The following is a 453,635-nucleotide window of genomic DNA, read 5'->3' as shown; positions in this document are numbered from 1 at the left end:
GGATCGGTTCTTATTGGCTGGAAGTTCGGCACGGTTGCGCAATTTTTCCAGCGATACAGAGCGTTTGCGCCCTTTGGACCTTCAAAATGCACAGCTTATGCTACTGGATGATGGGCACTGCCTGACGGATCAGGCCCTGGAGGTTTGTGGTCAGGACCGCAGCAGCGGTCTGATTAACATGGGTGCCTCGTCTTTGGCGACATTATCCCGTTTGGTTGCCGAAGGGTTTGGATTGACGCTCATGCCAGAGCTTGCCGCCCGTTCCGAATCCGACGCGGTACCGGGTCTTAAGCTGATGCGATTTGCCTCGCCGCAGCCGGCAAGGACAGTGGGGCTAGTTCGTCGATCTTCTACCTCGCAGGAAGATTGGTTCGAAAGCCTGGCGGATACCATTCGCACCGTCGGCGAGAGCATTGTCACGCAAACGCGCTAGTCACAAAAAAGCCCGCCTGAAGCGGGCTTTTCTGTTGAGGACGAACTCAGGCCAGTTCCGGCTCTTTGACTTCGTTTAGATGTTTCATCAGGTTTTCCGGTGACGAAACGCCATAGGGGTCCTCGGGGCAGTTATCCATCAGTCCGGGCTCTTCAAACCAGGCTTCTACGATGCCGTCATTGATGATGGCCGCATAGCGCCAGGACCGCATGCCAAAGCCTAGATTATCTTTGTCGACCAACATGCCCATTTTACGTGTGAATTCGCCTGAGCCATCAGGGATGACTTTGACGTTTTTCAGGCCTTGATCCTGTGCCCATTTGTTCATGACAAAGCTGTCATTCACGGACATGCAATAGATCTCGTCCACACCTGCGGCTTTGAAATCTGCGTGGCCGTTTTCAAAACCGGGCAACTGATAGGTCGAACATGTCGGGGTGAATGCGCCAGGCAGTGAGAACAGAATCACGCGCTTTCCTGCGAAATAGTCCGCCGTGGTCTTGTCTTCCCAGCGGAAGGGGTTTGGTCCTTCGACAGAGGCGTCTCGGACGCGGGTGTGAAAGGTCACTTCGGGCAGTTTGGTGCCAGACTTCATGATCGAACTCCTGTGAATCACGTACGGTTTTCGTGGAATTAAAAGGATTCCAAATCCGCTTCAATGGCGGATGTTCCAGGTGCGTCAGAATTTACCTGACAACGCGTAAGTTGCAGTTAATAATAGGAAATTATTTAGAATTTTGGCCCTGAGACGTCAAAGTCTTTCACCCTGATGCATAGCGGCTATGCATGGGTGGTGTAATAGCAGAGGTCAGTTTATGTTATGGGTAAACCGAATTGACCCAAAGTCAGAAAGACAGGCCGTGCGCGATCTGAACATTCCCGAACAAAGACACCCAGAAAAGGCTCATCGGCCCGACAATTCGCAGCCGAAAAAGCCCAGTTGGATTCGCGTCAAAGCACCCGGTGGTCAGGGTTATGCCGACACGCGCAAGATCATGCGTGACAACAATCTGGTTACGGTCTGCGAAGAAGCCGGATGCCCCAATGTCGGTGAATGTTGGAGCCAGGGCCACGCGACCATGATGATCATGGGCGAGATTTGTACCCGCGGCTGTACCTTTTGCAACATCGCCACCGGTCGCCCGGATTCGCTGGATGCGTTTGAACCTGGTCGCGTTGCTCATGCGGTTGAAAAGCTGGGGTTGAACCATGTGGTCATCACCTCTGTCGACCGCGATGACCTTGCAGATGGCGGGGCAGAGCACTTTGCGCAGACCATTCGCGCCGTGCGTCACCGGTCTCCGGGTACGACGATCGAAATTCTGACGCCCGACTTTCTGAAATGCGATCCGTCCGTTCTAGAAGTTGTCGTTGAGGCAAAGCCAGACGTCTTTAACCATAATCTTGAAACGGTGCCTGGCCTCTATCCCGAAGTGCGACCGGGCGCGCGGTATTTCCACTCTTTGCGTCTATTGCAGCGCGTGAAAGAGCTGGACCCGTCGGTCTTTACCAAATCCGGGATCATGGTCGGTTTGGGTGAGGATGGTCAGCAGGTCCGGCAGGTCATGGATGATATGCGCGCCGCTGAAATTGATTTCCTGACCATCGGTCAGTATCTGCAGCCCACGCCCAAACACCACGGAGTCGATCGGTTCGTAACGCCGGAAGAATTCGCATCCTATGAAAAGGCAGCTTATGGCAAAGGGTTCCTGATGGTATCGGCCACACCTTTGACCCGGTCGTCTTATCACGCCGGAGACGATTTTGCCCGGCTGCGTGAGGCACGCCGGAAAAAGCTGGAACAGGGGTGACACCCGAAGCGCATGCGCGGCTGACACGCCTGCGCCACGACCTGCATCAATATCCCGAACTATCCGGGCACGAGCGTGAGACCGCTGCCCGCATAACAGATCTTTTGCGGGGGTTCGGTGCGGACCATGTGCTTACCGGACTGGGAGGGCATGGCGTTGCCGCGGTTTTTGACAGTGGGCAGGCTGGGCCAACCGTTGGTATCCGGTGCGAATTGGATGGGCTGCCGATTCAAGAACTTGGTACGCACCTATATGTGTCGAAGGTTCCGGGCAAAGGGCATCTGTGTGGCCATGATGGGCACATGGCGATGGTGCTTGGCGTTGCGGAAGACCTGGCGCGTCACCGACCCCAAAAGGGTCGGGTGGTTTTGATCTTTCAACCGGCTGAAGAAACCGGGCAGGGCGCCATCGCCTTTCGCGCGGACCCTCAATTCGCGAAGATCGCGCCGGACTACGTATTCTCTCTGCACAACCTGCCGGGGTTGGAACTTGGCGCTGTCGAGTTGTGTCAGAGTTCGGCTAACTGCGCCTCGCGCGGGATGAAAATCATCCTGACCGGCAAGACGTCCCATGCGGCCGCGCCTCAGGATGGGATTTCCCCGGCTGAGGCGATGTCCGAACTGGTTTCGAAGCTGGCGAGTTTAGGCGTAGGCGGCGCGTTGGATGCCGATTTTGCGCTGACAACTGTGACGCATGCCCGTTTGGGAGAGCCGACTTTCGGCGTCGCTCCGGGACAGGCCGAGATCTGGGTAACCTTGCGCACCGTTTCAGATGCCCGGATGCAGACGCTGATGACCGAGGCCGAGGCACTGGCGCGCCGCGCCGCATCCGCCGACAGTCTGGAGGTAGAGATCACCGATGACGATGTCTTCGAGGCCTGCGTCAATCACAGCGACGCGGTGAGCATCATCGCAACGGCCTGCGCCGAACGTGGAGTACCGTGCCATTCAACAAAGACGCCGCAAAAGTTCTCAGAAGATTTCGGGCAATTTGGGAAAGGCGCGAAAACGGCCATGTTCTGGCTGGGGTCGGGGCAGGATCATCCGCAATTGCATAACCCTGACTATGATTTCCCAGACGCACTTATCCCGGTAGGAGTAGACGTATTTGTTGCCGCAATTCGATCACTTAATGGCTGAAACTTCAGTTTACGAGATCGCTCACTATTCCAACGGCATCAATGACTGTCTTAGTGTCATCAGATATCGACAGGATTTCGTCATCCACGCGGATATATCGCTGACCGGCGGGTAGGGGCTTCAACTTCCAGCCGTCCAGGTCATCAAGATAGTCAAAATTCAGATCGTTAGGGAGTTTCTGACCTCGCGTATAACGCTTGATCTGTCCGGGCGGTACACCAACGCCATTATTGGTCTTTATCGACTTTTCGATTTTCGACTTGTCTGAACTTTTCCCTTTGCCCTTGTTGTCTTTTGCGTCCGCAAGACCAACCGTTGCGGCGACTGCGCAAGTCGCCAGAAGCCCAATAGACATTACTTTCATAAGCAGAATCCTCCCAAGATGATCGGAGGGTAATCTGTTGTTGAGGGCGTTGTCCAATGGTATTCAATTAAGTGAATGCAAAGGTGCGCAGCAACTTTGACTATTGGAATCTGGGTCTATTTTTACCCTTCTCAGTCTTCGATAAAACGAACCTTACCAATAAATGGCAAGTTGCGATTGCGCTGTGCGTAGTCGATCCCGTAACCCACAACAAACTCATCAGGAATTTCAAACCCGATCCAGTCCGAACGGAAATCGACTTCGCGCCGGCTGGGCTTGTCCAGTAGTGCGATCGAGCGAAGTTTTCCAGGATCGCGGCTTTGCAGCAGATGAGTAACGTGGTTCAGCGTGTGCCCGGTGTCGACGATATCCTCGACCACAAGAACGTCGCGACCCTCAATAGCGCCGCGCAGGTCTTTTAGAATGCGGACTTCCCGGCTGCTTTCCATCGCATCCCCGTAGGATGACGCCTCAAGGAAATCCACTTCGATGGGCAAGTCCAATTCGCGCACCAGATCGGCGATAAAGACAAAGCTGCCACGCAGCAGGCCGACAACGACCAGCTTGTCGGTCCCGTCGAATTCGGCAGTGATTTCGCGGCAAAGTTCTTCGATCCTGGCGGCAATGGCCTTTGCCGAGATCATCTCATCAATCACATATCCGCGCTGGCTCATCGCTGCCCCCTTGATCTTTGGCGCGCAACATACGACATGACGCGCCATTGTCACCTGCAAAAACCGGACGCCATGCCTATACATTCGGAAACGCGACACCTGCCTTACACTGCGCAACAGATGTACGATCTGGTTGCCGATGTAGCAAAATATCCCGAGTTTTTGCCCTGGTGTGCGGCTGCACGTATCCGACGCTCATATGCAGCAGGAGAGGCACAGGTGATGGAAGCGGACCTGATCATTTCGTTCAAAGTGTTCCGCGAACGCTTTGGCAGCCGGGTTACCCTGTTTGCCGAACAACGCCGGATCGACACGGAATATCTGGATGGGCCCTTCAAATACATGAAGTCGGACTGGCATTTCGAGGACGCAGCAGAAGGCGGGTGCAACGTTTCGTTCCATGTTGATTTCGAATTCAAGAATGCCATTCTTCAGGGTATCATCGGAGTGGTCTTCAATGAGGCGATGCACAGGATCGTGAGGGCGTTCGAGGGCCGGGCAGAGGAATTGTACAGCTAAGTCTTTACCCGAAAGCGGCGCTTGCTAGACTGCGCCACATGACTGATTTTACCACAGCATTGGCCGATTTTGCCTCGGGGCCTGTTGCGACCTCGTCAGAGGCCCGTCTCGTAACCTCTCTGTCTGCGCTGGATTGGGTGGTTGTTGGCCGCGTCGGTGTTAGCGAACCCGTATCTCAGACCGTGCGCGCACTGGTTCTGGATGAAGGAGGCAACCCGCAGGCCCATCTGTTTGGCGGGGGGCTGGCTCCCGTCAGGGCAGCAGGTTTGGTTAACGGAACCATTTCCCACGCTTTGGATTATGATGACACGCATTTTGCGCATATCGGGCACCCTTCGGTCGCGGTTATGCCTGCGGCCTTTGCTCTTTGTGATTGGGACGACCGGATTCTTGTCGATGTCCTTGAGGCCGCTCTTGTCGGGATGGAGGTCTCGATCCGCGTAGGGCTTTGGCTGGGGCGCGCGCATTACCAGGGCGGGTTCCATCAGACCGCGACATCAGGTGCCTTTGGTGCGGCGGTCGCCGCTGGCCGGGTGCTGCGGTTCGATACGGAAAAGATGCGCCGGGTTCTTGGTCTGGCTGCCACCCGCGCCGCAGGGCTGAAAGCTCATTTCGGCACGATGGGAAAGCCCTATAATGCCGGGCTAGCTGCCGCTGCAGGGGTTGAGGCTGCGCTGTTGGTGTCCAAGGGGTTTGATCCCAACTCGGATGCGCTTGAGGGGCCCTATGGTTTTGGTGCAACCCATATGGGTCAGTCCGAAAAGGCCGCTGCTCTGGATGGAATAGGAGAAACGTGGCTGTTCAAAGATGTAAGCCATAAGTTTCATGCCTGCTGTCATGGGTTGCACGCCGCATTAGAGGCCGCACGTGACCTGGATATTGCAGAGCCCGAAGTAGCCGAGATCAGGATCAAGACACACCCACGTTGGATGACAGTGTGTAATCAAACCTCTCCGACCACCGGGTTGGGGGCCAAGTTTTCCTACCGGACGGTTATTGCTATGCAAGCGCTGGGATATGACACAGCCTTGCCAGACAGTTTTTCGGATAAGGTATGTGCGGATAGGCGCCTGCAATCGCTGCGGGACCGGATTTCAGTCGAAGCCGATGAGACGCTGTCTGAAACTCAAGCGGATCTGTCTTTGCTGCGCCGCGATGGGGCACGAAAACAGGCCAGCCACGATTTGCTTGGCCCTATGACATTGGCCGACCGGGAAGACCGGGTCAGAAGCAAGGCGGCCAAGCTGATCGGTGCCGAGGACGCAGACGCGATCTGGTCGATGCTGCGTACCGGTGGCCGGACTCGCGATCTGGCGAAAATGCTGGCGCGTTAGACAACGCGCCAGTGCAATGGGAACCCGGGTTCGAATACTGTTACCGGGCCGTCGTCAGTTTCGATCTTGTCGGGATATTCAACGGGATCGCCCTTGGTAAGGGTGATGGTTTCTTTATTAACTGGCAGGCCATAAAACGCAGGTCCGTTCAATGATGTGAACCCTTCCAGCTTGTCCAGCGCACTGGCTTTGTCAAACATCTCGGCCACAAGGGACATTGTGTTTGTAGCGGTGAAGCATCCCGCACAGCCACAGGCCATTTCCTTGTTTGCATCTGTGTGTGGCGCGCTGTCGGTGCCAAGGAAGTAGCAAGACATCCCAGAAGTTGCGGCGCTCATCAAAGCCTGGCGATGGGTCTCGCGCTTGGCCACGGGCAAGCAGTAGTAATGCGGTTTGATCCCGCCCACCAGGATGTGATTGCGGTTGATGATCAGGTGATGGGCCGTGATTGTTGCGGCCAGATCATCTCCACCGGATTGCGCATAATTTGCACCCTGAGCCGTCGTGATGTGTTCCATCACGACTCGCAAACCAGGAGTCGCCTGGCGCAGTGGATCAAGTATCGTATCGATGAAAACCTCTTCGCGGTCGAAAATGTCGACCTCGGCATCGGTGACTTCACCATGGACACACATCGGCAGACCGATCTCAGCCATTCTCTCAAGCACCGGGCGGACCTTGTCGAAATCACGCACGCCCGAGGCGGAATTGGTGGTTGCGCCTGCGGGATACAGCTTTACGGCCTTGATCAGCCCACTTGCATGGGCTGCGGCGACATCCTCGGCGTCGGTGTCTTCGGTCAGGTACAAGGTCATCAGCGGCTCGAACGGCATGCCTTCTGGTAGGGCGGCCAGAATGCGGTCGCGATATGCGGCGGCCTGATCGCCGCGCACAACTGGCGGAACGAGGTTCGGCATTATTATCGCACGGGCAAAATGGCGTGCGGTTTCGGGCAGAACGGCCTGCAACATGGCGCCATCGCGCAAATGCAGATGCCAGTCATCGGGGCGGCGAATGGTGAGGGTATCAGTCATGCGCATCCGCTAGCACAGCCTCGGCCAAAGACCAACCAAACCGTGAGGATCTGGTGCAAAAACTTCACCTCTCTGCCGCGATGGCGTCTGGGTGGCGGGGCCGGGGCCTTGACGCCCCCGCGCTTGCATGACCTGTTAAGCAACGAAAGAAAGAGGGTTCCATGACGCAGCAAGATTCCATTGATACCGTGCAGCAAATGCTGGGCTCGCAAGGTTACGTTTGCGGTCGGGCCTTGGCGACAGTGGTGTTTTTGTCGCTTAAACTGGGCCGCCCGCTATTTCTTGAGGGTGAGGCAGGTGTCGGGAAAACCGAGATTGCCAAAGCGCTGGCCGCTGGTCTGAACCGTCGCCTGATCCGCCTGCAGTGTTATGAAGGGTTGGACGCATCCTCGGCGGTTTACGAATGGAATTTCCCGGCGCAAATGGTGGCGATCCGAACTGCCGAAGCCTCGGGCGGCGCTGACCGGGGTTCGTTGCAGACCGAATTGTTTTCTGACGACTACCTGATCGAGCGTCCGTTGCTGCAGGCCATGCGCCCGGATGAAAACGGGGCTCCCGTCCTGTTGATTGACGAACTTGACCGCACGGATGAACCGTTCGAGGCCTTCCTGCTGGAAGCGCTCAGCGATTTTCAGGTCACCATTCCCGAATTGGGCACTGTCAAAGCGCCGGAGCCACCGATTGTTATCGTTACATCGAACCGAACGCGAGAAGTGCATGACGCCCTGAAACGCCGTTGCCTGTACCATTGGGTCGATTACCCGGATTTTGACCGTGAAATTGAAATTCTGAACGCCCGCGCACCCGAGGTCGCAGAGGCGCTTAGCCGAGAGGTCGTCGCCTTTGTCCAACACCTGCGCACAGAGGATCTGTTCAAGAAACCAGGCGTGGCCGAGACCATCGACTGGGCCAAATGCCTGCTGGCGCTGGACGTCATCAACCTTAGCCCCGAAGTGATCGGCGACACGCTGGGGGCGATCCTGAAATATCAGGACGATATCCAGCAACTGCAAGGGTCCGAGGCGAAACGTATTCTGGATGAAGCCAAGGCGTCGCTGGAACCTGCCTGATGGTTGAACAGCTCCCTCTCGACATCCCCGACAACCCAAAACTGGCGCAGAATATCACTCATTTCGCGCGGGCTTTGCGCAAGGCAGGGCTGCCGATTGGCACCGGGCGGGTCGTGGATGCGATCCGGGCGGTTCATGCTGCGGGTTTCTCGGAGAAGCGGGATTTTTACTGGACGTTGCACGCTTGTTTCGTGACCCGACCCGAGCATCGGGCAGTATTTGCGCAGATTTTCCGCATGTATTGGCGCGACCCACGTTACATGGAACACATGATGTCCATGATGCTGCCCGCGATCCGCGGCGTTCAGGAAGAGCGCAAGGCCGAAGCTGCAGAGAAACGCGCGGCCGAGGCTCTGCTGGACGGCGTCGAACGGGACTTGCCTGAAAGCTCTGACATCGAGGAAGAAACTGAGCTGGAGATAGATGCGTCGCGGACCGCGTCCTCGGAAGAACGGTTGCGCAATCTAGACTTTGAGCAAATGAGCACCGAAGAAATTGCCTTGGCCAAGCGCATTCTGGCACAGCTCAAATTGCCGGTAAAACCAATCGAGTCGCGCCGAGGCCAAGCCAGCCACTTTGGGCATCGGATCGACCGCGCCCGCACGCTGCGCGCATCCATGCGGCAGGGTGGTGAACTGCGGGACATCGCGTATTTGAAGCCGAAACAACGGTGGCCGAACCTTGTCGTTCTCTGCGATATTTCAGGATCTATGAGCCAGTACTCTCGTATCATCCTGCATTTCCTGCATGCGGTTTCAAACGTCAAAGGCGCGGGATGGGCCAAGGTTCATGCGTTTACATTCGGTACGAGGTTGACGAATATCACCCGGCACCTGCGCCAACGCGATGTGGATGCTGCCCTGTCGGCGGCAGGGGCCGAGGCGCAAGATTGGGAGGGTGGCACGCGGATCGGGGAATGCCTGCACGCTTTTAACCGTGACTGGTCGCGTCGGGTTCTGGGGCAGGGTGCGGTGGTGTTGTTGATTACGGATGGTCTGGATCGGGGCGAACCCGAGGTGCTTGGAAAAGAAATCCAGCGCCTGCATCTGTCAGCCCGCCGTTTGATCTGGCTAAACCCTTTGTTGCGCTGGGATGGCTTTGCGCCAAAAGCGCAGGGGGTGGCGGCGATGCTTCCCCATGTTGACAGCTTTCGGGCCGGCCATTCCATTGCGTCGCTGGAAGATCTGGCCAAAGTCATCTCAAAACCGGATGACATGGGTGAGAAAGCGCGGTTGATGGCCGCGCTTTCGAAGTAGGTCTCAACCAAGCTGTTCTTCGTTGCACTTACGCGCCATTTCCATCGCTTTGTACGTACCGGTCAGATCAACGGTGAAGGCGAATTCCTTTTCGGGGAACACAACCATAACTTTCTGTTTGGCAAGGTCTTCGGCAAACTTGGGGTCATCCGACAGCACATAGCCACCCGAATAGCCTTTGGTGATGTTGCCCTTCATGCCGGTGGCTTCTCCAAGATACAGGTTTTCGCCCAGCAGGATCGCCACAGCCTCGGTTTCGCCACGCTTGATGTTGGTTTCAGCTTTGGTGAATACGCCAACATATCCCACGCCGCGGTCTTCGGTCAGGCCCATTTGAACCACGTTTTCCGCGTTATCAACAGCTTCGATCAGGCAGGATTTCTTGTCTTCGTCGATGAAGATTTTCCATCCGTCCACTTCGCCATAGCGCAGGAAGGTATCTGCGCTGGCCACTGTCGCCGCTAGCATTCCCAATACCGATCCGAGTGTAATAATGTGTTTCAAGTCTCTGTCTCCTTTTGAAAATTATCTGCGTCACAGCTGCGCATGATCCGCGTTTAGGTCAGAATCGGGAGGGCTGGCAATCAATGCATTGGATGTTCGGCTGAAACCCGCGGGGCTTTGCATAGCATTTGGAATTTCTTTCAAGGCCCATGAGTTAGCCTGATGGCTTACTTTTCATCCTGCCAAACCTGCCTATGTTGGTGCGGGAAACGCCAGGAGGGCGATATGGACAGATTCGACAACAGCCCCGAGACTGCTCTGGATTTGTATGAAACGGGAAAGCCAGTTGCGCTGGCTACGGTTGTTCAGACCTGGGGCAGTGCCCCCAGACGTGTTGGCGCTCAGCTTGTGATAGCAGGTGATGGCCGCTTTGAGGGGTCGGTATCGGGTGGTTGTGTCGAAGGTGCGGTTGTCGTCGAGGCGTTGGAAGCGATCGAAGAGGGTGAAGCGCGCCTACTTGAATTCGGGGTCAGTGACGAAGATGCTTTTGCGGTCGGGCTGGCCTGTGGCGGAACAATTCGGGTACTGGTCGAGCCTATTGGATCGGTCCTTCCTGAAAGCATATTGCGCGATCTGGTCGCTGCACGCGCGCAGCGCGAGCCTGTGGCTTATGAAGTGAATATCGAATCCGGCCATCGTGCGTTGCAGCGCGATCGTTATCCCGAACGCATGCGCATGGACCGGTCCGGTTTCGAAGAGGATGCGAAGACATTTGTTTCGGTCCACAATCCGCCCTTGCGGTTGATAGTGGTCGGGGCCGTTCATATTGCTCAGGCCCTGGTCCCGATGGCGCGAATTGCGGGGTACGACCCTGCGATTGTGGATCCACGAGATGCGTTTGCAACCGCCGCAAGATTCCCTGAGGAAACCGTGCTGACGGATTGGCCGGATGAGGCCGTTGCAAAGCTTGGAATGGATGCGCGAACGGCTGTTGTCTTGCTGACCCATGATCCAAAACTGGATGATCCCGCGTTAGAGGCCGCCCTGAGAACCGGGGTGTTCTATATTGGGGCGCTGGGGTCTAATCGAACGCATGCGAAACGCGTCACCCGGATGAAAGAAGCCGGATTTACTGAAGGGCAGATTTCACAGATTCACGGTCCCGTAGGCTTGGATATCGGTGCCGCCGATCCTGCGGAAATTGCGGTTTCCATATTGGCCGAAATGACTGCGGTGTTGCGGGGCAAAGCATGAAGTTTGGCTCGGTTCCTTTGCGCGAGGCCGCTGGTGCAATTCTGGCGCATTCAGTGAAAGCCCAAGACACAAAGCTGCGTAAGGGCCTTTTGCTCACGCAAACTCATCTGGATGAAATGGCCGCCGCCGGGTTGACCTCGGTCACTGTTGCGCAGCTGGAACCCGGTGATTGTCACGAAAACGACGCTGCCCGGAGTTTGGCAGAGGCTTTGGCCCCGGACCCGGCAACCGTGGGATTGCGCGTCACCGAGCCGTTCACAGGGCGCGTTAACCTCTTGGCGAGAGGCCCCGGAGTCGCTGTTCTGAACGTACAGGCGCTGGAAGCGTTCAACTTGGTTAACCCGATGATTACCGTGGCCACAGTACCCCAATATCAACAGATGGGATCAGGCGGGATGGTGGCGACGATCAAAGTCATTTCTTATGCCGTCCCCGGCGAAGATGTGGCGCGTGCCTCGGCGCTGGCACAAGGGGCGGTGCGCCTGTCTGGCCCGGTGTTTCGCAGTGCCGGCCTGATCGTCACAGACATCCCCGGAGGTGTTTCGAACGACAAGGGAATAGCTGCAATCCGAGGGCGTGTCGAAGCCCTGGGTATGGGTTTGGATGACATTCGGGTGGTGCCACATGAGATTCAGGCGCTGTCTGCTGCATTGACGGGTGTTAAAGGGGATATTGTCCTGATCTTGACGGGCTCAGCAACTTCGGATGCGCATGATGTTGCGCCGCAGGCTGTTCGTGTTGCAGGCGGTCAGGTGGATCGGTTTGGAATGCCAGTAGATCCGGGCAACCTGTTGTTCACCGGTCTGCTGGACGCCAGACCCGTAATCGGTTTGCCGGGGTGTGCGCGCTCTCCTGCACTGAACGGTGCGGATTGGGTTTTGTCGCGCGTGGCTTGCGGGATTGAAACGACAGCGGCGCATATTGCAGGCATGGGGGTCGGTGGATTGCTCAAGGAAATCCCGACCCGGCCACAGCCACGCGCATCTATCAAGCGGTAAGGCGTTTGACATCAATTTAAGGCCCAGATCAGACCGCTTTGTTCGGCATTGTGATCTGTCATAAACGGCGCCCTGCGAAATTTTTGTTCTCAAACAATAAGTCCCGTGTTTAACTCGACAGAGAAAAATATGACATGGGAGGAACTTATGACACAGGTCACCATGACCGTGAACGGGAGGTCTGTTAGCGGTGAGGTTGAGGGTCGGACGTTGTTGTCTGGATTTTTACGTGATCATCTGTCGCTGACCGGAACGCATGTTGGATGTGACACTGCGCAATGTGGGGCGTGTGTTGTTCATGTGAATGGCGCGGCGGTGAAGTCGTGCAACATGCTTGCGCTGGAAGCAGACGGGTCTGAGGTCGCCACGATTGAGGGCCAGGCCGCTGAGGATGGGTCTTTGAACGTGATTCAGCAGGCGTTTCAGGATCATCACGGGTTGCAATGCGGGTTTTGTACGCCGGGCATGGTGATGAGCGCCGCCGCCTTGCTGAAAGAGAACCCGCGCCCGAGCGAAGCCGAGATTCGAAAGTATCTGGAAGGCAACCTGTGCCGCTGCACAGGCTATCACAACATTGTCAAAGCGATCATGGCCGCATCGGGCCAGGACGTAAGCGGCATCGCTGCCGAGTAATACCGACGTAAAGAATTTTCGACGAAAATTCTTTTTCAGGGAGGAGAACAAGCAATGCCCAAAGACAGTGGCATCGGAGCCAGTTCCAAACGGCGCGAGGACGTGCGCTTTTTAACCGGAGCAGGCAATTACACCGACGATATCAACGTGCATGGCCAGGCCTATGTGCATTTTCTGCGGTCCGACATCGCGCATGGCCGGATCAACAGTATCGACACCTCGTCTGCCGAGGCCATGCCGGGCGTGGTCAAAGTGTTTACCGGCAAGGATTTCGAAGGCGTGGGCGGCATGCCCTGTGGCTGGGAAGTGACCGACAAGCACGGCGCACCGATGCAGGAACCTCCGCATCCCATTTTGGCACAGGGTAAAGTGCGCCATGTGGGCGATCCGATTGCTGCTGTGGTCGCCGATAGCCTGGAACAGGCCCGCGACGCGGCTGAGGCGATCGAGCTTGATATCGAGGAGCTGCCCGCCGTGATCGACATGAAGGCCGCCGCGCAAGAGGGCGCGACGCTGGTCCATGACGATCTGAAGAACAACATCTGCTATGATTGGCAGTTGGGCGAAACCGATGATGCCAAGGTCAATGAGGTCTTTGCCAATGCGGCCCATGTCACCACGCTGGATCTGGTGAACAACCGTCTGGTTGCCAATCCGATGGAGCCGCGTGTGGCGGTGGGCGAGTACAGCCGCGGCACCGAAGAATACACGCTTTATACCACGTCGCAGAACCCGCATGTGATCCGCCTGTTGATGTGTGCCTTTGTTCTGGGTCTGCCCGAACACAAGGTGCGCGTGGTCGCGCCGGATGTGGGTGGCGGCTTTGGCACCAAGATCTTCCACTATGCCGAAGAGGCATTCTGCACCTTCGCCGCCAAGGCTTGTAACCGTCCGGTCAAATGGACCTCGAGCCGGTCCGAGGCGTTCATGTCTGACGCGCATGGGCGCGACCATGTCGGACAGATCGAACTGGCGCTGGATGCGGACAATAACTTTATCGGTCTGCGCACCAACACCTATGCAAATATGGGTGCGTATCTGTCGACCTTCTCCAGCTCGGTACCGACATGGCTGCACGGGACGCTGATGGCGGGCAACTACAAGACGCCGGTCATTCAGGTCAACGTCAAGGCGATGTTCACCAATACGGTCCCGGTGGATGCCTATCGCGGCGCGGGCCGTCCGGAGGCGACGTTCCAGTTGGAGCGGGTCGTGGATATGGCAGCGCGTGAACTGGGTGTCGATCCGATCGCCCTGCGCCGGCAGAACTTCATCACCCAGTTCCCCTATGACACACCGGTGGCGCTGACCTATGACACAGGCGATTATAATGGGACGATGGACAAGCTTGAGTCCGCTGCTGATCTGGCAGGCTTTGCCGCGCGTCGCGCTGAAAGCGAGGCCAAGGGCAAGCTGCGGGGTCTGGGCGTCAACTGTTATATCGAGGCTTGCGGTATCGCGCCGTCGAACATCGTTGGCATGCTGGGGGCCCGTGCGGGTCTGTATGATGCGGCGACTGTGCGGGTGAATGCCACCGGCTCGATCAGCGTCATGGTAGGTGCCCATAGCCACGGGCAGGGGCATGAAACGGCTTTCCCGCAGGTTGTGGCGGACATGATCGGTATCGACGAGTCGATGATCGAGATCGTGCATGGCGACACTTCGAAGATTCCGTTTGGCATGGGCACCTATGGCTCGCGGTCTTTGGCGGTCTGTGGATCGGCGATGGTCAAGGCAACCGAGAAAGTGATCGACAAGGCCAAGAAGATCGCGGCGCATCTGTTGGAGGCGTCTGAGGCTGATATCGAGCTGAAGGACGGTCAGTTCAGTGTGGCAGGGACCGACAAGTCGGTGGCCTGGGGTGATGTCACCCTGACGGCCTATGTGCCGCATAACTTTCCGCTGGAGGTCGAGCCCGGGCTGGAGGAGACCGCCTTTTATGACCCGGCCAACTTTACCTTCCCGGCTGGCGCCTATGCCTGTGAGGTCGAGGTTGACCCCGAAACCGGTCGGGTCACCATCGAAGCCTTCACTGCCGCTGATGACTTTGGCAATATCGTCAACCCGATGATTGTGGATGGTCAGGTGCATGGCGGCATCGGTCAGGGCATCGGTCAGGCATTGCTTGAAAACTGTGCCTATGACGAAAACGGTCAGCTGCTGAGCGCATCCTTCATGGACTATGCCATGCCGCGTGCCGATGATGTGCCGTTCTATGCGGTGGATCATTCCAGCCAGACGCCCTGTACGCATAACCCGTTGGGTGTGAAGGGCTGTGGTGAGGCCGGGGCAATCGGTTCACCACCTGCGGTGGTCAACGCGGTGCTGGATGCGTTGAATTCAGGCGGCAAAGCCATCGATCATATCGATATGCCGGTGAGTCCATCGCGTGTCTGGACTGCGATGCACGGGTGAGAGGTTGGGGTGCGAGGGGTCAACCCCTCGCGCTCCCCGAGATATTTATAGCCAGATGAAGGGCGGATCAGCGCCTTTCGGAAAGGAAGACGAAATGTACAATTTCGAATTTGAAAAACCCTCGACCATAGCCGACGCGGTTGCCGCTTTAGGGGCTGAGGATGCGCAGGCGTTGGGTGGTGGGCAAACCCTGATCCCGACGCTGAAACAACGATTGGCTGCGCCATCGGCACTCGTCTCGCTCAGCGGAATTCCCGAAATGCAGGGCGTCTGTGTTGGGGATGACGGGTCGGTTTCTATCGGTGGCGCAACGCCGCATGCAGTTGTTGCGCAAGAGGCGGCGGGATCATACCCGGCGCTGGCCGCATTGGCCGGTCAGATCGGTGATCCGGCGGTGCGCAACCGAGGCACGATTGGCGGCTCGGTTGCGAATAACGATCCGGCGGCCTGTTACCCGGCGGGTGTGCTCGGATCCGGGGCCACGATCGTGACCAACGCCCGTCAGATTGCGGCAGATGCGTTTTTTGATGGCATGTTCTCGACCGCACTGGATGAGGGTGAGATCATCACATCCATCCGCTTTCCGGTGCCACAGGCCGCGAGCTATCAGAAGTTCTTGCAGCCAGCCTCGCGCTTTGCGTTGGTGGGCGTCTATCTGGCCCGGTTCGCCGATGGTGTGCGTGTGGCGGTCACAGGCGCCAGCGAGGATGGGGTGTTCCGCTGGTCCGAAGCAGAACAGGCGCTGAATACTGAATTCCGACCGGACGCGTTGATGGGGCTGAACATCAACCCGGCCAACATGATCGGCGATCTTCATGGCAGCAAAGCGTATCGCGCGCATCTGGTCAGTGTGATGACCAAGCGGGCTGTGCTGGCCTGCATGTAATTAAATCGGCTTTTAGTCGCAAAGCCCCGGGGTGTGTCCCTCGGGGCTTTTTCTATTTTCGGCGTATTTTCGGAAGTTTGTTTGGTTGCCAATAAGCTCCGGTATCTTCGCGCGCTTTTTGATAGGCCTCGACGCGGTGGGCTGCGGTTTCGCCGCCTGCCTCAAATAGATGGCCGATGAGGCATTCGAGCACGGCCATGACCCCGGTAAAACTTGAGGTGTGATGTTGTGACCTTGTGCTGACGGTAAAGACGACATCCGGCTCGACACCCGGCGCAATGACTTCGCTATCCGAGATCAGGATGACCCGAAGCCCCTTTTCCCGGGCGAACCTTATGGATTTAATCGTCTCCGCAGAATAGGGGCTGACCGTGATTGCCAGCAGACAGTCCTTGTCATCGGCATCCAGCAGGTCATCCGTGGCCGAGCCGATGTGGCGCGGTATTAGTTGAATACCGGGGTGCGCCATGCGCCCGGTATAGGAAAAGTAATAGGCCAGCGCGTAACTGGCGCGGGTGGCGGTCACGAAGCAACGGCGGGACCTGAAGATATGGTCAACGGCTAGATGCGCTGTCTCGGGCCTCATCAATCGCAGGGACCTGACGACGACATTCTGTTCGTTGCGGGCAAGTCTGGCTTGAAGCTGACCATGGGCGCCGTCCGCTTGCATGTGGGTTTGCCAGGACGCGCCAAGGAATTCTTCGGTATCCGTCGCCAGGTTTTGCCGGAACGGTGCGCGAAAGGCTTGAAACCCGCCAAAACCCATATGCTGGGCCAGTCGGACAAGGACATTTGCACTGACACCGATCTTCTCGGCAGTTACCCGTATCGGGTCGAGGCCGAAATCCGCGGGGTGATCTACGATGTATTTGGCTGCCGCCTGAAGTCTGGGCGGCATCTGGTCGATGTTTTTCCTCAAGTTATCTGTCAGCTGGCGTTGGGTCTCTGTCATGAAAAAACATATGTTATGAAAGAAGAAGGTGTAAAACATAGGCCGCTTGCATAGATGCGGCAACAGGTAATCGGGGGCAGGGAATGTCACAGCATCGGTCGAAATCTGAACCCTACATTCTGGCGGCGCCCAATGGTGCGCGCCGAGGTGCGGCAGATCACCCAGCCCTGCCTGTCACAACCTCGCAAATTCTTGAAGCGGCCAGAGCATGCCATGAGGCCGGTGCGGCCGGTCTTCATCTGCACATTCGGGACACAGAAGGCCGTCACTCTTTGGACGCGGGACAGTATCTGGAAACACTTGCCGAACTTCGGCGGCGGGTTCCGGCTCTGGACATCCAGATCACAACCGAGGCGGCAGGGATTTTTGATGTAAGCAGCCAGTTCGAATGTCTGAAGAAGGTTAGACCGGCTTGGGCGTCGATCTCGGTTCGCGAAATCGCGCGCGATAACGATCTGGCTGACCGGATCTATGGTCTTTGCGCGGATCAGGGGACGCGGGTTCAGCATATTCTTTACGACGCTGAAGATGCGGCCCTATTAACACGGTGGCAATATCGTGGGGTTGTCCGCAAACAACAATCCGACCGTTTGCTTGTTCTGGGGCGCTATCGGACTGATCAGGAATCAAAGCCCTCGGATCTGGATGCGTTTCCGGACGGGGATTCGCCTTGGATGATCTGTGCCTTTGGAAAACGAGAGCATGACTGTTTAATACATGCGGCGTCCTTGGGCGGTGATGTCCGGGTCGGATTTGAAAACAGCATCGCAGACCGGAACGGAGACACATGGGACAATAACGCCGCCTCAGTCGCGGCCCTTGTCGCCAGATTGAAAGAGGATAGATCATGAGCCACGTTTTCCCACGCCATACGAAATCTCAGCTGCCGGTCGCGGTTGGCGGCGAAGGCTGCTATCTGATCGATGCTGACGGTAAGCGGTATCTGGATTGCGGTGATGCTGCTGTGTCCTGTCTTGGCCACTCAAACCGGGCGGTGATCGAGGCGGTTCAAAGCCAGGTTGAAAAGATCGCCTTTGCGCATACCGGGTTTATGACGTCCGAACCTGCCGAAGCCCTTGCGGACCTTCTGATTGATCATGCGCCCGGGGATTTGGATCGCGTTTATTTCGTATCCGGAGGGTCCGAAGCAACAGAGGCCGCCATCAAACTGGCACGGCAGTATTTTCTTGAGATCGGTCAGCCCGAGCGCCGCCATGTCATCGCGCGCCGCCAAAGCTATCATGGAAATACTCTGGGGGCCTTGTCAGCGGGGGGAAATGCCTGGCGCCGTGCGCAATTCGCACCGATGCTGATCGAAATGACCCATATCGCGCCCTGCTACGAATATGCCGAAAAGAAAGATGGTGAGAGCAGCCACGCCTATGGTCAACGGGTGGCCGATGAGTTGGAGGCCGAAATTTTGCGTCTTGGCCCTGAAACCGTCATGGCGTTTATGGCCGAGCCAGTCGTGGGGGCAACGCTGGGGGCGGTCCCGGCGGTCGAAGGGTATTTTAGGCGCATACGTGAAATCTGTGATCAATATGGCGTTTTGCTGATCCTCGATGAGGTCATGTGCGGAATGGGGCGAACCGGGCATTTGTTTGCCTGCGATCACGATGGAATTGCCCCGGATATTCTGTGCATCGCCAAGGGTTTGGGGGCGGGTTATCAACCCATCGGCGCAATGTTGTGTACGAGCCGGATATATAAGGCGATCCAAAATGGGTCAGGGTTTTTCCAGCACGGGCATACCTATGTCGGCCATCCGGTGGCAACTGCAGCGGCATTGGCGGTGCTGAAGGAATTGACGAGCCAACAACTGCCCCAGCGCGCCGAGTTTATGGGACAGAGACTGCAATCTGCGCTGGAAACTGCGTTCAGCGAGCACCCATATGTCGGCGATATTCGGGGCCGCGGGCTGTTCCGCGGTATCGAGCTGGTCTCGGACCAGGCCGGAAAAACACCGTTTGATCCCGCACTTGGTCTCGCGGGCAAGATCAAGAAGGCGGCATTGAACGCTGGTCTGATCTGTTACCCCATGTCTGGCACACGCGATGGTCGAAGTGGCGACCATATTCTGTTGGCGCCGCCTTTCATTATCGAAGACGCACAGATTGAGGAATTGGTTGAAAAGCTGGAGGCCGCACTCAAAGCCGCGATCTGACGCTCTTTTGATCTGACTTTCTCTTTTTACTCAATAGGGTATCGACAAAAGGTCAATTCCTGAAGGAGCGATGATGATTGTCGACATCTGGAAGAGTTTTCGGGACTTGCCCGCCTGGGTACAGATCTGGTTGGTGGTGCTGCTCATCCCGACCAATCTGGCACCTCTGGCGTATCTGGATCAGCCAAATGGTATTCTAATCGCAGCACTCGCAATCGGTGGGATGGCATTGAATCTTCCGATCATGCTGGCTACCCGAGGGATGAGCAAAGCGATGGCATTTCCGCATCTAATATGTTGGGTGCCAATAGTTTTCGTCGTGATTGCAGTATTTGCAAGCGAAGCCGAACTGGCGATTGGATATGCGAAATTTCTGGTGTTTCTACTGGTTATTGACCTGATTTCGTTGGCATTTGATGTGAATGACGCAAGGGTCTGGCTCAAAAGCCGAAGCGCAAAATAAAACCCCCTCAATCCGAGGGGGTTTCGTATAACGCAGTTGTCGCAGGGCTTACTTCTGCGGCAGCGGGCCGATCATCATGATCATCTGACGGCCTTCCATCTTGGGCATGTTCTCGACCTTGCCGATTTCCTTGGTGTCCACGGCGACACGTTCCAGCAGCTCACGGCCCAGATTCTGGTGTGCCATCTCACGACCACGGAAGCGCAGAGTCACTTTTACCTTGTCGCCGTTTTCAAGGAATTTGAACACGTTACGCATTTTGACTTCATAGTCATGAGTATCGGTGTTGGGCCGGAACTTGACCTCTTTCACCTCAATGACTTTTTGCTTTTTGCGCGCTTCGGCCTCGCGTTTCTGCGTTTCGTATTTGAATTTACCAAAGTCCATGATTTTGCAAACCGGAGGGTTTGCATTCGGCGAAATCTCGACCAGATCCAGGCCGGCTTCGTCCGCGAGTTGCATGGCTTTGGCGGGATGAACCACCCCGACATTTTCACCTTCGGCGCCGATAAGGCGAATTTCGGGGGCACGGATCTTATCATTGACGCGCGGGCCGGTGTCTCTCTGAGGCGGCGCGTTGTGAGGTCTGCGAGCTATGGGTTCATTCCTTTGATGATTGCAGAATTTCAAGCCCGGAATTTAGACTGGGCTGCGGGACGTTTCAAGCGGCATAAGTGACCACCAGCGTGAATTTCCCATGATATTCCCGCGTTTTTGCCGATCTGATGTCGCATATCAGACCGGCAAACCGGATTAGCCAACAAAGGCCTTTTCAATGACGAATTCCTTGGGGTCGGAATTTGCGCCTTCGCGCAGTCCGAAATCCTCGAGGATTTTTTTGATATCCAGATTGAAAGCCAATGATCCGCAAACCATCGCGCGGTCCGTATCCGGCTGGATGCCGCCCTCAATCCCCAGATCGGCAAATACTGTGCCGTCTTTCAACAGCTCGGTAATGCGGCCCATTTTGGGGCTCTGATCGCGTGTGGTGGTCGGGTAGTAACGAATCTTGTCCGCAAAACCTTCGCCCATCAGTTCGGCCAGCAATTCGTCCTGACGGATGTCTTCAATCAGTTGACGACCATATTCCAGCTCGGCCACTTCGCGGCAGGTATGGGTGATTATGACCTCATCATAATCCTCATAGGTCTGTGGTTCGCGCAGCAGAGAGGCGAAGGGTGCAAAGCCGGTGCCGGTGGCAAAGAACCACAGGCGCTTACCAGGCAGCAGGGCGTCATGGACCAGCGTGCCAACCGGCTTGGGCCGCAGGATGATCTGATCGCCTGGTTTGATGTGCTGAAGTTTCGAAGTCAGCGGGCCGTCCTGTACCTTGATCGAATAGAACTCAAGCTCTTCATCCCAGGACGGCGAGGCGATGGAATAGGCGCGCAGCAGGGGTTTGCCGTTGTCGCCCAGCAGGCCGATCATCACAAACTCGCCCGAGCGGAACCGCAAGGACGCGGGGCGCGACACTTTGAATGAGAACAGGCTGTCAGTCCAATGCTTGACGTCTGTCACAGTCTGGGCGTCCGGCAGAACGGGGGCCTTCACGGCGGTTGCTTCGGTCACGGGTTTCATCTCTGTCATCGTTTCACTGCCGGTGGAGTAAACCGACATCTCCGTTTAATCTTTGATCCAAGTCAGGAAAAGGGGGCTCTTGCCCCTACGTTCCTATTTGAGGCTGCGAAAGGCGGTTTTAGCCGCGCAGGCGGGCCTGATAGTTGTTGTCCTGCCAGTTGGCGCGAGCCACCCACTGATCTTCGGGCTGGCGATCGGCCAGAGTGTCTTCAATCTCGACCTCATCAAAGCCGCTGCGCCGCGCCATGGCATACTGGTCGGCCAAGACATGGCCTTTGGCGCGCAAGCGACCGGTATAGCCTTTCAGGCGCAGGGTCCGCGCGATGGTAAAGCCGCGCCCATCCGCAAAGGACGGGAAATCGATGCGCACCATCTTGGCACAGCCCAGCCGTTCGGCAAGCTCATCGGGATCCGTGTCCGAGCTGACATCCAGCGCGACCACATCATTGGCCGCGTCTTCCAGCGTGACATAGCCATCAGTCCAATCATCGGGGGCGAACCCCTCATCGGTTACGATAACGTTCATGTGTTCTCTCCGGCGCGCATCATCTTGCCATCTACAAAATGAATGCCGCATTCTTCCTTGTTCTGATCGCGCCAGCGTCCGGCGCGGGGGTCTTCGCCCTGTTTGACCGGCGAAGTACAGGGCGCACAGCCGATCGAAGGGTATCCTTTGGCCACCAGCGGGTGCCTGGGCAAGTTGTTCTCTTCCATATAGGCGCGCACATCTTCGGGCGCCCAATGGGCCAGCGGGTTGACCTTGATCCGGCCTGTGCCGTCCTCGACCTCAAAGAAATCAAGCGTGGCGCGGGACCCTGCCTGAAACCGTTTGCGCCCGGTGATCCAGCCATCATATCCCAACAATGCCTGTTGCAGCGGGAAGGTCTTGCGCAGGTTACAGCACGCATCCATGTCCCGCAGACGCAGCGCGCCATAGGGGTCGTCGCGTTGAACATCCTCGTCATCCGCGCGGATGATCTTGACGTTTCGCAACCCCAACCGCTCGCTCACCTCCTGCTGATACTCCAGCGTTTCGGTGAACAGCATCTGCGTGTCGATGAACAGCACCGGGGTCATCTTGTCGACCACGGCCGCCATATGCAGCAACACCACCGATTCCGCACCGAAACTTGAGACCAGAGCGAGATCATCGATCTCTTCCATTGCTCCGTGCATCACGTCATGCGCACTGTGGTGGCGGAACCGGGCGTTCAACTCACTGACCCGTTCGGTCAGTTCACGTCTATCCCGGCCCAGTTCAGTCTGGATCAGATCAAGCGGCATTCGCTCGCGCCTCGGGGTAGAGGGCCGCCTTGAACGGAGTCATTCCGACACGGCGATAGGTCTCGAGGAAGGTTTCTTCGGCACCCTCACGCTGCTCCAGATAGGTTTCGACGATGCGCTCAACGGCCGGAACGATCTCATCATAGGCAAAGCCCGGACCCGTACGATCACCGATTGCGGCGTTTTCCGTGCCGTCACCACCCAGAGTGATCTGGTAGTTTTCGACGCCTGCACGATCCAGACCAAGAATGCCGATATGGCCGACATGGTGGTGACCACAGGCGTTGATGCAGCCCGAGATCTTGATCTTCAGGTGGCCGATATCATGCTCCAGTTTGAGGTCTTCGAACCGGGTGGCGATTTCCTGTGCAACCGGGATCGAACGCGCCGTTGCCAGCGCGCAATAGTCCATGCCGGGGCAGGCGATGATGTCGCTGATCAGGCCGATATTGGCGGTCGCCAGCTCGGATTCTTTCAGTTTGGCATGGATCGCGGGCAGGTCCGATTTATGGACATGCGGCAGGATCACGTTCTGCTCATGACTGATGCGCAGCTCGTCATAGGCGAATTCTTCGGCCAGATCGGCCATCACGCGCATCTGCTCGGCAGTTGCATCACCCGGCGTCGCGCCGTGCTTCTTGATTGAGATGGTGACAATCGCGTGGTCCGCATTCTTGTGCGGCGCGATGTTAGTATCGACCCACGAGCGGAAGACCGGGTCGTTGGTGTATGCACCTTCAAACGACGCAACCGACGCTTCGCGGAAGGTGGGTGCAGCGAAGTGGCTCTTGATCTGTTCCAGCAGGTTCATATCCGCGCCTTTGAACTGCGGGCGGACCTGCAGGAAACGCTCGTTCACCTTGGCGCGGATGGCGTCGATGCCGTGTTCATGCACGGTGATCTTGATGCGCGCCTTGTACTTGTTGTCGCGGCGGCCGATTTGATTCCAGACCGAAACAGTGGCTTCTAGGTAAGCCAGCAGGTCGTCAAACGCGACGAAGTCAGACAGTTCTTTGCCGATCATGGGCGTACGGCCCAGACCGCCGCCTACGATAACACGGGCACCCAGAACGCCGTTACGTTCGACCAGTTGCAGGCCGATATCATGCGCCTTGATAACGGCGCGGTCATTTTCGGACCCGGTGATGGCGATCTTGAACTTACGCGGCATGAACTGAAATTCCGGGTGGTCGGTCGACCACTGGCGCAGGAGTTCCGCATAGGGGCGCGGATCGGCGACCTCATCCGCGGCGGCACCGGCGAAATGGTCGGCGGTCACATTACGAATGGTGTTGCCGCTGGTCTGGATGGCGTGCATGCCAACCTCGGCCAACGCGTCCAGCATATCCGGCACGTCATTCAGCTTGGGCCAGTTGTACTGGATGTTCTGACGGGTAGTAAAATGGCCGTAGCCCTTGTCCCACTTTTCTGCCAGCAGGGCCAGTTGGCGCATCTGCGCACTGTTCAGCGTGCCGTAAGGAATGGCGACCCGCAGCATATATGCGTGCAGCTGCAAATACAGGCCGTTCATCAGGCGGAGTGGCTTGAACTCATCCTCGGTCAGCGATCCGTCAATGCGGCGCTCGACCTGGGTGCGAAACTGTCTGTTGCGTTCTGCCAAAAATGCTGTGTCGAACTCGGAGTAGCGATACATGATTAGCTGTCCTTAAGTGCAGCCCCGATCCTGGGGCCAATGTAGGGGAGAGAGAGGGCCAGGGATCAGGCCCGGGGCTGCTGGGAAGTTTCCTGTTTGCCGTGGGCATAGTTGGACGGACCAGTCCGGCGGAAGTCTTCCCGAAAATGAGTTGGTTCTGGGCCTTCGTCGCCAGCTATGGCATCCGCCAGATAGGCACCGACAATCTTGCCTGCCTGACGTTCGGCATCCAGAAGGCGGATCTGTGCGTGGGCTTCGTCTGTGATCAGCTCTGCCTCGGATAATTCACGCGACCAGCGGTCGTCCTCGGTCAGATAGATGACGTCACCTTCCAACAGATCGTTGGCGGTTACCACTTTGGGGGTAAAAGCGCGGGCCATCAGGCGTGCTCCTTTTTGAATTCAGTCAGGGCCTTGGCTGCCTGGCGGGGGGCAAGGCCGTAAAAAGTAAGGGTGGGGCCGTCCATGTCCGAGGCGCTCAGATCGGCGGACATGTGATCCAGCGTCGTGGTCAAAATGCGCTGATCGGGACGCGACGCGTTTTCGATCAGCGTCACAGGTGTGGCCCGGTCGGCGCCGTGCATGATCAGGCGGCCCTGAATAAACCGGGCAGACTTTTTGCCCATATAGATCGCCGCCACCGAACCGGGCTGCGCCAGGGCGCTCCAATCGTGATCGGCGAACCCCTTCATGTCGTGCCCGGTCAGGAAACGGATCGAAGAATTGCGCCCGCGGCGGGTCTGGCTTTGCCCGATGCCCGCAACTGCGGCCGAGGCTGCGGTGATGCCGGGGATAATCTGCCACGAGATGCCCGCTGCTTCAACGGCGTCGATTTCTTCGTCCAAACGACCAAATACGGTGGGGTCACCGGATTTCAGGCGTACAACGCGTAGACCCTTCAGAGCGTACTCTACCAGCAGCGCGTCGATGTCTTCCTGTTTCCACGAGGGGCCGAACCCGGCTTTGCCAACATCGACCAGGTCGGCCGTTTGCCCGGCAAGGGCCAGCACCTCGGCGCTGATCAGCCGGTCATGCAGGACAACATCCGCGCGCTCGAATGCGCGCAGGGCCTTGAGCGTCAGCAATTCGGGATCACCGGGGCCCGCGCCGACAAAGTCGACATGGCCTGCGTCCTGATATGTTTGCGTCACTTGCATGTTTCGGTCCGGGTTGGTTTGACTTGACCCTCAATATAGGAAATATTCCCGGTATTACGCCATATGTGCGCATAAATAAGAACAAGCGTTTCGCTGTGTTGGTAAAGCGATACGAAAGTTTCGAAACGAGGAAGAAATTGGAATGTCAGTGCGGATTGATGACACGGATCGGAAAATTCTGGTTGAGCTGCAGCGCGACGCCAGCCAATCGCTGGACGAAATAGCAGCCCGCGTCGGCAGTTCCAAGACGCCTGTCTGGAATCGCATCCGCAAGCTGAAAGGGGCCGGGGTGATCGGTCAGCAGACGGTATTATTGGATGCCGAGGCGCTTGGTTTTGAGGCGACGTTCTTCGTGCTGATCCGCACCTCTGAACACGAGGCGGATTGGCAGCGAAAGTTCCTCAAAGCCCTGCGGGACCGCCCCGAAGTGCAAGAGGCGCACCGGCTGGCGGGGGATATCGACTATATCCTCAAGGTGCGGGTTAAGAACGCGCGCGCCTATGACGTGTTCTATCAGACTCTGATTTCCGAGGTGCGCGTCCACAATGTGACGGCACTGCTGTCGATGGAAGAGATCAAGTCGACGACCATGCTGCCGCTGAATGCCCTGATCGAGAACTAGCGGTCAGACCTGAACCATCAACCGCTTTAGCCCGTGAAAATGGTAGCTGTTGGAATATTCCGGTTCCTCGCTGAGCGCTAGGTTGGGACAGCGTTCGAACAGTGCCGCCAGCGCTATTCGCATTTCGAGTCGGGCCAACGGTGCTCCGACGCAGAAATGCAGACCCGCGCCAAAGCTGCTGTTGGTCAGGATGGGGCGGGTTGGATCGAACTTATGAGGTTCGGCCCAGACTTGGGGATCACGGTTCGCGGCTCCAAGCAACAAAGCGACTTCGTCACCGCGTTTAAAACTGTGCCCGAACAGTTCGATCTCTTCATAGGCATAGCGCGTGAACATATGCAGCGGGGGATCAAAGCGCAGGATTTCTTCGACGGAGGCGTCAATCGTTTCAGGCTGAAAGGCATCGGCTTTTACACCTTTTCGCAATACGGTCCTAAGCCCATTTCCCAGAGAATGAACCGTGGCCTCATGACCGGCATTCAACAGCAGAATGCAAGTTGCAACCAACTCGTCACGCGACAGTTTTTCACCATCTTCTTCAGCGGCGATCAACCGGGTAATCAGGTCATCCTGAGGGTCAGACCGGCGCTTTTCGACGTAAGACGAGAGAAAGTCGGTGAACTCTTTTGCCGAGGCCGCCGCCGCATCCTCGGTCTGGCGTGTGCGGCTGGCCTGATACATCGCCACCATGTCATGGGACCAGCGCAAAAGCTCGGGCGACATCTCTTCGGGAACGCCTAGAAGGCGGCAGATCGTAACGACCGGAACTTGCGTGCAATAGGTGTCCAGCAGATCGAACGGCGCATCCGTAAAGGCGTCGATCAGCTTGTGGCTGAGGTCATGGATCGTTGGTTCCAGTGCCGCAATGGCACGTGACGTAAAGGCGCGCATGACCAGGCGTCGAAGCCGGGTGTGGCGCGGCGGCTCTGCTTCTAACAACGAATGAGATTCGACCATCAGCCAGGGGGCTAGATGCGCAGGACCTGGACGCTGCATTTCCGACGGCACTTCGCGACCGAAACGACGGTCCTTCAGCAAGGCCTGAACCGCCCGGTGCGATACCGCAGCGTGCATCCGGTAGTCGGCCCAATACACAAGGTCGCCATGCGCGCGGGCCGCATCATAAAACGGATAAGGGTTCTGGACAAAATTCGGGTCAACAGGGGATCGATGCAAAGTCTTCATGGCGGGCACACTTGCCATGAGGCGCGTTGAATGCAAGACCCAATGTCATGCAAAGGGTATGGTTAATTTCGACATTTCTGATTGCTGTTGGGCTGCTCTCTGTTGGGGTGTGGTCATACGGCTTTCGTCAGGCTTTGTCGCCGCTGAGCGATAAGGCTGAGGCCGATCTGGAATTGGCCGCCGACCGCCTTAGCACACAAATGCAGGTCTATCAGGAGCTGGCTGTCTTGATGGCCAGCCACCCGGCTGTTCGAACGCTTGTCACGCCGAGCGATCGCGCCATCGCGCAGGCTGTGTTGCTGGACGTGGCAGACAAAACTGCCGCCGTTAACATTGTCTATCTGGACCGTCTGGGCAGTGTACTTGCAGCCGCCCACCCGGTGCCTGAATTGACGATGGCAGACCATCCCGCATTCAGGCGCGCCATGCAGGGTGCTATGGGCAGTGCCCACGGGGTCGAGTCTACAAGCGGCGATCGAACCTATTCCTATGCAGCTCCTGCCTTTGGTCCCACCGGTATAGTCGAAGGCGCATTGATGGTTATAGCCGATGTGCAGGATGTCGAACAGACTTGGCGGGGCAGTACCGAGGCCATCTTCTTTATTGATGGGGAAGGTGTGGTGTTCATCTCGAACCGTTCCGACCTGTTGTTCTGGCGTCGGGCCGAAGGTCAACCGGGGCTGGTGCCGCCCGAGGGGCAGACGGTCGATTTCTCGTCGAATCTGATCGGACGACACGAGCTTTGGACCTTGAATTGGGGCCGGTATCTGCCACAGCGTGCGTTACACCTTACACTTGATCTACCGGTGATAGACATGACAGCCGAGGTGCTGGTGGATGTGGCCCCGGCGCGCCGTCTGGCGAATTTGCAAGCAGCGGCGGTCGCTGCGATCTGTCTGGCTTTCGGGGCGCTTTTGTTCATGGCAACCGAACGCCGGCGCGCGCTTGCTGAGGCCAATGCGGTGCTGGAAAGCCGCGTGACGCGCAGAACCCATGCACTTACCGCCGCGAACACCGCCCTGCGGCGCGAGGTTCATGAGCGGGAAGAGGCCGAGGTCGCTCTGAAGCATGCGCAGGAAGAGCTTATACAGGCCGGGAAGTTGAGTGCGCTCGGGCAGATGTCGGCGGGCATCAGCCATGAGTTGAACCAGCCGCTGATGGCCATTCGCCAATTCGCCGAGAATGGAACGGCTTTTCTGACCAGAGGTGACGAGTCAAAAGCCGCCGAGAACCTCACCAGAATTTCCGATTTGGCCGCGCGAATGGCGCGAATTATCAAGAACCTCAGGGCTTTTGCCCGCAATGAAAACGAGCCCATGGGCAGAGTTGATCTGGTTCAGGTAATAGAAACGGCGTTGGAATTGACCGAGGCCCGGCTGAATTCGGAAAACGTTCGTATGGAATGGCAGGCTCCAGATGTCCCTATCTATGCTTGGGGTGGCGAAGTGAGATTGGTGCAGGTGTTCGTAAATCTGATTAACAACGCCGCCGATGCCATGAGTGAGCAACAACAACGCATGATCAAGATCGCGATAAACAGTGACAAGACCCTGGCGGTCACGGTCAGCGACACAGGTCCGGGGATCGAGAACTCGGAGAAGCTGTTCGAGCCGTTCTATACTACCAAAGCTGTCGGTTCGTCTGAGGGCATGGGGCTGGGGCTGTCGATCTCTTATGGTCTGGTTCAAAGCTTTGGTGGTAATATTCGGGGCACCAACGCTCCGACAGGTGCGGTATTCACTGTGGAACTGGAACATTTCAGGGAAGTAGGGGCAGCATGACCCGCAAAGTGCTTTTAGTCGATGACGACTCGGCAGTGCGCGAAGCGCTGGCCCAAACGCTGGAGCTTGCCGATTATGAACCCGTTACAGCCGGGTCCTTTGTGGCGGCGAAGGATCATATCCGGGCGGATTTCGCAGGAGTGATCGTGTCGGATATCCGGATGCCTGGTCGGGACGGGTTTCACCTGTTGACCTACACCCGCGATATGGATGCTGATCTGCCTGTCATCCTGTTGACTGGAGAAGGCGACATACCAATGGCAGTGCAGGCCATGGGGCAGGGTGCATTCGACTTTTTGGAAAAGCCCTGCGCCGCGGCAGATCTGCTAAAGGTGTTGGGCAAGGCCTCTGAGGCGCGAGAGCATGTCCTGCAACAACGGGCGATGAAAAGCGAGCTTGAGCGCGGCGATCCAGCGGCACGCCTACTGTTCGGTCTCTCATCAAAGGCCGAAGAACTGAGGGAAAGGGTTCGTACGGTAGCCCAGACAGGGGCCGAAGTTTTGGTCACCGGACCGGCTGGCAGCGGGGTGTCCAAAGTTGCCGAGGTCGTTCACCTAATGTCGCCGCAAAGTCAGGGCCCATTTGTCAAACGTCCATCCGCCGGTTTGTCGACCAGCGATCTGGTTCATGTCTGCGAAGATGCAGCCGGTGGTTCCCTTTTTCTGGACGAAATCTCGGCCATGCCCGAGGCCACGCAATATGCAGCACTGGAGATGGTTGAACAGGGTGTAGGCGCCCGAATTCTGGCGGGCACGACCACTGACCTGGCCGAATTGTCTTCGGATGGACGGTTCCTTGCGGATTTGTTCTATCGTTTGGATGTGATGCGCGTTCGCATACCGTCGCTTGCCGAGCGCCCCGAGGATATACCTGTAATCTTCCGCCACTATGTAGCACAGGCAGCCGAACAGGCCGGGATAAAGGAACCGGAAATCACGTCGGACCATCTGGCATCGCTGATGACCAGAGACTGGCCGGGCAACGCACGGTCGCTGATGTCAGCCGCAATGAGGTTTGTGCTGGGAATGCCCGAAGATGTCTCGCAGGCCGCAGAACTGGGGTTGAGCGAGCAGATGGCACGGGTCGAAAGATCTCTGCTGATTGCTGCCCTTGGCCGGCATAACGGCAAGGCATCAGAAGCCGCAAAGGCGCTAAAGCTGCCTCGCAAAACCTTCTACGACAAGCTGGCGCGATACCACATTCGTCCTGAAGACTACCGGAGGTAAAGGCTCCCGCCAGCTTTTCCCGCATTGTCATGCGGTTAAGCTGTTGGGCGTGGCAGTCCGCTGACGCGGACTGCGGGGCGAACCAAATGCCCGGCAATCGATTCGGATTCGGCGAATCGTTATTTGTGCGGAAATCCACACAATGGCGCAGATATATGTGCGGATTCTCGCACGGCTTTCTTGCAGGCTCAAACAGAGACTTGGTTGAATGCGTGTAACATCAAGTAAATAAATGACAAAATGTCAACCGGCGGCGATTCCCACAAAAAGTTGAGAGCGTGAGCCCGATTCGGTTCACTCGCCGCCATGGGACGACTTCGGCACGTCCGGAGACGTAGTGAAGTATCTGGGAGAACTCGACTGATGAAATTTCTGACAACGGCAGCGACCGCCGTCGCTCTAACCGTAACAGCAACCGCAGGCATGGCCGCTTGTGAAGACGGCGAAATCGTCGTGAAATTCGCGCATGTGACCAATACCGATAAACATCCCAAGGGTATTGCAGCCTCGTTGCTGGAACAGCGCGTTAATGATGAGATGAACGGCGTGATGTGCATGGAGGTCTACCCGAACTCCACGCTCTATAACGACGATAAAGTCCTTGAGGCGATGTTGCAGGGCGATGTGCAACTGGCGGCCCCGTCATTGTCCAAGTTCGAGAAGTTCACCAAGCAATTCCGCCTGTTCGACCTGCCGTTCATGTTCAAGAACATTGACGCGGTAGACGCATTTCAGGCTTCGGCTGATGGTCAGGCGATGAAAGACAGCATGCAGCGCCGTGGCCTGCAGGGGCTGGCATTCTGGCACAATGGCATGAAACAGATGTCGGCCAACAAACCGCTGGTCGATCCGTCGGATGCCAATGGCCTGAAATTCCGCGTCCAATCTTCTGACGTGCTGGTCGCGCAGATGGAGGCGATTGGCGGAAGCCCGCAGAAAATGGCTTTCTCAGAGGTTTATGGTGCGTTGCAGCAAGGTGTCGTCGACGGACAGGAAAACACTTGGTCCAACATCTACGGCAAGAAGTTCTTTGAGGTTCAGGACGGTATCACTGAAACCAACCACGGTGTCATCGACTATTTGGTCGTAACATCTGTTGACTGGCTGGACAGCCTGGATCCTGCGGTGCGGGAACAGTTCCTGACCATTCTGGGCGAAGTGACAGAACAGCGGAACAAAGAATCCTTCTCGGTGAACGAGGAAGCCAAGGTCTCGATCACAAATGCGGGCGGTATCATCCGTGAACTTAACCCTGAACAGCGTCAGGCCTGGATCGACGCCATGAAACCTGTCTGGGAACAGTTCGCCGGTGACGTGGGTCAAGAAAAGATCGACGCCGCACAGGCTATCAACGCCGGGTTCTGATCCTGGTATACGCCGCGCGTCCGGGGACTGGGGAGTATTCGACGCGCAGGCAGGGTGGGCCGATTTGGCCCGCCCAAACAGCACTTATCTCAAAAAAATGTGGGGACAGATAGATGTCTGGTGCGCAATCCGGCCAAGGCGGGCTGATCGACCATATCGAAGAAACCTTGATCGCATCGTTGCTGGGCCTGATGACGGCTGTGACATTTGCCAATGTGATCGCAAGGTATTTCTTTAATTCCAATATCCTATGGGCACTGGAGCTGACGGTATTCGCCTTCGGCTGGTTGGTGCTGCTTGGGGCGTCTTATGCCGTCAAGAAACACGCCCATCTGGGAGTGGACGCCATCCTGAACATGCTCAGCCCGGCGCCTCGACGGATTTTGGCTCTGATCGCAGTAGCCTGCTGTCTGGTGTTTTCTCTGCTGATGCTAAAAGGCGCATATGACTATTGGGCCGTGTTCGCGGATCTGCCGCCCACATCGGGGCGATGGTTCCCTACCGGGTTCAACTTCGATGCGCGCAGTCAGAGCTTTTATGAGGTCGACGACATTCCGATGGTCGCCCCGCTGCGGTTTCTTGAGGATCTGATCAACTATGGCGAGGGCTATGAAAAACTGCCCAAGGTGGTGCCGTATCTGGTTCTGCCCGTGTCGATGCTGCTTTTGGTGATCCGCTTTGCGCAGGTTGCGGTACAGATTTGGCGCGGCGAAGCCGACCGGATGGTCGCTAGCCACGAAGTCGAGGACGAGATTGAAGAAGTCCGCGCTCAGCAAGGAGAGCACAACTGATGGATGTCATTCTTCTGTTCTCGATGGTGATCGGCCTGCTGCTGATCGGTGTACCGATTGCGGTTGCGTTGGGGCTCAGTTCGACCCTGTTTCTGCTGATTTATTCCGACAGTTCGCTCGCCTCGGTCGCAGGTACCTTATTTGAGGCTTTCGAAGGGCATTTTACCCTGCTGGCGATCCCTTTCTTCATTCTGGCCTCGTCCTTCATGACCACGGGCGGCGTGGCCCGGCGCATCATCCGTTTCTCGATTGCCTGCGTGGGGCACTTGCCCGGAGGTCTGGCGATTGCGGGCGTGTTCGCCTGTATGCTGTTTGCGGCCCTGTCGGGGTCGTCTCCGGCTACGGTGGTGGCCATTGGTTCGATTGTGATCGCTGGCATGCGGCAGGTTGGCTATTCCAAGGAATTCGCCGCCGGCGTTATCTGTAACGCAGGGACGCTGGGTATTCTGATTCCGCCGTCGATCGTGATGGTGGTCTATGCCGCCGCTGTCGAAGTTTCTGTCGGGCGCATGTTCCTCGCCGGTGTGATCCCCGGCCTGTTGGCTGGGCTGATGTTGATGATCACCATTTATGTGATGGCCAAAGTCAAGAACCTACCCAAAGGTGAATGGAAAGGCTGGGGCGAAATCCTTGTCTCGGCACGCGAGGCCGGGTGGGGTCTGTTCCTGATCGTGATCATTCTGGGCGGCATCTACGGCGGTATCTTTACCCCGACCGAGGCCGCTGCGGTGGCCGCAGTCTATGCCTTTTTGATTGCCAGCTTCGTCTACAAGGACATGGGCCCCCTCAGCACCGAGGGTGAGGAAAAGAATATCTCTTTGCTCAGAAAGCCTTATGCGCTGATCACGGCAATTTTTCACCCCGACACCAAGCAGACGTTGTTCGAAGCTGGGAAACTGACCGTTACCCTGCTGTTCGTTATCGCCAACGCCTTGATCCTGAAACATGTTCTAACCGATGAACAGGTACCGCAGCACATAGCAACTGCCATGCTGTCGGCAGGTCTGGGGCCGGTGGCTTTCCTGATCGTGGTTAATGTGATCTTGCTGATCGGCGGCCAGTTCATGGAGCCTTCGGGCCTGCTGGTTATCGTAGCACCACTGGTGTTCCCGATTGCAATCGAGCTAGGCATCGACCCGATTCACCTGGGCATCATCATGGTTGTGAACATGGAGATCGGGATGATTACCCCGCCGGTCGGCTTGAACCTGTTCGTGACCTCGGGCGTGGCGGGCATGCCGATGATGGGCGTTGTCCGGGCGGCCCTGCCATTCCTGGCGGTCCTGTTCGTCTTCCTGATCATGGTGACCTATATCCCGTGGATATCCACCTTTCTGCCCAACACTTTCATGGGGCCGGAGATCATAACAAACTAGCGGGTCCAGCCGCTGAGAATAAGACCGGGCAGGGGATCTCTGCCCGGTTTTTGCGTCTTGAACGGGGCGCCAAGGGGATTATCTAAAGGGCAGAGGACGACCTCTCCATCACGAGACAGTATCCGGGACGACCCGGACTGATCAGAGGTCTCTTCTATGCCCTGGATTATCCTGTTGTTTGCCGGCCTGCTTGAAATTGTCTGGGCCGTGGCGATGAAACAATCTGCCGGGTTCACCCGGTTCTGGCCGACCGCCCTGATGGCGGTTTCGATGCTTGGTTCGTTCACATTGCTGGCACTGGCCATGCGGACGCTGCCTTTGGGAACAGCCTATGTCATCTGGACGGGAATAGGAGCGGTTGGCGCGTTTACCTTTGGTATTCTTTTTCTGGGCGAAGCCCTGACCGCCACGCGCATCTGCGCGGCAGTCTTGATCATAGCCGGGATGGTGACGATGAAAATGGCCTGATCAAGCTTGTTCCAGAGCCTGAATGATGCCCGAGAAATCGTCAGCCTTCAGGCTCGCCCCGCCGACCAGAGCGCCATCCACGTTCGATACGGCGAAAATCTCGGCGGCGTTTGATGGCTTTACCGAGCCGCCATAAAGCAGCCGGACCGAACGCCCAACGCCTTCGCCAAAGCGCCGTTCCAGCCGCGCGCGGATAAAGTCATGAACCTGTCCGATCTCATCCAGGGTGGGCACTTTGCCCGTGCCAATGGCCCAAATCGGTTCGTAGGCGACTATTAGGTTTTCGCCCGTTGCCTGATCCGGGATCGAGCCGGACATCTGACCGCCGATTATATCCAGGGTATTGGCGGCCTCGCGCTGTTCCAGGCTTTCACCGACGCAGATGATTGCCTTTAGCCCACCATTCATAGCGGCAATAGACTTAGCACGAACATCTTCATTCTGTTCACCATGATCTTCGCGGCGTTCAGAATGGCCAAGAATGACGGCTGACGCTCCGGCGTCGACCAGCATCTGGGCGCTAATGTCACCTGTATGCGCGCCCGAGTTTGCCGCGTGGCAATCCTGACCGCCTATCTGGATGTTTCCGCCCGGGACCTTCTCTTTGGCCCGATGAATCAAGGTGGCAGGTGGGCAGATCAGAATATCAACTGCCGGGGCAGCATGCATGTGAGAAAGGGCCTGAAGCTCTCTCAAGTCGGCAGCATTACCATTCATCTTCCAGTTTCCAGCCGCCAGTTTGCGCCGCATATCGCGTCCCCTTGAAATAATTCGGTTTTCTGGTGACCGGATATCATTGCCAGTCAGGTCTGACAATTCCGGTTGCAGAGCCCGTTGCAAAACGGCAGTTTCCGCCGCGATGAGGAATGAGCAATATGATCGAACATCTTGATCTTGAAAAACTGGATCGGTGCGACACGGCGGAATTGGCCAAATTGACCCGCGCCGTCGGTGAAGTTGGGTTTCTGACCGTGTCCAATACTGGTATCTCCGCCTGTCGGGTGGAACGGGTCATCTCTGCATATCACGCATTCTTCCGGCTGCCAGAGGCCGAGAAACGGCGTGTTGATATGGCTGTGACCGGGTCCAACCGTGGGTGGGGCGCCTCGCGCTCGGAACAGGTAGATCCAGCTGCAAATCCTGACTTCAAAGAGGTGTTCGATTGCGGATACGAGCTAGCTGAGACCAATAGGTACTTTGGCAAGAACCTCTCGGTTTATGCCCCGAACCAATGGCCGGAGACTGTGCCCGAGTTTCGATCAATCATCGAGGCCTATTATGGTGACGCCTGTTCGGTTGCCATGCGGGTGTTGCGCGCCATTTCGGTGGCATTGGGCAAGGATGCCAACAGCTTTGACACTGCCTTCGACACGCCCATGGCCCTGTTGCGCGGCAATTATTACCCGCAAAGGCCAGTCTGGGCAGGCGAAAAGGATTTCGGTATCGGAGCGCACGCTGATTATGGCTGTCTGACCCTGCTGGCCACCGATGGTCGAGCCGGGTTAGAGGTACAGATGCCGGACCAGAGTTGGGCTCAGGTCCAAGCGCAGCCCGGAACATTCATTATCAATTTTGGGGAGATGCTGGAGTTCTGGACGGCAGGGGCGGTCAAGGCAACTCTGCACCGTGTGATCGGTGGATCTGCTGAAAGGCTGTCGGTTCCTTTGTTCTTCAACCCGTCTTATGACACCAATGTTGCCCCGCCACATTCAGAGAATGTCATCCAGGCAGGAGAGCACTTGACGCGTCGTTTCAACGAGACCTATGTGCACTTGCAGGCAGCGTCTTAAGGCTGAGTTGCAATGCTTTCGTCGAACTTGATGGATTCTCCGCAACCGCAGGCATCTACAACATTCGGGTTGCGGAACTTGAAACCGGATTCAAGCAGCGAGACCTCATAGTCGATCTCTGTTCCAAACAGGAACATCTGTGCCATCGGGGCGATCATGATCCGCGCGCCGTCCTGCTCGACCACTTCATCATTGGTGTCAGGCTGGTCGACATAGTCCATGGTGTATTCCATCCCGGCACATCCGCCTTTCTTGACGCCAATACGCAAACCAGCATGACCGCCCGAAGTCATCAGGCGGGCAATCTGCTCTGCAGCCTTTGGTGTCATTGTTACGGCCTGTTTGCCGGGGATGCCGAACATCATGATCTCCGTCGTTGTTCGTTGTTGCTAATGTAGTGCCGCGAGGCATCAGGCTCAAGACATAGCAGGATTTCTTACCTAACTTTTACTGTCGGATTAGATTTCCCGCCCCAGTCGGTAAGCAAGGCTTGCTTTGCAAATTACACTCGTCATAGCCTGACCCATGATCCACTTTTGGAAAATATTTGAGGCTGAATAGCATGAAAAGACTTTGGTTTAGAAAAAAAGATATTCTAACAATTCCTTCTCTGATGCTGTCTGTGTTTTTGGCTCAGACGGCGATCGCAGAAGAAAAGCAACATCCGGTAAACTGTGCAACGGCAGAAGGTGATTTGCGCGCGATTGCAACCGAACGAAAACATGCAGAGGAGGAGCAGGCCAAAAGTGTAATTGCCATTACACCTGCTGGGGCGCTTCTAGGCCTTGTGACTGGAACCGAAAAGAAAAGACTAACTATGTTATCAGGAGATTACATAGAGAAGCTTAACCAGAGGTCGGACGAAATCAAATCGACCTGCGGAATTCAATAACAGAAGGCTTTCGCACTTGACCTTACATAAATCCAAGTTCCAGGCGCGCTTCGTCTGACATCATTTCCATGCCCCAGGGGGGCTCCCAGGTCAGTTCCACGTCAACTTCTTTTACGCCGGCCACGGGTTCGATTGCCTCGACGATCCACCCAGGCATTTCGCCGGCAACCGGGCAGCCGGGCGCGGTCAGTGTCATGATGACCTTGACCGCGTTTTCCTGGGTGATGTCGATCGTATAGATCAGACCTAGATCATAGATGTTTACAGGGATTTCGGGGTCATAAACCGTTCGGCAGGCGTCGACCACCGGCTCATAAAGAGGGTGTTCAATCGTTGAAGGGGCAATAAGAGGTGTGCCTTCAAACTGTTCGCTCGGGTGAGTCATTCGTGCCTCGGGTTTGTTACCTGACGAATTATATAGGGAAAGCCTCGGGCAGCGTCCAGAGGCACAATGACACCCCCTTAAGGGGTGCCATAAGAGTTTAGTCGTTTATGTCATGCCTGAACTTCTTCACCTGGCCATGGGGCAGAGCAAAGACGCGGCGCAGGATCAGCCAGGCAATCAGCGACAAAGTCGCAAAGATCATAAGCAGGATCGGCAGTGACGGTACTATGCCAGGGATTGCCAGCAGAATACCCGTCAGCCCGGCCCCGATGGCGAAACCCAGAAAGATGAACCCAGGTAGGACTATTTCGAGGATGCCCAAAGCCAACGCGCCAGCCAGCCATAGCCACCATGTTAACCAAAAGGGATCAGCCATTATGTACGTCCTTTCAACATGTTGAAGGCGTTTCCGAAAGCTTCAAGCGCATTGGCAGGTACAACGATAGTCTGCGAGCCATTGCCGGTGCCCAGCGTGTTCAATGCCTCAACCTGTTTCAATGCAACCTGGTACTGAGCCGCCTCGATACCGTTTTCCTTAATCGCCTGGGCAACAACACTGGTTGCATAGGCTTCGGCTTCGGCTTGAATGCGGCGCGCTTTGGCCGTTTGTTCTGCCGCATAGAGTTCGGCGTCGGCCTGAAGCTCAACAGAGCGTTTCTTGCCCTCGGCCTCGGTAACCTGCGCGCGGCGTGCGCGTTCGGCATTCAACTGTTGCAGCATCGCGTCACGGGTCGCCTGATCGAGGTTAACGTCCAAAATCTCGGCGCGCGTCACTTCGATCCCCCAGTCATCCACTGCGGTTTCGACGCTTCCTTGAATCTGAGTGATCAGTTGAGCACGGTTCGACTGAACTTCGTCCAGGTCCATCTTGCCGATTTCCGCCCGGACGATACCGGCAACGGTCGTCGCGATAGCACCATCTACATCGCGGATGCGGTAGACTGTCTTTTCCGGCTCTAGGATGCGGTAAAAGACCGAAGTGTCGATTTGGACCAGAACGTTATCTTTGGTGATTGCGTCCTGCGTTGCATTGGGAAGCTGGCGTTCCAGAATGGATATCTTGTGCCGCGCAACATCCAGTAAAGGAACGATAAAGTTGATCCCAGGGCCGAGCACAGAATGCAAACGCCCGAACCGTTCGACCACATACTTTTCCGATTGCGGCACGATTTTAATGCCTTTTAGCGTGATGATGACGATCAATGCCGCCGCGAGCAGGTAAATTAGGTTCGAAGAAAGCAATCCAATGATTTGGTCTTCGGTCATATCCGTCCTCTTTTATTGTGTACGATAGTATACATTTGGGGGTTGAATCGCCCTTTTTCAACTCTGGTATGGAGGGATTGTGCTTGGATTCAAAACGCTGATCCATGGATTTTGGTTAGTTTTTGCTATTGTGACCGCTTTGCATCCCCTCGCGTTTGCGCTATCGGGCTGGGATGAAACTGATTATTGATACAGACCCCGGCATCGACGATGCGATGGCCATTGCATATGCCGCTGCAGCCCCCGAGATTGACTTGATCGGCCTGACGACCGTTTTTGGCAACACCCACGTTCATCAATCCAGCCGCAATGCACGGTTTTTGGTGGATAAACTTGGGTTGGACATTCCCGTGGCCCAAGGCGCGGCCTACCCACAGGGAACAGGGCACCACGCACCGTCCGAACATGTTCACGGTCCCGAAGGTTTTGGGGATATTACCGATATCCCGGAAATCGGGGCGAACCATGATTTGAATGCCACGGAATTCCTGGTGGAAATGGCGCGCCGCCACAAGGGAGAGCTGACGGTTTGTGCAATCGGCCCCTTGACTAATATTGCTGCGGCGATGCGTTTGGACCCTGAGTTTTCGCAGAACATCAAACAGTTGGTGATCATGGGTGGGGCGGTTTTCTGCCCAGGAAACATCACGGAACATGCCGAAGCAAACATCTATCACGATGCCCTTGCCGCAAATGAAGTGTTTGCAGCACCCCCGGCGACCGTTGTGGTTGGTTTGGATGTCACCTTGAAAACGCTGTACAAAAGTGCGGATTTTGACGGTCTGGCCCAACGCTCGCCCGATATGGGGGCTTTCCTGCGTGACATCTCGGTATTTTACCTGAAATTCTACAAGGATATCGGCGGGTTGGAGGGCTGCGGCCTGCATGACTCGACTGCTGTGATCGCCTGCACCCATGGCACGATGTTCGAGATGGTCGAAACCGGGGTTGAGGTAATTGTGGGTGGTACGGAATCCGGCGCTACGCGTCCGGTCTCAACGCGACCGGCTGTGCTGGTATGTCGGGATGTTGACGGGGCAGGGGTTGTTGATCTGTTTACCCGGCAGGTTGCCTCTTTACCCTGACAACTTGCAATGGCTGAACAGATCGGGCAAATCCTGCCCGGTTCAGCGACCCGAGGATGCCCAATGACAGACCGTTTCTCATTTGACCTGAAGGCCACGGACGGCAAGGCCCGCGCCGGAGTGATCCACACACCGCGCGGTGAAGTGCGTACTCCGGCGTTCATGCCCGTAGGCACTGCTGCGACGGTCAAAGCGATGATGCCGGAAAGTGTTCGTGCAACCGGTGCCGATATCTTGTTGGGGAACACCTATCACCTGATGCTGCGCCCTACGGCCGAGCGCATTGACCGTTTGGGTGGGTTGCATAAATTTATGAACTGGGATCGCCCGATCCTGACGGATTCCGGTGGATTTCAGGTCATGTCCCTGGCTGGTCTGCGCAAGCTGACCGAAAAGGGCGTGACCTTCAAATCTCATGTCGATGGGTCCAAGCACGAGCTGACCCCGGAACGCTCGATGGAGATACAGCGCTTGCTGGGTTCAGACATCGTGATGTGTTTTGACGAATGTCCGGCCCTACCCGCAGATCGAGATCGAATTGCTGAATCAATGCGCCTGTCGATGCGATGGGCCGATCGATCGCGACAGGCTTTCGGCGACCGTCCTGGACATGCGTTGTTTGGGATCATGCAAGGCGGGCTGGAACAGGATTTACGCGAAGAAAGCGCCGAGGCGCTGAAAGCGATCGGATTCGAAGGCTACGCGGTTGGCGGTCTGGCCGTGGGCGAAGGTCAGGAGGCTATGTTTGGTTGCCTCGACTACGCTCCTGACTTTCTGCCAGCCGACAGACCGCGCTATTTGATGGGCGTTGGAAAGCCTGACGACATTGTCGGAGCTGTCGCCCGCGGGATCGACATGATGGATTGTGTCTTACCCTCACGGTCCGGTCGCACAGGACAGGTGTTCACTCGTTACGGCGTGGTCAACATAAAGAATGCCCGCCACGCCGATGACCCGCGCCCGCTGGATGAGGCCTGCTCATGCCCGGCTTGTTCGAACTATTCTCGCGCCTATCTACACCATGTGTTCCGCTCGAACGAGATGATCTCGGGCATGCTGCTGACCTGGCATAATCTGCACTATTTTCAGGAAATAATGCAGGGTATGCGCGATGCCATTGCTGCTGGTACATTCGATGCCTGGCAGGCGACCTTCCATGCGCAGCGCGCGCAAGGGGATATTGAACAGATTTAGGTTCAGCGCCTTTTCAGTCAACCTAACAAGACTCTAGATTGAGGGCGCTTTATCTGCGTTTACCGAACAGCCAGCGCTTCTTTTGTGGTTTTGCATCAAGGTCGTAGCCAAACCCTTCGAAAAAGCTACGAACTTCTGGGGTCAACATCCCACGGCCACTTGCATATTGAGGCAGATCGAAGCCACCGCCATAGTTCAGCTCGACAACGACCGGACCAGACTCGGTTATAGCGATGTCGGTCGACTGATATCGAATTGGCTGAAACGTTCTTGCAGCACGGTCATTTATTTCGATCAATTCGTCCCAAAAAGGCAGTTTCAAGCCCATTAAACCGGGGTTGTCAGGATGGTCATCCAGGAATTCTGTTTCCATCTTGGCGCGGCGCGCGACGGTTTCGATAACGCCGGTTTTGATATTGATCGAACAAGCAAGGTTCCCCGGTCTCCAGAAGGCGTCCGCAATATTGGGGCCCTGCGGAAGTTTAATAACGGCAACTGGGCAAAAGACGTCGTTTTCTCTTACCAGCGTAACCATTCGCACCGTTGCAAGGGCTGAAGCGTAGTCTTGGATTGCAGAGTGATTTTTGAGCAAAGGTTGCACGACATATGAATTCTGCCCAACGAACTCGTCTAGGAATGCCTCATAGGTGATCGGCGGTTGGCCTGCACAAGTGATAGTGGATTGATCCGCGTCCTCGATCAAAAAGGCCCCAAAGCTTACCATCCCCTCGACGATCTTTCCAAAAAGCCCACCTTCCAGATGGTTGCAAACGAGATCGCGCAACGCCTCAGGAGTGTTGATTTTCGTAACCCCGGGGTAGTGTCGGTTCGAACGGTCGATGACGCCAACGGTTTCCGGGACAGGTACACCCGCTGTTTCAAGCAAAGTAGAAGCCAGTATCTTGTCTTCTGCGGCACTGTTCCAACCATGATGGTTACACTTGTGGGCGATGGGCCAATGGAGATCATTGGAGATGTATGCCGCGCGTTCGGCGTCGGTAAAGCGGTCTTCGTGATGAAGGCCATTGCGCACATACTCGACCATATTCAAACGGCTGGGAGGCTTTGCCATTTGATTGAAGCTCCGTTGGACTTGTAAAACAGAGCGCCCAGAGCTTTTGGCGGCATGCGCTAAAAGAGTCGCATGATCGGAGTCGCGGGCAGATAAGTACCGTTGATGGTCGGATTCCGCAGCATTGGTATTTTTTGGATTTGTCATCTCTACGACTCACAGTAATCGATCAGAAGTTGGGGTATGCAATCATATTGTTTGCAATGATGGCAGGCTTTGGGCAGTTGCCTGTTAGATAGTGTTGTACTTTTGCTGTTGGTTTCTGAATTTCCAGGCAGGCAATCGCCGAAGAAACCAAGCGGGGTCAAATTGAGAATTTGACAAGACCGATCATGTTATCGTCTTGCGGAGGCGCAACCTTCCGGTCATTGTTAGGTCCACTACAGGTAAGGTTGAAATAGGACGCTTGGCGCACCACCTTTACCTTCCAGACAGGAGACGGCCGGGGGTTGCCTAGATGAGGGACCAGTGCCGTCTTGCCAAAGATAAGGATTGAGCATGCAAGAGCCCCTGAATTCCTCATACCCAGTACTTCCGCTGCGCGACATTGTGGTTTTTCCTCATATGATCGTGCCTTTGTTCGTGGGTCGGGAAAGGTCTGTCCGCGCACTTGAGGAAGTGATGCAAGACGATAAGCAAATTCTGCTGTCTAGCCAGATTGATCCAGGTGATGACGATCCGGAAATCGACGGAATCTATCGCTCGGGCGTGCTGGCAAATGTGCTGCAGCTGCTGAAGCTTCCAGATGGAACCGTGAAAGTTCTGGTCGAGGGGCAAGCGCGCGTACAGATTACAGAATACCTTGATAACGAAGAGTTTTTTGAGGCTCGTGCAGAATATCTGACCGAGATTCCGGGTGATGTGACCACTACACAAGCGTTGCTTCGCACCGTTGCCGACGAGTTCGAGCGCTATGCCAAAGTCCGCAAGAACATTCCCGAAGAAGCACTGACCGCTGTTGGCGAAACCGCCGAACCCGCCAAGTTGGCCGACCTTGTGTCGGGGCATCTTGGTATCGAGGTCGAGCAAAAGCAGGAACTGCTGGAAACACTGTCGGTCAGCGAACGGCTTGAAAAGGTCTACGGCCTGATGCAGGGCGAGATGTCGGTTCTGCAGGTCGAGAAAAAGATCAAGACCCGCGTCAAAACCCAGATGGAGAAGACACAGCGTGAATATTATCTGAATGAGCAGATGAAGGCCATTCAGAAGGAACTTGGCGATGGCGATGACGGCTCGAATGAAGTGGCTGAGCTGGAAGAGAAAATCGCCGAAACCAAACTGTCGAAAGAGGCGCGCGAAAAAGCAGAGGGCGAGCTGAAGAAGCTGCGCAACATGAGCCCGATGTCGGCTGAAGCTACTGTCGTGCGCAATTACCTCGACTGGATTTTGGCTCTGCCTTGGGGCACCAAGTCCCGCGTTAAAAAAGATCTGGGCCGCGCGCAGGAAATTCTGGACGACGATCACTATGGGCTTGAGAAGGTCAAGGAACGGATCGTCGAATATCTGGCTGTTCAGCAGCGGTCGAAGAAGCTGAAGGGCCCGATTATGTGCCTTGTTGGCCCTCCGGGTGTGGGTAAAACCTCGCTTGGTAAGTCGGTTGCACGTGCGACGGGGCGCGAATTCATTCGCATCTCGCTGGGCGGTGTGCGTGACGAGTCCGAGATCCGTGGCCACCGTCGGACCTATATCGGTTCGATGCCTGGTAAGATCATCCAGGCGCTGAAAAAGGCGAAGACCACAAACCCGCTCATCCTGCTCGACGAGATCGACAAGATGGGTCAGGATTTCCGTGGCGATCCGGCCTCGGCCATGCTGGAAGTGTTGGACCCGGAACAGAACAGCACGTTCATGGATCACTACCTTGAGGTTGAATATGACCTATCCAACGTGATGTTCCTGACCACCTCCAACAGCTATAACATGCCCGGGCCTTTGCTCGACCGGATGGAGATCATACCTCTGGCGGGCTATACCGAAGATGAAAAGAGCGAGATCGCCAAGCAGCACCTGATCGGTAAGCAGATCAAGAACCACGGTCTGAAAGCCAAAGAGTTCGAACTATCCGATGAGGCGCTGCAATCGATTATCCGCACCTACACCCGAGAAGCTGGCGTGCGGAACCTTGAACGCGAAATCGCCAAGGTGGCGCGGAAGTCGCTGACCAAGATCATCAAGAAAGAGGCGGAGTCGGTCACGGTGACGCCGGACAATCTGGATGAATTCTTGGGCGTGCCCAAGTTCCGCTATGGTTTGGCTGAACAGCACGATCAGGTTGGGGTTGTAACCGGTCTGGCCTGGACCTCCGTTGGCGGCGATCTGCTGCATATCGAGGCGCTGAAACTGCCCGGTAAGGGGCGGATGAAGACCACGGGTAAGCTGGGCGATGTGATGAAGGAATCCATCGATGCAGCCTCATCTTATGTGCGGTCAATCTCACCTAAGATCGGGGTGAAGCCGCCCAAATTCGACAACCTGGACATCCACGTCCACGTACCGGACGGGGCAACGCCCAAGGATGGTCCTTCGGCCGGTTTGGCAATGGTGACCTCAATCGTATCGGTTCTGACGGGTATCCCGGTGCACAAGGATATTGCCATGACAGGAGAGGTTTCCCTGCGCGGCAATGCGATGCCCATCGGTGGTTTGAAGGAAAAGCTGCTGGCGGCTCTGCGCGGCGGGATCAAGACTGTTCTGATTCCGGAAGAGAATGAGAAAGACCTGGCCGAAATTCCTGACAACGTGAAGGAAGGGCTGAAAATCATCCCGGTCACGCATGTTTCGGAAGTTCTGAAACACGCTCTGGTTCGGGATCCTGAACCTGTCGAATGGGACGAAGCCGCAGAAGAGGCCGCCGCGGCTGCAGCCAAAACGGCTGAGAACACGTCCCCGTCCGCCAGGGCGCACTAAAGGTCAGAATATGGCAATTAGGGGCGGGGTTAGCACCTCGCCCTTTTTCTTTGGTCAGACCAAATAGTCAACCAATTACTGGCTTTGCATATCGGATCGCAGAGTAGAGAAATGGTGGGTGATAAGAGATTTGAACTCCTGACATCTTCGATGTGAACGAAGCGCTCTACCACTGAGCTAATCACCCGTGAGCAGGGGTCTTATAAGGAGTTCAGCAAAGCCGCAAGAGGTCTTTGCGCCTTTTGGGCCCCGGGGATTACCCCGCAAATGCCCAGTCGAGGTGCCCATAAACGGGCGGCCTTGTGGGGCCGCCCTTTCACTTTTTGATGTCAAAGAATGAAATCGTCCTGGGTCAGATCGTGCAAGCCAGAGATCTTGATAACCATCTCAGGATTTTTGTCGCCGTCAGTATCCACAAGAACAAGTGTGAAGTCGTTCTTGGTGCCTGCGTTGTTTTTCTTGACGTAATAGATTTCGCCTTCGTCCGACGTCTGGGCCGGTGTTGTACCGTTGAAGACAAATGAATCATCGCCGTCAATTACGGTGCTTGCGTCGATCGCACTTAGGTCGATCTTGTCTTCACCCTGAGTGAAATCGGTAATCCGGTCGGCATATTTTGCTTTGCGCGAACTTTCGGTTGTTGACGTGAACACAAACTCATCGGCCCCTTCGCCGCCGGTCATGGTGTCCCTTCCGGCACCACCGATCAAAGTATCGCTGCCTGCGCCACCATTCAGGGTATCTTTGCCAAGGCCCCCGTCCAGGCGGTCAGACCCTCCATTACCCTGCAGGATGTTTCGACCGTCCGTACCTGTAATGTCGTCATTTTGCTCGGACCCATCGACGTTTTCGACACCCGTAATGGTATCGGTTCCGTATCCGGTTGCCTGTGAATTGGTGTCAGACAAATCAACGGTTACGGCGCTTGTGCCGATATAACGCAACCAATCCAGGCCCTCTCCGCCGTCAATAATATCGTCGCCGTCGCTGTCCTCGGCCACAAAGTTGTCCGTGCCCTTGTGGCCGTACAGTTCGTCGTTTCCAAGACCTCCGGTCAGGGTGTCATTGCCGCCACCCCCAAGAACAATGTCATTACCCTCGCCAGCAGAAATAACATCGCTACCGCCAAATCCTTCCAACCGGTTATCAACTTCATTCCCGACGATGATGTCGCCCTTGTTGCCGCCCTGCGCATTCTCAATGACGACCCCATTTGCGATCGTAAATCCACCGGTTACGCCTTTGGCATGGGAAGGAGTGCCACCTGCATCGCTGCCATCAAGATCCGCGTCATTGAGGTTGATCGTGACGCTACGATCAACACCCTTTGCCGAAATTGTATCGATCCCATCTGTATCCCAGATGGATGTCCAGAATGTTCCGGCGCCATTCTTGCCTTTGATTTTATAGACGCTGTCGTCGGTGTTGTGGTCCGTCGTTCCGTAGATCGCCTGCAGCGCAGCTATATCAAGGGCCATGGGCGAGGCCGTGCCGCCAGCCTTATATGTCTTCAGAGGAACAACTTCGGGATAGCCCGAGTTGTAGGACATGATGGTATAAACACCCTGGTTCTGCCCATCTGTCCCGTAGTCGTCGAAGGGCTGCGTAACCCCCGGAAAAATTGTCGAGCTGCCGCCTTCATCATGTGGGTGGGCTAGACCAAGGCCGTGAAGAATCTCGTGAATGATTGTCGCGAAGCCTTCACCGCCTTTGCGTAGCGCCTCTTTGCTAAACAGAGGCGTATCATAGGCAAAGATGCCGAACAGGGCGTCGATGCCAGAATCCTGCAGCAGGGGGTCGTCACCCGGAACTTGATGGACACCAAGAGATCCGGGTCCGCCAAGATCGTTTTGGGTCAGCAAAGCGTAGGTGATGTTAACGTCATTAATCTCGCCTGCTGGTGTCAGAAAGCCGACTTCGTTGAACTCGATCGGAATGATCGTTTCGATAATTGCAAATGCTTTGCGGATTGCTTCCTTCATGTAGGAGGCAAAGCCACGGCGACCTAACGATCCATCATCGAAGGAGTATGTGATTGTGCCCGGAGCACTGACGCCTCCGGCGCTGGTGTCCCAAGACGTGCCCCAAATCAGGCTGTCTACATAAACATGACCGGTAACATTTGCACCCGGAGAAGTTGTGCTGGCAACTGACATCTTAAATTTCTTCCTTGTCTAACACGCCGTTTGTTCCCGGTTTTTCCGGAATACAAAATTAGCGCCGTATATTTTGACCGGTTCTAGAATCGGTAATTCTTCCTTTGGCATCAGAAATTTCCAACGTTTTGGCCCGAGGATCAACCGAGCGTATGAAGTCTCTTTTGGCAGAGGTGTTTGTAATCGTCTTGCAGACCATTTGTGGTTGAAATGAGGCAGAACGCGGCAAGCTTTGAGTAACTCTCTGCCAGCAATTTGATATGACTGTTCGCTTTGGGTTTATGCCAGAATAAGCTTGGGGATGAGCTTGGGGATGAGCTTGGGGGCTGTCCTAAGATCTGGATCTAGCGGACCCATGCCAGGTGATGTGCTGCTCAAGGTTTCAGAATATTTTTGTCTGGCCAAAGGCAGTGGGTCGTGAATTATCGGCTGGTTTCTGTTTGGCCATTCGTCGTGTGACGAGAAAACATCTCTAACAAAAATTACGTTCTGAGAAAAAACTTCAATTCGCCGCTTGACGATGTCCGGGCGTGGCCATAATACACCCCAACGTTCAGCAACGAACGGGCAGCGGGCGGTTGTAGCTCAGTTGGTTAGAGTACCGGCCTGTCACGCCGGGGGTCGCGGGTTCGAGCCCCGTCAACCGCGCCATCGCTGCCATCCTTGGTCCAGGGTAAAGGCCACGAAATAGATGCGCGGTTGTAGCTCAGCTGGTTAGAGTACCGGCCTGTCACGCCGGGGGTCGCGGGTTCGAGCCCCGTCAACCGCGCCATTTTCCACTAGTTTTCAGAAATCATACCGTTTACCGGGTGACTCTATTGGTTTTGTTGTCAGTAGGTGGCGGCAACATCTCTCTCGTTCACATTTTGTTCTAACTTTTCTGTTGGAGACTCAGTGTGGCTCGCTTATCTCTAGGACACTTATGTGTTGGGGGCCAAACATGGCTGAGCTGAAGAATATCGAGGTGCGCGGCGCGCGCGAACATAACCTCAAAGGCATTGACGTGGATATTCCGCGTGACCAGCTTGTGGTCATCACTGGTCTGTCAGGCTCGGGCAAGTCGTCGCTTGCCTTTGACACGATCTATGCGGAAGGGCAGCGCCGGTATGTCGAAAGCCTGTCGGCCTATGCCCGGCAATTTCTGGATATGATGGAAAAGCCAGATGTGGACCATATCAGTGGTCTATCTCCGGCTATTTCCATCGAACAGAAGACGACCTCAAAGAACCCACGGTCTACCGTGGGAACCGTGACCGAGATTTACGACTATCTGCGTCTGCTGTTTGCCCGCGCTGGTACACCGTTCAGCCCTGCCACGGGCAAGCCGATCGAAGCCCAGCAGGTGCAGGATATGGTCGACCGGATCATGACGATGGAGGAGGGCACGCGCGGGTATCTGCTTGCCCCGATCGTGCGAGACCGGAAGGGCGAGTACAAAAAAGAGTTCCTGGAACTGCGCAAACAGGGCTTTCAGCGCGTCAAGGTTGATGGCGCGTTTCACGAGCTGGACGAGCCGCCGACACTGGACAAGAAATTCCGCCATGACATCGACGTTGTGGTCGACCGGTTGGTCGTGCGCGAGGGTATGGAAACGCGGCTGGCGGACAGCCTGCGCACAGCGCTTGATTTGGCCGATGGCATTGCGATTTTGGAAACCGCACCGCCTGAAGGCGACCCGGAGCGGATCACCTTCAGTGAAAATTTCGCCTGTCCTGTCAGTGGCTTCACCATCCCCGAGATCGAACCGCGCCTATTTTCCTTTAATGCGCCCTTCGGGGCCTGTCAGGCCTGTGACGGGCTGGGGGTCGAGCTGTTCTTTGACGAACGCCTCGTAGTGCCGGATCAGACGCTGAAACTGTATGACGGCGCCTTGGCGCCCTGGCGCAAGGGCAAGTCGCCCTATTTCCTGCAGACTATCGAAGCCATCGCGCGACATTATGAGTTCGACAAGAATACGCCGTGGAAAGATCTGCCCGCCAAGGTGCAGCAGGTGTTTCTGCGCGGATCGGGCGAGGAAGAAATCCAGTTCCGCTATGACGAGGGTGGCCGGGTATATCAGGTAACCCGCAGTTTCGAAGGCGTTATCCCGAATATGGAGCGCCGCTATCGCGAGACTGACAGCGCCTGGATACGCGAAGAATTCGAACGCTACCAAAACAACCGGTCCTGCGGCAGTTGCGAAGGCTATCGACTGCGGGCCGAGGCGCTGGCCGTCAAGATCGCCGGATTGCATGTCGGGCAGGTTGTGCAGATGTCGATCCGCGAGGCGCTGGCGTGGGTTGAGGATGCACCAAACCATCTGAGTGCTCAGAAAAATGAAATCGCGCGGGTGATACTCAAGGAGATTCGTGAGCGGCTTGGGTTCCTAAATAACGTTGGTTTGGAATACCTTACGTTGTCACGTTCAAGTGGAACGCTTTCGGGCGGGGAAAGTCAGCGTATCCGTCTGGCCAGCCAGATCGGTTCGGGTCTGACCGGGGTTTTGTATGTACTGGACGAACCTTCGATCGGGTTGCATCAGCGCGACAATGACCGCTTGCTGGGTACTCTCAAAAACCTGAGGGATCAGGGGAACACGGTCATCGTCGTAGAACATGACGAGGAAGCCATCCGCGAAGCCGACTATGTCTTTGACATCGGACCGGGCGCAGGCGTGCATGGCGGACAGGTCGTCAGCCAGGGTACCCCGTCCGAGATCGCGACCGATGCAGCCTCGATCACCGGCCAATACCTGTCAGGCACACGCGAAATTCCGGTGCCGTCCGAGCGGCGGAAGGGGAACAAAAAGAAAGTGACTGTGGTTAAGGCCACCGGGAACAATCTGAAGAAAGTGACCGCTGATTTTCCTCTGGGCAAGTTCGTCTGTGTGACCGGCGTATCCGGCGGTGGCAAATCGACCCTGACGATTGAAACCCTATTCAAGACAGCCTCCATGCGGCTGAACGGCGCGCGGCAGACACCCGCGCCGTGCGAGACGATCAAGGGGCTCGAGCATCTGGATAAGGTGATCGACATCGACCAGCGGCCCATCGGGCGTACACCACGCTCGAACCCGGCCACGTATACGGGGGCGTTCACGCCGATCCGTGACTGGTTCGCCGGTCTGCCCGAGTCCAAGGCGCGCGGGTACAAGCCTGGCCGGTTCAGCTTTAACGTCAAAGGCGGTCGGTGCGAGGCTTGTCAGGGCGACGGCGTCATCAAGATCGAAATGCACTTTCTGCCCGATGTCTATGTAACCTGCGAAACCTGCAAAGGCGCGCGGTACAATCGGGAAACCCTTGAGATCAAATTCAAAGGCAAGTCCATCGCGGATGTCCTTGATATGACAGTGGAAGATGCACAAGAGTTCTTCAAAGCCGTGCCGTCGATCCGCGATAAGATGGACGCGCTGGCGCGGGTCGGTCTGGGGTATATCAAGGTCGGGCAACAGGCGACGACCCTGTCGGGCGGTGAAGCGCAGCGGGTGAAGCTGTCAAAAGAACTCTCCAAACGCTCAACTGGTCGGACGCTTTACATTCTGGATGAGCCGACGACCGGTCTTCATTTCGAAGACGTCCGCAAGCTGTTGGAAGTGCTGCATGAATTGGTTGATCAGGGTAACACGGTTGTTGTGATCGAACACAATCTGGATGTTGTCAAAACGGCCGACCACATCATTGATATCGGACCCGAAGGCGGTGATGGTGGTGGTGAAATTGTCGCCACGGGAACGCCCGAAGATGTTGTTGTTGTGGAACGCAGCCATACGGGCAGGTATTTGAAACAGTTGCTGAACCCCGAGCGGGTCGCGGCGGAATAACCTCCGTCGCGGCAACTTCAATATCTGGCGTATCGCAGCGTCTGCCAGTGGCGCAGTATTGGCGGAAAGAACAGGAACACGAAGCCGAAGCTGACATAGGCAAAAATCATCATCGGGATCCATAGCAGAACGCCAACCAGCCCAGTAAACCCGGAAACACGCGCGGCTGAGTTCGCCGACATAATGCGCGTGAGCAAAGCAAAGAGCAGACGCCCCCCATCCAGCGGTATCAGGGGCAGCATGTTAAACAGCGCCAGCCACAGGTTTAGCTCTGCCGTCACCACCAGAACCCAGCCAATTTCGGGCGAGTTGGAAACGGTTCCAGCAATGAACACACGGTCCACAGGGTCAGGTTCACAATCGGCCCCATGGCCACAATCAATTCGTCTTCATATGCCGAGGTTGACCGGCGATGTTCGCAGAATCCGCCGCCCCCATAAAGGACGACTCGATTGACTGGCACACCTTGCGCAAGACAGCCCCATGCGTGGCCCAACTCGTGCAGGAGAATCGAAATCAACTAAATCGCCACGAAGGCGAGCGCATAGGGCAGGTTGACCGGATCGGCGTTAAATCCGACAACGATCAAAACCAGAAAAATAAGGCTTAGGATGAAATGTATCGGTACGTTCCATCGGCCGCGGGACTCAAATAGCACGTTTTCAGTATTCATAATAAAACCTCGAAATAGTGAGGTTTATGATGATGTTAGATCGCGTCAAAATTTTAAAACAGGCCGGAAAATGCCCGAGCCTGCTTACTTTCTCAAATCGACTGAGGTTGGTTTTCGCCCGCTTGAATTCAGGCCGCGCTTGTCAGTTCAGGATGTCTGCAACCGCGCCGATCAGGTTCAGAACTTTGCGTGTATCCGGGTCGACACGATACACGTAGTCGCCTGCGCGGACATAGCTTCCCCTATTCAGGCCATACCGAAACGGATCATCAATCCAGCGATAGTCGCCATTGATAAACTCGCCATTTCTGTACAGCTTTTTGGCCTGTCCCGGAGGGACACACGGTACGTTTTTCTTGGCCAGACCCGGCGGGCAGTGGCCAGCGTTTCCAGTTGCAACAATACCGCCCTGAGGCGCAATGCGGATGACCTTATTGCTATTCTTGTTCTTGCCGTTTCCCTTCCCGTTACCGGCCATGGCCGCCAACGGGGTCACGACCAGAGCAAGAACAGTAAGCGCTTTGACCAAATTATGCGTCATCGTAGCCCCAAGAATCGATGCTGAACCTCTCCATTAGATGGACATCGGCAGGAAAGGGGTCAACCCTATGGGCAGGAAGCCGCCCAAGGGCATCCTAGTTCCGACCGCGCTTTTCAAATCGCGGAAGCATGGCCGAGAAGTCCAGCCCCAGCCCATCTTCGCTTTCGACGAATTGCTGATACAGCTCGGTCGCCATCATCCCCATTGGGGTGTCGGCATCCGAGCTTTCCGCCGCCTGCTGACTGAGACGCAAGTCCTTCAACATCAGTTCGGCGGCAAAGCCGGGTTGATAACCATTGTCGGCCGGGCTTTGCGGGCCGATGCCTGGGGCAGGGCAGTATGCGTTCATCGTCCAGCTATAGCCCGAGGAGGTGCTGACAACGTCGAACATTTTCTGCCGGTCTAGCCCCAACTTGTCGGCCAGCGCGAAGGCCTCGCAGGTTGCAATCATGGTGACGCCCAAAATCATGTTGTTGCAGATCTTGGCCGCCTGACCCGCGCCCGCGTCTCCGCAATGCACTGCCTTTTGCCCCATGATGTCGAACAAGGGCCGGGCTTTTTCGAATGCCTCGGCGCTTCCACCTGCCATGAATGTCAGCGTCCCAGCCGAGGCACCTCCGATACCGCCCGAGACGGGTGCGTCGACGGCCAAAACTCCCGCAGCCAATGCCATATCGGCAACAGCTCGGGCGCTGTCGACATCCACTGTCGAACAATCGACCCAGACGGCCCCTTCATTCATCGCTGGAATGATCTCATTTGCGACGGATCGAAGTATCTGGCCATTCGGAAGCATGGTGATGACGATGTCTGCGTCTTTTGCAGCGTCGGCCCCTGACCCAGTCAAAGTAACACCGGAAACCGACACCTCGGCCATATCAAACCCAGCGACTTCATGCCCGGCATTGGCAAGATTGACTGCCATTGGATTGCCCATGTTTCCAAGGCCGATAAACCCGATTTTCATTCTTTAATCCTCCTCGAATGTCAGGGCGACGCTGCCCAGGGGCCGCAGCATTGCGGAAATATCCACGGCGGGAACAGGTTTGCCATGGTGACGCCAATTTGGAGAGCGATCCTTGTCTATGATCTGCGCGCGGATACCTTCTAGAAAGTCTCCGTGTTCCATGGCGCGCGCCGTAAAGCGGTATTCCATCTCCAGGGCTTTTCGGATCGACAGATCCAGCGCCTTAAGCCGATGAATCATTTCAATGGTACAAGCCACCGATAGTGGAGAGTTGCGGCCCATCAACTTTTGCGCCGCGTCAGAGAACGGGGTTTCGGAGAAGCGCAACGCGTTGAGGATGTCGTTCAACCCCTCGCCATTGAAAAGCACGTCGATTTCCGCCTGGACCTTTTCAAGGTTACCTGTGGGTGGTGTCTGGGAATGCTCCACCAACAGGTCTGTGCTCCCGGAAGCTTCGAGCAGCTCGATCAGGCCGGGCCATTCTTCAATGGGGATAAAATGGTCGGCAAAGCCCGCATAAATGGCGTCCGCAGGGCCCATTCGGTGACCTGTTGTGCCCAAGTATTCTCCTAGCCGACCCGGAGCCAGCGCGAGCATCAGAGAGCCACCAACATCCGGCACCAAACCGATAGAGCACTCGGGCAGGGCAATCTGAGATGTTTCACCGACTATGCGGTGGCTTCCATGGCACCCAATTCCGACGCCGCCACCCATAGTAAACCCTTGTAGGAAACTGACCACGGGCTTGGGGTATTCGAAAATCAGTGCATTCAGCCTGTATTCATCGCGCCAGAAAGTCTGCCCATAGGCAAAGTCGCCTTTGCACCCGGTATCATAAAGCTCTGCGATATCTCCCCCGGCGCAAAATGCTTTATCGCCAACGGCGTCCAGTATGATCAGGTCAACTGACTCGTCCTCGCGCCAGTTGCGCATGGCCGTATCTATCGCCATACACATGTCATAACTCAGCGCGTTCAAAGCTTTGGGGCGTGTCAGAGTGATGCGTCCAGCGCGGCCTGTAGTGTGAATTTCAATTTCTGACATCGGGGTCTCAGCGTTGGGCAAGCATCTGACGAGAAACAATGACGCGCATGATCTCGTTTGTGCCTTCCAGAATTTGATGAACGCGCAAGTCGCGGACAAGCTTTTCGATACCGTAATCGGCGAGATACCCATAACCGCCGTGCAGTTGCAGGCATTGGTCGACCACTTTTGATCCGGTTTCAGTCACGAATTTCTTGGCCATTGCACAGAACTTGGTGGCGTCCGGTGCGCCCGTGTCAAGTTTCCAGGCTGCCTGACGCAAGAACGTCCGGGCCGCCTGCAATTCTATTTCCATATCCGCAAGCCTGAACTGCAGCGCTTGAAACTGATCAATCGACTTCCCGAATGCCTGACGCTCGGACATATACTGAAGCGTCATGTTCAGACCGGCTTGTGCCGCCCCCAAGGAACATGAGGCAATATTCAAGCGACCGCCATCCAAGCCCATCATCGCATATTTGAATCCGTCACCTTCTGTACCCACCAGATTGCCCGCCGGAACTTTGCAGTCGTCAAACTGAACCTGCGCCGTTGGTTGGCTTTTCCAGCCCATCTTTTGTTCAAGTGCGCCAAAGCTAAGACCTGGAGTGCCATCTTCGACATACAGGGTTGAAATCCCTTTAGGACCATCCTGTCCGGTGCGCACCATACAGACATAAGCATCTGAGTATCCGCCGCCCGAGATGAAGGCTTTTGTTCCGTTCAGCGTATAACCTTCGTTCGTGCGTTCGGCGCGAGTTTTCAGCGCGGCTGCGTCCGAGCCTGATCCGGGTTCGGTCAGGCAGTAGCTGAGGACTGTGTTCAGGTTAAGAATATCCGGCATGATCCGCGATTTCAGCTCATCCGCGGCAAATGTGTCCAACATCTTGGCGCACATATTGTGGATCGTCAGGAAGGCCGCGACTGAAGGGCAAGCCATCGAAAGGGCCTCGAACACCATCGTCGCATCCAGCCTACTAAGACCGGAACCGCCACTATCTTCGGACACATAGAGACCGCCAAAGCCAAGCTCCCCTACACGGGGCCAAAGGTCTTTGGGAATAGTGCCATCTGCCTCCCATTGCCGGGCGAAGGGTGCAATATGCTCCTGCCCGAACTCATAGGCCATATCGAAGATAGAAGTTTGCTCTTCGGTTGGTGCAAAATCCATTGGTTTCCTCCCACGTCGCCGGATGAATTGAACGAGTGTTTATTTCCTGATTCTTACAGAAATTTTGCACGCCCAGCAATTCCTGACAGGGATATTGCGAAAACGATTAGATCATACTTTGAGGCAGGTCATAAATCCTGATGGAATTCTTCGATCAGATGCTGAACCACAGCCTTGCCTGCATCCGCACCTTTGGCCGTCGCTTCGGCGTGAACACGTCGTTGCCGCGTGGCAGATGTGCCATTTTGTGCGATTTGCTGTAGCCGGGCAAGTTCAGTCATGGTGCCCAGTGCTTCGGCATCTTCGGCCAGCATCCCCATCAGTTCACCCATAAGTTCCGGCATGGGTTTGATGGATCGATCCCCGAAATCAATCATGCCTTCGCCGACACCGTAACGCTGCGCCCGCCACCGGTTTTCACCAATCAGGAACCTGTCATATTGCCGCCAACGCAAGTTGCGGTCTTTCAGACGGCACAACATTCGGACCAGCGCCTGTACCATTGCAGCCAGTGACAACGTGTGCTCCAACCTAGGCTGCACGTCCATTATGCGGGTTTCGAGCGTTGGAAAGCGATGAGAAGGTCGTAAATCCCACCAGATTTTCGAGGTATCCTCGATCACGCCAAGTTCGACCAGAATGCCTGTCGTACGTTCATATTCCGACCAACTTGCCAGGACCGGTGGTAATCCGGTGCGGGGCAGGTTGTCGAACACGGTCAGACGATAGGAAGACAGGCCGGTATCCTCTCCGTTCCAATAGGGCGAGGATGTGGAGAGCGCCAACAGATGCGGCAGGAAATAGGAAAGCTGCGGCATCAGGTCGGCCCGCAAGGATGGTTCTTCAACACCGACATGCACATGCATCCCGCAGATCAGCATCCGTCGCGCGACACCGCCCAGGGCATGCTGCAAGGCGTCATAGCGCTCTCGGCGCGTGTGGTGCTGTTTCTTCCAGTCCGCAAAGGGGTGGCAGGACACAGCAATCGGGGCCAGATTGTATTCGGCGGACCGATCCGCCACACCCGCCCTCAGGCGTTTCAAATCTTCTCGGGCCGTGCGGATCGTCGCATGGGGGCGGGTGCCAACCTCGATCTGGCACTGCAGAAACTCAGGGCTGACCTGGCCCTGAAAATCGGCCTGGCAGGCTTCCATCAGGGCAGCGGGTGCTTGGGCAAGTTCAAGGCTGTCGCGGTCGACCAGAAGATACTCTTCCTCAATGCCCAGCGTGTATTCCTGCTGCATGGCGGCCCTCTTTCTAGCTTTATGCGAAACAGTGAATACGGAAATACGCTTTTTGCCAAGTGTTTACCGGCAGAGTCCTTGCGGTCATCGGGCTAGCAACGGTAAGGAACGGGTCAAAGTTCAGAAGAACCCCGGAGCCTTTGTGTGAAACCCAGGAAATTCCCCCGGCTGAATGCCGTTCTCGACCGATTTGGTGTCAGGCTGATTGACAAAGTCACGGAACGGGACGAGCGCGCCCGGCTGGAGGCGTTCGAAAGGGCAGGCGGGCTGACCCGTCCGGCTTATTCGTTGTCACCGGGAATGGCCGATTTCGACATCTCGCAGCTGGTAGCCGAATATGGTGAACATGCCGCCGCTTTGGCTGCATTGAAAGATCCGTCCCGCAATCAAACCGGGTATAGGATCGGCAACGGGTATTATGACAGCCCAGATGCGGATGCGTTGTATCTTATGGTCCGACGTTTCAAACCCAAGCGGGTGATTGAGGTTGGCTGCGGTAATTCAACGCGCGTGACACGGCAGGCTGTATTGGATGGCGGGCTGCAGACGCAAATCACCGCGATTGATCCTTATCCGCGCGCGGACATCGCGCATGTTGTTGATCAATTCGAACAGAAACGGTTGGAAGAGGTCGATCCAGCCCTCTTCGAACAGCTTGAAGCGGGTGACATCCTGTTCATCGATTCCAGCCATGTTGTCCGGATGAGCAATGATGTCGCGCATCTGTTCTGTCGCATCATACCGGCCTTAAAACCAGGCGTTGTGATCCATGTGCACGATGTTTTTCTACCCTACGAATACCCCAAGCGGTTCTTCTATGACTGCCCGGGATGGGGCGAGCAATATATGTTGCATGCATTGTTGCAATCTAGTGCATATTCAATGCTTTGGCCTGGATACTTCTTGCAACAGGATCGCCAGGATGCGGTCGAGGCGCTGCCGTTTTTGAAAGATGGGCGCGCGCAAAGTATTTGGGTTCAGGTCAAATAAATCTGACACCAAATTGATCCGGTGCAGCGAAACGCCCGTACCCCTTTCCATAACAACCTGGATAGGAGATCTCAAATATGTTTCGCCGTACTTTCCTGAGCGCCGCCGCCGCAATCGCACTTACATTGCCGGTACAAGCGAAGGCCGCCGATATCGTGGATACCGCCGTATCTGCTGGATCATTCACCACACTGGTTGCAGCGGTTCAAGCGGCGGGTCTGGTCGATACGCTGAAAGGGGACGGTCCGTTCACCGTTTTTGCCCCCACGGATGAGGCCTTTGCCGCACTGCCCGAAGGGACGGTGGAAACGCTGCTACTGCCCGAGAACAAAGACCAACTGGTCGCAATCCTGACTTACCATGTGGTTCCGGCCAAAGTCATGTCTGGGGACATCGCTGGCAAGCGCACCAAAGTTCTGACCGTGCAGGGTGATCGCCTGAGTGTGAATGGTAAAAACGGCGTCAAAGTGAATGGCGCCAAGGTTGTGCAGGCCGATATCGAGGCCAGCAATGGCGTGATCCACGTCGTCGATGCGGTGATCCTGCCGGAATAATTGGCAACCACCGTGATCAAGCAAAAACCCCGGCCGTTATGGCCGGGGCATTCTGTCAGACCAATCTGACCTTGGTGCCAACCTGAACCAGCGGATATAACTCTTCAACATGCTGATTATAAAGGCCAATACATCCAGAAGAACTTTGGCGTCCAATCTTGCGTGTATCGTGCGTGCCGTGCACCAGATATGCTGGCCAGCCCAGATACATCGCCCGCGTACCCAGCGGATTTCCGGACTCGCCACCTTCAATTCGGATGGGCAGGTTCGGGTCGCGCTCGCGCATTGAGGCGGTCGGGGTCCAGCTTGGGTTTTCGCGCTTGCGTACTACTTCGGTATAACCACGCCTTGTGAGTTCTTCGCTCATAGGGACTGAGCTGGGGTACAGTTTGTACGTCCCGTCAGCCCCCCAATAGTGTACAGCGCGGCTTGTGATATCTGCCAGCAGGCAGCCGACACCTAACTGATCGAAGTGATCCTGCCAATTTTGGTGCGAGAATGAGGAGACATTCCGCCGCACAGCTAGCTGTGTGCTGATCGCTTCTTCGTCGAGTGGGAAAGCATCGGCGCTGCTTTGTGCGCGCACCAGTGCAGGTGTCATCAACAGAGACGCTGCACCTAACAATGCAGAGCGACGGGTCATGCGGGGATCTGACAAATTGGCCTCCGGTTCAGGAACTGCTCGCGCGGAACTGCGTGTAACTTATGTTTTTCTGATCAGATTTCCTAGGGAGTGTTGAGTGAATTTATTGTGAAGCGAACATCACAAGCGAAACTTGGCCGTGTATTGAAAAAGCCCGGCCAGTGGTGGCCGGGCTCTGTGGATCCACAGCTTTCGTTTGGATCAGTCCATGGCTTTGAAGTTGAACTCGCCGCCTTCTTTGATGCCTGAAGGCCAACGCGCGGTGACCGTTTTTGTGCGTGTATAGAATTTGAAGCTATCCGCACCATGCTGGTTCAGGTCACCGAACATGGATTTCTTCCAACCGCCAAAGGTGTGATAGGCCAACGGAACCGGGATCGGAACGTTGATACCGACCATGCCGATATTGATCCGGCTGGCAAAGTCACGCGCGGTATCTCCATCGCGGGTGAAGATCGCCGTGCCATTGCCGTATTCGTGGTCCATAGCCAAGCCAATCGCTTCTTCGTACGATCCTGCGCGGACGGTCGACAAAACCGGACCAAAGATCTCTTGCTTATAGATGTCCATGTCGGGCGTCACGTGGTCAAACAGGTGAGGGCCGACGAAGAAGCCGTCTTCATAGCCCTGCAGGCTAAAGTCGCGATTATCAACAACCAGTTTGGCACCCTGTTCAACGCCCGAGCTGATCAGTCCCAAAATGCGCTCTTTGGCAGCACCGGTCACGACCGGTCCCATGTCAACATCATCGCCGGCAGTGTAGGGGCCGACCTTCAGTTTCTCGATACGAGGAATAAGCTTTTCGATCAGCGCGTCGGCGGTATCCTCTCCGACCGGGACGGCAACCGATACGGCCATGCAGCGTTCGCCAGCCGCGCCGAAACCGGCGCCAACCAGGGCATCTGCTGCCTGGTCAAGATCGGCGTCGGGCATGACGATCATGTGGTTCTTGGCGCCGCCGAAACACTGCGCGCGTTTGCCGTTGGCCGTGGCGCGCGAATAGATGTACTGCGCGATAGGGGTCGAGCCCACAAAGGAAACGCCCTGAATGATCTCGCTGTCCAACAGGGTGTCCACGGCCTCTTTGTCGCCATTGACCACTTGGAACACACCTTTGGGCAAACCTGCCTCAACGAAAAGTTCCGCCAGCATCAAAGGTACTGAAGGATCGCGCTCGGACGGTTTCAGAACAACAGCGTTGCCACAGGCCAGGGCAGGGCCCACATGCCACAGAGGCATCATGGCCGGGAAGTTGAACGGCATGATCGAGGCCACGACCCCTAAAGGCTGGCGCATAGAATACATGTCGATGCCTGGGCCCGCACTGTCGGTGAATTCGCCTTTCAACATCTGCGGAGCACCGATGCAGTATTCGATCACTTCTAGACCGCGCTGCAGATCGCCTTTCGCGTCAGGGATCGTCTTGCCGTGCTCGCGGCTCAGCGCTTCGGCCAGCTTGTCCATGTCGCGGTTCATCAGGTGAACCATCGCCATCATCACGCGCCCGCGTTTTTGCGGGTTCGTTGCACCCCAGGCCGGTTGTGCGGCTGCAGCGCTAGCAATGGCTGCTGTGGTCTCGGCAGCACTTGCCATCGGGCATTTGTACTGTACCTCGCCGGTAGCGGGGTTGAACACGTCATCATATCGGCCGGACGTGCCGGCGACATTCTCACCGTTGATGAAATGGGACAGTTCGTTCATTGCGAATTCCTCCGAAGGTCTGCGCGCAGAATAGGCTTGCATAAATGGCTTGAACAGAGGCAATGTCCCAAAGGTGTTTTGCAAAATTGCAAAGGTGAAGCGTGACACCTAATTGGGATGATATGAGGGTCTTTCTGGCCGTAGCCCGCGAAGAAAGCCTTTCGGCGGCGGGACGATTACTTCGGATTGACCCGGCTACGGTCGGACGCCGTGTTGCGCGGTTGGAAGCGTCTCTGGATGCGCCGCTGTTCACCAAATCGCAGCAGGGATATGTGCTGACCTCAGCTGGTGAGCGTTTGATGGACCACGGTCTAAAAGCCGAAGAGGCGATGCGCGCTGCAGCAGGCGCCATGGCAGAACCATCTGAGAGGTTGAGCGGGCAAATCCGGATCGGCGCACCGGACGGGTGTGCGAACTACTTGTTGCCGCAGGTGTGTGGCAAGATTTGTGACGCCAATCCCAATCTGGACATACAAATTCTGGCCTTGCCGCGCGTCATCAACCTTTCCCGCCGTGAAGCCGATATGGCCGTGACCGTTAGTGCACCGACCGCTGGAAAACTGCTTGTACAGAAAATTACCGATTACAAACTTCATCTTGTCGCAACGCAGGAATACCTTGCCGATCACCCTGCAGTTCATTCCATCAGCACGTTAGGGGGGCATCGTATGATCGGATACATACCTGATATGATATTCGACCGCGAACTGGACTATCTGGTCGATCTGGGTGTTGACCGAGTCGCGCTGGCTTCGAATTCGGTCTCTGTCCAACTGCGGCAGGTTTCGCAGGGATCAGGGATCTGCATTGCGCATGATTTCACACTGCCATTTCACCCGAAGTTGAAGAAAATACTGGTTGATCAAGTGAGTTTGACACGCAGTTTTCATCTGGTTCGACATCAAGGTGACCAACGAAACGAGCGGCTGAATCGGTTCGCGCAGGCCCTGTCCCAAGGGATTCGCGATGAAGTTGAGCGGCTTGAGGCTGAAGCTTCACCTTGACAGGCTATTTCATTCCGGCAACGCTTTGGAAAACACGAAGTTATTTCGGAGGTTACGTCAATGCTTGTTCAGGCCATTCTGAAATCCAAAGCCACCGGAGGCGTGGTGACAGTTGCTCCTTCGCGCACAGTTTCAGAGGTTGCAGGAATCCTTGCAGAAAAGCGCATCGGAACGGTGGTTGTATCAGAAGATGGCGGTAAGACCGCATCAGGCATCTTATCAGAACGTGACATTGTGCGCGAACTGGCCGCAAGCGGCAGCGGATGCCTATCAAAACCCGTAAGCGCTTATATGACCCGCGAGCTGGTGACAGCGACGCAACAGGATACTGTCCAGGATATAATGTCGCGGATGACCGAAGGGCGCTTTCGCCATATGCCGGTTGTTGAGGACGGTAACCTCGTTGGCATTGTTACCCTAGGCGACGTTGTCAAAGCACAGCTTTCCGAACTGGCAATGGAAAAAGACGCATTGGAAGGCATGATCATGGGCCATTAAGCCCTTAGAAACGCGACGCAACTACTTGCACCCATAGCCAAGTTATGTTTGCTTGCGCAGAAATTTCGTTGCGCAGGAGGCGGCAATGAGGGTTGGATTGTATCCCGGAACATTTGATCCGATCACCCTGGGTCATATTGATATCATCCGTCGCGCGGCCGCTCTGGTTGACAAGCTCGTGATTGGGGTGGCGATCAATCGGGAAAAGGGGCCGTTATTTTCGTTGGAAGAACGGGTCGAGATGATAGAAGCCGAATGTTCCTTTCTTTCCGAACAGACCGGAACTGAAATTGTCGCCCATCCTTTTGAAAACCTGCTTATCAACTGTGCCCGCGACGTAGGTGCTCAGGTCATTGTCAGAGGCCTGCGTGCTGTTGCGGATTTCGAGTATGAGTTCCAGATGGTCGGTATGAACCGCGCATTGGACGACTCGATCGAGACGGTGTTCCTTATGGCTGAGGCCCGCCATCAGGCGATTGCCTCGAAACTGGTGAAAGAGATCGCGCGATTGAACGGGGACGTGTCGAATTTCGTCACGCCCCGCGTAAATGACGCGCTGCGTGCGCGCTTAGGATAGCGCGCCCATCGCGGCCGCCGTGTCCAGCATCCGGTTCGAAAAGCCCCATTCATTGTCGTACCAGGCCAGCACCCGGACCAACGTGCCGTCTGTCACCTTGGTTTCAGCCAAAGATACGGTCGAACTGTGTGCGTCGTGATTGAAGTCGATCGACACTAGTGGGCGGTTTTCCGCAGCCAGGACACCGGGAATATTGGCCGCGGCATCAATGAACAACTGGTTGACCTCTTCTTCGGTTGTTGGGCGCGACACCTCGGCCACCAGATCCACAACCGAGACGTTCGGAGTGGGAACACGGATTGCCTGTCCAGTCAATTTGCCTGCCAACTGGGGCAATACGAGACCTACGGCTGAGGCTGCCCCCGTAGTGGTGGGAATCATCGACAATGCAGCCGCGCGTGACAGATACGGGTCTTTTCCGGCGGTATCGTGAACTGGTTGGCTGGCTGTATAGGCATGAACGGTTGTCATGTTTCCGTGGACAATGCCCAAACCCTCGTCCAGCGCCGCAGCAACGGGCGACAAACAGTTGGTCGTGCAGGATGCGTTCGAAACGATCGTATCCTCGACGGTCAGCTCATGGTTATTTACCCCGAAGACGATAGTTTTGACCGCACCATCCCCGCGGGCAGGAGCAGAAATCAAAACTTTTTTGGCGCCGTTGTCAAAATGGCGCGCCGCGGCTTCGCGCGTGCGAAACACGCCTGTGCATTCGAGAACAACGTCAATATCGGACCAATCGAGTTTCTCAGGCTCGCGTTCGCTGGTTAGGCGGATCGGGCCTGCACCGACATCCAAACCGGCGTCGGTCAGGGAAACGGGCTTTGTATAACGTCCATGCACACTGTCGAATTCAAAGAGATGCGCGTTAATTTCGGGCTTGGCCAAATCGTTTATGGCCACGATCTGAACGTCGGTCCGCCCAGATTCCATCAAGGCCCGCAAAACACCGCGCCCGATCCGTCCAAATCCATTGATTGCCAACTTGAGTGTCATGGTCTGCTCCGTCTGGGTGTCTGTTATTGCAAAGTTAGCGCTAACAAAGCTAGATCAAGGAAAAAGTCAAGAAAAACCTCTGTCAGCGCCAGAAGGCGAGCCAGTCCAGGAAGGTGTAAAGTTTCTTTCCCAGGAAGATCAGGTTCTCAGAACCGAACATTGCGTAATCGACTAGCAGACAGCCAAGTATTAGAAGGCCAAGCCAGATAGCAATTTGATTGGTCATGTTGGCCCCGAATGAAAACACCCGCCCAGATAAACTGAGCGGGTGTAAAGGTACAACATTTCTACGGCGTTTTAGTTAAGCCGTCCCATGGCCACGGCGACGTCTGCCATACGGACCGAGAAGGCCCATTCGTTGTCATACCAAGCCAGAACACGAACCATGCGGTTGTTAACAACCCGTGTCTGGTCTGGTGCGAAAATCGAGCTTTCTTCGGTATGATTGAAATCGGTCGAGACCAGCGGCGCAGGCTCATAGCCCACGACGCGCTGCATTGATCCCCGTGATGCTTCACGAACGATGGCATTAACATCTTCGACAGTCACGTCACGCGCCGCATGGAAAGTCAGGTCGACAGCAGAAACGTTTGGTGTTGGTACACGGATAGCCGAGCCGTCCAAACGACCCTTCAGGTTCGGCAGAACTTCGCCCAGAGCTTTGGCTGCACCTGTTGAAGTTGGGATCATGGACATTGCCGCAGCGCGCGCGCGATACAGGTCACTATGACGGCGATCCAGTGTCGGCTGGTCGCCGGTATAGGCATGGATCGTAGTCATGATACCGTGTTCGATCCCGATACCTTCGTCCAGCACCTTGGCAAGCGGAGCAAGGCAGTTCGTAGTGCAAGAGCCATTCGAAACCATTCTATCTTCAGTAACCAGGCTGTTGTGGTTCACGCCATAGACAATGGTTTTATCAACATTCTTGCCTGGCGCAGACAAAAGAACCTTCTGAGCACCGCGTTCCAGATGCGTTTTGGCTTTCAGGCCATCGTTGAATTTTCCGGTGCATTCCAAAACGACGTCACAACCTTCCCAATCAAGCTCGTTCATATCGTAAGTCGAGAACACCTCCATTGGGCCGCGGCCCAAATCCATGGTGTTGCCTTCGATCGAAACATCGCGGGGAAAGCGGCCGTGGATGCTGTCGTATTTCAGCAGGTGGGCGGTAGTTTCCAATGGGCCGGTCGCGTTGACCTTGATCACTTCGATGTCGTTGCGGGCCGATGCCGCAATATGCGACAGGGTGCAGCGGCCGATACGGCCAAATCCATTGATGCCGACCTTGATGGTCATCTGACGTCTCCAAAAATGCGCTTGCTCTGCGGGGCATATAGCGGCACAGACGCTTTCTCAAAAGGGCAAAAGTGACATATTCTTAACGTGTTAGCGCAAACCTTCGCCGGTTGCGCTAACGCTTGCGCTAGCCGTCGGATCGGGTAGGGTCCCCTGGCGACAGGTGAGATGAGAGGAAACACGCATGAGTGGTTTGTTGGCACTGTTGGATGATGTTGCTGGCATAGCAAAGGTTGCTGCAGCGTCAGTGGACGATGTGGTCGCTGCCGCCGGCAAGGCCGGGGCCAAGACTGCGGGCGTGATCATCGATGATGCAGCAGTTACTCCGAAATATGTGCAGGGCTTTGCCCCGGCGCGGGAATTGCCGATCATCTGGCGCATTGCGCGCGGCTCGATTTTCAACAAGATTATCCTGCTGTTGCCAGTCGCCTTGTTGCTGGCCAATTTTGCACCCTGGTTGATAACGCCCTTGTTGATGCTTGGCGGGTCCTATTTGTGCTTCGAAGGGGCAGAAAAGATATTTCACCTGCTTTTCCCTCATGGCAGCCACGTTATAGACGAAGATATGAAGGTCAAAGACCCGGGCCATCTGGAAGAGCAGAAGGTCAAGGGGGCGATCAAAACCGATTTCATCTTGTCCGCCGAGATCATGACAATCGCCCTTGCCGCCATCGAAGCACCGAATATCTGGATGCAGGCGGCAACGCTGGCCGTTGTTGGACTAGGTGTGACCCTGGCCGTTTATGGCTCGGTCGCCTTGATCGTGAAGATGGACGATGTGGGCCTTTTCCTGGCGCGGAACGCACCAACGCCGATCGGGCGCGGATTGGGGCGTGGATTGGTTAAGGCGATGCCGGTTGTCATGAAAGTGCTGTCGATTGTCGGCACAGCTGCGATGCTGTGGGTTGGCGGCTCGATCATCATTCACGGGCTTGAGGTTCTGGGTTTTGGCTGGTTGGGACATCAGATCCATGACATGGCCTATGCAGCCGGGCATGCGGTTTCGGCGCAATGGGAAGGTGCCGTGGAGTGGATTTCCAAAGCCACGATGGATGGCATTTTCGGACTGGCCTGGGGGTTCGTGCTGATCCCGATTGCAACCAAAGTGGTCGCGCCGATTTTGTCTCGGAAATCTGAAACGCATTAATCAGAAAACGAAAAGGGCGGCGCATGGCCGCCCTTCGCTTGATGTTTGAAATTGGGAATTACAGCTCCAGTAATTCCTTGACCTTTGCAACTGTGGCCTCGGCAGTGATGCCGAAATGTTTGTACAGTTCATCAGCGGGGGCAGACGCGCCAAAGCCCGACATGCCGATGAAGCCTGCCTTGGCGTCACGGCCGCGTTCACCCAGCAGCCAGCGGTCCCAGCCTCCGGCGCGGACGGCGGCCTCGATGCCGACACGGACGGCTCCACCGGGCAGAACCCGCTTGCGATACGCTTCATCCTGCTCGGCGAACAGTTCCATGCATGGCATCGACACGACGCGCGTGCCAATGCCCTCGGCCTCGAGCATCGCCTTGGCTTCCATCGCCAGCGACACTTCCGAACCGGTTGCGATCAGGATTGCCTGACGCTTGCCTTCGGCTTCGGCTAGAACATAGCCGCCTTGTGCAGTCAGGTTTTTGGTTTTGTGATCCTTGCGTACGGTCGGCACGCCCTGGCGGGTCAGAGACAAGACCGAAGGGCTGTCCTTGAAGGTCAGCGCCAGTTCCCAGGATTCCGCTGTTTCAACGGCATCCGCCGGGCGGAACACATAGGTATTCGGTGTCGCGCGTGAGATTGCCAGATGCTCGACCGGCTGGTGGGTCGGGCCGTCTTCGCCCAGACCGATCGAGTCATGGGTCATCACAAAGACCGTGGGTATCTTCATCAGCGCTGCAAGCCGCATCGAGGGCCGCGCATAGTCGGTGAACGCCATGAAGGTACCGCCATAGGGACGGATGCCGCCATGCAGCGCCATACCGTTCATCGCGGCGGCCATGCCGTGTTCGCGGATACCGTAATGGATGTACCGACCCTTGCGGTTTTCCGGCAGGAACACGCCCATATCGGCCGATTTCGTGTTGTTCGAACCGGTCAGGTCAGCAGAGCCGCCAATAGTTTCCGGCATGATCGGGTTGACCGCGTTCAGAACTTTCTCGGACGAGGCGCGGGTGGCCAGTTTGGGCTGATCTTCCGACATCTGCTTTTTGAACGAGCGGATGGCACCGGCCAGCTTTTTGGGTGCCTCGAACGCATAAGAGCGGTTGAACTCGGCCTGTTTGCGTTCAGAGATCTGCGCGAAACGCTCCTCCCACGCAGACCGCTCGGCCGCGCCGCGGGAACCGATTGCTTCCCAGGCAGTTTTGACATTTGCCGGAATTTCGAACGCGCCATGCGGGGCGGCATAGGCCTCTTTGGCCGCTTTCAGCTGTTCCTGATCGGTCAGGGCGCCGTGGCCTTTCGAGGTATCCTGCGCGGCGTGACCCAAAGCAATATGGCTTTCACAGGCGATCATGGTCGGCTTGTTTGACGATTTCGCCTTGGTGATGGCCTCGTCGATGGCCTGCGGATCATGACCATCAATCTCGATGACTTGCCAGCCCGAGGCGGCAAAACGTTTCACCTGATCGGTCCGGTCAGCGATGTCGACCGTGCCGTCGATGGTGATGTTGTTGTTGTCCCAGAACACGATCAGCTTACCCAGCTCGTGACGGCCGGCCAGCGTGATGGCCTCTTGGCTAACGCCTTCCATAAGGCAGCCGTCGCCCGCGATGACATAGGTATAGTGATCTACGATCTTCTTGCCGTAATGAGCGCGCTGAATTTCCTCGGCCATGGCAAAACCAACGGCGTTCGAGATCCCCTGACCCAGCGGGCCGGTTGTTGTTTCGATCCCGTTGACAAGGAAGTTCTCGGGGTGACCTGCAGTTTTTGCGCCCAGCTGACGGAAATTCTTGATCTGTTCCAGCGTAACGTCAGCGTTCCCAGTGAGATACAACAGCGAATAGATCAGCATCGAGCCGTGACCGGCGGACAGGATGAACCGGTCGCGGTCGGGCCAGTTTGGGGCCGAGGCATCGAATTTCAGGTGCTTTTCGAACAGTACAGTCGCGACATCGGCCATGCCCATTGGCATACCGGAATGGCCGGAATTGGCGGCGGCGACGGCGTCGAGGGTCAATGTGCGGATGGCCGCAGCTTTGTCCCAGTGTTCGGGGTTGGCATTGCGCAGCGCAGTCAGGTCCACGGGTGTTGTTCCTTTGGATTACAGGCAGATGGCCGCTCAATACCATTCAGCCCTCAAAGTGCAAGTAGAACTGGGTGCTGCAGGGTTTTGCTGGATCAAGAATGTGACCCAAGTCGTTGAAAGCAAACAGTGGGTATTTTCGATGCCATTGGGTTAGACTAGGCCAAGACGCGTACAAGGTTGATTCGGATAACCTCGCGAAACAAAGGAACCTTGATAAAAAAGGTGGCAGGGGCATGAGCCAGATCGAAGAACTACAACGCCGTATTGTGGCCGCGATGGATCGGATTGGATCCGGCATTGCGACAATGGCGGAAGTTGGCGCAGGCAACAGTGGAGAAGATGACACTCTGCGTGTAGCTCTGGATGATGAGAGGGTTGCGAATGCTCAACTTGAAGAGCGTCTCAGATCATTAAAAGAAAGGCACGATTCCGAAGTCGATGCCATGCGCCTAGAAATCGAAGGCTTGCGTAATACCCCGTCCGATAATCAGGAAAGTGCAGCGCTGCGCGAGCAACTCGACGATGCCAGGGCACAGCTTGCCTCGGTCGAAGCCGCACGGGCCGAGTTGGCAAGCGCAAAGGCTGCATTGGAAGATCAGGATGTTGTCGAAGAACTGAAAGCCGAAAATGCCCGTCTTCGTTCGGAATTGGCGGATAGTGAACGCGTGGCGGAACTCAGCGCCGAGTTAGAAATGCTGCGCGCCGAACGCAGTAGCCATGGCGCGGCGATGTCGCGTCTGGATGATGATCTCCAGCGCATGCGCAAAGCCAACGAACAACTACGAATGTCGATCGAAGAGCTGCGCGCAGCTGCAGAAGACGGAATGACCGATGCGGATCTATTGAACCGTGCCACAGCTGCCGAGCTTGAGGCAACGCGCGCAGCGCAGGCCACCGATGCGGCCGAAGCACATGCCGTGCTGGCCCGGTTGGAACCGTTGCTGTCTCAGGCGAAACTGGCCGAAGGAGAGGTGGAATAATGCCTGAATTGACCATTCAAATCGGGGGGCGCGGCTTTGAGGTTTCATGCCAGGAAGGCGAAGAGGTTTTCCTGCAAGCTGCTGCTAAATTGCTGGATGATGAAGCGCAGGTATTGTCGGATCAGATCGGTCGGATGCCTGAATCCCGGATGCTTTTGATGGCTGGATTGATGTTGGCAGACAAAGCCGCCGCCACGGGTGACAAGATCAACTCGCTGGAAAATAAGCTAGCGGAGGCCGAAGCCGAGCTTCGGAACCTGCGCAGCATGCCACAGCCCGAGCCGGAAAGAATTGAAGTTGCCGTGGTTCCACCTTCGGTCACCGACACCTTGGCAGAATTGGCTGCTCGGGCCGAGGCAATGGCGGCATTCATAGAAGAAAAGTCAACGAAATGATAAATATGCGTACTATTGCTATTGCAACTTTCATGTCTGTGTCAGCGCAGGTTTCCTGGGCTGGGATCGATATTCTGCCCGTCACATTTACTTGTGATAACGGCGTGCCTCTTGAGGTTGCCTATTTCAATGCCGAGGATGGATCCAGCGCGGCAGCCATGATGGTCGACAATAAGCTGGTGACTTTGCGCCAAGCTCAGAGCGGCTCTGGTATTCGCTATGAATCCGACGGAACAACTGGCACTTACATCCTGCGCTCCAAAGGCTGGGACGCCACAGTGAGCTTTCTGGCGACAGGTGCAGATGCCGCCAGCGAGCAGGTCTTATTGGGAAATTGCGTCAGCCGCTGATCAGGCGTTTGCTTCCCTGATTTTATCAGCGGCTTCCTTGTTGTAGCCGACACCGTTGTCATCAAACAAGGTGTCCAGCTCACCTGACAGGGTCATCTCGGTGATGATGTCGCATCCACCTACGAACTCGCCTTTGACATAGAGTTGCGGAACAGTCGGCCAGTCAGAATAGTCCTTGATCCCCTGACGCAAGCCTTCGTCGGCTAGTACATTCACGTCAGCAAATTCTACGCCCATGTAGTTCAGCACGCCTGCCACGCGCGAGGAGAATCCGCATTGCGGCATTTCCTTGGTGCCTTTCATATATAGCACCACATCATTGGCTTTGACGGTCTCGTCGATCTGGGTTTTCACGTCGGTCATCTTGGTCATCCTTTTCGCCCGCATCTTCGGCGGTCGTTTCGTTCTCTGCTTGGCCAGGAGCCCAGCCTTCTTTTTCCAATCGTTGGTGCTCGGCCTGTGCCAGCGTCACCGGATCAAGCCCGTACCGTTCAATGCCGCCAACCTTGCTGATTTTGTCGGGGTCCGGGCGCATGTCAGCAAATTTACGCTTTCTGTTGCGTTTTACATAGGCCTCGATCAGCGCGGCGACAACTATCAATGCTGCGATTGCGCAAATGCTGACGAGCCAAAGGTTCATTTCTTGGGGGCCATGGTTTTTGCGTATGCCTGTGGGTCCCGAGGAATAACGATTGCACTAACACCACCGCCTCTGCCTCCGTCTGTCGTTGACGCGACTAGAGTCGCATTCTGGCTGGAGGTTGCCCCCTTGGGATCGCGCGTAACTGGTTTTCGGTCAGAGCGGCTACGTCTGACAATAACCACTACATAAATACCAAGGATGGCAATCAGCACGACGCCCCAAATAGCATATGCCCCAAAAGTCGTGCTCACTCAGGCACTTTCGTCGTCAGCGCCAGCGCGTGCAAGTCGCCATCCGGGCCGTCCATCTTGCCTTTGAGGGCTGCATAGACTGCTCGCTGTTGTTGCACCCGGTTTTTGCCACGAAAGCTCTCATCCACGACCATGGCCGACATATGTACGCCGTCGCTGCCGCCGACCTGAATGTCCGCATCGGGAAACGCGTCGCGCAGCAGGTTCTCAATCTCGTGGGCGCTCATCGGCATGTAGGTTTCTCCTGAAAGTCTTTCCCAAGATGTAGTGCGCCGGGGCGGGGCGCGCAAGGGTCAGATAGACGCCCCGAAATGACAAAAACCTGCACTTGTCAAAGTGCAGGTTTTCAGAAGCGCAGGTGCCAAAATCAGGCGACGGCTTCGGCGAAGCTGTTGCGGAAAGTGGCAGTCAGTTCATCAAGCAAGGCCTCAGAAGAGCCGATGCGGACGCTGTCGCCCGTGAACCGCCCGACCGATACCAGTGGAACGCCAGCCTGACCTGCAGCAATCATCAGGGCTTCGGCCTGGTCAAAGTTGCAGGCGACCAGATAACGGGCCTGATCCTCGCCAAACAGGAATTCGGTCGAGGCGTCGTCAAGCGTTATGCCGACGCCGGTTGCTTCGGCCAGTTCGAAGGCTGCCAATGCCAGACCACCATCGCCAAGATCGGTGCAGGCCTTGATCATCTCTCGGTTTGCGCGGATGAACTCTCCGTTGCGCTTTTCGGCGTCCAGATCGACATGCGGCGCGTCGCCATCTTCGCGGTTGAACACTTCGGCCAGAAGCGCGGATTGGCCCAGATGCCCCTGCGTTTCGCCGATGACCAGAGCCACGTGGCCGTCGCGGACCTCATTACCTATGATCTCGTCCGTGTGCGCCAGAAGGCCGACCGCTCCAATTGTCGGGGTCGGCAGGATCGCCTGACCGTCGGTTTCGTTGTAAAGCGACACGTTGCCGGACACGATGGGCATATCCAACGCTGCGACGGCCTTACCAATGCCTTGGATCGCGCCGACGAACTGGCCCATGATCTCGGGCTTTTCTGGGTTGCCAAAATTCAGGTTGTCAGTGGTCGCCAGCGGCAATGCCCCGACGGCGGTCAGGTTGCGGTAGGCTTCGGCAACAGCTTGCTTGCCGCCTTCAACAGGGTTGGCTCGCACATAGCGCGGGGTCACGTCACTGGTGAAAGCAAGAACCTTGTCGGTGCCGTGTACACGAACCATGCCGGCGCCCAGACCAGGTGTACGCACGGAATCGGCCATAACCATGGTGTCATACTGCTCGTAAACCCATTGCTTGCCCGCATAGTTTGGCGAAGCGAGCAGGGCGCGCAGACCGTCGATTGGGTCGATCTGAGGCACGTCGGCCAGATCTTCTGCTTGCGGTGTAGGCTCCCACGGGCGATCATATTCGGGCGCGGTTGAGGAGAGTTTGGACAGAACCAGATCGGCTTTGACCTCACCATTATGCATGATTAGAAAGCGATCTTCGGCGACGGTTTCACCCACGATGGCGAAATCTAGGTCCCATTTATCGAAAACGGCGCGAGCCTCGGCCTCAAGCTCGGGTTTGAGAACCATCAACATGCGTTCTTGGGATTCCGACAGCATCATCTCATAGGCTGTCATGTTCTCTTCGCGCTGGGGGACGTTTTCCAGATCAAGCCGAACGCCCAGACCGCCTTTGTCACCCATCTCAACTGCGGAACAGGTCAGGCCCGCCGCACCCATGTCTTGGATCGAGATCACCGCGCCGGTCTGCATCAGCTCCAGCGTCGCTTCCATCAGGCGTTTTTCGGTGAAGGGGTCGCCGACCTGAACGGTGGGGCGCTTTTCTTCGATGGTGTCGTCAAACTCGGCGCTGGCCATGGTGGCACCGCCGACGCCGTCGCGCCCGGTTTTCGCACCGAGATAGACAACGGGCATGCCGACGCCCGACGCGGCTGAGTAGAAAATCTTGTCACTGTCTGCCAGCCCGGCTGCGAAGGCATTCACAAGGCAGTTGCCATTATAGGCCGGGTGAAAGCGCACTTCGCCGCCAACGCAAGGGACGCCGAAACAGTTGCCATAGCCGCCGATACCTTCGACCACGCCATTGACCAGCTGACGGGTCTTGTGGTGGCCGGGTTCACCAAAAGACAGCGCGTTCATCGAGGCAATTGGGCGCGCACCCATGGTGAAAACGTCGCGCAGGATACCTCCAACACCTGTGGCTGCACCTTGATAGGGTTCGATGTAAGACGGATGGTTGTGGCTTTCCATCTTGAAGACCACGGCCTGACCATCGCCGATATCGACCACACCTGCATTTTCACCCGGTCCGCAGATCACCTGGGGTCCAGAGGTGGGCAGGGTGCGCAGCCATTTCTTAGAAGATTTGTAGGAACAATGCTCGTTCCACATGGCCGAGAAAATGCCCAACTCGGTAAAGGTTGGCTCGCGCCCGATAATCTCCAGGATCATCTCGTATTCTTCGGGTTTCAACCCGTGCGCGGCAATCAGATCCGGTGTGATGGCGGGCTCTTGCATCGTTTGTCCTGTATCCATGGTGGCCGAGATTGCGGGCCTTGTAGGGCAAGGGCGCGTCTGTGGGAAGGGCCAAGTCAGCGCAGGGTCGAATAACGTAACCGGCATATGCCAATTTCGAGCTTTTCTGCGCTTTGTGTACCCAGAAAAAAAAACGGAACCGCGCTAGTGGCCGGTTCCGTCTATAGTATTTCCTGCCAGACGGCCCAAAAGCCGCGTGGCGTCTGTATCTGGTCTTTAAGCTGGGGTTTCTCCCTTGTTGATCGAGTCCGCCGCAGCGGCCCCAACAGCAGCTTTTTGTTGTTCGGTAAGGTTCTCGGCCTCTTCCAGACCAGGAATTGCTACGCGAACTTCGCGGCGGGCAAAGTCGATGCCATTGGCATTGAACTCGGCCTTCACCCGGTTGAAGATTTCCTTGCGAAGCGTGAACTGCTTGCCCGGCTTGGCCATGAACTTGCCGCGGATGATCATGCCAACATCGTCAAAGTCGAAAACACCTTGCGATTTGAAGGGCTGCAAGAAGCCTTCTTTGTGGGTTTCGTCCGCCATCATCTCGGCGCCGATCTTCTTGAAGATCTTCTTGACCTTGTTGGGATCAGTGTCAAACGGCACGGTGAACTTTAGCTTCATGATCACCCAGTCACGGCTGAAATTGGTCAGCTTTTGAATCTCGCCATAGGGGATCGTGTGAACGGGCCCACGGTGATGGCGGAGCTGCATCGAACGGATCGAGATTTTCTCGACGGTGCCCATGGTGCCGCCGACATCGACATATTCACCCACGCGAAACGCATCGTCGATAAGGAAGAAGACACCGCCGACGATATCTGCCACCAGCTTCTGAGCGCCGAAACCGATCGCAAGACCAAGGACACCAGCACCTGCCAGAAGTGGGGTGATGTTGATGCCCAGCGCGCCCAATGCGAGCAGGCCGAAGATGACCGCAATCGTGACTTGCGCCGTGATCCGCAGCAAGGGAAGAACCGTCGCCAGACGTGAACCGCCTGCGCCGCCACCCTCGCCACCGGCCTCTTCATCCAGCTCTTCTGCCGTTGTCTGTTCCTTGGCAAGACGACGGTTGATCCATAGTGAGACGACCTCGTTCAAGATGTATCCGACAGCGATGATCATCAGGAATTCGATTACCGTACCGCCAACGTCGGTTCCGATCCCGGCAGAGGCGACATGTCGAAGATCAAGCTGCCAGACCCGCGCGATCATAAAGACCACAAACAGGCCGGCCAGCACGCGACCAATCCGGATATAGCTGCGCTTGGCTGATTTATAGGCGCGTTCGGCCAATGGTCCGTCGCCCAACATTGGGGGTTGAAGATGGCGCACTAGGCCACGGATCAGCGTATCAAGCGCTGGTGCGATCAGCAGCCAGAACATCGTCGTGAAATGTGGCCCTTTGCCAAGCAGGGCAAGTGTTCTGGGATCACGCTGTGCGATCAGGAATTCGACCAGGAACCATATCACCACCGAAACGCCGATAGCGAAGTAGGGATAGTAATGAGCGACCTTTTCATCGAATTTGGTGTGGTCCGGATCCGTGCCCAACATCATCTGAGACAACCCTTCGCGCGCGGTCCAAGCGATGATCCCAATGTATATATGGATGCCAGCGTTCAGCCAGAAACCGATACGCGTATCGGCCGGGGTGATACCGTTAAGCAAGTTGAACCGTACGATAAAGAGCGTGAGGCCGATCAATAGAAGAAGGCCAATCAGGTTGCGATGCAGATATTTGGCCCAATGATCGTCTATGTTGACCAACCGGTAATGTGGCTTTTTGGGCGCCAGCACAAAGCGTGAGGCGGCTGCGCCCAGACGCGGAATCCAAATCAGGTAGAAAACGAATGGGGCGGCATAGGTAAGCTGTTCTGTCGTCAGCAAGCCCCGTCCAATCGCCCGGATAACAACATAGAACACAACAAGTCCTGCGATTTCCCGGCAGAATCGGCGGAACAAGTAACGTACCGCGCTCCAAAGATCGGCATCAGAATTCCCATCGGGCTCTTCGTGCCATTTGCGGGTGAGAAACCCAAACAATTTCTCAGCAGCGTATCCGGCCACCAGAACTGCTAGGATCAACCCAAACAGGCCAAACACCCCGGTAGATCCGAATTTCGCTGAGAAATTGCTGAACGCCACAACCTGGGCGCCGACGATATTTGGCAATGTGGTCAAAACCTGCGTCCAAGAGGTAACCATCTCGGCCCAGATTTCACTGATTTCGGTAAGCGGATCTTCATGGTTTTCGTTTGCTGCCGCCTGCTTTTCTGCAACCGCATCGAGCCGTTCCAGCAAAATGGCGCGAACCTGATCGTCGGACATACGTGCCACCAAGCCATCAACCTGATCGGGCGTCAGGTCCTCTGGAATTGTTACCGTAGACGACACGGCCCCACTGTCTTGTGCGTGTACTGGTACCGCAAGAAGAATGGCGGAAATCAACGCCAGTAATAGGCGGAGTGGATGGTGCATGAATTTTCCCTCGAACACGAATTTTTGATCTTTTACGGGATTATAGGCGCGGAGGTGGAAATTTCCCAGCAATTTTCGGCTGTTCGGTGTCACCGATTAAGTCAGGGCCAAAAAAAAGGCCGAGCACTAAGCTCGGCCGTAGTCCAACAGGGAGGTATGAAGATGATGAGCGTTACAGCATCACCGCCTTCGAGTGCTCATTTAGGCATCAGTTTGATAACGATCAAGGCGTTTCAGTGTGATAGTCCGTCATGTCCGCTATGACGTTGACGCATAGCTATAGTTTCCCCATTTTCTTCAGGTGTTTACGCTGCGCGATGATCTCGTCCTGCACAAAATCGCGGAAGGCTGCCACGCGTTTGGAGTGGCGTAACTCTTCGGGGTAGGCGAGATAAACAGGAACGTCTGCCGTTTCGATGTCTGAAAGTACCGGCAGCAGATGCGGGAAATCATGCGTGACATAATCGGGCAGCAAGCCAATTCCCAGATTGTGCAGTACGCCCTGCAAGACACCGAAATAGTTGTTCACTGTCAGCAACGACGCCGGGTTATAGGTCATCAGATGCCGTACCATTGCCGCACTGGCCCCTACTTGGGGGGCTGAGGGGGTCTGACAGATAAGTCGATGGCTCGAGATTTCTTCGAGGGAGGCAGGTTGACCGCTTTCCTTTAGATATTCCGGGGTAGCATAAAGCAGCATCTGTACTGTCATCAGGCGCTTGCGCACCAGATCAGCCTGGCTAGGCTCTTTCATACGAATGGCGACATCGGCCTCGCGCATTGGCAGGTCAAGAACGCGTTCCTCAAGCATGAGGTCGATATTTAGGTCCGGGTATTGTTCATACAGCTTTGGCAACCTCGGAGCGAGCCATAGGGTCCCAAAGCCAAATGTGGTTGTGACCCGCAGCACACCAAAGACTTCTTCTTCGCTGTCTCGTATGCGCGCCGCTGCCGCGTCCAGTCGCTTGGACATTGCCGAGGTGGCGTCGAACAGCAGCTCACCCTGTTCGGTCAGAATCAGACCGCGGGCGTGACGATGGAACAACGTCGAATCAAGTGACTCTTCCAATGCCCGAATTTGTCTGCTGACTGCCGATTGAGATAGGTTCAGCTTATCGCCTGCATGTGTCAGGCTGCCCGCATCTGCAACCGCGTGAAATATCCTAAGCTTGTCCCAATCCATCGCCGCAACTTTCGTTATCCTGCCGAACGCCTATATGAAATAGGTGACAACTTCCACATTCAAACGGCGAAATCCTTGCGTTTCAGAGGATAAGCTCTAGGCAGGTCAGTTATTATGACCTAATATGGAAGCAGATGAAGCACACTGATCTGACGAGGGGAGGCGTTTGATGAGTAAGCCACAAATTTCTTTGAACGACCGTTTCGACTTAAGTAAAAACACGGTTCTATTGAACGGCACTCAGGCGCTTGTGCGCCTTATGCTGATGCAAAAGGCGCGCGACACGAAATCGGGTCTGAACACTGCGGGATTGGTGACGGGATACCGCGGATCGCCCCTTGGAGCGGTCGACCAGCAGATGATGCGCGCGCAGAAACAGCTGACAGAAAGCGATGTCACTTTTCAATACGGTCTGAACGAGGATCTTGCGGCAACCGCGCTTTGGGGCAGTCAGCAGGCCGGGTTAAGGGGTGACGGCAAGTTCGATGGCGTCTTTGGTCTGTGGTACGGAAAAGGACCTGGTGTAGATCGGTCAGGCGACGTGATGCGCCATGCCAATATGGCAGGGACGGCGGCACATGGTGGCGTTCTGATGGCCATGGGGGATGATCACACGGGCGAAAGCTCGACCGTTCTGCATCAGTCCGAGTGGTCGCTGGTTGATATGTACATGCCAGTGGTCAGCCCGGCCGGAGTACAAGAGATACTCGACTACGGCGTTTACGGATTCGCGCTCAGTCGGTTCGCCGGTGTCTGGGTCGGCCTCAAGACCATGAAGGACACGATCGAGGTGACCTCGGTCGTTGATGGCAACCCTGATCGCATGAAAGTCTTGGTGCCCGAGTTTGATATGCCCGAAGGAGGGCTGAACATCCGGCTTGGCGATACGCCTCATCTGCAGGAAGAGCGCATTATTGATTACAAGCGTTTTGCGGCTGAAACGTTTTCACGGGCCAACCGGATGGACAAACGTGTCTGGGGCAAACCCGGCGCAAAGATAGGTCTGGTGGCCGCTGGCAAGAACTGGCTGGACCTTACCCACGCGCTTTCCTTGTTGAATATTGATGAGGCCGAGGCCGAGCGCCTTGGCATCACGACCTATAAGGTCGGACAGACGTTCCCTCTGGATATGTCCGGATTTCATGACTGGGCAGAAGGTTTGGACCTGATCGTAATCGTTGAGGAAAAACGCAAACTGATCGAGGTTCAGGTTAAGGAAGCGATCTTTGACGACCGCCGTGGTCGACGAGTCTATGGCTGGTACAAGGGCGGTGCTGGGACGCTGCATCGGGAAGAGCTGTTTCCCACCCGCGGTGCCCTTGATCCGAACATGATCGCTGAAAAACTGGGCGGTATTCTGATTGAAGAAGGCCGTGATACCGACGGGGTCCGCGCAGGTTTGACCAAGCTGACCGAAGCGCGCCGGGCGGACAATGCCGAGGAAATAGCCTCGCGCCTTCCGTATTTCTGTTCTGGATGCCCGCATAACAGTTCGACCAAGGTACCAGACGGAAGCCGGGCCTATGCAGGCATCGGATGCCATTACATGGTTCAGTGGATGGATCGAAGCACATTTGGCTTTACTCAGATGGGTGGCGAAGGGGCAAACTGGATCGGGGAAGAGCCGTTCTCGACCACCAATCATGTGTTCCAGAACCTCGGAGACGGCACCTATAACCATTCCGGTGTTCAGGCGATCCGGGCAGCTTTGTCGGCGGGTACGAACATCACCTTCAAGATTCTGTTCAACGATGCAGTCGCAATGACGGGCGGGCAGGGCAATGAGGGTGATCTGACCGCCGAAAGGATCGCGGCCGAGGTCAAGGCTATGGGCGTCACACATGTCGCGTTGGTCTATGACGAAAAAGAAGATGTAAACTTCAAAGCCCTACCCGCAGGGGTAGAGAGCTTTGAGCGCGCCGAACTGATGAATGTGCAAGAGAAATTCCGCACCTATGAGGGCGTCTCGATCATCGTCTATGTCCAGACCTGCGCCGCTGAGAAACGCCGTCGTCGTAAACGCGGAACCTTTCCCGACCCGGACAAAAGGGTCTTTATCAATACGGATGTCTGTGAGGGCTGCGGTGACTGCGGCATCCAATCGAACTGTGTTTCGATTGTTCCCAAGGAAACCGAACTTGGCCGGAAACGCGCGATTGACCAATCAAGCTGTAACAAGGATTTTTCGTGTCTGAGAGGGTTCTGCCCCTCCTTTGTTACGCTGGAAGGCGCGAAGATTCGCAAAGAAGCGACGACCGAACTTGATCTGCCCGATCTTCCGATGCCCGAGCTGCCTGAAATAGTGGGCACACATAATGTTGTCATCACCGGCATCGGTGGGACCGGAGTTGTCACGCTGGGGGCGATTCTGGCACAGGCGGCCCAGATTGACGGCAAAGGCGCCGGAATGATGGAGATGGCAGGCTTGGCCCAGAAAGGCGGTGCGGTTCATATTCATTGCCGTATTGCCAACCGGCCAGAAGATATCAGTGCAATACGTGTGGCAACGGGTGAAGCCGACACATTGATCGGTGGTGATTTGGTTGTGTCCGCCGGGGCCAAAACACTTGGCCTGACACGCTTGGGTCAGACCGGAGCGGTGGTCAACAGCCACGAAACCGTTACCGGTGACTTCACGCGCGACACTAAGTTTAGGATTCCTGGTGAGAGGCTGGAATTGGCGCTGCAAGCACGATTGAAAGAAGACGTTTCCCTGTTTGATGCCACTGAGCTTGCGCGCGCAGTGATGGGAGACTCAATCTATTCGAACATGATGGTTTTGGGGGCCGCATGGCAGCGCGGGCTGATACCCGTCAACCTCGATGCGGTGATTGCAGCCATTGATCTGAACGGAACGGCGGTAGAACGCAACAAAAGAGCCTTTGAGATCGGTCGTTGGGCGGTTTTACACCCGGAAAAAGTTGATGAGATTCTACGGCCAAGTGTTTCCGACCTCCCGAAATCACCAGAGCAGGTCATCGCGTTCCGCGCCGATCATCTAACCCAGTATCAAAGCGCTCGTCTGGCGAAACGCTACCGCAAAATCGTTGACTCGTTTGAGGATGCAGGAATTCGTGATGCTGTCGCAAAAGGGTATCATAAGCTGTTGTCTTACAAGGACGAATACGAAGTGGCCCGGTTGTTACTGTCCAGTCGGGAGAAAGCCGCCGCCGAATTTGATGGCGAATTCAAAATGACTTTCCACCTTGCCCCACCGCTGCTTGGTGGCAAAGGACCAGATGGCCGACCCCGCAAACGGAGTTTCGGCGAATGGATGTTGAAGCCGCTGAAATTCATGTCTCGGCTAAAAGTTCTTCGAGGTACTCCGCTGGATATCTTTGGCTATAGTGTCGAACGTCGAATGGAGCGCGCGCTGATCAAGCAGTATGAGCGTGATCTCAAAGAGATCACTCCGCTGATTTCCATCCAAACAAAGGATGCCGTAATTTCGCTCGCTAAGTTGCCCTTGGATATCAAAGGTTTTGGACCCGTCCTTAAGGCGAATGAGGCGAGCGCCGCCAAACGCAGAGAGGAATTGTTGACCACGATACGGAACGGAGGACCTGAATTACAGGCCGCCGCCGAGTAATTCGTCACAACCGTGTCACGACAGCTAGGCAAAATTGTTACTTGCATTTAAAATGCAAGTACAAAACCGGAGATTTCCATGCCCTCGCGACGCCATGTTGCACGTGACATTTCTTATGCCTATTCCGCCGAAACCAAAAGCGGACGGATGGTCATCAAGCTTATGGAGAACACCACAGGCCGCCTGCGCCTTATCAGGCGTGCTGATGGGTACGAAAAAGACGTGGCCAACGGGCGAGATTTCTGGTCGGTCATGGTTGAGAGATACGGTTTGTCTCTGGATGTGGTTGGCGGGTCATTGTCTAATATTCCCCGTAATGGCCCTCTGATTTTGATTGCCAATCACCCATATGGAATTCTGGATGGGTTGATGATGGGGCACATGTTGTCCAGTACGCGTGGGGATTTTCGCATTCTGGCCAACCATGTGTTTCGTAAGGCAGAGGATCTGAATCGGGTCGTTCTGCCGATTTCATTCGACGATACAAAAGCTGCGATGAAGCAGAACCTGGAGACCCGCAAGAAAGCTTTGAACTATCTGGGCGAGGGCGGCGCGATTGGCATATTTCCCGGCGGTACCGTCAGCACAGGGGCAAAGCCTTTCTCGTACCCGATGGACCCGGGCTGGCGTGGCTTCACGGCGCGGATGGTTGCCAAATCAGACGCGACAGTTGTGCCGGTCTTTTTTGACGGTCATACCTCACGCCTGTTTCAGATCGCCAGCCATCTGCACAATACATTGCGCATGGGATTGCTAATCAAGGAATTCAAAAAACGCGTTGATACCCCGGTCCAGGTGGTGATCGGAGAGCCCATCGGCCGCGACGTTCTGGACCCGTTGGCCAAGGATACGCGCAAGATGATGGATTTCTTGCGCAAAGCAACGTATGAGCTGTCTCCAAAGCCACTAAAGTCTTATGACTATGGCTATGAATTTGAGGAACGGCATCGCGCCTAAAGGGGCAAATGGCAGTAGGCATTTTTGATTCTGGTTTGGGCGGTCTGACCGTTCTGAACGCCGCGCAGAAACGTCTTCCCGACGTTGATTTCCTGTATTACGCGGACAGCGCACATGCGCCTTACGGGGTGCGTGATGTAGAGAATATTTATGAGCTGACCCGGGGTGCGGTGAACGACCTCTGGAACCGGGGATGTGATCTGGTGATTCTGGCCTGCAATACGGCCAGCGCTGCTGCTTTGCGGCGGATGCAGGAAGAGGGCGTGCCTCAAGGCAAGCGCGTCTTGGGCGTTTTTGTTCCATTGATCGAAGCGCTGACTGAGCGGCAATGGGGTGACAACAGCCCGCCGCGTGAAGTCGCGGTCAAACACGTCGCTTTGTTTGCGACCCCGGCCACCGTATCGAGTCGCGCGTTTCAACGCGAGTTGGCCTTTCGTGCGATTGGCGTAGATGTTGAGGCGCAGGCCTGCGGTGGGGTCGTTGATGCCATCGAGGAAGGCGACATGATCCTGGCCGAAGCGCTGGTGCGAAGCCATGTGGACGCCCTGAAACGCAAGATGCCAGATCCTCAGGCCGCAATTCTGGGCTGTACGCACTATCCCTTGATGGCAGAGGCGTTTCAGAAGGCCTTAGGACCCGACGTTGAGGTGTTCAGCCAGGGTGATCTGGTTGCCGAAAGTCTGGCAGACTATTTGCAGCGGCACCCGAACATGCAGGGTGCGGCAAAGGGCGGTTATCTGACCACTGGTAAGCCAGGCGTTGTCAGTGATCGCGCCACCCAATTCCTCCGACGACAAATTACTTTCGAGGCTGTCTGACTTTGGTCAAAGACGCGGCCTGAAAGAACCCGTAATCCCATGACCGTCACAGTGGCGGGCATGAACAGTGGCATACAGTTTCAAGAGGTCCAAGATGACCCACAAAATCGCAATTCTGGGCGCTTCGGGTTATACCGGCGCTGAACTGGTTCGGTTGATCGCCGAGCATCCGAATATGGAAATCGCTGCACTTTCTGCCGAGCGGAAAGCCGGACAGTCGATGGCGCAGGTGTTCCCTCATTTGCGGCACCTGCAGCTTCCGGTTCTTGGCAAGATTTCGGAAATCGACTTTTCAGGGATCGACCTGTGCTTTTGCGCGCTGCCACATAAAACCAGCCAGGAAGTTATCCGCGATCTGCCGAAGGACCTTAAAATCATCGACCTGTCCGCCGATTTCAGGCTACGCGACCCTGAGGAATATGAAAAATGGTATGGCAACCCTCATGCGGCTTTGGAGCAGCAGGAGGAGGCCGTTTACGGCCTGACCGAGTTTTATCGCGATCAAATTCGCACGGCCCGCTTGGTTGCCGGAACAGGCTGCAACGCCGCCACCGGACAATATGTTTTGCGCCCTTTGATTTCGGCCGGCGTCATTGATCTGGATGACATCATTCTGGACCTCAAATGCGCGGTGTCTGGTGCCGGGCGGTCGCTGAAAGAAAACCTGCTGCATGCCGAACTTAGCGAAGGGTATAACGCATATGCTGTTGGCGGTACGCATCGGCATTTGGGGGAATTCGATCAAGAATTTTCTGCCCTTGCAGGGCGCCCGGTCCATGTTCAGTTCACTCCGCATCTGGTTCCGGCAAACCGGGGTATCCTAGCGACTACATATGTCAAAGGTGACCCCACGAGCGTTTATGAAGCGCTTGTGAAAACCTATGAAAGCGAACCATTTATCCAGATGCTGCCATTTGGCGAAACACCCTCGACCCACCATGTGCGCGGCTCAAATTTCTGCCATATCGGCGTGGCCAGCGACCGGATCGAGAGGCGCGCCATTGTGATCGGAGCACTGGATAACCTGACAAAAGGTAGCAGTGGCCAAGCCTTGCAGAACGCTAACCTGATGTTAGGTGAAGCTGAAACTGCGGGTCTGATGATGGCCCCACTTTTCCCATGAGGAACAAATGAAAACGCTCAAGAAACGTCGTCGCGTTCAGATCATCCTTCTGTCAATCGTTGCTTTGGCAGTGTCTACGGCGTTGATCGGATACGCTATGCAGGACGGCATCAATTTCTTCCGCTCACCCAGTGAAGTAATGGCAGAGCCACCAAAACCGACTGAAATATTCCGGATCGGTGGTCTTGTCGAAGAGGGTTCGATCGTGCGGGGGCAAGGGGAAACCGTGCGTTTCGTGGTGACGGACGGTGGCGAAAGTGTGCCGGTCACGTTTACTGGGGTTTTGCCTGATTTGTTCTCGGAAAACCAGGGTATGATTGGTACCGGAAGCTACGTAAACGGAGTCTTTGAAGCCTCAGAAATTCTTGCGAAACACGATGAGACCTATATGCCAAAAGAGGTTGTGGACGCGTTGAAAGAACAAGGTATTTACAAGGAGGCCGGCGAGAGCTGAGCCATAGGCTTTGAGATCGGAATTCGGGCGTTGCGTGGATCGACATGCAGCGCCCTTTCTATTTTAGCTGTATTAACAGAATTGTCCGAGCGTCTGTCTGTCCCAAGTTGGAGAACAGTACATGCAGACGGTTCGGCAGATCGCGGAACAGATAGTTACGCGTGAAGGTGGTTTTGTCGATGACCCCGACGATCCGGGTGGAGCGACAAAATTCGGCGTAACAGTCCATACCATGCGCAGATTGCAACTGGACCTGACGCAGGACGGGATGGTTGATGTATCCGATGTAAAGCGGCTGAGCCGGTCGCAGGCCGTTGAAATCTTTATCCGCCACTATTTCTCAAAACCGCGATTACACCTACTGCCTAACATTCTGCAGCCATCTGTTTTCGACATGTACGTGAATTCAGGCGTTCAAGCTGTTAAAATTATGCAATATTTGCTGCGTGAAATGGGGTATCATGTCGTCGTAGATGGCGTTGTGGGCCCGCAGACGGCGCAGGCTTGCAGTGCTGCGTCTGAACCGGACCCTGTCGCGCTGCGGGATGCTTATGGCGTTGCCAGGAGAAACTATTATTTCCGGATAGCGGAACGGCGTCCAACCTCTCGCAAATATGCTCGGTCCCGGTCTGGGGCAAAAGGTGGCTGGATACGACGCGCCGAGGAATTCCTGTCACCGACCTATCATCTTAGCGACGCAGAGTTTCAAAGGAGGGTTTCTGAATGGGGCTGATCTCGGGAATATTTGCGTTCTTGTTTGGCGAGGGTCGGAATGTCGTGCGTGAAACAACCGAAGTCTTTCGTGAAAATGCTGAGCAGGGCGCTAAACGCGACCTGACGCGACAACAGGGAGTACTGGAACAGTATAGGGCTGAGTTCGAGCGGGTTCAAAAAAGTGCATTTGACCGTTTTATGGATGGGCTCAACCGGCTGCCGCGCCCCGCCATGGCCTTGGGAACATTGGGGCTGTTTATCGCCGCTATGGTCGATCCGCTTTGGTTTGCCGCTCGGATGCAGGGGATTGCGTTGGTACCTGAGCCCTTGTGGTGGTTGTTGGGCGTGGTCGTCTCGTTCTATTTCGGCGCAAGACACCAGACCAAAGTGCAGGATCTGCAGCGTGAAATTTCGGCAACGATGACACGTACTCCGAAAGTTATGGAAAACATCGAAACACTGGCAGAGATGCGGGAACGTTTGATTGGGGTCGCTGATACTGGGACAGATGCAGGCTTGGCCGATGAGGTCCTAAAACCCGATTTCAACCCTGCGCTCGAGGATTGGCGGCGGGGTCGGTCCGCCTGACCCGCGACACTATGTGCGTCCGGCAGAGGCGAAAGTGATTGGTGATTGTCCCTCAACAGGAATATATGCGGGACCATGATTACAGAACTTGGTCACTTCGCGCTGATACTCGCCTTTCTCGTCGCCATCGTTCAGACGGTCATTCCGCTGATAGGGGCGGCGAAACGGTGGACTGGCTGGATGTCCTTTGCAGAAACCGCCGCTATTGCACAGTTTCTGTTAGTCGCCTTCTCTTTCGCGGCGTTGGTCTGGGCCTTTACCACCTCTGATTTCTCATTGCGGATAGTGGTTGAAAACAGCCATTCCGCCAAACCGATGCTGTATAAAATCAGCGGCACGTGGGGCAACCACGAAGGGTCAATGTTACTGTGGGTCCTGATCGTCGCAGTTTTCGGGGCCATGGCCGCTTTTTTTGGCGCAGGGTTACCTCCGACTCTCAAAGCGCGCGTGCTGGCGGTTCAGGCGGCCGTAGGGGTGGCGTTTTACGCTTTTATCCTGCTCACCTCGAACCCATTTGACCGTCTGATTATCGCCCCGTTCGATGGGCGGGATCTCAACCCATTATTGCAAGATCCAGGTTTGGCATTCCACCCGCCGTTTCTGTATCTGGGCTATGTCGGCCTGAGCATGGCATTCAGCTTTGCAGTGGCCGCGCTGATCGAAGGGCGCGTGGATGCCTCTTGGGGGAGGTGGGTGCGTCCCTGGACGCTGGCCGCATGGATTTTTCTGACTATTGGGATCGCGCTTGGATCCTGGTGGGCCTATTACGAGCTGGGCTGGGGCGGGTTCTGGTTCTGGGATCCGGTCGAAAACGCTTCTTTCATGCCGTGGCTATTGGCGGCAGCCCTGTTACATTCTGCTATCGTGGTCGAAAAGCGTGAAGCGCTGAAGAGCTGGACCATCCTTCTGGCGATTATCGCCTTTGGCTTTTCGCTGATCGGGACGTTCATTGTGCGATCGGGGCTTTTGACTTCGGTACATGCCTTTGCCAATGATCCTGAACGCGGCGTGTTTATCCTGATCATTCTTGTGGTCTTCATTGGCGGTGCGTTGACACTCTATGCGGCACGCGCGCAAGCGATGGAGGCCAAGGGCGTGTTTGGTATGGTCAGCCGCGAAAGCGCCCTGGTGCTGAACAACATTCTATTGGCGGTCAGCTGTTTCGTTGTGTTCTTCGGAACCTTGTGGCCGATGGTGGCCGAGATGGCATTTGATCGCAAACTCTCGGTCGGCGCGCCGTTCTTTAATGCGGCGTTCACACCGTTCATGGTTGCGCTGGGGATTGTATTACCGCTTGGTGCAATGCTTCCGTGGAAACGTGGAAAGCTTGGCAAGGCGGCGCATTCGTTGCGGTTCGCATTCCTTCTGGCGGTTGCGCTTGGCTTGCTCGTTTGGGTCATGCAGACCGGTCGCAGCGCATTGGGACCCGTGGGGCTGTTTCTGGGGGCCTGGATCACATTTGGCGCTATTGTGGACCTTTGGAGCCGTACTGGAAGAAAAAACAACCTGCAGCGTCTGTTCAGACTGCCCGGTGCCGATTGGGGCAAGGCTGCAGCCCATACCGGACTGGGGGTTACGATCTTTGCCATCGCCGGGCTGACCGCATGGGAGGTCGAGGATATCCGCGTTGCGCAGACGGGGCAGCCTTTCGAGGTTGGCCAGTTCACCCTGACACTTGAACAGGTTCGGAATGTCGAGGGGCCCAACTATTTCTCAACCACAGCCGATGTTAAGGTCGAACAGGCCGGTCGAACAATCGCAACACTGCATCCGGAAAAACGCGACTACCCAGTTTCAAGGATGCCAACGACTGAAGCTGCGATTGACTATCGGTTTCTCAGGGATCTTTACGTCGTCATTGGAGATCAGCAGACAAATGGTGGCTGGGTCGTGCGGACTTATATCAAGCCTTTAGCGAATTGGATTTGGGGCGGGTGCCTACTGATGGCGCTCGGTGGCGTTCTTAGCCTGTGCGACAGGCGTTTTCGCGTTGCGGCAGGCGCGCGCAAGACGCCGACGCAGGGGGTTCCGGCGGAATGAAACGGTTTCTACTGATACTGCTTTTATTGGCAACGCCAAGCATGGCTGTCCAACCTGACGAGGTGCTTGATGATCCGATCCTGGAACAGAGGGCGCGGGATCTGAGTTCCGGCTTGCGCTGTCTGGTTTGCCGCAACGAAAGCATAGACGAAAGCAATGCAGGATTGGCCCGTGACTTGCGCCTGTTATTGCGCGAACGCCTGGTGGCCGGCGATACAGATGGACAGGCGATTGACTTTATCGTTGATCGCTACGGCGAATATGTTTTGCTAAGGCCAACAACGTCAGGATCGAACATCCTTTTGTGGCTGGCCGGTCCGATCATGCTTTTGATCGCTGTGGCGACTGGTTTCAGCTTTTTACGCAAAAGATCGGCGGAACAGGACCGAAGGGAAGGTGACGGCCTCCTTAGCGACGCCGAGAAAGAACGATTACGCGAAATCCTCAAAGATTGACCTTCGGTTCACCTTTTCCTTCATTGGAAATTGAGGCAGGGTCGCAGGCGCAGCGAACCTTGGAGGGGTGGATGGAATACGAAGCGATCCTGTTGGACATTGCGGATGATCTGGCAGTGGTAACTCTGAACCGCCCAGAGAAGTTGAACGCAATGACCGCTCAGTTGCGGGCCGAAGTCACGCACGCGATGAAACACGCTGCCACCCATGCCCGCGCGATTGTTTTGACCGGTAAGGGAAACGCTTTTTGCTCGGGTCAGGATTTAGGTGATGCCTCAAGCACCGGGAAGATTGATCTTGAGCGCACGCTGCGCGACGAATACGAGCCCATGCTTGAAGCAATCTATAATTGCCCGGTTCCAACAATCGCCGCAGTAAATGGCGCTGCTGCGGGGGCAGGGGCCAATCTGGCGCTATGCGCGGATATCGTGATCGCGACGGAGAGTGCTTATTTCCTGCAGGCTTTTGCCCGTATCGGCCTGTTGCCCGACGCTGGAGGCACCTGGTTTATGCCGCGCCAGATGGGGTTCGCCAAAGCCATGGGCGCTGCTCTTTTTGCCGATAAGATCAGTGCTCGACAGGCCGACGACTGGGGCCTGATCTGGGAAGCCGTTCCCGACGCGGAGTTCGAAGCGCATTGGCGCAAGCGGGCCATGTATCTGGCCAAAGGTCCAACCTCAGGGTTTGGCGCCATCAAAAAGGCTATTCGCGGCACCTATGAAAACACTCTGCCGCAACAGCTCGAGGCAGAGGCGCATCTGCAAGGTGAATGTGGCCGCAGCCGAGACTTTTCCGAAGGCGTCGTTGCCTTCATGCAAAAACGCCCCCCGAAATTCGAAGGGCGTTGAGGTTGTCAGGCGCGGCGGCGTTTACGCACGCGCCGTTCCGGAAGGGCGGACTCGCCAGTCCCGTCAGTTGCGGATGAGAACGGGCCCAGCGCGTCTGTGATCTGATCAAGGGTTGGGCGTATACCGGACGGGGCACCGTCAAGCGCAGCTCTCATGTGCCGCAGATGCTCGGGCATTGTGCCGCAACATCCGCCGATAATGCTTGCGCCAGCCTCTCGCGCCATGGTCGCATAATGGCCCATCAGTTCCGGCGTGCCGTCATAATGAATATGTCCATCCACATATTTCGGAATACCGGCATTGCCTTTTGATATCAGCGGCCGTTCCGTACCTTGTGCGACAAATCCAAGGACAGTGCGCAGAATATCAGACGCGCCAGTCCCGCAATTTGCGCCAAAGGCAACCGGCGGGTTAGGGAGCGTTTCAACCAACTGAGCAAAGTCGGCGGATGTGACACCCATCATTGTGCGGCCAGCCGTGTCAAAGCTCATCGTGCCACACCAAGGCATATCGACCAGCGCAAAGGCTTCTGCCGCGGCCCTGAACTCTTCTGGGGCGCTGATGGTTTCGACCCAAAGAACATCGACACCGCCGTCCTTCAATGCCTGCGCCTGTTCGTGGAACATTTCCACGGCATCGGCATGGGACAGGGCGCCAACAGGCTGCATGATCTCGCCGGTTGGTCCGACCGATCCCGCGACGATAACCGGACGGTTGGCTTTGTCAGCAACCTCACGGCCAAGTTCTGCGCCTGCGCGGTTCAGTTCAGCGACCCGGTTCTGAGCCTCGTGCAGTTTGAGACGCGCAGATGTCCCGCCGAATGTGTTGGTCAGGAAAAGGTCGCTGCCTGCGTCCACCGAACCCTGATACAGCGCGCGGATTTTATCCGGTGCATCGACGTTCCAAAGCTCGGGCGCGTCGCCCGACTGCAGGCCCATGTTGAATAGGTTTGTACCTGTTGCTCCATCCGCCAAAAGAGTCGTGTTGGAGTCCAGAAGTTTGCTGAGCGCATTTGTCATAAGAATATTCCGAAACTGGCGAGCCGCGCTAAAAATGCGAGACGCCCCGTGTCTCATGACCGGGGCGTCAAATCAAATTCATAAATCTCATGAAGATCATGAATATTGCGGGGAGACCTTAGTTGGTTTCGTTGAGAACCTGTGCTTTGGCCTCGACCAGAAACTCGGCCATTTTTGCACGGATATCGTCATCCGAAGACAGATCCCCGAGATCGCCGGAAACTTTGCGCACGACATCCTCGTGCCCGGTTTCTTCCAGGTCTGAAATCACAACGGATTTTGCGTATTCATCGGCTTCATTACCGGTTTTGCCCAGTTTTTCGGCCGCCCAAAGGCCAAGCAGTTTGTTGCAACGCGCCTGTGCTTTGAACTGCATTTCTTCATCATGGGCGAATTTAGCTTCGAATGCGTTTTCGCGCTCGTCAAACGTAGTCATCAGTTGGACCCCTTGGGTTGGTAGTTCTTTCCTTAATGATATGACGATACGACGATCCGGGTGCAAGGTATTTGCGCTGCGTCAAAGCCTCTCGGTCCTCGGAACTTGCGGGAAGGTGGGGGTTGGACTAAGAGAGCGCCAAGGCGAAGGAACTTTTTCCCTCGCGACAGTCTGGAAAGGTCGCTTATGGCGCGTCGCAAGAAAATTTACGAAGGTAAGGCCAAGATTTTGTATGAAGGCCCTGAACCGGGTACAATCGTGCAGTATTTCAAGGATGACGCCACTGCCTTCAACGCTGAAAAGAAGGACGTGATCGACGGGAAAGGTGTGCTGAACAACCGCCTGAGCGAATACTTTATGAACGGGTTGAATCAAATCGGTGTGCCGACCCATTTCATCCGTCGCCTGAACATGCGCGAACAGTTGGTCCGCAACTGCGAAATCGTACCGCTTGAAGTTATTGTTCGCAATTTCGCGGCTGGCACGATGTCCAAACGCCTTGGCATTGCCGAGGGGACACAGCTGCCGCGCCCGATAGTGGAATACTGCTACAAGGACGACGCGTTGGGTGATCCCCTTGTCACCGAAGAACATATCGCCGCCTTTGGCTGGGCCAGCCAGCAGGACATGGAAGACATTCTTAGCCTCGCATTGCGGGTGAATGATTTCATGAGCGGTGTGATGCTGGCGGTTGGCATTCGTCTGGTCGATTTCAAAATTGAAATCGGTCGCGTCTATGAAGGTGACTTCCAGCGCCTGATCATAGCGGATGAAATCAGCCCAGACAGCTGCCGTCTTTGGGATATCGAAACCGGCCAGAAGCTAGACAAGGACGTATTCCGCCGCGACCTGGGCAGCCTGACCGACGCCTACTCGGAAGTTGCGCGTCGCCTAGGCGTTCTGCCGAAAAGCAATGTGTCCAAACCGACCCTGATCAACTGATCGAAAGCCGAAGAACAACGCAAAAACGCCGCCGATATTGGGCGGCGTTTTTATTTGAGATCGGGTATTTGACAGGGCCGCAGCTTGTCCGGCATTGTTTGTTGAACAAGCGTAATCGGGTGAATAAAAATGGCCGAGCTATTTGATCAGGCAGTATTTTTAAAGTTCCTCGCTGCGCTGCTGGCGATTTTCAACCCGCTATACGGCATCCCGATTTTCCTCAGCATGACCGAGGGGTATAGCCCGCCAGAACGTAAACGCGTTGCAATGGTTGTGACAGCCACGGTTGTGATTGTATCACTGATTTCGGTACTGATCGGCGAAGAAATTCTGGCGCTTTTCGGTATCGACATTCCGTCTTTTCGCATCGCTGGTGGGTTGATCATTCTTGGGGTTGGTATGTCGATGCTGAACGCGTCTGACCGGTCAGAAAGCGATCAGAAAGCCGTTAAAGATGGCGCGCAGAAGAAGAACATTGCGGTTGTTCCCCTGGCTATCCCGTTAACGATTGGGCCCGGCACTATCGCGACAACCATTGTGTTCGCGCATAGTTTGCCCGACGGCGCCGAGGTAGTAACTTTGGGGGCGGCCGTTTTGATTGCCTGCGCTATTGTCGGGCTGGGATTGTTATTCGCTGACCCTATTTCCAGGTTCTTTGGGCCGACAATGATCAATGTGATCACCCGTGTTATGGCCATCATTTTGGTTGCCGTAGCGGTTGAAATGGTTCTGACAGGGACCTTCAACGCAATAGATACGCATTATCCCGCGCTAAAGGGTTCCGAGTAGGTGCTGACAAGGGTTGTCGAACGCCGACAGTCGCGCTATCCCCGCGCACAACGGAACGGGCCTCAAATACCGGCCCTCAGCTGGAGTTGCAGTAAATGAAAGCACGTGTGCATGTGATGCTGAAAACCGGGGTACTTGACCCTCAGGGTGAAGCGGTGCGCCACGCATTGGGTGCCATGGGTTTTGATCAGGTCGAAGGCGTCCGTCAGGGCAAGGTGATTGATCTTGAACTCGCCGAGGGTGCGACGGAATCGGACGTCACCGAGATGTGCGAAAAACTGCTGGCTAACACGGTCATCGAACGCTACGAGATCGAACTGGTCTGAACCGCTTGCAGGAGGGCTAGCCATGCGCGCAGCTGTCATCGTTTTCCCCGGTTCCAACTGTGATCGGGATCTTGCCGTTGCCTTTGAACAGGCCGGATTTCAGGTAGACATGGTCTGGCATAAAGATGCTGCTCTGCCCAAGGGCGTGGACATTGTTGGTGTCCCCGGCGGGTTTTCTTATGGAGACTACCTGCGTTGCGGAGCGATTGCCGCACAATCCCCGATCTGCAAGGCCGTGGTCGACCACACCGAGCGTGGCGGATACGCCGTTGGTATCTGTAACGGGTTTCAGATCCTGACCGAGACCGGAATTCTGCCCGGAGCTCTGCTGCGCAATGCGAACCTGAAATATATCTGTCGTACCGTAGGCCTGAAGGTCGCAACCAGCGACAGTGCCTTTACCCAAGGCTATAGCGCTGGCGAAGTGATCGGCATTCCGATTGCGCATCATGATGGAAACTATTTCGCGGATGAGGCTACATTGTCCACGCTCAGGGATCACGACCGGATCGCATTCACCTATACCGAGAATCCGAACGGCTCGGTTGGCGACATTGCGGGCATTCTGTCTGAAAACCGCCGTGTTCTTGGTATGATGCCGCATCCCGAACGAGCGGCAGACGAAGGGCATGGTGGCACCGATGGAACGGCATTGTTTCGCGCATTGTCGGGCATCGTCGCACCTGCGTGACTTGAGCTTGCATCTTAGCCCGCGTAACTTTCGGGGATGAGTTCCGACACACGCTCTACCTGGTCTGCACTGTTCAAACCGCTCCGCGCTGCGCCTCTTGGCTGGCCTTTGCGCGCGGCTGTTCTGGTGCTTTTGTTGGTAACGGTTGCGACGATATGGATAACCAACAGTCTGCTGACGGATCGGTTTACTGAATCCACGCGAAACCGGGCCGAGCTGCGCCTTGCTCTGTATTCCGGGAACCTGCTGAGCGAGCTGCGCAGAAATGCGATTGTGCCGCAGCTGCTGGCACGGGATCCGACGCTGATCTCGGCGTTGCAATCCAGCGATTTTACACTGTCCACGCAGCGACTTATTTCTTTTGTCGAAGAGATAGGCGCCGCGTCATTGATGCTGTTGGATCGGGATGGCCGGTCTGTGGCCGCAACCGATCGCAATCGTTTGGGCGAGACGCACCGGAACGCGCCGTATTTTGTAGATTCCATTCGGTCAAACTCGACCATCTTCACCGTGATTGAAAAGGAATCCGGTGGTTACAGCTTTATCTATTCGCGCCGGATGGAGGCCTCGTCGGACATCCTTGGGGTCATAGTCGTCGAGGTTGATCTGCAAAAATTTGAGCGCGCCTGGGCAGGTATCTCCGATGCTGTTCTGGTCGCTGACAGTACGGGCACCATTATTCTGTCAACCGAACCGCAATGGCGCGGAGTAGAGGAGGGGGCTGCCATGCTGCGGCAGCCGCCGCAAAGTGCCATCCAGCGCGCTATCAGGGCCACGACCGATTGGACGGCTCTGCCCCCCGACGCCTATTTGCAGGGCGAGGCGGTGATCCGCATGGAGACACGCATTCCATTCCGCGGCTGGACGATGACCTCGTTCACGACCTACGCCTCGATCCGTGAGAAGGTAAACAGCGTTCTTGCATTGGAAATCATGGGTTTTGCGATTCTGTTGGCGCTTGCCTTCTATGCGCTCAGCCGTAGGGCCACGTTCAGAATGGCCTTGTTCCAGCGCGAGTCGGCAGAGCTTCGCGCATTGAACGCAAGGTTACAGCGGGAAATCGCTGAGAGGGAACGGGTTGAAAAGACGCTGGAAGTAGCCGAGCAGACGCTGGCCCAAAGCTCGAAACTCGCAGCCCTGGGCGAGATGTCTGCGGCCGTCAGCCACGAGCTGAATCAACCTTTGGCTGCAATGAAGACCTATCTTGCCGGCGCGCGTTTGCTGCTGCGACGGAACCGCCCCGAAGAGGCGCTGGCCAGCTTTGGCCGCATCGACGGTCTGATTGAACGAATGGGCGCAATAACACGCCAGCTCAAGTCCTATGCCCGCAAGGGTGCGGATGCGTTTTCACCAGTTAACCTTGGCGAAGCGCTCGCTTCGTCCCTCTCCATGATGGAGCCGCAACTGCGACAGAGGCACGTCAAGATTACGCAGATACTGCCGGAAGAAAGCGTACTAGTCATGGGCGACCGCATGCGGATCGAACAGGTGATGGTGAACCTCTTGCGTAATGCCTTGGACGCCACCAAGTCTGTATCGGAACCGGATGTTGAAATCATACTGGCCGCGGGTGACCAGGCGGTGCTGACTGTACGCGATAATGGCTATGGGATTGAAGACATCGAAAACCTGTTTGAGCCGTTCTATACGACCAAACAACCCGGCGATGGAGTCGGTCTGGGGCTTGCCATCTCATCCGGTATCGTGAACGACCATGGGGGACGGCTGACCGCGCGCAACAGCCAGCACGGTGGCGCGGTGTTTGAGATGCAACTGCCGATACTTGGAAGCGATGGCCTTGAGGCCGCTGAATAACGAGGAATGAATATGGCACAGGCCATGAAAATCGCCATTGTTGATGACGAACAGGACATGCGCCAGTCGATCAGCCAATGGCTGGCACTGTCGGGATATGACACTGAAACCTTTTCCAGCGCCGAGGATGCACTGAAAGTTCTGGGTCCGGATTATCCGGGTATCGTCATATCGGACATCAAGATGCCTGGTATGGACGGGATCCAGCTGTTGAAAAAGCTGATGGGCGCGGACAGCACCTTGCCGGTGATCATGATCACAGGCCACGGTGACGTGCCAATGGCGGTCGAGGCCATGCGCGTGGGTGCGTTTGATTTCCTCGAAAAGCCGTTTAACCCGGATCGGATGTCCGAACTGGCCAAACGTGCCAGCAATGCCCGCCGGTTGACGCTGGACAATCGGGCCCTGCGCCGCGAGCTGTCCGGTGGCACTCAGATCATGAACAAGCTCATCGGTGCCAGCCCCGTGATGGAGCGCTTGCGCGAGGATATTCTGGACCTGGGGCAGGCTGACGGTCATGTTCTGATCGACGGAGAAACCGGCACCGGGAAAACCCTGGTTGCACATGCGTTGCACGCTGTTGGCAGTCGCGCAGGCAAAAAATTTGTTCTAGTTTCCTGTGCTGCCCTCGAAGAAGAGGCCTTGGGAAAGCGTCTGTTCGGCCCGATGATGCCAGAAGACAGCCAGTTGCCCGCGATTGAGGAAGCCCGGGGTGGAACCCTGGTTCTGGAGGATGTCGAGGCGCTCAGCGATACGCTTCAGGCGAAACTGCTGAGTGTCATGAACGATCAGGGCACACCTGCCGAAACCCGCATCGTGGCAATTTCCAACCTTCAGGAAGCCGGAAAGACCAGCGAGGACGTTCTGCGCCCTGATCTGTTCTACCGGCTTGCAGCGTTGCGGATCACAATGCCGCCGCTGCGTCAGCGCGGCGAAGACATTCTGACCCTGTTCACACGGCTGAGCGAGCAATTCGCCGAAGAATACGGCTGCGATGCACCTCAGGTCAGTGCGCAAGAGGCGGCTCAGCTTTTGCAAGCGCCGTGGCCCGGAAACGTACGGCAGCTGATAAACATCGCGGAACGTGCCGTGCTGCAATCCCGTCGCGGATCGGGGACGATCGCGTCTCTGTTGATGTCTGATCACGAAGAAATGCAGCCCGTGATGACGACCGAAGGCAAGCCGCTCAAGGAATATGTCGAGGCATTCGAGCGGATGCTGATCGACAATACCATGCGGCGACATAAGGGGTCGATTGCCTCGGTTATGGATGAACTATGCCTGCCGCGTCGGACATTGAATGAGAAGATGGCCAAATATGGCCTGCAACGTTCCGATTACCTGTGACGGGCTTGAGGCGATGCCTTTGTGGCCCTTTGGGTGATACCAAGTAATGTTTTTAGCTGGATAACGAGATCCCGACCGGTGGTCGGGGTCTTCAATGCAGTTTGCCCATTGTCTTTTCCACAGGACTGCTTTTATTGTAACCAGACGGGCTGGGCGGATTTGACGCCGAAAAGTCCCGATCTTTGAGATTCGCTGCTACGCCACTGGTGGAGACCAGGTCCCACACTGGCCAAGCAGACCGATTGTGCCCCTTAACGGGGTGATTGAACGCCTGAGCCCGCAGAAAAGCGGGCGAAAGGAATAAATGGGCAGGCAGCGGTTGTTCGCGCCTGTCGGAGAAGAACCGCGATGACGCGCGCGCAACGACTGAGTGTACGGGCAGGGGGCCATAGTGCCAGACCCTGCAGCGCGCCGTCTGAAATCGCCCTGACAAGACACCACCCCAAAAGCACCCATCCTCCTGGACGGGTTAGGACAACGCGTTTGGCGCGGTGCACTAAGGAAACATGGCTAAGAAAATGCTTATCGATGCCACCCACGCGGAAGAAACCCGCGTCGTGGTGGTTGACGGAAACAAGGTCGAGGAATTCGATTTTGAATCCGAAAACAAACGTCAGCTTGCTGGCAACATATATCTAGCAAAAGTTACACGGGTCGAACCCTCGCTGCAGGCAGCTTTTGTTGACTATGGCGGAAATCGCCACGGATTCCTGGCGTTCTCGGAAATTCATCCCGACTATTATCAGATTCCCGTCGCTGATCGCGAAGCTCTGATGGAAGAAGAGCGCGCCTATGCCGAGGCAATGCGTGCGCGTGATGAGGCTGAGGAAACCAAGCCCAAAAGACGCCGTTCGCGCTCGCGCGCCAAGGCTGCCGATATCAAATCGGATGATGCAGTGGAATCGGTCGAAGTCTCGTCCGAACCCACAGGCATGGAAACGATTGACCTGGATGAGAGCGATGAGGCCAATGATCCTTCTGTAGAAGAAGGAACATCTCCGGCCGATCATGTGGCAGAAACTCCTGTAGAAGAGCCGACGGACGAACCGGAGGCGGAAGAAGCAACCGCAGAAACTGAAGACGCGCCTGCGGAAGAAGTCGACCAATCAGATGCTAGCGCTGATCAGGACGGCACGGACAAAGAAGCCGAGGCGCAGGAAAGCACCGCGACTGAGACGGACGCGGATGACGCGACAAGCGCTGAAGCCAACGCCGAGGACGCCCCTGACGAGGCTGGCGACGACGAAGAAGAAAACACCCGTACGGACGCCACTGCAAAAGACGAGACCATTGAGTCGGTTGCCGACGAAGATGACAGCGAAGACATCCGTCCACCGCGCAAACCGCGCGCGCGCCGGTACAAGATTCAAGAAGTCGTCAAAGTACGCCAGGTTCTGCTTGTGCAGGTCGTCAAGGAAGAGCGTGGCAACAAAGGTGCAGCTCTGACCACTTATTTGTCACTTGCTGGCCGATATTGTGTTTTGATGCCGAACACCGCGCGGGGCGGCGGCATCAGCCGTAAGATTACCAACGCGCCTGATCGCAAAAAGCTTAAGGAAATTGCGGCTGAGATTGACGTCCCGACAGGGGCGGGTCTTATCATTCGGACCGCCGGGGCGAAACGCACCAAATCCGAAATAAAGCGCGATTACGAATATCTGCAACGTATGTGGGAACAGATCCGCGAGCTGACGTTGAAATCCATCGCGCCTGCGAAGATCTATGAAGAAGGCGACCTGATCAAACGGTCGATCCGCGATCTCTATAATCGCGACATCGACGAGGTTCTGGTCGAAGGCGAAGGCGGATATCGCATCGCCAAGGACTTCATGAAAATGATCATGCCGTCGCACGCCAAGAATGTGCAGCGGTACGAAGACGCGCTGCCATTGTTCGCGCGCTATCAGGTGGAAAGCTATCTGGCGGGGATGTTCAACCCGACGGTACAGCTGAGATCGGGTGGCTATATCGTGATCGGTGTGACCGAAGCGCTTGTGGCGGTCGACGTGAACTCGGGTCGGGCAACCAAAGAAGGCTCGATCGAGGAAACGGCCCTGAAGACCAACCTTGAGGCCGCCGAAGAGGTAGCCCGCCAGTTGCGTCTGCGTGATTTGGCCGGCCTGATCGTCATCGATTTTATCGATATGGACGAGCGGAAGAACAACGCCGCTGTCGAAAAACGCCTGAAAGAAAAACTGAAAACAGACCGTGCGCGCATCCAGGTTGGTCGCATATCTGGTTTTGGTCTGATGGAAATGAGCCGACAGCGCCTGCGTCCCGGTATGTTGGAGGCAACGACACAGCCTTGTCCGGCCTGCCATGGCACCGGCCTGATCCGTTCGGATGACAACATGGCGCTGAGCATTCTGCGCCAGATCGAGGAAGAAGGCACGCGCCGTCGCTCACGCGAGGTGCTGGTGCGCTGCCCGGTCAGCATCGCCAACTTCCTGATGAACCAAAAGCGCGAGCATATCGCACAGATTGAAGCGCGCTATGGTCTGTCGGTTCGCATCGAAGGGGATGTGCATCTGGTAAGCCCTGATTTCTCGATGGAGAAGTTCAAGACCGCCAGCCGGATTGTTCCCGAAGCCAGTGCGCCGGTTGTATCGGTTGATGCCACGCTGATGGAAATGGTCGACGCCTCTGAAGAAGAGACCGTCGAAGAAGAAACGCCGCAGGCTGAAGATGAAACCAAACCCAAGCGCAAGCGCCGTCGGCGTCGTCGCAAGAAGGGCAATGGTGGTGCCGAGGGGCAGGATTCTAACGGGCAAGAGGCTGATGAAGATACAGCTGAAGCGTCCGAGGAAGCTGTGGAAGAACCTGCAACAGATGCCGTAGTAGCGGTGGAAGAGACGCAGGAAGAAGCGCCTGCCAAGCCTAAACGCCGCCGGGCTCCGCGTCGCAAGAAGAAGGACGCCGAAGATGCCGAGACGATAACCGAACAGGTCGTCGAAGCTGAACCAGAGGCCAAGGTCGAAGCTGAAACGGAAGCTCCGGCAGAAATCGAAACTGTCGAAGCCGAAGCAGCACCGAAACAGGAAACGGTTTCGGAAACTGCCGTGCCGACAGAAGAAACGCCGGAAGCGGCAGAGCCTGTTCAAGAGGTTGTTGCGGTTGAAGCCACTGAGGAACCAACAGTAGAAGTCACAGAGCCTGTGCTGGAAGTGGTTGCGGATGAACCGGAAACGCCATCGGAGCCTGCCAAGCCAAAACGGCGCGGTTGGTGGTCGTTGGGCCAGTAACTTGAAAAGGCGGGCCTCAGAGCCCGCCTTTTTATTTGACGGGTCTCAAACGGACTTCTGGATGGTGTAGACCTGATGCCCGTCAGATTCTTCCTGTGACAGCAAGCGATGTCCACTTTCCATGCAGAAATGTGGAACATCAATGACTGCAGCGGGATCATCCGCCAGCACTTTCAAGACCGCTCCCGCGGGCATTGACTTGAGCCGTTTACGGGCCTTCAGGACGGGCAGAGGGCACAGCAGCCCCAACGCGTCCAGTGTCTCGGTTTGGTTTGACATGTACCTGAGATATTTCCACTTTCAGACGGTGTCCAGCGTGCAACCACGAGGATGTGACCGAATGGCCCCGTGACGCGGGCGACTTCATGACATATGTGCTGAAACATGTTCGGAATTGATATCATTGACGCAGGGCTGTTGCCCGCCATGTTCATCGCATTGCTCGGTGGGTTGATCAGCTTTTTATCGCCCTGCGTGCTACCGATTGTGCCGCCCTATCTCGCCTATATGAGTGGCGTCACGATCAACGAGATGCAGGATGAGGCCCGCGCACGCAGAAAAGCGACACTTTCGGCGCTGTTCTTTGTCATGGGGCTGTCCACGGTGTTTCTGTTGCTTGGCTTCACGGCTTCGGCGTTTGGGGCGTTCGTGCTGCAGAACCAAGTGCTGTTCGCCAAGATTTCAGGCGCGGTGGTCATCGTTTTTGGCCTGCATTTTCTGAACGTCTTCCGCATCCCATTCCTTGACCGCGAGGCCCGGATCGAAGCCGGAGACAGCGGCGGGTCTGTCTTTGGGGCCTATATTCTGGGTCTGGCCTTCGCCTTTGGCTGGACGCCCTGTATCGGCCCGCAACTGGGTGCGATCCTGTCGCTGGCTGCCTCCGAGGCATCCGTCGCACGTGGGACATTGTTGCTGGGCGTCTATGCAGCGGGTCTTGGCATACCTTTCCTGCTCGCCGCGATGTTCCTGAACCGATCCATGTCGGTGATGAACCGAATAAAGCCCCATATGGCACTGATCGAGAGGATCATGGGTGGCCTGTTGCTGTTTGTTGGTATCATGCTGATCACCGGCCTGTTCACTGAGTTCAGCTGGTGGCTGTTGGAAGCCTTCCCGGCGCTGGCAAACTTTGGGTAACCCTCTTATCTGACTTACTTTGGCTGTAATGCTGCGCTAACCTGCGTCGCAGAAGGTAAGACCATGAGCAGTCAGACAAATCAGCCTCGAGTGAAACGGCGTAGGGTATTCTATATTCCCGGATATGACCCGATCCCCCCACGGCGCTATCGCGAGCTTTACCGCAGTGAAAGCGCAAGACAGGCGGCTATTTCAGGGTATGAAATCTCGGTCTCGCCCAAAACCGGAGAGGGCTTGTATGGATGGCACGTCCATTCGGTTCAGGACGGGGCTGAAGTTCACACAGATGTCGAGGTGCTGGTCTGGTCCGACATCGTACGCTCCAGCATGTCGAACTCGATTGCGGCCACCTATCTGCAGATGCTGCGTACGGCATGGATCTATATCTCGACCGGCGTGTTATGGCGCCTGATGCGATTGCGCAAAGGTCCGGTGATTGCCGCGATTTATCCGATCGTGATGCTGATCGCACAGCTTTTGGTCGCAATGGCTGTGGTCATCGGGCTGACAGTTCTGATTGCGCCGGTCCTGTCTTTGGTGGCGTTGGTTCTGTCTATTGGTGTTGCCTATGTGCTGATGCTGTGGTTCCGGAAAATCGACAACAAGCTGTTCGTCTATTATCTGATGCACGATTACGCCTATTCAGCGGCTTCAGGCGGTAAAACACCTCCTGAATTGGCCGGACGCCTATCGGAGTTCACAAATGCGATTGCCGCAGCTCTTACCGATGAGACGGATGAGGTTCTGATCGTCGGCCACAGTTCCGGCGCTCATCTGGGTGTCACGGTTCTGGCCAATCTGATCCGATCCGGACGGGTGGGCACAGACGGGCCTGAGCTGTCCTTTCTGACATTGGGGCAGGTGGTTCCCATGGTCTCGTTCCTGCCCAACGCATATGATCTGCGCGCGGACCTGGGGTTTCTTTCGAAACGCGAAGACTTGGCTTGGGTCGACATTTCTGCACCTGGGGACGGCTGCGCATTCGCTCTGTGTGATCCTGTCGCTGTAAGCGGGGTAGCCGATGCCGATCAGCGCTGGCCTTTGGTGTTATCTGCCGCGTTTACGCAAACGCTGTCAGCAGAACGGTGGCGCGCCCTGAGGTGGCGGTTTTTCAGACTGCACTTCCAATATCTCTGCGCCTTTGATCACCCGGACAGGTACGATTATTTCCGCGTGACTGCCGGGCCTCTGTCGCTTGGGCATCGGTTCGCAGGGCGTAAACCCTCGGGATCACGGATTGCGCAATCCGTTTCCAAATATGTATCGGTGCAGCCATGACCCCGCCAAAGCCCACATCGCGGCCAGACAGGGTTTCGCTGTGGCGCTATTTCAGGTTGTTTCGCAAGGACATCCTCTCGGCACAGCCGCAGCGATTGTACCGCGCATGGATGGCCGAGTTTAAGACGCCGTTCTTTCGATCATATCTGACGAACCAACCAGAACTTGTTGAAACCGTTCTGAAAAAACGCCCCGATGATTTTCCGAAATCAGATCGTATTGGCGAGGGTCTGCGGCCGTTGCTGGGGAATTCGGTCTTTCTGACCAATGGTGAAAACTGGAAACGCCAGCGCCGGGTTATCGACCCGGCGTTTGAGGGCGGGCGCCTGAAAGATACCTATCCGGCCATGGTCCAGGCGGCAGAGGCCTGCGTCGCGCGTCTGCGCGGGCAGGCCGGTTCTGTCATCGAGTGCGAAGAGGTCACCAGTCACCTCGCCGCGGATGTGATCTTTCGAACGCTTTTTTCTGTACCGATTGAAGACCGCGTTGCGTCTCAGGTTTTTGAGAAATTCCGAACCTATCAAAGAGAGCAACCGCTGTTGAACTTGGCGGCGTTTCTGCCTCTGCCCAAATGGATGCCGCGGCTACATTCCAGAAAAACTCGCAAGACCGCGCGTGAAATCAGGATGCTGATCACCGAAATGACCGCTCAACGCGCGAGGATGATTGAGGCCGGGCAGGCGCCGCATGATCTGGCGACAAAGATCATGACAACGGCTGATCCCAAGACCGGCAAGTGTTTTGACACGCAGGAGATGGCTGATCAGGTGGCGATCTTCTTTCTGGCAGGCCACGAGACCAGCGCTTCTGCGTTGGCTTGGGCATTGTACCTTTTGGCGACCCACCCGGATTGGCAGGACAAGCTGGCGGCCGAGGCGCAAGGGCTGGACCTATCCGATTTTACCTCCGTATCGCTGCTGAAGCTCAGCCGCGATGTGTTTCGGGAAACGCTGCGCCTGTACCCTCCGGTCCCGATGATGGTGCGAGAGGCCACATGCCGCGAAAACTTCAGGGGCCGGGCTATTAAACCGGGCTCGCAGATAGTCATCAGCCCATGGCACCTGCATCGGCACGAACGTCTGTGGGCAGACCCCGACGGGTTCGACCCGTCCCGCTGGGCCAAGGGCAATGAGGAAAGTTGTCCCAGAGAGGCATTCATCCCATTCTCGGCCGGGTCGCGCATTTGCATCGGTGCCGGTTTTGCAATGGTCGAAGGTCCCTTATTGCTGTCGTCACTACTGCGGAAGTTCAGGTTCGAAATCTCGGACACGCCAGAGCCGGTTCCGGTGGCTCATCTGACCGTCAGATCCAAAGATGGAATTTGGTTGCGCCTGGTTGAGCGCTAACAAACTACCATCGGCATGCTCCATGCTGTATGCGGTTGAAAAACGCGGAATCATTTCGAACGGGAAAGTCATATGTCCAAAACACAACAGCGCGAGCAGATGTCCAACGGTGCCGGTTTTATTGCTGCTCTGGACCAAAGTGGCGGCTCGACCCCAAAGGCGCTGGCGCTTTATGGGGTAGACGCGTCAGAATACGGCTCGGACGCAGAGATGTTCGGCGAAATCCAGAAGATGCGCGCGCGTATCATTCTGGCGGATGGCTTCACAAACGACAAAGTCATCGGCGCGATCCTGTTCGAACGCACGCTCGGCGAAGAGATAGATGGCCGTAAAGTCGCAGATTTTCTTTGGAACGTAAAAGGCATTGTTCCGTTTCTGAAGATCGACAAGGGCCTCGAGGATGAGGCCAATGGCGTTCAGGTCATGAAACCGATCCCCGGTCTGGCCGACACTTTGGCTAAAGCCGAAGGCGTTTTCGGCACTAAGGAACGTTCCGTGATTCATGAGGCCAACGCCAAAGGCATCGCAAACGTTGTCGCGCAGCAGTTCGATGTGGCGCGTGAAGTCGTTGCCGCCGGTTTGGTTCCGATTGTCGAGCCCGAGGTGAACATCAACTCGACCACCAAAGCCGAAGCCGAAGCAATTCTAAAATCGGAAATCTTGCAGAACCTAGATCAGTTGGATGATGGTCAGGATGTCATGCTTAAGCTTACCATCCCCAGCCAGGCTAATCTGTATGACGATCTGGCTGACCACCCCAGAGTTTTGCGGGTCGTAGCCCTGTCCGGCGGATATTCGACCGAACAAGCCTGTGATCTGCTGGCGCAGAATAGCAAGATGATTGCGTCTTTCTCTCGTGCGCTGACCGAAGGACTGTCGAAAAAGCAGTCAGATGCCGAATTCAATACGGCCCTCGGCAGCAATATCGATAAGATTTCTCGCGCCTCTGCCTAAGCTGCGCTATTCCGGTTTAGTGAAATCGCGGCGCATCTGTGCCGCTTTTTCCCGCATAGAGCACTCGGTCGCATGATCGTTTACAAGACCCATGGCCTGCATGAATGCAAAAACCGTGGTCGGGCCCACAAACTTCCATCCCCGCTTTTTAAGGTCTTTGGACATGGCAATAGATTCAGCCGAAGTTGAGGCTGTTTGTGGCGCTGGCGGTGAACTGGCCTCATAGCGCCAGACATAAGCTGCAATCGACCCCTCAGCTGCCACCAGCTCCTGGGCACGCCGGGCGTTGTTGATGACTGCTTCGATCTTTCCGCGGTGCCTGACAATGCCTGCATCCAGCAAAAGACGGGTGACATCTGCCTCATCAAACTTCGCTATTGCGTTGTAATCAAAATGTTTAAATGCTTTTCGAAAGTTCTCGCGTTTGGAAAGAATGGTGCGCCAGCTGAGGCCGGACTGAAAGCTTTCAAGGCAGAGCTTCTCAAACAAACGCTGATCGTCGCTGACCGGATAGCCCCATTCATTGTCGTGATAGTCGAAAAACTCTGGCGCAGACTGACACCATGCACAACGCGGTTGACCGTCTGGGCCGGTAACTGTCTTGCTCATCGCGATGTACCCCTTTTGTTCTGGTATGAGCATAGGCGTTTTTCAGAGGTCAAATCAAGAACGGAAAGTCAGCCGCGATACCAGTTCAGAATATAAACGCGTATTGCCGAAGCCAATCCGACCTCAGGGTCGCGGTTAAAATCAATTTCCGCAGCTAAGGCGTTGATTGCCATATCTTTATCAGCTGCAATGGCACGAAAGGCTTTCCAAAACTCGTCCTCAAGAGATACCGAGGTTCGATGACCTTTAAGCGTCAATGAGCGTTTGATGGGACGTCCACTCATTTGTCGATCTCGTGCCCATCCAAGTCGCGCCGCGACTTTTCCAGATGTTTTTTACTTGCGTCTTTCTCGGCTTTGTTGCGCCCAAATGACACAGCGTTCTGGTCGGCGCGGGCCTTTTTCTCGGCCCGCGCCTTGTCTTTTCTGTACCGGTTCAGATTGACCGGCTTTGCCATCAGTCCTTGGGCCCAATCATTTGTTCGGGACGCACAACCGCGTCAAAGGTCTCGGCGTCGACAAAGCCAAGCGCGATGGCCTCTTCCTTGAGGGTGGTGCCATTCTTATGCGCGGTCTTGGCGACGGTCGTGGCGTTGTCATACCCGATGGTTGGGGCAAGGGCGGTGACCAGCATGAGCGATTCCTTCATCAGCTTTTCGATGCGTGGTTCGTTGGCCTGAATGCCCAGCAACATCCGCTCGGTAAAGCTGTCTGTGGCATCACCAAGCAGTTGGATCGACTGCAAAAGATTGTAGGACATCATGGGGTTATAGACATTCAATTCGAAATGTCCCTGGCTGCCGGCGAATTTGATGGCGGCATCATTGCCCATGACATGGGCTGCGACCTGAGTCAGCGCTTCGGCTTGGGTCGGGTTGACCTTGCCCGGCATGATCGACGATCCGGGCTCATTCTCGGGCAGGATCAATTCGCCCAAACCGGATCGCGGACCCGAGCCCAACAGCCTGATATCATTCGCTATTTTATAGCAGCTACCAGCGATGGTCGCCAGTGCGCCTGACAGGAAAACCATCGCATCATGGGCGGCCAGCGCCTCGAACTTGTTCGGAGCGGTCACAAAGGGCAGGCCGGTGATATCAGCCATATTCACAGCGACTGCCTCGCTCCACCCGGTTTGGGTGTTCAGGCCGGTACCAACAGCGGTGCCGCCCTGGGCAAGCTCGTAAATGCCAGGCATCGCGGCGTTGACCCGTGCGATACCTTGACGAATTTGATGGGCGTAGCCGCCAAATTCCTGACCCAGTGTCAGCGGCGTGGCATCCTGCGTATGGGTCCGGCCGATCTTGATGATGTCTTTGAATTCTTCGGCCTTCTGCTCCAGCCCCGAGGCCAGCTTTTCCAGACCCGGCAGCAGAACGTCCCGAACGCTCATACCCGTGGCGATATGCATGGCCGTCGGGAACGTGTCGTTCGAGGACTGGCCCATGTTGCAATGATCGTTTGGATGAACCGGGTCTTTTGTGCCGATTGTACCACCCAGGATTTCGATAGCCCGGTTCGCAATAACCTCGTTCGAGTTCATGTTCGACTGGGTGCCGGATCCTGTTTGCCAGACGACCAGCGGAAAGTTGTCATCGAACTTACCTTCAAAAACCTCACCCGCGGCCTGAATCACCGCATCCGCAATTCGCGCGTCCAGTTTCCCGGTCGACTTGTTCTGCATGGCGCAGGCTTTTTTGATCACACCTAAGGCCCGCACGATGGCAACAGGCTGTTTTTCCCATCCAATGGGGAAGTTCATAATCGAACGCTGGGTCTGCGCACCCCAGTATTTGTCTGCGGGAACCTCCAGCGGGCCAAAGCTGTCGGATTCGGTGCGGGTTTGAGACATCGGTCACTCCGTCATGTATACCATTGCATGCCAATTACAGTCAGCAGCGTCGCGGTGCAATCGGCCAGTTGCGCGCATCATAAACTTATGCCTGACAAAGGTATAGGCGCAGAGCTGCGTCATTTTTCTCGTCGCAATCGCCATCACCGCCATTGTACGCGCCGGTGGGTGAGCTACTATAGAGTCAGAGCACGCCGGAGGCCGCAATGCGTCTGAATCACCCGACCACTTGCCTGAAATTCATTATCTATTCCTTTGCCACCGTTCTGTGGGCCTCCTTGGTGGTAAATCCGCTTCATGCGGCAGATATTGAGCCCTTTGTTGGCAGCTACGTTGGGTCTGCCAATGTTGTCGATGCAAACGGGACCGAAACACCTCGTGATATGAGTGTGTCAATCCAGGAATTGAAGAACGGGTTCAATGTTAGTTGGAAGACGACAACTTACAAACTGAATGGCCGCGTCAAGGAACAGGCATTCTCGATTGATTTTCAGACCTCGGACAGATCGGACATCTTTTCCGCGGCCATGAAGCGCAATGTATTCGGCCATGAAGTTCCGCTTGACCCGATGCAGGGGGAACCGTTCGTCTGGGGCCGGATTGAGGGTCAAACTCTGACCGTGTTTTCGTTGTTCATTGCAGAAAATGGCGGCTATGAGCTGCAGCAATATGACAGAACGCTGGCAGAAGGCGGTCTGAACCTGTCATTTTCCCGTTTCCGCAACGGTACCAAATCACGTTCCGTAGAGACGTTCCTGACGAAAGAGTAAGCCCCGCAAACCGCGAGGCTTTCCAGCGCATATACTATTTTCTGAAGCTGTCCAGCGACACGACATCAGCGTCATGCTGTTGCGGTTCTTCTTCGACCTCGATTATCTCATCGTCCATCGGATCAAAGTCATCCTCTTCATCCGGGCTTTCAAAACGCAGGCCAAATTCCACAGAGGGGTCGACGAATGTTTTGATCGAGGCATAGGGGATGTACAAAGGTTCCGGCGCGTCGCCAAAGTTGAGCGTGATGGCAAATCCGCTTTCGCCGACCTCAAGATTTTCGAACCAATGCTGCATCACAACAGTCATCTCTTCCGGATAACGATCATGCAGCCAGTCGGCAATTTCCACGCCGTCACACCTGGTGTCAAACGTAATGAAAAAGTGGTGCGCACCCGGCAGGCCAGTTTCTGAAACGCTGGTCAGAACCGTCTTGATCAGCCCGCGCATGGCGGTGTGCATCAGGTTCCCATAGTCGATGTCTTGCGACATGTGTCATCCTCAAAAGTGGCTTCCCTAAGCATAAGGGATTCCTTTGGAAACGAAAGGCCGGTTACACGCTGACTGTTCAGAGAAAAAACAGGCCGGTGCCAGCAGCTAGCATAACCATTAGCGTAAGCGCCATGCCGAATTTAAGTTTAAAAATCAACGCTCCGGCGAAGACAGTCAGCACAGCGGCTTTCACATCCAATGAGGTCAATTCAGGCCAGGGCAGGCTGATTGGTCCAAAGGTTTTGTTTGGCAGTTCTGAAAACAGCACATTCAGGGCAAACCACACGGATAGGTTGAGAATCACCCCAACCACAGCAGAGGTAATACCTTGCAGGGCCGCCGATAACCGGGGCCGCGCAGCGATGTGGTCAAGATAGGGGGCTGTGAGGAATATCCACAGAAAGCAGGGAACGAATGTTGCCCAAAGTGCAACGATACCTGCGGCGATGGCCAGCATCGATCCGCCCGAGATCTGACCGGTCAGCATAGCGACAAATTGTGTTACCAAAATCAAAGGCCCCGGTGTCGTTTCCGCCAGACCAAGCGCGTCGATCATCTGATCTGTGGATATCCAGTTATACTGATCCACAACGGTCTGCGTCATGTAAGCTAGAACAGCGTAGGCCCCGCCAAATGTCACAACTGCGAGGCGGGCAAAGAACCAGCCAAGATCGCTGAGAAGTTTCTGACCAGAAAGACTTAACAGCCACAACGGGCCAAGCCACAGAACCAACCAGATTGACGCGTTCCGCAGCACATCGCTTAGGCGCGGGGTGGGGGTGTCGACCGGTCGGGCGGCGACGCCGTTGAAGCTCAGATACCCCCAAAGGGCTGCCGCCGCGATGATCGCGGGGAAGGGGAGGTCGAACAGAAAGATTGCCAGAAACGCGAGGCCCGAGATCGCACGATGTGAGACGTCCGACAGCGCTTTGCGGGACAGGTTTCGCAGGGCCTGTAGCACGATGATGATCACCGTAGCTTTGACGCCGAGAAACGCGGCCTGCACCAGAGGAAGCGCGCCATAGGCCGCGTATAGTGCCACCAATGCTGAGATAATGATCGCACCGGGCAGAACAAACAGGCTGCCTGCGATCATACCGCCCGAGACGCCGCGCAGACGCCAGCCGGAATAAGTTGCAAGCTGCATCGCCTCGGGGCCGGGCAGCAACATGCACAGCGACAGAGCCCGTAGATAGGTTTCTTCGTCCAGCCAGGGACGCCTTTCGACGAGTTCCTGATGCATCAATGATATCTGGGCTGCCGGGCCGCCGAAGGACAGCAATCCAATGCGGCCGAACACGCGGATGAGTTCAGGATATGTTGGTGTGCTCATTTCTCGACTGCCGGCCAATCATGTTTCTCATCAAACCCGTCGCGGGCCCAGAGATACAAGGCATCGTACAGATGCATCCCGGCCTCGATGGCCTGATGGTCGTCTTTATATAGGCGCGATAGCCCCACCGAGACCGCAAGAAGCCCGGCTGCTTCGGGCGCCAGATCATGCCTGTTCGTATCCGCGGCCCGGACAACTGTCGCAAGCCTGTTCATTGCGGGCGTAGCAAGCTGGAAATCTTTTACCAAAGCATCAAATGTGCAGTTATCCCCACGATGGCTCCAGCGGACGCCCTCAACATCGAACGGGGTGGCGTTAAAGACTTCGGATACCTTTGCCACTTCGGATGGGGCAACAAACAGAAAACGTGCGTTGGGGTCGATGAAACGCCGGATCAACCAGGGGCAAGCAATGCGATCAATCTTAGGCCGATGGCGCGTTACCCAGAGTGAAGGAGACGCTGGTATATCTGCAAATGGGATGCGCGGTGCATCGGGCGTCTCGCGCCAAGCATACATGCCGCCTTCCAGATACTCAGCGGCCACGCCTTCACTCCTCAGCCAGGAAACAACGGCCTGACTCAGCTTTTTGCCCTTTTGGCAAATGATGATGCAGGGGCGGTTAGCGATGAGCCCCTTCAGCCCATCCAGATCCTTCGCCGGATGACGAACCGAGCCCGGTATCAGATAAGGGTCCTGTTCAAAATCGGTGTCAGTGCAGATGTCCACCAAAACAGGCGCCCGGGACGTTCCGATCAGACGTAACAGTTGTTTCGGTGTGATAGCATTAGGCGCAGGCATGGCATGTCTCCTGTGATCGACGGATACATGCGAAACTTGGGCTGTCGCCTCACGGGGCGTTCGCAATCTTACCCCATAGGCTTTGCTACCGCGACAGGCCGGTCGGGGTCAAGATTGCGAGCTCATTTCCTAGGCCCAGTCCAGCCGTTGACCAGTCATGCATACGGGCAGGGTGTCCTTGGGAAACTGACCAAGCTGTTCAAATAAGGAAATGAAGTCAAACTGGTTATACGCCTCGACAATACGACCTTCTTTAATGCGGCCAATCATACTGCCAGAGGCCTGCAGTGGTGCGCCGTTATCGGCGCGTGTTGTGCTGACCTGCAATATCGCCGATACCCAATCGCCATTTTCGATGATTTTGGGCAGCTCAACATGGATATCGCCCAGAATGTGGCGAAACGCCATGACCAGATCCCGAAAATCATCGGCCCCCACCTGCATTTCCGGAATCAGTCCTTCGGCTGTCGTTTCCGGCGCGAAATACCGATCAATCGCATCGGTATTTCCGTTTTCCCAAACCTCTGAATACCATTCTCTGAGTATATCTGCGTGTGACATCCCAGCTCTCCTTTTCCTCACGGGCCGAGCATGACGCGAATGAGTGAACAAACTCTGAACGTGAACACAGACAGGGTTAAACAGCAGACATTTAAGGGAAAATGCAGGTTTCTGTTGCCAGGTACCTGCGAACCCCGCCTTACGCTGCTAGGCGCAAGGGCTTAAGTTTCGGTCTTGCTACTGCTTACGCAGCAACTGCAACCGGAGCACGATTGTCATTTGCAATTGTACTGTTTGGGCCGGTACGGTGGCACCCCGCCGAGACAAAGCTAACCCCTTTAGACGTTCGTCGATCCTATTTCGGCCCCGCGATCCTCAAATGAAGGATATTGGTGGAGCCGCCGGGTACCGCCCCCGGGTCCGATCCGCTTATTACGAGCGCGTTTATGTCCATAGTCCCGAAGGACATCCCTTATATAGGTGAGCCACAAGGGGAAAGCAAACCCCATACTTCAACTAAAAGACGGATTATATAATAACGCCTTAGCTTGGTCGGTTAATGTTTGCCAGGATCAGCCACAGCGCCAATATCAGCTCGATTCCCCCAAATGTCATCGCTTTGATCAAAGGGGGGTGATCCAGAATGACGGAAACAAACCGGCCCAAGGCTGCGCCGGCATAAACAACGCCCAACATCGCATAGGCCATGGGAGTGTTCAGCCAAATGACCGCAATTCCGGTGACAACAAAAAGTCCACCGACCGAAGCTCGCATTTCGCTTAGACCCATCGTGCTGTTCGTGGGTGCCAGATCCAGCGAGGCCGCGGTCCAGGCGGGCGCGAGAAACCCAAAGAGGCCGAAACCGATTGTCAGAACCGCCGCTGCAACATTCAAAATCGACGTCATTGTACCCTCATTCGGTTGGTTTGCGCCGCTGTTTGGCAACGTCCAGGGCAAGCTTACGGGTATAAGCTTCGAGATCCACCAGTGCTGAATCTACCGCAGCAGCGTCCCGCCGATCCAAAGCATCGGCAATCTGGTTGTGCAACACGATGATCTCTTCTCGGGACCGCGCCGTAAACGTGATCATGTTCATCAAAGGCTGCATCGCCTCGACGGCGCCGGCCAGTTGATAGGACAACACCGGATTGCCGGCCCCATCGACCAATGCCCGGTGAAAGGTCACATCCGAGGCGCAAAAGGCTTCGTCTGTCAGCCCGGGTTGAGCCTGCCGAAATATCTCGGCACGCATCGTCGCCAGATGATCCGCCGTCCTGCGTTCGGCTGACAAAGTTGCGCAGGCGCGTTCCAGCGAATACCGAGCCTCGCAAGCCGTTTCAAAACTGACCGCATTCATGGACAGCAGCAACGTAGATGTTGTGATCTGTTGGGAATACGCATCCTGATAGCTCAGCCGGTTGACAAATGCGCCGCCGGTCGCGCCACGTTGGGTGCGGATCAGGGATTGTGCCGCAAGGCGTTTAAGGGCCTCGCGCACGGTTGGTCGGGACACCTGAAACTGGTCGGACAGTTCCGCCTCAGAAGGCAGGCGTTCATCTACAATCAACCGACCCGATATGATCGCATCTCGGATTGATTGGGCGATCTGAACCGAAAGATCAGCAGGTTTCTTGGGGTCGATTTTCATTTTGAGCAGGGCCGCAGGCAAAATTTCATTTGTCTGACATTTAAAAGTCTGACATTTGAATTGCAAGGACTGAGTCGGGAGGGACAAGTGAGTCGCGCAGTTCTACGTAATGGGTTTTGGCTGGGATTCTACGCTCTGATCCTGTGGGCGTGGTGGATGATGTTTGTGATGAACCGCGCCATGGATCTGGACTGGATCGGTCGTCCCGGAGCGATGGGGCAGGCTATGCGTGCCATGGACCCCAGGATGGACATGTACATGCCCATGGCAGAGTTCGGCCCGCTGTTTTGGATGTGGGCCATCATGATGGCCGCAATGATGTTGCCGACCATTGTCCCAACTTTGCGCAGCTATGACGATCTGATCCGCAGCGCAAATGGGACGCGGTCCGGCTGGATTGGCGTCTTGGTGGGTTATTTCGTCGTCTGGGTCGGGTTTGCCGCGCTCATTACCGGGGTGCAACTGGTTCTGCTGTTTGGCGGCGTTGTCGACATGCTGGGCATTGCTAAATCCGGGCTTGTTGCGGGTGGGTTGATGATCGCCGTCGGCGCCTTTCAGTTCACCCGCGCCAAAGAGCTGTGCCATGGGGTCTGCCATGCGCCAATGACCTATTTTTTCGGCCATTGGAAAACCGGTTTTTCAGGCGGTTTTCGCATGGGGCTTGGCCTTGGTGCGTTCTGCGTTGGATGCTGCTGGGGCTTTATGGCGCTCGGCTTTGTGGGCGGCGTCATGAGTCTGCTGTGGATGGGTCTGGCGACATTTTTCATGGTTCTCGAAAAACTACCCCAGATCGGTCACGTGATTACACGACCGCTGGGATTTGCTCTTATCGCGGGCGGCTGTGCCTTGCTCGTGTACCCCTTTATCTATGGAGGATAAGCTATTGGCTAAGAACAAAAAACCAGAGGCGGATCGCCTGCCGATCAGCCAGCGTATCGACAGCCGCATGCCCAACCCCAAGCGGCGTGAGATGAGCCCGACGAATTGGGCGATCAAGGGAGAGCTGATCCTTAACTGCTCGTGCGATCTGTTCTGCCCCTGTGTCGTATCGCTGGGCGCGCATCCTCCGACCGAGGGTCATTGTCATGCCTGGATGGGGATTGTCATCGATGAGGGCCATTACGAGGGCGAAGATCTGTCGGGCCTCAATGTTGGCCTTCTGGTCGATATTCCGGGTCGCATGGGTGAGGGGCAGTGGAAAGTTGCCGCCTATGTCGACGAACGGGCCAGCGGTAAGGCCTATAACGGGTTGCTCCAGATATTCAGCGGTCAGGCCGGGGGCACGACCGGCTTGTTTACCATGCTGGTCAGCGAAATTATCGGGGCCGAACGTGCTCCGGTTCAAATCGAACGCGACGGGACCAAGCGCCGCATCATGATTGGTCGGAAAATCCAGGGCGAAATCGAGATGTTGGCGGGCAAGGACCCTGAGCATCCGGTGATGGTCTCAAACTCGAAATACTGGATGGGACCGGACATTATCGTGGCGCGCGGCACCAAATCCAAGGTCCGCGATTACGGTCGGGTCTGGGATTTCGGTGGAAAATCCGCCGAAATCTGCCCAATCGATTGGCAAGGGCCGAAATAACACGAAATCACAAAGGATTACGTGCAATACGTGATCCAAATTTTCAATCGCCAGACACGCCATCGCGGCCTGTTGCACCAGATTCTGACGGGACCGCAGGCTTCGAACTGTGATCTGGCATTATGCCCGAGGAGGCTTGAGTGGCCAATATTTCCTTCTCTCGCCGGTTGCGGCGCACACCTTTTTCTGAAGGGGTCGAAGCCGCAGGCGTAAAGGCATTCACGGTTTATAACCGGATGCTATTGCCAACTGTATTCGACAGCGTCGAGGCTGATTACCGGCACTTGAAAAAGCATGTGCAGGTCTGGGATGTCTCGTGTGAGCGACAGGTCGAACTCAGAGGTCCCGACGCGGCACGCCTTATGCAAATGCTGACGCCACGTGATTTGCGGGGCATGTTGCCCGGTCAATGCTATTACGTCCCTATCGTTGATGAGACCGGTGGCATGTTGAATGATCCGGTTGCGGTGAAACTGTCCGAGGACCGCTGGTGGATTTCCATCGCCGACAGCGATTTGTTGTTGTGGGTCAAGGGGATAGCGAACGGCTATCGATTGGATGTTCTGGTGGATGAGCCGGACGTCTCACCCCTGGCCATACAAGGTCCGATGGCGGATGAGCTGATGTCCCGCGTATTCGGCGAGCGCGTCAAAGATATCCGGTTCTTCAAATTCGACATGTTCGAATTTGCGGGCCGTGATCTGGCCATCGCAAGGTCAGGCTATTCCAAACAGGGCGGGTTCGAGATCTATGTCGAAGGCAGCGATATCGGAATGCCGCTGTGGAATGCGCTGTTTTCGGCAGGCGAGGATTTGAACGTACGCGCAGGTTGTCCCAACCTGATCGAACGCATTGAGGCTGGGTTGCTGTCCTACGGAAACGATATGACCGACGACAACACCCCGCATGAATGTGGTTTGGGCAAATTCTGTAACACGCATACCGCGATTGGGTGCATTGGCCGGGACGCGTTGTTGCGGGTCGCAAAAGAAGGGCCGATCCAGCAAATCCGTCCGATTGAAATCGCTGGGCCGGCGGTGGGGGCCTGCGTTGCTCCTTGGTCGGTTTACGCGCAGGGGAAACGGGTCGGTCAAATCACTTCTGCCGCTTGGTCTCCGGATTTCAACACCAATGTTTCCATTGGGATGCTCAAGCTCAGCCATTGGGACGAAGGCACGAAGATAGAGGTCGAAACGCCCGACGGTATGCGTGAGGCGACTGTAAGGGAAAAATTCTGGATATGATCGCAAGCGGCGTATCGGGTTCAGAAACAGGTTATTACACGGGGTCGGGGCTGTACTCTGACGTCCAAAACAGGAGGACATTTTGATGTTCAACGCACTGGTGATGGAAAAAGACGAGGAAAGCGGGCTGGCCAGCCCCTCGGTTCAGCAGCTTTCGGAAGGGGATCTGCCGCAGGGTGAGGTTACCGTGGCGGTTCAGTATTCAACGGTAAATTATAAGGATGGTCTTTGCCTGTCGCCCAAAGGCGGGGGGCTGGTACGCAGCTATCCGCATGTTCCTGGCATCGACTATGCGGGGACGGTCGAGTCGTCTTCGGATGAGCGATATAAACCGGGTGACAAAGTGGTCCTGACCGGTTGGCGTGTCGGTGAGGCGCATTGGGGTGGGTACTCACAAAAAGCCAATGCCCGTGCCGATTGGTTGGTTCCGCTGCCCGATGGGTTGGAGCCCCGCCAGGCGATGGCCGTCGGAACCGCTGGGTTCACCGCGATGCTGGCGGTTATGGCGCTTGAGGATCATGGGCTGAAACCGGGGCACGGTCCGGTCTTGGTCACGGGCGCGGCAGGTGGTGTCGGCTCGGTCGCGACGGCGATTCTTGCCAATTTGGGATACGAAGTGGCAGCCGTCACCGGACGGCCGGAAACCACCGATTACCTGAAGTCTTTGGGCGCCACGACCATTGTGCCACGCGAAGAGTTGAACGAGACAACTAAGCGCCCCCTGGAAAGCGAGGCATGGTCTGGCTGTGTGGACGCAGTTGGCGGCGCAATGCTGGCACGCGTTCTGGGGCAGATGAAATACGGTGCCTCGGTCTCGGCCGTGGGGTTGGCTGGCGGCGCGGGCCTTCCGGCAACTGTTATCCCGTTCCTTTTACGCGGTGTGAACCTCTTGGGGATCGACAGCGTGATGCAGCCTTATGAAAATCGGCTGCGGGCCTGGCAGCGGATAGCAACCGACCTTCCGATGGACAAGCTTGAGGCGATGATCCATCCCGCAAAGCTGAGCGATCTGCCCCAATTAGGGGCGGATATCCTGCAAGGTCAGGTAAAAGGTCGTGTTGTCGTAGACGTAAACGCCTGATCCGGAATGAATATGTCTGACCGACCGCATTGATTTGCGGTCGGTTAATTTTGTGGCTGCAGGTTCGCGGAATTCCGGCAAACACCTCTGGTCAATGGCGTAAATACGGACCATCATTGCTATACATCCCAAATTGAATGGCTTATGAGCCATGCAAACAGTACCTGAAGACGGGGAGTGAGCAGAATGTCTGACGATTTCGAACTGGACACAGACGACCTGAAACGCCGCATGGACGGCGCAATGTCAAACCTCAGAACCGAATTTGCATCGCTGCGCACCGGGCGCGCCTCGGCCTCGATGCTCGAGCCGGTGATGGTCGATGCCTATGGTTCGATGACGCCGATCAACCAGGTGGGAACGGTCAATGTGCCCGAGCCGCGTATGGTAACGGTCAATGTCTGGGATAAAGGGCTGGTCGGCAAAGTGGAAAAAGCGATCCGCGAAAGTGGGCTGGGCATCAACCCTCAGCTTAACGGAACGATCATCATGCTACCGATCCCGGAACTGAACGAAGAACGCCGTCGCGAGTTGGGCAAAGTCGCCGGACAATATGCCGAACACGCGCGCGTTTCGATCCGCAATGTGCGCCGCGACGGGATGGATCAGATCAAGAAGGCCAAGGCTGACGGTATGTCCGAAGATGACCAGAAGTTCTGGGAAAGCGAAGTGCAGGATCTAACCGACCAGATGATCAAGGTAGTAGATGCCGCGCTTGAGACCAAGCAGGCAGAAATCATGCAGGTCTGAGACCGGGTGATGCCCTCTTCCTCGCATACCATGCCCGAAAGAGGGCCCCAGCATGTCGCGATCATCATGGATGGCAATGGTCGCTGGGCGCAGGCCCGCGGGCGACCTCGCCTGTTTGGCCACCACGCCGGGGCAAGACGTGTGCGCGATGTGGTCGAGGCCTGCCCGAGGCTTGGTATCAAATATCTGACTGTTTTTGCGTTTTCGACCGAGAACTGGAAACGCACTCAGGTCGAAGTTGCCGGTCTGATGAGCTTGTTTCGGCGCTATATTATCAAGGAAACCCGGACGCTCCGAGACTCGGGTGTTCGGGTGCGTTTCATCGGTGACAGGGTCAGGTTGGATGCCAAACTGATCGAATTGATGGATACGCTTGAGGCCGAGACCGAGGGAAATGATCTGGTTCACCTGACCATTGCGTTGAACTATGGCGGTCGGGATGAAGTCGCGCGGGCTACCAAACGTCTGGCACAGGATGTCGCTGACGGGCGCTTGCATCCTGATGATGTAGACGAAGAAACGCTGCCGAAATATCTGGACACACATGTTCTTCCCGATCCTGATCTGGTGATCCGAACCAGCGGCGAGGCGCGAATTTCCAATTTTCTGTTATGGCAATCCGCCTATTCGGAATACGAATTCATCGACACGCTCTGGCCAGATTTCACTGCGGCAGAGCTTGAGCGCCTGTGCCTGAGCTATGGCAGCCGCGACCGACGGTTCGGAGCTGTACCGGCATGAGTGACGGGCGCTGGTCCGACCTGACTGCCCGCGTATTATCGGCGGGTGTCCTTGTTGCCGTTGGCGCTGTCGAGGTCTGGCTGGGCGGTCTGTGGTTCGAAGCCTTCATTTCCATTGCTTGCGGGCTGATGACCTGGGAACTGGTCCGTATGATCGACCCGGGCAGGAAAGCTGTTGCGATCCAGCTTGCCATATTGACCGGTTTTGCGGTGGTGCTGAGTTACCATCTTCCGGCACTCTATAAACTTCCCTTCTTGCTTGCTCCGGCACTGGTCGGGGCAGGGCAGGTCAGCCGGTACCGGGGTATCTATACCCTATTTGCGCTGTGGATCGCGGCCGCGGGGCTGGGCTTTATCTCAATCCGGACGAATATGGGGTTTGTCTGGATGGTCTGGCTGATATCGGTCGTCGTTGCTACGGATGTCGCCGGATATTTTGTCGGAAAGGCATTGGGTGGGCCAAAATTCTGGCCACGAGTCAGCCCGAAAAAGACGTGGTCGGGAACAGCAGGAGGCTGGGTAGCGGCTGCCATTGTTGGCTTAGCCTTTGCGGCTTACGGCGGCTTCGGAACTTGGTTCATCGTGATCTCGGTTCTGGCGTCAATGGCCAGCCAGGCCGGCGATATTGTCGAAAGCGCGGCCAAACGAAAATTCGGCGTCAAGGACAGTTCGAACCTGATTCCCGGCCATGGCGGCTTCCTTGATCGATTCGATGGGATGATGGGGGCCGCTCTGTTCGTTCTGCTTGTGGGGTTGATTTTTTCCCCCGGAGCCATGTGATGCGCAAAATCTCTGTTTTTGGCGCGACGGGTTCTATCGGGCAAAACACGATAGATCTGATTGACCGAAATCCATCAGCGTATGATGTTGTCGCCCTGACTGGTGGAGCCAATATCGAACAACTTGCACGTGACGCCAAACGTTTGAAGGCGGATATCGCGATTACAGCCCACCCAGACCGGCTTGAGGACCTGCGAGCGGCCTTGGCCGGTTCTGATGTCGAGGTCGCCGCCGGCGCGAATGCTCTGGCCGAAGCTGCGGCGCGACCGGCTGACTGGGTCATGTCTGCCATCGTTGGGGCTGCGGGGTTGCAACCAGGGCTGACGGCGCTTGAACAGGGCGCGACGCTGGCTTTGGCGAATAAAGAAACGCTTGTCTGCGCGGGTTCTTTGGTTCTGGATACTGCCCGAAAGCACAATGCCCGATTGCTGCCGGTGGACAGCGAACATTCTGCCGTTTTTCAAGCTCTGGTCGGTGAAGATATGGCATCGGTCGAGCGTATCATCATCACTGCCAGCGGCGGCGCTTTCCGTGATTGGCCAATAAGCAAATTGGCCTCAGCCACGGTTGAGCAGGCCTCGAGCCACCCGAACTGGAATATGGGGCAGCGGATCACGATTGATAGCGCTTCGATGTTCAACAAGGCGCTCGAGGTGATCGAAACACGCGAATTCTTCGGCATTTCCCCGGATATGATCGAAGTGATCGTGCATCCTGAATCCATCGTTCATGCGATGGTCGGGTTTAACGATGGCGCGGTTATGGCCCATATGGGCGCGCCAGATATGCGCCACGCGATCGGATATGCCCTGAATTGGCCAATACGTCAGACCCTTCCGGTCGAAAGGCTGAACCTTGCAAAGCTGGGACAGTTGCGATTTCACGAACCAGACGAAAACCGATATCCGGCTTTGCGGTTAGCACGCGAAGTCATGGAGCGGGGCGGGCTGTCCGGAGCGGTTTTCAACGGAGCCAAAGAATGTGCACTCGACCATTTCATTGCAGGTCGCATTGGTTTCCTTGATATGGCAGACATCGTGGCCGCCGTCTTGGATCGTTTCGATGCACAGGACAACCATATTGACGCCCCAATGACCCTTGATAACGTGCTGCAAACCGACCATCTGGCACGTATATGGGTCGATAACGCCGTTGCGCAACGAGCAGGAAAATAAATTGGACGTACTCTCACTGATCCCACAGTTCGGCAATTTGATTTACACCATATTCGCCTTTGTGATCGCGTTATCCGCCATCGTAGCCGTACATGAATACGGGCATTACATTGTTGGCCGTTGGTCCGGCATCTACGCCGAAGTGTTCTCAATCGGTTTCGGTCCCGTACTCTGGAGCCGTATCGACAAAAGAGGAACGCGCTGGCAGATCGCAGCGCTTCCATTCGGCGGGTATGTCAAGTTTCTGGGTGATGCCAATGCAGCATCCGGCAAAGACGAAGCCGCAATGTCTGAAATTTCCGAGCAAAGCCCGGAGGAGCTGCGCCGCACGATGCATGGCGCGCCACTTTGGGCCAGGACGGCAACTGTTGCGGCAGGGCCAATCTTTAATTTCGCAATGTCGATACTGGTCTTTGCCCTAATTTTCTTTACTCAAGGCGCAACCAGAGACCCTCTGACCGTTGGGTCTCTGCATCCTCTGCCCGGGACAGTGCAAGAGCTGCGTGAAGGTGATGAAATCCACGCGATTGCAGGTATTGACCTGCCAGATTTCGAGCAAGAAGGATCGTGGAGCGAGTTCGTAGACTCTTTGCCCGTTGACCCCGTTCTTGATTACACAGTTCTTCGTGACGGTGACACATTGGACGTTTCCGCACCTTGGCTGTTCCCCCCTCTGATACAACAGGTTGTTCCGCGCAGCGCAGCAATGGATATCAGCCTGGCACAAGGGGATGTCATAACAGCGGTTAATGGCGACCCGGTTTATGCCTTTGAACAGCTCAAGGACCATGTGGAAAGCTCTGATGGGCGGCCACTGCTGTTGAATGTCTGGCGTGACGGAGCGGAACTGGAGTTTGCCCTGGCTCCACGCCGCACGGATGAGCCGCAGTCTGATGGTGGTTTTGTAACGCATTGGAGGATCGGGATCGTCGGCGGCATGATGCTAGAACCTGCAACCGAAAGGGCGGGCATCCTGACATCTCTCGGCGGCGGTGTACGACAAACATTGCGTATCATTGACGGGTCTCTTTCAGGTATCTGGCACATGGTGACCGGAGCGATCAGCACTTGCAACATGTCCGGCCCAATCGGAATCGCCGAAACCTCGGGTGCGATGGCCAGCCAGGGTGCGCAGAACTTCATCTTCTTTATCGCTGTTCTGTCAACTGCTGTCGGTTTGCTAAACCTGTTTCCGATTCCGGCTTTGGATGGGGGACACTTGGTATTTTACGCATATGAGGCCATCTCTGGGAAACCACCCAGCGACAAAGCGCTGCGGATTCTGATGGGCATCGGAGTGTCAATCATTCTGGCTCTGATGCTGTTTTCCGTCTCAAATGACCTGTTCTGTTGATTTGGGCGGAGCTTGCACAATCTAGTCGCAATTCCGCCCCAATTCCCTCATAGGATGTGTTCGTTTCATAATTTTGTCTGTCAGAGGCGATCATGGCGAATGCTATCAAAAAATCATATCGCAGCTTTAGCTTCCTGCTTGCGCTGAACTGGGACTCGATCTTGTTTTTCGGCGCGACTGCGTTGGCTATGGGTGGATGCGCTTATCTGATCACCATGTGATTCTGTTCCTTTCTTTTTATTTGCTGAACAGCGGCCCAATGGGCCGCTTTCTGTTTTTCGGCTTTTGACAAGGCCAGACAATCCCGTTACTCAGCTTTAAAGTCTTAAAATTCTGGGTAGAGAAAAATATGACCGACAGGCGAGGCGCAGGCACATCCTGCGGGGGGCAAAAGCCGGTAAACAAGATTTTGTGGCAGGCCCTAACATTCTTTTTCTTATTTGCCACAGTTAGTTTGCTGTCACTGCCGCAGGCTGCTCAGGCGCAAAGCTACACCATCAACTCGTTCGAAGTTGAGGGGAACAGGCGCATCGAGACATCGACAATCATTGCACGTTCGGGAATCGAACCTGGGCAGACGGTGACAGCTGGACAACTCAACGATGCCTTCCAACGGCTGCTTGACAGTGGTGTTTTTGAAACAGTCGATTTGACCCCTCGTGGCAGCACTTTGGTCATCAAAGTTCAGGAATATCCGACGATCAACCAGATCAGCATCGAGGGTAACAAGAGGCTCAAGGATGAGCTGTTGCTCAATGCCGTTTCGTCTCAACCCCGCCGGGTCTTTACGCCTCAGGTCGCTGAAGCTGACGCAGACATGATTGCCGAAATCTATTTGGCTCAAGGACGTGTTGCAGCAACCGTCATCCCCAGAATCATCCGCCGCAGCGACAATCGGGTAGACCTCGTTTTTGAAATCTCCGAAGGTACGACGATCGAGGTTGAGCGCGTAAGCTTTGTTGGCAACCGGGCTTATTCCGACCGGCGTCTGCGCCGTGTGCTTGAAACCAAGCAAGCCAATTTCCTGCGCACGTTCCTGCGGGGCGATACTTTTATCGCTGACCGGATCGAGTTCGACAAACAAGTCATCCGTGATTTCTACTTGTCGCGTGGCTATGTCGATTTCCGCGTCAACAGCGCCAATGTTGAATTCACACGTGAGCGCGACGCGTTTTTCCTGGTGATGAATGTAACTGAAGGTCAGAAATTCTCATTCGGCAAGATCACCACCGTAAGCGAAATACCCGGTGTTGATGCGGCAGAGTATCAGGCCGCACTCAAGATCAAGCCGGGTGTCACCTATTCTCCTTCACTGGTCGAAAACTCTATCGCCAGGCAAGAGCGTCTGGGCATTCGGCAAGGGGTGGACTTTCTGCGGGTTGAGCCGCGCGTCACGCGCAATGCACGTGATTTGACGCTGGATGTTGAATTCGTTCTGACCAAAGGACCGCGTATCTTTGTCGAGCGTATCGACATCGAGGGCAACACCACAACGCTTGACCGCGTGATCCGTCGTCAATTCGACACCGTCGAGGGTGACCCGTTCAACCCGCGAGAAATTCGGCAGGCGGCTGAACGTATCCGGGCATTGGGCTATTTCGCCGTCGCTGATGTTGAACCGCGCGAGGGTTCGACGCCCAGCCAAGTGATCGTGGATGTCGACGTCGAAGAACAGCCAACAGGCTCGCTCAGCCTCGGTGGTAGCTACTCGATCTCTGACGGTTTCGGCATTGCAATCGGCCTAAGTGAGTCAAACTTCCTAGGCCGTGGACAGACCGTCGGGGTTACGATTTCGACCGCACAGGATTCAGAAGAGTACTCCCTGAATTTCACCGAACCCTATCTTTTGGGCCGCAAGCTTCGCTTTGATCTTGGTCTGGGTTTGGCGTCGACCGACTCCAGTTTTGCCAGCTATAACACCGAGCGTGTGTTCTTTAACCCTCAGTTGAGCTATGCGATCGGAGAGCTTTCTTCGTTGCGCGTTCGCTATGCCTGGGAAAACAGCGAGATGAAGCAGCAGGACAACGAGGCAAACGGCGCGGTCATCGCCTCTGAGATTGATCAGGGTGAACGCACGACAAGTTCTCTGGGTGTGTCCTATGTATATGACAGCCGCCTTGGTGGGCTTAACCCCAATGCCGGTGTTCTGTTTGAGGTTGGCCTGGATGCCGCTGGGCTGGGTGGGGACAACAAGTTCTACAAAACCAGCGCACGCGGGATTGCCCAAACACGCGTTCTGAGTGAAGAAGTCGTTCTTCGTGCATCGCTTGAAATGGGTGCAATGCACTGGACTGGCAACGATTTCAGCCGGACGTTGGATCGCTTTGTGTTGGGCCCCAATAAATTCCGCGGGTTCGAGCCAGCCGGTTTGGGGCCACGGGATCTGTCAAATGGTCAGGATGACGCTATCGGCGGGAATTACTATTGGGTCGCGCGTCTGGAATCGGACTTTCCTCTGGGCTTGCCCGAAGAATTGGGCCTGCGTGGAGGCGTGTTCTATGATTTCGGTAACCTGTACAATATCGACGATGTAAACACTTCGGGTGCCAACATTGTCGGTGCGGATGGGTCTATCCGTCATGTTCTGGGTGTTGCAGTCCTATGGGAAACACCGTTTGGCCCACTGCGCTTTAACTTTTCGCAAGCGCTCAAGAAAGAGGACTTTGACAAGGAACAGAATTTCGACCTGACCATTCAGGCGAGGTTCTGATCTCGGATGCGAGGTAGTCTTCGAACCTATATGCAGGGCCCCATTCGGGCCCTGTGTCTTTTTCTGACCTTAACCCTGGCAGGACCGGTTACCGGACAGCAGCTTGGCGTGACACAAGCCAGCGTCCTGACAATCTCCAGCGAACGGTTGTTTTCTGACTCGGCGTTTGGACGTCGCATTCTCAGTGAGATCGAAGCAGAGGGGACTCTGCTTGCTGCCGAGAACGAGCGGATCGTTGCAGAGCTCAGCGCGGAGGAGAAGGACCTCACCGAAAAGCGCGCCTCTCTGTCTGCTGAAGAATTTCGTCCCCTCGCAGAGGCGTTCGACAGAAAGGTTCAGAACCACCGAGAAGGGCAGCGCGCCAAGCTTGATGCCCTTGCGCGTCGCAGTGAAGATGCACGACAGATGTTTTTTGAACTCGCCCGCCCAGTATTGATCGATCTTTTGCGCGAATCTGGCGCCTCTGTCATTATTCAACGCTCCAGCGTGTTTCTCAGTTCGGATCTGTCCGATGTGACAGATGCCGCCATCACCCGAATTGATACAGCCATTGGTGATGGAACAACACTTGACGAAGGTACAGGCGAATAGGTTTGCTTGCCCTCGGGTCGCGGTGTTGCTAACCACATTGAAAAGAGAAATCCAGAACAGGATATCAGAACTATGAGCACGGACACCAAAAGCGCCGACATTCAGCTGATTCAACGGATATTGCCGCACCGCTATCCGTTTCTGCTGGTCGACAAGGTGGTCGAGATTTCAGGCTTTCAGTCAGCGGTCGGCATCAAGAACGTCACTATGAACGAGCCGCATTTCCAGGGCCATTTTCCTGGTACACCGATTATGCCTGGTGTGACCATTGTTGAAGCAATGGCGCAGACCGCAGGTGTTATGCTTGGCGTTGGGATGGATGTCATCGACAGCGACTTGTTGATCTATTTCATGAATATCGACAAGTGCAAGTTCCGCCGCAAAGTCGTGCCCGGTGACGTGCTCGAGATGCATGTTGAAACTGTGCGCGGCAAGAAGGGTGGCAAGATTTTCAAGTTCTCTGGCAGGGCCACGGTTGATGGAGAGGTCGCAGCCGAAGCTGAGTTCTCAGCCTATGTTGATTGGGACATGGAAAAGACAACATGAGTGGCATTCACCCTAGCGCAATCATCGAAGACGGTGCTCAGATCGGAGAGGGCTGTGTCATCGGCCCTTTTTGTTTTGTTGGTTCAAGGGTGCGGTTGAAAGACCGGGTAGAACTGAAGTCGCATGTTGTTGTTACTGGTGACACCGAGGTGGATGAAGACACCATAATCTTCAATTTTTCGGTCATCGGTGAAATCCCGCAAGACCTTAAGTTCGGCGGTGAAGATACGCGGCTGGAAATTGGCAAACGAAACCGTATCCGTGAACATGTAACAGTGAATTCTGGAACAGACGGCGGTGGCGGTGTAACCCGGATTGGCGATGACTGTTTGCTGATGGCTGGTGTTCACGTGGCTCACGACGTTCAGATTGGCAATCGCGTGATCATGGTGAACCATTCTGGTGCCGCGGGACATTGCATTATCGAAGACGATGTTATCGTCGGCGGGATTTCGGGTTTGCATCAATGGGTTCGTGTGGGCCGCGGGGCGATTATCGGCGCGCTGACGATGGTGCCCAACGACGTGATTCCCTATGGGCTTGTTCAAGCGCCTCGCGGCGAGCTGGACGGCCTGAATCTTGTTGGCCTCAAACGGCGCGGTGTCGCACGAGCTGATATTTCAGCTTTACGCGCAGCGTTTCGCGAATTGTCCGATGGTGACGGAACTTTTATGGACCGCGCCAAGCGCTTGGGTGAAGATGCCGAAAGCGAATATGTCCGCGAAATCGTCAATTTCGTAACCGGCGATTCGGATCGGTCCTTTCTGACACCGAGGAAGTAATATCATGTTGGCACTGATCGCGGGAACAGGTGTGTTGCCGGACGAAGTGGTTTCCTGTCTGGCTGAACGGCCCTTGATCTGTGCGATGGAAGGCTTTGCCCCGGATACTCTGTCTGCCGACATCGTTTTCCCGCTGGAACAGCTTGGATCATTCATCGCGGATCTCAAAACCTGTGGCGTAACTGAAATCTGTATGGCCGGAGCGGTTCAACGTCCCGCCGTTGACCCGTCGCGCATTGATGCCGCGACGATGCCGTTGGTGCCTATTCTGGTGCAGGCGATTCAATCCGGCGATGACGGCGCATTACGGGCTGTCATTGGGATATTCGAAAACTCGGGCCTGAATGTCCGTGCCGCGCATGAGATTGCGCCTGAACTGCTGCCTCCGCTTGGTTGTTTGACAGAGGCACAGCCCTCAGACGCGGATCGCGCAGATGCGGATCGGGCATCCAGTATCCTGCGTGCCATGGGGGCAGCTGATATCGGCCAGGCCTGTGCAGTTTCCAAAGGGCAGGCTTTGGCGATCGAAGGAATTTTTGGCACCGCATGGATGCTCGAGTCTCTGACTCAACGGCCCGATGCGGGGGGTGGGGTGCTTTTCAAGGGTCCAAAGCCCGATCAGGACTTTCGCGCGGATCTGCCAGCTATTGGACCCGAAACCATTTCCAGCGCCGTCGCAGCTGGTTTGTCCGGGATCGTGATCGAAAAAGGCGGGGTGCTTGTATTGCAGCGACAACGTGTAATTGCTGAGTGCGATCGCCTGGGTTTGTTCCTTTATGTGCGTGAGCGAACCAACTGATGCGGGTGTTTCTGGTCGCCGGCGAACCTTCGGGCGATCGATTGGGCGGCGCGTTGATGGAAGGGCTACGTGCCCTTGTCCCAGATGTTACATTCGACGGGGTCGGCGGACCATTGATGCAGGCCCAGGGTCTGAACAGCCGCTTTCCGATGTCCGAATTGTCAGTGATGGGCCTGATTGAGGTATTGCCAAAATTCTTTCACCTCAAGCGCCGGATATCTGAGACAGCGCAGGCCGTGCTGGACACCAAACCTGACGTATTGATCACCATCGACAGTCCGGACTTCTCGTTGCGCGTTGCCAAGCTGGTCAAAGCGGCAAGCGATACTCGAACCGTCCACTATGTGGCCCCCAGCGTTTGGGCATGGCGACCGGGGCGTGCGGATAAGATGGCCAAGGTCATCGACCATGTGCTGGCGTTGCTTCCGTTTGAGCCGCCCTATATGGAACGCGCCGGGATGGAATGCGATTTTGTTGGCCATCCGGTTGCAAGCGAACCCATCGCCTCAGATCGCGATATCCAGGAGTTTCGCGCCGCCTATGATCTTGGGGATGCTCCGCTGGTTCTTGCCTTGCCGGGGTCGCGCAAGGGTGAGGTTGACCGTCTGGCCCCTGTATTTGGTCAGGCCCTGGGGCAATTCCTAGTCGACCGGCCGGGTACGCGGGTTATTGTTCCGGCGGTTGCACATATGGTCGAGGCCGTAACCGAACATCTGCAGACATGGCCAGGCAATCCCGTCGTGATCGACCCGCGCAATGTTCCGACCGAAGAGGCGGTTCAGCAGAAACGCGCAGCTTTTGCCGCAGCGGACCTTGCTCTGGCGGCATCGGGTACCGTGTCGCTTGAACTTGCAGCCCAAGCAACACCCATGGTGATTGCCTACCGCCTCAGCTGGCTGACCCAGAAACTGGCAGTACGTATGGTCAATCTGGACACGGTTACATTGGTCAATCTTGTCTCGGAAACGCGTTCCATCCCGGAATGCCTGCTGGATGACTGCCTGCCGGACAAGATTGCCGTAGCGCTACGAGAGGTCGCCCTGAAACCTGACGCGCAGCGCAGCGCGATGGATCTGACAATGGAACGCCTGGGCCGTGGCGGCGACGCCCCTGGTTTCAGAGCTGCAAAGGCCGTGTTGGCCAGAATGCCGTCCTGATGGCCGAGTTCATCCTCTTTGGTTTTTCGGCCTTTCTGGCATTGATACTGACCAATCTGGATAATCTTGCCGCCTTGGTGGCGCTGATCTTGGTGTCAGGGGACAAGCGGGCCGTCTTTGGCTTTCTGTTCGCACAGGGCTTGGTGATTTCGGCGTCCTTGCTGTTCGCCATGGGGATCGAGGGCGTGATACCGGGCTGGGCCGGGTATCTGGGGATGATCCCGCTGACACTGGGCTGTCTGGCCGCCATCCGCCAATGGCGCGGGCAGGGCGCCGATACACCGGCGCATCTCGAAGCCGGAGCGTCAATTTTGGTGACAACCTTACTGTTTACCAGCCTGTCGATGGACACTTTGGCCGTTCTGGCGCCGTTATTGGCGGATTCAACGCTAGGCTTTCGGATCGCCGGAGCCTTCGGCGCAGGGCTTGCCGTGGTAGGATTGGCCACGCTGGCGCTGCTGGGCGCCAAATCTCCGCTCATCAGTGGTCGCATCGCGCGCAAGCTTGAGATGCTTGTTCCTTACGTGATGATCTGCGCTGGTCTTTATATTCTCAGCAACTCGTGGACCGACGCAGTTTAGTATCCGCGCCAAATCCAACCGCCGCCGAAGATGCGGCTGCCTTCGGATGCATAGAAGACACAGGCCTGACCGGGCGACACACCTTCTTCCGGGGTCAGCAACTCGACCTCGGCCGTGGTTTCCGAAAGTGGGCGGATGATGGCCTCACGCGGGGGTCGGGTCGAGCGAACCTTGACCAGGACGTGCCATTCATCGCGTGACGTAAACGGCTCATCGCCCAGCCAGTTGATTTCACGCACCGGAATGGTGCGGGTGGCCAACATCTCTTTGGGGCCAACCACAACCTGTTTTTTGTCGACATCCAGCTTCACCACGTAAAGCGGATCGCTGAGGCCTCCGATACCAAGCCCGCGGCGCTGACCAATGGTATAGTGGATTACCCCGTTATGCTGGGCCAGCACACGACCATCCGCATGAACGATCTCACCCGGTTCCGCCGCGCCGGGGCGCAGCTTTTCGATTACGCTGGCATAGTTGCCGTTGGGCACGAAACAGATGTCCTGACTGTCGGGCTTGTCGGCAACAGCCAACCCATATTGCGCAGCCATTTCGCGCGTTGCGTCCTTGGAGGGCAGGTGGCCCAGTGGAAAGCGCAGGAAATCCAGCTGTTCCGGGGTCGTCGAGAACAGGAAATAGGATTGATCGCGGTTGGCATCCTCGGCGCTGTGCAATTCCGGCCCGTTGGGGCCTGTCTTGCGCTGAATATAGTGGCCGGTGGCCATGCAATCAGCCTCAAGATCCTTGGCGGTTTCCAGCAGGTCCTTGAATTTCACCCGTTCGTTACAGCGAATGCAGGGAACCGGCGTCGCACCGGCCAGATAGCTGTCGGCGAATTCGTCGATCACGGCGTCCTTGAAGATGTTCTCATAATCCAGAACGTAATGCGGAAACCCGCGTTCCTCGGCCACGCGGCGCGCATCGTGAATGTCGATACCGGCACAGCAGGCCCCCTTTTTGGCCAGCGCAGCACCGTGGTCATACAGCTGCAGGGTGACGCCGATGACGTCATACCCCTGATCCGCCAAATGCGCGGCCACGACCGAGCTGTCCACGCCTCCGGACATGGCAACAACCACCCGCGTTTCAGACGGGGGCTTGGCAAAGCCAAGAGAGTTCAGCGGTGTCTCGGTGTCGAGGGCCATGACGGTTCCAGTACGGGTTAAGAAAGACCGGCAGAATATAGGAAAATTCTAGATACTCTCAAGGGGCGGTTTCACAACACATTAAGTAGCATGGTGTCAGCTTTGTCGCAGCACGAAGAGGACCGAAAGATGTATTTGCACAAAGTAGAGGGGCCCAGGTCGGTAACCCTGCCGGATGGAACGGTTTTATCCCGGGCTGATCTGCCGCCAAAAGAGACAACCCGCTGGGTGGCATCCCGTAAAGCGATTGTAGTCCGTGGCGTTCTATACGGATTGATTACGCTTTCGGAAGCCAAAAACCAATATGGCCTCAGCGATGAAGAATTTAATTCCTGGGTTTCTGCGGTCGCAGAACACGGAACGGACGCATTAAAGGTCACTACGATAAAAAAATATCGACAACCTAAAGGAGAGCGTGAATAAATGATTCAACGGTAACGTCAGATTAACCATTTTTGAGCAGGCTCGATTTTAATTGGTAAATTGAGCTGAATTGGAGCAGTAAATGCGTATACTTCTTGTCGAGGATGATCCAACCACGTCCAAAAGCATCGAACTGATGCTGACACATGCCAATCTGAACGTATATGCGACAGATTTAGGCGAAGAAGGGATCGACCTCGCAAAACTTTACGATTACGACCTGATCCTCCTTGATCTCAACCTTCCGGATATGAACGGGCATGAAGTGCTGCGCCAGTTGCGGGTTGCGCGGGTGGAAACGCCGATCCTGATCCTGTCGGGGGCCGACGATACACAAAGTAAAATTAAAGGCTTCGGATTTGGTGCTGACGATTATCTGACCAAACCATTCCATAGAGAAGAATTGGTTGCACGTATTCACGCCATTATTCGCCGCTCAAAAGGGCATTCTCAATCCATAATCCACACCGGGCGCGTTGCAGTGAATCTGGATGCGAAAACCGTCGAAGTGGAAGGCAAGGCTGTTCACCTGACCGGCAAAGAATATCAAATGCTCGAACTTCTGAGCCTTCGAAAGGGAACAACCCTGACTAAAGAGATGTTCCTTAACCATCTCTATGGGGGAATGGATGAGCCCGAATTGAAAATCATTGACGTCTTTATCTGCAAATTGCGCAAAAAACTTAGCAATGCCACCGAGGGCGAAAATTATATCGAGACCGTCTGGGGCAGGGGGTATGTGTTGCGCGATCCTCAGAAAAACAGCGTCGATGAACCTCGCATTGCGGTTGGCGCCTAGGCGCGCAAGTTTTTCGTCGCCAAGGGTCCGGGGCGACACCCTCGCTCACTGAACAGCACGTCTAGACCTAGCCATGCCCTCGCCCTATCACTGAACTCCAAGAACATTTGACGGGGCGAGGGCATGAGCAATTCCATTTCAGTATCAGACCTGACGGAAGATCAGGCACGCAATGAATTGGCGCGGCTGGCTGGGCTTTTACATCATGCGAACGCATTGTATCACCAGAAAGACGCCCCCGAGATTTCTGATGCCGACTATGATGCGCTGAAACTCAGAAACTCAGAAATCGAGTCGCGATTTCCGCAACTCAAGCGATCTGACAGCCCATCGGATATCGTTGGTGCCCGCCCCGCCGATGGGTTCTCCAAGATTTCACATGCCGTGCGCATGCTGTCTTTGGGCAACGCTTTTCATGACGAGGACGTCTCTGATTTCGATCGGTCTGTCCGAAAATATCTAGGGTTGGATGACGAGACGGGATTGAGCTATACGGCTGAGCCCAAGATCGACGGTCTCTCCCTTTCGCTTCGGTATGAGAGGGGTAGGCTTGTCCATGCGGCCACACGGGGAGACGGAGAAGTCGGGGAAAATGTTACCGCAAATGCGCTAACCATATCGGATATTCCACAGGCAATCACCGGCGCACCAGACATCCTTGAGGTTCGCGGCGAGGTCTATATGTCTCACGACGACTTTGATCGTCTAAATGAGAGCCAGTCCAAGAAAGGCGAAAAAACCTTCGCCAACCCGCGAAATGCCGCCGCAGGATCCCTTCGTCAGTTGGATTCCGCAATTACCCGTTCTCGTCCCCTCAAGTTTTTTGCTTATGCCTGGGGGGAGCTGTCTGAGCCTCTGGCAAGCACCCAATACGAAGCCATACAGCGCCTGAAGGAATTCGGATTTTCAACCAACCCGCTAACCCGTTTATGCACGGATACAAAGCAGATTCTGGATCACTATCGCAGCATCGAGCTGCAGCGTGCGACGCTTGGATATGACATTGATGGTGTGGTCTACAAGGTAAACGATCTTGCGCTGCAATCACGGCTTGGGTTCCGGTCCAGCACACCCCGCTGGGCAATTGCGCATAAATTTCCGGCCGAGCTTGCCTGGACCCGTCTTGAAGCGATCGACATTCAGGTTGGCCGCACCGGCGCGCTGAGCCCGGTGGCCAGGCTGCACCCGGTTACTGTCGGCGGTGTGGTCGTGTCGAACGCAACGTTGCACAACGAAGATTACATTTCTGGTAAAGACGCAAAAGGCGGCGAGATACGCGAAGGCAAAGACATTCGGATCGGCGACTGGGTTCAGGTTTATCGCGCCGGCGATGTGATCCCGAAGGTTGCCGATGTCGACATTTCGAAACGCCCGGATGATGCCGAAAAGTTCATCTTCCCGGAAAAATGCCCTGAATGTCACAGCGATGCGATCCGCGAGGAAGGTGACGCGGTCCGTCGCTGTACCGGTGGCGTTATCTGCCCTGCGCAAGCCGTTGAGAAATTGAAGCATTTCGTCTCACGCAAGGCCTTTGATATCGAAGGGTTTGGAGCAAAGCAGATTGAAATGTTCTATGACGATCCCGATCTGCCAGTTCGGACCCCGGCTGATATTTTTACTCTGAAACAACGAGATAGTGCGAACCTGAACAGGCTGGCTAATCGCAAGGGATGGGGGGCGCAGAGCGCCACCAATCTGTGGCAAGCGATTGATGAAAAACGAGTTATTCCACTGGGTCGGTTGCTGTTTGCACTGGGCATTCGACATGTCGGCGAGGCAGCGTCGAACCTAATCGCAACGCATTACGGATCATGGGATGAGCTGGAAAAAGCGGTTACCATAGCGCATAGTCAGACCGGGTCAGAATGGGATGAGCTGCTGAACGTTGACGGTGTTGGTGAGGTTATGGCCCGCGCATTGGTTTCAGCCTTCGCCCAGCCTGCCGAACGGCAGAGCATCGACGATCTTGTGGCTCAGCTTGATGTCCAAGACGCGAAACGGCCCGATACCTCGGGTAGCCCCGTTGCGGGAAAGACCGTGGTTTTTACGGGATCGCTTGAAAAGATGACCCGCGCCGAGGCCAAGGCTCGTGCCGAGGCATTGGGCGCCAAAGTGTCGGGATCGGTCAGCAATAAAACCGATCTTTTGGTTGCAGGACCGGGTGCTGGATCAAAGGCGAAAAAGGCGGCTGAACTTGGTATTGAGACGCTCGACGAAGATGGCTGGTTGCAGCTGATCGACGGCAAATGAGTGGTCGGCCCGAATCTCTGTTCCCGCTGTTTTCGCGGCTGGAAACGCTTGACGGCGTGGGGCCGAAAACGGCTCAGGTCTTGGCGCAGTCAGGTGTCGAGACCCCGCGCGACGTCTTGTTCGGGCTGCCTTATGCGGTGATTGATCGGCGCAGGCGCGATACCATTCAAGGCGTCGATTTGCCCTCGACGCTGACCGTAGAAGTCACCGTTGGCATCCATCGTCCCCCTAGAAACAAGGGCGGTGCGTATCGTGTCCATGTTGAAGACAGCCAGACTGAATTTCAGTTGGTGTTCTTTCATGCCCGCGGCGATTACTTGCAAAAAGTGCTCCCTCAGGGCGCGCGCAGGGTGATTTCTGGCAAGTTAGAGCTGTTCGACGGGATCGCTCAGATGGTCCACCCGGATCACATGCTGCCGCCAGCGGATGCGAAGGATATCCCTGAGTTTGAACCTGTCTATCATTTGACCCAGGGGCTGACCCAGAAAACTGCCTTCAAGGCCGCGCGTAGCGCGGTTGCACTCTCGCCGGAATTGACGGAATGGATTGATCCCGCGCAGGTCGCAAAAGAGAACTGGCCAGACTGGCTGAGCGCTGTACATGCAGCGCATAATCCGCAGGGTGCGGATGATGTAGCGTCTTTTTCTCCAGCGCATGAGCGTTTGGCCTATGATGAGCTGTTCGCGCATCAACTGACCTTGGCATTGGCCCGCCAACGAGAGCGCAGGGTCAAGGGGATCGCCAGCGCTGGTACGGGCAAGCTGCAATCCCGTGTGTTGTCGAACCTGCCATACAAGCCCACCAACGCCCAACAGCGCGCTATTCAAGAGATCGCCGGGGATATGGCCTCGGATACGCGCATGAACAGATTGCTTCAGGGGGATGTTGGGTCCGGCAAGACTCTGGTTGCGTTCATGGCACTGCTGGTCGCGGTCGAGGCGGGCGGGCAGGGCGTCATGATGGCCCCTACCGAGATACTCGCTCAGCAGCATCTGGAAGGGTTGCGCCCCCTCGCCGAAGAGGCGGGCGTGGTTCTGGAAATCCTGACCGGTCGCGACAAGGGGGCGGATCGGCGTGCCAAGCTGTTGGCGCTTCAACGGGGGGATATTCACATTCTGGTGGGCACTCACGCCGTATTTCAAAGCGATGTCGCGTTTCAGGAATTACGGCTGGCAATCGTCGACGAACAGCACCGATTTGGGGTCCGTCAACGCATGGAGCTGTCGGAAAAAGGCAGGGGGGCGGACGTTTTGGTCATGACAGCAACGCCTATTCCACGCAGTCTTGCCCTGACTCAATACGGTGACATGGACGTGTCCGTGCTTGATGAAAAGCCGCCGGGGCGAAAACGTGTCAAAACAGCGGTTGTGAGCACTGAACGGATTCAAGAAGTTGTCTCGCATCTGCAAAAAGCTATTGCTGAGGGCCGCCAATGCTATTGGGTCTGCCCGCTTGTCGATGAATCCGAAGTATCGGATCTGACCGCTGCCGAGGAACGGTTCAAAAGGCTGCGTGCCATTTTGGGGGACGGGATAGTGGGGCTGGTTCACGGCCAAATGCCGCCCGCCGACAAAGACGCAGCGATGAAGGCATTTCAGCAGGGGCAAACCAAAGTTCTGGTGGCGACCACGGTAATCGAGGTTGGCGTGAATGTTCCAAATGCCTCGATCATGGTCATCGAAAGGGCCGAGATTTTTGGCCTGGCGCAGCTGCATCAGCTTCGCGGTCGTGTTGGGCGAGGCGAGGCAGATTCGACATGTCTGCTGATGTATCAGCCACCCCTCGGCGAAGGGGGGCGCAAAAGGCTGGAAGTTCTGCGCGAAACCGAAGACGGGTTCAAAATCTCTGAGACAGACCTGCAAATGCGCGGAGCGGGCGATCTGATCGGTACTGCGCAGTCAGGTCTGCCGAAGTTCCGTATCGCCGATTTGGAAAGGCAGGCCGGTTTGATGGCAGTTGCGCAGTCTGACGCAAGGGCTCTGCTGGGCGTGGACGCCAAACTTGAAACGAAAAGGGGCAAGGCGGCTCGTGTTCTTTTGTGGCTGATGAAACAGGATCAGGCAATCCGTTTGATATCAGTTGGTTAGACGAAAACAGGAACATTAGTTCACAAATGTTCTCAAAAAGTTCTTTACCAAGACAGCAAAATATGAGAACAAAAGGTCAACAAAGGATTAAAACCCTGACCGGAGGAACCCATATGCTGACCCAGATCAAGACCACCCTAAATCGTTCCCAGTCGACGCTGCTGCAGGACGCAGCAGGTGCGGTTGCACTGGTGGTCATACTTATGGTCGCACTTCATCTTCCCGGAACGTATTAAGTCTTTCTGCCTGCGATCTCATGCCGATCACGCCGCGCTTGTCATCCCCATTTCAATCAAGGGTGACCTGCCTGTCCCAATACCCTTGAAGGGCCATGCCTCGGCCCCGCGCGGATATCCGGACCCCACATGAGAAACGCATTACCTGCCGCCGCCCTTTCCGCCCGAAAGGTGCGGCGGTTTTTTTTAGAGCTGACCGGTTTTCATAATTTCCAACAACGCCGACAGAACCGAGTTCACTGCGACCGATGCCAGGATCATCCCCATGACACGGCTGATGATGGCGGCGCCTGAATGGCCGATCAGCCGAATGATCGGCTCGGCCAGCAACATCAGGACAAAGGCAATCGCAACAACCGACAGCATGACCAAAGCCGTGATCCCCTGATCAGCAACACTGTACCTGTTGTTATCGGTCAAGATGACGATGGCCAGCATCGCACCTGGTGAGGCAAGCGAGGGGACGGCAAGAGGAAAGATCGCTGGGTTGTGTTTGTGGAGTTCGTCTTTGATGTCGTCCTCGGCAGCGCGCTGCTCGACTTCCTGTTTGGGCTCGCCAAAAATCATGGTCAGCGCGAACAGGAAAAGGATAATGCCGCCAGCGACTTGAAAAGAGTTCAGGCCGATATCCAGCGCCTCGATCAGCAGTTGCCCGAAGACCAGGAAAAACAATAGAATCCCGGCGCTTATAAGCGAGGCCACAAGCGCCATCTTACGGCGTGCGGCGGCCCCAAGCCCTGCGGTAACAGCGATGAAGACCGGGATTGTTCCAATCGGATCAATAACAACCCAAAGCGTGACAAAATGCTCAAGTAAACCGTTCAAAACTGGAATTCCCTTCGTTTATTCCGAAAGGCTATAACGTTTCGCCCGTCAAAACCATGTTTAGGCGCAATTTGCACGTTCCGCCTGTTCAAATGCCTCTGCGGTTGCATCAAGAACCAGCAGGATCGAGGCATGACGGTTCTTATATTCCCGTGCGGGCATCAAAACCTCAAGCCCATCAAATGGGGCCTCGGGTGCCGATCCATCCTTTTTCAGCATCGAGGACAGTTGCTCGCGCGCCTTTTCGACCTGAGCACGCGTTGTGCCGACGATTGCTCCGCCAACGACCGAAGCAGAGGCCTGTCCCAGGGCGCAGGCTTTCACGTCCTGACCGAACTCTGAAATTCTGCCATCCTGAACTTTTACATCAACAGTGATGGTCGACCCGCATAGGGGCGAGCGTTTTTTCACCGTAGCGTCAGCGTCATCAAGCCGGCATAGGTGTGGGATGTCAGCAGCAAGGGCCAGAATTCGGCCAGAGTATAGCTTTATCAGGTCATTCTCGCCGGACATGGCTTTCCCTCGTTGAATGTTCCCAATACATAGTGGCCATCCACCGGGATGCAAAAGGTTTTTGTCATGTCTTCCTCAGTCGCGTTCGATGCATCGAGTTTGAAATTCAACGAGGCCGGGCTGATTCCAGCCATCGCTCAGGACGAAAATACGGGCGAGGTATTGATGATGGCCTGGATGAACCAGAGCGCCATTGAAAAGACGCTTGAAACCAGACGCGTTACCTATTGGTCCCGCTCGCGCCAGTCATTCTGGATCAAGGGCGAAAGCTCGGGCCATGTGCAGGAATTGGTTGATCTCCGCGTGGATTGCGACCGGGATTGCCTGCTTGTCCTTGTGCGCCAGACCGGTCCGGCCTGCCACACCAACCGTCGATCTTGTTTCTACACAGCGGTCAGAGACGGGGATGAGGTCGAAATCATGCACCCCATGACCTAATTGGTCAAAGCCCCACCATCGCCCGAATATCTTCGGGCGTCGCACCTTCATCGCGGAACTTGGCAATGGCGCGCGCATCGTCGCGTTTGGCCAGCCGTTTGCCGGCCTGATCGCGGATCAGGCGGTGATGCAGGTAGATCGGTGTCGGCAAACTCAACAGCGTCTGCAGCAGAACGTGGATACGTGTGGCTTCGAACAGATCCTGACCACGAACCACATGCGTAACTTTTTGTGCAGCGTCATCCAGAACGACCGACAAGTGATACGACGTGCCCATATCCCGGCGCGACAGAACGACATCACCAACCGTTTCCAGCATCTCTGCCTGTGTGAACCAGACACAGCCGGACTCAGCGCCTGGACCTTTTCCAATCTCTTGAAACGATGCGGTGTTACTATCGCTCTGAAACAGGCTGGATGTTTGTTTCAAAGCTTCGGCCATATCCAATCGCAACGGAATACTAAACGGGCGTGGTTTACCCGATGGACCCTGTTGTTTCCAGCGTGTGCGACACGTCCCCGGATAGATAATCCCGTCCGGACCAAGAAGTGGGGCTCCTTCCTGGGGAGCGCTGGCCGCGTTGGCGATGTCTTTTCGGTTGCAGCGGCACGGGTACAGCAGCCCCCGCGACCACAGATCGTCTAGCGCGGCATCATAGGCGGCAGCTCGTGTGGATTGGTACAGCACCGGTTCAGGCCAAGACAGGCCAAGCCAATGCAAATCATCGTAAATCTGGGTTTCCCATGCCGGGCGCGAGCGAGATCGGTCGATGTCCTCGATCCTCAGCAAAAACTGGCCATTCTTCGACTTTGCAAAATCATGTGCCAAAATCGCCGAATAAGCGTGGCCAAGATGCAGCGGTCCTGTAGGTGATGGTGCAAATCTGGTTACTAAAGTCACACTTTTTCAACAATATAAACGTCAGACTTCATGTCCATTCCCGGAAGGTGCGGGCCATATTCCCGGAACAGCAATCGTGCTGCGCCCATATCCAGCCACTCACTTAGGCGAACGGTATAGCTGTGATCTTCAAGCGTATGATCATTATAAGAAAAAGCTAAAAGACCGTGTGATGGCAATGCGTTTAGGAGCATATCCAGTGTCTCTGGCGGTGCGGCGCCGACGCCGATGACTCCGATCGCTGTGATTACTTTATATGCGCCAGCTTGCAGAGGGTTGGGATCTGTGATGTCGAAACTGGTTAGGTTGCGATAAACCCCCTTTGTAAGAGCGCCCTCTAACATCTGCGGGGTGGGGTCTATTCCATCGACGACCTCAAATCCTACCGCGTTCAGTGCGACACCCGACAGACCGGTACCGCAGCCATAGTCCAGAATTGGGGTTTTGGGCTCGGGCAGTTGCGACCAGAGAGCCCGGGCGATACGTCCCGGGGTCGCATAACCGTTTGACCCAACCTCATCATCATAAGACGAGGCCCATTTTTGATAATGTGCTTTGGTCGCCTGAGGCGAATCCAGCCCATAGACATCCTTTAGGAATTTATCGCTCATACCGATATGTTAGGACGTCGGGGCCGGACCCGTCCAGTCACCAATGCGCCAACCACTTGGTCCATTCTTCCTTGGCCCGGTCAGTATAGGCCTTGTAGCGGTCTTTTCGGCCACGCCGACCGCCTTTTAACCCATCGACAGGACGGAACAGACCGAAATTCACGTTCATGGGCTGGAATGTTTTTGCCTCGGCACCGCCAGTGATGTGGTGGATCAAAGCGCCCATGGCACTGTCCTGCGGAACTTCGGGAACGGTACGGCCCAACATCTCGGCAGCAGCCAGACGTCCGGCCAAAAGACCCATCGCGGCGCTTTCCACATAGCCTTCGACACCGGTAATCTGACCAGCGAACCTGATATTGGGCTTTGATTTCAGCCGCATCTGGGAATCCAGCAATGTCGGAGAGTTGATGAACGTATTGCGATGAATACCGCCCAGCCGCGCAAAACTGGCATTCTCCAACCCCGGAATCATGCGAAACACATCGGTTTGGGCTCCGTATTTCATCTTGGTCTGAAAGCCGACAATGTTGAACAATGTTCCCAGGGCGTTATCTCGGCGCAGTTGAACCACCGCGTGAGGCTTTACCTCGGGCTGATGCGGGTTCGTCAGGCCGACCGGCTTCATCGGTCCGTGGCGCAACGTTTCACGACCGCGCTCGGACATAACCTCTATCGGAAGACAACCGTCGAAATAGCCTGCGGTCTCTCCTTCATGGAACTCGGTCTTGTCCGCGGCCAGCAGGGCGTCGATGAAGGCGTCGTACTGTTCTCGGTCCATCGGACAATTCAGGTAAGCGGTGCGTTCTTCTTCGGTCTCACCCTTGTCATACCGAGATTGCATCCAAGCTTTGCTCATGTCGATGCTGTCTGCATAGACGATTGGTGCAATGGCATCAAAGAACGCCAACGACTCGGCGCCGGTTTCCGCGCGGATTGCTTCTCCCAATCCAGCAGACGTCAGAGGGCCGGTGGCAAATATCCATTGGCCGTCAGAGGGCAGGGCGGTCACTTCTTCGCCAGTGATTTCGACAAGGGGGTGAGCCTTTAACTTGGCCGTCACAGATTCCGCAAACGGATCGCGATCCACAGCCAATGCGCCCCCGGCCGGCAGTCGGTGCGCATCTGCCGTTTTCAAGATCAACCCTTCGGCCTCGCGCATTTCCCAATGCAGCAGTCCAACGGCGTTCTGTTCGTCATCATCCGACCGGAATGAGTTCGAGCAGACCATCTCGGCCAAGTTGCCGGTCTGATGCGCAAAAGTTCCGACTTTTGGGCGCATTTCGTGAATCACGACCTCGACGCCCATTTCCGCCGCCTGCCAGGCAGCCTCGGACCCGGCCATGCCGCCGCCCACGATATGCAATTTCTGTGTCATAAGCTGCCACATAGGGCACAGAAGATCGCAACGCAACACAGCAGCGATGGCGCACGGGAAATCATGTTTTCAAGGGATTTTTGGGGTCGCCGATGCGGGAATGTCTGCGCCAGTGAGAGAAACCAGCTCGGAGGGACCTTCCGCCCACGGCGACCCAAAAAGTGTTCAAGGCCTTAGCCTCGTCTCAGCTTTGCCACAGTAACGCCCATTTGAAAAGTCCAAAAATGGCGACATTGCGGAAAAATATGCATGACAAATTCCTTATTGGCTCCAATTTGGATCTCTTTTTCCGATAAATGCAGATATTCCTTCTTCGGTATCCCGATGCATCATATTCTGAGCCATTACCTCGCCGGTATAGGAATAGGCCTGATCCAATGGCATATCCAACTGGCGGTAGAAGGCCTGTTTTCCGACTTTCACGGCAGATCCCAGTTTTGAGGCAAGCTGCTCGGCCAGTGAAACAGCCTCATGCTCCAACAGCATTTCTGGCACCACGCGATTGACAAGACCCAGCTCAGCAGCTCGTGACGCCGGAATGAAATCTCCGGTCGTCAACATCTCGAAGGCGTGTTTGCGTGGAATGTTTCGGCTAAGAGCAACCATTGGAGTCGAACAGAACAGCCCGATATTCACACCGTTTACGCCAAACCGCGTCCCTTCGGCAGCTACAGCAAGATCGCAGGTTGCAACCAACTGGCATCCGGCCGCCGTAGCAATGCCGTGCACCTGGGCAATAACCGGCTGCGGAAGCGACTGAATTGAAAGCATCATTTTCGCACAGCGATTGAATAGGTCCTGGAAATAGGCTTTGCCGCCGTCTTCAGATTGGCGCCCTGCTGTCATCTGTTTCAGATCATGACCCGCACAAAAAGCTTTGCCTTTACCAGAAAGGATCACCGCCCGGATGGAACTGTCTTCGCGCAGGGCATCAAGTTCAGTCTGTAGCGCAGCCAGCATTTCGTCACTTAGGGCATTGAGTCGGTCTGGCGCATTCATTGTAAGCCTAGCCACGGCGTCTGCGTCATTTCGTTCCAGAATTCCCATCTTGCCCTCCGATCTGATGTGAGGCCAACTCTAGGTCGGCAAATCCAGGAGGGGAAGTATGTCATTGGCAATGAATCGGGAGGAACTGGAGGATTATATGAGCCAAATCTTCCCCCAGGTCAGTCAGGATTATTCGGTCCAGGATCTGACCGAAGAGTCCATCGTCATGAGACTTTCCGTTGGCGACCGTCATTTGCGCCCCGGTAGGACTGTCTCGGGGCCGTCTATGTTTGGATTAGCTGATGTAAGCGTTTACGCACTGATCCTGGCGCGCAGGGGCCAGCAATCTCTGGCCGTGACAACCGGTTGTTCAATGGACTTCATGCGTAAACCGGATGGAAATGCAGATTTGATTGCGCGCTGCACCTTGCTGAAGCTAGGAAAAACCCTTGCCGTAGGTGACGTTCTAATATTTTCGGAAGGGTCAGACAAACCCGTCGCTCGCGCAACGATGACCTATTCTTTACCACCAGAGGGGTCAGCTGCGGCAGCTTTTGGGTGAAAAAATGGCCGGGATAAACCCGGCCAAGGAAGAGGTCCCATATAGGGACTGGGGATTACCTAGCCCTGCCAAAAAGGGCGTTCGATCTCTCGTCTGGCCTGATAATTAGTCAGGCCCACATCCTTCAGCAGCCTGTCATCGAGATTGGACAAGTTAATTCGGCTGCGGCGTTGCCGCTCCCATTTTGTGACCGTCGCCGCAAACCGCACGGCCAGTGCGGCAATCAGCGGCAGCCGGGGGCTGTCGTTAAGCGCTATCAGGGCGGGGTTGTGCATTGCGCGTGTCATCTTGGGGTTCCTTTCAAATTGTATTGACACAAACGTTATATGTTCGGTATGAACACTTGATACATTCATAATTGTGCTGCAATCAAAGGAAGAATTGTAATGGATACAATTTGGCCAGAGTCACTGCCTAAATCCAAAGGGCCAAAATATACACTGGTCGCCGATACAATTCGAAAAGCTATAGATAACAATATTTTGGAAGTCGGTACAAAGCTGCCGCCGGTGCGGGAACTTGCCTATAGGTTACAAATCACACCCGGCACCGTTGCGCGCGCCTATACGATACTCACAGACGAAGGTCTGCTCAGCGCCGAAGTAGGACGTGGTACATTTGTGGCCCCGCCCAAGGCGCCTCTGCTCGATGATGTCTGGGCTCGGCAACTTCATCTCAGAGATGACAAATATGAAGCCAATGTCAGCCTGTTCAGCCCAAGGCTCGCCGATATGGGGCAGGTGGCCCTGATCCGCGAATGTATGCAGAAAGTGGCACAATCCGATCCACGCCTGTTTATGAACTATCCAACCCGCGATGCGTATAAACCTATGCGACAGGCTGTTGTAGATTGGCTTTCCGATTTGCCATTGGGACCAATTTCGCAGGACGATATCGTTCTGACCCACGGCGGACAAAACGGCCTTTGCCTTGTATTTCAGACAATATTACGCGGACCAAAGCCGATCGTTCTGGTTGAGGATCTGTCATACGCGGGGTTCCGACGCGCCGGTGAGTTGATGCGTGCAGAGGTCGTTGGCGTAAAGATGGACAAATGGGGCGTGGATCCCAACGCTATGGAGCATGTCCTTCGCCAGTCGGCGGCGCAGGCCATATGTGTCTCACCCGAGGTTCAAAATCCGACCGGCTCACATACGCCACTGGAACGCCGCAAAGAAGTTGTGGAAATCGCGCGGCGGTTTGGCGTCCAGATAATCGAAGACGACTGCTACCGCATGGGTGATGCAAGAGCGCCCAGCTATCGCGCCCTGGCGCCGGAAAGGGGATGGCATGTGTCGTCGATCTCGAAGATCTTGACGCCCGCACTGCGTGTCGGGTTTGCCATAGCGCCGCGCGAGCGCAGCGTTGATCTGCGCCGTTCAGCGGAATATGGCTATTTTGGCCTTGCTCAGCCGCTTGCCGAACTGGCGCGGCTGATGTTGTCTGATCCGCGGACGCGCCAAATCGCAAAAGATGTCCGGACCCGGATGGGGGAATATGTGCGCGTGGCCGTAAACGCCCTGGGTGGGTTCGACCTGAACTGGGCCTCAGATGTACCTTTTGTCTGGCTGAACTTGCCTTCTGGTTGGCGAGCGGCTGCGTTCAGCCGCGCAGCCGAGCGAGAGGGAATTCAACTGCGGTCTGCCGATGAGTTTGCTTTGCGTGACGGGCGCGCGCCCAATGCGGTGCGCATTGCCATGAACGGGCATGTATCGTTGGATCAATTCGAGGACGCAATGCAGCGTCTCAGGCGTTTGCTGGATAATCCACCCGAACAGATTTCGGTGTAAGGGGACGCTTAATGGATATTCGGGAAATGCGGGACAGGGGATTTGTCGTCACACCGATGCTCAAAAGTGACTTCGAAGACCTGCACCTTGCAGCCAGCGATCCGTTGATTTGGGCCGGGCATCCCGCCAAATCCCGCCATCAGAAAGAAGTTTTCGCCCCTTATTTCGATTTTCTGTTGAGCGCAGGTGGGTCAGTGACAGTACGCGAAGAGGCGACAGGCCGGGTCATAGGGTGCTCTCGCTATTATGAGCCTCCCGAAGTTCCCGGGGGCATCGGCATCGGATACAGCTTTATCACCCGTGATCACTGGGGCGGAGCCAGCAATCGGGCGATCAAATCGCTGATGGTAAATCGGGTGTTCGGCGAACTGGATGAGGTCTGGTTTCATATCGACCCAACCAACTTGCGATCACAAAAAGGGACCGCGAAACTTGGGGCGCGGTACGTTGATACCCAGCAACTTGTTCTTGGTACCGGGGCTGGGCAGTGGATGCGTTGGGTATTGACAGAAAAAGACTGGCAAGAATATGGGGTAAAATAATACCTATTTTCTAATGCATTGTTTTTGCATAATTAAATCTGATTTGTGCGTATTGACCCGCCTATCACCTGGGTTTAAACCCCATCCATCGAATTCGGACCGCTCCGTATGGGGGCGGTCTTTCACATCAAACAGGACTATCCTGCCATGAAAACCTTTTCTGCAACACCTGCAGACATCGACAAGAAATGGATCCTGATCGACGCCGAGGGCGTTGTTCTGGGCCGTCTTGCTTCGATCGTCGCCATGCGTCTGCGTGGCAAGCACAAAGCGTCGTTCACCCCGAACATGGACATGGGCGACAATGTCATCGTGATCAACGCTGACAAAATCCAGATGACCGGCAAGAAGCGCGAAGAGAACTTCTACTGGCACACTGGCCACCCGGGCGGCATCAAGTCGCGCACCAAGCAGCAGATCCTCGAGGGCAAATACCCCGAGCGCGTCGTGACCCAGGCGGTCAAGCGCATGCTGCCGGGCAACCGCCTATCGCGTCAGGTTATGACCAACCTGCGTGTTTATGCCGGTGCCGAGCATCCCCATGAGGCGCAAGCGCCCGAAGTTCTGGATGTTGCATCCATGAACAAGAAAAACACCCGGAGCTAATGACCATGGCTGATCAGATCAATACTCTCGAAGAGCTGAGCGCCGTTGCAGGCGTTGAAGCCGTGGCCGAAGAAGTCATCGTGCGTGAACCCGTACGTGACGAACTGGGTCGTGCCTATGCCACCGGCAAGCGTAAAGACGCTGTTGCCCGCGTTTGGATCAAGCCGGGTTCCGGTAAGGTCACCGTGAACGGCAAAGACCAGGACGTGTACTTTGCACGCCCCGTTCTGCAGCTGATCCTGCGCCAGCCGTTTCAGGTTGCCGGCGTAGAAGGTGAGTTCGACGTTGTTGCAACCGTCAAAGGCGGTGGCCTGACCGGTCAGGCCGGTGCGGTCAAGCACGGCGTCTCGAAAGCGCTGCAACTGTACGATCCGTCGCTGCGTGGCGCACTGAAAGCCGCTGGTTTCCTGACCCGCGACAGCCGCGTTGTGGAACGTAAGAAATACGGTAAGCGCAAAGCGCGTCGTTCGTTCCAGTTCTCCAAGCGTTAATCGCTGGCACGAACCTTCAAGACTGTTTCAAACGGCCGCACAATGTTGCGGCCGTTTTTCTTTTGTTGATTGGGATTTGGTTTGCCGAATCTGTTTTCGAACTCAGCCAGCTGCTTTGGTTTCGATCAGCGGGGCCAGAATCTGGAACATGAAATCAGACAGAACCCTGTTGCCGTCGGCATTCAGATGACCATCGTATCTGAAATACAGATCTTTACCTGTGGAGCTGTATTCTTCGGTGAGGTAGGGCAACGCTTCGTGCCACTGAAATCCTTGCTCGGCCACCACACCCTCCATCAGGCGGTCGGGTAGGCCGGGATCAACCTCGGGATCAGAAGATGTTTTTGCGGCCTGGAGAACCTGAAACAACTGTGGGACAGACACGACCACAAGCTCGGATCCCTGCGACTGCGTGAAGGTGGCCATGCGGGTAAACACCTGCTTTGTCGTCTCGACTTTGGCCTGAAACAGCTCGCTCATCGGGGTGGTGAAAAACGCCTTTCGCGGCGTCATCAGGTACAGTTGGGTATAGCTCTGATCGTTGGCCATCAGCATTCGCTTTAACATCGTGACCGAGTGCAGCGAGGATTTCTTGATATTCCCGGACCCCACAACCGAGCTGACATCGCTGTAAGCGACATCAACGCCATCAACGGTCCGAATAGGCTCATTTGCAAACATATCGTTGGGAAGAAAGGTCACCAGCACAATATCGGGGTTATATTTTTCGCTTAACCGCTCAAGATACAGCGCCTGTTGAGATGTGTTATATCCCGGAACACCTGCGTTGATCAGCTGAACAGGCATGCCTTGATCCAGGAACTTCTGGGCCAAGAGTTCTGGCCAGATATCGCCCAGCTCATTTGAGGCGCCGAAGGTAAAGGAATCTCCCAGCAACAGGATCTTGATGGTTTTTCCATCGTCTGATGCACTGGCTGGAAAGCGGGTTTCACGAAACCCGTTTTCGTCGACTTTATACTCAACCGTGAACTCTGGTGCATTGATGGCGACGACGGTGTTTGGCCTGTTCGTATGCCCGACGACCGGGTCCTTCAATCCAAGTGGACCACCCTCTGGATATGTTGTCAGAACGCCTTGTGGTGACAGCCAACGGATGCCCAGCTCCACACCAGCAAGAAGCGTTGCAGAGATCATCACGATGATCAGAAAGTTCAGAATTTTTGACCGCATTTTTTATCTAACTACCTAGAATACCATTTACCGAATTGGTCCCGTTATCGTTGTAATGACGAGGACGCACAAAAAACATTTCTGAATGTTGAGATTAACAGCCCGCACACGTCAAGCGTGAGACGAAAAGAAAGTCACTCCAACACGGATTTGTCAGTCCGCTTCACGTCCTAAAGCCTGTTGAGCCAAAGCAAGGAATTTCTGCCGAGTCTGCTCGATCTTTCGTTTGTTCAGGCTTGGGAACCACCTGCGAACTGGGATCGCCTGCTTATTTCCGAAACTGTCTATCCAGACCCATCGTCCTGAGCCGTCGGCCAACGTCTGATAGACGATGTTGCCGGGGTTCTGGTTACTGACCAAAACGTTCTCTTTGACCAAAATGTCAAAATGCGCGTTCAAAGAATCCAAGTGATGCGGCTTAAGGCGACGGCTTTGGACCATACCAATAAGGCTGGGCGATAGCTGCCCGTCAGGCTCGGAAATCCGCTCGTACATAAGTGCCAGACCCAGGTCCGTCTGAACCACACCTCGCACCTCACATACGGGGATAGGGGCAGCGGATTTCTGGTGACGCACCATAAGATCAAACGACTCGTGAAACTCGCGCAGAAATCCTTTGAACGCCGTCGAGCGTCGAAACATCCGATCAAACCAGGTATCCGTCACAAGATGAGCTTCGTCATCTATCGTCTGAGGTTGCGGGATCTTCAGCAGAGTGTCCGGCAGATCAGGGTGTTGATAGACAAATTGCCGATTACCCTGCGCGATGATCTTACGATCTTTCAACGATAACAGATTTTCGATTCGAGTTTTTTCCATTTCGCCTAACTATAGCGGTTTTGCATTGGAACCAATTATCCGCAGGTGGATAGCCCAAAACAAAATGAAAAAGCCGTCCGTATTGGAACGGACGGCTCATGGTTTCTAACGCCTGAATGCTGATTAAACTCTGTTTTTCAGTCGTTACTCTTCGTGGACCAGCTTCCAAGCACCGTTTTCAACAACGCTCACAAACACCGTGTCGGCACCCTGGTGGTCGTCCGGCGAAAACGAGATGTGATTTCCAACCAGTTCGTCGTTGTAGTCGAGTGTCTCCATCGCAGCGATAAAACTGTCATGAGTCAGATCGGGGCCGGCGGCGTCCAGCGCCTTAACCATCATTTCAGCCGCAGAATAGCCCAACATCGCAAATCCAACGGGGTCTTCGCCTGTTGCAGCCTTATACTCTTCGATGAAGGCTGCAGGGGCCGGTTGATCCGCGCGGGCCCACAAGTCCAGCCATGAGGCGGCGGCATAAAAACCATCCGTCACGCCACCCGGCACCTGGGCAACGACGGTCAGGAAGCTGGCTGATGTTCCCAAGAATTTCATATCCGTTAGACCCATCTTTTTGGCGGTGCCAACCACAGTGATCGCCTGCCGAACCCCAAGGGCCATGGTGACGATGTCGCAGCCTTCATCTCTGAGCTTGCTCAGAGAGCCCACGAAATCGGTCTCATCGGGCTTGTGCGTGGTTTCTGTGCCAAAACCGATCCCAGCCTCTTCGGCACCCGCCTTGCTGCCTTCCAGAATCTCCTCGCCGAAATCGGTGGGCAGATACATGGTGCAGACCGTTTGCGATCCGAATTCGCTGGCCAGATAGTTCACGCCGACACGCGCCTGATCGAAATAGGTGGAAAAGGACGTGAATTTGTTGCGCACTGGTTCTTGCAGCATTTTCTGTGACGACGTCAAAGGCGCGACATTCGGAATGCCCTTGGGATCCAGCAGTTTGAATCCGGCCAGGTTCATCGGCGTACCCAGAGATTGCAACATCGCAAACACCTTGTCGCGGTTCAGCAACTTGTTGTAGCCCTGCATCGCGCGCGGCATCTGATAACCATTATCCTCAACCACAAAACGGATGGTCCGACCGTGAACACCACCTGCAGCGTTCACGCGGTCGAACACCACATTGGCGCCTTTGGTGGCTGGGACACCAACAGCGGCGAAGATACCGCTCAGATCATTGACCGAGCCGATTACGATCTCATCATCCGTAACACCCTGTGTCTGAGCGCTGGAGAGTGTAGCGACAGCCGTCAAAACTGTGGCAGCGGACAGCCGTTTAATCAGATTCCTCATTATAATCCTCCCTTTGGATAACGTTTTGTCTAATTGTACATGTCTTCAATAAGATGTTCGTGTTTCTTTTCCACAAAGCTGCGCTTGAGCTTCATTGTGGCCGTCAGTTCGTCATCATCTGCCGTCAGCAGAACATCTATCAGGCGGAAATCCTTGATCTGCTCAACCCGTGCGAAATCCTTGTTTGCGGCACCAACTTCGTCTTTGATCTGGTCCCGAACCTCGGCGGAGGCACAAAGAGAGGCGAAATTCGAGAAGGGAACCTTTCGATCCTGCGCAAATTTCTCCACGTTTTCCTGATCAATCATGATTAGTGCAGTCAGGAACTTGCGCTTATCGCCAATTACAACTGCGTCCGAGATAAAGGGGCTGAACTTGAGACGGCTTTCAATCTCGGCCGGGGCTATATTTTTGCCGCCCGCCGTGATGATAAGATCTTTGAGGCGACCCGTAATGGTCACGAAACCGTCTTGGTCGATCTCGCCCATATCACCAGTACGCAACCAACCATCGGCAGTGAAAGTCTCGGCTGTTTTGGCGTTGTTTCGCCAGTAACCCTGAAAGATGTTCAACCCTTTAAGCTGAATCTCTCCGCCTTCGGAAATACGGACGTCATTGACCGGCACAGCCTTTCCAATGGTTCCGATCCTGTTGTTTCCAAGTGTATTCAATGTCGCCAGGCCCGATGTTTCGGTCATACCAAAACCTTCGACCAGAGGTACACCAATGGCCCAGTACCATTTCAGCAAGTCCGCCGAAATCGGAGCGGCGCCGCTTCCACCGCGCCGCATATTGTCCAACCCCAGCATCCGGCGCAGGTTACGCAGAACCAAACGGTCCCAAAGCCAGTACTGCGCGGCAACACTGGCCGGGACCGGCTTGCCCGCCAGGATATATTCGGCACGTGCCAGACCCGCCTTTACCGCCATTCCAAAGGCCGCGCGCCCGGTCGAGGTTGCATCCTGGGCCATGATCTGAACCTGAGAATAGATCTTTTCCCATACACGCGGGACCGCCGTAAACGTCGAAGGAGAAACCTCTTGCAGATTTGCGAAAACAGTCTCGGGGCTTTCGGCAAAGTTGACGACAGATTTCGTTGCCAGCGGGAAATATATGGAAACATCACGCTCGAGGATGTGGCAGAGCGGCAAAAAGCACAGCTGTTCATCTGTTTCCAATGCGGGCAAGGAATGGGCGCCGGCTTCGATTGCGGCCAGGATGTTCTCGTGGCTCAGCATTGCGCCTTTTGGCATGCCGGTCGTGCCGGACGTATAGACAAGAAGGGCGGTATCCTGCGGGGATGCAAGCGCGATTTCGGCGTCAAAGCGGTTCGGCTCTTCACGCTCGGTTTGCTGACCTAGCTCATAAAGATCGCCGATCAACATGCAGCGGTCATGGTCCAGGTCATGCAGACCTTCATCCTCAAGGATGATAACCTTCAAAAGATTGGAAAGATCACCTTCGACCTCAAGGAACTTGTCCAACTGCTCTTCATTTTCGACCACCAGAAAACGGCTGTCACTGTCATTGATCAGATATTTCAGTTGCGCGGCCGAATCCGTCGTATAGATGCCCGAGGCGATCCCCCCGACGCCCTGAATGCCCATATCGAACCAAGCCCATTCTTTTCGGTCCTCGGACAGGATCGATACGACCTCACCGCGTTTCAAACCGAGCTTTTGCAGGGCGAGGCCTATCCATTTCGCGTGCTGCCAGTAATCCGCCCAGGAATAGGATTTCCAGATACCGAAATCCTTTTCACGATGCGCCGTACGCGCGCTCAAATCGGCACAACGCTTTTGAAATAGTTGCCCGATGGTTGTGCATTCATCTACATAGACCGGTCGCTGACCGGGATTTGCGTTGTACTGAACACCGTTGATCATAATCTGAGAGGGCAGGGTGCTTATATTCATGCTGCTCACCTCCACGTCTTCTTGCGTTTCCAGCGACGGTTTTCACGCGAACCTTCTTCCTGCACGCCCAGATAGAAATTCTGGATGTCTTCTGACTGCATCAGCTCATCCGCGGGGCCATCCATGACGATGCGCCCGACCTCCATGACATAGCCGTGATGCGCCAGTTCCAGCGCAGCATTGGCGTTCTGTTCAACCAGCATCATCGTCATGTTCTGTTCATCATTCAGGCGCTTCAGGATTCCGAAAATCTCTTGCACAAGCAAAGGAGACAGGCCCAGCGAGGGCTCGTCCAGTAACATGATCCTTGGATTTGCCATCAACCCCCTCCCGATTGCCAACATCTGTTGTTGGCCTCCGGATAAGGTCCCCGCCTCTTGATTGCGGCGTTCTTTCAGGATCGGGAAGTATGAAAAAACCAGATCGCGATCATGATCAATTTGCCCCCGGTCCGACGAGGTATAGGCCCCGAGACTCAGGTTCTCCTCCACGGTCAAAAGGGGGAATACTTCGCGCCCTTCGGGTACGTGGACGACGCCTTTCTGCACGACTTTATGCGGCTCGGCCCCTTGAATTTCGACCCCGTCAAAGCTGATCTTGCCCTTTTCCGGGTCCATTACGCCGGACACGGTTTTCATCAATGTAGTCTTGCCGGCCCCATTGGCCCCAAGGATCGACACGATTTTACCCGGATGAACATCCAGCGACACGCCCCGGATTGCCATGATTGGCCCGTAAAAACTTTCGACATTGCGAATGGTCAGGATCGGATCGCTCATGAAACTTTCCCCAGATAGGCCTCAACCACTGCCGGGTGTGACTGTACCTGCGCAGGGGTTCCCAGTGCGAGCATTGCCCCATCCGCCATTGCAAGGACCCGATCCGAGACGCCCGAAACCAAAGCCATGTCATGTTCGACCATCAGCACCGTAATCCCCATCTGCCGCCGGATATCGTCTATCCACCAGCGCATATCGGTCGTTTCCTCGACCGACAGCCCCGAGGCCGGTTCATCCAGCAGTAACAACTTGGGATCGGTGGCCAGGGCGCGGGCAACTTCAACCACTTTGCGCACACCGTAAGGTAGGCCTGATATCATCTTGTCGCGATAGGCCTGCAGATCAAGAAAATCGATGATTTCTTCAACCTTTTCACGGTTTTCGATCTCTTGCCGCCGGGCCGACGGCAGGAACAGCACCTCGGATAAAAGTTTTGTCTTGCGGTGCCGATGTCGCCCGACCAGCAGGTTCTGCAGAACAGTGGCGTGTTCGAACAGTTCGATATTCTGAAACGTCCGCGCAACACCAAAAGCTGCAACGCCGGACGGTTTCACCTGCAGCAAGTTATGCCCGTCATACCGGATTGAACCCTCTTTTGGTTCATAAAAGCGCGAGATCAGATTGAAAACGGTCGATTTACCCGCGCCGTTGGGGCCGACTATGGCAAAAACCTCGCCGTCTTCGACCGAAAAGGACAGGTCGTTCACAGCCGTCACGCCACCAAATTTCAAGGTGACATTCTTAAATTCAAGCAGGCTCATCTCAGACGCTCCGTCTTGAGATAGGATTTCTGACGTTTGAACATGTCCTTGCGATAGAAGGGAAACAGTTCGAACCATGTCCGGATCTTCAGCCAACGTCCATACATCCCCATGGGTTCAAACAGGATAAAGGCGATCAGGATCATGCCGAAGATACCAAATTCCAATCCCGGAATTGCGACGGTGCTGCCCCCGAAAACTGCGCCGACATACTCTTTTGCGATCGACAAAAATTGCGGCAGAAACCCAATGACGACAGCACCCAGGAATGCCCCGTGGATTGAGCCCAGACCACCGATCACGATCATCATCAGCAACTGAATTGAGATTAGGACGCTGAATGTCTCGTTATTGAACGCGCCCGAGAACATCCCCATCAGAGCACCCGCCCAGCCGGTCACAGCGCAGGACAGGGCAAATGAGATCATCTTGGTCTGCGCAATATCAACACCCATCGCCTGGGCCGAGACCTCAGAATCTCGCACGGCGATGAAACTGCGCCCAAGCGGTGCGCGCAGCAGGTTGATATAGCCCAGAGTGACCAGAACCGCGACTGCAAGCACCAGCCAGAAGAATTGGACCGGCGTAGCCCAGCGATCGACCATGAATCCAAATATCTCGACCCCGCCGATATATTTACCGGCGACCCCGCCGGTGATCGGCTCGGCCAGGACAATCACGTCATCCATCAGGATCGACAGGGCCATGGTAAAGATTGCCAAGTAGATACCGTGAAGGCGCAGGGCCGGGATAGCAACGGTCACCCCTGCTATCCCGGTCAGGATACCGGCGATCGGGAAGGCCAGCAGGAATGGCAAGCCTGCCTCAATCAAGATGATATTCGCATAGCACCCAAAAGCCAGAAAAGCCGCATGCCCAAGGCTGACCTGTCCGGTATGGCCGGTCAGTATCATCAACCCAAGACCTGCAATCGCCCAGATCAGAACATTTGTCAGCTCACCCAGATAGAATGCGTCCAACCACAACGGAGCAGCGATCACGACGCCTAGAAGGATCAGGTATAGGCTCAGTTGATACCGGTCTTTCCAAGGCCGGATATCTTGCATGTAACTGGTCTTGAAAATGATCCGCATCGCTTAAACCTTTTTGACCCTAACTTGGCTGAACAGCCCATTGGGGCGAAAGATAAGGACAGCCAACAACAGCGCATAAGGTGCAATCTGACTGTACCCAGCAGCGATATAGCGACTGGCAAACGGTTCGATTACGCCAACGATCAAACCTCCGGCCAATGCTCCAGGTAAACTTCCGAATCCGCCAATGACCGCAGCGGCGAAGGCCTTAATGCCCAGAAGTCCGGTTGCCGGGTCCACGGATCCTTTGGCGGCAAACAAAATGCCTGCGATACCCGCAACCACGCCGGCCAACGCCCAGATGAAACCCTGCACACGTTTTACCGGGATACCCATATAATAGGCCGCCAGCTGATTTTGTGAGGCACCCTGCATTGCAAGCCCAAGCTTGGTACGACTGAAGAACTGGTACAGCCCCCAGGTCAGCAGAACGGTAACGACAATAACCGCCACGTCCTCCATCCCCAGTACAAGGCCACCAAAACGCACTTCTTTTCCGGCCAGTGGATTCTGCAGCGTCTGCGGTTCGTGCCCCCAAATCAGACCAGCGACAAATCGGATTACAAAGCCCAGGGCGATGGTCAGAATGACCACAGCCGTCTGGCTTTCCCCGAAAAGTCGCCGAATGATCAACCGGTCCAGCAAGTACCCCAGCGCGCCCATGATCCCCAACGAGATCGGCAAGGCCAGCCAAAAAGGCAGCCCCATATATTCGGCATTTGTAAGCCCGATGGTAACAAAGGCGCCCAGCATCATGAGGTCACCCTGTGCGAAATTCACTGCCTCGGTCGCCTTGTAAATCAGAACAAATCCGAGCGCGATCAGCCCATAGACACAGCCATTCGCCAGCCCGCTAATCAGCAGCTGCGCATTATCCAAACTCACCTCCCTATACCGGTTGCTCCGGGTTCATTTAGATCCCGGGCCTCCTCCTTAGCCCGGGGTTTGTACTACTATGGCGTGATAATTACCTTTCCGTCACTCTTTTGCAGCGCATCAACCAGCCCGGACATAACATTTTTTAATGTAAGCTTTTCAGAAACATCTGTTTTCCAACGCCCGTCCGCAAAGCGTGCCTGAACCTCGGCAACGACACGTACCACATCTTCGCGAGGCGTCGCTGTCATCCATTGTGTCAGCCAAAACCCTTCGATTTTCTTACCCATAAAGATGAGCTGTCCCGTCTGCGTTAGTTTGGGCAGTTCAGGGCTGAGCTTGCCATAACACACCCAGCGCGCACCTTTCGGCATCGCACAGAAAATCTGTTCGGAAATCTGGTCGGCGACGGCATCCAAAAAGACCCGAGGTTTAAGCTCTTTGCTAAGCGCTGCGAATTTCTGCAGCATGTCGGGGTCTGATGTTACCAGCACGTCATGCGCGCCCAGCTCTTTCAATGCAGCAACGGTCTCAGCGCGTCTCACGATTGCAATCGGCTTGAGCCCAAGATCGCGACCGAGGCTGCACATAAGCTTGCCCAACTGACTGGTTGCGGCAGATACGATAAAAGCATCTCCGGCCTGACGCGCCAGATCGACCATCGCCATGGCCGTCATCGGGTTCACAATCTGTGCTGACCCATCGTCATCCGAGATATCCGGGCGCAGTGGAATACACATTTGTGCATCGGTCAGAGCGTACTCGGCCCAGGCACCGGAATGAGTGGCCATGAATGCCACGCGCTGTCCCTGCAAACCCTCGGCTCCGGCCCCGGTGGCGATGACGTCTCCACATCCCTCAAACCCGGCCGGAGACCCCTTTACCCTAGGCTGCCCGTATTCACCCTTGATAAAATGCAGATCGGACGGATTAACCGATGACGCCCTCAGGCGGATCAGAACCTGTCCTGCGCCCGGCTCGGGCACAGGCATTTCCGTTTCGGCCAGCCAATCAGACGCATTTTGGATGCTGGGACCAGTGGCTTTGCCCGAATACCCATGATGAGTTTGAACGATCGCAAACATGGAAGTGGGAAGGGGGGTCATGAGCGTACCTTTTCTGAACGATAGGAAACTGTCGGGTCCTGCTTGACTGCATCAAACCAACAATTTCGAAAATGATGGCCATGATCGACATCAACCGTGGCATATGTGTTCAGATCAGCCAAGCAAATGGCCAAAGGCGCGTCAATCGAACTATTCTTTGACGTAGGGAAAGACCGCCTGTTTCGGCGGTCTTTCTAATTCTTACTGACCAGTCAACAAGGCCTGAAGTTCCTGAATTTTCAGCGCGATTGTTGCAGGTGAGGCTTTGATATCATCGAGAATACCAACCGCTTTTACCTTCAGTTCTTCTGCCAGTGTGCTTTCCTGAACTGAGGCCACCATGGCGTCATAGTCAAAGTTATCAACACTCATAGCGCCGCTCTCAACCCAGGAATTCAGCAGCTCTTGCCCTTGGTTGGTGAGGGCAGCGACCTCTTCTCCAGCTTGATCGGCCAGCTCAGTCGCTGTTTCACCGGCTTGAGTGGCTAGGTCAGACGCGGCTTCGCTGGACTGTTCGACGATTTCAGCCGCCTGTTCCGTAACGGAAGACGCAGCTTCGCCAGCCTGTTCGGTAACCGATTCTACGGCTTCAGACACGGCGTTTCCGGTTTCTTCAGCAGCGGCTTGCGGCTGTTCGACCGGAGCGGCAGGTTGATTCAGATAGTAATAGATTGCGGCGCCAACGCCGGCGACGACGACCCCTAGCAAGATTATACGCGACATGGGATTCTCCTTTGAAATATGTGTCGCCGAGATGGGGGGAAACTAGCGGACTGGAAAGGGGAATTCGTGGAACATCCTCTCAGAACAAGGGATTGAGCCAGTGTACGCCGATCTGGGCCGATCCCATGGCAATAACACGCCAACGTTGAACAACCAGTGGCCGAGATGTCATTCTTGTCAACCAACCCACAGGGTCGCACAAATGCCTGTTCGACAGGAAAGCACAGAGGCTAAGAATTCTCGTAGGAAGGCGCGCAAAGCGAATAAGGCGACAAAGGCCTGCATTTCAGGTGCTTGAGCTAAATTCCGGAAAGCTGGTTGCCAATCATGCGCTGAATGGCTGATGGCGGAGAGACAGGGATTCGAACCCTGGGTGGGCTTGCACCCACAACGGTTTTCGAGACCGCCCCGTTCGACCACTCCGGCACCTCTCCGCGGGGGTCTGTGAGGGGGGGATTTAGTGATGAACACCCGGGGGTGCAAGCAGAAAGTTTCATAATTTATCAATCCCAGGATTTTCCGTTGCCAGATGCCGCAAAACCCCTAGGCTTCTGTACATGAGACATTTTACGCACCACATCACCACCGCCCTTTCGCTGTTTCTTTTCACAGTATTCATGTTGCCAATCCCGGCATCCGCTACCGGGCGCGATAGGATCGAGGCATTCTTGACCACGACCGGTTTCGACGTTGCTCTTGAAAGTATTGCTCTGGCTTCGGCCTCGGCACCTCAGATGCTGGGTTTTGACCCCGATGGATTCGGGTCGGACTGGGCGCGGCTGACCGAAGAAGTTTTCGATACCAAAGACATGCATGAAACTGCAGTTTCGATTTTAGAGCAGACGCTCAGCGATCAGGCGCTGAATCACGCGGTAGAATTCTATGCATCAGATCTGGGTCAACGACTGGTCTCTGCTGAAAACGCTTCCCATCTGATCGAAGATGACGAAGCGAAACAACAGCAGGGGCAAGAGATAGTCGCTCAACTTGTCCGCGAAGGCTCTCAACGTGTTGAGAGTCTAAAAAGGATGAACACTGCCATCGACTCAAGCGGTACTTCTTTGCGCGCCCTTCAGGAAATACAAATCCGGTTCCTCCTCGCCGCCAGCGCTTCAGGTGTGATCGAACTACAGTTGGATGCAGATGAATTGCGCGCAATGATGAAACAGAACGAAACCGGGATGCGACAGGCCTTACAGCTCTCCGCACTTGCCGGTGCTGCTTATACCTATCAGGATTTCTCGGATGCGGATGTCATCACCTATGTCGAAGCGTTGGAACAGCCTCTAATGCAGGAAGTCTACGAACTTTTGAACGCCATTCAGTATGAGATAATGGCTATGAAATTCGAAGTCTTGGCAACCAAAATGGCCGAGCTTCACCCCGCACAGGACATCTGATGCGCATTCTGATCGTTTTTGCCCTGATCTTCTGGGCCACATCATCCGGCGCCGTGGAAAAAGCGGATCGGCTGGCGCAGGCAATGCGTCTGGAGAACCTGATCGAAATCCTCCTGTCCGAAGGCGGAAAGATGAGCCAAGAGATGGACGCCACTTTGTTGGATGGCAACGGTGGCGCTCTGTTCGAAACTCGGGTCGAGGCGATTTATGATCCCGATTGGATGTATGATCAGTTGGTCCAGGGATTCCGGCAAAGCCTGGATGAAGTGCATTTGGAACGCGCCATCGCCTTTTTTGAAAGCGATCTTGGCCAGACCATCGTTTCCCTTGAGAATTCCGCACGGCTTGCATTTGTTGATCCGGCAATCGAAGACTTGGCAAAACAGGCCTATTTCGAAAACACCAAAGACAGCATGCAGTTCAAACTGGTCGAAGAGTACATACTGGCCAACGACCTGATCAAACAGAACGTGCGGAGCGCTTTGAGCGCGGATTACAACTTTTTCAGGGGGATAAATGACGGCCAGGTTCTCGATGACAGCGACCTTCTGGACAACCTTCTGCTGCAAAAGGACGGGATCGAGCAAGAGACAGAAACCTGGCTGTATTCCTTTCTGTTGATGGCCTATAACCCTCTGAGCAACGCCCAGATGCGCAAGAACATCGCGTTTTCTCGAACGGATACAGGGCAAGCGCTGAACAGCTCACTGTTCGAAAGCTTCGACAGTATGTATGATCAGATCTATTACGATCTGGGAAAGGCGGTTGCGGCTGTCTTACAGGGCTCTGATCTTTAGTCGCCATTTCATGTTGACTTTCCTCTGCAATCTTTGGATAAGCGCCCATCCCGGCCGGAATCTCCGCGCCGGGTATCGTTATTATTGACCCAAGGGGCTGATCCATGGGTCATTCACACAGCCCGAAAAAGGGCGCGCTGTTCGAGGTGGCTGAGGCCGAAAACACCCGCAAGGGGACCACAGAACGCGGGTTAGACAAAGGAAAGACGCATGTTTGCGGTCCTCAAGACTGGCGGCAAGCAGTACAAGGTTCAGGCGGGTGATATCCTCCGCGTTGAAAAATTGGCTGCCGACGCAGGTGAAAAAGTTCAATTCAACGATGTTCTGATGCTGGGCGGTGACGCTCCGGTTGTTGGTGCACCGTTTGTAGATGGTGCAGCCGTTCAGGCCGACGTGATCGAACAGATTAAGGGTGACAAGGTCATCAACTTCGTCAAGCGCCGTCGTAAGCACAGCTCGAAGCGTACCGTTGGCCACCGTCAGAAGCTGACCCTGGTCAAGATCACCGACATCCTGTCGTCGGGCGCTGACAAGTCGGGCATCAAAGCTGCAACCGGTTCCGCGCCGGCTGGCGAAGCTGCACCCGCAGCGAAAAAGCCCGCCAAGAAAGCAGAAGCCAAAGCAGAGGCACCCGCCGCTGTTGCTGCTGCAGACGATCTGACCGCGCTGAACGGTGTCGGCCCTGCCGCTGCCAAAAAGCTGAACGAGGCCGGTATCGAGAGCTTTGCCGCTCTGGCCGCCTTGTCGGACGAGCAGATTGCTGCTATCGAAACGGTCAAAGTGAAGCCCGAATGGGTTGAGCAGGCCAAAGAGCTTGCTAAAGGCTAAGGAGAGAGAGAATGGCACATAAAAAAGCTGGCGGTTCCTCCCGTAACGGTCGCGACTCAGCTGGTCGCCGCCTTGGCGTGAAACTGTATGGTGGCCAGGCCGCCATTTCAGGCAACATCATCGTGCGTCAGCGCGGCACCAAGTTCTGGCCGGGCGAAGGCGTAGGCATTGGCAAAGATCACACCATCTTTGCAACTGTTGATGGCGCTGTGAAGTTCCACAAAGGCCTCAAAAACCGCACCTTTATTTCGGTCCTGCCAGTGTCGGAGGCCGCAGAGTAAGCCGAAACCCATAAGGTTTGAAAATTCTTGGGGGACCGGCAGAAAATGCCGGTCCCTTTTCTCGTTTTAACGCAGGTTCGATCAAACAGTCCGATGACAGTCGCAACCACCAGTTTCCTGATCTTTGCCGCCAGTCAGGTCGGCACGCCGGGACCGGCCAATATGGTCCTGCTAGGAACCGGTGCGCGTTACGGGTTTCGGGCAGCGCTGCCTTTTGTGGGCGGCGTCATTCTGGGCAAGCAGCTAATCATCTGGCCGGTGGGCTTTGGGTTGCTGCAATTGGCGGATCAGGCGCCGGCGGTGTTTGCTGTTCTGAAATACGCCTCGGCGGCCTATATCATGTGGCTGGCCTGGAAGATCGCCAACACGCGGCTGTCCCGGCAAGAGGCTGATGGCGCAGCGCCAGGGTTTCTGGCTGGATTAATTGTTCATCCGCTCAATCCCAAGGCCTGGGCCATGATCGTTGCGGGGTTCACGGGGTTTGTCGCCATCGGAACACCAACTTTTGAGGCAACGCTCGCAATCGCGGCTTGTTTGTTGATTTGTCAAGTGATTCTTCACCCAATCTGGACATTTGCCGGGGATAGAATTGCCCACGCGGTTGAAGGTCGGCCGATGGAAAAATATCTGATGTGGACGTTAGCAGGTCTCACTGTTGCGTCTGTACTTTTTGTGTTGTTCGGAGGAGGAACGCACCTATGAAACTTGAGACGATCATAAACCAGCCGGTCATAGAAACCGAGCGGTTCGATCTGCGCCCTCTGCGCCGGTCGGATCTGGGTCTCATCGAACATTATGCCGGAGATGAGCGGGTTGCGCGTATGACGACAAGGATTGCGCACCCTTTGCCGCCCGGCGCGGTTGAGGCCTTTGTGACCCGGTCCATGGCCGAAGACCGCAGCGAGGATGTCTGGGCGATGGACGCGACCAAGGATGGCGGTCCGGAGCTGATAGGCCTGATCTCGCTGGAACGCCTGGATCGCAACCAATCCGAGGTCGGCTATTGGGTGGCTCCTGTCTATTGGAACACCGGGATCGCATCTCTGGCGGTCGAAGCACTGGTTGTCGCCAATCCGCTTGAAAACACGTCGATGTTCGCCAGCGTATTTCAGGACAATCCAGCCTCAGCCAGGGTGCTGACGCATTGTGGTTTCGAATACCTGGGTGATGCCGAAATCTATTCAGTGGCGCGTGATGCGAACGTGCCCACTTGGACATACAGTAAAAAACTCTGACTTGTGGCCGGTGGGGCCTTTGCAGTAGGGGACAGTCATGAAATTTCTCGATCTTGCAAAGGTCTACATCCGGTCCGGGGCCGGCGGTGGCGGCTGCGTCAGTTTTCGGCGCGAAAAGTACATTGAATACGGCGGTCCCGATGGCGGCGACGGCGGTAAAGGTGGCTCTGTCTGGGTCGAAGTTGTGGATGGGTTGAATACCCTGATCGACTTTCGCTACCAGCAGCATTTCTTTGCCAAGAACGGTCAGCCTGGCCGAGGGCAGCAGCGCACCGGAAAAGATGGTGATGACATCATTCTGCGCGTCCCGGTCGGCACTGAGATCCTGGACGAAGACGAAGAAACGGTCATCTGCGATCTGACAGAGGTGGGCCAAAGGGTCCTACTGGCCAAGGGCGGCAATGGCGGTTTTGGCAACCTGCACTTCAAATCGGCCACTAACCAAGCTCCTCGTCGGGCAAATCCGGGTCAGGCAGGTATCGACCGCACGATCTGGCTGCGCCTGAAACTGATTGCCGATGTCGGCCTGTTGGGGATGCCTAATGCCGGCAAATCGACCTTTCTTGCTGCGACATCGAACGCACGCCCCAAAATTGCCGATTACCCCTTTACCACCTTGCACCCCAATTTGGGCGTGGTGGGTGTCGACAATGTGGAATTCGTGGTGGCCGACATCCCCGGTCTGATCGAGGGCGCACATGAAGGACGCGGGATCGGAGACCGCTTTCTGGGCCATGTCGAACGCTGCGCGGTATTGCTGCATTTAGTTGATGGCACCTCGGAAAGTGTGGCCGAAGACTATCGCACGATCATTCACGAGCTTGAAGCCTATGGTGGTGAGTTGGCCGATAAGCCTCGCATCACCGTCTTGAACAAGGTCGACGCCCTGGATGACGAGGAACGCGAACTGGCCAAGACCGAGCTTGAAGAGGCCGTCGGAGGCTCCGTAATGGCAATGTCTGGTGTGGCACATCTGGGTGTAACCGACGTCCTGCGGGCTTTGCGCGGTCGGATAGACGATGACCGCGTGCGCCAGAAACCCGCCGAGGAGGAACTGCCTTGGCAACCCTGACCGCAGCCAAACGCCTCGTGGTCAAGATCGGATCCGCCTTGCTGGTGGATCGGAACACAGGGTTGCTGCGATCTGATTGGTTACATTCGCTTGCTCAGGACGTCGCATGGCTAAAGGGGCAGGGGACCGACGTCATTCTGGTCTCATCGGGGTCAATCGCATTGGGGCGTGGCGTTTTGGGTCTGCCCCTGGCCACGCTTCCGTTGGAACAGTCTCAAGCCGCCGCCGCTGTCGGGCAAATCCGGCTGGCCCGCGCCTATGAAGAAGCGCTGACGCCTCACAACATTACCACTGCACAAGTGCTCGTCACGCTGGAGGATAGCGCGGATCGTCGCCGCTATCTGAATTCACGCGCCACCTTGGAAACGCTGCTGGGGCTTGGAGTCGTTCCGATTGTCAACGAAAACGATACAGTGGCAACGGATGAGATACGATATGGCGACAATGATCGTCTGGCCGCTCAGATCGCCGTCACAGTTGGTGCGGATCAGCTGATCCTGCTGTCAGATGTTGATGGGTTCTATTCGGCCAATCCAAATGAGGATGCCTCGGCCAGGCGGTATGACGTCATCGAAGACATCACGCCCGAGATTGAGGCGATGGCGGGTGATGCCGGTTCCGGCCTATCAAAGGGCGGGATGAAGACCAAACTGTTGGCGGGAAAAATGGCCACGGCTGCTGGTTGCGACATGGCGATCACCGAAGGTTCCCCTCTGAACCCGTTGAAAACGCTTGAAAACGGCGCGAACTGTACATGGTTCATCGCGACTGTTGACCCGCATGCCGCACGCAAACGCTGGATTTCAGCGATGAAACCCCGGGGTGAGATCGTTGTAGACGCGGGGGCCGCGCGGGCGCTGAGCAATGGCAAAAGCCTGTTGCCAGCAGGAATAGTCGAAGTGTCCGGAGATTTCGGGCGCGGTGATCCTGTTTCGATCATGGACCCACAGGCGCGACGGCTTGCGCAGGGGCTCAGCCGCTATACCGCGCAAGAAGCAGACGCTATCAAGGGGCGCAAATCGACCGAGATCGAAGCCACTCTAGGCTATCCTGGCCGCGCGGTGTTGATCCACCGCGATGATCTGGCTGTTTGACAACACTGACTGAAAGGCACCTGAGATGAAGGATTTCGACAGCATCCCCGACCTGATGACCGATCTTGGGAAACGCGCCAAGGCCGCCGCTGCCGAGCTGGCATTTGCAAGCGCCGAGCGTAAACACGCAGCCCTGATTGGGGCCGCCGAGGCTGTTTGGGCCAATCGTGAAAAGATCATTGCGGCCAATAAGAAAGATATGGAATTTGGGCGCGACAAAGGGTTGAGCCCGGCGATGATGGATCGCCTGATGCTGGATGAGGCCCGCATTCAGGGCATGGTCGACGGGCTGCGCGCCGTTGCAGAGCAGGCCGATCCTGTTGGTGAGGTTCTGACCGAATGGGACATGCCCTCGGGCCTGAACATTCAGCGCGTGCGCACGCCTCTGGGCGTGATCGGCGTGATCTATGAGAGCCGCCCGAATGTCACGGCGGATGCGGGGGCGTTGTGCCTGAAATCCGGGAACGCGGTCATCCTGCGCGGTGGGTCAGAAGGCTTTCATTCCTCGTCAGCCATCCATGCCTGTTTGGTTCAGGGCTTGAAATCGGCGAACCTGCCCGAGGATGCCGTTCAGCTTATCCCAACCCGCGACCGGGCGGCGGTTCAGGAACTGCTGACCATGACCGATTATGTCGACGTAATCGTTCCCCGTGGGGGCAAAGGTCTGGTCGGGCTAGTCCAGCGCGAGGCCCGGGTCCCGGTATTTGCCCATCTGGAAGGCATTGTGCATATCTATATCGACAAGGCCGCTGATCCGCAAAAGACGCTCGAGGTGGTTTTAAACGCCAAAACCCGTCGTACCGGAATCTGCGGTGCTGCCGAATGTCTGCTGATCCATCGGGATATCGCTGAAACGCTGGGACGGGATGTCATATCGGCGCTGTTGGCCGCAGGTGTCGAAGTACACGCCGAAGGTACTTTGGCCGTTGATGGCACTATCGCGGCCACTTCTGATGACTGGGGCAAAGAGTTTCTGGATAGTATCATCGCGGCCAAGCCGGTGGCTGATATCGACGCCGCCATTGCGCATATCCGCAGGTTTGGGTCGAACCACACCGATTGCATCATGACCGAGGATCCCGCTGCAGCCGCCCGGTTCTTTGAACGGCTTGATAGCGCGATCCTGATGCATAACGCCTCAACCCAATTCGCCGATGGCGGTGAGTTTGGCATGGGGGCCGAGATTGGCATCGCCACCGGAAAGATGCACGCGCGCGGCCCCGTAGGGGCGGCTCAACTGACCAGTTTTCAGTATCTGGTGCGCGGTTCAGGGACTGTTCGGTCTTAGAACCGGATTTCGACGCGGGTTGAGGCCGTATCGGTCGCGACCCGCCGTCCCATCGACGATGCGGATTCAGGCAGCAGCGCAAATTGAACCTGCGCCGGGGTGACCTTGTTGGTAAACCGTCCACTGGGCAGGTTCTTCCATAGCTCGGCTTCCAGCTTCAATTTGTCCGCGGTCCCTGTCACAGACCAGTTCTTCCCGTCGTTTACGATCGTTACATCCCCGCCAAATGGCATCGCGCTTTCGCAGCACATCAACGCCAGAAAGGCCAGTTTCACCTGATTACGCGGTACCGCTTCGGTCAGGTTCCAGTTGACGCGAACACGACCTGCGCGTTCGACATCATTCAACAGCTCTAAAACCTCGGCCCGCCCAAGGGGATGATGGCTGGCCGACCCAAAAGCGACCCTGAAAAAGCGGATGCGTGCGCCGGCGCTGCCGACACTTCCCGCGATCAGTTCCATCTCGGGGCCTTGCACCGCGCCAACCATTTCAAGCAGCTCCAAGCCGTTGGTGATCGCCCCGATCGGGCTGATCAGATCGTGGCAGATCCGCGAGCCGATCAGTTCGGCCAGGTTGACGTCCAAGTCGCTCATGCGTACCTCCTGCTGTATCTGCCGCCGGACCGGAGCCCCTTGATGACAGACCTGAATGCCATTCTTGCACCGGGCATGTATGTCCGCCACCCCGATTTCCCCGATTGGGGCGTTGGACAGGTACAATCCAACATCGCAGGTAAGATCACCGTAAACTTCCGCGAGCAGGGAAAAGTGGTAATCGACGGGACACGCATCGCCCTGATGCCGGTCTTTGATCCGTGAAACTGGTTTAAGAAAGGTTAACGTTTGATCGAAGCGCTCTATGTTGCCATTCCCCTGAAACCTGCGGTATCAGCGCGGAAACAACACGGAACCTCTGATGCCGGACGCAGGCCCTTCTTTCACCGTCAAACTCGCCGAAAATGACACCGAATTGCGGGCTGCACAGCGGTTACGCTATGATGTGTTCATACGTGAACTGGGCGGCGGTGGGGAAATGGTCGACCACGATGCCGGGTTGGAGCGCGACAGGTTCGATCCCTATTTCGATCATATGTTGGCTATTGACGATCAATCTGGAAAAGTTGTTGGCGTTTACAGGCTGTTACCAGGTGATCGTGCTTCTGAAATCGGACAGTTCTATTCCGAAGATGAATACGATCTTTCCATCTTGAAACAAGGCGGACGCAAGCTGTTGGAGTTGGGACGTTCATGTCTACATCCCGATTATCGCGGCGGCACTGCAATGTATCACCTGTGGAACGGGTTGGCCGCCTATGTCGCCGAGCGCGAGATCGAGGTCTTGTTTGGCGTCGCCAGTTTCCACGGCACCGATCCTCAAGCTCTGGCTCAGCCTTTGTCCATGTTACATCACAATCACCTTGCGCCTCCGGACCTTCGGGTTCGGGCTCAGCCCAAAGTGTTCCAGCCCATGGATATGCTGGATAGCGATAAACTGGATCGGCGCGCAGCGATGGTGCAGGTTCCAGCACTGATAAAAGCATACCTGCGTCTCGGCGGGTTTGTGGGCGAGGGTGCCTTTATCGACCATATGTTCAATACCACCGATGTTTGCCTTATCCTCGACACGGCGCGGATGAATGAGCGACAACGGCGCATCTATGGCGGAGCGTAACGTGATGAGTGACGCCTCTTGGCACAGTGAAGACGCACCTGACCCAATCAATCTGGGGGTCTGCGGATGGCTATTGGTCTTCCTTCGGGGTTTACCACTTGCTGTATTTGTATTCAGCGGGCTGATTGTCCTGCTGATCCTTCGCATGATCGAGCGCCCGCTCTATGGGGTTCACCGTCCGGTCACGCCCTTCATCACGCAGTTCGTATGCCGTAATGCGTTCCGGATTCTCGGGATTAGCTACCGTACAACCGGCGAGCTTATGACCCAGCGTGGTGCGGTTGTTGCGAACCATTCCTCGTGGCTTGATATTTTTGCGCTGAATGCCCGTAAAAGAATCTATTTTGTCTCGAAGGCCGAGGTAGCCAAATGGCCCGGTATAGGCTGGCTGGCGCGAGCGACAGGTACGGTTTTCATCGAGCGCGACCGCAAGAAGGCACGCGAACAGACACTTCTGTTTCAGGAGCGCCTGACAGCCGGTCACAAGCTGCTGTTTTTTCCAGAGGGCACGTCGACCGACGGTTTGCGGATTTTACCATTTAAAACAACACTTTTTGCGGCATTCTTCACCGAAGATCTACGCGATTTCATGTATGTTCAACCGGTGTCGGTCGTTTACCATGCACCTAAGGGTGAGCCTGACCGGTTTTATGGCTGGTGGGGTGACATGGATTTTGCGCCGCATCTGTTAAAGACTTTGGGAGCGCGTCGCCAAGGTGGCGTAGAGCTAATTTATCATTCGCCAGCCAAGGTCAGCGACTTTGAGAACCGAAAAGCCCTGGCCGCCTATTGCGAAGATACCGTGCGTCAGGCGCACAGCCATGCGCGGCTTGAAAAATAGGGCGATTGGCCCTTGCACTGCCTGAAAACCTGCCGTATACGCGCGCCATTCAAACCCGCAGGCGGGGTTTGGGCTTTATAGGGGAGACATCCTTATCTGGCCCGCCGGTTGGAGCATCCGCTTCTTTCACCCCCGCCGAGGCGTAAACCGGAAAAAGGAAATAAAGCATGGCTCTTCCCGAGTTCTCCATGCGTCAGCTGTTGGAAGCTGGCGTTCACTTTGGTCACCAGACACAGCGTTGGAATCCCCGCATGGGCCCGTTCATCTACGGCTCGCGCAATGGCATCCACATCATGGACCTGACCCAGACCGTTCCTATGCTGGACCAGGCTCTGCAGGCTGTTCGTGACACTGTTGCCAAGGGCGGCCGCATTCTGTTCGTAGGCACCAAGCGTCAGGCCGCAGGCCCAATCGCCGAAGCAGCTGAAAAGTCAGCCCAGTACTACATGAACCACCGCTGGCTGGGCGGCACCCTGACCAACTGGAAAACCGTTTCCCAGTCGATCAACCGTCTGAACCAGATTGACGAAGCCATGGAATCGGGCGCCGAAGGCCTGACCAAGAAAGAGCGTCTGGGCATGGAACGTGACCAGGGCAAACTGCAGGCTTCGTTGGGCGGTATCCGCGAAATGGGCGGCGTCCCGGATCTGCTGTTCGTCATCGACGTCAAAAAAGAAGCACTGGCCATCGCCGAAGCCAACAAGCTGGGTATCCCGGTCGTGGCAGTTGTCGACACCAACTGCTCGCCCGATGGTGTCGATTACATCATCCCTGGCAACGATGACGCAGCCCGCGCGATCTCGCTGTACTGCGATCTGGCAGCACGTGCCGCTCTGGACGGCATGACCGCTCAGATGGGTGCAGCAGGCGTTGATCTTGGCGCATTCGAAGAAGCACCGGTTGAAGAAGTCGTTGCGGAAGAAGCACCCGCAGCAGCAGAAACACCTGCCGAAGCGTAAGCTGCCCGTCACGTAAATGACATCTGGGGCAGGGTATGACCTGCCCCAATTCCGTTTGAATTGAGGAGAGCCAAAAGATGGCAATCACAGCAGCAATGGTAAAAGAACTGCGCGACACCACTGGCGCAGGCATGATGGACGCGAAAAAAGCGCTGACCGAAACCGGCGGCAACATGGACGAAGCCGTTGATTGGCTGCGCACCAAAGGCTTGGCCAAAGCGGCCAAGAAATCGGGTCGTACCGCGGCGGAAGGTCTAGTTGCCGTTCACGTAAACGGCAACAATGGTGTTGCAGTTGAAGTGAACTCGGAAACCGACTTCGTCGGGAAAAACGCCGAATTCCAGGAAATGGTTGGTAAGATCGCATATGCCGCAGAAGGCGTCGACAATGTCGAAGCTCTGCTGGCAGCTGATCTGGGTGGCAAAACCGTTGCGGAAACGCTGACCGACAAGATCGCCACCATCGGTGAAAACATGTCGGTGCGCCGTATGTCCAAACTGTCGGGCGACACTGTTGTATCTTACGTCCATAACGCAGCCACCAACGGCATGGGCAAGATCGGCGTTCTGGTCGCTCTGACCGGCGGTGACGAAGCCATCGGCAAGCAGATTGCGATGCATATCGCGGCTGTGAACCCGGCAGCTCTGTCCGAGGCAGACATGGACCCGGCGATCGTCGAGAAAGAAAAGCAGGTCCAGATGGACATCGCGCGCGAATCCGGCAAGCCGGAGCAGGTCATCGAAAAGATGATCGTTGGTCGCATGAAGAAGTTCGTCGCTGAATCGACCCTGTTGAACCAGCAGTTCGTTGTAAACCCTGACCTGACCGTTGAGGCCGCTGCCAAAGAAGCAGGCGCGACCGTCACCGGATTCGTGCGTCTGGAAGTTGGCGAAGGCATCGTTGTCGAAAAAGAAGACTTTGCCGCTGAAGTTGCAAAAGCAGTTCAGGGCTAAGCATCACAGGCCCTGAACAGGGCCTGTATCAATCTGAGAAACCGGGTACGCCATGCGTATCCGGTTTTTCTTTGCCCTTAGTGTAGAAATGATGCCAAGAAACGAAAAAGGACGCCGAAAGCGTCCACAAGTTAAACCTGGTTTAAATGAGGGGCCCCGCAAAGATGGGGATGGACGAGGCCCCCCAAAATTCCGACAAAGAGACGCGGACAAATAGGCGCCCTATTGTCAGAGCGATCGGAGAGCTTTGTTATTGCAAAGATCCGACCAAATGTTCCCAGGCTAAAGCCACCACTCACGGAACAATACCACTTTGCAACTTTAGAGTTAGATTCGGAAAGTCATGTTTTCCTTACCCTAGGTAAATTGACGCATATTCGCGTCACCCCCTGAGTCAAACCCCAACGATGAACATCTGATTTTGAAGAGATGCTTTCAAAACTGCCTGCGCCGTTGTCTCGACTACGAGGGCCTCGCGCGCCAGACGCAGATGCTTTTCGACAGTGGCCGAAGTCAGCCCCATCAGAATCGCAATGTCCTGAGTTGTTTTGCCGTCGCCGACCCACTCAAGCGCCTCACGCTGACGTTTTGTCAGGGCGCGATTTGGTGCGTTATAGGGCAGGGTGAGGATTTTCAGATGAGCAACGTTGTTCATCAGAAGAATATCCTGGCCAAATTCCTCCCAGACAGCGTCCACATCGTCTTGTGTACGCGATCCATGCGCTGAAAGCGAAATTGCCCCTTTCGACCGAACCGAAACCGAGTCGAAACTGACCGTATAGCCGGCGACGACACCTTTGGTTTTGTTGAACTCGATGACGTCTCGCTCTTTTGCGGTCAGGGTGCCATCAGTCATCAGATCCTGGGCGATCCTCCAGCTTGCGGCCCCTTCATTATGCAAAGCCCATTTCAGCATCGGAGCATGGAAATACAACCCGCCTCCCAGAAACCCATCCAGGTAATCTTTGCTGTGATTGGTCAGGATTACAAAATCCTCGGGATCCCCCAGCGACGTTTCGGTGCGATATCGCGTATATCCGTACAGCAAACGATCGAACCCATATTCTGCCATTTGCCGGCAATGGGCATCCCAGAGCTCTTCCAGGGTTTTGGTATAGCTGAGGAAATTCAGATACTCAGAAAGCTTCATAGCGATCATTCACCCTGTAAATGGGACCGCAACGCATCCAGCGCCAGCACATATCCCTGCGGACCCAATCCGCAAATCATGCCTACTGCCACACGTGAGATATAGGATCGGTGTCGAAACTCCTCACGCGCGTGGATATTGGACAAATGAACCTCGATGACCGGCAGCTCAACCGATGCGATTGCGTCCATCAGGGCAATCGAGCTGTGCGTATAAGCACCTGCGTTCAAAACAATGCCGTCCTGCACGCCTTTGGCGGCATGAATGGCATCAATCAACGCGCCTTCGTGGTTAGATTGGAAATGAATCACTTCCATCCCGATAGACTTACCGTGTTCGAGGCACACATCCTCGACCATTTGCAGCGTTGTGCTTCCGTAAACCTCGGGCTGTCGCGTGCCCAGCAGATTGAGGTTCGGACCATTCAGAATAAGAGCTTTATGCATTGTTATACTGTCCCCATAACAAGGTTCTTAAACGTGAACAGGTAGAGATGTCCACCGAACCTGGATCATGCGTCAGAACCGCGGCCATTAGGACACGAGGCTATGCCATGGTCACGACAATCTTCCCAAGGGCCTTTCGGCTGGCCAAAAGCTCTAGCGCTTCTTGCGCTTGGTCCAGAGGGAACTGCGCGCTGATCTGTGGTTTGATCTGACCTTTGGCATATAACCCGAACAAATCTTTCATGTTTTTGCCATGTCCCTTCGGGTCGCGAAACACCGAGGCGCCCCAGAAAACACCGACAATCTGACAACCCTTAAGCAGAGGGAGGTTCAATGGTATCTGAGGGATTCCGGCTGGGAAACCGACGACCAGGAACCGCCCCTTCCACCCCAAGCTGCGCAGCGCTGGCTCTGAATAGGCACCGCCAACGGCATCGTAGACGACATCAACGCCCTGACTACCGGCTAAGGCCTTGATGCCCGATCCAAAGGCCTTTTGCGCCTGTTTGTCCATGTCGCGCGCGTAAATGATCGTTTCGTCCGCCCCGATCTGACGACAGAAATCTGCTTTGTCTTGCGATGAGACTGCCGCAATAACCCGAGCCCCCATGGCATTGGCTAGCTCAATCGCAGCCGTACCAACTCCGCCTGCTGCACCCAGAATCAGGACCGTTTCCCCTTGTTGCAGCGCAGCGCGGTCCTTCAGGGCGTGATATGAGGTGCCATAGGTGAAGATAAAGCTCGCCGCGTCCTCAAATGGCATTGAGCTCGGGAATTTAACAGCTGTCGCCGCTTTGACCGCCAGATGTGTGGCAAAACCTCCGTGTCCGGTCAGGGCCAGCACACGGTCGCCAACGTTAAAGCCCGAAACACCTTCGCCTAGCCCGATAACCTCGCCAGCGATTTCACCTCCGGGGGCAAACGGTCTTGGTGGCTTTATCTGATACAGGTCGCGTATCATCAGTGTATCCGGGAAATTAACGCCTGCGGCCCGCACGCGAACAAGCAATTCGCCCTTGCCCGGCGACGGATCGGGCAGGGTGGTCAGTTCCAATGTCTCCGGCCCGCCCGGAGCGACGCTGAGTAAGGCTTGCATGTTTACGCTAATGTCCCTGTTATTCGGTAAGGAAGAACTTTTGGCCTACTGTTCTGAGTTGTCAAGAAACCACCCGGCACAACCGGGTTAGGCGTTACCCTTGACCGACAAATGAGACAGTTTGCCAAAATCAAAAACCGAGGAGCAGGTCATGACCCCCGAAACTCTTTTCTCATTGCAGGGCAAAACCGCTCTGGTCACGGGTGGGGCCACCGGAATTGGCCGAATGGCGGCCGAGGCGCTGGTCCGGGCGGGGGCACGTGTACTGTTGGCGTCTCGTAAAGGCGACGCGTGCGAGGCGGTCGCGGCCGAATTGAACGCACTGGATGCCACAGGAACCGCCGAAGGGTTTGCCGGTGATGTCGGATCAAAAGAGGGTGTCGACAATCTGGTGGCCGAAGTGCTCAAGCGCACGGACCGGCTGGATATCCTCATGAACAATGCCGGTGTTTCCTGGGGCGCACCGATGGGTCAGTTTCCCTACGAAGCCTGGGAAAAAGTCATGTCGATCAATGTGACAGGAATCTTCGAACTGACCCAAAAACTGTTGCCGATTCTGATGTCTTCCGGGACTGCCGAAGATCCATCCCGCATCGTCAATGTTGGATCGGTTATGGGCGAAGTTCCTATGGGCGACGGTGCGTATAGCTACTCTGCCTCAAAGGCGGCTGTGCTGCATCTGACCAAAATCATGGCCAAAGAACTTGCTCCGCATCACATCACCGTCAATGCGCTGGCGCCTGGACCCTTTGTCTCTCGGATGACGGCCTTTGCCACATCTGACGAAGGGACGCGCAAAAAAGTCGGCAAATCCGTACCCTTGGGTCGCGTTGGACGTGACGAGGATATCGCAGGCTGTATGCTGTTCCTGTGCGGCCTTGGCGGCAGCTATGTCACAGGCGCGGTGATCCCGGTTTCGGGCGGGATCAATGTTGTCACCGCCGGCAACATCTTTGCTGAAGCACTCTGAAGCATCGGCCAAAGGGAGCCACAAAATGGACAGCGCAATTCTGGATCTGAAACGCGTCGATGCCTATCTCGGCACGCATCTCAAAGGGTATCGGGGTCCGTTGGAGGCGAAAAAATTCGAGGTTGGCCAATCAAACCCAACTTTTGAGTTAAAAACGCCTGAGAATTCCTATGTCCTGCGCCGCAAGCCGCCGGGAGTGTTGCTGAAATCCGCCCATGCCGTTGACCGCGAGTTCAGGGTTCAAAGTGCTCTGGCCGAAAGCGATGTGCCGGTGCCAAAAATGTTGCTGCTTTGCGAGGATGATGACGTCATCGGGTCGGCGTTTTATGTGATGGAGCATCTCGACGGCAGGACGTTTCTTGAACCCACAATGCTTGGCGAAAGAACCGAAACCCGCACGGCAATTATCGACGAGATGAACCGCGTTCTGGCGGCGCTGCATAAGGTCGATATCGATTCGGTTGGCCTGTCCGACTATGGCCCGCCGGGAAGCTATTTTGAGCGTCAGATCGGGCGGTGGACGAAACAATTTCGGGCGTCCGAAACCACTCAGATTCCGGATATGGATGCCTTGATCGAGGCTTTGACCAACGCAACCCCCAAGGATGATGGTCAGAGAACGCTGGTTCACGGCGATTACCGCATCGACAATCTGATGTTCGAAAAGCAGGGCACACGCTGTCTGGGCGTACTGGATTGGGAATTGTCGACAATCGGGCATCCCTTTGCCGATCTCGCAGCCATTATCATGCAATGGCAGATGCCACCTGGAAAAGAGGGGCGGGGTCTGTCTGGCATAGACCGGTCCTCGCTCGGCCTGCCATCCGATCAGGCTTTCATTGATCAATACTGCGAGCGCCGCGACCTTCCTGGAATTGATAACTTTGGTTTCTATCTGGCGTTCAATTTCTTCCGAATGGCCGCGATCTTGCAGGGTGTTTATAAGCGGGCGCTTGACGGAAACGCCTCTGATCCGAAAAGAGCTCAGATTTTTGGTAGTTACGTTCCTAAGTTTGCACAACGAGGGCTGACTGCATTGGGCCGAGGGTGAAACCACCTAGGGCGTATGAAATCTCGACAATTCAAGCTCAAGGTTGGCCAGGCTGTTTTTGCCAAAGAACATCTCAGTATCAACAAACATGCTGGGGACACCGAAAACACCTCGCTTGACCATAGCCTTGGTTTGGTTTTTCAGGTTTTGCTTTACGTTCAGATTGATCATGGCCTCGCGCAGTTTTCGTATAGGCAAGCCGTTATCCTGAAGAATGTCGCAAAGGACACCCAGATCATCCGCTTTTTGGCCGTGCACCCAAATAGCATCAAATATGGACGCTATATATCTGTTTTCCCATGATTTACCGGATGCTAACAAAGCCCCGCGCATGGCGAATTTGGTGTTCATCGGGAAATGTGGGCTCATATGAAAGCTCAACCCACGGTGACGCGCAAAGCGATGGAGATCGCGGGTCAAATAGGCCGTCTTCTGCCGGTTCTCTGAAAAAGCCTTAAACGGGCTTTGGTTATTGGTGGCTTTGAAAACAGTGGCCAGCAGAACCGGAACATATGTAACACCGACTTCGTGCTTTGCGGCGATATCAGATATCATCTTCTGCGCGAGGAAGGCGTTCGGACTGCAAAAATCATAAACAAATTCTATATGTTGCGGCATATTTCTCCTCCATCAGGCGAGAGTCGAACCGGACACGAATCTATCTGCGACCACATTAGCAGGCAAAACCCTTTTGGCGTACAGGGACATCGTTGGATTGAGGTGATTTAGCTGTCCTTTTTCCGCTTAACCCCGCAATATCCGGGAAAGATACGTTAATTTCTCAAAGTTGAGCACACAGATGAAGTTCGAACAAGCCCGGCTAGATCGTATTTGCGATTGGATGCAATCCTATGTGGATGATCGCAAATATGCCGGAAGCTCATTCTTGATGATGCATCAGGGCAGGGAGGTTCTGTTTCATTCCTGCGGGCTTAGAAGCGTTGAGAACAATCTGCCATTCGAGCGGGATACCCTCGTTCGCATCTATTCGATGACCAAGCCGATAACCACTGCGGCCCTGATGATCCTTGTCGAACGCGGTGAGGTTCACCTCGGCGCTCAAGTGTCTGAATATATATCTGATTTCACCGCAACACAGGCGCTGGTCCCCGGCGCCTCAAGGTTGGATCAGACCGAACCTGCACCTGCACCAACGCTTCATCAGCTGCTGACCCATACAAGTGGCCTAAGCTATCCTTTCAACCCCGGCATCCTGGCTGCGGCAATGGACGAACTTGATCTTGTTTTTGGCCCTAAAGAAGGGTCTTTGGCCGAAAGAGTATCTTTGCTGTCCACTTTACCTTTCGCCTTTCAGCCGGGAACGCGATGGGAATATTCGGTGGGGATAGACGTTATTGGTCGCGTGATAGAAGTTATTTCTGGCCAATCTCTGGAGCAATTCCTTGCGGAAGAGATTTTCAAACCTCTTGGCATGTCCCAGACCGGGTTCGGGGTTCCGGCGGGAGCAGGGGATCGGTTTGCCTCGCTCTATACGCCTTTGGCGGGCAATGCGATGGCGCTAAACGAAGCCCGTACGGGTGAGCAGACATTGCGTCTGGTCGACAATGCCGAAGCATCGCCCTTTGAATCGGCAACAATGTACTCTGGGGGCGGAGGGTTGGTTTCAACCATTGATGACTTTGCTAGATTTTCAGAGATGCTCCGAAATCGCGGAAGGTTCGGTGATCAACAGATTCTTGCACCAAAAACTGTAGAATTCATGCTTCACAACCACTTACCCGGCGATATTGCCTCGATGGGACCGCAGAGTTTTGCGGAACAACCCATGGAGGGCATGGGCTTTGGCCTTGGTGGCGCTGTCGTCATTAACCCCGGCAGAACCTGTGTTCCGGGCAGCATGGGGGATTTCAGCTGGGGTGGTATGGCATCGACCTTCTTTTGGGTTGATCGTCAGAACGAATTTACAGCGATCTTTTTTACCCAACTGTCACCATCCAGCTCTTATCCCTCCCGCGCAGAATTGAAGGCGCTCACCCTCGGGTCAATCATTGAATGACATTCGGCGCGCTGATACCCATTCGCCAAGATTAATCGGAGTACCGCATATGACCGAAGCAGAGAAAGTTCTTCTGGATCTTCTGGACGTTGAAAGACTGGAAGTGGACCTGTTTCGGGGAACAGGGTCGGGCGGCGAAACACCTATGCGAATTTTCGGCGGTCAGGTCATCGCACAAGCACTAGCCGCCGCATATCGCACCGTCGACAACCGCCTGTGTCATTCCCTGCACGCCTATTTCATCCGCCCGGGCGACCCAAGCATTCCCGTAATATATCAAGTTGATAGGGCCCGTGACGGAGGTTCGTTCACGACGCGCCGTGTGGTTGCAATTCAGCATGGTAAGCAGATTTTAAACATGTCCGCCTCATTCCACATTCAGGACGAAGGTTGGGATCATCAGCACGACATGCCTGAGATGGAAACGCCCGAATCCTACCCATCGCGATCAGAGCTCAAGAAGAAATATCTGGACAAAGTACCGCCCAGCTTTCGCGGAGAACTAACACGCGAGCGCCCGATCGAAGTCCGCGAGGTCGGCCATCTGGATCCTTTCAACCCAGAGAAATCGGATGACCGCAACCAGATCTGGTTCCGGATGGGGGCCGCGGCCAATGCCGATGCGGTCACGCAGCATCTGTTGCTGGCCTATGCTTCAGATATGTATCTCATGAGCTCGGGAATGCGCCCGCACGGCCTAAGCTGGTTTACTGGTCAGGTGAACGGCGCCAGCCTGGACCATGCGATTTGGTTTCACGCGCCGCTCAAGTTCGAGAATTGGCATCTGTATTCCATGGATTCGCCATGGGGCGGGCGAGGGCGCAACTTCAACCGTGGATCAATCTATTCCGAAGATGGCGTTCTGGTCGCATCAGTCGCCCAGGAAGGCCTGATGAGGCGCCCTCAGAACAAAAGTTAAGTTTCTTCGATAAACTTTTGATTTAACTTCTGCATTCCTGAAATCCACCTGTCATAATCTCCGGATTTATGGCGAATGTAGTCCAGAACCTGTGGATGAGGCAGTACCAGAAATTGCTCAGAAGATATTGCCTCTACGCAAGCCTCGGCAACTTCTTCAGGTTCCAACAATCCGTCAATCGAAGCCACGGAAGTTTCGTGCCCGCGCGTCATATCGGACCGTACGGCCTGTGGGCAAAGTACCGAGACCCGCAAACCTTTATGCCCGTATGTAAGCGACAACCATTCAGCAAACCCAACTGCTGCGTGCTTTGTGACGCCGTATGGCGCGGCACCTGGCTGGTTCAGCAATCCCGCAGCAGACGCCGTGGTCATGATGTAGCCTTCGCCACGCTCCAGCATTCTGGGCACCAAATGCCGCGCGGTCCAAACATGGGACATCACGTTGATTTTCCAGATACGATCCCAGTCTTCATCCGGAACCTCCAAACCACCAATCGTCAATATCCCGGCATTTGCACAATACAGATCGATAGGGCCGACCGAGCTTTCTACAGCTTCGATCAACTCGGCTGTATTAGCCTCAAGCGAAACATCACAATGGAATGAATGGCCGCCAATCTCTTTTGCGACAGCGTCTGCGCCGGTTTTGTTGATATCAGCGCAGACAACCGTGGCACCTTCACGAGCAAATCGCTGTGCCAAACCTTTTCCGATGCCATCAGCGGCACCGGTCACAACAACGATCTTTCCGTTCAATTCCATTCGATCCTCATGATGTGGTAGGTGTCAGGAACAGATCGTAAGGTATTGTGAGGATTTGAAAAGTTTCCCAAGCGCATTGGCATTAATTTAACATAATACCAATTACACGAATTCTGGAAACTTAGTAAAACGCCTGCAATCCCGTCTGTGCACGCCCCAGGATCAACGCGTGAACATCATGCGTCCCCTCGTAGGTGTTGACCGTTTCTAGGTTCACCATATGTCGGATGACCTGAAACTCTAGCGAAATGCCGTTGCCGCCGTGCATGTCACGCGCATGACGTGAAATATCCAGGGCTTTGCCGCAATTGTTGCGCTTAATGATCGAAATCATCTCGGGCGCGGCTTCGGCCTTGTCCATCAGTCGCCCGACACGCAGGCTTGCCTGAAGACCCAGAGCAATTTCTGTCTGCATATCCGCCAATTTGCGCTGGAAAAGCTGCGTCTGCGCCAATGGCTTGTCAAATTGTTTCCGGTCCAACCCATATTGGCGTGCCGCATGCCAACAGCTTTCGGCAGCGCCCATAACACCCCAGCTGATTCCGTAGCGTGCGCGGTTCAGACATCCAAACGGGCCTTTCAGGCCCTGAACATGAGGCAGCAAAGCATCCTCGGTGACTTCGACACCCTCCAGCACAATTTCACCGGTGATCGAGGCGCGTAGGCTCAGCTTGTTCTGGATTTTCGGCGCGCTCAGACCTTTGAGGCCTTTTTCAAGGACAAAACCACGGATCTTTCCGTCATGTGCATCAGATTTGGCCCAAACAACAAACACATCCGCAATCGGGGCGTTCGATATCCACATCTTGCTGCCAGATAGACGATATCCACCGTCGATCTTTTCCGCACGCGTTTTCATACCTGCCGGATCAGAGCCCGCATCAGGTTCGGTCAGACCAAAACATCCGATCCATTCGCCGCTGGCCAGTTTCGGAAGGTATTTCCGGCGCTGCTCCTCGCTGCCATAGGCATAGATCGGATACATCACCAACGAGCTTTGTACAGACATCATCGAGCGATAGCCCGAATCCACGCGTTCCACTTCTCGGGCGACAAGGCCGTAAGAGACATATCCGCCCCCTAGCCCGCCGTATTCTTCCGGGATCGTAGTGCCCAGCAGACCCATTTCACCCATTTCACGAAAAATCTCGGGGTCAGTTTCTTCGTTCTGAAATGCTTCTGTCACCCGCGGCTGAAGCTTTTCCTGCGCATAGGCTTGCGCACTGGCCGCAATCATACGTTCGTCTTCGTCTAGCTGGTCTGACAGGCGGAACGGATCATCCCAGGCGAACTGGCCCATGTCAGGCACATCTTTGGCGCGTAATGTCGGCTTGGTGTCAGGGGCATTCATGGTGCGTCTCCGCTTTGTCAGCTTCGCGGCAAACTAACCCGTCGGCTCACCAAAAAACAGTAAGAGTTTCGCATCCACCCTTGAGTAAAACTCATAGCTTGCAGCCACCTGCCCCACGCGTTCAACCCAGCGCGTATCCCGCACCACGAACAGTGCGAACCGGATCATCTCCACCATACTGCGTTAGTGCTTTGCGTAAGCGGCCGATATGAACGTCGACCGTTCGTGTATCGACATAAATATCCCGCCCCCAGACGCGATCCAATAGCTGTTCTCGGCTCCAGACGCGGCCCGGCTTTTCCATGAATGTGCTCAGCAAGCGAAATTCGGTTGGGCCAAGCTTTAGTGGTTTGCTGTCGCGGCTGACCTTATGAGTTTCAGAATCCAAAACGATGTCTGCGAATTCCAGCCTAATTCCTACAGTCGCAGGCCGGACACGCCGCAACTGGGTGCGTACCCGGGCCATAAGCTCGACAATCGAATAGGGTTTGACCACATAGTCATCAGCCCCGGTTTCCAGACCTCGCACTTTGTCGATTTCTTCCGACCGGGCCGACAGCATGATAATTGGGATCGACCGCGTGTCGGAGCGGGTTTTCAGCCGGCGGCAAACCTCGATCCCGCTGAGATTGGGCATCATCCAGTCCAGTACGATAATGTCCGGACTGTCTTCATCGACCAGCAACATGGCCTCTTCACCATTGGCTGCTTTGGATACGCGAAAACCTTCTGCCTCGAGATTATAGGCCAGGACTTCGCGCTGAGCCGGCTCATCCTCGACAACCAGAACGGTCGGTTGATCAGCGGACATTCTCAAATCTCCTAGACGGATTGCGATGTAAAATCGGCTTTGGGACGCGCTTCTGTCGGGCGCTCTCCGGTCACCAGATAAACGACCTGCTCGGCAATCGCCGTCACATGATCGCCCATACGTTCTATATTCTTGGCGATGAAATGCAGGTGCATACAGGATGAGATGTTGCGTGGGTCTTCTGCCATGAAAGTCAGGAATTCTCGGAACAGACCATTATACATCTGGTCGACTTCCTCATCACGTTCGATGACATCCGCCGCCAGCTCAGCGTCGCGCTGGACATAGGCGTCCAAAGCGTCCCTGAGCATCCGTTCGACCTCACGTGCCATACGTCGCAAGGCGGCGGCACTGCCATTGATCTCACTGGTATTGACCAGGACCGTCGTGCGTTTGGCTATGTTCTTTGAATAGTCGCCGATACGTTCCAGGTTGGCGGAAACCTTCAATACCGATAGGACCAGACGAAGATCGCTTGCTGTTGGCGCACGCAGCGCGATCAAACGCGCCGTTTCTTCGTTGATCAGCTCTTCCAACGCATCAATGGCCTTGTCGCCCTGACGCACCTCTTGCGCGAGTTCGACATCGCGCGACTCAAGCGACCGTGCCGCGCTCATGATTGCGGCTTCGACGAGGCCGCCCATTTTCATGATATGCGCCTGAATGGCTTCCAGATCCCGGTCGAAGGCGGATGCGATATGTTGTTCTGTCATCTCTGAATACCTATGTTCAGCCGATACGGCCGGTGATGTAGCTTTCGGTGCGGGGATCTTCGGGGTTGGTGAAAATCTGTCCGGTTTCACCAAACTCGACAAGGTTGCCCAAATGGAAAAACGCGGTCTTCTGGCTGACGCGAGCGGCCTGCTGCATCGAGTGGGTAACGATCACCACCGAGTATCGCGACCGCAATTCGTCGATCAGTTCCTCTACCTGCGCAGTCGCAATCGGATCAAGGGCCGAGCACGGCTCGTCCATCAGCAGAACCTCAGGTTCCGTAGCCACCGCACGGGCGATGCACAGGCGCTGTTGCTGACCGCCGGACAGGCCGGTTCCGGGGGCATCCAGACGGTCTTTGACCTCATCCCAGATGGCGCCGCGGCGCAGTGATTTCTCGACAATCTCGTCCAGTTCAGCCTTGTTTCTGGCCAGTCCGTGGATACGCGGGCCGTAGGCCACATTGTCATAGATTGACTTGGGAAATGGGTTCGGTTTTTGAAACACCATACCGACCTTGGCACGCAGCTGAACCGGGTCGACGCGTTTGTCATAGATATCTTCGCCATCCAGCAGGATATCGCCCTCGACACGGCAGATGTCGATCGTGTCGTTCATCCGGTTCAGGCAGCGCAGGAAGGTGGATTTTCCGCAACCCGAGGGGCCGATAAAGGCGGTGACGGTCTTGTCTTCGATCCTGACGTCGACGTCTTTGATGGCGTGATTTTCACCGTAATAAACCTGAACCTTGTTCGCGGCGATCTTGATGTCTTTGGCGTCCACGGTTCTCTCCACTCGTGTCATATCGTTCATAATTGACCCCATTTACCAGCGGCGTTCAAAGCGGCGGCGCAGGATGACTGCGATTGCATTCATTGTTACCAGGAAAAGCAGAAGGATAATGATGCCCCCCCATGCGCGTTCGTAAAAGGCCGGGTCGGCGCGCTTGGACCATTCGTAAATCTGTGCTGGCATGGCCGAGTTCGGAGACAGAAAACCGTCCACTATTCCATCCGGCGGGTTCGAGGCGATAAAGCCCACCATCCCGATCAGCAGCAACGGCGCAGTTTCACCAAGCGCCTGCGCCAGGCCAATAATAGTACCCGTCAGGATGCCAGGTGCGGCCAGTGGCAACACATGATGAAACACTGCCTGCATTTTCGAGGCCCCTACCCCCAGCGCGGCGTCCCGGATCGACGGCGGCACCGCCTTTAGCGACGCGCGGGTCGAAATGATGATCGTCGGCAGCGTCATCAGCGTCAGAACCAGACCACCCACCAGCGGGGCCGAGGTCGGCAGGTGCATATAGTTGATGAACACGGCCAGGCCCAGAATACCGAACACAATCGAAGGAACTGCCGCGAGGTTCGAGATATTCACCTCGATAATATCGGTAAACCGGTTCTGCGGCGCGAATTCTTCCAGATAGATTGAGGCCGCAACCCCGATCGGCAGCGCCAGCACCAACACAACCAGCATCATGAACAGTGAGCCCAGCATGGATACTCCGATCCCGGCAGCCTCGGGCCGCTGATCGGAGGCGTCCGCCCCGAAGATAAAGTCAGGGTTGAACGCCTTGTACAGCACACCAGCAGCACGCAACTGATCCACGAAGTCCAGCTGTGCGACCGAGATGCTCTTGTCATTCGCGATGGACTGGCGTGTCACACGGCCCTTCAGATAGCCATCAACGCGGCTGTTCACCAAAAAACGGAAGCTGACCGACTTTCCGATCTCATCCGGGTTCGAGATGACGTAATTACGAAGGTCCGCCTGTGCGGATTTGGAAAGGATTTGCCCCATCTCTTTGGGCGACAGATCGGACTGGATGCCCAGTTTCTGCACCTCAACCTCCAGTGCGGAGGCGATCAAAGGCGCGTATCCGAAGGTCGAAACCTTGCTGATATCCGCGATGTCACGGTTGCCCTTTTTGTCGAGCTTGTCTTCCTTCAGCTCAACCGTCAGCTCAAGAAAGCTTTGCTGAAAGGCGCCGGTACCGGAGGTGACGATATTGGTCACCAACACAATCAACATCACAAGACCGATACCAATGGCCGCGATACCGTACAATTTGAACCGGGTTTCGGCCGCATTGCGACGCTTGGTTTGTGTGTCCTGATTGAACAGCGAAGCCCCTTTGTGTTTAGCGGCAGGTGCTGCGTCTTGTTTTTGGGACATGTCAGTCATTCATACTGCTCCCGGTATTTGCGCACGAAATAGAGGGCGAAGATGTTCAGCCCCAGCGTGATGATGAACAGGGTCAGACCCAGGGCAAAGGCCACAAGAGTCTCCGGGCTTGCGAAATCAGTATCCCCGGTCAGCTGGCTGACGATCCTAGTGGTGATTGTTGTCATGGCTTCGAACGGGTTTCCCGAGAATTTGGCAATCGCACCGGCGGCCATCACGACAATCATCGTCTCACCGATTGCGCGGCTTGCGGCCAACAAGATTGCCCCTACGATCCCGGGCAAAGCTGCCGGCAGGACGACTTGCCTGACAGTTTCGGAATGCGTTGCGCCTAAGCCTAGCGATCCGTCTCGCATTGACTGGGGCACCGCGTTGATGATGTCGTCAGATAGTGACGACACGAATGGGATGAGCATGATGCCCATGACCAGACCCGCCGTGAGTACAGCGTTCGAACTGGCCATCCAACCAACGCCCAAAGCACCCCCCTGCCCGAACACAGATACCAGTGCCGGACCGACCGTCAGCAGCGCGAAAAGACCGTAAACGATGGTTGGGATACCGGCGAGGATTTCCAGCAAAGGCTTGGCCACAGACCTTGCCACGCTCGAGGCATATTCGGAAAGATAGATCGCAGCGTACAGCCCAATCGGAACCGCAACCAGCAACGCGATCAGAGAAATATACAAAGTCCCCCACAGCAGTGGGAGGATCGACAGTTCACTTCCGCCCCGGAAGTTCGGGGCCCAGGTGCTGCCAAAGAAAAAGTCTTTCCACGAATGAAGTTCAAAGAAATTCATTGTTTCAAAAAACATGGACAGGACGATGCCGACTGTGGTCAGAACTGCGATCGAAGCGGCCAGCAGCAGCAGCGCCAGAATGCCTTGTTCGACAACATTTCGGGCGCGAAATTCTTTATGAGTGCGGATATAGGCAAATGAGGCCCCGATCAGCGTCACAACCAAAACCGCGATCTGCATCGCAATGTTTCCGCTTGCGCTCATCGAGCGATATTTCTGCGCCGCCAGCAGAATGGGTGCGGTTACCTCTTGCGTAATGATCTGGCCAGCCTCTTTCAGTCGCGCGGTCACATCGGCAAAATCCTCATGCGCGCTGCGGGCAAAGTCTTCGGTCATGGTGCCTGCGGCAACCGCGCCGTCCAGGCCGTTGGCGACCCGGCGCACTTCGCTCATCAGCAAGCCGCGGGTCGACCCCTCGGGGATTGCCGAGTCCGGCAGCAACCCAGAGGCAGAATTGCTAACGATCAAGGGCTGCACCAGCAACCAGGTGACCAACAAAACGAACCCCGGTATCAGAGCCGTCAGTGCGACGTTATAGCCGTAATAGGATGGAAGAGAGTGCAGATTGCGCAGGTTTCCGTCCGCGCTGGCCATCGCGCGGGACCGGCCCGCAAAATAGCCAAGAACAGCAATCGCCAGCAAAATGAGCAGCAGCCAGGTTAGTGCCATGAGAACTCCGTCAAGCGGCAGGAGTGGATTTAAGAAAACCGGGGCGTAGACACCGCCCCGGTTCAGTCGTGTGAAAGCTTAGGAACCGCCGCCCAAAGTGGTTTCGCTGGCTACGATTTCCTGAACCTTGACCAGCTCTGGGTCTGATACGAGACCGTATGCAGCCAGAGGGCCATCGGGGCCTGCAACCTCGTCAGCGACGAAGAACTCTGCATATTCTTTCAGCCCGGGGATAACGCCGATATGCGCTTTTTTCACATAGAAAAACAGCGGGCGCGATACCGGGTATTCGCCAGTTGCGATGGATTCGGTCGAAGGCACGATGCCTGCCATGGTCGCAACCTGCAGTTTGTCGGTGTTGTTTTCGTAGAACGCCAGACCAAAGACGCCGATGCCGTCTTTGTTGCTGTCGATACGCGCCAGGGTCTCGGTATAGTCACCGTCGATGTCGACCGAAACGCCATCCGTACGCAGAGCGATACAGGCTTTTTCAGCGGCTTTCTTGTCGTCGCCATTTGCGGCTTTGTAGACATCAAAGTCACCCAGATGCTCACAACCGGCCAGGATCACCTTGTCTTCGAACACTTCACGCGTGCCGTGCTTGGTGCCGGGGATGAAGGCTGCAATCGGCTGCGCCGGGAATGCTGGGTTCACGTCGGCCCAGGTCTTGTTGGGATTGTCGACCAGCTGGCCATCAACTACGATCTGAGCGGACAGCGCTTTGTACCAATCTTCCGGCGTGAACTCGAACGAGTTGCCGTTGATGTCGGATGCGAAAACGATGCCGTCATAGCCGATCTGAACTTCGATGATGTCGGTGACGCCGTTTTCGGCGCAGGCTTTGATCTCTTTTTCACGGATCTGGCGCGAAGCGTTCGCTACGTCGATGGTGTTTTCGCCAACACCTTCACAGAACCGCTTGAGGCCGGCCGAAGATCCGCCCGATTCAACAACCGGGGTCTGGAAGTCAAAGTTTTCGCCAAAGGCTTCTGCAACGATCGAAGCATAGGGCAGAACGGTGGAAGAACCAGCAACCTGAACTTGATCACGCGCGGTGGCCGCAGTGGCCGAAACAGCAGCGATAGCCAGAACCGAAGCCGACAGTTTTACAAAGGACATTTCAGTCTCCTTGAGAAATATGTTTCTGGATCATCCTCATGATGATCTTGGCCGAACCTCTAAAAGTCGTGCGTAAGTCTTTTGTGACAAGTGTGTAACGGTTTCATGACATGTTTGGATTTTCAGCCGATACGCCACAGAACATATGCTGTGAAAGAAACAAAACAGATCCGACAACTGGCTTGATCCAAGCGATCAGCGCGGCAAAATCACTGTAAAAACAGTGCCTTTTCCAAGATCGCTTTCCACCCGCAATCTGCCGCGATGGCGGTTTAGAATATGTTTTACAATCGCCAGGCCCAACCCGGTTCCACCCAGTTGCCGTGACCTATGACTGTCCGCGCGATAGAATCGTTCGGTCAAACGCGATACATGCTTCGGGTCGATTCCAGGTCCCCTATCCACGATCTGAACGCGAACACCGGGACCACGCATAGCAGTATCGTGATCCGAAGATTTGACGCGAACTTCTACCCGACCACCGCTGCCGCCGTATTTAATTCCGTTCTCGATCAGGTTGGTAAATACTTGGAGCAACTGGTCGCTGTCGCCAACTAGCATTATTTTGTCTTCGGGCGCATCCAGGCTCAGCACTACATCCGCGTCATCTGCCAATGGGCGCAGAGAATTGAGGGTCGATTTAAGAAGTGCCGTCAGCTCAAGTTGTTCTTTCGGGCGAACCCGCTCTTCGCTTTCGACGCGGTTCAAAGACAGAAGATCGCCGACAAGCCGGTTCATGCGATTTGCCTCGTCGTTCATGATCTGAAGAAAACGATCCCGGGCGGCCTCGTCATCTCGGGCCGGACCGCGCAAGGTTTCAATAAAGCCCATTAATGCCGTCAGCGGGGTCCGCAATTCATGGCTGACATTCGCGACGAAATCACGTCGCATCTGATTTGCTTGCTCAACATGCGTAACGTCCTGAAATACAGCAAGCAACGCACCGCCGGATACTGCACCGACCCCATTCATATACCGGCACTGAACTTCGAATGTTGTATCCTGGGCACCGTCATTGGACAGGTGCCGAGTGTTGGACGTTCCCTTCGTGCGCAGGCTTTGTTCAATCGCTTCGATAACCTGCGGCTGTCTGAGGATGGTCGCGAAATGCCGCTGCAGGATATTCTGGCCCAACAACGTCTTTGCTTCGGTATTGACCGCAATAATCCGTTCCGTCTGGTCAACCATCAGCGCGGGCATCGGGATGGCGGTTACAATTTCTTCAAGTTGGTCGTTGGTCATAAAGGGGCAGTTCTCTTAGCAACGCAGTTGGACGCTAGGATAGCTCTCGCATTGTATCGCGAAAATGACGCATGTTTTCTTGATAATGCAAGGCGCTGAAGGTCAGCTTCTGGGCGGTCGCAGCGTCGATCTCCCGCACCACTTTACCCGGTGAGCCCATGACCAGAGAGTTATCCGGTATCTCTTTTCCTTCGGTCACCAAAGCCCCTGCCCCGATCAGACAGTTTTTGCCGATCTTGGCACCGTTCAACACGATGGCCCCCATTCCGATCAGGGTATTATCCCCGATCGTACAGCCATGCAGCATGACCTTATGCCCAATCGTGCAGTTCTTCCCGATGCTCAGAGGATACCCCGCATCAATATGCATCACGCAGTTTTCCTGAACATTGCTGCCCTCACCAACCCGGATTTCTTCGTGATCAGCGCGGATCGTGCAGCCGAACCAGACCGAGGCCCCCTGCTCGAGCACGACTTTGCCGATCAGATTGGCGTCGGGGGCGACCCAAGTGTCCTCGTGGATTTCCGGTACATCAGAGCCAAGGGCATAGATGGTCATGACTGATCCTCGAATTCGTTTTGCAGCGTACGGACATGATCCTGAAGCTTGGGTTGCTGGATACGCCGCATTCGCTCGGCACTGACGATGGTTTTCAGCTTTTCTTCGGTCTCATCCAGATCGTCATTGACCAGCACATAGTCGTAATATCCCCAATGACTGATCTCATCCCAGCTTTTGAGCATCCGCTTGGAAATAACCTCTTCACTGTCCTGACCGCGGCTTTCCAGTCGGCGGCGCAATTCGGGGATCGACGGTGGCAGGATGAAAATCGACAGGGCGTGTTTGCCCAGATCCGAGTTCCTAATCTGCACCTCGCCCTGCCAGTCGACATCGAACAGAACGTCCTTGCCGTCATTGATGGACTCGCGAACTGGCCCAGCCGGAGAGCCGTAGAAATTGCCAAACACATGGGCATGTTCCAGCATCTGTCCCTCGGACACCTGCTGTCGAAAGGTATCTTCTGTCAGGAAATAATACTCACGCCCATGTTCTTCCCCAGGCCGGGGCGCGCGTGTTGTGGCCGAAACCGAGAACTCCAGATCCGTGTCCCATTGCATCAGACGCTTGGCCAACGTGGATTTCCCTGCGCCCGAAGGCGAGGACAGAATGATTAATAGGCCGCGTCGATCCGCCATCAGGGCGCTCCTGTCATTATTCTACGTTCTGCACTTGCTCGCGCATCTGATCTATTACCGCCTTCAACTCAAGCCCCACTGTTGTCAGATCAGCGCTTTGTGCCTTGGAACACAGCGTATTGGCCTCGCGGTTGAACTCTTGCATCAGGAAATCAAGCTTGCGCCCCACGGCGACATCCTGCGCAAACAGATCGCGCGCGGCTGTGACATGGGCTTTCAGCCGGTCAATTTCCTCGGTTATATCAGACTTGACCGCGATCAAGGCCAGTTCCTGTGCAACCCGGTCTGGATCGGCGCCCTGAGCGTTGTCCATCACGCGCTGCAGGTTTTCTCGGAGGTTTTCTGCGATCTTATCCCGACGCTCTTCAGCCAGCTGGGCGGCCTGTTCCGTAAGGGTTGAGACCTGCGTTAGCTGTCCGTCCAGCACATCGGCCAAGGCGCGGCCCTCGGATTCACGCATCTGAATAAAATCGCGCAGCAATGCGTCAAACGCAGCTATCAGATGTTTGACCAAAGGTTCGGGATCATCGGCATCCCCACCCGTTTCCAACATGCCTTTGACCGCAATCAGTTCGGCCGCTGTTGAGGGGGCCAGCACTATCCCCCGTTCTTCTGCCATCGTCTGCGTTCGTGCCATCGCATCAAGCGCGGCAGCCATCGCAACCGGGTTCAGCACCAAATCGGCGGTCGCTTCCTCGCGGCTCAGCTTGAGCGACAGCGTCACATTCCCCCGGCCCAGACCTTTGGACATCCGTGACCGCAGCGCAGCCTCAAGCCCCGTGAGCCATTCAGGCACCCGCAGACGCATATCCAGCCCTTTGCCATTTACGCTGCGCAGCTCCCAGGTCCAGCTGTGTGGACCATGTGTTCCCTTGCCCGAGGCAAATCCGGTCATGGATCTGATCATGCCTGTTTTCTCCGCTTTGCCCGCCTAATGTTCTTGTCCGCACCTAATGCCATCCTCGTGTGCAGGGCAAGAGTTTGCTGAGAATGACAGCGTAGGACAGAGGTTAACCATTCATTAAAGAATTACTCCAAAATTGACTCAACCCGTGCCAATCTCGTCTAGGCAAGTACCGACAAGGCACAAAAGCTCCCGGTATCTTGCATTTTATGAAAAGACGGTCGATTGCAGTTAGGGTGATGAAAATGAAGATCTTTTTCGGTAACGGTTCCGGGACTAAATTTGGAAAGATCGTCGCAATGGATCGTTTTGACAGTGGGCGCAGTCTATCGCCCATACAACAGGCCGAAGCGTACTGGACAGCCTTGCTGCCCGGCGATGGTGTTCCTATGCGATCTCAGATCGACCCGCGCGGGCTTGAGAATATCCTGCCTAACACCTTCATCCTTGAACGCATTGCACCCGGTCTGGCCCGGTTTCGTCTGGCCGGCAGTCACTTGAACACACTGGCGGGTATGGAGGTCCGGGGAATGCCGCTGACCGCTTTTTTCAAACCCAGCGCGCGAACTCAGGTTACGGAAATCCTTGAACAGGTTTTTGCCGGTCCTGCCATTGCTGAACTTGAATTGGCCTCGACCGGTGGGTTTGGGCGCACGGATCTTCAGGCGCGAATGATCCTTTTGCCGCTGAAAAGCGATTTGGGCGATGTCAGCCGTGTTCTTGGCGTCATGGTCAGTGACAGGGCGATTGGGGCAACCCCCCGGCGCTTTGATGTAAGCCATCATAAACTGCGTGCTGTGTCAGAAATACAGGCGCCTCAACAACCGGTTCAGCCTGTTGTCGAAGGATTTGCCGAAGAACAACAAGAGTTCAAACGTCCCGGATTTCACCTTCGATTGGTCGTATCACGGGATAAGTAACGAGTAACGCGTATTAAATGTAAAGAAGGCGGGCCTATTAGACCCGCCTTTTTAAAACCGTCTGACCAAGTGGTTAGGAGGCTGCGCGTTTGCCGCGGTTCCGGCGCAGATCTGTCAGTTCTTCCGCAACAAGGAAGGCCAGTTCCAACGACTGCGACGCGTTCAAACGTGGATCGCAGGCAGTGTGGTAACGGTCTGACAGATCTTCTTCTGTTACAGCGCGTACACCTCCAGTGCATTCGGTCACGTCTAGCCCGGTCATCTCAAAATGCACACCGCCGGGGATCGTGCCCTCGGCCTGATGCACACCAAAGAAGTCGCGAACTTCGCGCAGCACGGAATCAAAGGGCCGGGTCTTATAGCCGGTGGCCGATTTGATCGTATTGCCGTGCATAGGGTCACAGACCCAGGTCACCTTGGCGCCCTCTTCCTTGACGGCTTTGACCAGACGCGGCAGATGCTCTCCCGCCTTGCCTGCACCAAACCGCGCGATCAGGGTCAGACGCCCTTCTTCGTTTTCCGGGTTCAGTTTGGCCATCAGAACTTTGAGGTCTTCGGCAGATGTCGTCGGACCGCATTTCAGACCGATCGGGTTCAGAACGCCGGAACAGAATTCAACATGCGCGCCATCAGGCTGACGGGTGCGGTCGCCAATCCAGATCATGTGGCCGGACCCGGCCAACCAGTTGCCCGATGTAGAATCAAGACGGGTTAGCGCCTCTTCGTATTCAAGCAGCAGACCTTCGTGGCTGGTATAGAATTCAACCGACGAGAATTCATGCGTTGTGTCCGCGGTGATGCCCGCAGCCCCCATGAAATCAATCGAATCCTGAATTCGGTCAGCAATTTCAGAGTATTTCTGAACATCCTGGCCATCGGCAAAGCCGAGTGTCCACGAATGCACATGGCTCATATCGGCGAAACCACCGGTCGAAAAGGCGCGCAACAAGTTCAATGTTGCCGCTGCCTGCGTATAGGCTTGCAACATCTTGGACGGATTCGGAATCCGCGCCTCGGGCGTGAAATCCAGCTCGTTGATAATATCGCCGCGATAGCTGGGCAGCTCAATGCCATCCACCACCTCTGTCGGTGCGCTGCGCGGTTTGGCGAACTGTCCAGCCATACGGCCCACTTTGACCACCGGCACCTTTGCGCCATAGGTCAGAACCATGGCCATCTGCAGCATCACCTTAAAGGTGTCGCGGATCGCATCCGCGCTGAATTGTTCAAAGCTTTCAGCACAGTCGCCGCCCTGCAGCAGGAAAGCCTCACCCCGCCCCGCAGCACCAAGATGTTGCTTGAGCCGACGTGCCTCACCTGCAAACACCAGCGGCGGATACTGCGAAAGCTGAGCCTCGACTTTTGCCAGCGCGGCTGCGTCGGTATAGTCTGGCATCTGAACCCGGGGCTTGTTGCGCCAGTTCGTTTTTTGCCATTCGGTCATAGCTTTGATCTCCGCTGAAGTATTCAAGTCGCCTCTATACAAAAACGTTTGGTGAGAGGCCATATACGATTTGGACCTCTTGACGTCGCAAACAAGCTTTGATCATGGTGGCGGTCAAATCTGTCGCCGGACGTAGGGTCAAACGGCGCCGAATCAAGGACACCTCGCCATGCAAGAGCAACGCCAAGTTGTCACGGTGGAAACCACTGCGGCCAGCCCTCGTCATTTCGTGTTTGTCCTGTTGGACAAATTCTCGCTGCTGTGTTTTGCCTCTGCGCTGGATAGCCTGCGCATCGCAAACCGAATGGCCGACAAAGAGCTTTACAGTTGGAGTCTGTCTGGAGAAGGCGGCGAGACAATCAGATGTTCCGCAGGAACCGAGTTCAAACTGGACGCAGATCTAGCCGAGCTGCAGCGTGATGACGTCGTGCTGATCTGCGGCGGTGTCGATGTTCAAGCCGCTACCACCAAGAAAATTCTGAACTGGGTCCGCCGCGAAGCACGCCGGGGATTGCGCATTGGTGGGCTGTGTACGGCGGCTTATACCTTGGCCAAGGCCGGTTTACTGGATGGCAAGCGTGCGACAATTCACTGGGAAAACTCAGACAGTTTCACCGAAGAATTTGATGAGGTCGAACTGACCAAATCCGTATTCCAGATTGACGGAAACCGGATGACAACAGCCGGTGGTACTTCCTCTATCGACCTGATGCTGAAAATCATCGCCGAGGATTTTGGCGAAGATCTTGCGAACGCGGTGGCCGATCAGTTGATCTATTCCTCGATCCGTACTGATCAGGACACCCAGCGTCTGTCGACCCCGACACGGATTGGGGTGCGCCATCCCAAGCTGAGCCAGGTCATCCTGATGATGGAGAAGAACATCGAAGAGCCGATCTCGCCTTCGCTTCTGGCCAAAGAGGTCGGCATGTCCACGCGGCAGCTAGAGCGTCTGTTTCGCCGTTACCTCAGCCGATCGCCTAAACGCTATTATATGGAGCTGCGCCTGCATAAGGCCCGGAACCTGCTGATGCAGACCGACATGAGCGTGATCAACGTGGCGCTGGCATGCGGGTTTGCCTCGCCTAGCCATTTCTCGAAATGCTACCGGGCGCATTACAACACCACGCCCTATCGTGAGCGCGGTGCGCAAAGCGGGCGCTTGTCTGTTTAATCGCTGTGGGTCATGCGAAAGACAGCGCCCTGCCCGACGGAAATAAACCAGATTGATCCATCCGGTGCCTCGACAATGTCGCGGACGCGTTCCGTCTGAGGGCCCTTGATCTGCTCGACCTCAGTCAAAGGGATGCCTTCAAGCCGAGCGATATAGTCGAATTTGAGCGACCCGACGAATAGATCACCGTTCCATTCGGGCCAAAGCTTGCCTGAATAAATCAAAAGGCCGGATGGGGCGATGGAAGGGTCCCAGTAGAATTCAGGTTGCTCCATCCCCGGTTTCGCCGTCCCCTCGCCGATTGCCTGGCCGGAATAGTGCTTGCCATAGGAAATCACCGGCCAGCCATAGTTCCGCCCCGGCCGGATTAGGTTCACTTCATCTCCGCCCTTGGCTCCATGTTCCGATACCCATAGATGCCCCCGTGCATCCAGCCCTGCGCCTTGGGGATTCCGGTGGCCATAAGACCATATCTCAGGCTGAATTCCCTGTTGTCCGACAAATGGATTATCAGCCGGCACCGAGCCGTCCCGATTCACACGGATCACCGAGCCGTTGTGACTCGATTGATCCTGTGCGGTCGGGCGATCACCACGATCGCCGATAGTGACAAGTAATGTCCCGTCCTTTGCCTCGACAATACGAGAGCCAAAATGACGCCCAGAATCCCCACCATTTTCCGCTTCGAAAATCGTGCGCAGATCGGTCAGCTCTGATCCGTCTTCGGACAGGCGCGCAATCGCAAGTGCAGTGCCTGCCCCCTTTGGTTGAGGCTTGGAATAGGTCAGGAAAACCTCACGGCTTTGCGAAAAATCCCTGGCAACGGTTACGTCCAGCAAACCGCCCTGCCCCTTTGCAACCACATTGGGAGTGCCTTTGACGCGAACTATGTTTCCCTCCGACACGAACAGAAGATCACCGTCGCGCTCAGTTACCAGAAAGGACATGTCAGGCAGGATGCCGACTGCCCAGGGCGTATCGAGCCCCTTCACCATCGCCGTCACACGCGCCGATCCGGAGTTGGTAGTTAGCGATTCTGCCCCTGCCAACCCTGAAACAACAGAAAATATGAAGATCAAAGCTAGTCTAAACATCTCGTTCTCCTTACCGAAAACACCGCGCCGGGCACATCTGAACAACTAGAACTGTGCGCCACAAAAACACGTTTGCGTTAGGACTTTTCTTTTTCGAACAGCTTGCCTAGGGTCGTGCCCAGAACGAATACGTTCACAACTGGGAGTAACCATATGAAAAAGCTGCTTACAGCAACTGCAGCAACCGCCCTTCTTTCGGGCGCAGCTATGGCCGAAGACGTCACATTGGGTGTTCTGTTCGGCTTTACCGGACCGATTGAATCGCTGGCACCCGCTATGGGTTCAGGCGCCGAGATGGCGATGGCCGAAGTCACCGAATCCGGCAAACTGCTGGATGGCTCGACCGTCACCGCATCGCGCGCTGATACCGGCTGTATCGACAACGGCCTGTCCACCTCGAACGGTGAACGCATGATTGCCGACGGCGTTGCCGGCATCATTGGCGGTGACTGCTCTGGCGTGACCGGAGCGATCCTGCAGAATGTCGCGATCCCGAACGGGATGGTCATGATCTCGCCCTCGGCGACCTCGCCCGGCCTGTCGACCATGGAGGATAACGGCCTGTTCTTCCGCACCGCCCCTTCGGATGCGCGTGAAGGTCAAGTGATGGCAGATATCCTGAATGATCGCGGTATCACTTCAATCGCACTGACCTACACCAACAACGACTATGGCAAGGGTCTGGCAGACGCGATCCAGTCCTCGTTCGAGGCATCGGGCGGCGAAGTCACAATCGTGGCAGCGCATGAAGATGGCAAAGCGGACTACTCGGCCGAAGTTGGCGCGCTGGCCTCGGCCGGTGGCGACATTCTGGTTGTAGCCGGGTATCTCGATCAGGGCGGACTGGGCATCATTCAGTCAGCGCTGGACAGCGGTGCATTCGACACGTTCGGCTTGCCGGGCGGCATGATCGGTGACTCGCTGCCCGCAAATGTCGGTCCCGACCTGAACGGCTCGTTCGGTCAGATCGCCGGTTCAGGTGGTGAAGGTGCTGAAAAGTACTTTGCCATGGCCGAAGCCGCCGGTTTTGACGGATCGTCGCCCTATTCGCCTGAAAGCTATGACGCCGCAGCGCTGTTCATGCTGGCGATGCAGGCCGCTGGTTCGACCAACCCGGCCGACTACGGCAGCAAGATCCTAGATGTTGCCAACGCTCCAGGAGAGAAGATCTATCCGGGTGAGCTGGCCAAAGGTCTGGAACTGTTGGCCGCAGGTCAGGACATCGACTATGTCGGCGCGTCGGGCGTTGAGCTGATCGGCCCCGGCGAAAGCGCAGGTTCGTATCGCGAGATCGAAGTCACCGACGGCGAAAACAAGACCGTCAACTTCCGTTGATTTTGACCTAAGAAGACCTGAAAATAAGCAGCCCGGACCTTGTGTCCGGGCTGCTTCAGTGAAAAAAGACCGCACCTCTTCAATGAGGGTGTGAAAACAAGAACGCCGAAAACGGCGGCTAGGGGAAAAGATGATCGTCGTCGAGGACCTGCATAAGCATTTCGGCGGGTTTCATGCGGTGGATGGGGCATCGCTGGAAATCCAGAAGGGTTCGATCACCGGCCTGATTGGGCCGAACGGGGCCGGAAAGACAACTCTGTTCAACGTGATCGCGGGTGTGCTCCCGCCCACCTCTGGGCGCGTGTTCATGGATGGCGAGGACATAACCGGCTTGCCACCACACGATCTGTTTCACAAAGGTCTGCTGCGCACTTTTCAGATCGCGCATGAGTTCTCCTCGATGAGCTGTCGAGAGAACCTGATGATGGTGCCCGGAGCGCAATCCGGGGAATCGCTTTGGAACACCTGGTTCGGCCGCAAACGCATCGCTAATGAAGAGCGCGCGTTAAAGGCTAAGGCTGATGAGGTGTTGGAGTTTCTGACCATCGAACATCTGGCCGATCACAAGGCCGGTCAGGTCTCGGGCGGGCAGAAAAAGCTGCTGGAACTTGGCCGTACCATGATGGTCGACGCCAAGATCGTGTTTCTGGACGAGGTCGGCGCGGGTGTGAACCGCACTCTGCTGATGACCATCGCCGACACAATCCTGCGCCTGAACAAGGAACGCGGCTATACTTTCGTGGTTATCGAGCACGACATGGATTTCATCGGCAAAATCTGCGACCCGGTCATTTGTATGGCCGAGGGCAAGGTTCTGGCCCAGGGCACTCTGGACGAGATCAAAGCCAATGAGCATGTGATCGAAGCCTATCTGGGCACCGGCCTGAAGAACAAAGACAAGCTGGAGGCCGGGGCATGAGCGATAATCCTTATCAGGATGACCACGGCAACAAGGATGCCTCGATCACCAATACACACGGCATGGGCACAATGACGCCCGCACATCGCAAAAGCGGAAAGACGCACCGCGTCGAAGGTGGCCCATTCCTGATCGGCGACACCATGACCGGAGGCTACGGCAAGGGCCCGGATATCCTGCATGATTGCACGATTTCCGTCGATGCCGGTGAAATCGCTGTAATCGTTGGCCCCAACGGCGCCGGTAAATCCACTGCAATGAAGGCCGTGTTTGGGATGCTGGATGTCCGCGCGGGATCTGTGCGACTGGACGGAGAAGACATCACCAACCTGTCGCCCCAGGATCGGGTGATCAAGGGGATGGGCTTTGTTCCGCAGACCTCGAACATCTTCACTTCGATGACGGTCGAAGAAAACCTTGAGATGGGCGCGTTCATCCGTCGTGACGACTTTTCAGACACGATGGAACAGGTCTATGACCTCTTTCCCATTCTCCGTGACAAACGCAACCAAGCCGCCGGAGAGCTGTCGGGCGGTCAGCGCCAACAGGTTGCCGTGGGCCGCGCGCTGATGACCCAGCCCAAAGTGCTGATGTTGGACGAACCCACCGCCGGTGTTTCACCCATCGTGATGGATGAGCTGTTCGACCGGATTATCGAGGTTTCCCGCACCGGACTGCCGATCCTGATGGTGGAACAGAACGCCCGTCAGGCTTTGGAGATCGCGGACAAGGGATATGTGCTGGTTCAAGGGCGGAATGCCTATACCGGCACGGGCAAGGAACTGCTGGCCGATCCAGAGGTTCGTAAGAGTTTCTTGGGGGGGTGAGGATGAATAGATTTAGCTGTCTCGCCCCCTTTTTCGTCTGTCTTTTTGTAACCGTCGCTTCTGCTGAGAGCGCGATACTTCAATCAAAACAAACTGAATCAGAAAATGTGCTTCTTTGTAGGTTTGAGAATCAACGAAATGTGATGCTTTCTGAAACAGAGCACCAATTAATCTGGCACGAAAATGGCTTAGAATACCCAACTAGTGACTGGTCGCATATTCGGGTCACGCATGATCCAATACTTTCGGTATTCGCCTATGGCCCAGACATTGGCAGCCCAAGGCTCGACGTGTTTCAAGGCGTTTTTAATGCGGACAAACCCAACTATGAACTTGGAACTGCAATCTTAAGTGAAACATTGGTTGGACGCGACAAACTACTGACCAGGTCAGTTAAAGGTTTCTGCGAAGCAGGGAAACAAAACTAATGGACTTCCTCAACGCCCTTGTGGCGCTCTCCAACTTCGTCCTTGTTCCCGCAATCGCCTATGGCAGCCAGTTGGCGCTGGGCGCGTTGGGGGTGACGCTGATCTATGGCATCCTGCGGTTCTCGAATTTTGCCCATGGCGACACGATGGCCTTTGGTGCGATGATCGCGGTGCTGGTCACATGGGGTCTGCAGGCCGCCGGTGTCAGTTTCGGGCCGTTACCGACCGCTCTGCTGGCCCTGCCCTTTGCCATTCTCGGCTGTATCGTTCTGGTTCTGATCACGGATCGGCTGGTGTACAGGTTCTACCGGGAACAAAAGGCCAAGCCGGTCATTCTGGTGATCGTCTCGATGGGCGTGATGTTCATAATGAACGGGCTGGTGCGGTTCATAATCGGGCCGGATGATCAAAGGTTCTCGGACGGTGAGCGGTTCATCGTTTCGGCGCGGGAATTCAAGGCAATGACCGGGCTGCGTGAGGGGCTGGCGATCAAGACCTCTCAGGGCATCACCGTGGTTGTGGCCGTTGTCGCCGTGGCACTTTTGTTCTGGTTTTTGAACAAAACCCGCACCGGCAAGTCGATGCGCGCTTATTCGGATAACGAGGATCTGGCGCTGCTGTCCGGCATCAACCCTGAACGTGTGGTGATGATCACCTGGATCCTTGTCGCGGCGCTGGCGACAACTGCGGGTGTGCTTTACGGGTTGGACAAGAGCTTTAAGCCCTTTGTCTATTTCCAGCTTCTGCTGCCGATCTTCGCTTCGGCCATCGTCGGCGGCCTCGGCAACCCGTTGGGCGCTATCGCGGGCGGGTTCATCATCGCGTTTTCCGAGGTGACGATCACCTATGCGTGGAAAAAGGTGCTGACCTATATGGCACCGGAACATCTAGAGCCTTCGGGATTGGTCCAATTCCTGTCCACCGATTACAAATTCGCGGTCAGCTTTGTTATCTTGCTTATCGTGCTTCTGTTTAAGCCCACAGGTCTGTTTAAGGGGAAAGCAGTATGACCGAGACTGTCAAAAATACGCTGCTTTTCGTGGTTGTTGGCGGCCTGATCCTGTTGACCGGATTCACGCAAAGCTGGAATTCGGCGATCCTGATCCTGAACATGGGGCTGATCTCGGCCATCATGGCGCTTGGGGTGAACTTGCAATGGGGCTTTGCGGGCCTGTTTAACGTTGGTGTTATGGGCTTTGTTGCGCTGGGCGGGCTGGCAGTTGTGCTGGTCTCAACCCCGCCGACACCCGGCGCGTGGTCATCCGGAGGATACGGGATCGTCCTTGCGTTGCTGTTGGGGGCTGCAACCGTCGTTGCGGCGGTTCTGGTGGCAACAAAAATGCCTAGGGGCCGTGTACAGACGATTGCCATCGTCGCCATTCTGATCGCCGGGTTTTTCATTTACCGTGCGGTGTTTGACCCCAGCGTTGCTGGTGTCGAAGCCATTGACCCAGCCGTTGCGGGCAACCTTGGCGGGTTGAATCTGCCGGTTCTGCTGGCCTGGCCCGCGGGCGGCGTGCTGGCCGCCGGTGCCGCTTGGCTGATCGGCAAAACAGCCCTTGGCCTGCGCTCGGACTATCTGGCGATTGCGACGCTTGGGATTGCCGAAATCATCATCGCAATCATGAAAAACGAGGACTGGCTGGCCCGAGGTGTCAAGAATGTCTACGGCATCCCACGCCCCTCGCCCGTGGTCGGCTATGAGGTTGAGCTGCAGCAGGATCCATCCTTCATTGCCCGTGCCGATTGGTTTGGGCTGGACCCTGTCATCGCCTCGACCCTGTCGGTCAAGCTGGGCTATTCCCTGCTGTTCATGGTTGTTCTTCTGATCCTGCTGTGGATGTCCCAGATGGCGCTGCGCAGCCCCTGGGGCCGCATGATGCGCGCCATCCGTGACAACGAGGTTGCAGCCGAGGCGATGGGTAAAGATGTCACCCGCCGCCATTTGCAAATCTTCGTTCTGGGCTCTGCCATCTGCGGTATCGCGGGCGCAATGATGACAACGCTGGACGGGCAGTTGACGCCGGGTACCTACAACCCTCTGCGCTTTACATTTCTGGTCTGGGTCATGGTGATCGTGGGCGGATCGGGCAACAACTTTGGTGCGGTGCTGGGCGCGTTCCTCATCTGGTTCCTGTGGGTCCAGGTCGAACCGATTGGGTTGTGGCTTATGAACCTGATCACGTCCGGAATGCCCGATGGCAGTGCGCTCAAGACGCATCTGATCGACAGCGCGGCCCATATGCGACTGTTCACGATGGGGTTGATTCTGCTGATTGTTCTTAGATTCAGCCCAAGAGGGTTGATCCCCGAGAAATAGGGCCACAGAACCTCCAATATATGGAACCGCGTCAAGAAATTGGTGCGGTTTCTTGCTTTTGAGTGAGGAACTTACTAGAGCAACTCATCGGCCTGACAAGTTTCACAGTCGTGTTCACCAAATATTTGCCTTTGTGCAGACTACTACCATTTGCCCGCAGGGAATAGAAAACACCGATGAAAACCACTCTTACAAAGACACTCATTCTGCTGCCGGTTCTTGCCTCTTTGACCGCATGTATTCCGTCACCAAAAGATCTGGAAACCACTCCGGTCAAAGTCCAGACCCCCAAGGGCGTGGTAACATGCCAGCTCTACCGGCAGAACCGCGTGGACTGGGACCGGGCAATCGACTTTCCGGCAACAAAAATGTCCGTCCCCGAGGCTGATGCATATTGCAGACAAGAAGGCCAACGCCGCCTGAAGTGACCGTTGTGAGGCCGGGCAATTAGCCCGGCCCGCCATTCAACGATTACGAAATAACCCGCCCAGAATGCCTCGGACGATCCTGCGCCCGGTTGTTCCCTTAAGCTCTTTAATGACGGCATCGCTCATGGCGGTGGCAAAGGTGTCTTTCTTTCGCACGATCCGCGAAGAAGACCGCGTTACTTTGCTACCTGAGTATCGGCGAGCCGTGGCAAATTCGCGTTCTGCAATCGATTGAGACTCAAGCTGTTCTTCTGCCTCGGCTGCGGCCTGTGCTGCGGCATCAGTCCGCGCCTGGAGCATCTCAAAGGCTGATCTGCGATCTATGCGGGTTTCGTATTTGCCTTTCATCGGAGACGCATTCATTACCGTTTGCCGTTCGGCAGCGGTAATCGGCCCCAACTGTGACCCAGGGGGACGGATCAAAGTGCGTTCGACGATGCCCGGAACCCCTTTCTTTTGCAGCATGGATGTAACCGCCTCGCCCACGCCAACCTCACGGATGGCGGCCTCAGTATCAAAGGTTGGATTCTCGCGGTAGGTTTCAGCCGCAAGGCGAAGGTTTTTCCTGTCTCGGGCGGTGAAAGCTCGCAAAGCATGCTGTACCCGGTTACCCAACTGACCCAGAATGTCTTCTGGGATGTCTGCCGGGTTTTGCGAGATGAAATAGACCCCTACGCCCTTTGATCGGATAAGGCGGGCGACCTGCTCGACCTTGTCCACAAGCACTTTGGGCGCGTCTTCGAACAACAGATGCGCTTCGTCAAAGAAAAATACCAGCTTGGGTTTGTCCGGATCGCCGACTTCGGGCAACTCTTCAAACAGTTCGCTCAGCAGCCATAACAGGAACGTCGCATACAGACGAGGTGATCCCATCAGCTTGTCAGAGGCCAGGATGTTCACCATGCCATTCCCGTTGGCATCGGTGCGCATAAGATCGGCCAGTTCCAGGGCAGGTTCGCCAAACAGATTGGTGCCCCCTTGATTTTCAAGAACCAATAACCGTCGCTGGATGGCACCGATCGAGGCGGTTGAGACATTCCCATAGCGCAGCGAAAGATTTGCTCTGTTCTCTCCAATCCAGACCAACAGGGCTTGCAGATCTTTCATATCCAACAGGGGCATACCTTCTTCATCGGCAACCCGAAATGCAATGTTTACAATGCCTTCTTGTGCTTCGCTCAGGTCCATCAGCCTGGACAACAACAAAGGTCCCATCTCGGATACTGTGGTTCGAACCGGATGGCCTTGCTGACCGAACAGATCCCAGAAAGTGACCGGGCAAGCGGCATATTCGTAATCCGTGAATCCGATGGTTTCGGCACGCTTCTGAAATGCCCCATGTAGCTTGTGACTTTCACTGCCCGCCAACGCCAAACCAGACAGATCACCTTTGACGTCAGACAGAAACACCGGCACCCCGGCCTTGGAAAACCCCTCGGCCAGGATCTGAAGCGTCACGGTCTTGCCAGTACCGGTCGCACCGGCAATCAGGCCGTGGCGGTTGGCGTATTTCAACGACAACGTCTGCGGTTGGCTGTAATCTGCGCCACCACCGCCAAGAAATATGTTCTCACTCATATGCTTAAGGCCCTGTTTCCTACCGATCTCCGCCCAGCATACAAAGTTAACCTTTGGCTGCGATAGTTTTCTGGTTGTTCGTGTATGAGAATTGCGCGGTCAACAAACTTCCTCCCTGTCGACTGGCCGCGCGTTCACGCGCGGCCCTTTTTCCACCATAGCTTCATAATTAAATTTTCAGGTTAGCAGTTGACCACCGCGCCGCCCTCTCGTAACGTCTGCTCATAATTAAGTCGGCCGGTCCGACGGGGAGAAAAATTCATGAAAGGGAGCCGCTCCACCGGCTCCCTTTTATCTTGGCCACACGTGTTGCCCACGGGGCCTCAGGCGAGATTCCGATCACTTCTGTCTTTTTACGCTGCATAATGCCTGACACTGCGCGCCAGTGGTGCTAGACCCGGCGAAAAGCCACATCAACAATCACGAGGCAATCATGTTCAGGACACCGATAAAGCTTGTTGCGGCAGCTTTTCTTTTTAACGGCGCCGCCCTGGCGCAAGAGACCACCGACACGACAGAACCTGCCACCGAATCCCCTACGACCGAGCAGGTGGACAATGGTCTCGACCTGGGGCAGCCGGTCGATGAAACCGTCAAGGTCGGACAGCGCTATGACAAAGAAAAATTCGGCGACTGGAGCCTGAACTGTTTGAAGATGAACGCGGGCAAAGATCTGTGTTCGCTGCTGCAGGTCATAAATGGCCCGCAAGATGTGCCTATGGCTGAGTTTTCCATGTTCCGCCTACCCGAAGGCGGTTCGGCCGTAGCCGGAGCAAATATCTTGGTTCCGCTTGAAACCCTGTTGCAAGCGCAGCTGACCCTCTCAATCGACGGAGCGCCTGCCAAACGCTACAACTATTCGTTTTGTAACCCTGTTGGCTGTGTTGCCCAAATCGGCCTGACCCAGGGGGATATCGACGCAATGAAGCAGGGCAGCAAGGCGACTTTGACCATCGTTCCAGCGCCCGCGCCGGATCAGGTGATCGAACTTGACCTATCTTTGTCCGGGTTTACTGCAGGTTACGACATTGTTGATGTCGCAGCCAACTGAAGACTACATTTCGAGAAAGCCGTTTAACCCAGCGGCTTTCTCAAACCCGCTTCAAGGCAAGTACTGCGTTCAGACCTCCGAAAGCGAAAGCGTTGCTTAGCGCAACCTCGACTTTCGCTTCGCGTGCCTCGTTGGGCACAACGTCCAAAGCACATTCCGGATCAGGTTCTTCGTAGCCAATCGTCGGTGCAATCACCCCATCTCGCAGGGCCATGATACAGGCCAAAAGCTCTACCGCGCCGGTTCCGCCAATCAAGTGACCATGCATCGACTTGGTGGATGAGATCAAAAGTTCGTCCGCATGCGGGCCGAAAACGCCAGCTACAGCGGCACATTCCGTTTTGTCATTGGCCGCAGTACCTGTGCCATGGGCGTTGATATAACCCACCTGATTGGCATTCAGGCCAGCATCAGACAACGCCCCTGACATCGCACGGGCAGCGCCCTGCTTGCTGGGCATCACAATGTCTGATGCATCCGAGGTCATCGCGAAACCAACAACTTCGCACAAAATTTCTGCCCCACGCGCCTTCGCGTGCTCGTATTCCTCGAACACGAAGATGCCCGCTCCCTCTCCTTGCACCATACCGTTTCGGTTGGCGCTAAAAGGACGACAGGCATCCTTGGACATCACCCGGAGCCCTTCCCAGGCCTTGACGCCACCAAAGCACAACATGGATTCTGAGCCGCCGGTGATCATCGCAGGGGCCGCCCCGCTGCGCACCATCTGAAAGGCTTGCGCCATCGCATGGTTCGATGAGGCACAAGCAGTCGATACGGTAAAGCTGGGACCTTTGAGGTTATGTTCCATCGATACGTGGCTTGCCGCCGCGTTATTCATAAGTTTAGGTACAACAAATGGATGGACCCTGTTCTTCCCGTCCTCATAGACTGAACGGTAATTGTCGTCCCAGGTCGAAACGCCACCACCTGCTGTTCCCAGAACCACGCCAGATCGTGCGGCCAACTCACCGTGGAATTCGATCCCGGACTGATCTATGGCCTCTTTGGCCGCGGTCAGGGTAAACTGTGTAAACCTGTCATACAGAGTCATCTGTTGGCGGTTGAACCGACCCTCGGCTTCGAACCCCCGGACCTGCCCACCGATCTTGATCGCCAGCCTGTCGACGTCTCGAAATTCAAGTTCCGAAATGCCACAACGGCCTTCCCGCATCGCCTCAAGCGTATCTGGAACTGAATGACCAAGCGAATTGATCGTGCCTGCCCCGGTTATTACTACCCGTTTCATTTGCTTGGGTCAGACCTTTTCTGCCACAAGCTTTTCGATCCCAGCAATGATCGCGGCGACATTTGAGATGTCAAAGTCACTGGCCGTTGGTTCATTGGCATTGAACGGAACGGTAATGTCGAACTCTTCTTCTATGGCAAAGATACTCTCGACCAGCCCCAAGCTGTCGATCCCCAGATCTTCGAGCGTACTTTCGGGCGTCACATCCGAAGGCTCCAACACGGCTTGTTCGGCAATGATGGCAATGACGCGGTCGGTGATGCTCATATCGATCCTCTGATTATCACGTTGAATGTGATTTAATCGCTCGGAGGCTGTTTGGAAACAGCCTTTTTCAACGCCTCCACGTCACGAAGCATCCGCGGCAATCTGCGCTGCGCCTTATAGACATCAGTAAAGGTTTCCATCTTCACAGCCGGGTAGCCCATCAACACACGACCGGCAGGTACGTTTGACAGGATTTTGGTACCACCGCCGACAATCACACCGTCGCCAACGAAAATATTGTCCGAGACGCCTGACTGCCCACCCAGAACCACGTTATTGCCAAGCTCAACCGAACCGGAAATACCAGACTGACCACACAGCAGACAGTCATTACCAACGCGCGTGTTGTGGCCGATATGGACCTGATTATCCAGTTTTGTGCCATTCCCGATGCGAGTATTACGAATGGTCCCGTTGTCGATCGTGCAATTCGCACCGATCTCGACATCGTCGCCAATTTCCACAGAACCAAGCGAATGAATGCGCAGCCAGCTTTGCGCGCTGGCGTCTCCTGCATCCCCCAAGGTCTTGCGCGCGTTCTCTACCCCCGATACTTCGGGCGTAACAAAACTGAACCCGTCGCTACCGATCCTTGCCCCTGGTTGCGCGATAAAACGATCCCCGATCTGCACACGGGCACCAATGCTGACCATTTCGCGCAGAACCGCGTCTTCGCCCAACACAGCATCCATGCCGATGACGCATTGCGGTCCGATATTCGCCCCTCTGCCGACACGGGCCCGTGCACCAATGACTGCCAGAGGGCCGATTGAGACCCCATCTGCCACATCCGCAGTTGGGTCGATGACTGCCGAAGGGTGAACCCCGGACCCAAAGCCCTGCCCTTTATCCAGCATGGAGGTGATCCCGGCCATCGCCATGCGCGGTCGTCGAACGAATATTGCTGCCTTAAGCCCCAACGCCTGCCAGTCAGCACCTTCCCAAAGGATGGCGACCTGCGCCGAACCCGATCCCAGATCCTCGGCATATTTTGGCGACATCGCCATCGCCAGATCAGTGGCAGTTGCATCCGACGGTTCAGCAGCAGCATGTACGACCAGGCTGGCATCGCCCTGGAACTCAGCGTCAAGGGCATCTGCGATTTGTTGAACTGTATATTTCATGTGGGGCTTCCCGGAACTAGGACCTGCCCCCGGTGATTACCCCTGAACGTCCGGCAGGACCACCCCTGCTTTCTGCAGAGCATTCCAGATTTTCTGATCACGGCCATAGACGTCGCGACGGTACTGTACCTCACCTTTCGGGCCAATAAAGGCAGTGCGGTAAATCAAGTGGACAGGAACATGCTGCTCAAGCTTCACAGTGGTCTCTTTTCCTGTCGCGAGAATCCGATGGAAAAATGCCTTTGGGTTTTCTTCTTGCTTCGCCAACAGTGCGTAAGCGAATTCGAAAGGCTGCGCCAATCTGATACAACCATGCGAGAAGGCACGGGATTCCCGAGCGAACAGACTTTTCTGCGGTGTATCATGCAGATAAATGTTGTGCTTGTTGGGGAACATGAACTTCACCAGCCCCAGGGCATTGCTTTTGCTGGGCGGTTGGCGCATCGCAAATGGAAAGTTGCTTGCGGTGAACTGGGTGAAATCTACTGCCCCGCGATTGACCTGGCGACCACTGCGATCGGTAATCTGAATATGCCCAACGGCATTTGGGTTGGACTGCAGCTGCGGCAGGTATTCCTTGGTAATGATCGAGCGTGGGACATACCAGCTGGGGTTAATGACCATATGCTCCATCTTGTCCGAAAACTCAGGGCTGCGACGATCATGGGTGTTCTTGCCGATCACAGCGCGGGTTTCAAAGGTAATAAAGCCGTCATCAACAATCTTGGCTGAGAAATCAGCCTGATTGACCAGAATGTGGCGTTCACCGCGCTCGCGCGGCAACCAGCGCTCACGCTCCAGCGCGACATAGACGGCCTTCAGACGATCCGAAGCAGTGCGGTTCAGCTCAGTAATTGTGCCCGGACCCGCGACGCCATCTGCGGCAAGACCATGTGCGATCTGAAACCGCTGAACGCCTGCCAGCAAGGCATCGTCAAAAACAGGGCTGGCTGTTGGGTTCATAAAACCCATTTCAACCAGTCGGTTACGCATCGCTATAACGGCGGGTCCCGTATCTCCCAGTTCGAGCTTAGCCTGCGGAACAGTAGTTCCCCAACCGCCTTGGCGAACCAATTCTTCCAGCGCAAGTTTCTGCTTCATCAAAGCCCGATACTGGGTCGAGCTTGGCGCCAACTGATCGAAATAGGCTGCATCCTCCGAGGTCGTCAGTCCACGCAGATGCCCTGCTGTCGAGGTCGGCTCGACCTTCCTGACCAATCCATCGTCTATATCGGATGGTCGTAAAAGGCCTGTCCTCATGTCTTGTGCATAGGCCGCAAAAACGCGCGTCAGCTCGACCTCAATCGCCCCAAGCTCACGCGCTGATTTTGCTGATTGAAGCCGGTCAACCAAGCCCTGCGCATCATAGGCGTTCGCGGGTAGCCCGTGTAATTCGACCGCAGAAAGCCCCTCAATCAACCGTTGACGACGTTCAGCATGTGCAGCCGTGTCGCCAATCCAAACAGGCACGAATCCTCTTTCACGGTAGAAATCGGCAATCTCAGACCCGGAAGGTGCAAATTCGGCAACCGCCATCTGGAATGCGGTGTCAGGCTTGGCCTCAGTGTTCGCCATCGCCGAAGTCGTTAGAAAACATGCGGCCAAAGCAATACCGGTGCTTGCACGAAGAACAGAGAACATTTGGAGCCCTTGAATTTTCAATATAATACGCCGTTTCAGGCAATGCCGAACAATTATGGTTTTGCTTGAAACCCATTGTCTATTCACAAATGCATCAATTTCGTGCTTATACCCAAGCGTGATGCTTGTTTGCATCGGACAGATTTCCGCGACGGCCTAAGACGTTGGATCTTTGCCATTTTGCACCACCTGCGCAAAAAACTGCCGAAAATTCCCCCTTGAAAAGATGAATTTGAAAGACTTCTTGGCCGCCCTTCACGACTGTGTCATAAATCCCTCATCTGGGATGGGAATAAATTAATACAGCGCGCGTAACATCGTGTGCAGGCAGGAACAGTACGGGACGAAACACAAAATGACGACGAGCAGTTCCTCGGGTTTGACCCGGCGTGCTTTATTGGGCGCATTCGCAGCTACAGCAGTTGTAGCAACTCCAACCTACTCCAATGCAGCAGGATTCCTTCGTGGCGGTGGTGATATTCGCCGTATTCGCATGTATTCCGGACGCACTGGCGAGCGGATCGATATGATCTATTGGGTTGACGGTAAATACATCAAAGACGCGGTCAAAGAAGTGAACCACTTCATGCGCGATTGGCGCACCGACCAGGCCAAGGATATGGACCTCCGCACGATCGACATCATGGCGGCGTCGCATAATCTGTTGGATGTCAACGAACCCTATATGCTGCTGTCGGGCTATCGCTCGCCGCAGACCAACGCGATGCTGCGGTCACGGTCGCGCCGTGTTGCCAAGAATTCGTTGCACATGAAAGGCCAGGCAGCCGACCTCCGCCTGTCATCTCGTTCGGTCTCGCAAATGGCCAAAGCGGCGATGTCTTGCCGTGCTGGTGGTGTTGGCAAATACCACCGCTCGAACTTCGTGCATATGGATTGCGGTGTGGTAAGAAGCTGGGGCGGTTGATCCGCCCCGCCTGTCGTCAAGAGAACTTTGTCGGTCACCTAACCGTTTGAATGAGCAGATTTATCTGCCATTGTGGAGGTGCCTATTCTACTCAGGCAGCCTCATAAACCCTGCGCAAACCGGCTGTCGCAGGTGATTTTCAATACGAGCCCAAATATTCAAGAAATGGCGCACCTGAGAGGATTCGAACCTCTGGCCTCTGCCTTCGGAGGGCAGCGCTCTATCCAGCTGAGCTACAGGTGCCTGAGCCGTTAGCTAACCTTGTTCCGGTCCGGGTGCAACTGAAAATCGACCCGGATCAAACAGGTTTCACGCGAACAGATCATGCGCAAGTTCAAGCGCTTCGATCAGGGTATCGACCTCATCTTTCGAGTTATAGAGACCAAAACTGGCGCGGCATGTCGCGGTGACTCCGAGGAAATCCATCAATGGTCCAGCACAATGGTGCCCGGCCCGAACAGCGACGCCCTTTTTATCCAAAATCGTCGAAATGTCATGTGCGTGGCCTGCACCGTCCAAAGTGAAGCTAAAGATCGCCGCTTTGTCCGGCCGTGTCCCCTGAAGCTGAATCCAGTTCAGCCCTGCAAACCTCTGCATCGCATAGTCTCGGATCTCGGCCTCATGAGCAGCAACGTTGTCCATCCCCAAATCCATCAGATAGTCCAGAGCGACGCCCAGTCCGATGGTTTGCACGATACCAGGAGTTCCCGCCTCGAATTTCATCGGTGGATCATTGTAGATCACCTGATCCTTGCTGACCTCTTTGATCATGTCACCGCCACCGATAAACGGGCGCATTTCGGCCATTCGGTCAGATTTGATGTAAATCGCTCCCGATCCTGATGGGCCATAAAGCTTATGCCCGGTGATGGCGTAGAAATCGCAGCCGATATCCTGGACATCGACCGGCATATGCACGGCGCCTTGACTGCCATCCACCAGCACCGGGACGCCTTTGGCATGGGCGCCTTCGGTGATTGCTTTGACATCCACAACCGTGCCCAACACGTTCGAACAATGGGTCACCGCGACCAGCTTGGTTTTTGGACCGATGGCATCAATGACAGCTTGCGGATCAAGCCCACCATCCGCATCCACATCCACCCATTTCAACACCACTCCCTGACGCTCGCGCAGGAAATGCCAGGGTACGATGTTTGCATGATGCTCCATCACACTCAGGACGATCTCGTCCCCGGCCTGAAGACGCGGCATCGCCCAGCCATAGGCGACCAGATTGATGCCTTCAGTCGTGCCCGAGTTCAGAACAATTTCATCTTCATCCGTTACGCCCAGAAATCGGGCAATAGTTCCACGAACGGATTCGTATTTCTCGGTCGCCAGATTGGACAGATAGTGCAGCCCGCGATGCACATTTGCATATTCTTCGGTATAAGCCCGCGTCACAGCGTCAATGACAACCTGTGGCTTCTGAGCTGATGCTCCATTGTCCAGATAGGTCAGCGGCTTGCCGTTTACCTCTCGGGACAGGATCGGAAAGTCAGCGCGAATTTTCTGCAGATCGAACATCGTATTTTTCTTCCCTAGACCGGGCCGCTGGGTGTGAACATGAGGACAAATGAGATTGAAATCAGTGCGGATAACAGAATGACCCCAAAAGATTTCAGCATCGAGTTGAACTTATGAGCTTCATTCAGGAAATGCATTGAGACGTAAAGGCTGACAAGTGCGGTCGCCAGCAAAAACATGACCATCATAAATGGAACAACCATCGAAACGATCAGCGTCACCGACATCGCTGCGATCTGAAGGAATTGCAGCCAGATCGTCAGGATCAGGATATCTTTGAATGTCGCAACGCCCCCGATAGTACGACCAACAAAAAGAAGAGCCACCACGCTGAGCAGCATCGCGCCTGACGAACGCAGAAGGTTCAGAATAACAGGATCAGAAACGGGAAGCGGTTCACCCTGGGGGACAGGGACCATCTGTTCGATACCAATTTGGATGGCACCGTTCAGAACGACAGCCAGAAAGAATGCCAGCCAGACAACTTCACGCCCGGGACGCAGATCCAGCAACCGTCTTGCCGCTTCGGCAGGGTTGGTCAGGGTCAGAACAGCAATCTGACTCAGCACGGCCGGATTCATTCCGCATACCTTTGCGCTTGCCTAAGGCCCGAAAACCAGAACCACAGGAATACGACGAACCAAACCAACCCGACAGTGGTCATGGTTGTCCCCGGACCAATAAAACCAGCGACAAGGCCGTTCAGCAAAATCAACGGCGTCGAAGATAGCAACGCCCAGAACAGAGCTAACCTTGCGCCATAGGCAGTCCCCTTTCCGCCGAACAGACGCGCCGCACCGTGGGACACGAAGGCCAGAAGGTAGAAGAACAGCGGCAAGATAATGACAGTTCCAAGCAAGGCACCGCCCAACAGCATGTTAAGCTCGAGATCTTCGAGATGCGCCTGTCGGGACAAACGTGGCAGTTGCGCAATGAATGCCACCACGCAGAACGCCATTACAAAGACCAAAGCGCGGTCCTCACGTTCGCCCAAATCCAAAAGCCGGCTTACAACCCGGCCTGGTCCACGGTATGTGGCCACTATATCCGACGTTACCGGCATCAGCTTCGCCGAGAAAGCCAGCCTTCAAGGCGGTCAACCATAGCCTCCGCAAGGCTTTCATCCTCGATCTCTTCCACAGCCTCGGCCAGGAACGACAAGGTCAGCAAATTTGTTGCCTCTTTGACGGGCACACCCCGAGACCGCAGGTAGAACAGAGCCGTTTCATCAAGCGCACCTGATGTCGAACCGTGCGAACAGACAACGTCATCGGCATAGATCTCAAGCTCGGGCTTGGCGAGGAACTGACTATCATCATCCAGTAGCAAAGACTGGCTGATCTGATACCCGTCTGTTTTCTGGGCGCCCTCTTTCACAAGGATCTTGCCCTGAAACACGCCGGTCGCGCCGTTCCGCAGCACCTTCTTGAACACCTGGCGGCTTTCGCAACCAACCGCGTCATGGGTGACGAATACCGTGTCGTCATGGTGAAAGTCGCCATCTCCGACGCAGGCACCGGCCACGTGCGCCACCGCATCATCGCCGGTCAATTCGATCACCTGTTCGTTCCGGGTCAGAACACCGTTCATGGTCAGGGTGAAGGATTTGTAGACCGAATTGGCACCCAACCGTGTAAACATATGCGTCGCCGCACGACGCTCGTGGTCACGACCCTGGGCCCGCACATGGTGCAGCGAGCCACCATCGGCAATGTCAATTTCCATACATTTGTTGAAACGCGATGCCGCCGGCCCGTTTTCGAGAATGGTAACCTCGGCGTCAGTTTCGACCCGCACTACGTGATGCAGGATCGCATCCGAATCCTCGGACGCATGGCGATAGATCAGGCTGATCGGTTTCGATGGCTTACCGGTCACATGGATGGCCACGCCGTCTGATGCAAATGCGGTGTTCAATGCGGCCAGCGGGCGCTGAACCGGGACTTGTCCATTTGCTTCAAGAACGCCGTACAAGTCTTTGGCCCAATGGATATCTTTGCAGCAAATATCTTCAAGCCGGTCGATCGAAACACCTTCGAGTGTCAGATCATCGGACTCTTCGGGATTGAACACTCCGTCAACGAAGACAATCTTCAAGCGGTCGAATTCATCGAACATTTGCGGCTCGTCCGACTCGAACAGCGCCGCATGCGCTGCATCAACCGATACGAGCGTATCGGGTTGGGTGTATTTCCAGTACTCGTCGCGCCGGCTGGGCAAGCCCATTTGGCGCACACGGGCAATCGCGTCCTCGCGCGCAGCGCGAGTACATCCGGCATCGGGCAACGACAGGACGGCCAGCCGCTCCTCCGTCGCAGTCTGTTTTGCTTGGGGCAACGCCATCAGTTCACCTCGGCCAGAATGTCGGCATAACCGTTGTTTTCAACCTCAAGTGCCAACTCGGGACCGCCAGTTTTTACAATCCGCCCATCGGCCATGATATGCACGACATCAGGTTTGATGTGGTCCAGAAGGCGCTGATAATGCGTGATAACAAGGAAACCACGCGCTTCGTCGCGCAGCGCGTTCACGCCCTCGGCAACCAGTTTCATCGCGTCTACATCCAAACCGGAATCTGTCTCGTCCAGAATGCACATTTTGGGCTCGAGCATGGCCATTTGCAGTATTTCGTTGCGCTTTTTCTCACCGCCAGAAAAGCCAACATTCACAGGGCGCTTCAGCATATCCGCATCGATCTTTAACGATTTGGCCTTGGCGCGCACCTCTTTCAGGAAATCGGCTGCCGAAAGCTCTTCTTCCCCGCGGGCCTTGCGCTGTGAATTCACAGCGGTGCGCAGAAAGGTCATGTTGCCAACGCCTGGGATTTCAACCGGATATTGGAACGCCAGGAAAACACCGGCTGCTGCGCGCTCTTCCGGTTCCATCTCGAACAGGTTCTCACCACCAAGGGTCGCCGAGCCTTCGGTCACTTCATACCCATCCCGACCGGACAGCACATAGCTGAGCGTCGATTTGCCCGAGCCATTTGGCCCCATGATCGCATGTACCTTGCCAGCCTCAACCTTCAGGTCGACACCTTTGAGGATTTGCTTGTCTTCTTCTTCAAGTTTGACGTGCAGGTTTTTGATTTCCAGCATGTTTTATTCCTTTGACGTATCGCAAGGGGTCATGCCCCCTCGTATGTTCTGAATTCAGGTAAGGTTGGGATTAACCCACAGATCCCTCAAGGCTGATGGCCACCAACTGCTGGGCTTCCATCGCAAATTCCATCGGCAGCGCCTGGAGCACGTCCTTGCAGAACCCGTTGACGACCAGGGCCACGGCCTCTTCCTCGTCCATTCCGCGTTGACGGCAATAGAACAGCTGATCATCATCGACCTTCGAGGTCGTCGCCTCATGCTCGACCCGCGAGGAGTTGTTCTTGACTTCGATATAGGGAACCGTGTGCGCCCCGCATTTATCGCCGATCAGCAGGCTGTCACATTGGGTGTAATTCCGGCTGTCCTTGGCTTTCGGGTGCATCGAGACCAGCCCGCGATAGGTGTTCTGCGCCCTGCCCGCACTGATGCCTTTGGACACGATCCGCGACTTGGTGTTCTTGCCCAGGTGGATCATCTTGGTGCCAGTATCGGCCTGCTGATAATTGTTGGCAATCGCGATCGAATAGAACTCACCCTGGCTTTCATTGCCGCGCAGGATGCAGGACGGGTATTTCCACGTCACGGCCGAGCCGGTTTCAACCTGCGTCCACATCACCTTGGACCGGTCGCCGCGGCAATCCGCGCGCTTGGTCACAAAGTTATAGATGCCGCCCTTGCCATTCTCATCCCCGGGGTACCAGTTCTGAACGGTCGAGTATTTTACCTCGGCATCTTCCTCGATAATGATTTCGACCACGGCAGCATGCAGCTGCGTAGTGTCGCGCTGAGGCGCAGTACAGCCTTCCAAGTAGCTGACATAGCTGCCTTTATCGGCAATGATCAGGGTACGTTCAAACTGACCGGTGTTCTCCGCATTGATGCGGAAATAGGTGCTCAGCTCCATCGGGCAGCGTACGCCCGGCGGGATGTAGACAAATGACCCGTCCGAGAACACGGCCGAGTTCAGCGTGGCATAGAAATTATCGGATACCGGAACCACAGTGCCCAGGTATTTCTTGACCAGCTCGGGGTGTTCCCTGATCGCTTCAGAAATCGAACAGAAGATCACACCTGCCTTTTTCAGTTCGGCCTGAAAAGTTGTGCCAACGGACACCGAGTCGAACACCGCATCCACGGCCACCTTGCGGCCCTCAGCAGGCATATCCTCGGCGCCTTCGACGCCAGCCAGAATCATCTGTTCTTTCAGTGGGATACCAAGCTTTTCGTAAGTAGCCAGCAGCTTCGGATCCACTTCATCCAGCGATTTCGGCTTTACCTCCATCGATTTCGGACGGGCATAGTAATACTGGTTCTGAAAGTCGATTTCAGGATAGCTGACCATCGCCCATTTCGGCTCTTCCATCTTGGTCCAGCGTTCGAACGCGGCCAGACGCCATTCGGTCATCCATTCCGGTTCTTCATTCTTGTCCGAGATCAGACGGACGATATCGGGGTTCACGCCTTTTGGGGCGTATTCCATCTCGATATCGGTGTTCCAGCCGTATTTATAGGTTCCGGCCTCGCGCACCGCATCAACGGTTTCCTGATCGACACCTTCTTTTACCTGAGTCTGGTCCAAAGCGGCCATGACTTATCCTCCGTCAGATCACGCGGCACGCGCGCGATGCTTTTTCTCTTTTTCCAGCCACGTATCCGCGAAACGCAGCACATCATCTTCTGTCGTCCAAGGGCCGGGCGATACGCGAATTGCGCTGGCTGCCGTTACCTCGTCATATCCCATTGCCGTCAGAACTCGGCTGGTCTTTACCTTGCCACTTGAACAGGCCGAACCTGCGCTGATCGCAAATCCAGCCAGATCCATCTGCATAACCTGCGTCTCCCCTTTCCATCCGGGAGTTGCAAAACACAAAGTGTTGGGGAGTCGCTCCTGATCTTTCCCGACAAAAATAGTCGCTTTCGATCCGGCCTCAAGAGCGTTCTCTAGAATATTTCTAAATTTAGCAACATTTTCCCAAACACCGTTAGCCAGATCTTTCACTGCGGCCTCGGCAGCGGCACCAAAACCCGCGATTCCAACAACGTTTTCCGTCCCGGAGCGCCGGCCCATTTCCTGCCCGCCACCAACCGCAAGCGGGTTGATGTCCAGCCCTTGTTTTAGGATCAGAGCGCCAACACCCTTAGGACCGCCGATTTTATGCGCCGAAAGAACCGCCATATCCGCATCGCTCCAGGCGAAGGAAAAGGGAATACGGCCAACAGCCTGTGTAATATCCAGCAACAACCAATCGGCCCGCCGTGCGCCATAGGGCCACTGACCTTCGACCTTTTTCGGTGGCAAGGTAACGATACCTGTTTCCGAATTCGCCAACCCCATTGCTAAGATGTGACCAGGTCCGAACGGGCGTTCGTTGCAGTTCGATAGATCAAGATGCGACCAAAGCGCGTCATGCGCCGTTGCATCGACGAACACATCGCAATTATTAGGTCTATTCTGCAGGACCCGGGCCGCTTCGGTCGCACCTGAGGTGAAAATAACTTCCTGCGGTCGGCACCCGACAGCTTCGGCCACCTGCGCCCGTGCCCGCTCGACTATGGCCTTTGCCCCTCGTCCTTCAGCGTGAACCGACGAAGGGTTACCGATCTGATCCATTGCCGTGATCATCGCATCGCGCGCTTCGGGGCGAATTGGCGTTGTGGCGTTATGATCCAGATAAACACGATTCATGGATGCACCTTTTGGCAGCCAAAGGGACTTGGACAAAGCAAATTCATCTTACTCGTCCACGACCGCAAACAGATTAGGAACAGCCGGACAGGGCGCCAAGTCGTTCCTGATCACATCAGAAAGCCGCGTTTGATGCAGAAACACATAAACATGGGCACTCAGCCCTTCCCACAATCGGTTGGTCAGCGATTGCGCACGACTGCCCGATGAGGCCCCGGATGCCCCTGCCCCTTTTTTCAACGCGTCTACAGTTTCGTCGACGGCGGACAGAATTTCGACTACACGGATTTCCGACGCAGGGCGCGCCAACCGATAACCTCCGCCCGGACCGCGCACTGACGAGACAAGCTCGGCCCGGCGCAGCTTTACGAACAGCTGTTCAAGATAAGGCAACGAGATGTCCTGCCGTTCGGAAATTTCGCTCAGCGTTACCAGTCCGTCAGATGACTGAAGAGCGATATCAGCCAAGGCCACCATCGCGTAACGACCCTTGGTCGAAAGCTTCATTCTCATTCCCTTATGGCAGTTAACGCGCGAAATCATTGACGCCGCCGCTGCCAGTGCGTATCTCCGACTGACAGCGCCCTTGCGCCGACTATCACAATTAGAACCGTTCTAAGGTGTCCGACGATTATCGTCAAGTATTTCCGGACACCCAGAAGAAAAAGACAGGACCTATGCACACATGCCCGAGGTGATTTTTCCCGGACCCGAAGGCCGCCTGGAAGGCCGCTACCACCCGCAAAAGGAAAAAGACGCACCGATCGCCATCGTGTTGCACCCGCATCCTCAATTTGGCGGGACCATGAACAATAAGGTGGTCTATAATCTGCACTATGCGTTCTACAACATGGGTTTCACTGTGTTGCGGTTCAACTTTCGCGGTGTTGGCCGCAGCCAGGGCGAATATGACCAGGGCGTAGGCGAGCTGAGTGATGCGGCGTCGGCACTGGACTACCTGCAGTCGATGAACAACAATTCGAAACACTGCTGGGTCGCAGGGTTCTCGTTCGGAGCCTGGATCGGGATGCAACTGCTTATGCGCCGCCCTGAGATAACCGGTTTCATCAGCGTTTCTCCGCCAGCCAACATGTATGATTTCTCGTTCCTGGCGCCCTGCCCCTCTTCGGGTCTGATTATCAACGGATCCTCTGATCGGGTGGCCCCGCCTGCAGACACCACTGCTTTGGTTAACAAGCTGCATGAACAGAAGGGCATCACAATCACCCATAACGAAGTTGAGGGTGCTGACCACTTCTTTCAGGATCGCCACATGGATACGCTGATCACTGACGTAAGTGACTATGTGAAACGGCGGCTGACAGAGAACACGCGCTAATGTCCGACACGATCATCAGACTTGCTTCCAAGCTGGCCGAAGACACAATGAAAGTGATGGACGAAACCGGAAACGACCGCTTCTTCATGGAAGTTGGCGAAGTGATCGGGGCGTCCTCACAAACATTGGAAGAAGCATTCCTGACCGAGATCCGTGTCCGGATGGCCGAACGTAAGGCCCGCAAGTTTGTCGTCGAGAAATTGACCGAACATCGGTCAAAACTGAAAGCTATAGAAAAACAATGACGCAAAGACTGTCCGCGCAAATCGACTTTCTTAAACGCGCGGACAGGCTGAAATCTGTCAATCGTGCCAACGCCTTGTTGGATCAGTCTCGCCCAGAGAACGCGGCTGAGCATAGTTGGCAACTGGCGCTTTGGGCCCTGGTTTTGGAACCGGTTGCCGGGCCAGACGTGAATATCGACCGCGTTATCAAAATGCTATTGCTGCATGATCTGGTCGAAATCATCGTAGGCGATCACCCGATTCACCTGAAAACAGATTGGAAAGCACTGGAATTGGCGGAACAAACAGCTGCTGAAGAGCTGTTTGGCATGCTGCCTGCGGATCAGGCCACGACGTTTCTTGCTCTTTGGCAAGAATTCGAAGCCGACGCCACGCCGGACGCGAAATTCGCCAAGATTCTGGATCGGTCGCAACCGATGTTTCAGGTGCTGTGTGCAGAACGGCCAAACCCAGAGCATTTAGCTGTCGTGAATGACAACCTAAAACGTGGTCGCGCTGCCTATCTGCAACAAGCTTTCCCGGACGCATATAATCTTGCCCAAGCACTGCTGAATGGAGGCAAACTCGAAACCTCCGAGCTTTCTTTGCGTTTGGGTTTCTTGTCCGAAACTGACCAACTCAAATCGGTTCAGCGCGCATCGCGTCTGCTCTATGATAACCGGTTTGAGAATTCAGCCGAACATTCCTGGCACATCATGCTTTTTGCCTGGGTCCTGTCCGAATATGCAGCCCCTTCCGTTTCTGTAAACCGCGCCCTCAGGATGCTTTTGCTGCACGACATTGTTGAAATTGACGCCGGTGATCACCCAATTCATGGGCAGGTCGACCACGCGGCACAAGCCGCCGAGGAACTTGCTGCGGCGCAAAGGTTGTTTGGAATGCTCCCAGAGGTCCAAAATCAAGAATTCATGTCGATCTGGCATGAGTTTGAACAGGCCGAAAGCCCCGATGCCTGTTTCGCCAAAGCGATTGATCGCTTCCAAACCCCGGTTGGCAACCTCGAGACAGGAGGCGGTTCCTGGATTGATTACAACGTCACATACGAACAAATCCACAGCCGTGTCGGCACGGTGATTATTCCCGGTGCACCAGCCCTGTGGGCATGGCTGGATCCGTTGCTTCGGGGTTACTTTTCTGAGACTGCAGAAGGCTGAAAACACAGCGGAAAAAGGAGCATAACACCCCTTTTTCCTGTATTCGGCAGTCGCTTAAACCGATGTACCAATCAATCGCTCAACATTTCGGGCTGCTTTTGTTTCGACGGACCCCCCGCCAGCAAGCCACCCAAGCGCAACAATAAGTGCCGAAAGAGCGATGACGTATTTTGCAAATTTCGTCATGGCGATACTCATAAAAAAAACACGATAAAACGCGGACAAAGTATCACATTGCCGAAAATCCACATAGTCGGGTAATCCTGACCCCTGACGGATGCCTGTAAACTCCTGCTATCGCTTGCGCGTATCGGTCATTTCGTGCTCAACCCAATGCAACCTTATTGAATGCGAGACCCCCGTGCCCAAAGCATATCTTCTACTGCTGTTGGCAGTTGTTGCCGAAACGATTGGTACAACTGCACTTCAGGCCAGCCAGCAATTCAGCCGGTTCTGGCCGTCAGTGCTTGTGGTTGTTGGCTATGGAATTGCCTTTTATCTGATGGCCCTCACGCTCAAATACATGCCGGTTGGTATCGTCTATGCGATCTGGTCCGGTCTTGGAATCGTGCTTATTGCCATCATCGGTTTCATTGTCTTTGGTCAGAGGCTGGATTTACCCGGGATTGCTGGACTCAGCATGATTTTGGGTGGAATACTAATCATACACCTCTTTTCCGGTACAGCAGGACACTGACGATCGGTTAGGGCTGGCATATTTCGCCGAGCCGCGTTATGCGCGCGTCAACTTCCCGTTCAAAGGCTGACCTCTCATGGACCTGCGCAATATCGCAATCATCGCTCACGTGGACCACGGCAAAACAACGCTGGTCGATGAGCTGCTAAAACAATCCGGTGCGTTCCGGGAAAATCAGGCTGTCGCAGAACGCGCTATGGACAGCAATGACCTCGAGCGTGAGCGTGGTATCACCATCCTTGCAAAGGCCACTTCGGTGGAGTGGAAAGGCACGCGGATCAATATCGTCGATACGCCGGGCCACGCCGATTTCGGCGGCGAGGTTGAACGCATCCTCAGCATGGTCGACGGCGTTGTCCTGCTGGTCGATGCGGCCGAAGGTCCGATGCCGCAGACCAAATTCGTGACCTCCAAGGCGCTGGCGCTGGGTCTGCGTCCGATTGTGGTGCTGAACAAAGTCGACAAGCCCGACGCCGAACCAGACCGCGCGCTGGACGAATGCTTTGATCTGTTCGCAAACCTTGGTGCGGATGACGATCAGCTTGATTTCCCTTCAATGTACGCCTCAGGCCGGTCGGGCTGGGCAGATATGGAGCTGGAAGGACCCCGCAAGGATCTGTCGGCCCTGTTCGACCTGATCGTTGACCACGTCCCTGCTCCCAAACAGATCGAACGCAAGGACGAACCCTTCCGGATGCTTGCCACGACACTGGGCAGCGACCCATTCATCGGCCGCATTCTGACTGGCCGTGTCGAAAGTGGTACGCTCAAGGCAGGTGACACCCTCAAGGCGCTCAGCCGGGATGGAACACTTATCGAGAACTTCCGCGCCTCAAAAATCCTGGCTTTCCGCGGTTTGGGGCAGCAACCCATTGATGTGGCCGAGGCGGGCGATATCGTCACCATCGCAGGTATGAGCAAAGCGACCGTGGCAGATTCGCTTGTTGCCCCACAGGTCGAAGACGCTCTGCCCGCGCAGCCGATCGACCCGCCGACCATCACAGTGACCTTTGGTATCAACGATTCGCCCCTTGCCGGCCGAGACGGTAAAAAGGTTCAGTCCCGTGTCATTCGCGACCGTTTGATGAAAGAAGCAGAATCAAACGTCGCCATTCGCATTACCGACACGCCGGGCGGTGAGGCCTTCGAAGTTGCGGGACGCGGCGAATTGCAGATGGGTGTTCTGATCGAAAACATGCGCCGCGAAGGGTTCGAGCTGAGTATCTCTCGCCCACAGGTCCTGTTCCGCGAAGAAGACGGTCAGCGCCTAGAGCCCATCGAAGAAGTCACCATTGACGTGGACGATGAGTATTCCGGCTCGGTCATTGAAAAGATAACAGGTGTCCGCAAAGGTGAACTGGCCGAGATGCGGCCTGCTGGTACGGGCAAAACCCGCATCATCGCCCATGTGCCGTCACGCGGGTTGATCGGTTATCACGGTGAATTCCTGACAGATACACGCGGTACTGGCGTTTTGAACCGTGTGTTCCATGACTGGGCACCGCACAAAGGACAAATTCCGGGCCGCCGCGCAGGCGTTCTGATCTCGATGGAGAACGGACAGGCAGTTGCCTATGCCCTTTGGAACCTCGAAGAGCGTGGCCGCATGTTTGTTGGCCCTCAGACCGATGTATATCAGGGTATGGTTATCGGCGAGCATTCGCGCGACAACGATCTTGAGGTTAACCCGCTGAAGGGGAAAAAGCTGACCAACGTCCGGGCCAGCGGATCGGATGACGCTGTGCGCCTGACACCCCATATTCAGTTCTCGTTGGAAGAGGCGATCGCCTATATCGACGATGACGAACTTGTCGAAGTGACCCCGAACGCAATCCGTCTGCGCAAACGCTTTCTGGATCCGCACGAGCGCAAGCGTATGGCAAGATCTGCCTGATCATTGCAGTGATGCAGTTCACAGATTGGAAACAATAACACAATCGTGACATATTTGCGCACACGCGTATTAAGGCCCGTCTTGGAAGGCTCGCTCTCAAAGCGGGCCTTCTTTTTGTTTTACCTACACTTTCCTCTTTAAGTTGTTTCACTTTTAACATTCACAATTTTAGGAAACTTGTAATTCTGGCTCAAAAGGGATGTATTTGTGTCCAAAGTATGGCACCTGTTTGCCTGCCAAGTTTTGAGTAATGAGTATCAAGGAGTAGCGCCATGCGCATTAAGTCTCGCTTACTTTCAATAGTATTTGTTTCAGCAACGTTCCCAGTTATTTCAGCTGTATCCGCTTCAGCTTCAGACATGTGTACAATACGAACAGCCAAACAGTCGGTATCGACTGAAACGCTTTGTGCATGTTCTGTTGTAGACGCCCGGATGCTGCGCTATTTGCAGCGACGCTCAGATTTCGAGGACATCTTGTCCCGTACATTGGAGAGTTGCCCAGCTTTTGCAGCAGTTCTGACTGACTTTCCAACCGCATCTATTCTCGGAAATGAGCAACGATCAGGAGACGGCGCTGCTGATGAAAATGGCGGTGGTGGTTCCGGCGGCGGCGGTGGCGGCGGCGGTGGTACCGGCGGCGGCGGTGGCGGCGGCGGTGATACCCGCGGCGGCGGTGGCGGCAATGGTGACGGCAACGATGATGACGACGGCGGTGACGGCGGCGAAGGTGGCGACGGCGGCGAAGGTGGCGACGGCGGCGAAGGTGGCGACGGCGGCGACGGTGGCGACGGCGGCGAAGGTGGTGACGGCGGCGAAGGTGGTGACGGCGGCGAAGGTGGCGACGGCGGCGAAGGTGGTGACGGCGGCGAAGGTGGCGACGGCGGCGAAGGTGGTGACGGCGGCGAAGGCGGCGAAGGTGGTGACGGTGGACCCAAGGGCAACCGTTCTGGCCATAGCGACGGAACCAATCCAGGCGGCCAATCTCAGAACCCGAACGGTACCAACAATCCGGGCAACCCCAAGTAAGCAAATTTAGGCACTACAGAAAATGGCGAAGCAACAGCTTCGCCATTTTCGCATTCTAACCAGCTGAGATTAGCTTTCCTCAGCTTCTGCCGAAGACCCCGACCCATTTACTGGGCCGCCGAGGGTCCTGCATCCGCAGAAACAGATATCGCGTCGCCGACCAGGGTTTGATGCGGTTGGTCAAGTTATCCAGAACCAGATCGCCACTGGCCGAGCGATAAACCAAAACCGCATGAGAATTTCGCTGCGTATCCAGAACAGTTGCGATCAAAAGTTTGCTCGGATCGACGCCCGCACGGATAAGATCCCTTTTCTTCAGCAGAGCAAAGTCTTCGCAATCCCCACCGCGCGAAGTCGGCAGCGCCCAACGTTCCCGAGTTCTATATTGGGCTTGGTCAGTAACCGAGCGGGTGGTTGCGTTTACCTGCCGGTTGACCTTTTTGATGATCTGCATCTCTTGCTGGCTCGACATTGAATTCGAAGCCTTGCTGGAACATGCCCAAGAGTATTGACGGCACAGTTGCCGCGCTCCAGACGGCGGGGGCGAAGATGCGACTGTGCGGATAAAGTTGCCTTCCCGCGCTTGCGCATCTGGTGCCATAACCGAGGACCCCAACGCCAATGCGAGGATTCCTAAAGTTCTACCAAAACCAGTCCAGATCCGCGCATTAACGGCCCTAAATTCCGTACCCATGGTCGCCATGCCTGTCCCTCGATCCGTGTTTTCCCCGCGATTGCCGCAAAACAGGACCATATTCCGTTTTCCGAAACTATCGGTAAACACGCCTAATTGTGCAATCTGTCTCAAATCTTGCAACTAAAAGAGGCGGAATTCCGTCATTGAAAATGGCATTTTTGGGTAAGAATCTGGCGCTGCTCGCCACATTCGAAACACGAACCCCTTGGCAGGCCCGACATCAAGACCCGCTAACTACTTGTAAATAAAAAATTTATGGGACTTCAGGTCGACGCTTGCCGCAACGTCATAATTGGGCGGCCATCTTTTGGCTGAAAACCGCCCAATGAATAAGCTGACAGGGGTATTAAATCCCTGATCGCACGGGGTGATTCTAATCTGTGATCTCTACGACCACCAATTCCCGCTCACTTGCACCACGCGCGTGATCCAGTGCTTGCTGATATTCCACCGAATTATAACACTCTACAGCGGCTTCCAATGAGGGGAATTTGGCGACAACGTTGCGCGGCCGTTCTTTGCCTTCCAACTGCACGTATCGCGCAGCACGCGCGATAAACGCACCACCGTGTTTGGCAATCGCTGGCCCGGCGAGCTCGGCATATTTTCCATAGGATTCGGCGTCAGTAACACTGACATGTGCAATCCAAAGTGCGGACATTTTGTTAACCTCCAAGAATATTCTCTGCAGCCTTGATCGCGGCATCAGCATTCGAAGCGTCCTTGCCACCACCTTGCGCCATGTCAGGGCGTCCACCGCCACCTTTTCCACCAAGTTCAGCAACCGCCGCCCGAACCAGATCCACGGCCGAGATTGCATCCGTCAGATCAGCTGTGACACCGGCCGCGACGGCTGCTTTGCCGCCCGTATCCGCTATCAGCAACACAGCAGCACCCGATCCAAGTCGGCTTTTGTGTTCGTCGATCAGCGCGGGTAAGTCCTTGCCAGATACGCCAGTAAGGGACTGAGCCAGGAACGAGATACCGTTTACCGTTTTGGCCTCAGCGCTACCGCCCTGCCCCGAACCACCAGCCATCGCGAGATCGCGGCGCAGCTGCGCAACTTCATTTTGAAGGGATTTACGTTCATCCAACAGAGCTTTGACACGAGATACAACGTCATCCGGTTGCGCTTTCAGTTCAGATGCGATCTGCCCCAAACGTTGGTCCTGGTCGGTCAGGTAAACCATGGCTTCGTCACCGGTAAGCGCTTCGATCCGCCGGACACCGGCACTGCTGGCGCTATCCCCCAATACAACAAGCGCGCCAATATCACCGGTCTGGCGAACATGCGTTCCACCACACAGTTCGATCGACCAGGTCTCACCATCCTGGCCTTTGCCGGTTGGCGCTTTGCCCATCGAAACCACGCGAACTTCGTCGCCATATTTCTCACCGAAAAGGGCCTGCGCACCCAGTTCCCGGGCATCATCCGGTGTCATGATCCGGGTCTCGACGGTCGAGTTCTGGCGGATGAAAGCGTTGACCGAGCGTTCAACTTGCCGAATTTCCTCGGGGCTCATCGCCTTCGCGTGGCTAAAGTCGAACCGCAGCCGGTCAGCCGCATTCAAAGAACCACGCTGCGCAACGTGGTCACCCAATGTTTCCCGCAATGCTTCGTGCAGCAAATGTGTGGCCGAATGGTTGGCCCGGATGGCGGTGCGGCGAACATGGTCTACCTCAAGCTCAACTGCGTCTCCCTTGGACAAGGTACCGTGATCGACCCTGACCCGATGCGCATAGATTTTGCCATCCGCAAATTTCCGGGTGTCCTCGACCCGCGCGACATCATCACGCTCTTCCAGACGACGAATTTCGCCGGTGTCGCCTATCTGACCACCGGATTCACCATAAAACGGGGTTTGGTTCACAACGACCCAGCCGGAACAACCTGTCTCGATCTTGTCGACCAAAGCGCCATCCACGACCATTGCCGCGACCTGTCCTTCAGCCTTTTCTGTATCGTATCCAAGAAAATCCGTAGCGCCCGCAATATCCAGAACGTCAAACCAAACGGCTTGATCCGCTGCTTCCCCCGATCCAGCCCAGGCAGCGCGTGCCTTGGCCTTTTGCTCGGCCATCGCCGTATCAAACCCGTCGGTATCAACCGTCCGGCCCTTTTCACGCAGTGCATCCTGCGTCAGATCAAGCGGAAAACCATATGTATCATACAGCTTGAAAGCGGCTTCTCCAGACAGTGCCGCACCCTCTGGCAGGTCAGAGACCTCGTCATCCAACAACTTCAGGCCGCGATCCAATGTTTGCTTAAAGCGGGTTTCTTCCAGCAACAGCGTCTCTTCGATCAGCGACTGAGCCTGACCAAGTTCGGTGTACTGGGCACCCATCAGTTGGACCAATGTCGGTACCAGCTGATACATCACCGGATCCTTCGCACCCAACAGATGTGCATGCCGCATCGCACGACGCATGATCCGCCGCAGCACATAGCCGCGCCCGTCATTGCTGGGCATTACCCCGTCTGCAATCAGGAACGAGGTCGACCGCAGGTGATCCGCAATCACGCGGTGATGTACGTTCTGATCCCCATAAGGATCAACATTGGTGGCACTCGCCGAGGCCTCGATTAGGGTCTTAAACAGATCGGTGTCGTAATTGTCATGGCTTCCTTGCAACAGGGCACCAATCCGCTCCAGCCCCATCCCGGTGTCGATTGACTGCATGTCGAGCTCGACCATCGAGCCGTCTTCGAACTGTTCGTTCTGCATGAAAACGATGTTCCAGATCTCGATGAACCGATCACCGTCTTCCTCAGGTGAACCCGGAGGGCCGCCCCAGATATGATCCCCGTGGTCGTAGAAAATCTCGGTGCAGGGACCGCACGGGCCGGTCGGACCCATCTGCCAGAAATTGTCACTGGTTGCGATACGGATGATCCGATCTTCGGGAACGCCCACCTTCTTCCACATCTCGAACGCTTCGTCATCGGTGTGGTAAACCGTTGTCAGAAGGCGGTTTTTATCGACCCCGAATTCTTTGGTGATCAATTCCCATGCGAATGGAATTGCTTCGGGCTTGAAGTAATCGCCGAACGAAAAATTGCCCAACATCTCAAAGAATGTGTGGTGACGCGCAGTATAGCCGACATTGTCCAAGTCGTTGTGCTTGCCACCGGCCCGAACACATTTCTGTGCTGTCGTCGCGCGCTGATAGTCACGGGTTTCGACCCCGGTGAACAGGTTTTTGAACTGCACCATACCCGAGTTGACGAACATCAATGTCGGGTCGTTGCGTGGCACCAGGGGACTGGATGCCACTACTTCGTGCCCCTGTTTGGCAAAGTAGTTCAAAAAGGTCGATCGGATTTCGTTCAACGTTGACATAGGGCTCTCTCGGCGCGCGATCAGTTTGTTTCAAAAAGGGTTTATCCGCCTCCCCCGGGATAGTCCACAGGCGAGCGTCGCAGAACGGAACAAGGCGGCCCCGACGGACCGCTTTGTTCGGAATATGGTTCGTTCTTAGGAAAGAGCAGCGAAAATCGCTTTCTTCCCGAACCACTTATGCCTCGAGGATATCATCCTCTTCCGCGCCGGGCGGCACATCGAATTCCAGCCCATGTGCCGCGCGAATCTTGTCCTCGATCTCAAACGCGATGCGGTTGTTGTCGCGCAGATACTGCTTGGCATTCTCACGCCCCTGCCCGATCCGCTCATCACCATAGCTGAACCATGAGCCCGACTTCTCGACCACACCGGCCTTGACGCCCAGATCCAGCAGCTCGCCCATTTTACTGATGCCTTCGCCATACATGATGTCGAATTCAACTTGCTTGAAGGGCGGTGCCACTTTGTTTTTAACGACCTTCACACGGGTCTGGTTGCCAACAACCTCATCCCGGTCCTTGATCGCACCGATCCGACGAATATCCAAACGGACCGAGCTGTAGAATTTCAGGGCGTTACCACCGGTGGTGGTTTCCGGGCTGCCGAACATCACGCCGATTTTCATCCGGATTTGGTTGATGAAGATCACCATACAGTTCGAGCGGCTGATCGAACCCGTCAGTTTACGCATTGCCTGGCTCATCAGCCGGGCCTGCACACCAACGCTGCTGTCGCCCATATCGCCTTCGAGTTCAGATTTCGGCGTCAGCGCCGCGACCGAGTCAACCACGACCATGTTCACCGCGCCCGAACGGACCAGCGTATCGGTAATCTCAAGCGCCTGTTCGCCAGTGTCAGGTTGCGAAATCAGCAACTCGTCCAGATCGACGCCCAGTTTGCGCGCATATTGCGGGTCCAAGGCATGTTCCGCATCGACAAATGCGCATACACCGCCATGTTTCTGCTGTTCTGCGATGCAGTGCAGTGTCAGCGTAGTTTTGCCTGAACTTTCCGGGCCATAGATTTCAACGATCCGGCCCATCGGCAGGCCGCCGATTCCCAGAGCGATATCCAGACCCAGCGATCCGGTCGAACTGGCGTCGATGTCCTGCTTGGAATCCTCGCCCAGCTTCATGATCGAGCCTTTGCCGAACTGCCGTTCGATCTGTGCCAGCGCGCTGTCGAGCGCCTTTTGCTTATCTGCGTTTTTCTTGTCGCTCATCGTCAGAAGATCCGCCATTGTCCTGTCGCCTTCCCTTTTGCCACACCCTTGAACGGGCGGCAATCGCTGCTTTGTTCGCCTCTTGTTCCTTATGGGACCAAAAAGAGAACATTTCAACTAAAACTTACATTACTTACTGTTCTGTAATTGTATTAAAGAGTCGTTTACGCCAATCTGAGCTGGAGATAATTACTGCCGATGGACGAATAAATGCTTGTTTTTTATGAAGAACGCCTTGCGTTTCTGGCTGTCCCAAAAACCGGCAGCACCGCTTATCATACGGCTTTGCGGGACCGTGCCGATCTGGTTGTCACCGATCCGCCAGATCTGAAACACGCACCTGTCCGCCGGTATGATCGGTTTTTCCAGAACATTTTCCGTAAAATGTACGATACTGAGATGGAAATCATGGCGGTTGTTCGTGAACCGGTCGATTGGCTGGGCAGTTGGTACAGGTTTCGCGGCCGCCAAGAGCGTCTTGACCACCCGCATTCAACACATGACCTGAGCTTTGATGATTTCGTCCAGGCCTATATGCGCACACCCCGACCTGAATTCGCCGATGTCGGCAGTCAAAGCCAATTTTTTCGCACCCGCAACAACGGGCGTGGCGCCACCCATGTCTTCAAATATGAAAACCAGGACAAAATTCTCGATTTCCTGCAAAACCGCTTGAATATGGATATCCGGCTGCAACGCGAAAACGTGTCACCCACACGAGACCTAACACTGGGCGCAGAGACATTGACCAAGTTCCGCAACACACACTCCGCGGAATTCGATTGCCACGCCTCGGCACTTTGAAACCCTAATTGATCTGCTGAAAAACAGCTTCGGTCAGTTGGTTTAGTGAAAATGGTTTGGGCAGGAAAGTTGAATCGGAAATCTCTGGTACGGAATCGCCAAACGCACCCTCTGTGTATCCAGACATGAATATGACCCGTACATCTGGCCTGTTCTGCTTAGCCATACGAACCCAGGTCGGACCATCCAATCCGGGCATGACCACATCGGTGACGAATGCGTCAACATTCAATGTGCCATCTTCGAGAAGCCTCAGAGCCTCTTCTCCCGAATCGGCCTCGAGCACAGTGTAGCCTTTCAACCTCAGTGCGCGGGTCGCAAAGGCCCGAACCGGGGCTTCGTCTTCGACCAGCAGCACGACACCCTCACCCTGGCGAACCGTTGGATTCTCAGGGGATTGCGCAGGCGCTGCCTCGGTTTTTTTGGGGGCGGTTGAAACCGGCAGGTACACAATAAACTCGGTCCCTCTCCCCTGAATGCTGTCGACAAAAATAAAACCGCCGGTTTGCTTTACAATTCCGTAGACAGTCGACAGGCCCAAACCTGTCCCCTCACCCGTGCGTTTGGTTGTAAAGAAAGGCTCGAACACTTTCTGTAGCTTATCGGGGGCAATCCCCGTACCGCTATCAATGACTTTGACGGTGACGTATTCACCAGGTTGTACCGTAGCGCGATCCCTTGTGAAGCGTTCTGTCAGCACGACCACTTCGGTTTCGATCCTGACCTCACCACCTTCAGGCATTGCATCGCGGGCATTTACGACAAGATTCATCAACACCTGCTCTAGCTGGCGTTTATCCGCACGAACCGCTTTCAGAACGGGATCGTGGCTGAGTGTCAGCTTAATCTTTTCTCCGACCAGACGATTTAGCAGATGAATAAGGTCTGAGATCGTATCTCTGAGATCCAGGATTTCCGGCTGCAAAGTCTGTTTGCGCGAAAAGGCCAGCAGTTGGCTCACCAAAGCTGCTGCACGGTTTGCGTTCTGATTGATTTGTACGAGATCCCCGTAGTCAGGGTCATTCTGGTCGTGCCGCAAAAGCAGAAGATCGCAATGTCCGGAAATCGCCGTTAGCAAATTGTTGAAATCATGCGCTACACCGCCAGCCAGTTGGCCAACGGCCTGCATTTTTTGTCCCTGCACAAATTGCGCTTCTAAAGTCTTGAGTTCGGTAGCATCATTCAGAACCGCAATCAGTCTGACTTCTCCCTCGCTCAGCACACGTTTCAATGTGACCTGTACGAATATCTCGCGGTCTTCCCGTGTCAGCCTCAGGAATTCAGATCGTGGAACGGCGCCCTCATTTGAAGCCTGCGTCAGCCAATCCAGAACCGGATATCCCAGACCATGCATGATATGCACAACATTGGATTCTCCGGGCTCTATGTTTCCGACAAGACGCGTTGCCAGTCTGTTGGCCTCAAGGATGCTCCCGTCGGGAGAAAGGGTCATTACCGGGACCGGAAGATCCACAAATGACGCGCCAATTCCACTTTCCTGTGCACGATCAAGCGGTAGAACAAGCAGATCGCGCTTGGTTCCCGACCGAGACAGTTCGGCCATCGTAGCCGGAATTGGCCCCTGTGCCGTCTGTACCTGCACAACCTCACCCAATTCGGGCTGCGCGCCAGTCAGAACCTGTGCAAGGTTGTCGGGTCGTTGCCCCAGGATTTGTTCCGCCGCCCCGTTGATCCGCAGCAATGCTCCGTTTCTGCCTTCGGTCAAAATGGGCACAGGCACAGCATCCCACTGACCTGTTCCATCCAGATGAAGCCGCCAAAAGAAAAAATTATTCCCAACACCGAGAACAGAAATCGGTACGGTTGTCTCCAAAGTGACAACGTCTTCTCTTGCACGGCCATGGATCTCGGCCAAAGACTGTAGGCGCAGCAAAATTGCCGACGGGTTCGCAAAAATAGACTTTAGACCTTCATCCAGCCGGTTGCCGGGAAAAACATGGAGCTGAGCCCGGGCATGAGAATTGCAAATCAGAACATCACCCTGTGCATTGGCAATCGCGCAGGGGTACAGCTCTTCTTCGGCAAAAACCTCCATAACCCTAAGCTCACGACGTACCGAGTCGTCGGAAATCAGCGCCCTCACCACGACCAACAGTGATGCAGCAAGCAAAGACACACCTGCCACCACAAGGCCGAGATTCCAGGCTTGGGGAATGATTCCTGCCAGCGGCAGCAGTGAGAGCAACACCCCTAGCGCAACCAATGGTGCTAGACGCAAACCACTTGGTGTATTTCGTAACTTTGGGTCAGAATAGAAATCTGCGGTATCGGACATTAAATACTCAACTTGCCGGGCTAGGTGTAACCCAACGCAAAAGGATTAACGCCCACTTAACCAACAAAGTGAGCAATTCTCCTTTAGGTTGCTATTTGTCCGCCGACTACCGCGTCAAGTGTGACGTGAAAAACCCGTCAGTACCGTGTGATACATACCACGTTTTGCGAAACTTCTCGGTCCATTCGGAGTGCGCCGCCACGAACGCATCGACCACTGCACCGTTTTCGACCTCGAGCATGGAACAGGTTGCATATGCAAGAACACCCGCTGGCCCCACCAAAGGCGCGACATCATCAAGGATCGTCCGCTGCGTTTCCGTAAGCCGGTTCAGTCCATCTTGTGTAAGAGACCATTTTCCCGCCGGGGCGCGACGCCAGGATCCGCTGCCTGAACAGGGGGCATCCGTCAGCACAATGTCGAATGGTGCCTGCGCAGAGATCTCGTCATTGGTCAGGAGCGTTATCTGTGCACCCGCTCTTTCGGCCCGGGCGGGCAAATCACGCATTCGCGCCGCATTAACGTCATGCGCGAAAACATCTACACCGTGATGCGCGGCCAAGGCCAAGGCTTTGCCGCCACCACCGGAACAATAGTCCAGAACCCGCATTCCGGGGTTTAGGTCCAATGATTCAACTACGGCCTGGCTCGCCGCATCCTGCAGTTCGACCAACCCATCAGTATAGGCGCGGCTTCCTGAGATTTTCCGCTCGCCCTCGACAACTTCGAGTGCGGTCGAACAAGCGGGATGTGGCCTCGCTTGGATGCCGTCCGCCAGCAAGACCGAGACCGCCTGATCGACACTCGACTTAATCAGATTGACCCGCAAATGAACCGGGGCCCGAGCTCGCAATGCCTCGGCCACTGGAAGGGTCAAATCACCCAAAGACTCTTGAAAGGTTGGCCAAAGCCATTCCGGTATGTCGTATTTCTGGGCGTCGGATTCACATGGTTTAGCCTGTTCGTGTTCTTCCAAACTGGCTGGTGCGTACCCTTCGCCATTGAATATCTGATCCAGATCGACTTCTTGCATGCGCATCGCGCCAATCATCAACCCCCTACCGGTTTCCGTCCCACCTGCCGCTGCAAATGACCTTTTGCACCGCAAAGCACCAAACACATGGTCGCGAATAGCAGCCCTGTCTTTGGAACCGGCGAAACGGCTGCGCCGCGCCCAACCGGTCAGGGCCTTTTCGACCGGGGCACCCGAAAGAATCTGATCAAGAATTTCGATGGAGGCCTGAACACGTGCGGCGGGGGTCATTTTATTCTCCGATATGGTGCAGGGCAAAAACGCAAAGCGGCGCCCTCGCCGGGGCGCCGCAGTTCAGGTTCCGGCAATTTACATCACTCGATAATTCGGGCTTTCGCGTGTGATTTGCACGTCATGCACATGGCTCTCCTTCAGGCCAGCCCCTGTGATTCTGACGAAGTTGCAGTTCTTTCGCATCTCTTCGACCGTGGCGCAGCCGGTATAGCCCATGGCTGCGCGCAGGCCGCCGACCAGTTGATGCACAACCGCGCTGGCCGAGCCCTTGTAAGGCACCTGCCCTTCGATCCCTTCGGGCACCAGCTTGTCGCTGGCGGCATCCTTCTGGAAATAGCGATCCGCAGAGCCACGTGCCATCGCGCCTAGGCTGCCCATGCCGCGATAAGATTTGAACGACCGGCCCTGATACAGGATCACTTCGCCCGGGCTTTCATCTGTTCCGGCGATCATTGAGCCAACCATGGCACAGGACGCACCCGCAGCAATCGCCTTGGCAAAATCGCCCGAGAATTTGATACCACCATCTGCGATAACCGGCACATCGCCGGCGGCCGCGGCGCAATCCATGATCGCAGTCAGCTGCGGCACGCCCACACCGGCAACCATCCGCGTAGTACAGATCGAACCCGGCCCTATCCCCACCTTGATGGCATCCGCGCCTGCGTCGATCAGCGCCTTAGTTGCGTCCCCAGTGGCGACGTTACCGGCAATGATCTGCACCTCGTTCGACAGGGTCTTGACCCGCTTCACCGCGTCCAGTACCCCTTGAGAATGCCCATGAGCGGTGTCTACAACGATAATGTCGACACCGGAATCCACCAGTTGTTCGGATCGTTCGAAACCAGAGTCACCAACCGACGTCGCTGCCGCGACTCGCAACCGGCCCAGCCGATCCTTGCAGGCCGTTGGGTTCAGCACCGCCTGTTCGGTATCTTTCAAAGTCAGCAGACCCGTCAGCTTGCCCGCCCCGTCCACAACCAGAAGCTTTTCGATCCGACGCGCGCGCATCAGGCTTTTGGCCTCTTCCAGATCGGCGGGTTCCTGAAGCATCGCCAGATTGTCCGAGGTCATCATCGCGTGAACCGGCGTATCATCCGAGGTCGCAAAACGCATATCACGGTTGGTCAGAATACCGACCACGCGGCCTTCTTCGTCCACCACGGGAAAGCCGGTGAAGTTATAACGCTGCACCAACGCGTTGGCGTCCGCCAGCGTCTGATCCACCCGCAGTGTCACCGGGTTGTAAACAATACCGGATTCAAACCGTTTGACCCGGCGCACTTCGCGGGCCTGTTCATCCACCGTCAGGTTCTTGTGAACCACGCCGATGCCGCCCGCCTGCGCCATGGCGATGGCCATGCGCGCCTCGGTCACCGTGTCCATCGCCGAGCTGAGCAGTGGGATGTTCATGGTGATTTCCCGCGTCACGCGCGTGGTCGTATCCGCCGTGGCCGGCAGCACAGAAGATGCGCCCGGAACCAGAAGAACGTCGTCAAAGGTGAGTGCCTCACGAATCTGCATCTGTTAACCCCATGCAAAAGCCCGTTTGACGGTGACCCTATTGCATGGATTGCATCTAAGGAAAAGCCCCCGACATAAACTAGTTTTTACCTGCTGGTCGGTGCTGCGGCAAAAAACGACGCAACGCACACAAAACGTGCCGCTGAATGGCCTTTCCCTTTGCGTACAAAACCATATCTTGCCCGACATAGGCGCGAATATAAAAGGCAGGCCAATCATGACCACCGACCCTCTTGTTGTCTTTACCCCATCGGGCAAACGCGGGCACTTTCCCGTAGGCACTCCGGTTCTGACTGCGGCACGGCAACTGGGTGTGGATCTGGATTCCGTTTGCGGTGGACGCGGGATTTGTTCGAAATGCCAGATCACGCCAAGCTATGGCGAGTTTCCCAAGCACGGCGTGACCGTAGCCGACGGTGCACTAAGCGAATGGAACGCGGTTGAACAGCGCTATGACGACAAGCGCGGATTGAAACCCGGCCGCCGTCTTGGATGTCAGGCCACGGTTCAGGGGGATGTGGTGATCGACGTGCCACCAGAAAGCCAAGTGCACCGTCAGGTCGTACGCAAGGCCGCCACAGCACGCACCATCACAATGGATCCGGCCACCCGGCTGTATTTTGTTGCGGTAGAAGAACCCGACATGCATTCACCAACCGGCGATCTGGAACGTCTGGAACGCGCGCTGCGCGAGCAATGGAACGTCGACGCCGTAACCGCTGATCTTTCCTTGTTGTCCAAACTGCAGCCTATATTGCGCAAGGGTAAGTGGGAGGTCACCGTTGCGGTGCATAAAGGTCACAAGGACGATGTCGCACGGATCGTGGAAATCTGGCCTGGATTGCACGAGAACGGACTTTTCGGTCTGGCCATCGACCTCGGCTCTACCACGATTGCAGCTCACCTGACCGATCTGGACACAGGCGAGGTCAAGGCATCTTCAGGCCTGATGAACCCCCAAATCCGCTTTGGCGAAGACCTTATGAGCCGCGTGTCCTATTCGATGATGAATCCGGGCGGCGACAAAGAGATGACCCGAGCCGTTCGCGAAGCGATAAACGATCTGACAACAACCATCGCGGATGAGGCCGGGATTGACGCCAACCTGATTGTCGAAACGGTGTTCGTCTGTAACCCGGTCATGCACCATCTGCTGCTTGGGCTGGATCCGGTCGAGCTGGGCCAAGCGCCCTTTGCCTTGGCTACGTCCGAAAGCATGTCTTTGCCCGCGCGCGAAATGAATCTGACCAACATGAACCCACGTGCGCAGGTCTACATCCTGCCCTGCATTGCGGGTCATGTGGGTGCGGATTGTGCGGCGGTTGCTTTGTCGGAAGAGCCCGGCAAATCCGAAGATCTGGTTCTGATCGTAGATGTAGGCACCAATGCTGAGATTTTGCTGGGCAATACCAGCCGGGTTCTGGCGTGCTCCTCACCGACCGGCCCGGCCTTTGAAGGCGCGCAGATCAGCTCTGGTCAGCGTGCCGCCCCCGGTGCGATTGAGCGGATCGAGATTGATCCTGTCACTAAAGAACCCCGTTTTCGCGTCATCGGGTCCGAGAAATGGTCGGATGAAGAGGGTTTTGATCAAGACATCGCAACCACTGGCATCAGTGGCATCTGTGGATCAGGCATTATTGAAGCGGTGGCGGAAATGCGTATGGCGGGTTTGCTGGATGAAAGCGGCCTGATCGGATCCGCAGAACAAACGGGCACATCACGCAACGTCCCCGAGGGGCGCACCCATTCCTATCTGATCCACGACGCAAGCGCCGAAGGCGGCCCACGTATCACAGTCACTCAGGGCGATATTCGCGCGATTCAACTGGCGAAATCCGCGCTTTATGCAGGCGCGCGGCTTTTGATGGACGAAATGAACGTGGATACTGTCGACCGCATTGTTCTTGCTGGTGCCTTCGGCGCGCATATCTCGACCAAACATGCCATGGTTCTGGGAATGATCCCGGATGCGCCCTTGAACAAGGTCTCAAGCGCGGGCAACGCCGCCGGTACAGGTGCTCGGATCGCACTGTGCAATATCGGATCGCGGAGTGAGATTGAACGCGTAGTGCGCGAAATCACCAAGGTTGAAACCGCCATCGAGCCCAAGTTTCAGGATCATTTCGTGGCAGCGAACGCGATCCCCCATAAGACGGATCCATTCCCGGAATTGGCCAAAGTGACGACCCTGCCCTCGCCCTCGTTCAACACCGGTGGTGGAGATCAGGAAAACTCTGGCCGCCGCCGTCGCCGGAGGTCATAGTCGCGGCAACAACGGAGGGGTACGATGCAGTCGGTGAATGAGGAACAGGCAGAATACTGGGGAAAATCCGAATCCGGGGCCAAATGGCTGACATATCAGGATCAGTTGGATCAACTGATGGCTTCGGTTCTGGACCTTGTGCTGGAGAATGCCCAGCTTAAACTAGGAATGCATGTGCTCGACATCGGCTGTGGCACTGGCGAAAGCTCTCTTGCAGCCGCGCGATTGGTCGGGCCGGATGGCGATGTTCTGGCCGCCGATATATCGCAAGCGTTTCTTGATCGTGCCAGCGCCCGAGCCTCGGAAAACGGGCTGAGCAACATCAGCTTCCAACATGCTGACGCCCAGATATTCGGGTTTCCTGCCAATCAGTTGGACTCCGCGATTTCACGGTTCGGCGTGATGTTCTTTGACGATACGGTTGCTGCATTCGCCAATATCGCCCGCGCACTTAAACCCGGCGGGCAGATGACATTTGCAGCTTGGGGGCCATTGGATGACAACCCGTGGTTCAAAATACCCCATATTGCTGCGGTAAAACGCCTTGGGCAGCCGCCTCGGGTAGATCGTTATGCGCCGGGTCCGCTGGCGTTTCACGATCTGGATCACGTCACCGGCATGATGCAACAGGCGGGGCTGTCGGACATTCAGGCCCAAGCCATCTCCGTAAACCTGCCCGGCGCTGGCGGGTCAGAGGAAATAGCCGCTTTGTGCACCCACGTCGGCCCCGCCGCGCGAACCATCGCGCATTTCGAAGGCACCGAACAGGACGCAGCAGCAATCCAGCACGAGGTCTGTCAGGAATTCGCCCAGTTCACATCCGAAACCGGCCTGCACATCCCGGCGGTGATAAACCTGTACCAAGCGCGTCGATCGAACTGAATGGAGCGGGTAGCGGGAATCGAACCCGCGCGTTCAGCTTGGGAAGCTGACAGGCTACCATTACATCATACCCGCCACTGCTAGCTGAATATCACCGGTACAAGATCAGGTTCAAGCGGTTTTGATCCAAACCGTCAGGCTATTTGCGACGGCGAAGACAAAAAAGGCCGGATCAAAAGATCCGGCCAGAATGTTGTTTTATAACGTTTATGCGCGGCGACGACGGCCACCGCCGCGACGGCCACCTCCAGCCCCTTCAGCACCGGCTTCGCTGGGGGCTTTGTTGAATTTGATCCAAGCCCCGCCATGCGGATCGTTGTTGGTCAGCAAGTTGGCGGCGCGGATGGCCTCCATCTCTTTACCGGCGCGCGGCAAGGTCGAACCCAGGCCAAACAGCTGGCAGAAGGTCTCATCATCCATGTCCGCCGGCAGGATGATGCCCTTTGCTTCAACCTCAGCCTTCTTCTCGGCCAGCTTCTTGGGACCAACCGGCAAGGCAACGGGGTTCATGATCGCCGAGGTCATGCCGGCGCCCATCGCCATCGGCAGGAAGGCGTTGTTGATTCCATGGCGGTTTGGCAGACCGAAGGAGACATTGGAAGCCCCGCAAGTGGTGTTCACGCCCAGTTCCTCACGCAGGCGACGGACGAGCGCAAACACCTGCTGACCAGCGGTTGCCATCGCGCCGATGGGCATCACCAGCGGGTCAACGACGATGTCATGCGCCGGGATGCCGAAATCGGCGGCGCGCTGGACGATCTTCTTTGCAACTTCGAAGCGAACATCGGGATCTTCGGAAATACCGGTATCGTCGTTCGAGATCGCCACCACAGGGACATTGTATTTTTTGACCAGCGGCAAAACAAGTTCCAGACGATCTTCTTCGCCGGTGACCGAGTTCAGCAGCGGACGGCCCTCTGCCGCCTCAAGACCGGCCTCCAAAGCACCGGGAACCGAGGAATCGACGCACAGCGGAACATCCACCAGCCCCTGCACCATTTCGACGATCTTGCGCATCAGCGGCGGTTCGGTCTCGTTCGGGTTGGGGTTCGAGTTGTAGACAACGCCCGCGTTGATATCCAGAACGGTCGCGCCAGCGGCAACCTGCGCGAGGGCGTCCTTTTCAACGGTCGAAAAATCGCCTGCTTCCAGTTCCGCCGCCAGTTTCTTGCGGCCTGTCGGGTTGATCCGCTCACCGATCACGCAGAACGGTTCGTCAAAGCCCAGGACGGCGGTTTTTGTTTTTGATTCTACGACTGTACGGGTCATGTCCGATCCTTAGGAGGTTACAGGCTTTGCCGAAGCGCCGCCGTTGTTGATGGCCCAGTTGGCGTTGGTCTTGATGCCGCCAAGCGGGAAGAAGTGTACGTTTGTGATGTTGAAATCCGGGTTGGCCGCTTTGTGGTTGGCCAGCTCGGTGATCACATCCGTGGGCTCATAAGGCAGCAGCAGCTTGGACACGTCCAAGGCGCGCTTTTGCAGGACCTTCAGTGACGGGCCAACGCCGCAAGCGATGGCGAATTTGATCAGCGTTTGCAGCTTGGCCGGACCCGCGATCCCGATATGCACCGGAATGTCGATCCCCGCCTCTTTCAGGCTGTCGGCCCAGGCGATGATCGGCTTGGCGTCAAAGGCAAACTGAGTGGCCAGCGCCATTTCGGCATCTGTGGTCTCAGAGAACTTCTGTTTCCAGCGTAGCGCGTCATCGACATTCTTGGTCGAGCCGTCGGGATCGATGTCCTTGTTGCCCTCGGGGTGGCCAGCGACGTGCAGACGCTTGAAGCCCGCTTTGTCGAACAGGCCGGATTCCAGCAGCTGCATCGAGCTGTCGAAATCACCATGAGGATTCGCGACACCACCGGCCAGCAACAGCGCCTGATCCACACCTGCTTCACCCTGGTACATAGAAATCCAGTTTTCCAGCGTCGCCGTGTCTTTAATGATCCGCGCCGGGAAATGCGGCATAACAGGATAGCCGTCCGCCGCGATGCGCTTGGCGGTCTTGACCATGTCTTCGATCGGAGTGCCTTCGATATGGGCAATATAGACGCGTGTGCCTTCAGGCAACAAAGCGCGAAAATCCTCGACCTTCTCGGCGGTGCGCGGCATCACCTCAATCGAATAGCCCTGCAGGAAGGCTTCGACGGTTGGATTTACCGGACCGTTTTCGGCGGCATCACGTTTCTTGAAGTTCAGCAAAGCCATAGCGGCCTCCCATATAGATTTCGAGCTCATGCCCAACCGTCATTGGCGATCAGAGCCTTGATACGGTCCTGATCATATTCCGTTTCCAAACGCACAGCCTGCTGTTCGGCAATTTCGGACGGATCGCCCTCAACCGCGAAAGGCGCGGCCTTGCGCCATTCGGCCAGATAGGCATCGCTGTCCTTGGCGTTCACCTTCATGGCGGCGCGGTCAATGGCTTGCTCGAACCGTTCTTCCAACTGCCGTTTTGCGCCCCGGCGGCCCTTGCCGACGATGACTTGGGCGGGAATGTCGCGCCAGTATACGATGGTGACGTCAGGCATCTGCTTTGATTCCTCCTAACCAGATGGACCGGTTCTAAACTTCAATGTGGTCGCAGGTCGGTCGATTTTCGACACAAGGCGCATTTCAAACGACGTTTTCACCTACAACGGGATACACGGCTTGTAACGAATTGTTCCTGTAAACCTCACCTCAAAATTCTCATCACTTTAATGAGTATCTTGCACGAACCAAAAGGCCGACCTATGGTCGGGGTAACTCGTAAATCGGAGGGCGTTGAAGATGGCGCCCAAGCGTCCCAAAGGTGCGGGCGCGTTCCCGAAGGCGGTCGAAAGCCCCGCGCCGGCAAGACCCGATCCTGATGCGCTTTATGCCGCGCTGGATTTGGGAACAAATAGCTGTCGCATGTTAATTGCCCAGCCCAAGGGCAGCGGGTTTCATGTGGTGGACAGTTTCTCTAAATCCGTGCAGTTGGGCGCGGGCTTAGAGCGGACGGGGCGTTTGTCTCGGTCGTCGATGGCGCGCACCATTCAGGCGTTGCGCATTTGCCAGCAAAAGCTGAAACGCAACAAGGTCAAGCGCATGCGTCTAGTCGCAACCGAGGCTTGTCGCCGTGCAAAAAATTCACGTGAATTCATTCGCCAGGTAAAGGGTGAAACCGGGTTGACGCTTGAGATCATCCAGCCCGAGGAAGAAGCGCGTCTGGCCGTAATATCCTGTGCCCCGCTGGTGTCCACTAAGACAGAACAGTTGTTGGTTGTGGATATTGGCGGCGGTTCGACAGAGCTTGTCTGGATCGACATATCCTCGCTTCCGCGTCGGGATCGCCCGGCGGCGATTATGCGTCTGCATAATGGATTTCATACAACAGACAGCCCGTTTCCTGCAGCCAAGGTTGTGGATTGGATCAGTGTTCCCCTCGGCGTTGCGACGCTGCGCGATCAGTTCCATGATGTCGAAGATGATGCGGCGCGGTTTGCTTTGATGAGCTGGTTTTTCGAAGAAAACTTGGCCGATTTTGCGCCTTATAAGGATGAACAAGCCCGCGAAGGTTTTCAGATCGTCGGCACCAGTGGCACGGTTACGACAGTCGCAGCCTCACATCTGGGATTGAAGCGGTATGACCGGACCAAGGTAGACGGTTTGCGCATGACAAGCGATCAGATTGACAAAGTGATACGCGGGTATCTAGAACTCGGCCCACTGGGGCGGCGGAGAGATCCGCGTATCGGCGATGACCGCCAGGCCCTGATCATGTCCGGCTCGGCCATATTGCAGGCTTTGTTACGATGTTGGCCAACCGACCGTCTTTCAGTGGCGGACCGGGGGCTGCGCGAAGGCCTGCTTTATGCGCAGATGAGCGCGGACGGTGTATTGGAAGACGGACCGTTCTGATGGCGAAGACACCTACTGGCAAAAACAATTCGGGCCGCGGGCAGCGCGACCTGAAGGTTAAGGTCAAAACCGCCCGCGGGCGCAAAATCAGCTCGACCCGGTGGTTGGAACGTCAGCTGAATGACCCCTATGTCAAGCGCGCGCAGGTCGAAGGCTATCGTGGGCGTGCGGCTTTCAAGATATTGGAACTGGACGATAAATTTCGCTTCCTGGTTCCAGGTGCGCGCATCGTCGATCTGGGTTGCGCCCCAGGCGGCTGGCTGCAGGTTGCGGTCCAGCGCGTTAATGCATTGGGTGAGAAAAGCGGTAAGAAAATCGGCACTGTTCTGGGTGTCGACATACAAGAGGTCGAACCGGTGGCCGGGTCCGAGGTTCACCAGTTGGACTTTATGGAGGACGATGCCGACCAGAAGGTCAAAGACTGGTTGGGTGGCAAAGCTGACGTGGTGATGTCAGATATGGCTGCTGCGTCCTCGGGGCATAAACAAACCGACCATTTGCGGATCATGGCCTTGTGCGAAACCGCCGCCTATTTCGCCTTTGATGTGCTTGAACAGGGCGGCACATTTGTCGCCAAGGTTCTGGCCGGAGGAGCCGAAGGGGATCTGCAGAAGATTCTGAAACAGAAGTTTGACAAGGTAGCGCATGTTAAACCACCGGCATCCCGCGCCGACAGTTCGGAAAAATTCGTTGTGGCAACAGGATTTCGCGGCTGAAGTTAATCTGCGAAGTCAGCCAGAGAACGCGCAAGGCGCTGTTCACGCAGCGAAGATATTGCGTTTCCTTGCAACAACAATGCCTCACCGTGACTGATATCCGTCGCCGGTTTGGCCCGTAATTCTTCAATCCGCCGGGTCAGCGACGATGGATTTTGCGATTTCGCGCTTTCGGGCAGTTTGGTCATGAGGCCTCACCTTGATGCGTATGGGGTCACAGTCCCATGCAGTTTTGGTAAGAAAAGTGCCGATTTCATGACGCAAACCGGGCTTTGAATTGCTATTTTACAGCCCCAGCCACCCTGCCCTTCAGGTTTGTCCGTTACTTTGATCCTGCAAATCCATCAGCGCGCCGTTGAATTCAGCGCCCAGAATCAGGATGGCCGCGCATAGATACAGGAAAATCAACGCAGCCATCGCCCCCGCAAGACCAGCATAAGTAGCGCTGTACGAGGCGAACTGTCCGATATAGATCGAAAAGCCCCAACCGCCCATCGCCCACAGAGCGAGTGTCAGAACAACGCCCGGAAGGATCTGCCACAGCCGATGGCGGCGCGTCGGCAGCACAAGATGTGCAACGATAACCGTGCCCGCAGGAACCGCCACGGTAAAGGTCCAACGCAATCGATCCACAGACAACCAGTCTGATACGTTGACGTCAGTTTTTTCGGACACGAGGCGCGTGTAGACCGGCAAGACGACTTCGACGGCGGCGATGGCCAGAATGGCCGCCCCGCCAACAATCACCAATCCCAGGCACAGCAAGCGTGTCTTCCAGAATGGCCAGGCGTCATGATCATGATAGGCCTGATTCATGGCTGCCCGCACCGCAACTACGCCGTTTGAGGCAAAGAAAATGGCCAGCAAACCGCCCAGGGTGATTACCCCCGAACCTGATTCCGCCAGGACCGAGCGCAACTCTCCCACAATCGGGCCGGCGACATCTTTTGGCCAGGCGCCAAAGATCAGTTCGATCAGCTCGTCCGTGACATAATCCTGAGACAGCGTACCAGCCAGTGCTACAGTGAACAGAACAAACGGAAACAGGGCCAGCATCAGGGACATGGCAACGTGGCTGCTCATGACCATGCCGTTTTTGGCCCCAAATCGACCCAAGGCCAGCCAAAGGGCTCGAATTACTCTTCCAGTCAGGGGAATCAAACTTGTCGTCATCCGAAAACTCTACCCTGACTGTATTCGAACCAGAACCGGCAAAACCCGACTGGACGCAATTAACCAACTCCAAATGTTTGGTTGCATTGCATAATCCCTTTGTCCCGTGCAGGATCGAAACGGAACCTACACAAAGCCGGGCGAAAAATGCCAACCAGCGACCAGAACCCAAGCATACCGAACAGGTTGCGCCTTTCGGTTGTCCGCGACACCGCGATTGTCGTGTCACTGATCGTATTGGGGCTTTATGCGGGCTCGGCTTTTCTGATCCCGCTGACCATGGCCTTGCTGATCAACGTCCTGATCATCGCGCTGAGTGACCGGGTTATTGCGCTGACCAAGGCTCCGGTCTGGTTGGCTAACCTGGCTGGAGTGACCGTGGTTTTGGTCGGGTTGTTCATGATCATGTATATTCTGGGCAATCAGGCGACGCAGTTTGCACGCTCGATCAATACATACGAAAGCCAGTTCGACGAGGCCGTTAACCGCATAAACGACCTTGTGGGCAACGATATTACGGCCTTCATCCGGGACAATCTGGTCAACATTGATATGTCTTTCGTCGCCCGGATGTTGCTGGGCAGCGCGACGTCTTTGCTGAACCAGTTTTTCCTCATCAGCCTTTACGTTGCCTTCCTGATGGCCGAACGTCTGGCGTTCCGCAAAAAGATCCGTATGGCCGCCGGTGACCCTAAAACCGGTGCCGAGTTCGCTTTGGTTCTGGACGCGATTTCCTTTAGTCTGCAGCGTTATGTCGGAGTGAAGACCTTTATCAGCCTGATAACGGCTGGAATCAGCTATGTGGTCTTCAAAACCCTTGGTCTTGAGTATTCCGAGACATGGGCCGTGCTGACCTTTGCCCTGAATTTCATACCCTCGATTGGGTCGATTATTGCCGTTTTGTTTCCAGCGGCGATTGCGCTGGTCCAATTTGAAAGCATCGGGCCGTTTCTGATCATAGTTTTCGGCTGTGGCACGCTTCAGTTCATGATCGGTAATTTTCTGGACCCGGCCATGCTGGGCCGATCGCTGAACATGTCGACATTTCTCGTCATTCTGGCACTTATGTTCTGGACCACGGTCTGGGGTCTGATCGGAGCCTTCCTGAGCGTTCCGCTGACCGTCTGCATCCTGATCATCTTCAGCCATATACCCGCATTGCGCCCGATCGCAATTTTAATGTCCCTGAATGGTGAACTCGGCGACGAAGGGCCGCCATCGGGGAATACAGTCTGAACAGGCCAATCCCCAATGCAACTTGAAACACTAAGGAAAATGCCAGGATCGAATCCTCCATGCTGACACTCTTTGTTTCCCTCTTTGTCCTATGTTTGTACCTGACCGCCGCGGTCTTTTCGATACGCGCCGCTCAAACAGCGCGCACACCGCAGGGTGCCGTGGGATGGGTGGTCTTTTTGATCTCGGCGCCGATAGCTGGCGTACCGCTATACTTGTTTCTGGGACATCATCGTTTTCGCGGGTATCGCCTGGCCCGAAAGCACGCTGAGACTGTTGTCGAAGGGATAAAGAGCTTTGCGGATTTTTCGCGCCCAGATCCGGGCATGATTTCGATCAACCCACTCCCTTTCGAAGAGCTTGCGCATCTACCCATATCACGTGGCAACGGTGCAGATTTGCTTGTCGATGGGCAGGCAACCTTTGACGCTATCTTTCAGGCTATCGACGCGGCTCAGGACTATGTGCTTGTGCAATTCTACATCGTGCGTGATGACGGATTGGGGCGGCAACTGCAAAGCAAACTGATCGCCGCCGCAGAGCGCGGCGTGCAAGTTCGCTTTATGACCGACGCCGTGGGCAGTTATGGCTTACCGACAAGCTACATCACGTCGCTGCGCGCGGCGGGAATTCACGTTGCCGGTCAGCATGAAAAGCGTCATCCAGGACAGCGATTTCAGCTAAACTATCGCAATCACAGGAAAACGGTGATCATAGACGGTGAAATCGGCTTTATCGGCGGCCACAATGTCGGCGACGAATATCTCGGTCAGTCCGCAAAGTTCGGACATTGGCGGGACACACACATAAGGCTGACTGGACATATCGTGCGCCAACTACAACTGATCTTTACAGAGGACTGGTACTGGGCGCATCAAGAAGACCTGATAGATCAACTGGCCTGGGCGGGTCAGGAATCTGATCAGGACATGAACGCCCTTCTCGTCGCCACAGGTCCGGGGGACGAAACCGAAACCGGCGCCATGATGTTCTTTTCTGCAATCACGGAAGCAAAGGAACGATTGTGGATCGCATCCCCCTATTTCGTTCCTGATATCGACATCATGACCGCACTACGCCACGCTGCAATGCGCGGGGTAGATGTTCGCATTCTGGTTCCCGACGTGATTGATCACCGCTTGCCTTGGCTGGCGGCCTTTGCCTATTTCGACGAGATCAGGGAATGCGGCGCACGGGTCTACCGGTACACTGATGGGTTCATGCATCAAAAAGTATTTCTGGTGGACGACACTCTAACCGCTGTTGGCACAACCAATCTGGACAATCGCTCTTTCCGCCTGAATTTTGAGGCGATGGCCCTGTTCTTTGACAAGGACGCGGCCCATGCAGTTCACGACATGCTGCTAATGGACTTTGAATCCAGCTATGAGCTGGTCAAAACCTTACCCGAACAACCGGCCTATATTCGGTTCGGCTCGCCTCTGGCGCGGTTGTTCGCACCAATCCTTTAAAGGATCGACTCTTCCTGCAGCACCCGCGACATGACCGCGACCAAAAAGGCTGTGGACAGCCCAAATGCCAAAAGCCCGGTGACCGACGCAAATGCACCAAAGATGCGCAGCCCCTCTCCTAACACAATGTCGCCGTAACCCAGCGTAGTGAACGTCACCAAGGAAAAATACAGCGCCGAATTCCAGTCCGCCAGAACATCCCCAAAGACCCAGACAATCGCCCAAAGCCAGACCTGAAAGGTATGGATCATCACGATAAAAATCAGTGCGATACAGAGCGGACTGGCGATTGTGACAAACCTTTTGCTTTTTTCCAGTTTGATCGACATCACGCGGATGATCTGCATGCACCAGGTCAGCAGGGCAATTTCGATCAAAAAGCAGATACCCAAATAAACGCTTCCCCAGATAATCTGCTCGGATAAGGTCACCGGCGCCCATCCCCTCTGTTTTTAAGTCTCGTCACAATCGCTTCAATTGCAGGATTGGGCAACCCTGCGTCTGCGACGAATGGAAACGATAGCGCCATTGAACTGGACACCGCTTCGGTCGGCTGCAAATTGTGAGTGGCAGAATACAGGGCGCCTATGAATGCTGCTTAAAATAACTGATGTCCATAAATCATATGCAAACGGTCGACCGATTTTGAACGGAGTATCTCTGTCGTTGGACCATGGCCAAACGCTTGCCCTAACCGGGGAAAGTGGCAGTGGCAAAAGCACGCTTCTAAATCTCGCAGGTGCGCTGGACATATTCGATGCGGGCGAAATCTCACTGGGCGGAACCAACCTGTCCAAACTAGACGATACCGGGCGCGCAGCCCTTCGGCGCGAGCGTGTGGCCCTGGTATTCCAACAGTTCAATCTGATCCCGTCGTTGACGGTCGGCCAAAACCTGTCCTTCCATGCCCGGCTTGCCAGTAAACATGATCCGGACTGGTGCGATCATCTTGCTGACAAACTGGGATTGCGGGACCTGCTGGACCGCTTTCCCGAGAACCTGTCAGGCGGCCAGCAGCAACGCGTTGCCATCGGACGCGCCCTTGCGCCGCGCCCCAGTCTTTTGCTCGCGGATGAACCAACAGGAAATCTGGATGAGGTCGCAAGTACCAATGTATTGGATTTGATGCTTGCGCTGGTCGCCGAAACCAGCGCAGCCCTGCTTTTGGTGACACATTCGCAGGACATAGCAGCCCGTCTGGACCAACAGGTCCGCCTGTCCGGCGGCCTTATCTCGTGACTTTGGCCATCATACAGGCGTTGGTGTCGCACTGGCGTGCCCATTGGCTTCAGCTGTTAACCTTGTTGACCGGCATTGCGCTTGCGACCGGGCTGTGGTCGGCAGTTCAAGCCATAAATTCCGAGGCGCGGGCAAGCTATCAACGGGCCAATGATCAACTCTCATTTGGTCAATACGATGAATTGCACGCCACCTCGGGGAATTTGACGATCGACCATTATGTCAGCTTGCGTCGGGCTGGCTGGCAGATCGCCGCGGTGCTTGAGGGGCGTTGGCGCCATAGCGGTCACAATCTGCAGGTCATGGGGGTCGACATGGTCGCCTTTCCACCCCTGCCCGCCCTCAGCCGTCTGGAACAAAGCGATACGCCGCCTGATCCCGCAGACATGCTGACCGCGCCCGGCAGGATACTGGTCGCGCCGGAACTGGCCCAGATTCTGCAGCAGGCCAGCAACCTGCCCCCGATCCTGTCCAGCGACGCGCTGCCACCGGATCTGGTCTTTACCGATATTGGCGTTGCCGAACAGCTGCTTGACAAAAAGGGGCAGATTTCACGTCTGGTCGTCTTGCCAGAGCAGCCCCGAGCGATCCCATCGCTTGAGCAGATCGCCCCCGATCTGACACGCGTTGCAGCCTCGACCAGATTGGACACGGCGCAACTGACAGAGAGCTTCCACCTCAACCTGTCTGCCTTTGCTCTTTTGTCCTTTGCCGTCGGGCTGTTCATCGTCCATGGCACCGTCGGGCTGGCCTTTGCACAGCGCCGAGCAATTATCAGAACAATACGTGCGCTGGGCGTTCCGATGCGTCAGATCGTATGGATCATTCTGGCCGAGCTTTCGCTGCTGGCCCTGATTGGAGGGGGCGCCGGTCTGGTACTGGGTTTCCTGCTGGCCGGGGCCTTGCTGCCCGACGTGGCATCGACCCTACGCGGGTTGTATGGTGCACCAGTTGAAGGTCAGCTTTCGCTTCAACTGCACTGGGTTCTCGCGGGCTTGGCCATGGCCCTGTTCGGAACGCTATTGGCCAGCTCTCAGGCTTTGTTCCGATTGGCTCGGCTGCCGCTGTTATCCAGCCCGGGTCCGCAGGCCTGGCGGGGGGATGACACTGCAACCAAAAGATTGGCTCTGATCGGAGTATTCCTGATTGGGTTGGGGATCGTTTCAATCTTTGTGGCCGACGGTTTGGTCGCAGGGTTCGTGCTGGTTGCCGGAATCCTGACGGGTTCTGCGTTGATTTTACCGTTTCTCTTGCTGATCGCAGTAACCGGACTTCAGAAGCTACAGAACGGCCCGGTCAGACAATGGGTATTCGCCGACATGCAGGCGCAACTGCCCGGTCTCTCTTTGGCCCTGATGGCATTGATGTTGGCATTGGCCGCAAATATCGGCGTTGGAACCATGGTGTCGAGTTTCCGGCTGACATTTACTGGGTGGCTTGACCAACGACTGACATCAGAACTGTATATAACCGCAGCCGACGAACAACAGGCGCAGGACATCAAGAAATGGCTGCTGCCTCAGGTCGACGCCGTTTTGCCGATCCGCAGCGTCGAGCTGGCGCACGGAAGCGGCCCCTTGTTTCTTTACGGAGTGGTGAACAATCCGGTTTATCAAGAAAACTGGCCGCTGATCGCCTCAGTGCCCGGAGTATGGGATCAGGTGATGTCCGGAACCGCCGTTCTGATCAACGAACAGCTTGCGCGCAGATCCAATTTGTGGCCCGGAGATCAAATCACGCTCCGCCCGGGTCACAAGCTGGTCATTGCAGGGGTCTATTCTGATTATGGCAATCCAACCGGACAAGCCATCGTGTCGATGGAGCTTTTGGAAGATATCGCACCCAATACCGAGGAACGGCGATATGGCGTTCGCATGCCCCCTGATCAGGCCAGCGATGTTGCCGAAAGGCTTCGGGCGGAATTTGACCTTCCTCCGCAGGCAGTCGTTCATCAAGCGGACATGAAGGCCCGATCCACGGAAATCTTCGAGGACACATTTGTGGTGACCTCTGCGCTGAATATCCTGACGCTTGGGGTTGCTGGATTTGCAATCCTGACCAGCCTGCTGACGCTTTGGACACAACGGTTGCCTCAGATCGCACCGGTCTGGGCGCTTGGCCTGACGCGGGCGCAACTGGCGCGGTTTGAACTGACGCAGAGCGTGCTTTTGGCCTCTCTGACCGCCGCGCTGGCCTTGCCGCTTGGGTTAGTTCTGGCCTGGACGTTGCTGACGGTCATCAATGTCGAGGCGTTTGGCTGGCGGTTACCAATGTACCTATTCCCAAGCGACTGGTTCTATCTATTTCTTCTGACCTTACTGGCCGCTGTTATCGCCGCTGCGGTTCCAGCCCTTCGGTTGCTGCGCATCCTGCCTGCCGAGTTGTTAAGAGTGTTTGCCAATGAACGCTAAAGCCTGGTTCCTAATTCTGGCCCTGCTATTGCCCGCCCAACTTCGGGCGCAGGGCTTTGCCGGTCTTGGAGGTGAGGCCGACGGGTTCGACGTCCCCCTGCTTGGGTATCAGTTGAGCTTTCCACAGGATCACGGTCCCCATCCCACTTTCAAGATCGAATGGTGGTATCTGACCGCAAACCTGAAAGGAGAAGACGGGCGCGATTACGGTGTGCAATGGACGTTGTTCCGCTCGGCGCTGAAACCCTATGAAGAGCAATCCTGGCAAAGTCCGCAGTTGTGGTTGGGCCATGCCGCCTTGACCACCCCTGATGCCCATTACTTTGCTGAACGCCTGTCGCGGGGCGGTATCGGTCAGGCCGGGGTAACTGCCACCCCATTCGACGCCTGGATCGACGAATGGTACATGCGCGGACCCGACTTTAATGCGCTGAAGATTAGGGCCAACGGTTCTGAGTTCGGATACGATCTGTCAATGCGCGCAACGGGGCCTTTGGTCTTTCACGGGGATGCCGGGTATTCGGTCAAGTCTACGCAGGGGCAGGCAAGTCATTACTATTCACAGCCGTTTTTCGACCTGACAGGCACAGTGCATCTGCCGGATGGGGATGTTGCGGTATCCGGACAGGGTTGGCTGGATCGGGAATGGTCCTCGCAGCCCTTGGCCGAGGATCAAAGCGGATGGGATTGGTTCTCGCTCAGCTTTGAAGGCGGCGACAAGCTGATGGCCTTTCGCCTGCGCGGAGAGGCTGAGGATTTCACCTCTGCAACGTGGATCGGCAAGGATGGCGAAACCACCGCGCTTGCCGATGGCTCTGTTTCTTTTGAACCGCTTCAGACAGCTCATGTCGCTGACCGGGATATCCCGATTGAATGGCGTGTTACACTCCCCGCCCGCGGGGTGGATATTGTCGTCAGCGCCCTGACACCCAAAGCCTGGATGGCAACCCGCTTTGCCTATTGGGAGGGGCCCGTTACGGTCTCAGGCAGCCATTCAGGCCGTGGCTATCTTGAAATGACCGGGTATTAGATCATCGCACCACGTAGACCGAGACTGTCGAATGCCGCACGACGCGCGCAGCATTCGGACCCAGCAGGTAATCCTTGAAGTCCGGCTTATGCGCCCCAATGACGATCAGGTCAGATCCGGCGCTTTCTGCGGTTCTCAGGATCTCCTGATAGGCCGTGCCCGTGGCCACCACATGGCGGATCTTTTCATTGCGCTCACTGCCCAATGTTGATGCGCACAGCTCGGTCAGTTGTTTCTGCGCCTCAGCCAATGCCTTTTCATGGAAATCCGCCTGGAAAAAGCCGGACACCCAGCTTTCTCCAAAATCGGGCAGAACACTGACCACATCCAGCTGCGCCCCCTCCAAATCGGCCAATGCAGCGGCCTTTTGAAGGACCGGGCCATCAATTTTGCCATTGCTGATATCAACAGCACACAGAACAGAACGTGTCATGCGGGCACCCCTTGTCTGGCGGCACGGCCGCGTTGCAGGAAGGCGATCAGACCCAACAGGATCATCGCCGGGATATAGACCAGTTGCTTGGGTGGCTGGCTTGACGGCAGGCTGACCGAGGTCAGGCGCACGGCCTCATCCCCGTAATAGTCGAAGATGCTCAGATCATCTGCAACAGGCACGCCGAACAGCGGCTCTTCCAGTTTGATCAGACCGTCCTCTTCGATCAGCAGTAGACCCATCGCATCAACCCGTGCAGGACCGCCGTCTTCGTCACCGACAGAGACGACAACCGTGGTATCCACCATCTCAAGCGTGTCGAAATCCGGGCCGCTGATGACCAGACGCACCTCGGTTCCGGGCGGTGTTTCCCCGATCGTTTCGGTGAATGCAGCCGGTTCAACGGTCTGATATGGGGGTGAAATCCTGTCCATAAAGTAATCCGGACGGAATAGTGCGAAAGCAACCGCGACCAAGGCAACGCTTTCATAGATCCGGCTGCGGGTCAGGAAGTAGCCCATCGTGCCCGCCGTAAAGACAAGGATCGCTATCGTCGCAAATATCGCAACGATTATCCCTTCGACCCAGGTCACATCAATCAACAGAAGGTCTGTGTTGAAGATGAAGACAAACGGCAACGCGACCGTGCGCAGGCTATAGAAGAAGGCGATGAATCCGGTCTTGATCGCATCGCCCCCCGATACAGCCGCAGCCGCGAAACTGGCCAGCCCCACGGGCGGTGTCACATCCGCCATGATGCCAAAGTAGAAGACGAACAGATGCACCGCGATCAGCGGCACAATCAGCCCGCTCTGCGCGCCCAGCTCCACGACCACACCGGCCATCAAAGAACTGACGACGATATAGTTCGCAGTGGTCGGCAGGCCCATGCCCAGGATCAGGCTGAGGATACCGACCATGATCAGCATCAGGATCAGATTGCCACCCGACAGGAACTCGACCAGATCGGCCATCACCTGGCCCACACCGGTCAGGGTCACGGTACCAACGATCACACCCGCCGTGGCCGTCGCCAGCGCGATACCGATCATGTTGCGCGCGCCGTCGATCATGCCCTGCCACAGATCCGCGACACCGTCGATGAACGCGTTGTAGAGGTTGCTTTGCCCCCGGAACATCGCCTTCAGCGGTTTCTGCGTCAGCAGGATCACAAACAGCAAGGACGTGGCCCAAAAGGCCGAAAGACCGGGCGATTTCTGTTCAATCATCAGGAAATAGACCAGCACGATGATCGGCAGAAGGTAGTGCAGGCCCGCCTTGTAGATCTCGCTAATGACCGGCAGCGTCACCTCTTTGGCATTCGGGTCATCGGGTTCCAGATCGGGCACCTGTGCGGCCAGGTACAGCAGCGCCACGTAAATTGCGCAGATGATCAGGCTGAGGACCAGACCGGCCGAGTTCGGCATCCAATTTGTCACTGCTTCCACAGGGAATTGAGAGCCATAGCAGAGCCCAGCAAAGACAATGAAGAACGAGAACATACCAACCACGGTACGTGCCAGTTTCACTTCGCGGTCGCCCAACGTAGGCATGTTCCGCTTTACGGCTTCGAGATGCACGATATAGACCAAAGCAATGTACGAGATCGCCGCTGGCAGGAAGGCGTGGGTGATCACCTCGACATAGGAAATTCCCACATATTCTACCATCAAGAAGGCTGCAGCGCCCATGACGGGTGGCATGATCTGCCCGTTCACCGAAGAGGCAACCTCGACCGAACCTGCCTGTTCGCTGCTGAACCCAACGCGTTTCATCAATGGAATGGTGAAGGTACCAGTGGTCACAACGTTTGCGATGGACGAGCCCGAGATCAGGCCGGTCGCAGCTGAGCCCACAACCGCCGCCTTGGCGGGGCCGCCGCGCAGGTGACCCAGCGCGCCAAAGGCCATCTTGATGAAATAGTTCCCTGCCCCGGCCTTATCCAGCAAGGCGCCAAACAGAACGAACAGGAATACAAACTTGGTCGAAACACCCAAGGCGATTCCGAACACGCCCTCGGAGGTGATCCACATATGGCTCATCGCCTTTTTCAGGCTGGCGCCCTTCCAGCGGATGACTTCGGGCACCCATTCGGATGATCCAAAGAAGACATAGGCCAAAAAGATCGTCGCAATAATCGCCATCGCCGGGCCAAGCGCGCGGCGCGCGGCCTCGAACAACAGTAATAGCCCACCCAGGGCGATCCATTTGTCTGTATCGTCTGCCAGCCCTCCGGCATCAACGATCTTGGTGTAGAAGAAATATCCGTACAGCGCCACAAACGCGCCCAGCAGCCCCATGATCCAATCCTGCACAGGGATATAATCCCGTGGGCTGGATTTCAGCGCCGGATAGGCTGCAAAGGCCAGAAACATCGCAAAGGCCAGGTGAAACTGACGCGAATTGTTAACCACGCTGCCGGGCAACACATAGTTCGCCAGGGGCGAAGCAAGTACGACCTGAAAGATCGACCAGATCGCCGCCACGATCGCAAGGAAAACGCCTACATTCCCAACCGGATTACGCCCTCCGGCATCTGAAGATGCGACCAGATCCTGTAGTTCTTCTTCGGATAGCGGGCGGTTCGATTGTGTCTCGGAACTCATGAAAATGTCTCCCCGTCGTGGCCATTTGCGGCCTTCTGAATCACCCGCTTGATACGGGTTTTGTGCGGGGCGCCCGACGGGCACCCCGCGTCAGGTCTGGCTTATTGAATCCAGCCTTTTTCTTTATAGTACTTCTCGGCACCCGGATGCAGCGGAGCCGACAAGCCGTCCGCGATCATCTCTTCGGGCTTGAGGTTGGCAAATGCCGGGTGAAGCTTTTTGAAGTCATCGAAGTTCTCGAAAACCGAGCTGACAACCGCATAAACCGCATCATCCGACACATCCGCCGAAGTCACGAAGGTCGCGCCAACGCCGAATGTCGCGGTCTCACCATCCGACCCGCGGTACATGCCGCCGGGAATGGTAGCAGTACGGTAGAACGAGTTGTCGTTGACCAGCTTGTCCACGGCCTCGCCGCTGACATTGACCAGAACCGAGTCGCAAGCCGTGGTGGCTTCTTGAATCGAGCCCGAGGGGTGACCCACGGTATAGACCATTGCGTCAATCTGGTTGTCGCAAAGCGCCGCAGACTGTTCCGCCGCCTTCAACTCGGTCGCCAGTTCGAAATCGTCAGTGGACCAGCCCATTTCGCCCAGCAGAACCTCCATGGTGCCACGCTGACCGGATCCGGGGTTACCGATATTTACGCGCTTGCCTTTCAGGTCTTCGAAATTGGTCACACCGGAATCGGCACGGGCCACAACGGTAAACGGTTCGGGGTGAACCGAGAAGACGGCGCGCAGGTTTTCAAACGGGCCTGCCTCTTCGAATTTCGAGCTGCCGTTATAGGCATGGTACTGCCAGTCGGACTGCGCAACACCAAACTCCAGCTCGCCTTCGCGAATGGTGTTGATGTTGTACACAGAACCGCCGGTCGATTCGACCGAGCAGCGCACACCATGTTCCTTACGCCCTTTGTTGACCAGACGACAGATTGCACCGCCAGTTGGGTAATACACCCCGGTCACGCCACCTGTGCCGATCGTGATAAACTCTTCGGCATAGGCCGCAGGCGCCATCAGAGCCGCCGTGACAACCGCGCCGAGGCTAAGCTTGCTGCTGTTTTTCATAAGTGAACTCCCATTATTTTTCTGGTGGGAGACACATCAAAGCGCCGGATAAATGGCCCTGCGATATGCAATAACGCCCGCTATGCAGCAGGCATATCTTTGATTTTTCAGAATCTCCCAACCCGTAAGAGGTTTCATTCTGAGCATTAGCTTGTCAAGGCCAGCAGGTCACCAAAGCAGGCGTATCCTCAGATTTGACAAGCCCCCCTGAATTTTCCCCGCCTTTGACGCTTTTCTTGCGCATCTTCCCCGCAGTGACCGCAAACAAATCCAATTATGCGCTTTTGACATCGGGAACTCTGACCAAAACGCGAACGTGTGAGTTGGGAATGCGAGCAATTAGAACTACCGGAAAGAAAAAACAGAAGGCAGGTTCCCCTAACCCTCTGTTTTTACTTTGGTACCCAAGGCCGGACTCGAACCGGCACGGTATCACTACCGGGGGATTTTGAATCCCCTGCGTCTACCATTCCGCCACTTGGGCCACGGACACTGAATTAGCGTTCAAAATCGAGAAGGTCCAGAGGCAAAAAACACCCTGATTGAGGAATGTTCCAGCCTGCAAGGTTGACGGCCTGCGGGGCGCATGATTTGGCTTACCCAACACATGTACAGGGAAATTGCACCTGATGCTGCGACCTCTTTTTGACTGGACCATTCGCCTGGCAGAACACCCGAATGCCTTGTGGGCGCTGGCTATTGTTTCCTTCATCGAAAGCTCTTTCTTTCCGATACCGCCGGACGTTCTGATGATTCCCATGATCCTTGCCCGACCCTCCCGGGCCTGGCTGATTGCTTCTGTAGCACTGGTAGCTTCGGTTTTGGGCGGAATGTTAGGCTATGCAATCGGCGCGTTCTTTTATGAAAGCCTCGGCCAGCCCATCCTTGAATCCATGGGCAAAGCCCACGCCATGGAAGAGTTCAACACACGGTTCAATGACTTTGGTTTCTGGGCTGTTCTGGCCGCTGGGGTTACGCCTTTTCCCTATAAGGTCATCACCATCATGTCCGGCTGGACAGGGATGCCCCTGGGCACCTTCATTGCCACCTCGATTCTGGCCCGAGCGATACGGTTTTTCATTGTCGCAGGTTTGCTTTGGGGCTTCGGAGAGCCGATCCGCAGCTTTATAGAAAAGCGGCTGGGCCTAATGTTTTCCCTGTTTATCATCCTTCTGTTTGGCGGTTTCCTAGCGGTGAAATTCTTATGACACGACGAAATTTACTGATCCTGATTGCGACGCTTGGGTCTATGGCGTTGTTACTTGGCGCCTTTGCCTTTCAGTATCTTGGCGGGCTTCCACCTTGCAAACTGTGCATTTGGCAACGCTATCCACATGGCGTCGCCATCCTGATCGGCGCTGTGGCGCTGGCATTGCCACGACAGTCTGTCTTGCCCCTATTGGGTGCACTGGCGGCGCTGTCTACTGCGGTCATTGGTGTCTATCACGCTGGTGTAGAACGCGGTTTGTGGGAAGGTCCGTCAAGCTGCACATCAAGCAGCATCGGCGGTCTGTCGGCAGAAGAACTGCTGGATCAGATCATGTCGGCACCACTGGTACGCTGTGATGATATTCCATGGGAGTTATTTGGTGTTTCAATGGCCGGATGGAATGCCGCTTTGTCTTTCGTTCTGGTTCTGCTCTGGTTCGCCGCGTTGCGTGAAGGCCGTTAGAGCTCGTCCAGTTCCGCATCCCAATAGAGAAAGTCGATCCAACTGTCATGCAGGTGGTTCGGTGGGAATTTTCGTCCAACGTTGCGCAAAGCCTCGGCATCCGGCTGCCGCGGAGGCTTGCGCAATGTCATTCCTGCTTGCCGCAGTGATTTAGACCCTTTGCGCAAGTTACATGGGCTACAGGCCGCAACAACGTTCTGCCAGCTTGTCACCCCGCCCGCCGCGCGCGGGATCACGTGATCAAAGGTCAGATCCCCACGGCTGCCACAGTATTGGCAGCGGAATTCATCCCTCAGAAATAAATTAAAGCGCGTGAAGGCCACGCGCTTTCTGGGTTTTACATAATCTTTCAGCACAACGACCGAGGGTATTCGTATTTCGGTGCTCGGGCTTCGGACAACTTCGTCATATTCGGCGACGATATCCACCCTGTCCAGCCAGGCAGCTTTTATGGCCTCCTGCCACGGCCAGAGCGATAGTGGATAGTAGGACAAGGGGCGGTAATCGGCGTTCAAAACCAATGCCGGATGATGCTTGAGCGCACCGGGTTCCCTGACAAATTCGGTCCTGAAGTCTCCGTCCATATCAGAATCGCTCCACGCTCTGCTCTGCCTATTTTGACATCAGAGCGGAGAACCCCCGCCCCGGCCTTAGCTTTACTATATATCGTGTTAAAGCTCTGACAAGCCCTGAGTTTCCACAATATCTCGGGGATTGAGTATTCCGAATCCGTAACAGGCCGATGACAGTTATCCACAGGTTGCACCAATTCGATCGCCGGGCTATGGCGGGTAATGTCCTGGTTCATCCGCTTCAATAAACCATTCGATGTATTGCCACAGTTCACGGATCGCGCGAATGCGGAGTCTCCGCGCAGGACGCTGTCGGATTTCATTGATCTGCCGGATGTGTATCCGGCCGGGCGATTGGACCGCGATAGCGAAGGTTTGATGCTGTTGACCGACAATGGTCGCCTTCAGGCGCAGATAGCCGATCCCAAGCATAAAATGGCTAAGACCTATTGGGTGCAGGTCGAAGGAGAGCCAGACGCCTCCGCCCTAAAAGCCCTGCGCGATGGTGTTGAGCTGAAGGAGGGCTTGACCCGCCCTGCCAAGGCGCGATTGATGGATCAGCCCGAGGCATTATGGCCGCGCGACCCGCCGATCAGAGTGCGGCAGACGGTGTCGGATTGTTGGGTCGAACTGGTCCTTCGAGAAGGTCGAAACAGGCAAGTGCGCCGGATGACGGCGGCCGTTGGGCACCCGACCCTTCGACTGATCCGCGCCCGGATTGGCGACTGGACATTGGACGGGCTTGAGCCGGGGCAATGGGATAGCCTATCTATGCCTGCCCTCGCGCCATCTTCTTCGCGCAAACGGGACCGGCGCCCACGTCGGTGACCGATACGCCTAATTGTGATAGGATAGAGGAATGAAGGTATCACCTGACATTCCGCAGCCAACCGGCCTTTTAGAAGCGTCACTTTATGTCGACGACCTGGATGCTGCAGAGCATTTCTATGGGGACGTTCTGGCGCTTGAGCAAATCCAGCGTGTCGCCAACCGGCATGTGTTCTACAAGGTGGGTGGTTCAGTGTTGCTGCTATTCAATGCGGCAGAGACCGAAAAACCTCCGGGCAACCCGCGCCTGCCTGTTCCCGCCCATGGCGCCCAAGGTCCGGGTCATGCCTGCTTTGGCATGGCGCGCGCGCAAATCGCGGTGATGCGAAAACATCTTATAGACTGGAACGTGCCCGTAGACGCTGAATTTGAATGGCCGAACGGAATACTGTCTCTATACGTTCGCGACCCGTCCGGGAATTCCATCGAATTCGCCGAGCCTTCCTTATGGGACTAGGATCACCGCAGCGGTTTCTTGTCACCTCCCGTGATCCGATAGATTAGACTTTCAGTCACTCCGACCTTGCCCAGCACCGCCTGAAATGTTGCCATGTGCGGTGTGGCAAAATGCTCCTCGAGCGCGGCCTGACTTTCCCATTCTTCGTAGATCCGAAACCGATTGGCATGACCCAGAATCTGGCTGAATTCATAGACCGTGCAGCCTGCTTCCTTCACCGTCTCGGCAACCATTTCCTGCGCAGCTTTTCTGGCAGCTTCGACACCTTCCGGCGTAATTTCGATAGTTCCGGTTACGATCAGCATGGTATCTCCAATCTCAGATCAATCCGTTTGGTAATCCTGTCGACCGGCGTGCCGTCACGAAGGGGCACACCAAAATCAACCGAGTAATCTTGGAATCCCATCTTCTCGTAATAGTTCAGGCCCAACCGGTTATCAGCCCTTATTGTCGCGCTGATGGAACCGAGCCCAACCCCTACGGCAAATTTGGCGGTTTCTTCAAACAAGGCACGCCCTGCCCCCTTCAAAACCGGTTCGCGGCGGGTGAAGGTTGCAATGTCAGCACAATCGTCGGGCAGTGCGTCATTCACCCCAAGCCATTGAAACCCGGCAACCTCACCTTGCGCGTCCATCGCTACATGGCTGCAAATCTTATCGAGACCCAATAGATAACTCTGCGCAAACTGCGCCTCGGAGAAAGGGGTTTCATTCGCAGTCGTACCACCAATGGCGATGATCTGGTTGAGCAAATCGCAAGCTGCTGCGACATCCTCGGGCATCATGGGGCGGACCGCAATCATTGCTTAAAGGCTCAGCTTGTCACGCATGAAAGCCAGTGCGACGCTAAGACCATCCGGGGCAATACCGTGGCCGGTGCCCTTCATGACATGGGCATAGACCTCTTTGAACTCAGCCGCTTGCAGGGCCTCGGCGGCTTCGGGCAATGATTGTGGCGGCACGACGTCATCGGCGTCGCCATGTACCAGTAGGACCGGCATGCGGCTGACTGTTTCATCCGGCAGCAGATCGGGTTCCAGAAGGCGTCCTGAAATGGCTACTATCCCGGCCACTGGGTCCTCGCGGCGCGGGGCGACATGCAGGCTCATCATCGTGCCTTGCGAAAATCCGAACAGAACCACCTGCTCGGGCAGAACGTCTTCGTCCACCATCAACGCATCGAGGAAAGCGTCGAAGTCATCCGCCGCCATTTCCATCCCGCGGCGCGATTCTTCTTCGGAAGAGCCATCAATCCACGGGATCGGGAACCACTGAAAGCCATTGGGCATACCCGGGATCTGCTCGGGCGCGTCAGGGGCAACGAACAGCGTGTCCGGCAAGTGCTCGCCCAACACATCGGCCAGCCCCAGCAAGTCGGCCCCGTTGGCGCCATAGCCATGCACGAACACCACGACCGAGCGCGTATCGCCCGAAACCGGCTCTTTTCGGAGCGCATTCAAAACCCGTGTCATCTGATCCCTTCTCGTTCTTTTGCGACCCGGTAATAGGCCCACAACACCCGCGCTGCAACCGACCGCCAGGGTGACCACGCTTCGGCCATCCGGCGCAGTTCTTTATCCGTAGGGCGCTTGGGTAAATCATAGAGGATGCGCGCGGCCTCTTGCAGCGCAAGGTCGCCCGGTGCAATCACATCGGCACGGCCCAGAGAAAACATCGCGTAAATCTCGGCAGTCCAGACGCCTATGCCTGAAATTTCGGTCAGGATCGCCACAACATCCTCATCAGGTGCGTCGCGTAACGCCTTGTAATCAATACGAGCCTCCGCAAGCGCTCGGGCATATCTGACCTTTTGGCGGCTAAGGCCCACCGCACGCAAATCCTCATCGGTGGCCCACATGATTTTGCGTGGGCCCGTCAGTTTTGCATCTTGCAGTCGTTTCCAGATGGCGTTCGCCGAGGCCACACTGACCTGTTGGCTGACAATCGCACTTAGCAGCTGGGCAAACCCGTCAGGCTTACGGCGCAGCGGCAAAGGCCCGGTCTGGTCCATCGCATAGGCCATGCGCGGACAGGTCTCGGCCAGCCACTTGGCCCCCTCGGCCACGCAATCGGGGGTTTCAATGATACGTCCGACGGACATGCGCGCTCCGGCAAATTGGTCAGCAGCACGTTAGGGTGCTTTGTCGCAGATGCAACCGTCTTGTATGACCCTGCTTTCATCGCTACGCATTGGCGCATGACAATGACACCCACGATCCCGGATAACAGTCAGGCCAAGCGTAATGTCGCTGTTCTGGTCGCAGCTCAGGCCATTCTGGGATCGCAGATGCCGATGATCTTTATTGTTGGCGGTCTGGCCGGGCAGTCGCTGGCCACCAATGCCTGTCTAGCAACCCTGCCCATCTCGCTGATCGTGCTGGGGTCAATGCTGGCGGCAACACCGATTTCGGCCATAATGCAACGCTGGGGACGGCGCGCAGGGTTTCTGGTTGGGGCAACGGCAGGTGCCTGCGGGGGGCTGGTTGGGGCCTACGGTTTGTATCTGGCCTCGTTCCCGGTCTTCCTGGCGGGCAGTCTGCTGACCGGCATCTATATGAGCGCGCACGGATTCTATCGCTTTGCCGCCGCGGACACAGCCTCGGACGCCTTTCGCCCTAAGGCAATCTCATACGTCATGGCCGGCGGTCTGGCCGCCGCGCTCATTGGCCCCCAAATCGTTAAGCTGACCTCAACCGCCTATGTGATCCCATTCCTGGGCACCTATCTGGCGGTGATTGTGCTCAACATTCTGGGTTCGGTCTTGTTTTTCTTTCTGGACATCCCCACGCCTGCAAAAGCCGCTGAGGGGGCCCCGACCGGACGCACCCGGCTTGAGATGCTAAAGACGCCGCGCATCGCCGTGGCCATCATCTGCGCAATGGTTTCTTATGCGTTGATGAATCTGGTCATGACATCCACTCCGCTGGCAGTGGTTGGTTGTGGCTACACAGCCAATGACGCGGCAGATGTGGTCTCTTTTCACGTTCTCGCCATGTACATCCCCAGTTTCTTCACCGGCCAGTTGATTGCCCGTTTCGGCGTCGAAAAGATCGTAGCTCTTGGTCTGGCAATCCTTGCCGGTGCTGGCGTTGTCGCCTTGCAAGGGGTTGAGCTCGAAAACTTCTTCATCGCTCTGATCTTGCTGGGCGTCGGTTGGAATTTTGGCTTTATTGGCGCGACCACCATGTTGGCGGCATCGCATGACATCAACGAGCGTGGCCGCATGCAGGGTCTGAACGACCTGCTGGTATTCGGTGGCGTAACACTGGCTTCGCTTGCTTCGGGTGGATTGATGAACTGCTCTGGCGGCTCACCGGTTGAAGGCTGGACCGCGGTAAACCTTGCCATGGTTCCATTGTTGACTCTGGCCGGGGGCGCATTGCTTTGGTTGGTTCTGCGCCCGTCCGAGCCCGAAACGGTCTGAGGTCTACCAGCGACCCCGGACCACCTTCCACATCAGGGAAACCCGGCGCCGAACCTCACCCTGCATCAAATTCCCTGCGGCCACGCGATCTGGCTGAGCAATCGCCTTGCGCAACACCCATTCAGATTGCCAACCCGCCAAAAGCGCCGGGCGCGCCTCTGGTGAAATCGCCAGACGCTGTCCCTGTGCGCGCCGTAACCGGTTCAGAGCCTTTTGCGCCAGAGCGCGCACTGCATCGGGTGTTCCATCCAACAAAGGAATACGCCTGCGCGCTTCAAGATCCGGGATTGCGCGCAACCAGTTCGCCACGCCAACGGCATAGCCGAAATCTCGCAACACAGGCTCGTCGGCCTCACCCAAAGATTGCGCCGACGCGACCATCAAACTGGCTGAGCTGTGATTGAGGTAGGCCTCGAAATGGGCCTCGTCCTCGAAAGGATCGCGATAAATATCCCAGCGCCTTACGGCCACGTATTCATCCAGCATCACCGCCAGATGTGGGGAAAGAACCTGCGATAACGGCGTCACGACCTCATGTCGACGCACAGTCGGACCTTCAGCAATTTCCTGCAATGCATCGCGCCACCATTGCAGGCGCATTTCGGCAATCATCGCCTCTTGCGTGACCCAGGGCGCTCGGGCGACCTCGACATTCAGGGCATAGATCGGAAACAGAACCGAACGTGCGGCAACCGGCGCGGCCATCGCCGCCATGAACCGGTCCGGATCGGCGCGATGCACCAATGCAGCACAGGCCTTCAGATCGTCATTGAACTGCACCGTCACTCGGCCACCACCGCCCGAGGACGGCAATCCCGTACAAGCTTCCACTGGATCGCATCCAATAGGGCCTCAAACGACGCATCCACTATGTTCGCGCTGACCCCGACAGTTGACCAGCGCCGCCCCTGCCCGTCTTCGCTGTCGATGATGACCCGCGTCACGGCCTCGGTTCCGCCTTGGGTGATCCGCACCTTGAAATCGACCAGATGCATGTCGTCCAATATCCGCGAATATTGCCCCAGATCCTTGGCCAGAGCCTTGGCCAAAGCGTTCACCGGACCCCGGTCGCTGCCATCTTCGTCCAGAGATTCACTGACCGACAGCTTCTTTTCCCCGTCGACTTTTACCACGACAACGGCCTCGGACAGGCTGACCATCTTGTCGTATTTGTTCTTACGCCGCTCGACCGTGACCTTATAGCGTTTGACCTCGAAAAACGCGGGCAACTGGCCCAGCTCATCGCGCGCCAACAGCTCAAAACTGGCCTGGGCGGTGTCATAAGAATAGCCTTCGGCCTCGCGTTGCTTGATCCGGTCAAGAATGCGCCCCAGCGCCGGATCACCACTTTCCACGCTCAGGCCGGCCTCAGTCAGGCGTTTACGCAGATTCGACTGCCCCGCCTGGTTCGACATCGGGATGATCCGTGCATTGCCGACAGTCGCCGGATCGACATGTTCGTATGTCGACGGATCCTTCAGGATCGCGCTGGCATGCAGCCCCGCCTTATGTGCAAAAGCCGACGCACCCACATAGGCCGCCTGCTTGCTGGGCACCCGGTTCAGGATTTCGTCCAACATACGGCTGACCCGAGTCAGACCCGCCAAGGCCCCGACGCTGACCCCGATATCAAACTGCGACACATAAGGCTCTTTCAGCAACAAGGTCGGGATCAAGGCGGTCAGATTTGCATTCCCGCAACGCTCGCCCAACCCGTTCAGCGTTCCCTGAACCTGACGCACGCCCGCATCCACAGCAGCCAGAGAGCATGCAACCGCATTTTCCGTATCATTATGCGTATGAATGCCCAAACGATCCCCGGGCAGGCCTGCGGCAATCACCTCGGCCACAACCCGCGACACTTCACCGGGCAATGCGCCCCCATTGGTGTCACATAGAACAACCCAGCGAGCTCCGGCCTCTAAAGCGGCCTTGCAAACCTGGACCGCATATCCGGGATTGTCCCTGTAGCCATCAAAGAAATGCTCGGCGTCAAAAAGCGCCTCACGCCCCAGCGCCACGATATGCGCAACCGAGGCGCGCACGTTCTCGACATTCTCCTCCAGAGTGATCCCCAGCGCCTGGGTCACGTGGTAATCATGCGACTTGCCCACAAGACACACTGCCTTCGTGCCAGCGTTCATCACCGCCGCAAGAACATCGTCATTCTCAGCCGACCGACCCGCGCGTTTGGTCATCCCAAAAGCGGTCAACCGCGCCGCAGTTTTCGGCGCGGCATCAAAAAACGCACTGTCAGTCGGGTTCGCACCGGGCCAACCACCTTCGATGTAATCCACACCCAACTCGTCCAGCGCCTGCGCGATCTGCACCTTCTCAGCGGTCGAGAACTGCACGCCCTGCGTCTGCTGCCCATCGCGCAAGGTGGTGTCGTAGAGGTAGAGGCGAGTTTTTGTCATAACACTCCCTCCAACTTGGTAAGGTCAAAGCCGGTACCAGGAACCAACTCTACACCTTCTTTGCTCATCCGCACTTCAAGGCCAGCTGCCACATATACTGCTTTCAGGCGATCCACCTCTGAGAAATCCTTGCTCTGCATCGCCCCGGCCCGCGCTTCTGCCAGTTTATCCGCATACGACCCCAAATCCACTGAGGCCAGATCGGCCCATGCACCCATTTCGGGCATCAACAGCCCCATAACCTGGGCGCCAGCCAACAGGCTTGCATGGTCACCTTCGGACGCCAGCCGGTATAGCTCGGTGATGGCGCCCGCTGTGTTCAGATCATCGCTCAGCGCAGCGATGACCGCGGGCGCCGCGCTGGCGGCGGGCTCGATGTCTGCTGTCAGCGCCCGCCACTTGCGCAGCGTTGCCTCGGCTTCACGCGCCTTTTTCTCGGTCCAGTCCATCGGCTTGCGATAATGGGTCTGCAAAAAGACAAAGCGGATCACCTCACCGGGCACGCCCTGCTCCAGAAGATCGTGCACGGTGAAGAAGTTGCCCAGCGATTTGGACATTTTCTTGCCTTCGACCTGCAACATCTCATTGTGCAGCCAAACGCGCGCAAACTCGCCATGCGGGTGGGCGCATTTGCTCTGGGCGATCTCGTTTTCATGGTGCGGAAACATCAGATCGTTGCCACCACCGTGAATGTCAAAGCTCTCACCCAACAGCTCATAGCTCATGGCCGAGCATTCGATATGCCAACCCGGACGCCCTCGACCCCAAGGAGACTCCCACCCGGGCAACTCGTCGGTAGACGGTTTCCACAGAACGAAATCCATCGGGTTCTTCTTATACGGCGCAACTTCGACCCGAGCACCCGCGATCATATCATCCACGGACCGACCGGACAGGGCTCCGTACTGCTCTTTCCAACTGTCCACCGCGAACAGAACATGCCCTTCGGCCGCATAGGCGTGACCCTTGGCAATCAGATCCTCGATCATCGCGACCATTTGAGTAATATATTGCGTCGCGCGCGGCATCTCGGTCGGCTCCAACGCCCCCAGCGCGCCCATGTCGTCCAGATACCAGCCAATGGTTTCATCCGATCGTTCCTGCACCAAATCCTCCAGCGACCCTTTGGCCCCGGCCTTCTGTCGAGACAACGCGGTCGCGTTGATCTTGTCATCCACATCGGTGAAATTGCGCACATAGGTCACATGATCTGCGCCATAAACATGCCGCAGCAAACGATAGAGCACATCAAACACGACCACGGGCCGCGCGTTACCCAGATGGGCACGGTCATAGACGGTAGGTCCACAGACATACATCCGCACATTGTCGGCGCTGATCGGAACGAAATCCTCTTTTGTCCGTGTCCGTGTGTTGTGCAGTTTGATCGTCTTCATCTGTCGGCTCCTAAGAACGGCATAGCGTCTCGCGTTGGCGCGGGCTTAGCAACTTGTCTCAGGGAAGAAAACGAAAGAAACCGGCCCGCTTGATAAATCAGCAGGTAATGCAGCAGATAATGATGCAGGTCATCCGGTTCATGGATCATCCTCTAGCACGGCTATCCCGCCGCGCCAAGCCTTACGTTCTATCATGACCGGGGAGTGATTGGCGAACGCCCTGAATTGGAACAGGAAATCGACGCCATGCTCCGCAAACGCCAGACCTTCATAGTCGTGAATTCGGCAGCTCAGATCAGATTCAATCTGGAAATCTTGCTAGAACCGAAATGTCGTACGCAGATTGAACACATTCGAATCCAGCCCCCCATTCGATCGGGTAACGTCATTGAAATTCTGGCGCAGCGCCTCACCGCTGATGACGAAATTATTGCCAATCGGATAAGCGACACCAATGCCATAAACCGCTGCGGTATCGTTTTCGACCGTGGAATCCACGCGCGCCGCACCGATAACTACATATCCCAACGCATTACCGAAATCGTATCCGCCGCGCAGTTTCAGCCGGGTCATGCTATCCAGACTGCCTTCGCCCTGACCAAGATTCAGCGACAGCCGGTTATACTCAAGCTCACCACCCAACACGAACTTGCCGAAATCAAAGTCATACCCGAGATGAGGACCAAAGCTGGTGTCGCTGCCGCTTGAACCATTCGGCCCGTCTGCATCAGCATAGCCAAAGCTGAATCCCGCATAGGCACCGCTCCAATCCTCGGCCAAAGCCGGTGAGAAGCCGGATGTCGCCAGAGCAACAATTAATGCGATATGCACCTTCCTACGATTCACCAAAAACCTTTCAGAAATGCTTTCGAGTATTCAGATCAATTTGCTACAAACTGGGCCGCATTCGTTAAAAAAGTGTTTAGCCTAGTGGCCCAATTCAAGTAAGCAGAGAAATTATAGCAGATTTCGACCGCCTCGGGGAAAAATATCTTTAGGCAACAATCACTTGAGAATTTGCTTCGCTTTTCGGCATCAAGGTCGCAAATAGAACAGATAATGCCGTTCTGAATTGGAACACTGCGGCCACTGGATGAGGAACCAAATGCAGAACGAATTTTGGAAAATCCACCTGATCAGCCGCACAATCGGCGCGGATCGGGGACGTGCTGCCAGGGGGCGTCCTTCAGGCTTTTTGTAAGGCCTCTCAAAATACGTTTCTCACTATTGGATCCTAAACATGAACGACCAACCCCGTAACTCTTCCCGCAGTGGCGGACGTGCTGCGCGTCGTGCTGCCCGCGCATCTGCTCTGCCTGATCATCTGCGCCCTATCCGCCCGGGAATGGAGGGCGGACGCTACAAGCCACTGACTCAGCCACAAGTCGAACGCATTCACGAGGCCGCGCTGCAGGCGCTTGAAACCATAGGTCTGGCGGATGCTCCGCAAAGCGGGATCGACTATCTGGTTGGCGCGGGCTGCACACTTGGCGACGACGGACGCATCCGGTTTCCGCGCGCGCTGGTTGAAGACACCATTGCCAAAGCCAACCGCTCGGTCACATTGTTCAGCCGGGATGGTCAAACTGACCTGGAATTGTCGGGGGCAAAGGTTCACTATGGGACCGCCGGTGCCGCTGTCAGTATGGTTGAAGTCAACGGCCGCGAATACCGCGATTCGACTGTGCAGGATCTGCACGATGCCGCGCGGATTTGCCAACAGCTGGATAACATCCATTTTGTCCAACGCCCGATGGTTTGTCGCGATATTTCCGACAATCTCGAGATGGACCTGAACACGATTTATGCTTGTAGTTCTGGCACTTACAAGCATATCGGCACATCGTTCACCGATCCTAGTTATGTCGCGCCAGCGATGGAACTAATCCACATGATCGCAGGCGGTGAAGACAAGTGGCGCGAGCGGCCATTCATCTCGAACTCGAACTGCTTTGTCGTACCGCCCATGAAGTTTGCCACTGAAAGCTGTCAGGTGATGGAGGAATGCATCAAGGCAGGAATGCCTGTTCTTCTTCTTTCGGCCGGAATGGCAGGTGCAACTGCTCCGTCCACAATCGCAGGCGCCATTGCCCAGGCGACAGCAGAATGTCTTGCCGGTTTGGTTTATGTAAATGCCGTAAAGCCAGGTGCACCGGCGATTTTTGGAACCTGGCCCTTTGGGTTGGACCTTCGGACAGGCGCCATGTCCGTAGGATCAGGTGAACAGGCTCTGCTCAGCGCAGGCTGTGCCCAAATGCACAAGTTTTATGATCTGCCAGGCGGAGCCGCCGCAGGCGCGTCGGATTCCAAATTGCCCGATATGCAAGCGGGATGGGAGCAGATGTGCTCGAACGTCATGGCCGGCCTGTCGGGCCTGAATATGGTTTATGAATCCGCCGGGATGCACTCGTCTCTGTTGGGTTTTTGCTTTGAAAGCTTGATCTTAGGGGATGATCTTATCGGACAGGCGATGCGCTGCGTCCGCGGGATCGAAGTATCTGACGAAACACTGGCATTGGATCAGATGGCCGAGGTTTGCCTTGGTGGGCCCGGTCACTATTTGGGAACCGATGCCACACTTGGGCGCATGCAGGCCGATTATGTGTATCCCGCACATGGAGATCGAACGTCTCCGAAAGAATGGGTCGAGCTTGGCAAACCTGACTTGATCGAAAAAGCGACCGCGCGAAAACTGGAAATCCTGTCGACCTCTTCTCCGGCACAGTTCGATCCGGCATTGGATGCGCAGATTCGCAGTAAATTCAACATTCACCTACCCAGATAAACACCTAGAAAGGCGGCCAGAATTTTCGTCTGGCCGCCTTGATAATTTGTTGATCAGCCGTTTGTAGATGGCAGCAACCCGGCTTCCTGCGCGATTGCAATTTCATCCTGATCCAGCGCGCCGTCGCCATTTGCATCCATTGCTGCAAATCCGTTTGCATCAACGTCTGGCACGACGGCCTGAACTTCTTCGATTGTCAGAACGCCGTCCCCATTGGTATCCGCCGCAGACTGCGCGAAAGCCAAAGTCGGCAGAGCAAAAGCAAGTGTGGAAAATGTGACCAGAGTATTCAGTTTCATTGTGATGCCTCCTGATAGAGTTTGTGTGTTTTGTGTCCGGACAAGCATCAAGAACACGCAATCACCACCAGTTGTCAGCCACTGAGTACCATCGCTTTGATTTCGCGCCAAACTCCGCGTGTTTGCCAGAGTCGCATCCGCGGTCTGTCGCTGGGTAAAACTCCCCCAAACACGGTCGGCGGTTCTTGCCCGATGGGAAACAGGCAATATGGCGAGGCTCTGCCGAGTTAACGGCTTTAGGACAAAAAGAAAGGGGGCCGAAGCCCCCTGTCAGTTTCGCCATCCAGGCTCCATTCGTTGACCGCCCGGTGTTTTGTTTGCCTGCGGCCTGGACGTCGCATGGAACGAGCGCACCCGTTCCGTGAAAGAGTGGGAAAGAGCAAATATTCCGCCCCACCCTGTTCCCGGCCAACACGGGCATGTCGGCCGAGTGGACCAAGGCATCGAAGGTAAGTCTCTGCGCCTTGATCCGTATTCGTCGGGGCCGGCAACTGTGGCAGCTTCCGACCCCTGCGCCCCGGGTTGCCGGGGCGCTTAACTCAGCTACACCCGCTTGTTGAGCCGCAGGTGTTGCATTTCATGCAAGTGCCGTTGCGCACCAACGTGTAGTTTCCGCATTCACCGCAGGGATCGCCCTCATAGCCTTGCATCTTGGCTTTGGTGCGGGCGTCCATTCCGGTTGCGGCGGCGGATTCAACCACCGAAGCTTCGAAAGTGGCTGCGGTTTCGGCCATGCCGTTAACTACGGTTTGTCCGCCATTGAGAACCATCAGTTCCTGCGGCATCCGTTTGCGCAGATACCCGGACGAGCTGATTTGTTTCAGAACTTCCAAAGACTTGGACGCCGCGCTTTCGCTGATCTCGGACACGTTCGAGACGCCCTCTTCCTCACCCCGACCCAGATCGTCAAAGCTTGCGCCTTCGGGTTTCACATGGGCCAGATCGGTGCGGTCCAGATAGGACACAGCCAATTCGCGGAAGATGTAATCCAGGATCGACGTCGCGTTTTTGATCGAGTCGTTGCCTTGTACCATCCCGGCGGGCTCGAACTTGGTGAAGGTAAAGGCATCCACGAACTCTTCCAGCGGCACGCCATATTGCAGGCCAACCGACACGGCGATGGCAAAGTTGTTCATCATCGCCCGGAAGCCCGCGCCTTCCTTGTGCATGTCGATGAAGATCTCACCCAGTTGGCCGTCTTCGAACTCACCGGTGCGCAGATAGACCTTGTGGCCGCCGACAATCGCTTTTTGCGTATAGCCCTTGCGGCGATGGGGCAGTTTTTCACGATGGCTGCGGATCATTTCCTTGACCACAACCTTCTCGATCACCTTCTCGGCCAGAACGACGGCTTTTTCCTGCGGCGTCCCGGTTTCCAGAACTTCTGCTGCCTCTTCGTCATCCTCGACCAGCGCGGCTGCCAATGGCTGCGACAGTTTCGAGCCGTCGCGATACAGCGCGTTGGCCTTCACACCCAGCGACCAGGAAAGCTCATAGGCCTTCTGGCAGTCTTCGATGGTGGCGTCATTCGGCATGTTGATCGTCTTGCTGATCGCGCCTGAAATAAAGCTCTGCGCGGCGGCCATCATCGTGATGTGGCTATCAACACCCAGGAAACGCTTGCCTTTCTTGCCGCACGGATTGGCACAGTCGAAGATCGAATAATGCTCTTCCTTCAGATGCGGCGCGCCTTCCAGCGTCATGGTTCCGCAAACGTGGTCGTTGGCCGCGTCGATATCCGCTTTGGTAAAGCCCAGATGGCGCAGCAGATCGAAGGTCGGGTCATTCAGCTTGGTCGCAGGAATGCCGAGAACACCGGTGCAGAAATCCTCGCCCAGAGTCCACTGGTTGAACACGAACCGGATGTCGAAGGCGCTTTCGAGCGCGGCATCCACTTTGGCCAGTTCATTGGGGCCAAAGCCGTGACCCGTCAGCGAGGTGTGGTTGATCCCCGGAGCGTTGCCGATGGTGCCATGACCAACCGCGTAGCTGACGATCTCTTCAATCTGAGCCGAGGAATACCCCTGCTTTTCCAGCGCTGCAGGCACCGAGCGGTTGATGATTTTGAAATACCCGCCACCGGCCAGTTTCTTGAACTTCACCAAAGCAAAGTCCGGCTCGATCCCAGTGGTGTCGCAATCCATCACCAGACCGATGGTTCCTGTTGGCGCAATCACAGTGGCCTGCGCGTTGCGATAACCGTTCTGCTCACCCAGGCTCAGCGCTTCATCCCAAGCTGACATCGCCAGATCAACCAAACGTTTATCCGGGCAGTTGCCATGGTCCAGAGGTACAGGCTTCACTGCCAGTTTCTCATACCCTTCAGTCACACCCTGAGATGCGCGTCGGTGGTTGCGGATGACCCGAAGCATGTTATCGGCGTTGCGCTCATAGCCATTGAACGGACCCAATTCGCCGGCGATCTCGGCCGAGGTTGCATAGGCTACACCGGTCATGATCGCGGTCAGCGCGCCACAGATCGCGCGGCCTTCATCCGAGTCATAGCTATAGCCCATGTTCATCAGCAGACCGCCGATATTGGCATAGCCCAAACCCAAAGTGCGGAAGTCATAGGACAGCTGCGCGATTTCCTTGGACGGGAACTGCGCCATGGTCACCGAGATTTCCAGCGTTAGGGTCCACAAGCGCGAGGCATGCATATAGTCCACTGCCTGGAACTCATCATCCTTGAGGAAAGTCAGCAAGTTCATCGACGCAAGATTACAGGCCGTATCATCGAGGAACATATATTCCGAACATGGGTTCGATCCGCGAATCTCCCCATCTTTGGGGCATGTATGCCACTCGTTGACTGTGTCGTGAAACTGGATGCCGGGATCGGCGCAGGCCCAGGCCGCGTGGCCAACCTTTTCCCACAGGTCGCGCGCCTTGACGGTCTTGGCGACTTTCCCGTTTGTGCGGTTGATAAGCTCCCAGTCCGCGTCCTTCTCGACAGCGGTCAGGAAGGCGTTGGTTACGCGAATCGAGTTGTTCGAGTTCTGGCCCGAAACCGAGCTGTAGGCTTCCGAATCCCAATCCGTATCGTAGGTCGGGAATTCGATGCTATCGTGGCCCTGCTTGGCGTAATCCAGAACGCGTTTGATGTAAGTCTCTGGGATCGCAACATTTTTCGCCTCGCGAACCGCCTTTGTCAGGCTGTCATTCGTCTTGGGATCATACGCGTCTTCCTGCGCGCCGTCCCAGCTGCGGATGGCCTCGAAAATGCCGTTCAGCATCTTCTCGTGCATCTTCGATCCGGCAACGATCGAGGCCACCTTCTGCTCTTCGATCACCTTCCATTCGATGAATTTCTCGATGTCTGGGTGATCTGCATCGACGATGACCATCTTTGCTGCTCGACGGGTCGTGCCGCCTGATTTAATCGCGCCAGCGGCGCGGTCGCCGATCTTGAGAAAGCCCATCAAACCCGAGGATTTACCGCCACCCGACAGTGCCTCGCCCTCGCCACGCAGGTGGCTAAAGTTGGTCCCGGTTCCGCTTCCGTATTTGAACAGGCGCGCCTCGCGGACCCACAGGTCCATAATGCCACCCTCGTTCACCAAATCATCATCTACGGACTGGATGAAACACGCATGCGGCTGCGGATGTTCATAGGCGGATTTCGATTTGGTCAGCTTGCCTGACTTATAATCGACATAGTGGTGCCCCTGTGCCGGGCCATCGATTCCGTAAGCCCAGTGCAGGCCGGTATTGAACCATTGCGGGCTGTTCGGCGCAGCGCGCTGAGTCGCCAGCATATAACGCATCTCGTCGAAATAGGCGCTCGCGTCATCCTCGGTCGAGAAATAGCCACCTTTCCAGCCCCAATAGGCCCAGGCGCCGGCAAGACGGTCAAACACCTGTTTGGACGAGATTTCGCCCCCAAATTCAGCGTCCTCAGCCGGAACAGAACGCCACAGAAATTCTGGGACATCCTTTTCCTTGACCTTCTTCAGCTTGGTTGGAACGCCTGCCTTGCGGAAATACTTCTGCGCGATGACGTCGCTTGCGACCTGGCTCCAGCTGGTTGGAACCTCGATATCGTCTAGGCGGAAAACGATGGTCCCATCCGGGTTTCGGATTTCTGACGTCGCAGAAGCGAACTTAAGCTCTGCATAAGCATCCTGTCCCGATTTGGTAAATTTTCTGTCAATCTTCATGTCCGCCGCCCTAGATTCAATCAACTTGTCCCTTGGCTTTTGATCCCAATAAACGGACCATCTGCCCTAACCGAAAATCTTGGGCGCAGGAAACCGGCCGCTGCCCGAAGCAGCGTGACCCCGTTCCGACGGACGCACGTAAGTATGATGTGCTCTCCAGCCCTCGCCCTGTGCCACGTTCTGGATTTTCCACCAGATTTAGTGGCAGCACTTTCGGCCTATACAATCTGGCGTATTCACACATAGATCGTCAACGGCCTTTTTCCGCCATTTTTGGAATCTTTTATGTTGACCGATCCGCATAGACAAACTGGTGAAGGACAGTTTCCGATTCCTCCACAGAGTTATCCGCCATGGTTCGCCATCACCTGGCCAAGTCCGCAATACGATTAACCGTTCTTTCCGGCTTACTTATCGCGATTTGATAAACCAGCCTTAAGATGTCTAGGTTGAAATAGAATCAGCATCCGGCCGATTTCGACATTACTCAGAGGTGCGCTTAAAAGCACATCCAACAAAGGGCAGACCGATCAATGACCGCGTTTCGAATAATTTCCCTGTTTGCCCTGATCGTGGCCTGCACGCCACAAGAAACGCCCGCCACATCGCGCAGCGCGCAGTTCTCAGCCTTTCCCGACAAGTTGTTTGCTACGTTCGAGACATCTTGCAACGGCCCGGGTGAGGAATTTAGGAAAATCGGAAATCGTCAGTTCGAGTGTCAGGAACTTCTGCCTCCGAAGACCACAGCCTACCTGATTCTCAACTATGACGGCTATCCACAGAACCTACCCAAAAGTGTGACTCGGCTGACCGCCGAAAAAAACGCAGGTGGCTATCTAGTTGAAGCGGATCTGTTTTTTAATGTGCCGCGCGAAACAGGGCCTGCTGCAAAAGTCCCTGTAGAAAGCAAAGAATTGGATAAAACCCTTAGCGCCATCTATCGAACGATGGGTGGGTCGCCATTTTAATTTTTGAAGAAGTGGTCGGGGCGGCAGGATTCGAACCTACGACCCCCTGTACCCAAAACAGGTGCGCTACCAGACTGCGCCACGCCCCGAACCGTGCGCCTTCCTAACCGTGCCGTTCTGATTTGAAAAGCCCTAACAGGGCCAAATCGCCGGACCATGTGAAAAAACTTTGTGCTGGATCTGTGTTCCAGGCGTGATCAGATAACGATCTGCGAGACCAGCGTTGATTTCCAACACCGCGAATACCGAATCGCCCCCTCCGATGGGGGTCAAATCACCGGGAATCGCGTTGTGATGAACTTTCGTTACCATACCCGTCTTATCTATGAAGATCAGGTCCAGAGGAATCAGCGTGTTCTTCATCCAGAACGCAACAGGTTGCGGCGGGTCGAATACAAACAGCATCCCTGAACGTACCGGAAGCGATTCTCGAAACATGAGTCCGCGCGATCGCTCCTGTGGCGACACGGCGAGTTCAATATCAAAGCCGATTTGGGACTTATCATTTTTCAGGCTAACACGATCTGTACGACAGGCGGCTTCTGCGCCACCGGCCCAAAGTAACAAGACGACAGTCAGAACCTTGAAAAGCCCTGCCATGGCAGATCAGTCATCCATAGCTGCTTCCCAGGCCATAACCTGGGCCGCCATCCGACCACGCTGTCCGTCTATGACCCGCATGGCCAATGCTTCACCGGGTTGCAGATCCGCAAGCCCCGAACGGCGTAGAACCTCAATATGCAGGAACACATCCTCGCCACGCCCGAATACATTAGCGAAGCCAAACCCCTTGCCCTTGTCGAACCACTTAACCCGCGCAGCCACCAAAGGAGCCGCTGCAATCTCAACTGGATCAAGTTCAGCAAAATCCGCGAGCATCATCGTATCGGCGCGCGCTGGCGGATCGACGCTGATGACTTCGACAGCTTGCACACCGCGATCAGTGCGATGCGTCATAATTTCGATGCCCGCCCCGTCTGCAACCGAGCTTTGACCGAAATTACGCAAAACGTTTACGTGCAGCAGAATATCCGGCCCACCTTCATCCGATACGACAAAGCCGTATCCTTTGGCAGGGTCGAACCATTTAACGTGTCCTCGGACGCGGTACATGTTGTTCAGATCTTCTGGCACTGTGGTCCCACTGCGTTTTTTTTCACTTTGTTAAGGGTCCGATGTGTATGGGATTGACGCGCAAATTCAAGGTGAAAAATCCCTTTGTTATCTGCGCATTGCAATTCGCGACACGTGAACGTCATGGATTCAACCTCTGAATCTGCCATTCGGAATCAGCGTCATCCCGGCACCACCTGAACCTGTCATGCAGACGAAATGCGCCGTCTGCCCAGAATTCAATTTCCGTCGGCACAAGCCGGTAACCACCCCAAAATTTAGGGCGCGGAGGGTTAGGGCCAAGCCTTGCGGTCACTTTCGCCACATCCGCCATCAGCGCGGAACGGCTGCTAAGCGGCTGAGATTGCTTGGACGCCCATGCACCAAGCCGACTTTTCAATGACCTGGAGGCATAATATTCATCAGCCTTTGGTCCATCCTCGCGCGTGATTGTACCACGAACGCGGATTTGACGCCGCAAAGATTTCCAATGCATCACGAAGGCCGCCTTGCCAGCATTGTCCAACTCGCCTGCCTTGGCACTTTCGTAATTTGTGTAGAAAACGAAGGCGTCGGCTTCGATCTCTTTCAACAGCACCATTCGTACATTGGGCATACCATCTTCGCCCACGGTTGCCAGTGCAATCGCGTTAGGATCGTTGGGTTCACTCTTCACAGCTTCGCCCAGCCACCGCCCTGCTATTGCAAATGGGTCGGTTCCTGCGAAGATGCCATCACGTTCGCTCATTTCCATCCCCTGGAAACTATTGAGGGATACCCTAGGGCGAGTTCCCGCCACGGGCAAGAGTGCACGGCCTTGAAGCAGACCAGCCAATGGCATAAACCAACGCAACATAACGCGAAGACAGGCGGAGAACCGAACATGTCAAATCAGTTGATGGCCGGAAAGCGCGGCCTCATCATGGGACTGGCCAATGACAAATCAATCGCATGGGGAATCGCCCGCGCCTTGTCCGAGGCCGGGGCCGAGTTAGCATTCTCATATCAAGGGGATGCCTTGAAAAAGCGCGTTGACCCTCTGGCGGCACAGCTGGGCAGTGAAATCGTCCTGCCCTGCGATGTCAGCGATGAAGCCTCGATCGACGGATTGTTTGATGCGCTATCCGAGAAATGGGGAAAGCTGGACTTTGTTGTCCACGCAATCGGGTTTTCAGACAAGAATGAGCTACGCGGGCGCTATGTTGATACGTCGCGGGCGAATTTCAACCTCACGATGGACGTGTCGGTTTATTCCTTTACCGCCGTGATGCAGCGTGCCGAAAAGATGATGACCGAAGGCGGCAGCGCCATCACCCTGACCTATTACGGCGCCGAACAGGTGATGCCGCATTATAATGTCATGGGCGTTGCCAAAGCCGCGCTGGAAGCATCGGTCAAATATCTGGCCGAGGATTTAGGCAAGGACGGCATTCGTGTGAATGCGATCTCGGCCGGGCCGATCAAGACACTGGCCGCCAGCGGCATCGGCGACTTTCGCTATATCATGAAGTGGAACGAATATAACTCACCCCTGCGCCGCAATGTGACCATCGACGATGTGGGCAACTCGGCGCTGTATCTGCTTTCCGATCTAAGCGGCGGTGTCACTGGTGAGAACCTGCATGTGGATTCGGGATACCACATCGTCGGTATGAAAGCCGTTGATGCTCCAGATGTTGAGAAGGGTTGAATCATGAGTGCCAAGGACCGCCTGCCCCACGAAAAAGGCTTTCACATCAGCTGGGATCAGATTCACCGCGATTCCCGAGCGCTCGCTTGGCGGCTGGATGGGCAAGGTCCGAATGATGGGGCCTGGCGTGGCGTCGTTGCCATTACCCGTGGCGGTATGGCACCGGCGATGATTGTCAGCCGCGAGCTGGACATTCGCACAGTCGACACGATCAGCGTGCGCTCCTACCATCACCAGGATCAAGGCGAAGCCGAAGTGCTCAAAGCACCCGACGCTGACCTCATGGGCGACGGCACCGGAATCCTGATTGTCGACGATCTGGTCGACAGTGGCAAAACTCTGGAACTGGTGCGGGCGATGTATCCCAAGGCGCATTTCGCGACTGTTTATGCCAAGCCGAAAGGCCGCCCGATGGTTGACACTTTCATCACCGAAGTCAGCCAGGACACTTGGATTTTCTTCCCGTGGGATATGGCTTTGCAATATGTCGAACCCTACCGGGGCACGGATTGATCCGGCCCAAGCGCAGCAACTGACTGGGGCACTGAGATGACACGGACACGCACCGCCGCCACCTTTCCGCCCCCAGTCATGGAGGCGCGCCGGTGGATCGAAGGCGTGACCTTCCCTGAAGACCGGCCCTTGATAAACGTAAGTCAGGCGGCCCCAGTCGATCCGCCGCCACTTGAGATGCGTCAGGCGATGGCGGCTTATGCGTCGATCGAGGATTCCGCTCATCTCTATGGCCCGGTTCTGGGCAACAGCGCCCTCAGGTCTGAGCTGGCCAGCCAGATTTCGGATCATTATGGCGCACCTGTCGTACAGGAACAGGTTGCCATTACTTCTGGCTGCAATCAGGCCTTCGCCGCAGCGATTTCCTCCATCACAGACCAAGGGGATGAGGTCATTCTGCCCACGCCATGGTATTTCAACCATAAAATGTGGCTGGATATGACAGGTGTTAACGCCATTGATCTGAGAACTGATGATGGACTGTTGCCAGAGGTGAACGCGGCGCGGGATTTGATAACGGATAAGACCCGCGCCATTGCTCTGGTCACCCCGAACAATCCCGGCGGTGTCGAATACCCGGCTGAACTGCTGCGCGCGTTTTTCGAACTGTCGCGCGAAACCGGAATTAAGCTTTTGGTTGATGAGACCTACCGCGATTTCGACAGCCGCAGCGGCCCGCCCCACGATCTGTTCGCTCTGCCGGGCTGGGATGACACTCTGATTCATCTATATTCGTTTTCAAAGGCCTACCGTCTGACCGGTCACAGAGTAGGTGCTGTTGCGACCAGTCCGTCGCTGCTGTCTGAGATTGAGAAATTTCTGGATACCGTCGCGATCTGTCCAAACCAAATCGGTCAGTTTGGTGCGCTTTGGGGGATGCAAAACCTGTCGCAATGGCTGGCCGATGAACGAAGGGAAATCCTCGACCGTCGCGCTGTCATTACAAGACAACTTCCCAAACTGACCAGTAAAGGATGGCGGTTGCTTGGGTTGGGCGCCTATTTTGCCTATTTCGAACACCCGTTTGACATCTCTTCGGATGATTTAGCCCGTCGGCTGGTCACGGATGCCAGCATTCTGTTGCTGCCAGGCACGATGTTCATGCCCGATCACGACCCGGCCGGGAAACGACAAGTCCGCATCGCATTTGCCAATCTTGATCGCAACGGAATTACGGAATTGTTTGACCGCCTGCACGCTCTCTCCTTCTAAGCTTGCCCCCCGGCGGTGCGCGTCGTATTCAGGGCCGCAACCGACAGGGCAAATACTTGCCGAATAAAACAAGAGGGCACCATGGCCGCAGGCATGAAAAATCTATCAAAGACCTTTGTCTGGATCCTCATGGGTCTTTTGATGCTGGGCCTTGCAGGATTTGGCGCGACCAGCCTGACTGGAACTGTGCGCACTGTAGCACAGGTGGGCAACGAAGATATCTCGATTGACGATTACGTCCGCGAACTTCAGCGCGAAATCCGCGCGGTCGAAAGCCAGACCGGCCAGCCCCTGCAAATGTCACAGGCCCGCGATTTTGGCTTGGACCAGCTGGCTCTGTCGCGCCTCACCGCGCTGGCTGCTTTGGATAACGAAGTTGGTCTGCTGGGTATTTCGATCGGCGATGAAAATTTGCAGGAAGAAATCGTCTCGATCCCTGCGTTTCAGGGGCCTGATGGTTCTTTCGACCGTGAGGCATATCGCTTTCAGCTTGAACAGGTTGGCATGACCGACACCGAGTTTGAAACCGATCTGAGGAAAGAATCCGCACGGACCATCGTGCAGGATGCCGTGGTCAGCGGAGTAGAAATGCCCTCGATCCTGACTGAAGTTCTGACAGACTTTGTCGGTGCCCGCCGCAGCTTTACTGTTGCAACCGTTTCACCCGAAGTTTTGGCAGAGCCGGTTGCAACCCCAACCGATGAACAAATCCAGGCCTATTACGACGAGAACCAGGACCAGTTTTCCCTGCCCCGCACCAAAAAGCTGACCTATACGATTCTGTCGCCCAATATGCTGCTGGATAGTGTCGAGGTGGACGAAGATTCAGTTCTCCGGCTTTTCGAACAGCGCGCAGACGAGTTTCAGCAACCCGAGCGCCGCCTTGTTGAACGCCTTTCTTTTTCTGATGACGCCGCTGCGCAAGATGCCATGGCACAGATTGAAGTTGGCGGGACAACCTTCGAACAACTTGTCCGTGACCGTGAGCTTGAGCTGAGCGACGTGGATCTGGGCGACGTTACCCGCGACGACCTAGGCGATGCGGCCGAGGCCATTTTCGCGGCTGAACTGGACACTGTTGTTGGACCTCTGCCCTCGGTATTCGGCCCTGCCCTTTTCCGTATCAACGGCTCGCTGGCTGAGAACAACACTCCCTTCGAAGACGCCGCCCCAGCTCTGCGCGAAGAGTTGGCCGCAGACCGTGCGCGCCGCCAGATCGAGGCTCAGTCCGAAGACATCAATGACCTGCTTGCAGGCGGGGCAACACTCGAGGAGTTAGCAGCCGAGACCGGGATGGAGCTGGGACAGATCGACTGGACTCGCGCCAGTCAGGATGGCGTGGCCGCATATGACGGTTTCCGCAGTGCAGCCGAAGCCGTGCAAGACGGGGATTTTCCCGAGATTGCATTCCTGGAGGACGGTTCGATCTTTGCGCTGCGCCTGAACGAAACGCTGCCTCGTCGGCCTGAACCGCTGGAATCAGCGCGTGATCGCGTTGCGGCGGCCTGGACACAGGTTCAAACTGACAAAGCGTTGGAAGACCACGCGAATGCCGTGTTGGAGCAGTTGCAGGAGAACGGGGATTTCACCACGACCGGCCTACCTCACCGCGTGGAAAACGCTCTGACACGAACTGCATTTCTAGAAGATGTACCCGCAGGTTTCATGCCGGAAGTGTTCGACATGGAACTAGGAAGCTATCGTGTCGTTCCCGGTGCCGGGGTCGCGTTGATCGTTCGACTTGACGAATTGTTGCCCCCTGCCGAGACCGATGAACGCCGTCAGGTTCAACAAGCGCTTGCCGCTCAGCTGAATCAGGCTCTGGCACAGAACATTTTCGATGCCTATGTTCGCGACGCCCAGGCCCGCGCCCGTCCTGTGGTGGATCAGCAAGCACTGAACGCCGTTCAGGCGAGCTATTAATTAAGAGACCGAATATGGCCCTGACCCCAGAGTTTGACAGCTTCGCCCGTGCTTATGAGGCCGGCGAGAACCAGGTCGTTTACACCCGTCTGGCAGCCGATCTTGATACGCCTGTCTCCTTGATGCTGAAACTGACCGGAGCGCAAAAAGACGCCTTTATGCTCGAGTCGGTAACTGGTGGCGAGGTCCGCGGACGGTATTCGATCATCGGTATGAAACCCGACCTGATCTGGCGCTGTCGCGCTGAGACCTCTGAACTGAACCGCTCGGCCCGGTTCGACCCGGACACTTTCACAGCGCAAGATGGCGATCCGATGGACAACCTTCGGACGCTTCTGGCCGAAAGCCGGATCGAGCTGCCTGACGACCTTCCACAAGCTGCGGCGGGACTATTTGGCTATCTCGGTTATGACATGGTGCGCTTGGTCGAGCATCTGCCGAACATCAACCCCGACCCTTTGGGCCTGCCGGATGCCGTCATGCTCCGTCCTTCTGTCGTCGCGGTTCTGGATGGTGTGAAGGGCGAAGTCACGGTCGTTTCCCCCGCCTGGGTCAGCGATGGCCAGTCGGCCAAGGCTGCATATGCCCAGGCAGCCGAGCGCGTCATGGACGCAGTGCGCGATCTGGAGCGGGCGATGCCTGCTGAAACACGCGACCTTGGCGATGCGTACGAAGTCGCCCCGCCCGTCTCGAATTTTACCAAATCCGGCTATCTGGAGGCGGTCGAGAAAGCCAAGGAATACATCCGCGCTGGTGATATCTTTCAGGTAGTGCCAGCGCAGCGCTGGACGCAGGATTTCCCGCTGCCTCCATTTGCGCTGTACCGGTCGCTGCGGCGAACAAACCCTTCGCCCTTCATGTTCTATTTTAACTTTGGCGGGTTTCAGGTGATCGGTGCCAGCCCGGAAATCCTGGTGCGCGTGTTTGGCAATGAAGTCACCATACGACCCATCGCCGGGACGCGTCCACGTGGAGCGACCCCGGAAGAGGACAAAGCTTACGAAATTGAATTGCTGGCCGACAAGAAAGAACTGGCCGAACATCTGATGCTGTTGGATCTAGGCCGTAATGACACCGGGCGGGTTTCAAAGATCGGAACGGTGCGCCCGACCGAAGAGTTCATCATTGAACGGTACAGCCATGTTATGCACATCGTTTCAAACGTTGTGGGTGAACTGGCCGAGGGTATGGATGCGCTGGACGCCTTTTTTGCAGGAATGCCTGCGGGGACTGTCTCGGGCGCGCCCAAGGTACGAGCCATGGAAATCATTGATGAGCTTGAGCCGGAAAAACGCGGTGTCTACGGCGGCGGCGTCGGCTATTTCAGCGCCGGCGGAGACATGGACATGTGTATCGCCCTGCGAACGGCCATCGTTCAGGATCAAAAGCTATATATTCAGGCCGGTGGTGGCGTTGTGTATGATAGCGATCCAGAGGCTGAATTCATGGAAACCGTCCACAAGTCCAACGCCATCAGACGCGCTGCGGCTGACGCGGCCCGATTTACGCTGTCCGGCAAGAATTGATAAAGGCAGCCCGTCTGGGCTGCCTGTTTCGGGGAAGGAAGCGACCGGGCCTATTTTGCCCCTTGCATCATCACCGCCGAAATAGGCGCCATTGCAACGCGGCCTCCGCGGTCTTCCAGACCCCAAAGCAGCAAGGCCGATATGGTATCCGGGCGCAACCGGCCCAACATGACAACAGTGCCTTCCTGCCCGGCCCGGAACGCAGCCTGGTCCAGGAAACGTCGCATGATTTTTGCATCCTGCCGCGCGCCGTCGATATCTCTGAAAATTACCGCAGACGGAATTCCATTACGGGAGGCCAGCTTCTGAACCGTGTTGAGCCCGTTATCCTGAGTGATCAGTCCTCGACCCGTTCCACCGGCGATGGCGGCGACCTGATCCGCCAGTTTCCGGTTACCCTGGATGCCGGATCCATCACCTTCAAGAATTCCTACAGTCTCGGGCAACGCTTCTAGCCACACCGAAAGCGATACCTCAGCATCCTGTGCGCTGGCCGCCTTGGGCAGGTCAGCAGTGACCATCACTTCGAACCCGGCCGCCCGATGTCGAGCCATTTTCTCAGCTGCATCGGGGTCTGATGGGCGCACCGCAAACGTAAGCGGATATGGGAAATCCTGAAGCGCTTCGGCGCCATATGCACCTTCATCGTCAATCAGAATGATCGACATGAGGGGTTTGGAATCCGGATTGTCAAACTTCTCTGCGAAGGCCTCGATCGGTTTACCTACAGGAACCTCTTCCTGCGGATCTTGGGCTGCTTCATCATCTCGTTCAGTCAAAGGCACTACACGACGCCCGATTGTGGTATTTCCCGACGAGTTGTCCTCTGCGCCGATCTGCGGAACCGAGGCGATACGCGGTAGCGGCTGACTGGGCAGCGTGTCCTCGTCCCCTTCCACTGCGATTGGGCTATCCTCCGGATTCACCTCCAGCTCGATTGATTCCGAAGGCGAGACTTCGGGCAAGGGCTCGGCAAGAGCAACCTGATCAGCCGGTGGCTCAGGGGCATCTTCTGCGGCATCTGGGCTGAGGTCGGCAAGCGGCGCAGGCTGAACGGGGACAGGCATTCGCGGAACGACCGGGGCCTCACTCGAGATGCTTACGGAATCCGCCTCGCTGGGCGTCGGCGCTTCGACCGGAACGCTTACGTCATTCACTACCGGCTGGCTGTCCGGGGCGTTCTCAGCTTCGGATAAACCGGCCAGAGAATCCTCTTCTTCGACTTCATTCTCGGGCGTCTGCGCAGGGAGTTTGAGCAGATCGGCATCTGCACCCGCCTCAGCGACAACCTCGGAGCTCTCCGACGTCTGCACCGGTGCAGGTTCTGGTGCGACTGTCGCTATGGACGGCTTTTTCGACAGCGGCGCGTTGAGCGATAAGACTGCCCCCAGCACCACAACGACAACTGCGCCTGCGATCATTCCGCCGACAAATCCGCCCATAATATTTGCCTCTCGCCTTAGTCCTGCTGCCTTGCCCTTGCACCATCTGTTGTGGCACCTGCCTGCAGGACCGCCAAGTTCGGGATGCACCCTTGACGCTGCCCCACAAGCCTGAGCATGTATGTGCCAACACTATACCGTGGCCTTGGGTTGCATCGCCAGCCCGAAATGCCCAACACGAGACAAGAGCCAAATGCTGCTGCTGATCGACAACTACGACTCATTTACCTACAACCTCGTACATTATTTAGGCGAACTTGGCTCGGAAATGGTCATTCGAAGGAATGACGCGCTGGACGTGCAAGAAGCGATGGCCATGAACCCCGCTGGCATCCTGCTCAGCCCTGGCCCTTGCGACCCTGACCGGGCAGGCATTTGCCTTGCCCTGACCGAGGCAGCCGCCGAAACACGGACGCCTTTGTTGGGTGTCTGCCTTGGCCATCAGACCATAGGTCAGGTTTTCGGTGGGAAAGTCACGCGTTGCCATGAGATTGTGCATGGAAAAATGGGAACAATGCACCACACCGGTAAAGGTGTGTTCGCGGGCCTGCCCACGCCGTTTGAGGCGACGCGCTATCATTCGCTGATTGTGGATCGCGATACCCTGCCCGATTGCCTGGAGATTACGGCGGAATTGGAAGATGGCACCATAATGGGCCTCCAGCACCGCGAACTGCCCATTCATGGCGTACAGTTCCACCCGGAATCCATCGCTTCTGAGCACGGCCACGCGTTGCTCAAGAATTTCCTGTCCGAGATGAAAGTTCCCGCATGAGCGACGCCCTGAAACCGCTGATCGGAGTTGCCGCCGACCGCCCCCTGACACGCGCCGAAGCGGAAGAAGCCTTTGGGATCCTGTTTGACGGCGCCGCAACACCCAGCCAAATCGGCGGACTTTTGATGGCCATGCGCACACGCGGTGAGACCGTCGATGAATATGCCGCCGCCGCTGCCGTGATGCGTGCAAAATGCAATGCAGTTCAGGCACCAGCTGGCGCGATAGATATTGTGGGCACCGGCGGTGACGGCAAGGGAACGCTGAATATCTCGACAGCGACCGCCTTTGTGGTTGCAGGTGCCGGTGTCACCGTGGCCAAACACGGCAACCGGAACCTGAGTTCTAAATCCGGAGCCGCAGATGCGCTAGGTCAGCTGGGTATCAACGTTATGGTCGGCCCGCAAACCGTTGAAAATGCACTGCAAGATGTCGGCATCGGATTCATGATGGCCCCTATGCATCACCCGGCGATTGCGCATGTCATGCCCACCCGGCAAGAGCTTGGGACACGGACGATCTTTAACATTCTCGGTCCGCTGACCAATCCGGCAGGCGTCAAGCGGCAGTTGACCGGAGCCTTTAGCCGAGAGTTGATCCGCCCGATGGCCGAAACGTTGGGCCTGCTTGGGTCCGAACGCGCATGGCTGGTGCACGGATCGGACGGCACAGACGAATTGACCATCACGGGTATCAGTTGGATTGCGGCCCTCGAAGACGGCGCAATCAAAGAGGTCGAGCTTCACCCCGAAGATGCAGGGCTGCCGGTACATCCCTTCGAGGACATTCTCGGCGGAACCCCCGAAGAAAACGCAGTAGCCTTCCGAGCTCTTCTAGACGGTGAGGCCTCTGCCTATCGCGATGCGGTATTGTTGAATGCCGCAGCGGCCCTGGTCGTCGCAGAGGCCGCTGCTGATCTGCGCGAAGGTGTCGCAAAAGCCGCTGAAAGTATCGACAGCGGAAAAGCCAAAGACAAGATCGCGGCCCTGGCCCGCATTACACAGGAGGCCGCATGACCGAAACGGTTCTGGACAAAATCAAAGCTTACAAGCTCGAAGAAGTCGCTTCGGACAAGGCCAATAAGTCTCTGGAAGCTGTTGAAAACGAAGCAAGATCAGCCTCTGAACCACGCGGATTCGCATCAGCCTTGCAAATTGCTGTACGTACTGGGTACGGGCTGATTGCAGAAGTCAAAAAAGCCAGCCCCTCCAAAGGTCTGATCCGCGCTGACTTTGATCCACGAGCACTTGCACAGGCTTACGAAGAAGGCGGCGCTGCCTGCCTTTCCGTGTTGACCGACACGCCCAGCTTTCAGGGTGCCAAAGAGTTTCTGGTTCAGGCACGCGCAGCCTGTTCTTTGCCGGTTCTACGCAAAGATTTCATGTACGATCCCTATCAGGTGGCCGAAGCCCGCGCTCTTGGGGCGGATTGTATTCTGATCATCATGGCATCGGTTGATGACAGTCAGGCGTCTGAGTTGGAACAGACCGCCTTTGACTGGGGCATGGACGTTCTGATTGAAGTTCATGATGAAGCCGAGCTGGAACGTGCAACGCAGCTCAAAAGCCCGTTGATTGGGATAAACAACCGTAATCTCAAGACCTTCGAGACCACTCTTGATACGACACGCCGCCTGTCAAAACTAGTTCCTGCTGACCGGACCATCGTTTGCGAAAGCGGGTTGAGCACTCCAGCAGACTTGGCCGATATCGCCCGTTTCGGTGCGCGTTGTTTTCTAATTGGCGAGAGCCTGATGCGTCAGGATGACGTCGCAGAAGCGACACACGATCTGCTGTCGCGTCCGCTCAGCCCGGGTGTGATGTGATGCCGCTGACTCACTTTGATGCCCAGGGACAGGCTCATATGGTCGATGTGTCGAACAAGCCCATCACGGATCGTGTCGCCGTCGCAGCGGCTCATATCACGATGGCACAAGATACGTTCGACTTGATCGCAGAAGGTCGCGCCAAAAAAGGTGACGTCTTGGGGGTTGCACGTCTGGCCGGTATCATGGGGGCAAAGAAGACACCCGATCTGATCCCGCTATGTCACCCACTGCCAGTGACTAAAGTTACCGTAGACCTGACACTGGACCCAGAATTACCCGGCATACAGGTACAGGCAACCGTCAAGACATCTGGTCAAACCGGCGTGGAAATGGAGGCGCTGACAGCGGCCTCAACCGCCGCACTGACCATATACGACATGGCCAAAGCCGTCGATAAGGCAATGGAAATTGGCGGCATTCGCGTCTTGCTAAAAGATGGTGGTAAATCAGGCCGTTACGAGGCGAAATGATAACCGTTGAAAGCGCCCGGGCGCAGTTATTCGATCTTGTAAACACCCTCCCCTCAGAGACGGCTCCCTTGATGGATGCGGCGGGTAGAGTACTGGCCGAGGATGTAGCAGCCACACGCGATCAGCCGCCATTCGCTTCGTCTTCGATGGATGGCTACGCGGTAAAATCGACCGAGGTAGAGCCGCACGCCATGTTCAAAGTCATTGGCGAGGCTGCGGCCGGTCGGCGATTTGACGGTCAGGTTGGACCCGGACAGGCGGTTCGGATCTTCACTGGCGCCCCTATTCCTGAAGGTGCAGATTTTGTTGTCATTCAAGAGGATGTTGATCGCCGAGGTGACCTAATCACCATTTCTGATCTGCCGGGCCCTAAATCCAACATTCGTCCAAAAGGCGTCGATTTCGAAATTGGCGCCAAGATTACGGCTCCACGTCGTTTGCGCCCCGAGGATCTGGCGCTTTTGGCGGCGATGAATATCCCCATGGTGCCGGTTGCACGTAAACCCGTGGTCGCGCTGATCGCAACCGGGGATGAATTGATCATGCCCGGCGAAACACCGGGACCGGATCAGATAATCGCCTCAAACACCTTTGGTATTAAAGCGTTGTTAGAGAATGTTGGAGCGCATGTTCGGGTTCTGCCTATCGCCTCTGACACGGTTTCGTCCCTTGAGACCGCCTTTGCTCTAGCAGCCGACGTTGATTTGGTGGTTACGATCGGCGGTGCCTCGGTTGGGGATTATGATCTTGTCTCTCAGGTCTCCACCGCACTGGGGTTGGAGCGGAGTTTTTACAAAATCCGCATGCGCCCCGGCAAACCGCTGATGGCCGGTCGCTTGGGCGATAGCGTGATGGTTGGACTTCCGGGTAATCCGGTCAGCGCAATGGTTTGCAGCTATCTGTTTCTTGCCCCGATGATCCGTAAGATGCTGGGCCTGGAACAGGTTCTGACCCCGCTTCAAAGCGCCAATTTAACCGAGGCTATCCCCGCGAATGGGCCGCGAGAGCATTACATGCGTGCCATCGTGACCGCGGACGGGATAAAAGCCTGCCAAAACCAGGACAGCTCGCTGCTCAGCGTCCTCGCCGAAGCAAACGCGCTCTTGGTTCGGCAACCGAATGATCCGGCGCGCCTGGCCGGTGACGAAGTGATGTTCCTTCCGATCTGAGACCGCGCAAAACCATTGACACAAAACGTGAACATGCGTAGAACAAAAGAAAACGTATGAGCGACGAGGTGTGAGCAATGCTGACCAAGAAGCAGTTGGATTTGTTGGAGTTCATCCATAAACGAGTTCAGGCGGATGGCGTCCCCCCAAGTTTCGATGAAATGAAAGCTGCGCTGGACCTGCGGTCCAAATCCGGCATCCATCGGTTGATCACAGCGCTTGAAGAACGCGGCTTTATCCGTCGTCTGGCCCATCGTGCCCGGGCCATCGAAATCGTCAAACTTCCTGAAAGCCTGGGAGGAGAGCCTACAGTCGCTTTCAAGCCCCGTGTTATCGAAGGTGACAAACCCGAAGGCAGACGCCCCGCGAATTTCGAACCAGTGACCGTTGACGCAATGGAATTGCCGGTCATGGGACGCATCGCAGCAGGTGTTCCGATCGAGGCGATCAGCCATGTCTCGCACCGCGTTGCCGTCCCCGGAAGCATGGTTTCCGGCAGAGGCGAGCACTACGCACTTGAAGTACGCGGCGATTCGATGATTGACGCAGGCATCAACGACGGGGATGTGGTCGTCATCCGCGAAACCTCCGCGGCTGATAATGGCGATATCGTTGTCGCTCTGGTCGAAGATCAGGAAGCAACGCTCAAACGGTTCTTTCGGAGAGGTCAGGCGATAGCGCTTGAGGCTGCCAACCCGGCCTATGAAACGCGTGTACTGCCCGAAGATAAGGTCAAGGTTCAGGGCCGTTTGGTTGGGCTGATCCGAAGCTATTGATCTTTAGCTGTCTGGCGACCACAGCCTTTTGCCTATGACTTCGGCACTGGTCATTACGTTTCCGCTAGACAGTGCAATACTTCCTGTCTTGGTCAGCAACTCGGGATCAATCACCATACAGGTGCCGGACAGCTGGACCGGAACAGCAGAGATGACGATTTGGTCATCTCCACATTCGCTGAATTCGCGCGCAGATCGTTTGCCGGTGAGGTGAATCAGCTCTTTGCCCTGCCAGAAATATCTTTGCGACAGATCTTTCCCATCGGGCCAGCGATTTGCGGCAGTTTTCTGGCTCGCGCCGTCTCCGTCGTTTTCAAGCCATACGGTTGCAATAAATTTGCTGCCCTTTTCCTTGCTCAGCGCGCGCCCCTGATCAGTCATCACACCAACCAACCCACCGGAAGCTGCGACCAAAACTTCCGGACGGTTACCCTGCCCCCAAAGCGCAATCGCCACCATGCAAGGTGCGACGCCGACCCACCTTGCCCCACCGCGCCACAAGGCGATCCACAGCGCGCCCAATGCAAATATGGGCAAGACGTAGGACGGTGGACTGACCACATATCCTTGCGCACCTTCCAGTCCCGAGATCCAGTCTGAAACCGCCAGAATCCATTCCAACCCTGCCCCCATGACCGCCAGCCCAATCCACTCAAGCCCGAATGGCGCCAGGATTGCGGCAATAACGGCCGCAGGAACCACGACGGTTCCCATCACCGGGACCGACAGCATATTCGCAACCAGCCCATAGTGAGACAGTGAATTGAAATGCGCGGCCCCAATCGGTGCGGTGGCAAGCCCCGCTATGGCAGATGACATCAATACCCCGATAATGGGCCGTAGCCATTTCGGCCCGAAAGCAGAACCGAAACCGCGTAAGGCTCCGAAAACGGCCACAAGTGCCGTTGTTGCAGCAAAAGACATCTGAAAACCGGGGCTTAACAGAGATTCTGGTCGCAACGACAGCACGATAAGGGCAGCGACGGCCACCGCGCGTAGCGAAATTGACCTTCTGTCGATCAAAATGGCCCCCAGCATTACGCTGACCATGATAAAGGCCCGCTCTGTTGCGACATTCCCGCCAGACAGCAATAGATAAACAACCGCCGCGACCAAGGCGCAAACCGCTGCAAACTTGCGGACCGGAAGTCTAAGAGCGAGCACCGGGACAGCAGACAGCGTGACCCTGCAGATCAGATAAATGAAACCTGTCAGCAACCCCATATGCAATCCGGATATCGCCAACAGATGAGCCAGATTAGATGCCCGTAGATTGTTCAGCGTTTCCTGCCCCATTCCGCTGCGATCACCCGTCGTGACAGCCGCGGCGAAACCTCCGACCTCTCCAGGCAGCAATGCGCGCACATACTCAGAGATCGCCATCCTCCACGCCGTGATGCGGAGATTGGTCCTGTCCGGCGGGGCAACCGACAACACCGGTACGCGCGTGTACCCGACCGCCCCTAAACGTTGAAACCATGCGTGGCGACGGAAATCGAAACCGCCGGGCTCTACCGGCCCCTGAGGCGGCGACAGATGACCTGTTGTCATGATCCTTTGCCCGGGAACCAGTGCGACATCCCCACCATGCAGGGAAAGTCGGACGCGCCGCGGGCGTCGATCCAAAGGCACGTCCCCTAACCGCACCCGATCGAGCGTTACCCGCAGCGCATCCGACGCAGAGCGGTCAATGGCGACAACACGTCCCTCGACCGGGCCATAGTACCGCCAAGACAGAACCGGCTCTGCCACCGTATGGGCACGTGCGCCGGCCAGGATAAACCCGGCAGCGATCAGCGCCCCCCCGATTGCCAACGAAGCCCAGCCAGACCGCGATTTGCGGGCCATCCCCATAGCCGCAACAATTACCGCGCTGAAACAGACGTAAATCTGCCACCCCGGCTCGAACCGGAGCGCGAAATACAGGCCGATGCCAATGGCCAAGCACACTGGTGACCACTGAAACAAATAGCCTGTCTGGTTCAGCAATGCGGTCTCGACCCGTGCCAGAACACGCATGGTTGCCCCCGTCCTTCGGGCTCGTTAGACAGGCGCCAAGTTAAGCCCGACACGGTTACCAAAAGGTTAATCCACACTATGTCCGATCAGGTCGTCACCCGTTTTGCACCTTCACCCACTGGTTTTCTTCACATCGGCGGCGCGCGCACTGCATTGTTCAACTGGCTCTTTGCTCGGGGACGTGGTGGCAAGTTCTTATTGCGGATTGAAGACACGGACCGCGAACGCTCAACGCCAGAGGCTACTGCAGCAATTCTTCAGGGGATGTCCTGGTTGGGCCTGGACCATGATGGCGATGTGATCAGCCAATACGAAGGCGCCCCGCGTCATGCTGAAGTGGCACATCAGCTGCTGGCGGACGACAAAGCCTACAAATGTTTTTCGACCCAGGACGAGATCACAGCCTTTCGCGAACAGGCGCGTGCAGAGGGAAAATCGACGCTGTTCCAGAGCCCCTGGCGCGACGCTGACCCTTCGACCCAACCTGACGCCCCATATGCGATCCGCATAAAGGCACCGCGGGACGGGGTCACCGTGATCCGCGATCAGGTTCAGGGCGACGTGACAATCCGCAACGATCAGTTGGACGACATGATCCTGCTGCGCTCGGACGGAACACCGGTTTATATGCTGGCGGTTGTTGTGGATGATCACGACATGGGTGTGACCCATGTTATCCGGGGCGACGATCACCTGAACAATGCCGCACGCCAGATGATGATCTATGAAGCCATGGGTTGGGATGTTCCGGTCTGGGCACATATTCCGCTGATTCATGGTCCGGACGGCAAGAAACTATCCAAACGTCACGGAGCTTTGGGTGCCCAAGAATATCAGGCGATGGGGTACCCGGCCGCGGGTATGCGCAACTATCTAGCCCGTCTCGGCTGGAGCCATGGGGATGACGAATTCTTTACAGATGAGCAGGCGAAAGAGTGGTTCGATCTGACTGGAATCGGTAAAAGCCCTGCACGGTTCGATCTGAAAAAGCTCGAGAATCTATGTGGTCAGCATATTCCAATCACTGGCGATGCCGCATTGCGGCAGGAAATTCAGGGATACCTGGCGGCGGCGGGACTGCCCGCTCTCACCAATGCACAATCAGGTGATCTGGAACGTGCGATGTATTGCCTCAAGGATCGGGCACGCACTTTCCCGGAACTCCTTGAAAAAGCGCATTTTGTGCTGACGTCACGCCCGATTAAACCTGATGAGAAGGCTGCAAAGGCGCTGTCCTCTGTATCCGACGGTATACTGAGTGAATTGACGCCGCACGTGCAAAATGCTAGCTGGACCCGGAACGAACTGGAGAGTGCCCTGAACTCGTTTGCAGAAGCGAAAGGGCTAAAGTTTGGCAAGCTGGCAGGGCCATTGCGCGCTGCATTGGCTGGTCGGGCTGTAACGCCTTCGGTTTTTGATATGATGCTTGTGCTTGGGCGGGATGAAACCCTGGCACGGCTCTCCGACGCAGCGACATAACCAAAGGTTTCACATTTGGGTAACGCTGCTCCGCTAACACCCGGGCTGCGCCCCTGTGCGCAACCGTTGCCCGCCGAAACGGACGACGATCCGTTTCACGTATGAATGAGGAAGGGACATTATGACCGACAGCAATAAATCAGCCACTTTGACCGTACATGGTAAAACATACGAGTTGCCGGTTCATTCGCCTACCGTGGGACCTGATGTCATCGACATCCGCAAGCTGTACAGCGAAGCGGATGTGTTCACCTATGACCCCGGCTTCACATCGACCGCCAGCTGCGACAGCACCATCACCTATATCGACGGCGAAAAAGGTGAACTGCTGCACCGTGGCTATCCGATCGACCAGTTGGCCGAGAAATCGCATTTCCTCGAAGTGTGCTACCTGTTGCTTTATGGAGAGCTGCCGGCGGCCAAGGAACTGGAAAAGTTTGAAACCACGATCACCCGCCACACCATGCTGCACGAACAGATGCAATATTTCTATCGTGGCTTCCGCCGTGATGCGCATCCGATGGCGATCATGGTTGGTGTCGTGGGCGCGATGTCTGCGTTCTATCACGATTCGACCGATGTTTCCGACCCGCATCAGCGTGAGGTCGCATCCCATCGTCTGATCGCCAAGATGCCGACCATAGCTGCCTGGGCTTACAAGTATCACACCGGTCAGCCTTTCGTGTACCCGCGCAACGATCTGGATTATGCGTCAAACTTCCTGCGCATGTGCTTCAGCGTCCCTGCCGAGGAATATGAGGTGAACCCAATCCTCAGCCGCGCGATGGACCGCATCTTTACTCTGCACGCGGATCACGAACAGAATGCCTCGACTTCGACTGTGCGTTTGGCCTCGTCCTCGGGGGCGAACCCGTTTGCGTGTATTGCCGCTGGTATCGCGTGTCTTTGGGGCCCTGCCCATGGCGGCGCAAACCAGGCCTGCCTTGAAATGCTGGAAGAAATTGGCACGGTTGACCGTATCCCGGAATTTATCGCCCGCGCCAAAGACAAGGCTGATCCGTTCCGCCTGATGGGCTTTGGTCACCGCGTCTATAAGAACTTTGACCCGCGCGCCAAGGTTATGAAGCAATCCGCCGACGAAGTGTTGGATCTGCTGGGGATTGAGGACAATCCCAAGCTGCAAGTCGCCAAGGCGCTGGAAAAACAGGCACTGGAAGATCCGTATTTCTCCGAAAAGAAACTGTTCCCGAATGTGGACTTCTATTCAGGGATCATCCTCGAGGCGATGGGTTTCCCGACATCGATGTTCACCCCGATTTTCGCACTGTCGCGCACCGTTGGCTGGGTCAGTCAGTGGAAAGAGATGATCGCAGATCCACAGAACAAAATCGGCCGCCCGCGCCAGCTCTATCTGGGCGAAACCAGTCGCGATTACGTGGACATCGAAAAACGCTGATTTCGATCCCCAACAAACCAAACAGCCCCGGACCAGAATCCGGGGCTGATTTGTTAGAACAGCGTCAACTGGTCCCCGGCTTGGGGCGGGATATCGAACAAATCGCACCGCAGCTTCGGGGTGCGCGTTGCAAGGCCCAGTCGTTTTACAGCCAGTGAAAACCGCTTAGCCACCATCTCGGCATATTCGCCCTCACCGCGCATTCGGTGGCCCCAGCGCGGATCATAGTCCCTGCCCCCGTGCATTTGCCGAAGCTTGGACATGACTTTTTCGGCGCGCGTTGGCTCTTGCTCTTGCAGCCAGGTTTGCCAAAGTTCCGAAACTTCGCGCGGCAACCGCAGCATAATCCAGCTTGCTGCATCCGCCCCGGCATCCCTGCCCGCCTCTAACAGGCTTTCCATCTCATGATCTGTCAAACCGGGAATTGAAGGTGAGGTCATGACCCGCACCGGAACCCCCGCTTCGGTCAGCATGCGAATGATTTTCAGGCGCCGATTTGGCGCGGGTGCCCGTGGCTCCATTCGGCGCGATAAATCCGCATCCAACGTGGTCAGAGATATCCCGACCCGAACCAAACCCTGTTCCGCCATCTGTGCGAGCAGATCGAGGTCACGTTCGATCAGTGCCCCCTTGGTCACAATCGCAACCGGATGGCGAAACTCAGTAAGCACCGACAAACAAGACCTTGTGATTCCGAGGTTTTTTTCAACTGGCTGATAAGGGTCGGTATTGGTTCCAATCGCAATCGGCGCAACACTGTAACCTTTCGCAGAAAGCTCTTTGCGAAGAAGCTCGGCCGCATTGGGTCGGGCAATCAAGCGCGTCTCAAAATCCAGCCCCGGCGACAGACCCAGATAGGCGTGGCTGGGCCGTGCAAAGCAATAGATGCAGCCGTGCTCGCACCCCCGGTAGGGGTTGATCGAACGATCAAATGGCAAGTCGGGAGAGCGGTTATAAGTGATTATGCTGCGTGCCGTCTCGTGCCTGACTTCAGTCCGCAACGGAGGAAGATCGTCATCATACCCCCAGCCGTCATCGCAGGGGATTGTGTCAAACCGTTCGAATCTGCCTGCCGTATTTTCCGTGGCTGCTCGCCCCTTGGCAATGGCCGAAGGAAGGTTTGTTCTACTTTTGTTCATGCCATTTGGTATATGGAATATCGACCGGTCCGGCAAGCGGCACATTTACCTTTCTGAGGCATCATCAGAGCCCCAATCAGGCCCTGGACATTTGGTGCATTTGAACGAATTGCAGGATGTTCATGTGTAAAATGACGTCGAGATAACGACAAATTTGGCCTATAGGTCGGTCTCGGAACTGCCAAGGTCGCAATCGTCACAGTAGTATTACGGCGAAATGGCCAAAACGGAAAAAATGCCACCACGGGCGCAAGGCCCGAACAGCTCAGGGAAACGCCCCATGTCCGATGAAGAAGACATCGTCCTGTCCGAACTGAACGACGACGAACTGGTCGAACAGATGTTCGATGACCTTTACGACGGTCTGAAAGAAGAAATCGAAGAAGGTGTGAACATCCTGCTGGAGCGCGGATGGACACCTTATGACATCCTGACCAAGGCACTGGTCGGCGGCATGACGGTTGTGGGCCACGACTTCCGTGACGGCATTCTGTTCGTACCCGAGGTCTTGCTGGCCGCAAACGCAATGAAGGGCGGCATGTTTATCCTCAAGCCACTGCTGGCAGAAACCGGCGCACCGCGCGTTGGAAAAATGGTGATCGGCACTGTTAAGGGCGACATTCACGACATTGGCAAAAACCTGGTGTCAATGATGATGGAAGGCGCCGGATTCGAGGTTGTTGATATCGGCATCAACAACCCCGTCGAAAACTATCTGGAAGCGCTTGATACCGAACAGCCCGATATCCTGGGCATGTCGGCCCTGCTGACGACGACCATGCCATATATGAAAGTCGTGATCGACACACTGATCGAACAGGGTCGGCGCGACGACTATATCGTTCTGGTTGGCGGCGCGCCCCTGAACGAAGAGTTCGGCAAGGCGATCGGTGCTGATGCCTATTGCCGTGACGCAGCCGTAGCGGTTGAGACCGCAAAGGATTTTGTCTCGCGCAAGCACAATCAGCTGGCGGGTTGATCGACGTCTAGACCATTTCAGGGCCGTCCGGTTTTCGGGCGGCCTTTTTCATTTATTCACCCTACCCTGATCCGAAGCCGACATTATGTGTCGAAAACGGGCTTGCCAGCCACCGAATATGCCGATTTTCTAGATAACGAGAAAGAGGCGCGAAATGACTCAGGACCAACTTCCCGACGACGCCAGCCTGACAACGCAGGGCTATTCAGACCATCACGGCGCAGGGCGAATTCTGTTATTGGCCTGCGGTGCGCTGGCGCGGGAAATCCTGGACCTAAAGCGTCGTAACGGCTGGGATCATATGGAACTGACCTGCCTGCCCGCCATCTTGCACGTCCACCCGGAACGAATCACGCAGGCGGTGGAAGAGGCCGTTGCCAAACACCGCGACCAATACGATAAAGTTTATGTCGTCTATGCAGATTGCGGCACCGGTGGCCTGTTGCAGAAAGCCTGCGAGGAGATGGGTGTGGAGATGATTAAAGGGCCCCACTGCTATTCTTTCTTCGAGGGGAACCAGGTCTTTGAAAATCGCGGCGAGGATGAAACTACAGCGTTCTACCTAACAGATTTTCTGGCACGTCAATTCGATGCCTTCGTCTGGAAGCCGCTGGGGCTGGATCGGCACCCCGAGCTTAGGGAAATGTATTTCGGCAACTACACGAAACTGGTTTATCAGGCACAGACTGATGATGCGGTTCTGACCGAACGGGCCAAGGAGTGCGCAGACCGAATGGGCCTAGCTTTCGAGCGCCGTTTTACCGGCTATGGTGATCTGCAATCCACGCTGAGCGACTGGGCCAGCCGCCCGCTTTAGGCGGCCTCTATCGCGACCTCGCGGATACGGTCGATCATCGCCCTCAAACCGTTAGATCGTTGCGCGGAAAGATGATCGTTTAACCCCAGCCGCGCCAGTTCGCCTCCTGCGTCAACCTGCGGGACTTCTTGAACCGGCAGGCCGTTATATAGGGATCGCAGAACCGCAATCAGCCCCCGCACGATCAGAGCATCACTGTCGCCGTCAAAATGAAAGATCCCTCCCTCGACACTGGGATGCAGCCAGACCTGGCTGGCGCAACCATGTACTTTGGTTGCAGGCACCTTCAACGCATCATCCATTGGCGCCATCGCTTTCCCCTGCTCGATGACATGGCGGTACCGGTCTTCCCAGTCCTCCAGGAATTCGAAATCTTCGACGATTTCTTCAAAAGCAGGTGTCGCCATCTCGGGGCTGTCCTCTCATTGGGTTCACATTTTTGAACTATGATCCTGACCAGCATCTGTCCAGCCCCCCACGTGGCTTTTCAAACCCGGAAAAGTGCGATAACTCATTGCCATATAGACTGCTCTGGGTGTTGTGACGATGAAGAAATCACTGTCTGTTCTTTTGGCTGCTGCCTTGACCCTGTCGGCTTGCAGCGCTTGGCGTGATTCTCGGGTCAACCCGACAAACTGGTTTGGGTCCAGCACGCCTGCCCCCTCTGAAGTCTCGGTGAACGATGCAAATGCGCTGGTTCCCCAGACAGACGATGGTGTTGGCCTGTTTTCCAAGAAGCCACCCGAGGATAAGAGCTTCCCGATCGCCAAGATCGAAGAATTGCGGATCGATCCAATTCCGAATGGAGCTATCGTTTACACGACTGGGATTGCTGCAAGGCAGGGTGCCTATAATGCGCGGCTTGTTCGTGTTGAAAGCGAAGAGAATGCGAAAAACGGCATTCTCGAATTCACGTTCCGTGTCGACTACCCGTCATATGCGACAAGCCAGGGGACCGAACGGTCCCGAAGGGTATCCAATGCAATCAATATCAGCCGAGACGAGCTTGCAAACATTCGGCTGGTCCGCGTCAAAGGGGAACAAAATGCCCTGGAATCCCGCCGCAGATAATTCCTGCTAAAGCTCTACGACCGTGACGGTCTGCCCTTTAGCTGCCAGGGCGATTTTGCCATCGCACAGCTTCAGGGCATCTTCGCCGAATACCTCGAACCGCCAACCGGACATTGCAGGTAATTCCCGTTCACCGGCTGCGATCTGATCCAGTTCGGAACTGGTAGCAATCAGTTTGGCAGCCACGCCCGAGCTTTCCGTTTTTGATTTCAGCAGCACCCGCAATAGGTCGGCAAGCGCAGGATTTACCTTCAACTTGTCACGGCTGGTATCAATCTTGGGCAATTTTTCTGGTGGGCAATTAACACCCTTTTTGACAGCGGCCAGAATCCCATCCGCAATGACCCCTTTGCGGGCCTCGCGCAGCAGCAGGCGCGATCCGCCCAAATCTGAGAAAGATTTCGGCTTGGTCGATGCCAGTTCGATCAGAGCGTCGTCTTTGAACACCCGGCTGCGCGGTACGTTGTTTTCCTGCGCATAGGCTTCGCGGAACTCGGCCAACTCGCGAACAACAGCCAAAAACTTGGCCGAGTTCGTCCGGGTTTTGATACGCTTCCACGCGTTTTCGGGCTGGATCTCATAGGTGCCGGATTGCGTCAGCGTGCGCAGCTCTTCGGCGACCCAATGGCTGCGCTTGGTTTTCGTCAGCTCGGCCGCCAGATATTCATAGATTTTCCGCAAATGCGTTACATCTGCCAGCGCATAGGTCTTTTGCGCCTCGGACAGCGGGCGGCGTGACCAGTCGGTAAATCGAGAGGTCTTGTCCACGCCTTCCTTACAAATCTTGCGCACCAGGGTTTCATAACCAACCTGCTCGCCAAATCCGCAGACCATGGCGGCGACCTGAGTGTCGAACAGAGGATTGGGGAACACACCCGCCTCAACCCAGAAAATCTCAAGATCCTGACGGGCTGCGTGAAATACTTTGACCACGCTTTCATCGGCGAAGAGCTCGTACAAAGGCTCCAGAGTCATCCCTTCGGCCAACGGGTCGACCAAAACGGCGCTGTCTTCGTCGGGCGACGGGACCGCCAGTTGAAGCAGGCAAAGTTTTGAATAGTAGGTCCGTTCGCGCAGGAACTCGGTATCTAAGGTTACATAATCAAAGGCCGCAGCCGCTTTGCAGAAATCGGCCAGCTCTTGCGTCGTCGTGAGGGTTTTCATTCGTGGTGCTATTCTTGCTTTTGTTTTTAATCACCCGTCAGTCCTACACGTTTCCGGGCCGTCGGGCGAACCATAGGCCGAATGGCAACCGCGTGTAAATCACCCCGCGGGATTCACGGCAAAAGCACCGGCGTGCGGTCATTTCCGGCAAAGCGGCGCAATACGGCCGGATAAAGCCTGTGTTCGTAGGTCAGAACGCGCGCCGCCAAAGTCTCAGGAGTGTCTCCAGCCTCAATATTCAGGCGGGCTTGCCCCAAGATTGGGCCATCGTCCAGCGCTGCGGTCACTTCGTGAACCGAGCATCCATGCTCGATATCACCTGCTGCAATCGCACGGGCATGGGTGTTCAGACCCTTGTATTTCGGCAACAGTGACGGGTGGATGTTGAGCATCCGACCCTGAAAGCGCGAGACGAAATCACCGGTCAGCACCCGCATGAACCCGGCCAAACATACGATGTCCGGTTGTGCTTTCTCTAACGGTTTCAGCAGCTCGGCTTCGAAAGCCGCGCGGTCGCCTTTGAAGGGTCGGTGATCAACGGCTGCGGTTGCAATTCCCCGATCAGCTGCCTTTTTCAGCCCGCCTGCCCCGGCATCGTTCGACAGGACCAGACAGGGCCGCGCCGGATGGTCACCGGTCATGCTGTCGACCAGAGAGACCATATTCGACCCCCCGCCCGAGATCAGAATGGCGACGCGCTTATGGCTCACAGCAATTTGCCCGAATAGGCCACTCCTGCGGTGTCGGTCACGGTGCCAATCCGCGAAACCGTCTCACCAGCTTGGGCCAGCAGTGCCGACAGGTCGTCGGACTGCTCTGCGCCGCAAACCACGATCATGCCGATGCCGCAGTTGAAAGTCTTGAGCATCTCGGATTCAGCAATACCGCCGGTTTCTGCCATCCAGCGGAATACGGGTGGCAAATCCCAGGAGTTCAAGTCGATCTGGGCACCCAGCCCTTCGGGCAGCACCCGTGGCAGGTTTTCGGTCAGGCCACCGCCGGTGATATGGGCGAGCGCATGCACCCCGCCTGTCCGGATCGCCTGTAGCGCAGGTTTCACGTAAAGGCGCGTCGGGGTCAGCAGTGCCTCGCCCAGCGATCCATCCCCAAAGGGCGATGCCGCATCCCAACCCAGGCCCGAGATCTCGACCAGCTTGCGCACTAGCGAATAGCCATTGGAATGCACCCCGTTTGAGGCCAGCCCAAGCAACACGTCACTCTTTTGAACATCTGCAGGAAGGTGTGCGCCGCGCTCCATCGCACCGACCGAAAACCCGGCCAAATCGAAATCACCATCGGGATACATGCCCGGCATCTCGGCAGTTTCACCACCGATCAATGCGCAATCCGATTGAACGCAGCCTTCGGCAATGCCCTCAATAATCCGTGCGGCGGTCTCGGTATCCAGTTTGCCTGTGGCGAAATAGTCGAGGAAGAAAAGTGGCTCAGCCCCCTGACAGATCAGATCGTTGACGCACATGGCCACAAGATCGATACCGACGCCATCGACCAGGCCTGTATCAATCGCGATCCGCAACTTGGTGCCAACACCGTCGGTGGCGCCGACAAGAATCGGGTCCCGATAACCTGCATCCTTCAGGTCGAACAATGCGCCGAACCCGCCCAGCCCGCTCATCACACCGGATCTGTTGGTCCGCTTGGCAGCAGGTTTTATCCGGTCGACCAGAGCATTCCCCGCATCAATATCAACGCCCGCATCCGCGTAGGTGATTCCGTTTTTGCCTGCTGTCATGGCCAACCTCTTTTGAATGGTTCCCGCGCGGGTTAGTCGATTGTTGGAGATGTTGCAACGGTCAGGCTTGACGCGGGCGTTCACCATGATAGGCAAAGCGCCTAGGCGGGCCTGTAGCTCAATTGGTTAGAGCAGAGCGCTCATAACGCTTTGGTTGGGGGTTCGAGTCCCTCCGGGCCTACCAAAATCCGCAAATTTCCCTTTAAAAACAACGCTCGATTGGCCCGAAAATAGAGAGAGATGCTCCACGACCTAACAATAGGTTGCGAGGCAAGTGCCCCACGGTTTCAGGACATATCTTCGATTCCCGCCCGGGATATCCCGGTAACTTTTCAGGCGCTTGAATCAGTTTATCGGTCACTGAACATCCGACAATCCAAGATGAACTCACACCAGATTTGGCAGAGCAGAGGTCCGGTGCACGATGCTCTAGCGACCGATGATAATATCGGCACACAGACCGCCCAGATGTTCGCTTTTGCCCAATCGAAGCACGCCGCCATGGGCTCGGGCGACATCTGCCACAATGGCCAACCCTAGACCAACACCGCTGCCCCGATTCTGGTTGCGCGCCGGATCCAATCGCGAGAAAGGTTTGACCGCTTCGGTGCGCTGCTCGGGCGGAATACCCGGACCATCATCTTCAACGCGGATACGCAGCGATTTGGAAGAGACCGACAGGCTGATCTCAGCGCGATTTCCATACCTGACCGCATTCCCGATCAAATTCTCTACCGCGCGACGAATAGCCGTCGGGCGCAACATCGCGGTTCCTGCGCCATCAACCTTTACCAATTCGACCTTATGCCCTGCCCTGCACGCATCCTTGACGATCTGCCGAAGGAACCTCTCAGGGTCTACGGATTCCGGCGCCACTTCTGCCGCTCCTTTGGAAAAGTCCAAAAACGAGTCCAGCAATAGCTGCATTTCATCCACGTCCTGTTGCAATGGCACTGCCTCATCTTCGGGCAACAAAGACAGCCCAAGCTTAAGACGCGTCAAAGGCGTTCGCAAATCGTGACTGACACCGGACAGCATCATGGTGCGCTGCTCCATCTGACGCTCTATCCGGGCGCGCATATCCAGAAACGCACTGCCCGCGGCCCGCACCTCAATCGCGCCGCCTGGCGAATAAGGAACAACCCGCCCGCGTCCGAACGCCTGTGCAGCCTCGGCCAAACGGGTGATCGGTCGTAGCTGGTTGCGCATGTACAAAAACGAAATGGTTGTCATGATGATCGCAAAGAACAAGACGGTCACAATCAACTGATGCGGCGCGGTTGGGGACAATCGCCGACGGTCGAAAGTTAGCTGCAATACACCCAAATCCGTCTGCAGATACAATCGAGCCTCCTGCCCGCTTGGCAAGGCGACCGCTACAAGATCGGGAAGCAGGGCGCGCAACTCGGATTCGACTTGAGGTGCAATGAAATCATACCAGCGGCGATTCCCGATGACTGGCGTTTCGTTTATCCCGAGAAACCGCAGTTTCATATCAAGCGCGGCCAGATCCGGCCGAAGTTCGGCCACCGCCTGATGCTGCGTTTCAGAATGTTCTATCACATCCGTAACCAGCGTAACCTCACGCGATGCGGCACGAGTCATTTGCCCAGTGACATCTTCTAGGTGCTTTTGCAAAAAGGCGACACTGATCACCAGCAGCATCACCACCACCGGCAAAATGAGAATCAAAGCCGCCCGAGCGTACAGGCTGCGCGGCATATAAAGTTTGAGCCATTGCGTCGTCATGGGTTAAACCTAACGGGCTGTTCAGACGAGAGAAAGAGTGCAGAATGCAAGCACCGGACGATTTCAATCCAATGCCAGGTCGAGATGACGAATTACAACCGGGCCTGAGGCGGATTCTTGCCCCCAACCCGTCTCCGATGACATATCGCGGCACCAATACTTACTTGCTTGGCCAAACCGATCTTGCGGTGATTGACCCCGGCCCTGCCAATTCGGACCATCTGGATGCAATCCTGAACGCGGTTAAACCCGGACAACGGATCAGCCACATCATTGTCACACATTCTCATCTGGACCACTCTCCGCTTGCTGCACCGCTGGCCGAACGAACGCAAGCAAAGATCATTGCTTTCGGAGGCCCCGAAGCAGGCCGCAGTGAGGTGATGGCCGAATTGGCTACTCAGGGGCTCGCAGGCGGAGGTGAAGGGATCGACACGGCGTTCCGCCCGCATATCGAAGTCGAAGATGGAGATGTAATCGCCGCCGAAGGGTGGCAGTTGAATGTGATCCATACGCCCGGCCATCTTGGTAACCATATCGCGCTGGGTTGGGGGGATGTCTGCTTTACCGCCGATCATGTGATGGGTTGGGCCAGTTCACTGGTGTCACCACCTGATGGAGATCTGACCGATTTCATGGCGGCTTGCGAAAAGCTAGGGCACCATAACTGGTCCGTATTCCACGCAGGGCATGGCGCACCGATTAACGACCCTGCCAAAAGGCTCGATTGGTTGATCACCCACCGGCGCGCCCGGGAAAAACAGATTCTGTCCGCATTGGAAACCAGGCCAGGGACCGCCCGGGAATTGGCCGAGCGAATCTATACCGAAACCCCCGCCGCCCTGTTGCCCGCTGCCGAACGGAATGTATTCGCCCATCTCGTTGATCTTACGTGCCGATTTCTGGTTGCACCGCAGTCAAAATTATCTGTCGGCGCGATCTTCGCCAGAACCCCATAGATGCCGAGGTAATTTTTTTTCCAAAACCGCGCTTCCCCTCTGGACGGCGAAATTTCGGGTTGCTATATGGCGCGAACCGTTCCGGCGTAGCTCAGCGGTAGAGCAGTTGACTGTTAATCAATTGGTCGTAGGTTCGATCCCTACCGCCGGAGCCAATTTCCCCAAAACACACCAAAAATTGTCATGGGTGCCCGCCTTCGCTGTGTGCATGTTTTTTCGACGAAAAAACTCACGCTCCCCACTGGACGCCGAAGAGTCGGGTTGCTATACGGCGCGAACCGTTCCGGCGTAGCTCAGCGGTAGAGCAGTTGACTGTTAATCAATTGGTCGTAGGTTCGATCCCTACCGCCGGAGCCAATCTTCCAAAATCTTCACGACTATAAAAACACCCTGCCTCAGGCCGTGCGCCATAACTCAGGGCAGATGATAAACGGTTTCAAAGGTTCATCCTCTAATTTTTTCATTCCATTCAACTCAAAGTTGAGGGATAAGTTCCCAATTACATTTGCATTGAAGAACTTAGTCTGGGCCCAAGTTATTAGCAGGCTCAGGTGAACTTGAGATAAATTGAAAGAAGATTTTATGCCGGTCACGCTTGTCCCAAAACCAAACCAGGCAGATCAGAAACGCCACTGGCAAGTCGCGAAACGGACATACGAGCATAAGGAAGTATCATGAAGCAGGTGAACTGTTTGATCATAGGTGCTGGCTTTGGCGGCATTGGTATGGGCTACCAGCTCAGACAAGCGGGAATCGACAGCTTCGCAATACTCGACAAGGCCACTGAATTTGGGGGCACTTGGCAGCATAACACCTATCCCGGTGCGGAATGCGATGTGCCCTCGCATTTGTATTCTTACTCTTTCAGCAAAACGCCGAACTGGAGCCGAAAATGGTCGGGACAGAAAGAGATTCTGGATTACATCCGGGATTGTGCGGAAACATTCGGAGTGATCGCGCATTTACGCCTTGGCTGCGCTGTCACTTCAGCAAGCTTCGATCCGACCAGTGAAATGTGGACTGTAACGACCAAGGGCAATGGAGATGAAACCTATCTCTGCCGCCACGTGGTTTGCTCGGTTGGTCAGTTGCACTTTCCCAACCGTATTGGGATACCGGGGATGAAACTCTTCGGGGGAACCATATTCCATTCTGCCGAATGGCGCCATGATATCGACCTGAAGGACAAATCAGTTGCCGTGATTGGAAATGCAGCCAGCGCGCTGCAGTTCATCCCAGAGATCGCCAAACAGGCACGCAGTTTGACAGTTTATCAACGCACGGCAAATTGGGTCATGCCCAAAGGCAACAAGACCTATGGCGAGAGCTTCAAGTCGCTGATGCGTTCGATGCCTTTCCTTCAAAAACTTTATCGCTTCCGCCTTTGGGCCGAGAATGAGTTCAAGATCTTTCCAGTCATGAAAGGATCGAAACTGCACGAGATGCTGATGCAGAACATACTGAACCGGCATCTGGAAAAGACGATATCGGACCCAAAACTCCGCGAGGAGCTTCGACCAAAATACCCGCCCGGCGCGCGTCGCCTTTTGGTCTCGGACAGCTACTATCAGACTTTAAACCAGGACAAGGTTGAGTTAGTGACGGACGGAATCGACTGTTTCACCAAAGACGGGATCAAGACCACAGACGGTACCGAACGCAACCATGATGTGGTCATTCTTGGCACTGGGTTCCAATCCAACCCCTTCCTGCAAGCTATTGATATCAAGGGACGTGATGGTATCTTGTTGCGCGATGTTTGGGATGAAGGTGGTGCGCGGGCCTATCTTGGCATCTCGGTTCCCAAATTCCCTAATCTGCACATTATTTACGGACCAAACACAAACCTTGGCCACACGACGGTACTGGCCATGATCGAAGCGCAAATCGGTTTTGTCATCCAACTTATCAAGGCGGCCGATCACGGCACGATCGAAGTAAAACCTGAGGCGGCATTGCGTTTCGATGACGAGATGCAACAGCGTCTTGCCAAAAGTCAGTGGGCGCGGATCGAGCGCAGCTATTACAAAGATGGCGAGCGGATAACCACCAACTGGCCCGGCAGTTCATTCGAGTATTTCAGGCGCACGAGGAAGCCCAAACTGGCAGATTTCAGGCGTGGAACTTCAGAAGGCTGAGGGGCTATAGATCTACGTTCGCCGCGAAGTCAGAAAACCCGGCAAACCATCTCGCTTGTGTCTGCCAGGCCAGTGATCTTGCGCTAGGTACTCAGCACATCTTTGAAGTCTTCCCGCAGGTTGCGTTTCAGGATCTTGCCAGTCGCGTTCAGTGGCAGCGCGTCCACAAAGACTACCCTGTCCGGGATCTGCCACTTGGCGATCTTACCACCAAAAAACGCCAGCAATTCTTCTTCGCTTGGGTTTGCCCCCTCGGCTTTCACCGCCACAAGAACGGGCCGTTCGTCCCATTTCGGATGCGGCACACCCACAACGGCTGCGCCTGCCAGCTTTGGATGTGCCACCGCGATATTTTCGAGCTCGACCGAACTGATCCATTCACCGCCGGATTTGATGATGTCCTTTGAGCGATCTCGGATCGTCATATACCCGTCCGGGTCCAGTGTCGCCACGTCGCCAGTGGCAAACCAACCGTCTTGCAGCAGACCCTGATCCTGCATCATGAAATAGCTGTCCAATACCCAGTATCCGCGCACCATCAGGTCTCCCTGTGTTTCACCGTCGCGCGGAAGCTCATTGCCCAGATCATCAACGATTTTCAATTCGACCCCATAACAAGGACGGCCCTGACTTTCCCGAAGCCCATACTGCTCTTCTTTGGGCAGTTTTCCATGTTTCGCCAAGGGCTGGTTCGCTGTTCCCAGCGGGCTCATCTCGCTCATCCCCCAGGCGTGGACTGTATCGACACCGTAGGTTTCGCGGAACCTCTCGATCATCGACGGCGGACATGCGGCCCCACCAATAACTGTGCGCTCAAGACTGGACAGTTGACTGCCCGACTTCTTGGCAGAGGCCAGCAGACCCTGCCAGATCGTCGGCACGCCCATGGCCAGTGTCACCCCATAGTTGTCAATCAAATTGACCAATGCCTCGCCATGCAAATCTGGTCCCGGTAATACCATCCGAGACCCCGACATCGCGCAAGCGTACGGCGATCCCCAAGCGTTCACATGGAACATCGGTACAACTGGGAGTACCACATCCATCGCCGAAAACCCGATCACGTCACGCGTGTTGGATCCAAAACTGTGCAAAACTGTCGAGCGATGGGAATAGAGCACCCCCTTGGGGTTTCCGGTTGTGCCCGAGGTGTAACAAAGGCTTGAGGCTGTGTTTTCGTCCAGTCTGGGCCATTGAAAGCCGGAATCACCGGTTTCGATCAGCTCATCATAGAACTGCACCCCTGGAACCTGCGCGATTGCGTCATCATTCCGCGGACCCATTAACACGAAATGCTGCACCTCTGTCAGTTGGTCCTTCAAAGCGGCGACAAGCGGGATGAATGTGGCGTCGAAAAACAGAACCCGGTCCTGCGCATGATTGATGATATAGGTCAGTTGCTCTGGAAACAGCCTGGGGTTTACGGTGTGGCAGACGAATCCAGCACCCGAAGTGCCATAGTAGATTTCCAGATGGCGGCGGTTGTTCCATGCCAATGTCGCTACCCGAGCGTGCGGTTCCAGCCCAAGACCTAACAGTGCAGAACCCAATTTTCGCGCGTTCTCGGCGACTTGCGACCAGTTCGTTTCGGTCAAGCTGCCGTCAGTTTCGACAGAATAAATCTCGGTTTGGCCATGATAGCGATCGGCATGCTCGATCAGTGACGAGATCAGCAACGGTTGCGTCATCATTTGTCCCAGCATGGACATTCTCCCTGTGTCGGGGCCGCTTTTTGCAGCACCTTCTTGTTTGCCACGCATTTTCTGCAATCGGCGCGGTCAAAAGAAATCCTGCCAAGCATTTAATTGTCTGACAATAGAAGAATGCATCATGCCAGGGCGGCAAAGCTGGCTTTTATTCGGTTTCCCGGTGCAACATGGCATAGGCAACAAGGGCGGCGGTTGACCCGTCTTTGGTCTCGGTACCTTCTGCACCGTCCACGATTGGCCCCAGTGAAGTCGCCAGTTCCTTGCCCAGTTCAACGCCCCACTGGTCAAAAGAGTTGATCCCCAACAGGACCCCTTCGACGAATACGCGATGCTCATACAGGGCAATGATCTGACCCAGAACAAAAGGCGTTAGCTTGGGGTACATCAGCGTGGTCGAGGGACGATTGCCAGCAAACACCCGATGTCGGGCCTGACGTTCGCATTCTTCACCCGTCAACCCTTTGTCGGCCATGCGCTGCCGCGCCTCGTCCAGCGATCGGCCGCGCATCAGCGCCTCGGACTGGGCCAGACAGTTGGCCAGCAGCAGACGGTGATGGTGGGTCAGCTCGGGCTCATGTCCCTCGGCAGCGACCATGAACTCGCAAGGGATAACGTCTGTGCCCTGATGGATCAGCTGATAAAACGCATGCTGACCATTGGTACCAGGCTCACCCCAGACCACCGGACCCGAAGGAATGGTCAGCGCGCAGCCGTCCATGGCAACGGATTTGCCATTCGACTCCATCTCGAGCTGCTGAAAATATGCGGGCAAGCGCAGGAGACGCTGATCGTATGGCAGTACGGCCCGGCTGGCATATCCCAGAACCTGCCGATGCCAGACACCGGTCAAAGCCAACATCACCGGCATATTCTCGGACCAATCGGCGGCGCAAAAATGCACGTCCATTGCCTGTCCACCACGCAAAAACGCGTCAAAGGCCGTCGAGCCTACGGCAATCATCACCGGCAGGCCCACAGGCCCCCAAACCGAATAACGCCCCCCGACCCAATCGGCGAAACCAAACACGCGCTGTTCGGGAATGCCAAAGGCCTGAGTCTTGTCCAAAGCGCTGGAAACCGCAGCAAACTGTCGGGCCGGCTCCCCACCGCCATCGACCATCCAGGCGCGCGCGGTGCGGGCATTGGTCATGGTTTCAATGGTCGTGAACGTCTTGGACGCGACAATCACAAGTGTCCGCGTCGGATCCAGCTGCCGTAGAACATCGGCAATATGTGCCCCGTCTACATTCGAGACATAATGCAGCCGCGGCCCGTCGTGATACGGAGCCAGCGCATGCGTGGCCATAACCGGTCCCAGATCAGACCCACCAATTCCGATATTCACCACATCGGTAAAGCTGCCCCCTGCCCCGGACACGGCCCCCCCACGGACCTCTTCGGCAAAGACACGCATCCGCTGTAGCGTATCCAGAACGCCAGGCATGACATCCAGACCATCCACGTCGACCGGACCGCCATCCAGATTCCGCAATGCCGAATGCAGAACCGAGCGTTCTTCGGTTTCATTGATCTTGGCACCCGCAAACATCGCGTCGCGCCTGTCGGCAAGCCCCGCCTCGTCGCATAGGCGGATCAGGGCTGCGCGAATGTCTGCGTCAATCTGCGTCTTTGAATAGTCAAACAGCATATCGCCCGTTGAGGTCGAGAAAACCTGTGCCCGATCCACGTCTTGTTCGAACAAGTCCAAAATGGAACGACCGCCATCTGACGCAAATGCCTTGAGAGTATCCAGGTTCATAACTCTACTCCGCCCAATGGACCGTCATGCCGCCCAACACAGCAGCAATCGGCGCCTCTTTGGGATGCAGGGACATGGCCCGGTCCAGCGCCTTGCGTTTGGTTTCCCCAAAAATCACCAGATGCTTAGACAATGCGCCGTCCAAGACCGGAGCCGTTAATGTAATCCGCGCCTCGGGCTGAACTTCGGGTCGGGCCACGGCCAAAGGTGGCGCATGCCCGTCCAATGCGGCGGCCAACCCGTCCATCCCCGGAAACAGCGAGGCGGTGTGCATATCTTCGCCCATACCCAGCATGAGAACCGAAAGAGGCAGCACAGGCGCAATCAAGCTCTCAATTTCGGGCAGCACCGATTCCGGATCTTTGCCATCCAGATACAGCGGCACATATTGCGCGACCGAGGCGCGATTGGTCAGCAAACGCTCTTGGATCAGCCGCGCATTTGCGCGATCGCTGTCGCTGGGCACGCACCGTTCATCCGTTGGCAGAATTCGGACCCGGTCCCAATCCAAATCAGCGGCACACAATCCGTCAAAGACCGGCCCGGGTGTGGTACCGCCCGGCACAGCAAAAGAGACCAGATCGTGATGCAGCAGCGCCGCCTCAAGATCTCCGGCGATAGCATTGGCCACGTCGATGGCTAGCATATCCCGGTCGGCGTATTCCTGAATTTTCATGGGTTTATCCCTTGCCAACGGCGACCGTCCCGTTTCATCAGCAGCTCGGCGTCGCCTGGCCCAGTGCTGCCGCTCTCATAAGGTTTCGGCACATCGCCACGCGCCTGCCATCCTGCGATGATCGGGTCTGTCCAGGCCCAGGCGGCCTCGACCTCATCACCGCGCATGAACAGCGTCTGATTGCCTCGGATCACATCCATCACCAGACGTTCATAGGCGTCTGGCGGGTCCTGGTTCTCGGCGCCCAGGGCCTCGGCAAAGCTCATGTCCAAGGGCACGTCGACCAAACGCATGCCGCCTTGCCCGGGCTCTTTGATCGTTACTTTCAGCGTGATGCCCTCATTTGGCTGCAGGCGGATCGACAGCGCATTCGCATGACGCCCGGCATCCGCTCCAAAGATCGAGTGCGGCGCGTCTTTGAACATCACATTGATCACCGAAGACCGGGCCACAAGGCGCTTGCCCGTGCGCAAGTAGAACGGTGTTCCCGCCCATCGCCAGTTGCTGATATGCGCCCGCAGCGCCACATAGCTTTCCGTGGTCGAGCGCGGATTTCCAACGGCTTTGCGGTAACTTGAACTTTCGCCCTCAAACTGCCCCCGCACGATATGATGCGGCTTTACCGGGTCCAGAGCGCGAATGACCTTGAGCTTTTCATCGCGCACCGCATCCGGGTCGAACTTGGCCGGAGGTTCCATGGCGATCAGGCACAAAAGCTGCATCAGGTGGTTCTGCATCATGTCGCGCATCGCGCCTGCGCGCTCGTAATACTCTTCACGGCCGTTAATTCCGACGGATTCGGCTACGGTGATCTGGATATGGTCGACATACTGGCTGTTCCAAAGTGGTTCGAACAACATGTTGCCGAACCGTACAGCCATCAGGTTTTGGACGGTTTCCTTGCCCAGATAGTGGTCGATTCGATAGATTTGACTTTCCCTGAAATGCGCGGCCAGCGTGGCATTCAAAGCCCGTGCACTTTCCAGATCATGGCCAAAGGGTTTTTCAACCACGATCCTCGTCTGCGGCGTTGTCAGATCATACACCTCGATCCGTTCCGCCAGAGGGCCAAACAACCGCGGCCCCACCGAAAAATAGAACGCCCGAACCCGATCCGGCTGAAGTTTCTGCGCAAGCTCGGCCCAGCCATGATCCGCAACAGCATCCAATGTCACATAATCAACCCGCTGCAAAAACGCGTTCAGCGCAGCGGTGTCCTGACTGTGTCGTCCGGCATGTGCCTCAAGCGAGTTGCGGACCAAATTGCGGAACTTGTCACGGTCATAATCCGTTCGGGCCGCCCCGATTACTTGCGCGCGTTCAGCCCACTGGCCAGCACAAAACCGGCGAAACAGAGCGGGCAGGATTTTACCCTGCGCCAGATCGCCGGTTCCGCCAAAAATGACCAGATCAAAGGGGTCTACAGGTATGACGCGAGAAACCATGTGTTTTCCTTACCTTGCCCTATGCTCAATGTCCAATGTTAGCGCAACCATTTTTGCGGATTTCCGCGACATCAATTCTCTGTCAGTTCACCCATGTCTCACTTTGCGAAACGGTCTGAAACCTCTAATTCAAGGTGACAACAGAAAAGAACCGGAAACCGGAATGAAAGACAACGCCCCTCAGATCGTCAATATCGGCAAGTTTCAAAACAAATTGGTGACAGCGGATGGCCAGACTCGTGCCTCGGTGGCGTTGACCAACCCCGAGACGCTCTGGTTCAATACCGGGACTCTGTGCAACATCGAATGTGTGAACTGCTATATCGAAAGCAGCCCGACCAATGATGCGTTGGTCTATATCTCGGCGGGTGAAGTGCGGGACTATCTGGACCAGATCGAAGACAGAAACTGGCCCGTGCGTGAGATTGGCTTTACCGGTGGTGAGCCGTTCATGAACCCCGACATGATCGAGATGGCACGCGCGGCGCTGGAACGCGGCTATGAGGTGTTGATCCTGACCAACGCGATGCGGCCAATGATGCGCCAGAAGATGCGCGAGGGATTGACTGAACTTCAGCGCGACTACGCTGGGAAACTGACGCTGCGGGTATCGCTCGACCATTATCGTGCCGACCTGCACGATAAGGAACGTGGCAAAGGCAGTTTTGACAAAACCGTGGAAGGTATGAAGTGGCTACGCGATGGCGGATTCCGGATGGCTGTTGCCGGCAGAACCGTATGGGGCGAGGACGATGAAAAAAGCCGTCAGGGATATGCTACGTTATTCAACCACCACGGGTTTGGCATCGACGCGCATGACCCTGCGCGAACGGTCCTTTTCCCGGAAATGGACGAGACCGTGGAAGTGCCGGAAATCACCACCGCCTGCTGGGGTATCCTGAACAAATCTCCTGCATCCGTGATGTGTGCCAGCGCCCGGATGGTGGTCAAACGCAAACGCGCTGAAAAACCGGCTGTTCTGGCCTGCACGCTGCTGCCTTATGAGCCGGAATTCGAGATGGGCCATACGCTGGCCGAGGCGGAAGCGGACGTGCATCTGAACCATCCGCATTGCGCCAAATTCTGCGTCCTGGGCGGGGCCAGCTGTTCGGGGTGATCAGTTCAGTTCCGGCGATTTCCAGAACTTTGAGCCCGACGCGCCCGCTGCCACGCGCCACCCTTTCTTGGACAGTTCAAAAAAAGACCGGCCATCGGTGAAGCGCACGGTTTCCGTCGTGTTTTCATCGCCGTACATGGCGCGGGTTTCGGCCGTCGCGTCATAGCCCTGGGTGATGAACTTATCCAGATCAGCAGGGGTTTCGAACATGATCACAAACTTGGATTCAAAGCCGCCGATGCCGATCGCGCCACCCACGCCGCCTGTTCCCATGTTCATATATGTGTGCTGGCCGGTGTCCTTTGACACCGCCACACCCCGCCCATACCCAGCCGAGACTGGAAACACCGTAACCTTGCGCGAGTCGAACACGGCATAGCCGGCACAGACCTCGTACAGCGCATGCGCTTCGGGATTTTCGGCCAGCAACTGATCCAGAATCTGCGTGGCCAATGTGTCCAGCTTGGCGCGCGTCTCTTCCGGAGTGGCCTCATTGCTTAGCAATTCGGTGGTCGAGTCGACCGTACCCTCAACAGCTTTCGCGCCTTTATCGATTGTCTCGCCAACGGTTTCGGCCCCTTGCCCGACAACGTCAGCCGCGTTTGCCGCGCCTTTTTTGATCTTGTCCAAAACTCCCTCAGCGGCGACTGGCCCACCAAGCAAAACGGCGGCGACAAACAGCAACATTCTGGGCATGCGGCATTTCCTTAGCTGATCAATGGTTTGGACACGACCCTAGCCTAAGAAAATCAAATGGAACACGCCCTTTCGTTACACAGCCAATAATCTGCTAGGGTGGCTAATTCACCCGAAACTCGCCAACTTGGTTGCGCCACTCTCCGGGCGCGATCATCTTACGGTGCGTGAATTTTACAGAATGTAAGGGGCCTTCGATCTCTCGCTGCCAGAAATCAATGAACTCGAACAGTTTCGGATGATCCGGCGCCAGATCGTATTCCTGCCAGATGAAGGTGTTCAGAACATGGATATAGTCGGGCATGTGGTAGAATAATTCCGCCGTTGTCAGCCCATATCCTTTAAGCATCAATTCCGTTTCGCTGCGCTCCATTTCGACCTCAATATTAATTGCGAGGTCCCCCTATTGTATCACGAAAACACCCTAATCCTTAGTTAACAATATGTTACCGTGATGTTACCGGAGTTTCTCACTTGCAAAATGGTTGCTTGCTTGCACCTTATGTGCCGGGTCTGATAAGGTGTATCCACAAGATATAGAGTCTGCATACAGAACGGGCAGTTTACGTGAGCGATACGCCAGAAGTTCCTGAAAATATGGATGAAAACCCGCCAGAACGCCCCGTTTACGGTGGCCCGACGGTCTCCATCGAATCCGAAATGCGCACGTCCTATCTGGACTATGCGATGTCGGTCATTGTTAGCCGTGCGATTCCTGATCTGCGCGATGGGTTGAAACCGGTACATCGGCGCATCCTTTACGCGATGCACGAGACCGGAAACACCCATGACAAATCCTATCGCAAATCGGCCCGTCCGGTCGGCGACGTAATGGGTAAATACCACCCACACGGCGACAGCGCGATCTATGACGCGTTGGTGCGGATGGCTCAGGATTTCTCGATGTCGCTGCCGCTGCTGGATGGTCAGGGCAACTTTGGCTCGATGGACGGCGATAACCCGGCGGCCATGCGCTATACCGAAGTGCGGATGGACAAGCCCGCCGCCTCTCTGCTGGCGGATATCGAGAAAGACACCGTCGATTTTCAGGACAACTATGACGGCAAAGACAGAGAGCCGACAGTCTTGCCCGCACGGTTCCCGAACATGCTGGTCAACGGCGCTGGCGGCATTGCCGTGGGCATGGCGACCAATATCCCGCCGCATAATCTTGGTGAGGTGGTCGATGCCACCCTCGCCCTGATCGACGATCCCGATCTGACTTCCGAGCAGCTGATCGAGTATGTTCCAGGCCCCGACTTCCCGACCGGCGGCGTAATGCTGGGCCGGTCCGGCGCGCGCAAAGCCTATTTGGAAGGGCGCGGCAGCGTCATAATCCGCTCCAAGACCCGCGTCGAGGAAATCCGCAAAGACCGCTATGCCATCGTGGTTGATGAGATTCCATATCAGGTGAACAAGGCTTCGATGATCGAAAAGATCGCCGAGGCCGTGCGTGAGAAGAGGATTGAAGGCGTCAGCCACGTTCAGGACGAATCCGACCGTAACGGCGTACGCGTTGTGGTCGAACTGAAACGTGATGCCACGCCCGAAGTGGTTCTGAACCAACTGTTCCGGTTTTCGCCGATGCAAACCTCGTTTGGCTGCAATATGCTGGCTCTGAATGGTGGGCGACCCGAGCAACTGACTCTGCGCCGCTTCCTGACCAGCTTTATCGATTTCCGCGAAGACGTTGTTGCGCGCCGTACGGCTTACGACCTGCGCAAGGCCCGCGAACGCAGTCACATCCTGTGCGGTTTGGCCGTGGCAGTTTCGAATGTGGATGAGGTGGTTGCAACCATCCGGTCATCCGCTGACGCCGCGCAAGCGCGTGAAAAGCTGATGACCCGCCGCTGGCCCGCGGCTGAAATCGAAAGCTATCTGCGCCTGATCGACGACCCTCTGTCGATGATGAACGACGACGGCACCTATAACCTGACCGAAGTTCAGGCCCGCGCGATCCTCGACCTGCGCCTGCAGCGATTGACCCAGATCGGTGTCAAAGAGGTTACGGACGAACTGGAAGAACTGGCGGGTAAGATCCAGGAATACCTGGATATTCTGTCCTCGCGAGAGCGTATCATGTCGATCATCGGGGATGAGCTGCGCAGCGTGCGTGAACAGTTTGCCGTGCCCCGTCGCACCGAGATCGTCGATTGGTCCGGCGACATGGAAGACGAGGACCTGATCGAGCGTGAGGATATGGTCGTGACCGTCACGTCGGGCGGCTACATCAAACGTACTCCGCTGGCCGATTTCCGCGCGCAAAAGCGGGGCGGCAAGGGCCTGTCGGGAATGCAGACCAAGGAAGAGGACGTCGTTACCAACCTCTTCGTGGCGAACACGCATACACAGTTGTTGTTCTTCACCACTGACGGGATGGTCTACAAGCTCAAAACCTGGCGTCTGCCGCAATCCGGGCGCACTGGCAAGGGCAAGGCCATTGTCAACATCCTGCCGATTCCGACCGGGGTTTCCATCGCGGCGATCATGCCCGTGGATGTGCCGGACGAAGAATGGGAAAACCTACAGATCATCTTTGCCACCAGCGCAGGCGATGTGCGCCGGAACCGACTGTCGGATTTCACCAATGTCCGCCGCAACGGCAAGATTGCGATGAAATTGCCCGAAGGCATCGAACTGGTGAATGCACGCATCTGCTCTGAAGACGAAGATGTGATGCTGGTCACCAATTCGGGCCGCGCAATCCGGTTCCGCACCACTGATGTGCGCGTGTTCAACTCACGCGAATCTACCGGTGTTCGGGGTATAAGGCTGAGCGGTGGCGACCGTGTCGTCTCGATGTCGGTGATCCGCCACTTCGAAGCTGATCCGGATGAACGCGCCGCCTATCTCAAGATGCGCCGCGCAGTGGCAGGCATCGCCGATGACGGTGAGACGGATGAGGATGAAGCAACCCCCGGCACCATCACGCAGGAACGCTATGCCGAAATGTCCGCTGCCGAAAACATGATCCTGACGATCACCACGGGCGGTGCAGGCAAGCTGAGCTCCAGCCACGACTACCCGGTCCGCGGGCGCGGTGGCATGGGTGTTGCGGCGATGGATAAGGCGATGCGCGGCGGGGCACTTGTGGCCTCGTTCCCCGTCGATATCGAAGATCAGATCATGCTGGCCACGTCCAAAGGTCAGTCGATCCGGGTCCCGATCGAAGGCATCTCATTCCGCTCGCGGTCAGCAGGTGGCGTGAAGGTGTTCAACACCGGCAAAGGCGAAGAGGTCGTATCCGTTGCCTGGATCGCAGATCAGGGTGATGAGGACGAGACGGAAGAGTAAGCAATGAAAGCCGAGGCTCTCTGGCCTCGGCGATGTTTCTGGGTGTCTGGTGTGCGGACAAAACTGCCTATCAATGCATAGACCTAATGCCCGAATTAAGGCTAAGAACCGACCTGCATCGCGTGGTATTTTGATGCTCTTTATTTTACCTGAAGTTGGCGCATAAGGACCTCAACCATCTTTTGTGCCTCAGAAGCATCGAGCCGTCCGTGCTGCAACAAAAACTCTGCGACATCTCTGTCTGTGTACCGGCCCGTAACTATGTCATCGCGCAAGATCAACTTTTGGCGCGCAAATTCGGCGGCGTTGTCGTGGCAAATAATGCATTTTTCTTGGAATAGACGGCCAGATTCTTGGATGAACTCAAACTGTTCTATCAGCACATTGATTTCTTCGTCTGACAACTCGCCGTGTCCTGCCTTCAGATAATCAATGACGGGACGACCAGAAGCTTTTCCGACAATGCCGCTTTCTGACACAATCAATTTTTCGGAGACAAAATCTCCTGCATGCGGCAGGTGACAAGACGCGCAATTCTCTTCGTAGATCAAATGGGGATTCGCCCTCTGGGCAGTTGAGGGAACTGCCCAAACTATAATACTGATTGCTATACCAATTTGGATAAATCCGTTCATGTCGGAAGCGCCTAAGTAGTGGACAATCCATTGTCAGAGTAGGTGAACTAAAAGTCTCGATCCTTGACAAGTGTCAACTTATAAGCAGGTTGGCGCTTTCTCGGCAGGTTTGGGCTCAGAGCAAGCTTTCGTCTCCTATCACGAATTGGGTGTACGATTGAGTGCGTTGTCTGGTCAGGCCCAGTTAGGCCCACTATCACAACCCGTACAACGATCCAAACTTTTGCTCCAGATACTCCAACAGTGGTTCTGGACCCGGTTCCATGCCACTGGCGCGTTGGATGATGTCGCGGGGGGCGTAAAGGCCGCCATGGCGTTGGAGGTTTTCGCGCAGCCAACCGGTGGCGCCCGACGTGTCACCCTTGGCCAGTTGAGTATCCAGATCGGGCAGCGCGGATCGCAAAGCCTGGTTCAGGCATCCGGCATAGACATTGCCCAACGAGTAAGTCGGGAAATACCCGAACAGACCGACGGACCAATGGACATCCTGCAAGCATCCGTTCGAGGGCCTATCGACCGCATAGCCGAAATCGGCCTTGAACCGGTCGTTCCATGCACCCTCAAGGTCTCTGACCTGCAGATCGCCGCTCATTAACGCGCGCTCAAGGTCAAAGCGCAGCATGATGTGCAGGTTGTACTGCACCTCATCCGCCTCAGTGCGGATATAGCCATTATGGACCCGGTTGACCGTGGCATAGAACGCATCGGCATCGGCGACGCCGAAATTGCCAAAAGCCTCGACCATCTGGCCAAACAGCCAGCCAGTATAGGCGCGTGATCGACCCAGTTGGTTTTCGTAGATCCGGCTCTGGCTTTCATGCACGCCCATCGACACGCCCTGCCCCAGCGGGGTCAAAAGGTAGGCTGGGTCGATGCCCTGTTCATAGGCGGCGTGGCCGACCTCGTGAATGGTTGAATAGAAACAGTTGAATGGATCGGTCTCGCTGGTGCGCGTGGTGATCCGCACGTCCAATCCGCTGCCCGAGCTGAACGGGTGAACGGCCTTGTCGACCCGGCCAGTGTTCAGGTCGTAACCGAATCCGGTGGCCAGCTTCTGTGACAGTTGCATCTGGGTCGCTGCGTCAAACGCCCCGGTCAGGGCGGCCGGTCCGGGTTGGTCCAACACAGCTGCTCGCAATGCCACAAGACGCGGACGCATCTGGTCAAAGATCGCAGCGATCTGAGTGCCGGTCGTATAGGGCTCGTAATCTTCGACCATGGCGTCATAGACATCACCGCCCTGTGCCAGGGCCTGACCTTCCTGACGTTTGAGCGCCACAACCTCTTCCAACACGGGCAAAAAGGCCGCCACATCCTCATCGGCGCGCGCCTGTGCCCATGTGCCCTGCGCGGCTGAGGTAACGCGTGCGATGGTCTTGGCCAAATCGGCGGGCACTTTCACGGTCCGCTCATAGGACCGGCGTATCTCGCGCAGTTGCGCGCGGGCGACATCGTCCTGCGGGTCGACCTGCTCCAGCCACTCTGCCACACGCGGATCAGACCGTCGGGCATGCAAAACAGATTCGATCGCGGCCATTTCTTCTGCGCGCTGCGGCGCTGCGCCGCGCGGCATCACTGTTTCCTGATCCCATCCCAGACGCCCGGCAATCTGACCAAGTGCCGAGGTTTCACGTTGGAAGGCCATCAGTTCATCATAGGCAGTCATCTGGGTCAGGCTCCGCGGATCGAAGTTGCGATGGGATAGGCTGTCAGGAATCGCGCACGCAGGATCAGAGTCCACACGATCACGGCCATGAACTGATGGAAAATGGCGATCTGCCAGGGGGCCGCGTAGATCACGGTCATGATCCCGACAACCACCTGCAACGACAAGGCAGCGAACATCGTGTTGAAGGCAAAGCGCGTTTGCGGATGCGCACTGGAATTGCCACGACGCCAGACAACGATGGCAAAGATGAACAGCAGATAACCCGCGCAACGATGGATGAACTGCACAAGCCCGGGGCTTTCGAAAAAGTTCCGCCACATCGGTTCCAGTATCGCCGCGTCCGGCGGGAAAATCTGCCCGCCGATCAATGGCCAGTCGGTATAAGACCGCCCAGCGTCGATACCTGCGACAAGTGCACCGATGAGGATCTGCAGGAATGCGAAATGCATCAGGCCGGTAGACAGGGAAAACAGTTTGGCCTCTTTCGCGCGGCGGGCCTGCATCAGGTCACGCTCATCCCGGCCAAGTTCGAACATATACCAGGCGAGGAAACCCAAGATCACAAAGGCCAGACCCAGATGGATCGCCAGGCGATAGCTGGCAACGGCGATCATCCCCTCGCCCTGCGTCACGCCGGACGCGACCATCCACCAGCCAACGGCGCCCTGTACCCCACCCAAGGCACCGGGGATCACCAGCTTGCCGGTCCAGCCGGTGGGTATCTTGCGCGCAATAAGGAACCCAAAGAAGCCAAGCGCCCAGACCAGCCCGATCACGCGGCCCAGCTGGCGGTGGCCCCATTCCCACCAATAGATGGATTTGAAATCCGCAAGCTCCATCCACTGGTTCTGGATGCGCCACTGGTCGATTTGCTTGTACTTGTCGAACTCGGCCTGCCAGTCGGTTTCGGTCATCGGCGGGACAGCCCCGGTGAGCGGGCGCCATTCGGTGATCGACAGCCCGCTATCGGTCAGGCGGGTCAGCCCACCCACCGCAATCATCACAACCACAAGCGCAAACAGGATCATCAGCCAGGCCCGGATAGCCTTACGCGCACCACCGCGGCCCCGGTCAATCATACCAGGTTGAACCGCTTGTTGTTTTTCAGAGTCTGAGACCTCTTCGAAGATGCTGCGCTTGCCGCTCATGCGTTCCTCATGTGTCTTGAATTTCGTTGCAAGCTAGGACCACCATGGGACGAGGTCCAGCCTTACCCTTTGTCTTTCCAACGGACCATCTGACGCATGACCCCGTGCAACATCTGCACATCCGCCCGCGTCATCCGCATCCGTGACCACAGATTGCGCAGATTGGTCTTCATGCTTTCGGCTTTTTCAGGGGGGTAAAAGAACCCCGCCTCTTCCAGCCGGTCTTCATAATGTTCGACCAGCTTTTCGACCTCGATGCCTGTGGCCCAGTCGCCTTTGCCCAGATCGGTTGCCTCATGCACGACGTCGCCTGTCTGGCGCATCCACTCATAGGCGGTCAGCAACACGCATTGTCCAAGGTTCAATGAGGCATATTCCGGATTCACCGGGACCGAGATGATGGCATTGGCCTTGGCGATATCCTCATTCTCAAGCCCTGCCCGTTCCGGGCCGAACAGCACGGCGATTTTTTCGCCCGCAGCGACCTTTTCGGCCGCGATCTGCATAGCGCGTTCGGGGCTGAAGACCGGCTTGGTCAACCCGCGCTGGCGGGCCGTAGTAGCAAAGACATAGGTACTGTCAGACAGCGCGCCAGCCAGATCGTCAAACAGCTGCGCCTCATCCAGCAGACGGCCCGCCCCACTGGACATGGCCACCGCCTTGGGGTTTGGCCAGCCATCACGTGGGGCCACGATCCGCATCCGGTCCAGCCCGAAATTCCACATCGCCCGCGCGGCGGCACCGATATTTTCACCCATCTGCGGGCGCACGAGCACAAATGAGGGCTGGGATTTGTCGCTGGGCATGGTTGTCTCCGAAAACTGCGCCTGCTGTAATCGTCGCGCCAACGCAGGGCAAGCCATTGGCGGCGCCAATTCTGCCTGAAACAGGCATAAAAGTTTGCTTCCGGCCCGCAATCCGCTAAACCGCGCAAAAGACTTAAAGCTAAGGACGCGCCGATGGACACCCCCGAGCAGCCGCAGATTTACCTGATCACCCCGCCGACCATCACGTTGAGCACGTTCCCCGACCAACTGGCCCGCGTTCTGGACAGCACCGAAATCGCCTGCATCCGTCTGGCCCTTGCGGGAAATGACGAGGATACGATTGCCCATGCCGCTGATGCCTGCCGCGAGGTGGCACATACGCGGGACGTGGCGCTGGTGATTTCCAACCACGTCCTGTTGGCGCAGCGTCTGGGTCTGGATGGGGTGCATCTGGATGATGGCGCGCGCTCGGTCCGGTATGTGCGTAAGGAATTGGGTGCCGATGCCATTGTCGGCTGCTTCTGCGGCACCTCCAGCCATGACGGCATGTCGGCTGGTGAGGCCGGGGCGGATTATGTGGCCTTTGGCCCGGTTGGTACGTCCTCTTTGGGTGACGGAACCGTGGCCGAGCTCGATCTGTTCCAGTGGTGGTCCGAGATGATCGAAGTGCCGGTTGTGGCAGAAGGCGGCCTGACCCCCGAATTGATCCGTGACCTTAGCCCCTGCACCGATTTCTTTGGCATCGGGGATGAGATCTGGTCACAGGATGACCCATCCGCTGCACTGAACGACCTGATCACCGCCATGGGCTGAGCAGGATGTGAGCGTTAACCCTTGCACCCACGCCGGGGCTGCGGCATGACGTCGACATGACTCAGAAGAGCGAAATTCTTTGTATCGGTTCTGTCCTGTGGGACGTGATCGGACGTTCTGCTAGCGCCATGCGGCAGGGGTCGGATGTTCCCGGCAGGATCACCCGCCTGCCCGGAGGCGTGGCAATGAACATTGCCATGACGCTGGTGCGCTTTGGCATGACGCCCACCCTGCTGACCGCCATTGGTCGCGATCCCGAAGGCGACGAGTTGGTCAATGCTTGCGCCCGGCTGGGGATGGTAACGGATCACATCTATCGCTCGCAGGACCTGCCGACCGACCGATATATGGCTGTCGAGGGCGCCAATGGATTGATTGCCGCGATTGCGGACGCCCATTCACTTGAGGCTGCAGGGGCAAAAATTCTGAAACCCCTGATGCAAGGCCCATTAGGCACAGAGACCATGCCATTTGATGGTCCTGTTGCTTTGGATGGCAACCTGACGCTGTCGCTTTTGGAAGAAATCGCGCAAAGCCCAGCCTTCGCCGGAGCCGACCTGCGCGTGGCACCGGCCTCACCCGGCAAGGCCGATCGCCTGCTGCCTTTCCTCAAACATGCCCGCGCGACGCTTTATGTGAACCTCGAAGAGGCAGGCATCCTGTGCCAGCGCGAATTCGCGGATTCGGCAAGCGCCGCCAAGGGGCTGCTGGATCGCGGCGCGCTGCGCGTGCTGGTGACTGATGGCGGCAGTTCGGCAACCGTTGCCAGCGCTGAGGAAATCTTGACCCAAAAACCCCCACCCGTTCTGGTCACCCGTGTGACCGGCGCGGGTGATACCTTCATGGCGGCGCATATCGCATCCGAGGCCACCGGTGCCCCAAGCGATGAGGCCCTGTCACGTGCCTTGCATGCCGCTGCAACTTACGTTTCCGGAGAAACCCCACTGTGATCAACATTCAATATTCTGCCGAGGTCCGCGCCGCCAAAGACGCAGGCCAACCTATCGTTGCGCTGGAAAGCACGATCATCACCCACGGTATGCCCTACCCGCAGAACATCGAGGTTGCGGCACAGGTTGAACAAGACATTCGAGAGGCGGGCGCGGTGCCAGCCACCATGGCGGTGATCAATGGTACGCTTCACGTCGGTCTGGAAACCGAAGAGTTGAAAGCACTGGGCCAAGCGCATGGGGTAGCCAAACTGTCCCGTGCCGATATGGCCGCCTGCATGGCAACCGGTGGGACCGGTGCAACAACGGTCGCCGCAACCATGATCGCCGCCCATCACGCCGGGATCGACGTTTTTGCCACCGGCGGTATTGGAGGCGTCCACCAAGGGGCTGAAACCTCGTTCGATATCTCTGCTGACCTGCACGAATTGGCCCATACCCCGGTCACGGTTGTTGCCGCAGGCGCCAAAGCCATCCTCGATCTGGCCAAGACGCTTGAGGTTCTGGAAACACTGGGCGTTCCGGTCATTGCCTATGGCCAGGACGAATTTCCGGCCTTCTGGTCGGCAAAATCCCCGCTGGCAGCCCCTCTGCGCATGGACAGTGCGGAAGACATCGCGCACGCACATGCGACCAGACGCGCGCTTGGCCTGCCCGGCGGCCAACTTGTCGCCAATCCGATCCCGGAGGCCGATCAGATCCCATCCGAGGAACTGGCCCCGATCATCGCCTCGGCACAGGCGGATGCAGATGTGCATCGGATCAGCGGTAAAGGGGTCACACCCTACCTGTTGCAACGGATTTATGAGCAGACCGAAGGTCGTTCTCTGACCGCCAATATCGCATTGGTCCGCAACAATGCCCGCCTGGCAGCCGGGATCGCCCGCGCCCTGTCCGCCAAGGCGGATTAACATATAGCTATTGTACCAAGGCCAAGGACTGCTTAACTAAATTCGCAAGCCACTCAGGACCGTAATGAACACTCCTTTTGACGAAGAACCCAACCGACAGCCCGGCCTGTTCTCACGGCTGCGCGCGTCCTTTCTGACGGGCATCGTCGTTATTGCGCCGGTGTGGTTGACGATCTGGCTGATCTGGTCTGTTGTCGGCTGGATCGACAGTGCGGTCCTGCCGCTGGTTCCCCACCAATTCCAGCCTGAACAATATGTTGGCATCAACCTGCGCGGTGTAGGTGTCATCTTTTTTCTGGTGTTCACCGTCGTGGTTGGCTGGGTTGCCAAGGGCATCCTGGGCCGGTCCTTTATCTCGTTCACCGAAAGCCTGGTGAACAGGATGCCGGTCATCCGGTCCATCTATTCAGGCATCAAGCAGATTTCCGAGACCGTCTTTGCCCAGACTGAACGGTCATTTGAAAAAGCCTGTCTGGTTCAATATCCGCGCCGTGGCATCTGGGCCATCGGGTTCGTCTCGACCACCGCCAAGGGAGAAGTCAACGAACGCGCAGAAGCGGGTGGCGATCTGTACAGCGTGTTCATTCCGACGACACCCAACCCGACATCGGGGTTCCTGCTGTTCTTTCCGATCGAGGACGTCATCCTTTTGGACATGTCGATCGAAGATGCCGCCAAGCTGGTGATTTCGGCCGGTCTTGTTTACCCGAACGACAAAGACCCGACCCAGCCACCAGAGTGACTATCCAAACATTTCCGGCAGATTGACCGTGCTGCGTGCACCCAGATCGGCCTTGTGATCTGTCAAAAACTGATCAGCTGCATTGCGGCCAGCTTCTTTGAGCTTATGCAGGACCACAGGGTTGGGCACTGTCTTGGTCGCGACCGAGAGGTCATTCATCAACGCGTCATCGGCAATCATGTGAACCAGAACACGGCTCATTTCGCCCGCTTTCAGCTTGCCATCTTCCAGCAAGCGCTGAACGAAGCTTATGGCCCTCAGTTCCCGAAACAGCGATGAGTTAAAGCCAATCTCATTGATCCGGTTCTGGATCTGCTGCGGCGTCTTGGGGATCTCTTCCCGTTCCAGAGGGTTGATGTTCACGATCACCACGTCCTCGGGCAGATCGGAATTGAACAAGGGATACAGAGCTGGATTACCGGTATATCCGCCATCCCAGTAAGCCTCGGTCCGGCCCGATTTTGGATCGAATATCTCGACCGCCTGAAACAGGGTTGGCAAACAGGCAGAAGCAAGGATGGCCTCAGTCGACAGCTCATTCCCTGTGAACACCCGTATCTTTCCGCTGCGCACGCATGTCGCGCAGACATACAGACGCGGACCTTCGGCAGCGCATATTTCATCGAAATCAAAGCGCTCAACCACGGGCTGCAAGGGGTTACGGTAGAACGGCCCATAGGCATAAGGCGAAACCAATCGCGACCAGGCGTCGCCTACAGCAAACGGCAGCGAATTTTCGATGGACTGTGCGATATGTGAGGGCTCAAACGCACGCATCCAGTTGGTCAGGTTCGTATCGTCGACGGCCCCCATACGAGCCCAGAGCGCATCAAGATTGGCGCGCGCGCCCTCCCGGCCGCCCCGTACCATGCCAGACTTATAGGCCGCACCGTTCAGTGCACCTGCCGATGTTCCGGTGATCGCCGCGACTTCGATATCATCTTCGTCCAGCAGACGATCCAGCACACCCCAAGTGAACGCGCCGTGCGCGCCGCCGCCCTGCAAAGCCAGATTGATACGTATCACTGCCCTACTCCCCAAGGCTCAGAGCGCGGTCCACCCGCCATCAACTGAAATCGTCGTGCCGGTGATCTGCGCCGCCGCATCCGAGCACAGAAAGATCGTCGTACCGCCCAGTTGTTCGACCGTAGCGAATTCTTTCGAAGGTTGCCGCTTTAGCAGGACATTCTTCACGACATCCTCACGGCTCATATCGTATTCTTTCATCGTATTGGGTATCTGCTCTTCGACCAGCGGCGTCAGCACATATCCCGGGCAAATCGCATTACAGGTAATCGGCTCTTGTGCGGTCTCGAGGGCTACGGTTTTGGTCATCCCGACAACACCGTGCTTGGCCGCGATATAGGCGGCTTTGAAAGGCGATGCCGTCAACCCATGGGCCGATGCAATATTCACCACCCGTCCCCAGCCCGCCTTGCGCATCATCGGCAACGCGGCGGCAGTGGTGTGAAAGGCCGAGTTCATGTTGATCGCAATGATCGCGTCCCATTTGTCGGTTGGAAACTGATCAATCGGCGCCACATGCTGAATGCCGGCATTGTTGACCAGGATATCGCAGGCTCCAGCCTTTTCGATCAGCGCCCGACACTCGTCACCCTTGGACATGTCCGCTTTGAAATAGCGCGCGTTGGTTCCGGTTTCCTGCCCGATCTCTGCGGCCAGAGCATGATCTTCGTCGCGGTCAGTAAACGAATTCAGCACCACATCCGCCCCGGCTTTGGCCAGCTCGCGGGCGATGCCCAGCCCGATGCCCGAATTCGATCCTGTGATGATTGCTGTTTTGCCTGAAAGACTCATGGGTGCTCTCCGTCAGATTCCGTGTTGACGGCACAGTGCCATGCTGCACCTGCAAAGAAAACGGGGAAAGATTGGGGGCGCTGTATCAGCGAAAATCGCACAAAAAAACGCCCGCACGAAGCGGGCGTTAAGTTATTGAGGCAGGTTTCATACAGGCAAGAAACCTATCGAGCAGTACGCCCTTTATAAGCAATTCTACGTCTTCGTCCAAGCTAAAAGTTTGATAATATGAAAAATCATGGCTACGGTGAATCCCAACAAAATAAGGCCAGAGCAGGATTGTTTCCAAAATGAGCCCCGATTTCCTTCGCCCCGTTCGCCCTATGATCGCGGGAATCGTTAGTGTTTTTGCCGTTGCAGCAGCCCATGCAGAATCGACCCATGGCATAGCTATGTATGGCGACCCTGCCCTACCACCGGATTTTGTGTCGCTACCCTATGTCAACGCTGATGCACCCAAAGGCGGCAAAGTCGTATTTGGAAATACCGGCGGCTATAACAGCCTTAACCCGTTTGTGCAAAAAGGCACGTCACCCTGGCAGTTGCGATTTTGGACCCATGAAAGCCTGATGGGGCGTTCCTGGGACGAACCTTTCACTCTTTACGGGTTGTTAGCCGAATCAGTTGAGACGGCTCCAGACCGATCCTGGGTCGAATTTACCCTGCGAGAGAATGCCCGATTCTCGGATGGGTCACCAGTCACTGTCGAGGATGTCATATGGTCATATGAGACTTTGGGAACCGAAGGGCATCTGAGATATCGCGGCCTTTGGGGAAAGATCGACAGTATCGAACAAACCGGACCGCGTTCCGTCCGCATCACGTTTAACGACCCCGACCGCGAGCTTGCGTTGATCGCCGGGATGCGCCCGATCCTTCAGAAGGCACAGTGGGAGGGTAAAGACTTTGCCGACGCGCCGCTGCAAGACATCCCCTTGGGGTCTGGACCATATGTCATCGACGGGTACGAAGCCGGACGGTATGTGAACCTGCGTCGCAATCCGGATTACTGGGGCGCTGACATTCCGTTTCGGCGCGGCACCATGAATCTGGATGAGATGCGGATCGAGTTCTACGGGGATGGCACAGTCGCATTCGAGGCCTTCAAAGCAGGCGAGCTCTCAGCCGTGCGCGAGTTTAACGCCGATAAGTGGAACAACCAGTATGACTTCCCCGCGGTACAGCGCGGCGATGTGTTGAAAACCGAAATCCCGCATCGCAAGCCTTCGGGCATGACCGGATTTGTCATGAATACGCGCAAGCCACCCTTCGATGATTGGCGCGTGCGCGAGGCTCTGACTCTGGCTTTCAATTTCGAATTCATCAACGACACCGTCACCGGAAGCGCGCAACCGCGGATAACCTCGTATTTCTCGGGCTCGGATCTGGCGATGCAACCCGGTACTGCCACCGGTCAGGTGGCTGAACTGCTGCAGCCGTACGCCGATACACTGTTGCCCGGTACGCTGGAAGGTTACGAGCTGCCGGTAGGTGACGGTTCGGAACGCAACAGGGCCAATCTGCGCAAGGCAACCAAGCTTCTGCAAGAGGCTGGCTGGACAGTTCAGGATGGCGTGTTGCGAAACGCAGATGGCGAAGCGTTCATCGTTGACATGGTCATCAGCCAGGGCAGCCTCAACGTTGTCCAGAATGTCGGAACGATCGCCGAAATCTATGCGCGTACGCTTGAACGGCTTGGCATCGAGCTTACAGTCGAAAAAATCGACGACGCACAATACACCTCTCGGATGGATGCGCATGATTTTGACATGACCCCATTTCGCCGGGCTCTTTCCCTGTCGCCGGGTAACGAACAACGCCTGTATTGGGGCAGTGAAAATGCTGACACGGCAGGAACACGTAACCTGATGGGGGTTCAGTCGCCAGCAGTGGACGGTTTGATCGATACGATGCTGGCCTCTGAAAGCCACGAAGATTTCGTGTCTGCGACCCGCGCGCTGGATCGCGTTCTAACCGCTGGCCGGTATGTCATCCCGATCTGGAGCTTTGACGTCGGCCGGATTGCACATGCGCGTGAGCTGAAACAGCCGGAAACCCTGCCCATATACGGTGACGGGCCGGAATACATGCCGCAGGTCTGGTGGTACGAGGAATAGCAGCGCCTCAAAAGAGGCGGCCCCGTCCTTTCCTAATTGCTAACTGTCCGTGCCAATCTCGTTCCAGAGGATCGCAACCGCTGCAGATGTGATGCAATAAGACCCGTTCGGCGTTTGCTGTGTGGGTCTCATACCCTTCGGCGGATTCTGGCACAGACCCGCAGTACCACGACATGCAGGTAAAGGCTGTGGGCATTCCGCTATAAATTGATGCGATCCCTAGTTTCAGACAAATTTGAAAAATTTCAACAAGGGGCTTTACGTAACGGGTTCGAAAGATATAGCCTGCGACTAGTACAATTGTATCCAATTTGAATTACGCCAAGCATTACCGACACATAGCTGTGTTACAACATCAGGAACAGTATTTTCGGACCAGCCTCCACTCACTCAAAACTATTTGGTCCGTAGGCCCGTCTCAGATTTCCTGTGGCGGGCCTAACTGATTTAAACTTCGCACGCTCAAGGTGCGACATTTTGCCATAGCCCTACCTGCAAACACCATTCGTACCCTGAATTCAGGGCCGAGCAGATCTGTAGCCAGACAAACAGAAAGCCCAATTGATGTTTAAGTGGAACGATCTGACGCAAGATTGGAATGAAATGTACGCCCGTGCAAAACGGCGGTTTCCCAATTTGCGCGACCGAGACATGGATGCGGTCGGGCGCGACCGTGCGCAATTCGAGGCTTATCTGGCCGAACGCCATCATCTGACGGTGAACGAGGCACATGAAGAGCTTGAGGATTTCCTGTTCACCGAAGCGCTAACCCGTGAAGTCACCAAACATCTAGGTAAGTGACGTCACCCACAGGATCATCGCGTCTTCTTCACTGACCGAAACGACATTATGCCCCATGCTGCCGTCGTAATAGGCGCTGTCACCGCGGCGCATTTCGACGGGTTCGTAGAACTCGGTATACAGGCGAACGACACCCGTCAGCACGTACAGGAATTCTTCGCCATCGTGGCGGACCCACCCGTCAAACTCATCCATCGACCGGGCACGTACACGGGCGCGATAGGGCAGCATCTGCTTTTTCGTAAGCGTCTCAGCCAGCAGTTCGTGCTCGTATGTTGTGGTTGCGTGGCTGGTGCCTTGCCCCATCCGGGTCACAGCCATACGCCCGATCACCTGCTCGCGCTGTGGCGGCGTGAACAGCTGCGGAACAGAGATTTCCAGCCCGATCGCCAGTTTCTTCAGCGCATCGTATGTAGGCGACATCTGCCCGTTTTCGATTTTGCTGAGTGTTGAACGCGCCAATCCCGCCTGATTGGCCGCTTGTTCCAAAGTCCAGTTGCGCGCCTTGCGCAATTCACGCACACGGACGCCAAGGTCCAGCGGTTCGACCTCTGTGTGCTCGCCCGAGTTTCGGGCAATTCGGATCAGAGATGTCTGCTCTTTGGTTCTCATGCGCCACTCTATAGGGCCAGCCTGTCCCGCTTGCAACGCAGCAGTTGCCGCGTTAGCCAGACGCCATGCTTTCCCTTTTCGATCAAGGCCCGCCCAAGGCCTGCCCCACCCCTTTCAATCTGGCCGCGCATGTGTTGCGTCAAGCAGATCGCAATGGCGACAAGATTGCCTTGTCGGTACTTGGCGCAACGTCGGCACAGAACTGGAGCTTTTCTGCGTTGAAACGCGCGATCCTTGCAACCGGTACAGGTCTGCTGCGGGCCGGTCTGAAACCGGGCGATCTGGTCTTGATGCGTTTGGGGAACACGGTTGATTTTCCAATAACCTATCTGGGTGCAATCGCGGTCGGCATTGTACCCGTGCCGACATCGTCACAGCTGACACAGCCGGAAACGGCAAAGATCATCCAAGATCTGAAGCCCGCCGCCATATTGCGCGATCCCGATATCGCCAGCGCGGATCACCCGAACCAAATATCTTTGAGCCAACTGCGCGAGATGCGCGATCTACCTCTGGCGGAGTTTCGGATGGGCGACCCCGAAGACATGGCTTATGTGGTTTATACCTCTGGCACCTCGGGCAAGCCACGGGCCGTTGCACATGCCCATCGTGCAATTTGGGCGCGGCAGATGATGGTGGATGGGTGGTACGGCCTGCAGGAAACGGATCGATTGTGCCATGCAGGTGCGTTCAACTGGACCTATACGTTGGGGACAGGACTGATGGATCCCTGGACTATTGGCGCGACAGCGTTGATACCGGAACCCGGCACCGATCTGTCGAACCTACCCGATATGCTGCGCAATCACCGTGCCACGATATTTGCTGCAGCTCCGGGCGTGTTTCGGAAAATTTTGAACGAAGCAAACGATCTGCACCTTCCCGATCTGAGGCACGGTCTTTGCGCTGGCGAAAAACTCTCACGGCATCTGCACCAGAAATGGACACGGATCACCGGGCGCGAGTTGTATGAAGCTTTTGGAATGTCCGAATGCTCGACCTTCATCTCTTCAAGCCCAGCCTATCCGGCACGTGGCGATGCACTGGGGCAACCACAACCCGGGCGACGTGTGGCAATTCTGGGTCCAGACGGGCCGGTTCCACAGGGGAAAGAAGGGACCATCGCCATCCACCGATCAGACCCCGGCCTAATGCTGACCTATCTCAACGCGCCGGACGAAGCGCTGGCCAGGATGCAGGGCGAGTGGTTTCTGACCGGCGATCAGGGTGCAATGGCAGTTGATGGTCAGATCACCTATCTTGGCCGAGACGATGATATGATGAATGCAGGCGGCTACCGGGTCTCACCGATCGAGGTCGAGGCCACATTGTCCCGATATCCCGGCATCTCGCAGGTCGGCGCGGCCACCGTTGAGGTCAAGCAGGACAGTTTTGTCATAGTGGCATTCTATACCGGGCCGGAAAAGCTGGACGAGGACGCCCTGCGCGCCTATGTCGAGACAAATCTGGCGCGCTATAAGCAACCGCGCGCCTATATCCATCTGCCTCAGCTGCCAACAGGCGGCAATGGCAAACTTTTGCGCCGGGCGCTGCCGGCCTATTTCAAGGCGACCAATACATGACCCAGACCGTCAAGCTCGACATCATGTCTGACCCGATCTGCCCCTGGTGCTATATTGGCAAGACTCATCTGGACAAGGCGTTGGCTGCAACTCCGGATCATCCATTCATCATTGAATGGCACCCCTTTCAGCTGAACCCCGATATGCCGGTCGAAGGCATGGATCGGCGCGAATACTTGGAGCGCAAATTCGGCGGAAAAGACGGAGCCATCCGTGCGTATGCCCCGGTGGTCGAGCATGCCGAAAATGCAGGGTTGGGCATCGACTTTGAGGGGATGAAGCGCACCCCGAACACGCTGGATGCTCATCGGCTGATCCACTGGGCCGGAATCGAAAACAAGCAGAACGCTATAGTTGATGCCCTGTTTCAGGCCTATTTTGTACAGAGTCGCGATATCGGCGACCACGAGGTTCTGGCGGATATTGCCGACAGTCAGGGGATGGACGCTGCCGTCGTCATGAAGCTGCTGAAATCCGACGCCGACCGCTCCGACATCAGCAACCGTGACGCGCATTCCCGGCAGATGGGTGTGACGTCGGTACCGACTTTTATCGTTGCCAACCAACATGCTGTCCCCGGCGCGCAACCACCGGAAATGTGGGAACGCGTGATCGGTGAAATCATGTCTCAAATCGAGGCTTCCCCTGCAAAATAGCACAGCCTCCTGTGCATTCTGATCACTGGCCGTGCCCAATCCGCTGTGATAGCGCGAACGGGTCAGGAGAGCCCCATGAGTAATCGCATGCCGCGCGGAGAATTTGTCGCTTTGATCGCAATGATGTTTGCGACAATCGCGTTTTCTATCGACTCGATGCTGCCCGCCCTGCCGCAGATCAGCGCGCAACTCAGCCCAGGTGATGCAAACAAGGCGCAGTTGATCCTGACCTCATTTGTGCTGGGCATGGGGATCGGCACCTTTTTCACCGGCCCTCTGTCGGATGCATTCGGGCGCAAGCCGGTAATTTACGTCGGCTCTGCGCTGTATATCCTGTCTGCCGCAGTTGCCTGGGCCACCTCCTCGCTTGAGATGCTGTTGATTGCGCGCATCTTTCAAGGCATTGGCAGCGCGGCCCCACGCGTGGTGGCCATGGCCATTATCCGTGACCTTTATTCCGGCCGCGAGATGGCCCGCATCGTCTCGATTGCCATGATGATCTTTACGCTGGTTCCCGCCATCGCGCCCATGATGGGTGCCGGGGTGATCGCTCTGGCCGGGTGGCGTGGCATCTTCGCTTCGTTCATGTTGTTCTCTTTGATCACCATCACGTGGATGGGCCTGCGTCTGAGCGAACCTCTGGCACCCGAAAATCGCCGTCCCCTGCGCCTGCCGCTTATGATTGATGCCGCGCGGCAGATGTTTACACACCCGACTGTGCGGGTTTCGATCATGGTGCAAACGCTTTGCCTTGGGATGCTGTTCACCATGCTGACGATGGTACAACCTGTTTATGACATCATCTACGACAGAGCAGACAGTTTCCCATTCTGGTTTGGTTTCGTTGCTCTGATGGCTGGCTCGGCCAGTTTATTGAACGCGACTTTGGTCATCCGATTGGGGATGCGCCGGATTGTAACCTGGACTTTGGGCGCACAGATCGTCTTTACATGTTTTGTCATGTTAATGAATGGTCTGGACCTTTCTGATGGCGCCTCATTTGCGCTTTTCGTCAGTTGGCAGACTGCCGTGTTCTTCATGGCCGGTATGACGATGGGCAACCTGAATGCCATCGCGATGGAGCCGATGGGCCATATTGCGGGCATGGCAGCGTCAGTCATAGGCGCGGTATCAACCGTTCTGGCCGCTGCAGTGGCAGCCCCCTTGGGACAGTTGTTTGACGGATCGATCCTTCCCTTGGCAATAGGTGTCCTGACTATGTGCACGATGGGGTTCGGCCTGATGCTGTATATGGGCCGGATAGAAGACAGATTGCCCGCCTGATCTGTGCAGAGCGCGTGAAACACGTTATCCTCCCCTTGTTTCGAGGGGAGATTTTCAATGAGCGACTACTACGATCTGGGCACCCATTCCTGTCCGGTAAGCACCTCTTCGCCCGATGCGCAACTGTGGTTCGACCGGGGGCTGGTCTGGACCTATGGCTATAACCACGAAGAGGCCGTCGTCTGTTTTCAGCGCGCGCTAGAGCATGACCCGAACTGCGCCATGGCCCATTGGGGCGTCGCCTATGCGGCGGGGCCGAATTACAACATGCCCTGGGACCTGCACGATGACGCGGGCCGGCAAAAGGCGCTGGCGCTGGCCTATGATGCGACGCAGCTGGCCATGTCTCTTGCGGGCGAATGTACGCCGGTTGAACAAGCGCTGATCCGCGCGCTTCCCGCCCGCTATCCCCAGCGCGAAGCCATTGACGACATGCACAACTGGGATCACGATTTTGCCGATGCCATGCGCGCAGCGTTTGCATCGCAGCCCGCTCATCTGGACCTACGCACGATCTATGTCGAAGCGCTTTTGAACCTCACTCCCTGGCAAATGTGGGATTTGACGACCGGCCAGCCCGCCGAAGGGGCCGCCACGGTCGAGGCGCAAAAAACGCTGGAGGAGGCGATGGCTGATGATCCAGCAGCGATGTCTCATCCCGGGTTACTGCATCTTTATGTCCACCTGATGGAGATGTCTCCGACCCCGGAGAAAGCGCTGAAAGCGGGGGATGTTCTGCGGACGCTGGTTCCCGATGCGGGCCATTTGGTGCATATGCCCACCCATATCGATGTGCTGTGCGGCCATTACCAGAACGTCGTCCACTGGAACCAAAAAGCCGTTGAGGCCGACCTGAAATATTACGAACGCGAAGGCGCGTTCAACATCTACACCGGCTACCGCCAGCACAATTATCATTTTGTCATATATGGCGCCCTATTTCTGGGACAGATGGAACCGGCTCTGCGGGCCAATCAGGGATTGTGGGACACCACACCCGAAGACATGCTGCGCATAGAAAGCCCGCCTATGGCGGATTTCTTCGAAAGCTACATGTCAATGGGGCCGCATATCCTCATCCGGTTTGGCCGTTGGGAAGAGGCAATGGCGCTTGAGCTGCCCTCGGACCCCGAACTGTACTGTACTCTCACGGCAACCACGCATTATGCCCGGGCCATTGCTTTTGCCGCCACTGGGCAGGTCAGCGAAGCCGAAGCCGAAGAGCAGTTGTTCCTCGCTGCCAAGGCCCGCGTGCCAGAAACGCGATTGCTGCACAATAACCGCGTGATCGACCTGCTGGACATTGCCCGCGAAATGCTGCGTGGCGAAATCGAGTATCGCATGGAAAACTACGATACGGCCTACGCCCATCTGCGCCGCTCGGTCGAACTGGACGACACATTGCCCTATGACGAGCCATGGGGATGGATGCAGCCCACTCGTCACGCGTTGGGTGCATTGCTGTTCGAACAAGGGCATACCGCCGAAGCCGAGGCCATATACCGCGAAGATTTGGGGGTGGGCGGTACGCTCAGCCGTGCCTCTGTCCATCCTGACAATGTCTGGAGCCTCAAGGGCCTGCATGACTGCCTGAAGGCGCGCGGTGAGACGGTTGAGATTGTGCAGATCAGACAACGGCTGGATTTGGCTTTGGCTCGTGCGGACCGGGCTGTTGGGGCGTCCTGTTTCTGTGCTCAAGCCGCCATGAGGGCCGCCGAATGAGGTACGCCCTACTGTTTGCTTTGCTCTGCAGCCCGGCGCTGGCGGATCGACAATCCTTTCCGCCCGTCGACGAGGCGGAGCGGGATGCCACCCTCGTCTCGTTCCGGGCAAACCTGCTGAACATGGTAGCCGAGCGCGACATCGAAGGCGTGCTGTCTGCTGCCTGCCCGGATATTTACCTTAGCCACGGCGGCAATGGCGGCCCGGACGAGCTGCGCGAGTATCTTACTCCCGGACCGGCAACGTCAGAGCAAGATGATGATGACAGCGAAAAGGTTGTTGAAACCGTTTGGTCCGATCTGGAAAACACCCTGACACAGCCTGGCTATTTCAACGAAGACGGCGAGTTCTGGATGCCTCACCAATGGCAGCTCACCCTACCCGCTTCGCTGGATCCGGCGTTGGCCTATTTTGTGACCGCTCAGGATGTAACTCTGCGCAACGCACCAAATCGAGGCGCGGCCATACTCGACCTCATCAGCTATGAAGTCGTCATCATCCGCGACTTCTCCCCCATCGCGCAGTACCAGAGGGTTCTGCTGACAGACGGCGGCCAGGGCTATATGCACAGCGATTTCCTGTGGCACATGACCGGGTTCCGGGCTGCATTAGCGCAATCCGAAGCGGGCGACTGGCAGCTGTGCACCTTTGTCAGCGGTGACTAGGCTTTGGCTCTTTTCTTTTCGGCCACCAGCTTTTCCGCCAGATCGCGGGCGATGGCAAATGCCCCCTTGATCTTGTCGCTATCCTTCTTCCAATCGCGGCGCACGACGATCTTGTTATCCTTGACCTTGGCCAACCCGCGCTGGTTCTGGATGAACTCGACCAGCCCCTGAGGCGAGGCAAATTTGTCGTTGTGAAACTGGATCGTCGCGCCTTTGGGCCCGCCATCTAGCTTTGCAATCCCCGCCCGTTTGCACATCGCCTTGATGCGCACGACCAGCATCAGGGTGTTGACCTCTTTCGGCAGCGTGCCAAAGCGGTCGATCAATTCAGCGGCGAAGCCTTCCAATTCCACCTTGGTCGACAGCGACGACAAACGGCGATACAGGCCCAGGCGGACATCCAGATCGGGCACATAATCCTCTGGGATCAGGACAGGGACGCCAAGATTGATCTGCGGCGCCCATTGGTCATCTGCATCCGACAGGCCTTCCATCTCACCGGCTTTGATCTTGGCAATCGCCTCTTCCAGCATCGACTGGTAGAGTTCATAACCCACATCGCGCATTTGGCCCGACTGTTCCTCGCCCAACAGGTTACCCGCCCCTCGAATATCAAGGTCCTGAGACGCCAACGTGAACCCCGCCCCCAGCGTGTCGAGCGAGCCCAGAACGCGCAGGCGTTTTTCGGCCGTGGCAGTCAGACGGGCGCGCGGTTTTGTTGTCAGATAGGCATAGGCGCGGATTTTCGACCGCCCGACCCTGCCGCGGATCTGATAGAGCTGCGCCAGCCCGAACATATCCGCCCGGTGCACAACCATCGTATTTGCAGTCGGGATATCCAGCCCGCTTTCCACAATCGTGGTGGCCAGCAAGACATCGTATTTCCCGTCGTAGAACGCATTCATCCGATCGTCGAGTTCCCCCGCCGCCATCTGCCCATGCGCCACCATATAAGTCAGCTCGGGCAGTTGCTCTTTCAGGAATTCCTCTATCTCGGGTAGGTCCGATATGCGCGGGACGACATAGAAACTCTGCCCACCACGGTAATGTTCACGCAGCAGGGCTTCGCGGATCGTGACCGCGTCGAACTCACTGACATAGGTGCGGATCGCCAGCCGGTCGATGGGAGGTGTGCCGATGATCGACAGGTCACGCACGCCGGTCAGGGACAGTTGCAGCGTTCGTGGAATCGGCGTCGCGGTCAGGGTCAGGACGTGGATATCGCTACGCAGCTGTTTCAGACGCTCCTTGTGGCCAACACCGAAATGCTGTTCCTCGTCGATGATCAGCAGACCCAGATTGTTGAACCGAATCCCTTTTGCAAGCAAGGCATGGGTGCCGATCACAATATCCACCGTGCCGCGCGCCAACCCGTCACGGGTCTGTTGCGCCTCTTTGGCCGAGATGAAGCGGGACAGCTGCCGCACCTCAAGCGGGAAGCCCCGGAAGCGATCCTTGAAGCTGGCCGCGTGCTGACGCGCCAACAGCGTTGTCGGTGCGATCACCGCCACTTGCACGCCCGACATTGCGGCAACGAAAGCGGCACGCATTGCGACCTCGGTCTTGCCAAAGCCCACGTCGCCACAAATCAGACGATCCATCGGCGCGCCAGAATGCATGTCTTCCATGACCTCACCGATTGCGCGCAGCTGATCGTCAGTTTCCTGATAGGGAAAGCGCGCACTGAACTCCTCCCACGCGTGCGGAGGCGGGTCCATGATCGGGGCCTTGCGCAAGGCCCGTTCGGCAGCGATGCGGATCAGCTTATCCGCCATCTCGCGAATGCGCTCTTTCAGCTTGGCCTTCTTGGCCTGCCACGCGCCGCCGCCCAATCTGTCCAGCAGACCCTCATCATGACCGTATCGCGACAGCAGTTCGATATTTTCGACCGGCAGGTACAGTTTGGATTGTTCTGCGTATTCCAGCAGCAGACATTCATGGGCGGCACCGGCCGCCGTCACGACCTCCATCCCCAGATAGCGCCCGATGCCGTGATCCACATGAACCACCAAATCACCCGGGCTAAGGGATTGGGTTTCGGTCAGGAAATTCTCGGCCTTGCGGCGCTTTTTGGGCTGCCGGATCAGCCGGTCGCCCAACACATCCTGTTCGGCGATCACGGTCAGGTCGGGCGTTTCGAACCCGTGCTCCAGCGCCCAGACGGCCAGATGTAGCCCGCGTTTGCCGATGCGCGTACCGTCGGGCACGGGGATCGCCTCGGCAAGGCCTTCATCCTCGATCAGCCCAGTCAGACGTTCGCGGGCCCCTTCGGAATAAGAGGCAATCAGAACCGGCCCCTTGGCCATTTTGTCGGTGATATGGCTGGCCAGTGCTCCGAACAAGCTGATGCTTTCCTGCTGGCGTTCCGGGGCAAAGTTGCGCCCGATCCGACCACCAGCATCGATCACCCCGGGCCCAAGGGCCTGAGGCAATGCATTGAATTGCAGAACGCGCCTATCGCCGACAGCTTGTTCCCAAGCAGTGTCATCTAGATACAGTAGGCCCGGTGGTGTCGGTTTATACACCGTGTCCATGCGCGACCGGTTCTCCAGTGCGAGCCGCCGCGTTTCGTATTGATCGGCAATGGTTTCCCAACGTGCCAAACGGGCAGGCGTGACCTGATCATCCAGCGAGATTGTGGCACCAGGCAGATAATCAAACAGCGTTTCAAGCTTTTCGTGAAAGAACGGCAACCAATGCTCGATGCCTTGATGCTTGCGGCCTGCGCTGACGGCCTCGTACAGGGGATCATCGGTGCCCGCCGCACCAAACTCGATGCGATAATTCTGCCGAAACCGGGTGATGGCGGCGTCATCTAGAATGACCTCGGACACTGGCGCCAGCTCCACAACAGCCAGCTTTTCGGTCGTACGTTGCGACACCGGATCAAACCGACGTGCTCCATCCAGAACATCCCCGAACAGGTCCAGCCGCACCGGCCCGGATTCGCCGGGCGGGAAAATGTCGATGATGCCCCCTCGAACGGCATAGTCGCCGGGCTCCATCACCGTGGGGCTTTGCGTGAAGCCCATGCGCACAAGGAAATTCCGCAACGCGGTTTCATCAATGCGGTGATCGACACGGGCGGTAAACGCCGCCTCTCGCAGCACTGCACGGGCGGGCACGCGTTGGGTTGCGGCGTTCAGAGTTGTCAACAGCACGTATTGCTGCGGCATCTGGTGCACAAGTGCGGCAAGGGTGGCCACACGCGCTGCCGAGATATCCGCATTGGGCGATACCCGATCATATGGCAGACAATCCCAACCTGGGAACACAAATACCGGCATGTCAGGCGCAAAAAAGGCAAGCGCCGCGCGCATCGCCTCAAGCCGTTTGTCATCACGCGCGACATGGCACACCGGCCCGCCAGAGCGCGCCAGCTCATTCAGGACAAGCTGCGCGTCAAACCCTTCGGGGGCGCCGCCAACGATTACTTGGTTCGGACCCGTCATCGCCAAGCCTTTCTGATTTTACCAACCCGGGACGCCGATGGAAAAATTCTGGTACATGCCCCAAAGCGAAGTGATCAAGATCGAAATCATACCAACTATCTGGGTATAGATCCGGCAGCGCGTAAGAATCTTGGAAATATACTCCAGACTGGGTGTTTCCCTGCGCAGTTTCCGCGCGGCTGATACATTGATCAGCACGACAAGACAAATCGGAAACAGCAACAAAAACACGGCCTGCGCGAATTCGACACCGTAATAGAACCCCAAAGTGGCGAGACCCGTGAACAAAAAACAACTAAACGCTAATATCGCGAGGCCGGATACATCCAATATATAGAGCAATCGGTTTCCGTTAATGCGGACGATATCCATCAAATCCTGTTCCGATTGCCCGCCTACCCGTCTTGCGCGCACAACAAGGTCATACGGCACGCCCATGGCCCAGTGGCTGGCCGATGACCACAACACCGCAAGCCCGATCCAATACCAGAGATTCGAAAAGCTGCGCATGTCGATGAGTTCAAAAATCGAAGAGTATAAGTCCACGCGTCAGCCCTTAATTTCCGTCTTCAGGGACCTTCTTCGCAAAGACGCGTCCATCGTTACCCTTGAGACTACACGGAATTCATGCCACCCAATGCTGGAATTTACAAGGAGAGCGCGTCATGAAACCGACCATTGCCCCCTATCCTCTGGCCCGTTTTCGTCGAACACGCCAATCACAGGCGGTGCGGGCGCTGGTCCGCGAGAATACACTGACCACCGATGATCTGATCTGGCCGGTTTTCGTCCGAGACGGCGAAGGTATTGAAGAGCCTGTCCCCTCGATGCCTGGTGTCATGCGCCGCTCGGTCGATCTGATCGCACAGGCTGCGGTCGAAGCGCAGGCCCTGGGTATCCCGGCAATCTGCATCTTTCCCTACACCGACGCCTCCCTAAAGACCGAAGATTGCGCCGAAGCGTGGAACCCCGATAACCTGTCCAACCGAGCCATTCGCGCCATCAAGAAAGCCGCACCTAATATCGCGGTGATGACGGACGTGGCGCTGGACCCATACAATATCAACGGCCATGACGGATATGTGGTCGATGGTGAGATCATAAACGATCAAACGATCGAGGCGCTGGTAAAGATGACGCTGGCGCAAGCAGATGCGGGCGCCGACATCATCGGACCGTCAGATATGATGGATGGCCGGATCGGTGAAATGCGGCGCGCCCTGGAAGGCGCAGACCATCACAACGTGATGATCCTCAGCTATGCGGCCAAATATGCGAGTGCGTTCTACGGACCGTTCCGAGATGCAGTGGGCGCCTCGGGCGCGCTGACCGGGGACAAGAAGACCTATCAGATGGACCCCGGAAACTCGGACGAGGCGCTGCGCATGATCGAGCGTGACCTGACCGAAGGCGCAGACATGGTCATGATCAAACCCGGCATGCCCTATTTGGACATCTGCCGCCGGGTCAAGGACACGTTTGGCGCGCCGACCTATGCCTATCAGGTCTCGGGTGAATACGCGATGATACAGGCCGCGGCGCAGAATGGCTGGATCGACGGAGAGAAGGTCATGCTCGAAAGTCTGCTGGCGTTCAAACGCGCGGGCTGCGACGGGATACTGACCTATTTCGCGCCTCAGGCCGCCCGGATCCTGCAGGGCTAATCCCCCGCGTTTCCGCGATTTTTCGCCGACTATCTTTGGTCACTGGGCAGCTTTCCCGTGACACGAGGCGACAATCGGCGTATTCTTGCGGACAAGATCGGGAGCACCCGACAATCAGGCATTTATACAGAGATAAAAAACATGAGCAGTTCCAAACCTACTCGATTAAGCCGTCGTGGCTTTGCTTTTGGCATGGCCGGTCTGTCAGTGACCGCCGCTTGCGGCAATGGCGTCGGCAGTTCCAACGCAGCGACGATTGACGCCCGTGTGGATGCGACATTGAACCAGATGTACGCCACCTACCCCAACACGCTCGAAATCGCGAACAAGGCCAACGGCATGCTGGTCATGCCTCTGATAACCGATGCCGGACTAATCGTCTTTGGCGGTGCCTACGGCACAGGCGCGCTACGCATTCAGGGCGCGACAGTTGATTACTATTCCGCAATTTCGGGAACCGCCGGCCTGCAAATCGGTGCCCAGCAATATGCGCATGTCCTGTTCTTCATGACACAGGACGCGTTGAACGATTTCCGCCGTTCCAGCGGATGGACCGCCGGGGCCGAAGTCGGCTACGTGGTCGATGCGACGGGCGACTCTCTGTCGACCGACACCACCACCCTGCGTTCGCCGGTTCTGGCGGCGGTCTTCGGACAGGCAGGGCTAAAGTTCGGCGCGACGGTCGAAGGCACGAAATACACCCGCATCATTCCCTGATACCGGACTACCCTCCCCCCTCAAGACACCCCGCTTTCGGCATCACGCCCGAAGCGGGGTTTTTCATTCAAACCGCGGTAAACACGCATGTTCTCATGCGGTTCCTCTTTCGATCCGTGCGGCCATCCTCTAGTGTCTGCGCAATCATAGAGTGAACGGAAATGTGACCGCTGATGGGAATTGTCTTTCGCTGGCTTGTGCGTATCGCCTCGGGTCTTGTTCTGCTGACATTGGCGGCTGTGTTGCTGGTGTATTTTCTGGCCAGCCAGTCCCTGCCGGACTACGATCAGACCGTTAAAGTTGATGGCCTGACTGCGCCGGTTGAGGTTGTCAGGGATACAGCGAATGTTCCCCATATTCTGGGCGCATCAGACCCGGATGTCTTCTTTGGGCTTGGCTATGCCCATGCACAGGATCGCCTCTGGCAGATGACTGTTCTGCGCCGGACAGCGCAGGGCCGATTGTCCGAAGTCTTTGGCGCTCGCACTGTTCATATCGACAAGCTGTTGCGGCGGTTTGATCTGTACGGGCTTGCACACCGGTCGGTACAAGCCCAGGACGACTATACCAAAGAGGCCCTGCGCGCTTATGCTGCCGGGGTGAATGCACGACTGGCCGAGATTAACGAAAACGCATTGGGCCGTGGTGCGCCAGAGATGTTTTTGTTCAATGCGCCTGTATCGCCCTGGCAACCGGGCGACAGCCTGGCCGTCATCAAACTCATGAGCCTGCAACTTTCTGGCCATCTTGAGGATGAAGTGCTGCGCGCGCGCACATCGCTTATGCTGGATGACCAGACCCGACTGGCGGATATTCTGCCTGATGTTCCCGGGCCGGGAATCGCCGCTCTGCCCGAATACGCCGCCCTGTTTCCTAACCTGCCCAGATATGCGGCCGGATCGTCGATGCCGGACACGCCCATCTCGCCCTTTCCAAAGCGCGGATTGGCCGGAGCATCGAACGCATGGTCTGCCGCCCCCACAAGATCTGCCAGCGGAGGGACGCTTCTGGCCAATGATCCGCATTTGGGTTTCACAGCGCCGGGCATCTGGTATCTGGCCCGTCTGGAACTGGCCAAAGGCGGCGTGATCGGTGCCACGATCCCCGGCATCCCGGCGGTGATGACCGGACGCAGTGATCGGCTGGGCTGGGGTTTGACCTCATCCTATCTGGATGATCAGGACATCCATATCGAGCAGTTGAACCCAGAAAACCCCGAGGAATACCTGACCCCCGAAGGATACAAGACCTTTCGCAGCCGCCCTTCGATCATCGAGATCAAAGACGAAGCCCCAATCACTCTGACCCTGCGTTGGACCGAGAACGGACCGGTTCTGCCGGGCACCCATTACGATCTTGGGACGATCACGCCGCCGGGTCATGTCGCCTCGCTGTCCTGGACAGCCCTGAGCGCACGGGACACTTCCATGTCAGCCTCAATGGCGCTGATGAATGCGGACACTGTCCGACAAGCAATCACCGCAGCCGAGCTGTTCATGGCGCCATCTCAGAACCTGTCATTGGTCGACAAGGACACGATCGGCATGAAGCTGATCGGTGCAATGCCGCACCGTGCCGCAAAGAACCAAAGCCGGGGGCGTATTCCGACGCCTGGCTGGCTGGCCGAAAACCGGTGGCAAGGCCGCCTGCCCTATGCTGACAACCCCGAATTCGTCGCACCTGCGGGCGGCATTCTGGGCAACACAAACAACAAGATCATCGACCGGCCATTTCCCGAACATGTCTCATTTGAATGGGGGGATACGCAGCGCATCCATCGCTGGGAACGGCTGATGCAATCGCGCGAGGTACACACGCGCGACAGCTTTATCGAGGCACAGCTGGACACGGTCAGCTTTACCGCGCGCTCTCTGCTTCCGCTGATCGGGGCTGATCTGTGGTACACCGGCGCCTCTGCCCCCGAAGGCACCCAGGAACGCCAGCGCCAGATCGCGCTGAACCTTTTGGCCGAGTGGAATGGCGAGATGAATGAACACCTGCCAGAACCCCTGATCTATGCTGCTTGGGTTCGGGCGCTGCAAATCCGGTTGATCGCAGATGAGCTTGGCCCCCTGGCGGCTGAATACAAACATGTCGAACCACTGTTCATCGAACGTGTCTATCGCGACATCGACGGAGCTTCGGCCTGGTGTAATGTGCGTCAGAGCGCGCCGACAGAGACCTGCACCGATATGGCGCGCATGGCACTGGACGATGCGCTGATCTGGATTTCCGAAAAATACGGAGGATCACTGGAATCTCTACGCTGGGGTGACGCGCATCAGGCGACGCATGACCACCCGGTTCTGGGATCGGTTCCGGTGCTGCGATTCTTTGTGAATATCCGACAGTCCACCAGTGGTGGCGACAACACCCTGCTGCGTGGCAGAACATCGGGCGAAGGCCCTGATCCGTTTCAGAACGTGCACGGTGCAGGCTATCGCGGCGTATATGATTTTGCGGATCCCGACAGCTCGGTCTTTATCACGGCTACGGGCCAGTCGGGTCACTTCCTGTCACGCTACTATGACGATCAGGCCCAGCTTTGGCGTCGGGGTGAATACATCCCGATGTCCCTGGACCTTGACCTGGCACATGCAGCCGCTGTCGGAGTGACCACCCTTATCCCCCGCTAAGGTCCGTGCTTCGGCAAGACCTCGCCCGTTTATTTTCCATCGCGTGGACGCTGAATGGCGTTTGGCATACGATCCAAAGGCCTAGGATTTGTGTGCGGGGGACCAAATGGCCAGTATCCGGGATAAGCTGAACAATCTCGCGCGGGATTATGCGATCGCCTGGAGCTCGGGCGACCCCGAGACCGTTGCCAGTTTCTATGCTCCCGACGGACAGATCACGATCAACCGTGGAGAACCGATCATAGGCCGCGCTGCGGTGGCGGAAATGGCGCGCGGGTTTTACACTGATTTCCCCGATCTTGAGGTCCGCTGCGACATGTTTCGCTGGGCGGGAAGCCACGCAATATTTGTCTGGACCCTTGAAGGGCAGCATTCCAAGACCGGCAACGACGTCGTGACGCGGGGTTGGGAAGAATGGGAAATGACCGACACCAATCAGGTCCAGACCTCTCTGGTTTGGTTCGATGCCGAGGATTTTCAGCGCCAGATTGACGGCTGATCACGGACCACTTTGTTCGATGGGTATAGGGGAATTCGCCCCCAGTCAGAGTTCAAAGCGCGGAGTATTGCGAGGCCTGTTTTTCTGTCCACAAAACGTCGATCACAAAGCCATCTTCGGTCTGCTTTTCGGACTGCACGACCTCTTGACGGAACAACCACGCGCGCTTGTTGCCTTCGGCAAATCCCAGTTCCAGCGTTACCTCAGAACGTACGCCCTGCAGCGTGACGGCAATTTCCGCCAAAAGCGGGGCGATCCCTTCGCCGGTGACGGCTGAAATCGCGAAAATCCCCTGATCCCGCTCTGCCCGCGCCATCGCGGCTTCGCGCTCATCCGGGGACAGCAGATCGATCTTGTTCCAGACCTCAATCCTGGGTCGCGTATCGTCAATACCCAGTGAAGTCAGGATAGTTTCGACATCCTTCGCCTGCGCCTCAGATTCATCGTGGCTGATATCGCGCACATGAACCACGATATCCGCACCCAGAACTTCTTCCAGCGTCGCACGGAAGGAGGCGACCAACTCGGTGGGCAAGTTCGAAATGAACCCCACCGTGTCCGACAGGATCACTTCGGGACCGTCAGGCAGTTCGACCCGACGCATGGTAGGGTCAAGCGTGGCGAACAACATATCCTTGGCCATGACATCAGCCCCGGTCAGGCGGTTGAACAGGGTTGATTTGCCCGCGTTGGTATAGCCTACCAACGCCACAATCGGATATGGCACCTTGGCCCGCGCCGCGCGATGCAGCGTGCGGGTCTTGACCACCTTCTGCAACTGACGCCGCAGCCGCACCAGTTGTTCATCAATGGCACGGCGGTCCGCTTCGATCTGGGTCTCACCCGGGCCACCCACAAAGCCCAATCCGCCCCGCTGCCGTTCCAGGTGGGTCCAGGCACGCACCAGCCGGGTCCGCTGGTAACTCAGCGCGGCCATTTCCACCTGCAAAACGCCCTCACGGGTGCGCGCACGGTCGCTGAAGATTTCGAGGATCAGCCCGGTCCGGTCGAGGATCTTGACCTTCCACGCCTTTTCAAGATTGCGTTGCTGAACGGGCGTAACCGATCCGTCGATCAAAACCAGCTCGACTTCGTTCTCGTGCAACCGTTCGGCCAGTTCCTCGATCTTGCCGCTACCGAACAGAAAACCGGCCTGCGCTCGAGGTAAGCGCACAACTTCGGATCCGATCACATCAAGGTCGGGCAATGCAGCGGCCAGCGCCACCGCTTCTGCCAGCGCCGGTCCTGGAACGCGGCGCTGTTCATCTGATTTGATTTCCGGATGCAGCACCCACGCTCGGGTGCGCACCCTTTCATGTTCCATCAAGAGGCGTCTTCGCCCTCATACAGGCTGATCGGCTGCGATGGCATGATGGTCGAAATCGCGTGTTTGTAGACCAGCTGCGACTGTCCGTCGCGGCGCAACAATACGCAGAAGTTGTCGAACCAGGTGATCACACCCTGCAATTTCACACCGTTGATCAGGAAAATTGTGACCGGGACTTTTGCTTTCCGTACATTATTCAGGAACGCGTCCTGCAGATTCTGTCTGTCCGAAGCCATATTCTTATAATCTCGCCATTGTTCTTGCTACGCGCTGCGGACCAACGCGCTCCCTCCGGCGGAGTATGGAGTGTCGTTAACCGATATTCCAGATGAAAAATCAGTCACTAGCATGGTTATTGTTTCTTAACCCCTCAATAGAGCGGGTGTGATCAAGGCAATAATCGCCAGCGTTTCCAATCTGCCGATCACCATAGCGGCACACATGGTCAGCTTGGCACCGCCCGAAAGGTCGATCAATCGGATAGGAACATCGGTTGCCAATTCGATCAACGGCCCTGTCGTGCTCAGCGCTGCAACGCTAAGCACCATAGCGTGTTCGAACCCCGTACCCATGGCAGCAAGCAACACATTGAACACAGCAGCTGTCAGGGCAAACATCATGAAAAATATCCAAGCGATAAAGGCCCCATCGCTTTGGATGCGGCGGTTTCCACCACCTACTCCGCTGACCGAGGACGGATAAATCAAACGGTCAATTTCGCGCGCGCCGTTAAGGTACAGAGCAAAAACCCGCAACAGCTTTACCCCGCCCGCCGTTGTTGCAACTCCACCGCCGATCAGCGCAAGCCCCATCAGGATCAATCCCGGGGTGCCCAGACCGGAAATTTGCTGGGCATCATCCCAGTTCGCACTTTCGAACCCCGCGGTTGTCAGAAATGACAAGACCGTAAAAATCATGCCCCAAATTACGCTCAACGCCTGAAGAGGTTCCATCTGGCCGCCAATTTCGCTGACGCCGGCAAGAACCCTGAAGAAAAGCAGCGCCGCTACGCCTGCAACGATCATGAGCCCGATCCGGAACTCGGGGTCCTTATCCAGCCGCGAATATCCTGAGGTAGCTGTGTCCGAGGAAAAGGTAAGCCGCGACAAAGCGAAGAACAGGAACAGAAACAGGATGGCCTCACCGGTTACGCCGGCCTGCGCTCCCTCAAGCCCACCAACCGGTGAGATACCCGATGTGGCCATGGTCGACATCGCATGACAGATGGCGGTCAGGCCCTGCTCTCCTGCGATCACGAGCAACAGCCAAATGACAGCGGTCAGCCCGACATAAACCGGCGTCAAAGTCAGCGTGACGCGGATAAGACGCCCGCGCGGGTCTACCATCTCGCTTTGCGCCACGCCTGAAACCGGGCGACCGGGTTGACCACGGGCTGTCACCTCGAACCCGCCCAGCGACAACGGCGCGAGGATCGCGGCCGCTGAAATCCACATCAAAAGCCCGCCCATCCATCCGACCTGAGCCCGCCAAAGGTGTAACGGCGCCGACAACCGGTCTGGATCAGGAAACAAATCAGCCCCGGTAGTGGTCAATGCGCTGACCATGTCGAAATAGGCGTTCAGAAAGCTCGTATTACCCAACGCATCATGCAGAGGGATCGCAAGAAACAAGGGCAATACGGTGAAACAGCCTAACAAGACCGCCAACTGGCCCAATGTCCCTCGGCGCGGCATTCTGTTGGATGTTGCCAGCGAGATGATCCCGACCACGAACAACCCCAGCAACCCGGAATAGAAGAACGACCGGGACGTTTCGTGATCATCCAGCACCAGCGCAAATATGGCAGGCATCCACATAGCGGCGGCAAAAATACCCCAGAGCAGAAGAAACAGCGGCAATCGCCGTATAAGGCTAACCTGTTTTTTCCGTGCATGCGCCATCAGAAGAAATCGATCGAGACCTGCATCAGCCGTTCCACCTCGGGGACGTCTTTGGCCAAGGCAAAAATCGCCACCACATCCTTTTCTTCAATCCTGAGACTACCGGTGGGGCGCAACATCTCATCGCCCTTACGCACGGCGCCAACCAGCACACCTTCGGGGAAATCAATGTCGCGCAGCCTCTGCCCGGCCATGGGCGAGGTTGAAAGTACTTCGGCCTCGATCACTTCGGCCTCTGCATCTCCGATGGAGTAGACCTGCCGCACGCGTCCGTGCCGAATATGGCGCAGAATCGAACTGACGGTGGTGGCGCGGGGGTTGATATAGGCGTCGATACCCAGCGGCCCCATCAGGGCAACCATGCTGGGATCATTGATCAGTGCAATCGCCAGAGCACAACCTTCGGCCTTGGCACGCACGGCAACCAACATATTTACACGGTCATCATCCGTGACGGCCAACATTGCATCCGCGCGTTCGATGCCAGCTTCGCGCAGCAGCGCCGCGTCCAGACCATCACCGTGAAGGACAATCGTTCGCTCAAGCGCTTCGGCTGCCACTTCCGCACAGTGGCGGTCTCGTTCAATTATCTTGGCACGAACGCGGCTTTCACGTTCTTCCAATGTCCGAGCAACTTCAAGACCGACATTACCACCGCCGACAATCACCACCCGGTCCTGCCGTTTTTGCGCCTTGCCGAAAACCTCCATCGTGCGGTCCACGTCTTTGACATTGCTAAAGACATAGCATTCGTCACCGACAAACAGCTGGTCCTCGGATTCCGGGGCAAACAGCGTACCCTCGCGCCGGACACCCACCACGATAGAGCTGAGCGTCGAAAACAGATCGGTCAGTTGCCGCAATGGCGTGTTCACGATCGGGCAATCCTCGGCGATGCGAATGCCAAGCAACTGCGCTTTGCCATCCATGAACATCTCGGTGTCAAAGGCGGATGGGGCAGACAACCGGCGCATCGCCGCTGCGGCAACCTCGCGCTCGGGGCTGATCACCACATCAATCGGCAGGTGATCGCGGCGATACAGATCTGAATGAATCGCCTCGAGATAGGATTTCGACCGAAGCCGGGCGATTTTGCGCTGAATGGAGAAAACCGAATGTGCCATCTGACAGGTGACCATGTTCACCTCGTCCGAATGGGTGGCAGCAATAATCATATCCGCATCGCGCGCGCCCGCTCGGTTCAGAACATCCGGATAGCTTGCAAATCCCGCAATCCCCTGAACATCCAAGGTTTCGGTCGCCCGTCGCACCAGATCAGGATTGTTGTCAACCACAGTAACGTCGTTCAACTCGCCCGAAAGATGCCGTGCAATCTGCCAGCCAACCTGACCCGCACCGCAAATGATGACCTTCATGCTATTGGCCCTTCTGCCTGAAATCTTTGAATGACAGATGCCCCCCAGACGGTCAATTAGTTTGTAACACAAGCAAAGCTGAGGCAAGGTAAGCGTATGAAAACAATAGCTCTCACGATTTCTTTGACTCTGTTGCTAACTGCGTGTGGGCCGCTTTCCCTGTATTATCAAGAGGGCGAGACAGTTTCGCAAATGCAGTCGGAAACGACCGGATGTCAGGTTCAGTCCCTCAAAGACGCCCCCGTTGCCAATCAGGTGCGACAAGGGGCACCAACCTATTGGCCAGGTCGCACCTACTGCGATGGTCGGGGAAGGTGTCATCGCACCGGAGGCTGGTGGCAGCCCGGTCAGATCTATACGGTCGATGTGAACAAAGGGCTGCGCAACAAGCTGGAAGCACAATGCATGGCGCAGAAAGGCTATCGCCCGGTCAGCCTTCCGCCTTGCAAGCAGGGCGTAAAGTCGCGTGTTGCTGCGGTCCCAACAACACAGCTGCCACCGCTCAGCACAGATTCATGTTTCGTCAAATTCGACAACGGAACGTTTCAGATAATTACCCCAGGTCAGGCAGGGTAAAGGCCGGCGGATCACTCCGCCGGTTCAGCCTCGTCCAGTTGTGCAACTCGCGCCCCCGATTTGTTCGAGGTCACAACGCCCAGAGATTTAAGCTTACGATGAAGCGCGCTGCGTTCCATGCCGACAAAGCTGGCAGTGCGGCTGATATTGCCCCCGAACCGGTTGATCTGGGTCAGCAGATATTCACGCTCGAACGCCTCGCGAGCTTCGCGCAACGGCAAGGTCGCCAATGCCCCGGACAGAACGACGCGACCTGATTCATCGGCTTTTTCTTCTTCGTTTGGCAGCTCACGCGCTTCGATCGGGCCCGTACCGTCACCCAGAATGAGCACCCGTTCGATCAGGTTCTTAAGCTGACGCACATTGCCCGGCCAGGTCATGGTCTGCAGCAACGCGACAGCTTCGTCTGAAATCTCGCGCACCGGCAGGCCCTGGGATTCATTGCACATTTCAATAAAAAACTCGGCAAGAACCGGAATATCCTCGCGCCGATCTTCTAGCGAAGGCACCGAAATAGGCACAACATTCAGACGATGGTAAAGTTCTTCCCGAAAACGATCAGCGGCGATTTCTGCATCAAGGTCACGATTGGTCGAAGAGATCACCCGCAGGTCGACCCGAACCTTGTCGGTACCTCCAACCCGTTGAAACTGTTGATCAACCAGAACCCGCAGGATTTTTGACTGGGTTCCCATGGGCATATCTGCCACTTCATCAAAGTAGACGACGCCACCATGGGCCTCTTCCAACAGGCCTGCCTCAACCCCGCGTTCGGTAGTTTCACGGCCGAACAGAACCTCTTCAACGCGCTCCGGCTCGATCCCGGCACAGTTCACGGTTACGAAGGGCGCATTTGCCCGGTTCGATTCTGCATGGATATAGCGCGCGGCGATTTCCTTTCCTGAACCGGCAGGTCCTGTCAGCATCACACGCCCGTTGGACTTGGTAACCTTGTCCAGTTGGCTCTGCATTGCCCGGAACGAGGCCGATTTGCCGATCATATCCGAGCTTGTGACCTCTTTCCGCTTTAGCGAGGCGTTTTCGCGGCGCAGGCGCGAGGTTTCCATCGCGCGGCGGATCACAACCATCAGCTGGTCGATGTTAAAGGGCTTTTCGATAAAGTCATACGCCCCCTGCTTGATCGCAGCGACAGCGATTTCGATATTCCCGTGGCCCGAAATGATCACCACCGGAATGTCTGGGTTGTCGCGCTTTACAGTCTTCAGAATATCAATCCCGTCCATCCGGCTGTCTTTCAGCCAGATATCCAGGATCAAAAGCCCCGGGGGTTCGGAATTGATGGCTGCCATACACTCGTCCGAGTTGCCAGCCAGCCGGGTGGAATAGCCTTCGTCCTCGAGAATATCGGACACAAGCTCGCGAATATCACGCTCGTCATCTACAATCAGAATGTCGCTCATCTTTGGCCTGCTTTCAGTTTGTTTGTATCAATTGCCTGCTTTTTCGGCGCTGAATTTGAGGAAATATTGCTCACGGGCAAACGGATCACGGCCATTGCGCCAAAATGGTCCTGTCCGTCAAATACGGGGGCGTCCTCAAGTGTCAGCACCCCGCCATGTTCTTCGATAATCTTTTTGACGATCGGCAGCCCCAGCCCAGTGCCCTCGTCGCGTGTGGTCACGTAAGGCTCAAACAGCCGCGCACGATCTTCCGGCAAGCCGATACCGTTGTCGGCAATGGTAATTACTGTGCCCGCATCGTCACCGATCACAGTAACCTTGATCTGAGGCTTGAGGTTCTCAGGCGCCCCTTTTTGTTTCAGCGTTTCAATCGCTTCGCCTGCATTCTTGATCAGGTTGGTAAGCGCCTGATTCAGCATTGTTGCGTCTACATCACCTGAAATCGGCTGATCTGGAAGCATCGCTTCGATTTCGACATCCGGCTGACCGGCTTGCTGCAAAAGAACAGCCTCGCGCACCAACCCCACCAGATTCTCTTCGTGCCGATCCGGTTCCGGCATGCGCGCAAACTTTGAAAATTCATCCACGATCCGCCGCAGGTCATTCGTCTGGCGAACGATCACATCAGTCATGGATACAAGGATATCGCAATCATCCTCATCCAGTTTGGACGAAAACTTTCGTTTGATCCGCTCGGCGCTCAGTTGGATCGGGGTCAAGGGGTTCTTGATCTCATGTGCGATGCGGCGCGCCACATCACCCCAGGCTGCCATTCGCTGTGCACTGACCAGATCGGTCACGTCGTCAAAGGCAACCACATATCCTTCAAGCCCGCCATCTTCGCCGCGGCGGATCGCCATGCGGACCAAAAGGTTTTCCAAATGGCCTTTTCGCGTGACTTTGATTTCACCCTGCACAGCCTCTTGCCCGCTGTCCTTGAGACTTTCGAACAAAGGCATGAATTCGGGCACCGCAATTCCAATGGCAAGATGTTCCTCTCCACGGGACCAATCCAACAGGCGTTCGGCGGATCGATTCACAAACGTCACGCAACCATCGGGGTCGACACCAACAACACCAGATGTGACCGAGGTCAAAACCGAATCGAACAGCCGACGCCGGCGTTCGATCTGCCGTGTGTTCTCCAAAAGGGTATCGCGCTGCCCTTTCAACTGTCGGGTCATCTGATTGAAATAACGGCCCAGCATCGCAATTTCGTCATCGGTGGCTTCTTCGATAACCTGAACGCCCAGATCGCCTGCCCCGACACGCTGCGCAGCGGTGGTCAGGCGTCCAACCGGGCGCGAGAGACGCTCGGCGAACCACATTCCCAGCGACACTGCAGCCAGGATCAGGATCACGGCAAAACCCAGATAAAGCAGGCCGAATTCAAACAATACCCGTCCGCGTTCACTTTCAAGCTGTTGATAGAACTGGACTGTTTCCTTGGTATCGTCCAGCAGCGTCAGCAACTGCCCGTCCACTTCCCGGCTGACATAGAGATACCGATCAAGATAAGCCTTCAAAGGCACAAGCGCCCGAAATTCACTGTTTTGCCAATCGGCAATGATCAGCAATTCATTCTCAGTCGCCTGGGCCATCTGTTCGGAGGTCGGCTTTTCGAAGTTGAAAAGATAAGAGCGATCCCCCCGGGATCGGATTTCGCCATTTCCATCAATGACATAGGCCTCACGCAGACCGCGCTGGATTTGCGCCTGCCCTTGCGCCAGAACCTCTCGCAGTTCAGCATCGGAAATATAGAAATCGCGCGTCCGGGCATTGTCCAGAAAAAGCGCCAATACGACGGCGTCTTGCGTCAGGCCCTCTCGGTGTTCCTGTTCATAAGCTTCCGCAGCAGTAAGCGAGGATCCGACAACCTGCCTTACGCGGTCGGAAAACCAGCCCTCAAGACCAATATTCACCGTCAGACCGGCAAAGATTGCAACCGTGACAGTCGGCACCAGAGCCAACAGCGTGAAAGCTCCGATCAGTCGCAGGTGCAAACGGGACCCCGCGGATTTGGCCCGGCGCGCTGCAATCAGGTTGCCTACCTGACCCAGAACCAGCGCCGCAACCACGAGAACATAGACCAGATCCGCAAGCAGGATCAGGCGCAATGAGGGCGCGGTTGCCCCCAGATCGAATGGACCAATGACCAGATAAGTGGTCAAAGCCAGCACCGGGCCCAGCAAAACCAGACCCAAAGTTCCAAAATTGCGCAGCCTTCGGGATTTTCGCCACCGATTGACTGATAAAATCAGCCCGCTCTGTGCTCGGGTTGCCACCGTCTGCCCTCATCCTGATGTGCCGCTTGCGCGACTTACCGCCATATGTCGTGGTCGTTGCCCGGTCGAAACCCGGATGCCACGCTTTGTGTGGCGATATTACATCAGTTTGCGCCGCCGTGTCACCTGAATATCGAGCTCTGTTATCTTTTTGCGCAGCGTATTCCGGTTAATCCCTAGAAGATCAGCACATTTTGCCTGATTTCCCCCGGTCGCATCCAGGGCCAGTTCAATCAAAGGCGCCTCAACCTCACGCAAAATACGCTGATACAGACCCGGAGGTGGCAACATATTTCCATGTAGATCGAAATAGCGGCGCAGGTGGCGTTCGACCGAAGCCGAGAGCTTTTCGCGTTCTCCATTGCCCAGCACCGGCTCGGCTTCGGGTTGGCTGCCCAGCACCGACTCGACCTCGGTTTTGGAGATTTCATCGGCGCGGCTGGTCAAGCTCAAACGACGGACCGCATTTTCAAGCTGCCGTACATTTCCGGGCCAGGAATAGCGCCGTACCAGCTCGACCGCATCCGGACTGAACCAGCGTTTCGCGCCATGTTCGCGTTCTTCACGCGCCAGGAAATGATCCGCAAGCAAGGTGATATCATCGACCCTTTCGCGAAGGGCCGGAACATGCACTGTCGCACCGCAAAGGCGATAATACAGGTCTTGCCGGACGCGCCCGTTCTCCATGGCTTCGGTCAGGTCCGATTGGCTCGTAGCCATGAACCGAGGAACATGATCGCCTGGAGTGTCCATCATCCGAACGAGACGCGCCTGCAATTCGTCATCAATATCCGCGATCTCGTCGATAAGCAGCGTACCGCCCCGCACCCGTGCCATGACGCGCGCCGGGCCTTCAAGATCCCGCAGGTCGGCGGCAGTGGCCGTTACAAATGGCAGCGTCCTGCGATCGGAAAAATCATGTATCGCTTTGGCGATCAACGACTTGCCCGTTCCACTCTCGCCCGAAATCATGACCGACAGATCGGTATTCATCACCCGCGCCACCAAGCGATACAGCGCCTGCATCACTGGTGTCCGCCCCACCAGAGGCAGATCTTCCGGACGCTCTTGGGACGTGTTACCGGCATCTGACGGCGTGCGCTGTTTCTGTTCCAGCGCGCGCGCGGTACGCTTCATCAAATCCGGCAGGTCGAAGGGTTTCGGCAGATAGTCATAAGCTTCCGCCTCGGCTGCCTGGATGGCCGTCATGATCGTGTTTTGCGCCGAAATCACGATGACCGGTAATCCCGGTCGGTCCTGTGCGATTTTTGGCAACATCTCGAGCCCATTGCCATCCGGCATAACTACATCGGATATGACCACGTCGCCTTTGCCCTCGGCCACCCAACGCATCAAAGTGGTCAACGACGAGGTTGCATGCACCTTACACCCAGCGCGTGTCAGGGCCTGTGTCAGAACGGTCCGAATTGTGCGGTCGTCATCTGCAACCAGTACTGTTCCATCCATCAGGTGCTTTCCTTATTCTTGCTCTTTCCGGCGATTTATTGACTATTTCGCGTCACGCGGCGCGCGCCTCAGAGAGATGCGAAATTCCGTTCGTCCCGGAACCGACTCAGCCGAAATCCAGCCGTCGTGGTCCGAAATGATCTTGCTGACCAGCGCCAGCCCCAGGCCGGTGCCGTTTTCCTTGCCCGACACAAACGGGTCGAATATCTCGCCCCGAATCTTCTCCGGCAGACCGGGGCCGTCATCGGTCACTTCGATTTGCAGTGGCAGAGAATGACCTGACCCGTCGCTGCGCCGCAGGCGGAAAGAATGTTCAAAATACGTCCTTAACCGAATGGTTCCCCCTTTAGGATCAGCGGCTTCCGAGGCATTCTTTAACAAATTCAAGATGACCTGCAGAAACTGATCCGGGTCGCCATAAGCAAGTGGCAACGACGGGTCGTAATCTTCGATGATCGTCATATGGGCACCGAAACCCAACAGGGCCGACCGCCGTGCCCGATCCAGCACGTCATGTATGTTGACCGGTTTGAAATCGGGCTCAGAGAGATTTCCGAATTGTTCAACCTGCTCCAACAGTTTTACGATACGGCGACTCTCTTCGACAATAAGATCTGTTAATTCAAGGTCTTGCTGCGAGATATTCATGCTGAGAAGCTGCGCCGCGCCAGTAATTCCTGCCAGAGGGTTCTTAATTTCATGCGCAAGCATCTCGGCCATGCCTATCGCCGATTGCGCAGCAGATTTCACCGTGTTTCCACGGGTCATACGCCCAGCAAGTTCACGCGGCGTGATGATCATGATCATTGACCCCGGGTGTCCGACAAGCGGCGCGATCTGAAGCGCACATTGCAACGGCGCGCGGTTGCCTGACCCTACATCCACATCGTTCACAAATAGTGGCGTACCTTGCTGACGCGCTCTCAGAAACGCTTCTTCTAATGGAGCGTCCACGGCAATCTGATCCCAGACGGGATGCCCGATCACGGATTTGCGCGAGGCGTTCAGGAACCCTTCACCGGCGGAGTTTATGTCTGCGATCCGGTCACCTGCATCTATGACAAAGGCAGGAACCGGTAGCGAGGTCCAGATGCTGTGATCCGAGGTCATGCCGCCACCTCTGCATCACTGCCAAGTGCAGCACTCAACAGGTGCATCACCTCGTCCGTGTTGCGCGAAGTCAGCACCGCCCGGCGCAACGGGGCCGGTGTTCCAGCCTCATCCATATACCAGCCGAGATGCTTGCGAGCGACGCGCAGGCCCAGATCCAAACCATAAAACCCCAGCATGGCCTGATAATGGGCACGAACCATGTCGATCAGATCACTACCAGCGGGAATGAATGGCGCCTCTGCCCCGTATAGCTCATGCCCCATCTGCGCCAGTAGCCACGGTTTACCCTGCGCCCCACGCCCAACCATGACCCCATCGGCGGCGGACTGATCCAGCGCTATGCGTGCAGCGCCAGAATCAACAATGTCACCATTCGCAATCACCGGAATCGAGACCGCTTCTTTGACCGCCCGGATTGCGCTCCAATCGGCATGCCCTTTGTAGAACTGGCAACGTGTGCGGCCATGGATCGTGACCATTCGTATCCCAGCATCCTGCGCCCGCCTTGCCACATCGGGCGCGTTCAGCAATTTGTCATCCCATCCCAACCGGGTTTTCAGCGTCACGGGCACGTCCACGGCGCTGACAACGGCGTCGATCAATGTCAGCGCGTGGTCAGGTGTCTTCAGTAGGGCCGAGCCCGAATATCCATTTGTCACCTTCTTGGCCGGGCAGCCCATATTGATATCAATCACGCGCGCACCCCGATCAGCGACCTGGCGGGCCGCCTCGGCCATCCAATACGCCTCGCGTCCGGCAAGCTGGACAGCAGTGTTTTCCACATCCGCAGACAGCTCGGCCCGTTCGCGCACACCGGGTTTGGCCTGCACCATTTCCTGGCTGGCCACCATCTCACTGACGACCATCCCGGCCCCAAAGCGCATCACCAGATCGCGAAACGGACGATCAGTGATTCCGGCCATGGGCGCCAGTAGTACGGGCGGGTTCAAATCTTTGTCGGCAAGTCGCAGAGTCAACGTGCTTAATCCTTGAGCAGTTGCAGCTTTGATATCGAATTGAGTGCATATGAACAACAAAACCGCCATGAACAAGCATGCAAAATCATCGTTTGCCTATTTTTTAAGCAGATGAAACCGAGTGATTGCCTCTGCTTTCACCGCACCCTAAACATTGCCCTTAACTCGTCGGAGAGCACGACACATGACGACCGCAGCTATCATTGTCGCCGCAGGACGCGGTCAACGCGCCGGAGGCGGCACGCCAAAACAGTGGCGCCATCTGGCAGGTCGTCGGGTGGCCGACTGGACCATCGACCGATTCCGCGGGCAAGTCGATCACATCGTCCTTGTGCTGTCGAAGGAGGATGCCCCCGCCTGGGAAGAATTTGAAAGCGCCGATCTGATCCTCGCGGAAGGCGAGTCAGACAGAGCAGGATCGGTGCGCAGCGGGTTGTCGGCGTTGAACGGCATGAATGTGACCCGCGTCTTGATCCACGATGTCGCACGTCCTTGTGTCAGCACCGAGATCATTGATGCCGTTCTGGCCGCTCTGGACAATTTCCCCGGTGCCGCACCTGGCCTTGCGGTGACGGACGCCTTGTGGACAGCAAGCGACACTATGGTCACTGGCACGCAGGATCGATCCGGGTTGCATGCAGCGCAAACCCCGCAGGGCTTTCACTATGACGCAATCGTCGCTGCCCACACCGCGCATCCCGGAGGTTCAGCGGATGACGTGGAAGTCGCGCGCGCCGCCGGGCTGGACGTCTGCATCGTGCCGGGCGATACGGACAACCTGAAAATCACCCGACCCGAGGATTTTGCCAGGGCGGAACGCATATTGGGAACGGATATGGATGTAAGGCTGGGGAACGGCTACGACGTGCATCGTTTTGGTGACGGGGATCACGTATTCCTGTGCGGTATCAAAGTTCCGCATAACCGATCGCTTCAGGGGCATTCTGATGCGGATGTCGGTATGCACGCAGTCACCGATGCGATTTACGGAGCATTGGCACAAGGGGATATCGGACAGCACTTTCCGCCCTCAGATCCCCAATGGAAAGGCGCGGCAAGCGAAATTTTCCTGCGCCATGCGGTCGAGTTGGCCGGGCAGATGGGATATCGTATCTCGAATGTCGACTGCACGCTGGTCTGCGAATACCCCAAGGTCGGGCCTCACGCCGCGGCCATGCGGGCAGAGATGGCGAAGATCATGGAATTGCGCCAGGATCAGATTTCGGTCAAGGCCACAACCTCCGAGCGTTTGGGCTTTACCGGGCGTGCTGAAGGAATTGCTTCTATTGCAACAGCTTGTTTGGTGAAATCATGACCGTTGCACAACTGATTGGCACTGTTTGTGGCGTCGGATATCTGCGACCCGCCCCCGGCACCTGGGGGTCTTTGGTAGCCCTGCCCTTGGTATGGGTTCTGCATACTCTGGGCGGCTTCCCCTTACTGGCGGTCGCGACAGTCGCGGTGTTTTTCGGCGGTCTGTGGGCCACGCGGGTGATGACCGCCGGGCAAGAAGACCACGACCCTTCCGAGATTGTGATTGACGAGGTCGCAGGTCAGTTCCTCGCACTTTGGGCGATATCCTATCCCAGTTGGGCGCACGGGATCGACATTACAGCGCTGTGGCCAGGTTGGGTAACTGGGTTTGTACTGTTCCGCCTGTTCGACATCCTGAAACCCGGCCCCGTGGGTTGGGCTGACCGGCGCGGCGATCCCATGGGCGTTATGCTGGACGATGTGATTGCCGGGGTATTCGCGGCCATAGGCATCATGTTGGCCGCCGGGTTCAGCCACGGAGTTCTGGGGTTGTGACCGTTTCCGACCTGCTAGAAAGCGCCAAAGCGAAAGGGGTGATGATCACCACCGCCGAAAGCTGCACTGGCGGGATGGTCGCTGCGGCTCTGACCGACATCCCCGGCAGCTCTGCGGTCGTTGAGCGCGGTTTTGTGACCTACACAAATACTGCCAAACAGCAAATGTTGGGTGTCCGCAAGGAATCATTGGATGCCTATGGCGCGGTTTCTGAACAGGTCGCGCGCGAAATGGCCGAGGGTGCCTTGCGGAATTCACAGGCGCAACTGGCAGTGTCGGTTACCGGCATTGCAGGCCCGGGCGGATCCGAGTTTAAACCCGAAGGCCGGGTATGTTTTGGTGTGGCCGGTGACGGCATACCACCCATGACAGAAACCGTCGAATTCGGCGCATTGGGCCGCGATCGGGTGCGTCGAGCCGCGCGGGATCACGCGCTGGCATTGCTGTCAAAGGCACTTTTCAGCACTGCCCAATAATCGGGCATGTTCGACAATTTGACGCCCAATTAATCAACTCTTCAAAAAAGGCCCCTGAAATAGGCTGCTTTTTTGGGCTCTGCCTCTTTTTTCCCCACTCGCAATCCGCTTCAAGCCCCGCCACGCATTCTGAAAAGGAGAGTGGCTGATGAATGGAGCCGATACCGCCTGGATCATAGTAGCAACCGCACTGGTCCTGTTCATGACACTTCCGGGCCTGGCCCTCTTCTATGGCGGCCTTGTACGCGCCCGCAACGTGCTAAGCGTGTTCATGCACTGCTTTAGCATCGCCTGCTTGATGAGCATTCTCTGGCTGGTCGCAGGATATTCCATCGCCTTCGGCCCCGGTGAAAGCGGGATTTGGGGTGGGTTGGGCAAGGCCTTTCTGAATGGTGTTGATGCCGACAGCCTGGCCGGCACCCTGCCCGAAATTCTGTTCTTTGCCTTCCAGATGACCTTTGCCATTATCACCCCCGCCCTGATCGTCGGCGCCTATGTCGAGCGGGTTGGCTTTGGCTTTGTTCTGACCTTCTCTGCCCTGTGGATGCTGCTGTGTTATGCGCCCGTGGTCCATTGGATATGGGGCGGCGGAATGCTGAGCGATGGCGGCATTTTTGGCGAGATTGGTGTGCGAGATTTCGCCGGTGGCATCGTGGTGCATGAAACGGCAGGTCTGGCCGCATTGATCATTGCCGTTGTACTCGGCCCGCGCCGCAATCGCACGACGCCTCCGCATAATCCGGGCTATGTCATGATCGGCGCCGCAATGCTGTGGGTCGGCTGGTTCGGCTTCAACGGCGGCTCGCAACTGGCGGCAGATGGTGGTGCGGCGATGGCGATGACCGTGACGCATCTTTCGGCGGCCACTGCATCCCTGACCTGGGCATTGTGGGAGAAAATTCGCTTTGGCAAAGCCTCGATGGTGGGTCTTGTGACCGGAACCATCGCCGGTCTCGCTTCGATTACCCCAGCATCGGGTTTCGTCGGCCCGGTTCAGGCGCTGATCATCGGCGGCGTCGCAGGCATCCTGTGTCAGGAAGCGGTCTATGTCATGCGCAACATTTTGAAAATCGACGATACGCTGGACGTGTTTGCGGTGCATGGCGTTGGCGGCATCTTTGGCACGATCATGATCGCCTTGTTCGGTCTGGGTACCTGGACCGCGCAGCTTGGCGGGCTGGCAATCGTGGGCGTCTTTACCGCTGTGGTGACCTTTGTGCTGATCAAGCTGGTCTCAGCCGTCACGCCGCTGCGTGTGGATGCCGAGACCGAGACCAATGGCCTTGACTTGTCGGTGCATGGCGAACGTGCCTACGACATGTCAAGCTAACCACCAAACCATTGTGAAAGCTTACAGCGGGCCCCATTCGGGCCCGCTTTTCTTTTGCCTGCCCTCTCGACTCTGACGGCAGCAGCAGGCTATCAGCCCCGAAGGTTTTTCAGCTCAGAGGTCCCGCCATGATCCCCAGTTCCTTTCCCGACAGCACCGAAATCGCCCGTCTGACCGCGCGGATGCTACTGGAGATCAAGGCCGTTCACTTCAATTCGCGCGAGCCATTCACATTGGCCAGCGGACTGCCCAGCCCGACCTATATCGACTGCCGAAAGCTGATCTCGTACCCGCGCATCCGGTCTACTCTGATGGATTTCCTGACCGTTACAGTGATGCGGGATGCGGGCTTTGAAGCGTTCGACAATATCGCTGGCGGCGAAACTGCGGGCATTCCCTTTGCCGCGATGGTCGCTGAACGCATGGCCCTGCCGATGACATATGTGCGTAAAAAGCCCAAAGGCTATGGCCGCAACGCCCGGATCGAAGGCGCGATGAACGAGGGCGAGCGTGTGTTGCTGGTTGAGGATCTGACCACCGATGGCGGATCCAAACTGTCCTTCGTTGATGCGATCCGCGAAACCGGCGCGACCTGCGGGCATACGGCGGTGATCTTCTATTATGGCATCTTTCCGGAAACCGAGAAAACTCTGGGCGATCATGGGGTGAAACTGCATTCGCTGTGCACCTGGTGGGATGTTTTGGCCGAGGCCAAAGCACAGAAAGCCTTTGATACGGAAACACTTGACGGTGTCGAAGCCTTCCTGAACGACCCGCGCGGCTGGCAAGAGGCCAATAAAACTTCCTAAACCTGTTGTGGATGGATTGGGGATAAGCGCCAAAGAATCGGCTGAGCATATACGATATCTGGTGACTTTTCCCCGCTTTCCTACATAATAGGCCAAGCACACCACAGCGTCCAATCTGTCTGGAAAGTTATCCCTAGGCCTTACCCCCAGTTAGCCACAGGTATTTCCAGATAGCTTGCAATGGCGTTTCGCGTATAGAACCTCGGGACGGGCAGCGGGGACAAAATGAACGAGATAAGCAGCATCGAGCAGGCAGCGGCACAGATCCAAAACGCCGATACCATGCCGCATTCTATTGAGGCTGAACAACAGCTTCTGGGTGCGATCCTGACCAATAATGATCTGTATGACCGGGTCGCCTCGATCATCGGTGCCGAGCATTTCTATGATCCGGTCCATGCGCGTATTTACGAGGTCGCCGCGACCCGTATCGCCAAGAACGCGCTGGCTTCGCCCGTCACGCTGAAATCTTTCATGGCCGAGGATGAAGGCCTGAAGGAACTGGGCGGTCCGGCCTATCTGGTCAAGCTGGCCGGGGCCTCGATCAGCGCCTTTGCGGTGCATGACTATGCCCAGATGATCTATGATCTTGCCATCCGGCGCGAGTTGATCCGACTTGGCCGCGATATCTCGGACAAGGCGGCGCGGGTCGATGTGGCGAGCGAGCCCAAGGAACAGATCGTTGAGGCTGAACAGCAGTTGTATCAGCTGTCTGAACAAGGCCAGACCGAACAGGGGTTTCAATCCTTCCTCAAGGCGGTCACCGAGGCTGTCAACGTCACCAACGAGGCCTATCAGCGCGGTGGTGGAATGGCCGGGATTTCCACCGGTCTGACCGATTTGGACAAGCAGTTGGGTGGCTTGCACCCGTCCGACCTGATCATTCTGGCCGGGCGTCCGTCGATGGGGAAAACCTCATTGGCGACAAACGTGGCGTTCAACGTGGCCAAAGCGTACAAGCGCGGGCTGAAACCCGACGGCACCGAAGGCGCGATTGACGGCGGCGTTGTCGGGTTCTTCTCATTGGAAATGAGCGCCGAGCAGTTGGCGGGTCGGGTTCTGGCCGAAGCCTCGGAAATCTCGAGCCACAAGATCCGCCAGGGTGACATGACCGAGGGTGAGTTTCGCCGCTTTGTTGATGCAGCCAAGGAGCTGGAAGCCTGCCCGCTGTTCATTGACGACACCCCGGCACTACCGATTTCACAGCTCGCCGCGCGTGCACGGCGGTTGAAGCGGACCCATGGATTGGACCTGCTGGTGATCGACTATCTGCAGCTGTGCCGCGGCATGGCCGAAAACCGCGTCAACGAAATCGCTGAGATTTCGATGGGTATGAAAGCCATTGCCAAGGAACTGAACATCCCGGTCATCGCATTGTCTCAGCTATCCCGGCAGGTTGAAAACCGAGACGACAAGCGCCCTCAACTGTCCGACCTGCGGGAATCAGGCTCGATCGAACAGGATGCCGACGTGGTGATGTTCGTGTTCCGCGAGGAATACTACAAAGAACGGGAAAAGCCCGGCGATCATGAGTTGGAGAAGATGGAAGAGTGGAAGCAGGCCATGGAACGCCTGCACGCCAAGGCCGAAGTTATCGTTGGCAAACAGCGCCACGGCCCCATCGGTACGGTCGAGCTGTCCTTCGAAGCACAGTTCACCCGCTTCGGGAACCTCGTCAAACCCTGGCAGCAGGACGGTCAGATCGAAGGCTACTGACCGTCACCAAAGGTCGGGTCGGTCAAACGCGCTGACACAGCGTGACGGCCCCACTATCGGATCAGCCTGTGAACCAGACAGAGATTGCCCTAGCCATCCGATCGGCTGGCTAAGCGGCATTGGCGGCTGCGCGAATGCCTCAGAAATGGGCAGGAAACCGGTTTTGCCGTAATATGACGGATCTCCGTAGGTTATTGCAAAATCGACGCCTTGGGCCCGCAGTTGGTCCAGACCAAAGGTGATCAGCTTCTGCCCGATCCCACCCTGTTGCCGATCCGTCCGCACGGCCACGGGCGACATCAGAAACACCCGTCGCGGATCCTGATCAAAGGTCAGGCGCGAGAACATGATACATCCAAGAAGATCGCCCCCATCAGTCGCAACACATCCCTGCAGATCCTGATCGGGCTCGGTTTTCAGCAATTCCCTGATCAAAGATTGAATGGCCCGTCCTTCCTCGGCCCCCTCTGAAGCAGAGAACACATCATAAAAGAAATCAGGCAACCTACTGCTCTGGTTTTTGTACCCAAACGAGAGTTCAATCATGTTTTCATCCCAACAGGCCCCCTTGGGTATTAGTGAACGATCACCTTGACCCGATCATGGTTGACCACGATGTGCGCACAATAGTGATTTGGCGCCCTCAGATGTTCAATACGCAGATTTACGCTGTTTCAACCCGCTTCCCGGCCTCAAGGTGCCGTTATGCGCAACGTACAGGTCAATTATCGCTGCGACCCCCCTTGACCTGACGCGATCCAATGTCATGAACAGACGCATGAGTACTGCACGCTTAACGATCAATCTTTATACACTGGCCAGCAACTGGCAGGCGCTTGATGCAAAGACGTCCTGTGAAACGGGTGCCGTGGTCAAGGCCGACGCCTATGGCCTGGGCGCTGGTCCTGTCTCTGCCGCACTTGCTGAAGAAGGTGTCAGAAATTTCTTTGTCGCGGCTGCCGAAGAAGGTGCCGCCGTGCGCGAGGCTGTCGGACCCGACGCAACGATAAGTGTTTTTTCCGGGCATATGGAAGGCGACAGCGACCAACTGCTCCAACACAATTTGACGCCATTGCTGAATTCGCCCGAACAGTTCCGCCGCCATCGTCAGGCCTTGCCTGAACACGCCTTTGGAATCCAGTTGGATACCGGCATGAATCGCTTGGGGATTGAGCCTGCGGACTGGGCCGCGTTGCGCACAGAGATCGAGCCGCTTAATCCGTCGCTGGTGATGTCGCATCTCGCCTGTGCGGATGAACCTGACAACCCGATGAATCGCCACCAACTGCGGGTGTTCCACGAATTGACTGATGGAAGTGCGGCCCCCAGATCGCTTGCGGCCACCGGCGGTATCCTTCTGGGCAGCGATTATCACTTCGACCTTTGCCGTCCCGGTATCGGGATGTATGGCGGACAACCCTTTGCCGATGCGAAACCCGTCGTCACCGTCGACCTTCCGGTCATTCAGGTGCGCGAGGTCGAGCCCGGCGAAAGCGTGGGATACGGCAATAGCTGGGTCGCGCGGCGCAAATCCCGTATCGCCACGGTTGCGGCCGGGTATGCAGACGGGCTTCACCGCGCTATCGGAGGCGGCATTGATGCCTTTGTGGCGGACAGGCCCTGCCCTGTCGTTGGCCGGATCTCAATGGATCTGATCACCATCGACGTAACGGATCTGCCCGAGGATCCGGAACGCCTGCGTATTCTCAACGGTCACCAGACAGTAGATGATCTGGCCGAGGCCGCCGGCACCATCGGGTATGAAATTCTGACATCTCTAGGCGCGCGCTACTCTCGGGGCTATATCGAATGAACCCTCTTTCAATGCTGGGCGGGTTGGGACGTACAGCCCTGTCTTTGCTTGCAAATTTCGGCAAGGTCGCTCTGTTCTTTGTAGACGCGATTTCACATATTTTCCGCCCCCCCTATTATCCGCGCGAATTTGCGGTCGCTCTGATGAATATCGGTTGGATGTCCCTGCCGGTGGTTGGCCTGACGGCGATATTTACCGGCGGTGCATTGGCGCTTCAGATCTATGCGGGTGGTGCGCGTTTCAATGCCGAAGCTGTGGTGCCACAAATCGTAGCGATTGGCATGGTGCGCGAGCTTGGGCCTGTTCTGGGTGGTCTGATGATTGCAGCGCGGGTCACATCGTCCATCGCTGCGGAAATTGCGACCATGAAAGTGACCGAGCAGATCGACGCGCTGGTAACTTTGTCCACCCATCCGATGAAATACCTCACCGCGCCGCGGGTGCTGGCCGCCGTCATCACAGTGCCGATTCTGGTTGCGGTTGGCGATGTGATCGGCATTGCGGGCGGATATATCGTGGCGACCCAAAGCCTGGGCTTCAACGCAGCGGCCTACCTGCAAAACACCATGAATTTCCTCGAATTTCATGACATCGTCTCTTCGCTTACCAAGGGCGCGGCCTTTGGCCTGATCACGGCGACCATGGGCTGTTACTACGGCATGAATTCGGGCCGGGGCGCGCAGGGCGTAGGCGCTGCGACCAAATCTTCGGTCGAGGCTGCCGCAATCATGATTCTGGCTGCAAACTTCGTTCTCACAGGGGTGTTCTTCTCGATATGATCCGGATGGAGAATGTACATAAAGCCTTTGGGTCCAATCAGGTCCTCAAAGGCGTCAATATCGAGATCCCCAAGGGCACCTCGATGGTCATCATCGGCGGGTCGGGCACCGGCAAATCTGTGGCGCTGAAATGCGTTCTTGGCCTGATCAAACCTGACAGCGGCACGATCTATGTGGACGGCAAAGATGCCACCAAAGGCGACCGCGATGCCTTTTTGGCCCGGTTTGGAATGCTGTTTCAGGGCGGAGCGCTGTTTGACTCGCTGCCCGTCTGGCAAAACGTCGCCTTCCGCCTGCTGCGCGGTTCGCTCAAACGCCCCGTGGACGAGGCGCGCGAGATCGCCATCGAGAAACTGCGCCGCGTGGGCCTGAAAGCGGATGTGGCCGACCGGTTCCCGGCTGAACTGTCGGGCGGCATGCAAAAACGCGTGGGCCTGGCCCGCGCCATCGCCGCCGAGCCCGAGATCATTTTCTTCGACGAGCCCACCACCGGCCTTGATCCCATCATGTCCGGCGTCATCAACGACCTGATCCGCGAGATCGTGACCGAAATGGGCGCCACCGCGATGACCATCACCCACGACATGAGCTCGGTCCGCGCGATTGCCGACAACGTCGCCATGCTGCACGGAGGCGTGATCCAATGGACCGGCCCCGTCGGCCAGATGGACGCCTCGGGAGATCCCTATGTGGAGCAGTTCATTAGCGGGAGTGCGGAAGGGCCGATTGAGGCGGTGCGTTAGACAGGCGCACCTTTCCTTTCTTGTTTCAAGTTCTCGTAGGCTTCTTTTACATAGTCTAGCCGCAGTAAGTATTTCCCGCGCGGGACCACAAAATCTGGCGTCTGAATCCGGGCAAGCGCCAATGTTTGACTCAGATGAGTTCCCGAAAACAGAACGTAATTGGGATCTTGCCCTGAAAATCGATTGTAAATTTTTCCACCGAACCAACGCGCCCTGCGTTGCGCTTGTAGCGCTTCCTGGAGGCGAAAATGCATTACGCCAAACAACTGTTCGCGATCAAATGGCATAATGTCTGCAGCGAGACTTCCCGCTGAAAGAACCCCTGCGAGGCCAACAGTTATAGCCTCGCTGACCCCCTTCTGGGTTGGGGACGGGCCTTCGACAATTTTTATAACAGGTTCAGTCATCTAAATTTTATTCGTAAACAAAGTGATGTGTATCAATAGCGTTTCAGATATCGGTATAGGCACAATACAGACTGAGGTTAAATATTCACCTCATCGAAAAGTTCCGAAGAGTATCTATAATGACCCTCCGCCTCGTCACCCTCTCGCTCCTGATCCTCTACCCCATCGCGTGGTTCGCCCCGCTGATGCGTGCGGGGTTCCTGCCCATCTTCGGCCTTTCCGAAATCAGCGTCATTACCGGGCTCCAGTCCCTTTGGAAGTCCGATATCTTCCTCGCGCTGATCGTCACCGTCTTTGCCCTTTTCGCGCCCTATCTGAAAACCATCGGCACCGCCCTGATCCAATGGGACCTGCTGGATGCGCGCGTTCAACCTGCGCTGAATATTCTCGGTAAGCTGGCGATGGCCGACATTTTCCTCATCGCGCTCTATATCACGCTGGCCAAGGGCATCTCTTACGCGACCATCGAAACCGCCTGGGGGCTTTACCTGTTTACGGCCTGTATTTTGGCCTCAATCGGCTTGGGTATTATTACCGAGATGACATCCAGATCACGAAATGATCAGACCTAATTGATTGAAAACACTTATCTGAGTATCATCTTAATATTTCGAGCAGCCAGTTTCTTGTAGTGATCGGTCCGTAGCGGATCAAAAATTATGTTCAACCTTTGTCCGCTTCGGCCCGATATGTATCGGTTTGAGAAGGAGATCGTCGAACATGACCGCACTCCACACGTTAACATTACAGTTTCAAAACGCATTTTTACGACTGACATTTTTTCTGATTTGTTCCGCGGCTTTTCTGGCCGTCGCAACCACTATGCTATCCGCCCTGGGCGTGCTGCCATGGCTTTCCATGCAAGCCGGACTGGCAGGCGGTACCATCATCGACGCCGGGATCTATGTTCAGATTGGCCTGACCGCTCTGATCCTGATGCTGGCCTTCTACCTTCCTGCGAATGCCCGGATGATGGCGCTGGAAAACGCGCACCGTAAATTTGCGCTGAACATGCACGACATCGCCCATGCCTATCAGCTGGCCCATGCGCAGGACCGCAGCGGGGCATTTATCCTGTCGTCCGAATTTGATGCGGTCAAAGAGCGGATGGCCTTCCTGCGCCAACATCCCAACCTGCAATCGCTCGAACCTGAGATTCTGGAGTTGGCCGCGCAAATGAGCCAGATAAGCCAAGAACTGGCCGAAACTTACGGGGATACCCGCATCGCCCGTGCCCGCACATTCCTGCAGCAACGCCAGGAAGAGATCGAACTGTTTCAGCAACGGCTGGAAGAGGCGCAAACCATTCAGCACGAGCTGCGCCAGTGGACCCATGATGTTGAAATCGAGGAATCCATCGCTCGTTCTCAGCTAACCCGCCTGCGCGACGAACTTTTCGAACTGTTGCCGGAACTGTCAGCGCAACTGCAGCAGCCCAAGGACGGTGCATCGAAGCCGTCGAGCGTCATAGCTATGTCGCCACCTCGCGCCGCCGAATAGGCGCGACAGCGCCCGCCATGGACGATGGCCCAAACGGGCCTGAGGATATGGCGCGCTACCGGTGGAGATGAAGGCCCACGAGGGCTTGAAGAACCGCCATTCCTCGGGCACCAAGGGCGCCATGGCAAAGACAACTTTTTCATGCTCGGCCTGCGGTGCCACTCATTCACGGTGGTCCGGGCGCTGTGACGGTTGCGGTGAATGGAATTCCATCACGCAAGACGTACCCCTTTCGGCTGGCCCAGCCAAAAAATCCCTCGGTGGTAAGCGCGGCCAGTCTATCACACTCACGGACCTGTCGACCGAGGAAACGCCCCCTCCCCGCACGCTCTGCGGGGTCGAGGAGTTGGATCGCGTGTTGGGAGGCGGACTCGTCCCCGCCTCGGCCTTGCTGGTAGGTGGGGATCCGGGCATCGGCAAATCCACCCTTTTGCTGCAGGCCGCGGCCCGGTTCTCGCGTGCAGGTGTGAAAACCATTTACGTCTCGGGCGAGGAAGCCAGCGCGCAGGTTAGGATGCGCGCGCGCCGGTTAGGGCTTGAAGATGCGCCCGTGCAACTGGCCGCCGAAACCAACCTGCGTAACATCCTCACCACGCTGGAAGCTGAGAAACCCGGTCTCGCAATCATCGACTCAATTCAAACCATGTGGGCCGACAACGTCGACAGCGCACCGGGTTCAGTGTCACAAGTCCGCGCCGCAGCACATGAATTGACCACGTTTGCGAAACGACACGGAGTTTCAATCATCATGGTTGGCCATGTCACCAAAGATGGCCAGATCGCTGGCCCCCGCGTGGTTGAACACATGGTTGATACCGTTCTTTATTTCGAAGGCGAACGCGGGCATCAGTTCCGTATTCTGCGCGCGGTCAAGAACCGGTTTGGTCCAGCCGATGAGATTGGCGTGTTCGAGATGACAGGCAAGGGTCTGGCACAAGTCACAAACCCGTCGGCCCTGTTTCTATCTGAACGCGGCAAGCCCAGCCCCGGATCGGCCGTATTTGCTGGTATCGAAGGGACACGGCCGGTTCTGGTCGAGCTTCAGGCGCTGGTTGCCCCATCCCCCCACTCTCAGCCTCGCCGAACCGTCGTCGGCTGGGACAGCGGACGGCTGGCAATGATCCTTGCCGTGCTCGAAGCCCGTTGCGGCATCCCCTTTGCCGGGCTTGATGTCTATCTCAACGTCGCTGGCGGGCTTAAAATCACCGAGCCAGCCGCGGACCTTGCCGTTGCTGCCGCGCTACTCAGCGCGCGCGAGGACACAGCCCTGCCAACGGACACCGTCGTTTTCGGAGAAATCTCGTTGTCCGGGGCACTTAGACCGGCCCCTCAGACAGAAAACAGGTTGAAAGAAGCCCAAAAACTTGGTTTCACATCCGCCATAGCTCCGGCAGGCGGGAAAACCGGTACTGTGGCAGGTCTGACACTCACCCGGCCCTCTGATTTGGTAGGGTTTGTTGGCGAAACCTTCGGAGCAGGTTAAGGTAACGCCTTGAGGGGCAGAAAAAATTACGGGCGAGGGCCATGGAAGGTTTTACAATAATTGACGGGGTAGTTGCCCTGATCATCGTTATATCGGGTCTGCTGGCCTATTCCCGTGGCCTGTTGCGGGAAATTCTCGCGATCGCGGGATGGGTTGCGGCGGCAGTTTTGGCATTCATTTTCGCACCACAGGCCGTTCCACTGGTCAAAGAAATCCCCGTTGTCGGAGATTTCCTGCGCGACAGTTGTGAATTGTCGGTTATCACCGGGTTCGCTGGCGTGTTTGCCATTGCCCTGATCGTGGTTAGTATATTTACCCCACTGTTCTCATCGCTTGTGCAACGGTCTGCGCTGGGCGGCTTGGATCAGGCACTTGGGTTTTTCTTTGGAATCGCGCGCGGCATCCTTTTGGTGGCGATTGCCTTCTTCGTCTATGACACAGTCATGACGGGCCAATCCTACACAATCGTCGACGAAAGCCGGTCAGCCAAAGTGTTCGAACAATTCAGCGACAAAATCGAAGAGCAAAACCCCGAAGCCGCGCTGGGGTGGGTAACCTCCCAATATGAAGAACTGGTAGCCAGCTGTGGTGAAAGCGCCGATCCATCCGACGCACCTGCCGCCCCTGAAACACCTGCAGCGGAATAAAGCAAAAGCCCGGTCAAAGCCGGGCTTTTTCAATTCGACTTAGACAAACCCTTCTCCGGCGCAAACGGTGCATCTGATGTTTTTCAGCCCAAAGCACCCCTCGCAACGGGACATGACGGGCTTGCCAAAAATGTCCCGACTTTTGATCACTTCACCTGCGCCTCCGCAAATCTGACAGGGTGCGCGCCCCATTCCACGGCATCGGTGGCACCGGCGTTTTACCGGTTCTTGCTTTTTCTGACCTTGATTGTTTTGCCACATGTCTGAAATCCGCTTGGCTTGAAGAAACTATTGTTTCGGATTGTTTCCTCTATGACAGCACAAGCTGCGAAACCTGTCACCTTTTGTTCGGCCATTGTGGCAAATTCCACCTGCGTCAAATCGCAAATGTGATCCTTTGATGACACAGCCACCGTAAGGCTTTATGTGAAGTCCGAACTGACATGGAATCGGAGCTGCCGATCTTGCTGTATCTGTTTTCTTTCGCGCCTGCCGCTTACGACCAGGGCGCGTCTGCATCCCAAGATCTATGGGAAGTATCAGGCAAAGACACCGCCATGCTGATGTTCCGAACACCGCCACAACTTAAATCGTCATAGTAATTTGGAGCCCGTACATGTGTGGGATTTTGGGGATCGCAAGCAGAACACATGATGTGTTTGCGGAAATCTATGACGGGCTTCTGATGCTACAGCACCGGGGTCAGGATGCATCGGGTATCGTCACGTATACCGGAGAGTTCTTCCGCGAAAAGAAGGCCAACGGGCTGGTCAAGGACGTGTTTAACGCTCAGGACGCCGATACCCTGCTTGGAAAGGTCGGCATTGGCCATGTGCGCTATCCGACTGCCGGGTCGCTCAGCGCGGCCGAGGCGCAGCCGTTCTTCGTGAATGCCCCGTATGGCATCTACCTGGTTCATAACGGCAATATCACCAACACTGCCGCACAGCGTGAGAAGGTCACCGGAAAATACAGCCGCCACCTGCGCACAACGTCAGATTCGGAAATTCTGCTGAACGTTCTGGCGGACAAGGTTGCTGACGCAATCAAGGTCAATGGCAACGCCGAGCCCATTCGGAATATCTTTGCCGGTGTGAAGATGACGATGGAACGGGTACAGGGCGCCTATTCGGTAATCTGCCTGATTGCAGGTGTCGGAATGCTGGCCTTCCGCGACCCGCACGGAATTCGCCCGCTCTCGGTGGCCATCCGCGAAACCGAAAGCGGTGGCGACGACTTTGCGTTTGCCTCGGAAGATGTGGCCTTTGGCATCAACGGCTTCAACAAGATGCGCGACCTGCGCCCTGGCGAAGCGATTCTGATCGACCTGGACGGCAACATGCACGAATTCCAGGCGGTCGAAGGCAAGCTGACACCCTGTATCTTTGAATATGTCTATCTGGCGCGTCCGGATTCTCTGTTGGACGGCGTCTCTGTCTATAAAACGCAGATGCGTATGGGGCAGACGCTGGCCAAACAGATCCAGGAATCAGGGCTTGAGATTGATCGGATCATCCCGGTCCCAGACAGCGCCCGCCCGGTCGCGCTTGAGGCGGCCAAGATCACCGGCATTCCCTATCGCGAAGGTCTGGTAAAGAACCGCTATGTCGGACGAACGTTCATCATGCCCGGTCAGGCCGAACGTCAGAAATCCGTGCGCCGCAAACTGAATGCGGTTCCGCTGGAGTTTGACGGCCACAATGTTCTGTTGATCGATGATTCCATCGTCCGCGGGAACACGATCAAGAAGATTGTGCAAATGTGCCGCGAGGCTGGAGCCAAGAAGGTCTACATTGCCAGCGCCTCACCGCCGGTGAAATACCCCAATGTCTATGGCATCGACATGCCCACCAAACATGAGCTGATTGCCCATGGCAAAGAGGTCGAGGAAATCCGGCAAGAGCTCGGTGCAGACGCCCTGATCTATCAGCATCTGGACGATCTGATCTGGGCCGCCAAGGAAGGAAATCCAGAAATCGAAGCGTTCGACTGTTCGTGTTTTGACGGAAAATACATCACCGGAAGCGTCAGCAAAGACTATCTGGATACGCTCGAAAGCAGCTCACGCGTTAGTAAGAAACGTGAAGACATGCAGGTGCCCGGCGGATCCTGGAATGCGGCGAAGCTGGCTTCGGGATAAGTTTCCGGCGAATCGGTAGCTCTCTGCCCGGTCCAAGCCGGGCGGTTTCCGACCTGCATCGGTGTAAATTCGCTTAGTTTCCGCGCACAACTTTTTGGCGAAGGAAATGCAATCGCAATGGGTTCACCGATTGCCTTTTGAAAGTGACGGAACGGACAATTCACCAGACCTTTTGTTCCCTTGTTGCGTTTGATAGCCCGCCTCCAACCACTCATCAAAAGGGGTTGGGGCCGCGTGCCGCAACCGCACTCTATGTCAAACAAAACCGTCACAAGCGCGGCCACGCAACAGGGCGCGCTTAGCAAAAACTCTGTCACCCTGCTTGGGGTGTTTGGGCCAAAAGCCGATATGCGCGCGCTGATGCGGATGTCTTCTGGCCGGGTCAAAGAGGTCAAGCTGGGCAGCCGTGTGTCTTCAGGTACTATTGTGGCCATTGATGCCGAGGGCATCATGCTGCGACAAAGCGGTCAGACGACGCGCATAGCGATCCCAGGCAGCTAATCCTGTCTTGACGCGCTGCACGCTTGGGTTCAAACCGCAGTCATGACCGATCAGACTAAAATCGCCCTCATCACCGGGGCCTCACGCGGGCTGGGCGCTGCCCTGGCCGAGGCGCTGGCACCAGAGTACCACATCGTCGCTGTCGCCCGTACCACCGGCGGGTTGGAAGAACTGGACGACCGCATCAAAGCAAAGGGCGGTTCAGCCACCCTGGCTCCGATGGATATTGCCGACCCGAATGCGATGGCCACTCTGTGTCGTGGCATCCATGATCGCTGGGGCAAGGTGGACCTGTGGCTGCATACTGCGGTTCACACTTCGGCCCTGACGCCGACCCATTTCATTGACCCCAAGGAATGGACCAAAGCCATTAACACCAACGCAACCGCCACGTCGGTCCTGATCCCCTATGTTGCGCCTTTGCTGGGTGAGGCCGGCCATGCGGTGTTTTTCGATGATCTGAAGGCGGGTGAGAAATTCTATGGCATCTACGGTGCCACCAAGGCGGCGCAGATGGCTCTGGCCCGTAGCTGGGCGCTGGAAACTGAGCGCACCGGGCCGCGTGTGAGCATCGTGGAACCGGCTGCCATGCCAACTGCCGTGCGTGCCCGGTTTCATCCCGGTGAGGATCGGGAGGCATTGACCAGCACCGCAGATGAAGCGGCGCGCATTCTGGCTCTGTTATAGGAATGGCCCATTGGGCCATGCCTCCGGCGGAGGTATTTTTAGCCAGATGAAGCCGGCGGATTACGCGATGTGAACACCGTTTCTTCCGGCCAGATCGACGAAGAATTGCCATGCAACACGGCCCGAGCGCGCACCACGTGTGGCCTGCCATTCGATCGCTTCGGCGCGCAGGGAGTTTGCGTCGACCGAGACGCCGTAAGAAGCACAATAGCGGTCGATCATGGCAAGGTATTCGTCCTGATCGCAAGGATGGAAACCCAGCCATAGCCCGAACCGGTCCGACAGTGAGACCTTCTCTTCTACGGCCTCAGACGGGTTGATGGCGCTGGAACGTTCATTTTCGATCATATCCCGCGGCATCAGGTGGCGGCGGTTTGAGGTGGCGTAGAACACCACATTTTCCGGGCGACCTTCGATGCCACCGTCCAGCACTGCCTTGAGCGATTTGTAGTGCTGATCATCGTGGCTGAAGGACAGGTCATCACAATACAGGATGAACCGATGCGGCGCGGCGCGTAGATGGTTCAGCAGACGCGCGACCGAGCCCATATCCTCGCGCTGCAGCTCAACCAGTTTCAGATCGGGATGTTCGTTCTGCAAGGTGCCGTGGACCGCTTTGACAAGGCTGGATTTGCCCATACCGCGCGCACCCCAGAGCAGTGCATTGTTGGCCTTAAATCCAGCGGCAAAGCGGCGTGTATTGTCCAAAAGTGTATCGCGAGACCGGTTGATACCCACCAAGAGATCCAAATCGACCCGATTGACCTGCTTAACCGGTTCCAGGCGGTCGGGTTCGACATGCCAGACAAAAGCCGGAGCTGCGGCAAAATCGGGCGCGGCCAAAGGCGCCGGGGCCATGCGATCCAGCGCGTCGGCAATACGGTTCAGGGCTTGTGTATCCATTGGGGCCTCCGGTCGTGTTTGGAGGGTCTCAAACCATGTTCCGCCCGGCGCGACAAGAGCGGCGCATGAAAAAGGCGCGCCGGGCTGGGCGCGCCTGTTCATTGCTTGATCGCAGCTTTATTTGCCGTCTTCTTCGTGGATGATATCGGCATCAGCCTCTTCTTCGTCGTCATAGTATCCTTCTGCGCGCAGCTCGGCCTCGCGCTTTCTCTCAACTCGGGCGACAAGGAAGATCGACACCTCATAAAGACCATACACCACGACAAACAGGATGATCTGAGTGATCACGTCTGGCGGTGTCACAAGGGCAGCAAGCACCAGAATACCTACCATGGCGTATTTCCGGACACTGCCCAAACCTTCGGCGCTGACCAGACCGGCCTTGCCCATTAGGGTCAGCAGCACAGGCAGTTGGAAACACAGGCCAAAGGCAAGGATGAATTTCAGCGTGATATCCAGCGATTCATTCACCTTGCCGAAGAACGTGATCTTCACGCCCTCGGTGGTTTCGGGCACAACCACGATCTCTTCTGGAACATCTCCGGTAGTCGCCGACAACAGATTGGCGAAAATCGAACTGACATCCGCAAAGCCCAAAAAGAACTGCATGGCCAGCGGCGTTACCACGAATTGTGCAAATGATGCCCCAAGCAGGAACATGAACGGCGAGGCGACCAGGAATGGCAGGAAAGCGCCCTTCTCAGACCTGTACAGACCGGGCGCCACAAAGCGCCAGAGTTGATAGGAGATCACCGGGAAGGCCAGCGCAAACCCAAACACCATCGAAATTCGGAACAGCGTAAACAGATATTCCTGTGGCGAGGTATATTGCAAAGTCGGAGACGGATCGCCCAGATCGCGCAGCGTTGCCTCGATTGGTTGGACCAGGAATTGCAGGATCGGTTCCGCGACCGTAAAGGCCAGGACAATGCCAATTACAAAGGCAATGACCGCGCGGATCAACCGCGTGCGCAGTTCCGCCAGATGCTCGATCAATGGGGCCGAGCTGTCTTCGATCTCGTCTGTGTCGGTCATGATTTGCCTTCGGTTTTCAGCGCGGCTTCGGCCTCTTCAGCCTTGGCCAGCGCGTCGGCGGCTTCTTTCGCCTTCCGCACGGCCGCAGCGCGTGCGGTCGAGGCCTGAATCTTCTTGGCCTGCTCGGCCCGTTCGGCGGCCAGCTTACCGGTCTCGCTATCGGGGTCGAACTTGGTGGGGTCGATACTTTTGGCCAGGTCCTGCGCGGCTTCTTTCACACCATCCATGGCGCTGCCTACAGGGTTGGTGGCCGCGTTGAGACCTTTTTTGATGTCATTCACACCGGCCTGATCCGCCGCATCGTTCATAGCACTGCTGAATTCGCGCGCCATGCCACGGGCCTTGCCGACAAAACGACCGACATTACTGAACAAAACCGGCAGATCCTTTGGCCCCACAACGATCAGGGCAACGACGCCGATGACCAGAAGCTCGGTCCAGCCCAGATCAAACATACCGGATCAGACCTTGTCTTTGTCGGTCTCGGGCGTGACGTCCTTGGCCAGTTCGGATGCGTCCTGATCCAGTTCCTCTGCGCCTTCTTTGACGCCCTTCTTGAATGACGTAATGCCTTTGCCCACTTCGCCCATCAACGAGCTGATTTTGCCACGGCCGAATAGCACCAGAACCACAACTGCGATCAGCAGAATGCCGGGAAGGCCAATATTGTTGAGCATCTCTCTTCTCCTATAACGTCGGCGCCGTACGCCGGAAATGTGATCTGTGTCCGTGTCTACGCCCGCTGGCCCGCCTGCAAAAGTGAGTTGGTTCAAATCTGCGTTCAAATTCGATCCGATCCGATGTTTTTTACGGCCTCGGATTGATCAACTGACAGGTTTGTGTCAGTTGATAGGGGCTAGGTAGGCGGTATCGAAACCTGGTCAACGGAGATTCACATGACCCATGTTGCAGAAATCGTCACCTTCACCCTCGCCAACGGGACAACCCCGGAAGAGTTCGTAAAACTCAGCCAAGCGTCCGAAGCCTTTGTACGCGCAGCTCCGGGGTTTGCCCATCGTCAACTCAGTCAAGGCGAAGACGGGCGCTGGACTGACTACGTGATCTGGACCGATATGAAGGCCGCACAGGACGCAGCTGCGCAGTTCCCGCAGCAGGGTTTTGCGCCCGCACTGATCGCCGCGATCAACCCCGAAGGCATGCAGATGCGCCACGAGAACGTGCTATGGAACATGACCGCCTGATCGCGGTCAGAACGGCGTGTCATGCGCCGCACTGACCGCCTGTTCGACATCATCCAGATCCTGCGCGACGGCAAACTGCACCGTGCGCAGGACATTGCGGATCGGCTCGAGGTGTCGGTCCGCACGATCTATCGCGACATGGATACGTTGGCCGCCTCGGGCGTTCCGGTCGAAGGTGAGCGCGGCGTGGGTTATATGGTGCGTGAGCAGATCACCCTGCCCCCGCTGAATTTGACCCCGGCCGAACTGGAAGCGCTGAACCTTGGCATGGCAATCGTGGCCGAGGCCGCCGACCCCGACTTGAAAACCGCCGCCGAGTCTTTGGCTGAAAAGATCGACGCAGTGCTGCCGACACAGGTGATTGCCGAGGCTGACAGCTGGAAATTTGCGGTATACCCCTTTGCCGATGCCGCACGCGGGCTGGCGCATATGGCCCCGATCCGCGCCGCCATCAAATCACGACAAAAATTACGTCTGAGTTACCGCAGGATCGACGGCGTGCTGACCGAGCGCACCATTCGGCCATTGCATATGGAGTATTGGGGACGAGTCTGGACGCTGACTTCCTGGTGTGAACTCCGCGATGGTTTCCGGGTCTTCCGAATTGACCTGATCGAAACCGTCCTTCCCCTGCCCGAGATTTTTGCAGACGAGCCGGGAAAGCGTCTGAGCGATTACGACCCATACGCTTAACCCTGCCGTCATCGGGTTGGGATTATCCCTGCCAGCGGCATGGCCCTGACGGGGCCATTCTTATCATTTCAGATAGGGCTCTGGATCTACAGATTCGAAGCCTTTGCGCACTTCGAAATGGACATAGGCGTTGTCCCCGCTCCGCAGCAAGGCAATCTTCTGCCCTCGTCGCACGCGATCCCCTTTCTTGACCGAGATATCTGCCACATTGGCATAGACGGTCAGCAGATCACTGTTGTGTTTAACAACGATGATCGGAACCTGATCTGCATCAGCAGTGATCGCCGCAACAGTTCCCGCCTCTGCCGCCATTACAGGCGATCCTGCAGCCGCTGCGATGTCGATCCCCTCGTTCTTTCCCTTTTGATATGTGCGGATAATCGTACCGTTCACAGGAAGCCCAAGCGCCGAATTGCTTTGGTTTGTTGGTGCCTCGGCGGTCACATCAGGCGCCGGAGTGGCCGGGGAAATGGTTTCGTCAGGCAAAGGCTGCGTAGCACTGGGCGGCGTCGGTGTCGGAGACCCCTGACCGGGCTGAGTCACATTCGTTGCAGGCACAGCAGCTTTGCGCGGTGCGGATTGGCTTTTCACCGGGATCAGAAGGAACTGGCCTTCGCGGACGGTAAAATCGGAATCCAATCCATTCCAATCTGACAGCGCCTCAACGGGAACGTCATAGAGGCGTGAAATTGTAAATGCCGTTTCACCACGTTTCACCTTGTGGCGGATCGGTTCGGGACCGGTTGGTGCCGGTGCCGCCGCAGGTTTTGCGGGTTCAAGCGTTGATGTACGGACCGAGCCATTTGCGGGAACTTCGTCGATTGCCGTACCAGCTATCGTCGCAATATCGACAGAGCTTGCGGAACCGACCGTCTGGGGCAGTGCCACAACTTCGCCCTCGCGCAGGGTATCTGTAGGCATTAGACCATTGAAACGCGCCAGCTCTCCTTCAGGCAAGCCAACCCTTGCGGCCAAGTCTCTGACAGTGTCACCGCGGCGAGCAATCGCCACTTGATAGGTCGGATATGTGATGACACCCCTGGCATCCGGTGCGGGCCGGTTGGTCGTCGCCGACTGTGCTGCTTCGGCGGTGGAAAAACCGCCTACCTGTCCGCGAAGATCATAGTCCAGCGGCCCTTCGCACCCAGCCAGGATTGCAAGGCTAGCCACTCCTAACGCACAGCGGCGCATTGCTGATTTGGAAACTGCTCTCATTTTATTGTCCTCGACACCTGCCCTTGTTCATCGGGGTTCCGGCGCATTTTGCAGAATATTCCTTTAAGCTCCATCCTTCCCAAGCCCTTCTAACAAGGGCACAAAACGGACAGGCAACAATTCGTCATAGTCCAAACCGGATTCGGTGCGTCGGACCCTGATCAACGTCTGGACCGTATCCGACTGCCCCACCGGCAAGACCATGATACCGCCGATTTTGAGCTGCGCCAAGAGCGGCCCGGGCGGGTCCTCGGCAGCTGCGGTCACGATGATACGATCAAACGGGGCTTGCTCGGGCAGACCAAACGAACCATCCGACAACATTGCCGTCACATTCGTCAGCCCCAAATCACGGAACAACTGGCCGGTTTCGCGCACAAGTCGCTTATGACGCTCGACCGTATATACCCGGCGTGCCAGTTTCGACAGGATCGCGGCCTGATAGCCCGATCCGGTCCCTATCTCGAGCACAGTATCACGCGGACGTACTTCCAGTGCCTGCGTCATCAGCCCAACGACAGACGGTTGGCTGATCGTCTGGCCGCACGCAATCGGCAGCGGCGTATCCTCATAGGCGCGTTCTGCAAACAGGCCTTTGACAAATCTGCCGCGATCTATCTGCTCCATTGCTGCCAGCACGCGTGCATCCGTCACCCCGCGCGAGCGCAGGGCAAACAGGAACTGCATGGTTGTTTCAGGGTCCAGTCCGCTCATTCGATCGACTTTAACGCTTCCAGCGCGTCATGCGCCGTCAGATCCGCACGCATTGGTGTGACCGAGATATAGCCTGCCAGATTGACGGCAGCATCCGTCCCAGGTGCAGTCGGGTTGTGTTGATACCCGCCCTTGATCCACAGAAACCGCCGCCCCGAAGGTGAGCTGTGCGGCTCGACCGAGAAATGTGTGTCACGCCGATAACCCTGAGGGGCGATCCGGGTGCCCTGTACTTCATCCGCAGGCACTGGGGGGAAATTGACGTTGTAAAACAAACGGTAATCGCCTTGTTCTGCCGGCGTCGCCCCCAGTATCTTACGAACCAGCTCGGCACCAAATCGGGTCGCGGATTCGAACGGGTCATCCAGCCCCAAATTGCGCGGACCGAAATATTGAGACAGGGCAATAGCCGGAACCCCCTGCAGGGCCGCCTCCATCGCGCCCCCGACTGTGCCAGAATACAGCGTATTCTCGGCCGAGTTGTTCCCACGATTCACACCAGATAATATCAAGTCGGGTGGCGCGTCCTTCATCACATCGTGCAAACCGGCCAAGACACAATCAGCTGGTGATCCTTCCGCAGCAAAACGGCGTTCTCCCAGCTTGGCAACCATCATCGGGTGCGTGTAGCTGATGCAATGCCCCACGCCGGATTGCTCGAAAGCGGGCGCAACGACCCAGACTTCACCGCCCGGTCCGGCCAGATCGGCAGCAATCGCCTCGAGTGCGATAAGTCCCGGCGCATTGATACCGTCATCATTGGTTAAAAGAATACGCATATGCCCCATCCACCGCAGCGTTTTTTCCTTGATAGACCCAGCCCCGCACTGCGGCAAGCAACCCGCAGGTGCAATCTGAGGCTTTCACGCACCACTTGCGCCTAAACTGCAGTTTTAGACCCTATTTGGGGAATACAAAGCACCGATCGCGGCGAATGGTCAGCCACATGACCCGCCCCGCTTGCGGGACAAACACGTTGGGAACGGTCGCTTTCAAGATTGAATCATCATAGTCCATACGGAATTCAATCAAGCTTTCGTTGCCCAGAAAACGCGCCCGTTCGACCACACCACGCGCGGCTACACCGTCCGTCGGTGTCGGCAGTGGACCTTTGCCATTGCGATCAAAATCCAAACGGACGTGCTGAGGCCGAAATACAATCTCAACATTCGTTCCATCCGGCACACCCGGAGCAAGAAACTGACCAAATGGGGTATCGGCCAAAGCTCCGTTAACTTGCGCGCCTAACACATTTATATCGCTAAAGAATGCAACTGCAGCTTTGTCCGCAGGACGGGTGTAGACGTTGTAAGGCGCACCCTGTTGAACGATTCTGCCACGGCGCATCAGGGCGATCTCATCGGCCATACGCATTGCCTCTTCGGGTTCATGGGTAACCAACAGGACTGCGGCGTCCTCTTCCTTGAGGATCGCCAGAGTTTCGTCCCGAATTCCATCGCGTAACCGGTTATCGAGCCCCGAAAACGGCTCATCCATCAACATGATCCGGGGGCGTGGGGCCAATGCGCGCGCCAGAGCCACCCGCTGTTGCTCACCGCCCGACAAGTGATGTGGAAAGCTGTCTGCGAAACGCATCAGGTCGACTTTGGCCAGCAACTCATCCACGCGTGCGCGTTTTTCATCTTTGCTACCCTTCAGGCCAAAGGCAACATTGTCAGCTACGCTAAGATGTGGGAACAGGGCAAAGTCCTGAAACATCAGGCCAATCTCGCGCCGCTCAGGCGGGACACGGAACACCGTATCGCAGATCAGCTTGCCATCGACATAGATCTGGCCTGTCTCTTGCATCTCGACACCGGCAATCATCCGCAGCGTCGTTGACTTGCCGCACCCTGACGGCCCCAACAGGCATGTCACCTGCCCCGCCTGCACGGTCAGCGAGACGTCATCAACCACCACCCGACCTTCGTACCGGGCGACCAGATTGCGAATTTCCAGACGCGGAGGAGTTGCGTTTACTGTCACCGATGGACCCCGTAGCCTTACCCGATCAAATCAATCGGGCTTGGGCGGGGATAGCAACCCCTCCCTTTGGGTGCAAGGGATCAGCAGCAGCCGCCCGTTTCGGCCTGCTCGGTCGCCTCAAATGGGCTTTCACCACCGCAGCCTTCGAAGATGCCGTAATGGGTTGAGAAATCACCGATGAACTCAAAGTGCCGCGCAAACCGCGTGTCTTTGAGCATCATCCATGTGTTGCCGCACACCGGAAACACCTTATCCGTCGCGATTGCGTGGTGGTCATCCAGCTCAAATATGTGCGCCGCATTGGGCACAGTGCCCTTATAGATCACGGCCTGACCATAATCTTCGCAGGCGGGTTCCAACGCAGGTAACTTGAACAGACGATAGGTGGCTGACAGGAATTTGAGCGGTGCCACGCGGTCCTCAAGAACCGGATTTTCGATGGTCAACGGGCGGTGCGTGACTCGACGCGGGTCGCCGAAACCGGCTTTGCGAGACATCGACAGAAAGTCATTCCAGTACAGCGCACCGGACAGACACTCGCCATACAGAACCTCATCCTCGGCCATTGCCTGCGGTACGCGACGATCCGCATAAACGTCCGAGAAATACATCTCTCCGCCGTCCTTAAGCAGGCGGTGCGCGCCGCGCAGAACGGCCTCCTTATCAGTGGCCAGGTTGATCACGCAGTTCGAAACGATGATATCGAAAGACCCCGCCTTTAAGTCCAGTTCATCCAGCTTTTCGATGTAGCCGTGATGGAATTCCACGTTGCTTTGGGCATACCCAAAGGTTTCGGCGTGATATTCCTGATGCGCGCGGGCTATATCCAACTGCTCGGGCGTCATATCCACGCCGACCACTCGCCCTCTCTCGCCCACCATGGCAGACAGGGCGTATACATCCCGACCGGCACCACAGCCCAGATCAAGGATCCTCATCCCTTCCAGATCCAGCGGCGCGATCAGCCCGCAGCCGTAATAGCGGGTCAGCACGTCATCATGGACCTTGGCGAGGATCTTTTTCAGATGATCCGGCATATCGTCGGGCGTACAACACGCGTTGGTCTGCAGGTCCGCGCTGCTTTGCAGGACCTCGCCATAATAGTTCTGCACCGATTCATGCTTCATCGCTGTCATCCCCTGATCTGACTGATGTTGAGCTAACCCAGCACCGCGCACCGTGCAATCAAAAGCCGAGCAATCTGACGAAAGGTTGAGCTAGCCCAGCAGCTCAAAATCCAGATCCGCGCGCACCCGGCCATTCACCTGAATCTCCAGAAGATGTGCGCCGGGAACAAGCCTGAACGTGGTCGCATCGCCTTTGAGCTTGTGCTTTTTGCTCAAGGTTAGGTTTCCATTCCTTAGCGCGGCCTGTTTCAGCTTGTGAACTTTGGCGGAAGTTTTGCCGCCAGGCCTTTGGAAATGAATGATATAATCGACCAGAACCGGTTGATCCACCTCACCAGCCAATGAAACATCAAACTCAAGCGCGCCGCCAATCTTTGCCTGCCCATTTACCATAACCGAGACCTGTATATCGGCATCAGGGTCATATCCCAGCATCTTCATCGCGCGTGGGTGCCCGGCCTTAACCAGACCGCGCAGGGTATGAGAGGTCATCCACCGCAGCTCGTCCGCGTCTTGACGCTGTGAACGAGACCAGCCCTGCAGGCGGTCCAGTACCAGATCCGGGTCTTTTTTGGAGATGTCGTTCAGATGGTTGGCCACCGACCGCGTCACATAGCGCGTTTGGTCCTGATGCAGCCGATCCAGCAGAGGCAGCGGATCGGTCAATTCCAGCCCCACCGCCTGCCCCCATGGCAAACGCGGGCGGGTTCCTTCGGACACCAGACGCCGCACGTGATAGCTGTCATGTCCGCACCAATCCTCCAGCCGCTCCATGACGTGTTCGGGGTGGCGATTGAGAAATGGGCGAATGGCCCATTCCATCGAAAACCTCTGCGTCAGTTCAGCCAGCACGTCCAGCGCGAGGTCGGGGTGATCAAGGCCGACATTCACGACCCAATCCCCCAGCGGCGCAAAGATGAAATCGCCAAAATCGTCGTCGGTCTTGTTCGGATCCAGCGGCGGCGGCAAGGCCCGTAAAAGGGTCGGAGCGACAGTTGGCAGCTCACCCGGAACCTGTTGCTGCAGGCATTCGGCGATCCACACCATCCGCTCTTTCAACTCAAGCTCGAGAAGGCGTGACATCACCTGCGTTTGAAACGCCTGTGCATCGAACCCTGGATCAGCCTCGGCAAAAAGCCCCGCCAGATAGCCGGTCTTTTCTGCATTAAACAACTGATCCTTCAGTGAAAATCCTTGCGTCATGGTCACATCGTCAGATTGGTCGCGCCACCATCCAACAGGATGTTCTGCCCGACGATAAAGCCCGCATGCTGCGAACACAGAAACGCGCAGGTTGCCCCGAACTCCTGCCGCGAGCCATAGCGGCGCGTGGGGATGGTTGCCTCACGCTGCGCGCGTGCCTCGTCAACGGAAATGCCTTGCTGCGCAGCCACACCACCGTCCAGAGAATCCGCCCGATCCGTCGCATGTATCCCTGGCAACAGGTTATTGATTGTCACACCATGCGGCGCGACCTGCCTGGACGTTCCGGCCACATATCCGGTTAGCCCGGTCCGTGCGGCATTAGACAGGCCAAGAACGGCAATCGGCGCACGTACGGATTGCGAGGTGATGTTCACCACCCGGCCCCAGCCCTTATCCATCATGCCGGGCAACAGGGCCTTCATGAAGGCAATCGGGGTCAGCATGTTGGCATCCAACGCCTTGATGAAGTCGTCACGCTGCCAATCCGACCACAGACCCGGAGGCGGACCACCGGCATTTGTCACAAGAATATCAACGCCCTGCGCGGCAGCAATCACTTGTGCCTGCCCCTCCTCTGAGGTCACATCACACGCAACACTCTGCACATCGACACCAAATTCCGAGCGCAAACGCGCGGCTTCAGCCTCTAACGCGTCGGCCCCTCGCGCGTTCATCACCAGATTCACACCAGCCGCCGCCAGAGCCTCGGCGCAGCCCAGACCCAACCCTTTGCTGCTGGCACAAACCAGCGCGCGCTTTCCTCGAATTCCCAGATCCATCTGTTCCTCCCCATCTGTGATTATCCGCATGTCTAGCACCCAGCAGACAGGGAAGACAGATTGATGACAAGGGGTTAGTAGAAGAACTCTTCCCGGACGATCTTGCCATCCGCGACGTGATACAGCGCAACTTCGCGCATATCGAAGCTCTCACCGCTTTCCTTGAACTTGCCCTGCACCTCAAAGATCACGGCAAAACGGTCTTCGCCATGCACCATCGGGTCACTGACGTTTCCGCCCGTCACTTCGGTCGAACTCTCCCACCAATCGTGCTTGCCACGGATCGCGTCGCGCCCATGCGCCTCGCGTCCCATACCGGATGCATCGACGGCCTCAACCGAAATGGCATCCGCCGCATACAGCTTATCCAGATTGGCCTTGGCCCGGTTTTCCCGGCATCCCGCCACCAGCTCATCGGCGATTTCTTTCAAATTCATTGATCCTCTCCATTATCTGTTCACTATATGTTCTTATTGCCACAGGCAGACGATTCGAACCAGCCTCTTTGTCTTGCTTCGGCAGAATTCCCCGCCTATACGCGCGACTATGCTTGATACCGCCACGAACCAACCCACCTTGCCGCCCGAGATCGCCCGGCGCCGGACATTTGCCATCATCTCGCACCCGGATGCGGGCAAGACGACCCTGACGGAAAAGTTCCTGCTGTATGGCGGCGCCATCCAGATGGCCGGTCAGGTACGCGCCAAGGGTGAGGCACGGCGGACACGTTCGGATTTCATGCAGATGGAGAAGGATCGCGGGATCTCGGTCTCAGCCTCGGCCATGTCCTTCGACTATGGAAACTTCCGGTTCAATCTGGTGGACACGCCCGGCCACAGCGATTTCTCGGAAGATACCTATCGCACTCTGACCGCAGTGGACGCGGCCGTGATGGTGATCGACGGCGCGAAAGGTGTGGAAAGCCAGACCCAGAAACTGTTTGAGGTCTGCCGCCTGCGCGACCTGCCGATCCTGACCTTCTGTAACAAGATGGACCGCGAAAGCCGCGATACGTTCGAGATCATCGACGAAATTCAGGAAATGCTGGCCATCGACGTCACGCCCGCTGCCTGGCCGATTGGAGTAGGCCGCGACTTTATCGGCTGTTACGACATGCTGCGCGACCGGCTGGAGCTGATGGACCGCGCTGACCGTAATAAAGTGGCCGAAAGCATCCAGATCAACGGGTTGGACGACCCCAAGCTGGCCGAACATGTGCCCGAGCACCTGCTTGAGAAGCTGCTGGAAGAGGTTGAGATGGCACGCGAATTGCTGCCCGCGCTTGACCCCCAAGCGGTATTGGAAGGCCACATGACCCCGATCTGGTTCGGCTCGGCGATCAATTCGTTCGGCGTCAAGGAACTGATGGAAGGCATCGGCGCCTATGGTCCACAGCCGCAGGTACAGTCCGCGGAACCCCGTCAGATCGCGCCAGAAGAAAAGAAAGTCTCTGGGTTCGTCTTCAAGGTTCAGGCCAATATGGACCCCAAGCACCGCGACCGGGTGGCATTTGTGCGCATGGCCTCGGGCCATTTCAAACGCGGCATGAAGCTGACCCATGTTCGATCGAAAAAGCCGATGGCAATCTCGAACCCTGTGCTGTTTCTTGCATCCGACCGGGAACTGGCCGAAGAGGCCTGGGCCGGAGACATCATCGGCATCCCAAACCACGGCCAGCTGCGCATCGGCGACACGCTGACCGAGGGCGAAGCGATCCGGGTAACCGGCATCCCCTCCTTTGCGCCGGAACTGCTGCAGACCGTGCGCCCGGGCGATCCGATGAAAGCCAAGCATCTGGAAAAAGCCCTGATGCAATTCGCCGAGGAAGGCGCGGCCAAGGTGTTCAAACCGTCGATCGGATCGGGCTTTATCGTCGGCGTCGTTGGCGCACTGCAATTCGAGGTTCTGGCCAGCCGGATTGAGATGGAATACGGCCTGCCGGTACGGTTCGAGGCGTCTCAGTTCACCTCCGCCCGCTGGGTCAGTGGTGAAAAGGCTGAGGTTGAGAAATTCGTCAACGCCAACAAGCAGCACATCGCTCATGATCATGACGGCGACATCGTCTATTTGACTCGCCTGCAGTGGGACATCGACCGGGTCGTGCGGGACTATCCCGACCTGAACCTGACCGCCACCAAAGAGATGATGGCGTGACGGGATCACGGGATTCATATGCCGGATAATGTCCCGAACTGGGGCATTGTATCAACGATCCGGGGCTCGGCCCCGGACATCCTTCGGTTTGCGGCCTATCACCTCGATCTCGGGGCCGACCGGATGTATCTGTATCTGGACGAGCCCTGCCCGGCTGCGTTCAACGTCCTGAACCGCCACCCACGGATCGAAATACGCAACTGCGACGAAGGGTACTGGGCGAACCGAAAGCGCGAGAGGCCCGACAAACATCAGGTCCGGCAAACCGCAAATGCCAGCTTTACTTACAGAAAGGCTGAGGTCGACTGGCTTGCCCATATTGATCTGGACGAGTTCCTCTGGCCGCAATCCGACCTTGGCGCGATATTAGCGGAGATTCCGCAACATATCCCAGCGGTGCGCGTTCGTCCGATCGAGCCCGTGGGCGGAACCGAAGACCTGTACAAAGCCTATATCCCCGCTGGTCAGGGCCGTGATGGGATCGTTCAGGCACTATATCCGAATTTTGGCGGATTTGTTCTTGCTGGATTCCTCAGCCATGTTCAGGGTAAACTGTTTGTTCGCAAAGGCTTACCTCAGATCAATTTCCGGATTCACAATCTGTTTCAGGATGGCGAAATCCTCCCGACCAAGGTCGAGCTGCCCCAGGTTGATCTATGCCACCGTCATGCACCTGACTGGGATCATTGGCTAGCCCATTATCGGTTCCGGTTCGAAAAGGGCTCGTATCAGCCAGGCATGTCACCCAATGTTCCGCGCGAACAAGGCGGGATGAACATGAATGAATTACTGAGCTGGATCGAAGAAGAAGATGGGGCTCACGGCCTGCGGGCTTTCTATGATGAAATCAGTGGCGCCGACCAAGAAGTTCGCACCCGCCTCGAAAAGTTTGGGCTGATTAAGCACCGTCCGCTGGATTTGGATGGAAAAGTCGCGAAACATTTCCCCGGAAGTACCTGAATTGTTGCGATAAATCCGCATGGTCAGCCGGTGTCGCAGCATAAAAGTGACTTCATTTGACCCTGCCCCGTGATTTTGTTATGTCCCGCCAAGCCGAAATGCACAAAATATCGCATGGCCATCCGGGCCCGGCACATTCTTTACGCGCGGGCCAGGTTTTAGTGTCCGCAACAACCGGACATACATGACAAAGTTTAACGAACTGAACCTGAACCCGAAGGTCCTCAAAGCCATTGAGGAAGCCGGATACGAAACGCCAACACCGATCCAGGAAGGCGCAATCCCACCCGCGCTTGAGGGCAAGGACGTTCTGGGTATCGCCCAGACCGGTACAGGCAAAACCGCCAGCTTCACGCTACCGATGATCACATTGCTGGCCCGTGGCCGCGCACGTGCGCGCATGCCGCGGTCGCTGGTGCTGTGTCCGACGCGGGAACTGGCCGCGCAGGTGGCCGAGAATTTCGATACCTACTCAAAGCACTTGAAACTGACCAAAGCGCTGTTGATCGGCGGCGTCAGCTTTAAGGAGCAAGATGCGCTGATCGACCGTGGCGTCGACGTTCTGATCGCTACACCGGGTCGTCTGCTGGACCATTTCGAACGCGGCAAACTGCTGTTGACCGGCGTCCAGATCATGGTGGTGGATGAGGCCGACCGAATGTTGGATATGGGCTTTATCCCCGATATCGAACGCATTTTTTCGCTGACGCCGTTCACACGCCAAACGCTGTTCTTCTCAGCCACCATGGCGCCCGAGATTGAGCGGATCACCGATACATTCCTGTCGGCCCCAACCCGGATCGAAGTTGCCCGTCAGGCAACGGCCTCGGAAACCATCGAGCAAAGTGTGGTCATGTTCAAAGGTGGTCGCCGTGACCGCGAGGCCAGCGCCAAGCGCCAGGTCCTGCGTTCGCTGATCGACTCCGAGGGCGAAAAATGCACCAACGCGATCATCTTCTGCAATCGTAAGACCGATGTGGATATCTGTGCGAAATCGCTGAAGAAATACGGCTATGATGCTGCCGCGATCCATGGCGATCTCGATCAGTCACAACGGACGAAAACACTGGACGGTTTCCGTGACGGAACATTACGCCTGCTTGTCGCCTCGGACGTTGCAGCGCGCGGATTGGATGTGCCCTCGGTCAGTCATGTGATCAATTTCGACGTCCCCGGCCACCCCGAGGATTATGTGCACCGGATCGGCCGTACAGGTCGCGCCGGACGCGAAGGCAAAGCGATCACTATCTGTTCGGGACGCGATGAAAAAGCATTGGCCGCGATCGAGAAGCTGATTCAAAAAGAAATTCCTCGCTTGGACAATCCGGTAAAGGAAGAGCCGAAACCCGAGAGGCCAAAGCCCGAGAAAAAGGCCCGGCCAACAGAAGTCCGGCCAACAGAGGCCCCCAAAAGCGACGATAAAAGAGAAGATCGCAAGAAGGATAAAGAAGTCAGAGGCCGTGGACGGCGCGCTGACAACGGTCCTTCGGTCGTGGGAATGGGCGATCACCTGCCCAGCTTTATCGCGCTCAGCTTCGACGAACGCCGCACGGGTTAAATAGACAAAACCAACGCCAGAATTGATGCGCCCAATAACGTCATCCCGGCGATCTCGCGCCGGGTAATGGTTTCGCGGAAAAACAAGATCGACGCGAACAGGCTGAGGATCAGCTCGACCTGCCCCAGAGCCTTGACGTAGGCGGCGTTTTGCAAGGTGAATGCCAAGAACCAGCAGAACGATCCGCACAGGCTGGTCAGTCCGACAAATACGCCTGTTCGGCGTGTCTGCCACACGGCGCGCAGCTCGGCCCTGTCTCGCCACAACAGCCACAGGCCCATGCTGACGAACTGGAGCGAGACAACGACTGCCAGCGTCACAAGTGCCCGAAACCACGCATCAATCTCGCCCAGTTCAAGCGAGGCACCCCGATAACTGACCGAGGAAAACGCAAACAGCACACCTGATCCCAGGCCAAGCCGCGAGGCCCGGTTCGTCAGATGTCGCCACCACGCCCCGTCTCCACCGGGACTTTTCGACAGCAGCAACACAGCCGTCAGCCCCAGAAAGATCGCACCAAGCGCCCAGGACGAGACCTGATCGCCCAGGACCAGAAAACCAACGATGGCGGTCTGGATTACTTCGGTTTTCTTAAAAGTTATGCCGACAGCAAAATTGCGCTGTTTGAACAAGGCGACGACACAGATCGTGGCAAGGATCTGAGCCGTTCCTCCAATGGTGGCAAACACCCAGAACCGGGCGGTCAACGGCGGCAAGGAATACCCCGTCAACTGCAGCGCCACGATCAGAGCGATTAGAACCAGCGGGATTGAATAGGCAAACCGGGCAAATGTCGCCCCGGCGGCCGTCAGCTTTACACTGCTCAGCGATTTTTGCAGCATGAACCGCACCGTCTGAAACGTTGCGGCGGCGATAGTGACAGGTATCCAGAGGCTCATGCCGCCTTATGTGGCCGCAAATCAACCCTTTGGCCAGAGCGGATGCGCCACCGGGTCTTTTACCTTCCAGAAATACGCCCGGAAAACATCGGCATATGAAGGGTATACATAGGCCTTATTCGTGGCCAGATAGCCCTCTTTACCCTGCTGGTAGATCTTCGGAAGTTGATACCAGGGGGTACGCGGGTTCAGATGATGAACTACATGTAAATTGTTGTTCAAAAACAGAAAAGACAGTATCCCGCGATCTTCGATGATAACGGTTCTTGCCCCCACATCTTCATGCGCACGGTGTTCCAGAAAAGTGCGTATTTTGACAAGGCCAAGCCCCAAATACGCGGACAGGACATAGGCCCAGACCGGCATGGGCGACAAGGTCACGATCCAGATAACCGCAACCACGCCTGCCATATGCAAAGCCCATGCGCGCAATATGTCCCATTCGCCACGCGCGGCCCCTCGCAACTCGTCCCTGACAAAGGCAACCTGTCCGATTGCAGGGCCCAAAACGATCCGCCCCAGCAGAGTATTGTTCACCGATAACAACCGCCTGTGCCAATGGCCTAGCCCCGACCAAACTTTTGGGTCCAGATAGTTTGATTCAGGATCATCATAGGGATCGGTCAGCGTTGCATCCCGATGATGGGCCAGATGTAAGTCTCGGAACCGCTGATATGGGATGAACAAGCTCAAAGGCAGCGCCATCAGCGCCTCATTCATCCATCTGGTGCGAAAAGGATGCCCGTGCAGCGCCTCATGCGTTAATGATGAATGTAACGCGGCCACCGCGCCCATCACTGGAACCGCTAACCAGATGGGCAGGAAGAAGATCACGGCCAACCAGGCAGCATAACAGGCCAGCATCAGCGTGAAAGTGCCCCATTCCGGGCCCGGACGCTCAAGCATTGCGGCCCCAGGAAATGCCCGCCCAGACCCTCTCATAAATCACATAGAGCGTCAGACCGATTGCTGTGTTCACCACGGCCAGTGTTCCGCCAATCGCGGCGGATCCTGTGGCGATCAACCCGATCACCGACATGATGATCAGGCCCATCATGTTCCACACAACCGCTTTCACGACCGATCTGCGCCGTGTTTCCATTCCGTCACCCATAATATTGTTATGGCTTAAGAATTACGGCCCATCGATTAGGTTGAACATTCTGAATATGATTAACAAAACTCATCAAACATGATATTTATCACCACATGCAGGATAAAATAGACAAACGCGACCGTGCGGCTCAATTCCGTTTGCGCCTGGCCCGCGCAATGGAAGAACGCCAAATCAGCCGAAGCGCCCTCGCGCGCCAGATCGGTGTTGACCGCTCAACCGTATCGCAACTGTTGACCGATCACGGGGCACGGTTGCCGAATGCCCATGTTGTCGGAAGCTGCGCGACGGCATTGGGTGTTTCGGCGGACTGGTTGCTGAGCCTGTCTGACCGGCCGGAAAGCGCGGCCGAGTTGCTGGCTTTGTCCCTGAGCATGACTGAGGCCCCCCGCGCCCTGGTAGACGAGCGCATATTCGAGTGGCACCAAGAGGCGGCGGGTTACAAAATCAGATATGTTCCTGCGACCTTGCCCGACATGCTCAAGACCCGCACCGTTCTGGAATGGGAATACGCACCGCATCTGGGGCGCACGGCAGATCAGGCCATAGGTGCGTCCGAAGATCGACTGACCTGGATGCGCAGCGCCCAGTCCGATTATGAGATCGCAATGCCGATGTACGAAATCGACAGCTTTGCGCATGCAACCGGCTATTATCAAGGCCTTAGCCTTCGCAAGCGGCTGGATCAGATTGACCACCTTTTGGAGTTGTGTGAACAGCTCTACCCACGGCTGCGTATCTATCTGTTCGATGCCAAACGGCTGTATTCGGCTCCCGTAACGATTTTCGGTCCACTTCTTTGCGTGTTTTACGCAGGAAGCCATTACATGGCCTTTCGCGATCGCGACCGGATTGAAATTTTCAGCCGCCATTTCGACACTCTGGTTCGCGAGGCGGTCGTGACCGCACGGGACTTTCCAGAGCACCTGCAACAGCTCAGAGCAGCGATTTCCCGCGACATGTGATGCATCCCCGTACAACCTGTGGTATCGTCGCCGGGCGCGAACTTTCGGGCATTCCGACCACAGACGGAGGACCACAGGAATGGACGCACTGAAAACAGCCCAATATGCACGGGCTTTGTACACGGCGCACGGTGACCAGGCCGAGGCAGAAGCCGCGATGAAAATGCGCGAATGCGAGGCCGCCGGGAACGCTCAGCAAGCCCGCGATTGGCAAGCCGTTCGTCAGACCATCCGCCAGATCCGAGGCCCCAACCAGGGCTAGGTTACAGTTTCGGGTCGGGATTGACCGTGTGACCATCCACCGCGATCACCTGACCCGACACCAACCGCGCCGCGCCAGAGGCCAGAAAGACAGCCATATTGGCGATGTCCTGCGCTTCGACGAAACGACCCATGGACGTGCCCGAGGCATAGCCCTGATAGACCTCGTCCCGGCTCATGCCTTTGGTCGCCGCCTCGCGCGCCAGCACGCCCTCCATCCTTGGCCCCTCGACCGCGCCGGGGCAAATCGCATTGGCGCGTATGCCGTGGGGGCCAAGCTCCATCGCCAGTGTTTTCATCAATCCGATCACTGCCCATTTCGCCGCGGCATAGGGCGCACGAAAGGGATAGCCATATTGCCCCGCCGTGGATGAGGTCAGGATGATGCTGCCGGCACCGGCAGATTTCATCATAGGCGCGGCGTATTTGGCGGCCAGAAACGCCCCGTCCAGATTGACCGCAACGCACCCCCGCCAGTCCTTCAGGTCGATATCCTCGATTGCGCTGGTCGGCCCGGCAATCCCCGCATTGGCGCAGAGCGAATCCAGACCGCCCGCATCTGAAATCGCGGCGAAGACGGCGCGCATATCACCCTCATCCGCCACGTCAGCATGGTGGGCTGTCCAATGACCCGGCACGCCATCTAGCGCCGCCCGATCAATATCTGTGATCCAGACTTCATACCCGGCCGCATCAAACGCCTCTGCCATAGCCCGACCAACACCCGAAGCGCCAGCCGTCACCAACACCCGGCAGGTCATGAGGGTTTCCGGATCGCAACCCCGGCCCCTTCGGGATAAGGCAATCCGGCCTGCGCTTCGGCGATGCGGGCCATCGCGGCCTCAATGCTGGGCGATGGCGGGCTGGGGCGACGGGTGTCCAGGCTGACATGCAGCAAAAAGCTCTCCCCGGTCGCCAGCAGCGTCTCACCGCTATACATGCTGTGGAACACGTGCAGTTTCTTGCCCTGCCCCAACAGCATCTGGGTGCGTACCTCAATCTTTGCGCCCGCATGGACCTCATTCATGTAACGAATGTGGTTTTCCGCGGTGAAATAGCTGCCCCCGGACGAGATATATTCCATATCGCAACCGATGATCTCCATGAAGCGGTCGGTGGCGGCAGCGAAGGCCTCAAGGTATTTGGCTTCGTTCATGTGACCGTTGTAATCGGTCCAATCCAAAGGCACGGCACGAGACAGAGTCAGGATCGGTTGGCTCAGATCCGCTTGCTCCAATGATGGCAGCGCACCCGGTTTCAGTAGCGCGTCATGCTGGTTCAGCACCGCCCCCGCGCCCCAGTTCTGCGCCTTGAGTGCGCGCATCATCCCCACGAGGTTGTTGTCGCGGATACGCTCCAGCTCGCGGATCGAATGCATGCCTGATTGCGCATCCGACTGATCCGCAATCAGATCCACAAGCTCTTCAGTGAATTCGGGCACATCCATCAGCTTGGTCCAGGGCCATTTCAGTGCCGGGCCGAACTGCGCCATGAAATGCCGCATCCCGGCCTCGCCGCCGGCGACACGATAGGTTTCGAACAGACCCATCTGCCCCCAACGGATGCCAAACCCCATACGGATCGCCTCGTCGATTTCCTCGGTCGTGGCGACACCGTCCTTGACCAGCCACAGCGCCTCGCGCCAGACAGCCTCAAGGAACCGATCAGCGATATGGGCGTCGATCTCTTTCTTGACGTGCAGCGGGAAGAACCCGACCGATTTCAGGACGTCTTGCGCCCGTTCGATCATCTCGGGCGGGTTCGCGCCAGTTGGCACCAATTCGATCAGCGGCAGAAGGTAAACCGGGTTGAACGGATGCGTCACCACGATCTGTTCGGGGCGCAGCGCGCCGTCCTGCAATTCAGACGGCTTGAACCCACTAGTCGAGGAGCCGATGATCGCACCCGGATCACAAGCCTCTTGCAAGCCCTTGTAAACTTTCAGCTTCAGGTCCAGCCGTTCCGGAACACTTTCCTGAATCCACTCGGCACCCTGTACCACATCGACTATATCATCATGGAATGACAACGCACCTTCAGGCGGCAACGGGACGTCGCTCAGCCCCGGTAGCGAGCGGCGCGCATTGTCCAAAACTTCTCCGATCTTACGCTCGGCTTCCGGGTCCGGGTCGAATACCCGAACGTTCCAACCGTTCAGCAGGAACCGCGCGGCCCATCCGCCGCCGATAACTCCGCCGCCAATGATTGCTGCTGTTTTTGTCATCACTTCACTACTTTCAACTCTTGAGGGTCAAACCCATTTTCGCTCAGTACGTCACGTGCAATCGTCAGTTGATTTTGTGTGATCGTTAAATCTCTGCTCAGTACAACTGCAAACGACCTATCTGGGCGGGCCAATACAACCATCTGCTCCCCGTCACCCACGTAGATGATGTGAAACTTTGTGGGGCTTGCGGCAGTGATGTCATATTCAAGTGCAGACTCGGATCGCCGGGTAGGCACGCTCAGGTGGTTTTCAAAGCAATCACTTGCTCCTGCGATGTACCCAAAACATTCGGTCCGGTCCGGGTCACGCAATTGATAGCTAGGGTATGGCTGTCCCTCAAGCCTCACAAAAAGCCGCTGCTTGCCCTTGCTTTTGCGTCTGGACGCAGCAACCTCAAAATACGGTTCGTCAAAGATCGACCAGTTCACCGCTTCGACGGGTTGAATATTAAATTGACGTGCTCGAAAGCCCTCATTGTCTACCAAGCCACACGTTGGAATCAATCCAACGAGCAAGCATCCAACTACCCGTGAAAGAACTCGGCGGAACATGGCGCGCCTAGCTTTTCGGCGCCCGCTTCACCAAGCCCAGCTTCTCACGCACTTCTGCGGGGCCAATCACGCGCGCACCCATGTTCTCGATGATGCTGCCCGCGCGTTCAACCAGTTGCCAGTTCTCGGCCAGCACGCCTTTGTCCAGCCACAGGTTGTCCTCCAACCCGACCCGTACATTGCCGCCCGCCAGAACCGAGGCGGCCACATAGGCCATCTCGTTCCGACCCAGTGAAAAGGCGCTGAAGGTCCAGTCGTCCGGCACGTTGTTCACCATCGCCATGAAGGTGTTCAGATCGTCCGGCGCGCCCCACGGCACGCCCATGCACAGCTGAACCAGAGCGTTCGGTTCCAAAACGCCCTCTTTCACCAACTGCTTGGCGAACCAAAGATGGCCGGTATCAAAGGCCTCAATCTCCGGCTTTACACCCAGATCGGTCATCATCTGGCCCATCGCGCGCAACGCACCCGGCGTGTTGGTCATCACATAATCGGCCTCGGCAAAATTCATGGTGCCGCAGTCGAGGGTGCAGATTTCCGGCAGGCATTCGGCCACATGGGCCACACGCTCGGTCGCGCCAACCAAATCAGTTCCCGCCTCGGCCAGCGGCAGCGGGTTTTCAATACCGCCAAACACCATGTCGCCACCCATGCCAGCAGTCAGGTTCAGCACGGCGTCGACCTCGGCATCGCGAATGCGATCTGTGACCTCACGATACAGTGCCAGATCACGCGAAGGCGCTCCGGTCTCAGGGTCGCGCACATGGCAATGCACCACCGCCGCCCCTGCCTTGGCTGCAGCTATCGCGCTGTCGGCGATCTGCTTTGGCGAACGCGGCACATGCGGGCTGCGATCCTGCGTCCCACCCGAGCCTGTGACGGCGCACGTAATGAAGACTTCGCGGTTCATTTCCAAAGGCATGGCGTTCTCCCCAGCTTATACCCGGTTAACCCTGAGTTTTCCCCAGGCTTCTCCACGGATTCCGATTTGCTTTCGCCCCCGAGTTTGGCGCAGCTTTGGTCAAACACTTGTCAGAATGCGAATCGAACTTGATGAAATCCGCAAAAAACATATTGCAGCCCGAACATCGTGCCCTGAAAACGGCTGTGCTGGTGCTGGACGAATGCAACACGCTCAGCTTTGCGTCGGCCGTTGATCCAATGCGCGCCGCCAATCGGTTGGCGGATCGTCCGGCCTTTGACTGGGATTATGTGACAGCCACTGCTGAACCGGCCATGCTGACCAGTGCGCTTTCGGTTCCGGGTGTACCTTTGGCCCGGCTGCAATCCTGCGATCTGATGATTGTCGTTGCCGGGTTCCAACTGGCCCGCCATGCCACACCCAGCCTGCTGGCCGGCCTACGCCGCATCGCCAAGACCGGCGCCACAATGGCAGGTATTGATGGCGGTCCCTGGCTGCTGGCCGAGGCAGGCCTGCTGGACGGCCACGCCGCCACCACCCATTGGGAAGATTTGGAGAACTTCTCTGCCCGCTTCCCCGAAGTGGACGTGCGCCCTGACCGGTTTACCGTTTCTGAAGGCCGCCTGACCTCGGGCGGGGCGATCCCAGCGGTCGAGATGATGCTGCATATCATCGCCGCCCGCCATGGCGCCGGATTTGCCGCCCGCGTCTCGGGTCTGTTCCTCTATGACGGTGCGCCTGATCCCACAAAACCACAAAGCCGCACCGGTGCGCCGCACCGCCACACAGCTTTGACCGCCAAAGCCAATACGCTGATGCAATCCGCACTGGACGACCCTATGCCATTGGCAGATATCGCCGAAACCCTGGGCACCAGTTCACGCACCCTGCAACAGCAATTCCGCCTGCGCCTGAACACCACGCCGCAGGACCATTACCTGCAGCTCCGACTGGCCGAGGCGCGCAGATTGGTGACGGACACCGATATGTCACTGATGGATGTGGCTCTGGCGACGGGTTTCGCCTCGCAATCCAGCTTTTCCCGTGCCTTTCGCACAGCGCACGGCCTTTCGGCCCGGGACCTGAGGCAAGACAGGACACAACCCAGCCATCACTAAGCGGATCTGCTTCATCTGGCTGAAATACCTCGGGGGAGGCTCCGCCTGCGGAGACGAGGCCAGCGTCCCTAAAACGGCATAGGATGCGCGCGATGCGCTTCGGTGATTTCAGTCAGAATTTCCCCAGAAAGGCGAAGTTCCTTACCGTCGAGAATATGCCCAAGCTGCGCCACCGTTGTCGCGCCGAAAATGGCCGACATCATGAAGGGCCGCGTCCGGCACCAGGCCAGCGCCATATGGACCGGGTCCAGATCGTGGCGGTCAGCGATCTCTAGATAGGCCGCAACCGCCTCAAATGCCCGTCTGCGATGACGTCCACCCACCTCAGGCACCAATGACATCCGCGAACCCTCGGGCACCATGCCGTTTTGGTATTTCCCGGTCAAAAATCCGGCGGCAAGCGGTGAAAAGGCCATCAGCCCCACATCCTCATGCGCGCTCAGCTCGGCCATATCGGTGTCGAAATGCCGGCACATCAAAGAATACTCATTCTGAACCGATGCCACGCGAGGCGTGCCGGTGGCTTCGGCGATCCGCAACCACTGAGCGGTGCCCCAAGCGCTTTCGTTCGAAAGGCCAAACGCTCGGATATTTCCTTTGTTGACCTGTTCCTTCAGGGCAACAAGGCACTCGTGCATATTGTCCAGAACCTCATCGGTATTGTGCCCCGAAGGCGCATAGGTCCAGTTTTGCCGGAACATATAGCTGCCGCGGTTCGGCCAGTGAAACTGATAAAGGTCGATGCAATCCGTTTGCAGTCGGCGCAAGGAACCTTCGACCGCCTCGGGGATTGTCTGCGGTGAAATCGGTGCGCCATCGCGCGCATGTGCGAACCCTGCCCCAGAATGCTTGGTTGCCAGAACATATTCACCACGCCGTGACGGGTTGGCGGCGTTCCAGTTGCCCAGAATTTCTTCGGTCCGGCCCACCGTCTCTTTCGAGATGGGATTCACCGGATACATCTCGGCGGCATCGACAAAATTAATGCCCCCATCAAGTGCCATGTCCATCTGAGTATGCGCGTCGGCCTCGGATGTCTGCGTACCAAATGTCATCGTACCCAGACACAGGTCTGTCACCATGATTCCAGTACGGCCCAGGGGCTTCATTTCCATCGCTCATTCTCCTGAAATCTGCGGAGGCCCTATGCCTCGGCTTTTTTTTCCCACCGGCCCGATTCCTCGGACCAATATTGCGCCGAACAGCCCGCCCCGGTCAGTGTTTTCCATTGCCCGCGGGCATGTTGGAGAGCCTGATCATCATTCCCATCGAACAGGATGCACACGCGTTCCAGCGCGTTCACTTCCTCGGGTTCAACCGCGGCACCATCAACAGCCATCACGCAAGCCGGATCATTTGCGGCCTCGGCCCCTGTCGTCAGCAATATGGGCTGGTCCCTGTCATGCGGCCCCCCGGTGCGGCCATGTGGCAGGAACCCTTCCTCGGGGCCCTGCCACAGCTTTTCGTCCAACCAATCCATCCGTGCGGGATCAGTTCCCCGCACGGCTATCTTCCACCCGGCCTGCCGTGCCTTGTCCAGCAACACGGGCAAGGTGTTTTCCAGCGGTTGGCGGGTCAGGTGATAGAAATAAACGGCGCCCATTGGATTATTCGAAATTGTCCTGCACGAACCGGCTCAGTGCGCGGACACCCCAACCGGTGGCCCCTTTGGGCGCATAGGATGTCTCGGTTGCAATCGAAGCCACCCCAGCAATGTCCAGATGGATCCAGGGGGTTTCGTCCTTCACGAACCGCTGCAGGAACTGCGCAGCAGTGATGGATCCGGCAGGTCGTCCACCGACATTCTTCATATCGGCGATACGCGATTTCAGCTGCTCGTCATAGGCTTTGCCCAGCGGCATCCGCCATGCGCCCTCATCCTCGGCCCCGGCAGCCTTTAGGAAGGCGTTGCAGAACGTGTCATTGTTCGAAAAGACACCGGCATTCTCATGCCCAAGCCCAATGATGATCGCGCCGGTCAATGTTGCCAGGTCGATCATGCCCACGGGGGCAAACCGCTCTTGCGCGTACCACATCACATCACACAGGACCAAACGGCCCTCGGCGTCGGTATTGATGACCTCGACCGTGTCGCCCTTCATCGACTTGACGACATCGCCGGGGCGCGTGGCATTGCCCGAAGGCATGTTTTCCACTAGCCCGACAAGGCCCACGACATTGGCTTTGGCCTTGCGCTTGGCCAGCGCCCGCATGGTGCCGGCGACCACACCTGCCCCACCCATGTCCATAGTCATGTCTTCCATGCCTGCAGCGGGTTTCAAGGAAATGCCGCCGGTGTCAAACACGACGCCCTTACCCACCAGCGCCAGCGGCGCATCATCCTTGTCGCCTCCATTCCACTGCATCACCACAACCTTGGACGGGCTGACCGAGCCCTGCCCGACGCTTAACAAGGTGCGCATACCCAATTCGGCCAGTTTGTCTTCGTCGAGCACTTCGACGTCCAGGCCAAGTGCCTTCATTTCGGACAAACGATCCGCGAATTCGGTCGTTGTCAGCACATTGGCGGGTTCATTGGTCAGGTCCCGTGTCATCCGAACGCCATCGGCAATCGCATACAGCGGTGCGAATGCGGCTTCGACCTCATCATGTTTCTGATGACTGATTGTTACTGGTCCGGCTTCATCCGAATCTCGGGTTTTATGGGCATCGAAATCATAGCTGCGCAAAACGATCCCCAATGCCAGTTCTTCGGTCCGAGCCTGATTTCCGGCCATGACCAACAAGGGCTGGTGATCAGACAATTTGGCCAGCTTCGCCCCGGCCTTGCGCGCCTCTGCAGCATCGGCACGGCGCGACAGCACGAGAATATCAAGCGCTTCAGCGGCCATTCCGCCTGGCCAGGCAAGAGAGACTACATCGCCGGATTTCACCTTTTCGAACCGGTCGCTTTCGACAAGTCGCGCGACTGCGCCCCGGGTCAGACGGTTGGCGCGGCGTGCGGCTGGGTTCATCTTGCCTTCATCCGAGACAATAATCACGACGCGCCCTTTGGTCTGCGCCATCACGTCCACGTCAAAAGCCTTAAACTGAATTGGAACAAGACTGCTCATTGGGAACTCCTGAAAATCTGTTTCCCAAGACCTAGCCCGCGGCGACCGCATTGACCAGATAGCAGTTTTCCCCGCCGGGCATTTGCATTACAGTCGCGGAAAAAGTTCCGGCAGGGTCGGAGAGCGGGAGGGCGAATTGGCAAATCGGGGCATGCATAGGCCGTTGCGCGCTGGCGCATGTACCGCTGATTCTCTTAACTTCAAGGCCCCCGCTGCAGGCAACGCAGTGATGCCGGGGGCGCGTTTGTGATCCTGGATCGATATTTTGCCCGCCGGTTCACCCAGAGCTTTCTGGTCATTGGCTGTATCTTTTTGACGCTGATGATTCTGATCGATCTGATTGAACAGGTACGGCGCTTTGATGAGGTCGATCTGTCATTTGGCCGGCTTTTGTATCTGACCCTATTGAATACGCCCGCCGCCATCGGTGAGATGCTGCCCCTGCTGATCATCCTGTCCACGATTGCGTTGTTCATCGGATTGGCGCGCAGCTCGGAATTGGTGGTGACGCGCTCGATCGGGCGATCTGGAATTCGCGTCCTGCTTGCACCTGTAACTTTGGCCCTGTTGATCGGAGCCTTGGCGGTTGCGGTGCTTAACCCGTTTGCTGCCGCAACTTCCGAAGAATTCCAACGGCTTTCCGATTCCTACCGTAACCGCACCAGCTCAGCTCTTTCGATCAGCAGTGAGGGTTTGTGGTTACGGCAAGCTACAGAAGAGGGCCAATCGGTTGTCCACGCGCGCCGAACGTCCAACGGTAACACCCTGCTGTTGAAGGACGTCACCATAATAACATTCGACGCGATTGGTCAGCCGACACGCCAGATCTCTGCCAAACAGGCCAAGTTGGAAGACGGTTTTTGGGTTTTACAGGATGCCAAGATCTGGCCGCTTATGAACGGCATCAATCCCGAAGCTGGCTCGAAAGAGCATGATCGTCTGGAGATTCCGACCACCCTGACACGTCAGCGCATTCTGGACAGGCTGGCCAACCAGGATTCGATGTCTGTCTACGATTTGCCCCAGTTGATCCGAGACCTGCGCGAGGCGGGCTTTTCGACCAAGCAATACGAGGTCTGGTTTCAGGTCCAACTGGCAAGACCTCTGTTTCTGGTCGCAATGGTCTTGATTGGCGCGGCCTTTACCATGCGGCATGTCCGGTTCGGCGGCACCGGAATAGCGGTGCTGACGGCTGTGTTACTGGGCTTCGCCATCTATTTCGTCCGTAATTTCGCGCAAATATTGGGAGAAAACGGTCAGTTGCCTATCTTCGTTGCAGCCTGGGCCCCGCCATTTGCGGCCATCCTTCTTTCTCTTGGCCTGCTGTTGCACGCGGAGGATGGCTGATGCGCAAATTCGCTCTGCTATTGCTCTCGGGTGCGGTTGCATTGTCTTTGCCTTCGGGTGTCCTGGCCCAGACTTTGCCGGAACAGGATCAAACGACGGACGCGTCCCAGCAAGAGCCACCAGCCTTACTTGTCGCCGACAAGATTTTCATAACCCCAGAGCGTGTGCTGATCGCAGAGGGCAATGTCGAAGCGTTTCAGGGTGACGTCAAAATGACGGCCAGTCGGATTTTGTACGACCGCGAAAGCGGTGAGCTTACACTGGAAGGACCGATCCGGATTGATCAGGGCAATCGAACGACAGTTCTGGCGGATTCCGCAGAACTCGACCGGGGTTTGCTCAACGGCCTTTTGATCGGCGCCCGAATGGTGTTCGACCAACAGGTGCAAATTGCCTCGGTGCAGGCGACACGTGCTGGCGGCAGATACACCCAGTTCAGCAAAGTCTCGGCGACGTCTTGCCATGTCTGCACGGATGGGCGGCCACCGCTCTGGCAAATCCGTGCCCGCAAGGTGACCCATGATCAGTTGGAACGACAGCTCTATTTCGAAGGTGCGCAATTCCGGGTGCTGGATGTGCCGGTCTTCTATTTCCCTTACCTGCGTCTCCCCGACCCAACGCTGGACCGGGCGACTGGTTTTCTGGTCCCATCGGTCCGCACCACCTCGCAGTTGGGCACAGGCATAAAGGTTCCCTATTTCTTCAAGCTTGGAGATCACAAGGACCTCACGCTGACACCTTACCTTTCCGGTAAGACCAGAACTCTGGGCTATCGCTATCGTCAGGCCTTTAAGAACGGACGGATCAAAATCGAAGGCGCGCATACTCGCGATGACCTTCAACGGGACGAGGCGCGCGGATATTTCTTTACCAACGGCTGGTTTGATCTGCCGGACGACTATCGCCTGACCTTCAACATCCGAACCACGTCCGACGATTCCTATCTGGCTGATTACGGCCTGCCCGACTTTGACCGTCTGCGCAGCGAAATTGCCCTGGAAAGGATCAAGCGCGATACCGCTTTCCGGACCAGCCTAAACCACTATAAAACCTTGCGAGATAGCGAGGATCAGGATCAGATTCCTTCTCGCATCTTCGACCTGAACTATCGCAAACGCTTCTTCCCGGCAGCTGTCGGAGGAGAGGTGCGGATGGCTTTCATCGGCCATGCCCATGAAAGAACGAGCAATGAGGACGTTATCGGGCGCGATGTTGCCCGAGCGACCTTCGATACCGAATGGCTGCGCAGCTGGATACTGGGCTGGGGGCTGCGTGCAGATGCCCAAGTAGGCGCGTCAATCGACACGTTCAATATCCGCCACGACAGCGCCTATCCCGATCAGGTGACCCGCACGACCCCGCGTGCCGCACTGACGCTGCGCCTTCCAATGACTCGCCGCGAGGCGTCGGGCGCAACCCAGTTGCTGGAACCCATCGCGCAGATCGGGTGGACGCATGTCTCCGACAATGATGTTCCTATCGACGAAAGTACGTTTCAGGAGTTTGACCAGGGTAACCTGTTATCCCTGTCCCGATTCCCTGCCGAGGACAGGCGCGAAGATGGAGTCAGCGGCGTTGTTGGGATGAATTGGGCGCGTTATGGCTCCAGGGGCTGGCAAGCGCGTGCCACGATCGGTCAGGTCTTTCGTGCGGATGCTGATCCCGACTTTAACCTTACATCGGGCCTTCAGGGCACTTCGTCCGATGTGTTGATCGCCGGTCAACTTGAAACGCCCAATGGGTGGTCTCTGGCCGGGCGAGGTTTGGTGAACGGAGATTTCAGCTTTGCCAAGGCCGAGCTGCGTGCAGCATGGCAAAAGGAAACAACGGCCCTCAGCGGAAGCTATGTCTGGCAAGAACCCGATCCCGCAGAAAATGTCGACGATGAGATTTCTGAGATCTGGTTGCGCGGGCGGTACGACATCGATCAGAACTGGCAAACCCGTGCTCAGGCGCGGTATGACCTGAGCGAATCTGAACCGATCAGATATGGGTTGGGTATCACGTACCGGAACGAGTGTGTTCAGGTTAACATGTCGGTCAGCAGGCGCTATACCTCGTCATCAAGTATTGAGCCTTCGACCGAATTCGGCTTTACCGTAGCTCTGACAGGATATTCTGTCGAAGGTGGCGGCAAACAGTACAAGAGAAGATGCAGTTGATAACAGGTTTTTCACGTTTCTTTCGTTCCAGCCATATCGGGCTGGTTGCTCCGGCACTGGTTGCAGTTTCGATTGCCATAGCACCTGTAAAGGCAGTGGCGCAGAACCTGTTCTCGCCTGCCATAAAGGTCAATCAAGACATCGTGACCTGGTATGAGCTGGAACAGCGCCTGCAATTCCTGTCGATTCTGGGTGTTCCCGGCGCAACCGAGGAAGACGTGCGCAAAGCTCTGATAGACGACCGCCTGCGCAAACAGGCGATGCGCGACGCTGGAATCGTGGTCGCCCCCGAAGACGTTCAGGTTGGAATAGACCAATTTGCAGCCCGCGGTCAGCTTTCGAGCGACGAATTCCTGCAGCTTCTGGCGGATGCCGGTGTTGACCGTGAGACGGTTCGGGATTTCATCGAGGATCAGATTTCCTGGCGTGAATTCGTCAGCGCGCGTTTTCTGTCGCAGGCGAGACCATCGGAAGACGAGATCAATCGCGCACTTGGACAATCTGGAAGTGGTGGCCTGCAAGTCCTTCTTTCGGAAATCATTATTCCTGTGAACCAACAAAACCTGCCACAGGTTCAACTGCTGGCCGAAGAGATCGCCTTGATCGAGGGCTTTGATTCCTTTTCAACCGCCGCAACACAGTACTCGGCGGCCGGAACTCGCACCAATGGGGGGCGCCTTGACTGGTTGAACTTGACCGATCTGCCCCCGGCGCTGCAGCCGGTCATCATCGGGCTCAAAAATGGTGACATCACCCAGCCCATTCCGCTGCCCAATGCCGTTGCACTGTTTCAGATGCGCGGTTTGCGTGAGACCGCTGCGAGTACGCCCACCTATTCCGAGATCGACTATGCTGTCTATTACATGCCCGGTGGTCGTAGCGCGGAAACACTGGCCGCAGCCGAAAAGCTGAAAGAAGAAATAGACACTTGCGATGATCTGTACGGTATCGTGCAAAACAAGCCAGCAGAAGTCTTAGAGCGGAATGTCAGCAAACCGTCGGAAATCCCGCGCGATATCGCATTGGAACTAGCCAAACTGGACCTGAACGAAGTTTCAACCACGTTGACCCGTAACAACGGCCAAACACTGGCTTTTGTGATGTTGTGCACACGTACCCGCAACCTTGGCGAAGAGACAACGCGTGCAGATGTCGCCAATGCTCTGACCCAGCAAAGGCTGCAAACACTTGCAGAAAGCCTGTTGGGGCAAATGCGTGCCGACGCAACTATTGTTGAACAATGAAGCCAATCGCGCTCAGCTGCGGCGACCCGGCCGGAATTGGGCCCGAGATCGCCGCAAAAGCCTGGGCCAGCCTTAGAACCACCTGCCCTTTCTTCTATATTGGCGATGCCGCGCATTTGCCGCCCGAGACACCGTCGGTACAGATCAGCGACGCCTCTCAGGCGGTCGAGATCTGTGGCTCTGCCCTGCCCGTACTGCAACTGGACTTTCCAGCCCCCAACCGGTCTGGGCACCCTAATCCAGCCAACGCCAGATCAGTTGTCACTGCCATTGAAACCGGCGTGGCGCTGGTTCAGTCCGGTTCTGCATCGGCGCTATGTACCGCACCGATCCACAAGAAAGCACTTATCGACGGGGCAGGTTTCTCATTCCCCGGCCATACTGAATTTCTGGGCGCCTTGGCTGGGTCCCAACGTGCTGTGATGATGCTGGCGAGCGACCAGCTGCGCGTTGTACCAGCAACCATCCACATCCCGCTCTCACGCGTTCCTTGCGAGCTTACGCCCGAGCTTTTGCGGGAAACCATCGAAATCACCGCCCAGGGACTACAATCACAGTTCGGTATTGCCACCCCGCGGATAGCCGTCGCGGGCCTCAACCCGCATGCCGGTGAAGGCGGCAAGATGGGACAAGAAGAACTGGACTGGATTGCGCCGCTGATCGCGGAGCTGCCCCGCAAAGAGTATACCGTAACCGGCCCGCACCCCGCGGATACATTGTTCCACGCCGCAGCGCGCGCGCGCTATGACGCCGCCATCGCCATGTATCACGATCAGGCTCTGATTCCGATCAAGACGCTGGATTTCGATCGCGGTGTGAACGTCACACTAGGCCTTCCATTTATCCGAACCTCACCCGATCACGGGACTGCACTGGACATTGCGGGGCAAGGCCTTGCAAACCCGACCAGCCTGATCGAAGCGCTGAAACTTGCCCAGCAGATGGCACAAAGCTCTTGATCCTTCAGCGGGCTGTAAATATCCCGGCCAGAGGTAAAAATTCTCTGGCGCTCTCCTATCAAACCGCGCCACGGTGATCGGATCATGAGCACTATCGACAACCTTCCCCCTCTGCGCGAGGTTATCGCCTCGCATCAACTCTCGGCTCGCAAGTCGCTAGGCCAGAACTTTTTGTTGGATCTGAACCTGACCGCCAAGATCGCGCGGCAGGCCGGAGATCTTGCGGAATGCGATGTTCTGGAAATCGGCCCCGGCCCCGGCGGGCTGACCCGTGGGCTACTTTCAGAAGGTGCGCGCAAGGTTGTTGCAGTTGAAAAGGACACCCGCTGTATCGCTGCCCTAAACGACATCGCCGCCGCCTATCCCGGCAAGCTTGAGGTCATCAACGGTGACGCGCTTGAGATTGATCCGCTTACGCATCTGACCCCTCCGATCCGTGTGGCGGCGAACCTGCCCTATAACGTCGGCACCGAATTGCTGGTCCGCTGGCTGACCCCGCCGCAATGGCCTCCGTTCTGGCAAAGCCTGACCCTGATGTTTCAGCGCGAAGTGGCGGAACGGATCGTCGCCCAGCCCGGCGGAAAAGCCTATGGCCGCTTGGCCATCCTTGCCCAATGGCGGGCCGACGCGCGCATCGCCATGTCACTGCCACCCGGCGCGTTCACCCCGCCCCCCAAGGTTTCAAGCGCTGTGGTCCACCTGACCGCCCTGCCGCAACCACGATATCCGGCTGACTCTGCCACCCTGTCCCGCGTGGTTGCCGCCGCATTTAATCAGCGCCGCAAGATGCTGCGGGCTTCACTGAAAGGCGTCGCACCCGATATCGAAGACCGCCTGATAGCCGCAGGGATCAAACCCACCGAACGTGCGGAACAAGTGCCTTTAGAAGCGTTCTGCGCATTGGCCCGCGAAGTCAAAAGATCCTGAAACAAAAAAATCCCTGCAGTCTAACAGATCGCAGGGTTTTTCTTTTCTATACTGGCTGATTTACTCTGCCGCTTCAGGCGTATCACCGTTGCCGGAGGGCGTGTCCTCAGTCGCAGCAGGTGCGGCTTTGGGCTTGCGCGCCCGAGGCCGACGGGCCGGTTTTTCTTTTTTCTCGGCCTCTTCAGGGCTTTTGCTTTCAGGCGTTTCTACAAGCCCGGATTCCGGAGCAGCTGCGTCAGCGGCAAACCCCATCACATCAGGTTGAGGTGCCTCAGCGGGATCCGACTGGCGGACGGTTTCGCGTTCCTGACGCTCGGCACGCTCACGATCTCGTTCAGCCTGGCGTTCGCGATTCTGACGCTCTTGCTCCTCACGGCGTGCATCCATTTCACGCTGAGCTTCGCTAAGCAAACGCAGGTAATGTTCGGCGTGCTGCTGAAAGTTTTCGGCAGCTACACGGTCGTTAGACAACTGAGCATCGCGTGCAAGCTGATTATATTTATCAATAATCTGTTGCGGCGTGCCACGCACTTTGCCCTCTGGGCCCGAACTGTCGAAAACTCGGTTTACGACGTTGCCGCCAGAAGGACGATTGCGGTTATTCTTTGCCCGAGAGCGGGATTTGGAAGATCTCATCTACTTTAGTCAGCCTTGTCGTTCGCTGCCGATCAGTTCGCGTCTTGCACTGCTCAAGGGCTTAGCTATGACACGATGTCGGCTTTTTTGGGCTTGGCGTCAGGGGCCCGCTGTAACAGCGTCAACCTCTCTGACTACACCTGAGTAAACACGTCCAGAGCGTGCAGACAAGAGGTTTGTCCCAATTTTTGTACCTTTTTTATATCAATCGGCGCATTTCGGCCTCAGAACGTTCCGTCATGAAGGCATTCTGGCGAAAACGACGCGGTCGCGACCATCCAGATCGGGAATGATCCGTACGTCTACCAATCCTGCTGCGTCGAACAAAGATGCGACGCTCTGCCCTTGCTCGGGTCCGATTTCGACAAGTAACCGACCATGGGGCAATAGAAAATCCGGGGCGGCGGCAGCAATCCTGCGGTAGGCCCCCAAGCCGTCACCTTCGTCTGTCAATGCCATCCGCGGCTCATGGTCCCGCACTTCAGGTGCCAGGGTGTCCATTTCCGGAAGGGAAATATAGGGCGGGTTTGAAACAATCAGGTCAAATTTTGCTTCAATGTTTCCAAACCAATCGGAATGCTTAATTTCGATCCGGTTCTGAACATCGTGTTGCACGGCATTTGCACTGGCCTGTAGGCAGGCCGCCTCGCTCAGATCCACACCAATACCCGATGCACTGGTGCGTTCGGCTAGCAATGTGATCAGGATGCACCCCGATCCAACCCCCAGATCGAGGAAATGGTCAAAGGGTTCGCTCAGCGCGGCCTCGATCAGAACCTCTGTTTCCGGGCGCGGATCTAGCACGTCCCGGCTAACTTTGAACCGACGGCCGTAAAACTCACGTTCCCCCAACAGATGAGAAACGGGCACACGAATGGCCCGAAGCGAGATCAGTTGTTCGTATCGTTCAGCAATATCCGGTAAAAGCTCTTCGGGTGTAATCAGTGTCACGCGACTTGCTTCGATCCGGGCGGCGTGGGCCAGTAGAACCCGCGCATCCCGCGCCGGATCAGCCACACCAGCCGCACGCAATCTTGCCGTAGCAGCCACCATGGCCTGAGCCGCTGTCTGGCCGCCGGTCATTGCGCCATCTCGGCCAGGAGACGCGCCTGATCATCCGCGGTCAATGCGTCGATTACCTCATCCAGATCGCCCTGCATCACCTGATCCAACTTATACAGCGTCAGATTGATCCTGTGGTCCGTCATGCGGCCTTGCGGAAAATTATAGGTCCTGATCCGTTCCGACCGGTCGCCAGACCCGACCTGGTTCGCCCGATCTGCCGAGCGTTCGCTGTCAATCCGCTGACGCTCCTGATCATAGAGTCGGGTCTTCAGAACCTGCATCGCGATCTCGCGATTGCGGTGTTGGGATTTCTCGGAGCTGGTCACCACAAGCCCGGTGGGCAAGTGTGTAATCCGCACGGCCGAATCGGTGGTGTTCACGTGCTGCCCACCCGCACCCGAGCTGCGCATCGTGTCGATACGGATATCATTGGCGTCGATCTGAATATCGACATCCTCGGCCTCGGGCAGAACCGCCACGGTCGCCGCCGAGGTATGAATGCGCCCGCCACTTTCGGTCTCCGGCACCCGCTGCACCCGGTGAACGCCAGATTCGTATTTCAAACGGGCAAAGACGTTGTCGCCTTTGATATGGGCAACCACCTCTTTGATGCCGCCTAGATCCGACGCCTGCTCCTCGATAATCTCGAATTTCCAACCGCGCGCTTCGGAATACCGCTGATACATGCGCAGCAGGTCGCCCGCAAAAAGCGCGGCCTCATCACCGCCGGTTCCAGGACGGATTTCCAGCATGGCCGGGCGCGCATCGGCTGCATCCCTAGGCAACAAGGCCAGTTGCAGGGCGTGTTCGGCACCGGGAATTTGGGCCTGCAGGTCGGGGATTTCCTCCTCGGCCAGCTCCCTCATATCGGGATCGGCCAGCATCGCCTCGGCCTCGGCAAGGTCAGTGACCAGCTGGCGCCATGCCATGATCTGATCGACCACGGGCTTGAGGTCCGAATATTCCTTGGCCAGCACAGCAATATCGCCGCCCAAAGCACCATCTGCCATGGCTGCTTCGAGGTATTGGAATCGCTGAGTTATCTGTTCAAGGCGTTCTTCGGGGATCATCCGGGCGGTGTCTCTTAATCCGGGGCTATGGTCAAGGGCTGTCCGTATGCTAAGCTGCCCCGCATGAGACGGTTGGTTCTGGTTCTATCGCTTTTTGCGACGCCCGTGATGGCCGATGTCGTCGGTCCCGGCGGCAAGGTACAGGACTGCTATTGCACTGACAAATCCGGGTCACGCGTTGAATTGGGCGAGATGATCTGCCTGCAGGTCGACGGTCGCATTTTCACTGCACAATGTCAGATGTCACTGAACGTTCCGATGTGGCGCGAGGTACAGGAAGGATGCCTGTCCTCAGGGCTGCATCCGCGCGAGCCAGCCATCAACACGGTTTCGGTTTACCCCAAAATCTGAGCGTCCAAAGCGCAACCTGCCATAGATGCGCAGTGTATCGCCGTTCTGCTGGGCGGTTGTGTAATCTGGAAAACCTATCACTTTTGTACGGGTGATATAGGTGACCATCCCTTCATCAACTGACCCGGCCAGAACCTTTGTACGCGGAGCGGACGCAGCGATTTCGTTCAACTGCGCCAACCCGTCCGGCCCCGTTTCAAGTACTCGCACGACGCCACCACGGAGGTCCCTTTTCGCGTCGCCGACAGGGGCATTGTGCCAGATGGCGGGATCAGACGGCGCAAACCGTATATACGCCCCCACAAGGACAATCAGACCCGCAATCAGCCACAGCGTCATTTTCATCTTTTCCACTCTGTTAGATTGCGGGACCATATGCAGTTCCGCATAGCAAACAAGAGACTGCCGTGATCCCTACCGTGACGTCACGCCTGGCAATATGCACAGCAGTTCAAACAGCAGATTGGCAGCGGTCAGCGCCGTATTGCCAGAGGGATCATACGGCGGAGAAACCTCGACCAGATCACACCCAACCACATTGGCCCCGCCCAGGGCATGGATCAGTTGCAACGCTTGCGGTGTGGTTAACCCGGCGATCTCGGGCGTGCCGGTTCCGGGGGCGAAGGACGGGTCCAGACTGTCGATGTCATAGGTGATATAGACCGGATGATCCCCGATCTCATTGCGTATCTGCGCGCCCATGACCGTCAGGTTCTGCTGCCAAAGCTCCCATGCGGGGTATTGGCGAAAGCCCCACCCTTTGGCCTCGGTAAAGTCCGATGCCGCATAGCCAGAGCCTCGGATGCCGATCTGAAAGGTTTTGTCCGGCACGATCAGCCCTTCTTCATAGGCGCGCCGGAAAACGGTGCCGTGGGTTTCTTTTTCCCCAAACATCTCATCATTCACATCCGCATGAGCATCCACATGCACCAGCGCCACAGGCCCGTGTTTCGCGGCTATGGCCCGCAGGATCGGCAAGGTGATCGAGTGATCGCCCCCCATCGCCACAGGTGCCACACCCTGCGCCAGAATCGCGTCATAGCTTTCCTTGATGATCCTTAGGCTGTCGGACAGCGAAAAGGTGTTGATCGCCAGATCGCCGATGTCGGCGATTTGCAGGCTGTCGAAGGGGGCCGCAAAGGTGGCCATATTGTAAGGCCGCAGCATCGCACTTTCGCTGCGGATCTGTTTCGGTCCGAACCGTGTCCCCGAACGCCAAGAGGTGCCAATGTCCATCGGTATGCCTATTACGGCCACATCCACTCCGGCCAACGTATCCGCCTGCGGCAGGCGCATAAACGTGTTTGGGCCGGAAAAACGCGCCAGATCGTTACCGCTGATTGGTTGGTTGAATAGTGTCATGCCGTTATGTCTTCCGTCCTGCCCTGCTGCTAACCTGATACCGGAAAGATGGCTAACCAAAGGTTAAGGCTTCAGCTTGTTCCATCCCAGCAGGCAAATGATTTGCGTCGCCACATGTGCGCCTGCAATCGCTGTCGCACCTGAGGTGTCATAGGGCGGCGAAACCTCGACCACGTCCCCGCCTTTGATGTTAATCCCAGCAATGTCGCGCAGGATGATCTGGGCCTGAATCGAACTCAGTCCACCCCAGACCGGCGTTCCCGTGCCAGGCGCAAAGGCCGGGTCCAGACCGTCGATATCGAAGCTCAGGTAAACCGGGTTGTCACCAAGAATGCCTTTGATCTTTTGCGCCACGGCGGCGGGACCGGACTCGTACACCTCCCGAGCGTCAATGATGTTGACCCCCAAAGTATCTTCGTTCGTCGTACGAATACCCACCTGAACGGAACGCTTAGGGTCCACTATCCCTGATTTGACCGCCTTGTAGAACATGGTCCCATGATCCACGCGGGACATGTCGTCGTCAGCCCATGTATCCGTATGCGCATCAAATTGCAGCAAGGACATTGGCCCGTATTTCTCGGCATAGGCCTTCAGGATCGGAAAGCTGATATAGTGGTCCCCACCAAGCGTCACCGAGGCCACGTCAGCGTTGAGAATTGTGCGAATGTGGTCCGTCAATGTGTCCGGAAAGGCAGGTATATTGGCGTAGTCATAAGCCATGTCCCCATAATCCACGATTGCCAATTCGCTTAGCGCATCAAACGGCCAGCCATAAGGCTCATCCGGGGATTGCAACGTGCTGGCCTCGCGGATGGCGCGTGGCCCAAGACGCGTACCGGGGCGGTTCGTCACCGCCTGATCAAATGGCACGCCGGTTACGGCGATATCGATCCCGGTCAGATCCTTGGTATACAAGCGGCGCAAAAATGACATCGCCCCCCCGAAAGTATTCTCGTACGAGACGCCTTTCAGTTCAGGATTGGTAAACGCCTCATCGACGAAATTCTTTGAATCTTCCAGTGCCATGTCTTTCTCCTGTCAGCCCAAAGGCTGGGCCTTTTCGACGATCCGCGCAAAGAAAGACGCCCCAACCGGCGCGATGTCGTCGTTGAAGTTGTATTTCGGATGATGCAATCCGGCCCCCTCGCCTTGCCCCAGAAACAGGTAAGCGCCGGGGCGCGACTGCAGCATGTATGAAAAATCCTCGGCCCCCATCATCGCGTCGACATTGGTCATCACGCGATCTGCACCGGCAACATCACGCGCGATTTCTGCGGCAAAACCAGTCTTGTCGGCGTCATTGATTGTTGCAGGATAGTTGACCTCATAGTCCAGCCGCGCTTCGACACCATAGGATTGGGCTTGTCCTTGTACGATCTGTTCCATCCGCTCCATCACCATTTTCTGCACAGTCGGATCAAAAGTGCGCACAGTGCCGTTGATAAAGGCGGTATCGGGGATCACGTTGTTCACGGTGCCGGTATGGATTTGCGTGACCGAGATCACCAGACTGTCCAAAGCATAGTTGTTACGACTGACGATGGTCTGAATCGCCTGGGCGATACCGCAGGCCGCCATCACCGGATCCCGGGTTTCATGCGGCATGGCACCATGGCCACCAAGGCCCTGAATGTGAACTTCGAACGTATCAACAGCAGCCATGATCGGCCCGGGGGTTGTCTGAAAGGATCCTTCGGGAATTCCAGGCGCATTGTGCAATGCATAGATTTGGGAAATGTCGAACCGGTCCATGATCCCCTCTTCGACCATGACGCCCGCGCCACCACCCTCTTCTTCGGCCGGTTGAAAGATCAGCGCCACGCGTCCACGGAAATTTCGGGTTTCCGCCAAATAGCGCGCCGCGCCCAACAACATCGTGGTGTGCCCGTCATGACCGCAGGCATGCATGTTTCCGGGCTTGGTTGATTGGTACGCGACCCCTGTTTCCTCGGGGATAGGCAAAGCGTCCATATCAGCGCGCAGACCTATCGTCGGCCCCTCACCCTGGCCATTGATGATCGCAACGATCCCAGTAGTGGCGATCCCTTGGTGCACCTCATCCACATCGAACTCACGGAGTCGATCAGCGACAAAGGCCGCGGTTTCGTGGCATTCGAATGCAAGCTCGGGGATCGTATGCAGATGCTGGCGCCATGCGGCCATATCGGCAGAGAAATCGGCAATTCTGTTGACGACGGGCATCTGGGGTGGACTCCTGATCGTGACTGCGGAATGGATGCATCTGACACCGGAACGAAAGGGTTCGCAATGGCCGAAAATCCTCTGATCCTTGACAGCGATGCTGGCATCGAACGCTTGTTAGAGATCATGCGCCGACTGCGCGACCCTCAAACTGGCTGCCCATGGGATATTGAGCAGGATTTCGGCACGGTCGCTCCTTATACGATCGAAGAGGCTTATGAGGTCGCTGATGCCATCGAACGTGAGGCTTATGATGAGCTGAAGGGCGAACTTGGGGATCTGCTGTTCCAGTCTGTCTTTCATGCACAAATGGCCGAAGAAGCCGGGCATTTCACCTTTCAGGACGTGGTGCGCACCATGTCGGACAAGATGGTCGCCCGGCACCCGCATGTCTTTGGCGACGAATCCCGCGACAAATCGGCAGAGCAGCAAACACTGGACTGGGAAGCCATCAAAGCAGCCGAACGTGCTGGTAAAGAACAACAAGGCGCGTTGGACGGTGTCGCCGCCAACCTACCCGCCCTGCTGCGTGCTCTCAAATTGCAGAAACGTGCCGCCCGTGTTGGATTCGACTGGCCCGATGCCAGCCATGTGCTGGCCAAGATTACCGAAGAGGCTGCCGAGCTCGAAGAGGCACGCGACCGCATGGATGCGGATGCGTTAGAGGATGAGTTCGGCGATCTGCTATTCGTTATGGTCAATCTGGGCCGCCATCTTGGGGTCGAGCCCGAGACCGCCCTGCGTCGGACCAACGCCAAGTTCACCCGCCGGTTCGAACAGGTCGAGTCGCGCCTGGCTGCACGGGGGAAAACCCCAACGGAAAGCACGCTGGAAGAGATGGACGCGCTTTGGGACGAGGTGAAGATCGAGGAACATCGGGCCAATGGCAAACTCCCGCCGGCAAAGGCCGAGGCCGGAACGTAAAACCGCTAGACAAGCTCTCGGACACTTGCGAGTGTCCCACCTTCACGACCTCCGGAGACGATCATGCCCGCTCGCAAAATCATTATAGACACCGATCCGGGACAGGACGATGCCGTCGCCATTCTGCTGGCGCTTGCCAGCCCCGACGAAATTGAGGTTTTGGGCATTACCGCAGTCGCTGGCAACGTACCCTTAGAGCTGACAGCCAAAAACGCGCGTATTGTCTGCGAACTGGCTGGCCATACCCAGACCCCCGTCTATGCCGGATGCGACCGCCCGTTAGAGCGCCCCCTGATCACTGCGGAGCATGTGCATGGCAAAACTGGCTTGGATGGGCCGGTTCTGCCGGATCCGCAGATGCCGCTGTCCGAAGGACATGCCGTCGATTTCATCATCGACACGTTGCGCGCGCATGAACCAGGCTCCGTTACGCTCTGCCCCCTTGGGCCATTGACCAACATCGCCACAGCGTTCCGCAAAGCGCCTGACATCGTGGATCGGGTTCAAGAGATCGTTTTGATGGGAGGGGCATATTTCGAAGTTGGAAACATCACCCCAACCGCCGAATTTAACATTTACGTCGATCCAGAAGCCGCTGATATTGTGTTCAAATCTGGACGTCCCGTTGTGGTGATGTCGCTTGATGTCACGCATAAAGCTCTGGTGACCAAGACGCGCAACGATGCCTTCCGTAGAATTGGAAACAAGGCCGGTGTCGCGGTGGCCGAGATGACCGATTTCTTTGAAAGGTTCGACAAAAACAAATACGGCTCGGAAGGTGCTCCGCTACACGACCCTTGCGTGACTGCCTATCTAATCAAGCCCGAACTGTTTACCGGGCGGCTGGTGAATGTCGAGGTCGAGACCCAATCAAAGCTGACCCTGGGCATGACAGTTGCCGATTGGTGGGGTGTTACCGACAGAAAACCCAACGCCCTGTTCATCGGAGAAATTGACGCTGGCGGGTTTTTTGATCTGCTCACGGATCGGCTGGCCCGACTATGAGCGCCGCACTTCGCCTTGCTCGCCCCGAGGATCTGGAACGTCTGGTTGGTCTGGTCGCCGCCTTTCACGCCGAAGAAGGCATTACCCAGGATGCCGATCAGACGCGCAATGCGCTTGCCCCTCTTCTCGAGGGAATACCTTTTGGGTGCATCTACCTGATTGGCCCCGGTCGCGCACCCTTGGGCTATGTCATCCTGACCTTTGGGTGGTCGGTTGAATTCGGCGGCATGGATGGATTCGTGGATGAGATCTATATTCGTCCTGCCGTGCGAGGGCGCGGAATTGCGTCTGAAGTCTTGCTGGATTTGCCCAAGGCGTTGGCGAGCGCGGGGCTCACAGCCTTGCATCTTGAAGTCGATCGTACGAACGAGACGGCACAGAAACTGTATCTACGCACAGGTTTCAAGCCTCGTGACCGCTATATGCTGATGAGCAAAACCCTTTGATCCATTTCTGTGTGGCTGAACAACAAGGCCACCCGCGAAAGATTGACAGACCCTACCGGGCCTCACCGCGACGGATGTAAACCGGAGCTTCAAGGTTTGCCACTGGATCGTCAGGGGACACTGCCGTACCGGTGATCGGATATGTTCCAGGCTCTGAGCAAGCAACCAGAAATACAGTGCTGAGTGCAGACGCTACCAGAAGAAGTTTCGAACCATTCATAGTGTTCCCCTTATCTGTTATTTCAATATGATACGAATGCGCACTACAGAACAAAAAGGAAAAAGTTCACACATAAGGGCCGCCAGCGCAGGAGCCCTATATAAGCCATTAATATATATAGATAATACTATTCATAACCTCCCAAGTTTCTTCTGACCCAATCATGCTAAAGTGCCGGTTTGAGATTTAGACATGGGCCAAACCTACAATCCAACACAAAAAAGCCCGGCCCATTTCCACAGGCCAGGCAATCAAGATTCAGGCTTACAGGTTTCAGCGCTTGAGGATTGAGGCCCCTGCGTATTCGGCAATCTCACCCAGAGATTCTTCGATACGGATCAGTTGATTATACTTGGCTAACCGATCTGACCGCGCCAGTGATCCGGTTTTGATCTGACCGCAATTCGTGGCCACTGCCAGATCGGCAATCGTGGCATCTTCGGTCTCGCCCGAGCGGTGCGACATCACATTGGTATAGCGTGCGCGATGGGCCATATCGACGGCGCGCAGCGTCTCGGTCAGCGTTCCGATCTGGTTCACCTTGACCAGCATCGAGTTGGCACAACCGCGTTCAATCCCTTCCGCCAGTCGCGTGGGGTTGGTGACGAACAGATCGTCGCCCACCAGTTGCACCTTGTCGCCGATGGCGTCGGTCAGGGCCTTCCAGCCGTCCCAGTCATCCTCAGACATACCGTCTTCGATTGAGATGATCGGATAGTCGTTGACCAGAGCGGCCAGATAGTCGGCATTTTCTTCCGAGGTCAGGCTCTTGCCCTCACCGGACAGGACGTATTTGCCGTCTTTGTAATACTCGGTCGCGGCGCAGTCCAAAGCCAGATGGATTTCCTCACCCGGCTTGTAGCCCGCCTTTTCGATGGATTTCAGAATGAAATCCAGTGCCTCGCGCGTGCTGGCGATGTTGGGGGCAAAGCCGCCCTCGTCGCCGACACCTGTGGCAAGACCTGCCGACGACAGCTCTTTCTTCAGAGTATGGAACACCTCGGACCCCATGCGCACCGCGTCGCGGATATTCGCGGCCGAGGTCGGCATGATCATAAATTCCTGAATGTCGATCGGGTTGTCGGCATGTTCGCCACCGTTGATGATATTCATCATCGGCACGGGCAGGATACGGGCCGAGGTGCCGCCGACATAGCGAAACAGCGGCTGTGTGGTGAAATCCGCTGCCGCCTTGGCCGTTGCCAGCGAAACGCCCAGAATAGCGTTTGCGCCCAGACGGCCTTTGTTCTCGGTGCCGTCCAGTTCGATCATAGTCTGGTCGATCGCCACCTGCTCGGTCGCGTCGAACCCAACCAGTTCTTCGGCGATCTCACCATTTACGGCGGCAACCGCTTCGAGCACGCCCTTGCCCATATAGCGCGATTTATCACCATCACGCTTTTCGACCGCCTCATAGGCGCCGGTCGAGGCACCCGACGGGACGGCGGCACGGCCCATGGTGCCGTCTTCCAGGATCACGTCCACTTCGACGGTCGGGTTGCCCCGGCTGTCCAGAATTTCGCGTGCATGGATGTCGATGATGGTGCTCATGAGGCCCGTCCCTGTGGCTGCAATCAGTTGCCAGCCTCATATCAGTACAGGGCAAAAAGTAAACCACTCATGTTATCGCTAACACAGGTCTGAGGGCGTGTTTGCGCAAACCTGCGACGATCCGTCAGGCCGCGACAGCCAGTGACCGCGCCAAGCGCCGTTCGCGCAGGAAGGTATAAAGCCCCGACCCCAGGATCAGCGAGGCACCGGCAACCGTCATCATATCCGGGCGCTCGCCGAACATCAGCATTCCGGCTGCAATGGAGAACACCAGTCGAGTGTAACGGAACGGGGTCAGGGCCGAGGCATCGCCAATCCGCATCGCGCTTACGATACCGTAATACCCTAGCACTCCAAACCCAATCGCGCCAAGGAACGGCCCGAATTCCGACTGGCTCATGGCAACGACCGGCTGGCCAGCCATTGAGATCAGCACCAGACCAGCAAGCGTCACCGCTCCGTAAGCCTGCATCGCCACCACGGCTGAGGCCACGCGTGCGTCCAGTCTGCGTGTGATCAGATCGCGGGCGGCAATGGCCACAACGCTGGCCACCACGAACAGGGTTTCCGGCTGGAACCCGTCCAGCCCGGGACGGATGATCATAAGGACACCGATGAAGCCGACGCCGATGGCGCTCCACCGTCGCCAGCCAACCTGCTCACCTAGAAACAGCGCGGCCCCCATGGTCACGACCAAGGGCATGGCCTGAAACACCGCCGCAACCGTCGACAAATCGACCAGAGACAGCGCGGTCACAAACGCCACGGCCCCCAGCCCTTCGCAGAGCGCGCGGATCAGGGGCAAGCTCTGCCACGCGGCGGCATCAAAGATGTGTTTGCGGGTGAACAGGGCCATCGCTGCGAAAACCAAACCACAGGCAAGGCCCAGAATGACCATGATCTGCCCCGTCGGCACGGTGACCGACAGGTGCTTGATGAACATATCCTCAAGAGCAAAAGCCGCCATTGCGCCGACGACCAGCAAAATGCCGTTCACGTTGTTCATAGTTTTGTCCGTAGAGTAGTGCGGCACATTCAACCGACCCTATCCAACCAAAAACCGAAGCCGGGCTGTCAGGCAAGCTTTATCCGCCTGGGAAATATGAAATCCCGTGCGCTGGCCGTTCGTTTTTTGTGATGGGTCAGTCGTGATCCAGCGGCACGCCGTACAGCTCTAGCCGGTGGCCTTTCAGCTTATAGCCCAGCTTGGCGGCGATCTTTTCCTGCAGCGCTTCGATCTCGGGGTCGACAAATTCGATGACCTCGCCCGACTGCATGTCGATCAGGTGATCATGGTGATCCCGTTCGGCATCCTCGTACCGGGCGCGCCCGTCGCCGAACTCCAGACGTTCCAGAATCCCGGCCTCTTCGAACAGTTTGACGGTCCGATAGACGGTGGCGATGGAAATACCAGAATCAACCTGCGAGGCGCGCGAATAGAGCTCTTCGACATCGGGATGATCATCGCTTTGTTGCAGCACCTGTGCAATCGTGCGGCGCTGTCCTGTCATACGCAGGCCTTTGGCTTCGCAACGGGCGATGATCGTGTCGGACATAGGAACCCTCGGCATATATTCGGTTCTCTGTATTAAACCGTATGCGTGATCGGCGCTACAGGGGATTTACCGGCTAAGCTACAAGGCGTAGATCGGCCCAGATTGGCAAATGATCCGAGGCGATATGCGCGGGTCGCACCGAATGCACGCCATGCAAAACAGCCTCAAGCCCCGCGCCGAGCGCGATCCGATCCAGCGCGCCCAGCGGCTGTGCCGCTGGAAAGCTGGGGAATGGTGGAAGAAAGTGCATATCCGGGGCCAGGTGATCCAGAACCGGCTGTCGGGACCATTCATTGAAATCCCCCGCCCAGACAGTTGGCAAATCCTCAAGATTCGCATCGCACCGTCTGAGGTGGGTGATTTGCTGACGGCGTGAGGCGGGCAAGAGCCCCAGATGCATGCCCATCACCCGAAGCGGACCGATTGGTGTGTCAAACTCGACCCTGACAGCCCCACGCGGTTCCAGCCCCGGTAATTCGTGATGCCCGGTCTGCCGGACACGGATCGCATCACCCCGCCAGATCACTGCATTCCCATGCCACCCCAAGCTGCCAGCCCCACCCAAATCGACGATCTGCCATCCCGCTTCGTCAAGCATGAAATGCGGCAGGGCCGCAGGGCGCGGAGGCAATCGTTTGTCGGCCTCTTGCAAGACGACAATATCGGCCTGCAGGCTTTCGATGACCTGAAGAATCCTCTGGGGCTGTCGACGTAGATCCAGTCCGACACATTTCTGAATATTATAGCTGGCGATGCGCAGGATTGCGGTCTGAGACATGGGTTCCTGAAAGTCCGTTTGAGATCGCAGGATTGCGCTGCTCATCGTTGATTGCAAGCCGGCTTCACCAAAGCAAGCGCATGGCGAAACACCGACGTAGCTGACTGCGAAAACAGGTGTGAGGAACTCATGTACCGCAGAAGGTCGCCTGAACAACCTCATCCTGTACCGGTGGCCGTGTCAGATCCAAAGCGCCGGGTTGATCCTCATAGGGCCGGGACAGCACATTGTTGAGCCGGTGGAATGGGTCAAATTCCCCCTGCACCGCCGCCTGGATCATCTGTTCGACCCGGTGGTTGCGCGGGATAAAGGCCGGACTGGCCTTGTTAATCACCTCAGCAGGGTTTTTTTCACGAGACAGCCGCGACCGCCAACCGTCTGCCCATTGATCAAAGGCCTGCGGATCGGCGAATTGATCCCGCGCCTGATCGCCGCCCAGCGCCCGGAAGGTATTGGTGAAATCCGCCTGGTTCTGCGCCATGCAATTCAGCAAGTCCGAGATCATCTCAAGATCGCCGTCTTCCTGCGTCACAAGACCGATCTTGGCCCGGAACTTTGTAAGCCATTGCTGCTGTATCAGGTCGGGCATCGCATGGACGATCTCGGTAGCCTCAGCAACGGCGGCCTCTTTATCCTCGAACTGCTGGATCAGCGCGGTCGCCAGCTGCGCTGCATTCCAAACGGCGATTTCGGGCTGGTTGGAATAGGCATAGCGACCCATGCGGTCGATCGAGCTGTAGACGGTATTGGGATGATAGTTATCCATGAAGGCGCAAGGGCCGTAATCAATGGTTTCGCCTGAGATCGAGCAGTTGTCAGTATTCATCACCCCATGGATGAATCCCACACTCATCCATGCGGCAATCAACTGCGATTGTGCGTCGACAACAGCGCGCAAAAGACCCATCGGGCCGTCGGCCTGCGGGTAATGTCGCTGGATGGCATAATCTGTCAGTCGACGCAGACTGTCCAACTGTCCACGCGCGGCGAAGATCTGAAAGCTACCTACGCGCAGGTGGCTTTGTGCGACACGGGTCAGGATCGCACCAGGCATTGGACCTTCTCGAAAAATGGCCTCGCCAGTCTCAACGGCGGCCAGCGCCCTTGTGGTCGGGATGCCCAGTGCGTGCATCGCCTCGGACACCACATACTCGCGCAGCACCGGACCCAGCCATGCACGTCCGTCACCCTGTCGGGAAAACGGCGTCGGGCCTGATCCCTTCAACTGGATATCCCGTCGAACGCCATCCGTCCCAACTGTCTCGCCCAGCAAAACCGCGCGCCCGTCCCCAAGCTGGGGGTTATAATTTCCGAACTGATGCCCTGAATAGAGCTGTGCAATCGGTTCTGCCCCCTCTGGCAGGGCGTTGCCGGAAAAGGCCTCGGCCATTTCATGCACCTCGCCGGGCGTGATTCTCAGAATCTGCGCAAGATCGGAGTTGAAAGCAATCAAGCGAGGCGCACGAACCGGCACCGGCGCTTGCCGCGCATAAAAGCTGTTTGGCAAACGGGCGTAACTGTTGTCGAAGGGGATCATCAGAGTCATGTTCCAAACATATTCCTGATCGGGACGAATACCATAGCGGATCGTCCAATCCCGTGCATAATCGCCCTGAAACGACCGAGGCCCCATGACCGCACAAGAGATCATTCAACATCTGAATCTGCAACGCCACCCCGAAGGCGGCTGGTTCCGTGAAACCTGGCGCGCTGATAACCACGGCCGCGCCACCGGGACCTGTATCTATTTTCTGCTGGCCCAAGGCGAGGCCAGCCATTGGCACCGCGTCGATGCGACCGAGATCTGGCTGTATCACGCGGGGGCACCCTTGGTGCTGTCGCTCAGCGCAACCGAAACTGGCCCGGCGACCGACCACATGCTGACCCCGGACCTGTCGCAAGGCGCACCACAACTGATCGTGCCCAAGGATCACTGGCAGGCCGCGCGCAGCACGGGGGCCTACACGCTGGTCTCTTGCACCGTGTCCCCGGGGTTTGAGTTTGACGGGTTCGAGCTCGCCGCTCCAGGGTTCGACATCCCCCGAGGCTGACCGATGGATCACCGCGCCCTCATCGCATCACTCCCGGCCGAGGCCAAAGACCGGCTGCAGATGCGGTCTGACGCGGCGGGTCTGAGGCACTTGGTGCTGTATCTATTGGTGCTGAGCTCAACGAGTACAGGCATAGCACTGCAAATCCCGCTCTGGCCGCTGCTGATCCTGCCGCAAGGCGTGCTGCTGGTGTTTCTGTTCACCCTCAGCCATGAATGCACCCATAAAACGCCGTTTCGGACTGGCTGGATGAATGATGCGGTCGGGCATCTGGTCTCACTCCCGATCGCCCTGCCCTTTACCTGGTTTCGATACTTTCACCTCGCGCATCACAAATGGACCAACCACCCGGACAAAGACCCCGAACTGGGGGGCAAACCGCGGCCCGACAGCTGGCCCAGCCTGCTGATCTATCTGAGTGGTTGGCCTTATTGGTCTGGGATGATGAGCGTTCTGATCAGTAACGCAATGGGCCGGATCGAGGCGCCCTATTTGCCGCATCGCCAACATAAGGCCATGCGGATTGAGGCCCGTGTCCTGCTGGCCATTTACGCGCTTGCAGGGGCAAGCCTGCTGGTGTCACCTTTGATGGTCAGCTTATGGCTGTTGCCGGTCTTGGTGGCACAGCCCGTTCTTCGGCTGTACCTGCTTGCGGAACACGGCCTCTGCCCGCCGGTGGCGAATATGCTTGAAAACTCGCGCACTACGTTCACCAACCGATTGGTCCGATTTCTGGCCTGGAACATGCCCTATCACGCCGAACACCACGCCTTTCCAAACGTGCCGTTTCACCAGCTGCCAACGCTGCATGACTGGACCAAAGCACATTTGAAATCGACCTCTGAGGGGTATTCAGAATTTACGTCAGACTACGTTCGCTCGATGGAACGCTGACCATCCCGCCCCCGACCAGTGCCTTAACCCCTGTGGTGCCGGGGCAAGAGGTCGGCAGCCCGCGCGCGACACGGACAGCAAGATAGGCAAAGGCCTGTGCTTCCAGCATATCCCCATCCAGACCAACCGCTTCGACCGGCTCCACCGGACAATCCAGCGAAACGCGCAGCATCTCCATCAGGACCGGGTTATGCCGTCCCCCTCCTGTCACCAACACACGCGACGGCGGTTCCGGGCAATGCTCGATCCCTTGCGCAACTCCGGCGGCGCACATGCCGGTAAGCGTGGCAACTGCATCAGCATCTGATAATTCCTGAACCAGGCGGATCATCTCGGCAAAGTCGTTCCGGTCCAGCGATTTCGGCGGCATCCTGTTAAAGAAAGGCTCTGCCAGAAACAGTTCAAGTGCTCCGGCCTCGACCCTACCGCCGCGCGCAACCGCGCCGTCGCGATCCATGGGCAGACCCAGACGTTCCTGCATCAGATCATCAACCGGTGCGTTGGCCGGACCGGTGTCAAAAGCCAAGAGCGCACCTGGTATTTCAGGGCCATCAAACCTGGGATCTACATAGGTCAGGTTCCCGACCCCACCCAGGTTCAGAAAACAAAGCGGTTGGTTGGCCTCAATCCACTTGGCACAGGCAAAGTGGAAAAAGGGCGCAAGCGGAGCGCCCTCGCCCCCCATCGCCACATCATCGCTGCGGAAATCCCAGACGACGGGGACACCCAAGGCCTGCGTCAGGCCATCGCCGTCACCCACCTGCAACGTGCCGCGCCCGCTTGGTTCATGCGCTAGGGTCTGACCATGAAGCCCGATCAGATCAATCTTGTCGAAGTCCGCCAGTATTTCGGCATGGGCAAGCGTAACCAATTCCGCCGCGTCATCCACCTCGGGGCCATGCCACTGTCCCAATGCAGCACGAAGCGTTTTCCGCTCCGCATCTGAATAGGCGCGGTATCCGGTGGGCCCAAAGCCAAGAATTCTGTAACCGTCCGTTTTGATCACCGCCGCGTCCACGCCATCCAGCGAGGTCCCCGACATTGCACCCAATGCAGTCAATACGCCTGATTTGCTAATTGCCCGACCCACGCCAGCCCTCTTTCGCCTGTTCGCGCCCGTTCTGTCGTCGCGTTGTCCACAACCTGCACGTTAACGCAAACCCAAGGCAAGCCAGATCACATAAGCCGCGTGTTTTTCTTGGACAAGGTGCCTTTTCCTTGTCAGCCCCACCGCCTATACACTGCCCCGCAACATTAACCCAAAGGGCACGATATGACCTACCACCCCAAATCGGATTTCATCGCCACGATGATCGAGCGCGGCTTTCTGGCTGACTGCACCGATTATCAGGGCCTTGACGAGGCGCTGATCAGCGGGTGTCAGTCGGCGTATATCGGGTTTGATGCAACGGCAAAGTCCCTACATGTGGGCAGCCTGATCCAGATCATGATGCTTCGCTGGTTCCAGAAAACAGGTCATAAGCCGATCACCCTGATGGGCGGCGGCACCACGAAGGTGGGCGATCCGTCCTTCCGGTCAGATGAGCGCCCCCTGCTGGGCCCGGACCAGATCAACGCCAATATCGCAGGCATCAGAAAGGTGTTTGCCGCCTATATCGACTATGATAGCGACGCAGAAAACGCAGCACTGATGCTGAACAACGAAGAGTGGCTGGACGACCTAAATTACCTCGACTTCCTGCGCGACATCGGCCGGCATTTCTCGGTCAACCGGATGTTGGCCTTTGAATCGGTGAAATCCCGGCTGGACCGCGAGCAATCGCTGTCCTTCCTCGAATTCAATTACATGATCCTGCAGGCCTATGACTTCCTTGAACTGAACCGTCGCTATGGCTGTGTCCTACAGCTTGGCGGTAGCGATCAGTGGGGCAATATCGTCAACGGTATCGACCTGACCCGTCGCGTGTTGGATAACGAGATTTATGGCCTGACCTCACCCCTGCTGACCACCAGCGATGGCAAGAAGATGGGCAAATCGCAAGACGGTGCGGTCTGGCTGAATGCCGAGATGCGCTCACCCTATGAGTTCTGGCAGTTTTGGCGCAACACCACCGACGCGGATGTTGGGCGGTTCCTTAAGCTGTACACCGAACTGCCTGTGGATGAGTGTGACCGCCTTGGCGCATTGCAGGGGTCCGAGATCAACGAGGCCAAGATCCGCCTGGCAAACGAGGTCACCTCCTTGCTGCACGGGGCCGAGGCTGCGGCAAACGCCGAGGCCACCGCTCGCGAAGTGTTCGAAAAAGGTGGCGTCGGGAACGATCTGCCGACCCTAACGGTCGGCGAAGCAGACTTGCCGATATCCATCGTGCAACTGATCGTACAGTCTGGCCTGGCGAAATCTGGCAAAGAGGCCAAGCGCCTGATTGCAGAAAACGGCGCCAAACTGGACGACGCTTCTTTAACAGACGCGGGATTGATGATCGACGCAGGCGCCTTGTCCTCGCCCATCAAACTAAGCGCCGGCAAGAAACGGCACGCGCTGGTTCAGTTGGGTTAACTAAGACCTCTGAAAGAAAAACGGCCACCTAATTGGGTGGCCGTTTCTGTTTTGCATGAGCAAATCCGTCACTTGCAGGCTTATCGCTTGCCCCCTTTGCCTCCGCCGTTTCCATGGCCGCCGCCGCCATTGCCGTGGCCTCCGCCGTGGCCGTTGTTACCTCCACCGTTTCCGGTGCCGGGGCCAGAGCCGCCATTATTGCCCCCGCCATTGCCGGGGTTCCCAGCGTTTCCATTGCCATTTCCGGGGCCGTTACCGCCTTTACCCGGACCATTGCCCCCTTTGCCGGGGCCATTGCCATTTCCAGGTTTGCCGGGGCCATCGCCACCACCATTGCCGGGATCATCACCTGGGTTGTCGTCACCGGGATCATCCCCGCCACCGTTGCCGGGATCATCGCCAGGGTTGTCGCCACCCGGATCATCTCCGCCGCCGTTGCCGGGACCGTTACCGCCTGACCCTCCGGACCCGGTTCCACCGCCGCCAACCGGCGTGAGCGGTGAACTTGGGTCCGAGCTGCGGTCTTCACCCGCATTTGCCGCGCTTACGATCGATGCTGTCGGAAAGTCGGTCAACAAGGCAGCCAACCCCGGGCATTGCGCGGATGTGTTTTGCAATGTGGTTTCGAAATCCGCACGTTTCTGCAAGCGCTCCAGAAAGCTGGGGGTTACCTGCGTGCACTCACACATGGTCGCATAATCGCCGCTGTTTGCAGCATCCCGCGCCGTTTTCCAGTTGCAGACCTCTGGTGCAGCGGTCGCACTTCCAGCCGCCATAATCCCCAGAAACGGAGCGGCTACCAAAGCGGAAAGCCCTGATTTGGTCCCAATTCGCATAGTTTGTCCTCCTCAAATGCGCCACCCAGACGCTCGATTGCGTTCAGTGTCGATTTGAGATTCCAACATTAAGAACGCCTGAAGCTGACCTGAGAAAGCCTTGAGGAAGGGTCGCCTGCCCGACGCCCCCCTATGGACACTGTCCCTTGGCTGATATTAAATGAACGTATGTTCATATCTTTTGAAAGGAAATCCAGATGCACCTGTCGACCACCGCAGCCATTGTCACCGGAGGCGCCTCGGGGCTGGGTGAGGCAACGGCCCGCTTTTTTGCAGAAAACAATGCACAGGTAACCATTCTGGATCGCGATGCCGAGCGGGGTCACCAGATCGCAACAGAAATTGGCGGGCATTTCGCCCAGACGGATGTGACCGATGAAACATCCGTGGCCGCAGCCATCGCCCATGCCCGTGAGAAGATGGGAGCGATCAACGCGGCAGTGAATTGCGCCGGGATCGCGGTTGGCATGAAAACCGTAGGTAGGGATGGCCCGCACCCGCTTGATGCATTTCAGCGCACGATCGACATCAACCTTGTGGGTACATTCAACGTTTCACGCCTTGCAGCCGCGGAAATGGCAAAGAACGACCCAGAACCGGATGGCGCGCGCGGTGTCATCATCAATACAGCCTCAATCGCGGCCTTTGATGGGCAAAAGGGTCAGGCTGCCTATGCGGCTTCGAAAGGTGGTGTGGTAGGTATGACCCTGCCCATGGCACGGGATCTGGCCTCGTCCGGAATCCGCGTGATGACCATCGCACCCGGAATCTTTATGACTCCGATGCTAGCCGGTCTGCCCGAAGAGGTGCAGCAACAACTGGCCTCTGACGTTGCCAACCCTGTGCGCCTTGGCGACCCCCGCGAATACGGGCGACTGGCCGGGTTCATCGTCGAAATGGGTTATCTGAACGGCGAGGTCATCCGTATCGACGGCGCGCTGCGAATGCGCTGAGCGTGGCTGATCACCTACCGATGAAAACGGCTCACTCAAATGAACTGTGGTCGGATAGCCGGCCACAGCGCGAAAGCTGATCTAGGCGCCCTCGGCCTTTTCCTCGAGGATCAGCCACTCTTCCTCGGCTGCGGCCAGCTTTTCCTGCCGCTCGACCAAAGCCTCGGTCGCTTTCTGAAATTTAACAGGTTCACGGCTGAAAAGCTCAGGATCGGACATCAGCTCTTCAAGCTTTCCGATTTCCGCCTCAAGCCGCTCAATCTCGGCAGGCAATTTCTCAAGACGGTGTTTCTCTGAAAATGATAGCCCCAGTTTCGGCTGCGCCTCCTGCTTTACCTTTGACTTGGAAGCTTTTGTTTTTACTTCTTTCTTATCAGACACCTCGCCGCGCTGAGCGAGATAGTCCGACCACCCCCCGGCATAGACGGTTGCACGGCCGTTACCCTCCATCGCGATGGTCGTTGCGGCCACACGGTCCAAGAAATCGCGGTCGTGGCTGACCAGCAAAACGGTACCGTCATAATCGTCCAGAAGTTCCTGCAACAGATCCAGTGTTTCCACATCCAGATCGTTGGTCGGTTCGTCCAATACCAGCAGGTTCGACTGTTTGGCCATCAGCTTTGCCAGCAGCAAACGGGCTTTTTCCCCACCTGACAGTGACTTAACGGCTGCTCTGGCCTGCCCCTCGTCAAACAGAAACTCCTTGAGGTAGCCGACCACATGCTTGGGTTGGCCACCCACCATCACCTGATCAGCCTTGCCGGAAACACGCATCTCGGGGTCGCCAGTCAGGCTGTCCCAAAGGCTCATTTCGGGGTCGAGCTGCGCGCGGGCCTGGTCGAATACTGCAATCTCAAGATTGTTGCCCAGCGTGACCGAACCCTCATCCGGGTTCTCTTGTCCCAACAGCATTTTCAGCAATGTTGTCTTGCCGACGCCGTTTGGGCCAACAAAGGCCACGCGGTCGCCCCGCTGTACCAACAGGTCAAAGTTGCGCACGATCTGATGATCACCAAAAGACTTGGATAGGCCTTTGGCTTCAAACACTTTTCGCCCTGATTTTGGTCCAGCCTCAAGGGTCATCGCGGCCGAACCCTGACGTTTTATCTGTGCGGCTTTTTCAGATCGAAGGTCCTGCAAGGCGCGGACCCGACCCTGGTTGCGCTTGCGACGGGCGCTGATGCCCTCGACGGCCCATCGCGCCTCGGACTTGATCAGACGGTTCAGCTTATGACGTTGCTGGTCCTCTTCCTCCCAGATCTTGTCGCGCCAAGCCTCGAATGCCGTAAACCCCTGCTCCTGCCGTCGGACCGCCCCACGATCGATCCACAGCGTCGCGCGGGTCAAGGCGCGCAGAAAGGCACGGTCGTGTGAGATCAGCACATAGGCCGTCCGTGTCGATCCCAGCTCACGCTCGAGCCAGGCGATGGCTTCGATATCAAGATGGTTGGTCGGCTCGTCCAGCAGCATCAAATCCGGGGCTTCGGCCATCAGCTTGGCCAGCGCGGCACGGCGGCGTTCACCGCCCGAGGCCGTCTCAACAGCGCGCGCCGGGTCGAATTTCAGCCCTTCGCCTGCGCGTTCGACTTTGTAAAGCTCACCCGGCTCTAACCCGCTGGAGGCATAGTCGCCGAGCGTAGCAAACCCTTCCATTCCGGGGTCTTGCTCCATGTAACCGACTGACTTACCCGGGGGAATTACAATCTCGCCCTTGTCCGGTTCTACCAAACCGGCCATCACCTTCATCAAGGTTGACTTGCCGGATCCGTTCCGCCCAACCAGAGCGACGCAGTCGCCTGGTTGAACCACCAGATCAAGGTCTGAAAAAACCGGATCGCCCCCGAAAGTCAGGGAAATGCCGGACATCTGCAATAAAGGAATTCTTGCCATGCCCGCCAGCTACCCCCGCAGCGTCGAGCCGTCAACGGCGATTACCCGGCAACGGCCCGCAGCAAACGTTTACGTGCGGGCGGAATCGCGCAGATTTCGAGGCCGGTAAAGACATGCAAAGTGTTCATGTGACGGTCAACGACTGCGTGGTCACTGACCCAGCCGCCCATCATCAGGTAAGTACGCAGCAAAGGGGGCATGCGCATCATGGCTTTTTTGGCATCCGGGCGCCGACGCAATCTCGCGGCGAACTGGAAAACATCTGGGGCCTTGACCCGTGGCAACCAGCGTTTCGGGGCCAAATGGCGATGTTTCAACATCGCAAAAGCATCAAGATATTCCGCCGTTTCTGTACCCGCAAACGATGAGCAGCCAAACAGCATCTCAACATTATTCTGATCGACAAATGCAGTCATCGCCCCCCAGGCAACACGCAGAATGTCTGGGTCGTTTTGACCAGGATGCACGCAAAAGCGCCCCATCTCGACCATACGCCCCTTAAACCCTTCAAGTGCCGAGAGGTCATAGAACTGGGCGGAATAGCTTTGGCCAATCTCGGCCCCGCGCTCCATCATCAACAAGCGAAAGCAGCACACGAGTTTACCGTTGGCACGCATATCCTCGACCAGAATATGCGTACAACGGCTGTCGAACTCATCCTGATCCACCTGATCAGTCCCGAAAGCCAGTGTTCGAAGACACTGTGCCGCCGCAACATCCTGCGGTGTTTGCGCCTGACGCGCACGGTACCGGCCCTTGCCGAGCAATAGTGCCATGGTCGCATCCTCCTGGGTTGCTGACCTGTTTCGTCTTGCAGGGTCAATAACACAGGATTTGTGACCGCCCTGTGAAGTTGACAAGACGTGACTATGAATTAGTTGGTCGCGCCAGGAATGTTTGCCGGGTTGAAGTTGCCGATATTGCCAAGCAGCTGCCGCAAGAACCCACGGTTCTGAACTGAGGATTCGGTAATACGACGATCCAGCGTCACAACGTTTCCATCCTCAAGGCCAAAGCGTTCAATATTGCGCACGACACCTCGGTCATCGAAGCTGATCGCCACAAGCTCGCGCGAGACGATTTTCGGTCGTTTCGGACCATAATGACGAACGCGTGATGTCACATAATAAAAGCCGGAATCGCGAACGACGCCTGAAGTACTGGGCGCGCCAACGGATTCGAGTACGCTTTCACGTGTATCTACACCCACCTGAATTTCGGCCAGGTCCTCGGCTGTGGGGACATATCCGTGTTTCTTGAAGACCGGAGCACACGCACCAGCAGCGGTCAGACAGGCCGCAAATACGAGCGTTCTGGACGCTGGTTTCAACCTGCTCATAACTTTCAACATTCACACCCTCTTGCCTTGGGACCGTGCGGCCCCTATCCGATTACATCAAACCGCCACCCCGGTTCAACACACGAAAGGGCCACGTATGAGCAACCAGACATCTTTAAGGGTCGCCGACCTGCCTCAGAACGCACCGACGCCCTTTGAAATTCGCCCTGACGCACAGGAGTTGGATGTCTTAAAGAACGAGTTGAGCCTGCTTGGGCTACGTAAGCTGAGTTTTGTCGGCGAGGTGCGTGCGCATGGAAAGCGTGATTGGGCGCTTTCAGGAAAACTGGGGGCAACCGTGATTCAACCCTGTGTCGTGACGCTGACACCGGTTACCACGCGGATCGACATTCCGGTGACCCGGATGTTTCTGTCAGATTGGACAAACCCTGACGAGGAAGAGTTCGAAATCCCGGAAGGTGACGAATCTGAGCCGCTAGGGACCGAAATCGTTCTGACCGAGGTCATGTCCGAAGCGCTGGCACTTGCCCTGCCCCAGTATCCCCGGAAAGAAGGTGCCGAATTGGAACAGGCGGGCTTTACCGAACCCGGCAAACAGGCAATAACGGATGAAGATGTCAAACCCTTTGCGGGCTTGGCCGGGCTGCGCGATGCACTGAAAAAAGACGAGTGACACGGGCCTGAAATCCTGTCATAGCAGGCGCTCAGAAAAATCGCTTGAACATGCTGAGAATCGCAGTATTTTCGCGCGCTCATCGGAATTTGGGTTGGACATCGCGGGGCCCGTCCCCTAAACGCGCGTCAAACCACGAGAAAAACGAAGAATGAAACCTGGCCCGCAGCGAATCTGCCGGCCCTTAGTAGACAAAGGTTGAGACCATGGCTGTCCAACAGAACAAAGTTTCCAAGTCGCGTCGCAACAACCGCCGCGCGCACGACGCTCTGGTTGCTGCAAACCCGAACGAATGCGCCAACTGTGGTGAGCTGAAGCGCCCGCACCACGTCTGCGCGTCCTGCGGCCACTATGATGACCGCGAAGTCGTCGCTCAGGCCGACGAAATCGACCTGGACGAAGACGCGGCCTAAGCCCTAAAAGCGCAGGCCAAGCATGACAGAACAGCCCACGCACGCCGGACGGATTACCATCTCGGTTGACGCAATGGGCGGAGATTCGGGGCCCGCTGCTGTTGTGGCGGGGATCGCCAAATCGGCGGATAAGAACCCCGATATCGCGTTCATCTTGCACGGGCCTGAGGCCATGTTGCGCAAACTTGTCGCAAAACGGCGTGTCCTGAACGGGCGCGTCGTTTTTCGTGATTGTCCCGATGTGGTCACGATGGAGGACAAGCCCAGCCAGGTCGTCCGGCACGGTAAGCAAACTTCGATGTGGTCCACACTGGAGTCGGTACGTCAGGGTGAAGCCCATGGCGCGGTCTCCTGTGGCAATACCGGCGCATTGATGGCCCTGTCGATGATGCGTCTACGTAAGCTGCCGGGGGTAAACCGCCCGGCAATCGCTATTTTGTGGCCCTCGCGCAATCCGCAGGGTTTCAATGTAATGCTGGACGTGGGCGCCGATGTGCGCGCGGACGCCAAGGACCTGCTGCAATATGCTTTGATGGGTGCCTCTTATGCCCGAAACGGCATGGCGTTGGAACGTCCCCGGATCGGCCTTTTGAATGTGGGCACCGAGGAACATAAAGGGCGCGCCGAGCTAAAAGAAGCGCATGGCATGATCTCGGATTTTGCGGATCAGGCCAGCTTTGACTTTGTGGGTTTTGTCGAAGGCAGCGACATCCCGGGAGACAAAGCCGATGTCATTATAACAGACGGGTTTACAGGCAACGTCGCCATCAAGACCGGAGAAGGCACAGCCAGCCTGATCGGAGATCTTCTGCGCGAGGCGTTCAAATATTCTCCGCTCTCACGACTAGCCTCGATCCTTGCAATCACGTCTTTGCAGCGTTTGAAGAAACGAATTGATCCTCGGCGCGTGAATGGTGGGGTTTTCCTTGGCCTGAACGGAACCGTCGTCAAATCACATGGTGGTGCAGACTCGACCGGCGTGTCAGCCGCTGTAAAGCTGGCCTTTACCCTGGCCGAGTCCGGCTTCGCCGAAAAATTGGCAGCACGGGTTGCATCGACAGCCGAGCTTGCACAAGATGCCGCAGACACGCCGTCGAAGGCCGGTGAATAACAAAAAAGGCAGTACCCCAGCATGGCAGGCCGTTCAATTATAGTTGGTGTCGGGCACTATTTGCCAGAGCGCATCGTCCCGAATTCCGAGTTCGAAGAAACGCTCGATACGTCTGATGAGTGGATACGGACTCGTTCCGGAATCGAACGCCGGCATTTTGCAGCGGAAGACGAAACCACTTCGATTATGGCTACAAAGGCTGCCAGTGCCGCACTGGCCGATGCGGGTCTGGAGGCAGATGATATTGATGCGATTATTCTTGCAACATCGACCGCTGACCTGACGTTTCCCTCTGCCGCAACAATGGTTCAATCGCAGCTTGGCATGACCAAAGGCTTCGCCTTTGACGTACAGGCGGTTTGCGCCGGATTTGTCTATGCCATGACCAATGCCAATGCGCTGATCGTGTCAGGCCAGGCCAAACGCGTGCTGGTCATCGGCGCCGAGACGTTCTCTCGTATCATGGACTGGACCGACCGGTCGACCTGCGTGCTTTTCGGCGACGGCGCCGGGGCAATAATCCTTGAACAGTATGAGGGCGCAGGAACCTCGGACGATCGGGGCATTCTGGCAACCGACCTGAATTCGGACGGGCGCTATAAGGACCTGCTCTATGTGGATGGAGGCGTCTCGACCCAGTCCACAGGCTATCTGCGGATGAAAGGAAACCAGCTGTTTCGGCAGGCAGTTGAACGACTGACCTCTACCGCAGAAACCTGCCTAGAGAAGGCTGGGCTAAGTCATAAAGATGTGGATTGGATCGTACCGCATCAGGCAAACATTAGAATCATCCAGGGCACAGCCAAGAAATTGGGCGTTCCTATGGAACACGTTGTCGTTACCCTGCAGGACCACGGAAATACCTCGGCCGCTTCGATTCCCCTGGCAATGTCTGTTGCTAAACAGCGTGGGCAGTTCAAACAGGGTGATCTGCTGGTCACAGAGGCAATCGGAGGTGGATTGGCCTGGGGCTCTGTCCTCTTGCGGTGGTAACAAGCGCAATTCAGCTTACACACTCGCCCGCAATTCATTGATATTGACAGCGAATTTGCCCTGACCCTATGCTCTGATAGCAACAGGGGAATTGGCATGAGCGACAAAACACTGACCCGAATGGATCTGAGCGAGGCCGTATTTCGTGAAGTTGGCCTTTCACGCAATGAAAGCGCGCAACTGGTCGAGAGCGTTCTGAACCATATGTCCGACGCATTGGTGCGCGGTGAACAGGTGAAGATCTCGTCTTTTGGAACGTTCAGTGTTCGGGACAAGACAGCTCGTATCGGCCGCAATCCCAAGACAGGCGAAGAGGTTCCAATTCAGCCTCGCCGTGTTCTCACCTTCCGCCCGTCGCATCTGATGAAAGATCGCGTCGCCGCAGGGAACCGCAAATAAGATCAGGACGGCACGAATATGAGCAAGTCCCCAGACGCCTTTCGCACCATCAGTGAAGTTGCGGACTGGTTGGGTGTGCAGCCGCATGTTCTGCGATTCTGGGAAAGCCGCTTCAATCAGGTGAAACCGGTAAAACGGGCCGGCGGGCGCAGATATTATCGCCCCAACGACATGCGCCTGCTGGGCGGCATCAAGAAGCTTTTGCATGAGGATGGGATCACCATCAAAGGCGTACAGCGCATCTTGCGTGAACAGGGCGTGGCGCATGTTTCTTCAGTGTCCCAGGGCCTGGATGAAATGGCGAATCTTGAACCCGCACCCGATGCAAATGTCGTTGTGCCATTCACGGCCAAGCCAGCCCCTCCGCAAGAGCAGATACATCTGGATCTTGGCGACGCTCAAAAACCCGAACTGCAACCTGCTCCCAATTCGCCAAATGCGGAACCTCAGACGCAAACCCAGCCGTCTTATCCCGACGCCTCGCCATTGTTGGGCGGAATCGCGACACTGGCCTGGACCCGAGACGCATTCGATGACCAGTTGCTCAGCCAGATAGCGCCCATCGCGCAAGAGCTGCGCAGCGTGTTGAACCGAATAGAAAACCGATCGGCGGGATAAGAAAAAAGGCGATGATTTCCTCTTGCCCCCGCCGGGAAAGTCTTTATGAACACCTCAACGTCGGGCTATGGCGCAGCCTGGTAGCGCGTCCGTCTGGGGGACGGAAGGTCGCAGGTTCGAGTCCTGCTAGCCCGACCAAATCACACCGACGTTTATGGCACACAGGCCAGATCCCGCTCTGGCATCAGGGGGGATCGGAATGACCGGCGTATGCCCGAACCAGCAGATAGAGGCGATGATCGCGCGCGGTGAGATTACCGCAAGCCCAGAGGTCATCCCCGCCCAGATTCAACCCGCCAGCCTTGATTTGCGTTTAGGTACAGTTGCTTACCGGGTACGTGCCTCGTTTCTGGCAGGCGAAGGTCGCACCGTAGCCGAACGTTTGTCGGAATTTGAGATGCACCGCATCGATATCTCTGAAGGTGCTGTGCTGGAAAAGGGCTGTGTCTATCTAGTGCCGTTGATGGAATCGCTGGCCCTGCCCCAGGGGCTGAGCGCGGCCGCCAATGCAAAAAGCTCGACCGGGCGGCTGGACCTTCTGACGCGCACGATCACCGATGGCGGGACCGAGTTTGACCGGGTGCCTGCAGGCTATACCGGCCCCTTGTATGCCGAGATCTGCCCCCGCTCATTCTCGGTTCTGGTGCGTCCGGGAATGCGGCTGAACCAAATCAGGTTCCGGCAGGGACAGGCCGTGCTGAGCGATACCGATCTAAGCGCCCTGCACGCCGAATCCCCGCTGGTCGATGGCCCCGCGGTCATTCAGGACGGGCTCGGGTTCTCGGTGGACCTGCGGCTGCCCGACACCGATTTGGTGGGCTACCGCGCCAAACCTCATACCGGTGTCATTGATCTGGACCGGATCGGCGAATACGACCCGCAGGAATATTGGGAAGAGGTGCGTACCACCGATGGGCGCATCATCCTCGACCCCGGTGCGTTTTACATTCTGGTCAGCCGCGAGGCGGTGCATATCCCGCCGATGTATGCGGCTGAAATGGCCCCTTATCTGGCGATGGTCGGGGAATTCCGGGTGCATTATGCCGGTTTCTTCGATCCCGGTTTTGGCCATGCCGCCGCAGGTGGCGAAGGATCACGCGGAGTGTTGGAAGTCCGCTGTCACGAGGCCCCATTTGTGTTGGAGCACGGCCAAGTCGTCGGGCGGCTGGTGTACGAGCGGATGTCAGAAATGCCCACGCAGCTTTATGGTGCAGGCATCGCCTCGAACTATCAGGGACAAGGATTGAAACTGTCCAAGCACTTCAAAGCGGTAACCTGATCAGAACCGGATAAACCGGCGCATCTGATTGGCCACTCGCTGGGCTTGACGCATGTTTTGACGCTGGCGGTTTCCGTCCGCCTGCAGCTGATCAGAGGCACCTGAGCTCTCGTGCGGCGGCTGCTCTTGCCCCGACTTCTGGCCCACGCGGCTGGCCATGTCGAACCCCTTGTCCACCCCTTTGGTGACAAGCCGCCGCATGACCTGTCGCACAATCATGTCAATGATACGATTGGCATTCATTGCTCAACTCCGATTTCCAGGCTTCTAAATAGTCGATTTGTGCGGCAACAAAAGGGCCGCGTGATCACTCTTCCTCGAACAGTTCGGTTTGATCTTCGTCTTCCTGCCCCTCTCCCAGTGGGATCGTTCCCGGAGGCGGTCTGTTCTCCAGCAAACCGGCAGCGCGCAATTCTTTCAACCCCGGCAAATCCCTGGCGTTCTCCAGCCCAAAGTGATCCAGAAACTGCGGAGTCACCACGAAAGTCACCGGACGGCCCGGCGTCATGCGACGACGACCCAGTCTGATCCACTCCATCTCCAAAAGTTGGTCGATGGTCCCGCGCGAGACCGATACGCCGCGAATTTCTTCGATCTCGGCACGTGTACAGGGTTGGTGATATGCCACGATCGCCAGCGTTTCGATCGCGGCCCGGCTGAGTTTGCGGGTTTCAACCGTTTCTTTTTGCATCAGAAAACCCAAGTCTGGGGCAGTGCGAATGGCCCAGGATTCACCAACCTGAACCACACGAACACCACGCCCTTCATAGCGTTTCTTAAGCATTTCCACCGCCTGTGACGCGTCGCTGCCATGGGGCATCCGCACTTCAAGATCGGCAATCGTCACCGGCTCGGCACTGGCGAATAACACGGCCTCAACCATGCGTTCCTGTTCGGCCATAGGCGGAGCTTCGAACAGGGTGCCGGTACCTTCTTCCTGAGGCGCGTCAGTCACGGGATTGGGTCCTCTTGCGTAGTTGTATCGGAGCAAAAGTTTCGCTCTGCTGAATTTCCATATGTCCTTCTTTCACCAACTCAAGTGAGGCCGCAAAAGTAGCCGCCGTCGCGGACCGCCTGCGCACCGGGTCGGCATCCCAGCCCTCGGGCAGATAGGTCTCCATATCCGTCCAGGCCCCGGCAAAGCCGATCAGCGGGCGCATACGTTCCAGCGCCTGTTCCATCGTGAATACGGCGTCACGGTCCATGACAAAGGGGCGGAATTCATCACGGGTGCGAATGCGGGCATAGCCCTGCATCAGGTCCAGCAGAGTGGCGGAATAGGTCACGGTGCGGATGCGCGTGACATCCTCGCCCTGCCCGCGTTTGAAGAAATCACGCCCCAGCTGATCGCGCCCCATCAATCGGGCGGCAGCATCGCGCATGGCCTGAAGCCGCTCGAGCTGAAATGCCAGATGCGCAGCCAGTTCTTCGCCCGAGGGGCCTTCGTCATTCGGATCCGGAGGCAGCAGCAAGCGCGATTTCAGAAAGGCCAGCCATGCCGCCATCACCAGATAGTCGGCGGCCAGTTCGATCCGCAGCGCCCGTGCCTTTTCAACAAAGGACAAGTATTGCTGCGCCAGCGCCAGAACCGATATTTTGCGCAGATCAACCTTTTGCGTGCGGGACAGCATCAGCAGCACATCGAGCGGACCTTCAAACCCGTCGACGTCTACGATCAATGCCTCTGCCGCAAGGCGATCCGCGACCGAGACGGGGTCTTCGCTAAAAAGATTATCCGACATACACCTGCCCGCCCATTAGGCGAGAAAGTTCGGCTTCGGCGGCTTGGATGTCAAGTTCCTGCGGGGCTTTGCGCATCGCCAACGCCCGTTCAGCGCGTTTCTGTGCCTGTTCGGACATCTTTTCGGCGGTGCTCAGCACCCTAGCACGGGCATCAAAAGAGCCGTTGCAGTACAAAACCACATCGCACCCTGCAGCTAGCGCCTGATTGGCAATCTCTTCTGGATTTCCGCTGAGGGCCTTCATCGAGATATCATCCGTCATGATCAGCCCGCCAAACCCGATCGTTTTGCGGATCAGGCTGATCATGGTCCGAGAAATCGTAGCAGGTTGAGGGTCAATCCGGTCATAGACCAGATGCGCCGTCATCCCCATCGGCAGATCGTTCAAATCCCGAAACGGGCCGAAATCGGCCTCGGTCAGGTCCTCTTGCGTCAGATCGACATGGGGAAGGTCATGATGGCTGTCCAGCGTGGACAAACCATGACCCGGCATGTGTTTGAGCACCGGCAATACACCGCCATCCAAATGCCCCTCGGCAACCGCACGACCGATCCGGGAAACCATTTTGGGATCAGACCCATAGCAGCGGTTTCTAAGGAACGGATGCGTCTCGTTCCGGGCCAGATCCACCATGGGGGCGCAGTTGCTGTCGATCCCAAGCTCGAACAGTTCATTCGCAATCAGACGATAGCGCAGATACATGGCACGTTCGGCCTGCTCTCCGCTCTGGGCCACGTGATCCAGCGGCGGCATCCATTCCCGTGCCAGCGGTGTGCGCAGTCGTTGCACGCGTCCACCCTCTTGATCAACAGTGATCGGGCAGTTTCGCCCCACAGCCTCGCGGAAATCGTCGCATAGGGCGCGCACCTGATCCGCAGACTCGATATTACGGGCAAACAGAATGAACCCGAATGGGTTCATCTCTCGGAACAGTTTTTTCTCATCAGGCGTCAGGCGCAGACCTTCAGCGTCGGTAATGACTGCGCCGAAATTCACCGCGCGGCAACCGGAATGCAATCAGCGCCTTCGGCCTGCAAAGCGGCACAGAATTGGCGCGAGTCGCTCAGATCGTCAAACCCCAGAACCCGAAGACGATAGAAAGTCCGCCCACCGCTTGAGGTTTTCTGTATAACACGCTGTTTTCCATCCATATAATCCCCGAATCGTCCATTCATGCGATCCCATTCCGAGCGCGCGACGTCCGAATTTTCATAGGCGCCAAGCTGGGCCATACGGGTGCCCTTGGTCAGAGTTTCAGGATCTACATCCAAGCCGACCGCAGCTTTGACCGCCGCGTTGATCGCGTCTTCGGTAGTGCTGTTTGACGTAATTGCGCTGCGCACACCGCCAGCGGGGCGCAGGACCGGGCGCAGCGACCGGCGCACACCAGGCAAAGCCGCCAGTTCTGGGTCCGGTTGCGATGCAGCCAGATCAGCCGGATCAATAGCAGGCTCTTCCTCGGGGATGGTCAAAGAGGCCAACTGAAAACTTTGCTCGCCAACCTGATCGGAATTTTCCGCCTCTCCCGCCAGTTCAGCAACCAGTGCATCAACCGCGCCCTGGCGCATCTGTGTGGCCGTCCGGTCAGAGACGTTTTCCTGGACCACATGTACGGCAGGTGTCGGTTGCAACGGTGCCACCGGAGTATCTTCATCTGTCAGGGAAACCGGGCGCGGTGCAAGGATCAGCCGATCAGCAGGCGGCGCTGCTGTGCCCACTGCCGCAACCGTGTTCACGGCCAAACCCTGATGATCCGCAGGGGTGCCACCCGGGCTATCCGGCTGAATACGCATTGGTCCATCTAAGGCCCGAACAACCGGCACGCCACTCACATCGCGCATTACCAAATTGTAACCCCAAACACCGATGCCAGCGACCAGCGCCAATGATGCAACGGCACCTAGAGCACTAACAATACGACCCAAACCCGCGGGATGGGGCGTTTCGTCATATCCGTGCAAGTCATTAGGGAGGTCATACCCATCCTGAGGATGAGCTTGATTCGTATAATGCATCTGCTCGGGGCGCATTTGCCCCGGGTAATCGTAACTTGCCATGTCCGCCTCACCGCCCGTTTAGCGCCGAAAATAAGGCGCGCGGGTCATTTCTTGCCTACCTCGTACCGGCGGTTCGGACGGTGTTGTTCACCGCATCTCCTGCGCCGGGGTAACGCCAAGAATACCCAAGCCTGCTGAAATCACAACAGAAACGGACCGGGCCAGTGCGATTTTTGACTGGCTTGTGGCAACATCGCCATCCTGAATAAACCGCAGCTGGGTCTCATCGTTGCCCTTGTTCCAAAGCGCGTGGAAATCCCCTGCAAGTTCATACAGATAGAAGGCAACCCGGTGCGGCTCATTGGTGCGCGCGGCGATCTCAACCAGACGCGGCCATTCGGCCAGCTTCTTGGCAACAGTCAGCTCAGAGGCATGGTCGATCTTGCCTAGATCGGCGCTTTTCAGCGTTGGGTCCTGCGCGTCGATCCCGGCCTCAGCTGCACGGCGCAGAACACTCATCACGCGGGCATGGGCATATTGGACGTAGAAAACGGGGTTCTCGCGGCTTTGTTCCAACACCTTGTCAAAGTCAAAATCCAGGGCAGCGTCATTCTTGCGGGTCAGCATCACGAAGCGGGTCACATCCGGGCCAACCTGATCGACCACATCACGCAATGTGACGAAGTTCCCTGCCCGCTTGGACATCTTGAACGGCTCGCCGTTCTTCCACAGTTTCACCAACTGGGTTAGCTTGATATCCAGCGGTACCTTGCCATCGGACAGAGCCGATACTGCGGCCTTCATCCGTTTGACATAGCCACCGTGGTCAGCGCCGAACACATCGATCAACGCGTCAAACCCACGGGTCACTTTGTCATAGTGATAGGCGATATCCGGGGCAAAATAGGTCCAGCTCCCGTCCGATTTCTTGACCGGGCGATCCACGTCGTCGCCATGCTCGGTCGATTTGAACAGGGTCTGCTCACGTGGTTCCCAATCTTCGGGCTTTTTGCCCTTGGGCGGCTCCAGCACGCCCTCATAGATCAGGCCCTTGTCGGTCAGGGATTGCAACGCAGCTTCAATCCGACCCGTGCCATAGAGCGACTTTTCCGAGAAGAACACATCCATCTCAACGCCCAGCGCCTTCAGGTCGGCGCGGATCAGGTCCATCATCGCGTCTGTCGAAAACTCGCGCAGTTCTTCCAGCCAGTCGCTTTCCGGTTTGTCGATCAGGCTGTCACCGTATTTCTCTTTCAGCGCCTCACCAATCGGGATCAGATAGTCGCCAGGATACAGGCCTTCGGCAATCTCGGGGCTCAGCCCGTTTGCCTCGCGATACCGTTCGTAAGCCGAGCGTGCCAGAACATCCACCTGCGCGCCGCCATCATTGATGTAGTATTCACGGGTCACGTTATGGCCGGAATAGGCCAACAGGCTTGCCAGCGCATCTCCGAACACCGCGCCCCGCGTATGACCCACATGCAAGGGGCCGGTCGGGTTGGCCGAGACGTATTCCACGTTGACCTTCTGCCCATGCCCCATGGTCGAGCGGCCATAGTCCGTGCCCTGTTGCAGCACCGCAGCCAGTACACTCTGCCAGACCGATGGCGCCAACCGCAGGTTCAAGAACCCCGGCCCGGCAACCTCGGCACTGGTGATCCGGTTATCCTCGGCCAGCTTTCCGGCCAGCGCATCGGCAATGTCGCGCGGTTTCATCTTGGTGGGCTTTGCCAGCACCATAGCCGCATTCGTCGCCATGTCGCCATGCGCCGCATCGCGCGGCGGTTCAACGGCCACGTTGTCAAAGCTCAGCCCTTCGGGCAGCGCGCCTTCGGACTGCATCTGTGCCAGCGCGTCCAGCACGAGGCTGCGGATCTCGGAAAACAGGTTCATTTCGAATGTCCTTTTGCTTGCCCGGCGGTTTACCACGCGGTGCAGCAAGGTCAATGGACGGCGCCAGAATGCGCTTGGAATAAGAGCCGCCGCCGCTAAGGTCGGTCATATCTATCTAAACGGAGATTCCTATGCGCCTTGCCCTGCCCCTGTGCCTGCTCTTGTCGACCGCCCTGCCCGCTTTTGCAGAAATGCCCGCCCCGCAAGGCCATGTGCTGATAACGCTCGGCGGCTCGGTTGAGAAAACCAACCTGCCCGCACGCGGTGCAGAGGACGGCGGCTTGCTGGGATATCTGGAGGTCACCCATGACGGGGCAGCTGGCTTTGACGCGACATTGCTGGATAGTTTGGATCAGGTCGAGATCACAATTCCCTACGGCACCGAGGACAACCAGCGCGACATCACCTTTAGCGGCCCGCTTTTGTCGGATGTGATGGTCATAGCCGGTGCCGAAGGTAAGACGGCCAAACCGATGGCAATGGACGGGTATCAAGCCGAAATTCCCTGGCATAGTATCTCGACCTATCAGCCTATCCTCGCCACCCACGCCGACGGCGCCCCCATGGGGATCGGAGGGTATGGCCCAACGATGATCGTCTTCCCACCCACCGACGACGCTGAGGCGGCGCAGGATCAGACGGGCCAACAAGTCTGGGCTTTGGCCTATATCGGGGTCGAGTGATCCGCCGGTATCGGGTGGCCAGTCAGTCTGGCATGATCCTGTAGCGCAAACCTGTCGGTCATCCCGGCAATATAGTCCGATACGATCCGGGCTAAGGCAGTCTCATCCTCAGCCTCTTCAATGTCCGCGTGCCAGCGCGCGGGCATTTGCTTCGGATCGCCAAGGTAGATTGGAAACAAATCCTCGACCACTTTGCTGACCTCGGCGCGCACCGTCATCACCGACGGCGCCCTGTACATCCGCGAAAACAGGAAAGCGCGAATTTCCTTCAGTTGCGCCCAAAGGCCTGTTGAGAACTGAATGACCGGATAGCCAAGATGCCGGATCTCTTCGACGCTCTGGGCACCGGACCCTGCGATCAGAGCCCGAGACGTGTCGATCACGTCCGACACCATAACCCCAAACACCCGCCGCAACGCCTCATGCCGACGGCGATAGGGGTCGAGGCCCGGGTACTTGCGATCCACCTCCGAATAACAGTCGCCCACGATCGGCAGTCGCTGAATGTCCTCGTCGCTGAACAACTCCGCCCTCAGCCCGTCCAACAGGTCATGATTGTTATAGGCGATGTCGTCAGACAAGGCCGCCACCTGCGCCTCTGCGCTTGCGTGCGTGTGCAGTTCAAGATTAAACGCCGCATTGCACTCCGCCAGCGCCCAGGGCAGTTCCCCTTCCACCGGTCCGTTATGTTTTGCAATGCCTTCCAGGGTTTCCCACGTAAGGTTGCACCCATCGAACTCGGCATAATGACGCTCGAGCCGGGTGACGATCCGAATGGCCTGCGCGTTATGATCGAACCCGCCATACGGCTGCATGATCTCATGCAAGGCATCCTCGCCAGTATGTCCGAACGGCGTGTGGCCAAGATCATGGGCCAGAGCCACCGCTTCGGTCAGTTCTGGATTCAAACCCAAAGCCCCGGCAATCGTCCGCGCCACCTGCGCGACCTCGATGGAATGGGTCAACCGCGTTCGATAACTATCCCCTTCGTGCTCAACAAAAACTTGGGTCTTGTGCTTGAGCCGCCGAAAGGCGCTGGCATGAATGATCCGGTCCCGGTCGCGCTGAAAGCATGACCGGAAACTGCTTTCTTCCTCTGGCACCAACCGCCCTCTTGCGCGGTCGGGATTCGAGGCAAAACATGCTCTGTCCAACGGTCTGTCCTTGTCGCCTGTCCTTGGGCTTTCTATATGGTAGAGTGGTTAAGAAATAAACCTTTGGAGTTTGGCATGAATCTGCCCCCGACAGTTACAGAACGCGCCTTTGACCGCCTTGCCGAGATCGGCGCAGCCGATCAGGGTCAAGCCCTGCGTGTCGCTGTCGAAGGCGGCGGGTGTTCGGGCTTTCAGTACGAAATTGCATTGGACAAACCCAAAGACGACGATTTGGTTCTTGAGGGTAAGGGGCAGAAGGTCATTGTCGACGCAATCTCACTGCCGTTTCTTGAAAATGCGGTGATTGATTTCACACAAGAACTGATCGGCGCACGCTTTGTGATCGAAAACCCAAACGCCACCTCCTCCTGCGGCTGCGGCACTTCGTTTTCAATGTGATCACCCGTGGGGGTTTCACCCCCACACCCCCAAGGTATTTCTAGCCAGATGAAGCAGGGATCCGCTCTCCGATTTCTAGACCGGAGAGCTTCACCTGGCGCGGTCATCGGCGCCTCCGCCTGTACCGCCAGCTGGTTTTCGGAGATTCTGGTTAACGGTCCGTTTCTTCATCTGGCCAAAAATACCTCGGAGCGCGAGGCAGCGCCTCGCAAACCTGTTCTCCGCCTTGCCGTTGGGCCCGTTCTGGGCGATAGGTTGCCAAGGACTGTCGGAGGGCCGCGCATGAAAATCGCCACATTCAACATCAACGGCATCAAGGCGCGGGCCGAAGCATTGCCGCGTTGGCTGGATGATGCCCAGCCCGATGTTGTGCTGCTGCAAGAGATCAAGTCAGTCGACGATAACTTCCCCAGAGAGATCTTTGAGGCGCGCGGGTACAACGTAGAAACGCACGGGCAGAAAAGCTTTAACGGCGTTGCCATTCTGTCGAAGCTACCGCTCGAGGACGTCTCGCGGGGTTTGCCCGGTGATGATGAGGATGAACAGGCCCGCTGGATCGAGGCCACGGTCGTCGGCAAACAGGCACTGCGTATCTGCGGGCTCTATCTGCCAAACGGCAACCCCACCCCGGGGCCAAAATACGACTACAAACTTGCCTGGATGGAGCGACTCTATCATCGGGCCCGCGACCTGATGAACAGTGAAGAACCCGCTCTGATGGCAGGTGATTACAACATCATTCCCCAGGCCGAAGACGCAGCGCGTCCCGATGCCTGGCGCGAGGATGCATTGTTTCGCCCTGAAAGCCGGGCCGCATTTCGGAAAATTCTGAATCTCGGCTTCACCGAGGCCTTTCGCGCTGGCACGCAAGGTCCGGAACATTATTCATTCTGGGATTATCAAGCGGGTGCGTGGAACCGAAATGACGGGATTCGTATTGATCATTTCCTTCTGACCCCTCAGGCCGCTGACCTTTTGCGCGATTGCAAAATCGATTCCGAAATTCGGGGGCACGAAAAACCTTCAGATCATGTTCCGGTTTGGATAGATCTAGATCTGTAATCGGCTAAGCCGTGGCATCGAACCCATAGATCCAATCATATTTTCGGCCCAACCGCGATCCAACTGCCATCAACGCCAGTTGCGCCCCGACACGCATAGGGCCACGTAGATGGAAGTTGCGCGCGTTGGCTCCAGCGGCAGCGACCACCCGAGTTGCCCGCTGGCGACGGGTCGCTTCATAGGCGGCCAGTGCTTGCGAAACGCCGGATTGTTCTTCGAAAGACCGCCCCAGAGTCCAGGCATCTTCTAGTGCAAGGCAAGCACCTTGGGCCATGAAAGGCAGCGTTGGATGAGCTGCGTCGCCCAAAAGCGCCACACGCCCATTCTGCCAGCATTCAGCAACAGGGCGCAGGAACAATGCCCAGATATTCGGGTCCTGAACCTCTTGCAAAATCTCTTTGACCAAGCCGCCAAAACCTGCAAATCGCGCCTTCAGCTCTTCTGGATCACCGCGCAGACGCCAGCCTTCTTCCTGCCAGTCAGACCTCTCTTCGATTGCCACGATGTTCATCAGGGTCTGATCGCGCAAAGGATACGTCACTACATGCCGTCCCGGCCCCATGGTTAGCACCGCGCAAGGGTTCTTGTTGCGCCGGTCCCATGGAATCGTCGCGCGCCAGGCAACCTGATGTGTGAATTTCGGTGTTTCCCTGCCAGTCAGGTCAGCACGAATTGCACTTTGGCCGCCGTCCGCCGCGACTGCACAATCAACCCGAAATCTCGCCCCCGTATCGAGGATGATTTCGGCCTCGGACGGGTGCTTTCGCACCCGTTCCACACGCGCACCAAGGTGAAACTCTACCCCTTTTTGAACCGTCGCTTTGTAGAGAAGATCAAGCAGGTCAGCGCGATGGTAATAATAGGTAGGCCCGGCAGAGGGTGGCACGATTTTGCAGACCAGCCGCCCTGCCCGGTAATCACGAAGGACCGTTCCATGGGACAAAAGCCCAGCCTCGGGCGTGTCCGCAACAACCTTCAGCGCACGCAGCACAGCCATCCCGTTGGCGCTGATCTGAAGGCCCGCGCCAACCTCGGTCAATTCTGGTGCCTGCTCAAACACGGTCACCACGGCGCCGCGCTGTCGCAAGGTCAAAGCAGCCGCGAGGCCGCCAATGCCACCTCCGACTATGCCGAATTTCGATCCGCTGATGTTCATGTCACCGGCTTAACGCAAAAACGCCGGAGCAAAAGGCCCCGGCGTCTATGTTATCAGATTTTCCCAGCGATCAATCGTCGCGGTGGACCTTTTCGCGACGCTCATGCCGTTCCTGTGCCTCAAGCGTCAAGGTCGCGATCGGGCGCGCATCCAAACGTTTCAGCGAAATCGGATCACCGGTCATCTCGCAATAGCCGTACTCGCCTTCATCAATCCGGCGCAGGGCCGAGTCGATCTTGGCCACCAGTTTGCGCTGACGATCGCGGGTGCGCAGTTCCAGCGCGCGATCGGTTTCTTCGCTTGCGCGGTCAGCGACATCCGGAATGTTACGGGTGTTGTCCTGCAGCCCTTCGATCGTATCGCGGCTGCCAGCCATTAGTTCGTTTTTCCAATCCAGCAGCTTGCGACGAAAATACTCTAGCTGCCTGTCATTCATAAATGGTTCGTCTTCAGCTGGACGGTAATCTTCAGGCAGAAAAACTTCCTGCTTCATTTTTGCTCCCTCGGTGTGGCCTGCAACGCCGGTCACTCTCTCATTACCTGACATGCGGCAATCCCCTTCTGCGGAGCGTTTATCTGACAGCGCAGTAATTGTCACTATGCAAACGTCGCCCCGGCGCCGCGCCATTACGCGTGATCTAAATACGTCCAATCAAACAACAAAACCTTGTTTTTCTGTGAAAATTAACTGACCATTTCAAGGCAACGCCAAAAAGACGGCACCGGAGGTTAGCGCACGAATCAACCAAAAGCATTGTAGTTACTTGGCAATTTCCCTTCATGCGACGCAGCGACCTGGCTTGTCAAAATTTCTGCTGCGCGGTAACCCCAAGGGCGCATTTCGCGCGACACTTGATGAGGGGCCAATGACCGCACGTTTCCAAGGAACAGCCGAATACGTCGCCACAGACGATCTGACCATTGCGGTAAATGCCGCCGTGACGCTGGAACGTCCCTTGCTGGTCAAAGGTGAGCCGGGAACTGGCAAGACCGAGTTGGCCAAGCAGGTGGCCGGAGCGTTGGGGCTGCGGATGATCGAGTGGAACGTGAAATCCACCACCCGCGCGCAGCAGGGACTGTATGAATACGATGCCGTCAGTCGTCTGCGCGACAGCCAGTTGGGTGAAGAGCGCGTGCACGACGTGTCGAACTATATCCGCAAGGGTAAATTGTGGCAGGCCTTTGAAACCGATGAAAAGGTCGTGTTGTTGATCGACGAGATCGACAAGGCCGATATCGAGTTTCCGAACGATTTGCTGCAAGAGCTCGATAAGATGGAGTTCCACGTCTACGAGACCAGCGAAACGATCCGCGCCAAGAACCGTCCGATCGTCATCATCACATCGAACAATGAAAAGGAACTGCCCGACGCCTTCCTGCGCCGGTGTTTCTTTCACTATATCCGGTTCCCTGATGAGGCTACGATGCGCCGCATCGTCGAGGTCCATCATCCCGGCATCAAAGACGCGCTTTTGACAACGGCTCTGACCCAGTTCTATGAGATTCGCGAAACTCAGGGCCTGAAGAAAAAGCCATCAACCTCAGAGGTGCTGGACTGGCTCAAGCTGCTGCTGGCCGAGGACCTGACCGCCGAAGATCTCAAGCGCGATGGCGCCAATGCCCTGCCCAAACTGCACGGTGCGCTGCTTAAGAATGAACAGGACGTGCACCTGTTCGAACGCCTGGCATTCATGGCCCGCAACAAACGCTGAGCCGGTAAACCCTCGGTGATCGCCGCTTGCCTTAGCAAGTCTCGGATGCAAGCATTGGTCTCGGGTTGCCCGGCTTGTCCGGGCAATTTACCATCAGACCCAACGGGACTCAGCAATGCCAGAAACAGTAACAATTCGAGCCTTGCATCCGACTGATCGCGAGGACTGGGCGGATATGTGGCGGGACTATCTGGCGTTTTATGAAACGACGGTTCCGGATTCCGTCTATGACAGCACATTCTCGCGACTGCTGGGGGATGATCCGAACGATTTTTCTTGTTTCGTCGCGCAGGCCGACGGGGGGCTTGTGGGTTTGACCCACTTTCTGTTCCACCGCCATGCCTGGAAGGAAGAAAGCGTGTGCTACTTGCAGGACCTATTCGCCCGGCCCGAGGCGCGCGGCATGGGGGTCGGTCGCGCTTTGATTCAGGCCGTTTACGACGAAGCGGACCGGCAAGGTGCACCGTCTGTCTATTGGCTGACGCAGGATTTCAACCATACCGCGCGAAAGCTCTATGACAGGATCGGCAAACAGACACCTTTCATCAAGTATCAGCGCCCATGACGCGATGGGTCGCAATCTTGATCAGCTTTGTCCTGACTGCATGTGCCACGATTGAGCCTGCCGAAAGCCCACCCGAGATTGTGGACGTCGAACCACCCCTGCCCCCCGCCAAGTCCTTTACGCGTGCATACCCCTCGCCTCCGGCGCGGTCGAATGAAAACATTGCAGCGGATTTCATCTCTCTGCATTTCGCACTGGAAGGGGGTACGGAACTGCCTGTTTTTACCCGGTTCGAAACCCCGATCACGGTGCGGTTGACAGGGGCTGCGACGGCCTCGCTTCAAAAGGATCTGGGCCGCCTGCTGACCCGTCTGCGCACCGAGGCCGGGATAGACATCAAACAGATCAGGGACGGTCAGGCCAACATCACGATCGCGGCGGTCAGTCAAAAAGAGATTCAGGACATCCTGCCTCAGGCTGCATGTTTCGTGGTACCCAATGCCTCAAGCCTTGAGGAGTACCGCCGGGATCGGTTCAAACAGAAAAGCAGCTGGACCAAACTGAGCAGCCGTGAGCGACTGGGCATCTTCATTCCCGCAGATGCAAGTCCGCAGGAAAAACGTGACTGCCTGCACGAAGAGATTGCACAGGCGCTTGGCCCGCTGAATGACCTGTATCGCCTTCCGGACTCGGTATTCAACGATGACAATATCCACACGGTCCTGACCGGGTTCGACATGTTGATCCTGAAGGCCGCATATTCATCCCAACTGCACAGCGGTATGACACGTGAACAGGTCGAAACGGCCATACCCGAAATTCTCTCGCGTCTGAATCCGCGCGGTGATGCGGTGCCGGTACAGCCCATGTCGGAAACTCCACGAGCCTGGATTTCAGCAATTCAGAAATCCTTGCAATCCAGTCGCAGCCAGCAATCGCGCATGAGGCAGGCCCGCAAGGCAGCCCGAATTGGCAAGGAACAAGGTTGGACCGATCACCGGCGCGCTTACCCTCATTACCTGATGGGCCGCATGGAACAGTTCGATGATCCGCATGAAGCGTTGCGCCAATATGATATTGCCCTGCAGTTTCTGCGCGCTACACCGGGCACGGAATTGCATCGATCCTACATCACGACCCAACTGGGCGCCTTTGCGCTTTCGCAAGGCAATGGGCCAGAGTTCCTGCCCAAAATCGACGACGCTATTAACGTGATGACACGGGCTGAGAACGCCTCGCAGCTTGCAACGTTATTGTTGCTGAAAGCCGAGGTCCTGAATGAAGTCGGCCGTTCCGCAGAGGCACGTTCCGTCAGACTGGACAGTCTGAGATGGGCACGATACGGCTTTGGCTCGGATGTAGTGGCCCGGTCGCTTATGCAGGACGTCGCAGAAGGACCAGTCAATTAACGGGGGCGATTAACGCATGATAGTGGTTCTGGGACTGGCGGTGCTGGGTGCGCTCCTTGGGGCGTTGACCGCGCGCAAACGCAACGGCAGCGGCGCCGATATCGCGCAATATGCAGCCGGATATGGAATCGCCTTTGCGCTGGTCGGGCTAATCCTGTCCTTGGTTCTGGTTCGCTTTGTGGTGTAGCCCATGTTTGTTCCCTTTTTCGAAAACCTTCGCAAAGCCGGTATCCCCGTATCCCTGCGGGAATATCTGACCTTTCTGGAGGGTATGAAAAAGGGGCTGGCAACCTATGATGTCGAGGCGTTCTATTACCTCGCCCGCGTGTCGATGGTGAAGGACGAACGCAATATCGACAAGTTCGACCGCGCTTTTGCCGCCAGCTTTGAAGGGCTGGAACAGATCGGGTTCGAACAGGTCCTCGAAGCCGTCGACATCCCTGCCGATTGGCTGGCGAAGATGGCGGAGAAGCACCTCAGCGAAGAGGAAAAAGCCGAGATCGAGGCCCTTGGCGGGTTCGACAAGCTGATGGAGACGCTGAAAGAGCGGCTCAAGGATCAGCAAGGCCGCCATCAAGGTGGCAACAAGTGGATCGGTACGGCAGGAACGTCGCCCTTCGGAGCCTACGGGTACAATCCGGAAGGTGTGCGGATCGGCCAGGAGGAAAGCCGTCATCAGCGCGCGGTCAAGGTTTGGGACAAGCGCGAATTCAAGAACCTGGACGACACGGTCGAACTGGGCACGCGCAACATCAAGGTCGCGCTGAAACGCCTGCGCCGCTGGGCCCGCGAGGGTGCTGCAGAAGAGCTTGATCTGGACGGCACCATCCGCGCCACAGCCGAGCATGGATATCTAGACGTCAAAACCCGGCCCGAACGGCACAATGCCGTCAAGGTTCTGTTGTTTCTGGACGTCGGAGGCTCAATGGACCCACATATCAAAGTGGTGGAAGAGCTGTTCTCGGCCGCAAGAACCGAATTCAAGCATCTGGAATATTACTACTTCCACAACTGCCTGTACGAAGGTGTCTGGCGTGACAACATCCGCCGCTGGGACCAGCAGACGCCGACCCATGAGGTGCTGCGCACCTATGGTCCCGATTACAAATGCATCTTCGTCGGCGACGCCTCGATGAGCCCTTACGAGGTCGCCTATCCCGGCGGTGCCAATGAACATTGGAACCAGGAGGCTGGCCAGATCTGGCTGCAGCGGGCGCGCGACCAATGGGCATCGAACCTGTGGATCAACCCAGTGCCTGAGAAGTATTGGGAATATACCCACTCAATCGGAATGATCCGCGAGATTTTTCAGGATCGGATGGTGCCGATGACTCTGGCCGGGCTGGAAAAAGGAATGCGCGAGCTGACGCGATAACGCCAGCCCGCGGATCAGGTTCTGCCGAGGCCGGTATTACCCGGCGATGGCCTGAATGCCCAGAAACAGAACACCCGACAACACAGCCGCCGCGGGCACGGTAATAATCCAGGCTGCTATGATCGTCATAAAGTGCGAGCGGCGCACCAGCTTGCGCCGGCGGCGTTCTTCCGGTGCCAGAACCGTCCGCTCAGGCACTGTAATGCGGGCTTTACGCAGCCGTCTTTCAGCATCCCATTCCCGGAAGAAGCCGACACCAAAGACGGCACCCACTGCAATATGGGTCGAGCTTACGGGAAGACCCAGCCAACTGGCCACGATAACGGTGATGGCTGCGGACAGCGCAACGCAATAGGCACGCATCGGGTTAAGTTTGGTTATTTGGCTGCCAACCATTCGGATCAGTTTTGGCCCAAACAAGAACAGGCCAAACGAAATGCCAAAGGCGCCGATGATCATGACCCAATAGGGAATACTGATCGCCTGGGTGAAATCACCCGAGGCAGAGGCTTGCACGATGGCCGCCAAAGGCCCAACGGCATTGGCCACATCATTGGCCCCATGTGCAAAGCTGAGAAGTGCAGCGGACACGATCAGCGGAATGCCAAACAATATTTTGAGGGACTTGTTGCGGTTCTCCAGCCCTTCGGATTGACGCCGAATAACCGGAATCATCACGGCCCAGACCAACGCCCCGCAGACTGCCCCGATCAGCAGAGCAGTGCTCAGGTCGATCTTGACGATCTTCTTGATACCCTTCAGCGCCAGGTAGCTTGCAAACGCCCCCGCCATGATACCAACCAGCATCGGAACCCATTTCCGGGCCGCCGCGATCTTGTCGTCCTGATAGATGATCCTGGCCTTAATGAACCAAAGAAAACCAGCCGCCACCAGACCGCCAAGCATCGGCGAGATAACCCAGCTGGCCGCGATCTTGCTCATCGTCCCCCAGCTTACTGCGCCAAAACCGGCTGCGGCGATCCCCGCCCCCATGACGCCTCCGACAACCGAGTGGGTCGTGGACACGGGCGCTCCGACCCAGGTCGCCAGGTTGACCCAAAGCGCCGAAGACAACAAAGCCGCCATCATCGCCCAGATGAATACAGTCTGCGTTCCCATGCTTTCAGGAGCGATAATGCCCTTCGCGATCGTGGAAACAACGTCACCTCCAGCGATCAGCGCGCCTGCACTTTCGAATATGGCAGCAATCGCGATGGCGCCCCCCATGGTCAGCGCATTGGCCCCGACCGCCGGTCCCATATTGTTGGCAACATCATTGGCCCCGATATTCAGCGCCATATATGCCCCAAACATTGCCGCAAGTACTACGATCAGCGTGTTGTTGCCTTGTCCGAACAGGAAGGCTGCCACAAGACCTGCGACAACGATAAAAGAAAGCGCGATGCCAGACCCGACAAATGGGCGACCCACCTGGGAGGTTGCCACTTCTAGCCGAGAAAAGCGTCTAAGGTCGCGGTCAAGCGTTTCCAGGTGACGGGCTTCGTGGTCATTGTTGGACATTGTGTGTTCTCCGACGAGTTCCCGTGCGGATAAGGCGGCAGGCGGCGTTTTTCAACAGTTAGAATCCTAATGAACCCAGTTTCCACTGCGTCATGGCAGCTAGGAGACCTTTCAGGCCCACGGAAACGCTGATGCCTTGCCCTTGTGTCTGCTTATCCCCATATCAGAACCATGCTCCGAATTACTCCGATTCTTCTGGCGGTTCTGTATGCCGTGGTGATGTACCGGATCTCGGTCTGGCGCACCCATCGCGAGCTTGACCTGAAATCGACCGAACTGGCCGATCCCGCCCTCAAGCGTATGACTGACCGGCTGGCGGCGGCGCTGGGGATCGAGAGGGTTCCGGTCTATATATATGAAATCGACCCGGTGAACGGGCTTGCGGCGCCGGATGGACGAATATTCATCACACGCGGGTTTTATCGCAAGTTCCTCAATGGCGAGGTTTCCGCCGAAGAGATGGCGAGCGTCATCGCACATGAACTGGGGCATGTGGCCTTGGGTCATGCACGTCGGCGGATGATTGATTTTTCTGGACAGAATGCGTTGCGGACAGCCTTGATGCTGCTTCTGAGCCGGTTCATCCCATTCATCGGTGCGATGATTGCAAATGCGCTGACTGCGCTTTTGGCGTCGCGCCTGTCACGTGGGGATGAATATGAAGCAGATGAATATGCCGCCGCCCTGCTAACCAAAGCCGGAATCGGCATCGGCCCGCAAAAGTCTCTGTTTCACAAGCTTGAGGATTTGACGCAGCAACGCGCGGGCGTTGTACCCGCCTGGTTGATGAGCCATCCCAAAACGGATGAGCGGATTGCGGCGCTGGAAGTGCTTGAGCAGCGTTGGGCGCGTGGCTGAGGCTCGGCGACGAGAGGCCAGCCTCTCGCGCTCTCCGAGGTAATTTTAGTCAGATGAAGCAGGGATCCCACTTAGCTGGCGAGCGCTTTGCCCAGACGCGGCAGGCGGGCTTTTTTCATCAATCCACGCAAAGTCCATGTATCGCCTGACAGGCGGTTTGCTTCGGCCAGTACCTGCTGTGCAAGCTGGTCCAGCCCTTGCGGGTCGTTATACCAGAAACCATACAGCAGACTGTCAGGGTCACGCCGCTCAAGCCCTTCTTCTGCAAGAATATTTCTGGGGAAATCCTTGGCGTTGACCGTGACGATGGTATCCGCTGACGCGGCTACTGCAGTGGCCAAAACGTGGATATCTGCTGCGTCCGGCAGCCAGAGCCGAGCCTGCAGGCCAGCATTGGCTGGGCGTTCTGCCTTGGGCCATTTGACCTGCGTCAGGGCAATCTCGGCACGGGCCTGCGCCTCACCCTCGGGACCCAGTTTGCGCGCGGCGCGGGCCCATTCCTCGAGGATGCGCGCCGACCATATAGGGGTGAAATGACCTAGTCGGGCGGTGCCCAACAGCATCTCACGCATCACCGTTGGATAGATGACGCAGGTATCGAGTACAGCCTTCATAACCGGTAGAACACGGCCTTGAGGTAACCGCTTTCAGCCAGCTGCGGCAGTTGCGGGTGATCGGGCCCGGCAAAGCCCGTATGGATCAGTTGGGCTGAGCGCCCGGCGCGCCCGATACCACGGGATGAGGCGTCGCGGAAGCGGCCCAGATCAGCAGCGTGCGAGCAAGAGCATAAGCCCAGATATCCGCCCGGCTTGACCAGTGTGGCGGCCAATCGCGCAATGCGTTCATAGGCCCGCAGCCCTGCATCCAGCGCCTGCCTTGATGGTGCAAAGGCGGGAGGATCACAGATAACGACGTCAAATTTAGCGCCTTCGTCGTTCAACTGAGCCAACACATCAAAGGCATCGCCTTGGCGCGTGTCGAATTGATCGGCAAAGCCAGAAGCCTCGGCCCCTTTTGCGGCCAACTCCAATGCCGCGGCCGACCCATCGACCGACAGCGCCTGTCCGGCGCCACCCGCCAGCATCGCCAACCCGAACCCTCCGACATGGCTGAAGACATCCAGTACCTGTGCCTTGGGTTGAACCAGCTGCGCAGCAAAGGCGTGATTGGGGCGTTGGTCATAGAACAGGCCGGTTTTCTGACCGCCCGCCAAATCCGCCATATAGGTTGCGCCGTTCATCAATACGGGCAAAGGCGCATCCGGGACAGTGCCGCGCAAGGTCAGGTTGACATCATCCAACCCTTCCAGACCGCGTGTCCGGCCCGAGGTGTTTTTTAGCACGGTCGTCACGCCGGTCACGGCGGTCAGTGCATCGGTCAACATATCCAGATGCGCCTCGGCCCAGGCAGCGTTGGGCTGGATCACACAGGCCTCACCGAACCGGTCGATGATGACACCCGGAAAGCCATCCGCCTCGGCATGGATCAGGCGGTAAAAGGGCGCGTCAAACAGGCGTTCGCGCATATCAAGCGCGTGGCGCAGACGGGTTTCGAACCAATCAGCCGTCAGCTCGGCGTCAGGATCGCGGTCCAGCACACGGCACATGATTTTCGATTCAGGATTGACCGCCACCAGCGCGATCGGCGCGCGATTTTCATCCTCGAGCACGGCCAGCGCGCCAGCAGGGATTTTGCGCGTGCGACGGTCGGTGACAATGTCATTGGCATAGACCCACGGGAAGCCATGGCGCAGGCCGCGCGCATTGGCTTTGGGTTTCAGGCGGATACGGGGACGGTCTGCAGTTTGGGTCATGGCGACCTCATAGTCGCGAACACGCCGAGGGGAAAGCCCTAGCGGTTGCGAGACCGCCAACCACCGCGCCGTTTCGGCGCCTGAGCTGATTGCAACCCTTCGGTCAGCACCTGTGTCATTGGGTGATCGGCCTCATCTTTGGCATAGATGGCGTGCAGGTCAGACAGGGCTTGCCTCTGATCACGCCCCTCCGGAAGGCTCAACGCCCAGTCCAGAAAGATACTGCGACATTCGGGCAATGTGATGCCATCGATGCGATAGGCCTCGCGGATCAGGCCTTTGTGATCGTTCGGATCGTCATTGCGCGGCATCTTTATCCTCCTGAATCACGCGGCCGATAATTTCGGCGGCGATATCGTAGCTTTCCTGCAACGCGGCCTGCAACTGTTCTACCTGCTCATACCCGGTGGCCCGACACAGGAAGGCGGAACCGCCCTCTCCGATTTTATCGGCCTCGATAACCTTACCTGACAACAGTCGAGCTGCGCATTGCACAGACCAGCATAGATCGTAGCAATCCTTCAACGTTTGCGCCTGAGCGACATCCAAAAGCGCGGCTGCGACTGCACCGTCCAACCCGGCATGTACATCGCGCTTTGCAACACCGGACAGTAAAGCGCCTGTTTCGGCCATCAGCTCTATGTCCATCATGCGTCCGGCCCCATTCTTGGCATCCCAAATACCGGCGGGGGTTTTCGCGGCTGCCAGACGCGCGCGCATTTCGGCAACTTCGCGCAAAACCTGCGCCTGATCGCGGGAGCGCGAAACAAGCTCTGTTCGAAAGCCCTCGATATCGTCGGCCAGAGAGGGCTCACCGGCGACGGGATTTGCGCGCGTCAGGGCTAGGTGTTCCCACACCCATGCCTCATTCTGCTGATAGTTCGTGAAGCTGGCCCAACTGGTCGCCACCGGCCCCTGATTGCCCGAGGGGCGCAGCCGCATGTCGACCTCATAAAGTCGCCCCTGCGACATTGGAGCCGACAGCGCCGTGATCAGTGCCTGCGTGAACCGGGCATAGTAGGTCCGCGTGGCAAGAGGCCGTGGGCCCTCGGACATGTCCTGATCCAGCGGGTCGTAGATCACGATCATATCAAGGTCAGATTGCGAGTTGATCCGCCCTGCCCCCAGGGATCCCATGCCCAACACAGCGGCACCGCGACCAGGTGCGGGCCCGTGTTTGCTGGTGAACTGGTCCACAACACATGGCAGGATCGCAGCGATCACCGCGCTTGCAAGTTCGGCATATTGCTGCCCGGCCTGCACGCCGTCGATCAACCCGCGCAGATGGTGAACGCCGATCCGGAAATGCCATTCCTTGCACCAGCGCCGCGCCAGATCAAGCTGGCTTTCGTAGTCCTGCTCCTGCGAGAGTTCTCGCTCCAATTCGCCCTGCAGCACCGTCCGGCCCGGCCAGTCGTCAAAGAAGCTGCCGCCAATCACCGCATCAAAGACCGAGGCGTTGTGCGACAAATGCGCGGCCAATGCATGCGACGTGCCTACTATATCGACAAGCAGGTCGATAAGCTGCGGGTTGGCCTCGAACAGAGAAAACAGCTGCACGCCCGCAGGCAACCCGCGAAGGAAGCCGTCCAGTGCCAGCAGCGCCTCATCCGGTTGGGCGGTTTTGGCAAGACGCGTCAGCAGCTCTGGTTTCAGCCGTTCGAAAATCCGCGCCCCGCGCTGAGAACGCAGTGATGGGTAGGTCGTCCAGCGCGCCAATATGCTTTCGTCAAATTCAACTTCTGGCAAAGGTGCACGGGCTGTCGGGCCGGGGGCGAAAAAACCTTCGGTCAACTCATGAACCTCGGTCAGTCGCCGTTTCAGATCCGCAGTCAGATCGGCGCTATCAATCCCCATCAGGCATGCAATCCGCTCAATCCCGTCCGAGGATTGCGGAATCTTATGGGTCTGCGCATCATGGATCATCTGAATGCGGTGTTCGACTTCGCGATGCGCGCGGTAGTGATCGGTAAGCTTTTCAGCCACGTCCTCGGGCACCCACCCTTTGCCGGCCAAAGCCGCCAAACCCGGTACAGTGCCACGCACGCGCAGGTCCGTATCGCGACCTCCGGCAATCAACTGTCGGGTCTGAGTGAAGAATTCAATCTCGCGTATCCCGCCTTGCCCTAGTTTCATATCATGACCCGGAATGGTCAGCGCACCGCCTGTCCCTTTGTTTTCGCGGATACGCAAGCGCATGTCATGGGCATCCTGAATAGCCGCGAAGTCCAGATGCCTTCGCCAGATGAAGGGGCGGAGCGTATCCAGGAAACGCTGCCCCGCAGCGATATCGCCAGCGCAGGGACGCGCTTTGATATATGCGGCGCGCTCCCAAGTGCGGCCCAGACTTTCATAGTACCGTTCGGCAGCTTCCGCAGCCAGACAAACTGGCGTCACCGCAGGGTCAGGCCGCAGCCTTAGATCCGTGCGAAATACATATCCATCCGCTGTCTTGTCACTGAGTGTGGCGCAGAAATTCCGTGTCGCCCGGACCATCCCTTGCCGCGCATCATAGAAATCGTCCGGATCATAGCGCGTTTCGTCAAACAAAACGATCAGGTCGATATCAGAGCTGTAGTTCAACTCATGCGCACCCATCTTGCCCATGGCCAATATGATCATTCCCGCGGCAGAGGCGATATCATCTTCGGTCATCCCCGGCAATTTACCTCGCCGGATCAAGGTTGCAATCTCGGCCTTGGCGGCAACATCCGCTACCATGGCCCCGAAATCGGTTAGTGCCCCTGTAACTTTTTCCAACGGCCAGGCCCCTGCCAGATCCGCTAGGGCGGTCAACAGCGCTAAACGCCTCTTGGCCTGCCTCAGCCCCGGCCTGAGTTGATCCGCAGGCAAGGCCCTTGCGGTTTCCATAATGGATGCAAGCATCGCGTCCGGTTGCGCCAAAGCTTGCGGTAGCCAGTCAGCTTCCAGATCAATCAGGCCTTTGAGATAGGGGCTGGAGCCCGCAGCCCCTGCGATCAGTTCCCCCTGCTCAGGTGTAATGCCACCCACTGCATCGCGCGCTTCGGAACCAAGTGAAGGATCAAAGGCGCGCGGTACACGGTTGACGGCAAGAAGTCCTGTCATTTCATCTCCGATGACGTGGTTTCAGTATTTCTGTGGCCAAATATCTGACCCGACATTGCAACAATTTGGCGCTTAACTCAAAACAGCGCTGCAGCAGACAACCCAGCCAATGTTTGAAAGAAACCGTGGTGCGTTAGACTGAAATTGCGCTTGTTCAGATGTCAGGTCAACCATCCGAAATTCAGAAATGTAAATCATTTTCACATTGACCTCTTGTAACTGGGTTTGGTGCCCCCATCTATTCAATGTGAAAGCAATTTACATCTAACCCGGAGAGCACCAATGACCGCATTGACCGAACACGCCGTCCCTGAAAACCCGGGATGGCTCAGCCGCGCAGAAGCCTGGCTTGACGATAAAGGCAAAGGGGCCTGGATCGCAGCCATGGTCCTTGG

The 453,635-nt window shown here is 56.4% G+C and carries 451 protein-coding genes, 12 tRNA genes and 1 other RNA gene (2 of these 464 running past the window's edge); 234 read left to right on the top strand and 230 right to left on the bottom strand.

Annotated elements, in window-relative coordinates; translation table 11 throughout:
- Positions 1-433 carry the end of a hydrogen peroxide-inducible genes activator gene (locus AC2FGB_RS03720; protein ID WP_496687848.1) on the top strand. Its footprint begins 488 nt before the window's first position, so 433 of the gene's 921 nt are visible here — the last part of the coding sequence; its start codon lies beyond the left edge, outside the window; the stop codon is at positions 431-433.
- A gap of 46 nt (positions 434-479) precedes the next feature.
- On the opposite strand, the gene AC2FGB_RS03715 is transcribed toward AC2FGB_RS03720, so the two are convergent.
- A complete protein-coding gene (locus tag AC2FGB_RS03715; protein WP_496687851.1) occupies positions 480-1,028 on the bottom strand; it encodes a peroxiredoxin in 549 nt (182 codons plus the stop codon).
- 265 nt (positions 1,029-1,293) lie between these two features.
- On the opposite strand from AC2FGB_RS03715, the gene lipA reads away from it, so the two are divergent.
- Both lipA and AC2FGB_RS03705 read left to right on the top strand, forming a co-directional pair.
- The gene (lipA, locus tag AC2FGB_RS03710) at positions 1,294-2,244 is read left to right on the top strand and encodes a lipoyl synthase (protein ID WP_142634131.1); all 951 of its coding nucleotides are present in this window, start codon (positions 1,294-1,296) and stop codon (positions 2,242-2,244) included.
- Positions 2,241-3,383 (top strand): amidohydrolase, encoded by a 1,143-nt coding sequence (locus tag AC2FGB_RS03705; RefSeq protein ID WP_496693236.1) that lies wholly within the window; start codon positions 2,241-2,243, stop codon positions 3,381-3,383. Before lipA ends, AC2FGB_RS03705 begins: the two co-directional genes overlap by 4 nt.
- A 4-nt stretch (positions 3,384-3,387) precedes the next feature.
- Here AC2FGB_RS03705 and AC2FGB_RS03700 read toward each other — a convergent pair whose 3' ends face one another.
- A complete protein-coding gene (locus AC2FGB_RS03700) occupies positions 3,388-3,747 on the bottom strand; it encodes a hypothetical protein (RefSeq protein ID WP_142634127.1) in 360 nt (119 codons plus the stop codon).
- Between the two features lie 131 nt (positions 3,748-3,878).
- Positions 3,879-4,421, bottom strand: a complete 543-nt coding sequence (gene hpt, locus AC2FGB_RS03695; protein ID WP_142634125.1) for a hypoxanthine phosphoribosyltransferase — start codon at positions 4,419-4,421, stop codon at positions 3,879-3,881.
- Positions 4,422-4,493: 72 nt separating this feature from the next.
- On the opposite strand from hpt, the gene AC2FGB_RS03690 reads away from it, so the two are divergent.
- Both AC2FGB_RS03690 and AC2FGB_RS03685 read left to right on the top strand, forming a co-directional pair.
- Positions 4,494-4,940 carry a type II toxin-antitoxin system RatA family toxin gene (locus AC2FGB_RS03690; protein ID WP_142634123.1) on the top strand — a complete coding sequence of 149 codons (447 nt, stop codon included), beginning with the start codon at positions 4,494-4,496 and terminating at the stop codon, positions 4,938-4,940.
- Positions 4,941-4,978: 38 nt separating this feature from the next.
- On the top strand, positions 4,979-6,274 hold the full coding sequence (locus tag AC2FGB_RS03685; protein ID WP_496693235.1) for an MmgE/PrpD family protein: 1,296 nt from the start codon (positions 4,979-4,981) through the stop codon (positions 6,272-6,274).
- On the opposite strand, the gene pyrC is transcribed toward AC2FGB_RS03685, so the two are convergent.
- Positions 6,271-7,308 carry a dihydroorotase gene (gene pyrC, locus AC2FGB_RS03680; protein WP_281994693.1) on the bottom strand — a complete coding sequence of 346 codons (1,038 nt, stop codon included), beginning with the start codon at positions 7,306-7,308 and terminating at the stop codon, positions 6,271-6,273. The two genes, AC2FGB_RS03685 and pyrC, sit on opposite strands and share 4 nt — an antisense overlap.
- Before the next feature lie 161 nt (positions 7,309-7,469).
- Here pyrC and AC2FGB_RS03675 point away from each other — a divergent pair, with 161 nt between their 5' ends.
- Together AC2FGB_RS03675 and AC2FGB_RS03670 are read left to right on the top strand one after the other, a co-directional pair.
- Positions 7,470-8,378 (top strand): AAA family ATPase, encoded by a 909-nt coding sequence (locus AC2FGB_RS03675; RefSeq protein WP_271946832.1) that lies wholly within the window; start codon positions 7,470-7,472, stop codon positions 8,376-8,378.
- Positions 8,378-9,634 (top strand): vWA domain-containing protein, encoded by a 1,257-nt coding sequence (locus tag AC2FGB_RS03670; protein WP_496693234.1) that lies wholly within the window; start codon positions 8,378-8,380, stop codon positions 9,632-9,634. The genes AC2FGB_RS03675 and AC2FGB_RS03670 overlap by 1 nt, the downstream gene beginning before the upstream one ends.
- A gap of 3 nt (positions 9,635-9,637) precedes the next feature.
- On the opposite strand, the gene AC2FGB_RS03665 is transcribed toward AC2FGB_RS03670, so the two are convergent.
- Positions 9,638-10,138: a hypothetical protein gene (locus AC2FGB_RS03665; RefSeq protein WP_496687864.1), complete on the bottom strand. Its 501-nt coding sequence runs from the start codon at positions 10,136-10,138 to the stop codon at positions 9,638-9,640.
- A gap of 225 nt (positions 10,139-10,363) precedes the next feature.
- Here AC2FGB_RS03665 and AC2FGB_RS03660 point away from each other — a divergent pair, with 225 nt between their 5' ends.
- From AC2FGB_RS03660 to AC2FGB_RS03640, 5 genes are all read left to right on the top strand, one after another.
- A complete protein-coding gene (locus tag AC2FGB_RS03660) occupies positions 10,364-11,332 on the top strand; it encodes an XdhC family protein (protein WP_496693233.1) in 969 nt (322 codons plus the stop codon).
- Positions 11,329-12,330 (top strand): molybdopterin-binding protein, encoded by a 1,002-nt coding sequence (locus tag AC2FGB_RS03655; protein WP_496693232.1) that lies wholly within the window; start codon positions 11,329-11,331, stop codon positions 12,328-12,330. Before AC2FGB_RS03660 ends, AC2FGB_RS03655 begins: the two co-directional genes overlap by 4 nt.
- Before the next feature lie 147 nt (positions 12,331-12,477).
- The gene (locus AC2FGB_RS03650) at positions 12,478-12,963 is read left to right on the top strand and encodes a (2Fe-2S)-binding protein (protein ID WP_142634109.1); all 486 of its coding nucleotides are present in this window, start codon (positions 12,478-12,480) and stop codon (positions 12,961-12,963) included.
- 54 nt (positions 12,964-13,017) lie between these two features.
- Positions 13,018-15,378, top strand: coding sequence for a xanthine dehydrogenase family protein molybdopterin-binding subunit (locus AC2FGB_RS03645; protein WP_496693231.1), 2,361 nt, complete (start codon positions 13,018-13,020; stop codon positions 15,376-15,378).
- A 94-nt stretch (positions 15,379-15,472) separates the two neighbouring features.
- Positions 15,473-16,264 (top strand): FAD binding domain-containing protein, encoded by a 792-nt coding sequence (locus AC2FGB_RS03640; protein ID WP_142634105.1) that lies wholly within the window; start codon positions 15,473-15,475, stop codon positions 16,262-16,264.
- A gap of 52 nt (positions 16,265-16,316) precedes the next feature.
- Here the strand turns inward: AC2FGB_RS03640 and AC2FGB_RS03635 are convergent, their stop codons facing one another.
- Complete coding sequence (locus AC2FGB_RS03635; RefSeq protein ID WP_496693230.1) at positions 16,317-17,216, bottom strand: MurR/RpiR family transcriptional regulator; 900 nt, start codon at positions 17,214-17,216, stop codon at positions 16,317-16,319.
- Between the two features lie 83 nt (positions 17,217-17,299).
- Here AC2FGB_RS03635 and AC2FGB_RS03630 point away from each other — a divergent pair, with 83 nt between their 5' ends.
- From AC2FGB_RS03630 to AC2FGB_RS03620, 3 genes are all read left to right on the top strand, one after another.
- The gene (locus tag AC2FGB_RS03630) at positions 17,300-18,067 is read left to right on the top strand and encodes a beta-keto acid cleavage family enzyme (RefSeq protein ID WP_281972178.1); all 768 of its coding nucleotides are present in this window, start codon (positions 17,300-17,302) and stop codon (positions 18,065-18,067) included.
- The gene (locus AC2FGB_RS03625; RefSeq protein ID WP_496693229.1) at positions 18,064-19,380 is read left to right on the top strand and encodes an aspartate aminotransferase family protein; all 1,317 of its coding nucleotides are present in this window, start codon (positions 18,064-18,066) and stop codon (positions 19,378-19,380) included. Before AC2FGB_RS03630 ends, AC2FGB_RS03625 begins: the two co-directional genes overlap by 4 nt.
- Positions 19,381-19,453: 73 nt before the next feature.
- Positions 19,454-19,843: a hypothetical protein gene (locus tag AC2FGB_RS03620; protein WP_496693228.1), complete on the top strand. Its 390-nt coding sequence runs from the start codon at positions 19,454-19,456 to the stop codon at positions 19,841-19,843.
- A 48-nt stretch (positions 19,844-19,891) separates the two neighbouring features.
- Here the strand turns inward: AC2FGB_RS03620 and infC are convergent, their stop codons facing one another.
- From infC to cobA, 7 genes are all read right to left on the bottom strand, one after another.
- Positions 19,892-20,473, bottom strand: a complete 582-nt coding sequence (gene infC / locus AC2FGB_RS03615) for a translation initiation factor IF-3 (RefSeq protein WP_246097134.1) — start codon at positions 20,471-20,473, stop codon at positions 19,892-19,894.
- Between the two features lie 123 nt (positions 20,474-20,596).
- Positions 20,597-21,430, bottom strand: a complete 834-nt coding sequence (locus AC2FGB_RS03610) for a ferredoxin--NADP reductase (protein ID WP_496693335.1) — start codon at positions 21,428-21,430, stop codon at positions 20,597-20,599.
- 109 nt (positions 21,431-21,539) lie between these two features.
- Positions 21,540-21,947, bottom strand: a complete 408-nt coding sequence (locus AC2FGB_RS03605; RefSeq protein ID WP_142634095.1) for a DUF934 domain-containing protein — start codon at positions 21,945-21,947, stop codon at positions 21,540-21,542.
- A complete protein-coding gene (locus AC2FGB_RS03600) occupies positions 21,944-22,705 on the bottom strand; it encodes a phosphoadenylyl-sulfate reductase (protein WP_271946855.1) in 762 nt (253 codons plus the stop codon). The genes AC2FGB_RS03605 and AC2FGB_RS03600 overlap by 4 nt, the downstream gene beginning before the upstream one ends.
- On the bottom strand, positions 22,695-24,359 hold the full coding sequence (locus AC2FGB_RS03595; RefSeq protein ID WP_496693227.1) for a nitrite/sulfite reductase: 1,665 nt from the start codon (positions 24,357-24,359) through the stop codon (positions 22,695-22,697). The genes AC2FGB_RS03600 and AC2FGB_RS03595 overlap by 11 nt, the downstream gene beginning before the upstream one ends.
- A 65-nt stretch (positions 24,360-24,424) precedes the next feature.
- On the bottom strand, positions 24,425-24,739 hold the full coding sequence (locus AC2FGB_RS03590; protein ID WP_496693226.1) for a DUF2849 domain-containing protein: 315 nt from the start codon (positions 24,737-24,739) through the stop codon (positions 24,425-24,427).
- Positions 24,739-25,515 (bottom strand): uroporphyrinogen-III C-methyltransferase, encoded by a 777-nt coding sequence (gene cobA, locus AC2FGB_RS03585; protein ID WP_496693225.1) that lies wholly within the window; start codon positions 25,513-25,515, stop codon positions 24,739-24,741. Before cobA ends, AC2FGB_RS03590 begins: the two co-directional genes overlap by 1 nt.
- 142 nt (positions 25,516-25,657) lie before the next feature.
- On the opposite strand from cobA, the gene AC2FGB_RS03580 reads away from it, so the two are divergent.
- Positions 25,658-26,137 carry an Lrp/AsnC family transcriptional regulator gene (locus AC2FGB_RS03580; protein ID WP_142634084.1) on the top strand — a complete coding sequence of 160 codons (480 nt, stop codon included), beginning with the start codon at positions 25,658-25,660 and terminating at the stop codon, positions 26,135-26,137.
- A 3-nt stretch (positions 26,138-26,140) separates the two neighbouring features.
- Here AC2FGB_RS03580 and AC2FGB_RS03575 read toward each other — a convergent pair whose 3' ends face one another.
- The gene (locus AC2FGB_RS03575) at positions 26,141-27,322 is read right to left on the bottom strand and encodes a cytochrome P450 (RefSeq protein WP_496693224.1); all 1,182 of its coding nucleotides are present in this window, start codon (positions 27,320-27,322) and stop codon (positions 26,141-26,143) included.
- Between the two features lie 47 nt (positions 27,323-27,369).
- On the opposite strand from AC2FGB_RS03575, the gene AC2FGB_RS03570 reads away from it, so the two are divergent.
- The 6 genes from AC2FGB_RS03570 (at position 27,370) to AC2FGB_RS03545 (ending at position 34,329) form a co-directional block, all read left to right on the top strand.
- The gene (locus AC2FGB_RS03570; protein ID WP_496693223.1) at positions 27,370-29,103 is read left to right on the top strand and encodes a sensor histidine kinase; all 1,734 of its coding nucleotides are present in this window, start codon (positions 27,370-27,372) and stop codon (positions 29,101-29,103) included.
- Entirely contained in the window at positions 29,100-30,329 is a 1,230-nt protein-coding gene (locus tag AC2FGB_RS03565) for a sigma-54-dependent transcriptional regulator (protein WP_271946867.1), read from the top strand. Before AC2FGB_RS03570 ends, AC2FGB_RS03565 begins: the two co-directional genes overlap by 4 nt.
- Positions 30,330-30,692: 363 nt before the next feature.
- Positions 30,693-31,694: a DctP family TRAP transporter solute-binding subunit gene (locus AC2FGB_RS03560; RefSeq protein WP_142634078.1), complete on the top strand. Its 1,002-nt coding sequence runs from the start codon at positions 30,693-30,695 to the stop codon at positions 31,692-31,694.
- 113 nt (positions 31,695-31,807) lie between these two features.
- Positions 31,808-32,485, top strand: coding sequence for a TRAP transporter small permease (locus tag AC2FGB_RS03555; protein WP_496693222.1), 678 nt, complete (start codon positions 31,808-31,810; stop codon positions 32,483-32,485).
- The gene (locus tag AC2FGB_RS03550) at positions 32,485-33,861 is read left to right on the top strand and encodes a TRAP transporter large permease (protein ID WP_496687898.1); all 1,377 of its coding nucleotides are present in this window, start codon (positions 32,485-32,487) and stop codon (positions 33,859-33,861) included. Before AC2FGB_RS03555 ends, AC2FGB_RS03550 begins: the two co-directional genes overlap by 1 nt.
- 156 nt (positions 33,862-34,017) lie before the next feature.
- Positions 34,018-34,329 carry a DMT family transporter gene (locus AC2FGB_RS03545; RefSeq protein ID WP_142634071.1) on the top strand — a complete coding sequence of 104 codons (312 nt, stop codon included), beginning with the start codon at positions 34,018-34,020 and terminating at the stop codon, positions 34,327-34,329.
- Here AC2FGB_RS03545 and tpiA read toward each other — a convergent pair whose 3' ends face one another.
- The gene (gene tpiA / locus AC2FGB_RS03540) at positions 34,330-35,079 is read right to left on the bottom strand and encodes a triose-phosphate isomerase (protein WP_496693221.1); all 750 of its coding nucleotides are present in this window, start codon (positions 35,077-35,079) and stop codon (positions 34,330-34,332) included.
- Positions 35,080-35,195: 116 nt separating this feature from the next.
- On the opposite strand from tpiA, the gene AC2FGB_RS03535 reads away from it, so the two are divergent.
- A complete protein-coding gene (locus AC2FGB_RS03535; protein ID WP_496693220.1) occupies positions 35,196-36,119 on the top strand; it encodes an isopenicillin N synthase family dioxygenase in 924 nt (307 codons plus the stop codon).
- Here the strand turns inward: AC2FGB_RS03535 and AC2FGB_RS03530 are convergent.
- Positions 36,116-36,481 (bottom strand): HesB/IscA family protein, encoded by a 366-nt coding sequence (locus tag AC2FGB_RS03530; RefSeq protein WP_142634067.1) that lies wholly within the window; start codon positions 36,479-36,481, stop codon positions 36,116-36,118. The genes AC2FGB_RS03535 and AC2FGB_RS03530 overlap by 4 nt on opposite strands.
- A 200-nt stretch (positions 36,482-36,681) precedes the next feature.
- On the opposite strand from AC2FGB_RS03530, the gene AC2FGB_RS03525 reads away from it, so the two are divergent.
- Complete coding sequence (locus AC2FGB_RS03525) at positions 36,682-37,011, top strand: hypothetical protein (protein WP_142634065.1); 330 nt, start codon at positions 36,682-36,684, stop codon at positions 37,009-37,011.
- 22 nt (positions 37,012-37,033) lie between these two features.
- Here AC2FGB_RS03525 and AC2FGB_RS03520 read toward each other — a convergent pair whose 3' ends face one another.
- The 3 genes from AC2FGB_RS03520 to AC2FGB_RS03510 form a co-directional block, all read right to left on the bottom strand.
- Positions 37,034-37,396 (bottom strand): SUF system Fe-S cluster assembly protein, encoded by a 363-nt coding sequence (locus tag AC2FGB_RS03520; RefSeq protein WP_142634063.1) that lies wholly within the window; start codon positions 37,394-37,396, stop codon positions 37,034-37,036.
- A gap of 97 nt (positions 37,397-37,493) precedes the next feature.
- Positions 37,494-37,772: an NfeD family protein gene (locus tag AC2FGB_RS03515; protein WP_142634061.1), complete on the bottom strand. Its 279-nt coding sequence runs from the start codon at positions 37,770-37,772 to the stop codon at positions 37,494-37,496.
- Entirely contained in the window at positions 37,772-38,662 is an 891-nt protein-coding gene (locus tag AC2FGB_RS03510; RefSeq protein WP_496687906.1) for an SPFH domain-containing protein, read from the bottom strand. Before AC2FGB_RS03510 ends, AC2FGB_RS03515 begins: the two co-directional genes overlap by 1 nt.
- 173 nt (positions 38,663-38,835) lie before the next feature.
- Here AC2FGB_RS03510 and AC2FGB_RS03505 point away from each other — a divergent pair, with 173 nt between their 5' ends.
- Positions 38,836-39,747 (top strand): nucleoside hydrolase, encoded by a 912-nt coding sequence (locus AC2FGB_RS03505; RefSeq protein WP_142634057.1) that lies wholly within the window; start codon positions 38,836-38,838, stop codon positions 39,745-39,747.
- Between the two features lie 63 nt (positions 39,748-39,810).
- A complete protein-coding gene (gene tgt / locus AC2FGB_RS03500) occupies positions 39,811-40,941 on the top strand; it encodes a tRNA guanosine(34) transglycosylase Tgt (protein WP_142634055.1) in 1,131 nt (376 codons plus the stop codon).
- A gap of 49 nt (positions 40,942-40,990) precedes the next feature.
- On the opposite strand, the gene AC2FGB_RS03495 is transcribed toward tgt, so the two are convergent.
- Positions 40,991-42,160, bottom strand: coding sequence for a sugar-transfer associated ATP-grasp domain-containing protein (locus AC2FGB_RS03495; RefSeq protein WP_281994678.1), 1,170 nt, complete (start codon positions 42,158-42,160; stop codon positions 40,991-40,993).
- 351 nt (positions 42,161-42,511) lie between these two features.
- Here AC2FGB_RS03495 and lon point away from each other — a divergent pair, with 351 nt between their 5' ends.
- Positions 42,512-44,920, top strand: coding sequence for an endopeptidase La (lon, locus tag AC2FGB_RS03490; protein ID WP_142634051.1), 2,409 nt, complete (start codon positions 42,512-42,514; stop codon positions 44,918-44,920).
- Positions 44,921-45,032: 112 nt separating this feature from the next.
- Here the strand turns inward: lon and AC2FGB_RS03485 are convergent.
- Positions 45,033-45,107, bottom strand: a tRNA-Val gene (locus AC2FGB_RS03485).
- 142 nt (positions 45,108-45,249) lie between these two features.
- Entirely contained in the window at positions 45,250-47,076 is a 1,827-nt protein-coding gene (locus AC2FGB_RS03480; RefSeq protein WP_496693219.1) for a M10 family metallopeptidase C-terminal domain-containing protein, read from the bottom strand.
- 574 nt (positions 47,077-47,650) lie between these two features.
- Here AC2FGB_RS03480 and AC2FGB_RS03475 point away from each other — a divergent pair.
- The 3 genes from AC2FGB_RS03475 to uvrA all read left to right on the top strand — a co-directional run bounded on the left by AC2FGB_RS03475 (position 47,651) and on the right by uvrA (position 50,875).
- A tRNA-Asp gene (locus AC2FGB_RS03475) sits at positions 47,651-47,727 on the top strand.
- Positions 47,728-47,771: 44 nt separating this feature from the next.
- Positions 47,772-47,848: transfer RNA gene (locus AC2FGB_RS03470), tRNA-Asp, on the top strand.
- A gap of 168 nt (positions 47,849-48,016) precedes the next feature.
- The gene (gene uvrA / locus AC2FGB_RS03465; RefSeq protein ID WP_496693218.1) at positions 48,017-50,875 is read left to right on the top strand and encodes an excinuclease ABC subunit UvrA; all 2,859 of its coding nucleotides are present in this window, start codon (positions 48,017-48,019) and stop codon (positions 50,873-50,875) included.
- 17 nt (positions 50,876-50,892) lie between these two features.
- On the opposite strand, the gene AC2FGB_RS03460 is transcribed toward uvrA, so the two are convergent.
- The 7 genes from AC2FGB_RS03460 to AC2FGB_RS03430 all read right to left on the bottom strand — a co-directional run bounded on the left by AC2FGB_RS03460 (position 50,893) and on the right by AC2FGB_RS03430 (position 56,494).
- Entirely contained in the window at positions 50,893-51,219 is a 327-nt protein-coding gene (locus tag AC2FGB_RS03460; protein ID WP_496693217.1) for a site-2 protease family protein, read from the bottom strand.
- Entirely contained in the window at positions 51,153-51,338 is a 186-nt protein-coding gene (locus AC2FGB_RS03455; protein ID WP_496693334.1) for a hypothetical protein, read from the bottom strand. Before AC2FGB_RS03455 ends, AC2FGB_RS03460 begins: the two co-directional genes overlap by 67 nt.
- A gap of 352 nt (positions 51,339-51,690) precedes the next feature.
- Positions 51,691-52,089 (bottom strand): hypothetical protein, encoded by a 399-nt coding sequence (locus AC2FGB_RS03450; protein WP_496693216.1) that lies wholly within the window; start codon positions 52,087-52,089, stop codon positions 51,691-51,693.
- 94 nt (positions 52,090-52,183) lie between these two features.
- Positions 52,184-53,056 (bottom strand): 3-hydroxyisobutyrate dehydrogenase, encoded by an 873-nt coding sequence (mmsB, locus tag AC2FGB_RS03445; RefSeq protein ID WP_496679606.1) that lies wholly within the window; start codon positions 53,054-53,056, stop codon positions 52,184-52,186.
- Positions 53,057-53,059: 3 nt separating this feature from the next.
- Positions 53,060-54,100: an enoyl-CoA hydratase/isomerase family protein gene (locus AC2FGB_RS03440; protein ID WP_496693215.1), complete on the bottom strand. Its 1,041-nt coding sequence runs from the start codon at positions 54,098-54,100 to the stop codon at positions 53,060-53,062.
- Between the two features lie 7 nt (positions 54,101-54,107).
- Positions 54,108-55,250, bottom strand: coding sequence for an acyl-CoA dehydrogenase family protein (locus AC2FGB_RS03435; RefSeq protein WP_496693214.1), 1,143 nt, complete (start codon positions 55,248-55,250; stop codon positions 54,108-54,110).
- 128 nt (positions 55,251-55,378) lie between these two features.
- Positions 55,379-56,494, bottom strand: coding sequence for a carboxylate-amine ligase (locus AC2FGB_RS03430; RefSeq protein ID WP_496693213.1), 1,116 nt, complete (start codon positions 56,492-56,494; stop codon positions 55,379-55,381).
- A 144-nt stretch (positions 56,495-56,638) separates the two neighbouring features.
- On the opposite strand from AC2FGB_RS03430, the gene AC2FGB_RS03425 reads away from it, so the two are divergent.
- Together AC2FGB_RS03425 and AC2FGB_RS03420 are read left to right on the top strand one after the other, a co-directional pair.
- Positions 56,639-57,484, top strand: a complete 846-nt coding sequence (locus AC2FGB_RS03425) for a class I SAM-dependent methyltransferase (RefSeq protein ID WP_496693212.1) — start codon at positions 56,639-56,641, stop codon at positions 57,482-57,484.
- Between the two features lie 77 nt (positions 57,485-57,561).
- Complete coding sequence (locus AC2FGB_RS03420) at positions 57,562-58,038, top strand: fasciclin domain-containing protein (protein ID WP_142634031.1); 477 nt, start codon at positions 57,562-57,564, stop codon at positions 58,036-58,038.
- 55 nt (positions 58,039-58,093) lie between these two features.
- On the opposite strand, the gene AC2FGB_RS03415 is transcribed toward AC2FGB_RS03420, so the two are convergent.
- Complete coding sequence (locus AC2FGB_RS03415) at positions 58,094-58,681, bottom strand: L,D-transpeptidase (RefSeq protein ID WP_271946907.1); 588 nt, start codon at positions 58,679-58,681, stop codon at positions 58,094-58,096.
- A 201-nt stretch (positions 58,682-58,882) separates the two neighbouring features.
- Positions 58,883-60,382 (bottom strand): CoA-acylating methylmalonate-semialdehyde dehydrogenase, encoded by a 1,500-nt coding sequence (locus tag AC2FGB_RS03410; protein WP_281972157.1) that lies wholly within the window; start codon positions 60,380-60,382, stop codon positions 58,883-58,885.
- A gap of 101 nt (positions 60,383-60,483) precedes the next feature.
- Between AC2FGB_RS03410 and AC2FGB_RS03405 the strand changes: the two genes are divergently transcribed.
- The 3 genes from AC2FGB_RS03405 (at position 60,484) to coaD (ending at position 62,461) form a co-directional block, all read left to right on the top strand.
- Positions 60,484-61,386, top strand: a complete 903-nt coding sequence (locus AC2FGB_RS03405) for a LysR family transcriptional regulator (protein WP_281972156.1) — start codon at positions 60,484-60,486, stop codon at positions 61,384-61,386.
- Between the two features lie 60 nt (positions 61,387-61,446).
- Positions 61,447-61,884 carry a CBS domain-containing protein gene (locus tag AC2FGB_RS03400; RefSeq protein WP_142634023.1) on the top strand — a complete coding sequence of 146 codons (438 nt, stop codon included), beginning with the start codon at positions 61,447-61,449 and terminating at the stop codon, positions 61,882-61,884.
- Positions 61,885-61,969: 85 nt separating this feature from the next.
- Entirely contained in the window at positions 61,970-62,461 is a 492-nt protein-coding gene (gene coaD / locus AC2FGB_RS03395; RefSeq protein ID WP_142634021.1) for a pantetheine-phosphate adenylyltransferase, read from the top strand.
- Here the strand turns inward: coaD and gap (AC2FGB_RS03390) are convergent.
- From gap (AC2FGB_RS03390) to gap (AC2FGB_RS03380), 3 genes are all read right to left on the bottom strand, one after another.
- The gene (gene gap / locus AC2FGB_RS03390) at positions 62,453-63,457 is read right to left on the bottom strand and encodes a type I glyceraldehyde-3-phosphate dehydrogenase (protein ID WP_496693211.1); all 1,005 of its coding nucleotides are present in this window, start codon (positions 63,455-63,457) and stop codon (positions 62,453-62,455) included. The genes coaD and gap (AC2FGB_RS03390) overlap by 9 nt on opposite strands.
- Before the next feature lie 82 nt (positions 63,458-63,539).
- Entirely contained in the window at positions 63,540-63,683 is a 144-nt protein-coding gene (locus tag AC2FGB_RS03385; RefSeq protein WP_496693210.1) for a hypothetical protein, read from the bottom strand.
- A 71-nt stretch (positions 63,684-63,754) separates the two neighbouring features.
- Positions 63,755-64,756 (bottom strand): type I glyceraldehyde-3-phosphate dehydrogenase, encoded by a 1,002-nt coding sequence (gap, locus tag AC2FGB_RS03380; protein WP_142634017.1) that lies wholly within the window; start codon positions 64,754-64,756, stop codon positions 63,755-63,757.
- Positions 64,757-64,940: 184 nt separating this feature from the next.
- Between gap (AC2FGB_RS03380) and AC2FGB_RS03375 the strand changes: the two genes are divergently transcribed.
- Positions 64,941-65,903 (top strand): DUF808 domain-containing protein, encoded by a 963-nt coding sequence (locus tag AC2FGB_RS03375; RefSeq protein WP_142634015.1) that lies wholly within the window; start codon positions 64,941-64,943, stop codon positions 65,901-65,903.
- A 58-nt stretch (positions 65,904-65,961) separates the two neighbouring features.
- Here AC2FGB_RS03375 and tkt read toward each other — a convergent pair whose 3' ends face one another.
- Entirely contained in the window at positions 65,962-67,986 is a 2,025-nt protein-coding gene (gene tkt / locus AC2FGB_RS03370) for a transketolase (protein WP_496693209.1), read from the bottom strand.
- 236 nt (positions 67,987-68,222) lie between these two features.
- On the opposite strand from tkt, the gene AC2FGB_RS03365 reads away from it, so the two are divergent.
- Genes AC2FGB_RS03365 through AC2FGB_RS03355 form a run of 3 tightly spaced genes read left to right on the top strand, consistent with a single transcriptional unit; the run spans position 68,223 to position 69,714 of the window.
- On the top strand, positions 68,223-68,969 hold the full coding sequence (locus AC2FGB_RS03365) for a hypothetical protein (protein ID WP_496693208.1): 747 nt from the start codon (positions 68,223-68,225) through the stop codon (positions 68,967-68,969).
- Positions 68,969-69,364 (top strand): cell division protein ZapA, encoded by a 396-nt coding sequence (locus AC2FGB_RS03360; protein WP_281994664.1) that lies wholly within the window; start codon positions 68,969-68,971, stop codon positions 69,362-69,364. The genes AC2FGB_RS03365 and AC2FGB_RS03360 overlap by 1 nt, the downstream gene beginning before the upstream one ends.
- Positions 69,365-69,396: 32 nt before the next feature.
- Complete coding sequence (locus AC2FGB_RS03355; RefSeq protein ID WP_271946931.1) at positions 69,397-69,714, top strand: MliC family protein; 318 nt, start codon at positions 69,397-69,399, stop codon at positions 69,712-69,714.
- Here AC2FGB_RS03355 and grxD read toward each other — a convergent pair whose 3' ends face one another.
- The 6 genes from grxD to AC2FGB_RS03325 form a co-directional block, all read right to left on the bottom strand.
- Positions 69,715-70,077: a Grx4 family monothiol glutaredoxin gene (gene grxD / locus AC2FGB_RS03350; RefSeq protein WP_281972151.1), complete on the bottom strand. Its 363-nt coding sequence runs from the start codon at positions 70,075-70,077 to the stop codon at positions 69,715-69,717.
- A complete protein-coding gene (locus tag AC2FGB_RS03345; RefSeq protein WP_496693207.1) occupies positions 70,031-70,354 on the bottom strand; it encodes a hypothetical protein in 324 nt (107 codons plus the stop codon). The genes grxD and AC2FGB_RS03345 overlap by 47 nt, the downstream gene beginning before the upstream one ends.
- 250 nt (positions 70,355-70,604) lie before the next feature.
- Positions 70,605-70,841 (bottom strand): BolA/IbaG family iron-sulfur metabolism protein, encoded by a 237-nt coding sequence (locus AC2FGB_RS03340; protein WP_142634001.1) that lies wholly within the window; start codon positions 70,839-70,841, stop codon positions 70,605-70,607.
- 134 nt (positions 70,842-70,975) lie between these two features.
- Positions 70,976-73,135, bottom strand: coding sequence for a phosphoribosylformylglycinamidine synthase subunit PurL (purL, locus tag AC2FGB_RS03335; RefSeq protein ID WP_142635129.1), 2,160 nt, complete (start codon positions 73,133-73,135; stop codon positions 70,976-70,978).
- Between the two features lie 234 nt (positions 73,136-73,369).
- On the bottom strand, positions 73,370-75,619 hold the full coding sequence (locus tag AC2FGB_RS03330) for a mechanosensitive ion channel family protein (protein ID WP_282027424.1): 2,250 nt from the start codon (positions 75,617-75,619) through the stop codon (positions 73,370-73,372).
- Positions 75,620-75,896: 277 nt separating this feature from the next.
- Positions 75,897-76,802, bottom strand: coding sequence for a LysR family transcriptional regulator (locus AC2FGB_RS03325; RefSeq protein WP_142633997.1), 906 nt, complete (start codon positions 76,800-76,802; stop codon positions 75,897-75,899).
- Positions 76,803-76,971: 169 nt separating this feature from the next.
- Between AC2FGB_RS03325 and AC2FGB_RS03320 the strand changes: the two genes are divergently transcribed.
- From AC2FGB_RS03320 to AC2FGB_RS03275, 10 genes are all read left to right on the top strand, one after another.
- A complete protein-coding gene (locus tag AC2FGB_RS03320) occupies positions 76,972-80,391 on the top strand; it encodes an indolepyruvate ferredoxin oxidoreductase family protein (protein ID WP_496693206.1) in 3,420 nt (1,139 codons plus the stop codon).
- Positions 80,392-80,469: 78 nt separating this feature from the next.
- Positions 80,470-81,348 (top strand): lysophospholipid acyltransferase family protein, encoded by an 879-nt coding sequence (locus AC2FGB_RS03315; RefSeq protein WP_142633993.1) that lies wholly within the window; start codon positions 80,470-80,472, stop codon positions 81,346-81,348.
- 8 nt (positions 81,349-81,356) lie between these two features.
- A complete protein-coding gene (gene murI / locus AC2FGB_RS03310) occupies positions 81,357-82,166 on the top strand; it encodes a glutamate racemase (RefSeq protein ID WP_496693205.1) in 810 nt (269 codons plus the stop codon).
- Between the two features lie 94 nt (positions 82,167-82,260).
- A complete protein-coding gene (gene argC, locus AC2FGB_RS03305; RefSeq protein ID WP_496693204.1) occupies positions 82,261-83,289 on the top strand; it encodes an N-acetyl-gamma-glutamyl-phosphate reductase in 1,029 nt (342 codons plus the stop codon).
- A 7-nt stretch (positions 83,290-83,296) separates the two neighbouring features.
- Positions 83,297-83,743, top strand: a complete 447-nt coding sequence (gene ccmE, locus AC2FGB_RS03300; protein WP_281972148.1) for a cytochrome c maturation protein CcmE — start codon at positions 83,297-83,299, stop codon at positions 83,741-83,743.
- Positions 83,744-83,864: 121 nt separating this feature from the next.
- Positions 83,865-84,476: a holin-associated N-acetylmuramidase gene (locus tag AC2FGB_RS03295; RefSeq protein WP_496693203.1), complete on the top strand. Its 612-nt coding sequence runs from the start codon at positions 83,865-83,867 to the stop codon at positions 84,474-84,476.
- Entirely contained in the window at positions 84,467-85,045 is a 579-nt protein-coding gene (locus tag AC2FGB_RS03290; RefSeq protein WP_281972146.1) for a holin family protein, read from the top strand. Before AC2FGB_RS03295 ends, AC2FGB_RS03290 begins: the two co-directional genes overlap by 10 nt.
- A gap of 75 nt (positions 85,046-85,120) precedes the next feature.
- The gene (locus AC2FGB_RS03285; RefSeq protein ID WP_496693202.1) at positions 85,121-87,085 is read left to right on the top strand and encodes a heme lyase CcmF/NrfE family subunit; all 1,965 of its coding nucleotides are present in this window, start codon (positions 85,121-85,123) and stop codon (positions 87,083-87,085) included.
- Positions 87,082-87,540, top strand: coding sequence for a cytochrome c-type biogenesis protein (locus AC2FGB_RS03280; protein ID WP_142633979.1), 459 nt, complete (start codon positions 87,082-87,084; stop codon positions 87,538-87,540). The genes AC2FGB_RS03285 and AC2FGB_RS03280 overlap by 4 nt, the downstream gene beginning before the upstream one ends.
- A 71-nt stretch (positions 87,541-87,611) precedes the next feature.
- Positions 87,612-88,388, top strand: coding sequence for an enoyl-CoA hydratase-related protein (locus AC2FGB_RS03275; protein ID WP_142633977.1), 777 nt, complete (start codon positions 87,612-87,614; stop codon positions 88,386-88,388).
- Positions 88,389-88,393: 5 nt separating this feature from the next.
- On the opposite strand, the gene bmt is transcribed toward AC2FGB_RS03275, so the two are convergent.
- Both bmt and AC2FGB_RS03265 read right to left on the bottom strand, forming a co-directional pair.
- Entirely contained in the window at positions 88,394-89,407 is a 1,014-nt protein-coding gene (gene bmt / locus AC2FGB_RS03270) for a betaine--homocysteine S-methyltransferase (protein ID WP_271946964.1), read from the bottom strand.
- Between the two features lie 118 nt (positions 89,408-89,525).
- Positions 89,526-89,843 (bottom strand): DUF1476 domain-containing protein, encoded by a 318-nt coding sequence (locus AC2FGB_RS03265; RefSeq protein WP_142633973.1) that lies wholly within the window; start codon positions 89,841-89,843, stop codon positions 89,526-89,528.
- 186 nt (positions 89,844-90,029) lie between these two features.
- Here AC2FGB_RS03265 and purC point away from each other — a divergent pair, with 186 nt between their 5' ends.
- From purC to AC2FGB_RS03230, 7 genes are all read left to right on the top strand, one after another.
- Positions 90,030-90,785, top strand: coding sequence for a phosphoribosylaminoimidazolesuccinocarboxamide synthase (gene purC, locus AC2FGB_RS03260; protein WP_271946969.1), 756 nt, complete (start codon positions 90,030-90,032; stop codon positions 90,783-90,785).
- Positions 90,786-90,914: 129 nt separating this feature from the next.
- Complete coding sequence (locus AC2FGB_RS03255; RefSeq protein ID WP_142633969.1) at positions 90,915-91,574, top strand: MarC family protein; 660 nt, start codon at positions 90,915-90,917, stop codon at positions 91,572-91,574.
- A gap of 95 nt (positions 91,575-91,669) precedes the next feature.
- Positions 91,670-91,900, top strand: coding sequence for a phosphoribosylformylglycinamidine synthase subunit PurS (gene purS, locus AC2FGB_RS03250; protein ID WP_142633967.1), 231 nt, complete (start codon positions 91,670-91,672; stop codon positions 91,898-91,900).
- Positions 91,901-91,922: 22 nt separating this feature from the next.
- A complete protein-coding gene (gene purQ / locus AC2FGB_RS03245; RefSeq protein ID WP_496693201.1) occupies positions 91,923-92,591 on the top strand; it encodes a phosphoribosylformylglycinamidine synthase subunit PurQ in 669 nt (222 codons plus the stop codon).
- A 36-nt stretch (positions 92,592-92,627) separates the two neighbouring features.
- Positions 92,628-94,406 carry a sensor histidine kinase gene (locus tag AC2FGB_RS03240; protein WP_281994657.1) on the top strand — a complete coding sequence of 593 codons (1,779 nt, stop codon included), beginning with the start codon at positions 92,628-92,630 and terminating at the stop codon, positions 94,404-94,406.
- A gap of 12 nt (positions 94,407-94,418) precedes the next feature.
- A complete protein-coding gene (locus AC2FGB_RS03235) occupies positions 94,419-95,753 on the top strand; it encodes a sigma-54-dependent transcriptional regulator (RefSeq protein WP_142633961.1) in 1,335 nt (444 codons plus the stop codon).
- A 506-nt stretch (positions 95,754-96,259) separates the two neighbouring features.
- The gene (locus AC2FGB_RS03230) at positions 96,260-98,995 is read left to right on the top strand and encodes an Rne/Rng family ribonuclease (protein WP_496693200.1); all 2,736 of its coding nucleotides are present in this window, start codon (positions 96,260-96,262) and stop codon (positions 98,993-98,995) included.
- Between the two features lie 45 nt (positions 98,996-99,040).
- Here AC2FGB_RS03230 and AC2FGB_RS03225 read toward each other — a convergent pair whose 3' ends face one another.
- Positions 99,041-99,274, bottom strand: coding sequence for a sulfurtransferase TusA family protein (locus tag AC2FGB_RS03225; RefSeq protein WP_271946987.1), 234 nt, complete (start codon positions 99,272-99,274; stop codon positions 99,041-99,043).
- Positions 99,275-99,379: 105 nt separating this feature from the next.
- Between AC2FGB_RS03225 and AC2FGB_RS03220 the strand changes: the two genes are divergently transcribed.
- The 4 genes from AC2FGB_RS03220 to AC2FGB_RS03205 all read left to right on the top strand — a co-directional run bounded on the left by AC2FGB_RS03220 (position 99,380) and on the right by AC2FGB_RS03205 (position 103,710).
- A complete protein-coding gene (locus tag AC2FGB_RS03220) occupies positions 99,380-100,132 on the top strand; it encodes a cytochrome c biogenesis CcdA family protein (protein WP_271946989.1) in 753 nt (250 codons plus the stop codon).
- Between the two features lie 63 nt (positions 100,133-100,195).
- Positions 100,196-101,410, top strand: coding sequence for a hypothetical protein (locus tag AC2FGB_RS03215; RefSeq protein ID WP_496693199.1), 1,215 nt, complete (start codon positions 100,196-100,198; stop codon positions 101,408-101,410).
- Positions 101,407-102,756 (top strand): cytochrome P450, encoded by a 1,350-nt coding sequence (locus tag AC2FGB_RS03210; RefSeq protein ID WP_496693198.1) that lies wholly within the window; start codon positions 101,407-101,409, stop codon positions 102,754-102,756. The genes AC2FGB_RS03215 and AC2FGB_RS03210 overlap by 4 nt, the downstream gene beginning before the upstream one ends.
- Positions 102,757-102,828: 72 nt before the next feature.
- Positions 102,829-103,710 (top strand): fructose bisphosphate aldolase, encoded by an 882-nt coding sequence (locus tag AC2FGB_RS03205; RefSeq protein WP_496693197.1) that lies wholly within the window; start codon positions 102,829-102,831, stop codon positions 103,708-103,710.
- Positions 103,711-103,716: 6 nt separating this feature from the next.
- Here the strand turns inward: AC2FGB_RS03205 and AC2FGB_RS03200 are convergent, their stop codons facing one another.
- From AC2FGB_RS03200 to fumC, 4 genes are all read right to left on the bottom strand, one after another.
- A complete protein-coding gene (locus tag AC2FGB_RS03200) occupies positions 103,717-104,319 on the bottom strand; it encodes a DNA-3-methyladenine glycosylase I (RefSeq protein WP_496693196.1) in 603 nt (200 codons plus the stop codon).
- A gap of 68 nt (positions 104,320-104,387) precedes the next feature.
- Positions 104,388-104,603 (bottom strand): ribbon-helix-helix domain-containing protein, encoded by a 216-nt coding sequence (locus tag AC2FGB_RS03195; protein ID WP_271947000.1) that lies wholly within the window; start codon positions 104,601-104,603, stop codon positions 104,388-104,390.
- The gene (locus AC2FGB_RS03190; RefSeq protein ID WP_142633944.1) at positions 104,600-104,776 is read right to left on the bottom strand and encodes a DUF4169 family protein; all 177 of its coding nucleotides are present in this window, start codon (positions 104,774-104,776) and stop codon (positions 104,600-104,602) included. The genes AC2FGB_RS03195 and AC2FGB_RS03190 overlap by 4 nt, the downstream gene beginning before the upstream one ends.
- Positions 104,776-106,170, bottom strand: a complete 1,395-nt coding sequence (gene fumC / locus AC2FGB_RS03185; protein WP_496687995.1) for a class II fumarate hydratase — start codon at positions 106,168-106,170, stop codon at positions 104,776-104,778. The genes AC2FGB_RS03190 and fumC overlap by 1 nt, the downstream gene beginning before the upstream one ends.
- Before the next feature lie 206 nt (positions 106,171-106,376).
- Between fumC and AC2FGB_RS03180 the strand changes: the two genes are divergently transcribed.
- Positions 106,377-106,940, top strand: coding sequence for a hypothetical protein (locus AC2FGB_RS03180; RefSeq protein WP_271947005.1), 564 nt, complete (start codon positions 106,377-106,379; stop codon positions 106,938-106,940).
- A gap of 34 nt (positions 106,941-106,974) precedes the next feature.
- Here AC2FGB_RS03180 and AC2FGB_RS03175 read toward each other — a convergent pair whose 3' ends face one another.
- From AC2FGB_RS03175 to AC2FGB_RS03145, 7 genes are all read right to left on the bottom strand, one after another.
- Positions 106,975-107,433 (bottom strand): SspB family protein, encoded by a 459-nt coding sequence (locus AC2FGB_RS03175; protein ID WP_271947008.1) that lies wholly within the window; start codon positions 107,431-107,433, stop codon positions 106,975-106,977.
- A 76-nt stretch (positions 107,434-107,509) separates the two neighbouring features.
- The gene (gene chrA / locus AC2FGB_RS03170; RefSeq protein WP_496693195.1) at positions 107,510-108,766 is read right to left on the bottom strand and encodes a chromate efflux transporter; all 1,257 of its coding nucleotides are present in this window, start codon (positions 108,764-108,766) and stop codon (positions 107,510-107,512) included.
- On the bottom strand, positions 108,763-109,566 hold the full coding sequence (locus AC2FGB_RS03165; protein WP_496675492.1) for a chromate resistance protein ChrB domain-containing protein: 804 nt from the start codon (positions 109,564-109,566) through the stop codon (positions 108,763-108,765). The genes chrA and AC2FGB_RS03165 overlap by 4 nt, the downstream gene beginning before the upstream one ends.
- A 129-nt stretch (positions 109,567-109,695) precedes the next feature.
- On the bottom strand, positions 109,696-110,127 hold the full coding sequence (locus tag AC2FGB_RS03160; protein WP_142633933.1) for an ester cyclase: 432 nt from the start codon (positions 110,125-110,127) through the stop codon (positions 109,696-109,698).
- 100 nt (positions 110,128-110,227) lie between these two features.
- Positions 110,228-110,573: a transfer-messenger RNA gene (gene ssrA, locus AC2FGB_RS03155) on the bottom strand.
- Between the two features lie 37 nt (positions 110,574-110,610).
- A complete protein-coding gene (locus tag AC2FGB_RS03150; protein ID WP_271947018.1) occupies positions 110,611-110,973 on the bottom strand; it encodes a DUF4345 family protein in 363 nt (120 codons plus the stop codon).
- A 7-nt stretch (positions 110,974-110,980) separates the two neighbouring features.
- Complete coding sequence (locus AC2FGB_RS03145; protein WP_142633929.1) at positions 110,981-111,715, bottom strand: FadR/GntR family transcriptional regulator; 735 nt, start codon at positions 111,713-111,715, stop codon at positions 110,981-110,983.
- 87 nt (positions 111,716-111,802) lie between these two features.
- Here AC2FGB_RS03145 and AC2FGB_RS03140 point away from each other — a divergent pair, with 87 nt between their 5' ends.
- The 17 genes from AC2FGB_RS03140 (at position 111,803) to AC2FGB_RS03060 (ending at position 127,593) form a co-directional block, all read left to right on the top strand.
- Positions 111,803-112,594, top strand: coding sequence for a DUF2182 domain-containing protein (locus tag AC2FGB_RS03140; RefSeq protein ID WP_282027420.1), 792 nt, complete (start codon positions 111,803-111,805; stop codon positions 112,592-112,594).
- Positions 112,595-112,598: 4 nt separating this feature from the next.
- A complete protein-coding gene (locus AC2FGB_RS03135; RefSeq protein ID WP_281994647.1) occupies positions 112,599-113,303 on the top strand; it encodes a DUF1326 domain-containing protein in 705 nt (234 codons plus the stop codon).
- A gap of 140 nt (positions 113,304-113,443) precedes the next feature.
- Positions 113,444-114,547, top strand: a complete 1,104-nt coding sequence (locus tag AC2FGB_RS03130; protein ID WP_496693194.1) for a dimethylsulfoniopropionate demethylase — start codon at positions 113,444-113,446, stop codon at positions 114,545-114,547.
- Positions 114,548-114,632: 85 nt separating this feature from the next.
- Positions 114,633-115,628 (top strand): acryloyl-CoA reductase, encoded by a 996-nt coding sequence (acuI, locus tag AC2FGB_RS03125; RefSeq protein ID WP_496688008.1) that lies wholly within the window; start codon positions 114,633-114,635, stop codon positions 115,626-115,628.
- 186 nt (positions 115,629-115,814) lie between these two features.
- Positions 115,815-116,378 carry a ribosome recycling factor gene (gene frr / locus AC2FGB_RS03120; protein ID WP_142633921.1) on the top strand — a complete coding sequence of 188 codons (564 nt, stop codon included), beginning with the start codon at positions 115,815-115,817 and terminating at the stop codon, positions 116,376-116,378.
- 9 nt (positions 116,379-116,387) lie between these two features.
- Positions 116,388-117,119 carry an undecaprenyl pyrophosphate synthase gene (gene uppS / locus AC2FGB_RS03115; protein ID WP_281994644.1) on the top strand — a complete coding sequence of 244 codons (732 nt, stop codon included), beginning with the start codon at positions 116,388-116,390 and terminating at the stop codon, positions 117,117-117,119.
- Positions 117,116-117,898: a phosphatidate cytidylyltransferase gene (locus AC2FGB_RS03110; RefSeq protein WP_142633917.1), complete on the top strand. Its 783-nt coding sequence runs from the start codon at positions 117,116-117,118 to the stop codon at positions 117,896-117,898. Before uppS ends, AC2FGB_RS03110 begins: the two co-directional genes overlap by 4 nt.
- Positions 117,898-119,073 carry a 1-deoxy-D-xylulose-5-phosphate reductoisomerase gene (gene dxr / locus AC2FGB_RS03105; RefSeq protein WP_496693193.1) on the top strand — a complete coding sequence of 392 codons (1,176 nt, stop codon included), beginning with the start codon at positions 117,898-117,900 and terminating at the stop codon, positions 119,071-119,073. The genes AC2FGB_RS03110 and dxr overlap by 1 nt, the downstream gene beginning before the upstream one ends.
- Before the next feature lies 1 nt (position 119,074).
- Positions 119,075-120,427 (top strand): RIP metalloprotease RseP, encoded by a 1,353-nt coding sequence (gene rseP, locus AC2FGB_RS03100; protein WP_496693192.1) that lies wholly within the window; start codon positions 119,075-119,077, stop codon positions 120,425-120,427.
- Positions 120,428-120,519: 92 nt separating this feature from the next.
- Positions 120,520-120,648 (top strand): hypothetical protein, encoded by a 129-nt coding sequence (locus AC2FGB_RS03095; protein ID WP_271947040.1) that lies wholly within the window; start codon positions 120,520-120,522, stop codon positions 120,646-120,648.
- Between the two features lie 128 nt (positions 120,649-120,776).
- On the top strand, positions 120,777-123,137 hold the full coding sequence (gene bamA / locus AC2FGB_RS03090; protein WP_142633911.1) for an outer membrane protein assembly factor BamA: 2,361 nt from the start codon (positions 120,777-120,779) through the stop codon (positions 123,135-123,137).
- 108 nt (positions 123,138-123,245) lie between these two features.
- Positions 123,246-123,728: an OmpH family outer membrane protein gene (locus tag AC2FGB_RS03085; RefSeq protein ID WP_282021270.1), complete on the top strand. Its 483-nt coding sequence runs from the start codon at positions 123,246-123,248 to the stop codon at positions 123,726-123,728.
- Positions 123,729-123,800: 72 nt separating this feature from the next.
- On the top strand, positions 123,801-124,274 hold the full coding sequence (gene fabZ / locus AC2FGB_RS03080) for a 3-hydroxyacyl-ACP dehydratase FabZ (RefSeq protein ID WP_142633907.1): 474 nt from the start codon (positions 123,801-123,803) through the stop codon (positions 124,272-124,274).
- On the top strand, positions 124,271-125,056 hold the full coding sequence (gene lpxA, locus AC2FGB_RS03075) for an acyl-ACP--UDP-N-acetylglucosamine O-acyltransferase (RefSeq protein WP_271947043.1): 786 nt from the start codon (positions 124,271-124,273) through the stop codon (positions 125,054-125,056). Before fabZ ends, lpxA begins: the two co-directional genes overlap by 4 nt.
- A gap of 4 nt (positions 125,057-125,060) precedes the next feature.
- Positions 125,061-125,855, top strand: coding sequence for an LpxI family protein (locus AC2FGB_RS03070; RefSeq protein ID WP_496693191.1), 795 nt, complete (start codon positions 125,061-125,063; stop codon positions 125,853-125,855).
- Positions 125,855-127,012 (top strand): lipid-A-disaccharide synthase, encoded by a 1,158-nt coding sequence (gene lpxB, locus AC2FGB_RS03065; protein WP_496693190.1) that lies wholly within the window; start codon positions 125,855-125,857, stop codon positions 127,010-127,012. Before AC2FGB_RS03070 ends, lpxB begins: the two co-directional genes overlap by 1 nt.
- Positions 127,012-127,593, top strand: a complete 582-nt coding sequence (locus AC2FGB_RS03060) for a cadmium resistance transporter (protein WP_281994638.1) — start codon at positions 127,012-127,014, stop codon at positions 127,591-127,593. Before lpxB ends, AC2FGB_RS03060 begins: the two co-directional genes overlap by 1 nt.
- Here AC2FGB_RS03060 and mnmA read toward each other — a convergent pair.
- Positions 127,590-128,735, bottom strand: a complete 1,146-nt coding sequence (gene mnmA / locus AC2FGB_RS03055) for a tRNA 2-thiouridine(34) synthase MnmA (RefSeq protein WP_281994637.1) — start codon at positions 128,733-128,735, stop codon at positions 127,590-127,592. The genes AC2FGB_RS03060 and mnmA overlap by 4 nt on opposite strands.
- A 129-nt stretch (positions 128,736-128,864) precedes the next feature.
- Here mnmA and sciP point away from each other — a divergent pair, with 129 nt between their 5' ends.
- From sciP to AC2FGB_RS03030, 5 genes are all read left to right on the top strand, one after another.
- Positions 128,865-129,158: a CtrA inhibitor SciP gene (sciP, locus tag AC2FGB_RS03050; protein ID WP_281972127.1), complete on the top strand. Its 294-nt coding sequence runs from the start codon at positions 128,865-128,867 to the stop codon at positions 129,156-129,158.
- Between the two features lie 82 nt (positions 129,159-129,240).
- A complete protein-coding gene (gene ctrA / locus AC2FGB_RS03045) occupies positions 129,241-129,957 on the top strand; it encodes a response regulator transcription factor CtrA (protein WP_496693189.1) in 717 nt (238 codons plus the stop codon).
- 123 nt (positions 129,958-130,080) lie between these two features.
- Positions 130,081-132,207 carry an NAD-dependent DNA ligase LigA gene (ligA, locus tag AC2FGB_RS03040; protein WP_496693188.1) on the top strand — a complete coding sequence of 709 codons (2,127 nt, stop codon included), beginning with the start codon at positions 130,081-130,083 and terminating at the stop codon, positions 132,205-132,207.
- Positions 132,204-134,294, top strand: coding sequence for an ATP-dependent DNA helicase RecG (recG, locus tag AC2FGB_RS03035; protein ID WP_496693187.1), 2,091 nt, complete (start codon positions 132,204-132,206; stop codon positions 134,292-134,294). Before ligA ends, recG begins: the two co-directional genes overlap by 4 nt.
- Complete coding sequence (locus AC2FGB_RS03030; protein ID WP_142633888.1) at positions 134,246-134,530, top strand: hypothetical protein; 285 nt, start codon at positions 134,246-134,248, stop codon at positions 134,528-134,530. Before recG ends, AC2FGB_RS03030 begins: the two co-directional genes overlap by 49 nt.
- A 186-nt stretch (positions 134,531-134,716) precedes the next feature.
- Here the strand turns inward: AC2FGB_RS03030 and AC2FGB_RS03025 are convergent, their stop codons facing one another.
- Positions 134,717-135,355, bottom strand: a complete 639-nt coding sequence (locus AC2FGB_RS03025; RefSeq protein WP_142633886.1) for a MarC family protein — start codon at positions 135,353-135,355, stop codon at positions 134,717-134,719.
- 60 nt (positions 135,356-135,415) lie between these two features.
- The gene (locus AC2FGB_RS03020) at positions 135,416-135,868 is read right to left on the bottom strand and encodes an iron-sulfur cluster assembly scaffold protein (protein ID WP_496693186.1); all 453 of its coding nucleotides are present in this window, start codon (positions 135,866-135,868) and stop codon (positions 135,416-135,418) included.
- A gap of 48 nt (positions 135,869-135,916) precedes the next feature.
- Here AC2FGB_RS03020 and hisI point away from each other — a divergent pair, with 48 nt between their 5' ends.
- Positions 135,917-136,306, top strand: a complete 390-nt coding sequence (gene hisI / locus AC2FGB_RS03015) for a phosphoribosyl-AMP cyclohydrolase (protein WP_281972122.1) — start codon at positions 135,917-135,919, stop codon at positions 136,304-136,306.
- Positions 136,307-136,310: 4 nt separating this feature from the next.
- Here the strand turns inward: hisI and gluQRS are convergent, their stop codons facing one another.
- The 4 genes from gluQRS to AC2FGB_RS02995 all read right to left on the bottom strand — a co-directional run bounded on the left by gluQRS (position 136,311) and on the right by AC2FGB_RS02995 (position 140,243).
- Positions 136,311-137,207 (bottom strand): tRNA glutamyl-Q(34) synthetase GluQRS, encoded by an 897-nt coding sequence (gluQRS, locus tag AC2FGB_RS03010; protein ID WP_496693185.1) that lies wholly within the window; start codon positions 137,205-137,207, stop codon positions 136,311-136,313.
- Positions 137,204-137,818: a class I SAM-dependent DNA methyltransferase gene (locus tag AC2FGB_RS03005; RefSeq protein ID WP_496693184.1), complete on the bottom strand. Its 615-nt coding sequence runs from the start codon at positions 137,816-137,818 to the stop codon at positions 137,204-137,206. The genes gluQRS and AC2FGB_RS03005 overlap by 4 nt, the downstream gene beginning before the upstream one ends.
- A gap of 37 nt (positions 137,819-137,855) precedes the next feature.
- On the bottom strand, positions 137,856-139,196 hold the full coding sequence (gene trmFO / locus AC2FGB_RS03000) for a methylenetetrahydrofolate--tRNA-(uracil(54)-C(5))-methyltransferase (FADH(2)-oxidizing) TrmFO (RefSeq protein WP_142633876.1): 1,341 nt from the start codon (positions 139,194-139,196) through the stop codon (positions 137,856-137,858).
- Between the two features lie 261 nt (positions 139,197-139,457).
- Positions 139,458-140,243 carry an enoyl-CoA hydratase gene (locus AC2FGB_RS02995; protein WP_282021264.1) on the bottom strand — a complete coding sequence of 262 codons (786 nt, stop codon included), beginning with the start codon at positions 140,241-140,243 and terminating at the stop codon, positions 139,458-139,460.
- A gap of 58 nt (positions 140,244-140,301) precedes the next feature.
- Here AC2FGB_RS02995 and AC2FGB_RS02990 point away from each other — a divergent pair, with 58 nt between their 5' ends.
- On the top strand, positions 140,302-140,745 hold the full coding sequence (locus AC2FGB_RS02990) for a PaaI family thioesterase (protein ID WP_496693183.1): 444 nt from the start codon (positions 140,302-140,304) through the stop codon (positions 140,743-140,745).
- A gap of 59 nt (positions 140,746-140,804) precedes the next feature.
- On the opposite strand, the gene AC2FGB_RS02985 is transcribed toward AC2FGB_RS02990, so the two are convergent.
- Positions 140,805-141,032 (bottom strand): DUF1127 domain-containing protein, encoded by a 228-nt coding sequence (locus AC2FGB_RS02985; RefSeq protein WP_142633870.1) that lies wholly within the window; start codon positions 141,030-141,032, stop codon positions 140,805-140,807.
- A 99-nt stretch (positions 141,033-141,131) separates the two neighbouring features.
- Here AC2FGB_RS02985 and AC2FGB_RS02980 point away from each other — a divergent pair, with 99 nt between their 5' ends.
- From AC2FGB_RS02980 to rpsI, 4 genes are all read left to right on the top strand, one after another.
- Positions 141,132-142,535, top strand: coding sequence for an aminotransferase-like domain-containing protein (locus AC2FGB_RS02980; protein ID WP_496693182.1), 1,404 nt, complete (start codon positions 141,132-141,134; stop codon positions 142,533-142,535).
- A gap of 11 nt (positions 142,536-142,546) precedes the next feature.
- Positions 142,547-143,077: a GNAT family N-acetyltransferase gene (locus AC2FGB_RS02975; RefSeq protein ID WP_496693181.1), complete on the top strand. Its 531-nt coding sequence runs from the start codon at positions 142,547-142,549 to the stop codon at positions 143,075-143,077.
- 147 nt (positions 143,078-143,224) lie between these two features.
- Positions 143,225-143,683, top strand: a complete 459-nt coding sequence (gene rplM / locus AC2FGB_RS02970) for a 50S ribosomal protein L13 (RefSeq protein WP_113790645.1) — start codon at positions 143,225-143,227, stop codon at positions 143,681-143,683.
- Between the two features lie 5 nt (positions 143,684-143,688).
- Positions 143,689-144,174 carry a 30S ribosomal protein S9 gene (gene rpsI, locus AC2FGB_RS02965; RefSeq protein ID WP_281972117.1) on the top strand — a complete coding sequence of 162 codons (486 nt, stop codon included), beginning with the start codon at positions 143,689-143,691 and terminating at the stop codon, positions 144,172-144,174.
- Positions 144,175-144,276: 102 nt separating this feature from the next.
- On the opposite strand, the gene AC2FGB_RS02960 is transcribed toward rpsI, so the two are convergent.
- The 11 genes from AC2FGB_RS02960 to AC2FGB_RS02910 all read right to left on the bottom strand — a co-directional run bounded on the left by AC2FGB_RS02960 (position 144,277) and on the right by AC2FGB_RS02910 (position 155,178).
- Complete coding sequence (locus AC2FGB_RS02960) at positions 144,277-145,365, bottom strand: SGNH/GDSL hydrolase family protein (protein WP_496693180.1); 1,089 nt, start codon at positions 145,363-145,365, stop codon at positions 144,277-144,279.
- A 153-nt stretch (positions 145,366-145,518) separates the two neighbouring features.
- Positions 145,519-146,184, bottom strand: coding sequence for a YrbL family protein (locus AC2FGB_RS02955; protein ID WP_496693179.1), 666 nt, complete (start codon positions 146,182-146,184; stop codon positions 145,519-145,521).
- A 144-nt stretch (positions 146,185-146,328) separates the two neighbouring features.
- On the bottom strand, positions 146,329-147,489 hold the full coding sequence (locus tag AC2FGB_RS02950; protein ID WP_281994628.1) for an ABC transporter substrate-binding protein: 1,161 nt from the start codon (positions 147,487-147,489) through the stop codon (positions 146,329-146,331).
- Between the two features lie 29 nt (positions 147,490-147,518).
- Positions 147,519-149,405, bottom strand: a complete 1,887-nt coding sequence (locus AC2FGB_RS02945; RefSeq protein ID WP_496693178.1) for an AMP-dependent synthetase/ligase — start codon at positions 149,403-149,405, stop codon at positions 147,519-147,521.
- Positions 149,406-149,410: 5 nt separating this feature from the next.
- Positions 149,411-150,184, bottom strand: a complete 774-nt coding sequence (locus tag AC2FGB_RS02940) for an ABC transporter ATP-binding protein (protein ID WP_496693177.1) — start codon at positions 150,182-150,184, stop codon at positions 149,411-149,413.
- Positions 150,181-150,945 carry an ABC transporter ATP-binding protein gene (locus tag AC2FGB_RS02935; RefSeq protein WP_496688060.1) on the bottom strand — a complete coding sequence of 255 codons (765 nt, stop codon included), beginning with the start codon at positions 150,943-150,945 and terminating at the stop codon, positions 150,181-150,183. Before AC2FGB_RS02935 ends, AC2FGB_RS02940 begins: the two co-directional genes overlap by 4 nt.
- Positions 150,942-152,039 (bottom strand): branched-chain amino acid ABC transporter permease, encoded by a 1,098-nt coding sequence (locus AC2FGB_RS02930; protein ID WP_496688062.1) that lies wholly within the window; start codon positions 152,037-152,039, stop codon positions 150,942-150,944. The genes AC2FGB_RS02935 and AC2FGB_RS02930 overlap by 4 nt, the downstream gene beginning before the upstream one ends.
- Positions 152,040-152,042: 3 nt before the next feature.
- Complete coding sequence (locus tag AC2FGB_RS02925; RefSeq protein ID WP_281994624.1) at positions 152,043-152,918, bottom strand: branched-chain amino acid ABC transporter permease; 876 nt, start codon at positions 152,916-152,918, stop codon at positions 152,043-152,045.
- Positions 152,919-152,992: 74 nt separating this feature from the next.
- Complete coding sequence (locus tag AC2FGB_RS02920; protein ID WP_496693176.1) at positions 152,993-154,021, bottom strand: zinc-binding dehydrogenase; 1,029 nt, start codon at positions 154,019-154,021, stop codon at positions 152,993-152,995.
- Positions 154,022-154,222: 201 nt separating this feature from the next.
- Positions 154,223-154,744, bottom strand: a complete 522-nt coding sequence (locus tag AC2FGB_RS02915) for a hypothetical protein (protein WP_281972111.1) — start codon at positions 154,742-154,744, stop codon at positions 154,223-154,225.
- A 344-nt stretch (positions 154,745-155,088) separates the two neighbouring features.
- Positions 155,089-155,178: transfer RNA gene (locus tag AC2FGB_RS02910), tRNA-Ser, on the bottom strand.
- 183 nt (positions 155,179-155,361) lie between these two features.
- On the opposite strand from AC2FGB_RS02910, the gene AC2FGB_RS02905 reads away from it, so the two are divergent.
- The 9 genes from AC2FGB_RS02905 (at position 155,362) to AC2FGB_RS02865 (ending at position 162,739) form a co-directional block, all read left to right on the top strand.
- Positions 155,362-156,144 (top strand): DUF2059 domain-containing protein, encoded by a 783-nt coding sequence (locus AC2FGB_RS02905; protein WP_496693333.1) that lies wholly within the window; start codon positions 155,362-155,364, stop codon positions 156,142-156,144.
- A complete protein-coding gene (locus AC2FGB_RS02900; RefSeq protein ID WP_281994622.1) occupies positions 156,144-156,941 on the top strand; it encodes a DUF2059 domain-containing protein in 798 nt (265 codons plus the stop codon). Before AC2FGB_RS02905 ends, AC2FGB_RS02900 begins: the two co-directional genes overlap by 1 nt.
- Before the next feature lie 210 nt (positions 156,942-157,151).
- The gene (locus AC2FGB_RS02895; RefSeq protein ID WP_271947092.1) at positions 157,152-157,769 is read left to right on the top strand and encodes a 50S ribosomal protein L21; all 618 of its coding nucleotides are present in this window, start codon (positions 157,152-157,154) and stop codon (positions 157,767-157,769) included.
- Positions 157,770-157,780: 11 nt separating this feature from the next.
- Complete coding sequence (rpmA, locus tag AC2FGB_RS02890; protein ID WP_496693175.1) at positions 157,781-158,050, top strand: 50S ribosomal protein L27; 270 nt, start codon at positions 157,781-157,783, stop codon at positions 158,048-158,050.
- Positions 158,051-158,143: 93 nt separating this feature from the next.
- The gene (locus AC2FGB_RS02885) at positions 158,144-158,752 is read left to right on the top strand and encodes a LysE family translocator (protein WP_271947094.1); all 609 of its coding nucleotides are present in this window, start codon (positions 158,144-158,146) and stop codon (positions 158,750-158,752) included.
- A complete protein-coding gene (locus AC2FGB_RS02880) occupies positions 158,749-159,285 on the top strand; it encodes a GNAT family N-acetyltransferase (RefSeq protein ID WP_142633834.1) in 537 nt (178 codons plus the stop codon). The genes AC2FGB_RS02885 and AC2FGB_RS02880 overlap by 4 nt, the downstream gene beginning before the upstream one ends.
- 37 nt (positions 159,286-159,322) lie before the next feature.
- Positions 159,323-160,357 carry a GTPase ObgE gene (obgE, locus tag AC2FGB_RS02875; protein WP_496691244.1) on the top strand — a complete coding sequence of 345 codons (1,035 nt, stop codon included), beginning with the start codon at positions 159,323-159,325 and terminating at the stop codon, positions 160,355-160,357.
- A complete protein-coding gene (gene proB, locus AC2FGB_RS02870) occupies positions 160,345-161,451 on the top strand; it encodes a glutamate 5-kinase (RefSeq protein ID WP_496688083.1) in 1,107 nt (368 codons plus the stop codon). The genes obgE and proB overlap by 13 nt, the downstream gene beginning before the upstream one ends.
- Before the next feature lie 25 nt (positions 161,452-161,476).
- Entirely contained in the window at positions 161,477-162,739 is a 1,263-nt protein-coding gene (locus AC2FGB_RS02865) for a glutamate-5-semialdehyde dehydrogenase (protein ID WP_496693174.1), read from the top strand.
- Here the strand turns inward: AC2FGB_RS02865 and AC2FGB_RS02860 are convergent.
- Complete coding sequence (locus tag AC2FGB_RS02860) at positions 162,736-163,332, bottom strand: histidine phosphotransferase family protein (protein WP_496693173.1); 597 nt, start codon at positions 163,330-163,332, stop codon at positions 162,736-162,738. The genes AC2FGB_RS02865 and AC2FGB_RS02860 overlap by 4 nt on opposite strands.
- Before the next feature lie 42 nt (positions 163,333-163,374).
- Here AC2FGB_RS02860 and AC2FGB_RS02855 point away from each other — a divergent pair, with 42 nt between their 5' ends.
- The 5 genes from AC2FGB_RS02855 (at position 163,375) to tsf (ending at position 167,163) form a co-directional block, all read left to right on the top strand.
- On the top strand, positions 163,375-163,557 hold the full coding sequence (locus AC2FGB_RS02855; RefSeq protein ID WP_008756567.1) for a DUF3553 domain-containing protein: 183 nt from the start codon (positions 163,375-163,377) through the stop codon (positions 163,555-163,557).
- A 97-nt stretch (positions 163,558-163,654) separates the two neighbouring features.
- Positions 163,655-164,410, top strand: coding sequence for an L-ornithine N(alpha)-acyltransferase (gene olsB, locus AC2FGB_RS02850; RefSeq protein WP_142633823.1), 756 nt, complete (start codon positions 163,655-163,657; stop codon positions 164,408-164,410).
- Positions 164,411-164,414: 4 nt separating this feature from the next.
- Positions 164,415-165,251 carry a lyso-ornithine lipid O-acyltransferase gene (gene olsA / locus AC2FGB_RS02845; RefSeq protein WP_496693332.1) on the top strand — a complete coding sequence of 279 codons (837 nt, stop codon included), beginning with the start codon at positions 164,415-164,417 and terminating at the stop codon, positions 165,249-165,251.
- Positions 165,252-165,418: 167 nt separating this feature from the next.
- Positions 165,419-166,210 (top strand): 30S ribosomal protein S2, encoded by a 792-nt coding sequence (gene rpsB, locus AC2FGB_RS02840; protein ID WP_142633821.1) that lies wholly within the window; start codon positions 165,419-165,421, stop codon positions 166,208-166,210.
- 77 nt (positions 166,211-166,287) lie between these two features.
- Positions 166,288-167,163, top strand: coding sequence for a translation elongation factor Ts (gene tsf, locus AC2FGB_RS02835; protein ID WP_142633819.1), 876 nt, complete (start codon positions 166,288-166,290; stop codon positions 167,161-167,163).
- Between the two features lie 394 nt (positions 167,164-167,557).
- Here the strand turns inward: tsf and AC2FGB_RS02830 are convergent, their stop codons facing one another.
- From AC2FGB_RS02830 to AC2FGB_RS02820, 3 genes are all read right to left on the bottom strand, one after another.
- Complete coding sequence (locus AC2FGB_RS02830; protein WP_142633818.1) at positions 167,558-168,313, bottom strand: LuxR family transcriptional regulator; 756 nt, start codon at positions 168,311-168,313, stop codon at positions 167,558-167,560.
- A 5-nt stretch (positions 168,314-168,318) separates the two neighbouring features.
- A complete protein-coding gene (aroQ, locus tag AC2FGB_RS02825; protein ID WP_496693172.1) occupies positions 168,319-168,759 on the bottom strand; it encodes a type II 3-dehydroquinate dehydratase in 441 nt (146 codons plus the stop codon).
- Positions 168,760-168,859: 100 nt separating this feature from the next.
- On the bottom strand, positions 168,860-169,855 hold the full coding sequence (locus AC2FGB_RS02820) for an NADPH:quinone oxidoreductase family protein (protein WP_496693171.1): 996 nt from the start codon (positions 169,853-169,855) through the stop codon (positions 168,860-168,862).
- 151 nt (positions 169,856-170,006) lie between these two features.
- On the opposite strand from AC2FGB_RS02820, the gene AC2FGB_RS02815 reads away from it, so the two are divergent.
- Together AC2FGB_RS02815 and AC2FGB_RS02810 are read left to right on the top strand one after the other, a co-directional pair.
- Complete coding sequence (locus AC2FGB_RS02815; protein ID WP_142633812.1) at positions 170,007-170,825, top strand: SDR family NAD(P)-dependent oxidoreductase; 819 nt, start codon at positions 170,007-170,009, stop codon at positions 170,823-170,825.
- A 25-nt stretch (positions 170,826-170,850) separates the two neighbouring features.
- Positions 170,851-171,876 carry a phosphotransferase family protein gene (locus AC2FGB_RS02810; protein WP_496693170.1) on the top strand — a complete coding sequence of 342 codons (1,026 nt, stop codon included), beginning with the start codon at positions 170,851-170,853 and terminating at the stop codon, positions 171,874-171,876.
- 6 nt (positions 171,877-171,882) lie between these two features.
- Here the strand turns inward: AC2FGB_RS02810 and AC2FGB_RS02805 are convergent, their stop codons facing one another.
- Positions 171,883-172,494: a 2-hydroxychromene-2-carboxylate isomerase gene (locus AC2FGB_RS02805; RefSeq protein ID WP_496693169.1), complete on the bottom strand. Its 612-nt coding sequence runs from the start codon at positions 172,492-172,494 to the stop codon at positions 171,883-171,885.
- A 181-nt stretch (positions 172,495-172,675) separates the two neighbouring features.
- Between AC2FGB_RS02805 and AC2FGB_RS02800 the strand changes: the two genes are divergently transcribed.
- Both AC2FGB_RS02800 and AC2FGB_RS02795 read left to right on the top strand, forming a co-directional pair.
- Positions 172,676-173,893, top strand: coding sequence for a serine hydrolase domain-containing protein (locus tag AC2FGB_RS02800; protein WP_496693168.1), 1,218 nt, complete (start codon positions 172,676-172,678; stop codon positions 173,891-173,893).
- A gap of 49 nt (positions 173,894-173,942) precedes the next feature.
- Positions 173,943-174,812 (top strand): acyl-CoA thioesterase, encoded by an 870-nt coding sequence (locus AC2FGB_RS02795; protein ID WP_496693167.1) that lies wholly within the window; start codon positions 173,943-173,945, stop codon positions 174,810-174,812.
- Here AC2FGB_RS02795 and AC2FGB_RS02790 read toward each other — a convergent pair.
- The 12 genes from AC2FGB_RS02790 to AC2FGB_RS02735 all read right to left on the bottom strand — a co-directional run bounded on the left by AC2FGB_RS02790 (position 174,809) and on the right by AC2FGB_RS02735 (position 186,573).
- Entirely contained in the window at positions 174,809-175,576 is a 768-nt protein-coding gene (locus tag AC2FGB_RS02790; protein WP_496693166.1) for an SDR family oxidoreductase, read from the bottom strand. The two genes, AC2FGB_RS02795 and AC2FGB_RS02790, sit on opposite strands and share 4 nt — an antisense overlap.
- Positions 175,577-175,697: 121 nt before the next feature.
- Positions 175,698-176,927: an acyl-CoA dehydrogenase gene (locus AC2FGB_RS02785; protein ID WP_271947124.1), complete on the bottom strand. Its 1,230-nt coding sequence runs from the start codon at positions 176,925-176,927 to the stop codon at positions 175,698-175,700.
- Between the two features lie 121 nt (positions 176,928-177,048).
- Entirely contained in the window at positions 177,049-177,738 is a 690-nt protein-coding gene (gene phoB / locus AC2FGB_RS02780) for a phosphate regulon transcriptional regulator PhoB (protein ID WP_142633798.1), read from the bottom strand.
- An 11-nt stretch (positions 177,739-177,749) separates the two neighbouring features.
- Positions 177,750-178,451 (bottom strand): phosphate signaling complex protein PhoU, encoded by a 702-nt coding sequence (gene phoU, locus AC2FGB_RS02775; RefSeq protein WP_271947126.1) that lies wholly within the window; start codon positions 178,449-178,451, stop codon positions 177,750-177,752.
- A 16-nt stretch (positions 178,452-178,467) separates the two neighbouring features.
- Entirely contained in the window at positions 178,468-179,265 is a 798-nt protein-coding gene (gene pstB / locus AC2FGB_RS02770) for a phosphate ABC transporter ATP-binding protein PstB (protein ID WP_142633794.1), read from the bottom strand.
- Between the two features lie 12 nt (positions 179,266-179,277).
- Positions 179,278-180,639 carry a phosphate ABC transporter permease PstA gene (gene pstA / locus AC2FGB_RS02765; protein WP_496693165.1) on the bottom strand — a complete coding sequence of 454 codons (1,362 nt, stop codon included), beginning with the start codon at positions 180,637-180,639 and terminating at the stop codon, positions 179,278-179,280.
- Positions 180,636-182,108, bottom strand: a complete 1,473-nt coding sequence (gene pstC, locus AC2FGB_RS02760) for a phosphate ABC transporter permease subunit PstC (RefSeq protein ID WP_496693164.1) — start codon at positions 182,106-182,108, stop codon at positions 180,636-180,638. Before pstC ends, pstA begins: the two co-directional genes overlap by 4 nt.
- Positions 182,109-182,186: 78 nt before the next feature.
- Positions 182,187-183,227 carry a substrate-binding domain-containing protein gene (locus tag AC2FGB_RS02755; RefSeq protein WP_142633790.1) on the bottom strand — a complete coding sequence of 347 codons (1,041 nt, stop codon included), beginning with the start codon at positions 183,225-183,227 and terminating at the stop codon, positions 182,187-182,189.
- A 195-nt stretch (positions 183,228-183,422) separates the two neighbouring features.
- Complete coding sequence (locus AC2FGB_RS02750) at positions 183,423-184,469, bottom strand: sensor histidine kinase (RefSeq protein ID WP_142633788.1); 1,047 nt, start codon at positions 184,467-184,469, stop codon at positions 183,423-183,425.
- A 34-nt stretch (positions 184,470-184,503) separates the two neighbouring features.
- Positions 184,504-185,028 (bottom strand): gamma carbonic anhydrase family protein, encoded by a 525-nt coding sequence (locus AC2FGB_RS02745; protein ID WP_281994609.1) that lies wholly within the window; start codon positions 185,026-185,028, stop codon positions 184,504-184,506.
- Entirely contained in the window at positions 185,025-185,666 is a 642-nt protein-coding gene (gene gmk, locus AC2FGB_RS02740; protein WP_142633784.1) for a guanylate kinase, read from the bottom strand. Before gmk ends, AC2FGB_RS02745 begins: the two co-directional genes overlap by 4 nt.
- Before the next feature lie 16 nt (positions 185,667-185,682).
- Positions 185,683-186,573, bottom strand: a complete 891-nt coding sequence (locus tag AC2FGB_RS02735) for a YicC/YloC family endoribonuclease (protein ID WP_142633782.1) — start codon at positions 186,571-186,573, stop codon at positions 185,683-185,685.
- Between the two features lie 242 nt (positions 186,574-186,815).
- Here AC2FGB_RS02735 and AC2FGB_RS02730 point away from each other — a divergent pair, with 242 nt between their 5' ends.
- Entirely contained in the window at positions 186,816-187,490 is a 675-nt protein-coding gene (locus AC2FGB_RS02730; RefSeq protein WP_496693163.1) for a PAS domain-containing protein, read from the top strand.
- A 73-nt stretch (positions 187,491-187,563) separates the two neighbouring features.
- Here the strand turns inward: AC2FGB_RS02730 and AC2FGB_RS02725 are convergent, their stop codons facing one another.
- A complete protein-coding gene (locus AC2FGB_RS02725) occupies positions 187,564-188,934 on the bottom strand; it encodes a class II 3-deoxy-7-phosphoheptulonate synthase (RefSeq protein WP_142633778.1) in 1,371 nt (456 codons plus the stop codon).
- Between the two features lie 169 nt (positions 188,935-189,103).
- Here AC2FGB_RS02725 and AC2FGB_RS02720 point away from each other — a divergent pair, with 169 nt between their 5' ends.
- Positions 189,104-190,108 (top strand): GlxA family transcriptional regulator, encoded by a 1,005-nt coding sequence (locus AC2FGB_RS02720; protein ID WP_142633776.1) that lies wholly within the window; start codon positions 189,104-189,106, stop codon positions 190,106-190,108.
- Here AC2FGB_RS02720 and AC2FGB_RS02715 read toward each other — a convergent pair.
- Positions 190,105-191,202: a PQQ-dependent sugar dehydrogenase gene (locus tag AC2FGB_RS02715; RefSeq protein WP_496693162.1), complete on the bottom strand. Its 1,098-nt coding sequence runs from the start codon at positions 191,200-191,202 to the stop codon at positions 190,105-190,107. The genes AC2FGB_RS02720 and AC2FGB_RS02715 overlap by 4 nt on opposite strands.
- A 153-nt stretch (positions 191,203-191,355) precedes the next feature.
- Here AC2FGB_RS02715 and AC2FGB_RS02710 point away from each other — a divergent pair, with 153 nt between their 5' ends.
- The 7 genes from AC2FGB_RS02710 to AC2FGB_RS02680 all read left to right on the top strand — a co-directional run bounded on the left by AC2FGB_RS02710 (position 191,356) and on the right by AC2FGB_RS02680 (position 197,459).
- Entirely contained in the window at positions 191,356-192,537 is a 1,182-nt protein-coding gene (locus AC2FGB_RS02710; protein ID WP_142633772.1) for an ABC transporter substrate-binding protein, read from the top strand.
- 130 nt (positions 192,538-192,667) lie between these two features.
- Entirely contained in the window at positions 192,668-193,456 is a 789-nt protein-coding gene (locus tag AC2FGB_RS02705; RefSeq protein ID WP_496693161.1) for an ABC transporter ATP-binding protein, read from the top strand.
- The gene (locus AC2FGB_RS02700) at positions 193,453-194,283 is read left to right on the top strand and encodes an ABC transporter ATP-binding protein (protein WP_142633769.1); all 831 of its coding nucleotides are present in this window, start codon (positions 193,453-193,455) and stop codon (positions 194,281-194,283) included. Before AC2FGB_RS02705 ends, AC2FGB_RS02700 begins: the two co-directional genes overlap by 4 nt.
- Before the next feature lie 2 nt (positions 194,284-194,285).
- The gene (locus tag AC2FGB_RS02695; RefSeq protein ID WP_496693160.1) at positions 194,286-194,711 is read left to right on the top strand and encodes a hypothetical protein; all 426 of its coding nucleotides are present in this window, start codon (positions 194,286-194,288) and stop codon (positions 194,709-194,711) included.
- Complete coding sequence (locus tag AC2FGB_RS02690) at positions 194,711-195,721, top strand: branched-chain amino acid ABC transporter permease (protein WP_496693159.1); 1,011 nt, start codon at positions 194,711-194,713, stop codon at positions 195,719-195,721. Before AC2FGB_RS02695 ends, AC2FGB_RS02690 begins: the two co-directional genes overlap by 1 nt.
- Complete coding sequence (locus AC2FGB_RS02685; protein WP_496693158.1) at positions 195,718-197,031, top strand: branched-chain amino acid ABC transporter permease; 1,314 nt, start codon at positions 195,718-195,720, stop codon at positions 197,029-197,031. Before AC2FGB_RS02690 ends, AC2FGB_RS02685 begins: the two co-directional genes overlap by 4 nt.
- 176 nt (positions 197,032-197,207) lie before the next feature.
- Positions 197,208-197,459 carry a hypothetical protein gene (locus AC2FGB_RS02680; protein WP_142633761.1) on the top strand — a complete coding sequence of 84 codons (252 nt, stop codon included), beginning with the start codon at positions 197,208-197,210 and terminating at the stop codon, positions 197,457-197,459.
- Positions 197,460-197,495: 36 nt separating this feature from the next.
- Here AC2FGB_RS02680 and AC2FGB_RS02675 read toward each other — a convergent pair whose 3' ends face one another.
- A complete protein-coding gene (locus AC2FGB_RS02675; RefSeq protein WP_496693157.1) occupies positions 197,496-199,037 on the bottom strand; it encodes a helicase HerA-like domain-containing protein in 1,542 nt (513 codons plus the stop codon).
- Positions 199,038-199,470: 433 nt separating this feature from the next.
- Here AC2FGB_RS02675 and AC2FGB_RS02670 point away from each other — a divergent pair, with 433 nt between their 5' ends.
- A complete protein-coding gene (locus AC2FGB_RS02670; protein WP_496693156.1) occupies positions 199,471-200,088 on the top strand; it encodes an invasion associated locus B family protein in 618 nt (205 codons plus the stop codon).
- A 40-nt stretch (positions 200,089-200,128) separates the two neighbouring features.
- On the opposite strand, the gene AC2FGB_RS02665 is transcribed toward AC2FGB_RS02670, so the two are convergent.
- From AC2FGB_RS02665 to AC2FGB_RS02650, 4 genes are read right to left on the bottom strand one after another with little or no spacing between them, the layout of a single operon-like run.
- Positions 200,129-201,337, bottom strand: coding sequence for a beta-ketoacyl-[acyl-carrier-protein] synthase family protein (locus AC2FGB_RS02665; RefSeq protein WP_496693155.1), 1,209 nt, complete (start codon positions 201,335-201,337; stop codon positions 200,129-200,131).
- 9 nt (positions 201,338-201,346) lie between these two features.
- The gene (locus tag AC2FGB_RS02660) at positions 201,347-201,604 is read right to left on the bottom strand and encodes an acyl carrier protein (protein ID WP_142633752.1); all 258 of its coding nucleotides are present in this window, start codon (positions 201,602-201,604) and stop codon (positions 201,347-201,349) included.
- Between the two features lie 32 nt (positions 201,605-201,636).
- Positions 201,637-202,728, bottom strand: coding sequence for a UDP-3-O-(3-hydroxymyristoyl)glucosamine N-acyltransferase (gene lpxD, locus AC2FGB_RS02655; RefSeq protein ID WP_281994600.1), 1,092 nt, complete (start codon positions 202,726-202,728; stop codon positions 201,637-201,639).
- 36 nt (positions 202,729-202,764) lie between these two features.
- Complete coding sequence (locus AC2FGB_RS02650; protein ID WP_496693154.1) at positions 202,765-204,303, bottom strand: L,D-transpeptidase family protein; 1,539 nt, start codon at positions 204,301-204,303, stop codon at positions 202,765-202,767.
- Positions 204,304-204,724: 421 nt separating this feature from the next.
- Between AC2FGB_RS02650 and mepK the strand changes: the two genes are divergently transcribed.
- Positions 204,725-205,294, top strand: coding sequence for a peptidoglycan L,D-endopeptidase MepK (gene mepK / locus AC2FGB_RS02645; RefSeq protein ID WP_142633747.1), 570 nt, complete (start codon positions 204,725-204,727; stop codon positions 205,292-205,294).
- Between the two features lie 166 nt (positions 205,295-205,460).
- On the opposite strand, the gene AC2FGB_RS02640 is transcribed toward mepK, so the two are convergent.
- From AC2FGB_RS02640 to iscR, 9 genes are all read right to left on the bottom strand, one after another.
- Positions 205,461-205,537, bottom strand: a tRNA-Arg gene (locus tag AC2FGB_RS02640).
- 66 nt (positions 205,538-205,603) lie between these two features.
- On the bottom strand, positions 205,604-206,824 hold the full coding sequence (locus AC2FGB_RS02635; protein WP_281972083.1) for a cysteine desulfurase: 1,221 nt from the start codon (positions 206,822-206,824) through the stop codon (positions 205,604-205,606).
- A 14-nt stretch (positions 206,825-206,838) separates the two neighbouring features.
- Positions 206,839-207,405, bottom strand: coding sequence for a YIP1 family protein (locus tag AC2FGB_RS02630; RefSeq protein WP_142633743.1), 567 nt, complete (start codon positions 207,403-207,405; stop codon positions 206,839-206,841).
- Positions 207,402-207,887: a YIP1 family protein gene (locus AC2FGB_RS02625; RefSeq protein WP_282027397.1), complete on the bottom strand. Its 486-nt coding sequence runs from the start codon at positions 207,885-207,887 to the stop codon at positions 207,402-207,404. Before AC2FGB_RS02625 ends, AC2FGB_RS02630 begins: the two co-directional genes overlap by 4 nt.
- Positions 207,887-209,167 carry a Fe-S cluster assembly protein SufD gene (gene sufD / locus AC2FGB_RS02620; protein WP_496693152.1) on the bottom strand — a complete coding sequence of 427 codons (1,281 nt, stop codon included), beginning with the start codon at positions 209,165-209,167 and terminating at the stop codon, positions 207,887-207,889. Before sufD ends, AC2FGB_RS02625 begins: the two co-directional genes overlap by 1 nt.
- On the bottom strand, positions 209,167-209,922 hold the full coding sequence (gene sufC, locus AC2FGB_RS02615) for a Fe-S cluster assembly ATPase SufC (RefSeq protein WP_142633737.1): 756 nt from the start codon (positions 209,920-209,922) through the stop codon (positions 209,167-209,169). The genes sufD and sufC overlap by 1 nt, the downstream gene beginning before the upstream one ends.
- Positions 209,923-209,992: 70 nt before the next feature.
- Positions 209,993-211,513, bottom strand: coding sequence for a Fe-S cluster assembly protein SufB (gene sufB / locus AC2FGB_RS02610; protein ID WP_496688135.1), 1,521 nt, complete (start codon positions 211,511-211,513; stop codon positions 209,993-209,995).
- Positions 211,514-211,531: 18 nt separating this feature from the next.
- Entirely contained in the window at positions 211,532-212,611 is a 1,080-nt protein-coding gene (locus tag AC2FGB_RS02605; RefSeq protein WP_496693151.1) for a cysteine desulfurase family protein, read from the bottom strand.
- 48 nt (positions 212,612-212,659) lie between these two features.
- Positions 212,660-213,118 (bottom strand): Fe-S cluster assembly transcriptional regulator IscR, encoded by a 459-nt coding sequence (gene iscR / locus AC2FGB_RS02600; RefSeq protein ID WP_142633731.1) that lies wholly within the window; start codon positions 213,116-213,118, stop codon positions 212,660-212,662.
- A 178-nt stretch (positions 213,119-213,296) separates the two neighbouring features.
- Between iscR and AC2FGB_RS02595 the strand changes: the two genes are divergently transcribed.
- Genes AC2FGB_RS02595 through AC2FGB_RS02585 form a run of 3 tightly spaced genes read left to right on the top strand, consistent with a single transcriptional unit; the run spans position 213,297 to position 215,349 of the window.
- Positions 213,297-213,950, top strand: coding sequence for an alpha/beta hydrolase (locus AC2FGB_RS02595; protein WP_142633729.1), 654 nt, complete (start codon positions 213,297-213,299; stop codon positions 213,948-213,950).
- Entirely contained in the window at positions 213,950-214,195 is a 246-nt protein-coding gene (locus tag AC2FGB_RS02590) for a hypothetical protein (protein WP_142633727.1), read from the top strand. The genes AC2FGB_RS02595 and AC2FGB_RS02590 overlap by 1 nt, the downstream gene beginning before the upstream one ends.
- Positions 214,192-215,349, top strand: coding sequence for an HD domain-containing protein (locus AC2FGB_RS02585; RefSeq protein ID WP_496693150.1), 1,158 nt, complete (start codon positions 214,192-214,194; stop codon positions 215,347-215,349). The genes AC2FGB_RS02590 and AC2FGB_RS02585 overlap by 4 nt, the downstream gene beginning before the upstream one ends.
- Positions 215,350-215,403: 54 nt before the next feature.
- Here AC2FGB_RS02585 and AC2FGB_RS02580 read toward each other — a convergent pair whose 3' ends face one another.
- Positions 215,404-215,535: a hypothetical protein gene (locus tag AC2FGB_RS02580; protein WP_271947174.1), complete on the bottom strand. Its 132-nt coding sequence runs from the start codon at positions 215,533-215,535 to the stop codon at positions 215,404-215,406.
- Positions 215,536-215,710: 175 nt separating this feature from the next.
- Here AC2FGB_RS02580 and AC2FGB_RS02575 point away from each other — a divergent pair, with 175 nt between their 5' ends.
- Positions 215,711-216,046 (top strand): DMT family transporter, encoded by a 336-nt coding sequence (locus AC2FGB_RS02575; RefSeq protein WP_142633723.1) that lies wholly within the window; start codon positions 215,711-215,713, stop codon positions 216,044-216,046.
- 76 nt (positions 216,047-216,122) lie between these two features.
- Positions 216,123-217,940: a translational GTPase TypA gene (typA, locus tag AC2FGB_RS02570; RefSeq protein WP_271947178.1), complete on the top strand. Its 1,818-nt coding sequence runs from the start codon at positions 216,123-216,125 to the stop codon at positions 217,938-217,940.
- Positions 217,941-218,503: 563 nt separating this feature from the next.
- Here the strand turns inward: typA and AC2FGB_RS02565 are convergent.
- The 5 genes from AC2FGB_RS02565 to recA form a co-directional block, all read right to left on the bottom strand.
- Complete coding sequence (locus AC2FGB_RS02565) at positions 218,504-218,923, bottom strand: hypothetical protein (RefSeq protein WP_496791752.1); 420 nt, start codon at positions 218,921-218,923, stop codon at positions 218,504-218,506.
- Between the two features lie 124 nt (positions 218,924-219,047).
- Complete coding sequence (locus AC2FGB_RS02560) at positions 219,048-219,569, bottom strand: transglutaminase-like cysteine peptidase (protein WP_246097162.1); 522 nt, start codon at positions 219,567-219,569, stop codon at positions 219,048-219,050.
- Between the two features lie 469 nt (positions 219,570-220,038).
- Complete coding sequence (locus AC2FGB_RS02555) at positions 220,039-220,326, bottom strand: DUF1330 domain-containing protein (RefSeq protein WP_142633718.1); 288 nt, start codon at positions 220,324-220,326, stop codon at positions 220,039-220,041.
- Positions 220,327-220,330: 4 nt separating this feature from the next.
- A complete protein-coding gene (alaS, locus tag AC2FGB_RS02550; protein WP_496693501.1) occupies positions 220,331-223,006 on the bottom strand; it encodes an alanine--tRNA ligase in 2,676 nt (891 codons plus the stop codon).
- 175 nt (positions 223,007-223,181) lie between these two features.
- Complete coding sequence (gene recA / locus AC2FGB_RS02545) at positions 223,182-224,246, bottom strand: recombinase RecA (protein WP_142633714.1); 1,065 nt, start codon at positions 224,244-224,246, stop codon at positions 223,182-223,184.
- A gap of 192 nt (positions 224,247-224,438) precedes the next feature.
- Here recA and AC2FGB_RS02540 point away from each other — a divergent pair, with 192 nt between their 5' ends.
- A complete protein-coding gene (locus AC2FGB_RS02540) occupies positions 224,439-225,032 on the top strand; it encodes a sulfotransferase family 2 domain-containing protein (protein ID WP_281994593.1) in 594 nt (197 codons plus the stop codon).
- Between the two features lie 4 nt (positions 225,033-225,036).
- Here the strand turns inward: AC2FGB_RS02540 and AC2FGB_RS02535 are convergent, their stop codons facing one another.
- From AC2FGB_RS02535 to guaB, 3 genes are all read right to left on the bottom strand, one after another.
- Complete coding sequence (locus tag AC2FGB_RS02535; protein ID WP_496693500.1) at positions 225,037-227,328, bottom strand: hybrid sensor histidine kinase/response regulator; 2,292 nt, start codon at positions 227,326-227,328, stop codon at positions 225,037-225,039.
- 106 nt (positions 227,329-227,434) lie between these two features.
- A complete protein-coding gene (locus AC2FGB_RS02530; protein ID WP_496693499.1) occupies positions 227,435-228,592 on the bottom strand; it encodes an RsmB/NOP family class I SAM-dependent RNA methyltransferase in 1,158 nt (385 codons plus the stop codon).
- 78 nt (positions 228,593-228,670) lie between these two features.
- Positions 228,671-230,119, bottom strand: a complete 1,449-nt coding sequence (guaB, locus tag AC2FGB_RS02525; RefSeq protein WP_496675678.1) for an IMP dehydrogenase — start codon at positions 230,117-230,119, stop codon at positions 228,671-228,673.
- Between the two features lie 217 nt (positions 230,120-230,336).
- Here guaB and AC2FGB_RS02520 point away from each other — a divergent pair, with 217 nt between their 5' ends.
- Complete coding sequence (locus tag AC2FGB_RS02520; protein WP_496693498.1) at positions 230,337-232,382, top strand: ASKHA domain-containing protein; 2,046 nt, start codon at positions 230,337-230,339, stop codon at positions 232,380-232,382.
- Between the two features lie 24 nt (positions 232,383-232,406).
- Positions 232,407-233,264, top strand: a complete 858-nt coding sequence (locus AC2FGB_RS02515) for a class I SAM-dependent methyltransferase (RefSeq protein WP_496688152.1) — start codon at positions 232,407-232,409, stop codon at positions 233,262-233,264.
- A 1-nt stretch (position 233,265) separates the two neighbouring features.
- Here the strand turns inward: AC2FGB_RS02515 and AC2FGB_RS02510 are convergent.
- The 4 genes from AC2FGB_RS02510 to AC2FGB_RS02495 all read right to left on the bottom strand — a co-directional run bounded on the left by AC2FGB_RS02510 (position 233,266) and on the right by AC2FGB_RS02495 (position 235,792).
- Positions 233,266-233,339 (bottom strand) — tRNA-Gly (locus AC2FGB_RS02510).
- A 132-nt stretch (positions 233,340-233,471) separates the two neighbouring features.
- A complete protein-coding gene (locus tag AC2FGB_RS02505; RefSeq protein WP_496693497.1) occupies positions 233,472-234,533 on the bottom strand; it encodes a methyltetrahydrofolate cobalamin methyltransferase in 1,062 nt (353 codons plus the stop codon).
- Positions 234,534-234,542: 9 nt separating this feature from the next.
- A complete protein-coding gene (locus AC2FGB_RS02500) occupies positions 234,543-235,469 on the bottom strand; it encodes a methylenetetrahydrofolate reductase (RefSeq protein WP_496688221.1) in 927 nt (308 codons plus the stop codon).
- Between the two features lie 26 nt (positions 235,470-235,495).
- The gene (locus tag AC2FGB_RS02495) at positions 235,496-235,792 is read right to left on the bottom strand and encodes a virulence factor (RefSeq protein ID WP_142633696.1); all 297 of its coding nucleotides are present in this window, start codon (positions 235,790-235,792) and stop codon (positions 235,496-235,498) included.
- A gap of 241 nt (positions 235,793-236,033) precedes the next feature.
- On the opposite strand from AC2FGB_RS02495, the gene AC2FGB_RS02490 reads away from it, so the two are divergent.
- Positions 236,034-237,146: a Ppx/GppA phosphatase family protein gene (locus tag AC2FGB_RS02490; protein ID WP_142633694.1), complete on the top strand. Its 1,113-nt coding sequence runs from the start codon at positions 236,034-236,036 to the stop codon at positions 237,144-237,146.
- Complete coding sequence (locus AC2FGB_RS02485; protein WP_142633692.1) at positions 237,146-237,862, top strand: RlmE family RNA methyltransferase; 717 nt, start codon at positions 237,146-237,148, stop codon at positions 237,860-237,862. Before AC2FGB_RS02490 ends, AC2FGB_RS02485 begins: the two co-directional genes overlap by 1 nt.
- A 2-nt stretch (positions 237,863-237,864) precedes the next feature.
- Here the strand turns inward: AC2FGB_RS02485 and AC2FGB_RS02480 are convergent, their stop codons facing one another.
- Positions 237,865-238,050 carry a hypothetical protein gene (locus AC2FGB_RS02480; protein WP_142633690.1) on the bottom strand — a complete coding sequence of 62 codons (186 nt, stop codon included), beginning with the start codon at positions 238,048-238,050 and terminating at the stop codon, positions 237,865-237,867.
- A 121-nt stretch (positions 238,051-238,171) separates the two neighbouring features.
- Positions 238,172-239,035, bottom strand: a complete 864-nt coding sequence (locus tag AC2FGB_RS02475) for a YihY/virulence factor BrkB family protein (RefSeq protein ID WP_142633688.1) — start codon at positions 239,033-239,035, stop codon at positions 238,172-238,174.
- 147 nt (positions 239,036-239,182) lie between these two features.
- On the opposite strand from AC2FGB_RS02475, the gene AC2FGB_RS02470 reads away from it, so the two are divergent.
- Together AC2FGB_RS02470 and cls are read left to right on the top strand one after the other, a co-directional pair.
- On the top strand, positions 239,183-240,271 hold the full coding sequence (locus AC2FGB_RS02470; RefSeq protein ID WP_496691208.1) for an AI-2E family transporter: 1,089 nt from the start codon (positions 239,183-239,185) through the stop codon (positions 240,269-240,271).
- A 59-nt stretch (positions 240,272-240,330) separates the two neighbouring features.
- Entirely contained in the window at positions 240,331-241,743 is a 1,413-nt protein-coding gene (gene cls / locus AC2FGB_RS02465) for a cardiolipin synthase (protein ID WP_496693496.1), read from the top strand.
- Here the strand turns inward: cls and AC2FGB_RS02460 are convergent.
- Positions 241,740-242,174 (bottom strand): ion channel, encoded by a 435-nt coding sequence (locus tag AC2FGB_RS02460; RefSeq protein ID WP_142633682.1) that lies wholly within the window; start codon positions 242,172-242,174, stop codon positions 241,740-241,742. The genes cls and AC2FGB_RS02460 overlap by 4 nt on opposite strands.
- 160 nt (positions 242,175-242,334) lie before the next feature.
- Here AC2FGB_RS02460 and AC2FGB_RS02455 point away from each other — a divergent pair, with 160 nt between their 5' ends.
- From AC2FGB_RS02455 to AC2FGB_RS02445, 3 genes are read left to right on the top strand one after another with little or no spacing between them, the layout of a single operon-like run.
- Positions 242,335-242,982: an ABC transporter ATP-binding protein gene (locus tag AC2FGB_RS02455; protein WP_496688157.1), complete on the top strand. Its 648-nt coding sequence runs from the start codon at positions 242,335-242,337 to the stop codon at positions 242,980-242,982.
- A complete protein-coding gene (locus AC2FGB_RS02450; protein ID WP_496693495.1) occupies positions 242,979-245,393 on the top strand; it encodes an ABC transporter permease in 2,415 nt (804 codons plus the stop codon). Before AC2FGB_RS02455 ends, AC2FGB_RS02450 begins: the two co-directional genes overlap by 4 nt.
- A complete protein-coding gene (locus tag AC2FGB_RS02445) occupies positions 245,383-246,423 on the top strand; it encodes a lipocalin-like domain-containing protein (RefSeq protein ID WP_496693494.1) in 1,041 nt (346 codons plus the stop codon). Before AC2FGB_RS02450 ends, AC2FGB_RS02445 begins: the two co-directional genes overlap by 11 nt.
- A gap of 1 nt (position 246,424) precedes the next feature.
- Here the strand turns inward: AC2FGB_RS02445 and AC2FGB_RS02440 are convergent, their stop codons facing one another.
- From AC2FGB_RS02440 to AC2FGB_RS02425, 4 genes are all read right to left on the bottom strand, one after another.
- Positions 246,425-246,856: a universal stress protein gene (locus AC2FGB_RS02440; RefSeq protein ID WP_142633674.1), complete on the bottom strand. Its 432-nt coding sequence runs from the start codon at positions 246,854-246,856 to the stop codon at positions 246,425-246,427.
- A complete protein-coding gene (locus AC2FGB_RS02435) occupies positions 246,853-249,462 on the bottom strand; it encodes a TRAP transporter permease (protein WP_496693493.1) in 2,610 nt (869 codons plus the stop codon). The genes AC2FGB_RS02440 and AC2FGB_RS02435 overlap by 4 nt, the downstream gene beginning before the upstream one ends.
- 101 nt (positions 249,463-249,563) lie before the next feature.
- Positions 249,564-250,532 (bottom strand): TAXI family TRAP transporter solute-binding subunit, encoded by a 969-nt coding sequence (locus tag AC2FGB_RS02430; protein ID WP_281994583.1) that lies wholly within the window; start codon positions 250,530-250,532, stop codon positions 249,564-249,566.
- Positions 250,533-250,930: 398 nt separating this feature from the next.
- A tRNA-Leu gene (locus AC2FGB_RS02425) sits at positions 250,931-251,016 on the bottom strand.
- A gap of 145 nt (positions 251,017-251,161) precedes the next feature.
- On the opposite strand from AC2FGB_RS02425, the gene AC2FGB_RS02420 reads away from it, so the two are divergent.
- On the top strand, positions 251,162-251,740 hold the full coding sequence (locus tag AC2FGB_RS02420) for a YqaA family protein (protein ID WP_496693492.1): 579 nt from the start codon (positions 251,162-251,164) through the stop codon (positions 251,738-251,740).
- Positions 251,737-252,204 (top strand): disulfide bond formation protein B, encoded by a 468-nt coding sequence (locus AC2FGB_RS02415; protein ID WP_496693491.1) that lies wholly within the window; start codon positions 251,737-251,739, stop codon positions 252,202-252,204. The genes AC2FGB_RS02420 and AC2FGB_RS02415 overlap by 4 nt, the downstream gene beginning before the upstream one ends.
- Here AC2FGB_RS02415 and AC2FGB_RS02410 read toward each other — a convergent pair.
- Positions 252,201-252,788, bottom strand: coding sequence for an HNH endonuclease (locus AC2FGB_RS02410; RefSeq protein WP_142633663.1), 588 nt, complete (start codon positions 252,786-252,788; stop codon positions 252,201-252,203). The genes AC2FGB_RS02415 and AC2FGB_RS02410 overlap by 4 nt on opposite strands.
- Before the next feature lie 210 nt (positions 252,789-252,998).
- On the opposite strand from AC2FGB_RS02410, the gene AC2FGB_RS02405 reads away from it, so the two are divergent.
- Together AC2FGB_RS02405 and AC2FGB_RS02400 are read left to right on the top strand one after the other, a co-directional pair.
- On the top strand, positions 252,999-253,604 hold the full coding sequence (locus tag AC2FGB_RS02405) for a pseudouridine synthase (RefSeq protein ID WP_142633661.1): 606 nt from the start codon (positions 252,999-253,001) through the stop codon (positions 253,602-253,604).
- Positions 253,605-253,635: 31 nt separating this feature from the next.
- Complete coding sequence (locus AC2FGB_RS02400) at positions 253,636-254,061, top strand: VOC family protein (protein ID WP_281994582.1); 426 nt, start codon at positions 253,636-253,638, stop codon at positions 254,059-254,061.
- A 2-nt stretch (positions 254,062-254,063) separates the two neighbouring features.
- Here AC2FGB_RS02400 and AC2FGB_RS02395 read toward each other — a convergent pair whose 3' ends face one another.
- The 4 genes from AC2FGB_RS02395 to AC2FGB_RS02380 are packed head-to-tail and all read right to left on the bottom strand — an operon-like array spanning position 254,064 to position 256,161.
- Complete coding sequence (locus AC2FGB_RS02395; protein ID WP_281994581.1) at positions 254,064-254,366, bottom strand: putative quinol monooxygenase; 303 nt, start codon at positions 254,364-254,366, stop codon at positions 254,064-254,066.
- Positions 254,360-254,863, bottom strand: coding sequence for a GNAT family N-acetyltransferase (locus AC2FGB_RS02390; RefSeq protein WP_496693490.1), 504 nt, complete (start codon positions 254,861-254,863; stop codon positions 254,360-254,362). Before AC2FGB_RS02390 ends, AC2FGB_RS02395 begins: the two co-directional genes overlap by 7 nt.
- Positions 254,864-254,866: 3 nt before the next feature.
- A complete protein-coding gene (locus tag AC2FGB_RS02385) occupies positions 254,867-255,532 on the bottom strand; it encodes an alpha/beta hydrolase (RefSeq protein WP_142633653.1) in 666 nt (221 codons plus the stop codon).
- Positions 255,529-256,161, bottom strand: a complete 633-nt coding sequence (locus AC2FGB_RS02380; RefSeq protein WP_282021224.1) for a DNA-3-methyladenine glycosylase family protein — start codon at positions 256,159-256,161, stop codon at positions 255,529-255,531. The genes AC2FGB_RS02385 and AC2FGB_RS02380 overlap by 4 nt, the downstream gene beginning before the upstream one ends.
- A gap of 96 nt (positions 256,162-256,257) precedes the next feature.
- On the opposite strand from AC2FGB_RS02380, the gene AC2FGB_RS02375 reads away from it, so the two are divergent.
- Positions 256,258-257,484 (top strand): MFS transporter, encoded by a 1,227-nt coding sequence (locus AC2FGB_RS02375; RefSeq protein ID WP_282027388.1) that lies wholly within the window; start codon positions 256,258-256,260, stop codon positions 257,482-257,484.
- 3 nt (positions 257,485-257,487) lie between these two features.
- Here AC2FGB_RS02375 and AC2FGB_RS02370 read toward each other — a convergent pair whose 3' ends face one another.
- From AC2FGB_RS02370 to AC2FGB_RS02355, 4 genes are all read right to left on the bottom strand, one after another.
- Positions 257,488-258,264: a squalene/phytoene synthase family protein gene (locus AC2FGB_RS02370; protein WP_282027478.1), complete on the bottom strand. Its 777-nt coding sequence runs from the start codon at positions 258,262-258,264 to the stop codon at positions 257,488-257,490.
- 2 nt (positions 258,265-258,266) lie between these two features.
- Complete coding sequence (gene cimA, locus AC2FGB_RS02365) at positions 258,267-259,901, bottom strand: citramalate synthase (protein WP_496710088.1); 1,635 nt, start codon at positions 259,899-259,901, stop codon at positions 258,267-258,269.
- Positions 259,898-261,298, bottom strand: a complete 1,401-nt coding sequence (gene cysS / locus AC2FGB_RS02360; protein ID WP_496693488.1) for a cysteine--tRNA ligase — start codon at positions 261,296-261,298, stop codon at positions 259,898-259,900. The genes cimA and cysS overlap by 4 nt, the downstream gene beginning before the upstream one ends.
- A gap of 318 nt (positions 261,299-261,616) precedes the next feature.
- Entirely contained in the window at positions 261,617-262,129 is a 513-nt protein-coding gene (locus tag AC2FGB_RS02355) for an outer membrane protein (RefSeq protein WP_142633643.1), read from the bottom strand.
- A gap of 409 nt (positions 262,130-262,538) precedes the next feature.
- On the opposite strand from AC2FGB_RS02355, the gene AC2FGB_RS02350 reads away from it, so the two are divergent.
- Complete coding sequence (locus AC2FGB_RS02350) at positions 262,539-264,083, top strand: trimethylamine methyltransferase family protein (RefSeq protein ID WP_142633641.1); 1,545 nt, start codon at positions 262,539-262,541, stop codon at positions 264,081-264,083.
- 53 nt (positions 264,084-264,136) lie between these two features.
- On the opposite strand, the gene AC2FGB_RS02345 is transcribed toward AC2FGB_RS02350, so the two are convergent.
- On the bottom strand, positions 264,137-264,382 hold the full coding sequence (locus tag AC2FGB_RS02345; RefSeq protein WP_496693487.1) for an EF-hand domain-containing protein: 246 nt from the start codon (positions 264,380-264,382) through the stop codon (positions 264,137-264,139).
- Between the two features lie 539 nt (positions 264,383-264,921).
- The gene (locus AC2FGB_RS02340; RefSeq protein ID WP_496693486.1) at positions 264,922-268,542 is read right to left on the bottom strand and encodes a vitamin B12-dependent ribonucleotide reductase; all 3,621 of its coding nucleotides are present in this window, start codon (positions 268,540-268,542) and stop codon (positions 264,922-264,924) included.
- Between the two features lie 533 nt (positions 268,543-269,075).
- On the opposite strand from AC2FGB_RS02340, the gene AC2FGB_RS02335 reads away from it, so the two are divergent.
- The gene (locus AC2FGB_RS02335) at positions 269,076-269,510 is read left to right on the top strand and encodes a hypothetical protein (RefSeq protein WP_496675753.1); all 435 of its coding nucleotides are present in this window, start codon (positions 269,076-269,078) and stop codon (positions 269,508-269,510) included.
- A gap of 12 nt (positions 269,511-269,522) precedes the next feature.
- Here AC2FGB_RS02335 and AC2FGB_RS02330 read toward each other — a convergent pair.
- The 4 genes from AC2FGB_RS02330 to pdxH all read right to left on the bottom strand — a co-directional run bounded on the left by AC2FGB_RS02330 (position 269,523) and on the right by pdxH (position 271,371).
- Positions 269,523-269,599, bottom strand: a tRNA-Pro gene (locus tag AC2FGB_RS02330).
- Between the two features lie 43 nt (positions 269,600-269,642).
- On the bottom strand, positions 269,643-270,110 hold the full coding sequence (locus AC2FGB_RS02325; RefSeq protein ID WP_142633632.1) for a DUF192 domain-containing protein: 468 nt from the start codon (positions 270,108-270,110) through the stop codon (positions 269,643-269,645).
- Positions 270,111-270,116: 6 nt separating this feature from the next.
- Positions 270,117-270,623: a cold-shock protein gene (locus AC2FGB_RS02320; RefSeq protein ID WP_282021219.1), complete on the bottom strand. Its 507-nt coding sequence runs from the start codon at positions 270,621-270,623 to the stop codon at positions 270,117-270,119.
- Between the two features lie 142 nt (positions 270,624-270,765).
- Positions 270,766-271,371 (bottom strand): pyridoxamine 5'-phosphate oxidase, encoded by a 606-nt coding sequence (pdxH, locus tag AC2FGB_RS02315; RefSeq protein ID WP_271947254.1) that lies wholly within the window; start codon positions 271,369-271,371, stop codon positions 270,766-270,768.
- 135 nt (positions 271,372-271,506) lie between these two features.
- Here pdxH and fabI point away from each other — a divergent pair, with 135 nt between their 5' ends.
- The 5 genes from fabI to trpE all read left to right on the top strand — a co-directional run bounded on the left by fabI (position 271,507) and on the right by trpE (position 277,487).
- Entirely contained in the window at positions 271,507-272,313 is an 807-nt protein-coding gene (fabI, locus tag AC2FGB_RS02310; RefSeq protein WP_142633624.1) for an enoyl-ACP reductase FabI, read from the top strand.
- 3 nt (positions 272,314-272,316) lie between these two features.
- Positions 272,317-272,826, top strand: a complete 510-nt coding sequence (gpt, locus tag AC2FGB_RS02305; RefSeq protein ID WP_142633622.1) for a xanthine phosphoribosyltransferase — start codon at positions 272,317-272,319, stop codon at positions 272,824-272,826.
- A 36-nt stretch (positions 272,827-272,862) separates the two neighbouring features.
- Positions 272,863-274,038, top strand: a complete 1,176-nt coding sequence (locus AC2FGB_RS02300; RefSeq protein ID WP_496693485.1) for an aminotransferase — start codon at positions 272,863-272,865, stop codon at positions 274,036-274,038.
- 81 nt (positions 274,039-274,119) lie between these two features.
- Positions 274,120-275,961, top strand: coding sequence for a peptidylprolyl isomerase (locus AC2FGB_RS02295; RefSeq protein WP_281994571.1), 1,842 nt, complete (start codon positions 274,120-274,122; stop codon positions 275,959-275,961).
- A gap of 14 nt (positions 275,962-275,975) precedes the next feature.
- Positions 275,976-277,487 carry an anthranilate synthase component I gene (trpE, locus tag AC2FGB_RS02290; RefSeq protein ID WP_496710089.1) on the top strand — a complete coding sequence of 504 codons (1,512 nt, stop codon included), beginning with the start codon at positions 275,976-275,978 and terminating at the stop codon, positions 277,485-277,487.
- A gap of 50 nt (positions 277,488-277,537) precedes the next feature.
- On the opposite strand, the gene AC2FGB_RS02285 is transcribed toward trpE, so the two are convergent.
- The gene (locus tag AC2FGB_RS02285; protein ID WP_496688187.1) at positions 277,538-278,929 is read right to left on the bottom strand and encodes a divergent polysaccharide deacetylase family protein; all 1,392 of its coding nucleotides are present in this window, start codon (positions 278,927-278,929) and stop codon (positions 277,538-277,540) included.
- Positions 278,930-279,122: 193 nt separating this feature from the next.
- Here AC2FGB_RS02285 and AC2FGB_RS02280 point away from each other — a divergent pair, with 193 nt between their 5' ends.
- The 6 genes from AC2FGB_RS02280 (at position 279,123) to lexA (ending at position 283,947) form a co-directional block, all read left to right on the top strand.
- Positions 279,123-279,704 (top strand): anthranilate synthase component II, encoded by a 582-nt coding sequence (locus AC2FGB_RS02280; protein WP_142633613.1) that lies wholly within the window; start codon positions 279,123-279,125, stop codon positions 279,702-279,704.
- Positions 279,701-280,720, top strand: a complete 1,020-nt coding sequence (gene trpD, locus AC2FGB_RS02275; RefSeq protein WP_496693483.1) for an anthranilate phosphoribosyltransferase — start codon at positions 279,701-279,703, stop codon at positions 280,718-280,720. The genes AC2FGB_RS02280 and trpD overlap by 4 nt, the downstream gene beginning before the upstream one ends.
- Positions 280,717-281,529, top strand: coding sequence for an indole-3-glycerol phosphate synthase TrpC (trpC, locus tag AC2FGB_RS02270; protein ID WP_496693482.1), 813 nt, complete (start codon positions 280,717-280,719; stop codon positions 281,527-281,529). The genes trpD and trpC overlap by 4 nt, the downstream gene beginning before the upstream one ends.
- Complete coding sequence (gene moaC / locus AC2FGB_RS02265; protein WP_142633607.1) at positions 281,529-282,002, top strand: cyclic pyranopterin monophosphate synthase MoaC; 474 nt, start codon at positions 281,529-281,531, stop codon at positions 282,000-282,002. Before trpC ends, moaC begins: the two co-directional genes overlap by 1 nt.
- The gene (locus tag AC2FGB_RS02260) at positions 281,999-283,171 is read left to right on the top strand and encodes a molybdopterin molybdotransferase MoeA (protein ID WP_281994568.1); all 1,173 of its coding nucleotides are present in this window, start codon (positions 281,999-282,001) and stop codon (positions 283,169-283,171) included. The genes moaC and AC2FGB_RS02260 overlap by 4 nt, the downstream gene beginning before the upstream one ends.
- 77 nt (positions 283,172-283,248) lie before the next feature.
- Positions 283,249-283,947 (top strand): transcriptional repressor LexA, encoded by a 699-nt coding sequence (gene lexA / locus AC2FGB_RS02255; RefSeq protein ID WP_142633603.1) that lies wholly within the window; start codon positions 283,249-283,251, stop codon positions 283,945-283,947.
- A 3-nt stretch (positions 283,948-283,950) separates the two neighbouring features.
- On the opposite strand, the gene AC2FGB_RS02250 is transcribed toward lexA, so the two are convergent.
- Positions 283,951-285,966, bottom strand: coding sequence for a ComEC/Rec2 family competence protein (locus AC2FGB_RS02250; protein ID WP_496688193.1), 2,016 nt, complete (start codon positions 285,964-285,966; stop codon positions 283,951-283,953).
- Positions 285,967-286,044: 78 nt separating this feature from the next.
- Between AC2FGB_RS02250 and gltX the strand changes: the two genes are divergently transcribed.
- Both gltX and gltA read left to right on the top strand, forming a co-directional pair.
- Complete coding sequence (gene gltX, locus AC2FGB_RS02245; protein WP_496693481.1) at positions 286,045-287,445, top strand: glutamate--tRNA ligase; 1,401 nt, start codon at positions 286,045-286,047, stop codon at positions 287,443-287,445.
- A gap of 121 nt (positions 287,446-287,566) precedes the next feature.
- On the top strand, positions 287,567-288,862 hold the full coding sequence (gltA, locus tag AC2FGB_RS02240; protein WP_142633596.1) for a citrate synthase: 1,296 nt from the start codon (positions 287,567-287,569) through the stop codon (positions 288,860-288,862).
- Positions 288,863-288,915: 53 nt separating this feature from the next.
- Here the strand turns inward: gltA and AC2FGB_RS02235 are convergent, their stop codons facing one another.
- Positions 288,916-290,001 (bottom strand): PA0069 family radical SAM protein, encoded by a 1,086-nt coding sequence (locus tag AC2FGB_RS02235; RefSeq protein WP_496688196.1) that lies wholly within the window; start codon positions 289,999-290,001, stop codon positions 288,916-288,918.
- A 280-nt stretch (positions 290,002-290,281) separates the two neighbouring features.
- Between AC2FGB_RS02235 and AC2FGB_RS02230 the strand changes: the two genes are divergently transcribed.
- Positions 290,282-290,980 (top strand): corrinoid protein, encoded by a 699-nt coding sequence (locus tag AC2FGB_RS02230; protein WP_271947279.1) that lies wholly within the window; start codon positions 290,282-290,284, stop codon positions 290,978-290,980.
- A gap of 154 nt (positions 290,981-291,134) precedes the next feature.
- The gene (locus tag AC2FGB_RS02225) at positions 291,135-291,797 is read left to right on the top strand and encodes a DUF1638 domain-containing protein (protein ID WP_142633590.1); all 663 of its coding nucleotides are present in this window, start codon (positions 291,135-291,137) and stop codon (positions 291,795-291,797) included.
- On the opposite strand, the gene AC2FGB_RS02220 is transcribed toward AC2FGB_RS02225, so the two are convergent.
- Entirely contained in the window at positions 291,794-292,204 is a 411-nt protein-coding gene (locus AC2FGB_RS02220) for a SufE family protein (protein ID WP_496688197.1), read from the bottom strand. The genes AC2FGB_RS02225 and AC2FGB_RS02220 overlap by 4 nt on opposite strands.
- Positions 292,205-292,343: 139 nt before the next feature.
- On the opposite strand from AC2FGB_RS02220, the gene AC2FGB_RS02215 reads away from it, so the two are divergent.
- Complete coding sequence (locus tag AC2FGB_RS02215) at positions 292,344-292,868, top strand: hypothetical protein (protein WP_271947285.1); 525 nt, start codon at positions 292,344-292,346, stop codon at positions 292,866-292,868.
- 6 nt (positions 292,869-292,874) lie between these two features.
- On the opposite strand, the gene rnd is transcribed toward AC2FGB_RS02215, so the two are convergent.
- The 3 genes from rnd to purM all read right to left on the bottom strand — a co-directional run bounded on the left by rnd (position 292,875) and on the right by purM (position 295,785).
- A complete protein-coding gene (rnd, locus tag AC2FGB_RS02210; RefSeq protein WP_496710090.1) occupies positions 292,875-294,032 on the bottom strand; it encodes a ribonuclease D in 1,158 nt (385 codons plus the stop codon).
- Positions 294,033-294,145: 113 nt separating this feature from the next.
- Positions 294,146-294,742 carry a phosphoribosylglycinamide formyltransferase gene (purN, locus tag AC2FGB_RS02205; protein ID WP_496710091.1) on the bottom strand — a complete coding sequence of 199 codons (597 nt, stop codon included), beginning with the start codon at positions 294,740-294,742 and terminating at the stop codon, positions 294,146-294,148.
- Positions 294,739-295,785, bottom strand: coding sequence for a phosphoribosylformylglycinamidine cyclo-ligase (gene purM, locus AC2FGB_RS02200; RefSeq protein WP_496693479.1), 1,047 nt, complete (start codon positions 295,783-295,785; stop codon positions 294,739-294,741). Before purM ends, purN begins: the two co-directional genes overlap by 4 nt.
- Positions 295,786-295,892: 107 nt before the next feature.
- On the opposite strand from purM, the gene AC2FGB_RS02195 reads away from it, so the two are divergent.
- A tRNA-Ile gene (locus tag AC2FGB_RS02195) sits at positions 295,893-295,969 on the top strand.
- 245 nt (positions 295,970-296,214) lie between these two features.
- Here AC2FGB_RS02195 and AC2FGB_RS02190 read toward each other — a convergent pair.
- Positions 296,215-297,534 (bottom strand): ATP-binding protein, encoded by a 1,320-nt coding sequence (locus AC2FGB_RS02190; RefSeq protein ID WP_496693478.1) that lies wholly within the window; start codon positions 297,532-297,534, stop codon positions 296,215-296,217.
- Positions 297,535-297,578: 44 nt separating this feature from the next.
- On the opposite strand from AC2FGB_RS02190, the gene AC2FGB_RS02185 reads away from it, so the two are divergent.
- The 4 genes from AC2FGB_RS02185 to AC2FGB_RS02170 all read left to right on the top strand — a co-directional run bounded on the left by AC2FGB_RS02185 (position 297,579) and on the right by AC2FGB_RS02170 (position 300,631).
- Entirely contained in the window at positions 297,579-298,493 is a 915-nt protein-coding gene (locus tag AC2FGB_RS02185) for an MBL fold metallo-hydrolase (protein ID WP_496693477.1), read from the top strand.
- A gap of 80 nt (positions 298,494-298,573) precedes the next feature.
- Positions 298,574-298,648 (top strand) — tRNA-Asn (locus tag AC2FGB_RS02180).
- Positions 298,649-298,775: 127 nt separating this feature from the next.
- Positions 298,776-298,850 (top strand) — tRNA-Asn (locus AC2FGB_RS02175).
- 317 nt (positions 298,851-299,167) lie between these two features.
- On the top strand, positions 299,168-300,631 hold the full coding sequence (locus AC2FGB_RS02170; protein ID WP_496693476.1) for a flavin-containing monooxygenase: 1,464 nt from the start codon (positions 299,168-299,170) through the stop codon (positions 300,629-300,631).
- Between the two features lie 83 nt (positions 300,632-300,714).
- On the opposite strand, the gene AC2FGB_RS02165 is transcribed toward AC2FGB_RS02170, so the two are convergent.
- The 4 genes from AC2FGB_RS02165 to zwf form a co-directional block, all read right to left on the bottom strand.
- Entirely contained in the window at positions 300,715-302,334 is a 1,620-nt protein-coding gene (locus AC2FGB_RS02165) for a long-chain-fatty-acid--CoA ligase (RefSeq protein ID WP_496693475.1), read from the bottom strand.
- Between the two features lie 151 nt (positions 302,335-302,485).
- On the bottom strand, positions 302,486-304,099 hold the full coding sequence (pgi, locus tag AC2FGB_RS02160; protein WP_496693474.1) for a glucose-6-phosphate isomerase: 1,614 nt from the start codon (positions 304,097-304,099) through the stop codon (positions 302,486-302,488).
- Positions 304,100-304,103: 4 nt separating this feature from the next.
- The gene (gene pgl / locus AC2FGB_RS02155; protein ID WP_142633575.1) at positions 304,104-304,775 is read right to left on the bottom strand and encodes a 6-phosphogluconolactonase; all 672 of its coding nucleotides are present in this window, start codon (positions 304,773-304,775) and stop codon (positions 304,104-304,106) included.
- Complete coding sequence (gene zwf, locus AC2FGB_RS02150; protein WP_496693473.1) at positions 304,772-306,220, bottom strand: glucose-6-phosphate dehydrogenase; 1,449 nt, start codon at positions 306,218-306,220, stop codon at positions 304,772-304,774. The genes pgl and zwf overlap by 4 nt, the downstream gene beginning before the upstream one ends.
- A 163-nt stretch (positions 306,221-306,383) precedes the next feature.
- Here zwf and AC2FGB_RS02145 point away from each other — a divergent pair, with 163 nt between their 5' ends.
- Entirely contained in the window at positions 306,384-307,337 is a 954-nt protein-coding gene (locus tag AC2FGB_RS02145; RefSeq protein WP_496693472.1) for a radical SAM protein, read from the top strand.
- Here the strand turns inward: AC2FGB_RS02145 and AC2FGB_RS02140 are convergent, their stop codons facing one another.
- Both AC2FGB_RS02140 and AC2FGB_RS02135 read right to left on the bottom strand, forming a co-directional pair.
- Complete coding sequence (locus tag AC2FGB_RS02140; RefSeq protein WP_221929471.1) at positions 307,338-308,033, bottom strand: lipid-binding SYLF domain-containing protein; 696 nt, start codon at positions 308,031-308,033, stop codon at positions 307,338-307,340.
- A 103-nt stretch (positions 308,034-308,136) separates the two neighbouring features.
- Positions 308,137-308,406 carry an usg protein gene (locus AC2FGB_RS02135; RefSeq protein WP_142633572.1) on the bottom strand — a complete coding sequence of 90 codons (270 nt, stop codon included), beginning with the start codon at positions 308,404-308,406 and terminating at the stop codon, positions 308,137-308,139.
- Positions 308,407-308,630: 224 nt separating this feature from the next.
- On the opposite strand from AC2FGB_RS02135, the gene gyrA reads away from it, so the two are divergent.
- On the top strand, positions 308,631-311,327 hold the full coding sequence (gene gyrA, locus AC2FGB_RS02130; RefSeq protein ID WP_496693509.1) for a DNA gyrase subunit A: 2,697 nt from the start codon (positions 308,631-308,633) through the stop codon (positions 311,325-311,327).
- Positions 311,328-311,467: 140 nt separating this feature from the next.
- Here gyrA and AC2FGB_RS02125 read toward each other — a convergent pair whose 3' ends face one another.
- The 4 genes from AC2FGB_RS02125 to AC2FGB_RS02110 all read right to left on the bottom strand — a co-directional run bounded on the left by AC2FGB_RS02125 (position 311,468) and on the right by AC2FGB_RS02110 (position 315,585).
- Positions 311,468-311,962 carry a hypothetical protein gene (locus AC2FGB_RS02125; RefSeq protein ID WP_271947312.1) on the bottom strand — a complete coding sequence of 165 codons (495 nt, stop codon included), beginning with the start codon at positions 311,960-311,962 and terminating at the stop codon, positions 311,468-311,470.
- 196 nt (positions 311,963-312,158) lie between these two features.
- Entirely contained in the window at positions 312,159-313,628 is a 1,470-nt protein-coding gene (locus tag AC2FGB_RS02120; RefSeq protein ID WP_496693471.1) for a carboxypeptidase M32, read from the bottom strand.
- 5 nt (positions 313,629-313,633) lie between these two features.
- Entirely contained in the window at positions 313,634-314,779 is a 1,146-nt protein-coding gene (gene ctaA / locus AC2FGB_RS02115) for a heme A synthase (RefSeq protein ID WP_496693470.1), read from the bottom strand.
- 62 nt (positions 314,780-314,841) lie between these two features.
- The gene (locus AC2FGB_RS02110; RefSeq protein ID WP_496693469.1) at positions 314,842-315,585 is read right to left on the bottom strand and encodes an RNA methyltransferase; all 744 of its coding nucleotides are present in this window, start codon (positions 315,583-315,585) and stop codon (positions 314,842-314,844) included.
- A gap of 153 nt (positions 315,586-315,738) precedes the next feature.
- On the opposite strand from AC2FGB_RS02110, the gene AC2FGB_RS02105 reads away from it, so the two are divergent.
- The 4 genes from AC2FGB_RS02105 to AC2FGB_RS02090 all read left to right on the top strand — a co-directional run bounded on the left by AC2FGB_RS02105 (position 315,739) and on the right by AC2FGB_RS02090 (position 318,962).
- Positions 315,739-316,359: a thiamine phosphate synthase gene (locus AC2FGB_RS02105; RefSeq protein WP_496693468.1), complete on the top strand. Its 621-nt coding sequence runs from the start codon at positions 315,739-315,741 to the stop codon at positions 316,357-316,359.
- 56 nt (positions 316,360-316,415) lie between these two features.
- Positions 316,416-317,309, top strand: coding sequence for a PfkB family carbohydrate kinase (locus tag AC2FGB_RS02100; protein WP_496693467.1), 894 nt, complete (start codon positions 316,416-316,418; stop codon positions 317,307-317,309).
- The gene (locus AC2FGB_RS02095; RefSeq protein ID WP_271947324.1) at positions 317,306-318,220 is read left to right on the top strand and encodes a pseudouridine-5'-phosphate glycosidase; all 915 of its coding nucleotides are present in this window, start codon (positions 317,306-317,308) and stop codon (positions 318,218-318,220) included. The genes AC2FGB_RS02100 and AC2FGB_RS02095 overlap by 4 nt, the downstream gene beginning before the upstream one ends.
- 64 nt (positions 318,221-318,284) lie before the next feature.
- Positions 318,285-318,962 (top strand): DUF502 domain-containing protein, encoded by a 678-nt coding sequence (locus tag AC2FGB_RS02090; protein WP_142633557.1) that lies wholly within the window; start codon positions 318,285-318,287, stop codon positions 318,960-318,962.
- Here the strand turns inward: AC2FGB_RS02090 and AC2FGB_RS02085 are convergent, their stop codons facing one another.
- Positions 318,963-319,988, bottom strand: a complete 1,026-nt coding sequence (locus tag AC2FGB_RS02085; protein WP_281972022.1) for a patatin-like phospholipase family protein — start codon at positions 319,986-319,988, stop codon at positions 318,963-318,965.
- 18 nt (positions 319,989-320,006) lie between these two features.
- Entirely contained in the window at positions 320,007-320,780 is a 774-nt protein-coding gene (locus AC2FGB_RS02080) for a 3-hydroxybutyrate dehydrogenase (protein WP_496688253.1), read from the bottom strand.
- A gap of 290 nt (positions 320,781-321,070) precedes the next feature.
- Here AC2FGB_RS02080 and AC2FGB_RS02075 point away from each other — a divergent pair, with 290 nt between their 5' ends.
- A complete protein-coding gene (locus tag AC2FGB_RS02075) occupies positions 321,071-322,897 on the top strand; it encodes an extracellular solute-binding protein (RefSeq protein WP_281972021.1) in 1,827 nt (608 codons plus the stop codon).
- A gap of 564 nt (positions 322,898-323,461) precedes the next feature.
- Positions 323,462-323,698: a hypothetical protein gene (locus AC2FGB_RS02070; RefSeq protein ID WP_142633552.1), complete on the top strand. Its 237-nt coding sequence runs from the start codon at positions 323,462-323,464 to the stop codon at positions 323,696-323,698.
- On the opposite strand, the gene AC2FGB_RS02065 is transcribed toward AC2FGB_RS02070, so the two are convergent.
- Positions 323,687-324,310 (bottom strand): helix-turn-helix domain-containing protein, encoded by a 624-nt coding sequence (locus AC2FGB_RS02065; protein ID WP_142633550.1) that lies wholly within the window; start codon positions 324,308-324,310, stop codon positions 323,687-323,689. The two genes, AC2FGB_RS02070 and AC2FGB_RS02065, sit on opposite strands and share 12 nt — an antisense overlap.
- A gap of 65 nt (positions 324,311-324,375) precedes the next feature.
- On the opposite strand from AC2FGB_RS02065, the gene AC2FGB_RS02060 reads away from it, so the two are divergent.
- The 5 genes from AC2FGB_RS02060 (at position 324,376) to AC2FGB_RS02040 (ending at position 330,220) form a co-directional block, all read left to right on the top strand.
- Positions 324,376-325,893 (top strand): class I adenylate-forming enzyme family protein, encoded by a 1,518-nt coding sequence (locus tag AC2FGB_RS02060; RefSeq protein ID WP_496693466.1) that lies wholly within the window; start codon positions 324,376-324,378, stop codon positions 325,891-325,893.
- A complete protein-coding gene (locus tag AC2FGB_RS02055) occupies positions 325,890-326,549 on the top strand; it encodes a DsbA family oxidoreductase (protein WP_496693465.1) in 660 nt (219 codons plus the stop codon). The genes AC2FGB_RS02060 and AC2FGB_RS02055 overlap by 4 nt, the downstream gene beginning before the upstream one ends.
- Before the next feature lie 75 nt (positions 326,550-326,624).
- Positions 326,625-327,833, top strand: coding sequence for a multidrug effflux MFS transporter (locus AC2FGB_RS02050; protein WP_496693464.1), 1,209 nt, complete (start codon positions 326,625-326,627; stop codon positions 327,831-327,833).
- 57 nt (positions 327,834-327,890) lie between these two features.
- Positions 327,891-329,555, top strand: a complete 1,665-nt coding sequence (locus tag AC2FGB_RS02045; protein ID WP_496693463.1) for a hypothetical protein — start codon at positions 327,891-327,893, stop codon at positions 329,553-329,555.
- Positions 329,552-330,220 (top strand): SH3 domain-containing protein, encoded by a 669-nt coding sequence (locus AC2FGB_RS02040; protein WP_496693462.1) that lies wholly within the window; start codon positions 329,552-329,554, stop codon positions 330,218-330,220. Before AC2FGB_RS02045 ends, AC2FGB_RS02040 begins: the two co-directional genes overlap by 4 nt.
- Here the strand turns inward: AC2FGB_RS02040 and mfd are convergent.
- Both mfd and AC2FGB_RS02030 read right to left on the bottom strand, forming a co-directional pair.
- Positions 330,217-333,672, bottom strand: coding sequence for a transcription-repair coupling factor (mfd, locus tag AC2FGB_RS02035; RefSeq protein WP_496693461.1), 3,456 nt, complete (start codon positions 333,670-333,672; stop codon positions 330,217-330,219). The genes AC2FGB_RS02040 and mfd overlap by 4 nt on opposite strands.
- Positions 333,673-333,690: 18 nt before the next feature.
- A complete protein-coding gene (locus AC2FGB_RS02030) occupies positions 333,691-334,218 on the bottom strand; it encodes a component of SufBCD complex (RefSeq protein ID WP_142633539.1) in 528 nt (175 codons plus the stop codon).
- A 119-nt stretch (positions 334,219-334,337) separates the two neighbouring features.
- Between AC2FGB_RS02030 and hemB the strand changes: the two genes are divergently transcribed.
- From hemB to AC2FGB_RS02010, 4 genes are all read left to right on the top strand, one after another.
- Positions 334,338-335,336 (top strand): porphobilinogen synthase, encoded by a 999-nt coding sequence (gene hemB, locus AC2FGB_RS02025; protein ID WP_281972015.1) that lies wholly within the window; start codon positions 334,338-334,340, stop codon positions 335,334-335,336.
- 141 nt (positions 335,337-335,477) lie between these two features.
- Positions 335,478-336,053, top strand: coding sequence for a lipid-binding SYLF domain-containing protein (locus tag AC2FGB_RS02020; RefSeq protein WP_142633534.1), 576 nt, complete (start codon positions 335,478-335,480; stop codon positions 336,051-336,053).
- A 173-nt stretch (positions 336,054-336,226) separates the two neighbouring features.
- A complete protein-coding gene (locus AC2FGB_RS02015; protein WP_496693460.1) occupies positions 336,227-338,689 on the top strand; it encodes a penicillin acylase family protein in 2,463 nt (820 codons plus the stop codon).
- A 106-nt stretch (positions 338,690-338,795) separates the two neighbouring features.
- A complete protein-coding gene (locus AC2FGB_RS02010; RefSeq protein ID WP_496693459.1) occupies positions 338,796-339,188 on the top strand; it encodes a nuclear transport factor 2 family protein in 393 nt (130 codons plus the stop codon).
- Between the two features lie 52 nt (positions 339,189-339,240).
- Here AC2FGB_RS02010 and hflX read toward each other — a convergent pair whose 3' ends face one another.
- The 4 genes from hflX to trkA form a co-directional block, all read right to left on the bottom strand.
- Positions 339,241-340,512 carry a GTPase HflX gene (hflX, locus tag AC2FGB_RS02005; RefSeq protein WP_282021922.1) on the bottom strand — a complete coding sequence of 424 codons (1,272 nt, stop codon included), beginning with the start codon at positions 340,510-340,512 and terminating at the stop codon, positions 339,241-339,243.
- Positions 340,512-340,751, bottom strand: coding sequence for an RNA chaperone Hfq (hfq, locus tag AC2FGB_RS02000; protein WP_010440340.1), 240 nt, complete (start codon positions 340,749-340,751; stop codon positions 340,512-340,514). The genes hflX and hfq overlap by 1 nt, the downstream gene beginning before the upstream one ends.
- A 126-nt stretch (positions 340,752-340,877) precedes the next feature.
- Complete coding sequence (locus AC2FGB_RS01995) at positions 340,878-342,416, bottom strand: TrkH family potassium uptake protein (RefSeq protein ID WP_142633526.1); 1,539 nt, start codon at positions 342,414-342,416, stop codon at positions 340,878-340,880.
- Entirely contained in the window at positions 342,416-343,792 is a 1,377-nt protein-coding gene (gene trkA / locus AC2FGB_RS01990) for a Trk system potassium transporter TrkA (protein WP_142633524.1), read from the bottom strand. Before trkA ends, AC2FGB_RS01995 begins: the two co-directional genes overlap by 1 nt.
- A 192-nt stretch (positions 343,793-343,984) precedes the next feature.
- On the opposite strand from trkA, the gene AC2FGB_RS01985 reads away from it, so the two are divergent.
- Positions 343,985-344,368 (top strand): hypothetical protein, encoded by a 384-nt coding sequence (locus AC2FGB_RS01985; protein ID WP_282027378.1) that lies wholly within the window; start codon positions 343,985-343,987, stop codon positions 344,366-344,368.
- Between the two features lie 11 nt (positions 344,369-344,379).
- On the opposite strand, the gene ntrX is transcribed toward AC2FGB_RS01985, so the two are convergent.
- From ntrX to dusB, 5 genes are all read right to left on the bottom strand, one after another.
- A complete protein-coding gene (ntrX, locus tag AC2FGB_RS01980; RefSeq protein ID WP_142633520.1) occupies positions 344,380-345,789 on the bottom strand; it encodes a nitrogen assimilation response regulator NtrX in 1,410 nt (469 codons plus the stop codon).
- Positions 345,786-348,074, bottom strand: coding sequence for a sensor histidine kinase NtrY-like (locus AC2FGB_RS01975; RefSeq protein WP_496688272.1), 2,289 nt, complete (start codon positions 348,072-348,074; stop codon positions 345,786-345,788). Before AC2FGB_RS01975 ends, ntrX begins: the two co-directional genes overlap by 4 nt.
- Positions 348,075-348,173: 99 nt before the next feature.
- Positions 348,174-349,541, bottom strand: a complete 1,368-nt coding sequence (locus AC2FGB_RS01970) for a response regulator (protein WP_496693458.1) — start codon at positions 349,539-349,541, stop codon at positions 348,174-348,176.
- A 42-nt stretch (positions 349,542-349,583) separates the two neighbouring features.
- Positions 349,584-350,651 carry a two-component system sensor histidine kinase NtrB gene (locus tag AC2FGB_RS01965; protein WP_496675865.1) on the bottom strand — a complete coding sequence of 356 codons (1,068 nt, stop codon included), beginning with the start codon at positions 350,649-350,651 and terminating at the stop codon, positions 349,584-349,586.
- The gene (gene dusB, locus AC2FGB_RS01960) at positions 350,648-351,631 is read right to left on the bottom strand and encodes a tRNA dihydrouridine synthase DusB (RefSeq protein WP_425596233.1); all 984 of its coding nucleotides are present in this window, start codon (positions 351,629-351,631) and stop codon (positions 350,648-350,650) included. Before dusB ends, AC2FGB_RS01965 begins: the two co-directional genes overlap by 4 nt.
- Before the next feature lie 184 nt (positions 351,632-351,815).
- Here dusB and AC2FGB_RS01955 point away from each other — a divergent pair, with 184 nt between their 5' ends.
- The 6 genes from AC2FGB_RS01955 to AC2FGB_RS01930 all read left to right on the top strand — a co-directional run bounded on the left by AC2FGB_RS01955 (position 351,816) and on the right by AC2FGB_RS01930 (position 357,771).
- Complete coding sequence (locus AC2FGB_RS01955; protein ID WP_281994541.1) at positions 351,816-352,946, top strand: bifunctional 2-C-methyl-D-erythritol 4-phosphate cytidylyltransferase/2-C-methyl-D-erythritol 2,4-cyclodiphosphate synthase; 1,131 nt, start codon at positions 351,816-351,818, stop codon at positions 352,944-352,946.
- Complete coding sequence (locus tag AC2FGB_RS01950; RefSeq protein WP_142633508.1) at positions 352,943-353,440, top strand: phosphatidylglycerophosphatase A family protein; 498 nt, start codon at positions 352,943-352,945, stop codon at positions 353,438-353,440. Before AC2FGB_RS01955 ends, AC2FGB_RS01950 begins: the two co-directional genes overlap by 4 nt.
- Positions 353,437-353,916, top strand: coding sequence for a CinA family protein (locus AC2FGB_RS01945; protein WP_496688274.1), 480 nt, complete (start codon positions 353,437-353,439; stop codon positions 353,914-353,916). The genes AC2FGB_RS01950 and AC2FGB_RS01945 overlap by 4 nt, the downstream gene beginning before the upstream one ends.
- A gap of 148 nt (positions 353,917-354,064) precedes the next feature.
- Positions 354,065-355,246 carry an ammonium transporter gene (locus AC2FGB_RS01940; protein WP_496693457.1) on the top strand — a complete coding sequence of 394 codons (1,182 nt, stop codon included), beginning with the start codon at positions 354,065-354,067 and terminating at the stop codon, positions 355,244-355,246.
- 128 nt (positions 355,247-355,374) lie between these two features.
- A complete protein-coding gene (locus tag AC2FGB_RS01935; RefSeq protein ID WP_496693456.1) occupies positions 355,375-356,055 on the top strand; it encodes an orotate phosphoribosyltransferase in 681 nt (226 codons plus the stop codon).
- A 225-nt stretch (positions 356,056-356,280) separates the two neighbouring features.
- On the top strand, positions 356,281-357,771 hold the full coding sequence (locus AC2FGB_RS01930; RefSeq protein ID WP_142633499.1) for a replicative DNA helicase: 1,491 nt from the start codon (positions 356,281-356,283) through the stop codon (positions 357,769-357,771).
- A gap of 3 nt (positions 357,772-357,774) precedes the next feature.
- Here the strand turns inward: AC2FGB_RS01930 and AC2FGB_RS01925 are convergent, their stop codons facing one another.
- Positions 357,775-358,317, bottom strand: coding sequence for a GNAT family N-acetyltransferase (locus AC2FGB_RS01925; protein WP_496693455.1), 543 nt, complete (start codon positions 358,315-358,317; stop codon positions 357,775-357,777).
- 232 nt (positions 358,318-358,549) lie between these two features.
- Between AC2FGB_RS01925 and alr the strand changes: the two genes are divergently transcribed.
- The 3 genes from alr to AC2FGB_RS01910 are packed head-to-tail and all read left to right on the top strand — an operon-like array spanning position 358,550 to position 361,106.
- Complete coding sequence (alr, locus tag AC2FGB_RS01920; RefSeq protein WP_282027372.1) at positions 358,550-359,584, top strand: alanine racemase; 1,035 nt, start codon at positions 358,550-358,552, stop codon at positions 359,582-359,584.
- Positions 359,581-360,363, top strand: coding sequence for an MlaE family ABC transporter permease (locus AC2FGB_RS01915; protein WP_142633494.1), 783 nt, complete (start codon positions 359,581-359,583; stop codon positions 360,361-360,363). The genes alr and AC2FGB_RS01915 overlap by 4 nt, the downstream gene beginning before the upstream one ends.
- Complete coding sequence (locus tag AC2FGB_RS01910; protein WP_496693454.1) at positions 360,360-361,106, top strand: ABC transporter ATP-binding protein; 747 nt, start codon at positions 360,360-360,362, stop codon at positions 361,104-361,106. Before AC2FGB_RS01915 ends, AC2FGB_RS01910 begins: the two co-directional genes overlap by 4 nt.
- Here the strand turns inward: AC2FGB_RS01910 and AC2FGB_RS01905 are convergent.
- Positions 361,103-361,513, bottom strand: a complete 411-nt coding sequence (locus AC2FGB_RS01905; protein ID WP_496693453.1) for a hypothetical protein — start codon at positions 361,511-361,513, stop codon at positions 361,103-361,105. The genes AC2FGB_RS01910 and AC2FGB_RS01905 overlap by 4 nt on opposite strands.
- Before the next feature lie 119 nt (positions 361,514-361,632).
- On the opposite strand from AC2FGB_RS01905, the gene AC2FGB_RS01900 reads away from it, so the two are divergent.
- The 7 genes from AC2FGB_RS01900 to AC2FGB_RS01870 all read left to right on the top strand — a co-directional run bounded on the left by AC2FGB_RS01900 (position 361,633) and on the right by AC2FGB_RS01870 (position 368,471).
- Positions 361,633-362,085, top strand: coding sequence for a paraquat-inducible protein A (locus tag AC2FGB_RS01900; RefSeq protein ID WP_496675885.1), 453 nt, complete (start codon positions 361,633-361,635; stop codon positions 362,083-362,085).
- 148 nt (positions 362,086-362,233) lie between these two features.
- Positions 362,234-363,013 carry a DNA repair protein gene (locus AC2FGB_RS01895; RefSeq protein ID WP_142633486.1) on the top strand — a complete coding sequence of 260 codons (780 nt, stop codon included), beginning with the start codon at positions 362,234-362,236 and terminating at the stop codon, positions 363,011-363,013.
- A 121-nt stretch (positions 363,014-363,134) separates the two neighbouring features.
- A complete protein-coding gene (gene radA / locus AC2FGB_RS01890; protein ID WP_142633484.1) occupies positions 363,135-364,496 on the top strand; it encodes a DNA repair protein RadA in 1,362 nt (453 codons plus the stop codon).
- Between the two features lie 41 nt (positions 364,497-364,537).
- Entirely contained in the window at positions 364,538-365,143 is a 606-nt protein-coding gene (locus AC2FGB_RS01885; protein WP_496688281.1) for a CvpA family protein, read from the top strand.
- Positions 365,144-365,759: 616 nt separating this feature from the next.
- Complete coding sequence (gene purF / locus AC2FGB_RS01880) at positions 365,760-367,283, top strand: amidophosphoribosyltransferase (RefSeq protein ID WP_281994533.1); 1,524 nt, start codon at positions 365,760-365,762, stop codon at positions 367,281-367,283.
- Positions 367,284-367,535: 252 nt separating this feature from the next.
- Positions 367,536-367,784, top strand: coding sequence for a hypothetical protein (locus tag AC2FGB_RS01875; protein ID WP_496688283.1), 249 nt, complete (start codon positions 367,536-367,538; stop codon positions 367,782-367,784).
- Positions 367,785-367,826: 42 nt separating this feature from the next.
- Complete coding sequence (locus tag AC2FGB_RS01870) at positions 367,827-368,471, top strand: SDR family NAD(P)-dependent oxidoreductase (protein ID WP_496693452.1); 645 nt, start codon at positions 367,827-367,829, stop codon at positions 368,469-368,471.
- Positions 368,472-368,531: 60 nt separating this feature from the next.
- Here the strand turns inward: AC2FGB_RS01870 and AC2FGB_RS01865 are convergent, their stop codons facing one another.
- From AC2FGB_RS01865 to AC2FGB_RS01850, 4 genes are all read right to left on the bottom strand, one after another.
- Positions 368,532-369,374 (bottom strand): ATP-binding protein, encoded by an 843-nt coding sequence (locus tag AC2FGB_RS01865; RefSeq protein WP_496693451.1) that lies wholly within the window; start codon positions 369,372-369,374, stop codon positions 368,532-368,534.
- A 117-nt stretch (positions 369,375-369,491) separates the two neighbouring features.
- Positions 369,492-370,409: a twin-arginine translocase subunit TatC gene (gene tatC, locus AC2FGB_RS01860; protein WP_142633471.1), complete on the bottom strand. Its 918-nt coding sequence runs from the start codon at positions 370,407-370,409 to the stop codon at positions 369,492-369,494.
- Positions 370,406-370,864, bottom strand: coding sequence for a Sec-independent protein translocase protein TatB (gene tatB, locus AC2FGB_RS01855; RefSeq protein ID WP_496791750.1), 459 nt, complete (start codon positions 370,862-370,864; stop codon positions 370,406-370,408). The genes tatC and tatB overlap by 4 nt, the downstream gene beginning before the upstream one ends.
- 6 nt (positions 370,865-370,870) lie before the next feature.
- Positions 370,871-371,086: a twin-arginine translocase TatA/TatE family subunit gene (locus AC2FGB_RS01850; RefSeq protein ID WP_142633467.1), complete on the bottom strand. Its 216-nt coding sequence runs from the start codon at positions 371,084-371,086 to the stop codon at positions 370,871-370,873.
- A gap of 219 nt (positions 371,087-371,305) precedes the next feature.
- On the opposite strand from AC2FGB_RS01850, the gene AC2FGB_RS01845 reads away from it, so the two are divergent.
- Complete coding sequence (locus AC2FGB_RS01845; protein WP_142633465.1) at positions 371,306-371,611, top strand: hypothetical protein; 306 nt, start codon at positions 371,306-371,308, stop codon at positions 371,609-371,611.
- Between the two features lie 21 nt (positions 371,612-371,632).
- Complete coding sequence (locus tag AC2FGB_RS01840) at positions 371,633-372,304, top strand: helix-turn-helix transcriptional regulator (protein WP_496693449.1); 672 nt, start codon at positions 371,633-371,635, stop codon at positions 372,302-372,304.
- 63 nt (positions 372,305-372,367) lie between these two features.
- Here the strand turns inward: AC2FGB_RS01840 and AC2FGB_RS01835 are convergent, their stop codons facing one another.
- From AC2FGB_RS01835 to AC2FGB_RS01800, 8 genes are all read right to left on the bottom strand, one after another.
- Complete coding sequence (locus AC2FGB_RS01835) at positions 372,368-373,519, bottom strand: peptidoglycan DD-metalloendopeptidase family protein (protein ID WP_496693448.1); 1,152 nt, start codon at positions 373,517-373,519, stop codon at positions 372,368-372,370.
- Positions 373,520-373,582: 63 nt separating this feature from the next.
- Positions 373,583-374,233, bottom strand: a complete 651-nt coding sequence (locus tag AC2FGB_RS01830; RefSeq protein WP_142633458.1) for a protein-L-isoaspartate(D-aspartate) O-methyltransferase — start codon at positions 374,231-374,233, stop codon at positions 373,583-373,585.
- Complete coding sequence (surE, locus tag AC2FGB_RS01825) at positions 374,230-375,012, bottom strand: 5'/3'-nucleotidase SurE (RefSeq protein ID WP_496693447.1); 783 nt, start codon at positions 375,010-375,012, stop codon at positions 374,230-374,232. The genes AC2FGB_RS01830 and surE overlap by 4 nt, the downstream gene beginning before the upstream one ends.
- 121 nt (positions 375,013-375,133) lie before the next feature.
- Positions 375,134-376,219, bottom strand: coding sequence for an ABC transporter ATP-binding protein (locus AC2FGB_RS01820; protein WP_185956606.1), 1,086 nt, complete (start codon positions 376,217-376,219; stop codon positions 375,134-375,136).
- Between the two features lie 80 nt (positions 376,220-376,299).
- Positions 376,300-377,346 (bottom strand): methyltransferase domain-containing protein, encoded by a 1,047-nt coding sequence (locus AC2FGB_RS01815; protein WP_496693446.1) that lies wholly within the window; start codon positions 377,344-377,346, stop codon positions 376,300-376,302.
- Between the two features lie 90 nt (positions 377,347-377,436).
- Positions 377,437-378,549 carry a YhaZ family DNA alkylation repair protein gene (locus AC2FGB_RS01810; RefSeq protein WP_496693445.1) on the bottom strand — a complete coding sequence of 371 codons (1,113 nt, stop codon included), beginning with the start codon at positions 378,547-378,549 and terminating at the stop codon, positions 377,437-377,439.
- Between the two features lie 2 nt (positions 378,550-378,551).
- A complete protein-coding gene (locus AC2FGB_RS01805) occupies positions 378,552-379,331 on the bottom strand; it encodes an SDR family oxidoreductase (RefSeq protein ID WP_496693508.1) in 780 nt (259 codons plus the stop codon).
- A 74-nt stretch (positions 379,332-379,405) separates the two neighbouring features.
- Positions 379,406-379,768, bottom strand: a complete 363-nt coding sequence (locus AC2FGB_RS01800; RefSeq protein ID WP_271947401.1) for a nuclear transport factor 2 family protein — start codon at positions 379,766-379,768, stop codon at positions 379,406-379,408.
- Between the two features lie 109 nt (positions 379,769-379,877).
- Between AC2FGB_RS01800 and AC2FGB_RS01795 the strand changes: the two genes are divergently transcribed.
- The 3 genes from AC2FGB_RS01795 (at position 379,878) to AC2FGB_RS01785 (ending at position 384,003) form a co-directional block, all read left to right on the top strand.
- Positions 379,878-381,485 (top strand): peptide chain release factor 3, encoded by a 1,608-nt coding sequence (locus AC2FGB_RS01795; protein WP_281971993.1) that lies wholly within the window; start codon positions 379,878-379,880, stop codon positions 381,483-381,485.
- A gap of 18 nt (positions 381,486-381,503) precedes the next feature.
- Positions 381,504-382,445: a glycosyltransferase family 2 protein gene (locus tag AC2FGB_RS01790; RefSeq protein WP_496693444.1), complete on the top strand. Its 942-nt coding sequence runs from the start codon at positions 381,504-381,506 to the stop codon at positions 382,443-382,445.
- 184 nt (positions 382,446-382,629) lie between these two features.
- Positions 382,630-384,003, top strand: a complete 1,374-nt coding sequence (locus AC2FGB_RS01785) for a DEAD/DEAH box helicase (protein WP_281994523.1) — start codon at positions 382,630-382,632, stop codon at positions 384,001-384,003.
- Here AC2FGB_RS01785 and AC2FGB_RS01780 read toward each other — a convergent pair.
- From AC2FGB_RS01780 to AC2FGB_RS01770, 3 genes are read right to left on the bottom strand one after another with little or no spacing between them, the layout of a single operon-like run.
- A complete protein-coding gene (locus tag AC2FGB_RS01780; protein WP_271947409.1) occupies positions 384,000-384,902 on the bottom strand; it encodes an EamA family transporter in 903 nt (300 codons plus the stop codon). The genes AC2FGB_RS01785 and AC2FGB_RS01780 overlap by 4 nt on opposite strands.
- Before the next feature lie 21 nt (positions 384,903-384,923).
- Positions 384,924-385,808 carry a fatty acid desaturase gene (locus tag AC2FGB_RS01775; RefSeq protein WP_496693443.1) on the bottom strand — a complete coding sequence of 295 codons (885 nt, stop codon included), beginning with the start codon at positions 385,806-385,808 and terminating at the stop codon, positions 384,924-384,926.
- Positions 385,801-386,004: a DUF2061 domain-containing protein gene (locus tag AC2FGB_RS01770; protein WP_271947413.1), complete on the bottom strand. Its 204-nt coding sequence runs from the start codon at positions 386,002-386,004 to the stop codon at positions 385,801-385,803. Before AC2FGB_RS01770 ends, AC2FGB_RS01775 begins: the two co-directional genes overlap by 8 nt.
- A 107-nt stretch (positions 386,005-386,111) precedes the next feature.
- Here AC2FGB_RS01770 and AC2FGB_RS01765 point away from each other — a divergent pair, with 107 nt between their 5' ends.
- Complete coding sequence (locus AC2FGB_RS01765; RefSeq protein ID WP_142633438.1) at positions 386,112-386,981, top strand: helix-turn-helix domain-containing protein; 870 nt, start codon at positions 386,112-386,114, stop codon at positions 386,979-386,981.
- A gap of 79 nt (positions 386,982-387,060) precedes the next feature.
- A complete protein-coding gene (locus AC2FGB_RS01760) occupies positions 387,061-387,243 on the top strand; it encodes a hypothetical protein (protein WP_142633436.1) in 183 nt (60 codons plus the stop codon).
- 1 nt (position 387,244) lies between these two features.
- Here the strand turns inward: AC2FGB_RS01760 and AC2FGB_RS01755 are convergent, their stop codons facing one another.
- The 4 genes from AC2FGB_RS01755 to bcoG are packed head-to-tail and all read right to left on the bottom strand — an operon-like array spanning position 387,245 to position 390,942.
- Positions 387,245-388,003, bottom strand: a complete 759-nt coding sequence (locus AC2FGB_RS01755; RefSeq protein WP_496693442.1) for an SDR family oxidoreductase — start codon at positions 388,001-388,003, stop codon at positions 387,245-387,247.
- Positions 388,000-389,466, bottom strand: a complete 1,467-nt coding sequence (locus AC2FGB_RS01750; protein ID WP_281994520.1) for a carnitine 3-dehydrogenase — start codon at positions 389,464-389,466, stop codon at positions 388,000-388,002. Before AC2FGB_RS01750 ends, AC2FGB_RS01755 begins: the two co-directional genes overlap by 4 nt.
- Positions 389,466-390,020, bottom strand: coding sequence for a lipocalin/fatty acid-binding family protein (locus tag AC2FGB_RS01745; protein ID WP_496791749.1), 555 nt, complete (start codon positions 390,018-390,020; stop codon positions 389,466-389,468). Before AC2FGB_RS01745 ends, AC2FGB_RS01750 begins: the two co-directional genes overlap by 1 nt.
- 7 nt (positions 390,021-390,027) lie before the next feature.
- Positions 390,028-390,942, bottom strand: a complete 915-nt coding sequence (bcoG, locus tag AC2FGB_RS01740) for a 3-dehydrocarnitine:acetyl-CoA trimethylamine transferase BcoG (RefSeq protein ID WP_142633428.1) — start codon at positions 390,940-390,942, stop codon at positions 390,028-390,030.
- Between the two features lie 131 nt (positions 390,943-391,073).
- Here bcoG and AC2FGB_RS01735 point away from each other — a divergent pair, with 131 nt between their 5' ends.
- Positions 391,074-392,060, top strand: a complete 987-nt coding sequence (locus AC2FGB_RS01735) for a GlxA family transcriptional regulator (protein ID WP_142633426.1) — start codon at positions 391,074-391,076, stop codon at positions 392,058-392,060.
- Positions 392,061-392,128: 68 nt separating this feature from the next.
- Here AC2FGB_RS01735 and AC2FGB_RS01730 read toward each other — a convergent pair whose 3' ends face one another.
- From AC2FGB_RS01730 to AC2FGB_RS01720, 3 genes are read right to left on the bottom strand one after another with little or no spacing between them, the layout of a single operon-like run.
- Positions 392,129-393,175: an aldo/keto reductase gene (locus AC2FGB_RS01730; protein ID WP_142633424.1), complete on the bottom strand. Its 1,047-nt coding sequence runs from the start codon at positions 393,173-393,175 to the stop codon at positions 392,129-392,131.
- Positions 393,176-393,204: 29 nt separating this feature from the next.
- Positions 393,205-393,663: a DNA polymerase III subunit chi gene (locus AC2FGB_RS01725; protein WP_271947429.1), complete on the bottom strand. Its 459-nt coding sequence runs from the start codon at positions 393,661-393,663 to the stop codon at positions 393,205-393,207.
- Between the two features lie 4 nt (positions 393,664-393,667).
- The gene (locus tag AC2FGB_RS01720) at positions 393,668-395,134 is read right to left on the bottom strand and encodes a leucyl aminopeptidase (protein WP_142633421.1); all 1,467 of its coding nucleotides are present in this window, start codon (positions 395,132-395,134) and stop codon (positions 393,668-393,670) included.
- 246 nt (positions 395,135-395,380) lie between these two features.
- On the opposite strand from AC2FGB_RS01720, the gene lptG reads away from it, so the two are divergent.
- The 5 genes from lptG (at position 395,381) to rsmA (ending at position 401,773) form a co-directional block, all read left to right on the top strand.
- Positions 395,381-396,481, top strand: coding sequence for an LPS export ABC transporter permease LptG (gene lptG, locus AC2FGB_RS01715; RefSeq protein WP_142633419.1), 1,101 nt, complete (start codon positions 395,381-395,383; stop codon positions 396,479-396,481).
- A complete protein-coding gene (locus tag AC2FGB_RS01710; protein WP_281971986.1) occupies positions 396,481-398,643 on the top strand; it encodes an LPS-assembly protein LptD in 2,163 nt (720 codons plus the stop codon). The genes lptG and AC2FGB_RS01710 overlap by 1 nt, the downstream gene beginning before the upstream one ends.
- Positions 398,634-399,887 (top strand): peptidylprolyl isomerase, encoded by a 1,254-nt coding sequence (locus AC2FGB_RS01705; RefSeq protein ID WP_496791747.1) that lies wholly within the window; start codon positions 398,634-398,636, stop codon positions 399,885-399,887. Before AC2FGB_RS01710 ends, AC2FGB_RS01705 begins: the two co-directional genes overlap by 10 nt.
- On the top strand, positions 399,884-400,846 hold the full coding sequence (gene pdxA / locus AC2FGB_RS01700) for a 4-hydroxythreonine-4-phosphate dehydrogenase PdxA (protein WP_496693441.1): 963 nt from the start codon (positions 399,884-399,886) through the stop codon (positions 400,844-400,846). The genes AC2FGB_RS01705 and pdxA overlap by 4 nt, the downstream gene beginning before the upstream one ends.
- An 84-nt stretch (positions 400,847-400,930) precedes the next feature.
- Positions 400,931-401,773: a 16S rRNA (adenine(1518)-N(6)/adenine(1519)-N(6))-dimethyltransferase RsmA gene (rsmA, locus tag AC2FGB_RS01695; protein WP_281994514.1), complete on the top strand. Its 843-nt coding sequence runs from the start codon at positions 400,931-400,933 to the stop codon at positions 401,771-401,773.
- Positions 401,774-401,833: 60 nt separating this feature from the next.
- Here the strand turns inward: rsmA and AC2FGB_RS01690 are convergent, their stop codons facing one another.
- The 3 genes from AC2FGB_RS01690 to prfA form a co-directional block, all read right to left on the bottom strand.
- Positions 401,834-402,409 (bottom strand): DUF4167 domain-containing protein, encoded by a 576-nt coding sequence (locus AC2FGB_RS01690; RefSeq protein WP_281971982.1) that lies wholly within the window; start codon positions 402,407-402,409, stop codon positions 401,834-401,836.
- Between the two features lie 237 nt (positions 402,410-402,646).
- On the bottom strand, positions 402,647-403,492 hold the full coding sequence (prmC, locus tag AC2FGB_RS01685) for a peptide chain release factor N(5)-glutamine methyltransferase (RefSeq protein WP_496693440.1): 846 nt from the start codon (positions 403,490-403,492) through the stop codon (positions 402,647-402,649).
- Positions 403,489-404,544 carry a peptide chain release factor 1 gene (gene prfA, locus AC2FGB_RS01680; RefSeq protein WP_281971980.1) on the bottom strand — a complete coding sequence of 352 codons (1,056 nt, stop codon included), beginning with the start codon at positions 404,542-404,544 and terminating at the stop codon, positions 403,489-403,491. The genes prmC and prfA overlap by 4 nt, the downstream gene beginning before the upstream one ends.
- 63 nt (positions 404,545-404,607) lie before the next feature.
- On the opposite strand from prfA, the gene AC2FGB_RS01675 reads away from it, so the two are divergent.
- Positions 404,608-404,895 (top strand): hypothetical protein, encoded by a 288-nt coding sequence (locus AC2FGB_RS01675; protein ID WP_496693439.1) that lies wholly within the window; start codon positions 404,608-404,610, stop codon positions 404,893-404,895.
- On the opposite strand, the gene AC2FGB_RS01670 is transcribed toward AC2FGB_RS01675, so the two are convergent.
- From AC2FGB_RS01670 to AC2FGB_RS01655, 4 genes are all read right to left on the bottom strand, one after another.
- Complete coding sequence (locus AC2FGB_RS01670; protein WP_496693507.1) at positions 404,836-405,240, bottom strand: DUF1499 domain-containing protein; 405 nt, start codon at positions 405,238-405,240, stop codon at positions 404,836-404,838. The genes AC2FGB_RS01675 and AC2FGB_RS01670 overlap by 60 nt on opposite strands.
- Positions 405,241-405,309: 69 nt before the next feature.
- Positions 405,310-406,257 (bottom strand): agmatinase, encoded by a 948-nt coding sequence (speB, locus tag AC2FGB_RS01665; protein WP_496693438.1) that lies wholly within the window; start codon positions 406,255-406,257, stop codon positions 405,310-405,312.
- A 63-nt stretch (positions 406,258-406,320) separates the two neighbouring features.
- Complete coding sequence (gene speB / locus AC2FGB_RS01660) at positions 406,321-407,286, bottom strand: agmatinase (protein ID WP_142633391.1); 966 nt, start codon at positions 407,284-407,286, stop codon at positions 406,321-406,323.
- 12 nt (positions 407,287-407,298) lie between these two features.
- The gene (locus AC2FGB_RS01655) at positions 407,299-408,462 is read right to left on the bottom strand and encodes a M20 aminoacylase family protein (RefSeq protein ID WP_142633389.1); all 1,164 of its coding nucleotides are present in this window, start codon (positions 408,460-408,462) and stop codon (positions 407,299-407,301) included.
- Positions 408,463-408,528: 66 nt separating this feature from the next.
- On the opposite strand from AC2FGB_RS01655, the gene mazG reads away from it, so the two are divergent.
- The 3 genes from mazG to AC2FGB_RS01640 all read left to right on the top strand — a co-directional run bounded on the left by mazG (position 408,529) and on the right by AC2FGB_RS01640 (position 410,837).
- The gene (gene mazG / locus AC2FGB_RS01650) at positions 408,529-409,386 is read left to right on the top strand and encodes a nucleoside triphosphate pyrophosphohydrolase (protein ID WP_281994995.1); all 858 of its coding nucleotides are present in this window, start codon (positions 408,529-408,531) and stop codon (positions 409,384-409,386) included.
- A 63-nt stretch (positions 409,387-409,449) separates the two neighbouring features.
- On the top strand, positions 409,450-410,391 hold the full coding sequence (locus tag AC2FGB_RS01645) for a nucleoside hydrolase (protein ID WP_496693437.1): 942 nt from the start codon (positions 409,450-409,452) through the stop codon (positions 410,389-410,391).
- Positions 410,388-410,837, top strand: coding sequence for a GNAT family N-acetyltransferase (locus AC2FGB_RS01640; RefSeq protein WP_142633385.1), 450 nt, complete (start codon positions 410,388-410,390; stop codon positions 410,835-410,837). The genes AC2FGB_RS01645 and AC2FGB_RS01640 overlap by 4 nt, the downstream gene beginning before the upstream one ends.
- A gap of 52 nt (positions 410,838-410,889) precedes the next feature.
- Here AC2FGB_RS01640 and AC2FGB_RS01635 read toward each other — a convergent pair whose 3' ends face one another.
- From AC2FGB_RS01635 to AC2FGB_RS01610, 6 genes are all read right to left on the bottom strand, one after another.
- On the bottom strand, positions 410,890-411,057 hold the full coding sequence (locus AC2FGB_RS01635) for a hypothetical protein (protein WP_185956604.1): 168 nt from the start codon (positions 411,055-411,057) through the stop codon (positions 410,890-410,892).
- A gap of 273 nt (positions 411,058-411,330) precedes the next feature.
- Complete coding sequence (gene eno, locus AC2FGB_RS01630) at positions 411,331-412,608, bottom strand: phosphopyruvate hydratase (protein ID WP_496693436.1); 1,278 nt, start codon at positions 412,606-412,608, stop codon at positions 411,331-411,333.
- Between the two features lie 124 nt (positions 412,609-412,732).
- Positions 412,733-413,614, bottom strand: coding sequence for a DMT family transporter (locus AC2FGB_RS01625; protein WP_496693435.1), 882 nt, complete (start codon positions 413,612-413,614; stop codon positions 412,733-412,735).
- A 136-nt stretch (positions 413,615-413,750) separates the two neighbouring features.
- A complete protein-coding gene (locus AC2FGB_RS01620; RefSeq protein ID WP_142633379.1) occupies positions 413,751-414,164 on the bottom strand; it encodes a Fur family transcriptional regulator in 414 nt (137 codons plus the stop codon).
- A gap of 73 nt (positions 414,165-414,237) precedes the next feature.
- Positions 414,238-414,942 carry an endonuclease/exonuclease/phosphatase family protein gene (locus AC2FGB_RS01615; protein ID WP_142635102.1) on the bottom strand — a complete coding sequence of 235 codons (705 nt, stop codon included), beginning with the start codon at positions 414,940-414,942 and terminating at the stop codon, positions 414,238-414,240.
- A 127-nt stretch (positions 414,943-415,069) separates the two neighbouring features.
- On the bottom strand, positions 415,070-416,488 hold the full coding sequence (locus tag AC2FGB_RS01610; protein ID WP_496693506.1) for a protein adenylyltransferase SelO: 1,419 nt from the start codon (positions 416,486-416,488) through the stop codon (positions 415,070-415,072).
- A gap of 85 nt (positions 416,489-416,573) precedes the next feature.
- Between AC2FGB_RS01610 and AC2FGB_RS01605 the strand changes: the two genes are divergently transcribed.
- Positions 416,574-416,993: a cupin domain-containing protein gene (locus tag AC2FGB_RS01605; RefSeq protein ID WP_496693434.1), complete on the top strand. Its 420-nt coding sequence runs from the start codon at positions 416,574-416,576 to the stop codon at positions 416,991-416,993.
- Between the two features lie 3 nt (positions 416,994-416,996).
- A complete protein-coding gene (locus AC2FGB_RS01600) occupies positions 416,997-417,887 on the top strand; it encodes a fatty acid desaturase (RefSeq protein WP_496693433.1) in 891 nt (296 codons plus the stop codon).
- On the opposite strand, the gene AC2FGB_RS01595 is transcribed toward AC2FGB_RS01600, so the two are convergent.
- Positions 417,853-418,977: an anhydro-N-acetylmuramic acid kinase gene (locus AC2FGB_RS01595; RefSeq protein WP_496693432.1), complete on the bottom strand. Its 1,125-nt coding sequence runs from the start codon at positions 418,975-418,977 to the stop codon at positions 417,853-417,855. The genes AC2FGB_RS01600 and AC2FGB_RS01595 overlap by 35 nt on opposite strands.
- 183 nt (positions 418,978-419,160) lie before the next feature.
- Here AC2FGB_RS01595 and tyrS point away from each other — a divergent pair, with 183 nt between their 5' ends.
- On the top strand, positions 419,161-420,408 hold the full coding sequence (gene tyrS, locus AC2FGB_RS01590) for a tyrosine--tRNA ligase (protein WP_496693431.1): 1,248 nt from the start codon (positions 419,161-419,163) through the stop codon (positions 420,406-420,408).
- A gap of 80 nt (positions 420,409-420,488) precedes the next feature.
- Here the strand turns inward: tyrS and AC2FGB_RS01585 are convergent, their stop codons facing one another.
- The gene (locus AC2FGB_RS01585) at positions 420,489-421,244 is read right to left on the bottom strand and encodes a hypothetical protein (protein ID WP_496693430.1); all 756 of its coding nucleotides are present in this window, start codon (positions 421,242-421,244) and stop codon (positions 420,489-420,491) included.
- A gap of 197 nt (positions 421,245-421,441) precedes the next feature.
- Here AC2FGB_RS01585 and AC2FGB_RS01580 point away from each other — a divergent pair, with 197 nt between their 5' ends.
- Positions 421,442-422,197, top strand: a complete 756-nt coding sequence (locus AC2FGB_RS01580) for a 3-hydroxyacyl-CoA dehydrogenase (RefSeq protein WP_496693429.1) — start codon at positions 421,442-421,444, stop codon at positions 422,195-422,197.
- Positions 422,198-422,278: 81 nt separating this feature from the next.
- Here AC2FGB_RS01580 and AC2FGB_RS01575 read toward each other — a convergent pair whose 3' ends face one another.
- The 3 genes from AC2FGB_RS01575 to AC2FGB_RS01565 all read right to left on the bottom strand — a co-directional run bounded on the left by AC2FGB_RS01575 (position 422,279) and on the right by AC2FGB_RS01565 (position 425,438).
- Positions 422,279-424,087, bottom strand: a complete 1,809-nt coding sequence (locus AC2FGB_RS01575) for an ABC-F family ATP-binding cassette domain-containing protein (RefSeq protein WP_496693428.1) — start codon at positions 424,085-424,087, stop codon at positions 422,279-422,281.
- Positions 424,088-424,128: 41 nt separating this feature from the next.
- A complete protein-coding gene (locus tag AC2FGB_RS01570) occupies positions 424,129-424,863 on the bottom strand; it encodes a GNAT family N-acetyltransferase (protein ID WP_496693427.1) in 735 nt (244 codons plus the stop codon).
- A 98-nt stretch (positions 424,864-424,961) separates the two neighbouring features.
- Positions 424,962-425,438: an outer membrane protein assembly factor BamE gene (locus AC2FGB_RS01565; protein ID WP_142633360.1), complete on the bottom strand. Its 477-nt coding sequence runs from the start codon at positions 425,436-425,438 to the stop codon at positions 424,962-424,964.
- A gap of 85 nt (positions 425,439-425,523) precedes the next feature.
- Between AC2FGB_RS01565 and AC2FGB_RS01560 the strand changes: the two genes are divergently transcribed.
- The 8 genes from AC2FGB_RS01560 to AC2FGB_RS01525 all read left to right on the top strand — a co-directional run bounded on the left by AC2FGB_RS01560 (position 425,524) and on the right by AC2FGB_RS01525 (position 430,873).
- Positions 425,524-426,060 carry a YceD family protein gene (locus AC2FGB_RS01560; RefSeq protein WP_281994501.1) on the top strand — a complete coding sequence of 179 codons (537 nt, stop codon included), beginning with the start codon at positions 425,524-425,526 and terminating at the stop codon, positions 426,058-426,060.
- Between the two features lie 206 nt (positions 426,061-426,266).
- Positions 426,267-426,473 carry a 50S ribosomal protein L32 gene (gene rpmF, locus AC2FGB_RS01555; protein WP_037316137.1) on the top strand — a complete coding sequence of 69 codons (207 nt, stop codon included), beginning with the start codon at positions 426,267-426,269 and terminating at the stop codon, positions 426,471-426,473.
- Positions 426,474-426,495: 22 nt separating this feature from the next.
- Positions 426,496-427,584 carry a phosphate acyltransferase PlsX gene (gene plsX / locus AC2FGB_RS01550; protein WP_142633356.1) on the top strand — a complete coding sequence of 363 codons (1,089 nt, stop codon included), beginning with the start codon at positions 426,496-426,498 and terminating at the stop codon, positions 427,582-427,584.
- Between the two features lie 21 nt (positions 427,585-427,605).
- Positions 427,606-428,577 (top strand): beta-ketoacyl-ACP synthase III, encoded by a 972-nt coding sequence (locus AC2FGB_RS01545; RefSeq protein WP_496693425.1) that lies wholly within the window; start codon positions 427,606-427,608, stop codon positions 428,575-428,577.
- Positions 428,578-428,673: 96 nt separating this feature from the next.
- Positions 428,674-428,976, top strand: coding sequence for an integration host factor subunit alpha (ihfA, locus tag AC2FGB_RS01540; RefSeq protein ID WP_037316145.1), 303 nt, complete (start codon positions 428,674-428,676; stop codon positions 428,974-428,976).
- An 18-nt stretch (positions 428,977-428,994) separates the two neighbouring features.
- Positions 428,995-429,594: a MerR family transcriptional regulator gene (locus tag AC2FGB_RS01535; protein WP_496693424.1), complete on the top strand. Its 600-nt coding sequence runs from the start codon at positions 428,995-428,997 to the stop codon at positions 429,592-429,594.
- Between the two features lie 61 nt (positions 429,595-429,655).
- Positions 429,656-429,732: transfer RNA gene (locus tag AC2FGB_RS01530), tRNA-Pro, on the top strand.
- A 61-nt stretch (positions 429,733-429,793) separates the two neighbouring features.
- Entirely contained in the window at positions 429,794-430,873 is a 1,080-nt protein-coding gene (locus AC2FGB_RS01525; RefSeq protein ID WP_496688338.1) for a 2'-deoxycytidine 5'-triphosphate deaminase, read from the top strand.
- On the opposite strand, the gene AC2FGB_RS01520 is transcribed toward AC2FGB_RS01525, so the two are convergent.
- The 6 genes from AC2FGB_RS01520 to argS all read right to left on the bottom strand — a co-directional run bounded on the left by AC2FGB_RS01520 (position 430,874) and on the right by argS (position 436,506).
- A complete protein-coding gene (locus tag AC2FGB_RS01520; protein ID WP_142633348.1) occupies positions 430,874-431,116 on the bottom strand; it encodes a hypothetical protein in 243 nt (80 codons plus the stop codon).
- A gap of 64 nt (positions 431,117-431,180) precedes the next feature.
- Positions 431,181-431,828 carry an SMC-Scp complex subunit ScpB gene (gene scpB / locus AC2FGB_RS01515; RefSeq protein ID WP_281994496.1) on the bottom strand — a complete coding sequence of 216 codons (648 nt, stop codon included), beginning with the start codon at positions 431,826-431,828 and terminating at the stop codon, positions 431,181-431,183.
- Positions 431,821-432,615, bottom strand: a complete 795-nt coding sequence (locus AC2FGB_RS01510) for a segregation and condensation protein A (RefSeq protein ID WP_142633343.1) — start codon at positions 432,613-432,615, stop codon at positions 431,821-431,823. The genes scpB and AC2FGB_RS01510 overlap by 8 nt, the downstream gene beginning before the upstream one ends.
- On the bottom strand, positions 432,605-433,612 hold the full coding sequence (gene nagZ, locus AC2FGB_RS01505; RefSeq protein WP_281994495.1) for a beta-N-acetylhexosaminidase: 1,008 nt from the start codon (positions 433,610-433,612) through the stop codon (positions 432,605-432,607). Before nagZ ends, AC2FGB_RS01510 begins: the two co-directional genes overlap by 11 nt.
- Entirely contained in the window at positions 433,609-434,673 is a 1,065-nt protein-coding gene (locus AC2FGB_RS01500) for an SPOR domain-containing protein (protein ID WP_281971960.1), read from the bottom strand. Before AC2FGB_RS01500 ends, nagZ begins: the two co-directional genes overlap by 4 nt.
- A gap of 87 nt (positions 434,674-434,760) precedes the next feature.
- A complete protein-coding gene (argS, locus tag AC2FGB_RS01495) occupies positions 434,761-436,506 on the bottom strand; it encodes an arginine--tRNA ligase (RefSeq protein ID WP_142633337.1) in 1,746 nt (581 codons plus the stop codon).
- Between the two features lie 131 nt (positions 436,507-436,637).
- Here argS and AC2FGB_RS01490 point away from each other — a divergent pair, with 131 nt between their 5' ends.
- Positions 436,638-437,189, top strand: coding sequence for a putative pterin-binding protein (locus AC2FGB_RS01490; protein WP_271947491.1), 552 nt, complete (start codon positions 436,638-436,640; stop codon positions 437,187-437,189).
- Here the strand turns inward: AC2FGB_RS01490 and AC2FGB_RS01485 are convergent.
- Positions 437,171-438,343, bottom strand: a complete 1,173-nt coding sequence (locus tag AC2FGB_RS01485) for a deoxyguanosinetriphosphate triphosphohydrolase (RefSeq protein WP_496688343.1) — start codon at positions 438,341-438,343, stop codon at positions 437,171-437,173. The genes AC2FGB_RS01490 and AC2FGB_RS01485 overlap by 19 nt on opposite strands.
- Before the next feature lie 75 nt (positions 438,344-438,418).
- On the opposite strand from AC2FGB_RS01485, the gene AC2FGB_RS01480 reads away from it, so the two are divergent.
- Both AC2FGB_RS01480 and xth read left to right on the top strand, forming a co-directional pair.
- Positions 438,419-438,742, top strand: a complete 324-nt coding sequence (locus AC2FGB_RS01480; RefSeq protein WP_142633331.1) for a HesB/IscA family protein — start codon at positions 438,419-438,421, stop codon at positions 438,740-438,742.
- Positions 438,743-439,024: 282 nt separating this feature from the next.
- Positions 439,025-439,804: an exodeoxyribonuclease III gene (gene xth / locus AC2FGB_RS01475; protein WP_271947496.1), complete on the top strand. Its 780-nt coding sequence runs from the start codon at positions 439,025-439,027 to the stop codon at positions 439,802-439,804.
- A 4-nt stretch (positions 439,805-439,808) separates the two neighbouring features.
- Here the strand turns inward: xth and AC2FGB_RS01470 are convergent, their stop codons facing one another.
- Positions 439,809-440,960: an FAD-dependent monooxygenase gene (locus tag AC2FGB_RS01470; protein WP_496791746.1), complete on the bottom strand. Its 1,152-nt coding sequence runs from the start codon at positions 440,958-440,960 to the stop codon at positions 439,809-439,811.
- 70 nt (positions 440,961-441,030) lie between these two features.
- A complete protein-coding gene (gene dksA, locus AC2FGB_RS01465) occupies positions 441,031-441,453 on the bottom strand; it encodes an RNA polymerase-binding protein DksA (RefSeq protein WP_496693422.1) in 423 nt (140 codons plus the stop codon).
- Between the two features lie 373 nt (positions 441,454-441,826).
- Between dksA and AC2FGB_RS01460 the strand changes: the two genes are divergently transcribed.
- The 5 genes from AC2FGB_RS01460 (at position 441,827) to AC2FGB_RS01440 (ending at position 445,961) form a co-directional block, all read left to right on the top strand.
- The gene (locus AC2FGB_RS01460; RefSeq protein ID WP_271948074.1) at positions 441,827-442,672 is read left to right on the top strand and encodes an AAA family ATPase; all 846 of its coding nucleotides are present in this window, start codon (positions 441,827-441,829) and stop codon (positions 442,670-442,672) included.
- Positions 442,673-442,787: 115 nt separating this feature from the next.
- Positions 442,788-443,237 (top strand): GNAT family N-acetyltransferase, encoded by a 450-nt coding sequence (locus tag AC2FGB_RS01455; protein WP_496688347.1) that lies wholly within the window; start codon positions 442,788-442,790, stop codon positions 443,235-443,237.
- Positions 443,234-444,586, top strand: coding sequence for a DUF2927 domain-containing protein (locus AC2FGB_RS01450; protein ID WP_496688349.1), 1,353 nt, complete (start codon positions 443,234-443,236; stop codon positions 444,584-444,586). The genes AC2FGB_RS01455 and AC2FGB_RS01450 overlap by 4 nt, the downstream gene beginning before the upstream one ends.
- A gap of 16 nt (positions 444,587-444,602) precedes the next feature.
- The gene (locus AC2FGB_RS01445) at positions 444,603-444,773 is read left to right on the top strand and encodes a hypothetical protein (RefSeq protein ID WP_185956603.1); all 171 of its coding nucleotides are present in this window, start codon (positions 444,603-444,605) and stop codon (positions 444,771-444,773) included.
- 3 nt (positions 444,774-444,776) lie between these two features.
- Positions 444,777-445,961, top strand: a complete 1,185-nt coding sequence (locus AC2FGB_RS01440) for a vWA domain-containing protein (protein ID WP_496693421.1) — start codon at positions 444,777-444,779, stop codon at positions 445,959-445,961.
- Positions 445,962-445,997: 36 nt separating this feature from the next.
- On the opposite strand, the gene AC2FGB_RS01435 is transcribed toward AC2FGB_RS01440, so the two are convergent.
- Positions 445,998-447,482 carry an inorganic phosphate transporter gene (locus AC2FGB_RS01435; RefSeq protein WP_142633316.1) on the bottom strand — a complete coding sequence of 495 codons (1,485 nt, stop codon included), beginning with the start codon at positions 447,480-447,482 and terminating at the stop codon, positions 445,998-446,000.
- Between the two features lie 171 nt (positions 447,483-447,653).
- Here AC2FGB_RS01435 and AC2FGB_RS01430 point away from each other — a divergent pair, with 171 nt between their 5' ends.
- On the top strand, positions 447,654-448,340 hold the full coding sequence (locus AC2FGB_RS01430) for a M48 family metallopeptidase (RefSeq protein ID WP_142633315.1): 687 nt from the start codon (positions 447,654-447,656) through the stop codon (positions 448,338-448,340).
- Between the two features lie 71 nt (positions 448,341-448,411).
- Here AC2FGB_RS01430 and AC2FGB_RS01425 read toward each other — a convergent pair whose 3' ends face one another.
- Genes AC2FGB_RS01425 through AC2FGB_RS01410 form a run of 4 tightly spaced genes read right to left on the bottom strand, consistent with a single transcriptional unit; the run spans position 448,412 to position 453,240 of the window.
- Positions 448,412-448,954, bottom strand: coding sequence for an RSP_2648 family PIN domain-containing protein (locus tag AC2FGB_RS01425; RefSeq protein ID WP_496693420.1), 543 nt, complete (start codon positions 448,952-448,954; stop codon positions 448,412-448,414).
- Positions 448,951-450,153: an RSP_2647 family RNA methyltransferase gene (locus AC2FGB_RS01420; protein WP_496693419.1), complete on the bottom strand. Its 1,203-nt coding sequence runs from the start codon at positions 450,151-450,153 to the stop codon at positions 448,951-448,953. The genes AC2FGB_RS01425 and AC2FGB_RS01420 overlap by 4 nt, the downstream gene beginning before the upstream one ends.
- A 38-nt stretch (positions 450,154-450,191) precedes the next feature.
- Positions 450,192-450,464, bottom strand: a complete 273-nt coding sequence (locus tag AC2FGB_RS01415; protein ID WP_281971953.1) for a hypothetical protein — start codon at positions 450,462-450,464, stop codon at positions 450,192-450,194.
- Positions 450,451-453,240, bottom strand: a complete 2,790-nt coding sequence (locus AC2FGB_RS01410; protein ID WP_496688358.1) for a [protein-PII] uridylyltransferase family protein — start codon at positions 453,238-453,240, stop codon at positions 450,451-450,453. Before AC2FGB_RS01410 ends, AC2FGB_RS01415 begins: the two co-directional genes overlap by 14 nt.
- A gap of 282 nt (positions 453,241-453,522) precedes the next feature.
- Between AC2FGB_RS01410 and AC2FGB_RS01405 the strand changes: the two genes are divergently transcribed.
- Positions 453,523-453,635 carry the beginning of a DUF2852 domain-containing protein gene (locus AC2FGB_RS01405; RefSeq protein ID WP_142633305.1) on the top strand. It continues 310 nt past the right edge of the window, so the window shows 113 of its 423 coding nt (coding positions 1-113); the start codon lies at positions 453,523-453,525; its stop codon lies off the right edge, out of view.

Source organism: Ruegeria sp. CDSC021 (assembly GCF_059610845.1).
The sequence above is the reverse complement of the archived record's forward strand: the minus strand, read 5'-3'. Positions and strand labels throughout refer to the sequence as shown.

Bases quoted from the DNA above. Each gene is read 5' to 3' on its own strand.
- AC2FGB_RS03715 (WP_496687851.1), bottom strand. From the start codon at position 1,028: ATGAAGTCTGGCACCAAACTGCCCGAAGTGACCTTTCACACCCGCGTC.
- AC2FGB_RS03700 (WP_142634127.1), bottom strand. From the start codon at position 3,747: ATGAAAGTAATGTCTATTGGGCTTCTGGCGACTTGCGCAGTCGCCGCA.
- hpt (WP_142634125.1), bottom strand. From the start codon at position 4,421: ATGAGCCAGCGCGGATATGTGATTGATGAGATGATCTCGGCAAAGGCC.
- AC2FGB_RS03690 (WP_142634123.1), top strand. From the start codon at position 4,494: ATGCCTATACATTCGGAAACGCGACACCTGCCTTACACTGCGCAACAG.
- AC2FGB_RS03685 (WP_496693235.1), top strand. From the start codon at position 4,979: ATGACTGATTTTACCACAGCATTGGCCGATTTTGCCTCGGGGCCTGTT.
- pyrC (WP_281994693.1), bottom strand. From the start codon at position 7,308: ATGACTGATACCCTCACCATTCGCCGCCCCGATGACTGGCATCTGCAT.
- AC2FGB_RS03675 (WP_271946832.1), top strand. From the start codon at position 7,470: ATGACGCAGCAAGATTCCATTGATACCGTGCAGCAAATGCTGGGCTCG.
- AC2FGB_RS03670 (WP_496693234.1), top strand. From the start codon at position 8,378: ATGGTTGAACAGCTCCCTCTCGACATCCCCGACAACCCAAAACTGGCG.
- AC2FGB_RS03660 (WP_496693233.1), top strand. From the start codon at position 10,364: ATGGACAGATTCGACAACAGCCCCGAGACTGCTCTGGATTTGTATGAA.
- AC2FGB_RS03655 (WP_496693232.1), top strand. From the start codon at position 11,329: ATGAAGTTTGGCTCGGTTCCTTTGCGCGAGGCCGCTGGTGCAATTCTG.
- AC2FGB_RS03650 (WP_142634109.1), top strand. From the start codon at position 12,478: ATGACACAGGTCACCATGACCGTGAACGGGAGGTCTGTTAGCGGTGAG.
- AC2FGB_RS03645 (WP_496693231.1), top strand. From the start codon at position 13,018: ATGCCCAAAGACAGTGGCATCGGAGCCAGTTCCAAACGGCGCGAGGAC.
- AC2FGB_RS03640 (WP_142634105.1), top strand. From the start codon at position 15,473: ATGTACAATTTCGAATTTGAAAAACCCTCGACCATAGCCGACGCGGTT.
- AC2FGB_RS03635 (WP_496693230.1), bottom strand. From the start codon at position 17,216: ATGACAGAGACCCAACGCCAGCTGACAGATAACTTGAGGAAAAACATC.
- AC2FGB_RS03630 (WP_281972178.1), top strand. From the start codon at position 17,300: ATGTCACAGCATCGGTCGAAATCTGAACCCTACATTCTGGCGGCGCCC.
- AC2FGB_RS03625 (WP_496693229.1), top strand. From the start codon at position 18,064: ATGAGCCACGTTTTCCCACGCCATACGAAATCTCAGCTGCCGGTCGCG.
- AC2FGB_RS03620 (WP_496693228.1), top strand. From the start codon at position 19,454: ATGATTGTCGACATCTGGAAGAGTTTTCGGGACTTGCCCGCCTGGGTA.
- AC2FGB_RS03610 (WP_496693335.1), bottom strand. From the start codon at position 21,430: ATGACAGAGATGAAACCCGTGACCGAAGCAACCGCCGTGAAGGCCCCC.
- AC2FGB_RS03605 (WP_142634095.1), bottom strand. From the start codon at position 21,947: ATGAACGTTATCGTAACCGATGAGGGGTTCGCCCCCGATGATTGGACT.
- AC2FGB_RS03600 (WP_271946855.1), bottom strand. From the start codon at position 22,705: ATGCCGCTTGATCTGATCCAGACTGAACTGGGCCGGGATAGACGTGAA.
- AC2FGB_RS03595 (WP_496693227.1), bottom strand. From the start codon at position 24,359: ATGTATCGCTACTCCGAGTTCGACACAGCATTTTTGGCAGAACGCAAC.
- AC2FGB_RS03590 (WP_496693226.1), bottom strand. From the start codon at position 24,739: ATGGCCCGCGCTTTTACCCCCAAAGTGGTAACCGCCAACGATCTGTTG.
- cobA (WP_496693225.1), bottom strand. From the start codon at position 25,515: ATGCAAGTGACGCAAACATATCAGGACGCAGGCCATGTCGACTTTGTC.
- AC2FGB_RS03580 (WP_142634084.1), top strand. From the start codon at position 25,658: ATGTCAGTGCGGATTGATGACACGGATCGGAAAATTCTGGTTGAGCTG.
- AC2FGB_RS03575 (WP_496693224.1), bottom strand. From the start codon at position 27,322: ATGAAGACTTTGCATCGATCCCCTGTTGACCCGAATTTTGTCCAGAAC.
- AC2FGB_RS03570 (WP_496693223.1), top strand. From the start codon at position 27,370: ATGCAAAGGGTATGGTTAATTTCGACATTTCTGATTGCTGTTGGGCTG.
- AC2FGB_RS03565 (WP_271946867.1), top strand. From the start codon at position 29,100: ATGACCCGCAAAGTGCTTTTAGTCGATGACGACTCGGCAGTGCGCGAA.
- AC2FGB_RS03560 (WP_142634078.1), top strand. From the start codon at position 30,693: ATGAAATTTCTGACAACGGCAGCGACCGCCGTCGCTCTAACCGTAACA.
- AC2FGB_RS03555 (WP_496693222.1), top strand. From the start codon at position 31,808: ATGTCTGGTGCGCAATCCGGCCAAGGCGGGCTGATCGACCATATCGAA.
- AC2FGB_RS03550 (WP_496687898.1), top strand. From the start codon at position 32,485: ATGGATGTCATTCTTCTGTTCTCGATGGTGATCGGCCTGCTGCTGATC.
- AC2FGB_RS03545 (WP_142634071.1), top strand. From the start codon at position 34,018: ATGCCCTGGATTATCCTGTTGTTTGCCGGCCTGCTTGAAATTGTCTGG.
- tpiA (WP_496693221.1), bottom strand. From the start codon at position 35,079: ATGCGGCGCAAACTGGCGGCTGGAAACTGGAAGATGAATGGTAATGCT.
- AC2FGB_RS03535 (WP_496693220.1), top strand. From the start codon at position 35,196: ATGAGCAATATGATCGAACATCTTGATCTTGAAAAACTGGATCGGTGC.
- AC2FGB_RS03530 (WP_142634067.1), bottom strand. From the start codon at position 36,481: ATGTTCGGCATCCCCGGCAAACAGGCCGTAACAATGACACCAAAGGCT.
- AC2FGB_RS03525 (WP_142634065.1), top strand. From the start codon at position 36,682: ATGAAAAGACTTTGGTTTAGAAAAAAAGATATTCTAACAATTCCTTCT.
- AC2FGB_RS03520 (WP_142634063.1), bottom strand. From the start codon at position 37,396: ATGACTCACCCGAGCGAACAGTTTGAAGGCACACCTCTTATTGCCCCT.
- AC2FGB_RS03515 (WP_142634061.1), bottom strand. From the start codon at position 37,772: ATGGCTGATCCCTTTTGGTTAACATGGTGGCTATGGCTGGCTGGCGCG.
- AC2FGB_RS03510 (WP_496687906.1), bottom strand. From the start codon at position 38,662: ATGACCGAAGACCAAATCATTGGATTGCTTTCTTCGAACCTAATTTAC.
- AC2FGB_RS03505 (WP_142634057.1), top strand. From the start codon at position 38,836: ATGAAACTGATTATTGATACAGACCCCGGCATCGACGATGCGATGGCC.
- tgt (WP_142634055.1), top strand. From the start codon at position 39,811: ATGACAGACCGTTTCTCATTTGACCTGAAGGCCACGGACGGCAAGGCC.
- AC2FGB_RS03495 (WP_281994678.1), bottom strand. From the start codon at position 42,160: ATGACAAATCCAAAAAATACCAATGCTGCGGAATCCGACCATCAACGG.
- lon (WP_142634051.1), top strand. From the start codon at position 42,512: ATGCAAGAGCCCCTGAATTCCTCATACCCAGTACTTCCGCTGCGCGAC.
- AC2FGB_RS03480 (WP_496693219.1), bottom strand. From the start codon at position 47,076: ATGTCAGTTGCCAGCACAACTTCTCCGGGTGCAAATGTTACCGGTCAT.
- uvrA (WP_496693218.1), top strand. From the start codon at position 48,017: ATGGCTGAGCTGAAGAATATCGAGGTGCGCGGCGCGCGCGAACATAAC.
- AC2FGB_RS03450 (WP_496693216.1), bottom strand. From the start codon at position 52,089: ATGACGCATAATTTGGTCAAAGCGCTTACTGTTCTTGCTCTGGTCGTG.
- mmsB (WP_496679606.1), bottom strand. From the start codon at position 53,056: ATGAAAATCGGGTTTATCGGCCTTGGAAACATGGGCAATCCAATGGCA.
- AC2FGB_RS03440 (WP_496693215.1), bottom strand. From the start codon at position 54,100: ATGTCAGAAATTGAAATTCACACTACAGGCCGCGCTGGACGCATCACT.
- AC2FGB_RS03435 (WP_496693214.1), bottom strand. From the start codon at position 55,250: ATGGATTTTGCACCAACCGAAGAGCAAACTTCTATCTTCGATATGGCC.
- AC2FGB_RS03430 (WP_496693213.1), bottom strand. From the start codon at position 56,494: ATGCAGCAGGAATACACGCTGGGCATTGAGGAAGAGTATCTTCTGGTC.
- AC2FGB_RS03420 (WP_142634031.1), top strand. From the start codon at position 57,562: ATGTTTCGCCGTACTTTCCTGAGCGCCGCCGCCGCAATCGCACTTACA.
- AC2FGB_RS03415 (WP_271946907.1), bottom strand. From the start codon at position 58,681: ATGACCCGTCGCTCTGCATTGTTAGGTGCAGCGTCTCTGTTGATGACA.
- AC2FGB_RS03410 (WP_281972157.1), bottom strand. From the start codon at position 60,382: ATGAACGAACTGTCCCATTTCATCAACGGTGAGAATGTCGCCGGCACG.
- AC2FGB_RS03400 (WP_142634023.1), top strand. From the start codon at position 61,447: ATGCTTGTTCAGGCCATTCTGAAATCCAAAGCCACCGGAGGCGTGGTG.
- coaD (WP_142634021.1), top strand. From the start codon at position 61,970: ATGAGGGTTGGATTGTATCCCGGAACATTTGATCCGATCACCCTGGGT.
- gap (WP_496693211.1), bottom strand. From the start codon at position 63,457: ATGACACTCAAGTTGGCAATCAATGGATTTGGACGGATCGGGCGCGGT.
- AC2FGB_RS03385 (WP_496693210.1), bottom strand. From the start codon at position 63,683: ATGACCAATCAAATTGCTATCTGGCTTGGCCTTCTAATACTTGGCTGT.
- gap (WP_142634017.1), bottom strand. From the start codon at position 64,756: ATGACCATCAAGGTCGGCATCAATGGATTTGGCCGTATCGGCCGCTGC.
- AC2FGB_RS03375 (WP_142634015.1), top strand. From the start codon at position 64,941: ATGAGTGGTTTGTTGGCACTGTTGGATGATGTTGCTGGCATAGCAAAG.
- AC2FGB_RS03365 (WP_496693208.1), top strand. From the start codon at position 68,223: ATGAGCCAGATCGAAGAACTACAACGCCGTATTGTGGCCGCGATGGAT.
- AC2FGB_RS03360 (WP_281994664.1), top strand. From the start codon at position 68,969: ATGCCTGAATTGACCATTCAAATCGGGGGGCGCGGCTTTGAGGTTTCA.
- AC2FGB_RS03355 (WP_271946931.1), top strand. From the start codon at position 69,397: ATGTCTGTGTCAGCGCAGGTTTCCTGGGCTGGGATCGATATTCTGCCC.
- grxD (WP_281972151.1), bottom strand. From the start codon at position 70,077: ATGACCGACGTGAAAACCCAGATCGACGAGACCGTCAAAGCCAATGAT.
- AC2FGB_RS03345 (WP_496693207.1), bottom strand. From the start codon at position 70,354: ATGAACCTTTGGCTCGTCAGCATTTGCGCAATCGCAGCATTGATAGTT.
- AC2FGB_RS03340 (WP_142634001.1), bottom strand. From the start codon at position 70,841: ATGCCGATGAGCGCCCACGAGATTGAGAACCTGCTGCGCGACGCGTTT.
- purL (WP_142635129.1), bottom strand. From the start codon at position 73,135: ATGCAAGAGCCCGCCATCACACCGGATCTGATTGCCGCGCACGGGTTG.
- AC2FGB_RS03330 (WP_282027424.1), bottom strand. From the start codon at position 75,619: ATGCACCATCCACTCCGCCTATTACTGGCGTTGATTTCCGCCATTCTT.
- AC2FGB_RS03325 (WP_142633997.1), bottom strand. From the start codon at position 76,802: ATGGATTGGGACAAGCTTAGGATATTTCACGCGGTTGCAGATGCGGGC.
- AC2FGB_RS03320 (WP_496693206.1), top strand. From the start codon at position 76,972: ATGAGTAAGCCACAAATTTCTTTGAACGACCGTTTCGACTTAAGTAAA.
- AC2FGB_RS03315 (WP_142633993.1), top strand. From the start codon at position 80,470: ATGCCCTCGCGACGCCATGTTGCACGTGACATTTCTTATGCCTATTCC.
- murI (WP_496693205.1), top strand. From the start codon at position 81,357: ATGGCAGTAGGCATTTTTGATTCTGGTTTGGGCGGTCTGACCGTTCTG.
- argC (WP_496693204.1), top strand. From the start codon at position 82,261: ATGACCCACAAAATCGCAATTCTGGGCGCTTCGGGTTATACCGGCGCT.
- ccmE (WP_281972148.1), top strand. From the start codon at position 83,297: ATGAAAACGCTCAAGAAACGTCGTCGCGTTCAGATCATCCTTCTGTCA.
- AC2FGB_RS03295 (WP_496693203.1), top strand. From the start codon at position 83,865: ATGCAGACGGTTCGGCAGATCGCGGAACAGATAGTTACGCGTGAAGGT.
- AC2FGB_RS03290 (WP_281972146.1), top strand. From the start codon at position 84,467: ATGGGGCTGATCTCGGGAATATTTGCGTTCTTGTTTGGCGAGGGTCGG.
- AC2FGB_RS03285 (WP_496693202.1), top strand. From the start codon at position 85,121: ATGATTACAGAACTTGGTCACTTCGCGCTGATACTCGCCTTTCTCGTC.
- AC2FGB_RS03280 (WP_142633979.1), top strand. From the start codon at position 87,082: ATGAAACGGTTTCTACTGATACTGCTTTTATTGGCAACGCCAAGCATG.
- AC2FGB_RS03275 (WP_142633977.1), top strand. From the start codon at position 87,612: ATGGAATACGAAGCGATCCTGTTGGACATTGCGGATGATCTGGCAGTG.
- bmt (WP_271946964.1), bottom strand. From the start codon at position 89,407: ATGACAAATGCGCTCAGCAAACTTCTGGACTCCAACACGACTCTTTTG.
- AC2FGB_RS03265 (WP_142633973.1), bottom strand. From the start codon at position 89,843: ATGACTACGTTTGACGAGCGCGAAAACGCATTCGAAGCTAAATTCGCC.
- purC (WP_271946969.1), top strand. From the start codon at position 90,030: ATGGCGCGTCGCAAGAAAATTTACGAAGGTAAGGCCAAGATTTTGTAT.
- AC2FGB_RS03255 (WP_142633969.1), top strand. From the start codon at position 90,915: ATGGCCGAGCTATTTGATCAGGCAGTATTTTTAAAGTTCCTCGCTGCG.
- purS (WP_142633967.1), top strand. From the start codon at position 91,670: ATGAAAGCACGTGTGCATGTGATGCTGAAAACCGGGGTACTTGACCCT.
- purQ (WP_496693201.1), top strand. From the start codon at position 91,923: ATGCGCGCAGCTGTCATCGTTTTCCCCGGTTCCAACTGTGATCGGGAT.
- AC2FGB_RS03240 (WP_281994657.1), top strand. From the start codon at position 92,628: ATGAGTTCCGACACACGCTCTACCTGGTCTGCACTGTTCAAACCGCTC.
- AC2FGB_RS03235 (WP_142633961.1), top strand. From the start codon at position 94,419: ATGGCACAGGCCATGAAAATCGCCATTGTTGATGACGAACAGGACATG.
- AC2FGB_RS03230 (WP_496693200.1), top strand. From the start codon at position 96,260: ATGGCTAAGAAAATGCTTATCGATGCCACCCACGCGGAAGAAACCCGC.
- AC2FGB_RS03225 (WP_271946987.1), bottom strand. From the start codon at position 99,274: ATGTCAAACCAAACCGAGACACTGGACGCGTTGGGGCTGCTGTGCCCT.
- AC2FGB_RS03220 (WP_271946989.1), top strand. From the start codon at position 99,380: ATGTTCGGAATTGATATCATTGACGCAGGGCTGTTGCCCGCCATGTTC.
- AC2FGB_RS03215 (WP_496693199.1), top strand. From the start codon at position 100,196: ATGAGCAGTCAGACAAATCAGCCTCGAGTGAAACGGCGTAGGGTATTC.
- AC2FGB_RS03210 (WP_496693198.1), top strand. From the start codon at position 101,407: ATGACCCCGCCAAAGCCCACATCGCGGCCAGACAGGGTTTCGCTGTGG.
- AC2FGB_RS03205 (WP_496693197.1), top strand. From the start codon at position 102,829: ATGTCCAAAACACAACAGCGCGAGCAGATGTCCAACGGTGCCGGTTTT.
- AC2FGB_RS03200 (WP_496693196.1), bottom strand. From the start codon at position 104,319: ATGAGCAAGACAGTTACCGGCCCAGACGGTCAACCGCGTTGTGCATGG.
- AC2FGB_RS03195 (WP_271947000.1), bottom strand. From the start codon at position 104,603: ATGAGTGGACGTCCCATCAAACGCTCATTGACGCTTAAAGGTCATCGA.
- AC2FGB_RS03190 (WP_142633944.1), bottom strand. From the start codon at position 104,776: ATGGCAAAGCCGGTCAATCTGAACCGGTACAGAAAAGACAAGGCGCGG.
- fumC (WP_496687995.1), bottom strand. From the start codon at position 106,170: ATGTCTCAAACCCGCACCGAATCCGACAGCTTTGGCCCGCTGGAGGTT.
- AC2FGB_RS03180 (WP_271947005.1), top strand. From the start codon at position 106,377: ATGCGTCTGAATCACCCGACCACTTGCCTGAAATTCATTATCTATTCC.
- AC2FGB_RS03175 (WP_271947008.1), bottom strand. From the start codon at position 107,433: ATGTCGCAAGACATCGACTATGGGAACCTGATGCACACCGCCATGCGC.
- chrA (WP_496693195.1), bottom strand. From the start codon at position 108,766: ATGAGCACACCAACATATCCTGAACTCATCCGCGTGTTCGGCCGCATT.
- AC2FGB_RS03165 (WP_496675492.1), bottom strand. From the start codon at position 109,566: ATGCCTGCGCCTAATGCTATCACACCGAAACAACTGTTACGTCTGATC.
- AC2FGB_RS03160 (WP_142633933.1), bottom strand. From the start codon at position 110,127: ATGTCACACGCAGATATACTCAGAGAATGGTATTCAGAGGTTTGGGAA.
- AC2FGB_RS03150 (WP_271947018.1), bottom strand. From the start codon at position 110,973: ATGACGTCGATTTTGAATGTTGCAGCGGCGGTTCTGACAATCGGTTTC.
- AC2FGB_RS03145 (WP_142633929.1), bottom strand. From the start codon at position 111,715: ATGAAAATCGACCCCAAGAAACCTGCTGATCTTTCGGTTCAGATCGCC.
- acuI (WP_496688008.1), top strand. From the start codon at position 114,633: ATGTTCAACGCACTGGTGATGGAAAAAGACGAGGAAAGCGGGCTGGCC.
- frr (WP_142633921.1), top strand. From the start codon at position 115,815: ATGTCTGACGATTTCGAACTGGACACAGACGACCTGAAACGCCGCATG.
- uppS (WP_281994644.1), top strand. From the start codon at position 116,388: ATGCCCTCTTCCTCGCATACCATGCCCGAAAGAGGGCCCCAGCATGTC.
- AC2FGB_RS03110 (WP_142633917.1), top strand. From the start codon at position 117,116: ATGAGTGACGGGCGCTGGTCCGACCTGACTGCCCGCGTATTATCGGCG.
- dxr (WP_496693193.1), top strand. From the start codon at position 117,898: ATGCGCAAAATCTCTGTTTTTGGCGCGACGGGTTCTATCGGGCAAAAC.
- AC2FGB_RS03095 (WP_271947040.1), top strand. From the start codon at position 120,520: ATGGCGAATGCTATCAAAAAATCATATCGCAGCTTTAGCTTCCTGCTT.
- bamA (WP_142633911.1), top strand. From the start codon at position 120,777: ATGACCGACAGGCGAGGCGCAGGCACATCCTGCGGGGGGCAAAAGCCG.
- fabZ (WP_142633907.1), top strand. From the start codon at position 123,801: ATGAGCACGGACACCAAAAGCGCCGACATTCAGCTGATTCAACGGATA.
- lpxA (WP_271947043.1), top strand. From the start codon at position 124,271: ATGAGTGGCATTCACCCTAGCGCAATCATCGAAGACGGTGCTCAGATC.
- AC2FGB_RS03070 (WP_496693191.1), top strand. From the start codon at position 125,061: ATGTTGGCACTGATCGCGGGAACAGGTGTGTTGCCGGACGAAGTGGTT.
- lpxB (WP_496693190.1), top strand. From the start codon at position 125,855: ATGCGGGTGTTTCTGGTCGCCGGCGAACCTTCGGGCGATCGATTGGGC.
- AC2FGB_RS03060 (WP_281994638.1), top strand. From the start codon at position 127,012: ATGGCCGAGTTCATCCTCTTTGGTTTTTCGGCCTTTCTGGCATTGATA.
- mnmA (WP_281994637.1), bottom strand. From the start codon at position 128,735: ATGGCCCTCGACACCGAGACACCGCTGAACTCTCTTGGCTTTGCCAAG.
- sciP (WP_281972127.1), top strand. From the start codon at position 128,865: ATGTATTTGCACAAAGTAGAGGGGCCCAGGTCGGTAACCCTGCCGGAT.
- ctrA (WP_496693189.1), top strand. From the start codon at position 129,241: ATGCGTATACTTCTTGTCGAGGATGATCCAACCACGTCCAAAAGCATC.
- ligA (WP_496693188.1), top strand. From the start codon at position 130,081: ATGAGCAATTCCATTTCAGTATCAGACCTGACGGAAGATCAGGCACGC.
- recG (WP_496693187.1), top strand. From the start codon at position 132,204: ATGAGTGGTCGGCCCGAATCTCTGTTCCCGCTGTTTTCGCGGCTGGAA.
- AC2FGB_RS03020 (WP_496693186.1), bottom strand. From the start codon at position 135,868: ATGTCCGGCGAGAATGACCTGATAAAGCTATACTCTGGCCGAATTCTG.
- hisI (WP_281972122.1), top strand. From the start codon at position 135,917: ATGCAAAAGGTTTTTGTCATGTCTTCCTCAGTCGCGTTCGATGCATCG.
- AC2FGB_RS03005 (WP_496693184.1), bottom strand. From the start codon at position 137,818: ATGAGCGATAAATTCCTAAAGGATGTCTATGGGCTGGATTCGCCTCAG.
- trmFO (WP_142633876.1), bottom strand. From the start codon at position 139,196: ATGACACAGAAATTGCATATCGTGGGCGGCGGCATGGCCGGGTCCGAG.
- AC2FGB_RS02995 (WP_282021264.1), bottom strand. From the start codon at position 140,243: ATGGGAATTCTGGAACGAAATGACGCAGACGCCGTGGCTAGGCTTACA.
- AC2FGB_RS02990 (WP_496693183.1), top strand. From the start codon at position 140,302: ATGTCATTGGCAATGAATCGGGAGGAACTGGAGGATTATATGAGCCAA.
- AC2FGB_RS02985 (WP_142633870.1), bottom strand. From the start codon at position 141,032: ATGACACGCGCAATGCACAACCCCGCCCTGATAGCGCTTAACGACAGC.
- AC2FGB_RS02980 (WP_496693182.1), top strand. From the start codon at position 141,132: ATGGATACAATTTGGCCAGAGTCACTGCCTAAATCCAAAGGGCCAAAA.
- AC2FGB_RS02975 (WP_496693181.1), top strand. From the start codon at position 142,547: ATGGATATTCGGGAAATGCGGGACAGGGGATTTGTCGTCACACCGATG.
- rplM (WP_113790645.1), top strand. From the start codon at position 143,225: ATGAAAACCTTTTCTGCAACACCTGCAGACATCGACAAGAAATGGATC.
- rpsI (WP_281972117.1), top strand. From the start codon at position 143,689: ATGGCTGATCAGATCAATACTCTCGAAGAGCTGAGCGCCGTTGCAGGC.
- AC2FGB_RS02960 (WP_496693180.1), bottom strand. From the start codon at position 145,365: ATGCGGTCAAAAATTCTGAACTTTCTGATCATCGTGATGATCTCTGCA.
- AC2FGB_RS02955 (WP_496693179.1), bottom strand. From the start codon at position 146,184: ATGGAAAAAACTCGAATCGAAAATCTGTTATCGTTGAAAGATCGTAAG.
- AC2FGB_RS02950 (WP_281994628.1), bottom strand. From the start codon at position 147,489: ATGAGGAATCTGATTAAACGGCTGTCCGCTGCCACAGTTTTGACGGCT.
- AC2FGB_RS02945 (WP_496693178.1), bottom strand. From the start codon at position 149,405: ATGAATATAAGCACCCTGCCCTCTCAGATTATGATCAACGGTGTTCAG.
- AC2FGB_RS02940 (WP_496693177.1), bottom strand. From the start codon at position 150,184: ATGAGCGATCCGATCCTGACCATTCGCAATGTCGAAAGTTTTTACGGG.
- AC2FGB_RS02935 (WP_496688060.1), bottom strand. From the start codon at position 150,945: ATGAGCCTGCTTGAATTTAAGAATGTCACCTTGAAATTTGGTGGCGTG.
- AC2FGB_RS02930 (WP_496688062.1), bottom strand. From the start codon at position 152,039: ATGCGGATCATTTTCAAGACCAGTTACATGCAAGATATCCGGCCTTGG.
- AC2FGB_RS02920 (WP_496693176.1), bottom strand. From the start codon at position 154,021: ATGACCCCCCTTCCCACTTCCATGTTTGCGATCGTTCAAACTCATCAT.
- AC2FGB_RS02915 (WP_281972111.1), bottom strand. From the start codon at position 154,744: ATGTCGCGTATAATCTTGCTAGGGGTCGTCGTCGCCGGCGTTGGCGCC.
- AC2FGB_RS02905 (WP_496693333.1), top strand. From the start codon at position 155,362: ATGTTGCCAATCCCGGCATCCGCTACCGGGCGCGATAGGATCGAGGCA.
- AC2FGB_RS02900 (WP_281994622.1), top strand. From the start codon at position 156,144: ATGCGCATTCTGATCGTTTTTGCCCTGATCTTCTGGGCCACATCATCC.
- AC2FGB_RS02895 (WP_271947092.1), top strand. From the start codon at position 157,152: ATGTTTGCGGTCCTCAAGACTGGCGGCAAGCAGTACAAGGTTCAGGCG.
- rpmA (WP_496693175.1), top strand. From the start codon at position 157,781: ATGGCACATAAAAAAGCTGGCGGTTCCTCCCGTAACGGTCGCGACTCA.
- AC2FGB_RS02885 (WP_271947094.1), top strand. From the start codon at position 158,144: ATGACAGTCGCAACCACCAGTTTCCTGATCTTTGCCGCCAGTCAGGTC.
- AC2FGB_RS02880 (WP_142633834.1), top strand. From the start codon at position 158,749: ATGAAACTTGAGACGATCATAAACCAGCCGGTCATAGAAACCGAGCGG.
- obgE (WP_496691244.1), top strand. From the start codon at position 159,323: ATGAAATTTCTCGATCTTGCAAAGGTCTACATCCGGTCCGGGGCCGGC.
- AC2FGB_RS02865 (WP_496693174.1), top strand. From the start codon at position 161,477: ATGAAGGATTTCGACAGCATCCCCGACCTGATGACCGATCTTGGGAAA.
- AC2FGB_RS02860 (WP_496693173.1), bottom strand. From the start codon at position 163,332: ATGAGCGACTTGGACGTCAACCTGGCCGAACTGATCGGCTCGCGGATC.
- AC2FGB_RS02855 (WP_008756567.1), top strand. From the start codon at position 163,375: ATGACAGACCTGAATGCCATTCTTGCACCGGGCATGTATGTCCGCCAC.
- olsB (WP_142633823.1), top strand. From the start codon at position 163,655: ATGCCGGACGCAGGCCCTTCTTTCACCGTCAAACTCGCCGAAAATGAC.
- olsA (WP_496693332.1), top strand. From the start codon at position 164,415: ATGAGTGACGCCTCTTGGCACAGTGAAGACGCACCTGACCCAATCAAT.
- rpsB (WP_142633821.1), top strand. From the start codon at position 165,419: ATGGCTCTTCCCGAGTTCTCCATGCGTCAGCTGTTGGAAGCTGGCGTT.
- tsf (WP_142633819.1), top strand. From the start codon at position 166,288: ATGGCAATCACAGCAGCAATGGTAAAAGAACTGCGCGACACCACTGGC.
- AC2FGB_RS02830 (WP_142633818.1), bottom strand. From the start codon at position 168,313: ATGAAGCTTTCTGAGTATCTGAATTTCCTCAGCTATACCAAAACCCTG.
- aroQ (WP_496693172.1), bottom strand. From the start codon at position 168,759: ATGCATAAAGCTCTTATTCTGAATGGTCCGAACCTCAATCTGCTGGGC.
- AC2FGB_RS02820 (WP_496693171.1), bottom strand. From the start codon at position 169,855: ATGCAAGCCTTACTCAGCGTCGCTCCGGGCGGGCCGGAGACATTGGAA.
- AC2FGB_RS02815 (WP_142633812.1), top strand. From the start codon at position 170,007: ATGACCCCCGAAACTCTTTTCTCATTGCAGGGCAAAACCGCTCTGGTC.
- AC2FGB_RS02810 (WP_496693170.1), top strand. From the start codon at position 170,851: ATGGACAGCGCAATTCTGGATCTGAAACGCGTCGATGCCTATCTCGGC.
- AC2FGB_RS02805 (WP_496693169.1), bottom strand. From the start codon at position 172,494: ATGCCGCAACATATAGAATTTGTTTATGATTTTTGCAGTCCGAACGCC.
- AC2FGB_RS02800 (WP_496693168.1), top strand. From the start codon at position 172,676: ATGAAGTTCGAACAAGCCCGGCTAGATCGTATTTGCGATTGGATGCAA.
- AC2FGB_RS02795 (WP_496693167.1), top strand. From the start codon at position 173,943: ATGACCGAAGCAGAGAAAGTTCTTCTGGATCTTCTGGACGTTGAAAGA.
- AC2FGB_RS02790 (WP_496693166.1), bottom strand. From the start codon at position 175,576: ATGGAATTGAACGGAAAGATCGTTGTTGTGACCGGTGCCGCTGATGGC.
- AC2FGB_RS02785 (WP_271947124.1), bottom strand. From the start codon at position 176,927: ATGAATGCCCCTGACACCAAGCCGACATTACGCGCCAAAGATGTGCCT.
- phoB (WP_142633798.1), bottom strand. From the start codon at position 177,738: ATGTCCGCTGATCAACCGACCGTTCTGGTTGTCGAGGATGAGCCGGCT.
- phoU (WP_271947126.1), bottom strand. From the start codon at position 178,451: ATGACAGAACAACATATCGCATCCGCCTTCGACCGGGATCTGGAAGCC.
- pstB (WP_142633794.1), bottom strand. From the start codon at position 179,265: ATGAACGATATGACACGAGTGGAGAGAACCGTGGACGCCAAAGACATC.
- pstA (WP_496693165.1), bottom strand. From the start codon at position 180,639: ATGACTGACATGTCCCAAAAACAAGACGCAGCACCTGCCGCTAAACAC.
- pstC (WP_496693164.1), bottom strand. From the start codon at position 182,108: ATGGCACTAACCTGGCTGCTGCTCATTTTGCTGGCGATTGCTGTTCTT.
- AC2FGB_RS02755 (WP_142633790.1), bottom strand. From the start codon at position 183,227: ATGTCCTTTGTAAAACTGTCGGCTTCGGTTCTGGCTATCGCTGCTGTT.
- AC2FGB_RS02750 (WP_142633788.1), bottom strand. From the start codon at position 184,469: ATGACCAACGACCAACTTGAAGAAATTGTAACCGCCATCCCGATGCCC.
- AC2FGB_RS02745 (WP_281994609.1), bottom strand. From the start codon at position 185,028: ATGACCATCTATGCCCTTGGCTCTGATGTACCGGAAATCCACGAGGAC.
- gmk (WP_142633784.1), bottom strand. From the start codon at position 185,666: ATGGCGGATCGACGCGGCCTATTAATCATTCTGTCCTCGCCTTCGGGC.
- AC2FGB_RS02735 (WP_142633782.1), bottom strand. From the start codon at position 186,573: ATGATCAGATCCATGACCGGATTTGCCTCGGGCAAGGGAACACATGGT.
- AC2FGB_RS02730 (WP_496693163.1), top strand. From the start codon at position 186,816: ATGAAGATCTTTTTCGGTAACGGTTCCGGGACTAAATTTGGAAAGATC.
- AC2FGB_RS02725 (WP_142633778.1), bottom strand. From the start codon at position 188,934: ATGACCGAATGGCAAAAAACGAACTGGCGCAACAAGCCCCGGGTTCAG.
- AC2FGB_RS02720 (WP_142633776.1), top strand. From the start codon at position 189,104: ATGCAAGAGCAACGCCAAGTTGTCACGGTGGAAACCACTGCGGCCAGC.
- AC2FGB_RS02715 (WP_496693162.1), bottom strand. From the start codon at position 191,202: ATGTTTAGACTAGCTTTGATCTTCATATTTTCTGTTGTTTCAGGGTTG.
- AC2FGB_RS02710 (WP_142633772.1), top strand. From the start codon at position 191,356: ATGAAAAAGCTGCTTACAGCAACTGCAGCAACCGCCCTTCTTTCGGGC.
- AC2FGB_RS02705 (WP_496693161.1), top strand. From the start codon at position 192,668: ATGATCGTCGTCGAGGACCTGCATAAGCATTTCGGCGGGTTTCATGCG.
- AC2FGB_RS02700 (WP_142633769.1), top strand. From the start codon at position 193,453: ATGAGCGATAATCCTTATCAGGATGACCACGGCAACAAGGATGCCTCG.
- AC2FGB_RS02695 (WP_496693160.1), top strand. From the start codon at position 194,286: ATGAATAGATTTAGCTGTCTCGCCCCCTTTTTCGTCTGTCTTTTTGTA.
- AC2FGB_RS02690 (WP_496693159.1), top strand. From the start codon at position 194,711: ATGGACTTCCTCAACGCCCTTGTGGCGCTCTCCAACTTCGTCCTTGTT.
- AC2FGB_RS02685 (WP_496693158.1), top strand. From the start codon at position 195,718: ATGACCGAGACTGTCAAAAATACGCTGCTTTTCGTGGTTGTTGGCGGC.
- AC2FGB_RS02680 (WP_142633761.1), top strand. From the start codon at position 197,208: ATGAAAACCACTCTTACAAAGACACTCATTCTGCTGCCGGTTCTTGCC.
- AC2FGB_RS02675 (WP_496693157.1), bottom strand. From the start codon at position 199,037: ATGAGTGAGAACATATTTCTTGGCGGTGGTGGCGCAGATTACAGCCAA.
- AC2FGB_RS02670 (WP_496693156.1), top strand. From the start codon at position 199,471: ATGTTCAGGACACCGATAAAGCTTGTTGCGGCAGCTTTTCTTTTTAAC.
- AC2FGB_RS02665 (WP_496693155.1), bottom strand. From the start codon at position 201,337: ATGAAACGGGTAGTAATAACCGGGGCAGGCACGATCAATTCGCTTGGT.
- AC2FGB_RS02660 (WP_142633752.1), bottom strand. From the start codon at position 201,604: ATGAGCATCACCGACCGCGTCATTGCCATCATTGCCGAACAAGCCGTG.
- lpxD (WP_281994600.1), bottom strand. From the start codon at position 202,728: ATGAAATATACAGTTCAACAAATCGCAGATGCCCTTGACGCTGAGTTC.
- AC2FGB_RS02650 (WP_496693154.1), bottom strand. From the start codon at position 204,303: ATGGCGAACACTGAGGCCAAGCCTGACACCGCATTCCAGATGGCGGTT.
- mepK (WP_142633747.1), top strand. From the start codon at position 204,725: ATGACGACGAGCAGTTCCTCGGGTTTGACCCGGCGTGCTTTATTGGGC.
- AC2FGB_RS02635 (WP_281972083.1), bottom strand. From the start codon at position 206,824: ATGTTCGATCTGCAGAAAATTCGCGCTGACTTTCCGATCCTGTCCCGA.
- AC2FGB_RS02630 (WP_142633743.1), bottom strand. From the start codon at position 207,405: ATGAATCCGGCCGTGCTGAGTCAGATTGCTGTTCTGACCCTGACCAAC.
- AC2FGB_RS02625 (WP_282027397.1), bottom strand. From the start codon at position 207,887: ATGCCGGTAACGTCGGATATAGTGGCCACATACCGTGGACCAGGCCGG.
- sufD (WP_496693152.1), bottom strand. From the start codon at position 209,167: ATGGCGTTGCCCCAAGCAAAACAGACTGCGACGGAGGAGCGGCTGGCC.
- sufC (WP_142633737.1), bottom strand. From the start codon at position 209,922: ATGCTGGAAATCAAAAACCTGCACGTCAAACTTGAAGAAGAAGACAAG.
- sufB (WP_496688135.1), bottom strand. From the start codon at position 211,513: ATGGCCGCTTTGGACCAGACTCAGGTAAAAGAAGGTGTCGATCAGGAA.
- AC2FGB_RS02605 (WP_496693151.1), bottom strand. From the start codon at position 212,611: ATGAATCGTGTTTATCTGGATCATAACGCCACAACGCCAATTCGCCCC.
- iscR (WP_142633731.1), bottom strand. From the start codon at position 213,118: ATGAAGCTTTCGACCAAGGGTCGTTACGCGATGGTGGCCTTGGCTGAT.
- AC2FGB_RS02595 (WP_142633729.1), top strand. From the start codon at position 213,297: ATGCCCGAGGTGATTTTTCCCGGACCCGAAGGCCGCCTGGAAGGCCGC.
- AC2FGB_RS02590 (WP_142633727.1), top strand. From the start codon at position 213,950: ATGTCCGACACGATCATCAGACTTGCTTCCAAGCTGGCCGAAGACACA.
- AC2FGB_RS02585 (WP_496693150.1), top strand. From the start codon at position 214,192: ATGACGCAAAGACTGTCCGCGCAAATCGACTTTCTTAAACGCGCGGAC.
- AC2FGB_RS02580 (WP_271947174.1), bottom strand. From the start codon at position 215,535: ATGACGAAATTTGCAAAATACGTCATCGCTCTTTCGGCACTTATTGTT.
- typA (WP_271947178.1), top strand. From the start codon at position 216,123: ATGGACCTGCGCAATATCGCAATCATCGCTCACGTGGACCACGGCAAA.
- AC2FGB_RS02560 (WP_246097162.1), bottom strand. From the start codon at position 219,569: ATGGCACCAGATGCGCAAGCGCGGGAAGGCAACTTTATCCGCACAGTC.
- AC2FGB_RS02555 (WP_142633718.1), bottom strand. From the start codon at position 220,326: ATGTCCGCACTTTGGATTGCACATGTCAGTGTTACTGACGCCGAATCC.
- alaS (WP_496693501.1), bottom strand. From the start codon at position 223,006: ATGTCAACGTTGAACGAAATCCGATCGACCTTTTTGAACTACTTTGCC.
- recA (WP_142633714.1), bottom strand. From the start codon at position 224,246: ATGGCGGATCTTCTGACGATGAGCGACAAGAAAAACGCAGATAAGCAA.
- AC2FGB_RS02540 (WP_281994593.1), top strand. From the start codon at position 224,439: ATGCTTGTTTTTTATGAAGAACGCCTTGCGTTTCTGGCTGTCCCAAAA.
- AC2FGB_RS02535 (WP_496693500.1), bottom strand. From the start codon at position 227,328: ATGTCCGATACCGCAGATTTCTATTCTGACCCAAAGTTACGAAATACA.
- AC2FGB_RS02530 (WP_496693499.1), bottom strand. From the start codon at position 228,592: ATGACCCCCGCCGCACGTGTTCAGGCCTCCATCGAAATTCTTGATCAG.
- guaB (WP_496675678.1), bottom strand. From the start codon at position 230,119: ATGCAGATTCGTGAGGCACTCACCTTTGACGACGTTCTTCTGGTTCCG.
- AC2FGB_RS02520 (WP_496693498.1), top strand. From the start codon at position 230,337: ATGACCACCGACCCTCTTGTTGTCTTTACCCCATCGGGCAAACGCGGG.
- AC2FGB_RS02515 (WP_496688152.1), top strand. From the start codon at position 232,407: ATGCAGTCGGTGAATGAGGAACAGGCAGAATACTGGGGAAAATCCGAA.
- AC2FGB_RS02505 (WP_496693497.1), bottom strand. From the start codon at position 234,533: ATGACCCGTACAGTCGTAGAATCAAAAACAAAAACCGCCGTCCTGGGC.
- AC2FGB_RS02500 (WP_496688221.1), bottom strand. From the start codon at position 235,469: ATGGCTTTGCTGAACTTCAAGAAACGTGATGCCGCCGAAAACGGTCCG.
- AC2FGB_RS02495 (WP_142633696.1), bottom strand. From the start codon at position 235,792: ATGCCTGACGTCACCATCGTATACTGGCGCGACATTCCCGCCCAAGTC.
- AC2FGB_RS02490 (WP_142633694.1), top strand. From the start codon at position 236,034: ATGGCGCCCAAGCGTCCCAAAGGTGCGGGCGCGTTCCCGAAGGCGGTC.
- AC2FGB_RS02485 (WP_142633692.1), top strand. From the start codon at position 237,146: ATGGCGAAGACACCTACTGGCAAAAACAATTCGGGCCGCGGGCAGCGC.
- AC2FGB_RS02480 (WP_142633690.1), bottom strand. From the start codon at position 238,050: ATGACCAAACTGCCCGAAAGCGCGAAATCGCAAAATCCATCGTCGCTG.
- AC2FGB_RS02475 (WP_142633688.1), bottom strand. From the start codon at position 239,035: ATGACGACAAGTTTGATTCCCCTGACTGGAAGAGTAATTCGAGCCCTT.
- AC2FGB_RS02470 (WP_496691208.1), top strand. From the start codon at position 239,183: ATGCCAACCAGCGACCAGAACCCAAGCATACCGAACAGGTTGCGCCTT.
- cls (WP_496693496.1), top strand. From the start codon at position 240,331: ATGCTGACACTCTTTGTTTCCCTCTTTGTCCTATGTTTGTACCTGACC.
- AC2FGB_RS02455 (WP_496688157.1), top strand. From the start codon at position 242,335: ATGCTGCTTAAAATAACTGATGTCCATAAATCATATGCAAACGGTCGA.
- AC2FGB_RS02445 (WP_496693494.1), top strand. From the start codon at position 245,383: ATGAACGCTAAAGCCTGGTTCCTAATTCTGGCCCTGCTATTGCCCGCC.
- AC2FGB_RS02440 (WP_142633674.1), bottom strand. From the start codon at position 246,856: ATGACACGTTCTGTTCTGTGTGCTGTTGATATCAGCAATGGCAAAATT.
- AC2FGB_RS02435 (WP_496693493.1), bottom strand. From the start codon at position 249,462: ATGAGTTCCGAGACACAATCGAACCGCCCGCTATCCGAAGAAGAACTA.
- AC2FGB_RS02430 (WP_281994583.1), bottom strand. From the start codon at position 250,532: ATGAAAAACAGCAGCAAGCTTAGCCTCGGCGCGGTTGTCACGGCGGCT.
- AC2FGB_RS02420 (WP_496693492.1), top strand. From the start codon at position 251,162: ATGCTGCGACCTCTTTTTGACTGGACCATTCGCCTGGCAGAACACCCG.
- AC2FGB_RS02415 (WP_496693491.1), top strand. From the start codon at position 251,737: ATGACACGACGAAATTTACTGATCCTGATTGCGACGCTTGGGTCTATG.
- AC2FGB_RS02410 (WP_142633663.1), bottom strand. From the start codon at position 252,788: ATGGACGGAGACTTCAGGACCGAATTTGTCAGGGAACCCGGTGCGCTC.
- AC2FGB_RS02405 (WP_142633661.1), top strand. From the start codon at position 252,999: ATGTCCTGGTTCATCCGCTTCAATAAACCATTCGATGTATTGCCACAG.
- AC2FGB_RS02400 (WP_281994582.1), top strand. From the start codon at position 253,636: ATGAAGGTATCACCTGACATTCCGCAGCCAACCGGCCTTTTAGAAGCG.
- AC2FGB_RS02395 (WP_281994581.1), bottom strand. From the start codon at position 254,366: ATGCTGATCGTAACCGGAACTATCGAAATTACGCCGGAAGGTGTCGAA.
- AC2FGB_RS02390 (WP_496693490.1), bottom strand. From the start codon at position 254,863: ATGATTGCGGTCCGCCCCATGATGCCCGAGGATGTCGCAGCAGCTTGC.
- AC2FGB_RS02385 (WP_142633653.1), bottom strand. From the start codon at position 255,532: ATGACACGGGTTTTGAATGCGCTCCGAAAAGAGCCGGTTTCGGGCGAT.
- AC2FGB_RS02380 (WP_282021224.1), bottom strand. From the start codon at position 256,161: ATGTCCGTCGGACGTATCATTGAAACCCCCGATTGCGTGGCCGAGGGG.
- AC2FGB_RS02375 (WP_282027388.1), top strand. From the start codon at position 256,258: ATGACAATGACACCCACGATCCCGGATAACAGTCAGGCCAAGCGTAAT.
- cimA (WP_496710088.1), bottom strand. From the start codon at position 259,901: ATGACAAAAACTCGCCTCTACCTCTACGACACCACCTTGCGCGATGGG.
- cysS (WP_496693488.1), bottom strand. From the start codon at position 261,298: ATGAAGACGATCAAACTGCACAACACACGGACACGGACAAAAGAGGAT.
- AC2FGB_RS02350 (WP_142633641.1), top strand. From the start codon at position 262,539: ATGAACGACCAACCCCGTAACTCTTCCCGCAGTGGCGGACGTGCTGCG.
- AC2FGB_RS02345 (WP_496693487.1), bottom strand. From the start codon at position 264,382: ATGAAACTGAATACTCTGGTCACATTTTCCACACTTGCTTTTGCTCTG.
- AC2FGB_RS02340 (WP_496693486.1), bottom strand. From the start codon at position 268,542: ATGAAGATTGACAGAAAATTTACCAAATCGGGACAGGATGCTTATGCA.
- AC2FGB_RS02335 (WP_496675753.1), top strand. From the start codon at position 269,076: ATGACCGCGTTTCGAATAATTTCCCTGTTTGCCCTGATCGTGGCCTGC.
- AC2FGB_RS02325 (WP_142633632.1), bottom strand. From the start codon at position 270,110: ATGGCAGGGCTTTTCAAGGTTCTGACTGTCGTCTTGTTACTTTGGGCC.
- AC2FGB_RS02320 (WP_282021219.1), bottom strand. From the start codon at position 270,623: ATGTACCGCGTCCGAGGACACGTTAAATGGTTCGACCCTGCCAAAGGA.
- pdxH (WP_271947254.1), bottom strand. From the start codon at position 271,371: ATGAGCGAACGTGATGGCATCTTCGCAGGAACCGACCCATTTGCAATA.
- fabI (WP_142633624.1), top strand. From the start codon at position 271,507: ATGTCAAATCAGTTGATGGCCGGAAAGCGCGGCCTCATCATGGGACTG.
- gpt (WP_142633622.1), top strand. From the start codon at position 272,317: ATGAGTGCCAAGGACCGCCTGCCCCACGAAAAAGGCTTTCACATCAGC.
- AC2FGB_RS02300 (WP_496693485.1), top strand. From the start codon at position 272,863: ATGACACGGACACGCACCGCCGCCACCTTTCCGCCCCCAGTCATGGAG.
- AC2FGB_RS02295 (WP_281994571.1), top strand. From the start codon at position 274,120: ATGGCCGCAGGCATGAAAAATCTATCAAAGACCTTTGTCTGGATCCTC.
- trpE (WP_496710089.1), top strand. From the start codon at position 275,976: ATGGCCCTGACCCCAGAGTTTGACAGCTTCGCCCGTGCTTATGAGGCC.
- AC2FGB_RS02285 (WP_496688187.1), bottom strand. From the start codon at position 278,929: ATGGGCGGATTTGTCGGCGGAATGATCGCAGGCGCAGTTGTCGTTGTG.
- AC2FGB_RS02280 (WP_142633613.1), top strand. From the start codon at position 279,123: ATGCTGCTGCTGATCGACAACTACGACTCATTTACCTACAACCTCGTA.
- trpD (WP_496693483.1), top strand. From the start codon at position 279,701: ATGAGCGACGCCCTGAAACCGCTGATCGGAGTTGCCGCCGACCGCCCC.
- trpC (WP_496693482.1), top strand. From the start codon at position 280,717: ATGACCGAAACGGTTCTGGACAAAATCAAAGCTTACAAGCTCGAAGAA.
- moaC (WP_142633607.1), top strand. From the start codon at position 281,529: ATGCCGCTGACTCACTTTGATGCCCAGGGACAGGCTCATATGGTCGAT.
- AC2FGB_RS02260 (WP_281994568.1), top strand. From the start codon at position 281,999: ATGATAACCGTTGAAAGCGCCCGGGCGCAGTTATTCGATCTTGTAAAC.
- lexA (WP_142633603.1), top strand. From the start codon at position 283,249: ATGCTGACCAAGAAGCAGTTGGATTTGTTGGAGTTCATCCATAAACGA.
- AC2FGB_RS02250 (WP_496688193.1), bottom strand. From the start codon at position 285,966: ATGCGTGTTCTGGCACGGGTCGAGACCGCATTGCTGAACCAGACAGGC.
- gltX (WP_496693481.1), top strand. From the start codon at position 286,045: ATGTCCGATCAGGTCGTCACCCGTTTTGCACCTTCACCCACTGGTTTT.
- gltA (WP_142633596.1), top strand. From the start codon at position 287,567: ATGACCGACAGCAATAAATCAGCCACTTTGACCGTACATGGTAAAACA.
- AC2FGB_RS02235 (WP_496688196.1), bottom strand. From the start codon at position 290,001: ATGAACAAAAGTAGAACAAACCTTCCTTCGGCCATTGCCAAGGGGCGA.
- AC2FGB_RS02230 (WP_271947279.1), top strand. From the start codon at position 290,282: ATGTCCGATGAAGAAGACATCGTCCTGTCCGAACTGAACGACGACGAA.
- AC2FGB_RS02225 (WP_142633590.1), top strand. From the start codon at position 291,135: ATGACTCAGGACCAACTTCCCGACGACGCCAGCCTGACAACGCAGGGC.
- AC2FGB_RS02220 (WP_496688197.1), bottom strand. From the start codon at position 292,204: ATGGCGACACCTGCTTTTGAAGAAATCGTCGAAGATTTCGAATTCCTG.
- AC2FGB_RS02215 (WP_271947285.1), top strand. From the start codon at position 292,344: ATGAAGAAATCACTGTCTGTTCTTTTGGCTGCTGCCTTGACCCTGTCG.
- rnd (WP_496710090.1), bottom strand. From the start codon at position 294,032: ATGAAAACCCTCACGACGACGCAAGAGCTGGCCGATTTCTGCAAAGCG.
- purM (WP_496693479.1), bottom strand. From the start codon at position 295,785: ATGACAGCAGGCAAAAACGGAATCACCTACGCGGATGCGGGCGTTGAT.
- AC2FGB_RS02190 (WP_496693478.1), bottom strand. From the start codon at position 297,534: ATGACGACGCAATGGCTCAAACTTTATATGCCGCGCAGCCTGTACGCT.
- AC2FGB_RS02185 (WP_496693477.1), top strand. From the start codon at position 297,579: ATGCAAGCACCGGACGATTTCAATCCAATGCCAGGTCGAGATGACGAA.
- AC2FGB_RS02170 (WP_496693476.1), top strand. From the start codon at position 299,168: ATGAAGCAGGTGAACTGTTTGATCATAGGTGCTGGCTTTGGCGGCATT.
- AC2FGB_RS02165 (WP_496693475.1), bottom strand. From the start codon at position 302,334: ATGCTGGGACAAATGATGACGCAACCGTTGCTGATCTCGTCACTGATC.
- pgi (WP_496693474.1), bottom strand. From the start codon at position 304,099: ATGAACCTGGATACTCTCAAGGCATTTGCGTCAGATGGCGGTCGTTCC.
- pgl (WP_142633575.1), bottom strand. From the start codon at position 304,775: ATGAAAATTCAGGAATACGCCGACCGGGATATGCTAGCCATCGACGTG.
- zwf (WP_496693473.1), bottom strand. From the start codon at position 306,220: ATGGTTTCTCGCGTCATACCTGTAGACCCCTTTGATCTGGTCATTTTT.
- AC2FGB_RS02145 (WP_496693472.1), top strand. From the start codon at position 306,384: ATGAAAGACAACGCCCCTCAGATCGTCAATATCGGCAAGTTTCAAAAC.
- AC2FGB_RS02140 (WP_221929471.1), bottom strand. From the start codon at position 308,033: ATGCCCAGAATGTTGCTGTTTGTCGCCGCCGTTTTGCTTGGTGGGCCA.
- AC2FGB_RS02135 (WP_142633572.1), bottom strand. From the start codon at position 308,406: ATGGAGCGCAGCGAAACGGAATTGATGCTTAAAGGATATGGGCTGACA.
- gyrA (WP_496693509.1), top strand. From the start codon at position 308,631: ATGGATGAAAACCCGCCAGAACGCCCCGTTTACGGTGGCCCGACGGTC.
- AC2FGB_RS02125 (WP_271947312.1), bottom strand. From the start codon at position 311,962: ATGAACGGATTTATCCAAATTGGTATAGCAATCAGTATTATAGTTTGG.
- AC2FGB_RS02120 (WP_496693471.1), bottom strand. From the start codon at position 313,628: ATGACTGCCTATGATGAACTGATGGCCTTCCAACGTGAAACCTCGGCA.
- ctaA (WP_496693470.1), bottom strand. From the start codon at position 314,779: ATGAGCGGCAAGCGCAGCATCTTCGAAGAGGTCTCAGACTCTGAAAAA.
- AC2FGB_RS02110 (WP_496693469.1), bottom strand. From the start codon at position 315,585: ATGCCCAGCGACAAATCCCAGCCCTCATTTGTGCTCGTGCGCCCGCAG.
- AC2FGB_RS02105 (WP_496693468.1), top strand. From the start codon at position 315,739: ATGGACACCCCCGAGCAGCCGCAGATTTACCTGATCACCCCGCCGACC.
- AC2FGB_RS02100 (WP_496693467.1), top strand. From the start codon at position 316,416: ATGACTCAGAAGAGCGAAATTCTTTGTATCGGTTCTGTCCTGTGGGAC.
- AC2FGB_RS02090 (WP_142633557.1), top strand. From the start codon at position 318,285: ATGAACACTCCTTTTGACGAAGAACCCAACCGACAGCCCGGCCTGTTC.
- AC2FGB_RS02080 (WP_496688253.1), bottom strand. From the start codon at position 320,780: ATGAGTCTTTCAGGCAAAACAGCAATCATCACAGGATCGAATTCGGGC.
- AC2FGB_RS02075 (WP_281972021.1), top strand. From the start codon at position 321,071: ATGAGCCCCGATTTCCTTCGCCCCGTTCGCCCTATGATCGCGGGAATC.
- AC2FGB_RS02070 (WP_142633552.1), top strand. From the start codon at position 323,462: ATGTTTAAGTGGAACGATCTGACGCAAGATTGGAATGAAATGTACGCC.
- AC2FGB_RS02065 (WP_142633550.1), bottom strand. From the start codon at position 324,310: ATGAGAACCAAAGAGCAGACATCTCTGATCCGAATTGCCCGAAACTCG.
- AC2FGB_RS02060 (WP_496693466.1), top strand. From the start codon at position 324,376: ATGCTTTCCCTTTTCGATCAAGGCCCGCCCAAGGCCTGCCCCACCCCT.
- AC2FGB_RS02055 (WP_496693465.1), top strand. From the start codon at position 325,890: ATGACCCAGACCGTCAAGCTCGACATCATGTCTGACCCGATCTGCCCC.
- AC2FGB_RS02050 (WP_496693464.1), top strand. From the start codon at position 326,625: ATGAGTAATCGCATGCCGCGCGGAGAATTTGTCGCTTTGATCGCAATG.
- AC2FGB_RS02045 (WP_496693463.1), top strand. From the start codon at position 327,891: ATGAGCGACTACTACGATCTGGGCACCCATTCCTGTCCGGTAAGCACC.
- AC2FGB_RS02040 (WP_496693462.1), top strand. From the start codon at position 329,552: ATGAGGTACGCCCTACTGTTTGCTTTGCTCTGCAGCCCGGCGCTGGCG.
- mfd (WP_496693461.1), bottom strand. From the start codon at position 333,672: ATGACGGGTCCGAACCAAGTAATCGTTGGCGGCGCCCCCGAAGGGTTT.
- hemB (WP_281972015.1), top strand. From the start codon at position 334,338: ATGAAACCGACCATTGCCCCCTATCCTCTGGCCCGTTTTCGTCGAACA.
- AC2FGB_RS02020 (WP_142633534.1), top strand. From the start codon at position 335,478: ATGAGCAGTTCCAAACCTACTCGATTAAGCCGTCGTGGCTTTGCTTTT.
- AC2FGB_RS02015 (WP_496693460.1), top strand. From the start codon at position 336,227: ATGGGAATTGTCTTTCGCTGGCTTGTGCGTATCGCCTCGGGTCTTGTT.
- AC2FGB_RS02010 (WP_496693459.1), top strand. From the start codon at position 338,796: ATGGCCAGTATCCGGGATAAGCTGAACAATCTCGCGCGGGATTATGCG.
- hflX (WP_282021922.1), bottom strand. From the start codon at position 340,512: ATGGAACATGAAAGGGTGCGCACCCGAGCGTGGGTGCTGCATCCGGAA.
- hfq (WP_010440340.1), bottom strand. From the start codon at position 340,751: ATGGCTTCGGACAGACAGAATCTGCAGGACGCGTTCCTGAATAATGTA.
- AC2FGB_RS01995 (WP_142633526.1), bottom strand. From the start codon at position 342,416: ATGGCGCATGCACGGAAAAAACAGGTTAGCCTTATACGGCGATTGCCG.
- trkA (WP_142633524.1), bottom strand. From the start codon at position 343,792: ATGAAGGTCATCATTTGCGGTGCGGGTCAGGTTGGCTGGCAGATTGCA.
- AC2FGB_RS01985 (WP_282027378.1), top strand. From the start codon at position 343,985: ATGCAGTCGGAAACGACCGGATGTCAGGTTCAGTCCCTCAAAGACGCC.
- ntrX (WP_142633520.1), bottom strand. From the start codon at position 345,789: ATGAGCGACATTCTGATTGTAGATGACGAGCGTGATATTCGCGAGCTT.
- AC2FGB_RS01970 (WP_496693458.1), bottom strand. From the start codon at position 349,541: ATGGATGGAACAGTACTGGTTGCAGATGACGACCGCACAATTCGGACC.
- AC2FGB_RS01965 (WP_496675865.1), bottom strand. From the start codon at position 350,651: ATGACCTCGGATCACAGCATCTGGACCTCGCTACCGGTTCCTGCCTTT.
- AC2FGB_RS01955 (WP_281994541.1), top strand. From the start codon at position 351,816: ATGACGACCGCAGCTATCATTGTCGCCGCAGGACGCGGTCAACGCGCC.
- AC2FGB_RS01950 (WP_142633508.1), top strand. From the start codon at position 352,943: ATGACCGTTGCACAACTGATTGGCACTGTTTGTGGCGTCGGATATCTG.
- AC2FGB_RS01940 (WP_496693457.1), top strand. From the start codon at position 354,065: ATGAATGGAGCCGATACCGCCTGGATCATAGTAGCAACCGCACTGGTC.
- AC2FGB_RS01935 (WP_496693456.1), top strand. From the start codon at position 355,375: ATGATCCCCAGTTCCTTTCCCGACAGCACCGAAATCGCCCGTCTGACC.
- AC2FGB_RS01930 (WP_142633499.1), top strand. From the start codon at position 356,281: ATGAACGAGATAAGCAGCATCGAGCAGGCAGCGGCACAGATCCAAAAC.
- AC2FGB_RS01925 (WP_496693455.1), bottom strand. From the start codon at position 358,317: ATGATTGAACTCTCGTTTGGGTACAAAAACCAGAGCAGTAGGTTGCCT.
- alr (WP_282027372.1), top strand. From the start codon at position 358,550: ATGAGTACTGCACGCTTAACGATCAATCTTTATACACTGGCCAGCAAC.
- AC2FGB_RS01915 (WP_142633494.1), top strand. From the start codon at position 359,581: ATGAACCCTCTTTCAATGCTGGGCGGGTTGGGACGTACAGCCCTGTCT.
- AC2FGB_RS01910 (WP_496693454.1), top strand. From the start codon at position 360,360: ATGATCCGGATGGAGAATGTACATAAAGCCTTTGGGTCCAATCAGGTC.
- AC2FGB_RS01905 (WP_496693453.1), bottom strand. From the start codon at position 361,513: ATGACTGAACCTGTTATAAAAATTGTCGAAGGCCCGTCCCCAACCCAG.
- AC2FGB_RS01900 (WP_496675885.1), top strand. From the start codon at position 361,633: ATGACCCTCCGCCTCGTCACCCTCTCGCTCCTGATCCTCTACCCCATC.
- AC2FGB_RS01895 (WP_142633486.1), top strand. From the start codon at position 362,234: ATGACCGCACTCCACACGTTAACATTACAGTTTCAAAACGCATTTTTA.
- radA (WP_142633484.1), top strand. From the start codon at position 363,135: ATGGCAAAGACAACTTTTTCATGCTCGGCCTGCGGTGCCACTCATTCA.
- AC2FGB_RS01885 (WP_496688281.1), top strand. From the start codon at position 364,538: ATGGAAGGTTTTACAATAATTGACGGGGTAGTTGCCCTGATCATCGTT.
- purF (WP_281994533.1), top strand. From the start codon at position 365,760: ATGTGTGGGATTTTGGGGATCGCAAGCAGAACACATGATGTGTTTGCG.
- AC2FGB_RS01875 (WP_496688283.1), top strand. From the start codon at position 367,536: ATGTCAAACAAAACCGTCACAAGCGCGGCCACGCAACAGGGCGCGCTT.
- AC2FGB_RS01870 (WP_496693452.1), top strand. From the start codon at position 367,827: ATGACCGATCAGACTAAAATCGCCCTCATCACCGGGGCCTCACGCGGG.
- AC2FGB_RS01865 (WP_496693451.1), bottom strand. From the start codon at position 369,374: ATGGATACACAAGCCCTGAACCGTATTGCCGACGCGCTGGATCGCATG.
- tatC (WP_142633471.1), bottom strand. From the start codon at position 370,409: ATGACCGACACAGACGAGATCGAAGACAGCTCGGCCCCATTGATCGAG.
- tatB (WP_496791750.1), bottom strand. From the start codon at position 370,864: ATGTTTGATCTGGGCTGGACCGAGCTTCTGGTCATCGGCGTCGTTGCC.
- AC2FGB_RS01850 (WP_142633467.1), bottom strand. From the start codon at position 371,086: ATGCTCAACAATATTGGCCTTCCCGGCATTCTGCTGATCGCAGTTGTG.
- AC2FGB_RS01845 (WP_142633465.1), top strand. From the start codon at position 371,306: ATGACCCATGTTGCAGAAATCGTCACCTTCACCCTCGCCAACGGGACA.
- AC2FGB_RS01840 (WP_496693449.1), top strand. From the start codon at position 371,633: ATGCGCCGCACTGACCGCCTGTTCGACATCATCCAGATCCTGCGCGAC.
- AC2FGB_RS01835 (WP_496693448.1), bottom strand. From the start codon at position 373,519: ATGAGAGCAGTTTCCAAATCAGCAATGCGCCGCTGTGCGTTAGGAGTG.
- AC2FGB_RS01830 (WP_142633458.1), bottom strand. From the start codon at position 374,233: ATGAGCGGACTGGACCCTGAAACAACCATGCAGTTCCTGTTTGCCCTG.
- surE (WP_496693447.1), bottom strand. From the start codon at position 375,012: ATGCGTATTCTTTTAACCAATGATGACGGTATCAATGCGCCGGGACTT.
- AC2FGB_RS01815 (WP_496693446.1), bottom strand. From the start codon at position 377,346: ATGAAGCATGAATCGGTGCAGAACTATTATGGCGAGGTCCTGCAAAGC.
- AC2FGB_RS01810 (WP_496693445.1), bottom strand. From the start codon at position 378,549: ATGACGCAAGGATTTTCACTGAAGGATCAGTTGTTTAATGCAGAAAAG.
- AC2FGB_RS01805 (WP_496693508.1), bottom strand. From the start codon at position 379,331: ATGGATCTGGGAATTCGAGGAAAGCGCGCGCTGGTTTGTGCCAGCAGC.
- AC2FGB_RS01800 (WP_271947401.1), bottom strand. From the start codon at position 379,768: ATGAATTTGAAAGAAATCGCCGATGAGCTGGTGGCGGGATGCCGGGAA.
- AC2FGB_RS01795 (WP_281971993.1), top strand. From the start codon at position 379,878: ATGCTTGATACCGCCACGAACCAACCCACCTTGCCGCCCGAGATCGCC.
- AC2FGB_RS01790 (WP_496693444.1), top strand. From the start codon at position 381,504: ATGCCGGATAATGTCCCGAACTGGGGCATTGTATCAACGATCCGGGGC.
- AC2FGB_RS01785 (WP_281994523.1), top strand. From the start codon at position 382,630: ATGACAAAGTTTAACGAACTGAACCTGAACCCGAAGGTCCTCAAAGCC.
- AC2FGB_RS01780 (WP_271947409.1), bottom strand. From the start codon at position 384,902: ATGAGCCTCTGGATACCTGTCACTATCGCCGCCGCAACGTTTCAGACG.
- AC2FGB_RS01775 (WP_496693443.1), bottom strand. From the start codon at position 385,808: ATGCTTGAGCGTCCGGGCCCGGAATGGGGCACTTTCACGCTGATGCTG.
- AC2FGB_RS01770 (WP_271947413.1), bottom strand. From the start codon at position 386,004: ATGGAAACACGGCGCAGATCGGTCGTGAAAGCGGTTGTGTGGAACATG.
- AC2FGB_RS01765 (WP_142633438.1), top strand. From the start codon at position 386,112: ATGCAGGATAAAATAGACAAACGCGACCGTGCGGCTCAATTCCGTTTG.
- AC2FGB_RS01760 (WP_142633436.1), top strand. From the start codon at position 387,061: ATGGACGCACTGAAAACAGCCCAATATGCACGGGCTTTGTACACGGCG.
- AC2FGB_RS01755 (WP_496693442.1), bottom strand. From the start codon at position 388,003: ATGACCTGCCGGGTGTTGGTGACGGCTGGCGCTTCGGGTGTTGGTCGG.
- AC2FGB_RS01750 (WP_281994520.1), bottom strand. From the start codon at position 389,466: ATGACAAAAACAGCAGCAATCATTGGCGGCGGAGTTATCGGCGGCGGA.
- AC2FGB_RS01745 (WP_496791749.1), bottom strand. From the start codon at position 390,020: ATGTTCCGCCGAGTTCTTTCACGGGTAGTTGGATGCTTGCTCGTTGGA.
- bcoG (WP_142633428.1), bottom strand. From the start codon at position 390,942: ATGCCTTTGGAAATGAACCGCGAAGTCTTCATTACGTGCGCCGTCACA.
- AC2FGB_RS01735 (WP_142633426.1), top strand. From the start codon at position 391,074: ATGAAATCCGCAAAAAACATATTGCAGCCCGAACATCGTGCCCTGAAA.
- AC2FGB_RS01730 (WP_142633424.1), bottom strand. From the start codon at position 393,175: ATGGAAATGAAGCCCCTGGGCCGTACTGGAATCATGGTGACAGACCTG.
- AC2FGB_RS01725 (WP_271947429.1), bottom strand. From the start codon at position 393,663: ATGGGCGCCGTTTATTTCTATCACCTGACCCGCCAACCGCTGGAAAAC.
- AC2FGB_RS01720 (WP_142633421.1), bottom strand. From the start codon at position 395,134: ATGAGCAGTCTTGTTCCAATTCAGTTTAAGGCTTTTGACGTGGACGTG.
- AC2FGB_RS01710 (WP_281971986.1), top strand. From the start codon at position 396,481: ATGCGCAAATTCGCTCTGCTATTGCTCTCGGGTGCGGTTGCATTGTCT.
- AC2FGB_RS01705 (WP_496791747.1), top strand. From the start codon at position 398,634: ATGCAGTTGATAACAGGTTTTTCACGTTTCTTTCGTTCCAGCCATATC.
- pdxA (WP_496693441.1), top strand. From the start codon at position 399,884: ATGAAGCCAATCGCGCTCAGCTGCGGCGACCCGGCCGGAATTGGGCCC.
- rsmA (WP_281994514.1), top strand. From the start codon at position 400,931: ATGAGCACTATCGACAACCTTCCCCCTCTGCGCGAGGTTATCGCCTCG.
- AC2FGB_RS01690 (WP_281971982.1), bottom strand. From the start codon at position 402,409: ATGAGATCTTCCAAATCCCGCTCTCGGGCAAAGAATAACCGCAATCGT.
- prmC (WP_496693440.1), bottom strand. From the start codon at position 403,492: ATGACCGGCGGCCAGACAGCGGCTCAGGCCATGGTGGCTGCTACGGCA.
- prfA (WP_281971980.1), bottom strand. From the start codon at position 404,544: ATGATCCCCGAAGAACGCCTTGAACAGATAACTCAGCGATTCCAATAC.
- AC2FGB_RS01675 (WP_496693439.1), top strand. From the start codon at position 404,608: ATGAGACGGTTGGTTCTGGTTCTATCGCTTTTTGCGACGCCCGTGATG.
- AC2FGB_RS01670 (WP_496693507.1), bottom strand. From the start codon at position 405,240: ATGAAAATGACGCTGTGGCTGATTGCGGGTCTGATTGTCCTTGTGGGG.
- speB (WP_496693438.1), bottom strand. From the start codon at position 406,257: ATGACACTATTCAACCAACCAATCAGCGGTAACGATCTGGCGCGTTTT.
- speB (WP_142633391.1), bottom strand. From the start codon at position 407,286: ATGGCACTGGAAGATTCAAAGAATTTCGTCGATGAGGCGTTTACCAAT.
- AC2FGB_RS01655 (WP_142633389.1), bottom strand. From the start codon at position 408,462: ATGCCCGTCGTCAACAGAATTGCCGATTTCTCTGCCGATATGGCCGCA.
- mazG (WP_281994995.1), top strand. From the start codon at position 408,529: ATGGCCGAAAATCCTCTGATCCTTGACAGCGATGCTGGCATCGAACGC.
- AC2FGB_RS01645 (WP_496693437.1), top strand. From the start codon at position 409,450: ATGCCCGCTCGCAAAATCATTATAGACACCGATCCGGGACAGGACGAT.
- AC2FGB_RS01640 (WP_142633385.1), top strand. From the start codon at position 410,388: ATGAGCGCCGCACTTCGCCTTGCTCGCCCCGAGGATCTGGAACGTCTG.
- AC2FGB_RS01635 (WP_185956604.1), bottom strand. From the start codon at position 411,057: ATGAATGGTTCGAAACTTCTTCTGGTAGCGTCTGCACTCAGCACTGTA.
- eno (WP_496693436.1), bottom strand. From the start codon at position 412,608: ATGAGCACCATCATCGACATCCATGCACGCGAAATTCTGGACAGCCGG.
- AC2FGB_RS01625 (WP_496693435.1), bottom strand. From the start codon at position 413,614: ATGAACAACGTGAACGGCATTTTGCTGGTCGTCGGCGCAATGGCGGCT.
- AC2FGB_RS01620 (WP_142633379.1), bottom strand. From the start codon at position 414,164: ATGTCCGACACGATCATCGCCCGTTGCGAAGCCAAAGGCCTGCGTATG.
- AC2FGB_RS01615 (WP_142635102.1), bottom strand. From the start codon at position 414,942: ATGTCTCAGACCGCAATCCTGCGCATCGCCAGCTATAATATTCAGAAA.
- AC2FGB_RS01610 (WP_496693506.1), bottom strand. From the start codon at position 416,488: ATGACTCTGATGATCCCCTTCGACAACAGTTACGCCCGTTTGCCAAAC.
- AC2FGB_RS01605 (WP_496693434.1), top strand. From the start codon at position 416,574: ATGACCGCACAAGAGATCATTCAACATCTGAATCTGCAACGCCACCCC.
- AC2FGB_RS01600 (WP_496693433.1), top strand. From the start codon at position 416,997: ATGGATCACCGCGCCCTCATCGCATCACTCCCGGCCGAGGCCAAAGAC.
- tyrS (WP_496693431.1), top strand. From the start codon at position 419,161: ATGACCTACCACCCCAAATCGGATTTCATCGCCACGATGATCGAGCGC.
- AC2FGB_RS01585 (WP_496693430.1), bottom strand. From the start codon at position 421,244: ATGCGAATTGGGACCAAATCAGGGCTTTCCGCTTTGGTAGCCGCTCCG.
- AC2FGB_RS01580 (WP_496693429.1), top strand. From the start codon at position 421,442: ATGCACCTGTCGACCACCGCAGCCATTGTCACCGGAGGCGCCTCGGGG.
- AC2FGB_RS01575 (WP_496693428.1), bottom strand. From the start codon at position 424,087: ATGGCAAGAATTCCTTTATTGCAGATGTCCGGCATTTCCCTGACTTTC.
- AC2FGB_RS01570 (WP_496693427.1), bottom strand. From the start codon at position 424,863: ATGGCACTATTGCTCGGCAAGGGCCGGTACCGTGCGCGTCAGGCGCAA.
- AC2FGB_RS01565 (WP_142633360.1), bottom strand. From the start codon at position 425,438: ATGTTGAAAGTTATGAGCAGGTTGAAACCAGCGTCCAGAACGCTCGTA.
- AC2FGB_RS01560 (WP_281994501.1), top strand. From the start codon at position 425,524: ATGAGCAACCAGACATCTTTAAGGGTCGCCGACCTGCCTCAGAACGCA.
- rpmF (WP_037316137.1), top strand. From the start codon at position 426,267: ATGGCTGTCCAACAGAACAAAGTTTCCAAGTCGCGTCGCAACAACCGC.
- plsX (WP_142633356.1), top strand. From the start codon at position 426,496: ATGACAGAACAGCCCACGCACGCCGGACGGATTACCATCTCGGTTGAC.
- AC2FGB_RS01545 (WP_496693425.1), top strand. From the start codon at position 427,606: ATGGCAGGCCGTTCAATTATAGTTGGTGTCGGGCACTATTTGCCAGAG.
- ihfA (WP_037316145.1), top strand. From the start codon at position 428,674: ATGAGCGACAAAACACTGACCCGAATGGATCTGAGCGAGGCCGTATTT.
- AC2FGB_RS01535 (WP_496693424.1), top strand. From the start codon at position 428,995: ATGAGCAAGTCCCCAGACGCCTTTCGCACCATCAGTGAAGTTGCGGAC.
- AC2FGB_RS01525 (WP_496688338.1), top strand. From the start codon at position 429,794: ATGACCGGCGTATGCCCGAACCAGCAGATAGAGGCGATGATCGCGCGC.
- AC2FGB_RS01520 (WP_142633348.1), bottom strand. From the start codon at position 431,116: ATGAATGCCAATCGTATCATTGACATGATTGTGCGACAGGTCATGCGG.
- AC2FGB_RS01510 (WP_142633343.1), bottom strand. From the start codon at position 432,615: ATGTCGGATAATCTTTTTAGCGAAGACCCCGTCTCGGTCGCGGATCGC.
- AC2FGB_RS01500 (WP_281971960.1), bottom strand. From the start codon at position 434,673: ATGGCAAGTTACGATTACCCGGGGCAAATGCGCCCCGAGCAGATGCAT.
- argS (WP_142633337.1), bottom strand. From the start codon at position 436,506: ATGAACCTGTTTTCCGAGATCCGCAGCCTCGTGCTGGACGCGCTGGCA.
- AC2FGB_RS01490 (WP_271947491.1), top strand. From the start codon at position 436,638: ATGCGCCTTGCCCTGCCCCTGTGCCTGCTCTTGTCGACCGCCCTGCCC.
- AC2FGB_RS01480 (WP_142633331.1), top strand. From the start codon at position 438,419: ATGAATCTGCCCCCGACAGTTACAGAACGCGCCTTTGACCGCCTTGCC.
- xth (WP_271947496.1), top strand. From the start codon at position 439,025: ATGAAAATCGCCACATTCAACATCAACGGCATCAAGGCGCGGGCCGAA.
- AC2FGB_RS01470 (WP_496791746.1), bottom strand. From the start codon at position 440,960: ATGAACATCAGCGGATCGAAATTCGGCATAGTCGGAGGTGGCATTGGC.
- dksA (WP_496693422.1), bottom strand. From the start codon at position 441,453: ATGAAGCAGGAAGTTTTTCTGCCTGAAGATTACCGTCCAGCTGAAGAC.
- AC2FGB_RS01460 (WP_271948074.1), top strand. From the start codon at position 441,827: ATGACCGCACGTTTCCAAGGAACAGCCGAATACGTCGCCACAGACGAT.
- AC2FGB_RS01455 (WP_496688347.1), top strand. From the start codon at position 442,788: ATGCCAGAAACAGTAACAATTCGAGCCTTGCATCCGACTGATCGCGAG.
- AC2FGB_RS01450 (WP_496688349.1), top strand. From the start codon at position 443,234: ATGACGCGATGGGTCGCAATCTTGATCAGCTTTGTCCTGACTGCATGT.
- AC2FGB_RS01445 (WP_185956603.1), top strand. From the start codon at position 444,603: ATGATAGTGGTTCTGGGACTGGCGGTGCTGGGTGCGCTCCTTGGGGCG.
- AC2FGB_RS01440 (WP_496693421.1), top strand. From the start codon at position 444,777: ATGTTTGTTCCCTTTTTCGAAAACCTTCGCAAAGCCGGTATCCCCGTA.
- AC2FGB_RS01435 (WP_142633316.1), bottom strand. From the start codon at position 447,482: ATGTCCAACAATGACCACGAAGCCCGTCACCTGGAAACGCTTGACCGC.
- AC2FGB_RS01430 (WP_142633315.1), top strand. From the start codon at position 447,654: ATGCTCCGAATTACTCCGATTCTTCTGGCGGTTCTGTATGCCGTGGTG.
- AC2FGB_RS01425 (WP_496693420.1), bottom strand. From the start codon at position 448,954: ATGAAGGCTGTACTCGATACCTGCGTCATCTATCCAACGGTGATGCGT.
- AC2FGB_RS01420 (WP_496693419.1), bottom strand. From the start codon at position 450,153: ATGACCCAAACTGCAGACCGTCCCCGTATCCGCCTGAAACCCAAAGCC.
- AC2FGB_RS01415 (WP_281971953.1), bottom strand. From the start codon at position 450,464: ATGCCGCGCAATGACGATCCGAACGATCACAAAGGCCTGATCCGCGAG.
- AC2FGB_RS01410 (WP_496688358.1), bottom strand. From the start codon at position 453,240: ATGACAGGACTTCTTGCCGTCAACCGTGTACCGCGCGCCTTTGATCCT.